Here is a 461,373-nt window from a genome sequence, read left to right on the forward strand (position 1 = left end):
GCCGGTATCCCAGAATCGACGAAGATCTCCCTGCGGCAGCGGCTGGTCGAGCACGCCACCGGCAGGTGGCCCAGGATCACCGCGCTGTCCACCCGCTACCGTGGCCCGTTCGTCTACGTCACCGCGACCGATCCCGACGGCGACGCCCAGCCACTGTGCCGGCTGCGCTACGTCGGCTACGCCAACAACTGGGGCTTCGCCATCTGGCGAGCCAGCCACAACGACTACGCCGACTCCATACTGGCCGACGGATCCCCGACCGGCACCGCCGAAGCCGCCCTCGACCTTGCCGCCGGCCTCTACCTACCCGCCACCGCCGATAACCGACGAACTAACGGCGACGCCCACTATCTGGGGCTTCGGGAGATCCGCCTGCCCGCCACGATCTGGGATCAGATCCTCGCCGCGATTCGGTCCCGTGCGGTCACGGCCTCGACCGGTGACAGCGCGGGCTCAGATCTGCAAGGGCTGCGACGGGCACGGGGTCCGGGTCACCGTCCACGCCACGGTCCTCGGCCACCCGGAAAAGTTGATCTCGTGCTGCCCGTGGTGCGCCGGCACGGCCGCACCATCTGCACCGCCGGTCAGCGTGGGTGCAGGGTTCGTTCCAGGCTGTCGAGAAGGGCGCGGGCGGTGAACGGCTTCTGGAGGTGGGCGACGCCGGGCGGGAAGCCGGCCACGGACTTCTCGGCGCCGGCGGCGTAGCCCGACATCAGCATGACCGGCAGCTCGGGGCGGGTCCGACGGAACTGTTCGATGAGCTGGTAGCCCGTCATGCCGGGCATGATCGCGTCGGTGAGCAGGGCGTCGATCCGCGTCGTCCCGGGACCGAACCGGTCGAGGGCCTCGGCCGGGGAACCCGCCTCGTGGACGAGGTAGCCGGACCGTACGAGGATGCGCGTGGTGACGGCGCGCACGGCCGCGTCGTCCTCGACGACGAGGATCGTCTTCCCCTGCCCGCGGGTGGCGTCGTCCCGGGTGGTGTCGTCCCGGGTGGTGTCGACGGGAGCGGGCCCGCTCCTCGCCGTGGCGGGCAGCAGGATCCGGATGGTCGTCCCCTTCCCGACCTCGGACTCGATGTCGACCTCGCCGCCGGCCGCCTTGACCACCCCGTAGACGGTGGCGAGGCCGAGTCCCGTCCCCTCACCGGGTCCCTTGGTGGTGAAGAAGGGTTCGACGGCGCGACGGATCACCTCCGGGCTCATGCCGCACCCGGTGTCGGCGACCGCCAGGCAGGCCCAGCCGCGCTTCGGGCGTTCTTCCGGCGACGGCCGCCCGTGCGCGGCCGGGCGGTCCGCGGGAGACGGGCCCCGGTCCCGGTCCAGGTTCGCCGTGCTGAGGGTGAGGCGGCCGCCGTCGGGCATGGCCGCACGGGAGTTGACGACCAGGTTCATCACCACCTGTTGGATCTTGCTCGGGTCGATCGTGACGGGGTGGAGATCGGGATCGAGGAGGGTGACGATCTCGATGTCCTCGCCGATGGTGCGTCGCAGCAGGTTCCGCGTCCCCTCGACCACCGCGTTGAGGTCGAGGGTCTCCGGCTTCGACGACTCCTGCCGGCTGAAGGTGAGCAGTTGACGGGTCAGTCCGGCGGCCTGGTCGGCGGCACGGCTGATCTCGTCCATGTCGGCCCGGCACGGGTCGTCGTCGGGAAGGGTGTCGAGGACGATCTCCGCATAGCCGGTGATCACGCCGAGCAGGTTGTTGAAGTCGTGCGCCACGCCGCCCGCGAGCCGGCCGAGGGACTCCAGCCGCTCGGTCTGATCCAGCTGGCGTCGCAGCCGCTCCCGTTCCTCGTCGGCATGGACCTGCTCGGTCACGTCACGCAGGATGCCCTGCACCGCGACGAGGTGGCCCTGGTCGTCGTGGACGCCGACCACGCGTTGCTCCGTCCAGACCTCGACGCCCTCTCGCGGGTGCCAACGGACCCGCAGCGGTTCGGGGTTCGCCGTGCGCCACGAGCCCTTGAGGGTGGGCCGGTCCTCCTCGTCGACCAGCGAGAACAGGGTGTCGGGGCGGCCGCACAGGTCCTCGGGCGGGTAGCCGGTGATCATCCTGATCGCCGGGCTGACGTACTCGACCTCGGCCCGCGGGCACAGCCGGCAGCGGAAGAGGACGTCCGTCGCCTGCTCGGCGAGCAGCCGGAACCGCTCCTCGCTGCGTCGTAGGGCGGCCTCGGCCTGCCGTCGTCTCTGCCGGTCGTCGGCCTCCCGCAGTTCGCGCTGCACCGCGGGGACGAGTCGGCTCATGCGATCCTTGAGCAGGAAGTCGTGCGCGCCGGCCCGCATGAGTGCCGCCGCCGTCTCCTCGCCGACCTGGCCGGAGACGACGATGAACGGGATATCGAGGCCGCTGGCGCGCAGCTGCATCAGGGCCGCCTCGGCGCCGAACGCCGGCATGTGGTAATCGCAGATCACCAGGTCCGGAGGCCGGGTACGGAGAACCGACGCGGCCGCCTCGGAGTCCTCCACCCGATCGGAGGTCACCTCGAAACCGCCGCGTCGCAGTCGTTCGATGACGAGCACGGCATCGTCGTCGCTGTCCTCGATCATGAGGACGTGAATGCGTGGCATCATGCGCACCTGTCTCGCCGTCATCTAGCCGGCCGTCACCCAGCCCGCCACCACCTACATCTCCGGCCGCCGCTCAGCCAGCTGCCGCTTCACCCTTCCGCGGCGGGTGAGGCATCGGCATTGGCACCGGAATCGGCATCGCTCTGGGTGTTCTGGGTGGACTGCCGGTTGAGCAGCAGCCAGTACATTCCCGCCGTCCGCACCGCCTCGGTGAACTGGCCGAAGTCGACCGGTTTGACGATGTAGCTGTTGACGCCGAGATCGTAGCTGGCCACGATGTCCCGTTCCTCGTGGGAGGAAGTCAGCATCACCACCGGCACGGTCCGAAGGGCCGGGTCGCCTTTCAGTCGTTGCAGGACCTCCAGGCCGTCGACCTTCGGCAGCTTGAGATCGAGTAGAACGACCTTCGGATCCCTGTCCGGCGACCGGTCGGCGTAGGGGCCGGTACGGAAGAGGAAGGCGAGCGCCTCGGCTCCGTCCCGGAGAACCTCGATCGAAGCCATGATGTTCTTTGTATGCAGCGCGTGCAGGGTAAGTTCGATATCGTCGGGATCATCCTCCACCAGCAGAATGTTCGGTCTTTCGATGTTCACGCCGATACCTCCTCGCTCAGAGTGAAGAAGAAGGTCGCGCCTTTCCCCTGCGCCGCCTCCGCCCAGATCCGCCCGCCATGGCGGGCGATGACGCGCTGGCACAGCGCGAGACCGACACCCGTTCCCTCGAACTGTTCCGAGCGGTGCAGCCGCTGGAACACCCCGAACAGCTTGTCCGCATACCGCGGATCGAAACCGGCCCCGTTGTCGGCGACGTAGAAGACCACCCGCCCGTTCTCGCGGCGGCTGCCGATCTCGATGCGGGCGGGGTCACGGCCCCGGGTGAACTTGACCGCGTTCGACAGCAGGTTGGTGTAGACCACCTTGAGCAGCACCGGGTCGGCCACCCCACGGGGAAGATCCCCGACGGTGATCCGCACCGGGCGGCCGGCGCGGTCGCCCTCTTGCTCCGCCAGCACCGCGGACACGATCGCCGCCGGGTCCACCTCCCGCTTACTCATGGGCTGCCTGCCCAGGCGGGAGAAGGCGAGCAGGTCGTCGATCAACGCGCCCATCCGGTCGGAGCTGCGTTGCACCCGGTCGAGATAGCCGCGGGCCTGCTCGGGCATGTCCTCGGCGTACTCGTCCATCAGGATTCGGGAGAAACCGCTCATCGACCGCAGTGGCGCCCGCAGGTCGTGGGAGACGCTGTAGGTGAAACTGCCGAGCTCGTCGATGGCCTCGTGCATCCGCTTGTTGGCCTCGACGAGGCGCGTGTTCGCCTCCGCCAACCGGGCGTTCGTCCCCGCCAACCGCTCGTTGGCCGCGGCCAGATCGGCGGAGACGCGCAGTCTTTCGGCATCGGCATGATCCAGCCGCCGGCAGATCCCGACGGTGACCGCCAGCAGCATGACCACGGTATAGGAGACCACCAGGGCACCCCGGAACGCGACGCCGTAGAACCCGAGCCGCCACAGCGCCACCGCGGTCGTCCCGACAAGGACCGGGACGATGACCGTGGCCGGCAGCAACTGGCGGGCGACGCCCCCGCCGGCCCCGGAACTCGCCAGGATCGCCAGCGGGGTATAACCCAACCGCGCCAGCGTCGCTCCGACCGACAGCACCAGCGTGGCGACCGCCGCCGGGACGGCGACCCTCGTGTAACCGGAAGTGAAATCGACCCCGTACAGATAGCTCAGCAGCACCGTAAAGGAGATGAACCCCGCGACGCAGACCAGGGCCTGGGCCACGTACCTTCCTCGCCACCGGCGGGTATCGAACAGTAGCAGGGCGAGCGACAACAGCGCCAGAATGGCCGCGCCGAAAGGCACGATCCGCCCCGGATGAGACTGCGAGGCTGTGGCCTGGTCGATGAAGAGAAGTTCGTCTATGCCGAAATTCCGATCCACGGCCGACTCGACGAGAGAGAGTCCGGAGATCGCCAGTGCAAGGGCGGCGGCCCCCTGTCCCGCCGCCCGGACGGCGGTTCGCCGCCGGCCGAGTCGGCTCCACAGCGAGAACCCGAGCAGCAGACCGCAGACGGCTCCGTTTGGTTTCGTCGACGGCCAGACGGGTTTGATGCTCGTGAGCACGTGGTTGTCCAGGGTCCAACCGAGTAGCGTGACCGCGGCCATCACGATCGTGAACACGGCGGCCCAGGATGCGACGGTCTCAAGTCGCGACGCGTGCGCACCGTCGCCGGCGGGCCAGGCCGGTGTCCCGCTGCCCGCACCCACCCGCACCGGCTTGGCCGGTCCGCGACCCTCTGGGTTCATGGCTCTCCTAGCGCCCGAACACGATCGAAAGATTCGCTCTTCGTGAGAGGTCATGACCGTTGCGTGATACCCGCGATCGCCGCCCTCACGCCGCCATCCACCAGCGACCACCTCCCCGGGGAGGTCTTGGGAACGGTGGATCGCCCCGCTGGGCGAGGTCGGGTAGAGCGCCCAGCCGAGGAGACGCCGGCTGACTGACATGATCAGCGGGCCGGTGGTCGGGGGCAGGTCCGCCAAACTTCAGGAGGACTACCAGTCCTCGATCGATTTGCTGCGGAAGGAAACCGGGAAGACGATCCGGTTCCAGCGGGCAACCGACTACGCCGCCGTCATCGAGGGGCAGCGCAGCGGCAAGGTCGATATCGCGCTGTACGGGGCACTGTCCTATCTGGTCGCCCGCACCTCCGGAGTGCGGGCGACGGCGGTCGCCGCGGCGCTCGCGGAGAAAGGTGGTTCGCCGGGCTATCGCTCCTACGGCGTGGTGAAGACCGGTTCGCCGATTCACGACCTCGCGGGTTTCAAGGGTAAGAAGGTCTGCCTCGTCGACCCGAACTCGACCTCGGGCTACCTCTATCCGCGGGCTGGGCTGATCGACGCCGGGGTGAACCCCGACAGCGAGATCACCGCGGTGCTGGCCGGCACGCACGATGCGTCGGCGCTCGGCGTGGCCAAGGGGCAGTGCGACGCCGGGTTCGCCTACGACGCGATGGTCGACAAGAAGCTGATCGAGAAGGGTCAGCTCAAGGCCGGCGAGCTGACCACGGTGTGGAAGTCCGACCTCATCCCCGGATCACCGATCGCGATCAGTGACGACCTCGATCCCGCGCTCAAGGACAAGATCGCCAAAGTGATCCAGGAGCACATGAACATCGACTACCTCGAGTCCCATGGGTTCTGCACACCCGGTAAGTGCATGGTCGACGAGTCCGGCGACTGGGGTTTCGTCAAGGTCGCCGACACCTTCTTCGACCCGGTGCGGCACGTCTGCGAGGTCACGAAGGCCAAGAGCTGCACGGCGGCGGAGTGAGCGCCGTCCGCTTCGAGGGGGTGACCAAGCGGTTCGGCCAGACGCTCGCCCTCGACGAGGTGTCGTTCACCGTCGAGCCCGGCGAGGTGGTCGTCCTGCTGGGGCTGTCCGGTTCGGGCAAGTCGACGCTCCTGCGGCACGTCGACGGCCTGCATGGGGCAAGCGCGGGCCGGGTCATCGCGCTCGGCACGGACGTCGGCCAGGCGCGGGGCGCGCGGTTGCGGGAGCTGCGTCGCCGGATCAGCTTCGTGTTCCAGCAGTTTCACCTGGTCGACAGCCTCTCGGTGCTGGAGAACGTGTGCACCGGCGCGCTCGGCAGGCTGCGTGGCCTGCGGCTGGGTCTGGTCACCTATCCGCGGGCGGTGCGACTCGAGGCGCTGGAGCACTTGGAACGGGTCGGGCTCGCGTCACAGGCGTTCCAGCGCGCGGACACGCTGTCGGGCGGGCAGCAGCAGCGGGTCGCGGTCGCGCGGGCACTCATGCAACGCCCGGAGATCCTGCTCGCGGACGAGCCGGTTGCCTCCCTGGACCCGGAGTCCTCGGCGCAGGTGATGGGCCTGATCCGCGAAATCGCGAGCGAACGGAACCTGACCGTGCTGTGCAGCCTGCACCAGGTCGAGCTGGCGCTGTCGTGGGCCGACCGGATCGTCGGGTTGCGCTCGGGCCAGGTCGTGCTGGACAAGGCTGCGGGCGACCTTGACCACCAGCAGGCCGTTGCCATGATCTACCGAGCCGGCCCGCTGCGGGCCATCGCGTGACGGGGCGAACCCTCGCCCGGCCCAGGACCGATTCGGTCCTGGGCATGGCCGCGCTGCTGGGGCTGCTCGGCCTGGCCGGGTGGGCCTTCGCCGCGCTGTCGATCAACGTCGCGACGCTGATCGACAGCGGGCGGAACGCGGCCGACTTCGCCGCCCGGATGCTCCCCCTGGACTTCCCCACCGCGGGGGAGCTGCTGCGCCTGACCGGCCAGACCATGTCGATCGTCATCTGCGCCACGCTGCTGTCGGTGGTGCTCAGCACGGGGCTTGCGGTCTTGGCTGCCGGGAACACGGCGCCGCACCGCGGTGCACGGTTCGGCGCGCGGACAGTGATCGTCGCGGCCCGCGCGGTGCCGGACGTGGTGCTGGCGACCGTGTTCTTTCGGCTGTTCGGGTTCGGCGCGCTGGCCGGGGTTCTCGCGATGGGACTGCATTCGGTCGGCATGGTCGGCAAGCTCTACGCCGACGCGGTCGAGCAGATCGACGAGGGCCCGCGTGAGGCCATGCGCGCGGGCGGCGCGGGCCGTGGGAGCTGGTGGCCGGCGTGCTGCCGCAGGTGCTGCCCGCGTTCGTGGCGACCGCGCTGCACCGGCTGGACATCAACCTGCGGGTCTCGGTCGTCCTCGGCTTCGTGGGTATCGACGGGCTCGGCCGCGCCATCGCGACCGGCTGCTGATCGTGTGTGTGCGGGGCATCCCCGATCTGGTGCTGGCGATCGTGTTCGTGGTGATCACCGGGCTCGGTGCGGTCGCCGGGGTGCTCGCGCTGGGCGTCGGTGCTGTCGGGCTGCTCGGCAAGCTCGTCGCGGACTCCGTGGAAGAGGTCGACCCGGGTGTCGAGGACGCGCTGCGCGCCACGGGATCGAGAACGAGCAGCTGCCCCGACCGGGCGCCGAGCTGCCGATCGAGTTCGCGCTGCTGTCCTTCGAGGGCAAGCTGCGGGCCGCGGGCGTGACGACCGTGTTCCACGGCATCTCCTTCGAGGACACCCACCACGACATCCCGCGCAGCGTGGGCCAGGCGGAGAAGACGTGCGAGGCGATCGATGCTTATACCGGCGGGCTCGTCGACCACCGGATCCTGTACCGGCTCGACGTGCGCAGCCCGGAAGCGCTGTCCGCGCTGGCGCGGCGGTTGGACCAGGTTCCCGACGGCGCCCTGGTCTCCCACGAGGACCACACCCCGGGCCAGGGCCAGTACGCCGTCCGCGAGCACTACGAGCGCTATTTGATGGGCAGCCGCGGCATGTCCGACGCGGAGGCTCGCGAGCATGTCGACCAGCTCATCGCCGACCGGGACGGCAGGCTCGACATCCGCGAGGAGGCCCTGGTCTGGCTCGCCGCGCGCTCGGCGCGAATCCGGCTGCTCGGGCACGATCCCAGCTCGGCCGCCGAGATCGCCGAGCTGCGGGACCGCGGCTGCGCGGTCGCCGAGTTCCCCACCACGATCGAAGCGGCGGAAGCCGCCCGCGCCCACGGACTTCCCGTCGTCATAGGCGCCCCGAACATCCTGCGGGGACGTTCCCACAACGGCAACGCCTCCGGCCGTGACCTGGTCGGCCGCGGCCTGGTGACCGCGCTGGTGTCGGACTACCTGCCCTCCGGTCTGCTCGCGGCCGCCATGCTGCTCGCCGAGCAGGGGCTCGCCACCCTGCCGGCCGCCATCGGCCTGGTGACCGCCGGGCCGGCCGAGGTCGCCGGACTTCCCGACCGCGGTCGGCTCGAGCCGGGGCTGCGCGCTGACTTTGTGCTGGTCGAGCCGCGCCGCCCGTGGCCGGTGGTGCGGTCCGTGTTGTCATCCTGGGGTGTCTGGTGACAATCGGGGGTGCGGCGGTGACCCGGTGGCCGGTTCCCGAGCCGGAGATTCCGGCCGGGACGGATCCCGCGCTGGCCGCAGCCGCCCGCGCGGCGGTGGGCGCCTTTCGCGATGCGCGCGAGCGGTATACGCGCGCGGAGCTCGCCGAGAAGGTCGGCATGGGCGCCGACGGCACCCTCACCACGCGTCTGGACCTGCTGGTCGACACCGCCGTGGCGGAGGTGGTGAACGCCCAGCGGGTCAACCTGATCAGCGAGGAGATCGGTGTCATCGACAACGGTTCGGCGGTCACGCTCGTGGTCGATCCGGTCGACGGCACCGCCAACGCGGTCGCGGAGGTGCCGTTGTCGGCCTTCTCCGGCGTGGTCGCCGTCGACGGCAGGGCGACCGAGGCCCTCACCGTACGTATGGTTGGACACCGGCCGCGGCTGGCATGCGAAAGTCGGCCTCCCGTCGCCCTACTGGACAACAGGCCGGCGCGCACTCGACGGCGCCGCGGTCAGCCTCCTGCGGCCGCAGGCCAAGAACGAGGCGGCGTGGCTGCGGGTAAGCCGCCGGGCCGCGCGGGTGCGCATCCTGTCCAGTAGCTGCCTGGAGGCCGCCCTCGTGGCGCAGGGCTCCACGGACGCCTTCGCGGACGCCGGCTCGGACACGCACCGCATCATGGACATCGCCGCCGCGTCCGTGCTGGTCCCGGCGGCGGGCGGCGCGGTGATCGACGCCTTCGGCCGCCCGGTCGAGATCGTCCCCGACCTCAGCCGCCGATGGTCCGGCGTGATCGCGGCGACCCCGGAGCTGGCGCACCAGCTCGCGGACGAGATCAGCGGCTCTTCCTACTGATCCGTTCGCGTTACCCGGCCTTTTCCCGGGGAACGGCGCGTCGCCGCCGCTGGTTGCCTGCGCCGGCATGATGGTGAGCCGGACAGCAGGTGACGCACGACAACAGCCCGCCGGCGCATGCGCATACGACCGGACCGTGTTCGGCGACGAGCCGATCAGCCGGTGATGCTCAAGAAACTCCTTGACCGGCCCGATCGGCAGACGGTCCTCCGTCCACTGCGACGCTCCTCGTCGTCGTCGGCGACCAGCTCGCCGCCGGGGGTGCGGCCGCTCCTTGCGGATGATGACCCGTATCCCCGGCGGCCAGCGTCCACACCCGTTTCTGGACCACCAGCCGCCGGGAGATCGCCGGCAGGGTCTTCTCCACGCCGTCGACCGGATCGAGCCGATCGCGGCCATGTACGCCGCGGGGGCAGAAGCCGCTGTCGCCGGTCATCACCCGGACCAGATGGCCTGGAACGGGACAGCGCGGCCACCGGCTCGGCCCCGTCGATCCGGTCATGGTCGCTCCCAACGCCGTCACCATCCTCGCAGCCTGCCGGTTCAACAGGTCCGTGCCGCAATGGTCTTCGTTGATCTCCTGGTCGCCGATCAACACGTTGCTCTCATAGGACCTGTTGACCAAGTTCCTCTCGTTCCCAGCGCACCCGCCGGAACCCGTCAAGCGGCCCAGATCGATGATCGTAAACTTGATCGAATTTTGATTACTGCAAGCGTTTTCTAGGTCGCACCCACTTTGGATCATGGGGAAGCGTGATCCGATGCGCACGATCGGGTGAGGCGGAGTCGCGGCCATGTGCCTGTAGCCTGCAGATTCAGGGAAGCCTCGCGTGTGTGGCGACCATTACCTCCAGGGATGCGGACGGCGAAGTAGACTTAAGGCCGATTAAGATCGGTATGCGCTTGCATACCGATGGCGGCATCCGCGCAGGAGGCAGGAGGCAGCGGTGGCAGACGGCCAGCACCAGCCCGGCGGGGAGCGGACGTCGACTGACGTCAACCCTAAGGTTGTGGTCGCGGCGTTGCGAAGGGATCCGGCGATCCGGTTGCAGGTCCTTGTTCATCACGAGACGACCACCAGGTTGCTGGCACCACTGCGCGAGCTGTGCCGGGTGGCCGTCGACGACGGTGAGACCACTGTCGTCAACGCGATCAGCAGCGTGGGAGCGCACCGGCTCGACCTCTCATCGCGGGCTGTGACATCGGGTTCGGTGATATCAACAATCTGATCCACCTCGTCCGCGAGTACGAGCACGCAGGTGTTTACGCTGTGTGAATTGAGGACAAGGCATTCCCTAAGAGGAACAGTTTCCCGCCCGGTCAGGAGCTCGCCGACGCAAACGAGTTCGTCACTAAAATTATGATGGTGAAGGATGTTCTCCAGGGCAAGGGCTTCATGTTGATCGCCCGGGTGGACTCCCCGATCGCGGGAACCGGCGAGGAGGACGCGATCTGGCGGGCCACTCTGTACCGGTGGTCCGGTGCTGAATCTTGCGCGTCGTTTTCGCGGCGGTGGATGCCGCTCTCCCCAGCATTCTCGAGTCCGGTTCCGCCGCCATCGAGTCGCGGCTCGCCTCAGTCGCCCAGGTGCTCGAGATGATTGGAAACGGCAAAGTGACCGCCGCTGACATCGCCTTCGCCGAGGAGGTGAAGCGCCGGCGCGCAGGGTAGGTCCATGAGCAATGCCGCCGGTGGCCTGACAGGCGGTTTTACTCGCCGTAACCAGCGCCGCCCGAGTGCGGGCACTCAGGCTGGTCAACCCCATGACGACAGTGTGTGTTGACGATCGAAGGAAGGGCCATGGAGAACGTGTCTGACAATGCCAACGATCGTGCGGACGCCGAACTGCGACGCCGCTTGGAGGAGGACGTACACGCGGCGGCCATGCACGACGGGCTCGACGTCCCGCCCTCCACCTGGCACGGTTTGGAGGTGGCAAGGCGGGCCCGGGGCCCGATGACGAGCTGGGAGTACAACCGCGCGCGGCTGGCCGACACACTCGACGCGGTGGCAAGTCACATTCCCAGCCTTGATCGGGCCATACTGGACTGGGCCGTGGCCGCCAAACTCCCTGGCCAGTCGTTCTTCGACGCCTGGGAGCGGGACGGCTACCAACTGCCCGGGTTGCGGCAACACTCCAAGCTGCTAGAAGCGTGCATCACGGCCGCAAACCCTCAGCCAGCGGACGTCGTCCTAGATCTCGGTTGCGGCGACGGCGCGCTCGTGGCCAGGCTCCCGCTCGTCGCGCGTCTGGACCTGCTCGACAGCAGCGTGCGGATGCTCGAGCGCGTCCCACTGAGCCGGCCGGGCAGGAAGGAGACCCGACTGGTCCACGCCGATTACCTCGACTACAGACCGGACACACGGTACGATGCGATCATCGCGGTCATGTCGTTGCATCACGTCGACCACGACCAGATTTCTCGGGCCCTGGAAAAATGCTACCGGGAGCTTTTCCCTGGTGGCCGCCTGGTCCTTGGCGAGACATTTCTCGACACCTCGGCACTATCGAGCCAGAACGACATCGACGATGTCTGCGACGTCTACTATCGGAAGATAGTCAATGCTGCGGAGCAGAACTGTTACCGCCATGCGCTCAAGGACGCACAGATACTCGACCGGATCCTTCGGCGCTCCGGGGAGTACATGCGGACTCGGGAGCAGTGGAGAAGGTTGCTGACACGGGCGGGATTCTCGGTGAAAGCCAGCCGGACGACTTCACCCGAGATCCGCTACGGCTACCTGCTGGCCGTTCGTCCTCCCGAGGACGACCAGTAAGTCGGCCGGTCGTGAAGCATCTGCGCCCGGGGTAGGTCCATGAGCAACACCGCCGGCGGTCTGACACCGGGTATTCACCCGCTGAACCAGCGCCACCCGAGTTCCTGGCACTCTAGCTTGGACGGCGCGGAATCAATGGGCCGGAATGATATGAGGAATCGTTATGGAAGAGAGTGCCGTGAACAAATCTGAGGATGAATCTGATGCGGAAGCCCTGGCACGGGCCTACGAGAAATCGCGATCCGCTGTTCCGCTTCATCCGCGGCGGGAAGCCCTGGTCGGCGGCCATGCGGTCCGCATTGGGCGTGTGTTCAGCGACACACGTCCGGTTTCCGTAAGCGCTTGCAGTAGAGTTGCCATGCGAGCTCGGTCGCTGGGATCTAGTTCGCCTGAGGGGTTGGCCGGGGTTCCGGCGGCCCCAGGGCTCTTGCAAGGATGCGATTCGGTCGGTTTAGCCAGCTCTGTCGGTTTCGGGTGATCGGTCCTGGTAGAGCGGTATGGGGGACCGCGGGCACGGCTGGACCACGTGTCGCGGACACGAAAGCAGGCACGCCGCTTGTAGATCACGGAGATGTCTTATGTCCTCGTGGTCTGGAGTGCGGCGTGCCTGTGGGCGCATTGTCGCGCGCCGCGGCCGGCGCGGCCGAGCTGATCGAACGCGACGGCCGCACCTGGCATGAGGAGGACTCCGAGTGAGACACCCTCTGTCAACCCTCAGGCGGCCCGGTTCGAGCGCGTGGGCGCGGCAGACAGACCGGCTACACCCACAACACGATCGCGCGGGGTCGCTGGCCGCCCATCCCTGACTCGCCATCAGTCCCCGGCGTAGCCACCGGGACCCGCCGCCGGGACCCGCCACCCGGTCAGCCCGCCTGGCGACCGGGATCACCGTGCCCGGAGCCTACGTCAAGTTCCACCGCCTTCTGCAAGGGCTTACACTCAAGCTGGCGGTAGGCGTTTACGGAACCCTCGGTGGCCACCGCCACACCTGCTCGACTCGGGAGGTCCCTCTTTGTCCGCCACGCCCCAGCGCTCCCCAAGCCCTCGGTCCGCTCCCCGAGGAGACGCATGACCTCCGCAGGTGCGCTCGACGGCAAGGTGGCCGTCGTCACCAGTTCCAGCAAGGGGATTGGCCGTGCGTTGGCGACCGGCCTCGGTCAGGCCGGCGCAAACGTGGTCGTCAACTACAAGAACGACCGCGCGGGCGCCGAGCAGACGTGCCGGCGTATACAGGAGGCAGGCGGCATCGCCGTGGCGGTCGGCGCTGACGTAGGCGTCCCCGAGGACGCGCAGCGGTTGATCGACACGGCCCATTGCGAGCTTGGCAGCATCGATGTGCTCGTCAACAACGTCGCGCATGTCCGTCTTGGCCCGGCACAAGCGACGACTCTCGAGGACTGGGGCGACGCCATCAGCACCAACCTTCGGGGCGCCTTCCTGACGACCATAACCGCGGTGGCCGCAATGGGGGAGCGGGGTGGATCTATCATCAACATCTCAACCTGTGCCGACACCCTGATGCTCCGATACCACGCCGTCTACACCGCATCAAAGGGCAGCCTGGAGGCGATGACACGCCACCTCGCCCTGAGGCTCGCGCCGCGTGTGCGCGTCAACGCCATCGCGCCCACGGCCACGCGTATGGAGCGCAACTGGCAGGACAACCCCGACTTCGATCGAAGCTGGAGCGCCGTCATTCCGCTGGGCCGCATGGCGACGCCCGAGGACTACATCGGCCCGCTGGTGTTCCTGGCGTCGGACGCCTCGTCGTTCGTCACCGGGGAGATCCTCCACGTCGACGGGGGCTGGACACTCCAGGGCCCTGCCCCGGACATGCGGCACTACGACTTCGAGACGGACCGGCATCGCGGGCGAGGAGGCCCTGACAGATCTTGAACTGCTGCTTGCGGCGTTCCGCGAGTCCATCGTCTCGCGCGGGCTGCGGATCGCCGCGCTGGGGCTGCTACGGGCCCCACTCTCCTACATAGCCATCGACAAGGAGCCATCCGCGACGGCACCGCATAACGACGAGCGCGCCATAAGAAGGTGTTTGAGATCGTCGGTTGGACGATGGGACCGCGGGCGGCATAAGCCGGCGGAGTTATGTTGTTCCGCTCGCGGGGCGGCACGTCGTGTCACGGATCTCGATGCTCACGGGCAGCACGACCACTTCCGAGGCGTCCAGGTTCTGGGAAGCATCCGGAACAGCGTCGAGGAGACTGAGCAGCAACTCGGCGGCGATCTTCCCCTGACGGGCCAGCGGCTGGACGACCGTCGTCAGCTCGAACACCTCTGCCTTGTCGTGCCCGCCGAAGCCGATAACAGACATGTCCTCCGGCACGCGGAGCCTGGCACGGCGCAACGCCCGCAGCGCACCCATCGCCATCTCGTCGTCCGCGACGAACACCGCCGTGGGCGGCGACTCGACCGAGAACAGCTCAGCCATGGCCCGCTCACCTCCCCGCCAGGTAAAACCCCCGACCGCCTCCAACCCCGGGTCACATTCGATACCGGCAGCCGCGAGAGCCTCGCGATACCCGCGCCGCCGATCCGCGGAAGCGGTGGAAAGCGCCGTCTCGCGATTATCTGATCCGTCCCCGGCCGCCTCACCCGAGATCAGCCCGATCCGCCGATGACCCAGATTGATCAGGTGCTGCACCGCCGTACGGGCACCGCCGACGTCATCGACCCGCACGCTGGGGAAACCGGGCACGCTCGCGCCGACCAGAACACCTGGTATGTTAAGCGCTTGTAGGGAGCGCATCTCCATCAGCGTGAGAGGTGGACACGGGACGAGTACCGCATCGACCCGCTTACGCAGCGGCAGCGCATCGAAGGGGCCCGAGTCGTCCCCGGGGTTGTACAGCAACAGATCCAGCCCGGCCTCCCGCAGCACCGCCTCGGCCCCCCTGAGGACCTGGAGGAAAACCCAGCCGGTCAGATCCGCGATCACCCCGATCGTGCGCGTGTGCCCGCTGGCCAGCCGGGACGCCTGCGGCGACGCCACGTACTCCAGCTGCGCGGCAGCCTCCCGCACCCGTCGTCGGGTGCTTTCGGCGACGTAGGGTAGTCCACGCAACGCCCGCGACACCGTCGCCGTGGAGACGCCCGCCAACGCGGCCACCTCCTCGATGCTGCCGCCCATCCCGGATTCCTCCTCAGCGCCCGACCTCCCGCCGGAACCCATCAGGCGGCCAATCCACCAGGCGGCCAATCCGTCAGGCGCCCGGCCCTACAGCGTTTGCAAGCGAGCCTACCTCAACGTGCGCAAGCGTTCACGAAACCGTTGATCTTCGGGGACTTCTTCCGGGTCCGTACATGGGGGGTCAGCTCGCCATGCCTGCCAAGGTTCGGGTGAGACACTCACACGGGTGCGGTTGGCTACCGGTCGGGGACAGCTCTCGGCCGTAGCAGGTTGTCGATGTAGTACTCGCGGACGACCCGGTGCGCGGGCGCACCGGGCCTGTCCAGCACAATGCTCGCGCGGCTTGTCCGGACAACTGCGCCGCCTGAAACACGCAAGGCTGCCTAGGCGAACATGGCAAACAGTTGTTCCCAGCGAACCTGTTTCTCACGAACCACCCGGCGTAGCCACACCGCGAGCGGTTCGACGGCAACGGCGGCGGCCTGACCAGGCCCGCGTCGACGTCGTGTGGCGTGCGGGTGCAAGCGCCTGTCACCGGCGTACAAGCCCTCGCCGTTTACCGTGCCTACACTTTGGATCACACTCGATTCGACAGGTGAGGTTCGACAGCACCCCCCACAGACCCCTGGAGGCCAGCGATGTTGGTGCCTTTCGGCGCACGTGATTTCCTTGATCGAGCGGTCACGGTGTATGGCAGACGTGTCGGTGTCGTGGACGAACCGGACCAGCCCGCCCAGCCGTGGCCGGACCTGACCTACGCCCGCCTGGGTGAGACCGCCCGTGCGCAGGCGGCGGGCCTGGACGCCTTAGGCGTGGGCCACGGTGAGCGCGTCGCGATCGTGTCGCATAACAGTGCCCGCCTGCTCGCGTCGTTCTTCGGTGTCAGCGGGTACGGCCGGGTGCTCGTCCCGGTGAACTTCCGTCTCTCGCCGGAGGAGGTCAGCTACATCGTCGAGCACTCCGGCTCCGAGGTGCTGCTCATCGACCCCGAGCTGGAGGAGAAGCTCTCCGGCGTGACCGCGAAGCAGAAGTTCGTGCTGGGCGCCGAGAGTGACGCCGAGCTCTACCGCTTCGACGCCGAGCCCACGCCGTGGGAGCCGGATGAGAACGCCACCGCCACGGTCAACTACACCAGCGGTACGACCGCGCGCCCCAAGGGCGTGCAGATCACCCACCGCAACATCTGGGTCAACGCGGTCACCTTCGCGCTGCACGCCGGTGTCACCGATCGCGACGTCTACCTGCACACGCTGCCGATGTTCCACGCCAATGGCTGGGGCATGCCGTTCGGCATGACCGGTCTCGGCGTCCAGCAGGTGGTGCTGCGCAAGATCGACGGCCCGGAGATCCTGCGCCGCGTGGAGCAGCACGGCGTCACCGTGATGTGCGCCGCGCCGGCTGTGGTCAACGCCGTGCTCGACGCCGTCCGGGACTGGGACGGCGAGGTCCCCGGCCGCGACCGCGTGCGGGTCATCTGCGCGGGTGCTCCGCCGCCCACCAAGACGATCCAACGGGTCGAGGAGGAGCTCGGCTGGGAGTTCATCCAGATTTACGGCCTCACCGAGACCTCGCCGCTGCTCACGATCAACCGTTCCCGCGTGGAGTGGGACGACCTGCCGCCCGAGGATCGCGCGGGCAAGCTCGTCCGTGCGGGTGCGCCCGCTCTGGGTGTCACGCTCAAGCTCTCAGACTCCGGTGAGGTGCTGGCTCGCTCCAACGTGATCTTGGCGGGCTACTGGGAGCGGCCGCAGGAGTCGGCCGGGGCCCTGGCGGGCGGCTGGTTCCACACCGGTGACGGCGGCGTGATCGACGACGAGGGCTACCTGACGATCAGTGACCGCAAGAAGGATGTGATCATTACCGGCGGTGAGAACGTCTCGTCGATCCAGGTCGAGGACTGCCTGTTCGGCCACCCGGCAGTGGCCGAGGTCGCGGTGATCGGCGTGCCCGACGAGAAGTGGGGTGAGGCGATCAAAGCGCTGGTCGTGCTCGCCGAGGGCCGGACGGCGACCGAGGCGGAGCTGATCAAGCACTGCAAGGAGCGGCTCGCCTCCTACAAGGCGCCCACCTCGGTGGAGTTCCGCGACCAGCTTGCCCGCACCGCCACCGGCAAGCTGCAGAAGTTCAAGCTGCGCGCCCCGTACTGGGAGGGCCACGAGCGCCAGGTCGACTGATCCGACCGGAGCGGATCCGTCCCGTGGACGGCACCCGAGGCACCGCGCCGACCGATCCGGCACCTTACCGGTACTCTACATAGAGTGACGAATGTGGTGCGTATGGTGAGTGTGAATCGGATGCCCGGTGCGGGGGACTGTGATAAAACCTAGATGCACAATTCAAGATTATCGGATGGGCTAATATCGGGCTACCGGGCGATTCCTGTGATCGGGCGGTTGCGACAGGTGGAGACCCTTGGTATGGGGGTGCGGGGGTCGCGCGGACGGAGGACGAAGCCTCGGTTCCGCGTCGATGTCCCTGTCCGCCGGGTGTTCGTCCGTTCATCGAAATCCGGCCTGTGAGAGATGTGGGGTAGTGGTGTCGCTGCGTTCGCGCCGGTCGTGTCTGGCCGTTCCCGGCTCGTCGCCGAAGATGCTGGGCAAGGCCCAGGGGTTGCCGGCCGATCAGGTGTTCTGTGACCTGGAGGACTCGGTCGCTCCTGGCGCGAAGGAGTCGGCGCGGGCGAACGTGGTCGCGGCGCTGAACGAGGGCGCCTGGGCGGGGAAGACCCGGGTGGTGCGGGTCAACGACCTGACCACGCGCTGGACCTACCGCGACGTGATCGAGGTAGTGGAGGGCGCGGGGGCGAACCTGGACTGCGTGATGCTGCCGAAGGTGCAGTCGGCGGAGCAGGTGGCGTGGCTGGACCTGCTGCTCACCCAGATCGAGAAGGTCATGGGGTTCGAGGTGGGCCGGATCGGGATCGAGGCGCAGATCGAGAATGCGCTGGGGCTGTCGAACGTCAAGGAGATCGCGTTCGCGAGCCCGCGGATCGAGACGATCATCTTCGGCCCGGCGGATTTCATGGCGTCGGTGAACATGCCGTCGCTGGTGGTGGGAGCACTCAGTCCGGACTATCCGGGTGACCCATTTCACTACGTGCTGTTCAAGATTCTCGAGGCCGCGCGCGCCCGCGGGGTGCAGGCGATCGACGGGCCGTTTCTGCAGATCCGTGATGTGGACGGATTCCGGGCGGTGGCGGGCAGGTCCGCGGCGCTCGGGTTCGACGGCAAGTGGGTGCTGCACCCGGGCCAGATCGAGGCGGCCAACGAGATCTACGCGCCCCGGCAGGCCGACTATGACCATGCCGAGCTGATCCTGGAGGCCTATGCCTGGCACACCTCGGCCGCGGGCGGTCTGACCGGTGCGGTGATGCTCGGCGACGAGATGATCGACGAGGCGAGCCGGAAGATGGCCGAGGTCGTCGCGGGCAAGGGCCGCGCCGCGGGGATGCAGCGTACGGTGAAGTTCGAACCACCGGTCGGCTGAATCCGTCCGAGTCGGGGCGGATCGGCGCGCCGGCACCCGGCGCGTGGCCATGATGAAACCATCCCGCTGCCTGAGTGCGTTTCTGCTCTCCCCTCAGGCATCGGGGGCAGCGACAGGAGCGGAACATGGGCAGGATCGCGCAGACCGACGGTCTGACCGAAGTGCAGCGGGACATCCTTGCGGCGGTACGGACCTTCGTCGACAAGGAGATTCTTCCCCATGCGAACGACCTCGAGCATCGGGATGAGTATCCCGAGGACATCATCGAGGCGATGAAGGAGATGGGCCTGTTCGGCATCACCATCCCGGAGGAGTACGGCGGGCTCGGCGAGTCCCTGCTGACCTACGCGCTCGTCGTGGAGGAGATCGCCCGCGGCTGGATGAGTGTCTCCGGGGTCATCAACACCCACTTCATCGTCGCCTACCTGATCCTCCAGCACGGCTCGGAGGAGCAGAAACGGCGGCTGCTCCCGGTCATGGCCACCGGCGAGCTCCGCGGGGCGTTCTCGATGAGCGAACCGGGCTGTGGCTCCGACGTTTCCGCGATCACCACCCGGGCCGACCGGGACGGCGATGAATACGTGCTCAACGGCCAGAAGATGTGGCTGACGAACGGCGCCCGCGCCGGCGTCGTCGCCACCCTGGTCAAGACCGACGAGGGTGCCCAGTCGGTCTACCGGAACATGACGACGTTTCTCCTGGAGAAGGAACCTGGGTTCCGGACACACGGCGGGATCACCATCCCGGGAAAGCTGGAGAAACTCGGGTACAAGGGGGTCGAGACCACCGAGATGGTGCTGGCCGACCATCGGGTGCCCGCGTCGGCGATCCTCGGCGGCGAGGCCGGCCGGGGCCAGGGCTTCTACCAGATGATGGACGGCGTGGAGGTCGGCCGGGTCAACGTCGCCGCGCGGGCCTGCGGGATCATGATCCGGGCGTTTGAGCTGGGTATCGCCTACGCTCAGCAGCGGCGGACGTTCGGCCGGCCCATCGCGGAGCATCAGGCCATCGCGTTCAAGCTCGCCGAGATGGCGACCAAGGTGGAGGCCGGGCATCTGATGATGGTCAGCGCCGCCCGCAGGAAGGACGACGGGCAGCGCAACGACGTCGAGGCCGGGATGGCCAAGTACCTTGCCAGCGAGTACTGCCACGAGGTGACGACCGAGGCTTTCCGGATCCACGGCGGCTACGGCTACTCCAAGGAGTACGAGATCGAGCGCCTGTACCGGGAGGCCCCCTTCATGCTCATCGGAGAGGGGACCTCCGAGGTACAGAAGCGCATCATCAGCCGGGCATTGCTGAAGGAGTACCAGCTTCCGGGCTGAGGGGCCGGTGCGTCTCTGACGAGTTGAGTATGCTGTGATCAGGTGAGGGAGTTCCAAATGCAGTTCGGGCGTTACTTCGAGGAGTTCGAGGTAGGTGCGGTTTACAAGCACTGGCCGGGCAAGACGGTCACCGAGTACGACGACCATCTCTTCTGCCTGCTCACGATGAACCATCATCCGTTGCACCTGGACTCTCATTTCGCCGAGGAGACCACTCAGTTCAAACGGAACGTCGTCGTCGGGAACTACGTTTACTCCCTGCTGCTGGGAATGTCGGTGGCCGACGTATCCGGGAAGGCGATCGCCAACCTGGAAGTCGAGTCGCTACGGCACGTGAAGCCGGTGTTCCACGGTGACACGATCTACGGCGAGTCCACCGTCCTGGACAAGGTCGAGTCGAAGAGCAAGGACGACCGCGGGATCGTCACCGTCGAAACCCGCGGTTACAACCAGGACGGCGTCCTTGTCTGCATCTACCGCCGCAAGGTCATGGTGCCCAAGCGGGCCTACGGCGAGGCACGCGGCGGCGAGCAGCCTGGCCGGCCGGAACCCCGGACGGAAGGCTGAGATGGCGGGCGCGGGCCGGGCGGAGCCGAAGCGGGACCGTCCGTGGATCATCCGCACCTATGCCGGGCATTCGAGCCCGGCCGAGAGTAACGCGCTGTATCGGCGCAATCTGGCCAAGGGGCAGACCGGGTTGTCGGTGGCGTTCGATCTGCCCACGCAGACGGGCTATGACCCCGATCACGCCCTTGCCCGTGGCGAGGTGGGCAGGGTAGGGGTGCCGATCGCGCATCTCGGTGACATGCGGCGGTTGTTCGACGGGATTCCGCTGGCGCGGATGAACACGTCGATGACGATCAACGCCACCGCGATGTGGCTGCTGGCGTTGTACCAGGTGGTCGCGGAGGAGCAGGGGGCCGATCCGGCGGAGCTGGCCGGGACGACCCAGAACGACATCATCAAGGAGTATCTGTCGCGGGGGACCTATGTCTTCCCGCCGGGTCCGTCGCTGCGCCTGATCACCGACCTGATCGCCTACACGGTGGCCGAGTTGCCCCGCTGGAACCCGATCAACATCTGCAGTTATCACCTGCAGGAGGCCGGGGCCACGCCGGTTCAGGAACTGGCCTATTCCATGTGCACGGCGATCGCGGTGCTCGATGCCGTGGCCGCCGCGCGGGGGATCCCGGTGGGCCGGGCTGACGCGGTCCGGGCTGGCGCGGTCCGGGCTGGCGCGGACCGCGGGGAGCTGGAGCGGGCGGATTCGGAGTGGATGGGTGAGGTGTGTGGTCGGATCTCCTTCTTCGTCAACGCCGGAGAGCGTTTCGTGGAGGAGATGTGCAAGATGCGGGCGTTCACGGCGTTGTGGGATGAGCTGCTGACCTCCCGGTACGGGGTTCGGGAGCCGGCGCAGCGCCGGTTCCGGTACGGGGTGCAGGTCAACTCGCTGGGGCTGACCGAGGCCCAGCCGGAGAACAACATCATCCGAATTGTGCTGGAGGCGCTGGGGGTAACCCTGTCGAAGGACGCGCGGTGTCGGGCGTTGCAGCTGCCGGCCTGGAACGAGGCGCTGGGCCTGCCCCGGCCGTGGGACCAGCAGTGGTCGCTGCGCATTCAGCAGATCCTCGCTCATGAGACCGATCTGCTGGAGTATGACGATCTGTTCGCCGGTTCGGTCGTGGTGGAGAAGCGGGTCGATCAGCTCGTGGCCGCGGCCAGGGCGGAGATCGACCGGGTTCAGGAGATGGGGGGCGCCGTCGCCGCGGTCGAGAGCGGCTATATGAAGTCGCAGCTGGTGACGTCCCAGGCGGCGCGGCGGGCTCGCATCGAGAGCGGTGAGGATGTTGTCGTCGGGGTGAACCGGTTCACCGAGACCGAGCCGAATCCGCTGCTCGCCGATCTTTCCGCCGCGATCCAGACGGTCGATCCGGCGCTGGAGGAGGCGACCCGCGCGGAGCTGGCGGCCTGGCGGGCCGCCCGCGACGACCGGGCGGTGACGGAGGCGCTGCTCGGCCTGCGGACGGCGGCCGGGACGGACGCGAACCTGGTTCCCGCCACGCTGGCCTGCGCCCGGGCCGGGGTCACGACGGGGGAGTGGGGGGACACGCTGCGGGAGGTGTTCGGGGAGTACCGGGCACCGACGGGGGTCGGCGAGGCCACCGTCGCCGGTGGTGGCGGGGCCGCCCTCGACGAGCTGCGGGCCCGGGTGGCGCGCACGGGGTCCGAGCTGGGCCGTCCGGTGAAGATGCTGGTCGGTAAGCCCGGTCTCGACGGGCATTCCAACGGCGCCGAGCAGATCGCGCTGCGGGCCCGTGACGCCGGTTTCGAGGTCGTCTACCAGGGGATCCGGCTGACGCCGGCGCAGATCGTGGCCGGGGCCGTCGAGGAGGACGTGCACGTCGTCGGGCTGTCGGTGCTCTCCGGTTCCCATCTCGACCTGGTGCCCCAGGTGCTGACGGGGCTGGGGGCGGCCGGGGCGGGTGAGATCCCCGTCATCGTGGGCGGCATCATCCCCGCGGCGGACGCGGACGAGCTCGCCCGACTCGGGGTGGCCGCGGTGTTCACGCCCAAGGACTACGAGCTCACCGCCATCATCCGGGGCATCCTCGACGTCGTACGGGCCGCCAACAAGCTCGATCAGTGAGCTCGATCAGTGAGCTCGATCACCGAGCTCGATTGGTGAGCTCGATCACCGAGCTCGATTGGTGAGCTCGATCACCGAGCTCGATTGGTGAGCTCGATTAGTGAGGTGGCCGTGACGGTTGGGGATGGTACCCGGGTGGGCTCGTCGATCGAGTCGGTGACCGAACTCGTCACCGCCGCCGTCGCGGGCAACCGCCGCGCGGTGGCGAGGCTCATCTCCATGGTCGAGGACGGTTCACCGTACCTGCAGCGAACCGAGCAGCTGCTGATGCCTCGCACCGGGGGCGCGCAGGTGATCGGCCTCACCGGGGCGCCGGGGGTCGGCAAGTCCACCTCCACCTCCGCGCTGGTGGGCGCCTATCGGGCTGCGGGCCGGCGGGTCGGCGTGCTGGCCGTCGACCCCTCGTCCCCGTTCACCGGCGGCGCGCTGCTCGGCGACCGGATCCGGATGGTCGAGCACGCCACCGATCCGGGCGTCTTCATCCGCTCGCTGGCGACGCGCGGAAGTCTCGGCGGCCTGTCGACCGCCACGCCCCAGGCCCTGCGGGTTCTCGACGCCGTCGGGTTCGACGTCGTCCTGATCGAGACCGTCGGGGTGGGACAGGCCGAGGTGGACATCGCCGCCCTGGCGGACACCACGCTCGTCCTGGTCGCCCCAGGGATGGGGGACGGCGTCCAGGCCGCCAAGGCGGGCGTTCTGGAGATCGCCGACGTGCTGGTGGTCAACAAGGCCGACCGGCCGGGTGCGGACCGGACGGTCAACGAGCTCACCGCCATGCTCCGGATGGGCGGTGCCGGCCGCGGGGAGGACGACCGGCGTCCGCAGGTCGTGCGGACGGTCGCCGCCACCGGGCAGGGGGTGGCCGAGCTCGTCGAATCGATCGAGGCCCATCGGGACTGGCTGCTGCGCACGGGGCAGCTGCAGCGCCGACGGCGTCGGCGCGCGGTCGACGAGATCTCGCGGATCGCCTTCGCCCGGCTGCGGGAGCGGATCGGGGACCTGCGGCCCGGAGCCGCGATCGACCAGCTCGCCGACGAGGTCGTCGCCGGCGGACTCGACCCCCACACCGCGGCCGATCGTCTCCTCGACGAGGCACTCGCCGCTCAGGCCGCCGTTGGCCTGGCCGCCGGTCACACCGGTGCGGTGAAACCGACCAGGTAACCGCGGTCGTGGCAGCAGCGGCAGGGGTCGATCACCAGCACGGTCCGGACCTGACCGGCCCGGAAGCCCGCCACATGAGACACCGTGCGGCATCGACCATGGCAGGTCGGGCAAATGGTGTTCGGCTTGGCGTCCACGTGACGGTACCTTCCCGGGATGACGGGACATAACCTCGGGGCGGCCTCCGTACCTCGGGGCACCCCCGTACCTCGGGGCACGCGGTGTCGGGCGAGTTCACGTTCTCGGGTCGAAGGCCGAGACGGCGGCCAGCTGCTCGAACAGCGCGCGTTCCCGGGCGGTCAGGGCCGGCGGCACCGCCACGCGCACCTCGGCGTGCAGGTCGCCGGGCGGGCCGGTGGGGTTGGGTAGGCCGGCGCCGCGTAGGCGCAGCCGCCGGCCGCTGGACGATCCTGCCGGGACGCGCACCTTGATCTCGCCGCCGGGGGTGGTGACCGGGACCCGGGCGCCCAGGGCGGCCTCCCAGGGGGTGACCGGCAGCGGGACGTTGATGTCTCGTCCGGACAGCCGGTAATACGGATGCGGCGCGATCTTCACGTGTAGGTAGAGGTCGCCGGGCTGGCCGTGCCTGCTGCCGCGGCCGCCTTGGCCGGCCAGCCGGACGCGCTGGCCTTCGACCACCCCCCGCGGGATGGTGACCTGGTAGCTGCGTGGGCTCCCGCCGGGGCCGGCGAGGGTGATCTGACGCCGCCCGCCCCGGTAGGCCTCCTCGACGGTCAGCTCGAGCTCGGCTTCCTGGTCGGCGCCGGGGATCGGCCCGGTCGCGCCGTGGGCCCCGAACAGATCACCGAACAGGTCACCGAAGATGCTCCCGCCGAGGCCCGCGCCACCGGGGCCGGCGCGTCCGAAACCCCTGTCGGCGAAGTCTGCGAAGTCGGTGCCATCGGCGAAGTCGGCGCCGCCGAAGCTCGGTTCGGCCCGGACCCGGCCGGTGCGGCTCCAGCCCCGGCCGGCCTGGCCGAAGTCCGGCCCGGCGGTCACCCGTCCGTCGTAGTCCTCGGGGATGCGCCGGAAGTCCGCGCCGAACCGGTCGTAGCGCGCCCGCGTCTTCGGGTCGGACAGCACGCGGTACGCCTCACCGATCTCCTTGAACCGCTCCTCCGCCTCCGGGCCGCGGTTGACGTCGGGGTGGTAACGGCGGGCGAGGCGGCGGTAGGCCTGCTGGATCTCCTCGGCGCTCGCGCCCCGGCCGACACCGAGAAGCTGGTAGTAGTCCTGGGCCACGGCCGGTCACTCCGCGGGCCCGCCGGTGCCGCCCGGGTCCGGGCCGATCTCGCCTGGTTGCCGGGCGCCGCCGGGCGGTTCGCCCGGAGGGCGGCTGACGGCGACTCCGGCGGGGCGTAGCTGCCGTCCGGTGTCGCCGTAGCCGGGGCGGATCACGGCCACCACCGTGCCGGCTGGGACGTTCGGTTCCTCGACGGCGGCCAGCGCCTCGTGCCGGGTCGGATCGAACGGCACCCCGACCTCGTCGTGGCGCGGGTAGCCGAGCCGGGCCAGCACGTCCACGGCCTGGTCCCGGACCGTCCGGACACCCGCCACGAGCGAGGTGGGGTCGGCGTCGGCGTGGGTGAGCGCGAGGTCGAGATGGTCGAGGACCGGCAGCCAGGCGGCCGCCGCGTGGGCCCGTTCGGCCGCCCGATCCCGCTCCAGCTCCCGGACGGTCCGTTTACGCAGGTTGTCCAGGTCGGCGGCGGCCCGCCGCCACCGGTCGGTCAGCTTGTCCACCTGCATGGCGAGCGCCACACTGTCCAGGACCGTCTCGGTCGGGAGATCGTCCGCGCCGACGGGGCCGGCGTGGGCGGTGGCCTCTCCGCTACTCCGGTCCACGGTCTGGTCGGTGGTCTGGTCGGCGCCGTGGCCGGTCCGGTCTGGGCGCTGTTCGCGCGGCATGTCGTTCGCCATCATGGGTCGGTCTCGGTTGGCATGGGTCAGCCCCGGTCGAACTCGGCGTCTACCACGTCGTCGCCGCCAGGGGTGCCGCCGCCAGGTGGTGGCTGTGGGCCGCCCGGGGCGGTGTCGGTCGGGCTGCCGCCGGTTCCCTCGGTGGGGGCGGCCTGGCCGGTTCGGGCGGCGGCCAGGCCGTGGTAGATCTGTTGGAGATCCGAGGTCAGGGCGCGGACCCGGTCCACCGGAGCCTCCTCTTTGATGGCCTGGCGGGCGTCGGCGACCAGCAGGTCGGCGCGGGCCTTCTCGTGGGGCGGGGCGGCGTCACCGAGTTCGGCCAGCAGCCGTTCGACGCGGTAGGCGACCGAGTCCAGCTCGTTGCGGGCGTCGATTGCGGCGCGTAGCGCCTGGTCGGTGGTGCGGTTACGCTCCGCCTCGGTGATCATCCGTTCGACCTCCTCCTTGGGGAGGTTGGAGGTCTCACTGATCGTGATCGACTGCTGGGCTCCGGTGTCCTTGTCGCGGGCGGTGACGTTGAGGATGCCGTTGGCGTCGATGTCGAAGGTGACCTCGACCTGCGGTTCGCCGCGGGGCGCCGGGCGGATGTTTTCCAGGCGGAAGCGGCCGAGTACCCGGTTGTCGGCGGCGCGTTCGCGTTCGCCCTGCAGTACCACGATGTCCACGGCCGGCTGGTTGTCCTCCGCGGTGGAGAACACCTCGGAGCGTCGCACCGGGATCGTGGTGTTGCGTTCGACGATTTTCGTCATCAGGCCGCCGCGGGTCTCCACCCCGAGGGAGAGCGGGGTGACGTCGAGCAGGAGCACGTCGGAGACTTCGCCCTTGAGCACCCCGGCCTGGATCGCCGCGCCCAGGGCGACGACCTCGTCGGGGTTGACGCTCATGTTCGGTTCCTTGCCGCCGGTCAGCCGCCGGACCAGTGCCTGCACCGCGGGCATCCGGGTGGCGCCGCCGACGAGGATCACCTCGTCGAGGTCGTCGGCACTGATCTTGGAGTCCTCCATCGCCTGGCGGACCGGTCCCATGGTCCGTTCGACCAGGTCGGCGGTGATCTGTTCGAAGGTGGAGCGCATGACCGTGGCGGTCAGGTGCCGCGGCCCGGTGGCGTCGGCGGTGATGAACGGCAGGTTCACCTGGGTCTGGGTGACCGCGCTCAGTTCGACCTTGGCCTTCTCCGCGGCCTCGAACAGCCGTTGCAGTGCCTGGGGGTCCCGGCGCAGGTCGATGCCCTGTTCCCGGTGGAACCCGTCGGCGAGGTAGTCGACCAGCCGGCGGTCGAAGTCGTCCCCGCCCAGGTGGCTGTCCCCGGCCGTGGCCCGGACCTCGACCACCCCGTCGCCGACGTCGAGGATGCTCACGTCGAACGTGCCGCCGCCGAGATCGAAGACCAGGACGGTCTCGTGGCCCTTCTTGTCCAGCCCGTACGCCAATGCGGCGGCGGTCGGCTCGTTGATGATCCGCAGCACGTTCAGGCCGGCGATCCGGCCGGCGTCCTTCGTCGCGGTGCGCTGCGCGTCGTTGAAGTAGGCCGGCACCGTGATGACCGCTTCGGTGACCTTCTCGCCCAGGTTCCGCCCAGCGTCGTCGGCCAGCTTGCGCAGCACCAGCGCGCTGATCTCCTCCGGCGCGTAGAGCTTGTCCCGGATTCTGAACCGGGCGGCGCCCTCCGGGCCCGGGACGACGTCGAAGGCGACCGCTTTGGCCTCCTCGGTCACCTCGTCATAGCGGCGGCCGATGAACCGCTTGGCCGAGTAGATCGTGCCCTTCGGGTTCAGGATCGCCTGCCGTCGCGCCAGCTGCCCGACCAGGCGTTCACCGCTCTCGGTGAACGCCACCACCGACGGTGTCGTCCGCGCACCCTCCGCGTTCGGGATGACCCTCGGCTCGCCACCCTCCCAGGCGGCGATCACCGAATTGGTCGTCCCCAGATCAATGCCGACTGCCTTCGCCATCGAATGCTCCTCCAGAAGCGAACCTCACACATATGACGAATCGGGCGTTCCCACGCCGTGAGCAGGCTTCACGCGGATAAACCGGCCCCACAGCAGGGAACCTGTCCAGGATTTGCCCAGCAAAACGCATTGCCTACGGAGTATCGCTTGTCGGCAGGCGAAGGAAGAGATCACGAAAAGGCCTTGATCGCCAGTAGGTCCTGATTGCCAGGGGAGCTGGAGCACCGGGAGAGCTGGAGCACCGGGAGAGCTGGAGCACCGGGAGAGCTGGAGCACCGGGAGAGCTGGCAGAGCCACACCGGTCGGGGCCGGGCCGGGGCAGGATCGGGCCGGGTCAGGACAGGGACCGGGGGCCTGAGCCCGGCAGGACGGGCAGCACCGGGCAGCGCCGCTTTCTGGCCCTACAGCCGATTTCTGGCCTACAGCCGGCTGCAGCCGGGTGTCTCTCGGCCGCGGCCCGCAGTTTTCGGGCCGGCGAGGCAGGGGTAGAGGCAAGGCATAGTCAATTGGACGCAAAGGTGATAGCCGGCCGGCCTGGCCGGAAGGAGTGAGGATCATGACACTACCCGTACGACGCGGAGAAGGCCTGGGAACGCTGGCACGGTGGGATCCGTTCCGGGAGATCGAGGACGCCTGGACCCGCATGGGCAATCTGCTCGGCGACGTCATAGGCGGCGTCGAGGGCCGTCCGGCGCGGTTGCTGGGCGGCATGGTGCAGCCGGTCGACATTGAGGAGACCGAGGACGCGTTCGTGATCGATCTCGATCTTCCCGGGGTGCGCCGGGAGGACATCTCCGTGGACCTGCGTGACAACGAGCTGTTCGTCACCGGTGAAATCAAGGAGCGGGAACGCACGGGAGTACTGCGCCGCCGTAGCCGCCCGGTGGGCCGGTTCGAGCACCGCATCGCCGTGCCGGGTGACATTGATCCGGAATCGGTGCACGCCACCCTGGCCGACGGAGTACTCACCATCCGGCTGGCGAAGGCCAAGCGGAGCCAGCCCAAGCACATCGAGATCAGCACCGGCCCCGAGGGCCAAGGCACCGGCCCCGAGGGCCAAAGCTGACTGAGCGCCTGGTATACAACTGAGCGCGCCTGGTACCCGGACCCGCCAGCGCGCCCTCCACCGGGACCCCGGCAGACCCGGCCTGTCTAGCCGGTCGGCTTGCCCCGCCAGCAGGCGATACCGACGATTTGTAATTAAGGTGTTGCATGTCGCGAGGATGGGCCTGCGATGTTTGCGGAGTCCGGTCGCGTTCTGCTTCAGGGGAACTATCATGCCAAAGATCATCGCTTACGAGGAGGAAGCACGGCGCGGGCTGGAACGTGGCATGAACCAGCTGGCCGGCGCCGTGAAGGTGACGCTCGGTCCGAAGGGGCGCAACGTCGTCCTGGAGAAGAAGTGGGGCGTTCCCGCCATCACCAATGACGGCGTCTCCATAGCCAGGGAGATCGAGCTCGAAGATCCGTATGAGAAGATCGGTGCCGAGATGGTCAAGGAGGTCGCCAAGAAGACCGACGAGGTGGCCGGCGACGGCACCACGACGGCGACCGTTCTGGCGGAGGCACTGGTCCATGAGGGCCTGCGGAACGTGGCCGCGGGCGCGAACCCGATCGCCCTCAAACGTGGCATCGAGCTGGCTGTCGAGCGGGTCTGTGGGGAACTGGCCAATCTGTCCAGGGAGCTGGAAACCAAGGATCAGATCGCCTCAACGGCCTCGATCTCGGCCGGCGGGGACACCGCGATCGGCCAGATCATCGCCGAGGCGATGGACAAGGTCGGCCGGGACGGCGTCATCACCGTCGAGGAGAGCAACACCTTCGGCCTCGAGCTGGAGCTCACCGAAGGTATGCGTTTCGACAAGGGCTACATCTCGCCGTACTTCATCACTGATCAGGAGCGGATGGAGTGCGTCCTGGAGGACCCCTACATCCTGGTCGCCAACATCAAGATTTCGCTGGTCAAGGACCTGCTCCCGCTGTTGGAGAAGGTCATGCAGGCCGGCAGGCCGCTGCTGGTCATCGCCGAGAACGTTGAGGGGGAGGCCCTGGCGACCCTGGTCGTCAACAAGATCCGCGGTACGTTCCGGTCCGTGGCCGTGAAGGCGCCGGGTTTCGGCGAGCGGCGCAAGGCCATGCTCGGCGATATCGCCGTTCTGACGGGCAGTCAGGTGATCAGTGAGGAGGTTGGTCTCAGGCTGGAGAACGCCGACCTCGACCTGCTTGGCCGGGCCCGCAAGGTTGTCGTTACCAAGGATGACACGACCATTATCGAGGGCGCCGGCGACCCGGGCCGGATCGCCGGTCGGGTCAGCCAGATCCGTAGCGAGATCGAGAAGTCGGACTCCGACTACGATCGCGAGAAGCTGCAGGAGCGGCTGGCCAGGCTCGCCGGTGGCGTGGCCGTCATCAAAGCCGGCGCGGCCACCGAGGTCGAGCTCAAGGAGCGTAAGCACCGCATCGAGGACGCGGTCCGCAACGCGAAGGCCGCCGTTGAGGAGGGCATCGTCCCCGGCGGTGGGGTGGCTCTGCTGCTGGCCTCGGGGGCTGTCTTCGACGGGCTGGAGGTGGCTGAGGACGAGCGGACCGGGGCCGAGATGGTGCGCCGCGCGTTGACCGAGCCGCTCCGGCAGATCGCGGTCAATGCCGGCCTGGAAGGCGGCGTCGTGGTCGAGAAGGTCCGCAACCTGCAACCGGGGTGGGGGCTGGACGCCGCCACCGGCGAGCACGTCAACATGCTCGAGGCCGGGATCATCGACCCGACCAAGGTCACCCGCTCCGCCCTGCAGAATGCCGCATCCATCGCCGGGCTGTTCCTCACCACCGAGGCCGTCGTTGCCGAAAAGCCAGAGGAAAAGGAAACCGCGGCAGCGCCAGCTGGTGGGGGTGGCCTGGAGTACTGAAAAAATCGGAATGCGAGCTGATCGGAGCCGACCGACGGTGACTGGTACAGCCGGATCGGGTTGTCCGGAGGGCATCGGTGAGAGGACGCGGGCTGAAACGCCTCCGCTCCGTCCAACCGTCGGAGCCGGGCACGCCCCCGTCCAGAGCATCTGCCGTGGCCACCACGAACTCGGGACCGATGCCGACCCATTGCCGCAGTTATCAACTGCCTTCACCGAGTTCGCCCACGCCGTCTGATCATCGTGTTCCACCTGGGTGTCAGCATGCGGTGGCCCTCTGTGACGGGATGTTGACGATCAGATCTTCCTCGTCCCGTACAGAAGGCCACCTTTATGGGGCGACACGTCGGCTATCTCGAAGGTTGACATCGGAAACATGCGGAAGCCCACCGGTGCTCGACGCGCGGCGGCGGTCATCACGAATCCCGCGAATACCCAGAAAGCCAGGTGACCACGGCGGTCTCGTGCCCAGGTCACGCATCATTCAGAGCGAGGCAGCCCCGCTGCAACTACCAAGTTCGAGGGTTTGGACCGCTACTTGTCGGAACTCGACGCGTACCGATCGTGAACATGGTGATGGCCTGGCCGGACGGTGAGATGGTAGGTGATATCTGCGGAGAAGGGGCCGGTGATGTCGGATCGTCCGGTTCCACCGAAGGTGATCGTGTGGCGGCCCGGCGCAAGTGGCTTGAGGAGTAGGTAGATGCCGTCAGCCACGGCAGGCGTGTAGATGCCCGCCGGGGCATTGAAGATGTTGTCATCGGGGAGCGTGATGCTGAACGGATGCGCGCACCGGTGGACGGGTCCGGCGCAAGCCCGGTACCTTCGCAGCTTTCCTACTGGTATGCCATCGACGCTGGCGTGGAGGTTGGCGAACGACAAGCCTGCCTCCATCTCGCGCCACAGCTCCCGGGCCGTGCGATTTTCCCCGGGGTTGTTGGCGTCGAAGACGTTGACGAGCGGAAAGAAGAGTGCCTTGCCCGCGGGTACCGTGCAATCGTTTCGAACGACTTTTTCGCCACCGAAGGCGCCGACCAGGAAGAATACCGAGCCAGATTGGCCCACGTTACACAACGCGCCAGTTGGGTCAATCAGCGGGTTCGTGGTGGTTGGCTGCGCCAGTGCGTACTGCCACCATGCCGCCGACCAGGCACCATAGCTCTTCCCAAATACGCGTGCCCCCGGGGGCACGACACCCGGGTTGCCCGACGCCGCGTTAGCGGCCGGAGCCGAGACTATCGTCAGCGCCAGGGCCGCGACGAGCGCTGGCAGCAGGCGCCGAATTCTGGTAATATCGACCATGATTCACCTCTACCGAGAGTCTTATGGATCATGATTGCGGTCTTGCCGTAAGGTGCGATGATCGTCGTTCCCCACGGCAGTCAGCCTGGAGCCTCCGGTAGCCGATACAGAATGTCAATCACCGATCCATCATGGTTTCTCGACGGTGGATGAGGGACGCCAGATAGAGGCGGACGAATGACGCTGGGCGGGGTCAAATGGCAACTCCACGCTGTTCGTGAGCTGATCGAAGAAACGAAAGAGTGGCGGTCTCGGTAGAATATTTCGGTCTAATTCATGTGTAAATTTGATACCACGTAATGGCATTTCGACCCGGTTTTCCTCCGGGGATTCCGGACTGCTTGCTGTGTGCTTGCAAGATGTTTGCGCTTGCTATTGTGATCTTGCCGTGCGCCCGGACCATGATCGGCAACATCCCGTGGTAGGCCCCCATCGACGGCTCGACGGGCGGTGTGGGCGAGAAAAGAGGCTCGCTGACCGGTCCAACTCGGTCGACCGCGGCGGTCAGCCTTCCGGGGTGTTCCCGGTGCCGGGCACGGGTCCGCCGAACTGCCGACGGAAGGAACCGAGCAGGTGGTCGAGGCCCCAGAGGAACTGGTCCCGGGTGCCGGTCGAGCCGAGCAGATCGGCCACGGCCTCGGCTGCCAGCAGGTGTCCCCAGAGGTAGACGAACATCGTGCAGATGATCCTGTTCGCGTCCTCCGGTCCGATACCGGCGTCGATGAGCAGATCGTGCAGGAAGCTCGCGTTGCGTACCGCGGAGGGGCTGCCGGCCATCTGCCGACCCATGTGTGCCGCGAGCCCCGGGTAGGCGGCGGCAACGTCATGCGCGCTGGTGAAGCAGCGCCCTAGGCGGTCGGCCCAGTCGCCGGTCTCGGGGCCTGGAAGGTCGATGCGGCCGAGCGCGTCGTCAACGACGCGCTCGACGATGAGATTCTTGGTGGGGAAGCGTCGGTAGATCGCGGGGGCCGTAACGCCGAGCTCCGCGCACAGGGGTCGGACCGTGAGATGGTCGAGCCCGTCGCGCCGAGCGATCGTGTCGGCCGCCGCGATGATCTGCTCGCGGGTGACCGCCCGGGGACGCATAGCGTCCTTTCTACCCGCCGCGAGACGGTGGTTCTACCTGGCGCGAGGTCCTGACAGTGGCCCGCCGCCGCGGACCCCTGGATCGGGTGGAGGCGGTTCCGAGGGCATGTCCGGCACGGGCCTGGCGTCGTACCGGTCCGGGACGAACAGCCCTCGTCCCGTCGGCCGCGCCGGCCGAAGGTAGAGGTACGGCCCGCCGTAGGAGGCCGGGACGAGGGAGGAGGAGATCATGATGATGGTCTGGGGTGGGTACAACTGGGGTTGGGGTAGTTGGCTGCTGATGACGTTCAGCATGGTCGTGGTCTGGGGGCTGCTCATCGGGGCGCTGATCGCCCTGCTGCGCGCCGGTCTCGACCGGCGATCGGGGACGTTGGCCGGACGGCCTGTCAACGGGTCGGCCCAGCGGATCCTGGCTGAGGGCTACGCCCACAGTGACCTCGACAAGGGCCGCGGTGACCTCGGCGAGGAGGGGTACCCTCACCCGGGCGCGCCGCGGGACCGGCGCAACCCGACCGGTCTCGCCAAGGTCGGTTGAGCACATTCTGGAGGTCAGAGTCACCGCAGGTTCTGGTGCCCCGCCCGGCCGCCCGCGACATCTCGGGAACCATTCTGGGAAGGGAACGCGGACCTACTGGGCACCGGCGAGTCTGGGTGCGCCGGCCCGGGGCAGGCACCGCGCTCCACCATCACTATCAGACTGGCATGTCCGCCGCCGCTCGGCGAATTCCGGCACTGCGCGTCCGGGGCTCAGGAAGGCCCAAAGCGAAGAATGAACCAGTCGGCGGCCTCGCAGGCCACTCTGTGGAGCTCTAATGCTTTCCTGACTCCGACGCTTTCGTTGAGGCCGTGGGCGATCCTGTTCCGCCGATCGACTAACGTGGCCAGCTCGCGGCGCAGCCGACCGTCGTCCGCGTCGAGCAGTGCGCTCAGCTCCTGGCGCAGGCCTTGGTCGAAGCGCCCGGCCAGGGTCTCGAGCGCCGCAGGCGTCGGGTTCTGCGTCCGCTCCAACCAGCCAAGCGAGAAGTTCCTGACGTGGCCGTAGGACAGCCTGCTGGTGTAGGCGCGGAATGTCCCCGCCACGGTCTGCTCCAGATATCCGCAGCTTCGGATCACCAGTAGTCGCGCAAGCCAGGAAACGACCTCCTGATTATCCGCAACTCTTGCCTGATCTTGTACCAGTGCAGCTAGCTCGGACAGGCGGTCTAAAATAATTCTGGTCTCAGTCGGCGGCCAGGTCTCGGCGCGTTCTCGCCTGCTCATGTCAGATGCGGGAGAAAGCTCTCGTTGCCAGCGCCAGGCGCATCCGCACACTCTCCTCGTCGGCCGTTGCGCGCGTGGTCACGTAATCCAGGTCGGGTTCGTTGAGGAGCGCGTCGATGGCGCGGCTGACCTCAGCTGCGGTCGGTTCGCTACCGGCATCAAGCCTACGGGCCAATCCTACCAAAAGCGCCTCGGTGAGAGCCGCATTGAGCTGACGCCCCCGGCCGCGAATGGCGCTTCTTCCGGCCTCCTCCAACACAAGCTGTGCTGCCCTGTCGAATCGTTTTTCGATCAACTCGGCGTCCAGTTCGTTCAGTCGGCGGTGAGCGCCAACAAAATCGTTCAGGTATTTCTTGAGGGGGCGCTTATAGCTACCCGGTGACACGTAGAGGGCGATGAATCTGAGCACGATCTCCTGATCGCGTAGCCGTGGTGATGGCGGCCCGTAGAGAGCGCGCCACGCCGGGTTTTCGTTCAGAGCGGTGAGGAACTTGATGAACTCGCCTGCATAGAGCGCCACGCGAATCTCGTGCGGCGTGAGCTGCGTACCGCCCGAGTTCAGCCGCTCGAAGATCTGATAAACGCCGTCGAGTGACTCGCGGGTGCCGTCGGTTTTGACTATTGTCGCCTGGATGAAGGTATTGTCGAGCGTGCGACGCTGTTCGGGTGAAAAAGTTTGATAGGTCAGCCCCTGGAATCTGGCGGCCACGTTCTGAAGTGCGAACTCGCGCCCGTTGATGCTGCCATTATAGAAGAGGCTCAGGGTCTTTATCCGCTGCTGTCCATCAAGAACGAGATAGCGGCGGTCCTGTTGTTGGACAAGGAATATACCCGGAATGGGGTATCCGAGCAGTAGGGACTCGATGAAACGGTCCATCTGCGAACGCTTCCAAACGAACTCGCGCTGGAAGCCGGCTGTCTCGATGCCGGGATCATCATTGCCAAAGGACGGCACTATTATGTCGCCCCGATCGTGCCGACGGACCAGACCCTCGACGTCGAAGTCGGTGCCGCTGTAGCTGATCTGCGGAGGGTCGGGGTCCACCTCCTGAAGCTCGGCCCTGTCGTCGTCGCGCAGGTCCTCGGAGTCGCTGTCGTTGCCAGCTTGCTCAGCCAGCTCGGTCACCCCCTCGGAAAGCCGTGCGACATGGTGCCGAGTCAGTAAGAACTCAGGGCAGGCCGCCAAGTGGGACCGTCCAGCGCGGGTGGCGGGAGCCTTCGCCGAGTCGACCAGCCCACGTGGCCAAGCTGTCGCACAGGATACCACCATCGACACACTGGCGAAGTCGTGGCACCTCAGGGTCGATCCGACGGAGCCGCGTAGGCCGGCTCGGTTCGAACCTGCTGGTCAGATCTGCTCAGGGCGGCTTGGCCCAGAATGGTCATCGGGTGCGACCACAGGAGCGATTCGTGGCGTTCTCCTGAATGTGGCGCAGGCGGATGGCATGCTGTGGAGATGGGGGTGATTTGCCGTTGTGATCTCACGGGATCGGCGGGGAAGCGGCTTGGTCCAGTTGCGGCCGACCGAACGCCGTCGCGCATCCAAGGTCCGCGGGGTTTGATGATGCAGGTCGCTACCGTAGTCAACTCCAAGGGCGGTGTCGGGAAGACGACTCTGACGGCCAACGTCGGTGCGGAGCTTGCGCGTCGAGGACGTCGTGTTCTCCTGCTCGACCTGGACTTTCAGGCCAGCCTGACGCACTCCTTCTATCGGCCGGCGGACGTCGAGCGACAGATTGACCGGCGAACCGTCGCGGACTGGTACATGGCAGCTGGTCGTCGAGGGGCTGGGCCAGACCTCATGCGGTACGTCTCCTGGCCGCAGGAAGTTCGGGCGCATACCAGGAGAAACGGCGGTGAGCTTGCAATTGTGGCTTCCGCCCCGAAGCTTGAGGGCGTTGCTGCCAGGCTCGGTGTAGAACTCGGTGACCCCAGTTCACGCCGCTATCAGGATCGTCACCGCCGAGTAGTGATGCGACTGGCCGATGGCCTACGGCTGCTCCGCCGTGAGGGATTCGACTACGTGCTTATCGACTGCCGGCCGGATTTTGAGATACTCACTCGATCTGCGATCGTGGCCAGCGAAGGGGTTCTGGTCCCTGCGCAGCCGGAGAGGCTGGCTACCTTCGGTATCCGTCATCTGACCGAAAGACTTACCGACTTCAAGAAGAATAACTTCGAGATCCTTGGATGGTCTCCCTCCGGCGAGAACCGAGTGGAAGACCTGGCGCCTGCCTTTCTAGGTGTTGTGTTCACTCGAGTAAGGCATGGGGGTGGGGGGCCCGGACCCACCCCCTCGAGCCAGCGGGTTATCGACGAGGTTCGCCGCCTCTTCCCTACATTTACTGCGATGATGCGCGAGAGCCTGGATTTCCAGACGGGTGTCGACAGGCTCCTGCCAGCGGTGTTCGGACTACGTCCCGACATAGCAACAGAAATCCGTGCTTTAGTTGACGAATTCGAGAGCAGGATTGGACCGTGAGCTGATGGCTGAAGGCATGACGGCCGTCCTCGCAGTGCTGGAGAGGGTCTCGGCGCTCATCCGGAGTTTCGATGATCAGACCGTGGTTGAGCTAGCTGCTGGCCGGCTCGTCCTCACGGTGCAGCGAGCGCCTGACCGGCCGGTCCTCGGCGCCGACGTAGTCGGGGAACGGACCACCAGTCCGCCGGCGCCCGAAAGCGTGCCGCGGGGGAGGGTCGGCACGATCAAGGACGGATCGACAGTCGTGGCTGGTCAACCTGACTCCGCGTCCGTACGCCAACGCCTCGATGAGATGGGTAGCCGCGAGGAGGCGCACATGTTCCTTGAGGGGATCGCCAGGAACAAGCAGATCCTCCAGCGGATCGGCCGAGATCTCGGAGTTCGGGTGAGTCTGGGGCGCCGACGTGACGAAATGATTGACATGATCGTCAACTCCGCGGTGGGAGTCCGCCTCGACCAGGATGGTATCGGCAGGCGGGTCACGTCCTTGTGATTGGCCAACGCCCAATGGCCGTAGGTTAAGTGATCCCTTGGAGGTTTGAGGGAGGGTTGGTCACCGGAAGTCGAGGCAGTGAAGTTCGAGACGGCGGGTGACGCGCCGGGTGGGTGGATCGTCGGTTGTGCGGCGGGGGTAGTCGCTGTGCCGGCGGGTCTTGCGGGGTGCGGTGCGGTCGGGGCGGTCACGGATGGCCAGGCGCGGGTCGCAGATCTCAAGGAGGAACGCGAGGAGTGCCTGTTCAGGGGGGGAAAGCCGCGGTCCCGATGGAATCGGACGCGGCGGTGAGGGCCCGACGGAAACTGATCCTGTCGGGTGGGGTGCCGGTGGTGTCGGCAGCGACACCGATGAGGCGGGCGAGTGCCTGGTGGACGGCGAACAGGGCCCACATCTCCTGGGCGACGCCTTCGGGGTCCTTGCTGCGCAGGACGGGTCGGCCTTCACCGAGATCGGTCTTGTGGTGGCCGATCACGGTCTCGCATCCCCACCTGGTCGGGTAGGCGCGGGCCAGGTCGAGCATGGACCATTCCTCGGGGTCGAGCAGGTCGGTGACCAGACAGAACAGCTCTGAGCTGCTCTCGTCGCCGCCGGCGGTGGTGGAGTGCACGGTGTACTCGATCACCCGCATCGTCAGTGGTGGTCCCTCGCTTCCGCGGGGAGGTGTCAGCTCGGCGAGGTAGCTGCCATCGTCGAGGACGTGGACCGGGGCCAGCGTGAAGGTCGCCTTCGCCCGCCACAGCAGGTGCGCCCCGGTCGCCAGGACCTCGCCGGCGAGCCGGTGGGACAGGAAGTTACGGTCCGCCAACGTGAGCATGCCCGGGCCCAGCTGCCCCAGCAGGTCACGGGCCAGCGCCGGCTCGCCGGTGCTCCACGGGCCGAACGACGCCCCCAGCAGGGCACCGGTGGCGGCCTCGGCGGCGATGACCCAGCGAACCTTCGGGAACGGCGCCGGCCCACCGGCGTTCGACGGCCCGGGGAAGAACGCCCGGTTGGCCTGCGTGTCCGGCAGATCGCAGGTCGACCCGTCGATCTGCACCAGCCGCAGGCCGTGCAGGAACACCCCGGCCTGGCCCTCGACACCGACCGGCCCCGCGGCGTGCTCGAACAGCATCCGCACCGGATCCGACCCGATCCGTGCCCGCGCCTCGCCCAGCGACGGGCTTGCCGGCAGCGACCAACCCGCCCCACCCGCCCCACCCGCGGCCAACACAGCCGCCCGGCGCTGGAAGTGCAGCCCGCTGGTCAACCGGGCCAGCACCTGCACATAGCCACAGTTCCGGCCCCGGAACAGCCACAACGCCAACACGAAGTACACCACCAGCCACGACGGCAACAGCCGGCGGCGAACCTCCGCGGTGTCGGTCACCGCCAACACCCGGTCCACCAGCTCCGGTGGGTACACCCGCGTCAACACACCCACCGTCACCCGGTCCGGCAACCAGCCCTCCGGCGACAGCCCCTCACTCCCGTCATGCCCCACCAGCCAAGCCTACCCCACGACGATCACTTAACCTACGGCCATTGGGCCCTGGCCACCTTCCTCCCCGAGATCTCGCAACCCGCGACGTTCGTCCGGGACCGCCCCGACCGCGCCAGTCCCCGCAAAACCAAGAAAACCGGCGACTTCCCTGCCCGAAAACTCGGCGAACCCGCCGTGGTCACCGTCACCCGCCGCATCGAACTTCACTGCCTCGAACCACGACGATCACCTTAAAGCAGCGCTATTGGGTCGACTGGTCCTCCAAGTTTCGGTTGATCCCCCCTTACCCGGGCGACGGAGCGAGCGCCGGAGAAGAGCACCCGGCCGGCGGGTTTAGCCCGGCCGGTCCGCGCCGCGTTCAGCCCATCGAGCAGCCGGGCGCGGGCGGTGGCGACGTCGGCGGCGGACAGGTCGTGGAGGTCGATCCAGGCGCGGGTGCCGGCCAGGCCGAGGTCGAGACCGCGCGGGTCGATGATCATGATGGGGACTACCAGCCGCCGCTGGCCCGATATGTCGGCCGCCCACACTGCCTGCCATTCCACAGGCAGAGGTCAGGTAATCGGCGGACAGCACCCAAGATGTGAGAGCAGGGTCCACCGCGCACCGCACAGCCTCGCATCGAGACCAGGTCCGCCGCGTGACGCCCGCCGTAACGACGGCAACGCGCGCCGTCGGCGGGCTCGCCACCGCCCGAGTGGTGCTCGCCAACAGCCCCGCCGAGATCCAGGTCAGTGTCACGGCTGACGTGCCCAGGCTCTGGCAGGCCAGGTCGCACCTCGGCCCCTCCGAGGCATTTTTCGGGCATCCCGATGAGGCGTACCGGCCGCGGGGTCGGGCACAATCTTCCCAGAGGAGGTGGGCATGCATCCGCTGATCGAGACCAGGCAGGCGGAGATCCAGGGACTCTGCCGTCGGCTCGGCATCCGCCGCCTCGACCTCTTCGGCTCCGCGACCAGCGATGCGTTCGACCTCGACAGCAGCGACGTCGACGTCCTCGTCGAGTTCGACGCCGGCCGCGACGGATTCGACTACTACGGCACCTACTTCGCCCTCAAAGAGGGACTCGAATGCCTGCTGGGCCGTGCCCGCTTTCCAGGCAACCGGCTCAAGCGAGCCCTGTGGGCTTGCGGGTGGGCAGAAGCGCTGCCCTGGTGCCCTCGCCGAGGGTGCGGCGGTGGCAGCGGGCGTGTATGAGGCGGGTTGCGACACGTTCGTCCGGTGTGCCCGCGCCCCAGGCGATCAGCGCGCGCTTGCGGGTCGCCGTGCGGGTCGCCGCGAGCCACTGTTCCCACTCTTCGGGGCTCTGCGGCTCACGGTCGGCGTGCAGGAGCAGGCCCCGACAGACGGGGCAGCGACCATGCTGGACTTGGAGGAGCAGCGCGGACACACGAAGGCGGTCGGCCAGCAGGCGGTTCGAGTGTGGTCGGCGGGTTGCGGGCCGCCGACGTGCAGCCACCGGCTCGCGGCTTGCCAGCTACCGCCCCCGCGACAGCTCATGGTAGATCCCTACCTCGCTGAGGAAGCCGTGCAGGAGGCGTTCGTGATGGCCGCCGACCGATGGCCACGTGACGGCGTCCCCATTAACCCGCACGCCTGGTTGATCACTACGGCGTTGACCACCGGGGTGGTGTCGTCGTCCGGCGCGGCTTCGGCCACGTAGCGGTCGGCGAGCCCCCAGCACATAGGCGCCGAGAGCGTTGAGGCGTATCTCCCAGAGGCTGTCGGCAGCGTCACGCCGTGGCCGTCGAGTTGAGCCGGGATGATCGGAACAGATCAGAGTTCTAGTACGTCCGCCAGAGTCGTCCGGCGGCGCAGATAGCCGGTCAGTCGTTCGTCGCTGCCGGCACCGAGGGCAGCCAGCAGTCGGGTGAGACTGTCGAACGCCTCGGGGCCGAGAGCCGTGCGTAGATCGTCCTCGATGCGGCGGGCCGCGGCGCGGTGGGTGGTGAGGTAGGCCTGGCCGTGCAGGGTGAGCCGCACGGTGTTCTCGCGGCCGCTGGTCTCGGAGGGTGAGACCTCCAGGTAGTCCGACGTGACCAGGCGATTCACGATCTTGGCTGCGCCCTGGCGGGTGATGCCGAGATGCCGTCCTATCTGTGCGACCGTCGCGCCCGACGATCCGGCGCAGAAGCGGAGTACCCGACCGTCCGGGAATTGGCGCTCGAACCCGGCCGCGGCGAGTTGCTCGTCGAGGCGGTTCTGGTAGCCGACCCATGCCCGGCGCAGCAAGCCGCCGAGGGCGCTCCGATTCGCCGGACCAGCGGCGGCATCAGGCGTGGCCGAGGCATCGTCACCCATAGCGACCCCACCCCCAACTGTCAACCATGGTTGTGACTATAGGTCAGTACCTGTCCGCGCCTACGCCGGGTCGATTGACAACCATGGTTGCCGATTTGCGTCGCGTCGTCGATGCTCAGGCCTATGCGTCGGAAAGGTGCTTTCTCAGTCAGGTTCGGCTGGCCCGCGGCGTACGCGGTGCTCGCCGCCGGTCTACTCGCTGCGTGTTCCGTGAGCGGCTCGCCGCCGGCGGGGAGCGCGACCTCGTCGGCCCGGACCGGCCCCTCGTGGGCGGTGACGGCTACCCGGGAGCCGTTGACGACTGCCAGTGGCTCGGCGGTGTCGCATGACACCGAGGTCATGGCACTGGCCAGCCAGGGCGGTCGCCTGTTCGCGGCGACCGACCAGTGGGAGTACCCGGGCGCTCCCGCCGCTGGCCAGATCCTGGTCAAAGACGCGGCGGACGCTCCCTGGCGGGTGTTCGAGCAGACAGGGTCGCTTCGCGTGCAGGCCCTGGACTCGTTCCCCATCCCGGCCGACCAGGGCCTGGGAGCCGGGCACTCGCTGCTCGTCACGCAGGCGGTCGTGAACGGGCGTTCGGAGATCCAGTGGCTGCTCGACGGGGCCGGCTCGTTCGCGCCGGACGACGCGTTCGTCCTGCCGTCAACGGCCGCGGCCGTGCGGTCGTTCGGCGCGCACGAGTCGGCTGGCGTGTGGTCCGTGTACGCCGGCGCCGAACCAACCGGGATCCTGCGCGCGACGTGGTCGCCGATCCGGCACACGCTGGTGTTCGACCCGGTATCGGAGCTGACGGCCCCGCCTCCCAACTCACCCGGGCTGAAGACCCAGAAGGTGACCGGGTTCGCCGACTGTGGCGGCGCGCTCTACGTCACGATCAACACGACGCTCTATCGCCGCAACGACGGGGCAGTCCAGCCGGGAACCGCCCGCTGGGCCGCCGTCTATCAGGAGCCACCGGTAGGCGCCCGCAACAGTGGGCTGCGGGGGCTGACCTGTGTCACCCACGACGGCGCGCCAGCACTGCTGACCTCCACCGAGGGCGATGGTGATGCCTTCCGGTTCGACCACCTACCCGCGGGACAGGTCGGCGGCCCTGCACCCGGGCCCGGGCAGGCCGCGGCCGGTCTGTCGCCGGCGCTGGAATTCGACCCGGGTCCCGCGTTGCGCCAACTGCTGGCGGAGCAGGGGACGACGGTGCCGGCGACCGGCAACGGCTCGATCGACTACGTGATCGCCGCCTACAACAACTTCGAGACGATCGACGCCGACGGGGCCTCCCGCCAGTTCTTCGGCGTCGAGCATGCCTACGCCGGCGGTTGCCCGCCGAGCAGGACGTGCGGCCCGACGGCATCGCGCGCGGCGACTTTCGACGCCCAGGCCGTCTTCGCCGTCAGAACCGACACGGGCGGCACGCCGTCCTACGTGCTACGCGCCCTGGACGGGCCTGACTTCACCCCTGCCGGCCCGGTCGGCAAGCCGATCAGGTCCGGGCAGGCGTTCGTTGCGATCAGAACCATCAAGCGGTCGCCCTTCGACGCCGGCCGTATCTACTTCGCCGGCTATGACGCCAATTTCTATCCCGCCGACGGGACCGCCTGGGCCGCAAGCGCGCCGCTGACCGCCGTCGACGCCAGCATGAACGGAGAACGATCATGAAACTGTGGCGACGAGAGCACCACGACTCCGCTTCCCGACGCCGTCCCCGCTCTCGACGGCGGCTGGTGGCGGCCACGGCCACGGCCACGGCCTCGCTGGCGCTGGCGGCGGGCGCCTGCGGCGGTTCGGCCGCGCCGGCCACAACGGCGAGCGCGGCCCGCCCGAACATCGTCTTCATCCTCACGGACGACCTGTCCTGGAACCTGGTCACCGACCAGATCGCGCCGCACATCACCGCCCTGGAAAGGCAGGGCGAGACGTTCGACCACTACTTCGTGACCGACTCGCTGTGCTGCCCGTCCCGGTCGTCGATCTTCACCGGCCTCCTCCCTCACGACACCAAGGTCGAGACCAACCTGTCCCCTGACGGCGGCTACGGGAAGTTCCAACAGGAGGGCCTCGCCGGCAGGACCTTCGCCGTCGCGCTGCAGGCGGCGGGATACCAGACCTCGATGCTCGGCAAGTACCTCAACGGCTACGGCGACCCCACCATCACCCCGACCACCGGACCCGTCCCGCGCGGCTGGTCCGACTGGCACGTCAGCAACACCACCGGCTACGCGGAGCTCAACTTCGACCAGAACGACAACGGCGTCGTGCGCCACTACGCCGGCCAGGACAACTACGGCGTGGACGTGCTCAACGCCGACGCCCAGGCGTTCATCCGACGCTCGGCCGGGAAGCCGTTCGCCCTGGAGGTGGCTACCTACGCCCCCCACCAGCCGTACACACCGGCGCCGCGCAACGCGGACGACTTCCCCGGCCTGACCGAGCCACGCGACCCGTCCTTCAACACCAACAACACCGACGCACCGGCCTGGCTCGGCCAACGCGCCCCTCTCGCCCCGTCAGTGCTCACGAACCTGGACCAGGCCTACCGCGAGCGTGCCCAGGCCGTCGAGTCCGTCGACAAACTGGTAGGCGACACGGAGGCGACGCTCGCCGCCGAGCACCTGCTCGACAACACCTACTTCGTCTTCAGCTCCGACAACGGCTACCACCTCGGCCAGCACCGCCTCGTCAGAGGCAAGCAGACCGCCTTCGACACCGACATCCGCGTGCCCCTGATCGTCACCGGGCCCGGCGTCCCCCACGGCCGGGTGATCTCCCAGGTCGCTCAGAACGTCGACCTTTACCCCACCTTCACCGACCTCGCCGGCGCCACCCCGGCCAGGCCCGTTGACGGGCGCAGTCTCGTCCCGCTGCTGCGCCCCGCGACGGAGCCGCCATCCTGGCGCACGATCGCGCTCGTCGAACACTTCGGCCAGGCGAGCGACCCCGCCGACCCCGACCACGAACCCGGCGGCAGCAACCCGACGACCTACGAGGCGATCCGGATCTCAGCGCCACACCTCGCGCACTTCGACGGGCCAGTCGAAGCGGTCTACGTGGAGTATAACGACTCCAAACACGAGATCGAGTACTACGACATCACGAAAGACCCCTACGAGATCAACAACGTCGCGGGCGCGCTCACCGGGGCGCAGCGCGCCGAACTACACACGGTCCTTGCCGGCCTCGGAAACTGCCACACCCAGGCCGCCTGCGCCGCCGCCGGTCTGCCGATATGACAACGGCCACTCCCGACCTGGATCTCGTCCCGGCTGGGCGAAGTCGAGCCTGGCCAGCAAGCCCGACGGCAGCACCGCACGCAACTGCGACGCCGCGTTCGACGGCGTCCCCAGGATCCGGCGGCACACCGCGTCATGAGGCGGGGACGAACACGACATGACAACACCCTACCGATACCCACCGGAGCACCCACTCCACCACGACAGTCAAGCACCGGCCCTGACCACTGCCCCGTCGCTCCTCACGACCACCCGCGGCTGAAACGGAACGCTCGACCAGGCCGGTCAGCTACGGCATCAGGCTGGCGGCGACCGTGCCCCCAACTCCGAGCAGGCCTCTCGTGCCCCGGCATCCGCCTCACCGACGATCGACAGGGGCTCGCGCAGGCGCTTCCACTTCAGCCCGGTCGCGATCGCCTCGACGCCACGGACCGCGCCGGTCGTGTCGCTGTTCCCATGGACGTAAAGGGCGTACGGACGACCCACAGTCGCTTCCAAGACCGGGTAATAGATCTGGTCGCAGCACCCTCGCCAAGGTAGGGGTCGGTGAACCGTCACGGGCCACCTCCTCGGGTCAGTGTCCGTTCGTGCTGAACCGTTCGGTCGCCTCGATGATGGCGTTCTGGGTCGCGGGGCTGCCCGTGTGGCCTGCATTGTCGATGATCTTCAGTTCCGCGTCGGGCCATGCCTTGGCGAGATCCCAGGCGGTCTTGAGCGGGCTGGCAAGGTCAAGTCGGCCGTGGATCAACACCGAGGGAATCCCGGCCAGCCGGTGAGCGTCGCGTAGCAACTGCCCGTCCTCCAGCCAGGCGTTGTTTGCAAAGTAGTGCGTGCAGATGCGGACGAAGGCCACGAGCGCATCGTCGGGTTTGCTGCTGTACTGGCCTGGCGCCCCAAGCGCTTCGTGCGCGATGACGGCGTCTTCCCAGGCGCACCAGGCCCGCGCCGCGGTGATTCTTATCGCCTCGTCGGGGCTGCCCAACAGCCGGTTGTAGGCAGCAACGAGACTGCCGTCCCAGTCGTCCTTCGGCACGGCGTCGCGGAACGCTTCCCAGGCGGCTGGCAGCAGGCGCCCGACGCCGCGGTAGAGCCAGTCGATTTCTTCGGGCCGGGTCATGGTGACTCCGACGATGATGATCTCGGAGACCCGTTCAGGGTAGCGCTCGGCGTAGGCGAGTATCAGCGTCGAGCCCCATGAGCTGCCGTAAAAGAGCCACCGGTCGATGCCGAGATGTTCGCGGAGCCTCTCCATGTCGGCGATCAGGTGCCGGGTGGTGTTGTGTTCCAGGCTGACGGTCGCGTCGCTGGCGTGCGGTCGGCTCTGGCCGCAGCCACGCTGGTCGAACAGGATGATCCGGTAGACGTCCGGATCAAACATCCTGCGGCTGCCGCGGCGCCCGCCGCTGCCGGGACCTCCGTGCACCCACAACGCCGGCTTGCCGTCTGGGTTGCCGCTGGTTTCCCAATAGATCTGGTTGTCCTCGCCTACATCGAGGAAGCCGTGCGCGTATGGCTCGATAGGCCGGTACGGCTGCCCCATCTGATGCTCCCTCCGATGCATCGCGCTCGCCGGCCAACTCCGCCAGGTACGCGTCGGCCTCGGCCTCCAGCGCGTCGGCCAGCATCCGTCGCGCGCTCTCGCACACGATCTTCGATCGGCGAGGGTGCCGCCGAGTCACCGTCTTCCGCAACCGGCTGCGACTACCGTCAGCACGGGCATACCCTTCCCGACTGACGCGGCAACGTCGGCCTGTTTGAGGACCTGAACCGCGATCACCGGAAGGGTACACGCTCCCGGCTGACCCACAGACCTCAACCATCGCTCTCGTCGCCTGGCGCGATACCGTACGAATCGGGCAGACCCCGCTTCCGGTCGAGGCCGTGGGTCCACTCGGTGCGGCGTAGGGTCGGGCACAATGTCCCCGGAGGAGGTGGGCATGCATCCGTTGATCGAGGCTAGGCGGGCGGAGATCCAGGGACTCTGCCGTCGGCTCGGCATCCGCCGCCTCGACCTCTTCGGCTCCGCGACCAGCGATGCGTTTGACCTCGACAGCAGCGACGTCGACGTCCTCGTCGAGTTCGACGCCGGCCGCGACGGATTCGACTACTACGGCACCTACTTCGCCCTCAAGGAGGGGCTCGAGCGCCTGCTGGGCCGCGCCGTCGACGTAGTCAGCGTCACCGCCATCCGCAACCCCTACTTCCGCGACCAGGTCATGCGCACCAGGCAGCCCCTGTATGCCGCCTGACCCACGCAAGTACCTCTGGGATGCCGCGAACGCGGCCGAACTCGTCCGGGATTTTGCCCACGGCCAGACCTTCGCCGACTATCAGGCGAACGCGATGCTCCGCGCCGCCGTCGAACGCGAGTTCGAGATCATCGGAGAGGCCCTCAACCAACTCTCCAAGGTCGCCCCCGACCTCGCCGCCGCGATCCCCGAGCTCCCTCGAATAGTCGCTTTCCGGAACATCCTCATCCACGGCTACGCCACCGTCGACGACGCCCTCGTCTGGCAGGTACTCCAGGAGAAACTCCCCGAGCTCGAACAAGTGGTCCGCAGAATGCTGGCGGAAGACTGACCCGGCTGCACCGAGGTCGGCCCACCGCCAGGTGAAGCGGCCGCTGCTGCGGAGGCCGGTCTTGGGGTCAGCTGCGACCCAGATACTCACTTTGTGTGTCCGTACAAGCACCCCGGCTTACGCCAGCCTCTGGTCGCAGCACCCTCGCTAAGTGGTTGAGCCTGGAAGTCCTTTGGGGGTGCAGTGATTCAGCTGGGTTCGGCGGGGAGGTGGATGGTGCAGGCGGTGTCGAGGGCGTCCTGGGGGCTCCCGTCGGTGAAACCCCGGTGATCAGCCGAACGGGAGACCGGAAATCGGTTCTCATGCTCTCCGCGGTCAGCGCCCAGGGAAAGCTTCATTTCATGCTCCAGCAGGGCGGGTCCGTCGACTCCAAGGTCTTCATAGAATTCTGCCGGAAGCTGCTCCAAGACGACGCTGGAAAGGTCTTCCTCATCGTCGACAACGTCAGTTACCACGATTCGAAGGCTGTCCGTCGGTTCGTCGCAGGAACAGACGGTAGGCTCCGGATTTTCTTTCTCTCGCCTTATGCCTCCGACACCAACCCGGACGAGTGGGTCTGGAACAACGTGAAGACCGCACAGATCGGCCGAAAAATGATGGGTGTAGATCCTTCAGAGTGAGATCGTTGGCTGGATGATCTCGGTTCCCTGGGTTTGGGTTGATCGTGAAAGGGCTCCTTGCCACTACGTTCGCGGGTGTCGAAGCCAGAACGTGACGTGAGCAAGGAGCCTGGGTGTCAGGGTATGAGGTTGGCTCGGAGAGGGTGTCGGCGGGTGCGTTCGCCGGGTCGGACGAGCTGTACGGGGCGTTGCGGGCGGGGCTTGCGGGGGCGGAGACCGCGGGCCTGACCCATGAGGGTCTTGAGGTGTGGTTGGAGGGCCGGGGCCGGGAGCTGCTGCGGTCGCTGTTCCAGGACCATCTTGATCTGCGGTCGGCGCGGGAGGTGCGGCTGGCCGAACCGCCGGCGGGGGTGGACGGGGTGGTCCGTACCCGGGTGGAGAAGGCGCATCGGCGGGCGCTGTCGACGGTGTTCGGCCGGGTGGCGGTGAGCAGGCTGGCCTATCGGGCGCCGGGGCGGCCAACCTGCACCCGGCGGACGGGGTGTTGAACCTGCCGGTGGGGCTGCACTCGCACGGGCTGCGCCGGCTGGTGGCGCTGGAGGCCGCGCGGGGGTCGTTCGACGCCGCGGTCGCCGCGGTCGCCGCGGTCGCCCGGGCGACCGGGGTGAGGGTCGGTAAGCGCCAGCTTGTCGAGCTGGCCCGGTCGGTGGCGGTCGACGTGGCCGGTTTCTACACGGCCCCGGTGTGCGGGCCGGTGCCCGACGGGCTGCTGTTGGTGTTGCAGTTCGACGGGAAAGGTGTGGTGATGCGGCCGGAGGGGCTGCGCCCGGCCACCGCGAAGGCGGCCGCCGCGGGGCGGAAGCTGGCGACACGGCTGTCGCCCGGGGAGAAGAACGGGCGGAAACGGATGGCGGAGTTGGCCGCGGTCCACGACGTCGTCCCGGTCGTGCGTACCCCGGCTGACGTGCTGCCCCCGCCCGGGGTGACCGGGCCCGACGGGCCGAAGGCCACCGGAAAGTGGGTGACGGCCTCGGTCGTCGACGACATCGCCACGGTGGTGGCGGCCGGGTTCGACGAGGCCGAACGGCGCGACCCGACCCACGCCCGGACCTGGATCGTGCTCGTCGACGGCAACAACACCCAGCTCGACGCCGTCACCGCCGAGGCGGCCCACCGCGGCGTCGTCGTCCACATCGTCGTCGATCTCATCCACGTCCTGGAATACCTGTGGAAGGCCGCCTGGTCGTTTTTCACCACCGGGGACCCCGACGCCGAGGCCTGGGTCACCGACAAGGCCCGCAAGGTACTGGAAGGCCGGGCGGGCCAGGTCGCCACCGGCATCCGCCGCCGCGCCACCTACAACGGCTACAACCAGGCCGAACGCAAGGGCGCCGACACCTGCGCCGACTACCTCGACGCCAAGGCACCCTGGCTTGACTACGCCACCGCCCTGGTGGGCGGCTGGCCGATCGCGACCGGTGTCATCGAGGGAGCCTGCCGCCACCTCGTCAAGGACCGGATGGACATCACCGGTGCCCGATGGGGACTCGACGGCGCCGAATCCGTGCTCCTGCTCCGCGCCCTGGTCACCAACGGCGACTTCGACGACTACTGGAAGTACCACATCGCACAGGAACAGCACCGCAACCACCGCAACCAGTACGCCGACAACCGCATACCGCCCTGATCAACTCACTTCACAAGAACTGCACCCAAAAATGATTACATCGGTCTCGGATCTTTACTCCAACGCCCTCACCGCACTTCGCAGGCTCCAGGAGAACTCTGCGCTTGTCATCGGCTTCTTCGGTGACCCCCACCTCGCCTACATCCGCTGGTAGCCGGTCCAGCTACTTTCGTTCTCCTTAGTGTGCGCCCAGCGGGACGGGAGGTGAAGCCGTGAGGTAGCGGTGGATCCTGCTGTTCGTAAGCTCACCGTCGCTTGCCGGTGAAAGTCCGGTCCGGGTAGCTGCCAGGAGGCCCGGTAGCAGGCTGGCGGCTTCGTCTGGAAACGGGCGGGGTCGAAGCCCAGCGTCAAAGGCCCTGTGAGAGGGGGAGCGAGAGCGCGGTCCGTAGCATAAAGCGAAGCCTGCGGCGTCGTGAGGATCCTGCCCTCCGGGGTGGGAAAGGGAGTGCCGAGCCTCTCACTATCGGGGCGAAGGCCACGGAAGCGGCGAAGATCCTGGAATTGCAGCCGTGAGGAACTCCCCGGCGTATGGGGCGCGGAACGTGCTGACAGTGGCGGTGGGAACTGGGGAGGCCCTCCCCGGCCCGGCAGTCTACGGAAAGCTGCCGGAGAACCGTGCCCTATAACCGGAGATCCCGGGAAGTGGGTGGCGGGCCGGGTGGGCGTCGGAGGCGGCCATATTACCGTTCGAGCCGGCCGGACAACATAACCGGCGGTGAGGGAAGGGCCGCTGCTTCGTCGACGCGTGGAGTTGGAAGGAGGGGCTCGGTGAGTGCCATTGCTGCTATTCCCGCCGCTTCGGGATCCCGAGTGGATCCGGTCCGTGTCTTGCAGCACACGCTGTACCGGGCGGCCAAGGCCGATCCCGGGCGGAGGTTCCATGCGCTCTCGGACAAGGTCCACCGTGGGGACGTCCTGGAGCGTGCGTGGGCACTGGTGCGCGCCAACAGGGGCGCGCCGGGCATTGACCGGACCACCATTGCCCAGGTCGAGGAGTACGGGGTGTCCCGTCTTCTCGACGAGCTGGGCGGCGAATTGCGGGAAGGGGGGTACCGTCCTTTGCCTGTGCGCCGGGTAGAAATTCCCAAGCCGGGGGACAAGGGTGCGTCCCGGCCGCTGTCGATCCCTGCCGTCCGCGACCGTGTGGTGCAGACCGCCGTGAAGATCGTGCTCGAGCCGGTCTTCGAGGCGGACATGGCCGGGTGCTCGTTCGGGTTCCGCCCGCGGCGCTCGGCTCATGACGCACTGCAAGTGCTGGTGGATGCGTGCGGGAAGGGCCGTCGGTGGGTGGTGGAGACGGATATCGCTGATTGCTTTACGGCGATCCCGTTCGAAGGGTTGATGCAGACGATCAAGGAACGGGTCTGCGACCAGGCGATGCTCAGGTTGGTGCGTGCTGTCCTGCGTGCCGGCGTGATGCGCGACGGCGAGGTCCGGAGGCCGGTCAGCGGAATGTCCCAGGGCGGGCCGCTGTCCCCATTACTCTGTAACGTCTACCTGAACCGGCTTGACCGGGAATGGGACGACGGGGACGGGATGATGGTCCGGTTCGCGGACGATATCGTCGTGATGTGCTGGTCGGAGGATCAGGCGGTGCGGGCGATGGATTGTCTGGTCCGGTTGCTCGCTGATCTGGGGCTGGAGACCAAGGCAGCCAAGACCCGTATCGTTCACCTACAGGTGGGAGGGGATGGTCTTGAGTTCCTGGGCTTCCATCACCGCCTGGTGCTGTCGCGGGGTGACCGGGGCAGACGGAGGGTGGCGTTTCTTGCGCGCTGGCCCTCGGACAGGGCCATGCAGCATGCTCGGGATCGGATTCGGGAGATTACGGGACGGTCCAGGCTGCTGCTTAATCCAGAGGCGGTCGTGCGGGAACTGAACCTGTTCCTGCGTGGCTGGGCCGGATATTTCCGCTACGGATATTCGGCACGGCGCCTTGCTATGATCAGGCGGTTCGCGCAGGTACGGCTGGCTCGGTTTGTTCGGGCCAGACACCGGCGCAGCATGGGCTTCGGCTGGCGGGTGCTGATACGCTCCCGGCCGGTGGACCTCGGCCTGGTCAGCCTGTCTGGGATTGTCGTCACTCCCAGGGCCGGAAAGCTCTGGCGGGAGAGACCGAATGCCGGCGGTGAACGGCGTCGGTAAGCCGTGTGTGGGAGAACCACATGCACGGATTGACGGGGGGCGGCTGGAGACGGAGCATGCTATGGACGGCCGGGATGAGAAACGGGCGGGAAACCGCGCGGACAAAGGTACCGGACCACGCGCCTAAAGCGAGATGCCACCGCGCCAGTCGCCTACCCTACACCGGCCGTGCAAAACCGATCGCATCACCCGACTTCCCTGGACACCGACGGTACGCACCAACCAGCGAACCGACCTTTCCTTATCCTGGGCGGCCCGGCCTACGACGCCCTGATCGCCTTCACCGCGGCCGAACATCAGGCGACTCTGATGAGTCTCGACCAGCGAGCCGCCGCCACCTACGAAGCCATCGGAATCACCGTGGGCCAGCTCGCCTCGTGATGACCGGCCGGCCCGGGTATCCGGCCGTGGTCGGGCAGAGCGGTGCGGATGAGGACCGGAAGATGTCTGGCGTGGGGCCCTACAGGTTCGCCGGCCGGCGCCGAAGGGTCGGTGGCCACGATCCCGGCATCGGCCGCGACCATCATGACCCACAACACCATGATCCAGCGACATCACGAATTAAAGATCAGTAGCGGCGGCCGCGGAAGGTACGCCGCAGGTCGTCGACCCATTGAGCGGGGATTTCCCAGGGAATGAAGTGGCCGCCGTGGTCGTGGGCGTTGAGGTTGACGTGGTTGTACCAGGCGGCGCGGTCGGAGTCGAGGAAGTTCTGAACCCGCTGGTCGGTACTGACGCCGGGTGGGTTTTCATAGCCGACGAAGGTGATGCCGGTGGGCGCCTCGATGGCTGGCTGCCGGTCGTGGGACGGGGTCCACGGGTAGCGGTTGTTGTTGGCGTAGGTGCGGATCGAGGTACCGATCGCGTTGGTCACCCAGAAGATCATGGCATGGGTGAGCAGGTCGTCTTTGGTGAAGACGGTCTCGATGTCGCCGCCGTTGTCGCTCCACTTCACCCAGCGTTCGAGTATCCAGGCGAGCATCCCGGCCGGGGAGTCGGACAGCCCGTAGGCGAGCGTGCTCGGGGCGAGCACGTGCGCGGCGAGGTGGACGGCGAAGCGCCTCTCCACGGCGACGATCTGGGCGTGGATGTCGTCAGGAAGGCCGTCGGGGATGGGCCGGCCGCCGCTGAGGTCCCAGGCCCGGTCGCCGTTGAACAGGGTGAGCTTCAGGCCGGAGCCAATGTGGATGGCGTACAGCTCGTCGGCGTACTTGTGCCCAAGCTGGCCGGTAACCAGGGCTCCGACGTCGCAGCCGGCGGCGGCGTACCTGTCGTAGCCGAGGGTCTGAGTCATGAGGGTGTGCCAGAGGTCGGCGACCTTCCAGAAGTTCAGGTCCGGGTTGTTCGGCAGCGGTACGGAGAACCCGAAGCCGGGAAACGAGGGGATGATCACATCGAATGCTTCGGTGGGATCGCCGCCGTACGCGCCGGGGTCGGCCAGCGGATCGATGACCCTGGACCAGTGCCAGAACGTCCAGGGCCAGCCATGGGTGAGGATCAGGGGGGTCGGATCGGGGCCGACTCCGGCCTTGCGCATGAAGTGCACCGGCACGCCTTCGACCTCGACCTGGTAGTGCTCGTAGGCGTTGATGGCGGCTTCGGACTTGCGCCAGTCGTAGCCGGTGCGCCAGTAGTCGACAAGTTCTTGCAGGTAGGCGCGGTTCACGCCGTAATACCAGTCCTCGTTGCCCGCATCGAGCGGCCAGCGAGTCAACTCCAGGCGCCGCTGGAGGTCGGCGAGCACGTCGTCGGGCACGTGAATCGGCGTCGGCTTCAGTGGGAACGGCCGGGTCTCGACGGCGTGCGACGGCGTGGTTTCGTGGCTCATCGTCGTCTCCTTGTTGTCGTCTCGTCATCATCGTCTTCGCATCATCGTCTTCCTACCGCCGGTCGACGTAACCGGTGAGCCGGTCGACGTATCGGGTGAGTCCGGCTCGGCCGGAACGACATCGCCGCGTGGGGATCGGGCGGGCGTGACCCGGGTAGGAGATGGCTATGTGGACATGGCTACGAGGGATGGCGGCGCGCCGCCGGGCCCATTCCCGTTCCGGGTCCGGGTCCGTGGACAGTTCGGCCTGGAACCCGTCCGGCTGGTGGTGGTGTCTCGACCACGGACGCGCGGAGAACCCGCCGGATGCGCCCGGTCATCGGCGCCTGGGTCCCTACGGCAGTGCCTCGGACGCCGAGAACTGGCGGCAGGGGTTGGACAGGCGCAACGAGGAATGGGACGAAGCGGACCGCCGATGGGCCGGGGACCGCTGACGGTGGTGCTGCCGGCACGGTCCGGTGGTCCTGTCGCCGGACCCGTACGGCCGTGAAGAGCGGCCGCCTCTGCCCGCGCTACCGCACCTCCGAGGACATCATCTGATTGGCCTGCGCATAGGGTGTCGCCTCGGCGGCGCATGAGAACGTACCTTCTTCGTGGATCTCCCGGGCCGCGCGCAGCACGGCCGCGAGAGCGATACGCGGCAGGAGGGAGCCGAAACTGATGCGGCGGACACCGAGCAGGCCCAGTTCGGTCACCGACGGGAACGGGGGCGGGCCCACCAGGACGTTCACCGGGCCCTGGACCCGCTTACAGACCTCGCGGATGGAGTCCGGGCCCAGCAGGCCCGGGGCGTAAAGCACATCGGCGCCGGCCGCCGCGTACGCCTGAAGGCGACGTATCGTATCTTCGAGATCGGGGTGGCCGTAGAGAAAGTTTTCGGCGCGTGCCGTGATGACGAAGGGGAAGGGCAGGCTTCGCGCGGCGGCGACCGCGTGGCCGACTCGTGCGACGGCGTCATCCAAGGCCAGGATCGGCGCCTGCGGTATTCCGGTGGCGTCCTCGATGGACCCCCCGACGGCTCCAGCCTCGGCGGCCAGCAGAACGGTCTTCTCGACGTCCCTGGGTGTCTGCGCGAAGCAGCTCTCGAGGTCGGCGGAGACCGGTAGCGGGGTTGCGGCGGCGATCGCACGGACGTTGGCAAAAGTCAGCGTGCGGTCGATCAGGTTCGCGCCGTCGGCCACACCGTGGCTGAAGGCCAGCCCGGCACTTGTGGTTCCGATGGCGACAAAGCCGGCCTGCGTCAGCAGGCGCGCGGTTCCGGCGTCCCAGGCATTTGCCATGACAAACGGACTGGCCTGCTCGTGTAGCTCACGGAATATCACCGCTTTGCGATGTTGCGCGGTCGTGTTGTCGTCCATCACATCAACTTTCCTGGGGGCAGTTGGGGCACCGGCGTGGATAGATGAGTTCTACGCGCTGGTCGACGGCCGGTGATGCGTCGCGGGTAGCGTCATCTTCGCAGGTGTCGCCTGCGGGTTTCGGCGCAACGCCGACATCAACGCGCCGCCCAGAATATTGCCGCAGGACGTGCGGTGAACGCGCGGGGAGGCATGGCATCGGCTGTGCCGACGAACCGCGAACCTCACCACCACGCCCCCTTTGGTGGGTGCGTAGGAGTCGGGATGCCCACCTTTCAGAGCGGGGAGGACGTCAGTCGCCAGCCCGGGACGCCCGCGGTGAGGGACGGTGGTTCTATGACCGACGACGACGATGACTGGGCCCCGCCGCCCGTGCCCCACGGCGACGGAGACCCGATAGCAGCCGCGGGCGAGGCGCTCAACGAAGCGGAGACCGCCCTGCGGACCTACGCCTGGATACCGGACGCGGACGAGGTCGATGCTGCCGCCGCCATCCTCCACCAGCTGGATTCCGGGCAGCATCGACCTGACGCCCCGGCCCGGTACCTCGTCCACCGGGCGCTGGACGAGACGTACCCGCAGCTGATCGCCTGGCGGCCCCGACCGCTGTACCTGTATGCGGCGGTGAAAACCGTGCAGCTTCTCGCCGCGGCACCGCCCACCCAGGAGCGTGACGATGCCACCCTCGTCGCCTGGGACCGCCTGACCGTCCTGCTCCGCGTCGTGTCCGCCACCGCGGGTGGCAGTAGCTGACATCTGCCCGGATCCGACATCTGCCCGGACCTGACACCTGCGCGACACCTGCCCGACACCTGCCCGCGCCGTCCCACCCGCACCCGGTGGCCGGCGACTGATCCGGAGGTGGCAGCCGCGATCGCCGAAGAAATAAGCTACATCGGCCCCCACCGCGGCGAGTCCGGAGGAGATGGTCGCGTTGCGTTTGGAGAGGTTGGCCCCGAAGTTGGCCCCGAAGTTGGCTCCTAGGTTGGCCCCGTGGACGGCGAGCCGGGCCGTCCGGAACCGGTCGGCGACCGCGTGCCCGGGTTGTCCGGAGCGTCACCGAGCCCCGCGCGCGAGGAGACCCGATATGGCGATCATGCTGGTCGGTGGGGTGCCGCTGCCGACAGCCCCGGCCCGGCGAGGACCCCGGTGGAGCGGGCGTTCAGGGCATACCTTGATACCCAGATGAAACAGACGCGAAGCGGAGTATCGGTGACTGACTCGACCATCATCTATACACACACTGACGAGGCTCCGGCCCTGGCGACGTACTCGTTCCTGCCCGTGGTCCAGGCGTACGCCGCGACGGCCGGGGTTAGTGTCGACAGCCGCGACATCTCCCTGGCGGGGCGGATCATCGCCAGTTTCCCCGAGGATCTCGAGGAGGCCCAGCGCATCGAGGACGCGCTCGCCGAGCTCGGTGAGCTGGCCAGGACGCCCGAGGCGAACATCATCAAGCTGCCGAACATCTCGGCTTCGATTCCGCAGCTGAAGGCGGCGATCGTCGAGCTGCAGAAGCGGGGCTATGCGCTGCCGGACTACCCGGACGACCCGAAGACCGACGAGGAGCGGGAGATCCGCGCCCGTTATGACAAGGTGAAGGGCAGCGCCGTCAACCCGGTGCTGCGCGAGGGCAACTCCGACCGCCGCGCCCCGGCCTCGGTGAAGAACTACGCCCGGACCCACCCGCACCGGATGGGCGCGTGGACACCCGACTCGAAGACGAACGTCGCCACGATGGGCGCCGGCGACTTCCGCTCCACCGAGAAGTCCACGATCATCGCCGCGGCCGGCACGCTGCGCATCGAGCTTGCGGGTGACGACGGCAGCACCACCGTCCTGCTCCCGTCCCTGCCGGTGCTGGCGGGCGAGGTAGTGGACGCGGCCGTCCTGCGGGTGGCCGCGCTGCGCGAGTTCCTCACCGCGCAGATCGCCCGGGCCAAGGCCGAGGGCGTGCTGTTTTCGGTGCACCTGAAGGCCACGATGATGAAGGTCTCCGACCCGATCATCTTCGGCCACGTGGTACGGGCCTTCTTCCCGAAGACGTTCGCCACCCACGGCGCGACGCTCGCCGCGGCCGGCCTGTCCCCGAACGACGGGCTCGGCGGTATCCTCAAGGGCCTGGAATCGCTGCCCGAGGGCGCGCAGATCAAGGCCTCCTTCGCCGCGGAGCTCGCCGAGGGCCCCGCCCTGGCAATGGTCGACTCCGACCGCGGCATCACCAACCTGCACGTGCCCAGCGACGTCATCGTCGACGCCTCCATGCCGGCCATGATCCGTACCTCCGGCCACATGTGGGGCCCGGACGGCCGGGAGGCGGACACCCTGGCGGTCCTGCCCGACTCGAGCTACGCCGGCATCTACCAGGTCGCCATCGACGACTGCCGGGCGCACGGCGCCTACGACCCCGCGACGATGGGCTCGGTGGCCAACGTCGGCCTGATGGCGCAGAAGGCCGAGGAGTACGGCAGCCACGACAAGACCTTCGAGATCCCCACCACGGGCACGGTGCGGATCGTCGACCAGGCCGGCACCGTGGTGCTGGAGCAGGCGGTCGCCGCCGGCGACATCTTTCGCGCCTGCCAGACCAAGGACGCGCCGATCCGGGACTGGGTGAAGCTCGCCGTCGCGCGCGCCCGCGCCACCGGTGACCCGGCGGTGTTCTGGCTCGACGAGAACCGCGCCCACGACGCGAGGCTGATCGAGAAGGTCCGGGCGTATCTGCCCGGGCACGACACCTCCGGGCTGCGGATCGAGATCAAGGCTCCGGTCGACGCGATCGCGTTCTCACTGGAGCGGATCCGCCGCGGCGAGAACACGATCTCAGTCACCGGCAACGTGCTGCGTGACTATCTGACCGACCTGTTCCCGATCCTGGAGCTCGGCACGAGTGCCAAGATGCTCTCGATCGTCCCGCTCATGAACGGTGGCGGCCTGTTCGAGACCGGCGCCGGCGGCTCCGCGCCCAAGCACGTCCAGCAGCTGCTCAGGGAGAACTACCTGCGCTGGGACAGCCTGGGCGAGTTCCTGGCGCTCGCGGCCAGCTTCGAGCAGTTCGCGCGGACGACGGGCAACGCGCGTGCCCAGGTGCTCGCCGACACCCTCGACCGCGCGACCGCCACCTTCCTCAACGAGGACAAGTCGCCCAGCCGCCGGCTGGGTGGCCTCGACAACCGCGGCAGCCATTTCTACCTGGCGCTCTACTGGGCGCAGGAGCTGGCCGCGCAGATCGGCGACCCCCGTCTCGCGGAGGCGTTCGCCGGTCTCGCCAAGACGCTCGCCGACCAGGAGAAGGCGATCGTCGACGAACTGATCGCGGTCCAGGGCTCGCCTGCCGACATCGGGGGGTACTACCAGCCCGACCCCGTCAAGGCCGCGGCCGTCATGCGTCCGTCGAAGATCTTCAACGAGGCCATCGCCAGCCTCGGCTGACGAGACCCGAGCGAGGGTCCCACGCCAAGGAGGGGGATCCCACGCGATAACGCGATGAGAGGAGGGCCCCGGCCTCCGGGTCCGGACCCGGACCCGGGGCCCTCCCGTCGTCGGCAGCGGCCATGCCGTGACTCCGTGTAGCGCAATGGCCTCCATCTGCCGCGGCGGAACTTCGCTCCAACGATGAATCGGCATATGGATTGTTATTCCGTCATCAACATGTCTGTTGAGGTTCATGGGCGGCGCCTAGCGTCAGCCGGGTAGTTGAGCGATTTTCCGGGCCAGTCAGTGATATTGAGCAGGGTTTCGGGCTGGTCGGTGATGACGACGCGCTGGAGTTGATCAGGTCCCGGTTGCCGGGCCTGTCGCCGGCGGAGCGGCGGGTCGCCGATGCGGTCCTGCCGGCGCCGCTGAAGGTCCTGGACATCTCGTGACCCGGACCGGCCGGGCCCTGATCTGACGCGTCCCCGCCGCCGGGCGATGCGGGCGAACGCCGCGGCCCGGCCGCCACAGCCCGGCCGCCGCGGCGGCGAGCAGGCAGCAGGCACCGGCTCCCGCCAGGGCCATCCAGGGGACCCAGCCACCCGGAGGATTCCACTGCGACGAGCCCAGGAACCAGGCCGGTCCATAGCTGCCCACGGCGCTGCGCTGCCAGTCCGTCCACAGGCCGACGGCATGCACCGCGACCACCGCCATGACGGCGACGGCGGGCCCCGCCCGGCGCAGGGTCGCGGGGATACGCGCGGCCCGCCGGGTCAGGATCTCCCCGGCCGCCAGGGGTACCAGCACCGCGATCGGCAGCAGGTACCGCCCGTAAACCGGGAAGCGCGTCTGCCGCAGGACCAGCACGTCGAGCACCACCGCCACCGCCACCACGCCGATCAGCACCGCGCCGAGGCGGATCCGCTGCCGCCAGGTTCCCACGACGAACGCCGCACCGAGCAGGACCAGCAGGCACGCGCCCCACGTCCAGTAGGCGAACGAGGGCATCCGCAGGCTCGCCCAGCCGAACACCCCGACCCACTGCCGTGCCCAGGCGGGCGCGTCGGACGACAGCTGCCGCAGCCCCTGCTCCGCGAGCTCACGGCGTATCCCCGGGTGTGGCTGCACGCGCCTCTCCCAGACCGCGGTCGCGACGACCCCGGCCACGGCGAGGGCGATCCACGGAACCGAGAGCCACCCGACCAGCCGGTGCCGCCGGGGCCCCTCCGTTGGCTGGGTCCCTTCTGTTGACCGGGGCCGCTCGACCGGCCGGGGCTGCTCGACGGCGGGTACCGCATCGACGGCCCGCGCCCGCGCGCGGGGGGCCGCGAGACCGGCGGCGATCATCGGGGTGAGCAGCACCCACAGGGGACCGGACGGCCGGGACAACGCCACCAGCGCGGCGACGAGGCCGAGGGCGGGCCAGATCCACCTCGGCGGCGCGCCCGGTCGACCGAGTCGCAGCGCCAGGGTGAACAACGCGGTCGCGCCCGCGATCTCCATCCCGTTCGTGCCGAGGACGGAACCCAGGAACAACGCCATCGGCGAGACCGCCAGCAGCACGCCGCCGACCGAGAGCAGTCCGGCGCGGGAATCCCAGGAGGCGAAGATAATGATCGTCAACAGCGTCACCACGATGGCAGCCGAGGTCGCCCGCCCGGCGTAGAGCGCGCCGTCCGCCGTGTGCGTGTGGATCATCACGGCACCCTCGACCGCGTAGAGATAGGGCTCATAGGTGCCCACGTAACTGAGGGCCCGCGTCGCCGGCGGCCGGGGGCGCGGACGGTCGAGGCACGCGACGGACACCCAGTCGCGGAAGAGGTCGCAGGGCAACCCCGCCGCGCCAGGGTTGAGCCCGGCGGGCAGGGCGAAGACGCGGCTGTTGCGATTGATCCAGTCGATCCGTTCGGCGCGGCCCGGTCCGTTGCCGAACGACGGATGTGCCAGCCTGCCGGGTGTTCCCGTCCATTGTCCGGTGCCCGCGCCGACCGCCTTCACGAAGTGGGCGGGCTCGTCGGGGCCGAACCCCGGCGGGTTGGTGGCGACCCAGGCCGCGACGAGCAGGAGGAACCCCGCGACGAGAAGCCGGGGAGGCAGCCGGGACGCACCCGGGGACCGGTCGGCCGTGCCACGCAGCCGGCCCCGCCGGCCCGGCCAGCCCGGCCGGCCCCGCCAGCCCGGCCAGCTACTTCGGCCACTCCGGTGATGCGCGGCACTGCCGGGACGGTCCGTCGCCGAACGGCACTCCGGTCCACCGGCCATGACTCCCCCGTCGCGCCCCGACGTCCGATGGTTCCCTCGCCCCATCGCACCCTGTCACGCTTATCTAACTCCACTGCATGATTGGCGGATTGGCGGGACCGGGCCGATCGTCCGCGGGTCGCCACCAGGGCCCGCCGGGCGGAACGGCGAGGCGGCGGGGCGGCGGGGCGGCGGGGCGGAGCGGAACTCAGCCGGCGCCGGGCACCGTGACGTTCTTCTCCGTGAAGCCGAAACCGGCCTGTCCGGCGGTCTGCTGGAAAGCGGTGAAGAGGTTCTCCTCGGAGTTGATGTCGGCATCCGTCGCGGTGCCGTTCTTCAACTTCCCGGTGAGGGTGTTGAACTTGTCGCTGATTGACTGCACCGCGTTGCACAGTGACGGGTTGGCCAGGGCGAACTTCTTGGCGACCTTGAGTTCGTGGACGGTGAACACGCCGGCGACCGCGGCCTTGGCGTAGGTACGTTTCCGTTTCGGGGCTCCGGATCGGAAGCCGCCGTTCTTCGCCGGCTTGTAGATGTACCGGTGGAAGGCCCCGAGCGCGAGGCCCGCGTGCACCGCGAACCGCGTCTTGGCGAAGGCCCTGCTGTTGCCGCCCGTCGGGCAGGCACCGCTGTACTCGGAGTCGTCGTCGGTGCCCGTCGAGCTGGATGCCGTGGCGCCCTGCACGGTCTTGGAGCCGCCGTTCGAGGAGTTGCACGCCCCGAGCAGCACGGCCGGGAGCAGCGCCACCAGCAGGACGATTCCCCATCGTGATGCGCGGCCCGCCGGTCTGGCGATCATCGAAGACATCCACTACCTACTTTCGACAGCGTTCGCCGGCATCGCGGATGTCCGGCGAACGATCTACGGCGTTACGCGTGCGATGGGTGACTCTAGACGAGTAGGCCCTGGATCGGAGCGGATGGGGCAAACGGGCAGGTGGGCAGGCAGGCAGACGGGCAGGCAGGCAGACGGGCAGGTGGGCAGGCAGGCAGACGGCGGCACAACGGGGTTTCGGGTCAGCGTTCGCTGCCGGTGACCGGCGTGCTGCGGGCCTCGGCCGGGACGGACCGGGCCGCGGGGTGGACCCGCCCGGCCGGCCCCGCGGCGAAGGCCTGCAGCAGGGTGGTGGTGACCTGGGTGACGAACCGCTGCACCGGCTCCCCATGGGCGCCCGGCCCGCAGACATCGAGCAGGGCGCACACCCACGCGCTGGTGCCGGCGTCGAAGACACCGGCCCCGGACGGCGCCGTGTAGTAGCTGACGTCGGAGTAGTCGGCCTGACCGTGGCAGGCCACCGGCGAGTGGGCCAGCACTTCGATCATCTGTGGCGTCGGCCGGTTGGGATCGACGCGATCATATTCGGACCCGATCATGCCCGGGATCCGGCTGCCCGCCGCCAGCCCCGTGCCGGCCAGCAGCCAGTGACCGGGGTTGGTCACCACCAGATCGGCGTGCACCGGGTTGCACTGGTACATGCCGCCGGTGAGCGAGCTCTCCGGGTCGGCGTTCGGCGGCGACGGCCAGTTCGCGGTGATCTGGCTGTTGTCCCGCCCGTACAGGGGGTCCTCGTTGGCGACCTTGTAGCCCGTTTCCAGCCGGTCGGGCCCATGGGGCGTGGGCGCGAGCCGGATCCGGCGGTATACGGCGTTGGCGCCGAGGAAGGCGATGTTCGCCCCGGCGTCCCGGGCGGCGGTCAGCGTCGCCCGCATCCGCGGCGAGTAGTACTCGTCGTGCCCCAGCGAGATCACCGCGCGGGCACCGTCGAACAGCCGCGGCTCGGCATGCAGGTCGATGTCGGTGGCATAGGCGAGCGGCAGGCCGAGCCGCTCTGCCAGCGTCACCAGGGGCGCCTCGTTCCCGGTGAAGTCCGCGGCACCGTCGCCGTAGCCGTAGGGCCGGTCGAACGAGACGACGCGGGCGCGGTCGGCGAAACCCCGCAGCCCGTGGTAAAGGCTGTAGCCTCCCCAGGCGTTGTACGCCTGCCAGGTGGTGACCGAGTTGAGGATCACGATCCTGCCCTGCGCGGACGGGCTGCGCACCGTCAACGGCACGTACGACTGGAATCCGTTGCTGCTGTCGAGGCGGAACAGGTAGTCGCCCGGCGGCCACGTCGCCGTGTCGAAGGTCACGGTCGGGGCCCACGACGCGGCCGACACGGTGTTCGTCGTCGCGTTCATCGCCGCCGACGGCTGGACCCGGCCGGGCAGCTCCTCCCGCCGGGTGATGAGCCGGCAGGTGTGGCCGCCGTACCAGCCGATCCGGAACACCGAGACGGCGAGCCGGCTCGCCGTGGTGGAGGCGAACAACCGTACGGGCTGACCGGGGTCGACGCCGACCCGGTCCAGCCAGCCCTCGACCGCGTGGCCCTCGCCGAGCCGGGCCAGCCCGCAGTCGGCGCCGGGCCGGGCGTTTTCGGCCTTGACGTCGAACCCGGCGGGCGTGTCCGGCTCCGTGGGTCTCCCGGACCCGCCCGACGCGTCGGTACCGGCCGACGGCCGGTTACCCGCCGCGGGCGATGAGCCGTCACAACCGGTGCCGACCAGCCCGATCAGGCCGACCAGCGCGACGGCCGTCAACGCGACACGGGGTGACACGGGACGGGATCGCACGGCGCCCGACCGGACGATGCCCGACCGGACGATGCCGGAGGGGACGATGCGGCCGCCGGTCGGGCGCCTGTCCTGCCGCAGTCCCGACGCAATCTGCGATCGCAAGCCGCCCCCGTCCCTACCCGATCTTCACCTCGCTCCCGTGCCGGATCGCTATCCGATCGACCTGATGGCTCAGTGCGAGGATGTGGCGGGTCAACCGTAGCCGCAGGCCCGGGGGACCCGCCCAGCGCGCTGTGACCCTGTCCTGCGTCGTGACCCTGTCCTGCGTCGTGACCTGCGCTGCGTCGTGACCTGCGCTGCGTCGTGACCTGCGCTGCGCCGAGGCACCCGTGATGCGTCGGGCACCTACTATGACCGGATGGTTGCGAGGCCGGAGGACGGCGTGAGCTGTCAGGCGCTGACTCCGGTCTTCGCGCTGCTGGGGAAGCGGTGGAGCGGTCTGATCATCAGTACGCTGATGGCTGGCCCGGCGAGGTTCTCCGAGATAGCGAAGCTGGTGCCGGGGGTGAGCGAGCGGATGCTGTCGGGCCGCCTCACCGAACTCGTCCAGGCCGGCCTCGTGGAGCGTGAGGTTCTCGAGGGGCCGCCGGTGGCGACGCGTTATCGGCTCACCCGGCGGGGCGAGGGGCTGCGCACGGCGCTGCACGAGCTGGAGGTGTGGGCGCAGGAGCATCTCGTCGCGCGCGGGGAGCCGCCGTGTCCCAGGACCCCCTGACCGGGGCTTGCTGACCGGGGCTTGCCGGGCCGGTGGAGGTGCCCGCGGCCTCCGTCGCGAGCCCGGATGATCTCGGGGCGCGGGCTCGCGACGGCGCGGGACCGGTTGGGGAGCCGGGTTGATCAGGGGGCGATGAACTGCAGGTCGAGCTCGATCTTGACCTTGTCGGAGAGGGCGAGCCTGCCGGCACCGAGCGGCAGGTTGAAGGTGATGCCATAGTCGCCGCGGCGGATCTCGGTCGTCGCGGCGAAGCCGGACCGGACGCGGCCATCTACGGGGTGAGTGTCGACCCCGTAGAACTCGACCGCCAGGGTGACGGGTCTGGTCACGCCGTTGATCGAGAGATCGCCGGCGAGTTCGTACTCCTCGTCGCTGCCCGTGACGGACGTCGAGGTGAACGTGATGGACGGATGGGACGCGAGGTCGAAGAAGTCGGCGGAACGCAGGTGCGCGTCCCGGTCGGGCTGGTTGGTGTTGATCGAGGCCAGGTCGATCTCGGCGCCGACGGACACCGACTCCAGGGTGTCGCCGACCGACAGCGTCGCGGAGAACGTGTCGAAGCGCCCGCGGACGTTGGTGACGCCGAGATGGCGAATCTGGAAGTTCACGCCCGAGTGCGCGGGGTCGAGCGTCCAGGTGCCGGCGGCCAGAGGCAGCGGAGCGACGTCGGACGGGGATGGCGCGGTCACGGGACCTCCAGGTCGATGATCGACTAATGGGGCGGTGGCCGTTGCGGCTGCAACGGTACCCCTACAAAACATTAGCGGCTAACGAAAGACAAGGGGTAGCGGGGCCCTGGCCCGCTGTCGGTTCAATGTTGGTACCGGTTCAATGCCGGTGCCGGTGCCTGTCCTCATGGGGGTGTCAGTCATGTCGCGTAGGCGGAGTGAGGCTTTCGAAGCGGCGGCCGGGGTGCGTGCCGGGGCCGGGGTGCGTGCCGGGGCCGGCGGTGACGAGGACGCCGACCTGCGGGTGGAGGAGCCGGCGTCGGCGGCGGCGGGGCTGGCGGGGATGGGGCATGCGGTGGCGCGGTCGTGGGAGCGGATGGGGCCGGCCCGGGGGTGCGGACGTTGCGGCTGGTGAACCAGGATCACGGGTTTGACTGTCCGGGGTGCGCGTGGCCGGATCCGCCGGTGGGGGAGCGGTCGGTGGCCGAGTTCGCCTTCACCCCGCCGCGCCGCCACGGGTTCGATGCGGTGGGGACGATCCGGGCGATGCGCGACGGCCGGGTGAGGGTGTTCCTCGGCATGGGCGGGAACTTCGTGGCCGCGAGCCCGGACACCGCGGTGACGGAGGCGGCGATGCGGTCGTGCCGGCTGACGGTCCAGGTGTCGACGACGCTGAACCGGTCGCATGTGGTGACGGGCCGGGCGGCGTTGATCCTGCCGGCGCTGGGCCGTACGGAGATCGACGTGCAGGCCGCCGGACCGCAGCAGGTCAGCGTCGAGGACTCGATGGGGATGGTGCACGCCTCCCGCGGCGGTCTGGCGCCGGCCGGCCCGGGGCTGCGCTCGGAGGTGGCGATCGTCTGCGGCGTCGCGGCGGCCACCCTGGCCGGCCAGCCGGAGGTGGCCGAATCGGGGACAGCGGACCGGGTGGGGCTCGCCGGGGACTACCGGCGGATCCGCGCCCACATCGCCCGGGTCGTCCCCGGGTTCACCGATTACGAGGCGGGCCTGGCCGAGCTGGGGGGATTCCCGCTCCCGCACCCGCCGCGGGACAGCCGGACGTTCCCGACGCCGAGCGGGCGGGCCGCGCTGACGGTCAACACCTGTGAGGTGCTGCGGGTCCCGCCGGGACACCTGCTGTTGCAGACCGTCCGCTCCCACGACCAGTACAACACGACGATCTACGGCATGGACGACCGGTACCGCGGGGTGCGCCGCGGCCGGCGCGTCGTGTTCGTCCACCCGGACGACCTCGACGACCTCGGTATCGCCGACGGCACCCACGTCGACCTCGTTGGGGTCTGGACGGACGGGATGGACCGGCGCGCGGAGAACTTTCGCGTCGTGGCCTACCCGACCGCCCGCGGCTGCGCCGCCGCCTACTTCCCGGAGACCAACGTCCTGGTCCCCCTCGACAGCACCGCCGCCCGCAGCAACACCCCCACCTCGAAATCCCTGATCATCCGCCTGGAGGCAGGCTGAGACCGGGCCGGCACGGGCGAGTCGGAGGTATCCAACGGCCGGTCAGCCACGGTGGGGGCGGGTCCATATGATCATCTGGTCGCTCCTGTGCCCGGTCCGGCCTGTGGGCGGGTCCAATGGGTCGCCCGGCTGGGCGTATCGGTCGATCCAGGACGCGAGGGTGTCAGATGCGCCCACTCGAAGCCCCGGCGCAGGGGTGTGTTCCGGCGGCTGGATCAGGCCGTCGCCGGCGTCGATCTGCCGGCGGAAGCCCCCCGCCGGGGCAGAGCGTCCGCGGCGCCTGCGGGGGTGGCTGGTCTGCGTCGTGCGAGATCGGGTTCTTGACGGCGGTTGCCGGGGAGGATGCGGCGCTCCCAGCCGAACAGGTAGAGCAGGACGGGGACGAAGGCGAACTTGAACAGTTCGAAACCCTGCGCGGAGTTGATGAGGGAAGCGACCAGGAAGGGTATGAAGAGGGCGGCCGATGCCGGCCGTTTGACCAGCCGCAGCAGGACCAGGAAGATCGCTGCCAACAAAGCGTACGCGCCGATCCGACCGAAGTCGAACAGCCAGGTCACGTAGAGGGAGTTGGCCGCGTAGTTCCGGTCGTCACCGTATTTCTGGGCGAGATAGACGGAGTTCGAGTTCGGGCCGTAGCCGATGTTCGGATGACCGTTCTGCCGAGCCTCGGCCATGACGATCCGCGCGCTCGTGTAACGGCCGTTGGCGGTGGCGGGTGCCGTGTCATCGCCCAGCGCATCGAGTCCGGCGACGAGCCGGCCGAACGCGACCGTCAGGCCGTTGTTGCTGGCCAGGTAGCCGGTCGGGTCGATCCGGCCGATCCCGACGACGGTCAGTGGCAGGACGGCGGCGAGGACGATCGTCCGGCGGCCCCGGGCAGCCACCGCTCGAATCCCGTTGAGATAACAGAAGATCAGGCTGATAGCGGCGGTGAGCAGGACCGTGGGTGATTTGGTCAGCAGACCGGCGAGGACGACGAGTGCCAGGTTTCGCCACGACCTGCGCCGGACCGCCAGCAGGATCAGCACGGAGATGACCGGGGCCCAGGACGAGGGCTCGGCCAGCAGCCCGCGCAGCCGGGGCGTGCCGCCGGAGCCGGCGTCTACCCACACCGGCGCCGGTAGGACGGCGGCGACGGCATAGCCGGCCAAGGCGATCCACACGCAGCCCAATGACATCCGCCAGAAGACGTGTTCGAGGTGGCGGCGATCGAAGAAGAATGCCGCAAAGACGGCGATCGAGGCGTAGAAGACGCCGAACCGCAGGCTTGCCGCGAGGTATTCGGCCGCGCCGTCCGGGCCCATCGGGCCCATCGGGCCCATCGGGCCCATCGGGGCAAGGGAGTAAAAGCACATGACCGCCGCGATGAAAAGTACGGCCGACAGGCTGCGCAGCGCGCTGTGGACGAAGGTGGCACCGTTGCGGCGCGAGACCAGGGAGAGCACCGCGAGAAAGGAATAGAGAAAAACCTGGATCTTTGTGGTCGGGATGCCCACCCTGGCCGTTGGGGAGACCGGAACGGTGCAGACCAGATAACAGCCGACGAACACCCAGGTCGCCAGCCGGGCGGCCGGCCCGATCAGCTCGTTCTGCTGCGTCTGCTCCGCGGTTTCCGGGGCGGTTTCCCGCATCCCGGGGGAGCTGGCGGAGGTCGGATCGGGGCAATCGTGACCGATTTCATCACTAGCATTATAGATTTCCCTCCAAGGGGATAAACGCCGTGATTTTCCCGAAGCCCATGGGGAGCATGGTAACAACCACCGGAGCACTTTCCCGCGGCCTCCCTCGGCGGTGGGGCGCGGGTGTCGCCGCGGCGACCCTTTCCGGGGATCGACTGCCGATAGAGGCCGGACTGCTCGCCGGGCTTCCCACGAACCGGGTCACGACCCGGAGACCCCTTGCGCGGCACCGCGCAGCCGGGCGGCGGCGAACAGGTCCGCCATCGCCGCCGGGAAATCCTCGCTGATCTGTGGACCCAGCTCCGGGCCCACCTCGTCGACTCCCGGGCCGGCGATCTCCAACCGGTGGACGACCGCGGTCCGGCCGTCGCCGAGTGGCGTTAGCGTGTGCCGGATGATAACCCCTCGCGTAGATGGTCTGTCCGAAGACATTATAGGGAGGGTGATCCGGCGAGAGCCGGTGAGCCGTCCGAATCCCGTGCGCGGTGGTTTTCCCCGCCCGGCTCGACCCGCTGACCGCATTCATCCTGGACAGGCCCACTTTTAGGATCACCGGCGTGGCGACAGGCCCACTTCTAGCGTCACCGGCATCGCAATGCACACGCGGGAAGGAAGCCACATGCAGGAAAGAGGCCACGTGCAGAAAAGAAGTCATGTGCCACTGGGGCGTCACATGCGAGAAATCGGCCACGCGCGGGAAATGGGCCGCGTGCGGGAAGGAGGTCACATGCGGGAAACGGGTCACGCGCGGGAAACGGGTCATGTCCAGGAAGAAGGCCAGGAAGGAGGCCACGCGCCGCGGAGACGTCACGCGCGGCTGGTAGGTCACGGGCAGCAGGACATCGTGAGGAGGGGACGGCGCTCCCGGCGGCGCCGGACCGTCATCGGGCTCGTCCTCGCCGCGACGACCGCGGCGACGGCCGCCGCGACGACCAGCGCCCTCATCGACCCCGCCGCGGCCACCGGGCCGACCGCGGCTTGGCACCACACATCCTCCTACCGCGGGGATGTGGTCTCCGTCAAACGGCTACGGGTCCTGTCGGCGGAGTATGTGCGGGCGGTCCTGGCCAGTACCGGGTTCGACGCCGATCCGGAGGTGATCCGGTCGGGGGTGCGGACCTACCGGGTCGTGTACTACACGATCGACCCCCGTGGACGTCGGACGACCGCCAGCGGCCTGGTGGCGCTGCCGCGCACCGAGGACCGCTGGCTGCAGGTCGTCTCCTACGCCCACGGCACCGAGATCAACCGCGCGGACGCCCCGTCGACCGCGACCGATCTGGAGGCCAACTCCTGGGGGCAGGCCCCGGCCCTCACCTACGCCGCCGCCGGGTTCGCTGCGGTCGCCCCCGACTACCTGGGCTACGGCGTCGGGCCGGGTGACCATCCGTGGTTGGATGTCCCCTCGGAAACCAGCGCGTCGCTGGACCTGCTCCGTGCGGCGCGCACCGTCGCCGCGCGTGAAGGCCGGAAGTTCAAACGGGATGTGCTGGTCACCGGGTTCTCCCAGGGCGCTTCGGCGGCCACGGGACTGGGGAAGGCACTGTGGGCCGGCGCCGACCCGTCGTTCCGGCTCGGTGCCCTGGCGCCCGTCAGCGGAGCCTATGACCTGCGTTCCGTGGAGCTGCCGGCATGGCTGAACGGGCAGGTCGCATGGCCCTTCGGTGTCGGCTACACCGCCTTCTTCCTCGTCTCCTGGAACCGCCTGTACCACCTGTACCGCTCGCCCGCGGAGGTGTTCCAGGATCCGAAGGTCGCGACGCTCTTCGACGGCAAGCACACCGGGGAGCAGATCCTCGCCGGCCTGCCGGCGACCACCGGCAAGCTGCTCACCCCGCACGGCTTCGACCTGCTCCGCAACCCCTGGGACGGGCTGGCCGTGGGGCTGTGGGCGGCGGACCATACCTGTTCGAACTGGAACCCGAGGGCGCCGGTCCGGCTCTTCGTCGGCGGCGCCGACCATCAGGTTCCGCGGGCCAACAGCGAGCATTGCCAGGCCGCGTTCCTGGCACGTGGCGCCGACGCCCCGATCATCAACCTGGGACCCAACGTCGGTCATCTCGACTCCAACAAGGCCGGTACGGCCGCGGTCGTCCGCTGGTTCCGGCAACAGGTGCAGCAGTAGCGGCGAGTTGACGGACCAGGACGATCCATGCTCTCCGGCCTGATCCCGGCGCGGGCCTGATCCCGGCGCGGGCTGGGCCGGACGGTCGGGGCGCGGGTGGTTGTGGCATTCCACCCGCGTCCCGACTACCGCCGGTCCCATCGCCGGCGATGGTCGGTTCATCGCCAGCGGCGGTCAGGTATCTCGGCGCCTCTTGGGAGTGCAGACAAGATAATCAACGGTGTTGACGACGTTCCGACCGCCATTTTTGATCATGGCTAGATTCGGAAAGGCCACACCGGGGGCCCGATGGTTTCGGTGCGGACGGGGAAATTGGGGCTGGGCATATTGACCTCGAGTCCGAGCCTCTTGTTGATTTTGAGAGCGCGATTCGCATAAAAAGCGAGGATTCGCGGGGCCACTGACGCCACCGTGGCGGTGGCCGGCTCGGGTATGACGGCCGAAACTATCGCAGCTATGTCGACGCCGTTAGCGACCATCTCGGTCTCCTCTCTGGTGAAGAAGATCTTCCAACCCTTGTGGACGCTGGTGGCGGATGCCATTGATGCTCCGTTTATGTCTGACCTCAGGTCCCGACAGGCGACAGGCTTGCACCAGAGCGACGGAGACTCGATGGTAGTTCGCTGATGGCGCAATAAGCACTTACTTGCGGTAATGGCACCACTGGGCGTTTCCGCGGGCAGGATGCGGCCGACCGGGCGGGTGACCAGCCGTCGGACGACGACGATGCGCTGGGTGCTCGACACATCCCTGAAGCCCATAGGTGGCCCATGGCCGGCGTTGACCGCCTGAACGATCTTCCTGCCCGGCGGGATACCAGCTCCGCTCAAGAGAGGAAAGGAGGAAAGGAGGAACGAAGGGGGGAGGGGCCGGGCGAAGGAAGAAATGATCGGGCAACGGGAAGCGGAAACCCGACGCGCGCAGTCCGCCGTCCAGGGGGCGGGCTCAGGAGTGGCTCAGGAGTGGCTCAAGGGCGGTTCAGGAGACGGGCCGGGGGCTGCTCATGGGCGGGCCAGACGGTGGATCAGGCGCCGTGGCGTCGCTCCCTGGCGGCGAAGCTGCGCAGGGCGCGCAGGAAGTCGATCTCACGGAACGCCGGCCAGTACGCCTCGCAGAAATACAGCTCCGAGTAGGCGCTCTGCCAGAGCAGGAAGTTGGACAGCCGCTGTTCCCCGCTGGTGCGGATCACCAGATCGGGGTCGGGCTGGCCGGCGGTGTAGAGGTGCTGGGCGATGTCGTCCACGGTCAGCGTCGACGCGACGTCGGTCAGCGAGTCCCCGGCCTCGGCCCGCTCGTGCAGCAGCTCGCGCAGGGCCTCGATGACCTCCTGGCGACCCCCGTACCCGACGGCGAGGGTGACGTGGGCGCCGGTCGTGACGCTGCGGGTTGTCTCCACGGCCTCTTTGAGGACACGGGCCGTGCTGTCCGGCAGCGTGTCCAGCATGCCCGCGAGATGGACCTGCCAGCGGGCGTCCGGCCGCCCGAGCCGGTCGGCCACCACCTGCTCGATCACCTGCATGAGGAAGGCGACCTCGGCGTCCCCGCGCTGCTGCAGGTTCTCCGTCGAGCAGACGAACACGGTGACGTGTTTGATGCCGACAAGCTCGCACCAGGACAGGACGTCCTCGGCGTGCTCGGCGCCGTACTTGTGGCCGAGGCTCGGATTCGCCATGCCCATCTCGCGGGCCCAGCGGCGGTTGCCGTCCATGACCAGCCCGACGTGCGCAGGCAGTGGACCCGCCATGACCTGCCGACGCAGGCGACGGGTGTAGAGCGCGTAGAGGGGGCCGGCCGTCATCTGCACCTTCGATTACACCTTCGATTGTGGGACGCCCGGCGATCGCGGGGCACCCGGGGGAGGAGGAGTCCGGGGAGAGCCCATGGTCGGAGAGGGGTTCATGGCCGCTTCCGGCCTGTGGTCGATGGGCCTGTGGTCGATCTGTCGTCGGTGCCGTGGGTGTCGCATCGCCGCATGCGGGGGTAGCGGGGTAGCGGGGGTAGCGGAGGAGTGGAGGAGTGGAGGAGCGGTACGTCGGAATACCAGTGTGCCCTCTCCCGAAGAAGGGCTTCCGCGGGGGCTCGGGCCGACGCCGCGATCGGGCGGTCCACCGGTCACAGGACCGCTACCGGCCCACCCGCCCCGTGCAGGTCCAGCGCCGGAATCACCAGCCAGCTCTCGTAGCCCCCCGCCCGGGCGTGCCGGTTCGCCTCGGCCGGTGTCACGAAGAATCCGACGACACCTTCCACCGCCCGATCCGGTCCGATGAGGACCGCCAACGCCCATAGCGGGCCGGATTGCTGCGGATTCGCGGCCGGAATATGCGACCACACGTCCGACCAGCTCGACTGGTCAGCCGAGGACTCCATCACGCACCCCTCTTCACGCAGCTTGTCCGGAGCCACCCACGGCGGCCATGGCGGACGAAGGTCGACCGGCGAGAACCATCGGTATCACTATCGGTGCCGCCTCTGCGTCTTACGGTGACATTCGGTAAGTTTCTGTCCATACTCTCGCCACGGCGCTCCAGATGAACAGCTTGGCGCCTCGGGCCCCTCTTCCGTGCCTATTTCAACACGAGCGCCGGCTGAGACGTGACACACGGACCGCCGTTCGGCGATGCTTTGATGATTTGAGTTCTTCGGACCCGTTCCAGGCCTTCGCGGTCGGCGGTCCAGCGAGGGAGTTCGCGCAGGTTGTCCGCCATGGCCCTTGGTCTCTCGCCGGGCACCGCGGGGTTCAAACGTCTGCACGTGCAGCCGGCTCTCACGATGGGACCGGACCCAATTCTTCTGGAGTATGCACGCGCAGATGTACGGGCGTGCGCATGCGCGTACGCACGTCACACATCATCACTGCGCCGCCAGTTCCCGTGATCTGGGTGCAACACCCACCACCCGGGCGGGAATGGTCAGCCCCTGGTGGCCCGTTGTTGCGCGTTCGCGTAGACGAGTTGAAGTAGGTCGGAGCCGGTGACCACCGTGAAGACGGATGCGGCGAGCCGCGTCGGCCGAGGCGCGACGACCAGGCCGAAGACGAAGCCGGTGGCCATCCACTGCGCGGTGCAGAACGGGCAAGTGAGTAGCTCACCCACGCTGTGCCGGGCCGGGGGATGCTCGCGGACCTCCTCGGCGAGTTCCGCCGGTCCCGCGGTGCCGCGGAAGCGGGTGAAGGGGGCGCGCAGCGGGCTCGTCACCGGGTCCTTGGTGAGAATGCGGCTCAGCTTGTGCGTGGCGATCGTGACGAGAACCAGGTCGGAGACCGCGAACCGCTCGGGCAGGACCGCACCGGACACCCGGCCGATCAGCCCGAGAGCCGCGCACAACCCGCCATACGCCGACAGGGTGGCAAGATAGCTGCGCAGCGGGCGGGGCTCGTTGCCCGCGTACTCGCTCTGTTCCTGGCGCGCCGTGTTGGTCAGGCGGGCCAGGACACCGGTTTTCGGGGCACGCATCATGTCGGATGCCTGCCCACCGTCTCCGACGGTAACCAGGTGGAACATGCCCCGCGACACGCCCCGCCGGCCGCCGCCAGTGGCGGACCCGGTGGAGGCCACCGGGTCCGCCGCCCGGGTCCGTGCGGCGGGAGGATGGGGTCATGCTCTCGTCGGCCGGCCTGGACGAGTTTGTCGCAGCTTTCGGGGTTGTCGGCCGGGTCTCGTTCAGGACTCCGGTGCCGCGTCCCCGTGGCCGTTCGCGTTGGCACGCCGGGTGGTCGTGTTGAACATGCGGGTGAGGTACTCGGTGCGCAGGACACCGCGGCCGTCGGCTCCGACATAGCCGACGTCGCGGGTGAGGTAGCCCTCGGGATAGGTGTAGCCGGCGGCGGTGACCTCGCCGTTGCGGGTCCACCAGGCTTTGCGCTGGGTGCGGCAGCGGTCGCAGGCGTGGATGACGTGGTAGGCGCGGGCCTCACGGTCCCAGGTGGCGCTGTGGGGCTGCCAGCGGTGTCCCATGGTGCGGCATTCCACGAAGCTCACGGGCAGGTCGTGCGCCCAGGACTCGATGCTGCGACGGGGGGACTGCTCGGCCATCAGGGTGTTGGCCCCTTTCCGGGGAGACGGTGCGCGGGACGGGAACGACGAATGTAACGGTGGGAGAACGCCGACGGTCTCCTGGAGTGATCCTGCCATCCGGACCCGGTGTGGGTCTCTTCGGTGGGCATGCTGGCGCGCCCCCTGTGACCAGGGTGTATTGGCAATGGACGGCCTACTGTAGTGGGTACGGAGGCAGCGTTGTCGTGCACGCGATTCACGCTGCCGCCTGCTTCACCGCAACCATCGACACTTTCGGTGAACGGCCTGCGGTTGTGGGGCGCGCGGGACGGGGACCTCGAGGCCGAGGTGGAGGCCGAGGTGGAGGCCGAGGTGGAGGCCGAGGTGGATGTGCACGGCTTCCAGCACGCTCACCCGGGCATGGCCGCCGATGGCGAGCGCGACGGGCCGATGATCACCTTCTTGCCTGTGGGTGCCCCTGCGGTAGTGGCATGCAATCGTGGAAGAGTGCGGGGACATCGGCCCATGGGCGGTCACGGGGGTGCGAGCCGGACCGCGGTGCTGGTGTGCCAGGGGCGGGCCGTCGCGCACGGGCGCATCGCTGTCGACCGGTTCGACGATCCGACAGCGATGATGTTTCTGCGCGCCGACGAACGGGGCGTTGTCGAGTGGGTGCGCGGTGGTGTCCCGCCGCGGGGGTGGGGGGCGCGGCTTGAGTTTGAGATGGTGCGGGCCTGCGGTGAGGTGATGGTGCCGCGTACCGTCGCCATCGACGAGGCCCTCCGGGAGGCCGTCGGTGGGGCCGACGGCGATCGGGAGGTGCGGCGGGCGGAGCAACTGGTGGTTCTCGGCGCGGGCCTGGACGGACGGCCCTGGCGGATGCCGGAGCTCGCCGGCGTCGCCGTATTCGAGGTCGATCATCCGGCGTCCCAGCGGGACAAGCTCGACCGGCTCGGGGACGCGGATCGGCTCGGGGACGCGGGGCCGCCGGGAACGGCACCGCGCTTTGCGCCGGTGGACTTCAGCCGTGACGACCTCGACGCGGCCCTGACGTCGGTGGGGCATCGGCCGACGGTGCCGACGGTCTGGATCTGGGAGGGTGTCGTACCCTACCTCACCCGTGGCCAAGTCGCCGCCACGACCCGGGTCGTGGCGGGGCGCTCGACCCCGGGAAGCCGCCTGATCGTTCATTACCACGCGCCGGCGCTCTCGGCGCTTCTCGGCCGGCTGGCGGGACGGGTGCTGACTATTGTGTCACGGCGCCCCGATCCCATGGCCCGCGAACCCAACCGCTCGGCATGGACCCCCGCCGCGATGCGTCGGATGCTCGCCGCCCACGGCTTCACCGTCCGCCGCGACGACGACCTGCTCACGCTCGCCCGGCGATTGGCGGTGCCGGTTCGGCACCGCCAATCGCTGCGCAACGGCCACGTCGTCGTAGCCGACCTCCTCGTGGCCGACTTCGACACGGTCTGACCCGCCCTGGTCTGGCGCCACCTCGCGCGCTCCGCTCACGCGAACCGATCCGCCAGTCACCCTGATCCGCCCGTCACCTGACCTACTTACAGTATGTAGCGCCATCGTGGGTTTCGGTTGGGGTTGACCGGGGATGATGTCCAGGGCACCCGTGTGGGGAAACCTGCGAGACCGCACTCGGCGATCGTGGCGACCGACCGGCAAGACACTGCGGACCGTACGCCGGTCGGTCGTCTCCGCGGCCGGGCACCGGGGGAACCGGAGCCACCGGAGGAGGTGAGAGGGGCCGGGTCAGAGCCGGTTGCGCAGCAATTGCTTGCCCTCCTCGGCGCCCTTGCGGCTTTCGTTCTGCGCCCGGCGGAACAAGCTAGCCAGCTCCTGGTCGTCGTCGCGCTCGGCGTCGCCGATGTAGGTCTCCAGCCGCAGCGCGTTGCTCAGACACCGCTCCGTGAACCACAGCAGGTCGTACTGGGCGTCCTTCGTGCCGGTGACGTTCCCGGTCTCGGCTGTCGTGGTCATCTGATCGGCTCCCTTCATCGGGGTCTGCGGATACACATCCTTCGGAGTACCAGTTCCCGCACGGGCCGCTCTTACCCGTCTGTCCGTCCGTGGCCCGAGCACGAGCGACCAACCGCAGAAGATCGACAGCCCGCTCGACACGATCCACGATCACGCCCGCGCCGCCCATGGCACCGCCTCCCCCGGGTGATCCGTCGTGATCCGTCGTGATCCGTCGTGATCCGTCGTCTATGATCCCGTACCGGGGTGGTGCTCCGTTTTATAAGATCCCGGGGTGTCATCGGTCGTCGGCCGGGACTGAACCCGCAGGCCATCGGTCATGATCGAGAGCAGGGGTCGAGCGTGGTCCGCCCGCTCCGGCGCCTGTTCCCGGATCCAGCCGATGGCGGTCACGAGAGAGATCACCTCCTCGACCCGCACGTCCGACCGGACGTCGCCGGCCCGCTGGGCCCGGACGAGGAATGCCAGCGTCGCCTGCTCGAGGGAGTAGCAGGACGCGTGCAGCCCCGTCTCCTCGTCGCGCACCATGGTGAGCAGCCTGGCGGCCACCCCCCCGGTAGGTCGCGATGTGCGCAATCAGTTTGTCGAGCCAACCGAACAGCGCCGCGCCCGCGTCCGGGGCGTCCAGCAGCCGGTCCACCTCGTCGAGTAGCGCGGCGGTCCGGTCGTGCGGCAGCGCCTCGAGCAGCGCGTCCCGGTTGGGAAAGTGCCGGAAGAGCGTGCCGATCCCGACCTCCGCCTGCCTGGCGACCTCGTTGAGGGAGATGTCCCTGTCGCTGCCGGCGAAGGCGCCCCGGGCCACCTCGAGGATCCGCTCGCGGTTGCGGCGCGCGTGCGAGCGCATCGGCCGGTCCGCCGTCGCCACGCTGCTGGCCGTGTGCACCTCCGGGGGGCTCGGCCGTACGCCCCTTCGAGCCTACGAAGCTTGGTCGTACGGAAGCTTGGTCGTCACGAGGGGTGTGCTGGTGGTCAGCGGCGCGCGACGGTGCCGAGCGCGACGGCGCAGAGCCGTTCCCCGTCCCTGTCTCCGCCGCGGTCGAAGACCTCGCAGCGCACGGTAACCAGAGTGGAGCCGGCGTGGACGACCTCGGCACGGGCGATGAGCTCGTCGCCCCGCGCCCCCCGGAGATAGTTGATCTTCATCTCGGAGGTCAGGACGGCGTCCCCCGCGACGCTGCCGGCGGCGAAGGTGAGGGCAGTGTCGGCGGCATAGCTCAGCGCCCCGCCGTGCGCGGCGCCGTGCTGCTGGCGTAGATGATCTCCGAGCGGGATGGTCAGCTCGGCCACCCCCGCCTCGAAGCGACTGAGCCGGGCGCCGAGCAGTCGACTGAAGGGCTGGGCTGCGAGTAGCCCGCGGGCCACGGCGATGTCGGGCGTCATCGGCTCTCCAGGAAGGTGTGCCTGCCGGCGGGGTGCCTACCAAGCAGTGTGGGCCTTGGGAGGTTCGTGGGTCGTCAGGGACTGGGCGCGGGTGGCGGAGGGGTGACGACACGATTGGCAGTGGTCTCGATGGCGGACTGCGGACTGATGATCTGGGCCGTGGCCGGCTGCGGTCGGCTGAGCCACTGCTTTCGTCTCGCTGCTCGCCTGAATCCAGGGCGAAGCGATGGTTATCCGCCTGGCGCGGTGTGTAGGAGGTCGGCGGTATGTCGTGAATAGGGGTTGCGGCGGGGTTTTCGTGCCAGGTCGATCCAGGGTGGAGGAAGGAACTCGGGCCGGCGGTCGGGGCCGAGCCGGACGGTCCAACCCTGGTGGTGCACGAACCGGTGATGATATCCGCACAGCAAGACCAGATTGTCGAGCGAGGTTTCTCCGCCGTCTATCCAATGACGAACATGGTGAATTTCACACCACGACGACGGGCGGTCACATCCCGGATATGCGCAGCAGACATCGCGGGCGATGACGGCGCGACGCAGATCCGCCGGTGCGCTCCGGTAGGCACGACCGACATCCAACGGAACGCTGGCCGCATCGAACAGCACCCGGCCGACCGAGGCGTCACAGGCCAGGCGGCGCAGCACACCGGCCGGCAGCGGCTGACCCCAGCCGGTCGAGGCCGGAGGCCCGCCGTGGCCGAGCAGCGCCGCCCACGGCACGGTCACCGTCAGATGCGGGCGCACCCCACCGGTCACGGGCAGAACGCCGGCACCGAGCACGCGGTGGAACAGCTCGACGAAGGCGTCGGCACGCCGCCGCGCCGGGGAACGCGGATCGGCGGTGCCGTCATCGCCGGGGCGGGGTCCGGCCAGCGGATCCAACGCCGAACGCAGCAGGGCGGCGGCTTCGGCATCAAGGGTGCCGCTGATCCGCGTGGTCCCGCCCGGCAGGTCGGTCAACCACAGACCCCGCCGGTCGGCAGGATCACTACCGGGACCCGGCCTACCGTCCCGGTCGCCCGCATCGCTCTGGTCGCCCGCATCGCTCTGGCTGTCCGGGTCGTTGTGGTGACCGGTGTCGGTGGGCCCGTCGCCGCCGGGGCTGGTATCGATCTGGGTGAGCTGTTCGCGCAGGTGCCGGCCGAGACGGGCCAGCTCCGCGGGGTCGAACATCCAGGCCAGCTCCAGCAGCGAAGCCTCCGCGGCGGTATACACCTCGGCGCCGAGGCCACGCGGCAGAGAACGCAGCGCCAGGTGGATCTCCCATGCTTGCTCTACAGTGATCACACCGGCGGTCAGGGCAGCGCCGGTCGCGGCCAGCGGGCCATCCACGGCAATCGCGAGATCAAGCAGACGCCGGGCGTCAACGGGACGCATCCGCAGCCGTTCCCGCAGCAACGCTGCCGTACCGGCCGCGCCCTCCCGCGCGGCCAGGTTCCGCCCATGAGCCTCCCGCGCCAGCGCGAGCCGCACCGCGGCAAGGCGGGCCAGCTCCACCGAACAGTCGTCCAGGGCGCCGTACAACTCGGCGTCCGACAACGACCACACCGGCGCCTCTACCAGGCCACCCACCTGCCCGGCCACCCCCACCAACCCGGACAGCACCCGATGCTGCCCGGTGGCGGGATCGGTGGCGGGATCGGTGGCGGGATCGGTGGCGGGATCGGTGGCGGGATCGGTGGCGGTCATGGATCAAGCGTAGATCACCCCACCTCGGATGTCGAACCTATGTTCGATTACCGTTACTCGGTGCTGTGGTTGCCGAGCGGGCAGGAAGGCCGTTTCGTTGTGGCCGGCAGCGCCGGCAGGGCGACCGCGAGCGTCGCGACCCCGATCGGCACGTTGATGAAGATCCAGCGCCAGCTTGCGGTGTCGGTGAGGACGCCGCCGAGCACCTGGCCGATCGAGGCACCGGCGGCACCGGTGAAGCTGAAGACGGCGATCGCCCTGGCCCGCTGCCCGGGCTCGGCGAACAGTGTCCCCAGGATGCCCAGGCTGACGGCGGCGGCCATCGCGCCGCCGATCCCCTGCAGGAAACGCGCGAGGATCAGCATCGCGGGGCTGCCGGCCGCTCCCGCGAGAGCCGAGGCCGCGGTGAACACCGCGGTGCCGGACAAGAACATGCGCCGCCGGCTGATGAGGTCGCTAAGCCGTCCGGCCAGCAGCAGACTTCTGAAGGCGATCAGGTACGCAAGTAGTACGTCGTAGCAACGCCTGATCTACAGGGTAGAGAAAAGTTGCGATGACCCCAGATGTGGCAGGGGACCCCAGCGAGGCCCGCATGCTCGGGGCTTCGCCGGGGTCCCAAGGGCCAGCCGACGGAGGGTTTGGAGTCAACCCCGCCGGCTGGGGCTCAGATGCACTGACCTCGAACCCGAGATCACGGGATCATCATGGCCATACAGGTCGTGGTCAGGTCAGGCGCCACGTGGCATAGCTACGCGCCAGGGCGGCTCGGTTCTGAGCGGCAAGGCTGTCCGACTGCGCCGCTCGCATGCTCCACAGTCCCGCCACGTGGCAGGCGAAGGCGGTCCGGTCCTCGTCGGTGCCGCCAGCCCAGCAGTCCAGCCCCGCCGCCCACTGCTCGGCCTGCTGGGGGGTATGTCCGGCGCCAATGAGACGGATCACCATGAACGCGGCGTCTACCCAGCCGGCACCCTGCGCCGGCCAGCCCCAGTCGACCACCCAGACACGGTCCTCTCTGATCATGAACTAGTGGGCATGAAGGTCGGTGTGAATCAGCCGGTTCCCGGCCACGGCGTCGACTACAGCGCCCGCGTGGACGGCCGCGGTGGCTACGTCCCAATCGGGGAAAACTCTAGCTGGAAGCGTTTACTTGGGGACCCGGCTGCCCTTGTTCTCGTCGCCGTCCTTGCCGCTTGCCGAGCAGTTGCCCTCGTGAGAAACCCAGGTCGCTCTGAATGGCCGGCGTCGCCACGGTCACGACGCTGCCGTCCTGAACGATCATCAGCTGGAAGATGCGGCGGCGGTGGAAGGCGTGGCTCTCGTGGCTACTGAGCCCGCTGGCGGGCCCGCCGGACCGGCTGAGGGCTCTTCGCTGGTCCGGCCAGATGCCCCTCGATCAAGCGGTTCATCGCCCGCAGGAAGACCTCCCGCTCCTTGGTGGGAAGCGCCGCCAACGCCTCCTCATGGACCCGATCGACGATCTCCTGGCTCCGCGCGGCGATCCGCGCGCCCGCCTCGGTGACCGCGATGATCCGAGCCCGCCGGTCCCTGGCGGAGGGCCGACGTTCGGCGAGGCCGGCCTTCTCCAAGGCGTCCACGGTGACCACCATCGTTGTCTTGTCCATGTCGCCGATCTCGGCGAGCTGGATCTGGGTGCGCTCCTCCTCCAGGGCATGCACCAGCACGCAGTGCATGCGTGCGGTGAGACCGATCTCGGCGAGCGCGGCCGCCATCCGGGTCCGCAGGGCATGACTGGCGTGGTCCAGCAGGAACGACAAGTCTGGTCCGGCGCGGGAGGGTGCCATGGCGGTCATGCCCGCAGCCTAACGACTAGGTCCGTCGCGGATTATCCGTAAGCTTGCTGTCGAGTGGTTGGGGTGACCCAGCCGGCCCGGCTGACCGCGTAGACGGCATGGGCCTCGTCGTGGAGGAACTCGCTGCGGACGTATGCCATGCCGAGGCGTTCGGCGACCCGGACAGACGCGGCGTTGGCCGGGACGATGACCGAGACGACCTCGGTGAGGTCGGGGCGCTGGGCGAACACCCAGGTCAGTGCCGCGGTGGCGGCCTCGGTGGCATAGCCGCGCCCCCAGCGGTCCCGGCGCAGGAACCAGACGGCCTCGATGCCCGGCCAGCCGGGTTCGGTCCACAGCCCCGCCTGGCCGACGAGCTGCCCGCTCGCCTTCTCGACAACCGACCACGGACCTACGCCGGTCAGCACCCAGCAGCCCATGCAGCCGGCCAGGGCATGCCAGACGCCGTCCGGGTCGGTCGGCCGGTGGAAGTAGCGGGTGAACTCGGGATCGGACCAGATCTCGGTGTAGCCGGCGACGTCGTCGTTGTGGATGGGCCGCAGGACGAGCCGGTCCGTCGTGAGAAGGGGAATGATCGTGGTCAGACTCATCGTGTCCGGTAGTTTGCCGGAAGCGTGCGGCACGCCGCGAGAAAGGCGGCGACCGTGGGTTGTGAGGCGGACCGTGGGTTGTGAGGCGGACCGTGGGACCCGCGCGCGAGCCACCGGCTGGATAGCCACGGGTCGTGGCTCTGTTCTGTCTGCTGCACGGAGCCTGGCACGACGCCACGTGCTGGGAGCCCCTCGGAGCGCAACTGCGGGCGCGGGGACATCGGGTGGTGGCACCGGATCTGCCGTTGCACAACCCGGCCACGACGTACGAGGAACGCATCCGCCCGGCGCTCGCCGCCCTCGATGTGGCCATCGTGGCCGCCGGACCCGGGGCGCTCGCGGTACGCCTCTGCCCGCGGCCTGTGCCCCGCGGCCCAGTTCGCCCGGGACGGGTCAGACCATCGCCGGTCGTGTGGACGGCGGCGCCAGGGGCATTCCCCCAGCACAGGCCGGTCGTCGGCCAGGTCCGGGACGAACGGCCCTCGTTCCATCGCCCCTCGGAACGAAGGTCGAGGAGCGGCAGGCCGCCAATGATATCGAACCGCCGAGGGTATCGAGATCGAAGGAGATCACGATGATGATCTGGGATGGGCACACCTGGGGCTGGGGCGGCTGGCTGCTGATGTCGTTCAGCATGGTCGTCTTCTGGGGGCTGGTGATCGGGGTACTGGTTGCTCTCCTGCGCGCGGGCCGCGGCGGCGGGCCGGGTACGTCGGCCGAACCGCCCGGAGTGGAACGGCCCGGTACCGAACGGCCCGGTACCGAACGGCCCGGTACCGAACGGCCCGGCGAGCGGTCGGCCGAGCGGATCCTCGCCGAGCGTTACGCCCGCGGTGAGATCGATGAGGCGGAGTACCACCGCCGCCTGGACGTGTTGCGTGAACGGCCCGGCCCGACGGATCTCACCAGGGCTGGCTGACCGTCGGCTGACCGGCGAGATCGGAGAGGGACCGACGGGATCGGGGGAGGGAAGGCGTCGATGAGCCTGAGCAGGCGGCTGGCGTTGGTGTTCCGGGCCAAGGCCAGCAGGATGTTGGACCGCGCCGAGGATCCGCGTGAGGTTCTCGACTATTCCTACGCTCGGCAGCTCGAGCTGCTGGCGCAGGTCCGCCGCGGGGTCGCGGACGTCGCTACCAGCCGGAAGCGGCTGGAGCTCCAGGTCGAACAGCTACGGGCGGCCGCCGAGCGGCTGTCCGGACAGGCCCGCCAAGCGGTCGCCGCGGGCCGCGACGACCTGGCCAGGGAGGCCCTCGGTCGCCGGGCCGGGGTGGCCGCGCAGTTGGAGGATCTGCGGGAGCAGCATGCGTCGCTGCGAGCGGAGGAGGACCGGTTGACGCTGGCGGCGCGGCGGCTGGCGGCCCAGCTCGAGGCGTTCCGGACCAGGAAGGAGACCGTGAAGGCGACGTACACCGCGGCGGAGGCGCAGACGAAGATCGGCGAGGCGCTGGCGGGGGTCTCCGAGGAGATGGGCGACGTCGGCCTGGCAATCCAGCGGGCCGAGGACAGGACCGAGCAGATGCAGGCCAGGGCCGGCGCGATCGACGAACTACTCGCCTCCGGCGCCTTGGAGACGGCGGCCGGTGGCCCGCGCGGCGACATCCAGGCCGAGCTGGACCGGCTGTCCGCGACCGCCGACATCGATCAGGATCTGGCCGAGATCAAAAGCGCCATGCCCGCGCGGGCGATTGGCGGCCGCCCGCCGGCCGACGCCGCTCGACCGGAGGAGCGGCCGTGATCGTGCGCATTCTGGGTGAGGGCCAGTTCGACCTGCCCGCAACCGACCTGGAGGCCCTCAACGAGCTGGATGACGTGCTGCTGACGGCCGTCGAGGCCGGTGACGAGCCGGCATTCCAGGAAGCCTTGACGAGGCTGCTCGAACGGGTCCGGACCCGCGGCCGCGCGGTGCCGGCGGACCAGCTGGAGCCATCGGAGCTGGTGCTGCCGCGCGCCGACACCGGGCTGGCGGAGGTCCGCGGACTGCTCGGCGACGAAGGCCTGATTCCCGGCTCCTGATTTCTGGCGGCCGAGCCCCGACCGACGAGGTGACGATGGTGAGGTGACGATGGTGATGACGCGTGTGCCGCGGCGGTTCGCCCTGGACCGGGGACTGTCGGCCCGGATGGTGCTGACCGTCTTCCTGCTCGGGTTGGTCTACGTCGCCTTCATCGCCGTCCTGATCGCCGTCGGAGTGTCACCGGTCCTGGTCGTCGCGATCGCCGGCGGGCTGCTCGCCGCCCAGTACTGGTTCTCGGACCGCATCGCGCTGTACGCGACCGGTGGGCGCATCGTCAGCCCGGCGCAGGAGCCGCGGCTGCACGGCGTCGTGGATCGGCTCTGCGCGCTGTCCGACCTACCGAAGCCCGTGGTGGCGGTCGCGGACACCGACCTGCCGAACGCGTTCGCCACCGGCCGGACCCCGAAACGCGCCGTCGTCTGCGTGACGACCGGGCTGCTGCGCAGGCTGGAGGTCGACGAGCTGGAGGGGGTGCTGTCCCACGAGCTGTCCCACGTCGCGCACCGGGACGTGGCCGTCATGACCGTCGCGTCGTTTCTCGGGGTGCTCGCCGGTCTGGTCACCCGATTCGGTCTCTACTCCGGGATGGCCGGCGGCTTCGGCCGGTCCGACGGCGGTGACGGCGGTGACGGCGGTGACGATGACGAGGACAGCGGCGCCCTCGTCGTGCTCGTCGTTGTGGTCGTCTCCGCCGCCGTCTACGCGCTGTCGTTCCTGCTGACCAGGGCGCTGTCGCGGTACCGGGAGCTCGCCGCCGACCGGTCCGGGGCGATCCTCACCGGCCAGCCGGCCGCGCTCGCCGCCGCGCTCACCAAGGTCACCGGCGAGATCTCCCGGATCCCGACCCGCGACCTGCGGGCCGCCGAACCGTTCAACGCCTTCTTCTTCGCTCCCGCGCTGGCGAACGGCGTCAGCCTGTCCTCGTTGTTCTCGACCCATCCGCCGCTGGATGCCCGCCTGGCCCAGCTTGCCCGGCTGGCCGCCCAGTTCGGTGAGCCCGCCCAGTTCGGTGAGCCCGGGTAGTTCGGTGACCCGGGTAGTTCGGTGACCCGGGTAGAAAGCAGGCCGGATCATGCGGATCCTCGACGTGCTTCTCGGCCGGACCCGGCCCGTCCCGCCGGACCTCGACCGGCTGTTCACGCTCCCAGCCGCCGCCGTCATCCTGCAGGCCGCCAGCTCATGGCGACCGACCGGGGTCGGAGCGGTCTGTGTCAAACCCGCGTCAGGCGGCGCGTTCACCGGGGTAGCGCAGGAGATCGACCGGCTGCTGAGCATGGACGGCGGCCGGTACGAGCGGCGCACGGACAGCTTCGGGTACAGCTGGCTGCTGCGACGGACCGGCGAGCAGGACCTCGCTGGCCTGGTCACCGACCTGCACGCGGCGAATGCCACGGTGCGCGACGCCGGCTTCGGCCCGGCACTGCTGTGCACCGTCGTCGGGTTCACCGACGGCAGCAGGCCGATGGGGCTGATCTACCTCTACAAACGCGGCACCTGGTACCCGTTCGTGCCGGCCGGTGACCAGCGTCGGGACAATCCGGCCGAGCTGGAGGTACGGGAGATGCTGGCGGGTGAGCTCCCGATCGAACCGGACCTGTCCCGTTGGTTTCCCCTGTGGGGAGCGCCCGGCATCGACGCGCCGGGTCGCGACCCCGACACGCACGGGTGACCTCGTCGGCTTTTCGTCCGGTCAGGATCGGTGCGCATAGGCTGCCTGCGCGTGTTCAAAGCGGTGCTCGGTGGTGTGGGCGGTGTCGGCGGCGGCGGCGGCCGTGGCCAGGACGAGCGCGGCGAGGGCAACGGCCAGGGCGGGGCGTGGTTTGGGAGGCGGGTCCAGCAGCGCCCGCGCCCGGTGGGTGAGGTCGGTGTGCACGGCGCCGAGTGCCGAGGTCGGAGTGGTCGGCATGCCGGTGCGGGCGAGGCCGGCGCGGGCCAAGGCCCGGGCGACCACAGCGCGATCTTCGGTGACAGCGGCGGCGTCTTCGTCGGCCCAGCGTTCGACGGCGAGGCGCACGGCGGCGGCGGGTGTCCGCAGCAGCGGGTTGGCGGCGGCGGCGAGGTCGGCGAGCTGGGTGTAGGCGTGGTGGCGGTGATGCAGGTGGGAGCGTTCATGGGCGAGTAGCACGCGGCGTTCGTCGGCGGGCAGCGCGCGCAGCATGGCGGTGGACACCACGATCCGGCCGGTCAGTCCGGGCAGCGTGTAGGCGTCGGGGTGGTCGTCCTCGACGATGACGAGGCCGGTAGGCGACGGTCCGAGCCGCCGGCAGGTGAGTTCCGCGGCGGCGAGGTCCTGGCCGAGGGCGGCGGCGCGCCGGGCGGCGGCGGCGAGCAGCCCGACGACGACGGCGGCCGGCACCAGCCCGGCCGCGGCGGGTAGCGGGTCGTGGCCGCGGATCATGGTGGCCGACCAGTGCCCGACCGCGGTGAGCAGGGGCAGCTGGGCGAGCAGGGTGAAGGCGGCGACGGCCAGGACGAATCCGGTGGCCAACGCGGTGACCAGACAGGCCAGGGTCAGCAGCCGGGTGGCGGCGGCGGGCGGCAACCGCCGGCCGAGCCAGCCGCCGCTGACGGCCAGCAGCAGGTTCGTGGCCAACGGGATCAGCGCGACGGCCGTCATAGCCCCTGCCCGCCGTCCGTCTCTGACCGCGGGTGGTGGCTGGCGAGGATGTCGGCGAGGAGTTGTTCGTCTTCGGGACGCAGATCCGCGACGAAGCGGGCCAGGGCTTCAGCCCGGTTGGCGCCAGCGCCGAGCAGGCGGGTCATCTGGCGGGCGGTGAGTGCGGCGTCGAGGGTTTCCGGTTCGGCGGCCAGCGTGTAGGCGTAGGAGCGGCCGGCGGGCTGCCGGGTGAGTGCGCCCTTGTCGTGCAGCCGGGCCAGCGTGGTCATCACGGTGGTGTAGGCCAGCGGCTCGCCGAGTTCGGCGAGCGTCTCGGTCGGGGTGAGCGGCCGGCCGGCCGCCGCGATCGCGGCGAGCACCTCTCGTTCGAGCGCTCCCGGCTCCCGCCGCTTCGCCATCCGTTGCCCTCCTCGCGGCTGTCGCTCGCGGCTGTCGCTCGCGGCTGTCGCTCGCGGCTGTCGCTTGCGACCACTCACTACTATCGCGTTGATAGTACGAACGGTCGAGTGGTACAGGCCTGCCCTGGCCCGCTGCCGACCATCCGCGTAGCGGGCCTCTCGGTGGCACTGGATCGGTCTCCACCCGGCCCGGCCCTTGCCGCCTGCCGCGCACCCGCGCGTCTACTATTCATCGAGTAGTAGATATCTTGAGGGAGGGACGTATGGCGGCTGGCGTACCGGCGGTGGAGGCCACCGGCCTGGTGAAACGCTTCGGCGGTCTCACTGCGGTGGATCATGTTGATCTGCGGGTGGACGTCGGGGAGGTCTACGGCATCCTCGGCCCGAACGGTGCCGGGAAGACGACGTTCCTGCGGATGCTGTTCGGGTTGATCCGCCCGGACGCCGGGGTGTTGCGGCTGTTCGGTCGCAGTTGGGCCCAGGCCGGCCCGGCGACATTGGACGGGGTCGCGGGGTTCATCGAGAGCCCCCGTTTCTATCCATATCTGTCCGGCCGGAGGAACCTGGAGCTGCTGGCCGGACTCGACGGCGGTGACGCCGACAGCCGGATCGACAGGGTCCTCGACCTGGTGGATCTTGCCGACCGGGCCGGGGACAAGGTCGGCGGCTACTCGTTCGGGATGCGTCAACGGCTCGGGGTGGCCGCCTCGCTGCTACGCGACCCGCGGCTGCTGGTGCTGGACGAGCCGGCCAACGGCCTGGACCCGGCCGGTATCCGCGACATGCGGGCCCTGGTCAAACGGCTCGCCGCGGGTGGGCTGACCGTGCTGCTCAGCAGCCACAACATGAACGAGGTCGAGGAGATCTGCGACAACGTCACGATCATGCGCACCGGCCGGGTGGTCTACCACGGCTCGATCGGCCAGCTGCGGGCCCAGGCGCCGGACCCGTCCCACCGGCTGGCGACCAGCGACGACGACCGGGCGCTGGAGCTGGCCGCCGACCATCCCGGCGTAGCCGTGTCGACTCACCCGGACGGCGGGCTGGCGCTGACCGCCCAGCCCGCGGCCGCGGACGCCTACATCATCGCTCTCGGCCGGGACGGTGTGGCCGTACGGACCCTCGGACTGGAGATCGCGCCACTGGAGTCGCTGTTCTTCATGTTCACCGAACCCGACCGGACCGCCGCCGACCTGCCAACCCAGCAGCACGCCCGCCTCGGAGCGACCCGGTGACCACGACAAGCACAGCCTCCGCGACGACCACCACGCCCCCGGCGACGGTCGGGGCACGTCCGGCCGGCCGCGGCCGGGTGACGAGCGCCTACCGGTGGGAGGTCACCAAGCTTGCCGCCCAGGCCCGCACCCGCGCGACGCTCGCCGTCTGCCTGCTCGCCCCGTGCGTGTTCGTCGTGCTGCTCGACCGCCAGGACCGTGTCCCGAAGGACACCCTGTACGGCCGGTGGGTGCACGCCAGCGGCTTCGCGACCCCGCTGCTCATCCTCGGCTTCGCCGCCCAATGGGTGTTCCCGCTGCTGACCAGCCTGGTGGCCGGGGACATCTTCGCCAGCGAGGACCAGCACGGCACCTGGAAGACGATCCTGACCCGCTCGCACAGCCGCACCCAGATCTTCTGGGCCAAGACGTTGGCCGCGGCGACGTTCGCGGTCCTTGTCCTCGCCGTTCTGGCGGCCAGCTGCCTGGCCGCCGGCGTCCTGCTCGTCGGTCACCAGCCGCTGGAAAGCCTCTCGGGCACCCTGCTGCCGCCCGGCCGGACCGCCGGGCTGGTGCTGGCCGCGTGGGCGACCGCGCTGCTGCCGCTACTCGGCTTCACCGCCCTCGGGATCATGCTGTCGGTGCTCACCCGCAGCAGCCCCGCCGGGATCGTCGGCCCGATCATCCTCGGGCTGCTCATGCAGCTCTACTCGTTCCTCAACGGCGCCGACGCGATCCGCCACCTGCTGCTGGTCACCCCGTTCGACGCCTGGCACGGCCTGCTGGCGGCGCACCCGTACTACGGGCCCCTGGGTCAGGGTGCGCTGGTCAGCGTCGGCTACATCGCGATCTGCCTGGCGGTCGCCTACACGGCGCTGCGTCGGCGCGACATCACCGGAGGCTGACCCCGATGCGACGACCTGCCCTCGTCCGACCTGCCCTCGTCCGACTGACCCGGGCGACGTCCGCCGTCAGCGCCGCGACCGCCCTGGCCGTCGCCCTGGCCGGTTGTGCCACCGACGTCACCCGGCCCCGCGTCGAAAACTCCCTCGGTCCCGTCTTCGCCAACCTCTACACCCACCAGCAGGCCCTGCTCGGTCACCCCGGCCTTACCCCGGCCGCCGTCGCCGCCAAGGCCAGTTGCGACAAAGGCGGCCCCCAGGTACCGGACCGGGGCGCCGGCAGCGACTGGATCTGCCAGCTCCGCTGGACCGACAGCGCCGGAAAGCCCCAGAACGGCAAGTTCGAGCTCCAGGTCCGCTCCAACGGCTGTTACCAGGCCGGCGGCCCATCTAAGCTTGTCGGTCCGCTAACCATCAAGGCCACCACGGGCACCTATGTGATCAACCCGGTGTTCGAGTTCGACGGCTGCTTCGACACCACCTGAATCGCGGGGCGTGGGGAGGCCCGGCCGGCACGGCCATCCCGGTGAGCGGGGCCGGCCGGCCCCGCGTCCCGCCCTCGGGCGCGAACCGATCAACCAGGAGAATAGCCCTTGGACGTAACCTATGGTATTCGTGAAACTACTAGATAGGACTACTGGCGAGGTTGGGCGTGGCTCTGGGCCAACAGCATTGCGTTTAACCACCCGATTTCTATCTCCCAGCCACCCCTAGGAGTGGTGCAACCACCCTTCGCTGGCTGCAAAGTTGTGACCCACTTCACGCAACGATGCAGCGGAGGGCCGATGGGAATCCTGGTCAATATCGACAACGGTGGCACGTTCACCGATGTGTGCGTGACGGACGGTGAGCGCATCGTGCATGCGAAGACGCCGACGACCCCGCACGATTTAACGCAGTGTTTCGTCGACGGGCTGCGGACAGCGTCCGACCGGCTGTATGGCGAGGAGGACACCGCTCGTCTGTTGCGCGAGACGGAGTACCTGCGCTATTCGACGACGTCGGGTACGAACGCCGTGGTCGAGCGGAAGGGCGCACCGGTCGCCCTGCTGGTCGACAGCGGTGCGGAGGAGGACGTCTACGGCATTGCGAACCTGGTCGACGCCTCGCTGTGGCAGGCGCTGGTGCCGCATTCTCCGGTCGGGATCACGGTGGGCGCCGACGGGTCGGTGGGCTTGGCGGAGTTCACGACGGCAATCAACGAACTGTTGGCGACGAGTACCTCGCGGATCGTGATCGCGCTGCGGAGCGCGGCGGCGGAGCGGGCGATCAAGAATCTGTTGTTGGAGCGGTACCCGCGGCATCTGCTGGGCGCGGTTCCGTTCACCCTGTCGCATGAGCTTGTGCACGACGTCGACGACGCGCGGCGGGTGCTGACCGCGGTGCTGAACTCCTACCTGCACCCGGGGATGGAGCACTTCCTCTACGGCGCGGAGAAGGCGTGCCGGGAGAACGGGCTGCCTCGCCCGCTGCTGATCTTCCGGAATGACGGGGACTCGGCCCGGGTGGCCAAGACCACGGCGTTGAAGACGTGGGGTTCCGGGCCGCGGGGTGGGCTGGAGGGCAGCGTCGCCTACGCCTCGCTCTACGGCGCGGACGTGCTGGTCGGGGTGGACGTGGGTGGCACCACGACCGACGTGTCGGTCGTGGTGGACAAGGCCCTGACGGTGCACGCGCACGGCCGGGTCGATTCGGCGCAGACCTCGCTGCCGATTCCGGACCTGAGCAGTATCGGGCTGGGTGGCAGTTCGGTGGTCCAGGTCGTCAACGGTCAGATTCAGATCGGTCCGCGCAGTGTGGGTGCCGCGCCCGGCCCGGCGTCTTTCGGCCGTGGTGGCACCGATGCGACGGTGACCGATGCCCTGCTGCTTGCCGGGGTGTTGGACCCGGACAACTATCTGGGTGGGGATCTGAAGTTGGACCCGGCCCGGGCGGAGCGGGCGTTGCTGACCCATGTCGGGGAGCCCCTGTCGTTGTCGGCGCAGGCCGCGGCGCTCGCGGTGTTGCGGGTGTTCGAGGAGCAGGCGGGGGCCGCGGTCAAGGAGATGATCTCCGCGGCGGGTCGTGAGCCGGGTGAGGCCACGCTGCTGGCCTTCGGTGGCGCCGGTCCGGTGCTTGCCTCGGGGATCGCGCGGGCGGCGGGGATCGCACGGGTGATCGTGCCGCATCTGTCGGCGGTGTTCAGCGCGTTCGGTATCGGTTTCAGCGGGTTGGCACACGAATACAGCGTGCCGATGCCGGGCGTCGACGTCGAGGTGAAGGCGGCCCGCGACGATCTGTTGACCCGCGCGCGGCGTGACATGTTCGGTGAAGGCGTGTCCATCGACGAATGCACTGTCGAGACCCGCGGCCGATTCATCGTCGACGGCGTGTTGCGGGACGAGACGTGGACCGACGGGTCGTCTCCCGGGCAGGCCGATCAGCTGGTGGTGCGGGCCTGGTATCCGCTGCCGACCTTCGAGCTGGTGGCCGACGAACACGGCACGGTCCAGCCGGCGGCCGCGGACGGATCGCGTCGTATCCATTTCGCTGACGGTAACGAGCAGGAGATTGCGGTCTACCGTCCGGAGAATCTGGAGCCGGGGCAGGGGGCCGCGGGGCCGGCGCTGGTCGCGGGTGACTATCTGACCTGTCTGATCGAGCCCGGGTGGGGGTTCCGGGTGAGCAGCAACTCTGACCTGATCCTGGAGGCCCAGCAGTGAGTGAGCAGCAGTCCACCGTGAACATCACCGAGTATCTCGCGATTAATCTGGCGACCGAGCGATGGACCTGCCGGGTGTGCGGGCATGACATCGCGAACGCCCGCGAGAACTACAAGACCGGGCTGCTGGTCCACAACCGTGACCCGCGGGAGATTCACCGGCCGATCCTGGACGAGAGCTACGAGTTCACCTACGCCCCCGACCCGGCCTGGTGCCGGATCGTCGAGTTCTACTGCCCGGGTTGCGGGACGCAGGTGGAGAACGAGTACCTGCCGCCTGGTCATCCGCTGACGCACGACCTCGAACTCGATATCGACGCGTTGAAGCGTCGCCACCTCAGCGCTGTGGAGGGCTAGGGACATGCGGCAGGTAAGTGTTGACATCGGTGGCACGTTCACCGACTGCTTTCTTGTTTACGACGACACCTACATCGAGGCGAAGTCGCTGACCACGCACCACAACCTCGCCTCCGGCTTCATGGATGCCCTGGCAAAGGCCAGTGCCCAGGCGGACCTGGATGTGCAGACGGTGCTCTCGACCGTCGACGCGGTGCGTTACGCCACGACCCTCGGGACGAACGCGCTCATCGAACGCAGCGGTCCGGCGGTCGGCATCCTCACCACCGCCGGTTTCGAATCGACCGTGCCGTTGATGCGGGCCCGTGGCTACGGCGACGGGCTGACCGAGGCCCAGCAGTCCGACCTGCCCGCCGCGGACCGGCCGGTGTCGCTGGTGCCGGTGACCCGGATCGCCGGCGTGCAGGAACGCGTCGACTACGGCGGCACGGCGGTGCTGTCCATCGACGAGGACGACGTGCGCCGCCAGGTGCGCAAGCTGGTGGACGAGGGCGCGCAGGCGTTCGTGGTCGCGCTGGTCAACGCGGTGATCAACCCGGCCCACGAGAAGGAAGTCGAGCGGATCATCCTCGACGAGTACCCCACGCACATGCTGGGGGCGATCCCGATCGTGCTGTCGCACCGGGTGACCGGCCGCAAGGGTGAGTACGCCCGGACCATGTCGGCGGTCATCGACGCCTACCTGCACAGCCAGATGTACCACGGGCTGGCGTCGCTGGAGATCGAGCTGCGCCGCAACGGCTACACCAAGCCGATGCTGCTGGTGCACAACACCAGCGGCATGGCCCAGCTGAACTCGACCTCCTCGCTGCAGACCATCCACTCCGGGCCGGTCGCCGGGCTGGAGGCCACCAACTACCTGTCGAAGACCTACCACCAGCCCAACATCATCGCCACCGACATGGGCGGCACCAGCTTCGACATCGGCCTGGTCACCTCCGACGGGGTGAAGTTCTACGACTTCAACCCGGTCATCGACCGCTGGCTCGTCTCCACCCCGATGACCTACCTGCACACCCTCGGCGCCGGCGGTGGCTCCATCGCCCGCTACGACCGCCTGTGGGAGGCCATCGAGGTCGGCCCGGAAAGCGCCGGTTCCGACCCGGGCCCGGCCTGCTACGGCCGGGGCGGGCGGTTCCCGACCACCACGGACGCGAACCTGGTGCTGGGCTACCTCGACGCGGACAACTACGCCGGTGGCACGATCAAGCTCAGCCTGCGCCGGGCGCAGCGGGCCATCGAGGAGCACATCTGCAAGCCCACCGGACTGAGCCTGATCGAGGCGGCGAAGGCGATCAAGCGCAAGGTGGACAGCAACATGGCCAACGCGATCTTCAAGGAGGTCGCGGTCAAGGGCTATAACCCGAAGAACTTCGTCGCGCTTAGCTACGGCGGCGGTGGTCCGCTGCACGCCTGCGGATACGCCAACACGCTGGGCATCCAGAATGTGCTGATCCCGCCGTTCAGCTCGGTGTTCTCCGCGCTGGGCGCCGGCAATATGAACCAGCTGCACATTCATGAGTACTCGCTGTACCTGATGGTCTACGACGCCACCACCCGCAGGATGTTGGACGACTTCCAGGTCTTCAACGACACGGTGACGGAACTTGCCGCGAAGGGCCGCGACGACCTCCTCCGCCAGGGCGCCGACCCCGCCAACATCCGCTCGCGGGTGGAGCTGGACATGCGCTACGGCAACCAGCTCGCCCAGATCGGGGTGGTGTCGCCGTTCGAGCGGCTCACCTCACACCGCGACGTGATCGAGCTGCTGGACCTGTTCAGCAGCATCTACGCCAAGCGGTACGGCGAAGGCAGCCAGGCGCCCGAGGCCGGTGTGCGCATCAACGTCATCCGCGTGGTCAGCTACGTCGAACGCGACAAGTTCGACCTGCAGCCCACCCAGGCCGAGCCGCGCCCCGCGTCGAACCCCGCCCGGTGGCGGGAATGCCACTACCCGGGCATCGACGGCGCGGTCAAGACTGCCGTCTACGACTTCGCCGACCTCGAAGAAGGCCACGTCATCGAGGGCCCCGCCCTGATCGAAACCCCGAGCACGACCTACCTCGCCGAACCCGGATGGCAGCTGACCATCGGCCGTACCGGCTCCGCGGTGCTCGTTCGGACCATCTGAGCGAGACGTGGGAAGCGAGGTTGGTAACCATGCCAGCCACCATGCAGGCACTGGCGTTTCTCGGCATCGGCAAGGCCGGCGTCATCGAGAAGCCCATACCGAAGCCAGGGCCAACTGACGCGATCGTACGGACAACATCGGCGCTTATCTGCACCTCCGATGTGCACACCGTCCGGGGCGCCATTCCCGTTCCCGAAGGCCGCGCTCTCGGGCACGAGGCGGTCGGTGTCGTCCACGACCTGGGCGCCGCGGTCACTGGATTCGAGGCCGGTGAGCGGGTAGCGGTCGGGGCGCTTACGCCGTGCTTTCACTGCGGCCCCTGCCAGCGGGGTTTCAGTACCCAGTGCCAGGGAATGCTCGGTGGGTACAAATTCACCACGCAGCGCGATGGCAACATGGCGGAGTACTTTCTCGTCAACAATGCGGCCGCCAACCTCGCTCGCATTCCGGCCGACCTGCCCGACGAGAAAGCCGTCTACGCGACCGACATGCTCTCCACCGGGTTCGGTGGCGCGGAGAACGCGCAGCTGCGGCTCGGTGAGTCCGTCGCGATCTTCGCTCAGGGGCCGGTAGGGTTATCCGCCACCATCGGCTGCCGGCTGCTCGGCGCCGGACTGATCATCGCCGTGGAAGGACGGCCCGAACGGCAGGAGCTGGCACGTCGATTCGGCGCGGACGTGGTCGTCGACCCCGCCGCTGGTGATGTGGTGAACCAGATCCTCGATCTCACCGGCGGCGTCGGCGTGGACGGCGCGATCGAGGCGCTCGGTCATCCGCAGACCTTCGAGGACTGCATCCGGGTGACCAAACCCGGTGGCCGGATATCGAATATCGGGTATCACGGTGAGAACCCGGCACCGCTGCAGATCCCGTTGGAACCGTTCGGCCTGGGTATGTCGGACAAGAAGATCCTGACGTCGCTCTGCCCAGGCGGAAGCGATCGGCTCGAGCGAATCTTCACCCTCATGCGTTCCGGCCGGGTGGATCCTACGCCGATGACGACCCATGAGTTCGGGTTCGACGAGATCGAACGTGCCTTCAGCATGATGGAAACCAAGGAGGACGGCGTCATCAAACCCCTCATCCGTTTCGCATAACCAGTAAAACCAGGAGGGCTGGGCGCTGCCCGGCGGTTCCGCCGCGGCCCGCCCGGCCCTCCGCCGCCCGTACCCGCAGCATGCCCGGCAGGCCGCCCGGTAGGCGGGCTGCCCGTTCAGGAGGTTTCATCCCGATGACCACCAGCACCGGCAGCGCCACCGTTTCCAGTCCCCAACAGCCATTACTGAACGAGAGCGAGGCCTTACCCGTCTCGTTACCCGCTCCGCCGCCCCTCAGCCCGCTGCGCGGCAACCCGGCCGTGTTCGGCCTCCCCACCGTCATCGCCGGGGCTTTCGGCCTCGGGCTGGTCGACACCGGCTGGCTTCCGCCCGCCGCGGCCGGCGCGGCACTGCCGATCATCCTGACCTCCGCCGCCGTCGGTCTCCTGGTCGCCGCGATCTGGGCGGCGGCGCTCGGGCAGAACCCCCTGGCCAGCCTGTTCGCGGTGTTCTTCGGGTTCTACGGCAGCTACGCCGCGTTTGGCCTCGGCCTCGGCCACAACTGGTACAACATCCCCGCCACCCAGATCACCAGAACCACCGAGCTGTGGCTGATCAGCTGGCTGGTCACCCTCGTCCTGGTCACCGTGGCCACCCTGCGCCTGCCCAGCAGTTTCACCCTGCTGCTCGGGTTCGCGGACGGCGCGCTGCTGCTGCTACTGCTCGGCACCATCAACACCAGCACCGCCCTCACCCACGCCGGCGGCTACCTGGTGTTCGGCTTCACCGCGGTAGCGGCCTACCTCTACCTCGCCGTCATGTCCGCCGAGACCGGCGGGAAGGGTCTGCCGCTCGGCAAGCCGGTCATCTCCGGATAACATGCTGCGATCCGATGGTCGTAGCTGGCCGGCTAGCGCGTATTGATGGAAAGTTCTTGTACTGAGCCGAACACGCCGTCAGGCTGATGGGAATCAGCAGGGTCGGCGTCATCAACCCCCTCGTCCGTTTCGCGTGGCCTGTGTCGGGCCTGGGAAGCCGCTCGCCCTCGCCCGCCAGGCACGTCTTAGCAGAAGGTGTAGATTCATGAGCCAGCCCGACCACGCTGACGGCAAGTCAGTCGTCGAGAAGTTCCTCGAAGAAAACGTCCTGTTCCTCGGGCCCGACCCCGAGATCATGCAAAGCCACCATCTCGCCCCGGAGTCGCCCCGCGAAACGGAGGCGCTCGCGCGGTTCACCGATCCCGAGCAGATCAACCTGGTGCGGCACAAGCTGCAGACCGCGTGTAACGAGTCCTTCGACATGGTCGAGCAGATGGGCGCGGCGCCCGGCGCGAAGTGGGGCGACCTGATCTCCGGGGTGTGGACGGCCTCGGGTGACCTCGCCCTGTCCAGCATGGGTGGTGTGCTGCTGTTCTCGGTGCTCACGCAGCACCCGGTCAAGTTCATTGTCAAGTACTGGGTGGATGAGCCGACGGTCGGGGTCCGTGAGGGCGATGTCTTCATGCACAACGACGCCCGCTACGGCAACGTCCACAACACCGACCAGAGCATCCTCATCCCGGTCTTCCACGAGGGGCAGCTGATCTGCTTCGCCGGCGCGGTCTGCCACGAGGGGGAGAACGGCGCCACCGAACCCGGCGGTATGCCCTCGGCGGCGGAGTCCCCGTTCGACGAGGGATTGAAGATTTCGCCGATCAAGGTCGGTGAGAACTACACGTTCCGCCGTGACCTCATGACCTTCCTGCAGAACTCGGTGCGCGAGCCGAAGCTGCAGCTGGAGGGCATGAAGGCCAAGCTGTACGCGGCGATGCGGACAAGGGACCGGATCCACGACACCATCGCCGAGTACGGTGTCGACGCGGTCGTCGCCACGTTGCGGCGCACCCTGACCGACACCGCCGACGAGGTCCGCCGCCGGCTGAGGTCGTGGCCGGAGGGCACCGTGCGGCAGAACGTCTTCGCGGACGGGACGCTGCGGGAGAACTGCCTGGTCAAGATCAGACTGGCGATGACCAAGAAGGACGACGAGCTGATCCTGGATTTCCGGGGCTCGTCGCCGGAATTCCTGAACCGGGCCAACAACACGATCCTCTCGTCGATGAAGGGCATGCTGGCCCAGGAGTTCCTGACCTTCGTGTGGCCGGACCTGCCGCGAAACCAGGCGGTGTTCGAGCCGATGACTGTTCTCACCGACCCGCGGTCGGCGCTGAACTGTTCGCCGGAGGCGCCGAACGCGCAGAGCATGATGACGTTCTTCCCCTCCTTCACCGCGGCCCAGCTGGCGACGCCGAAGCTCCTCTACAGCGCGGGTGAACGCTCTACGGACGTCATCGCCGGCTGGTTCAACATGATCGTCACGTTCATCTACGGTGGTGTCACCCAGCACGGCGAGCTGGTGGGCAACGTGTGCGCCGACCTCAACGGCATGGGCGGGGCCGCGCGGTCCAACCGGGACGGCGAGCACGCGGTCGCCCCGATCTTCGCGCCCATGGCCGACATCGGGGAGCAGGAACTCATCGAGGAAGAAGTCCCGATTCTCAAGATCGTGCCGAACAGGGTAATGCGGGACAACCAGGGCTTCGGCAAGTTCCGCGGCGGCCAGGGCTACCAGCAGATCGCCACCGTCAAGGACAGCGCCATGTGGGGCTTCATGGCGTGCAGCATCGGCTCGAAGTTCCCCAGCTCGCACGGCATCTTCGGCGGCTACGGCCCCGGCACCTACCCGCTGTGCAAGATCAAGAATGTCGACATCTTCAAGGTGATGGACAACCAGCGCGAACTGCTGCGCTACACCGTCGAGGAACTGATGAACGAGCGTCCGTTCCCGGACGCGACCTACTCGACGCATCACATGGGCATGCAGTTCGAGCTCGCCGAGCGCGGCGAGCTGTACATGCTCACCCAGGGCACCGGCGGTGGCTACGGGGACGTGCTCGAACGCGATCCCGAGCTGGTGGCTTCCGACTACCGCGACGGCCTGGTGTCCATGGACACCGTCCGCGACATCTACCACGTGGTGCTCAACCCCGACACCGCCGTGCTGGACGCCGAGGGCACCACGGCGGCCCGGGAGGCCGAGCGGGCGGCTCGGCTGCGGCGGGGCAAGCCGTATGCGGAGTTCGTCAAGGAATGGGAGACCGAGACGCCTCCGGCCGACGTGCCGTTCTTCGGCTCCTGGGGCGACCCGCGGGTGCTGTTCCGCGGCACTCCGCAGGACACCTGCCCCGCGGACGCGATCGTGCCGGTGATGATGCCCGACCCGAAGGACGTGCGGATCGCGCAGCTGGAGGCCAAGCTGGCGGAGCTGCAGGACTGACGGTGCAGGGCTGACGGCGCGGGCCTGATGCTGCGGGACTGATGAGGACGGCGGGAGAACGATGAACGCTGTGGACGACTGGATCCACGCCAGGCGCGACACCCTGACCTGGCTGGACTGCGACCGGTACGTGTGGAGGGTCTTCGCCGGCGCCCCCGAGCGCTGGTATGACGACCCGGCCACGCTGGTCGCGGCGAGTGCACAGGCACACCGGTTACTGCGGTCCGATGTGTACGGTGTCAACGTTTCAGGTCCGTTCTCCCGCCACCTCGTCGGCGATAGCGAGGCCGCTGCCGTCTGTGCGGCGTTGGAGCTGCCGGCGCCGCGCCGCGTGCTGGCCGACACTCTCGACGCGCTGCTGCACCAGTTCGGCGATCGTGTCGACCTGGTGCTGGACTGCCCGTCACCGCGCAGGCTGCTCGCGTCCGGTGCGGGGATCGACTTCGACGCGCTCGACGACGTCGCGACCGGCCTGCTGGAGGTGATCCGCTCGGTGGCGGACCGGCCGGTCCGGGGGCTGCAGATCACCTGTGACACGGCGGGCGGGCCGGATGAGGACGAGACCGACGCCTGGTCCAGTCTGCTGGCCGCGGCCGGGCACTACGGCTGGATCACCGCGGTCCGACTGAACGGCGTGACCGACCCCGACCAGCTCGACCCCAAGCTGCCCGGTGACCTGCTGCTCCTGCCGCACCTGCCAGCCGGCGTCCTGCCCGATGATCGGCGCTACGGCGGGGGACTGCCAGCGGAGGTGTGGAGCGACACGAGCGAGGCCGCCCGGCTGCTCGACGCCGCCGCCAAGCGTGGGTTCCGGTTCGGTGAGATCCCCACCGAGGCCTCCCCGGAAATCGTGCTGACCAGGCTCACCGCCCTGGCCGCGGGCACGCACTGAAGGGATCCGACGTGGACGACGTGGAGATCGTGGGCTGGGGTCATACCCCGTTTGGCCGTCTGCCCGAGGAGACTCTGGAGTCGCTGATCGTTGCCGCCGCGCGGGAGGCGATCGCGTCGGCGGGTCTGCGCCCGCGGGAGATCGACGAGATTGTTCTCGGTACCTATAACGCGGGGTTGCAGCCGTTGGCGTTTCCTTCCTCGCTGGTGCTGGAGGCCGATGACGATCTGCTGTTCACCCCGGCGACCCGGGTGGAGAACGCGTGTGCGAGCGGGTCGGCGGCGTTGCTGTGCGGGGTGCGGGCGATTCGGTCCGGGCAGGCGCGCCGGGTGCTGGTGGTCGGGGCGGAGAAGATGACCCACGCGTCGGCCGAGGTTGTCGGTGGGGCTTTGCTGGGTGCCGACTATGAGCATGCCGGCGAGTGCGCGCCTGCCGGGTTCGCGCGGTTGTTCGCCGATGTCGCCGAGGCCTACTTCACCAAGTATGGTGATCACAGTGACGCGTTGGCGCGGATCGCGGCGAAGAATCATCGTAACGGGGTGGTGAATCCGTACGCCCATCTGCGTTCCGATCTCGGCTTCGAGTTCTGTAGCACGGTCGGTCCGCGTAATCCGGTGGTCGCGGGTCCGCTGCGGCGTACGGACTGCTGTCCGGTCTCGGATGGTGCCGCCGCGGTGGTGCTGGCCGCGCCGGGTGGTGCGCCGCGTGCCCCGGCGGTGCGGATCCGTGCTCTGGCGCAGGCCAACGATTTCCTGCCGGCCGCGCGGCGTCATCCGCTGGCGTTCGCCGCCGCGCATGGGGCCTGGCAGGCGGCGTTGGGGCAGGCCCGGGTGCGGCTGTCCGACCTGCACCTGCTGGAGCTGCACGACTGTTTCACCATCGCGGAGTTGCTGGAGTACGAGGTCGTCGGGTTGTGCCCGCCGGGCGGCGGGGGGCAGGTCATCCTCGGTGGGGTCGTGGACCGGGACGGCACGCTGCCGGTCAACCCCTCCGGGGGGTTGAAGGCCAAGGGTCATCCGGTTGGTGCCACCGGGGTGTCCCAGCATGTGATGGCGGTCCTGCAGCTCACCGGCACCGCCGGGGCGATGCAGATCCCCGGGGCCACCGTCGCCGGGGTGTTCAACATGGGTGGCCTGGCGGTCGCCAACTATGCGAGTGTCCTGGAGCGTGTGCGATGAGTGATCTCACCGGGAAAAGTGACCTGACCCTGAAGGCGGTGTTCGTCGACGCGTTGGACCGGTTCGGTGCGCGTCCCGCCCTGCACTATCAGGGGCGGACCTACGGGTACGGCGAGATCGTGGCCGCGGCGAACCAGCTCGCGCACCGGCTGCGTGCGGCGGGGGTGGGGCCGGGGGTGTCGGTGGCGTTGATGATGTCCAACCGGCCCGAGTACATCGTCGCGGATCAGGCGATCCTGCGGTGTGGCGCGGTCAAGGTGGCGCTCAACGACATGCTGTCGGCCAGCGAGATCGACTACATTCTGCGGGACAGCGAGGCCCGGGTCGTCCTCGCCGATGCGGGGATGCTCCCGGCTGCGCTGCACTCCGCGCCGCCCCTGTTGGAGACGGTCATCGCCGTCGCCGACCCGGACGACTGCCCGGGCGGGGTGGTGGCGTGGCACGACGCGCTGGCCGGGCAGCCGACCACCGTGCCGGAGGTCGACCCGACACCCACCGACCCGGGGTTGATCGTCTATACCGGGGGTACGACCGGTCTGCCCAAAGGGGTGATGCACACCCAGCGGAATCTCGCGCTCAATCTGTTCTCGCACGTGATGGAGATGGGGCTGCTCGACGACGAGGTGCTGCTGTTGATGTCGCCGCTGCCGCACAGCGCGGGTTTCCTGCTGCAGGCCGGGATGCTCAAGGGGGCCCGGCACTTCCTGGAGACCAGGTTCGACCCGGAGCTGGTGCTTGAGCGGATCACCGCCGACCGGGTGACCTTCACGTTCATGGTGCCTACCATGATCTACCGGGTGCTTGACCGGGCGGCGGGCCGCGCGTTGGACCTCAGCTCGCTGCGGACCATCCTGTACGGTGCCGCGCCGATCACCCGGGAGCGGCTGGAGCAGGGCCTGGAGGTGCTCGGCCCGGTGTTCATGCAGCTGTACGGGCAGTCGGAGGCGCCGAACTTCATCACCCGTCTTCGCCGTGAGGATCATCGTCTTGATCCTGACGGGGAGCATCGGCTGGCCAGCTGTGGTCAGCCGGTCGTCATGGCCACGGTCAGGGTGGTCGACGAGGCTGGCCGGGAGCTGCCCCGCGGTCAGGTCGGGGAGATCGTCGCCGCCACGCCGTACACGATGGTGGGGTATCGGGGCCGGCCCGAGCAGACCGCCAAGGCGCTGCGGGACGGGTGGTTGCATACTGGGGATATCGGGCGGATGGATGCCGAGGGGTACGTCTATCTGCTGGACCGCAAGAACGATATGATCATCACCGGTGGGATGAACGTGTACAGCACGGAGGTGGAGAACGCGGCGGCGGCCTGTCCTGGGGTTGGGCAGGTCGCGGTCGTCGGGGTGCCGCATCCGGACTGGGGTGAGGCGGTCGTGGCGTTCGTCGTGCCCGATGATACCGGTGCGTTCGACGAGGCCAAGCTGCTGGCGCACTGTCGGGTCGAGCTTGCCCGGTACAAGCAGCCCAAGGCCGTGCGGGTCGTCGAGGCCCTGCCGACCACCGTGTACGGCAAGCTGGACAAGAAGGCGCTGCGGGCCGGCTGGCCCGGTTGGTGACGCCCAAAGTGTTGCGGCCTGGGCGGCCAGTGCGAAAATCAGCCCGAGGGTGTGTGAGTATCGTCACGAACGCGTGGCAGGGGAGCCGGGCGGGGAGCCCTCGGAAGCGAGGCGAGCTGGATGGACACCAAGGCACGTCCCACGCTGGCCGTGTCCACGAAGTTTCAGGCACCCACCTATGACACCCAGCTGGTCGGCCGGGACCGGCTTCTCGACGTGTTGCGAGATGGCCGGGCCCGGCGGCTGGCTTTGATCCACGCGCCGGCCGGGTTCGGGAAGACCACGCTGGCGGTGCAGTGGCAGCGGGTGCTGCGCGCCGAGGGGGTGCCGGTGGCGTGGCTGAGCCTCGACCGGGACGACAACGACGCGGTGTGGTTCCTCAGCCATCTCATCGAAGCGGTGCGCCGGGTCGAACCGACCCTGGGCGGTGACCTGGTCGAGGTGCTGGAGGGGCATTCCGACGACGCGCAGCGGTATGTGCTCACCGAGCTGGTCAACCAGCTTGCCGAGCATCGGCGGCCATTGGCGATCGTGCTCGACGACTGGCATCTCATCGACGCCCCGCAGGCTGTTGCCGCGTTGGAGTTCCTGCTGGAAGCGGGTCCGGCCAACCTGCATCTGATCGTCACCAGCCGGACCCGGTCGCCGGCCGTGGGCCGGTTGAAGGTGCGTAACCAGGTGACGGAGATCGACGCCACGCAGCTGCGGTTCGACCATCGGGAATCCGCGGCCTTCCTGCTTGAGCTCAACGAGTTGGATCTCGACAGCACGGACGTGCATCGGCTGTGGTCGAGTACCGATGGCTGGGTCGCCGCGTTGCAGCTGGCGACCCTGTCGCTGCGTGACAGCGCCGACCCGTCGGCGTTGATCCGCGGTTTCTCCGGGCGGCATCACTCCCTGGGTGACTATCTCGCCGAGAACGTGTTCGATGCGCTGCCCGCGGATCTGCTCGACTTCCTGCTCACGACTTCCGTCTGTGATCGGCTCTGCGGTGATCTGGCGGCGGCGGTGAGTGGGCAGCGGCGGGGGCAGGCGCTGTTGGAGGAGCTGGAACGGCGGGACTTGTTCCTGCGGCCGCTCGACGACAATCGGGAGTGGTTTCGCTACCACCATCTGTTCGTGGGTTACCTGCGCCGCCGCCTGGAGCGTGATCATGCGGATCGGGTGGTGACCCTGCACCGGACCGCGTCGGCCTGGTTCGCTGATCACGGTCTGCTCGGTGAGGCGGTCACCCATGCCCTGGCCGCCGGTAACGACGCCGGGGCGGTGGACCTGGTGGAGCGGCAGGCCATGCACCTGGTGGAGCACAGCCGGATGGCCGTCCTGCTCAGCCTGGTCAACAAGTTGCCGTCGGCGCTGCTGCCCGGCCGGTCGCGGCTGCAGATCGCGATCGCCTGGGCCAACTGTCTGCTGCAACGGGCGCAGCCCGCGCAGGTCGCGCTCGACCACGTGCGTGCCGCCCTGACACCCGACGACACCAGCGACACCGGTAAGGACATCCTCGGCGAGGCCGATGTCGTCCAGGCCTGTATCGACGTCTATGGTGACCGGATCTACCGCGCCGCTGACCTGATCGCCCCCTACATTGCGAAGAACTCCGGCTACCGGCCGTGGCTGGTCGCAGTGTCGTCCAACATCCGGACCTTCGTCGACATCCACACCTTCGCCTACGACACCGCGCAGGCGCGGCAGCGGTGGGCCAATGCCTTCCACGACACCACCCGCGGGCCTTTCGCCGGCGTGTACGGGCGCTGCTTCGCCGGACTCGCGGCGTTCGCCCAGCTTGACCTGGTGACCGCCGAACGCCTGTACCGGGAAGCCGTGGCCCTCGCCCGCGAAGCCGCCGGGCCGCGCTCGCACGCCGCCCGGCTGGCCGGCGCGCTGCTGGGCCGGCTGTACTACGAGCGGGGCGACATCGACGCCGCCGAGCGGCTGCTGGAGGAGTGCCACGAGCTCGGTGCCGAAAGCGGCGTCGCCGATCTCATGATCGCCACCTACTCCACGCTGGCCCGCATCAAGACCCTGCGCGGTGAGATCGAGGACGTCTGGCACCTGCTCGACGAGGGCAGCGAGGCGGCGAGCCAGCTCGTCCTGCCTCGGTTGTCGGCCGCCGTCGATCACGAACGCCTGCGGCTGCACCTGGCCCGTGGGGACCTCGGGCGCGCCCAGAACGTGCTCGCCCGCCAAAGCGACGACGTCGCCCGCGGCGGCGACGGCATCGCCATGGCCACCCGCCACTACCAGCTCGCGATGCGCGCGCGGGTCATGGCCGCCCAGGCCGACTACGACGGTGCCCTGCGGCTGCTGTCCCAGATGCACCAGGAGAGCAGCTCCGTGGCCTGGCGGTACGCCGAAACGGCCACGCGTATCGACCTCGCGGTGGTGCACTCGCTGACCGGCGACACCGACACCGCGCTGCGCACCCTCGTGCCCGCCGTCGTCGCCGGGGCCCGCTGCGGTCTGGTGCGCACCGTTACCGACGCCGGCCCGGAACTCCTGAAGATCATTGGCGAGCTGCGGGACGCGAGCCGGTGCCGCCGGTGGCCGGTGGAGTTGCCCACCGTGCCCTCCGACTACCTGTCCAAGCTGCTCGCCACGGCCCACGCGGACGCGGAACGGGCGGCGATCCCCATCATCGATCGCCCGGCCGAGCGGAACCCCGCTCCCGAAGAGCCGCTCAACGCCCGCGAGATCGACATCCTCCGTCTGCTGGACCGCGGACTGTCGAACAAGGAAATCGCGCGTAACCTCGGTCTGACCATCAACACCGTCAAGTGGTATCTCAAGAGCATCTACACCAAGCTCGGGGTCGCTCGGCGCGGGGAATCGGTCTCGGAGGCCCGCCGGCGCCGGATCCTGGCCTGAATGCCCTGGTGGCCCTGAACGCCCTGGTAGCGGGTGCCGCTTCCACGACGGGGAGGACAGCGATGCCTGACACCCGGCTCAGCGAGGAGCAGGAAGCCCTGCGCAAGGCCGTGGAGGCGTTCGCCCGCGAGGTGGTCGCCCCCGGGGCGGCGCGGCACGACGAGGAGAAGACGTTCCCGTACGAGGTCGTCGCGCAGATGGCCGACATGGGCCTGTTCGGTCTGCCGTTCCCGGCGGAGTACGGCGGGCAGGGCGCCGACTTCTTCGCCCTCTGCCTGGCCATCGAGGAGCTGGCCCGGGTCGACTCAGCGGTGGCGATCACGCTGGAGGCCGGGGTTGGCCTCGGCGCGATGCCGATCTACCGGTTCGGCACGCCGGCGCAGCGGGAGGAGTGGCTGCCGTCGCTCGCCAGCGGGCGGGCGTTGGCCGCGTTCGGGCTGACCGAACCAGACGCGGGCAGCGACGCTGGCGGCACCCGCACCACCGCCCGGCTCGACGGCGGCGACTGGATTATCAACGGCTCGAAGGCCTTCATCACCAACTCGGGTACCGACATCACCCGGCTCGTCACCGTCACCGCTGTCACGGGGCGGACCCCGGCCGGACACAAGGAGATCTCGTCCGTCCTGGTGCCGGTGCCCACCCCCGGCTTCACCGCCGGTCCGGCCTATTCGAAGGTCGGCTGGCATGCCTCCGACACCCATCCGCTGACCTTCGACGACGTGCGGGTGCCCGCGGAGAATCTGCTCGGTGCGCGCGGCCGCGGCTTTGCGAACTTCCTGCAGATCCTGGACGAGGGCCGGATCGCGATTTCCGCGCTGGCCGTCGGGCTGGCGCAGGCCTGCGTGGACGAGAGCGTGAAATACGCGAAGCAGCGGGAGGCATTCGGCGCGCCGATCGGCCGCAACCAGGCAATCGCCTTCAAGATTGCCGAGATGGAGGCGCGGACGTACGTGGCCCGTGCCGCCTACTACGACGCGGCCTCCCGGATGCTCGCCGGCCTGCCCGTCAAGAAGGAGGCGGCGATGGCGAAGCTGTTCTCCTCGGAGGCGGCGGTGACGAATGCCCGCGAGGCCACGCAGATCCACGGCGGCTACGGGTTCATGAACGAATACCCGGTCGCCCGGCACTGGCGGGACGCCAAGATCCTGGAGATCGGCGAGGGCACCAGCGAGGTCCAGAAGATGCTGATCGCGCGCGAACTGGGTCTGTAGGTCACGAGGCTCGCGAGAACACCGCCGGCACCCCGCGAAAGATCATCAGCGGGTGGCGGCCGGCCCGGGTGCCGGGCGCCGCGCTCCCGCGGCGAGCAGGGCGGCCAGGCCGAGCCGGTGCAGCAGGTCCGCCAGCTGCGGCCGACTCATCGTCACCGCGCTGTAGGGGGTGGAGTTCAGCAGGCCGAAGGTGGCGTGGACGGCGGCGCGGGCGGTGCCCTCGGCGAGTTCGGGGCTGCGGGCGCGCAGCTGGGCGACCCAGAGCTCGACGTAGCCGCGTTGCAGCCGGCGCACGGTGCGCGCGTCGGCCGGGTTCATACTGGTCAGGTCGCGATCATGAATACGGATCAGTTCGGGTGAGTCGAGAGCGAAGGAGACGTGCCAGCGCACGAGCGCGTCCAGCGTGCCGTCCGGACTGGGCGTGCCGTCCGGACTGGGCGTGCCGTCCGGACTGGGCGCCGCGGCCGCGCGACGGGTGCCCTCGGCGAGCAGGCGTTCACTGATGCCGATCAGCAGTTCGCCGAGGATCGCCTGCTTACTCGGGAAATGCTTGTACAACGCCGGCCCGGAGACGCCCGCGGCCCGGCCAATGTCGTTGATGCTCACCCCGTGGTACCCGCGCTCGGCCATCAACCGGGCCGCGGCGGCGAGGATACGCTCCCGGCGCGATCCTGCTGGCGGCGGTTTTTCGAGGCTGAAGGACACGGTCGGCACATTACCGCCTTCCGGGACAGCCGGTGCCCGCCTGGTTAATACTGGCTAACCCAGGTTTTCAGTCGTCCGGCCCGGTGCGCGCCGGTCCACGCGGGGCCGCGGCCCCGCGCTCCACCGGCGCGAACAGGACGATCAACGGCGCCAGGAAGAGCGCGGGCAGGATCACCCACAGCGGTCGCCCGGCCCACCAGGTCGCGGTCGGTTCGTCGGGCATCGGCAGCCCGACCGCCCGCATCGTGACCATCGCGAGCAGCAGGGCCGTCATGTGCCACAGGAACACGGTCATGATCACGGCGTTGCCCGTGACGACCGCCGTCCACGGCCGGCGCCGGGCCAGCATCCGGTTCAGGGCGGGTGCGGCGAGCAGGATCAGACCGAGCTGGAAGACGGCGAGCACGGCGATCGCAGCGGTCGTCGGGAACATGTTGCCGCGTCTGGCTCCCTCGGTGGCGACCATCGATCGCGGATACTCGTCGAGCGTCGTCACCAGGGCCAGCCCCGCCAGCCCGCAGAGCGCCGTCAGCAGCGCCCGCCGCGGCCCGCGCAGGACGCCGTCCCGCCAGAAATACCCGAGCTGGTGGGCGAAAACCCAGACGAGACCGGTGTTGACATAGCCGAACACCGTGCTGCCGGTGCCGAACCGCGCCAGGTCGACGAGCGCCACGACCGCGCCCAACAGCAGGATGAACCGGCGGCCGAACCGCCGATGGACCGCCGCGGTCACCGGCACGACCAGGATGACCCCCAGGTACGCCGCGAGAAACCACAGCGGCACCAGCACGGCCCGTCCATAGCGCAGCAGACCCGGGTAGTCGGGGACCGCGAGCAGCAGGACGGCGTCGACCGCCGCCCAGACGACGGCGAACACCGCCATCGGGGGCAACAGGCGGCGCAGCCGCCCCCGCAGGAAGCGCCGTGCCCGCGGGCCCCAGGGACGCGCGGGATCATCGCGCGGGGACCCCGTGGCGCGACCGGCCGCGTCCCAGGCCGCCAGGTGGGCGAAGCCACCGATGACGAAGAACACCGGCATCACCTGGAGCAGCCAGGTCGCGAGCCAGGCGAACGGTATCCGCGCGATCGGATTGGGCATCACGAGGACGCCCCCGCGAAAGTGGTCGATGGACAGGGCCCAGTGCCACAGCACCACGACACAGACGCTCGCCAGGCGCAGGAAGTCGACGTCGCGCGCCCGGGACGGCGGGGTGGAGTCGACGAGCCGGCCCACGGACCGCTCCACGGACCGGCCCATGGAGCGGCCCATGGAGCGCAGCCCGCCCCACGGTGACCACACACCGCCAGGCTGCCAGACGCGGCGCCCCGGCGATTGCCGGGACGGACCCGGCACCTGAAACTGCCGTGAAACCGCGATGAACCCGGCGGGCCGCACGCTCATCCCATGGCAGCAGACCTTCTCGGGCAGCCGGACCAGCGGTCTAGGAGGTCGCCCGCGGGGGTGCCGGCGTCCCCGTCCCCGGCGGTGACGCGGTCCGCGGCGGGCGGGGGAGAGTCCGCCGCGGGCGGTTCGATTCCGAGCCAGTCGTCTGGTGCCCGGCCGGTCCTCCCTCACCCCGAGCAAGATAATCAACGGTGTTGACGCCCACTCGGCTATCATGATCAACAAAAGATCGGTGGGTCCGGCGGGCCCGGTGGGCCGGTAACCCATGGCCCCAGCCCGCTGGCGATGATCCGCGGCCATCATCCATGATCGGCTGGGCGGCCAATCAACACGGGAATTTCACCGTCCGTTTTTTTTATATTTCGCCGCCGGTATTCCGGAACGATATTTTTCTGCGGGGAGGTGCCGTGGAGACCCGCATGGAGTTCCGCTATCTCGTCTCGTTCCTCGCAATCGCCGAGGAACTGCACTTCGGGCGGGCGGCGGCCCGGCTGCACCTGGCCCAGCCGTCGCTGAGTCAGCAGCTCCAGCGCCTCGAACGGGAGGTCGGTGTCGAACTGGTTAGCCGGACCTCCCACGAGGTGCGGCTCACCGCGGCCGGCCGCGCGTTCGAGGTCGAGGCCCGGCGGGTCCTCGACACCGCGCGCCGGGCCGTGTCGGCGGCCCGGGAGGCGGCCTCGGGCCGCGTGGGCGTGCTGACCATCGGCTTCAACTTCCCCGCCGGGCAGCGGGTGCTCCAGCCGACCCTCGTCCGGTTGGGCGCCGACTACCCTGGCATCTCCACGGTTCTCTGGGAGGCCCGCAGCGGACCGACGCTCGCCGCCCTGCACGACCGCAAGGTGGACGTGGCGCTCGTGTTCGGCGGGGCGCCGGCCGTCGGGCTGCAGTCGCGACGGATTCTCACCCTGCCGCTGGTCGCCATCGTCGGCCACCACCATCCGTGGGCCGACCGCCAGCAGGCGTCGTTCCGGGAGCTCGCGCGTCAACGGTGTGTGTTGTTCCGGCGGGAACAGAGCCCCGCCATGCACGACGCGATCCTCGCCGCGGCCGGCCGGGCGGGCATCAGCCTGACGGTCGCCGACGAGGTCGACGACTCGGGTGCCACGGGGATCATCGTCACGACGAAGTCGGTCGTGGGATTCGCCTCGTCCGTCCGCAGTGGTTTCGTGCCCGGCAAGGGCCTGGCGGCCGTGCGGCTCGTCGAGCCGGTGCCCACCGTCGGGGTGCAGGTGGTCTGGCACCCCGACCCGCCGCCCGTCGTCGAGGCGTTCCTGCGCAGCTTGGACAACGCGGGTCCCTTCGGGGAGGACGCCGTCCCCGCGCCTGCCGCGCCGCAGGTGCCGGTCCTCGCCCACGACGGGCAGCCGGCTTCCGGTGGTTGAGCCCGCACCCCCCGGCACCTTCGGGCCCCCGCCGCCGGACCGACCCGATGTTCTTCGTCACGGGCCGTTCGGCGACGGCGGCGCGTGTAGATGACGATTGGCTGGGGCAATCGTCCGTTCGAAAGTTCCGTATTGCCGGCGACGGCGCCACCCAGCAGCATCGCGGATGACAGCGGAAATCCTCGCGCACCCCGGCGCCGAATGTTCCACATGTTCCCAACGGAATGTTCCCAACGGAACACCAAGAGCGGAACATCAAGATGAACGGATGAACGTATGCGGTTGACCGTCCTGGGCTGCCGGTCGGGAATGCCGACCGGCGGTCAGTGCAGCTCCAGCTACCTCGTCTGCACCGCGGAGACGAAGATGCTGCTGGACTGCGGCCCCGGCGCCGCGACGGCGCTGAGCGCGCTGGGGCATCCCGCGGTGCTCGACGGTATTGTGATCAGTCATCTGCATTCCGATCACTGCTATGATCTCCTGCCGGTGGGGAAGGCATTGCTGGCCAGCCGGACCCGGTATCCCATGCGATTCCCGACGCTGCCGGCACGCGACATTCCGACGCGCAGCGAACCGATTCCGCTTTACCTTCCACGGGGCGGCCTGGACACCTTCCGGACATTGGCCGGACTATTTCCGGTCGCGACGATCCCGTTGCTGGACAAGGCGTTCGAGGTCGCCTTCGACGTCCGCGAGTACGACCCGGGGGAGACCTTCAAGATCGGCGACTGCCTGGTCAGCCTGCACGGGCTGCGCCACGCGGTACCGAACTGCGGGATCCGCATCGAGACGGCGGACGCCAGCCTCGCCTACACCGGCGACACCGGAGTGACCGACGCCCTCGTCGACCTCGCCCGCGGCGTCGATCTCTTTCTCGCCGAGGCCACCCTCGAGCTGACCGACGACAGCGACCACGGCCACCTCAGCGCCCTCGACGCGGCCGAGGCGGCCCGGCTCGCCGGGGTGGGTCAGCTCGTGCTCACCCACTTCGTCACCGACGACCCCGAGTGGCTGGCCGCGCGGCGCGCCGAGGCCGAGCGGGTGTTCGACGGGCCGGTGCACCTGGCCGCCCCGGCCCGCAAGTTCGACGTCGCATGACCTCCGCCGACGTCTTGCCCCCCTTGGGGGGCAGCCTGTTCCCGGGCTGCGACCTGTTCCCGGGACGCGATCACCCCTCGGGTGACGCAATCGCTCCGACGCGTGAAAGGCGACTGGTGTGACAGCCGTTTCCCGGCACGACGATGCTGCTGGACATGAACGGGACGCAGGACAAGAACGGGACGCAGGACAGGAACGCCCGGGCCGCCGTCCGCGGCGGCACCGGGCCCGGCTGGTCGTCACGGCGTTGTCCGCCGCGGTCGGCCTGCTCGCCGTGGCGGCCTGCGGCTCGGACAGCGACACCGCCTCCGGTACCCCGGCCGCGACACCGCAAGGTGACACCCCGGCGACCATCACCTTCCTGTCCTACAACTACGGCACCCCGGGTCTCGGTGGTACGGGAACCCAGGCACTGCTCGACGCCTTCGCCAAGGCGCACCCGAAGATCACGGTCAAGCCGCAGGGCGTCGCGGTGAAGGACGTCCTCACCCGGCTGCGCACCGACACCGCCGCCGGTGATCCGCCCGACGTCGCCCAGATCGGCTGGAGCAAGATGGCCGAGGCGGTCGACGCCCTGCCTATCACCCCGGTCCAGAAGGTCGCCGGCAGCGAGTGGGAGTCGGCCACCGCCGGCATCTCGAAGAGCATCCTGTCGGCCGTCTCCACCAACGGCGTCGTCGCGGCGATGCCGTTCACGATGTCGATCCCGGTCATGTACTACAACGCCGACCTGTTCCGCGCCGCCGGCCTGGACCCGCAACACCCGCCGACGACCCTCGCCGACGTCAAGGCCGCCGCTTTGAAGATCAAGGCGACCGGTAAGCAGGGCGTCTACATCAGCGTCGTCGACAGCGGGAAGTCGGACTACCTGACCCAGTCGGTCGTCAACTCCAACGGCGGCTCGCTGGTGGACAAGAACGGCGGCGTCACCCTCGACAAGCAGCCGGCCGTCGAGGCGCTGGCCACGATCGCCGACCTGACCGCCTCGGGTGCCCAGCCCGGAGTCAAGGCCGAAGCGGCCCTGGCCGCGTTCACCAAGGGTGACCTCGGCATGTTCGTCACCAGCACGGCGCTGCTCGCCAGCGCCCAGAAGGCGGCGGCGGGCAAGTTCGAGCTGCGCACCGCGGGTCTGCCGTCCTTCGGCACCAAACCCGCCCGCCCGACCTACTCCGGCGCCGGGCTCGCGGTGCTGGCCAAGGACCCGGCCAAGCAGCGCGCCGCCTGGGAGTTCATCAAGTTCCTCACCTCCGACGAGGGCTTCGAGATCATCACCTCGAAGATCGGTTACCTGCCGCTGCGACAGAGCGTGGCGACGAAGCTCGCCGGCACCCCGATCGTGAAGCTGCTGGAACCGGCCCTCGACCAGCTCGACACCGTCACCCCCTACACCTCGTTCCGCGGGGCGAAGGCCAACCAGGCCGTCGTCGTGCTGCAGGACGAGGCCGTCGAACCGATCGTCCTGCGCGGGGCCGATCCCCAGGCGACCCTGAGCAAGGCCGCCGAGAAGATCCGCGCACTCTCCTCCTGATGATCGGCACCCGGCCCCGCGCGGCACGCCCGCGCGGGGTCCTCCCGGCCACGGTGGCACGCCGCGCCGTGCCGTGGCTCTACCAGACGCCGGTACTGGTGTCGCTGGCGGTCTTCGTCTACGGGCCGCTGCTCTTCGAGGCGTACCTGAGCCTGACGAACTGGGACCTGATCAAACCCGACCAGGACTTCGTGGGGCTTGCCAACTTCCGCGGCCTGTTCGAGGGCGAAGAGTTCCCCCGGGCGCTGAGCCGCACCGGCCTCTACGTCCTGGTGATGTTGCCCTTCGCGACGGTCGTCCCGATGGCGCTGGCGATCATGTTGTGGAAGCGGCCCGGTCGGACCAGCGACATCTACCGGGCCCTGCTGTTCCTGCCGGTGATGCTCGCCCCTGTCGCGAACGCGCTGTCCTGGCGGTTCGTCCTCGACCCGCTCGGCGGGATCGTCAACGTCGTCACCGGCGGGCTGGGCCTGGGCGAGCGGGACTGGCTCGGTGATCCCTCGACCGCCCTCGCCGCCATCTCGCTCGTCACCGCGGCCCGGTTCGTCGCGCTCAACATGCTGCTCTACGGCGCGGCACTGGCCGCGATCGACCGGCGCTGCCTCGACGCCGCCCGCGTCGACGGCGCCACCGAATGGGAGATCACCCGCCGTCTCGTGGTCCCCCAACTGCGTGGCACCACGATCCTGCTGTCGTTCCTGTGCGCGGTGTTCGCCGGGCAGTGGACGTTCACCAACATCGCCGTGCTCACCCAGGGCGGCCCCGACAACACCACCGACAACGTCTACTACCGTCTGTACACCTACGCGTTCACCTACTTCGACGCCGGGACGGGCGCGGCGGCGGCGCTGACGATCGTGGTGGTCCTGTGCGCCCTGTTCGGCCTGTCGACGCTGGCCCGCCGCGTCGCCGGCACGTTCGGCGCCCCGGGCCGGGACCGGCCGACCACCCGGCTCGCGGCCGCCCTCGCCGCCCCGCTGACCGCGCTGACCAGGAGGCGCCGTGCCGCGCTCTGATGTCCAGGCCACCCGCGCCGCCGGCCGGCACGTGGTACTCGCCGTGGCGGTCGTCGCGATGCTCTTCCCGATGCTGTGGGCGCTGACCACCTCGTTCAAGCCGCCCGCGGACATCTACGGCGCCAACCCGCTGCCCATCCCGGCCAGCCTGAGCAACTACCGCAACGCCATCGACGGGTTCCCCATCGGCCGACTGCTGCTGAACACCTTCGTCATGGCGACGGGCGTGACCATCCTGCACCTCGTCGCCGGGGTACTCGCCGCCTGGTCGTTCGTCCGTTTCTCCCACGCCGGGCAGCGGCTCGTCTCCGCGCTGGTGGTCATCGCCCTCGTCGTCCCGCCGCAGGCCCTGATGATCCCACAGTTCCTGCTGGTCTCCCGGCTGGGCTGGCGCAACACCTTCGCCGGGCTGATCGTGCCGCAGCTGGCCACCTGCTCGCTGGCGGTGCTGCTGCTGCGCGAGCACATCCGCGGCATCCCGCCGACCCTGCTCGGCGCCGCGACCCTCGATGGCGCCAGCCACGCCGAGACGCTGCGCCACATCGTCCTGCCGCTGCTGCGCCCCGCGCTCGCGGCGGTGGCCGTCGTCGTGTTCATCACGACGTGGAACGAGTATCTCTGGCCCACCCTCGTCGCGCCCCACCGGGACACGACGACCATCCAGCCGGGCCTGCAGATGTTCGAGACCCAGGAGGGCCCGGAGTACGGCCCGTTGCTCGCCGGGGCCATGCTCGCCTCGATCCCGGTGACCATCGTCTATCTCTTCGCCTCCCGCCGCATCACCGACGCTTTCCTCCAAGCTGGCCTGAGATGAGCACCGGATGACCGACACCACCGTGACCAGCCGGCCGATCCTCGGCGAGGCCCCACCGCCGGAGCTCCCCGCCCCCAGCGGGGGGGTGCACTTCCGTGGGATCATGCGCCGGTACGGCGGCACCGGGCGGCCCGCGCTCGACGTCGCCGACCTGCATCTGCCGCACCGGTCCTTCACGGTGATCGTCGGGCCGTCGGGATGCGGGAAGTCGACCGCGCTGCGGGTCATCACCGGGCTGGAGACCCCCGACGAAGGCCGGTTGACGATCAACGGGGTGGACGTCACGGCGACGCCACCGGGCGCGCGCGGGGTCTCGATGGTCTTCCAGGACTTCGCGCTCTACCCACATCTCACCGTCGAGCAGAACATCGCCTTCAGCCTGCGGCTCGAGGCGAAGCACAACCGCGGCCGCCTCGGACTTCTGCGCCGGGGGGCGGGCGGGGCGGGCCCGAGCCGTGGCGAGATCTCCCGCCGGGTCACCGAGGCCTGCGTCCTGCTGGGGCTCGCCGACCTGCGACACCGCCGACCTGGGCAGCTCTCCGGTGGTGAGCGCCAGCGTGTCGGCCTCGCCCGCGCGATCGTGCGCCGCCCGAGTGTGCTCCTGCTCGACGAGCCCCTCTCCGCGCTCGACGCCCAGCTACGCCAGCAGGCCCGGGCCGAACTCGTGCGCCTGCACCGCGAGCTGGGCAACACCGTCGTTCTCGTCACCCACGATCAGCTCGAGGCGCTGTCCATGGGCACCCATCTGGTGGTCATGAACGGCGGACGGGTGGCGCAGGCCGGCACGCCCGAGCAGGTCTACCGCCGGCCGGCCGATGTCTTCGTCGCCGCGTTCGTCGGCAGTCCGGCGATGAACCTGCACCTGGTCGAGGTGACGAACGGCGGTGGGGCGCTCGCGGCACCGGGGCTGTCCGCGCGCCTGGCCGGACCGCTGACGCTGCCCCGGGCCTGGCTCGGCTGGCGGCCGGGGGACGGCGTCATCGAGGCCGGGCCCGATCGGGCCGCGGCAGCGGGCGGCCTGGCCGGTGCGGGCCTGGCCGGTGCCGGCCTGGTCATGGAGGGGCTGGTCGACGTGGTCGAGTTCACCGGGGACGTGGTCGTCGTCCACTGCGTGAGCGGGGCCGCCGCGGCGGGGGAGACCGGCGAGTGGGACGCCGGCCCGGACGAGGTCGGCCCGGCCCGGTGGGCGGTGACCGTCCCGGCCCAGGCCGGCGTCCCGGACGTCGGCACCCCGCTACGGGTCCGGGTCCCCGCGCGCCGACTGCACCTGTTCGACCCGGTCAGTGGGCAGCGCGTCGACGAGATCGATGACGACGCCGACGACCTCGCCGTCGCCGACGAGCCGACATGACCGAACCGCTGCCCGCGGGACGTCCCGCCCCCGTGGGGGAGACCGCGCCCCCAGGGGAGGCCGCGCCCCGGGCCGCCGGCGTGGTGCCGTGGGCGATCTGGTGCGATTTCGGCGGAGTGCTGACGTCGTCGATCGCTGTGGCGTTCCGCGACCTGGTCGCCGCCGTGGGCGTACCCGCCCACGAGCTGCGCCGGGCGTTCGACCAGGTGGCGGCGACGTGGGGCCTGCGCACGTTGGGCCCCCTCGAACGGGGCGTGGTCAGCCAGCACGACTGGGGGATCCTCGTCACGGACGCCCTCGGGCCAGCCCACCCGCCGCGCATTGACCTGTCCCGGTTCGGGGACCATTGGTATGCCGGTCGTACCCTGGAGTCGGTGATGGTCGACGGGCTGCTGCGCGCCCGCGCCGCCGGCCTGCGGGTGGGACTGCTGACCAACAGCGTGGCCGAGTGGGAGCCGCTGCGCCGCGCGCTGCTGCCCGACTGGTCGGTCTTCGAGTCAATCATCAACTCCCATGAGATCGGGATCGGCAAGCCCGACCCGGCCATCTACGACCTCGCCGAACGCACGTTCGGCCAGCCCGGCCCGGGCTGCGTCCTCATCGACGACGCCGCCGCGAACTGTGAGGCAGCGCGCCGGCGCGGCTGGACGGCGATCCATCACCGCAGCGTCGCGGACACGCTGGCCGAGCTGGCCGCGGTGACCGGGGTTCCCGAGCTGGCCGGCTAGACCGGGCCGGTACCGGGCGGGGGTGCGGTGACCGGGGTTTCCGAGCTGGCCGGCTAGACCGGGCCGGTGACCCGCTGGCGGGTGCGGCCCGGGTCGGGTCGGACGTCCACCACGAATGGTCCGAAGGGCCCCCGGGTAGGCAACCTCTGGCGGTCGCGAGGATGCTCGCCGGCGGCGACGATGATGTTCGGAGCCATCGGACGTCGGCGTTCATCTGTCCACACCGCCGGCGTCACCCGTCCGACCGTCCGACCGTCCGACCGTCCGACGCGGTGCGACGAGCGTCGACCGCCGTGTCCCGACCCGCCAGACCTGCCACGCGACCCCCTGGAGGGGCCATGACCATCCAGTACGTGCGGGATGCGACGCCCTCCACCGGGGCGGACGACCATCACGCGGCCGGAGGGATGTTGTCCCCGACGAACCCGCCGTCCCCCGCCTCAACCCCGGCCCAGCCCCGGCTGCGCGCCCTGTACCTGTCCGAGCTGGAGACGTTCGAGACCTACGAGACGCACAGCGCCACGCTGCACCTGGCCGCCGATCGCGTGTACAAGCGCAAGAAGCCGGTGAACCTGGGCTTCCTCGACTTCACCGACCGCCGCACCCGGGAGTCGGTCTGCCGGTCGGAGGTCGCGCTCAACCGCCGGCTGGCCCCCGACGTCTACCTGGGTGTCGCCGATCTCCTCGACGACACCGGTGAGGTGATCGACCACCTGGTCGTGATGCGGCGGATGCCGGCGAGCCGGCGGCTGTCCACCCTCGTCCGCCGGCGCAGCCGGGTCGGCCCGGCACTGCGCACGGTCGCCCGGGCGCTGGCGGTGTTCCACCAGCGGTGCGAGACCTCACCGGAGATCGCGGTGGCGGGGCAGCGGGCGACCCTGGAGGGGCTGTGGCGGGAGGGCCTGGAAGGCATCTCCCCCTACCGCGGCACCCTGCTGGACGCGGCGGTGGTCGACGAGATCGGCGAACTGGCGCTGCGCTACCTGGCCGGCCGGGAGACCCTGCTCGGCGATCGGGTGCGCGCCGGGTGGATCCGCGACGGGCACGGCGACCTGCTCGCCGACGACATCTACTGCCTCGGCGACGGACCCCGTATCCTCGACTGCATCGAGTTCGACCCGCGGCTGCGCTTCGGTGACGTCCTCGGCGACGTCGCGTTCCTGGCGATGGATCTGGAACGCCTCGGCGCGCCGGAGGAGGCCGCCGAGTTCCTCGACGCCTACCGGGAGTTCAGCGGCGAGGTGCACCCGCGGTCGTTGCAGCATCTCTACGTCGCCTACCGGGCGTTCGTCCGGGCGAAGGTGACCTGTATCCGGGGCGGGCAGGGTGATCCCGACGCGGCCGAGGAGGCCCGCCGGCTGCTGGCCGTCGCCCACCGTCATCTGCGGGCTGGCCGGGTCCAGCTCGTCGTGGTCGGCGGGCTGCCCGGGACGGGCAAGACGACCCTGGCCGGCCGGCTGGCCGGGGTCGGTGACGGCTGGGTGCTGCTGCGCTCCGACGTGATCCGCCAGGAGCTGACCGGGATGCCCCTGCGTGAGGGCGGGCCGGCCGCGGACACCACCGCCGGCGGGTATGCCAGTGCCCTGCGCAACGCCAGCGGCACCGCCACGAGAACCGGGGCCCGCCGCGACGCCGGTACCGGCGCGGCCGCGACCTCCGACCCCGCGACCTCCGACCCCGCGGACGGCGACCCCGCGACCTCCGACCCGCGGTTCGGCACCGGGCGCTACGCCCCCGAGATCACCGACGCGACGTACGCCGAGATGCTGCGCCGCGCCGAGGCGGCTCTCGCCCGCGGGGAACGGGTGGTGCTGGACGCATCCTGGTCGAGCGCGCGTCACCGCCGGGCCGCCGCCGAGCTCGCCGCAAGCGTCTGCGCCGACCTGGTGGAGCTGCACTGCGTGACGGCACCGGAGGTGGCGGCCGCCCGGATCGGGCGCCGCGCCGCCGCGGGCACCGACCCGTCGGAGGCGACGATGGCCATCCACCGGGCGATGGCTGCCCGTGCCGACCCCTGGCCGTCGGCGACGGTGGTACGCACCGCCGTCCCGGTCGCCGAGGCCCTGCAGACGGTCCTCGCCCACCTCGACTGACGTCGCTCGGCGGGTCCGGCGCGACCATCCCCGCGCGGTGCCGTCGCGTCTCCGGGCGCCGTCACTTCTCGATGCGGGTGGCGTACACGGCGGCCTGGGTGCGGCTGGACAGCTCCAGCTTCTCCAGGATGGCCGAGACGTAGTTCTTCACCGTCTTCTCGGACAGGTGGATCCGCCCGGCGATCTGCCGGTTGGTCAGCCCCTCCGCGATGAGGACGAGGATCTGGCGTTCCCGCTCGCCGAGGGTGGCAAGCTTGCGGTCCTCGGCCGGGCCCTCCCGCAACCGGGTGAGGACCCGCTGGGTGACGGCCGGGTCGAGCAGGGAACGGCCCGCGGCGATCGTCCGGATGGCCCCGACCAGGTCCGTGCCCCTGATCTGCTTGAGCAGGTAGCCGGCGGCCCCGGCCATGATGGCGGCGAACAGGGCGTCATCGTCGTCGTAGGAGGTGAGGATCAGGCAGCCGATCTCGGGGTGCGCCGAGCGCAGATCCCGGCAGACGTCGATACCGTTGCCGTCCTCGAGGCGGGCGTCGAGCACGGCCACGTCCGGCCTCGTCGCCGGGATCCGGCGCAGTGCCTCCGCCGCGGTGGACGCCTCTCCGACGACCTCGATGTCACCGTTCTCGGAGAGCATCTCGCGGATGCCACGCCGGACGATCTCATGATCGTCCAGGAGGAAGACCCGTACGGTGCTCACGGTGCCGACGATACTCACGGTGCCGACGATACCGTCCATGGTCGTCGCCCGAACCGGTTCGGCATGGTGCCGGGAGGGTGCGCGGGTGCGGGCGGGCCCGTTGCGGGCCCGTTCGAGCCGTCCGGCTCACCCGGGTGAACCCGCCCGCGTGAGCGCACCGCCCCCGGCCTGGGGCCCGCAGCGGCTGGCGACCGCACAACCGGTGAGAGCCGGCGGCTACCCGAGATGGTTACCCGAGGCGGGCGACGCCGCCGTAGACACTGACCTCGGCATCGGTCGGCCCCTCGCCCTCGGCGGCGGGCTCCTCCGGCCGCCACCGATGGACCATCTCCACCCCGGGATCGATGAGCTCCAGGCCGGCGAAGAACCGTTCCACTTCGGCCCGGGTGCGCTGCTGCCCGGGGATGCCCCGGGAGCGGTACGTGATGAAGAGCTGCTCCATGCTGGGGTTGACGTCGGCGGTGGCGTGGGTGAGCGCCAGATAACTGCCCGATGGCAGGGCCGCCAGCAGCCGGCCGAGGATGCCGTAGGGGTCATCCGCGTCGGGGATGAAATGGAAGATCGCGATCATGGACAGGGCGACCGGCTGAGTCAGGTCGAGGGTGTCGCGCAGTTCCGGGGCGGCCAGAATGCGCTCCGGGTCGCGCAGATCCGCGTCGAGGTAGGCGGTGCGGCCCTCGGGGGTGCTGGCGAGCAGGGCCCGGGCGTGGGCGAGCACGATCGGGTCGTTGTCGGTGTAGACGATCCGGGCGTCGGGGGCGATGCCCTGGGCGACCTCGTGCAGGTTCGGGGACGTGGGGATGCCGGTGCCGATGTCGAGGAACTGGCGGATCCCGACCTCGGTGGCCAGGAACCGGGTCGCCCGGCGCAGGAACGCCCGGTTCTCCACCGCGGCGATGCTGGCGCCCGGGAAGGCGGCCCGTGCCTGCTCGGCCGCCTCCCGATCAACGGGGAAGTTGTCCTTGCCACCCAGGAAGTAGTCGTACATCCGGGCCGCGTGCGGCTGGTCGGTCCTGAGGTCGACCGGGCTGCGTTCCTCCGCAAGGCTCTTCCACCACTGCCCGACCTCTGGGTCGTGTCGGTCCGCGCTCGTCACCGCAATCAGCCCCTTGGTAATTGGACGATCCTTACCAAATACCCTAGTGGGGGCGGATTTCGTGTTCCTTTACGGGCGTCAGAATCGGTCGACGGCGGTGACCCGGACCACCGCGACCCCCGCCTCGTCCGAGGCGGTCAGGTCGATCTCCGCGCTGAAGCCCCAGTCATGGTCCCCGGCCGGGTCGTCGAAGATCTGTCGCGCCGTCCACGTCCCCGGCGTCCCCGGCTTCTCGTCGAGGATGAGCAGACCCGGCCCCCGCGCGTCCGGACCGGTGCCGATCTCGCCATGCTCGGCGAAGTACGGCTCCAACGCCGCCCGCCACCCGTCGGCGTCGAACCCGCCGTCATACCCGCCGTCGAGCTCGCCGAGCGTGTCGTAGCGGCGCAGCGCGGCAAGCTCGACCCGGCGGAACAGCGCGTTGCGCACCAACACCCGAAATGCCCGGATGTTGCCCGTGACCGCCGGTGGCCGCTCGTCGACGCCACCACCGCTCGCCGTGGTGCCCGCCGTGGCGCCCGCGCCGTCCCCGGCCGGGTTGCTCAGCCGCTCCCACTCGTCGAGGAGGCTGGAGTCGGTCTGGCGGACCAGTTCCCCCAGCCACTCGGTCAGGTCGACGACCTCCTCGGTGCGGGCGTCCTCGGGCACCGTCTGGCGCAGCGCCTTGTAGGCGTCGGCCAGGTAGCGCAGCAGCAGCCCCTCGGAGCGGGCCAGCCCGTAGAACGCCACGTACTCGGCGAACGTCATCGCCCGCTCGTAGAGCTCCCGCGCCACCGACTTCGGCGCCAGCTCGTAGTCGTCGACCCAGGGATGCCCCCGCCGGTACAGGCCGAACGCCGCGCCCAGCAGCTCCGCCAGCGGCTGGGGATAGCTGACCTCCTCCAGCAGCTCCATCCGCCGGTCGTAGTCGACGCCCTCGGCCTTCATCGCCGCGACCGCCTCCCCCTTCGCCTTCGACAGCTGGGCGTGCAGCACCTGCCGGGGATTGTCCAGGGTCGCCTCCAGCACCGAAAGCACATCCAGCGCATAGGAGGGGGAGGCCGGGTCGAGCAGCTCCAGCGCGGCCAGCGCGAACGGGGACAGCGGCTGATTGAGCGCGAAGTCGAGCTGCAGGTCCACCGTCACCCGCACGCCGCGGCCAAGCTCGTCGGGGGTGTCGAGGCGCTCCACCACCCCGGCCGCCAGCAGCGCCCGGTAGATCGCGATCGCCCGGTGGATCAGCCGGCGCTGAGTGGCGCGATCCGAATGGTTGTCGGTGAGCAGGTGGCGCATCGACGCGAACGCGTCCCCCGGCCGGTTGATCACGTTGAGCAGCATCGCGTGGTTCACGGTGAACTGGGAGGTCAACGGCTCGGGTTCGGCCGCGATGAGCCGTTCGAACGTCGCCAGGCCGTACCCGACGCTGCCCTCGGGGGGCTTCTTGCGGACCACCTTGCGCCGCTTCTTCGGATCGTCCCCGGCCTTCGCCAACGCGCGTTCGTTTTCGATCACATGCTCGGGGGCCTGCACGACGACGTTGCCGACCGGGTCGTAGCCGGCCCGCCCGGCCCGCCCGGCGATCTGATGGAACTCCCGTGCCGACAGCAGCCGCACCCTGCTCCCGTCGTACTTCGACAGGGAGGTGAACACCACCGTGCGGATCGGCACATTGATCCCCACCCCCAGGGTGTCCGTGCCGCAGATGACTTTCAGTAGCCCCGCCTGGGCGAGCTGCTCCACCAGCCGGCGGTACTTCGGCAGCATTCCGGCGTGATGCACCCCGATGCCGTGGCGGACCAGCCGGGACAGCACCTTGCCGAACCCGGCGGTGAACCGGAAGTTCCCGATCGTCCTCGCGATCGCGTCCTTCTCCGCCCGGGTCGACACGTTCACGCTCATCAGCGCCTGCGCCCGTTCCAACGCCTGCGCCTGGGTGAAGTGCACGACGTAGACGGGAGCCTGGTGGGTCTCCAGCAGCTCACCGATCGTCTCGTGCATCGGCGTGGTGACGAACCGGTAGAACAGCGGCACCGGACGCTGCGCGGAGCGCACCACCGTGGTCTCGCGCCCGGTGCGCCGCGTCAGGTCCGCCTCGAACAGCGACACGTCACCGAGCGTCGCCGACATCAGGATGAACTGGGTGTGCGGCAGTTCCAGCAGCGGCACCTGCCAGGCCCAGCCGCGGTCGGGGTCGGCGTAGTAGTGGAACTCGTCCATGACGACCTGACCGACGTCGGCGGCGACCCCGTCGCGCAGCGCGATGTTCGCCAGTACCTCCGCCGTGCAGCAGATGATCGGCGCCGTGTCGTTCACGCTGGCGTCCCCGGTCATCATCCCGACCTGCGCCGCGCCGAACATCGCGCACAACGCGAAGAACTTCTCCGACACCAGCGCCTTGATCGGCGCGGTGTAGAAGGTACGCCGCCGCGCCGCCAGCGCCGCGAAGTGCGCCCCCGCCGCGACCAGGCTCTTGCCCGACCCGGTCGGCGTCGCCAGGATCACGTTCGACCCCGAGACGATCTCGATCAGCGCCTCGGACTGCGCCGGGTACAGCTCCAGCCCCTGCTCTGCGACCCACCTGGTGAACGCGTCATAGAGTGCGTCGGGATCGGGCCCGCCGCCGGGCCCGTCGTCGGGGCCGGTCAGGTCCGGGTTCTTCGAGTCGGGGTCCTTCGGGTGGGGGTCCTTCGGGTGGGCGGCCCGTTCGCCGTCATGGCCGGTGCCGGAAGTCGGGGGAAGGTGGTCGGTGAGTGTCATGGTCGTTCGATCGTGCCTGACGAACGCCGCCCACGGCTCTCGGGTGGGCGGCCCGTGACGCTCTGCTACCCGGGACGGACGGTGTTCGTGAAGTCCGCTTTCCGCGCCTCGATGCGGGGGTACACCCAACCCGGTTCTGGCGGGTAGCACCAACGCCCCGATCCGGAAAACCGACCACAGGTAGCACTGACAATCCCCCAGACACGGAGGGAAACACGTGTCCCGTGAATCCGAACTGCAGTCGGCCATCGCCGCCTCTGCCGCTGTATCCGGCAGCACCGATTCCGTTATCATAAAATCTACCGTCACCACGTCCGGTACGGCTACCACGTCCGGTACGGCCAAATCCATCCCCACGACCACCCTCGGATCGGGCACCCTCGGATCGGGCACCCTCGGTTCTGCCGCGGCGCGCGTCGCAGCATCCCGGCCCGGTGACTACGACGGGTGTCCGCCGGGCCGGTCCCGCCCCGACCCGACCCTGCCGTCGGGGCCGCCGCTCCCGGCCAGGGCCACCGGGCCGAGGCGGTCGACCCGTCCCGACGTGGCGGACCAGTCGAAGACCCTCGGCGAGCAGGTTCTGCTCGCGTTCTTCATCGTCGTGCCCCTGCTTGCCCTGCTCGCCGCGGTCCCGCTGGCCTGGGGGTGGGGGCTGGGCTGGCACGACCTGGTCATCGGTGCCGTCATGTACCTGATCACCGGATTCGGTGTCACCGTGGGCTACCACCGGCTGTTCACGCATGGTTCCTTCCGGACCGGTCGGCCGCTGCGGATAATCCTCGCCGTCGCCGGGAGCCTCGCCATCGAAATGGGGGTGACCGACTGGGTCGCGGCCCACCGGCGGCATCACAAATACTCCGACCAGGCAGCTGATCCGCATTCACCGTGGCGTTTCGGTCATCATGGCAGGGGCCTGGCGAAAGGGTTCCTGCACGCCCATGTCGGATGGCTTTTCCACCCGGAACGGACCGCGCCGGAGACGTTCTGCCCGGATCTGCTCGCCGATCGGGACATCGCGGCGATCTCGGCCCGCTTCCCCTGGCTCGTCGCCGCCTCGGTGCTGCTGCCGCCGCTGGTCGGCGGCCTGTGGAGCATGTCCTGGGCCGGGGCCGCGACCGCGTTGTTCTGGGGAGCGCTGGTCCGTATCGCGCTGCTGCACCACGTCACCTTCTCCATCAACTCGATCTGCCACACGATCGGCACCCGACCGTTCGCGGCCCGGGACCGCTCCAGCAACGTGTGGTGGCTGGCCATACCCTCGCTGGGGGAGTCGTGGCACAACCTGCACCACGCCGACCCCACCAGCGCCCGCCACGGCGTCCTGCCCGGCCAGATCGATCCCAGCGCCGCACTCATCCGCCTGTTCGAGAAGCTCGGCTGGGCGCACGACGTGCGGTGGCCCACCGCCAAACGGATCGCCGCCCGCCGAGTGGACGCCGGCGCGGGGCGTTGAGAAACGACGTCGAACGTCATAGCTTGGCCGGAAAAAACCGGCATGGGCTTTAAGCGTGCCATCTCGGTCGAATCTTCACTGCCGGGCCCCTTTACCCCAACGGAAGCGTCCCTGGACGGGGGAGAGCGGTCTGCGACGGCGTCCGGGTGCTGCGGGACCGCAGCCGGGGAACACAAGGGGGAGGGCTCGGTCAGCCGGCCATCCGTACCGTGCCGGCGCCACCTCGGGCCCCGCCTCCGGCGCCACCGCGGGCGCCCGCGGGGCCGGCCGAACCGCCTTGCCGGTCGGAGACCCGCAGGATGCGGCCGGGCGGCTGTTCGTCTCCGCTGAGCCAGTATCCGCGGTCGCGGCGTAACCCGGCCCGTTCCGGGGAAAGACAGGCCCCCTTCACCCGATGCGCGTCGAAGCCGGTGGTGGTGCCGGCGAAGGTCTCGTGGCAGGACGGGCAGTGCGCCGCGGTCAGCGCCGTCCAGCGCACGTCGCAGCCGCCGCAGCTGAGCAGGATGGGGCGTTCGTACTCGCTGTCCCGTCCTGCCATGAAACCGCCTCTTCCCGCGAAGGTTCCGATCTCCCGTCGTCGGATTCTTGCCGCTCAACGTTTCCAACGTGGGCATTTCGGCTTTCTAGCTCTTCGGGCGCGTCGCGTCACCGGGCTGCCACTGGCCGCCGGGGGTGCCGTGGACCCTGGCACCGCGACCGTGAGTACTGGCCCGACAGCCGTGAGCACCGTCCCGGAGGGGCGCGAACTGTCGGACCCGCCGGTGAGAATCGACCAGTGACGTCGGCATCCCCGTCCTACCCGGAGTCGGGCCTGCTCGCCCGGCTGCGGGCCGACGGGTTCGTCCGCCGGGATCTGCTCGCCCTGGTCCCGCTGGGCGGAGCCGGCCTCGGGGTGGCCTACCGGCCCCGGGCCGCGTCCGCGCCCACGGTGAGCGGTGGCACCGGTCGGGAGGACACGGACGGTCGGGAGGGTGCGGACAGCCCGGAGGGTCTGAAGGGTAGGGACGGCCCGCGTGGGGCGGGCGGTGCGGTGGCGCCGGGCGTGGTGCGGCTCGCGGTTCCCCTGGCCGGGGCCGGCCAGGCCGCGCGGGTGCTCGCCGGGATCGAGGCGTTGCTGGCACCCCGCTGGGTCTGGTGGTCGGCGCGGTCCGCGACGCGCGTGCCGCTCGCCTAGACGGGGTCGAGGCCGAGCGGCTGTTCACGGACAAGGCGTCCGGGAAGGATGCCGATCGGCCGAAGCTCGACGAGATGCTCGCGTTTGTCCGCGAGGGCGACACCGTGCTCGTGCACTCGATGGACCGCCTCGCCCGCAACCTTGACGATCTGCGCCGCATCGTGCGGACCCTCACGGCCAAGGGCGTGCGGGTCGAGTTCGTCAAGGAGGGCCTGACCTTCATCGGCGAGGACTCGCCGATGGCGACCCTGCTGCTGTCCGTCATGGGCGCGTTCGCCGAGTTCGAGCGCGCACTGATCCTCGAACGCCGGCGCGAGGGCATCGCCGCCGCGAAGCAGCGCGGCGCCTACACCGGCCGCAAGCCCGCCCTGACCCCGGGCCAGGCCCGGGATCTGGTCGCGCGCGCCGCCGCCGGCGAGCAGAAGTCCGATCTGGCCCGCGAGTTCGGCGTCAGCCGCGAGACGGTGTACAGCTACCTGCGCGCCACCGAGACGGCAGCTGCCGCGGGCTGAGTCGACACGGCCTGCCAGACCCGTCCGACGGCTCAGCGCTCACGGGACGGACTCGGTGAGGAACGCCGCGATGGTGTCGAGACCGGGGCGGTAGCCGTCGCTGGTGTCGACGGGGAGCCGCGGGAGGTCCAGGCTGATGTCGACGAAGCCATCCAGAGAGTGGCGGCCGGCGGCGATGTCGTCGAGGAGGTCGCGGTCGCCGTGGGCAGTGCGGTGGGGATCGAGCCCGGCGCGGGTGGTGATCCGCTGGTGGGCGACGGCGGCGTCGACGGTGCAGCGGATGATTCGCACGTCGGCGTGGGCGGTGAGCGGTTCCAGATGGGGGTCCAGAGCCGGTCCTGGAACGCGGCCTCTGCCACGACGGTGACGCCCGCTTACGCCAGGCCTCCCCGGACTGCCAGTGCGTATCACTGCGCACAGCTCTGCACAGTGCAGCAACGCACATCGTGAGGGCAGTATCCGAGTTCGGACCGAATGTGACAAGCCCCAACGGGTTTCGGCGCCGCGCGGCGGGGCGAAAGGACGCGAGAACGCGTCAGGGGCCGCAGCCCTCTGAATGGCTGCGGCCCCTGACGGCTGGGACGTCGGTGACGCTACCGGCTGGGGCGCCCTGGCTCCTCCGCCAGGCCGCCGGGCAGGTCGTCGAACTCGCCGGCCGTCACGCCGGCGACGAAGGCCTCCCACTCGACCTCGGTGAAGTAGAGGACCGGGCCATCCAAACCGGCGGTACCGCGCATCGTGATCGCCGGCCGTCCCGGCTCGAAGACCTTGTCGTCCCTGTGGAAGTCCGCTGGGACCTGCTCGGCCGGAATGTGCCCGGTGATGACGCCGCCGTCCCGGATCTGCGCGCCGGGCTGCCGCCTGGTCTGGTCGACGAAGGCCGCCCAGACGGCCGGGGTGAACCACAAATCAGGGCCTGACGGGAATTTGGAGTCGCGGACGCCTATCCGGCGGGCCGCGCCAGCCCCGGCCGCGGCCACCTGAACACAGTTGGCGGTCGGCTCGCTGCGGCTGGACTTGCGCCAGGCGGTGACGAGGGAGGCGAAGGCGGGGGTGCTCACGGCACTGTTCATGGTGGTCGCTTCCTAACGGTCAGGCAGCTTCGTCGCGGCCTGGCTGATGAACTCGACGCTGTCGCCGGGGGACAGCGCCACCTCGGCCAGCAGGTCGTACCGCTCGGCGTACCGTGCGACCTGCGCGGAATCCGTCACGATGACGTCGGTGGTGATGGACTCGATCGCCGCCACCACCGGGTCGCCCGGATCGGGATAGGTGTAGAGCGACAGCGCTCCCGGCAACGTCTGGTAGTCGCGGACCACCGCCTCGATCGGCAGCACCCGCACCGTGACGTTCTCCTCGTCGGCCCGAGCCGCCAGATGCGCGAGCTGCTCGCGCATCACCGGCGGCGGCGCGGACGGTCGCCGGACCGCGGCCTCGTCGATCAGCAGCTCGTAGCTCGGAGCGCCAGGTCGCCGCAGCATCCGCTGCCGACCCGCCCGACGATCCCGACGCGGCGGCGAACGTCGCCGTCCCGGAGGCGGCCCGGGGCAGGTTCGCCCGTAACGCCGTCATCCAGGGCGCGGCTGCCGAGCTGTTCAAGGCATGGGCGGTGACGGTCCGCTGGGGGACCGCGGACCGTGCCCAGGTCCCCCACATTCACTTCAAGATAATCAACAGTGTTGACGACATCTCACATGCCATGATCAAAAACAAAAACACCAACCAGCACCAGGGGAGTAAAGGCAGATCAAGCCAAGTTGATCATTGGTAGGCATGGAAGCCTCGTATGGCCGGTGACGGCCGGGTTTGACCGGCGGCATCCGGATGGGGGACATCGCTGGCCGGGGACGCCACCGGTCGAGGTGTGTCACGTTCAGCCGGGCCGGTGAATCAACTGCGGCTGAGCGGCCCGGGGCCGAGGAGGGGAGGCCCTGCGACCAGCTCTACTTGACATAATGCTCATTATCGGCGTTTTTGGTGGGTGGGGGAGGGCCCGGCGTGAACCCGCCGAGGTGTGGGCCCTGCTTCCCTGTGCCTGGCAGCCCGGGCTGCGGGGGAAACGGTTTACCTGGAGGCGGCTTCAGTGGGGGTCGAGGTCGAGGGCGAGGCTGTTCATGCAGTAGCGCTGGCCGGTGGGGCCGGGTCCGTCGTCGAAGACATGGCCGAGGTGTCCGCCGCAGCGGGCGCAGCGGACTTCGGTGCGGATCATGCCGTGGGAGTGGTCTTCGACGAGTTCGAGGGCGTCGGCGACGGCAGGTTGGGTGAAGCTGGGCCAGCCGGAGCCGGAGTCGTATTTGGTGTCGGAGGTGAACAGGGCGGCGCCGCAGCCGCCGCAGCGGTAGGTGCCGTTTTCTTTGCTGTAGGTGTAGGCGCCGGTGAAGGGGGGTTCGGTGGCGGCGCGGCGGAGGATGGCGTAGCGCTCGGGGTCGAGTTCGGCGCGCCACTGCTCGTCGGTCTTGACGATTTTGTCGGGTCCGGTGGTGTCGTGGGGGTCGGTCATGGTGTCGTGGCTGCCTTTCTGCGGGTGGGAGTGGGTGGGGCGGGGTGGTGGTGCTCTCCCCCGGTGTCGATGGTCGGTGGTGGGTCGGTGTTCGGGTGGTGTCGGGGCAGGGCGAGGGGGACGGCGGCGGTGACGCCGCCGAGGGCGGCGGTGGTCATGGCGGTGCCGATCATGGGTGGGAGTTCGCCGCGGGTGGTGGCGGTTGCAAGGACGGCAACGTCCGCGGCGTCGGCGATCATTCCGGTCCACAGCCAGGTGGTGGTGTCGCGGCGGGTGATCAGGGCGTGGAGGAGGCCGGTGCCGAGGGCGAGGTCGCGGATGCCGGCGAGTCGGGCGAGCCAGGCGAGTCTGCCGGCTGTGACGCGGTCGACGCCGGTGAGGCGGATGATGTCGACGGGGCGGCTGAGGGCGAGGATGCCGATGGTGGCGCGGGTGATGCCGAGGGTGGTGGTGTGCAGGGTTCGGGAGTGGGCGGTGCGGTATTTTGTGGTGGAGTGGGAGCGTTGGGTGTTCATGGTTGTGTTGGTGGTCCTTCGTCGGTGGGAACGCCTGGGCTGGCTGGAACGTTATCGAGGGGTAGTTGCACACGTCTCGACGCTCGGAGGAGTTATATGGGCGAGCGCATCCTGCGGGGAAGCCGTCTCGGTGCTGTGTCCTACGAGACTGACCGCAGCACCGAGCTTGCCCCACGGCAGTCCGCGTCCTACGACTGTCCGAACGGCCACCAGTTCACCATGCCCTTCGCGGCTGAGGCCGAGGTGCCGTCGGTGTGGGAGTGCAGGGTTTGTGGTGGGGCGTCGGTCATCGTCGATGGTGAGCGGCCTGAGCCGAAGAAGGCGAAGCCGCCGCGTACGCACTGGGACATGCTGATGGAGCGTCGGACGACGGATGACCTTGAAGAGGTCCTGGCGGAGCGGTTGGCCGTTCTGCGGGGTGCCGGTACGGACAGGCGTTCAGCCTGATCGGCCTGATCGTTTGGGTGGTTGTGCGGTAGGGGTCGGGCGCGGGGTGGTTGCCGTGTCCGACCTTTCGCCGTGTCCGCGGTCGGTTCGTTGTGTCGTGTTCGTGGGGTGGGCTGCCGGGCACGGGGCGGGTTGAGCCGTGCCCGGGCGGCCGTGGTGGCCGCGTCGGGTCCGGCCGGGTGTCGCATCGTGTTGTGCCGACTGGTTGCGTGCGGCCTCGGGTCGGGTGTTGGGCGGTCGGGTGTTGGGCGGTGGTGGGGGGCCGGTTCGGCCGGTGGGCGTCGGATTCAGGCGTGGCCGGAGGTGACGTTGCGGTCCTGGGTGACGTTGCGGTCCTGGGGGGTGTGGAGGGGCTCGTGGGGTGTGGTGTCGGTGGTTGTCTTCGGGGTGGGGCGGTGGCGTCGGGTGGTGGCGGCCCACCAGGCGACGCGCCAGAGGGCTTCGGCGACGACGGCGTTGCTCATCTTGGAGGTGCCGCGTTCGCGTTCGACGAAGGTGATGGGGACTTCGCGGACGCGGAAGCCGCGGCGCCAGGCCTGCCAGGCGAGGTCGACCTGGAAGCAGTAGCCCTGGGAGGTGACGCGGTGCAGGTCGCGGTCGCGGAGGACGTCGGCGCGGTAGGCGCGGAAGCCGGCGGTGGCGTCGCGTAGGGGTATGCCGAGGGCGGCGCGGACGTAGAGGTTGGCGCCGCGGGAGAGCAGGAAGCGGCGCCGCGGCCAGTTGCGGACCTCTCCCCCGGGTATCCAGCGGGATCCGATGACGAGGTCGGCGTGGTCGAGGGCGGCGAGCAGGCGGGGTAGCTGCTCGGGTTGGTGGGAGCCGTCGGCGTCCATTTCGACGATGACGGTGTAGCCGTGGTGTAGTGCCCAGGAGAACCCGGCGACGTAGGCGGTGCCGAGGCCGGATTTGCCTTCGCGGTGCAGGACGTGGATGTGGTCGTCGGAGGCGGCGAGTTCGTCGGCGATCTTCCCGGTGCCGTCGGGGCTGGCGTCGTCGATGACGAGCAGGTCGACCGTCGGGTTGGCCGTCCGCAGGCGGCGGGCGGTGTCCGGTAGGTTGTCCCGTTCGTTGTAGGTCGGGACGCAGACGACAACGCGGTTGGGATCCACGCGCTTCCTCTCCTGGTCAGGGACCATGTCCGCGGTGGTGTCTGCCCGGGTGGCGTCACGGTGGGTGGCGCTGTCGGTGTCGTTTCGCGGGGTCATGGGGTTTGGTGGTGTGCCGGCTACGGGGTGGCGGTCATGTCGGTGTTGGCGGTGTCACGGTCCGGGCCGTGGGACGGGTTCGCCGGGCGTGGATCACCCCTGCCATCATGGCGGTCAGGCCGAGGGCGATGAGAACCGCCTCCGGGAGGATCCCGGCCTGGTCGGCGAGGGTGCGGGTGGTGCGTCGGGGTAGCGCGGCGGTGAGGATGCCTGCTTCGTAGAGGCCGGTTTTGGCGAGCAGGGTGCCGTCGGGAGTGATGAGGGCGCTTTCACCGCTGGTGGAGACCTGGACGGTGGCCCGGCCGTGTTCGACTGCGCGCAGACGTGACATGGCGAGTTGCTGTTGGCTTTCACCTTTGCGACCGAAGGATGCGTTGTTTGTCTGGATGACGAGGATATCGGCGCCGTGGTTGACGGTGTCGCGGACGAGGCCGTCGTAGGCGACTTCGAAGCAGATGATGTCTCCGATGGTGGTGCCGGCGGCGTGGAGCGCGCCGGGGGTGGTGCCGGCGAGGAAGTCGCTGGGCATCTCGTCGGCGAAGCGGTGGATGAGTTTTTCGAGTAGGGCGCGGCCGGGGAGGTATTCGGCGAAGGGGACGGGGTGGCGTTTGACGTACATCTGGCCGGTGAAGCCGTCAGCGGTCCAGATCATGCCGGCGTTGCGGAGGTGGCCTGGTCCGGGGCCGCCCAGGACGGCGCCGACGAGGAGGGGGGCGCCGGCGGTGCGGGCGGCGGCGCGCAGGGCGGTGGCGACGGCGGGGTTGGTGAGGGGGTCGAGGTCGGAGGAGTTCTCCGGCCACAGGACGAGGTCGGGTTGTGGGTGTGTTCCGGTGGTGACGTCGGTGGCGAGGTGCCTGGTGACGGTGACGTGGTTGGCGGTGACCTGGAAGGCGCGGCCGAGGGCGCGGTAGCCGCCGTCGGCGGGGACGTTTCCCTGGATGGCGGCGACGGTGAGGGTGCCGTGCTCGGGGGCGGTGGGCAGGGGTACGAGCAGGCCGGTGAGGGTGAGGGCGGCAGTGCCGAGGATGGGGGCGGCGAGGCGGCGGGCCGTGGCGGCTGTTGGGAGGGTGCGGGGGGTGGGTGTGCCGCGGGCGGGGGTGGTGATCCTGACGATGGTGAGGGCGGTCAGGGCGCCGGTGGCGGCGACGGCGGCGGTGACGGCGGGGGCGCCGCCGAGGGCGGCCAGGGCGGTGAAGGGGCTGTCGGGCTGGGTGAAGGCGAGTCGTCCCCAGGGGAAGCCGCCGAAGGGCGCTCGGCTGCGCAGCGCTTCCTGGGCGACCCAGACGGCGGCGGTCCACAGCCAGGCGCCGGGTAGCCGCCAGACGAGGGTGGTGGCGGGGGCGACGAGGGCGAGGATGGCGGCTTCGGCGAGGGAGAGCACGAGCCATCCGTCTGCGCCGACGAAGGAGACGAAGCGCAGGAGGGGGATGCAGAAGGCGAGGGAGAACAGCAGTCCCAGGCCGTAGGAGGCGCGCAGACGCCGGTTGCGGACGGCGAGGGTGAGCAGGGTGACCGCGACGGGGGCCAGGGGCCAGCAGCCGACCGGTGGGGTGGCGAGGTAGAGCAGGGCGCCGCCGAGGAGCGCGGCGAGTGGGCGTCGGGTGTGGCGGATCAGGGTGGATCTCAAGGTGGATCTCAGGGTGGGTTGCGGGTCCGCCGGGTCTGGCCGCGGGCCCATGCCTGGTTCGCCGTTCACGGGTGGTTCGCCGTTCACGCGCGGTTCGGGGACGGCTGGTGGGATGGGGGCCGTGTCACCGGCCGCTTGGTGGGGCGGGCGGGCGGGCGGTGGGGTCACTGGACCAGTTTCGGTCACACGGGTCGTGCTGAGCACGCCGGTCCTGGTCGGCGGGCGTGTGGCGGCCCTGACGCTCGAAGCTGACTCGAAGCCGAGGGGGACGCGGCCGCGCAGGACGGTGCGTGGGCAGGTCGGGCGGGGCCGGTGTTCAGGTGAGGGTGTCGTGCAGGATGCGGCCGCGCAGGACGGTGCGTAGGCAGGTCGGGGCGGGCGCGGACAGGTCGGGCAGGGCGGCGACGGCGCCGCGGGGGTCGGTGGACCAGGCGGCGATGCGGTCGTCGGGGACCTGGGCGACGAGTTCGCCGGGCACGGCCCAGACGGCGTAGGTGGCGGGGGCGCCGGGGGCGAGGGTGCCGTGGCCGTCGGTGTCGGCGCGGGCGGCGCGCCAGCCGCCTCGGGTCGCGGCGGTGAACGCGGCGCGGGCGGAGAGGCGGGCGGTGGGGGTGTGGTGGGTGACGGCGGCGCGTATGGCGCCCCAGGGGTCCAGGGGGGTGACGGGGGCGTCGGAGGAGAACGCCAGGGGGATGCCGGCGCGGTTCATGGCGGCGAAGGGGTTCATGGCGGCGGCACGGGTGGGGCCCAGGCGGGTGGCGTACATGCCGTTCTCGCCGCCCCAGCGGGCGTCGAAGGCGGGTTGGACGCTGGCGACGAGGCCGAGGGCGGCGATGCGGGGCAGGTGGTCGGGGGTGGTCATTTCGGCGTGTTCGAGGCGGTGGCGGGCGGCGGTGATCTGGTTGTGGCCGAGGGTGGTGGCGGCGGCTTCGAGGCCGTCCAGCACGGTGGTGATGGCGGCGTCGCCGATGGCGTGGAAGCCGGCCTGTAGGCCGGCGTCGGCGCAGTCGAGGACGGCGTCGCGGATGGTGTCGGCGTCGAGGTGGGTGGTGGCGCGGATGTGGGGGATGTCGGCGTAGGGGGTGTGCAGGGCGGCGGTGTGGGAGCCGAGGGAGCCGTCGACGAAGGCGTCGCCGCCCCAGGCGGTGCCGAGTTCGACGGCGGTGGCGATGTCCCCGGCCCAGTAGCCGACGATGTCGGGTCCGGGGACGGCGCGGGCGTGGGCGAGCAGGCCGGCGAGGTCGTCGGCGGAGGAGATGTCGGGTCCGGCCATCTCGTGCAGGGCGACGATGCCGAGGGCGGCGGCGCGGGTGCGGGTGGTGTTCCAGGCGTCGCGGCGCCCGGTGGGGGTCAGGGTGGCGTCGGCGGTCCGGCGGGCGAGGTGGTGGGCGTGGCCGGTGACGGTGCCGTCGGGGTGCCAGCCGGGGTGGTGGGGGGCGCCGGATGCGGCGGCGAGCGCGGAGGAGATCACCGCGCTGTGGCCGTCGACGCGGGCGAGGTAGACGACCGCGCCGCCAGCGGCGCGGTCGAGGTCGGTGGCGGTGGGTGGGCGTGGGTCGTCGGTCCAGGTGGTCTCGTCCCAGCCGGTGGCGAACAGGGTGGTGGTGGGGTGGCGGTGGGCGTGTGCGGTGAGGGCGCACAGGGCGGCGGCGCGGGTGGGGGTGCCGGTGAGGTCGAGGCCGGACAGGGCCAGGCCGGTGGCGGTGGTGTGGACGTGGGCGTCGACGAAGGCGGGGGTGATCAGGGCGTCGTCGAGGTCGATGACGGTGTCGGCGTCGAGATGGGTGGCGACGGCGTCGCAGCCGACCCAGGCGATGGTGTCGCCGTCGGTGAGCATCGCGGTGGCGAACGGGTCGGCCGGGGTGTGGATGCGCCCGCCCCGGTACAGGATGGTGCGGGCGGGTCGGGGGGCGTCGTCGGTCACGGTGGTGAGTCTGCCGCCCTGGACGTGACGCGGATCCATCTGTTCGATCCGGGCGGTGGCCGTGCCCTGGTGCGGTGAGCGGCGCTCCGGTCCGGGGGCGGTCCGGGGCGGGGGTTGGTCCGGCGGGTGTTCACAGGGCGGGGGGGCGTCCTTCGTAGGGGGTGGAGAGCACGACCATGGTGCGGGTGGAGACGTTCGCGGCGGCGCGGATCTGCTGCAGCAGCGTCTCGAGGTCGCCGGGGGTGGCGACTCGCACCTTGAGCAGGTAGCTCTCGTCGCCGGCGACGCTGTGGCAGGCCTCGATCTCGACGATGTGGGCGAGCCGGTCGGCGGCGTCGTCGGGTTGGCTCGGGTCGATCGGTGTGATCGAGATGAAGGCGGTCAGGGGCAGGCCGACCTGGGCGGGGTCGACGAGCGCCGTGTAGGAGGTGATCACTCCACGCTGTTCCAGGCGTCGGACGCGCTGATGGACGGCGGAGACCGACAGGCCGGTGGCTCGGCCGAGGTCGGTGAAGCTCATACGCCCATCTCGGCACAGCATCTGCACGATTTGACGGTCGAGATCTTCCAGCACGTTCGGAGCGTATGCAGGAGGACGGGGGATGATGTGGATGTTTCTGGTCCGTGGTCTGGTCCCGTGGGGATAGCCGCTGGGATGGGTACCGGCTGTGTGCGGGGAGGGTGGGACGGTGTTTGTGGGTGAGCGGGCGGGGGCGGACGGTCGGCTGATGCTTGTCGACACCCCGTCGCTGTACTTCCGGTCGTTTTTCGGGGTGCCGCGTTCGGTGCGGGCTCCCGACGGCACGCCGGTGAACGCGGTGCGGGGACTGCTCGACGTGCTGGCCCGGCAGATCGGCGAGGTGCGCCCGAAGCGGGTCGTGGCGTGTTTCGACGCCGACTGGCGGCCGGCGTTCCGGGTGGCGCTGCTGGCGTCCTACAAGGCGCACCGGGTCGCCGACGTCGGGGCCGGCGAGGCCGGCGGGGGCGGGCAGGTCGAGCGGGTGGACGGCGACCTGCTCGCCCAGCTCCCGATCATCGACGAGGTCCTCGACGCGTTCGGGATCGCCCGGGCGGAGGCCGCCGGGTTCGAGGCTGACGACGTGATCGCGACGCTGGCGACCCGTCACCGGGGGGAGGTGGACATTCTGACCGGTGACCGGGACCTGTTCCAGCTCGTCGACGACGCGGCCGGGGTGCGGGTGCGGTACGCGGTGGAGAAGTTCGCGGTGGTGGACGAGGCGGCGGTGACGGCACGCTACGGCGTTCCGGGGCGGGCCTATGCCGATTTCGCGGTGCTGCGCGGTGATCCCAGTGACGGGTTGCCGGGGGTGGCGGGGATCGGGGCGAAGACCGCCGCGGCGCTGCTGACCCGGTTCGGGTCGCTCGCGGCGGTGCTCGCCGCGGTTGACGCCGACGGCGGCGCGGGTCTGCCGGCCGGGGCGCGGCGTCGGTTGCGGGGCGCCCGGGACTATGTGCGTGCCGCGGTGGGGGTGGTGGCGGTGGTGCGGGACGTGCCGGTGGGTGCCTTCGCTGATCTGCTGCCGGCGGCGCCGGTCGATCCGGCGGCGGTGGGGGCGCTCGCCGAACGGTGGGGGCTGACCGGTTCGTGCACGCGGCTGGTGCGGGCGCTGGCCGAGGCCGCGGGTGGCTGAGGCCGTGGACGGCCTCAGCCGGCGTGTTCGTCCGGTTGCCGATTGAGCGGGCGTGTTCGTCCGGCTGTCGCAGTGACGCGCAGGGTCATCTCGGCGGGTGGGTGGTGGGGCTGCCCGTCATGGCGCTGCCCTGGTGACGGTAGGTTTCCCTGCGTACCTCGGCGTGGGCACACGCAGGCGGTGCGCCGGTTGACGTCGCGGGGGCGGATCGTCGCCTACTGTTGCCCTCCGGGTGAGCTTCGGGTGGGCGGGTGCCCACCCGGACGAGCAGGGCCCAGGCGGCGCAGCGGTGCAGCGGATGCTCACCGGACGAGCAGGTGGCGGTGCAGGTGACGGCAGCGGAGGTCAGGGTGGGGCTGCGTGAGCGGCTCGCGGGCAGGCGGGTCCTGGTGACCGGGGTGACCGGGTTCGTCGGGGAGGCGCTGCTGGAACGGTTGCTGTCGGACTTCCCCGACACGGCGGTGGTGGCGCTGGTGCGGCCGCGGGGCAGTCACAGCGGGGCGGCGCGGCTGGCGCGGATGATGCGGAAGCCGGCGTTTCGCGGGTTGCGGGAGGGGTTGGGTGCGGCGGGGGTGGCGGCGCTGCTCGCCGAGCGGGTGGAGGTGATCGAGGGGGATCTGGCGTCGATGCCGGATCTGCCCGCCGACCTCGACGTGGTCATCCACTGTGCCGGGGAGGTGTCGTTCGACCCGCCGGTCGACGAGGCGTTCACCACGAACGTCGGTGGGGTGGCGGAGCTGCTGCGGGCGCTTGCGGCCGGGGGGGCCAGGCCTCATCTGGTGCATGTGTCGACGGCGTATGTGGCGGGGTTGCGTTCGGGGCACATCGCCGAGGGGCCGCTGGCCCATGACGTGGACTGGCGGGTCGAGTGGGATGCGGCGTCGCGGGTGCGCCAGCAGACCGAGGACGCCTCGCGGGCGCCGGAGTGTTCGGCGCGGTTTCGGGCGCAGGCGTCGCGGCGGTTCGCCGCCGCCGGGGCGCAGACGGTGTCGGCGGAGGCGGAGCGGCTGCGCCGGGCGTGGGTGGCGCGGCGGATGGTGACGGCCGGGGGTGAGCGGGCGCAGGTGCTGGGGTGGACGGATGCGTACACGTTCACCAAGGCGTTGGGTGAGCGGTATCTGGAGGATCATCACGGGGATCTGCCGTTGACGGTCGTCCGTCCCTCGATCATCGAGAGTGCGCTGCGCCGGCCGTTCCCGGGGTGGATCGAGGGGTTCAAGATGGCCGAGCCGCTGATCCTGGCCTATGGCCGCGGTGAGCTGCCGGACTTCCCCGCCTCCCCGGACGCGGTGGTGGACATCATCCCGGTGGATCTGGTTGTCAACGCGATCCTGGCGGCGGCGGCGGTGGTGCCGCCGGCGGACACCCCGGCCTATTACACGGTGTGTTCGGGTTTTCGTAATCCGTTGCTGTTTCGGGATCTGTACGCCTATGTGCGGGACTATTTCCAGGCCGATCCGTTGCCGCGGCGCGGTCGGGGGACGTTCGCGGTGCCGGAGTGGCCGTTCGCGGGGGCGGCGGCGGTGGAGGCGAAGCTGCGTCGCTCGGAGCGGCTGGTGGGGTTGGCGGGCCGGGCGTTGGAGCATGCCCCGCCCTCGGATCGGGTGCGCCGGTTTGCCGGGGAGCTGGAGCGGGCGGAGAGCCGGGTGGGGTTTCTGCGCCGCTACTCGGATGTGTACCGGGCGTACACGAAGGCGGAGCTGGTCTATGTCGACGACGCCACGGGTGCGTTGCACGCGGCGATGGATCCGGCCGATCAGGCGGAGTTCGGGTTTGATCCGGCGTGTTTCGACTGGCGGCACTATCTGCAGGACGTGCACTGCCCGGCGGTGACGGCGGTGCTGCGCCGGCCGCGTGATCCCGCGCCGCCGCGGCGGCTGTCGGGGCATCTGGCCGCCGGTGACGGGGTGCTGGCGGTGTTCGACCTGGATGGGGCGGTGGCGTCGGCGACGGTGATCGAGTCGTATCTGTGGATGCGGTTGGCGGACGCCTCGGCGCCGCGGCGGGTGCGGGAGCTTGCGTCGCTGGCGGTGGCGTTGCCGCGGTATGTGCGTGCGGAGCGTCGTGACCGGGGGCATCTGATGCGGTCGGTGTACGCGCGCTACGCGGGGGTGGATCCGGCGGAGTTGGAACGGCTGGTGGTGGAGGTCGCCGGGGACATTCTGCTGCGGCGGGTGAAACCGGCGGGGATCCGTCGGGTGCGTGAGCATCGGGCGGCGGGGCATCGCACGGTGCTGCTGACCGGGGCGGTGGAGGTGTTGACGCGGCCGTTCGCGCCGTTGTTCGACGATGTGGTCGCCGCGCGGCTGGAGGTGGGTGCGGATGGTCTGCTGACCGGCCGGTTGGAGTCCTCGCCGCTGGTCGGGGATGCGCGGGCGGCGTTCATTGATCATCATGCGCGGGTGTTGGGGGCGGATCTGGGGGTGTCGTGGGCGTATGCGGACAGCCAGTCGGATCTGCCGTTGCTGCGGGCGGTCGGTAACCCGGTGGCGGTGAACCCGGATCTCGCGTTGCATCAGGTGGCGCGGGGGGCGGGGTGGCCGATCGAGGAGTGGGCGTCGGCGGCCGGGGAGCCGCGTCTGGTCGTCGGGGACCGTCGGGAGCGTGGCCTGCGGGCCGCGGCGGCGCGGGCGGGGGCGGCGGCCTTGAGCTCAAGGCCAGGCCCGGGCACGGGGCCGGCGGGGGTCGTGGTGTCGGGGGGTGGGCGGTGACCCGCGGGTTGGAGCTGTATGCGTCGGTGTCGCGGCAGGCGGCGTCGCGGCTGGTCGGGGCGGGGCCGTCGGGGTGGTCGGGGCTGGCCGGGGTGGCGGCGCCGCTGCGCTATGTCGAGCATGGTGATCCGGTGGTGCCGGGTCCGGGGTGGGTGACGGTGCGGCCGCGGCTGGCGGGGATCAGCGGGTCGGATCTGGCGTTGGTGACGGGTCGGGTGTCGGCCTATCTGACGGCGATGGTGGGTCTGCCGTTCGTGCCGGGTCAGGAGGTCGTCGCCGAGGTGCAGGAGTCGGTGACGTTGGACGACGGGCGGGTGCTGGCGGCCGGGGACCGGGTCGTTGTCGATCCGGCGCCGGGCAGCGGTCCCGGGACCGGTGACGGCAGAGTCGGTGACGGCGGGTGGGCGCGGGGGGTGGGCGGCGGTGGGTGGAGCCGGGTGATGCTCGCCCACCGTGGGCAGCTGTGCCCGGTGCCCGCGACGTTGCCGGATGCCCGGGCGGTGCTCGTCGACCCGCTGGCCGCCGCGGTGCATGCCGTGGACCGGGCGCGGGTCGGCGCCGGGCAGCGGGTCCTCGTCGTCGGGGCGGGGGCGGCCGGGTTGTGCACGGTGCTTGCGTTGCGGGCCCATACCGAGGCGGGGCAGGTGGCGGTGGTGGCGAAGTATCCCCGCCAGGCGGAGCTGGCGCGCCGGTTCGGGGCGGACGTGGTGTTCGACCCGGACGGGGCGGTCGCCGGGGTGCGTCGGGCCACGCATGCGATGCGGGTGTCGCCGCGGGCGGGTGGGGCGTTCCTGCTCGGCGGGGTGGATGTCGCGTTCGACGCGGCGGGGCGGGCGTCGTCGTTGTCCACGGCGCTGCGCACGACCCGGGCGGGGGGGCGGGTGGTGCTTTCGGGTGTGCCCACGGGCCGGGTGGATCTGACGCCGCTGTGGGCGCGGGGGTTGGAGTTGGTGGGCGCGGCGCGGCGCGGCGCGGCGCCTTCGGTGCTGGCCCGGGCGTTCGCGTTGGCCGCCGGCGCCCCGTTGGACGGGGTGGTCGCGGCGACGTATCCGCTGACCCGCTGGCGGGAGGCGTTGGAGCACGCGTTGTGCGCGGGTCGGCTCGGTGCGGTGCGGATTGCGTTCGATCCGACGGTGGCGCTGTGAGCGGGCGTGCCGGGATCGGGCCGAGGGCCGGGGCGGGTGGGGTCATGGCGGGGCTGCGCCGCCGGGCGGGGCGCCAACACGGAGGGGTTGTCCCTTCGTGCCGGACGTGGAAGGGATCATGCTGGTGAGACCGGGGTTCGTGCTCGAGGTTGACGAGCGGACTCCCCCGCTGCTGGTGCACCAGGGTGAGGGCGTGCTGCTCGAGCAGTTCCCGCTCGGGACACGGGTGGTGTATCCGCCCGAGTCGCTGCCCGGGGTCGGTGACGTCGATGCGGCGATCGCCGCGGCGTTGGCGGCGCCGGTGGGCAGCGAGCCGCTGGCGGCGTTGCTGCGTCCGGGGATGCGGCTGACGATCAGTTTTGACGATCTGTCGACGCCGTTGCCGCGGATGCGTCGCCCGGATGTGCGGGGGCGGATCATCGAGGCGGTGCTGACGGCGGCGGCGGCGGCCGGTGTCGACGATGTGGCGCTGGTCGTGGCGAACGGGTTGAACCGGCGGTTGAGCGCCGGCGAGGTGGAGCGGATCGTCGGGGAGCGGGTGTTCCGCTCGTTCTGGCCCGGACAGTTGCGCAGCCATGACGCGGAGGATCCTGACAATCTCACCGTCGTGGGGGTGACCGACGCCGACGAGCAGGTGGAGGTTTCCCGCCGGGTCGCCGCCGCCGACCTGCTGGTGCACGTCGGGGTCGTGCAGAGCCCGGCGGCGGTCGGTGCGGGCGGGCTCGTGACCGGCCTGTCGTCGTATGCGACGCTGCGTCACGTGCACAGCGTCGCCGCGGCGGTCCGCCGCGTCGGCCTGCCCGGGGACGGCGCTGGCGGCGTCGGGGATGGGGGGGTTGGTGCGCCGCCGGGTCCGGCGGCGCGGATGGGTCGGCTGCTGTGCGAGGCGGTGCGGGTGTTCGCCGTCGCGGTGACGGTGAACGCCGCGACGGCGCCGGTGCACTATCCGTTCCTGACCCGCCGGGAGTGGGAGTGGTCGCTGGCCGATCAGGCGATGGCGGTCGGGCTGGGCCGTGGCCTGGAGCTGGTGGGGTCGCGGGCGCGCCGCCGGCTGCTGCGTGACTTCGCTGCCGACTATGCGGTCACCTCGGTGAGCGCGGGGGATCCTACGGCGGTCGCGGCGGTCGCGGCGGCGGCGGTCGACGCCCAGCAGCGGGTCACCGTCGATGGGCAAAGCGACGTCGTTGTCGTCGGGCTGGGCCCGTTCGGGCCGTTCGACGCGGGTGCGGTGGTCAACCCGGTGCTGGCGGCGCACGGCGCGCTCGGGGAGGTTTTCGGCCGGTACCGGGGGCGGCCGGTGGTCCGCGAGAACGGGGCGTTGATCGTCTACCATCCGCTGACGCCACGGTTCTCCCAGCTGCATCACCCCTCCTACGTGGACTTCTACGAGGAGGTGCTCGCCGAGTCGACCGAGGCTGCGACGGTGGAGGCGAAGTTCGAACGGCAGTACGCCACCGATCCCTGGTATGCGTCGCTGTATCGGACGTCGCTTGCTCATCACGGGGTGCATCCGTTCCACCGCTGGTATGAGGCGGCGCCGGCGATGGCCCATGTGGGGGATGTGGTGTGGGTGGGCGGTGATCGGGCGGCGTGCGCGCGGCTGGGGTTCCGGGCGGCGTCGACGTTGGCGGATGCGTTGGAGATGGTGTCGGGATCGGTGGGCCGTGATCCGTCTATCACCTATCTGCACTCCCCACCCCATCTGATCGCCGAAGTACGGTGACCGCGGGAGATGCGGGTCACGGATCGTGCGGTCGCCGGCTGGGACGCGGTGGCCATGCGCGGCGGAGCACAGGTGCCAGCGGTGGACCGGATCGGCAGGGGCAGAGGTGAACGGGATGGCGGGTAGGCCGCGACGGGGTGTGGGGCTGCGGGCGGTGCTGGCCGGGTGGCGGCCGGGGGGCCGCGGGCCGGTCCCGGGCAGCGCCGAGGCGCATCGGGTCCCCGAGGTGCCGCGGGAGTTCCCGACCGCGTGGGCGCGTCGCCCGGCGGCGCGGGCCGCCCGGGGGGTGTTTCTGCGTGGGGTGATGCGCCCGCTGCTGCGGACGACGCTGACGGTGGCGGTGCACGGTGCGGAGGCGTTCGACGGGGTCCGCGACACCCCGGTGATCATCGTGTCGAATCACAGCAGTCATCTGGACGCCCCGCTGCTGTTGTGCACGGTGCCCGGGTGGGTGCGGGCGCGTACGGTGGTGACGGCGGCGGCGGACTATTTCTTCGACAGTGCCTGGCGGGGGGCGTCGAGTGCGTTCGCGTTCGCGACGGTGCCGATCGAACGGCACGGTGGGGCGCCGTCGGCGACGCCGATGAACCTGCTGGGGGACGGCTGGAACCTGGTGATCTTCCCGGAGGGGACGCGGTCGCGGGACGGGGCGCGGGGCCGGTTCCGGTTGGGGGCCGCCTATCTGGCGATCAACGCGGGGGTGCCGGTGGTTCCGGTGGGGCTGCGGGGTGCGTACGCGGCGATGCCGCGGGGACGGTCCTGGCCGGTGGCGGGCCGTCCGCCGGTGTCGGTGCGGTTCGGCCGGCCGATGCGCCCCGCGCCGGGTGAGGATGTGCGGGCGTTCACCGCGCGGCTGGCCGCCGAGGTCGACCGGCTCTGCGCCGAGGACGCGACCTCCTGGTGGGAGGCGACGCGGGCGGCCTTCGCCTCGGGTCTGCCCGGTGCGGCTGGTCTGCCCGGTGCGGCTGGTCTGCCCGATACGGCTGGGACGGCTGAGGAGGCGCGGGTCGGGGATGCGGCGCAGGTGCCGGCGGCGCGCTCGGCCCCGGACGTCGCAGCGACCCCGGCGGGGTCCGAGCCGGCGGGCCGCACCGCCGGGGACCCCGGCGGTGCGGCCGGTGGTGGGGGCTTCCCCGGTCGGACCAGCCCGCGGGCGGTCCCCCGACCGGGTGGGACGGGTGGGACGGGTGGGGCCGCGGGGTCGGCGGCGGTCTCCGCGCGGCTGCGTGGCGCCCCGAACACCCCGACGGCGCGGTGGCGGCGGATCTGGGCGGCGACCGAGCCGGCGCCGCGCCCCGGGTCGCGTTCCCCCTGGCGGCGTTAGAACCGGGCCGCGGCTTGGCCCGGCGAGGTCGAGGATGGCCAGAGCGCGGGGCCGGTCTGCGCGAGATGGGCCAGGTAGGCGCGCGGGGACACCACGCCGGTCTCCTCTCACTCCTCCTACGTTGACGCCCAGGGCCGCCTATGACAAGCAAACTTGACTTTATGGAAAGTCGACTTTACATTCATGCCATGACCGATGACATGACCGATGAGACGCGGCGGGACAACGTGACACGCGCCGCCCGCAGGGCGATCTTCCTGGACGGTCTCCCCGTCGCCACCCTCGGCGGGATCGCTCTGGCCCTGGGCAGCGGCCCCGACCAGACCGCCGCCCAGAAGGCCTGGTGGCTGGGGGCCAGCGGCGCGTTCACGCTCGCCGTGGCATGGGTACTGCTGCGCGCCTTCCGCCGCGCCGACGAGTACCAGCGCAAGATCCAAGTGGAGAGCATGGCGATTACCTTCGCGGCAGTCCTGGTAGGGCTTCAGCTAGCCGCCCTGCTCGACGCCGCCGGCATCGTCCAGCTACGCCAGCTCACCCAGATAATCACCATCGGCGGCGTGGCGATGTGGCTGCTGATCGCAGACCTGCGCACCCGTCTACGCCGATGAAGAACCGGCTGCGCGTGCTGCGGGCGGAACGCCGGTGGAGCCAGGCCTACCTGGCCGACCGATGCCGGGTATCCCGGCAGACCATCAACGCGATCGAGACCGAACGGTACGACCCCAGTCTTCTCCTGGCATTCACCCTCGCCGACATCTTCAGCCTGGCCATCGAGGAGATCTTCATCCCCGACCGGTCAGGGACAACCACCGCCACCGACCGGCCCTGAGCTCGACCTCGGCCAACGCGCCCCAGCCACTCCAACATCGACACCCCGCTCCGTCGACAGATCGCCGATCACCGGCACGCACCGGCAGCACCGGTGACCACAGCGGTCCTGCCCTCCACCGCAAACAGCTCACCCGGACCAGCAACCTCGGGCCGCGCCCATGCCTCCTGCATGCCGCATCCCGCACTTCACGCTGCTGGCGTATCCCCAGTAGTCGGGACGCTGGCCGAAGACCGGCGGCTGATCCGCCGGACCGTCAGGCGCCGGGCGCCGGGCGCCGGGCGCGGGTGAGCAGGCCGAGAAGCGCCAGCGCGGCGAGGGCCATGACGACCAGGCCGTACCCGCGGGCGGTGGGCAGCAGCCCGTGGTGGGTGACCAGGTAGCCGGCGACGACCGCGGGGACGCCGAAGGCGAGGTAGCACAGCACGTAGACGGTCGAGAGCAGGCCGGCGCGTTCGTGCGGGGCGACCAGGGGGATCAGGACGCGCAGGCCGCCCTGGAAACCGGCGCCGAGACCGATACCGGCCAGCGTGGTGCCGACGAAGAACGTCGGGGTGGAGGGAAGGTCCGCGCCGAGCAGGGTGACACCGACGCCGACGAGCAGGCCCAGGGCACCGAGGAACATCACGGTACGGGCAGCGGTGTCGCGCAGGAGCAGCACCGTCAGGGCCGCGGTCACGGTGAGGGCGAAGACCGCGAGACCTCCCAGCACGACCCAGCGGGAGTCGACGACGAGACGGGCCAGGCTCGGGCCGAGGGAGAGGTAGAACCCGCTCAGGGCCCAGGATGCGACCAGGCAGGGCGCGGCGATCAGCAGGTCGCGGCGGGCGGCGGCGGGTACGCCGATGGTCGGGCGCAGCGACGCGAGCGCTCCGGGGATGCGCGGTGCGGTCTCGGGCATCGCCGCGACCCCGACCGCCTGGGCGAGCACGATCGCGCACAGCACCAGGTAGACCAGACGGGTGGGAGCGGGCAGGTAGGCCACGAGCAGACTGGACCCGAGGGCGCCCAGGGCCAGGCCGGTGAACGGGCCGACTCCGTTGGCCAGGGTGCCGCGGGCCCGGTCGAGGTCGAGCAGGCCGGCGCCGAGGGCGCCACTGGCGGCGCCGGTCGCCAGGCCCTGCAGAACGCGGCCGACGGTCAGTTCCCCCACCCCGCCGGCGGTGGCGAACACCGCCAGGGCGGCGGCGAGCAGCAGCGAGGAGGCGAGCAGCACCGGACGGCGCCCGATGTGGTCGGAGAGGGCTCCGACGGTGAGCAGCGCAGCGAGGACGGCCAGGGCGTACACGGCGAACACGACGGTCACGGTGATCGGGGAGAACCCCCAGCGGGCCTGGTAGACCGGGTAGAGGGGGGTGGGGGCCGAGGACGCGGCGAGGAACGAGCCGATCATCGACGTCTGCAGGAGGAATCCGGCGCGCGGGGACAGCCTGCCCCGGTGGGGCGCCGCGCCCGGGTCGGACGGGGCGTCGCGGGCCGCGGCCTGCCGCGGCAGGGCCACCGCCGGTACCGGGGCGGTGGCCGAGGACGGGGTCCCGTAACCGGCGGCGCCGGTCTGGCCGGTCTGGTCGGCGGGAAGGCCGGTGGCGATGGGTTGGGAGGACATCGGGTTTCCCTTCACCGGACAGCTAAAGCTAAGATTTTGCGTTAGCGCCCGACGGTACCCTCGGCCCGACGTTAACGCAAAGGATGTGCGTTAGGCTGGATGCGTGAGTCCGTCCGAGGGTCCGCGGCCCGGGGGGCGTAGCGCGCGGGTCCAGCAGTCCGTGCATGCCGCGGCGCGCGCGCTGCAGGCCGAGCGGGGTCGGCACGAGATCACGGTGCCGCTGGTCGCCGCCCGGGCGGGGGTGACCGCCTCCACCGTCTACCGGCGCTGGGGGGATCTGACCGAGCTGCTCGCCGACGTCGCCGCCGAGCGGCTGCGCCCGGAGACCCCGCCGGTGGACACCGGGTCGCTGCGCGGCGATCTCGCCGCCTACTGCGAGCAGTACCTGGAGGAGATGTCCTCCCCCGCGGGCCGGGCGTTCCTGCGCGACCTGGTCGCTTCCTGCGGCGACGACCGGCCGGCGTGCCGCTGTGACCTGTACATCCGCGAGCAGATCGGGGTCATCGTCGAACGGGCCGCGCGTCGCGGTGAACCCACCCCCGGGGTTGGTGAGATCGTCGAGGGAGTCATGGCGCCGATGATGTACCGCATCCTGTTCGTCGCCGACCCGGTCGATCTCGCCGACGCCCGCCGGTTGGTGGACGCCCTACTCGCCCGCGGCGGTGGTCAGCCGCGCGGGTAGCCGAGCCGGGTGTTGTACTCCTGGACCGCCGAGGCGGAGCTGACCATGGCGATCACCCACACGATGAACCACACCGGAACGGTGATGATCAGTGTGATGATGAAGAAGGAGAACATCCACAGGAACAGGTCGGCGATCAGAAGCACGACACCCGTGGTGGTCTTGCCGGCGTAGATGTGGCCCACGCCCAGCCACAGGAAGGTCAGCAGCAGCGCGACCGCGACCGACTTCGGCGGTACCGGCGGGTAGCCCTGGCCCGGGCCGGGGCCCGGGAAGGGTTGCGGCGGGCCGATCGGATACGGCGTCGGACCCGGCCCGCCGGCCTGGCCGTGAGGCGGCGGCTGTCCGTACGGCTCGTATCCGTACGGCTCGTAGTATCCGGCCGGCCCGGGCTGCTGCGGTTGCCGGTGCGGATCGTCCCACCTTGTCATGTGACCCCCGATCTTGTCGGTGCACACTGTAACAGGATCATCCGGTTACGTGAATGGACCGGAATACCGGAACCGCGATCGGCATCCCCAACCTTCAGGAATGTGACATTCACCACACAAAGATCGTTATGTGGATAAACCTGTCGACAAGCCGGTGGGTAACCTGCCGCGACCCTGTGGATGTCCTGTGGGGCGATGCTGATCCCGGATTCGCCGAGAAGTCAAGATGTTGCGGTGCGTACCGGCCGCGATATCACTGGAGTATGGCTCTGGCGCATCTGACTTCTCGTCCGACCACCACCGCCCGGCCCGCCGTGCCCGCCGTGCCGGGCAGCGCGCCCGCGCTGCCTCCCAGCGTCGCCCGGGTCGCCGCCCGCACCCGGCTGTCCGCCGAGCTGCTGGCGGCGATCCTGGAGGTCGAGCGGCGCACGCGGGCCACCCTCGAGGACATCGAACGCGCCGACGCGCTGGCCGAACGGCTGCTCGTGCGCCGCGGTGCGCGGCTGCGCGCCGCGGCCGGCCGCCCGGCCCGGTGACCTGCTCCCCCGGGCTCGGCTCAGGCGGCGCCGGCCCGCCGCGAGGCGCGCTCGGCGTGCGCCGAGGTGAGCATCAGGATCTCGTTCATCCTCAGGGTGAGCACCCGCGACGGGTGCTTGTCGAGGATGTCCTCCACCTCGAGGAGGGCGGCTTGGGCCACCGCGGGATCGCGGCGCAGCGTGGTGGCGGCGAGCGACGCCAGCGCCCAGCCGCGGTCGAGGGTCGCCGGGGTGGTCAGGTCGATCGCGGTGTAGGCGGCGGACCGCGCCCCGGGCATCCCGAGGCGGGCCATCGCGTCGGCGACGACGCAGGCCTCCCGGACCTCGTCGAAGGGGGGCCAGCCGGGATGGCGCAGGCCGAGCACGGTCGGCCGGTGGCGCAGTCGGTTCAGGGCGGCGTCGAGGGCTGCCTCGTCGCCGGTGGCCGCGGCGACGGTGACCTGCACCGCCGCCGCCCAGCCGTGCAGGTAGGGATGGTCGACGGCGGCCGCCTTGGCCGCGGCGTTGCCGGCGGCGGCGTAGCGTCCGGTGACGAAGGCGATCGCCGCGTCCAGGCTGTGCGCGGTGCCGGTGAGCAGCCGGTCGTCGAGCTGGGCGGCGAACTGCTCGGTGAGGGTCGCGAACCGCCGCGCCGAGGTGTCGTCGCCGGTGTCGACGGCCAGCATCCCGAGGGAGAACGACAAGTAGCCGGCGACCCGGGTCAGTTCGGCGTGCACCGTCGGGGACAGCCGCCGTCCCAGGGCGGCCTGGACCCGCCGCCAGTCGGCGATGACCGGGCCCACCAGCGTCGTGTGTGGGGCGGAGAACAGGGTCGTGGCGTACCGGTGCAGCCGGTCGTCGAGTTCGGTGAGCGTCACCGGATCGGGATCGGCGAAGGTGATCTCCCGGGAGAGTACCGCCGCGGCCCGTCCGGCGGACGCCAGACCGAGCCGGTCCGAGGCCCGGGTGGGCGACAGTTCCAGGCCGTTCATGACCATCCCCTCACGTTCCGCACCGGCGCCTCGTGGCGCACCGGTCACAGCCCGGCGACGGATGTCCGACCGGGCGGGGACCATGCTTCGTTGCGTCGTCCCGTGGCTGGGGCCGCCGCCGGTCGGCACGGCCGGCCGTACGCCGATGATGCTGATGAACCCGCACGGTTCACCCCAGTGCGTAGCTGATCCGGCAAACACTGTGACCAGTCGCAAGCTACCGCGCAAGAGGGGGGTTGTGTACAGCGGTTTGACAGATTGATCAGAGTCTGCTCCTGGTCTGGCCCGGACAGCTCGGACGTTCCCGATGATCGAGCTCGGGGTCCGTCCCCGCCGTGCCCGCCCCCGCCGGTGAGGTGGTCGCGGCGCAGGTCAGGCAGGTCGGGGGGTGCGGTGTTCCCGGTCGTCGAGCCATCGGTCCAGATCCTGTTCCCTCGACGCCCCGCCGTCGCCGCCAATCCGCGATCCGTCGGATAACTCACAGGCGGACAACTCACCTGCCAGGGCAAGCCTCGCCTCCCCGTGGCCGGGCCACCCTGCCGATAGGGAGAAACTGTGGTAGGGAGAGGCAGTGGATCTCCGCGGGCAGACCGCACTGATCATCGGTGCGTCGACGGGCATCGGCGCCGTCTTCGCCCGCGAGTTCGCCGCCCGGGGCGCCGACCTCGTGCTCGTCAACCTCGTGCTCGTCGCGCGCGGCGAGGACCGGTTGCGCGCGAACGCCGCCGAGATCACCCGGCGCAACGCGCTGCTGGCCCGGGGTGGGCGGCTGCTGCCGCGGCGGGCGCTGATCCGGATCCCAGCTCCGGGTCGACGACCTGGTCCAGCTGCCGTCGTACGTCGGCCTCGGTCAGGACGGCTGACGCGACGGTCATCACGCGCCTGCCAGCCGCAGCTCGGCCGGCACCGGGAGGTCGTACATCTTGGCGGCGTTGAGCCCGAGGATCTTCTTCTTCTGCTCCGTGGTGATGGGTGCGTACCCCATGTCCTCGGGGAACTGCCAGTCGACGAAACTCTCGATGAGCCACTTGGGCGTCCAGATCGCGTAGTCGGAGGAGAACTGGATCTTGTCCTCGCCGATCCAGTAGAGAAGTTCGCCCATGACCTGGGCGAAGTAGCGCGGCTTCGAGTACATGAAGTGCATGACCACCGCGAGTCCGCCGTATACGTTGGTCTCCTGGGTCGCGATCCAGCAGAAGTCCTCCAGCCGGGGCATCCCCACGTGCTCCACAATGAAGTTCAGGTCTTCGAAATCGCTTGCGACGTGGTCGATGTCGGCGACGTCGAACGCGTCGCGGTCCAGCGGCTTGATGGTCGGTCCCTTGTGGACGTGGATGTTCTTGATGCCTAACTCCTGGCAGGCCTCCAGGTACCGATAAGCCCAGGGATCGGTCAGCTTCCATCCGCGCGAGCCGCCTTTCCACTCCGCGGTGTAGAGCTTGACCCCCTTGAGACCGAACCTCTCGGCGTCGGCGCGGAGCTGGTCGAGGCCGGCCTCGCCGTTGCGCGGATCCCAGTTGTGGTTGTAGGTCAGCTTGTCGGGGTGGGCCTGGGTGAGCGCGAACGCCTCTTCGGTCTGCCCGAACCCGTTGGTGTAGAACTCCCCGAGGTAGGCGGGTTGGAAGATGGCGTGGTCGACGTACCCGGTCTCGAACACATCCTTCATCAGCCGCTCGCCGCCCTGGTAGTAGAAGCAGTCGATGAACTGCTTGCCGTGGACGTTGCGCTGGTTCTCCGGGCGCCCGTCCCACAACGCGATGTGGGCGTCCACGATGAAGTAGTTCTCACCGTCCTTGGCGTACATCCTGGTCCTCCTCCGGCCCACGGCCATCGCGGGCCTGTCGGGAGGCTAGTGCCCACGTGGGGGGAGAGGTCCCGGGGTCGATGTCTCATTGTGGGATGACCGAATGTCCCAAACTGAGACACGCGCGGCCGTGCCAGGGACGAGGCTGGCGCCTACGCTTATGACCTGGATCACAGCGGGGCTTTCAGGGAGTGTCATGCCCGACGACGTCATCCCGGCACGTGCCCGCGGGTTCGCGGCCGAGGCGCGCGCGGGGCGCGACCACACCCGGTCGGACGTCTCCTGCCGGCTGATGGCCTCCTGGCAGCGCAGCGAGGAGTACGGCGTCTCCCTCGACGACGTCGACCCGGTCTTCTCCGGCACGATCGACCAGAGCTCGCTGTTCTACGACAGCGGCCGCGAGGTGCTGGCCAGCCTCCACCGGACGCTGGCCGCGGAGCCCGTCAGCCTGATGTTGACCGACGCGGACGGCTTGGTGCTCAACCGTCTCAGCGGGGACACCAGCCTCCTGCGCGCGCTGGACCGGGTCCACCTCGCGCCGGGCTTCTCCTACGCCGAGCGGGTGGTGGGTACGACGGGACTCGGGCTCGCGCTGGCGGACCGCGCCCCGTCCCTGGTGCGGGCCGAGGAGCACTACGCCGTCGGGCTGTGCTGCTACACCTGCGCCGCGGCGCCGGTGCTCCACCCAGGGACCGGACGCCTCGAGGGCTCGGTCAACCTGACGACCTGGTCGGAGTCGTCGAGCAACCTGCTGCTCGCGCTGGCTGAGTCCGCCGCGCAGCACACGACGGACCTGATGCGGTTGCGGTCCGGGGGCGTCACGGGTGGCCGCCCGCGCCCACGCGGCGAGGTGTTCCGGGTGGAAAGCCCGCGCGCGGAGCCCGGGGCCGGCAGTCTGCACGACCTCTCCGGCTCCTGGCGCCGTGCGGTGTCACTGGCAGAGGCGGGCCTGCGCGACGGGCGGGTCGTGGCCTGTGTCGGCGAGCCGGGCAGTGGCCGTACGACGGCGCTCGCGCAGGCCCTGCGCCGGGCCTTTCCGCGCTACCGCATCCTGGCCGCGAGCAACCCGGCAGCGGCGGACGTCGAGCCGTGGCTGTCCCTGTGGACCCCGGAGCTGACGAAGGCGAGCACGGCGGTCATCGTGCGCGACGTCGACCTGCTCCCCCTGTGGGTGGCCGAACAGGTGCGGGACCGGGTGCTCAGGGCCCGGGTCGAGGCGCGATCGGGCGCAGCCGACCCGGCGGGCTGCCTACCCTTCGTGATCACGGTAGAGCGGTTCGAGGATATCCCGGCCGCACTGCGCGCGATCGTTGACGGGATCGTCCCGGTCGCACCGCTGCGCCAACGGCCCGAGGACATCGGGCCGTTGGCGCGGGTGGCGGCCCTGCGGGCACGGGGCCGCGAGGTGGATCTGACCCCGGCGGCCGAACGCGCCCTGTCCGACCATCGTTGGCCGGGCAACGTCGAGCAGCTGATGCAGGTCGTCAAGAAACTGGCTCGCCGCCACGACCCGATCGACGTCGGACACCTCCCGGCCGAGGTGCTCTCGCACGGCCGCCACCGGCTGACGCGACTGGAGACGTTCGAGCGGGACGAGATCGTGCGGGCTCTGAACGACCCGTCCCTCACCATGGCCGAGGCAGCCGAGCGGGTCGGCCTGAGCCGGTCCACGCTCTACCGGCGGATCGCCCAGTACGGCATCCGGGTCAGGTAGCCGCTCAGCCCGGACTCACCGGGCCGCGACCACGTAAGGATCACTGTCACGGGAGTGCTAGAACTGTCACGGGAGTACTAGATCAGCACCTGGCGCTGTTTTCCGTTCCGATGTTCCTCATGCCCCGGCTAGGGGTGAGGAGGGGGGTGAACAGGAGGAGGGATGCCGCGGTGAGGCCGACGATTGCCAGGCGGGGTCCGGTGGCGCCGGCGGCGAGGTGGACGGCGAGGGTGACCATGGCCACGCCGAGGGCGGTGCCCAGACCGCGGGTCATGTTGACCAGTCCGCCGCCGGTACCCGACGCGTGGGCCGGGATCGCACTCATGATCGTGGTGTTGTTGGTGGGGGTGTAGACGCCGAGGCCGAGGCCGAGCATGGCCATCGGGGGGATCAGCCAGGGTGCGGACAGTGGCACGGCGAGTGCGGCGGCGAGTGCCATCGTGCAGGTGACGGCGCCGAGCGCGTAGCGGCGGCGGTCGCTCCACCGGTCGGGTAGGACCGCCCCGGCGCCGCTGGCGGCGAGCGCGAAGCCTCCGGGCAGGGCGGTGAGGACCAGCCCGGCGTGCAGGGGGGAGGTGCCGCGGTCGGTGAGGACGACGGGGACCAGGACGAGCGGGCCGAACAGGACGAGGTAGCCGCACAGCGCGCCGACGAGTCCCCCCGCGAGGGCAGGGATGCGAAGGAGGCGCAGGTCGATCAGGGGTGCCGGCGCGCGGCGTTCCCGTTGGACGAGGCCGTAGCCGGCGAGCGGGGCGAGGATGGCGAGGATGGCGGTGGCCGCGGAGGGCAGGTTCAGGCCGGAGACGGCCGAGATGGCCAGCAGCAGGGTGGTGGTGGCGGTGGCGAGGAGGGCCAGGCCCGGCCAGTCGAAGGGGGCAGGGTCGGTGCGCTGGCGGGTGCGGGGTAGCAGGTAGTAGCCGGCGATGAGGGCGATTGTCCCGACGGGGACGTTGATGGCGAACACCCAGCGCCAGCCGAGGGTGGTGACCAGGGCTCCGCCGAGGGTGGGGCCGAGAGCGAGGCCGAGGGCCTGGGCGGCGGCCTGGACGCCCAGGGCGGCGCGCATCCTCGGGCGGGGTGCGCTGGTGGCGACAAGGGCGACGCTGTTGGCCTGCAGCATCGCGGCGCCGACGGCCTGCGCGACGCGGGAACCGATCAAAGCGGCGAGGCTGGGAGCCAGGCCACAGGCGGCCGAGGTGGCGGTGAAGACGAGGAGTCCGTAGAGGTAGAACTGTTTGCGGCCGTGGGCGTCGGCGAGCCGGCCGACGGGCACCAGCAGGGCGACCAGGGTGAGCAGGTAGGCCAGGGAGACCCAGGTGACTGCAGCGAGCGGGGCGTGGAACTGTGCGCACAGCGGCCCGTAGGCCAGGGTGACGATGCTGGCGTCGAGTTGGCCCATGAACGCGCCGAAGCACACGGTGGCGACCGCCAGCCACCAGCCGCCCGGCAGGTCGCGGACCGCGCGAGGGCGGGCCCGCTCGTGGGCCAGCAGCGACATCAGGGTGTTGCGGGATGCGGAGGTACGCACGCCCGGGTCCATGGCTACCTGCTCCTCCAGCGGAAGCCGCTCACGGCAGGGCGCGGCTCCCCAGCTCTGTCTGTGACAGATAAACTCTGTTTCAGACAGAGTAGGCCGGTGCGGGGGCGGATGCCAGGCCGGCCGCTGGAGGTGGGCACGCGGCGTTGGCAGCCGGCGGTGTAGGCCGCGACGTACAGGGCGAACAGCCTTCCCCGGCGAAAGGCCCAGCGCCGGTCGGCGGCGAGCAGCAGCACGCCGAGGTCCTGAAAGTAGTTACCCACCGTCCGATCGCCTGCGCCAGCACCAGCCCGGGCGCGGCGGCGTCCGCGAAGCCGGCGGGCGTGATCCCGCAGCGGCGGCAACCGGTTCGGCACGCCTCCCGAGGAACCTGCGGTCAGGGTCCGCCGGTGGCGACGGAGGACGGGTCGGCCGGGCGGCGGTCATCGAGCTGTTCGACCAGGCGTGACAGGGCCGGCAAGGCTTCGACAATAACGGCCTGGTCGGCGGCGGCGAGCCGGCCCAGTGCGTCGCCGAGCCTGCGTTCGTGGGCCTCGCGCCACCCCTGCAGATGGCGGGTACCGGTCTCGGTCAACGACACCCGGGCCGCGCGCCGGTCGGCCGGGTCGGTGACCCGCCGCAGAAGATCCGCGTCCGACATCTGTTGCACCAGGGTGCTCACCGTATTCGGGGCCAGGTGGAGCAGGCCGGCGAGCTCGCCCACCCGCGCGCCATCGCGTTCCTGCAGGCATTGCAACAACTCCACCTGGGCCATCGGCAGGGCCTCCCACGGGTAGTCGCTGCGGATACTCGTCCGCAGCACCCGCCGAAGTCGAGTGACGACCTCGGTCAACGCCCGCGCGTCCCGCTCCAGCCGTAGCTGCACCACCACCCCGACAGGATAGCTGGAAAAGGGCCGGTTTCACCGGTCGGATCAGCAGGTTCTCCACGACGAGGCCCAGACCCCACCGCAGGCCTCACCCGCCCCTGCTCGGCCGGCGGGCTCGGACCCGCACCCGTGACCAATTCTTATACCGTTATTAGTATCACGGTTGTGGTGCGGAGTCGGGTAGGGGCATGCCGGTACTACCATCATGGCCATGGTGCGGACGCCGTTGACCCGGCTGGAACGCGAACGCGGGGAGCGGTTGGGCGCCCTGCTGCGCACCGCCCGGGGGGACCGCAGCATGGTCGAGGTCGCCGCGGCGGCCGGGCTGTCGGCGGAGACGCTGCGCAAGATCGAGACGGGCCGGATCGCGACCCCGGCGTTCTTCACCGTCGCCGCGCTGGCGCGGGTCCTCGGCCTGTCCCTGGACCTGATCGCCGACGCCTGCGCCGATGCGGCGATCCCGTCTGGCGTCGCATGGGGCTGAGAAACCTCGGGAAGAAAGATTCGTGTTTGTCCTCCGTTCGGCTGAGTCGCTGAAGATTACCGGTGGCGGGGAGCCGCACGGCACGACCGTGGGCGCGGGGCGTATCACCCGGAGAACACGCGATCCCCGGCTCTGGTAGGTCAAAGCTGATGAGACGTCAAGGCCGCCGGCCGGTGGACCTGGTATTGAGCAGAGTTTCCCGGACTGTCTGCAGGAAGTGGGCTGGGCCGGCCTGGTCTGTCCAGCTGTCGCGGTAGGCCAGGGGAATGGGCGAGTTGCCGAGGTAGGTGGCGCGTAGGGCACGGGTGACCAGCGTCCCGGCACCGGCACCGGCAGAGCCGGCCGCGGCGGCTACGGTGTCGGCGGCGAGCTCCGTTTCTGTGCCGCCGGCGAAGGTGTAGGTGATGACGATGTGGACAGTGCCGTCGGCCGGGTCGGCGCTTATGGCGGGGTCGGTGGTCATCTGCCAGATGGCTCCGGGCTCGTCGCGGGTGACCGTCCACTCGACCTCGACGGTTGTGTCCGGGGCGACCTCGATGACGTCGACGAATCGTGCCCCCACCGGCACCGGGCGGTCGGTGTTCTCCCCGCGGACCGCCTTCGTCGCAGCGAAGGTGCCGACCCAGTTGTCGGGAGTTGCCATGAAGGCGTAAATCTCCGCTGCGGACAGTGGAATGTGCAGGCTGACTTCGAGCGTGGTGTCGAGCACTGGATGATCTCGATTCCTGCCGGCTGGGGGCGGGGGTTGGTTCAGGGTTCAGGGTCAGGATTCGTTGGAGAGCATTTCGGTTCGGTCAGGTGCGCCGGGGCGAAGAACTCCGCCAGCGGAACGAAGCCGGCAACCATACCGAGAAACTTTTTCCGGGTTTCTGGACTGTTCGCCGCGGCCACCAGCAGCGCGGCCAGTTCGGGGGGGAACGCCAGTTCGCCTACCGTGCAGGCAAGCCGGTAGGACGCGGCGGTCGCCTCGTCGCGATGCCGCTGGAAATCCGCCAGGGCGGCGTTCATCGGCTGCTGCCCGGACAGGCCGCGGTCCACCGCGGCCGCCAGCAGGTCCGCCTGGGTGAAGGCGTCGAGCATGCCCTGGGCGGTCACGGGATCGCGGTGGTAACCGGCGTCGCCGACCAGCGCCCAGCCCGGCCCGTGGCCTGCGCGGTAGTAGTTGTCGGGGTAGAGGGAGCCGTGGAAGCGTTCCTCGCGCCGGCCGCGGGTGGCCAGCTCGTCGGCCAACTCGGGGAAGACGGCACGCACGACACCGAGGAAGTTTCCCGGCACGTCGGCCCGGAACTCGGCCAGGCGCTCCCGCCGCCGCATAACCGCAACCACGGTCAGGCCGTCGTTAGTCGGCCAGCAGCCGATCTGGGCCCCGTTGCGGAAGCGGGCGCTGTGCTGCCGGTCGAGGCCGCTCCAGTACGAGTAGTAGATGAAGCTGGCGGCCGGTACGACGTTGTAGAAGGCGGCGTTCATCGTCGCCGCGATCGTGGAGCGGGGGCCGTCCGCGCCGATGACAATGGCGGCCCGATCCTCGGCCGCGGCGCCGCCGGAGCGCCGGGTGCCACCGCGGATACCCACCGCGCGGCCGTCGGCTACCAGTACGTCGGTCACCGGGTAGCCCAGGCGGACCTCGACGCCGGCGTCGAGCGCGGCGTCCAGCAGCATCGCGTCCAGCACGGTGCGCCGGGGTGCGTAGGCCGCGCTGATGCCGTCCACCGGATCGACGCCGCCGGTGATGACGCTGTCCTCCCAGGACAGCGTCATCTCGGTGATCGGCGGACACCCGGTTCGGACAAGTCGGTCAAGCAGCCCCCAACCGGCCGGCTGGTGTGCCCCGGCCTGGGGCAGATAGTGGGTGGACAGCGTGTCCGCCGGAAAGGTCGCGCGGTCGACCAGCAGCACCCGGTGGCCGCGCCGGGCCAGCAGCATGGCCAGCGGGGAACCGGCGCACCGGGCACCCACCACAATTGCGTCGTACATCCAGTCAACCCTTCTGAACGAGCGTCGCACACCCGTGCCGGTCAGCCCCGTCCACCGGTCAGCCGAGCCGGTCCAGGACGTCGGCGACGACCCTGCGCACGGTCGGCCCGAGACTTCTCCAGGCGGTACCGAGGTCGTCCGCGAAGAACCGGCGATATCCGGTGTCGACGGACCGGATGCTCGCCGCATACCCGGAATGGAACAGAACCGGAATCTTCAGCCCGGGCGCGGTGGCGACGGCGACGGGGCCGGCATCGAGCGCGAGCGCGTCGAAGACCTGGATCTCGGTGCGGTCGGCGTGCTTGAGGAAGACCAGCAGCCATCCGTCCCCGCTACCATCGCCGTTCTCTCCGCCGGGCGCGACGTCGCCGTCGCCGGTGACCGGCACGTACACCGGCGACTCGCCGATGGTGCCGGTCGGAAACGACCACGAGCACTTCTCCGTCATCGTCTCGAGGTCGATGCACACCACCGACGAGGCAGTCCCGCCGGCCGGCAGCTGATCCACCGGCACGACCCGGTGCGGGTGGTCGCGGTACATCTCGACGACCCGGCTGACCAGGCTGTCCGGCGGTGCTCCCCAATACGCCTGCCACAGGTACCGGCCGCGTTCCAGGGCCGGGCGTCGCAGGTCCCTGGCGTAGAGCAGGGTGCCCCAGTGCCGCCGGGGCTCGAGGAAGTACCGGGTGGCGCGTACCTCGCCGGTGCGTCCGGCGATGACGTACCGACCCACCGGTGAGGCGTCGACCGGCGTCGGGAGAAATCCGCGCAGGCTGGCCGGGAAGTGCTTCCCGGACCCCCAGACGGTGTCGGTGTCGGTGATCGCGTAGTTGATGTCCCAGCCGTTCGAGTGGGCGACGTACAGGGTGATGTCGTCGCCGTCCTGGGCGTAGTCGGCGAACTCGTGGAACGACTCGTAGGGCACCCGGGCGTGCGCCACGGGGACAGCGCCCCCCACCCGCCTGGTGGTCAGATCCCTCTTCGCCACCAGATAGATATCGGTGAACGGCTGGTGCGGCCTGGTCCGGTTCCGGCCGGCGACGCTGCCCGGCTCGGGCCGGAAACCGATTTCGGTGAAGATGACGTAGTCCCTGGTCACCGTCACCTCGTGGGTGCCCTGCACGATGCGGGCGCCCGGTACATGCCAGCTTTCCAACGCGCCGCTGCCGTCCCAGCGCACCACCCACAGCGGCCCCTCGACATCGGCCGTCGAATTTCCCCGGGGGCGTAGGTGGATGTTGCACCACCACAGGCAACCGTCGTCCAGGTCGACGACCGGATGGGACGTCGTCTGCACACCCGGGAACAGCGGGTGCGCGCCGACCTGCGGGTATTCGTCCACGCCACCGAGAAAACTCTTGAAATCAAAGGTGACCGGATCGAACTCCACCGGCCGCTGCCGATCGGAGGTCAACAGCAGCCGGTCGCCGAAGAAATGCGGCGCGGTGTGGCTCACCGCCGGTCGCGCGCCCACCAGCAACCCGGCCAGCTCCGCCGGCGGCAGCACCGAGCGCAGCGCGCCGAGAATGGCCAGGTCCGGAGTGACGACCCGGCGCGTCTGCCAGCGCTGGGTGGCCAGGTCGACCCGGGTGAGCATGCCCGGCCCGGTCAGGAAGAAATCGAGCGCGGTCGGCTGGGACGGACCGACGACGAAGGCGTGTCCGCGCAGGCCGGCCGGCCACTGCCCGGCAGTTGTGGTCAGCTCGACGTCATACTCGCGACTTGGTTCGAGGACATGGTAGAGCGCGTGATCCATGCGACTCCTTGTCGGTGCCCCCGCGACGATGACCCACCATGTTTTGGGTTCAACGCTATGTCGTTCTGAACAGCTGCTCTGAACAGCTGCTCTGAACGGTTGTCCTGACACGGCCCGTTCACCGGCCACAGCCAGATTACAACAGCTCACCACGCCGAAAAACACCGGCCGTCCGTACCATTGTCCGCGTGTATAGATCTATAGGGGTCACGCTGAGATGCGGCAAAAAGGGGCAGTGGGGTGACCGCGTAGTACGTCAACAACACCAGCGGCGCGAGCCGATGCTGATCAAAGGTGGTCCGCTCGGCCACCCAGCCGACCTGGTCCGCGGTCACGCGGAAGCGCCGCCATCCCGATCCGGCGTGCCATGCCGGGCGATCGCGACCGTCGCCCGCCGGCCGGCGCGTTTGGGTACGAGCAGGACCGGCTGTGGCATGGCCGTTGCCGGGGGCAGGGTGGCCGTTTCCGGGGACGGGGGGACAGCGAAGGGAATCAGACAGGCGGCCTCGGCGACGCTCGGGGTGCCGAGCGCGGCGTGGGCGGCGGCACCGGGATGGGGCACGTCGACGGTGGCGAGCAGGGCGGCGGGATGGCCCACCAGCGGCCAGCCGTGGTGGCGGGCGGCGGCGACGACGCCCGGTTCGTCCCGGCGGGCCTCGACCGTCGCCATCCGGCGCACCGCGCTCGCCGGCGCCGCGAGGTCGTGCAGCGCCGCCTCGACCAGCTCCAGGATCTCCGCCGCCGTCACCCCGGGCCGTGCGCCGACACCGACGACCAGCCTCCCGTCCCCCGGTTCCGCTCCGGTCACGCCGCGCCGGGCTGGATCCGGCCGGGTGGGCCGGCGGGCTTCGGGGCGCGGACGCGGGGTGCGGCGCCGGCGGTGTCCCGGCCGTCCTCCCGGCGGGCCGCGCGGGCGGCGGCGAGCAGGCGGGTGGCGGCGCCGGGCCGTCCAGCCCAGTGCAGATGCAGGTAGGAGGCGTGCACCCGGCGGTACACGAACCCCTCGGACATCCACGGCGACGCCGCCTGCTGCCCGCCGCGCCGGCCACCACCCGCCACGCGTCCCGGTGCGGGTCGGGGCGCGGTTTCGGGTACCGGCAGCCACCACGCCGCCACCCACGACGACCCGGGGGGCGGGCCTGCGGCGCCGTGGGCGGGGGACGGCGACCGTGGGTCGCACGGCGCCCGGCCGGGTGGGGGCCGTAGGACCGTACGGTGGAACTCGTGGGCGTGCACGGTGGTCCCGGCCGCCGCCAGGGGGCTGTCCGCGGCGGCGATCGCGCTGCGGTAGCCGAGGGTGAGCCGCGGGCCCATCACCGCCTCCACGTCGAGAACCCCGCACATCGGCGCGCCGTCCAGGGTGCGGGCCAGGTAGAGCAGTCCGGCGCACTCGGCGGCGACCGGCCCGCCGCGGGCGGCGAACGCGGCGACCTCGGCGCGTAACCGGGCGTTGTCGGCGAGCGCGGCGACGTGCTCCTCGGGGAAACCACCGCCGATGATCAGGGCGTCGGTTCCCGGTGGCAGCGTCTCGTCGCGCAGCGGGTCGACGGGGACGACGTCGGCGCCCGCGGCGGTGAGCAGCTCGATGTGTTCGGGGTAGCCGAAGGTGAACGCGGCTCCCCCGGCGACCGCGACCCGCGGGGGCCGGTCGGGCATCGCGGGCATCGCCGGGTCCGCTGTGGTGACCGCTGCCGGTCCGGCCGCGGCGAGCACGGTGGCCGGCTCCCAACGTGCGACGCGCAACGGCGGCGCGGTGCGTGCCACCCGCAGCAGGGCGTCGAGGTCGCAGGCGGATCCGACCAGCGCGCCGAGCCGGTCGACGGCGGCGACGGCGGCGGGTCTGCGTTCCGCCGCCGGCACCAGACCGAGATGCCGCGAGGGGGTGTGGACGGCCTGTTCCCGCGGCAGCGCGCCGAGCACGGGCACGGCGATGTCGTCGAGTGCCTCGGTGAGCAGGTCGCGGTGATGGGGGGAACCGACCCGGTTGAGGATCACCCCGGCCAGGCGGATCCGCCGGTCGAATCCGCGGAACCCGGCGACGAGCGCGGCGATCGAGCGGGCGGCGCCGGAGACGTCGACGACGAGCACGACGGGGGCGTCGAGCAGCCGGGCGACGTGCGCGGTGGAGGCATGGTCGGCCTGCTCACCGGGACCGGGACGGGCCACCCCGTCGAACAGGCCCATCACCCCTTCGACGACGGCGAGGTCCGCGCCGCGGGCCCCGTGGGCGAACAGCGCGGCGATGCGCGCCGCGCCGCAGAGCACCGCGTCGAGGTTGCGGCCCGGCCGGCCGCAGGCCAGCGCGTGGTAGCTGGGATCGATGTAGTCCGGGCCGACCTTGTGCGGGGAGACGTGCAGGCCGCGGGCGGTGAACGCGGCCATCAGCCCGGTGGTCACCGTCGTCTTGCCGGCGCCGCTGGCCGGGGCGGCGAGAACCAGCCGGGGAATGTCGATCTCCGCCCGGGGCTCGCTCACCACTCGATGCCCCGCTGCCCCTTTTGCCCGGTGTCCATGGGGTGGCGGACCTTGGTCATCTCGGTGACGAGGTCGGCGGCGTCGAGCAGCTCCCGGGGGGCGCGCCGCCCGGTGACGACGACATGCTGGCGGCCGGGGCGGGAACGCAGGACCTCGACGACCTCGTTGACGTCGAGCCATCCCCAGCGCAACGGGTAGGTCAGTTCGTCGAGCACGTACAGCCGGTAGGTCTGGGCGGTGAGGTCCCGGGTGATCTGCGCCCAGCCCTCCCGGGCGGCGGCACCCGGGTCGCCGTCCGGGTCGACCCGTTCGCGTACCCAGCTCCAGCCCGCGCCCATCTTGTGCCAGGTGACCGGGCCGCCCTGGCCGGAGTCGGCGAGGACGTGCAGCGCGCGTTCCTCGCCGATACGCCACTTCGCGGACTTGACGAACTGGAACACTCCGACCGGCCAGCCCTGTGACCAGGCGCGCAACGCCAGACCGAACGCGGCCGTCGACTTCCCCTTGCCGTCGCCGGTGTGAACCATCAGCAGCGGCCGGTCGCGGCGCTGGCGGGTGGTCAGCCCGTCGTCGGGGACGGTCTCGGGCTGTCCCTGCGGCGTCAACAGGCCACCTTTCCGGACGTCGCGCGGGGCGTCGCGCGGGGAGTGAGATGGTGCAGGGAGTCCAGCGGGATCGTGACGCCGCCGAGGGCGCCCGCGAGCCGCTGGGCCAGGCCCAGGCGCAGGAAACCGTTCTCGCAGTCGACGACGACGCTGCTCAACTCACCCCGGCCGCCGCCACGCCCCCCGGTACCGGCCCGTCCGCCCGTCGCCGGTCCGGCCGCGCCACCGGCGGCGCGCACCAGCGCGCGGGCCACCGGCAGCGGGTCGTCCCCGGCGGTCGCCCGGCCGTCGGTGACGACCACGAGCAGGGCCCGCCGCGTCGGATCACGGCGCCGTTCGGCGCGCAGGACCTCACCGGCGAGGCCCAGCCCGGCGGCCAGCGGGGTCCGCCCGCCGGTGGGCAGCGCGCGCAGCCGGGCCGCGCCCACCTCCACGCTCGAGGTCGGCGCGAGCACCACCTCCGCTCCCGACCCCCGGAAAGTGATCATCCCGATCCGGTCGCGGCGCTGGTAGGCGTCGACGAGCAGGGCCAGCACGGCCGTGGTGACCAGGGTCATCCGCGCGCGGGCGGCCATCGACCCGCTGGCATCGACGACGAACAGCACCAGGTTGCCCTCCCGGCCGACGCGCACGGCGCCACGGCGGTCCGCCGGGACCAGCACGAGGCCGGGTCCGCACCGGCCGCGGGCGGCCTGGAACGGGGCGGCGGCGAGCAGGGTCGCCGGCAGATGCAGGCCGGGTGCGTCCGCGGCGGTGGTGACGAGCGCGCCGCGGCTGCCGCGGGCCGGGGATCGACGTCCGGTGGCTCCCGAGGAGGTTCCGAGGCCGGCGACGGTGAGCAGCCGCGGCCGGCTCGCCGCCGCCGGTGCGCCGGCGAGCCGGGTCGAAGACGCCGTCGCGGTCGAAGACGCCGACGGGGACGGTCGTGCCGACCACCGGTCCCCGCCGTCCCCGCTGTCCCCGCCCTTCCCGTCATCCCCGCCGTTCCCGTCATCCCCGCCGTTCCCCGCGCCGCGGTTCCCATCCCCCGCACCGTCGCAGCCGTGGGAACCGCCGTCACCACGGGGCGCGCCCCCCGAACCGCCGCCGTCGGGCGGGTCGTCATCGGGGCGCGCATCGTTCACCGGTACCCCGGATTCCCCGGCACCGGATTCCCCGGCACCGGATCCGCCGGCTTCTTCGCCGGCTTCTTCGTCGGCTTCACATTCGCCGGCCTCGCGTTCGGCCCCGACGCGCTCGTCGAGAGCGGCCAGGGCCTCGTCGAGGACGGCGTCGAGGGTCTCGTCGTCCATTCCGGGGGCGTCGAACGGGCCGCGGCGGCGGCGATGCGGTAGCGCGAGACGGGCACCGGTACGGATGTCGGCGGCGAGCACCGTGGCGCGCCCCGCCCACGCGGCGAGTGCCATCGCGGTCTTGGCCAGCACCACGTCGGCGCGCATGCCGTCGACGTCGCAGCCGGCGCAGATGGCGGTGACGGCCCGCAGCGCCGCGTCGGTGAGCCGGACCGTGCCGAGCCGGCCGCGGGCGGCGACGACCCGGGCCGCGAGTTCCGCCTCCGCGTCCGCCCAGGTCGCGGCGAACCCGGCCGGGTCGGCTTCGAACGCCAGCCGTCGGCGGACGACCTCCGCGCGCACCGCCGGGTCACGGCTGGCCGCGACGTGCACGGTCAGCCCGAACCGGTCGAGCAGCTGCGGACGCAGCTCGCCCTCCTCCGGGTTCATCGTCCCGACCAGCAGGAACACCGCCGGATGGCGCACCGACACCCCGTCGCGTTCGACGTGGGCGACCCCGAAGGCGGCGGCGTCGAGAAGCAGGTCAACGAGATGGTCCCCCAGCAGGTTGACCTCGTCGACGTAGAGCAGCCCGCGGTGGGCGGCGGCGAGCAGACCCGGGCGCAGAACGCTGACCCCGTCGGCCAACGCCCGGTCCAGGTCGAGGGAACCGGTTAGCCGGTCTTCGGAGGCGCCCACGGGTAGTTCCACCAGCCGGGCCGGACGGGTCAGTGACGGCGACGGCGCGGGATGCGGGCCGTCGGGGCAGTCCGGTAACGGCGCGTCGGGCGCGCAGGAGAACCGGCAGCCCTCCGTGACCGTCACCGGGGGCAGCAGGGCGGCCAAGCCGCGCACGGCGGTGGACTTGGCGGTGCCCTTCTCCCCACGCACGAGGATTCCGCCCAGCGTGGGGGAGACCGCGTTGAGCAGCAGGGCCAGGCGCAGGTCGTCCATGCCGACCACCGCCGACAGCGGGAAGCTCACCACGGTGTCGACGCCGTCGAGGCAAGCGGGTGTCGCCGGTGCGTCGTGTGCACCGGCTGCGGCTGACAGGATCGACAGGATCGACAGGATCGACACGACGGATACCACGGATGCCGATGCGGCGCGTGCGGCCGGGATGGCCGATGTGGCAGTGGTACGGGCATGCCGGGGTCCTCCCAGGGTCCTCGCCCATGGTCATCACGGCGACGGCCGGAGTATCCTGGCTCCCGGATCGACGCGCACCTTCGGCCTTCCAGCCGCCGCTGCGGCCGTGGCCCGTCGCCCCGCCGGGGCGGCTCGGGGTTCCTCTCCGGACCCCTGGTCGGGCGATCGCCGGGCACGCCCGCCTCCTCGTCGGCGAGCCTGCCCAGGAAGGGTTCGCTTCCCGGTGACAGTGGCGGGACCGCGCCGGACTCGCACCGGCTTCCTCCCCCTGCTGTCGCGTCTGTCAGCATGACATATCCGTCGGCGACCAGTACGTCGTCTCGACGACCAGGACGTCGAGACGACCCTCCCTCCCACCCAGATGACCATTGGGTGCTGACCGCTGACCGCTGACCGCTGACCAGACGCCCTGTGCTCGTTGAACCGGCGCTGGTCGTGGGCGAGGATCGCGGGCGAACTGGTATCCCGGCCAGCCCGAGGCCGGTGGACACGGGGGTGGCGACGTCATCCTCCGCGGTCGCGTCTGTCAGAATGATGTCTCCCGTCGACGTTCAGAAGGGCACACACCTTGCCCGACGATCTCGATCCCGCCGCGGGAATCACCGGGGACGCCCGCGGCCGGCTGCGTGCCGACTGCGGGCGCTGTTTCGCGCTGTGCTGCGTGGCACCGGCGTTCTCCGCCTCGGTGGACTTCGCGATTGACAAACCCGCCGGCACGGCCTGCCCCAACCTGAACGCGGGCTTCCGCTGTGCCGTCCACGAGCAGCTGCGGCCGCGGGGGTTCCGCGGCTGCGCCGTGTATGACTGCTTCGGCGCCGGGCAGCAGGTCTGCCAGGTCACCTACGGCGGGCGGGACTGGCGAGCGGCCCCGGACAGTGCCCGGCAGATGTTCGATGTCTTCGCGGTCATGCGGACGCTGCACGAGCTGCTGTGGTATCTGAGCGAGGCGCTGAGCCGGCCCGCCGCCGCCCCGCTGCACGCCGAGCTGCATGACGCCCGCGCTCGCACCATGCTGCTGACCTGCGCCGACGCCGACACGCTGCTCGCCGTGGACGTCCCCGCGCTGCGTCAGGCGGTCCATCTGCTGTTGCTGCAGGCCAGCGACCTGGTCCGCGCCGAGCTGCCGGGCGGTGCCGGGAACAGGCGTCCCCGGCGGCGCCCCCGCGGCGCCGACCTGCTCGGCGCGAACCTCGCCGGGGCGGATCTGCGCGGCGCGGCGCTGCAGGGAACCCTCCTGATCGGCGCGGATCTGCGGGGGGCGGATCTGCGCGGCGCCGACCTGCTCGGCGCTGACCTGCGCGACACCGACCTGCACGGCGCCAACCTGCACGGCGCCCTGTTCGTCGTTCAGGCCCAGCTCGACGCCGCCCGCGGGGACGCCACCACGGCGCTGCCCCCGGCTCTGACCCGCCCCGTGCACTGGACGCGCACGGCGGACCCGACGCGGCCGGACCCCAGAACGCACCCCGTGGCGGGCTCGGGCCCCGGGCCCGGGACGGTGCCGATCCCCTCGTCGTCGCCCAGCGCGGCCCGGCCGCGGCGGTCGGCGAGTTCTCCTCGGTCGCCTCGTTCCCCTCGGTCGCCTCGTTCCCCACGCCGCCGCTGACCGGCAGACCAGTCGTCGCCGGCGCCGGGTCCGATCCCCCGGTCGGGTCACGGCGCGGAAATCACGTCTTCACCGGCGGGATGGCGCGTCAGGATGGGACCATGGCACGCGAGGATACCGGCGACATCCGGCAGGACCCGGAACGGGACGCCTGCATCACCGCCACGAGCATGTTCGTGGGCATCACCGGGACCACCGACATCGGCAGAGGAATCGACCCGGAATCGCTGCAGGAGGTCCTGCGGCGGGCGTTCACCCTCGTGCGCACCATCGTCTCCACGCATGGCGGCTCGGTCGAGAGATTCATCGGGGACGCCGCGTTCGCGGTGTTCGGCGTTCCCGAGCCGCATGTGGACGACGCGCTGCGCGCCGTCCACGCCGCCCTTGAGATTCGGGCCGCGACGGAGGCGCTCAACACCGAACGGCACCACAACCGGGACCTGAGGCTGCGCGTGCGGATCGGGATCAACACCGGCGAGGTCACCGTCGCCGGTGGCGCCAGTGGCGACCCGGTGAACGTCGCCTCCCGGTTGGAACACGCCGCGCCCGCCGGCGAGATCTTCATCGGCGGCACCACTTATCATCTCGTCCGGGACAGCGTCACCGCGAGCGAGGCGGATCCCCTCGTCGTGCAGGGCAGGCCCGTCCCGTTGCGTGTGCACCGGCTGATCGGACTGGCCGCTCCGTCGCCGGCCGCCTGAGCACTACCGGCCGCCGCCGGTGCTCCGGCCCCGGATCCGTGGGCGAGCGGGACGAAGGGCGGTGCGGGACTGTCAGCGGCGCCGGACGCGACGTGAACCGGTCCGCGGGATGGCGGCCGGTTGGGGGCCGCGGCCCAGCCCGCCGTGGCGGACCTGCATGTGGGTGGCGAGCAGATGGGACGCCTCGGCCTTGGTGGCGACCCGGTCCGAGGTGATACCGCAGTACGTGCAGGTGTATCTGGCCATCATGAGGTCCCTTCGGATGCTCGGGTAGGGCCAGAATGCGGCAATGCCGCGACAGACGCATCACATTCCCAGTTCGCATACCTATCTGAGACGCTAATCTTCCACGTGTTTGCATGTCAATCTGGTACGCCCATAAGGTGGGTGGATGCCCCGCCCGCCGTGGACGCCGAGGACGCAGGCTCACCATGAGCTCATGGCCGCCCTGTCCGCCTCGGTCGACGCTGCCTGCGAGGCGGAGGAAAGAATGTGGGAGGCCGCCCGCGCCGCCCGCGCCGGCGGGGTGCCGATCGACCTGGTGGCCGCGCTCACCCGACGCGGACGGACCACCGTCTACCGCCATCTCCCCCTTGGACAGGATCTCGGCGACGCCTGAACGCGCACCGCTTCGCCGGCGGTGGCCAGCAGTCGGCTGTCCGGGGCGAAGGCCACCTCGCGCACCGGCCCGACCCGCACCTGCATGCCGGGGACGCCGCGTGCGCGGTTCCGTCCACGCCGGATCCCAGGCCGGTCGGGTTCACAGCCCGACGCGGCCGGAGGGGTTGTCGCGGTCGAACAGCCGTCCGGCGCGGACGTAGCCGTCGAGCGACGCTGAGGAGCGCCACCGGCCCTGGCGCATGATCGACCGGTCGGCGACACCGGCGCGGGCGGCGGCGGTGGCGAACCCGGAGCGCAGCGAATGCCCGGCGAAGTCGGCCGGGTCGAGTCCGGCGGCGGCCACCCGGCGCTGCACGATTCGGGCCACCGAGCCCGGGTAGAGCCGCCCCGGCGCGACCTGCCCGTGCCGGTTGACCGCGCGGAACGCCGGCCCGTCGGTCAGCGCGGCGGCGTCCACCCAGGCCCGCCAGGCCCGCACCGGGCAGGTCGGCCGGTAGGAGCCGTAGGCGACGCCGACCAGGGCACCGGCGGCCTCCTGGTCGGTCTTCGACGCCCGGATCGTCAGGACGACTCCGTCGGGGGTCTCCAGCAGGTCGGCGACGTCGAGGCCGACGAGTTCGGAGCGGCGCAGGCAGCCGGCGAATCCGATCAGCAGCAGGGCCCGGTCGCGGACGTCGGCGAGGTCGTCGTCGCGCAGCCCGGCGACGACCCGGGCCAGCAGGGAGGTGTCCAGCGCGGCCTTGCGGTTCGGGCGGACCCCGCGGGTGCGGCGGATACCGTCCCAGACGGCGCAGACCTCCGGTGCGCTCGCCGGGTTGGGATGGCGACCGAGCTGGTGGGAGACGGAGATCGCGGCGAGCCGGCGGCGGATCGTCGAGGGCTTGTACCCGGCGTCGGCGAGCGTGGCGAGGTAACCCGCGACCGTCGCCGGGGTCGCCGGCAGCGGGCACAGCGGCACCGTCTGACGTTCACACCAGGCCCGGAACTGACGCAGGTCACTGTCGTAGGCCCGCCAGGTCGCCGTGGAACGCGCGGCGCGGGCGTAGTCCCCTACCCGAGCGAGCAGATCGGCGGTGAGCTGTCCATCGGTGCCCGGCGCCAGGACCGGCACCGGCGGCTGTGCCGCGCCGGCGGAGCCGGCCGGTAACGCACGGGGGCCGGCGATCGGCCTGGTGGTCTCGTCGTTCACCGCCGGGGCGTCCGGGCATCCTGGGGCATCGAGATCCACCCTAGTCCGCCGCGACTCGCCCGGCCTCGCCGCGGGAAACGCTCAGCGGGCCTCAGGCGGACCGGTTCCCGGATCCACCCGTGGCCGGCGTGGCCGGCTCGGCCGACGGCGGAGTGTGGGGTGCGGCGGGCGCGGGGCCGGTGACCTGGGTGGGCGCCGCGGCAACGGCCGCGGTAGGGGCCGGCGCCTCGTCGTCGTGCAGGCCCTTGATCTCGGACTTGAAGATCCGCAGGGAGCGGCCTAGGGAACGGGCGGCGTCGGGCAGCCGCTTCGAGCCGAACAGCACGACGACGACCAGGATGATGATGATCAGTTCGGGAGCGCCGATGTCACCCACGGGAACCATCCTTCGGACGGGATCCGACGCACGGTCGGCCTGGTCCACATGTTACGACCGGCCGCCGCCCCGTTCGCAGCCCCGTCCGGTGATCGGGCCACGGCCGGGCCGATGATGCGGTGGCGCCCGGCCCGGTCCGGGAGGGCGCTCGACGGGCATCTCGACAGTCATCTCGACGGGCAGGCTGTCCGCTCGACGGGCAGGCTGTCCGCAGGACGACGTTTCGGATGTTGTTGGATGTTGTTTGACGAACCGGGTCGGTCGGGTATACGGCGGACGTCCTACTCCTCGATCATCGGTCGACCATGATCATAGGTCGGCCATCGATGATCATTATTGGTCGGAGGTCTTCCATGGTCTGGACCCTCGTCAGTTGGATGCTGCTTGGTCTCGTTGCCGGCGCGGTCGCGCGCCTGCTCGTGCCCGGACCTGATCCGATGAGTATCCCTGCGACGATCCTGCTCGGCATCGTCGGCTCGTTCGTCGGCGGTTTCCTCGGCTACGTCCTGTTCAACCGTGATCTCAGCGAGGGCGCGCTGCAACCGTCCGGCATCGTCGGCTCGATCATCGGGGGTATCGTCGTGCTGCTGGTGTGGCGGGCGGTGGGCCGCCGCCGTACGTTGCACCGCTGACGCTCGTCCCCGAGGCCGCCTCACGGCAGCCCGGTGCGGTGGGTTGACGCGGCGATAACCGGCGGAACCCACCCGCACCGGATCCGGGGGAACGCACATGGCGGGGACCGCAGGGAGCACCGCGTCCGGGATCGTGGGGGCGCGCCTGTGCGCGCTCCTCGTGCGGGTTCTGCTGGGCGTGCCGGCGGTGGGGCTGCTCGCCGTCGCCTGCGGCCCGGACACCCCGGCCGGTCCGCACGCCATCGCGGGGGTGCATCCCCCGGGCGGCCCGACTCCCGCGCACAGCCCGAGCCCCAGCCCCGAGGCGACACACAGCCCGCGGGCCGCCGGTGCCAGCACGCCCTACTGCGGCCCGAGCCGCTACGTCGAGGAGATCGTCGTGCAGCAGTGGGCGGACGGCCGGTTTCGCATCCAGGTGCGCCCCACCCCCGAGGGGCGGCGCGCCGGGGACCCCGGCCAGGTTGCCGCCGAGATCTGGCAGGCCGTGCAGGGGTGTGTGACGGGCCTGCGCGGCGAGGTTGCCGACAGTCTGCGTGACCAGCTGGCGTGCCATCAGAACTTCGCGCAGCTACCGGCGCTGAACGGCGGGAAGGGCTTCGCCACCGGCGAGACCTACGACCTGGAAAGCTGGCGGCCGGCGCCGCGTCCCGGCGGCATCCGGACATGGATCTCCACCCGCTGCGGGAACACCCTCGGCACCGATCCCCCCGGGCCACCGGCCAGGATCTACCGGCCGGACGGCGTACGCCCCCAGCGGACGGTCTCCGGCGAGCAGGCCTGACGGCGGGTTGACGACTTGGCGGTTGACGACTTGGCGCACGAGCCCGTGTGATCAGCCCCCACGTGATACTGCTGATGTCAGTTCCTCGGGGTCCAGCGGCGTCCGAGTGCGGCCAGGAGCCTGTCTTGGGGTGGGCTGTCGGCGGGCGCGGGCTGGGCGGCGGCATACATGCCGGTCGCGGCGAGCTGGCCACCGAGTGCTTCGACGGCGGGGAGCGTCGCGGTCACCGTGTCGGGATCGAGCTGGACGGTCTGCCCGATGGTGGTGGCCAGATCCCAGGCGTGGACGAGGGGCTCGATGACGGCGACGGTGAGGACCTCGTCCACGCTCCGGGCGCCCAGGGGGGTGTCCACGACGGTGGCCGGGTCCAGGGCCGCGAGGGTGCGTTCGGTGTTCTGGTGGGTGCGCTGCCAGGATGCGCCCGGATCGGGGCCGGCGAGGGCGGTGAGGAGGGCGGGATCGGTGACGGGCGGGCGGGGGCCGTGCCCGGTGAGCAGGCTGACGATCTGCTGCTGGCCGTCGATGACGTGGCCGGTCAACTGCCGCCCGGTCCACACCGGGCAGAGGGACGGGGCGTCCCACCGGTCGGCGGGCACGCGAGTGACGATGGTGGTGAACGTGTCGAGCGCACGGCGGTAGCACTGCAAGGAACGGGTCATGACTCCTTACTCCTTCCGCGGGGTGAGCAGGGGACCGAGCGTCCGCCAGGCGGCGTCGGCCAGGTCGTCGGCGACGAGCGTCGGGGAGCCCGCGGGGCGGGCGAGCCAGTGGCGGCTGTATTCCTGGGCGGGGCCGATCCACAGCGCGACGACGACCGCCAGGTCGGGCCGGTCGGACCAGCCGTGGCCACGCAGCCAGTCGGCCACCGCGGCGAAGAAGCCGCGGTTGTCCGCGGCGGTGCGCTCATCGATCGAGCCGCGCAGGACATCGACCGGCGCGGTCAGCAGCAGTCGGGCCAGCCGCGGATGCTCTTCCACCCACCGCAGATGGCGGGTGACCAGGCGGGTCACGCCATCACGGGGCCCGGTCGAGGTGTGCAGCTCACCCCACAGCGCGCCCTGATGATCGGCAAGACCCGCGCCCACCACGGCCGCGGCCAGGTCCCCCCGGGTGGGGAAGTAGTGAAACAGGCTGCCGTTACTGACACCGGCCCGACGCCGAACCGCCTGCATGGACGTGGCCTCCCAGCCCTGCTCCAGCACGCAGGCCACGGCCGCGTCCACCAGCCGGGCCCGACTGGGCGCTACCCCGACACCTCTCATAACCCCGACACCTCCCATAGAGCACCACTCTAGAGTAACACTCTATACGGACGTCCCGCGATCCTACCGGGACTCTCCGTACGGACGAGCCTCGGTAGGATCGCCGGCCATGGACGCGGGCGTGGGAAACACGTTGATCTCCATCCCGCCGGGGCGGGTGACGCTGTCCGACCGGCGAACGCAGCGCAGCTGGTCGGTCGAGCTCGCGCCGTACTGTCTCGCGGCGTTTCCGGTCACCCAGGAGCAGTACGCGGCGGTCGGCGGCCAGCGGCCGAGTTCGGCCCACGGGGACCGGTTGCCCGTCGAGGGGGTTTCCTGGTGGGACGCGGTCCGGTTCTGCAACGCCCTGTCCCACCGCGACGGGATGGCGCCCGCGTACCGTGTCCAGGCCGACGGCGAGGGTGTCGAGTGGGACACCCGCGCCGAGGGGTACCGGCTGCCGACCGAGGCTGAGTGGGAGTACGCCGCCCGAGCCGGCACGAGCGGCCCGCGGTACGGGCCGCTCGACGACATTGCCTGGTACCGCGGCAACTCCCACGGGCGAATCCATGACGTGGGCGGCAAACAGCCCAACTCCTGGGGCCTGTACGACATGCTGGGCAACGTGTGGGACTGGTGCTGGGACCTGTACGACACCGAGGTCTACGGCACCTATCGGGTGCTGCGGGGCGGCGGGTGGTTCGACGAGCACTGGAGCTGCCGGGCCTCCGTACGCCGCCGCGGCCACCCGGCCTTCCACCTCGACGACGTGGGGTTCCGCGTCGCGCGTTGCGCCGTGCCCTGACCCACGTCGCATCCGTGCTCACGCACCGGTCCGTGTTGCCCGCCGGACGAGAGCGATCCTGATCAGGTGGGGCCTGATCAGGTGGGGTCGGGGCGGGTGGGGCTGGCGCGCACGGCGCGAAGCTCCGCGGTCAGTTCGTCGACCTGGCGTTCGGCGCGTTCGGCGCGGGCCCGGGCCTCGGCGCGGGCCTCGCCGATCACAGTGAGACGTTCGGCGGCGGCCTGACGTTCGCCGGCCAGGCGTGCCTCGCCCTCGAAGCGGACGCGGTCGAGTTCGGCCGCCGCCTCGGCACGCACGCGCTCGGCCTCGGCTGCCGCGGCGGCTCGGCCCTGGTCGAGCTGCGCCGCCGCCTCGGCACGCACGCGCTCGGCCTCGGCGCGTTCGCGGCGGATGTCCTCGCGCAGGGCGTCGCGTTCGGCGCGTAGCTCGGTGAGGGTGTGCGCGTCGCGTTCGGCGTCGCGCCGGGCCTCCTCCAGCCGCGTCGAGGCCTGCTCCCGGGCGGCGACGGCCTCGTCGATGCGCCGTGCGGCCTCGACGCGGGCCGCCTCGATCTCGGTGGCGGCGCGGGCGGCGGCGGCCTGGACCTGCGCGTCGGCCTCGACGCGGGCCGCCTCGGCGGCGTCGTTGGCCGCGCGGACCGTCTCGGCGGAGTGCTCGACCACCTGCCGCCTGGCCGCCTCGGCGGCGGCCAGGCGGGTCTCGGCGTCCTCCAGGGCGCTCACCGCCTCGCCGGCGACGGCCTCGGCCTCGGCGCGGGCCGCCTCGGCGGCGCGGGCCCGCTGCTCGGCGCGCACGGCACGGGCCACCGCCTCGGCGACCCGTTCGGCGGCTTCGGCCTCGGCCGCCTCGACGGCCGCCTCGACGGCGGTGACGTCGCCGAGGGCGGACATCTGCCGGCTGAAGGCGTCGAGGGTGCAGGTCAGCTCGGCGGCGAGGGCGCGCACCTGAGCGGCGAGGTCCTCGGCGCGCAGCCGACCGGCGGCCAGCGGCAGGGTGGCGAGGTCGGCCCGGGCGGCGGGCGTGCCGGCGGAGTCCGCACCGCCACGCCCGGCGAGCTCACGGCGGCGACGGTAGGCCGCGAGCCGGTTGTGCGCCGGGTCGTCGCAGTACGCCGGCGGGCGCCCCGGGCCTTCGGCGGGGGCGGCGGGTCGGGTACATCCCGGGAAGGCGCAGCGCGGCGCCGTCGCGGCGCGGGCCGCCGCACCCTCGGACCCGGCCGCACCGCCGGACGGCGCCGGGTGTCCGGACGGGGGCGCGCCGCCGGCCCCGCCGTCGTCCCCGCCGCCGCGGGCGCGGGTGCCTTCGGGGACCGCGTGGCCGGCCGCCGGGCCGGCGGTGGATCCCTCCGGCGTCGCCGGGCCGCCCCCAGCCCCCGGCGCTCCCCCCGAAGACGTGCCGGCCGCCGGGAGCACGGGTTCGCCGTCACGGGGACGCGGCGGCCGCATCGGCCCCACCGGTTCAGGCGGCTCCCGACGCTGGTGCGGCGGTCGTGGCACCCGAGACATGACCCATCCCCTCCACTTACATATCGTCGCAAGCGATGAAACGTTTGAAAAAACGTTATACCACGAAACGGAACGTTTCAGGGGAGCGCGTGGCATGGCGCGTCCTGACGCCCGATAAGCCTCCCTTCCCGGGCGTCAGAAAATGATCATCCCGGGATGGTTCCCTGTGACCGGCCCCGGTAGATGGCCGGGTTCCGGCCGCTTTGTTTGGCAGGGACCGCGCTGGCTCGGGTGCACATGGGCCTGGGGGGAATCGGACCAGCGCATGCGCCGACATGGTGATCCGGTCCGGTCCAACTTCAGTGGCACGAACTGCCGGTGGGCCACCTCGGACTGTTCCTACGGTGTGCTACAGCAGCGCAGCGCACCCGTGCGGTGTGGCTGTGGTCCGTGGAGTCCTATCCTGTCAGGATGCGCGAACCCACGGCGGGTCACGAACGCCCGGTGCGCGGCTTCGAGATGATCTGCGAGATCGAGCCGCCGACCCGGCCGGACCTGACCCACGCCCGCCACCAGATCGGCGTCCTGAGCCCCGTCACCGACGCGTTCCTGATCCCCGACAACCACATCGGACGCGCGACGGTGTCGAGCATCGCCGTCGCCCACGAGGTGGCGACGATGGGGGGACGCAGCATCGCCTGCGTGAACTCCCGCGACCGTAACCTGCTCGGCTTCCGCCGCGACCTGCTCACCGCCGCGGCCTACGGCGTCGAGGAATTCCTGTTCGTCCACGGCGACAAACCCACCGCCGGGAACCGGACCGGCGACCTGACCGTGCGCGCGATGATGGACGAGGCCCGCGCGGCCAGCGAGGATCCGGTCTTCGCGGACATGCCGGCGTTCCGGGTCGGCGCCGCGGCTGGCCTACGTCCACTGCCCACCTGGAAACGAGCGGCCGACTTCCTGTTCGTACAGATCAGCTACTCGGTGGACGCCCTGCTGCGCTGGCGCGACGCCCATCCGGTCGAACTGCCGATCTACGCCGGCGTCATGGTCCTCGCGAGCGCCGGGATGGCCCGCCGCCTCGCCGCGGCCATCCCCGACATCGACATTCCCGACAACCTCGTCCAAGCAGTCGAACGGGACCAGGCGGCCGGGGTCGAAGCGGCCTGCGACCAGGTGCTACGGCTGCGCGACAGCGGCGCCTTCGCCGGTGTGCACCTCGTCCCGGTTAGCCGCTACCGCCAGGTCGCCACCCGACTTGAGGACCTTCTCTAACCGCCCGGGCCGGAGTGAGTGACACAGGGCACCCCGACAGTGATTATTAGTACGAAGAGATGTCGATCTGTCGCAGAGCAACATCGTCGGGGGATGTGGTGGGTGGACGCCGAAACAGCAGGAGTGCCAGGAAAAGGGAGGGCTGGTGGAGGTGGACAGCTATGTTCGTTGTGCTGCCCGTCAGTCTGATCGTCCTCGTGGCAGCGTGCAGATCATCTTCTCAATCTCATGTGCCTAGCCCATCCCCCACAACCTCCGGAACGGAAGAGCATTCGAGTACTCCTACCGGCTTCGCGATCCCCACGCTACCCCAGCCGCATCCCACAATCGACCAGAAAAAATCAATCAATGGACAGATTCCTGGGGTCTCGGCAGCCGTTTCGCGCGGTGGTGGCGGCGGAATCCCGAGCGTGCGCCCCGAATCGGGGACTCCACCTCCTTCCAGTCCTCGGGTATCCCCGCCGGATGGCGATAATGCTCCCGCGGGAGGTGGGGGAACCGCGCCTTCCTCGCACATTTCCGGGGGCGGGTGAGACACTTTTCTCGCTTTCTTTTATATCGCACAATTCGGCCGGAAGAGTGGCCTGGCGGGAGTTTGTGTTTATGGGACGATGTCGACGCGGAGTCGGGTGGGGTCCTCGGTGAGGATGACGACGGGTGCGCCGTTGTCCTTCGTCCAGCTGGTGGGTAGCAGGAACCAGCGGTTGGCGCGGTAGGCCAGGACGTGCAGGCCGGTGTAGCGCCAGCGCCAGATGGTTTTGGCGGGTGTGAGGTCGACTTCGTCGACCTGGTAGTCCGGGCTTAACGGGAGTCGGTCGGTGCTGTAGACGATGGCTGCCGATCGTTGCCCGACGGTCGCGGCGATGCCGCGGGCAAGCTGGTTGCCTTGGCGATCGGCTTCGACGGAAAACCCCCAGAACAGGGCGATCAGCAGTGTCGCGGCGAGAGTGGCGCGGCGTAGTCGGGTCAGCGGGGCGGACATCAGCGGTGGGGGTGGTCCGCGGCGGGCGCGGCGGCGGCGTCGCCGGTGACACTGCTGTTCGGCTAGGTGGACGGCGTACTCGGTCAGCACGGCGGCCATGCCAAGCGCGACCGGCGCCACCCGCACAGGTATCAACTTCAGGTTGATCAGGTCGAGGCTGCCGGCTGCGGTCAGGAACAGCAGCATGGCAACCAGCCCGGTTGCGGGAGAGGCCCCCCGAGCGACGCGGGAGGTGGGGGGACGTCGGCGCAGCTGCCGGGTGAGCAGGGCGTGGCCAGCCAGGGTCAGCAGAACCAGGAAGGCGAGGAAGATCAGGGGACGGAAGACGACCTGGGCGCTGCGGAGCACCAGATCCTGGAAGGAGAAGTCCAGCTGGCTGACTTCGAGGCCGAAATAGCCGAACAGGGCCTGCGCACGGACGAAACCGAAGTCGTAGAGCAGCGCGGTGAGTACCGTTACCGGAGCCAGAACAATCCCGAACAGCTCCCCGATCCGGGTAAGCCACGCACCCCCGCTGTCTCCCCCACTTCCGGGGGCCGTCGGCGTCATCGACGAATATCCACAGAGGTGGGAAGAGTGACGTCGAGGCGGGTGACGGTCTGCTCGGGTGGGGTGGTGTCGAGCCCCCATTCACCGAAGCGGCGGACGTTCTCGCGGATGTACGGGCTGATGGTGGCCAGGTCGTCGGGTTCGACCACCTGCCCTTCGGCGACGAGCTGGTTAACGACATCGGTGATGTCCAACGCGTTCTGGTGGATCACGCAGTTCGCGGTCAGCTCGTTGAACTTGACGATCTTCTCGTGATGGTCGGGATCGTTGTGGCCGATCAGGTCCCCGCCGAACATCAGCCAGTCGGCGAAGCCGTGGAAGGCCTCGACCTTGCCCAGACGGCGCAGCAGCGTGACCGAGGAGCGGACGCCTTCCCGGATCGAGATCGCGGCGCGGATCAGATTCTTCCAGCCGGCCTCCGCCAACGTTTTGATCACCAGCCGGCCGGCGCGTTCGGAGACCTCCCCGATCGGATCGGCCGCCCCCGCAGCCTCCTCCTCGATCGATGCCACCAGCCACCCCGTACTACACCCCCGATAGTGATCGGCAGGATACCGAGCGACCCAACGCCGTACGCCACCGGGCTACAGCCGCCCGTTGCCCCTTTCTGCCGTATCTCGGTGGCCTCCCTACCAGGTCGGTTCCCCACAGATCCTGGTCGAGTGCGTTCGGAGACGCGCAAGAACAACGGTGTGACTCCACGTCGGCAGGAGCGCGTACCCGCGGCCGTCAGCGCGCCCGCTGGCCGCCCGCCACGGCTCGCGGTCATCGTCGAGATCCTACCGCACCGCCCGCGAAGTCCTCGTCATCGGAACCTGACCCAACCCGCGCACCAGACTTGATCACTCTCAGGCCCCGTCTTCGCAGCGCGCTACGGTTGCCGGCATGCAGCCGCCACCGCCACGCCCGCCGACACTGCGGGTCATGCAGGCCAGCACCGCAGGCGAACGTGAAACCCTGGAAGCGTTCCTCGACTTTTACCGGGATGTCCTCGTCCACAAGGTGCGCGGTGTCAGCGACCAGGACAGCGCACGCAGGATGCTGCCCTCGCTCACCACCCTCGCCGGCCTCGTCAAACACCTGACCGTGGTGGAGCGAAACTGGTTCGGTCGGCTGACCGACGACCCCGACACACTCCCGACCGGCCAGGAAGACACCAGCTGGGTGCTTGCCGACACCGACACCATCGACTCGCTGCTGGCGGCGTACGACCAGGCGTGCGCAGCCTCCCGAAAGGCCGCGGCCGGGTACGCGCTCGACGACATCGTCGCGACCCCTGTCTCCCGCCCCGACCTACCCCAGGTATCACTGCGGTGGATCTACATCCACATGATCGAAGAGACAGCCCGCCATACCGGCCACGCCGACATCGTGCGCGAGCTCACCGACGGAGCGACCGGCGTACTCGGGTAGCAGACAGCCCGTCGCTCCACCGGCCCCCGCGGTCCGTCGCCGCCGACGAGCTGGGGGTGGCCGTCAACGACGAGCGGGTCCGCCGGCAGGTGACCCGCGGCGGCGCCCACCATCTCGCGAAGATCGGCATGCTGCGACAGCTGGCCGGACAGGCTAAGAGCGTGTCTCACGTCGAGTGCGGGAGCTTCTTCCAGCAGGTGATCGCGGCAGCCAGGCAGAGGAACCCGAGGAAGTTGTAGCCGTTACGTTCATAACGCGGGCTCAGGCGGCGGTAGCCACCGAGCCAGGCCAGCGTTCTCTCGACTTTCCACCGGTGCCGGCCGAGGCGTTCGGTACTGTCCACACCACGGCGGGCGATCCGCACCGCGATCCCGCGCCGGCGCAGGAAACGCCGTCGTTCCGGCTGGTCGTAGGCCTTGCCCGCACGCAGCGTGGCCGGGTGGCGCCGCCGCGGGCCACGTCGGGAACGGATCGCCGGGATGCTGGCCACCAGCGGGACGAAGGCCCCGCTGTCGTGCGGGTTCGCCGGGGAGACCGCCACGACCAGCGGCAGCCCGCCCGCGTCGGTCAGGACATGGATCTTCGAGCCCGGTTTGCCGCGGTCGACCGGGTTCGGACCGGTCAGGCTTCCCCTTTTTTTGCCCGCAGGCTGGCCGCGTCCACGATCGCCGATGACCACCGGAGCGGCCACACGAGACACGCTCTATGTGCAGGTGCTGGCCCGGTTGACCAGCAGGCTGCACTTTCAGCGCCGGGATCTTCCCGCGGAGCCGGCCGCGGGCCAGCTCCGCCAGATACTCGGGGTTCCGCTCCCCGGCGATCATCTTCTCCAGGATCGCCCGGCCGGAGACTCCCAGCGGCTGGGAGGCGACGCTGGTGAGTTTCACCCCGGCGTCCTGCATCAGCTTCTCCAGCCGCTGGACCTCGCGGGTCTTCTCCTCCACGACCGTGCGCCGCGCCCGGGTGAGGTCGCGCAGGTCCCGGAACGGCTTCGGGGGAACGAACGACGGCCGGACCAGGCCGTGCGCGACGAGGTCCGCAAGCCACGCGGCGTCGGCCACATCCGTTTTCCGGCCTGGTACGTTACGGACATGCGCGGCGTTGAGAAGCCAGCATTCGAACTGGTCTTCCAGCAGGCGGAAGACAGGTTTCCAGTAAACCCCTGTTGATTCCATTCCCACGACCGTGACCTTGTTCTGGGCCAGCCAGTCCGCGAGGAGACCTAACGAACCCCCGGTCGTGGTGAACGTGCGGACCTCGACTTTCGGATGCGCCGGGATAAACCGGCCTTAGGATAAGGAGTAGCGATCCACGACGACCCCGAGCCATGTGGCTGCTTCCGCAAGGGGGCGGCTGAAGCGTTGGTAGGGGCACGTGTAGGCCAGGCTATTGAGCCGCGAAATGAGAAGACCGGGTGCGCCGACGTGGTCGAAAGCACGGAAGGCAACACCGTCGCGAGCGCTAGACGCGAGTTCGGGACGGGCCCCGCGCGGTCGGAGAACCATGGCATGCACGGAATCCTCAGGCACGAGAACCGGGAGATCCCGTACCCGCCCGTCGGTGTGATGGCCGGCGGGCCGTCCAGGGAACGCCAAGGCGGTAATCCTGGGATGCACGGGTGCGGGAGGTCAGACACGCCCATAGTACCTGTGAACCAGCCGAACAGAGCCGCGAGAGTGGTTGCGGAGGCGGGGGAGGAAAGGGCGTGGCCAAGGGGAACACGGCCAGCGAAACACGTTCCGGACGCAGAGCCGGGTCAGGCGTGTCAAACCCGTTGGTCCGTGTGCGCCAAGCCGCACGGCGGGACAGGAAGATGCGGTTCACCGCGCTGCTCCACCATGTTGATCTGGCTCGCCTGGAGGCGGCGTTCCGGGCGGTTCGCCCGAAGGCCGCGCCGGGCGTGGATGGGGTGACGTGGGAGGAGTACGAGCAGGACCTCCAGCGCAACCTGGTCGGCCTGCACGACCGGATCCACTCGGGGCGCTACCGGGCGAGTCCCTCGCGGAGGGTGTACATCGCGAAGGCGGACGGGCGGCGGCGGCCGCTCGGCATTGCCACGCTGGAAGACAAGATAGTCCAGCGGGCCGTCGTCGAGGTGCTCAACGCGGTCTTCGAGGAGGACTTCGTCAACTTCTCGTACGGGTTCCGGCCCGGGCGTAGCCAGCACATGGCGCTCGACGCGCTCGCGGTCGGTATCCAGCGGAAGAGGGTGAACTGGGTTCTTGATCTTGATATTAAGGAGTTCTTTTCGAGCCTCAACCATCAGTGGCTCGTCAGGTTCCTTGAGTACCGGATCGCGGACAAACGGCTCCTGCGCCTCATCGAGAAGTGGTTGCGTGCGGGAGTGGTAGAAAACGGCGAGTGGGCGGAGACGACGGTCGGATCACCGCAGGGGGCTTCGGCGTCGCCGTTGCTCGCTAACGTGTACCTGCACCACGTCTTCGACCTGTGGGCGCAGTGGTGGCGGAATCACAATGCGCACGGAGATGTCATAGTCGTACGTTTTGCCGATGACGCGATCGTCGGGTTTCAGGCCGAGGACGACGCGCGGCGGTTCCTTGCTGATCTCCGTGAGAGGTTCGCGAAGTTCGGCTTGGAGTTGCACCCTGACAAGACCCGGTTGATCGAGTTCGGGTGGTTCGCCGCCGTGAACCGGTCGCGCCGTGGGGAGGGCAAGCCCGAGACGTTCAGCTTCCTGGGCTTCACGCACCTGTGTGCGACGGGGAAGAAGGGCTTCTTCTGGGTGAGGCGTGTCACGGACAAGCGGCGTATGGCGGCGAATCTCCGGGAGATCAACACCGAGGCGAAGCGGCGCCGTCACCAGCCCATCCCCGATCAGGGGCAGTGGTTGCGCAGCTTTGACGCCACTACCCAAGGCAGGAGCCCAGCGCGGTAGTTCCGCTCGCTGGGATCTGTGCGGGGGCCGCCCGTAAGGGCGGTCCCCACCGCGATCGGTTTTCTTGCCCGGACTGGATCCGCACCGCCGCGGCCACCGTGTCCCGATGAACGTCGAGCCCCGCGCAGCGCGGGAACACAATCTCCACCCCTACCTCCCTTCCCAACCAGGAAACACCCTCCAAGGTGCGTTACCCGGGGAAGCCTGAACACGGAAACTGAGGAACGCGCTCACGGCAGCAGGAACAAGTGCCCCAGGCCTCCGCCGCCATACTCAAACACGGGCTCGTCCGCACCAGAGACAGCCGACGTCGACCGGGCAACGCCCCACCATCATCCCAGACACGGCCCGGCACCCAGCAAACAGCCCACCGCAGCCCCATCAAATTCTCAGACAAAATCATCCTGTGGCTATCCGACGTTCCACAGCCGCACGGTGCGCTCGTTGCCGCCGCTGGCCAGCGGTGTGCCCGTCCGGGCGAAACGCCCCCGACAACACCCCGTCGGTGCGTACGAGTGGCGGGCGGCACCCTGGAGCGTCTTCCAGGCCAGGCGAGCAGCCCGGTCAACGGTTCGGGAACCGGGTCACCCAACGGCGCTGCCAGGGGGTCTCGACGGCCCGGTGGTGATGGTGTTCCCGGGTCCAGGCGACAGCGTCCGGTGGGTCCAGTCCGGCCAGAACGGCGAGGCAGGCAAGGACGGTGCCGGTGCGGCCGACGCCGCCCCCGCAGGCGACTTCGACCGCCGTGCCGGCCCGTGCCTGCTCGTGCAGCGCCCGGATGTGCCGGGCGGCCTGGTCCTGGTCACGGGGACAGGAGGAAGTCGGGCCAGTCGATCCACGTGCGCGGCCAGTCCAGCTCCCCGTCGTGGCGGCGGCGAAGACGGCTGGTTCCCAGGTAGAGGCCGAAGTCAGGCACCGGTCCCCTCGGTAGCGGGCGGCGCAGACCGCGGCCGCGTACCCGGCAGCCGTCCGGAAGCCGCAGGGCCCGCACGAGCGGCGGGCCGCTCACCGGGCCACGCCTGCGACCTGCCCGGCTGATCGAGAACTCCACATCTGGCCCTCCGTCTGTCCGTCGCATCCCGCCACCCCGCCACCCCGCCACCGTCAACCATCCTGACACAGAGCGGTTCGACCAGGACGAGGCACGCAGCTGACCGGCACCGGCTGCAAAAGGCAAAGGCAAGGAGGTTGCCCGCTCCTTGCATCCGACCCTACCCGAGCTGGAATACCCGAATCGGCGGATCCGGATCACGAAACCGGGCAGACTGGTGCCTTCACCGCCAGCCGGTCGAAGAACACGGGCCGGTAGATAGCGGAACGCTGGAAGAGCCCCTACGCAAAAATCTGACAGGCTCTCACTGCTACATCAGGCTGGAAATCCTCGCCAAATCCGACCCGGCCGGCGACGGACTCACACGACACGCACAAGATAGCCGTGATACCACGACCACTCACCGCATAACCTGAACACGGAGGATCGCGCAGGGACGATCTTCTAACACCACACCAGCGGACGTGACCCGAACATCGATCGGGAGAGGAATCCGATGACGCGCAAGCACCTCGTCAGCACAGCAGCGAGCGCTGCACTTGCCGCCGGGCTGGCCCTGACCGGCGCAGCACCGGCCCGGGCAACTACCGCCCACGTCGCCCGCAGCGTGGCCACTCCCGACTCCCGCGCCTCCTACCGGCTGTGGACCCAGCGCGGATACGGGTACGCCGACGTTACCAAGACCTGGTCTGCCCAAAAGGGCTACCCGGGCTTCTACCATGGCACCGTCTCAGGCTGGGTCTACCATTACCACGCTCCCGCCAACCGCAAGGTCGCGGTGCAGGTGAGCGCCGACGGCCGTGTTTTTCCCCCGGAGGGCGCGACATCGAGCTACCGGTACTTCTCCGTCAAGTACGCCTACACCAAGCGGGTTCTGGTCCGCGCCTGCCTGTACCGCTCCGGCGCCAAGGGCGTGTCCTTCTGCGGCCCCTGGAAGTGACCAGCGGGCATTCCCCGTTGGCCGCCGTCAACTCCGCGCTCCGCGCGTCCTGCGACGCGCTGCCCGCGGCCAGGTGCGCGATCCACACCGGCCAGGTGAACCCGGGACAGGACGCCCGGGCGTGGAGTGGGTAGGCCTGTTGAGGTGGACGGGCGGGCCTCGCGTCCTCCTGCCCGACGATTAGCGTTAGCGTCGTTGTGCCTGCTCAGGGGCGGATGCGCCGGCTGGCCGCGAGGAGCGCCAGCGCCGCGACCTGCACGGCGGCGGTGACGGCGATGAGGGCGGGGATGGACAGGTCGTAGAGCGCGCCGGCCAACGCGCCGCCGCCGGCGGTGGTCGCGCCGACCACGCCGGCGAAGACGCCGTAGGCGCTGGCCCGGCGGGCGGGCGGGACGAGGTCGGCGACGGTGGCCCGCAGGGTGGATTCCTGCACGCCGATGGCCGCTCCCCACACCAGCGTCCCGGCGACGGCCAGCGCGGGGGTGTTGGTGAACGCCAGCGCCGGGACGGCGGCGGCCAGCGGCGGCAGCACGGCGAGCACACCGGGGCCGTGGCGGTCGTAGGCCCAGCCGGTCGCGAGCGCGGCGAGGGCGTCGACGCCCATGGCCGCGGCGTACACGACAGGCACCGCGGCCACCGGCAGCAGGCCACGGGTGACCGCGTGGAAGGACAACACGCCGAACGTCGCCAGCCCGGTGGTGGTCGCGGCCGTGAACCCGGCATACGTCCAGAAGGCCCGGGGTAGTCGGGCCCGGGGCGCGGCGGCCGGGCCGGTACGGGGGACGGGCACGGCCGGCGGCTCGTCCGGCTCGTAGCCGGCCGGGTCGGGCACGCGGGCCCGCAGCCAGAGCAGAACAGCAAGGACACCCAGGCCGGGCAGGGCCAGGACGCCGAGCGCCGGGCCGTAGCCGGCGCCGGAGGCGAGCACCGCGGCGACGAGCAGCGGCCCGGCCAGCGCGCCGAGCTGGTCCATCGCCTCGTGCACGGCGAACCCGCGGCCCCGGCCGGTGGCGGCGGTCGCGTGGGAGAGCAGCGCATCCTTGGCCGGGCTGCGAACCGCCTTCCCGACCCGTTCGGCGATCACCAACAGGCCGGCCGCCCACAGCACGCCGGTCACGCCGAGCAGGGGCACGGCGGCGACGGTCAGCGTGTAACCGGCGATCGTCCACGCCCAGAACCGGCCGGTGCGCTCCGCCAGCGGCCCGCAGACCAGCCGGGGCAGCAGCGCCGCGGCCTCGCCCACCCCGGTGACGACACCGACCACGACCGCCGACGCGCCGAGGGAGGCCAACAGCGGCCCGGTGACCGACCGGGCGCCTTCGTAGACGACGTCCGCCAGCATGCTGACCACGCCGAAGACCAGGACAAACCGCCACGGCCGTAGCCTGACCGCGGCGGCGGGCGCTGTGCTCGTGCCGTGCGCCGGTCGGATCATCCCCACACCGCCCGCGCCAGGGCCGCGCCGAGAGCGGCGGCGCCGAACGCGGCGAGCACACTGCCGGCGACGTTGGCCGCGGCCAGCAGCCGGGCGCCGTCCTCGGCCAGCCGCAGCGTTTCGTAGGAGAACGTCGAGTAGGTGCTCAACGCCCCGCACAGCCCGGTCCCCACCAGCGACACCACCTGCTCCGACGCCACCCACGCCGGCGGCGCGCCCGCGCCCGCGGCGCCGGCGACCAGGCCGAGGAGCAGACTGGCCGTGACGTTGACGGTGAACGTACCCCAGGGAAAGACCGTGTCGTGTCGGGTCTGCACCGCCCGGTCGGTCAGATAGCGCAGCGGCGCACCGGCCGCGGCCCCGGCGATCACCAGCAGCCAGTTCACCGACTCGCCTCCCGGCCGACGTAGCGGATCACTTCGACCTCGTCGAGGATGACCAGCCCCTCGGTGACGAGTTCATCGAGTTGCGGGAGGAAGGCCCGTACCCGTTGCTCGTCATCGACGATGACCACCGCCACCGGCAGGTCCTCGCTCAGCGACAGCAGCCGGGCGGTGTGCACGATCGAGGATGCGCCGAACCCCTCCACGCCCCGGAACACGCTCGCCCCGGCCAGCCCGGCGCGGTGCGCCCGGTGCACGATCTCGCTGGCCAGCGGCCGGTGATGCCACACGTCGCTCTCCCCGACGAACACCGTCAGCCGCAACGCCCGGCCGCTCAACCTCATCACGCCCGCCTTCCCGCGACCCGTCGCGTCCTCGCCACGAACCATCGCATCGCAGCCGCCGCCGCCCACACCGCGCCCAGCGCGGCGAGGACGCTCAGCACCAGGTACGCCAGTGCCAGCCCGGTCCGCCCGCCGTCCACCAGCCGCTGCGCGTCGAGCGCATACGTGGAGAAGGTGGTGAACCCGCCCAGCACCCCGGTGCCCAGGAACGGGCGGACCAGCGGATGCACCGTCCGCACGTCGGTGATCAGCACCATCAGCACACCGATCGCCGCGCAACCGGCCGTGTTCACCGCCCAGGTGGTCCACGGGAACGTGCCCGGCATCGTCGGCCACACCAGCGACGCCCCGTACCGGGCACATGCCCCCACCGCCCCACCGGCCGATATCACCGCCAGCAGCAGGACCGCGACCGGCGCGTGACGAAGCTGCCGGCGCCGCACCGGGACAGGCCCATCACCATCAGGGTCGGTGCCATCAGGGTCGGTCGGTGCACCGACCGTCTGCTCGGTGTCGTCCACGCCCGCCCCCTACCTGCGCGACACCCGGGCCAGCCAGGCATGACTTGTCACAGGTAGGGACCGTTGGCGGCGCGCTGCCGCGGTTCGGGTCCGGCGGGCCCCACCGCCGCGCGGTGACCGAAAGCCGCCGCCGTCACACCATACCGGCTTCACTGCCACCGGTTCACCGCCACCGGTTCACCGCTACCGCCGGACGTCGTCAGCCCCCACCAGGATGCCGGCAGCCGCCAGGCCGGGCGGGTGCCGGCCTGCCCGGCCTGGCGTGCTCAGGCGGCAGACAGGAGTTCCCCGATGAGTTTTTCGACGCGGGCGCGGATGTCGTCGCGGATGGGTCGGACGGCGTCGAGATCCTGGCCGGCGGGGTCGTCGAGTGCCCAGTCCTCGTAGCGGATGCCGGGGAAGACGGGGCAGGTGTCGCCGCAGCCCATGGTGATGACGACGTCAGAGGCCTCGACGGCGTCAACGGTGAGGATTTTCGGGGTTTCGGCGGTGATGTCGATGCCGACCTCGGCCATCGCGGCGGCGGCGACGGGGTTGATCCGGTCGGCGGGTATGGAGCCGGCAGAGCGGACCTCGATCTTCCCGGCGGCGAGACGGGTCAGCCAGCCGGCGGCCATCTGGGAACGGCCGGCGTTGTGGACGCAGACGAACAGCACCGAGGGCTTCGCAGACACGACGGTGTCCTTTCCGGTCGGGTTGCCCAGGTCGATCACGAGACACCTCCAGGAAGACGTGAAGGGGCGGCGCCGTTGGGTGCCACGGCGCTGTCCGGGTGGGTGAGCAGCACCCCGGCGGCCTGCGCCGGGCCGGCGGGAGTCGGCGGGTAGAGCAGCCGCACCAGCCCGTAGCCGACCGCGCCGCCCACCGCCTGGGCGGCGATGAACGCGGGCACCGAGGCGGGGGCGATCCCGGCGAAGGTGTCGGAGAACATCCGCCCGATGCTGATCGCCGGATTCGCGAAGCTGGTGGAACTGGTGAACCAGTAGGCCGCGCCGATGTAGGCGCCGACCGCGGCCGGTGCCCGCTCACCCCGCCCGGACCGCACCAGCGCGAAGATCAGCAGGATGAGGCCGGCGGTCGCGACGACCTCGGCGAGCAGATGCGCCCCGGACGCCCGGTGATGCGTGGAGATCGACACCGCCGACCGGTCGAATATCAGGTTCGCCAGCACCGCCCCGGCGACGCAGCCGAGGATCTGGGCGGGCAGGTAGGCGACGGCGTCCCGCCACGACAGCCCCCCAAACGCGGCGTCAACCACCGTGACCACCGGGTTGACATGCGCCCCGGACACCGGCCCAACCATCAGAATGATCGCGTAGAGGCCGGCGGCGGTCGCCGCGGCGTTCTCGACCAGCTGCAGGCCTGTCTGGTCCGGGCTGAGCTGCGCCGCGGCGATCCCCGACCCGACAACCAACGCGGCGAGCAGCATGGCGCCCAGCGCTTCGGCGGCCAACCGCCGCACCAGCGGCGGCCGGCCCTCCCCGTTGTCTGTCACCGTTCGCTCTCAGTGACCGGTGCCGGCGGTGGCCGGCTCGATCGTCACCGCCGGCACCGTGGCAGCGCACACCGGCCCACAGCCACACGCCGACCCGGGAGCACCCCCGGCCCCCGGTTCCACGGTGCGCAGCTGCGGGCCCGCGCCCTCGGCGATATCGGCGAGCACCGTGTAGATCTCCCACGGCGCACCGTCCGGATCATCCACCCACACCTTGTCCTGCAGCGCGTAGCAGCAGGCGGTGTTCTCCTCCACCGCCGTCACCAGCCCCGCCTCCCGCAGCCGGCTGGCGGCGGCCGAGACCTCCTGCGAGGTCTCGATCTCCACCCCGAGATGGTTCAACGCCCCCGCCACCCCCGCGCCGCGGGCGTCCGGGTTCTCGATCAGCACCAGCTTCAACGGCGGCACGTCGACGGCGAAGTTCGCATATCCCGCCCGCCGCTTCGCCGGCCCGACCCCGAACAGCGTCGTGTAGAACTCCACCGCCGCGTCCACGTCCGAGACGTTCAACGCCAACTGCACCCTGGCCATCCAGCCCACCCCTTACATCGACACCCATCTATGTTCTTGCGGGCCGAGGATGACCGCAAACATAGACGTCTGTCAATGGCTGGGGCATGTCGGCGGCACGGCGACCGCCTCCCCACCGGCGGGCCTCCCGGTCGTCGACCCGGTCATCACCCCCGCGGCGGCCGGCCCGCCCGGTCTCGCCGGGACGATCTTCGCGTGCCGCGCTCCACTCGCCCGCGCACCGGCGAAGTCGTCGCCTTTCCGGATAATCCTCACGGTGAGCCTGAATCGCAAAGGCCCTGAATCACGAAGACGCTGAATCACGAAGACGCTGAATCGCGCAGACGCTGAATCGCGCAGACCGAGAGAAGACCGAGACTCAAGAGCCCGCCGCTGTCGGGACGTCAGGGCAGATCGTACCGCGCTTCGGGAGTATCAGGTCGACCAGGTAACGCTCGACAGCCTGGCGGACGCAGCCACTGTCCTGGAAGTAGGCGGTGTGCGTGTAGGAGCGCCATGTCAACAGCACGCTGTTGGCGAGTTGACGGGCGAGGGACACAGCCCCGGAGTAGGGCGTTGCCGGGTCGCCGGTGCTGCCGACGAGGAGAATCGGCGCAGCGCCGGTGGCGTGGAACGGTCCGGTGTAGCGGGAGGCAGCCTTAACCGGCCAGACCACACAGGCAAGGGCACCGAGACCAGAAAGCAAGCCGAAATGGGGACTCTCGCGGTTGAGTTCGTCAGCAAGTCGCTGGTAGGCGCCCACGGTCGGGAAGACCTTGTCGGCGCAGGTGATGGCCGTATGCGCGGCGATGGCCGTATGCGCGACATCGGCGCTGGTGGAGGTGCTGTACGGCAAGGGGAGGATGGCCCCGATCGGGTCCTGCGCTGCGAAGGAGAGCAGCTTGGAACCGTCGTTGTTGTCGTCGGCCAGTGCCAATGCTTCCGCGAGCCGCGGCCACATGGCATGGGAGTACAGCGCGGACCGGACCCCGATCATGGCGGTCACCCAGTTGAGCGTGCGGGCGGCGCCGGTGTCCTTACCGCCGGCCGGGATCGGCTTCTCGATGAGCCGTTCGACCAGGCGGTCGAAGGCGCCGGCCGGGTCGCCGTGGCAGGGTGACCCGCAAAGTCTGTTTGTGCAGGTAGACGGTGTGAGACGGGGTGCGGGGGGCTGGGGCCGGTGGTGGTGTGAGGATCCGGGCCCGGCTGCTGTTTCGTCGCTGTGAGTAGCGCGTGTGAGGGTGGGTTCCGGCGCCGGCGGAAACGCCACCGATGACGTTCTGTGACAGCCGGTGGGGTGGGTGGGGCGGTGGGGCCGTGGGGTCCGGGGGAACAACGGCGGGCCACCACGGTGAGGGTGGCTGCGGTGAGGCAACGGGGTCCCGGTAGGACGGGGATTGCCTAGATCACCAGCCGTAGGGAGCCCCGTTGCCGGTCCAGTCTCGCATGCCCGTCACTCCCACCGATCTCGGACAGGCCGGGTCGGGGCAGCTGGTCCGGATGCGGCGGTCGCTGCGGGTCCTGGGGGCGCACGGCGGTGAGGTGCAGGGGCTCGCCGACGTACTCGCCGGGGTGCCTGACCCGCGGGACCCGCGAGGGATACGTCACCGGCTCCCGGTGATCCTGGGACTGTCCGCCGCAGCGGTCGCCGCGGGGGAGAAGTCGGTGGAGGAGATCGCGGCCTGGGCTGCGCACGCCCCGACGCAGGTCCTGACCGCTCTCGGGGCGCGGGTCCATCCGGTGACCGGGCAGCCGCAGGCACCGTCGGTGGACACGATGATCCGGGTCCTGTCCGCGGTGGACAGCTCGGCGCTGGCGAGGGCGGTCGGGATGTTCGCCGCGGCCCGCGCCCGCCAGGCCCGTGGTGGTGGGCGGCGGGTGGTCGCGGTCGACGGGAAGACCCTGCGTGGCGCGGCTGGGCCTGAGGGGCGGGCACCGCACCTGCTCGCGGTCGCCGAACACGGCACGGGTGTGGTGCTCGCCGAGCATGAGGTCGGCGCGAAGACGAACGAGGTCACCGCGTTCGCACCGCTGCTCCGCGAACTGCATTCCCATGATCCGCTGGATGGGGTGGTGGTGACCGCTGATGCGTTGCACACGACCCGCGCCCACGCCGACCTGATCGTCACCGAGCTGGGAGCGCACTTCGTGTTCACGGTGAAGGCGAACACCCCGGCGTTGTCGGTCGACTGCCACCAGGCGACCGACTGGACGAAGATCCCGATCGGGCACAGCGCCGAGGGCAGGGCCCATGGACGGTTCGAACGACGCACCATCCAGCTGGCCCAGGCCAGCGAGGCGATCCGTGCCCGCTATCCCCATGCCCGCACCGTGGCGCGGATCCGCCGTCATGTCCGGCGGACCGTGACCACCGGCACGGGCCGGGCCCGGGTCACCCGGACGATCCCGAGCACTGTCACGGTCCACGTCCTGACGAGCCTCACCCTCGACGCGGTCACACCCGCTGATCTCGCGGGCTACGCCCGAGGGCATTGGACGATCGAGAACAAGGTCCACTGGGTGCGCGATGTGACGTTCCGTGAGGATGCCTCGCGGGTTCGGACCGGCCCACTGCCCCGCATCATGACCACGCTCCGTAACCTGATCATCGGGCTGATTCGCCTCGCTGGCCATAACCGCATCGCCCCGACCATCCGCAGAATCCGACACGACAACGCCCTGCTCCTGGCCATCCTCACTCTCGACAACCCCGCTGACCTGCATCAATGACTTTGCGGGTCACCCTGGTCGCCGTGGCCGAAGCCACAGTTGGGCCGGGCCTTGCAGTCGGCGAGGAATGCGCCCAGCGCGGTCTCGAAGCCCTGCGCCATTCGGCGTAGGTCCTCCTGCGGTTGGTTCATCCACACGTTCGGATCTTCTACGCCGTCCAGCACCAGCGCCCGGATCCGGGTCGGGAACATGCTGGCGTAGGTGGCGCCCAGCACGGTGCCGTAGGATCCCCCGTAAGAGGTGATCTTGTCCTCGCCGAGCGCGGCTCGCAGCAGATCGAGATCCCGGGCCGCGGCCTCGGTCGACAGGTACGGCAGTTCAGCACCGCTGAACCGTACACAGCCCTGCGCCCACTGACGCCTGTCGTCAACCAGCTCCTGGTACACGTCGTCATCCTCACTCCCAGCGCGGGAAGCGCGGGAGTCGATCGCGAACGGGGAGGTGGCGGCCGGCGGATCATTATCCTGCCCGCTGCTGCAACGGACCGGCGCGCTCCCACCGACACCCCGCTGGTCGAACCCGACGATGTCGAAACGGTCGCGCAACGACGCGCCGAAGAAGCCCAGCCAGTCGCGGATGAACCCGACTCCCGACTGGCCCGGCCCACCGGCCAGCATCACCAGCGAGCCGATCCGCCGGTGTGGCTGGCGAGCCGGAGCACGGATCAACGCCAGGTTGATCGTGCCTGCGGCAGGCCTGGCGTGGTCCAACGGAACGGGCAGAGTCGCGCACTCCAACCCGTTCTCACACGGTTTCCAGGTTAGCTTTGTCCGGGTGGCCGCGGCGGCGGACCCAGACAAGCCCGACCCTGATATACCGGTCAGCAGCGGCAGGCTTACCGCAAGCACGGCAGCAAGGAATGGGCGTGGTATACGGGCTGATCGGGACGGGCGCATCTGGCCTCCGCTCTCCGGTTCGGTCGAGTGCGTGGCGCTTGCGCCCACCTGCCAGCATGAGCATGCATATAGGCCTCGTTCCAGGAACTCGCCCTCACCCGGCCGGGTGGCGTCAGCGAGCTTTACCGCCGGAAATGTCGCGCAGCCCGTACCCGAGGTAGGTGAGCGAGCGTCTGCCGAACCCTCCCGGCTCCCCTTTTCGTCTTCTCGCCGTGACGGCGGCGGCCACGACCCGCCCGCGGGCGCCAAGACGGGTGTTGGCCGCGGTGGAGCCGCCGGGCCGGTGTGCTGCCCCGTCCCCTCGTTACCGTCGCACGGCATGCCGTCGGGTGCGACCGGGGACTGACACATCGTGGTTCCTCACCAGCTCACCCTGGCCTGGCGCCGTGACGATCGGCGCTAGATCGTGACCGACTGCCACTCCCGCGGCCCTCACGGACCCGGCCGAGGCGACATCCGTCGTGCTCGCCCCATCCGGGCCGGACCAGCTCACGGGCGGAGATCCAACAGGCGCACCGGCTGACCCGCCCACCGGTCCGGCGCCGCCGTCGCGATCACCGCGCCCTCGGGACGCTCCGGGGCGGGCTCGGCCGCGTACCGCACGTGCGCCGGCGCCCACCCGGTATCACGGGCCACCGCGAGCGCGGCCGCCAGGTCCAGCTCCACGATCGTCACCGCGGGCAGCGCGGCGATGTGCTCGGCGGTCCCCGGCCGGGCCCGGTCCGCCTCCACCAGCGCACACGCCGGCGCGTACAGAAAGTGCCCCGGCCCGGTGTGAGCGCGTTGGATCAGCCGGGAGGCCAGCACGTTGCCGTAGCCGGCCGAGACCATCGCGGTCTCGTCCAGCACCACATGCAGCGCGTCGCTCACCGTCCCAACGCCCGTGCCAGCCGCCGGTCCAGCTCGGCGTCGGCCTGCGCGGCCTCCTCCTCCGTCGGGTCGTAACCACTCCACTCCCGCAGCACCGCCCGCGCCCGCTCGGCGCGCTCAGCCCGCTCCGCTGGCGTCAGCAGCGTGCTCGCCAACCGGGCCAGATACGCCCGCAACGACAGCCCCTCCGCCGCCGCCACCTCAGCCAGCCGATCCCGCGCCTCCGCCGGAATCCGCACATTCGCATCCGCCATGGACAGCCTCCTTTCACCCACCCCACAGGATACGGGTACGTTCGCGTACCCGTATCGAACCCCGGCTACCTGGTAGCGGCGGCCAGCCAGATCAGGGGCGCAGAACTGCCAGCCCGGCCAGCATTTTCGCTGTGATGATCGCGTTGGTGACGACAGTGAGGCAGCGGGCCTGGTCGGTCTGCTGCTCGGGCCCGGAAAGCCGCTACCCTCAAGGCCGTTATCCTCTGCTGCAACCGACCGGAGCGGGGGAAACGATCTTCACCTACGAGTTCGCCACGGTGGAATGGTTGTGGGACCAGGGGTCCATCCGGGTCAACATGCCCCGGGGTAAGGAGCGGATGTTCCCCGGCAGCTACGACGAGCTGGTCACGGTACTGTCCGACCTCGGCGGCCAGGGCTGGGACGTGGCCACGTGCGCGGCCACCGGGAACTGGCTGTTCTGGACGCTGCGGCGGCAACGCTGATGTCGGGCTGAATGGGACGGGGGTTGACGTGGCGAACCTGCGCGGCTCGCCAGCCGTGCCCGCGGCGGCGGGTCAGCAGAAGGCGACCATCTCGCGTAGCCACTCGCCCAGCTTGGCGATTTCGGTGGCCGACGCGGTGCCCAGCGGTGTGGACCGGGTGAACCGTTGGGTGGATACCGCCGTGATCTCCTCGGTGCGCGCCCAGCTCGGCCGGTCCAGGCCGGACTCGGGCGAGTCGATGCGCACGTGATGGTCCAGGCCCCGGTCCCGCGCGGTCAGGGGCACCACGAGGGCCATGTCGATCGGGAACCGGCAGTGCGTCGCCGAGCCGACCACCACGGCCGGGCGCGGGCCGCCCTGCTCGTGCCCGATCGGCTGACCGAAGTCCACCAGCCACACCTGCCAGGACGCGAGTCTCAGCGCCCGGCTCACCGGTGGTACTCCGGATACTCCTCACGTGCATCCGGCAGGCCGTCGCCGGCCGCGTCGTCGGTCAGCCGCGCCTCGGCCCGGTAGCTGGCCCACTCCTCGGGGTCGGCGCGCAGCTCCTCGTACCGCCGCATGATGCGGCTGATCTTGTGTTCCTTGACCAGGCGCCGGACCGCCTCGCCCAGCGGCACGCCATGGAAGTCCCGCTCGGCGATCTCCGCCAGTTCGTCGCGTAGCCCGCTGTCCAGCTGCATAGATGTCGTAGCCATACACTCCAGTGTGGCACGTGCTATGGACCAAGCTATGGCCATGGGTCGAGCTGCGGCCGGAGGCCGACTCGGTCGTGGTCAAGGACGCTGGCCGCTTCGTGCTGTGGGTCGCCCATGTCGCCCGTGCTCGGCGCGATGGTGCCTACGGGGCTCGATGCCCGGCCGCAGGTCCCCGGCCGCACCAGCCTGATCGGGCACGGTTCGGATCGCCGTTCCCCGCGCCAGACATACGCTCGGACGAACGTTGACGTCGTCAAGCGTCGCCCGCGCCCGACCGGCCGATGCGCACCCGGCCGGCATTCCGGGTGACGTGCACCTGCTGTGACCAGCCACGTGCCCTGACCACTCACGTGCCCTGACCATCGGACCGGCTTCGGACAGAACGACGTATCGAGCTCCTGACCCGGGGAGGGACGGGGCCGCCGGCAGGACCACGCGGCACAGGGAAACGGTGGTCCGATCGGAACACGTCACCGGATGTTGCTTTCGTATACCTCATGACACACACAGTAAACACTACCCTTACGTTAGGGTTGAATGGTGTCGGTGCGTGATCGCCCACGAGGCCGGCGATCGAGCAGCGTCACCGGCGCCGGATGTCCACGGAAAACGGATGTTCGGTGGGAAAGGAACGTCCGGAGGAAAGGGACCACACCGCATGACCGATCAGCACCCACCGTTCGCCAGGTCTCCCCGCCGGGTCCCCCACCAGCGAAGCCCCACAGCGGAGCCGATACCCGTACCCACACCCAGGGCCGGCACGCTGGCCGCGGCCTTCGATCCTCACCGCAACAACCTCAACGCGCTGCGTCTCATCCTGGCCGGCGCGGTGCTCGTGTCCCACTCATGGCTGTTCGTCCGGGGAGAACCGGACCCGTTGACACGTCTGCCCGGTGCCCCCGACCTCGGCACGTTCGCCGTGGACGGCTTCTTCCTCCTCAGCGGCTTCCTGATCATCCGTAGCCACCTGCGGGCACCATCCACCGCCCGTTTCCTCTGGCACCGGTTCCTGCGGGTCGTGCCCGCCTTCTGGGTCTGCCTCGCGCTGACCGCCGTCGCGATCGGTCCACTGCTGTGGCGCCTGAACCGGGGCACCACCGCCGGCTACCCCTGGACCGGCCATGACTCGGCGGTCCGCTACCTGCTCGTCAACGCGGCGCTGAAGATGAACCAGTTCAACATCGGCGACCTACGCGCCGGGCAGGCCGTGGACGGCCCCCTGCACACCCTGTTCTTCGAAGCGCTGTGCTACCTGATGGTCGGCGTTTTCGGCACGGTGGGGATCCTGCGCCGCCGCCGCGGGCTCGTCCTCACCCTCGCCGTCGGCGGGTGGCTGCTCGCCGTCGGCGGGGCGCTCCTCGGCGCCAACCGGCTCACCGACTCCCACATCCTGAAGTACACGGCCGTCTTCCTCATCGGGGCGGCGATGTTCCTCTACGCCGACCGCATCCCGCGCAGCCGGGCCCTACTCATCGCCGCCGCCGCCCTGCTCGCCGCGGGCCTGCTCATCCCCCACGCCTACCGGCCCCTCGCCCTGGCCCCGCTGGCCTACCTGCTGCTGTACGCCGGAACCGGACGGGGGCTGTCGCGGGTGGGGGCGCGCCGCGATCTGTCCTACGGCATCTACGTCTACGCCTGGCCGCTGCAACTGCTCCTGCTCGAAGCCGGGGTCGATGCGGGTATCGGTACGGGTGCCGTCGTCGTGCACATCGCGGCCTCCCTCGCCGTCACCTCCCTCGCCGCCCTCGCAAGCTGGTATGCCATCGAAGCACCCGCCCTTGCGCTGAAATCCTGGCAACCGCCGTCGCCAAGACGTTCGACGGACGCGGGTGCGGCGCACCTGTTCGTCCCGCGGAGCCGTTGACCCCCCGCAAAGGCCGACGCAACGCCCTACCCCACAGATGGATCTTCTAAGTAGCAGATCGTCCGGGTCGACGCAGCGGCCGAAGGATCCACGGTCGTGATCGATCCGGTGCCGGCGGTCCAGGCGGCGGCACCGGCCGGCGGTGCCCACGAGCGACTCGCCGCGGCTGGTGCCGCCGGGCTGGTGCTGCTCAGCAGCGGCAGCACCGGCACCCCGAAGGCGATCTTGCACAACCTAGACGCGATCATGGAAGACAAGCTCGGGAAACGGGCGCGCACCGGCGGTCGGCCCGCCAACATCCTCATGTTCCTGCTGTTCGACCACATCGGCGGCATCAACTCGCTACTCGGCGCGCTGCGCGCGGGCAACACCGCGATCGTGCCGCGGCAGCGGACGCCGGAGGAGATCTGCGCGCTGATCGAGCGATACCGGATCCGGTTGCTGCCCACCAGCCCGACCTTCCTGAACCTGATCCTCATCGGCGGCTAGGGTGAGTCCCCCTGCGTGGTGTAGATCGGGATCGGCTGGTCCTACGACTCCGAGGTGTTCTCCGGGGACCGGTTCTTCCTCTGCGGGGACGCCGCCTGCTTCACCGACCCGTTGTTCTCCCAGGGCGTCCACCTGGCCACCCAGTCCGCCGTCTCGGCGGCCGCCGCGATCGATCGGATCATCGCGCACGAGGACGAACTGGACGCCGTCCACCAGTGGTACGGGCGCAGCTACCGGGAAACCTACGAGCAGTACCACGAGTTCCTGGCGTCGTTCTACACGTTCGCCTCGTTCACCGAGCCGGAGTCGGAGTTCTGGCTGCGCCGCCGGATCAGCGAGTCGGACGACGACCGGCTGAACCGCAAACGATGGTTCGAACGGCTGGCCGCGGGCGACGACGACACCGACACAGCCCGGTCGGTCGCGGGCTTCCGGGACCGTGCCGCCACGATGATCTCCATCGGTCGGCACAAGCGCATGGATCTCAGCGACGAGTTCAGCGACGACGAACTCAACGGCGCGCGGGTCCGCTGGATCACCCACCTGACCAAGCAGCTGAACCGCATCACCTGGCTGCGCTGGAACGGCGACGAGGTCCTGCTGCGGCCGTACTACAAGGTCGAGCCGCTGAGTTTCCGGCTGGAACGCAAGCTGGTGATCGGGAACGAGCTGGGCCAGGACATGATCAAATATCCGTTGGAGGAAGAACACCGGCTCGTCTTCGAGGAACTCCTCAAGGACCGGGTCGGTTACCGGGCCCTGATCCGGCAGCTTGGTGACGCCGGAAGGCAGGATGTGAGCAGCCAGATCGTCATCCGGCTGATGGAGACGGGTCTGCTGACCGGTTTCGACAAGAACGACAACCGGGTCCACATCCAGGACCGCCTGCGCTTCGACGGCGTGGGCACCGACTACGAGGTGTGAGCATGGAGCCAGCGGACGGCATGGAGCCAGCGGGCGGCGGCGAGCCGGCGGTGACGTATGTCTTCATCGCCGGCATCGGGAACTCGGGGCCGGAGCACTGGCAGTACATGTGGTACAAGCGGGCCGGCAACGGGGTCTGGGTGGACCACGAGTCCTGGGACAACCCGGTGCGCGACGCCTGGGTGAAGGACCTCGACGACGTGCTCACGGCGATCGACGGGCCGAAGATCCTGATCGCGCACAGCCTCGGCTGCACGCTGGTCACCGAATGGGCGTGCGAGCATGCCGACGACGCCATCACCGGGGCCTTCCTGGTGGCGGTGCCGGACGTGGGCGGGCCGCGGTTCCCGACCGGCGCGGTCGGGTTCGGCACGCCGCGACACGACCCGTTGCCCTTCCCGACCGTCATTGTCGCCAGCGAGAACGACCCGTACGGCTCGCTGGCGCATTCCGTGGCGGCCGCCGGGAGGCTCGGCGCCCGACTGGTCAACGTCGGCTCGCGGGGCCACCTCAACGCGGACTCCGGGCTGGCGGACTGGCCGGCGGGCTGGTCCGTCTTCCGTGACCACTTCGCGGGCTGACCGCACGCCGGCTGTAACGGCATCGGCCGTAACGGCATCGGCCGCTGTGAAACCGGGCCCCGGGGGCCGGGGGGAGAGAAGGCGGGCGTGAAGGTTCTGGACGCGGGGCAGCGCGACACCGGCACGGGGTTCCAGCGCTGGAGCAACGGTGATCTGGCGGCGGTGGTGGGGGCTGCGGGCGGGGTGGGGGTGTCGACGGTGGTGGGCCTGCTGGCGCCACGGCCTGTGAGTAAGTATTCGGAAGTCGTGTGAGGGCATGGTTGTGGGCGGCGTGACTGTGGGTCACGCCGCGCCGGGTGGTGGTCAGCCGGGTGGCTGTTTCCACGTGGCGAGGTCGTCGGGGCTGGCCAGCCAGGGCAGGAACCGGTCGAGGTCGGTTCCCTGTGGGGGTTTGCCGCCGGCTCGGCCGCAGGCGTCGAGGTAGGCGGTCAGGTAGGTCAGCGTGTTCAGTCCGTGCTTCTCGGCGGTGCCCAGGACGGTCCAGACGGCGGCGGCGAGGGCCGCGGCGTCGTCGGTGCGGGAGCCGTAGGCGTTCTTGCGGGTCACGACCGGGCGGCGCGGGGCGCGCTCCGCGGCGTTGTTGTCAAGATCTACCATGGGGTAGTCGCGGTGCGCGACGACCCCGTCCCACTCGCGTTCGAGGGTGGCGAGGGCGTCCTTCGCTGCGGGCTGTAGCCCTGGGGAGGCCTGCTGCTCGCGGCGGGCGGTGTCGATCGCCTCGATCGCGCCGTCCCAGGCGGTGTAGGCCTCGGCCAGCCGGGTGTCGGCGTCGGGGCCGGGGGTGTCGCGCGCTCGCGCCCACGCCGTGGCCAGTTCCCGGTGGGCTGTGTAGAGCGCGCGGAACCGGTCGAGCCAGGCCTTCTCCCAGTACTCCAGCTGGACCGGGTTCGACAGCCTCGCCCGCAGGAAGTAGCGGCGAAGGTGGGCGACGCAGTAGAGGTTGACGAGGCCGGCGCAGCGGCGGCCGACGGAGACGTAGACCGGGTGCCGGTAAGAAACCTGTCACCAGGTGCAAACGCGGATGATCTTGTGTTGGCTGGTCACGTGTCGCGTTGCGGGCGCGGTTCCTGGTCAGCCGTGGCTTCGGTGGTCGGCCGAGGGCGCCGTCCTACGATGGTGTGGTGACCGACACTGTGGGTGGCCGTGCGGCGTTTCAGGTTCTGGTCCTGCCCTACCGGCAGACCGGGCAGGGCACGGAGTACGCCTTGTTCCGGCGTGCTGATGCCGCCTATTGGCAGGGTGTCGCCGGTGGTGGTGAGGCGGGTGAGTCCCCGGCGCAGGCAGCCCGGCGGGAAACCGCCGAGGAGGCCGGTCTGGTCGGCGAACGTGAGTTCATCGTGTTGGACGCGCGGGCCACGATCCCCGTCGTCTACGTCACCGGGGAGTTCACCTGGGGGCCGGACGTGCTGGTGATCCCGGAGTACGCGTTCGGTGTCCGTGCGGAGGACGCCGAGGTGACGTTGTCGGACGAGCACACCGAGTTCGGCTGGTTCGGCCTCGACGACGCGGTGAAGGTCGTGCAGTGGGATTCCAACCGCACCGCTCTGTGGGAGCTGGACCATCGGCTACGCCACGGCATCGGTCACCGCGCCGCCTGAGCGACCAGGTCCGTGACCCCGCGGCCGAGCACTGTCGGGGTGTCCGTTCCCGACTCGCAGCGGGCGGCTGCGACCGACTTCGCGCACTCACGTAGTCGTCGACGATGCCCCCGCGCGTGGTCCGCGGTGAGGCGTGCGTGTTCGTGGGGATCGTCGAGGAGACCGTCGGGGAGACGCGCGGCGGTCAGAGCCGTGGTGCCCTGCCGGGTGTCCAGCCTCCGCCAGACCGCTGGTCTCGCCTCGCGGAACGCCATGTCGATGAACGCTGTGACCGGCCCGCCGGCGGCGCGTGCCACCGTGAACGCCGCTGCGACCGTGGCGGCGGGCAGGTAGGTACGGTTCTCCTCGTCGGCGAGGGTGCCGGTGGCACGGGTGAGGTCGCGGAGGGCGGGGAACAGGGCGATCGTGGGCGCGCGCAGCCCGATCGTGGTCGGTAGGGCGTGGACCTGGACCGGGCCGGCGGGGTTGAGGAACGCCAGCGAGTTCGCGACCAGTGCCACCGGCCCGGCGACGCCGGTCAGCAGGTGGAGCAGGGCGGTTGTCTTGCCGCTGCCTCGCCCGCCGAGCAGGCACACCGCGCCCGTCGGGGTCAGCACGCTCGCCGCGTGTAACGGGATCCGGGGGTCGAGGAAGAACCGCGCAGGATTGAACGCTTAGCGCCGTCCGGGGCTCACGAGTCGCCGGGCAGGAGTTCGACGGCGCGCAGGCGGTCGGCCTCGGTGGGCTTGGTGTAAACGCGCGTGGTGTCAGTGCGCGCGTGGCCGAGGAGCTCGGCGACCAGGACGAGGTCGGCGCCGCGGCGGAGCATGGCGGTCGCGAAGGTGTGCCGCAGGACGTGCGGGGTCAGGTCGTCGATCCCGACGGAGCGGCCGAGGTCGGCGACGACCTGGTCGACGGTGCGGGTCGACAGGCGGCGGCCGTAGCGGTTGAGGAACAGCGCCGGGTCGGCCTCGGCGTTCGGCCAGGCGGCCCGGGCGGGTTTCCAGTCGGTCAGCGCCCGGCGGGCCCGGGGGTTGGCCGGGATGGTGCGCGGCTTGCCGCCGTCGCGGCCCTTGCCGGCCCGGACGTGGACGGCTCCGGTGCGGGCGGTGACGGGCACGTCGTCGAGGTCGAGGGCGACGAGCTCGGCGCAGCGCACGCCGGTGTTGTAGAGCAGCTCGATGATCGTGCGGTCGCGTAGCGAGGGCAGCCGTTCGGCGGCGCGCAGCACGCGGCGGGCCTCGTCGTCGGTCAGGGCGCGAGGGGCCTGCTCGGGAAGGTCGGCGCGGTCGACGACGGCGCGGCCGAGGTGGCGCCAGGTGAAGAAGTGGTCGAGCGCGGTCAGGTGCGCGTTGATGGTCGCGGGCCGCTTCTTCGCGACCGTGAGCAGGTGGGCCCGGTAGTCGCGGACGGCGAAGTCGCGGGCGTGCGCGTCGGACAGCGGGTCGGCGCCGGTGGGGTCCGCGGCGGCGCCGTCGGTGTCGAGCCAGCGCAGGAACCCGGCGACCCGGGAGGCGTAGGCGCGCCGGGAGTGCTCGGCGAGCCGGACGTGGTCGAGCTCGGCGCGGTAGGCGGCGAACAGCTCGGCGTACCGGTCGGGCGGGCGTTCGCCGCCGCGCCGGCCGCGGCCGGTGGGTGGTGCGGTGGCGCTGGTCGTCACCGACCACGTCCTCTCGGGGTAGCGGCGGTTCAGGCGTGCGGCTGATGGTCCGGGTCGTAGTCGGTTCGCGGTCCCACCACGATGTCGTCCTCGGTGGTGGCCGGGCCGGCGACGTGGCACCGGCAGCGTGCGATGACGCAGCCGTACCGGCCGTGGTCGTCCACGGGGTGGTCGCACCAGGGATCGACGCAGCGCTCGGCGGTCTCGAGTTCGGCGGCCCGGTCCAGGAACCGGCCGGCAGCCTCGGGCTGGCGGGTGGCCTCGGCGCGGAGCCAGGCGATGAGCTCCTCGGTGGTCGCGGGCGGAGCGACGTCGGTGGTCATGGGTTCTCCGGTCGGCCAGGCGGCGCAGGTCCTGCGGGGTCTGCCGGACGCCTCGGTGCACTGTGTGGTGACCTCGCCGCCGTACTTCGGGTTGCGTGACTACGGCGAGCCCGGCCAGATCGGCCTGGAGCCCACGCCCGCGGCCTACGTCGCCCGGCTCGCCGAGGTGTTCACGGAGGTTCGCCGGGTGCTGCACCCGGACGGGACGTGCTGGCTGAACCTGGGCGACAGCTACGCGGGCAAGGCCAACGGCGGCCCGTCGGTGGGCCTGACACGCCGCGCCGACCGGGCCGAGCTGATTCCGCCGCGGCGGAACACCACCGCGGCCGCGCCCTACAAGAGCCTGCTCGGTATCCCCTGGAGGGTCGCGTTCGCGTTGCAGGACGCCGGCTGGACGGTCCGCAACGCGATCGTGTGGGCCAAGACGAACGCGATGCCGGAGTCGGTGACCGACCGGTTCGCCTCGCGTACCGAGACGCTGTTCCTGCTGACCCGCTCGGCGCGCTACCACTTCGACCTCGACCCCGTCCGGGAGACACCGGTCGACCCGACCGGCGGTGCTGAGTGGGCCCAGCGCAGGAAGCAGGGTGTGCCCGGCCGGCGGGGCCGCAACCCCGAGTCGTCGGTGACGGCCGCCGACCGCGACTTCGCCGCCCACCAAGCCGGCCGTAATCCGGGCGACGTCTGGCAGATCCCGGTCGCCAACTTCCCCGGCGCGCACTTCGCCGTGTTCCCGCCCGAGATCCCGCGGCGGGCGATCCTGACCGGCTGCCCGCCCGGCGGGGTCGTGCTCGACCCGTTCTCCGGGTCGGCGACCACCGGCATGGTCGCGCTGCAGCTCGGCCGCCGCTACGTCGGGATCGATCTCAACCCCGACTATCACCGCCTCGCGCTCCGTACCCGGCTGCTGGAGCGGCCGCTGCCCGGTATCGACCAGCCGGCCTCCTGACCAGGCCCACGCGGCTCGATCGGCGCCGTTGATCAGCGGTAGTAGGACATGTCGACCGTCATCGTCAGCCGCAGCTGCGGCGGTAGCTTGTCGCCGTCGTCGTCATAGCGCAGGTCCGCGAAGCCGAAGCCGAGGATCACCGCGTAGAGATGGTCGTTCATCCAGTCGCCGGCGGCGTGCAGCAGGTCGGACTCCTCGCTGCCGTAGAAGCTGACGACCTGGGTGGCGGAGCCTTCGTGGGCGATCTCGACCCGCACCGGGCCGTGGAAGGTTCGTGTGCGCCCGGTCGGGCGGCCAATCCGAGGCACCGCCGTGTCCTGCCCCGCTGGCCGGTCGCCATCCTCGGTCATGACTCCTCCTGATCGTTCTCGCCCGGGTCACGCAGAGGGCGCAGACCCGTGCCGGTGGGCGGGGCGGCGAAGGCGTAGCGGCCGAGCATGTTGATGTGCCGGTCGGCCAGCGGGGACAGCCGGGCGACGTCGAGGTCGTGCACGTCGTGGCCTGCGGTGCGCAGTGCGGTGAGGGCGGCGTCGAGGTAGCGGGTGTTCCACAGCACGACACCGACGCGGGCGAGGTTGACCCGGTGCCGGGCAATGGCGTTCAGCGGCCCGTAGTCGCCCTCGGCGTCGCCGGGCAGGGTGGCACGCCACAGTCGCTGGTCGGACAGGTCCGCGATCCGCGGGGAGAACCGGTAGCCGAGCAGGCGGAACAGGCCGAAGACGATGTCGGAGTAGCTGGCGGTGTCGGTCGCGACCATCTCCGGCTTCGGCCCGGCGTCGAGGGTGAGCAGCGTGTCCAGGATGTAGAGCGAGTCACGGACAGTGCCGGGCACGACGACCGCGCCGATCCCTGCGACCTGGTCGTTGACCGCGTTCAGCCAGGTCACGCCGCGTTTGAGCCCGAAGTAGCGGGGGCTGGGTCCTGCGTTGATCGTGCGGACCGGGACGACGAACCGCAGTCTGTCGACGGAGGCGACCAGCCCCCCGCCCCATGCCTGGGCGAGCCCGATCTGTGCCTGGGCGGTGATCAGAGCCGCGTTCGCCGCGGCGTGGGTGTCGGCGCGCAGGTAGTTCTGGTCGACGTGGGAGAGCCGGTCGCGGCTCAGCGCCGGCTCGCTCGGCTTGGTCACCGGGGTCAGCCCGACGTTGCATGCCTCGGCGACCAGCAGCGCTGCGAGGGAGATGTGCAGGTTCTCCATCCGGCTGCCCGACCCGCCCAGATGGGTGTAGGCGCCGAGGAACCCGGTCCAGGCGTGCACCTCCAGCAGCAGATCGGGCAGGTCGACACGGGGCAGCATCGCCGCGGTTGTCGCCCGCAGCGCGACCAGGCTGTCCGGTTCCCCGAGCGCCTCCAGCCGGCTCACGGCCAGGCGCATCCGCCCGTCGGCCGCCGGCTCGACCCGCACCGGGCTGTCCGGTCCGGCCTCGGCGAGCCGGTCGACGGTCTGGCGCCACGCGGCGTCCAACGAGCCGGCGAGCTCACGCAGGTGGGTCTCGACCGGGGCGGCCAGGCCGAGACCGGCGAGCACCTCGCCGCGGACCCGATCCCATCCCTCGCCGGCGAGCAGCCGGGCCCGCGGGTCAGACCATCGCTGCGAACGCACGGCGAACACGTCGCGCCGGCGCAGCGCCCGATGCAGCTGCTCCAGCACGCACAGCACGTAGCCGTCGCGGTCGACCGTGCCAGCCGGCAACGTCGGGTTGGCCAGCACCGCGCGCCGCCACACCGGCGGCACCAGATCGATGTCGACCTCGTCCGGGCGGATCCGGCGACGGCCGACCAGGTTCGGCAGTAGCCGGACCGCGTCGAGGACCGGCTGGCCGTCGCCGGTCGCTGCCAGCGGCAGCGCCTCGGCGAGCAGGAGGAGAAAAGGGCGGACCGTGCCGTAACGGCGGGCCAGCTCGGCGCGCATCACCGTCTCCAGGCCGGCGTCGCCGGGCACCAGCTCCTCGACCAGAGCGGCGGCCTCCAGCACCCGTTCCCGCGGCGCGACCTGCTCCACGACCGCCCAGGCTGCGGCGACGTCGAGCGCCTCGCCGGCCGTGCCGGCCAGCAGGCCCAGCAGCGCGGACGCCGCGCCGGCGAGGGTGACCGACGCCTTCTCCAGCTTCGGCAGGACGGCGAGGCGTTCCTGCTGCGCGGCGCGACGCGCCGGGTTGAGCAGCCGGGTGGCCATCAGCACGTCGAACAGGTCCAGGGCGTCGTCGACCGCCGCCGCTTCCAGACCGCGCACCGTCGCCAGCAGGGTCGCGGTACGCCGCGGCTCGGCGAGCTCGCGTAGCAGCGGCGCCTTGGCCGCCAGGCCGTAGCGGGCCAGCGTCGCCAGCCGGTTCGCTGGCACCCCCGACACATCCGCCGCGCCGGCGCCCACCACGATGACCTCGCCGGCCCGTGACAGCGCCCGCTCCAAGCCCGGCCCCGACGTCCGCGTCGGCCCCCGCCGCAGCCGCTCCAGCTCGCTTACCCGGGCACCCGGCGCCACCTCGAGGAGACTGCGCAGCCGTCCGGCCAACTGCGGATCGGCCTGCTCAGCCGCGACGGCGAGCTCCTGGTGCACCCGGTCGGTGGCCTCGCTGCGCACGGAGACCACCAGACGGGCCAGAACACTCACCCCTGGCAACAGCACCCGGCTACGGCGCAGCCACGCCGTGGCCTGACCGAACAGCGCCACCGGACCCTCTGCCTGCGTCCACGCCCGGCTCGCCAGGAACGCCCGCAGCTCCGTGGCTGCCTGCGGGTCGGCGAAGTCCCGGTAGCCGTAGACCGACCGGATCTCCCGAGCATGCTCATGCTGCGTCGGCAGCCGCTCGGTGTACCGCTTCACCACCGACGAGTCCGCAACGTCCAGCTGGCCCGCGAGATAGTCCACCACCACCCACGGCACCTCCAGCGGATCGCTCAGGAACGTCCCAAGGAACCGCACCGTGCCCAGCTGAACGGCGAACCCCAGACGCGAGTGCTCGCCCCGGCGCCGGACGACGAGCTCCCGGTCGGCGTCATCCAGAAAGAAGAACCGCTCCAACTCAGCCCGCACAGGTTCACCATCGAACCGCCCGTACGCCGCAACCTGCTCATCCGTCAGGAACTCCACCGGCACACACAGATCATCGACCCGGCGACCGCCAGCGACCGAACCGCCCTAACCGTTCAATCCTGCGCGGTTCTTCCTCGGACCCCTTACCGGCACCCCAAGTAGGGCGACCGCGCCAGCAGCTGGTCAGCTCGGACGCGGGGGACATGACAGCCGATCACGAGCGCTGCTTGACCTCCCACGGTTTGTCTCGCTCTCCGAACTGGACAGTGCGCCACATCGTCACCCCCGCGCCTGGCCCGATCCCCGCCTCGTTCCTGGAGCGCGTCACCCGCAACCTGGCCGACCGGGACCGCGCCGCCGGCGTGTTCGCCGGGCAGGATCCCCCCGGTACCTCTGCGAGCTGTACGGAATTGATCGCACTCTGTACCGGACCTACGACCTTCCCGCCGAACCCCGCCTGACGGGCGTGCGTGGTCTGCTCGGCGCGGCCTACCCCGCCTCCTCTCAGCCGAGTGTCCGGCCCCCGACGTCGGCGCCCGTACCCCGTACGGGCGTCTCACCCGGGCCAGAGACGGCCGGGCCGCGGCGGCCGGGCCGCGGCGGTCTGGCCGGTAGACCCGCCGGCTTCACCGGGTTACATGGTGATCTATCTAGATCATCTTCATCGGTGGGGCCGCGGTGAGTTCCCCGTCTCCGGGGGAGGCTGCGGCCGACGCCTGCCATCCTGTCCAGGGGGTGTCCTCTCCGGGGGAGGGAAAGCCCGCCGTATGATCTTCGCCGCGTCCGGCCGGGCAATACGCTCTCGAAGAGCTCCGTGTGTAGCGGTGTCGTGCACGACGCGGCCGGGAAACTCGGTCGTGTTGATGACGATGATGCGTCCGGTCTGGCCGCTTTGCTCAAGAACGGCGAGCCGGTGGCTGCTCGCCGGCGTTGTCGTTGTCGATCCATTCTGGTCGCGGAAGGCACTCGACAGCCCGGCGCGGGTGACCCAATGGCGGCCAAGAGTGTCGCGGCCGGCCTCTACGTCACGGCGTCCGCTTTCCCACCGCTGGTAGGTACGGTCGAGGAGAACTTGCTCGGATGCCTCCAGGCAGATGGCCTGTGGTGGTCCGTATCCGGCCCGACGGAACTCCGCGATACCGGCCTGCATTCCGCTTAGATCTCCGAGGGTGTTCTGCCATCCGACATTCCAGTCCTGCATCCGTGCGACGGCGGCGACTCTGTGCGCGAGATAGGTTCCTTCGGCGTTGATCAGATCATGGAGTTCGGCGGGTACGACAGGTATTCCGTCGAGGCCGTCACGTAGCTCGTGAGGGACAGGCAGAGTCCCCTGCGTAGCCAGCTCGTGTAGAAGTATGCGCATCAGCTCGTCGCGTTCGAGCATCAGTGTCCCGGACAGCTCCATCCCCTGGGCCCCGGCAGCGGTCAGGGCTGAGGATTTGCCGGCACCAGGCGGCCCGACGATCAGGCTAAGCTGTCGGCCAGGATGGGGCAGTTGGCCGTGCTGGGCGACGTGAGCTGTCAGGTAGCGGTCGACGACCCGGTCATAGATCGCGGCACGTTGCTCGCTGGGAACACCACCGGGCAGGGCCTGGTCTGCGGTGGCGTAGGGAGATCTGGTCGACAGGATCCCGCCGGGCGCAAGCAGAGTTTCCAGCGTGTGGGCGTAGCTCCGGTACTCGTCCGAGGAGGCCATCTGTCTATCAGGTCAGGTCGCTACGGTGGCGGCGTACTTGGGCGACGAGCGGCCGCGGCAGCAGGCCGGCATCACCAGCCGCCTCCACGACAGCGAAGCTGTCCGACCATGGCTGAGCCTCATCCCGGTGAGGGTCATGGGCTTGGTATGGCCAGATAGCGAGGATCTCTACCAGCCGTTCACTGGGAAGGTCGCCGCACACATACAGATCGATGACATCGGCGAGTTCCCACCGTCCCTCGTGAAGATACGGGCCGGGGGCATGCAGCCGCGCCGCGTCCAGTGCACCACGCACTGTCGGATCGCTCAGGATGACCAGGGGCAGGCCCATCGCGGCATCCTCGCGAGCCGCGGCCAGTGCTACACGGCCAAGCGAACGGTCGGCGATACGCAGTCGTGCCTGGCTTGCCGTCCGTTCCTGCCAGGCATGACGAACGCGCTCAGCCGATGACGATGAAGCAGAAGGAGTCACGAGTCGCCGTCCTGAACGTCGTCGAAACCCGTCGTCGGTAAGGCGATGAGATGGGCGGTGTCGTTGTGGGAAACCAACGTCCACCGAGCCGAGCCGATCTCGGGAGTACGGTGCACCCAGCGGGTCAAAGAAGCATGCGCCACAGTGAAGGCCACCCGCGCCGAGGACCCGGCGGGTAGACCCAGCAGCAGGGTATGCATCGCCTCGACGGTTTCCGCATGCGCGAGGATGAGAATCCGCTCGCCAGCGTGACGCGTGACGATGTTCTGCAAACAATCGGTCGCCCGGGCGAGAAACGCGTTCCAGCTCTCGGCACCGGCAGCGAACGGGCGGTCCGGCTGGTCAGCAGGACTCGAGCCGAACGCCTCCCAGATATCCGTCCACGGCTTGCCGTCGGCGTCACCATGCGCCGGGCCGGACAGACGTGGCTCAATGTGCGGCGTCAAGCCAAGGCGTGGGGAGATCACGGCGGCGGTCTCACGGACCCGTCGCCGCGGCCCGGCATACACCACATCGAACTGGCGGTCGTGGTGCATCCATTCCAGCCGCCGGCCCGCCTGGTCTACTTGGCCACGCCCCCGCAGCGTCAACCCGGTGCAGCCCCGGTCGCCGCCAGCGATGCCCGCGAGATTGCAGTGCGCCTCTCCGTGCCGAACCAGCACAACATCCGTGTCCACCCGCACCCCCGTTCCACTGCCATACATGATCAAACCGGCACAATCCGCGTTTCCAGCACACAACCCTATTACGGCCTGTGCGCACCTGCTGACTGAACGGGCCGGTGAATGCGAGTCAGGGGTTCGGAGGCCCGCGCGGCCGCGAGACCATCACCCATCCCACAGACCGACCGCTGGCGAGACAACCCGATGGACGGCGCACTGTGCGCTACCACCACCGTGATGTCATCGCGTTCGTCGAGGCTCGCCACGCCGCAGCCAGCCCCCGGACAGAGGGCGGATTGGCGTCGGCGGTTTCGCGTCCGGTTGGGGTACACCCCAACACCACACGATCAACTAGCGCGAGAAGTGTCAGGTTAGAGTCCGTCGCAGCGTTTCTTGACGTATGTCTACTTGGTTCTTAGAGTCCATCCTGACATTTCAGGGTGCGGAAGGGGTCAGGGCGGATGCGGGTCGGCTACGTCAGAGTCAGCAGTGCCGACCAGAACACGGTGAGGCAACTTGACGGGGTGGACGTCGAGCGGGTGTTCGTCGACAAGGCGTCCGGGAAGGACAGCGACCGGCCGAAGCTCGGCGAGATGATCGCGTTCGTCCGCGACGGCGACACCGTGCTCGTGCACTCGATGGACCGCCTCGCGCGCAACCTCGACGATCTGCGCAGCACCGTGCGGATGCTGACGGGCAAGGGCGTGCGGGTCGAGTTCGTCAAGGAGGGCCTGACCTTCACCGGTGAGGACTCGCCGATGGCGACCCTGCTGCTGTCGGTCATGGGCGCGTTCGCCGAGTTCGAACGCGCCCTCATCCTCGAACGCCAGCGCGAGGGCATCGCCGCCGCCAAACAGCGCGGCGTCTACACCGGCCGCAAACCCGCCCTCACCCCCGACCAGGCGCGTGATCTGCGCGAGCGCGCCGCCGGCGGCGCGCGGAAGTCCGACCTGGCCAAGGCGTTCGGCATCAGCCGCGAGACCGTGTACACCTACCTGCGGGCCGCACGCCCGGCCGGATGTGGCAGCGGATCTCCACCATCTGACTCACGTGACCGCGCCGACGGCGCTGTCACCTGCCGGTATGGGGCGGCCTGCCCGGGATCGTCGGCGACGCCGGGATCGTCGATGCAGCCGAGTCGGACGGTGACGGGGGCGACGCCGGCGTGACGCCCGCCCGGGTGGGAGGGAAAGCAGCGCCGAGCAGGCCGGCCACGGCGGGCGGACGGGCGGGGGCCGGGCGGGGCTCTGCGGGATGCTCGTAGGTACGCCGTAGGGCGCGGTCCGGCCCGTACAGCTCGCCGCGGTAGCGTGGTGGATCCTGTCCCTCGGCCGGCACTGTCCCCGCCGCGGTCGCGTTGACGTCGCCGCGCAGATCCCGGCTGTCGACGGCGACGATCTGGCGGTCCGGGCTGTACATCTCGCAGCGGACCAGAAGTGCCGCATCGTCCCCGACCTGCCCGCGCAGGCGGGCGATCTCGTGTGCCACGACGCTTTCGGCCACACGGTGCGGGTCGGCGTCAGCCCGGGGCGTTCCGACGCCGTACAGCACCCAGCTCTGTCCACCGTCGGCGGAGACGAGCAGCTGCCCACGTGGCCCGGCGGTCGGACCTGCCGCCGGCGCTGGGGCGTCGAACTCCCACCGTCCGCGCCGCAACTGCAGCCAGTCGACCGGCGGCGCCGGTTGCCCGGTGTGCAGACTGACCCAGTCGCGCAGCATCTGCCGGTTCTCCGTCGACGCCCTGCCGGGGTCGATGCGCACCCGGGCTATCTCCACGTCGTTCTCGGTCAGGACCAGGGGAGCGGTCGTCGCGCTGCGGCTCAGGGCGTAGCGCACGGGTTCCGCCGGCCCGGCCAGCGCCGGCGCGGCCCCCTGCGTACCGGTAGCGGCATGCTCGGGATCGTCGGGCAGGTAGGGCAGGTCTTCGACGTCGAGCCCTGCTGCTGCGGCCGGTACGCCGGCCACCGCCAGCGGTGCGTGGTCGTGGACCGCGACGACGAGAAGACCGCTGGCGTCGCGGTCAAAGATTTCGACGCGGTAGTGCGCCCGATCATGCAGATCCGTGCCATCGCGGCGGTCCGCCTCGACGGCCTTCTCAGCCTCATGCATGGCGAAGTCGGCCGCATCGCCCTCGCGCAAGACGATGCGTAGGCCACGCAGTGTCCAGATCTGCCTGTCGGGCGAGGTGGACACCAGCACCGTCCAGGCCGCCGCGGGAAACGGGGGAGCGGTTTGAATGCGGCGCAGACCAGCGTGGACAGGTGCCCAGTCGGATAGTGGTGTCCTGACGTCGGTGTGCAGAGTGATCCACTTGTCGAGGAGGCCTTCCTCGGCTGATGCGGCCACATCCAGTCGGACTGCGGCAGCCTGCTTGCCGTCGATGGCCAGAGTGGCGTCGAGAATATTGCCGACTCGGGTGGTAGCGACATCGACGGTGATTCGTTGGCCGACGCCGGCGGTCGCCAGGGAGGCGGTCAGCACACGTTGTTCGGTCAGGGCGGCGGCGAGGGCGGATACATGTCGTCGAACGACATCTGCCCCAGCAGGGCCGAGATCGGCACCGTCCGTCGCCGTCGTGCCACGATAGCCGCCTCCCTGGACCGCTTCCGAACCCGTCGTCTGCCGTGCACGTTTTGCGTTGTCCGTGACGCTAACGGGTGACATGCTCACATGGCGGAGCATTATGGGGGAAACAGCAGGTCCGAGGGGAGATCATGCACTTCTCTGGCTGCGTGACGTCACGATCAGGCCGAGGTTTCCGCACTGTCCGTCGCAGGGATGTCCTGCGTGGGCAGGCGGCTGTCCGCGCTGGTGGGGCGGCCTGTCGGCGCCGCCGTAGGGGTGGACGGCGAGGTACGTCGGCGCCGGGACAGCGGCGGGTAGTTCAGCGCGGCGAGCTCCTGCTCGGTCCATCCGGCGTCCACCGCGGCGGCGCGTCTGGCCGCGTAGTCGTCGTCCGCGGCCGCGATTTCCTCGACGGCGGCGTCGGTCAGAGCGCGTCCTTCGGCGCGGGCGGCGGCGAGCAGCTCGGCCGTGCGGGCCTTTGCCCGCGCGGGCCCGTCGGCGGCGTCGGCGCGCCGGGCCGCCGCGAGACCGAGGTCGCCGATCGCGGCCACCCGCCCGCCCAGTGCCTCAAGCGCCGCCTGTTCCGCGGCCTTTCGGGTTGCCTGGGTTGCCATCGCCTCACCGTCTCCTGCCGTGAAAACGCGGCGACCGCCCCGTCCAGCCGCCGCTTTGGACCGGGCCACGCTGGCAGCCGCCGCCGGGCCCTGTCACCTCAGATCGCGGCAGCAAGATATCCATCCGTCCCACGGATGGAGGGTCCGCGCCGGCGGGCGCGGACAGGGCGGCCGTGACCGGCACGAGTGGGGACGGCAGCGGCCTGTCTGCGCGGCCGCGCCGCTACCGGCCCCCGGGACAGGGCCGGGCGGTGTACCGGATACGGCTCGCGGACGACGAACTCGCCGAGTTGCGCGAGGCAGCCGGACGCGTCCAGATGAGCCTCAGCGGCTACATCGCCGAGGCAGCCCTCACCGTGGCACGCAACACGCGACCGCCGACCCAGACGCCGTGGCGGGACGCCCTGGTCCATCTGGCCGAGGCATCCGCTCAGCTACGCCGCGTGGGAGGAAACCTCAACCAGCTCGTCGCCCGCTTCCACACCGTCGGTGAGCCTCCCGCCCGGTTGGAGGAAGTGCTGCGGATCGTGCTCGCCCACGCGGAACGGGTGGAGCGGGCCGCAGACCGGACCGCCGCGAAACTTCCATGATCGGGAAGGTGGTGCGGGGGAAGGAGGTCCACGGCCTGCTCTACTACCTGTTCCGCGAGTCGGAGGAGCACGTGGACCCACATCTGGTCGGCGCCTTCGACGACCACGAACTCCTCGAACCACCACGCCTGCCTGACGGAAGCCGCGACATAGGCCCGTTGGGCCGGTGGATGAACCAGTTCATCAAACTCACCCCACCGCAGATCCGTCCGAAGGCGATCGTGTGGCATCTGTCGATCTCCGCCGCACCCGAGGACCGGACGCTCACCGACGCCGAGTGGCGGCAGGTGTGCGCGGACATGGTCGTGCGCACGGGTCTGGCCCCGGCCGACGATCCACACGGCTGCCGGTGGGCTGCGGTGCGCCACGCTGACAACCACGTCCACCTCGTCGTCGTACTGGCCCGTGGCGACGGGCGACGGGCTCATCCGGACTCCGACTACCACCGGGTAGGGGAGGTGTGCCGGGACGCAGAGATCCGCCACGGCCTCCGCCGCACCCGGGCACGTAACCGCACCGCCGAGCCGCGGCCGACCCGTGCCGAGCAGGAGAAGGCCGCCCGGCATGGACAGGAGGAGCCGGTGCGGGTCCGGCTGGCCCGCACGGTGCGCGCGGCCGCGGTGAGCGCGCATGACCGGGACAGTTTCGCCGCCGCGCTCGAACGGGACGGGCTGCTGGTCCGCTGGCGGCACAGCGACCGGAACCCCGGCGAGATCACCGGCTACGCGGTGGCGTGGCCCGGTGATCTGACCGGCGACGGGCAGCCAGTCTGGTACGGCGGGTCGAGGCTCGGCGCTGACCTGTCCCTGCCGAAACTCGCCCGCCGCTGGACCCCACCCGCGGACGGCGACGTTCCGGAGGGGCAGCGGATCGTCGATCCGGCCGCCCGCCGGCAGACGGTCGCCGACGCGGCCCGCGCCGCCCGCGTCGCTGCCGGCCATATCCACACCGCCGCCACCGATCCGGCCGCCGCGGGGACGGGGGAACCGGCCGCGCATGCCGCCGGCGACCTCGCCGGCGCCGCCGCCCACCTGTTCGGCGGAGGCGGGCCGGGTGTGCTCGACGGCGCCGCCCGCCGTCTGGTGCAGGCCGGCGCTGCCCCCTACGGCCGTACCCCCCACGCCGATGGGACTGCCGATCTGCTGCGTGGGCAGGCGCGGCTGCTGCGTGCGCTCGGGCGGATCGGCGGGCAACGCAACGACGCCGCCGAGTTGCTGCTCGCCCTGGCCGAGCTTGCCGAGGCCATCGCCCGGCTGCGCCGCGCCCAGCAGGCCCTCGACGCCGCCCGCGACGCCCAGGCCGCCGGCGATGCGCTGCGCCAGCATACCGCCGCCCTGAGCCCGCCGCGCCCCCGCACCGCCGCGGTGCGGGCTTCTACGGTGGCCGCACCGTCGCAGGACGCCCGGTCGACCCTGGCTGATCCGACGCCGCCCACCCGCCCTCACCGGTAGGAGCCGCCCGCCATGCCTGACACCGATGCCGCTCTGCGTCAGCGTCTCGATGACCAGCAGACCCTGCTCGACGCCCAGCAGCAGCAGATCGAGGATCTGACCGCCGCCTACGAGGCGCTGACTGACACTGTCGCGGCACTCCACCGCCGCCTAGCGGCGGTGGAGTCGTCGGCTGGCTCCCGGCCGTGGTGAGCGGACCGGGACCGGTCGAGCCGCAGGTCGCTGCCCACCTGTCGGCCGCGGCCGCGCAGGCGGGCAGCCGCGACGGCTGGGCCCGGTGGCTGGCGCTGGCCGGGCAGGCCCGCACGCGAGCAAACCCGGTGCGGGACGCTGCCCTGCTCGTCGACCCGCTGACCCGCCTGTTCCACGCCCGCGGCTACAGCCTCGCCGCCGGCGAGCGTGGCCAGGTGCGGGTGGACCGCGTCCACCGCACGGTCACCCACCCCCCGACGTTCCTCGCGGATCTGGGGATCATGCAGGATCTCGCGCATGCCGCCGCCCACCTGATGCTGCACCCGGATCTTGGCCCGCAGGTCGACTGCGTCGGGCGGGACCGCGCCGAGGCGCTTAGCGTCGCCTACCTCGTCGCCGCCCACGCCGGTGTCCCCCTGCCCGTCCCTGATGCCCTGCCCGATCCGCGGCAGTGGGCCGCCGGAGCGGATCCGGCCGGCGTCGTCCGTGAGGCCACCCGTCGGGTGTGGAGCGCCGCCGACCGGCTGGGCCATGCTCTGGCTCCCGGCCCGCGCCCGGGTGCCCAGCAACTCCGCGAAGCACGCCGGCGCGCTAACACTCCCCGGACCGAGGGCCTTGCCACCCGGGCGCGGACGCTGCGCGTCCACGCGGACTCGTCGCTACCGCCCCCACCCCGACAGGCCAGCGCCGAGCATGCCCGGCTCTACGACGCGATCCGCGCAGCCGCCCGCTGGTACACCCTGCACCTCACCGGCGCCGCCGACGGCCCGGCCGGACGGATGCTCGCCGAGCGGGGCCTGGCCGACGTCGCGTCTGATCCGCGGTGGATGGTCGGCTACGCCCCGCCCGGCTGGACCGGGCTCGTCGACCAACTGCACGCCCTCGGGTTCACCGAGCAGGAGCTGCTCGACGCCGGCCTGGCCGCTCGTACCCGCCGCGGCACCCTGGTGGACCGGTTCCGTCACCGGCTGCTGTTCGGCCTGCGTGACCCCGACGGGCGGATCGTCGGGTTCATCGGCCGGGCGCTTGACGGGCAGACCCCGAAATACCTCAACAGCCCCACTACGGTTCTCTTCGACAAAAGTCGGCTGCTGTTCGGCCTGGCCGAGCAGCGCGACCTGCTCGCGGCCGGCGCCCGGCCGGTCGTCGTGGAGGGGCCCACCGACGTGCTCGCCGTCGCCGTCGCCGCCCGCCAGACCGGCCGGGCCCTGGCCGCGGTGGCGGCCTGCGGCACCGCGTTCACCGCCGACCACGCCCGTGTGCTGGGCTCCGCCACCCCCGGCCGGGACGGGATCACCGTCGCCCACGACCCCGACCCCGCCGGGCTGCGTGCCGCCGCCCGCGCCTACCAGGTGCTACGCGACCTCGACACCCGCCTGCACCACGCCGACCTGCCCGCCGGGGCCGACCCCGCCGGGCTGCTGGCTACCGCCGGCCCGGACGCGCTGCGCGCCGCGCTGAGCGACCCGGCGCGGCTACGGCCCCTGGCCGCCGCCGTCATTGACCAGCGCCTTGCCTGGCTCGACGACGACCACCGCCGCTTCCTCGAACATCAGTTCACCGCCCTGCGGGCGGTGGCACCGATCATCGCCACCGAGGATCCCGCGCTCGTCGGCGGACTCGTCTCCTATACCGCCGGGCGTATCGGCCTGGACGCCAGTGATGTCATCGGCGCGGTCTTCGACGCCGTCGGGGACCTGTCCGGCGCGGCGCTGGCCCGTCTGCACAGCGGCACCGGCAACCGGTCCGCCGCCGAGATCAGCGCCGCCGCTGCCCTGCCGGGTGCCGGGGGGCCGCGGGCCGCGGCGGCGCTCGCCGCCGCCTACCCGTCCTCCACCCGCCCTGTCCTTGCCGCCCTGTCCCTGCCGCCCCGGCCCGCCTCGGTGGACACCGCCGCCGACCAGTCCCGTGCCCGCTGACCTGGAGTCCCTTTCGTGACCGACCCGCAGCCCACCCAGGCACCCCCCAGCTACCCGGATCCACTGACCGACGCCGTCAGCGCCGCCGCCGAGAAATCGATCGGAGCGCTGACCGCCGTCACGTTCGCCGCGCAGATCCTCGTCGAACGCAAATCCGGAAAGACCGAGCAGGAAACCGCCCGGCTCCGCGACCAGCAGGACGCCTGGGCCTCCCACCACCATGCCCGCCGCTTCCCTCACGGCGACGGTCCGGGCAACAGCGCCGACCGAGACGGGTCCGCGCGGGACCGCGGCGCCGATCGGCAGGACTCTGCCGCCCGGCAGCACCGCACCACCGACCTGCCTGCCGAGGACCGGGCCGCCGCCAAACAGGCCGTCAGCGCGGTGTTCGCGGACAGGCCCGCGCTACGGGACGCGATCCGCGAGGCGGACGCGTTCGACGCGTTCGCCCGCCGGCTCACCACACTTGCCCGCGACCTGTCCCTGCATCCCGCCGACGTGCTCCGCCATGCCCGCGGCATGGCCGGCGGACTGGAACGGCGGGACGCAGCGACAGCCGCGGCGACGTTGCACGCCCGCCTCGGCTGGCTGGCCGACCCCACCACCGCCCCCCGCTGGGCCCAGCAGCGGGCGCAAAAAGCGCACAACGCCGCCCACCGACAGGATCGTGTGACCTCGCGCAGCCCGCAGCCCCGCCGCCCCACCACCTCCTCCCAGACCCGGCAGAGCCGCGGCGGCTCCGCCGGGCAGACCCGCCGCGCCGCCTACCCCGCCAGCCCGCTTCGCCCCACCCCACCCACCGGCCCCGCCAGCCCACCCCGCACCCCAGAGGCCGGCCCCACGCCACCCCGCACGGCCGGTCCACGCCGCTGACCCCCAGCCGGACCGCGCGAGGCGGCTACGGCTGTGACGGGTCTCCTGCTGCGGCGAGTCCTCGAGGAGGCAGGCAAGAATGCTGATCATTACGGCATTGTCATTACCGGCGGGGGTGGCCCTCTTGGTGGGGCGATGGTGGAGACGGGGGCTGCATCCGCTGGTTGCTCTCCTGCCGCACTCTCGCGGTTGCTATCGATTGGAGGGGTCGAGGGAAGCCGGCGGCCAGGGTGCCACCGGCCAGGCAGGGCAGGAGGTCCGTCGCTGGGAGAGGGGAGTTCGTCCAGGGGGCGGCCAGCAGCGGACGGGCCAGGTCGATCACGTCCTCCACCATCTCTTTCTCGACCGTGGCCCGTGCCAGCGCATGTACTCTGCGCGCGGCCTGCGCAAAGCGGCGTGTTTCGGTGGGGGTCCATGTCCGGGTTCGTTCGGTGTGGATCGCTGCAGCCGTCCGCGGAGGGTGCCGCCACAACCCGTCGGGCTCGCGACTGTTCAGGTACAGAGACGTGTTTCCGCGACGGAACACGCTGGTGGTGTGCACGGGAACTGTTCGGAGATCGATGGCGTCTGCTTCACGAAGAATCGCCTCGAAGCAGGCGTCGTGAATGGTTGGATCGATCGGCCGGCCGTAACCGTGTGCGGCGACCTGCGTCCAGTACCGGTCTAACACCCCCAGCCGGCTCAGCGCCGCGGGGACGGCGAGAAAGGCCACCTCGACGCGGTAGCCGGCCGCGGCGAAACGCCGCGCCGGATGTTCGAACTCGTCCGGAAGTCGCATCGCCGACTCCATGAGCACGTCGATGCGGTGGTCGATAGCCCATTCCTGGGCCTTCTGCATCCACCGGCGTCCGTCGATGCTGGTGTAGGCGCCGGCTGTGGTGTCGTCCGCTGCCATGAGCGACGGGTACATCGGGTGATACGGCTTGAGAACATCCAGGTCGATGTGGATGGCTCCGCCGCGCCGGTCGAGCGCCTGAGCCACCATGAGCGCCGTGGCGGTCTTACCGGCACCCGTCTGTGCTGCGAGGAACACCACGACCGGCGCGGCCTGCCTCGGCCGTCCGGCATACTCCGTTGGAACGATCAGATCATGGAAGATCTGGTCGTTGCGGGCCTCGGACAGCCGGTAGCGCTCCCGGTCAACATCACTGGCCACGCATCGACTCCAGGTAGCGCAGTGCCGCGGCGGAGGCACGCCGCGCCTCGGTGACGGCCTGCGGGTCGTCGGGGCGCAGCTCCCGCCGGAGGTCGGCAAATGCCTTCATCTGCTGCCGCCACCCCGCGACGTCTGTGGGGCTGGAACCTCCCGGGTCGTCGGCCGCAGCCGACACCAGCGAGGCGTAGCCCCCCACAACCTGGTTGATCTCCTCGACCGCAGTCTCACAGGACGCCGCAGTGGCGTCATGCCATTCGAAGGCTGTAAGGCCACCCACGACGGACTCTTCGGTGTTCTCCATGCTGTCTTTCTCCTCTCCCGCCGGTCAGTGAGACAGGATTCTCCACGCCCTTATTTCAGATAGGCGCCGGCATCGCCGTCGTGGCCGTAGGGGTCGTTGACCTCCGGGGCGCCGGCGGGCCAGCCGGCGGATGGGGGGACGGTACGCAGGGACTGGTCGGGTTCATGGGGGTGGGTGGCGCGGTCGGGGTTGCAGCGGGCGAACGGGCCGGTGGGGCTCATCAGCCGGTGCAGGTGGGGGTAGAGGTGGTGGGTCAGCCAGTCGGAGATGCCGGTCTGCGGGTTGAGTCGGAAGTGTTCGAAGGTCCGCCAGCAGGCCTCGAGGATGAGGCCGGCTTCGGTGTGGTCCCACCAGTGGGGGCACCAGCGGAACTCCCCGCCGAGTGGCCGGGCGAAGGCGGGGGCGAAGAACTGTTCGACGAACGCGACCACGTCCGGGTAGAGCGGGTCGGCCTGTTCCTGCTGTTCCTGTCCGCGGCTGTCGGCGCTGCCCGCCGGGGCGGTCGGGGTGCTGGTGAGGTCGCTGAAAGCGGCGTCGTGGTCGTCGATGGCGGTTTCCAGGCGGGCCAGGCGGGCGGTGAGCGCGTCGAGTGTCACCTGCAGGTCAGAGGTGGGTGAGGGGGCTGTCATCGGTCTCCTCCTCGCCGGCGGGGTGGGCGCCGGTGGCGCGGGCGGTCAGGGTGGCTTCGGCGGTACGGATGGCGGCGGTGATCTCGGTGGCGCGGGGGCCGGTGTACCAGGGGCGCAGGGCGATCGCGGCGATGCGGGAGCCGGTGGCGAGCAGCAGCGCGCGGCCTTTGGGGATGGCGCGGATGTCGGCGGCCTCCAGGATGCGCTGGCGGCGGCTGGAGATGGTCGACGAGGCGCCCTGGGCGGAGCGGGTGACCGAGGTGGTGTCGACGTCGTGGTCGCCGACGAGGCGGGAGAGGTCCTCGGCGAGGCGCGGGTCGTCGATCCCCGCGCCGATGATTTTGATGGTGGCCGCCGACCACAGGGCGTCCATGCCGGCCTCGCCCCACACGCGCACGCCCTGGCGGTAGGACTGCAGGATCGTCAGGGGGACGATGCCGCGGCTGCCGAGATGGGAGTACAGGTCGGGCAGATCGGCGATCTTGCAGATGTTCGCGGCTTCGTCGAGGACGAGGGCGAGCGGCGGGTCGAGGCGGCCACCGGAACGTTCGGCGGCGACGACGGCCGCGCGGACGATCTGGTCGGTCAGCGCGGCGACCAGCGGGGAGGCGGCACCTTCGTCGGTCTTGGACAGCAGGTGCAGCACGTCGCGGCCGGCCGGGATCGCGGCCACGTCGAGGCGGCGGTCGGTGTGGCCGGGGGTGACCCAGGCGAGGATCCGGTCGTTACGCAGGCAGCGGGCGGCGGCGCGGGCGGTTTCGTAGACACCTTCACGGGTTTCCGGTGCCCCGGCCTGCCGTCCGCGCAGCCCGGCGGCGACGGCCGGGTAGCCGCCGGCGGCGAGGAGTTCGGCGGGGACGGGGCTGGCGGAGTCGTTGAGCCATTCGTAGACGTCGAGCAGGGTGCGCCCGCTGGTGGCGGCGGCGAGGAACAGGGCGGCGAGCAGGTCCCCGGCGGCGGCCTGCCAGAAGTCCCCGCCGGTTTTCTCCCCGCGGATCTCCTGGAGGAAATGCCCGGCGAGCCGGTCGGCGTCCTCGACGGCGTGCACGGCGGCGAGCGGGTTCCACCACCAGGTCTGGGGGGCGTGGGCGATGGCCTGCGGGTCGAACGTCCACACCCGGCGGCCGTCGCCGGCCCGCACCTGTGCGGTGGCGGCCCACAGGTCGGCCTTGTTGCCGGTGGCGAGTACCGGGCCCGGCGCGGCGAGGGTCATCGGGATCGCCAGCGCCGTGGTTTTCCCGGCCCGGGGAGCCATGACCGCCAGGAGCACGTCCTCCCAGGATGCGCGTAGCGGCAGCCCGCGGGGCAGCAGGTCACCGAGGAGCAGGCCGGCGTCGTCACCGAGCCGGCGGGCATCGGCATCCGACAGGGAGGGGCGCAGCGCGCGGGCACGGTCGGCGGCGCCGGCAGGGGTGAGCGTGGCCAGGTCGGCCGGGTCGGCGAGGGAGGGCAGGGCAAGCCGCCAGGGTGCCGAGCGGCGCCGACGCCGCCGTGCCCGGCGCACGGCGCGCACGGCGACGACGGCCAGGGCGGTGGCGGCGGCGAGGGCCAGCACGGCGAACACCACAACCCACCCGGCCGGGGTTGCGCCGGTGGCCCGGGTGGCGTCGCCGGCGAGCACGGCGGTGACGAACGCGCCGAACGCCGGTGGATGGCCGCCCCCGACGACGGCCGCCAGGCGGACGGTCATCCATGCCAGCCAGCCGACGCCGATGCTGCCCCACAGGCCGCCGAGGATCACCCAGGGCAGGACCGGCCCGCGGCCGTTCACCGCACGTCCCACATTGCCGCGTCGCGGATCGCGGCGTCGGAGTCGTACAGCTCCGCCTCGGCGGGCAGCAGGGTCATCTGCACGGGTATCCCGAGCCTCCCCCCGGTTTTGATCAGGTATTTGCCGCGGCCGGGATGGCGGGCGCCGGCCCGCCAGGAGTCCGGCGCGCTCCAGGAGGTGACGAGCTGTTCCTCGGCGTCGGTCAGCGGGGTGATCTGCTGGACGCGGGCGAGTTCGCGGGGCGGCAGGCCGGCGAGCACGGTGATCGCGGCCCGGTCGATGAAGCCGGCGGCCTTGGCCCGGTCCTCCTCGGTGGGTAGCGCGTCGAGGTCGGCCAGCGAATGGGTGACCATGAGGCTGGCCATGCCGCGGGCCCGGTTGAGCCGGGTGAGCGCGTCGGCGTGCCGGGGGCGCCGCGCAGCGCCCGCCACAGCTCGTCCATGACCGCAAGATGGGGTGCCGGTAAGAAACGTGTCACCAGCCGCAAACGGCGATGATCTAGCTGGCCTGCGGCGGGGCGGCGTCGAGCTGGTGGCGGGTCCGGCCGGCGGCGCGGAGTTCGCGGAGGTCGGGGATGTGGTTGTAGAGGGTGCCGGGGCTGACACCGAGGAGCTTCGCGATCGAGGTGACGCTGGCGTCCGGGTTGGGGAGCATGTCGCGGGCGGCGCGGATGATCTCTGGGGTGGCGACGGTGGGCCGGCCGCCGACGCGGCCGCGTTCACGGGCGGCGGCCAGGCCCTCGCGGGTTCCAGTAACGATGAGCTCGCGGATGAACTCGGCCAGCGCCGCGAACACGTGGAACACGAGCCGGCCACCGGGGGTGGTGGTGTCGAGGTTCTCGTGCAGGGAGGTGAACCCGACGCCGCGGCGGCGTAGGTCGCCCACGGTGGTGATCAGGTCTTGCAGGGAGCGGGAGAGCCGGTCGAGGGCGGGCACGACGAGCGTGTCCCCGGGCTGGGCGAAGGCCAGGCAGGCGGTGAGCTGGGGGCGGTCGGTGTCGCGGCCGGACTGCTTCTCGGCGAAGATCCGCCGGCAGCCGGCGGCGGTGAGCGCGTCGATCTGGCGCTCGAGCTTCTGCCCGCCGGTCGACACCCGGGCGTAGCCGATCCGGATGTGGGTGAGCACCGCCGGCTCGGCGGCGAGGAACTTCGCGGGCTCGAAAGCTGCGGTCACGACCGCGATCATCTCAGCAAACGGTCCCGCCGGGGTTGTTGACGGTGCCGGTTTTTGAAGGAGTTTTTGACGACTCCAGGACTGTTGTGGATCATCTCGGGCCGAGCTTCAGGAAACGTAGGTTTCTTGAAGCTCGGCTACTTCCAGGGTGGCGCAGAAACGCTGCGAAGCAAGTCCTCTATCGCGTTGGTGGCCGGGGCGCCTGGCCCGGGTGAGGCGGGAGCGTGCGAGGCTGCGCGGGCGGGGTCCGTGGACCGGGTCTGAGAGATGGTGGCCGGGGGAATGCCAGCGCGTGGAGATCCGAGCGGGGAGGGGACCAGCCGCGTCCTGGTGCCCAGGTGCTGGTCGGAGACGCTGTGGTCAGCTCTGCCACGAAGCCTGCCGCGGCGCGTTCCATCGCGTCGAAGTCGGGGTAGCGCGCGAGCTGTGGCTGGTCGGCCTTGAACGTGTTCACCGCCGACCGCCAGGGAACGTCGAGTTCACCGGGTCTGCGGCCGGCTCCGTAGACGTGGTAGGGATGGGGCAGGCCATCGCGGCCGAAGCGGACCTGGTTGTTGACCTCAAGCGCCTCCCGCATGTGACGGGCCTCCACGGAACAGGTACGGATCATGTAGTGGATGTCGAAGAGGTCCTTGTAGCGGTGGCGAGGGCCAGGTGCGACCTGGCGGGACGAACCGGGGGCTGGCCCGCTCAGCATGGAGATCTTGTCTGCGAGCTGGCTGGCCGTGGGGTACATCATGGGGGTAACGGGCGCCAGGCCGGGCACGGCGATGCCAACGATGGACCGTTCGGCGTGGTGGGCCGGGCCGAACAGAGGAACCCGGTCGGGCGGCTTGATGTCGATCTCAAGTCCGATTGGGTCGTCGACGGGACGTGCCTGGCCGGGCCCGTATCTCGGGTCGATCGGCTGGGCGACGATCACTCCCATGATTTTCCCGCTGTCGTAGACCCTGACATCGGCGCTGTAGCGGACCAGTCCTCCAAGGCCCAGCCCACGCTCAGCTCGGGCGGTGTCGCCCGCGTTCACCGTGACCGCATCCACAGCCTGCTTGACATGAACGCCGTAGGATTCCGTGATGTCGAGAGCGCACAGGTCCAGATCGAACGCGGATCGGGCCATCACATACGCGGGATGGATTTCGTTCGGCTGAGCGGGAAGAAAGTCGGCAGGCCACGAGAAGTCTGTGGCGGGCCGGGAAGGAAGCGCCAGCGAACCGAAGATGATCCAGTCGTGCGGGGTTCGGTTCATGAGGCGCGCTGCGAAGTCCCCGGTCAAGATCTGGTGAAGTGCGCGGTCGGCATTGAACTCCGCTGCGCGAGCCCGATCGGTGACGTAGGAACGGAACTCCGACCATGAGGGGAACGCCTCACGGAACTCCGGCCCGATGTGGGAGTCGGGATTATGGCTGTCTGTGTCGGCCATGGGCTTGACTAGCGCTGCGGGTGGGCGGGGAAGTCTACGCTGTCCTCGTCCGCCGCACGCAGAATCGACTCCAACGAACCCGCGGTTTCACCGCTGTAGGGCGATGTCCTGGCGGTTACTTCCAGACCTCGAGCCAACTCGGTCTCGTTCGCTAGGTGGGTGCGCAGAAAGGCGTGGGCGACGCGGCCGAGTTCGGCGAGGTCGAACCGCCCGCTGTAGGTTAGATCGCGCAATGTGCGTGCGGGAGTGGTCACAAAAAGATCGGACCGGGTCGTCCACTCATCGGCAGCTACCTCGCCAGAGTGCAGGACGATGCCAGGATGAGAGCTCCTTGGCCGGGCTGGGCCAGCGGGAAGCGTGAACTCCACGCCGAGTCCCGGCCGGTCACCAATCCCGTAGACCCGCAGCGCCGTGGCATGGGAGACAACGCCGCACCCCGGGGCATCCCGCAGCCACCCCGGCCGCTCCGGATCCAGCATCAGCCACTGGCTGTACAGCCGCGGAAAAAGATGCCTCCCACCAGCGCGAATACGCATCACCCCCTCGATGACAGGCTCAACGACCCCTGCTTCTTTGAAACGCCCAAGCTCGACGACGGAGACACCGGCTCTCTCCGCTTGCCGCTCCGTGACACACCCCCACTGACCTTCAGCCAAATCACATAGCGTAGCGACCCGATCGATCATGTGCTTATGCTAACGTATGGCGCCCGTTGGTGTAGACCGCGCAGACACAGCGCAGGGCACGGAGGGCGTGGACATGAGCAGCGAATGGCTTACCACGTTGGAAAGCGGTGAGGAACCCCACGTTCTCCATCGAATGCGCACTGGATGGGCAGTGCTAGGCAGCACGCAGCATCTCCCCGGCTACTGCCTGCTCGTCTACGCCGGATCGGCAAACCATCTGACTGACCTTCCCCGCCCAGAACGAATGGACTTCCTTTTTGACCTGTCCCTTCTCGGCGAGGCCGTCTCGCAGGTATGCGCGGCTCGGGACGAAGACTTTCTGCGGATCAACTACGAAGTGCTGGGGAACCTCTGGCCGCATCTCCACGGCCATGTACACGCACGTTACAGGTGGGAGGAGGAGAGTCTCCGGGTCGGCCCCGTTTACCTATATGGCGCGGAGCGGACGAAGAAGGAACACGCGATTAGCGCGGCACACAACCAGCTTCACGCCGATCTACGAGCGGCACTATCCACCCTCACACGCGACGCGTATGGCACGTGACGAGCGTCGTTGAACTCTCCTGGCGAGGGATGCGGTTACCAGCCGGACCCGGCATGTCTCAGTCTCTTCCCCCCGACCCGAGGCATGCCAGGCTGTTCGGGTCTACACCAGCGGCGCCGCGGCGGACACGCTGAGTGTCAGGCGGCTGGTCATGTCGAGTTTCACCTCGCCGTACGGGGCGACGTGCGTCCAGAATAACGGGGTCAGGCCGCGCAGGTCGGCGTCGGTGAGCTGCTCGGCCCAGTCGTCGTCGGCGAGGACGTCCTGGACCATGAGCGTGTTGACGTAGACCAGGGCGGCCTGCAGGACCCGTAGGCAGAGGACGGAGAGTTCCTGTTCGTCGCGGCGGTTGGTGGCGATGTCGCCGCCCTTGCCGAAGAAGATGACGCTGTTGGCGCGGTTCCAGGACTCGACGACGTTGAGGCCTTCGTTGATCTCGCGTTGCAGGTCCCGGTCGCGCAGGTAGCGGGCGACGAACAGGGTCCGCTGCGCCCGCCCGACCTCGATCATGGCCTGGTAGGTGGGGTGGATCGCGTTGGTCCGGGTGAAGCGGCGCAGGATCGCCTCGGCGGAGGCGGTGCCGGTCCGGATCGCGGTGGCATATTTGATCATCTGGTCGTACTGTTCGGCGACGACATCCCAGCGGATCGGCCGGGTCAGCGCCGGACCGAGCCGCGGGTAGGCGTCCGGTTCGCCAGCAGCCGGCCGGTAGAGCCGAACCTTGTTGATCCGTTTGATACGTGGGAGCAGGTCGAAGCCGAGCAGACGGGTGATCCCGAAGCCGATCTCGGACTGGCCGTGGGAGTCGACGTAGGTGCCCTCGACCTCCATCGCCGTACCGTGCCGGATCGCGCCTTCGACCATCGCGGCGACCTCGGACGCGGTGCAGCTGATCAGCTGAGAGTGGATCGCCATGCTTTTACGTTCGACGTGCCAGTAGATCAGCACGCCGCGGCCGCCGTAGCGGGAGTGCCACTCGGTGAAGATGTTCTGGTCGAACGCGCCGAAGTGCGTCGAGTCGCTGGCCACCGCGGTGGAGCCGGCGCCCCAGACCTGCTGCGCCCGGGCGGCGAAGGTGGCGTTGGCGATCTCGACGGCGACCGTGCGGGCGAGCTCGGCGGTCAGATACCGGCGGCGCACGTAGCGCAGGTCGTCCTCGCTGTGGCCGTTCTGCGCGTTGCCGGCGACCGCGCGGATGCCGGTGTTGGTGCCGTAGGCGTAGATCGCGAGCATCAGCCGTTCGGCGAGCACCTCGGGGGCCAGGTCGCCACGGCCGGCCATGGTGGTCGCGGTCGCGAGGCAGCCGGTGCGCAGGACCGCCTCCTTGAGCATGTCGATCAGGGGGACGGTGCCCCACCGGGTCCGCACCTCGGCCTTGAGGCGGCGCAGGTTGCGCGGTTCGGGTGCGGCGTCGAGGTCGGTCAGCCGGATCGGGCCGTTCCTGCCCCGCTCGGCGATCTCCAGCCAGGGCAGCTTCGGCAGCGCGGTGTCGAGCGCCGCGAGTTCGGTCCGCATCTCCTCACGTAGCTGGTCGATGAAGGCGGTCGGGTCCAGCGGCTTACGCAGGGCGGCGTAGTGCGTGGCGCGCTGGGCCTCGAAGTCGGCTGGCAGGTCTTCATCGGGGTTGCGCCACTTCTCCGCGCCGACGACCCAGATCTCCTTGCAGCGCAGGCTGTCGCACAGGGCCTGGAAGGTGCAGATCTCGTAGACGCCGCGGACGACCCGCTTCGGGCCCTTGGCCGGGTCGGTGAACACCAGCTCGTTCCAGTCGCCCAGCAGCCCCTTGTGCGTCGGGACCGTCTCCCCGACGGGGAGGTACGTCAGCCGGGTGTCGGCGTATCGGCGGATCAGGTCGAGGGCGTCGAGGACCGGCCGGTGGGTGTCGTTGTTCGACCGGAACTCCAACACGTCGAGCAGCGCGATCAGCCCGCGCCGGTAGTGGTTCGAGTACGACGCCTTCAGCGTGGTCCGCACGGTGCGCCGGTACACCGGCCCCTTCGTCTTGAACTCGGCCACCAGCTCCCGCAGCGTCTGCTCCCCACCCGCGACCGCCGGGAACACCACCTCACGGACCGGCTCGTCCGGACTGCTGAGCGAGGCCTCAGCGATCGCGAACAGGATGTTCTCCTTGCCGGTCACCCGCTTGAACGCGTTGATCAGCTCCTCGGTGACCTTCCGGTCCGCCCGCGCGCCGATCCGGTGCACCGTCGAGATCAGCAACTCCACCAGCGTGTCCGTGATCTCCCCGTGCCGGTGGTGCAGCAAGGCCGCGAGCAACGTCAGCATCAGCGGGTCGGGATGGTCCCGCAGGTGCGACGGGGACTCCACCGCGGCCCGGGTCCGCCACGCCGCGACGACCCGCGGGGCGACATCGGCGAACAGACCGTCGGGCAGGTCGACCGCGCGGACCGCACGCATCTTACGGATCTCGGTCAGCATCGAGTCCAGACTCACGTTGCCCGGCACCGACTTGATCAACGCCAGCACCGACTCCTGACCGGTGTCGTCGTCCGGGACATCGACCGCGACCAGGGCGCGGATCAGCCACATCTACCAGAACTACGTACGGGCCGAGACGCACGCCGCCGCGAACGCCCCGCTGATCGCCGGGCAGGCCGACATCGCCACCGCGCAGGCGTGGGGCGGGGCCTGGTCGCCGCGGTCGACGGCACCCGGTTCGTCGTGCCGGTCCGCTCGATCCACGCCCGGCCGAACCCGAAGTACTTCGGCCGGCGTAAGGGCGCCACCTACCTCACCATGGTCAACGACCAGGGCGTGGAGGTGGCCGGAATGGTGCTGTCGGGCACGCCGCGGGACTCGCTGCATGCCATCGACCTGATGTACCGCAGGATCTTCAAGACCCTGCACGTGCTGGCCTACGTCGACGCCGAGTCCTACCGGCGAGCTATCAAACGGATGCGCAACCTGCAGGAAGGCCGCCACGGCCTGGCTAAGCACGTCTTCCACGGCCGGCGCGGGGAACTACGCGAGCCGTACCACGCCGGCATGGAAGACCAGCTCGGCGCGCTCGGCCTGGTCATCAACTGCATCACGTTATGGAACACGGTCTACCTGGACGCGGCGTTGGACAAGCTGTGCGCCGAGGGCTACCCCGTCAACGGGCCGACGGGTCAGGCACCGCCTGCGGTGACGACGGCGTCGGTGAGGAACCCGGCGGTAAGCCCAGCCAGGATCCCGACGTAGAGCAGGTCCTTGCGGCCGAGGCGCGACGCCACCCCGATGAGCTGCACGACGACGTAGAGGATCGAACCCGCCGCCAGCGACAGGAAGATCACGCTCAGCGGGTCGCTGGTGAACTGCCGGCCGATGGCAGTGCCCGCCACGGTGGGACCGCCTCCGATGAGCCCACACAGCAGCAGGAAGCCCCAGCCGGGCCGGTCGGTCTCGGCGGCGAGCGGCGCGACGATCCCGAAACCTTCGGTTGCGTTGTGTAGCGCGAAGCCGATCACGAGGAGGGTGGCCAGGGCGATCTCACCCCGGCCGGCGCTGCCGCCGATGGCCAACCCCTCACCGAAGTTGTGCAGGCCGATGCCCACGGCGATGGTCATCGCGAGCCGGCGGGCCGGGGAATGGCCTGACTCGACCGGCGGTGTGCGTGCGGTGAGCTCGTCGGCCGCCATGGCACCCGGCCCGACGCGACGCGGCCGCCCGGCCGCATCGACGGGCTGTGGCCGGTGAGAACGGCGCGCGAGCGCACGTTCGTAGCCGAGCAGGCCCAGGAGCCCGATGGAAAGGCCGCCCAGAAACAACGCTCCGTACCCGAAGACTGGCGCGAGGCCGCCCGTGTGGTCATGCACCTTGCCCAGCGCGGCGTCGAGAGGCTCCCAGGCGTGCGCGAGCACGTCCCACACCAGGAAGATCAGGATACCGACCGCTGTCGCGTTGAGAAACTGGCTCACGGCCGGCATCGGCCGGCGCAGCCGGCCCAGCGGAAGACCGAGCAGGATCGTCACGCCCGCGACTAACCCGAGAATCAGTGTCCGTGTCTCGCTCACATCAGCCCCGTCGTCGTGTCCCCCACCGATGGAGCCGAAGCTTAGGTTAACCTCAGCTACGACACAAGCATGCGATCGCAAGCCGCGCTTGCCGCGGGAAGCAGCACCCGGACGTGCCCCGGCGCACGCCGATCCGGCGAGGCCGGCGACGTCATCTGGCACGAGTTCATGGGCGAAGTGGGCCGAGACCGGCCCGGCCGTACACCCTCCACGGCTATGAGCTGTTCAAGACCAAGCATCCGAGCCGTCTTCCAGCCGTAGGGGCCTGATCCAGGGCGGGCTGAGAGCTGAGGCGTGTTCGAGGTCGGATCTTCGCGGGCGACCCGACCGGCGCCCGCCACGGCTGGCCGCGCGGGCTCGAGCGGCCGGGGCTTGCGAGCTGAAGCAGTTTGCCCGAACCGCCGGCCGCGACGAGCTAGTGCTGGGTGCGGGCGGCGCGGCCGCCGGGGAACATGACGGCGAAGGTGGCGCCGCCGTACTGGTTGTACTGTTCGACGAGCGAGACGTCGCCTCCGCCGCTGCGCGCCACCCGTTTCGCGAGCGAGAGTCCGAGGCCGGAGCCCCCGTTCCCGCTCCAGCCGGGTTCGAACAACGTCTCCACCCACTGGTCGGGCACCCCGGGGCCGCTGTCGGCCACGAGTAGGGTCACGTTTCGGCCGTCGGCCCGCGCACTGACCCAGGCGCGGTCCGAGACCTGGAGTGCGTTGTTCAGGATCGGGGCGAGCGCGCGGATGGCGAGTACCTCGGGAACGTTGATCGAAAGCGCCGGGGACAGGTCGACGTTCACGTGGCCGCGGGGCAAAGGCAGGCCTTTGAGCTTGACCGCCAGGTCGTCCAGCTGCGTGCGGTCGCTGTGAAGCGCCTGGCGGTGGCGGCGGGCAAGGTCCAGCAGCGCACTGATCGTGTTGGACATCGACGCGCTGGAGTTCTTGATGAGTGCGACGTCCTCGCGCGCCTGGTCGTCCAGATCGGTGCGCAGCGCGAGCAGGTCGGCGGCTCCGTGGATGGTGGTCAACGGCGTCCGAAGCTCGTGGGCGAGCTCCGAGGTGAGACGCTGCTCGGCCCTGATGACGGAGGCGACCTTGTCCAGCAGCCCGTCCAGGGTGCTGCCGAGAGCCCGGATCTCGTTGGTCGGGGCTCCGAGTGCGAACCGGCGCTCGAGGTCGTGCTCGCTCCACTCGGCGGCCGTGCGTGCCATCTGCTCCACCGGGCTCAGCACCCGCCTGCTGATCCACGCCGCCGAGCCGGCGGCCATGAGGACGAGCAGCGCCCCGGCGATGATGGAGACCACCATCGCTGCCTGCTCGTTCCGCTCGTAGGGAGCCAGGGGCTCGGCGAGGATCACCACCCCCTGCAGCTTCGATGAGGTCGTGAAGGGCAGGGCCATGATGGCGAAGGGTTCGCCGCCTTCGACGATGCGCTGCCTGTCCGTTGTGGAAAGTTCCTTGTACTCCTCCTGCATGGAGGGCGGAATGGTTCCGGCGACCCGTGACCCCGAGGTGTCGTAGACCGCGACGCCCGGGTTGAGCTGGGATCGGGGCACGTGGAGGGCCCCGTCGGGTGACGCCGCACTGATGCTGGCCACCAGGGCCTTGACGTGATCGTTCAGCACCCTGTCCGTGGTGCTGCGCGCGGCGCCGGCGAGGGAGATCTGGACAACGATCACCAGACCGGCGGCGACGGCGCTGGCGAGGAGGGCCGTGATCGTGACGAGCTGTGCCCGCAGACTCAGTCGGTCCCGCCACCGCAGGCGCCAGGTCACGACCCGGGAAGCCCAGTTCGCCACCGTTCGCCTAGCCATCCTTCCGCGTCATCGTGAATCCGACGGCTCGAATCGTCTCGATTCCCGTCGGCGAGTCGATCGACTCGAGTTTGCTCCGCAGACGGCGGATGAAGGAGTCGACGGTGTTGTCGCTGACGATCGCTCCGTCGGGCCAGGCAGCGGCGATGACACTTCTTCTGCGCACCACCTCGTGCGGCCGAGCGGTGATCGCCGCCAGCATCCGGAACTCGGTGGGGGTGAGGCGTACCTGTCCCGCCGCGGTGCGGGCCGAGTGCGTGACCGGGTCGAGGACAAGCCCGCCCGCGCTGATGGCGCTGGCAGGTCCACGGCGCGCCAGAACCTCGAGGCGTGCCAGAAGCACCCGCAGGTCGAACGGCTTGGTGACATAGTCGTCCGCGCCGGCGGCGAAACCGGCAAGATGGTCGTGCGTCGCACCGAGCGCGGTCAGGAAGAGGACGGGAGCGCGCTGCCCGACTGACTTGAGCGCCTGGACGACATCGCGGCCGTCAGCGTCCGGCAGGCCGATGTCCATGATGATCACGCCGACGTTGTTGTCCGGGCTGAACTGGCGGAGCGCCTCGCGGCCATCGTGGGCGACGACCACCTCGTAGCCAGCCTGACGCAGCCCTCGGACAAGGATGGTCCGGATGGACTCCTGGTCCTCGCAGACCCCGATCGTGATCATCGCTTCCTCCGTCAGTACTGCGACCCTTCATGTCCGGTCCGCATGATGACGAGCAGAACCTGCACGCAACCTTGACGGCCAGTCGGCGCTTCGCGGCGCAGACTCGGCGGCGGGCGCCGAGCCGAGGTGTTCTCCGCGTCGCGGCGACGCCTGCTCGTGACCCAGACGCTCGGGCCGACACTCGTACAGGTTGATTGCAGGATCTCTTCGCGATGCTGCCACACATGACCACCGAACTGACCGTCAGCCGACCCTCCTCCCGGGAGGGCGAGATGCTGAACAAGGTCCCCGAGATCACGATCTGGTTCTGGGTAATCAAGATCCTCTGTACCACCGTCGGCGAGAGCTTCGCCGACTGGATCAACATGACGCTCGGCGTCGGCCTCACCAGGACGGCGCTCCTGTTCACCGCTGTCCTGGCCGCGGTGCTCTATGCGCAGATGCGGCTGCGCCGATACGTGCCGTTGGCCTACTGGCTCACCGTCGTGGTCGTGAGTATCACCGGCACGCTCTACACCGACATCCTCACGGACAGCCAGGGCGTTCCGCTGAAGGTGAGCACCACGATCTTCGCTCTCCTCCTGGCGGTCGTCTTCGGCGTCTGGTACGCGCGTGAGCGCACCCTGTCGATCCACAGCATCACCTCGACGCCCCGCGAGGCGTTCTACTGGCTCGCGGTCCTGGTGACCTTCGCGCTCGGTACCGCCGCCGGCGACTGGACCCTCGAACTCAGCGGCTGGGGCCCGGGCAAGGCGGTCCTGCTCCCGGCCGCCCTCATCGCGATCGTCGTCGTCGCCTGGCGGTTCGGCGGGCAGCCGGTGCTCGCCTTCTGGTTGGCCTATATCCTCACCCGGCCGCTGGGCGCCAACATCGGCGACTGGTTCGCAACCCCGAAATCCGAGCAGGGACTGGGCCTGGGCACCGCTCTCACCAGTGTGATCTTCCTCGTCGCCATCGGGGCCACCGTCCTCTACCTCACCTGGTCGAAGGCGGACGTCATCCCCGAGTCGGAGGCGCCGGACACCGGCGTCCACGGCGCGGGCCCCGGCCGAGAGCGACTCGCCCTCAGCCTCTACGCCGTGGCCGCACTCGCGGCCGGGCTTCTGCTCCACCACACCGCGCAGACCCCGCACACCTCTCCGATCGCGGCGGAGGAGGGCGGATCGGCCTCCAACACCATCCAGCTCACCCCCGCCCAGGCAGTCGCTCACTTCCCAGCGGCCGATATCGCCAGCCTCAAGGCGATCGTCGACGACACGCTCACCAAGGTGAACACGGGCGACCAGAGCGGTGCCAAGGCCCGGATCAAGGGTCTCGAGACGACCTGGGACGATGATGAGTCCACGCTCAAGCCCATGGACAGCAACGCCTGGACGTTCCTCGACGGTCGGATCGACGACGCCCTCAGCGCAGTGCGGGCATCCCACCCTGACCCCGCCAGCGAGAAGCAGGCGTTGACCGCGCTGTCCACGTCTTTGGGCGGCTGACGAGTCACCGGACGGTGGATGGTCATCAAGCCGGCTGCCGCGCCTCTGTGGGAGAGGCACGGCAGCCGCCTCGGCGAGTGCGCGGCGTAGGCGGGTCCTGTCGGCCTCAAGGACCCAGCTGGTTGGCACTGTTGCGTCGGCGAAGCTCGCCATCTCGGCGACCGATCAGTCATGCTCGAGTGATGCGTCGACGTCGTGTCCGTCCACCGGTTCCGACGTCAGAATTCGCCGGGTTCCGGTTCCCGCCGAAGGTGATTGTCCAGGGCGGCGCCTGTGGGCGTGTTCCCAGGGGGTGGGGCAACGGGGCCCGGTAGGGACGGGATTGCCTAGCTAGGGGGACCGCGCCGAGTGCGAACCAGCCGATCAGCGGCCAGCGCAGCTCCCGGTGATTGAACCAGGCCCGGCTGCCGTTGCTGGACAACTGGGTCAGCGTCAGCACGGGCACCGCGAAGCGCAGCCCGAACAGTGCGGTAAACACCGGCAGGAGCAACACGCCGCCGCCGACGCGGCCAACAGCGTCAGCCCGGGCGTTGAGCTTCGGTTTCTTGCCGCGGAGCCGGCCCTTGGCCTTGGCGATCTTCATGCCTTCCCGGGTCCGCATCCGCAGACCCGCGGCGCCGGCGGTGAGCTGCTGCTGCCGCTGGGCATCTTCCGGGACCGCAACTTCGCGCTCTCGAACGTCGCCGTCGCCGCGGCTGGCGCGGCCGTCCCGGCGGTGCTGGTGCCGCTGTACTTCTATCTGGAATCGGTGCGCGCGATGTCCGGCGCGGACGCCGGGCTCGTGGTCGCGCCGATGGCGATCCTCGCGATGGTGTGCGTGCCGATCATTGGGATCTTCGGGGACCTGATCCATCCGCGGGTGATCCCCTCGGCGGGTTTCGCGCTGTTCGCGGTCACGCTGATGATTTTCGCGATGTTCATGACGCCGGACTCAGTCATTGGCTGTTCGTAGCATATGGGTATGGGCGAAACGGGCACAGGGCCAGGGCAGGCGCGGATTCGGCGTCAGGCGCGGTACGGGCGTAAGCGGGCGTCGCGGGAGGACTGGGCGGGGCAGTCCGCGGCGATCTACTGCCGGATTTCGCACGTGGCGGACGAGGACCAGACGGGGGTGGACCGGCAGGAGCGGATCTGCCGGGAGGTGGTGCGCCGGTTGGGGTTGCGGGTGGCGCATGTGTTCGTCGACAACAACCGGTCGGCGTGGAAGCGTGATCGTAAGCGCAAGGGGTGGGATCGGCTGTTGGAGGTGGCGCGTGCTGGTGAGGTTCAGCATGTGGTGGCCTACCATCCGGACCGGCTGATGCGACAGCCGAAGGATCTTGAGGAGTTGTTGGCGATCTCGGATGATCGGGACATCACTCTTCATGGGCAGGCCAACCAGCGGGACCTGTCCGATCCGGATGACCGGTTCTTCCTGCGGATCGAGGTGGCGCATGCGTGCCGGTCGTCGGATGACACGTCGCGGCGGATGAAGGACGCGATGGTGGACCGGGCCAACGACGGGAAGCCGCATCCGGGCAAGCGCCGGTTCGGCTACACACCGGACGGCATGAGCATCGTCGAGGCGGAGGCGGAGGTGGCGCGGGACATCGCCGCGCGTTACCTGGACGGCGCCACGTCGATCCAGATCGCCGCTGTGCTCAACGAGCAGGGCAAGGTGACCGCCAGCGGGCGGCCGTGGGACGAGTTCTCCGTGCTGGCGGTGTTGGACTCGCACCACGCGGCGGGTATCCGGGTGTTTCGAGGTGAGGAGATCGGTCAGGGGATCTGGCCTGCGATCTTCGATCCGGGGACGTGGGCCGAGATCCGCGACCGGCGTTCCTACCGGGCCGCCGCGCACGCGGCGACCAGGACCCCCGCCCGGTTCTTCCTGCTGCGCGGGATCGTGACGTGCAAGCGGTGCGGCACGCGGATGGCCGGTACCGGTGGGCATGTCTCGCCGGGTTACCTGTGCTCGCGCAAGTACCGCACGGATGAGCAGAAGTGCTCCCGGCGGATCAACGCTCCGGCGTTGGAGGCGTTCGTCACGGATGCGGCGGTGGATCTGCTGACGCGGTTGGACCCGTCGGGGCAGGAAGCCGCCGCGACGTTGACGGATGCCGACCAGGCCGCGATCGAGGAGGACAACGCGGAGCTGGCGGAGTTGAAGGCGATGTGGAACGCCCGGGAGATCAAGTCGCGGGAGTACCGGGAGATGCGCCGCACCGTGGAGGAGCGGATCAAGAAGGTGCAGCGCAAGACGGTGGTGCGCCCGGCGGTGGAGGTGCTGGCGGGGCTGACCGGGCCGCATGCCCGCGCGGCGTGGGATGCGCTGGTGGAGGCCGAGGAGTACGAGCGGATGAACGCGGTGCTGCGGTTCCTGTTCGCCGCTGTGGTGATCGACGAGTCGCGGGTGCCGCGTGGCCAGTTCGACTACAGCCGTATCCACATCGATCAGAACCCGCTGTGACCCTGGCGGGTAGCAGACGCGCAACGGCCGCGGGGCCGCCCACGGTGAACGTGGGCGGGCGCCCCGTGCCGTTGTCGGTCTGTTCGTGCCGCTGTGGCGTTCTCAGGCCGCGTGGGGGCCGTCTCGCCCGTCGTCGGTGGCGGTGTCGGGTGGGGACAGCAGTCGGGCGAGGCGGTCGGCCGAGCGGCGGCTGATCGTGGTGGTGAATCCGGCGCAGACCCGCGCGAGGTGAAACGCCCGGTCGGTCGGATCACCGCCCGGCGGGTCGGTGGTCGATGGCTGGTCCGGTGGTCCGTCGTCGTCGGTGGGGGTCGGCGTGGAGGGGGGACGACGGGTAACGGACGGACCGACCAACGGCACCTCACACGGCGATGCGCCTGGTCGGGTCGACCGGGCGCGCGGTGCGGGGACACGGCGAAACAGGCCCTGACATCAATCACAACGCCGACCGGCGGCTATCTATTCCAAACGCAGGCAAACACAGGCAAACAGCGATCAGCGGTGTAGCGCGTAGCGGTGGTACCCGCCGTCCACCGGCCGCCAGAGCCGCGTGGACGGCTTGGCCGCGTCGGGCCGCTACCCGCTACACCTCTACGTCCGCGCAGGTCAGCGCGGCCACGGCGTGTAGCGGCGTAGGTAGCGCAGCCGCTACCCCCGCCCCACGCCGCTACCCCCGCCGGACCGCGCCGCGACGAGCCCGGCCGGATCGGGACAGCATCGCCGTCAAGCTGCCCGCCCGGAACGTGCGGGCGGGGGTAACCGGTAAGGCCCGCCTGGGCGACCCGAGAGCCGTATTAGGCCGGGTTGACGGGTCGGGCCGCGCCGCGGGTTACCCGTTACACCGATGCTCGTGCGCAGGTCAGCGCAGGTCTCACGAGTAACCGAGGGTGTAACTCTGCGGTTACGGTCCTGCCCGGCGGTTACACGTCGACGGGCCGCCACCGGTGTCCGTGGGCGGCCCGGTGGCGGGTTCTCAGGCCGCGTGAGAGTCCTGCTGCCCGTCGTCGTCGGGCGGGGACAGCAGTCGGGCGAGGCGTTCCGCCGAGCGGCGGCTGATCGTGGTGGTGAATCCGGCGCAGACCCGCGCGAGGTGAAACGCCCGGTCGGTCGGCCCGCCCGCCTCTGGCGCCGGTTCGGCGCCATCCGCGCCCGTGCCCGCCGCTCCGGTCCGCGGCGGCCCGTCCGCGCTGTGCGGTGGATCGTCGCGCGGGTCGGTGTGAGCGGGACGGGGCAGGCGGGACGGATCGACCACGGCACCTCACAGAACAGGCAGAGGGGGAATTCGGCGAATAAACGCTAACCGTGCGATCCGCTTTCGCCAAGAGCGGCACGTTCCGCAGGCCACCCCCCTGCCCGCGACCATGATTAGATAGGATGCCAGTAGGCAACTAAGTCTTGGCCCACTTGGGTACACCCCAGATACCCTCCGAGCTGCGCAGATGCGCCACGCCGGGTGTACCCACTAAGCAGGTACACGGTTGGGGTCTCCGTTGGGTACGCGGACGGGGCACCGGTTGGGACATCCGGCAAACGGGGCATTTTATCGCAAAAGCGGCACGGCGGTGTGGGCGAGATCACAGCGAAAGGGGGTTCCCTGTGGGCCTGCTGGCGTCCGTGCCAGATGCCGCTGTCAGGGAAAGCCGACAACTGTGGTTGTCGCTCGGCTGCCATGCGCGCGAGCTATACCGCTGCCGGAGAACGGCACGGAAAGGGGCCACATCACGGCTCCGCAGGCCGCTCCTATACTTTCAACAGTACCCGTTGGGTATTTAAGTCGCGGAGTACTTGGGTGGGTGTGAAAGGTGCTATGACCTGCGCCAGTGCGGCATCGCAGACCCACCCGTCTTTACGGGGGGTCCGGCGGGCGGGCCGATGGGGGGTCCGGTGGGCGGACCAACGGGAAGCCGGACAATTCTGGCCAAGCAGGATGTAGCGGACCTGCGGCCGCCTGCGGACGCGCTGATGCCCAGCGGCCGGGGCCACGGCCGTCCAGAACCGACGCCCGGACCCACCGGACACCCACCGAGGCGCCTCGACTGAACACGTAGACCGTGGGGGTACGAGTCGGGATGTCCTCGGGTGACCCCAGCGGCAGCGCGACCTGCGCCAGCACGCCCCAGCGGGATAGCGGCTCAAACGGGAGATCGGAACGGCGACCGGTACGGCTACACGACGGGCGGGGGGCGTGCCGCGATGATGTTCAGAGCGCAGGTTGCCATGGCCACGGTCGCGGACCGAGGAGTCCCCGTATGGAATCCACGCGTTTCCGTGCCTCGGATTGCCATCCATCGTCTTTTGAAGCCTGCTGAGCTACGTAACAGGCCATGCGTAGCTCGCGAATGTCCCGGAGGGTTTCGAAGCCGCTCCAGTTCGTGACGTCGTGGCCGTAAACCTCGACGAACTCAGCGTACTCTCCGGCTGTGATCCAGGCGAAGGAGCTGTGTTTGATGGCGGTCGATACGAGGTCCCATTCAGGTGGGCCGATAGAGAAGCGTTCGAGGTCGAGGAGTACGGTTTGGCCGTCAGGGGTGACCACGAGGTTCCCTCCCCACGCGTCGCCGTGAACGGCGCTGAGCGGCAGCCCTGGCGGCAGGCTGTTGTACCGACTTGTTAGAGTCTCGACTCGGTTTCGCAGCCAGTGACGGTCAGCGGCGGTTAGCGTGCGTGCCCCCTCGATGCGCTCGCGTAGCCGTGTCATGGGTGACAGGGGATCGAGCGTAAATCCAGTCGGTGGTGGAATGGCGTGAAGTGCCCGCAATGCTGCTGCCACCTCCCGTGGTGTCCCGTGTCGGTGCGGGGGTAGTTCCTGCCAGAACGTCACGGCGTGCCCGCTGATGACAACTGGCTGATGGGCGGCGCCTGGCAGCGCCAGCGCGCGAACGGCAGGGAAACCGTTCTCTTCAAGCCAGCGGGAGACCGTCACCTCTTTGGCTGCGACTTTCTCCTGGCCTGCGCGGCTTATGCGGGCGATAATGCCGCCCGGGAGACGGAAGATGGTGTTCTCGCCCTCCCGGAGGAGTTCGGCCGAGCCGTACGGAACACCCGCGTGGACGCAGGCTGTCCGCAGTAGTTCTGTACTGTCCCCGCTCGGCTTGTCGCGATGCTGGCCGCTCATGCGGAGCTGGTGACCGTCTGAATGTTATGCCTGAGTTCCGCGACTTCATCGATCCGTTCGTGTCGTTTCGCGAATGTTCCTAGCTCGCGTATGTCATCTGCCGCCCGTCGAGAATGTACTTGTCCTGCGGCGCGGAGTGCCGCGGAGCCGACGATGGCCGCTTCTTGCGGGTCGCCGGTCTTCATCATGAGCGACGCGAGTTTTGTCTGGCTGATGGCTATGGACCGGGCGAACGTGGCGCTGTGTCCAGTGACCGCACCGTCCAGACGCCGCGCAGCCTCCGGCGCGTGCCTGGCGTTTCTGACCGCCAGATCGAAAACGGCGTGACCGGTGTCTCCGACGTGTTGAGCGAGGTCGTAGTAGGCCATCCAGACCGGATCGTTTTCCGGCTCGGACTGGCTAAACTCGTCGTCGGCCTGGCCGATGATCCGTAGCGTCTCCTGCTCCCGACCCAGCTTTGCGAGCGCACGTGCCTTGGCGGCAAGGAGCATGGCGCGTTCGGTGGGCGTAAGGCGTTCGGCACGAATGAAAGCGACGTCTACCAGCGTGAGGCCCATATCAGGGTCGCCTCGCCAGATAGCCTGCCTGGCCATCGACGAAAGCGCTTTTGCTCTCAGGTGCCAGTCACCCGCCTCCTCGGCACACGCGAGCGCGAGAGAGAACATTCTTCGAGCATCCTCGTGGACGTAGGCGTCGAACGCCATGAACGCTGCGGTATGCGCGAGGAAGCCGACCGAGGTAAACAGTTCGTCGCGCAGACGTTCCGGGCAGCGTGCGTTCAGGAGATTCACGGCGTAGCGGAGCTGGCCGGCGACCGCCTCGCGTACGAGCCCGCCGCCGTACGTGTGGTCAACCGTTCCGAACAGACGCGCCGCCATTCGCAGTTGATCAATCTCTTCGCGCCCCACGACGGCGGGCACGTCGGGAGGGGGACTCGTGGCCAGCTCGGTGAAGGAGCCGGTCACGACGGCGGCGCCTACGCCTGCCATGGCGCGCAAGAACTCGCTTCGGTTCACGTCCTCAGTGTTCCGCTCTGTGCGACGTGGTCGACGGAAGCCCAGCTCCCGATCTTGCTTGGTGGCCAGGACGGCGTGAAACGCCTGCCGGTACAGCGCGTCAGGCCAGCGGATCAAGCCGCGTTCCAGCTTGCCGATGTAGTTCCCGTCGATCGCCGTCTCACGCCCGGTCTGCTCGTAGATCCAGGCGTTGACCATCTCGGCTAGCTCGCGTCGGGCCAGGGGCTCGCCTGGTGCCTCGGGCGACTCCACACGGACGCGGGCCGCCCGGAACAGGTGGTTCGGTTCCGCCATCGTCTCGTTCCTTCCGGGGCGCTAACGGCCCATCATGGCACGCCCGCCATGCGGCCGTAAGTGGTCCGTCACGGGCCGTAGACGATCAATCCCCCCTATCATCCCCTTGACATCCCTGCTCCCTGACCTGCCGGCATGAGCCGTGGACGCGCTGAACTGAAAGAAGGCCACACGGTGGCCGAAGAACACGCGGCGGAACGAGCGGGAAAGGGCGTCGGCATCATCATGGCCGGAATTAGCCTACGAGTCGAGTTGGAACGTCTACGTGATCGTATGCGCGCCGTTGGGATGACGCATGAAGAGATCGCCGCCGAGTTCTCGCGTCGCTATCGGCTGCGCCCCCGGCCCGCTTTTCGCCACGCTCACGGCTGGACGCTGCAACTGGCCGCTGACCGTATCAACGCCCGTGCCGCGGATCTGGACATCGACCCACAGGGCAAGGCGACCATGACCGTGCCTCGCCTGAGCGAATTGGAGAACTGGCCAAATTCCACTCGCCGCAGGCCGACCCCGCAGATGCTCGCGCTTCTCGCCTCCGTATACGGGACCGACGTACACAGCCTCTTGGACATCGCCGACCGCGAACACCTCCGACCGGAGGACAGGCTTCTCCTCGACACGATGAAGGCGGCCGGTCATAGGCCACAAGACCCGACGTCGGACGCCGATACGCCGGGTATCCCCGAGCGGCCGTTCCCGCCCGCACGGCCGCCGCGCTCTCCCTATTTCGGGCTCTCCACCCTCCCGCCACAACCAGAAGACCTCACCACGACGAACGTGCTGCTCTATCTCCAGCGGCTCAGGACAAGCCCCGTCGCGGGCGCAGGTGGCCCTGAGCCAGATCACATCGCGTGGGCAGCTCTCACCGAGCGGGCAGACGCCATCGCCCACGAGTTGCGCTGGCTCACCAGTCACGTGACCAGAATCGCCGGACGGATCAGTACCGCCCCCGACCATCACAACCCGCAGGAAGGCGGCGGGTGCTGCCGTGCTCGCCCCGGCGTCCCGGATCACGACTCAGGCCATTGCGCCGACCTATAGGCGGTATCCGATGACAGGCACCCAGCGTCTCCGGCCAGCGGTCTACGTCGAGGTGTACCGGGCTCCCGCGACCGCCGCATCGGTGGGCGACATACGGCGGCATGTCGTCGAACTGGTCCAGCAACGAGGAGCCGAAGACTGCGCCTATACGGCCGAGCTGATCGTGAGCGAACTCGCCACCAACGCCGTGAAAGCGTCTGAAACTGCGAGACAACCGATGATCGCCGTCCGGACGTCCTTCATCGGCCGCCTACTCACCGTCGAAGTCTGGGACGGAAGCCCTGCGCTACCGGAGGCAAGACCCACCGATCTCGACTCGGAAGGCGGCTTGGGACTATTGCTCGTCGACGAACTCGCGCAACGCTGGTCGTACTACCTCACAAAATTAGGGAAGGTCGTTTGGGCGGAGATCCCCCTCCCCGAGCCCGTCGCCGTGGATAACCTCTCAGGCCCAAAACAGACAGACTTGCCAAGACGCGAGCTGCTTACGGGGCTACGCACGCGCCTATCGGACTTCTCAGCCGACTTCGTGACCGACATGGCGACACTCCGGCGCGTCGTGGACCGCCTCCGCGCGCTCGACGACTGGACGACTGGCGAGTAACTGCCCCAAACTCAGGAACTCATTACAGAAAGCCGGGAGTCCAGATGGAACGACCGTTGGCCTATGGATACTTCAGTCTCACCGCAGAGGATGACGACGAAGTCTCCCGCCTCAACAGGCAGGTCAAGGACTACGCCGACGCCGAGAGCTATGTCCTCGCCGAGATCTACGTTGACCGCAACATGCCACCGGGCCGACTCATTCGACCTGCGCTGACCACGCTGCTCGACTGCCTCCGCCACGATGACCGCTGTAGCGTCATCGTGCCTAGCGCCGACCACATCTCGCCCTGGCCGCTGATTAGAAAAGCGATAGCAATGGAAATCCAGCTTCTCGGCGCGAAGCTGGTCGTCGCCAGCAACACAGCTCACGAACCGCCCGGCGTCGCCGCATGGCGGGCCGAACGGGACACCGGGCAACAGCTGTGACCACATCTCACACCTCCAACATTGCGTTCGCCGGGCTCACGGCGGCCGGAAAGACGACCCACGCAAAGCGGCTGGCGGACGAACTTGGCTACCAGTACGTCTCCGCGACCGAGATCCTGTTGGAGATTCTCGGAATAGAGCAGACCGGCGAGTCCGTCTGGCTCACTCGACTCGGTGAGACCAACGCGGCCCGCAGCAACGGATCAGTAGACGCCGAGTTGGAGGAACGGCTCGTCTCGCTGAACCGGACCCGACAGAGAACCGTCTTCGACACGTGGGCACTCGCGTGGATCGGTGACAGCCCGCTCCTGCGTATCTGGATCGAATCCGACCTCGAATCGCGAGTCAGAAAATGTCTTGTCTCTCAGGGTGATCGAAGAACGAGCCCCGATCGGTGCAGATCCCTCCTCGACGAGAAGGACAGTTTCAACCGTCAGCTATTTCAGCGACGACACGGTTTCGACCTGTTCACCGACAGGCACCGCTATGACGCCGTCCTCGATAACAGCCATCTGATACCTAACCCTACAGAGTCCGCGGCCCGCTCCGGGATCGAGGCATTCGCGCCCGTCATCCATGCCGTAGCGACCTGCGTCATGGCCGACGACCAGGCGGAAGCCGAGCGCCTGATCCAGACCCATCCGCAGGAAGTTCGACGGATCACGCTGCCGAGCAGACCGCAGCCGCGCTGACGCCACGACGCCGGCCGCACAGCAGACACTTCGATCAGGTCACGGGGACCAGCCATGCACAGCCTTCTACACTGCCACTTCGAATCAGCCTTACGGGCGCTCGAAATCGCGAAACCCGAGAGGGTAGGTTACCTACGAGGCGTATACGAGACAGACGCCTACCTACAGTCAACGCCTGCGGAACGGCTAACCCTGCTCTGGCAGACGGTCATGAGCCTGACCGACGACGCGGACATCTTCACCGAGGCAACGTTCCGCCGAGTCGTCCGCCGCCTTCTGGACGAGATGCAGGCGTCGCGGATCGAACACATTGACCTCCGCATCGGTCCGTCCACAGGCCGCTGGCGATGGATGCACAGCGCCGGTGACGGCATCGACATCTTCCGCGAGGAGCTTTCCTACCGTACCGCTCTTTCCATAACGTTCCTCGCTGGCGTGAACATGACCAAAACCCAGGACCAGCTAGATGCGCTGTTTGACGTCCTATCCGAGCAGGATGACCTGACGACCCGCATCGCCGGCGTAGACCTCAATTTTCTGCCCTACGATCTCCCGAAGTTCAACCGCTATCTTCGGACTCTGCGGAATCTGCAAACCGGCGGAATGAAGGTAAACATCCACCTGGGAGAGTTGTTCAACAACGCGATCTCCCACTACGTCCTAGCCCGCATCACACCCGACCGGATCGGCCACGGCGTTCTGCTTCTCGACGACGAGGCGCTTGTGGACTTCGTGCGAGCCAACGGCATCTGTCTCGACATGTGCCCAACCAGCAACACATTGCTGGGAGTCGCCGATTGGAACCGAACGAGCCCGGCGAGGGTTGCACTCCAACTCGGCATACCAGTGTCCATCAACACCGACGACCCCGTTCTGTTCCGCACGAGTCTCGAAAGCGAGTTCAGCCTCGCTGGGCTGACCGGCGATGAATACGATCAGGTCATCGCCTGCGGAAGGAAGTACCGCTATGGCGACGCCTGAGACTACCATCCACATCGTCTACGGTATTCCGTGCGTTGGGAAGTCGACCGGAGCGGTAGCATTCGCGCATCACCGGGCTATCAGAACCGTCGTTCAGACTGACTACCTCAGAGAGGTCCAGAGAGCCTACGTGGACCTCGAACGCGTTCCGGTGCTCGCCAAGGTGACGCACACCGCCTGGGAACTCTATGGATCGCCGACCCAACACAACATCGTGACCGGATTCGCCGATCATGCCGCAGCCATCGCACCGGCCATCGGGCAAGTGGTCAGAAAGCTGGTCCTCGACGGATTCGACGCAGTAGTCGAGGGAGCGCACTTTCACAGCCCGATCATTGCCGCGCTGCGAGACGAGAACCGAACCGCGCACATACGCGCAACGCTACTGATCGTCCGGACCGCCGAAGAACTCAGGAAGCGCGTAGCCCAGAAGGGCCGAGACCGAGCGGACGGCAACCCGCTCAAAGAATGGCAGGACAACATCCCCTTCATGCTCACGATCCAGGACTACCTCATCGCCGACGCCCGCGGGAAGGACATCGAAGTCAGCACAGCCGACGAATGGAGGCGGTCGTGGAATCCGACCGACGTGCCCTCCTCGACCTAGACCACGTCGTAACCGAGGACGGCAAGATCTACCGAGTCCTCGGCAACCTCGACAGCCGGACTCATTTTCTCGGATACAACGTCTACTCGCCGCATCCAGAAGGCGACAGATTCTACCGCAACGCCCGGTACCGGAAGAACTTCATCGAAGACGAACGACTGCCAGCGGACGTACTCGATACCTACACGCTCGTCCCGGTGCAAGAAGTAGCCGAACATCACGACCCGATTCGGTCCGCAATCGCAATGGTCGAGACGTTCCGTTCAACCGTCTGGTTCGACCTCTACACGGAACTGGTCAAGCTCGTCGGACCCGAATCGGTGGGCATCTTCGGGTCATCGATGTTCGGTCTTCACCTCACCCCCAGAGGAACAGTGCGTAAAGACGTCGACTTCGTGATCCAAGACTTGGCCAACGTCGAAGTCCTCCGAAAGGAGCTGCCCGGTATTCGAGATCGGCTGGGTTTCACCACCGTCACAGCCGAACGCCAAATCCAGCAGTACGAGCGCTACCGACGGGTATTTCGCAACGACAACAACTCCATCCGGTCGATCATCGCGCGACGGTGGACCGGACTGCAACTCTCCAACGACGTCGTCACCACAATCCGCGTGCGAGACCGGTCACAAACGACGCCCGCCGCGCTGATAGCCCCCACGCCACGGGCCGACCACGTGACCGTCTCTGGCCGCGTCACGAACGCGAGCAGAAGCAACCTCTTCCCCCGCCGATTCGACCTTGTAACCGGCAGTGGAATCGTCGAAATATACGTGCTGTGGTGGAAGTTCAGCACGCCGGTGCAGGACGGAGACGCTGTAACGGTACGTGGTAGCCTTCTACCGGCAAATCACGCACACGCCATCCGGCTCACCGACTACTCCCGGCACTGGCTCCGGATCGACGACTAACCAGGACCCCGCGGAAGGTAGAAAAGATGATCGACCATGTCTCTCTGATCACCGGCAACGAAGGGAAGGCCCGGGAGTACGCCGCGCTTCTCGGAATCGAGGTCAAGGCCGTCAAGGAAGACCTGATCGAGATTCAGTCCCTCGACGTCGAAAAAGTGGTGCGACGAAAGGCCGAGGACGCCTATTCAAAGCTGCACAGCCCGGTGCTAGTCGATGACACCGGCCTAACCCTGAGCGCCTGGAACGGGCTGCCGGGCGCACTGGTCGCCTGGTTCCTCGACTCGGTGGGCGCTCAAGGTCTGCTCGATATGGCCGCGTCGGTCACTGACCGCACGGCCACGGTGACCACGGCGCTCGGCTACGCCGACGCTGACGGCGTCCGCGTCTTCACCGGCACGCTACAAGGCGTGCTGACCACCGAACGGCGGGGGCAGGGAGGCTTTGGCTACGACTCGATTTTCGCGCCGGACGGTGGCAACCTGACCTTCGCCGAGATGACCAGCGACCAGAAGAACGCCATCTCCCACCGACGCCTCGCCGTGGACGCGCTCCGGCAAGGACTCGGGCTGTAGTCGGACCTTGGCCGCGCGGTGAGCCGAAGTCCGACTACCGACTTCCCACGCGGACCGAGACCGGACCTCAGCGCCGCAAAGGCGGTCCGTCGTCCGCCTTCCCGAGGTGGGAGCGGTCGGCATCTGCCCGACCACTCCCACCTTCGGTCATAGCCGCGGCTTCCTCTGCCTGCCTCGCCGCTGCTCCCCCTGGTGGCGCAGGTCGGCAAGGAGGTGCGTGACGGCTTCGTCGCGAGTCCGGTAGCTGCGTCCTGGCGGGAAGACGGAGACGAGACCGGGAGCCTTCGGGAGCCATCCGCGCGGCCGGTTCCTCGTGGTGCCCGTGTAGTCGGGGCGCAGGGTGCCGGACTCCACGCCATCGACGAGGACGCGGTAGCCGGTCTCGATCCGTACCAGGGTGTATCCGGTGTCCTCGGTCATGGCCGCGACAGCGGCCACCGCAGCATCCATCGCGGACGGCAGCGAGCCTGCCCGCGCACGCGGCTGGTCCGCCGCCTTCTGCCGCCGGGAGGTGGCGGGCCGCCCGGCGGCATCCTCCGGGCCGCCGGTTCGGTCCGCCGTGGATGCGCCCGCACGCTCGACAACTGTGGTTGTCGAACCTGTGCGAGGCGCGGACGGGGCCGGTGTCCGTTCTGGCTTGCCGGTCGGTCGTTTCGCCGGAGCCACGGAGTCTGCCGCCGCCCCGGGCGCGACAACGACGGTTGTCGCCTCTGGCGTCGAGGCTGGCGGTCCGCCGATGAGATCCTCCGGGGGTCGGCTTCCAGCCGGCGCCGCTGTAGCGACAACGGAGGTTGTCGCTACAGGTGGGGTGGCGACCAGGCGCGGGAACCGCTTGCGCGCTCCTTGCCGCGTGATCCCCAGAGCGCGGCCGATGTCCCCGTAGCTCGCGCCCTCGGCCGCCGCCCGCGCCGCGAGTGTCCGAATCTCCGCTTCGATCGACCGTGCGCGTTCGCTCGCGTCCGCCAACTCGCCGAGCGTGGCCATGAGCGCATCGTCCGCCATGCGACAACCATAGTTGTCGCCACTGCAACGACAACCCTGGTTGTCGCACAAGATCGCTGTGCAGCCTTGCACGCCAGGGCGTGTAGTCACAATGGACTGGGCGGATAGGGCCATTGATCGCTGGCATGCCGCCCAGCGACACAGCGTCGCAGGTCAGCCCTTGGTAGGCCAGCAGGGCTTGACTTCGCCGGTCGCCGTGTTTCTGGTGGGCGCCGGGCTGGTCGGGACAGCCAACGCCGCCATCTGGCCAACGCTCGCCGCGGCCGCGCCGCCCACAACCTGCCGCCGCACCAGGCAGGCGCCGGGGCCGGGGCGTACAACGCGGTCCGGCAGTTCGACGCGGTGAGCAACCTCGCGTATCTCACCGCGGCGTTCGCGCTATGGCGCCTCCTGCGGCGCCATAGCGGCGTGCCGGCCAGCGTCGCGTTCATGCCGCCGCTCGCGGTGCTGATCGGGGTCGGCAGCTTCGCGTTCCACACGCTGGCGACCAGGTGGGCCCAGGTTCTGGACATCGCGCCCATCGGCCTGTTCGTGTTCATCTATGTCGGAAGTTTCCTGCGTTGGTTCTACCGGCTGCCTTGGACGTGGTGCCTGGCCGGCGTGGCCGGGTTCGCCTGTGTGACCGCCGCGTTCATCGCCCTCCTCGGCAGCCAGATCCCCAACCGTTCCGCACCGTACGTGCCGGTGTTGCTGCTCATGATCGGGCTGACCGTGGCACTGTACGGGTCACACCATGAGGACCGGTCCAGGTACTGGCGGGACTTCGCGACGGCCGCCGGGGTGTTCTCGGCAGGCCTGCTCGCCCGCACGATCGACGAGGAGGCCTGCGGGTCCTTCCCGATCGGCACGCACTTCATCTGGCACCTGCTCACCGAGCTGCTGATCTTCGTGGTCGGCCGCGCCCTCGCGCGCCGCTGGCACTCACTCGCCGAGGCTGGTGATACTCGGCTCCCGGCCACGCCCGCGGGCAGGTCCCGGTCGACTGACTATCGCGCATGATTCCTCTGAGCCAGGACGGCACCGGCCTCACCGCGCAGTCGATCCGCCCGCCGGCGAAGCTCGTCCGCCCGGGTGTCGAGAGCACGTCGCGCGGCGAGCAGTTCCCTTTCCGGCACGGCGTCGTCCCCCAGCAGGCCCCGCTCCCCCGATCGGGACCCGTTCGAGCCCACCTGCCCGGCGACCGGCCGCATCCGATCGTCGAACCGGTGCCGTTCGTCCACGAGGCTCGCCAGCTCCGCGCCGATGCGGTCGAGGTCCCGGCGCAGCCGGCGACGCGCGCGTCGCAACGCCGGCCCCGGGACGCCGGCCCGCCGGCTGCGGCGCAGGTCGGCGCGCAGCCGTTCCAGGTCATGGTGCACCTGTTCCTCCAGCCGGGACAGCCGCCCCTGGGCCTGCCTCGCCACCAGCCGCGACATCTGCCCGGTGATCAGCGGAGACGTCGCCAGCGTACGGACACCCGTGACCATCACGGCCAGGCCGAGCACCTCACCGACCAACGCGAGGGGCGCCAGCCGCAGGTCGCCGCCCAGCAGGGCCACCCCGATCACCACCCCGGCCAGCGGCTCGCTGCTCACCGCGGCGGGCAGCGACGCCGGCAGCGGGGCCATCTCGTAGGCGCTCTGCAGCAGCAACGCACCGACGATCGCCGTGGCCACGACCGACCAGGGCTGCCAGGACACCAGGACCGCATCGATCCCGCGGGTGGTCAGCAGGTGACCGATGCTGCTGGTCAGGGCGGCCTGCGTCGCGGACAGCAGGCCCACGGCCGTGGCCAGCATCGGGGCCCGCCGGGCGGCGGCGAGCCGCCGCGTCCCCCACACCGCACCGCACACCAGCCCGCCGACCACCGCGCCGGCGAGGACCCAGCCGAACGTCGAGACGGCCCCCGGATCGCCCGGATGCGGATCTCCGGCGATCAGGAAGAGCACGAGGCCACTGGCCGTCGCCGCGGCCGCCGCCCAGTCGCGGCGCGGCACCGCCCGCTGCGCCAGCAGGGCGGCGAGCGGCAGGGCGAACAGTAGCTGGCAGATCTGCAGGGATTCGACGAGGGCCACCGCGCCCCGGCTCAGCGCCGCCGCGGCCAGCACACTGCCGATCACCGCGACGGCGACCCCGACATCCCACCACGGTCGCCGCACCAACCACAGCAGCAGCCGCAGCCGCAGGACGTCATCGGGCGGCGCCCGGAAGGCAACCCGCTGCTGGATCACCGCGGCCACCGCGAAACACACCGCGGAACCAAGGCCGAGCAGATAGGTCGCCACTCCCCCTCGATCCCGCGATGTACCTTCCCGGGGAAGGTCAGGGCCTCACACGCCCGGCCCGGTGCGGTCCGGCCGTTCAGATCCCGCTCATCATGCCTGCCAGATCCAAGATCAGGGAAATGACCCCGGCCGGGCCCCCACCTTCGTCCGCCGCCGGGTACCACGCCCGGGCTCGGGAATCCGCGCGGGCGGGGAGGTCACCCACGGTCGACGGCATGGGCCTGCTTGTGGAGCTGGTAAATCCAGGGCGGGATCGTCGCCCAGAACACAATGATGTTACCGATGATCACCCCTTTGGCTCCGCCGAGGAGAAGGCCCGTGACCGGGCCGGCGAGCAGGAAGGGCGTGAAGAAAAGATTGATCCAGAAGGTGAGTCTGGTCCGGCCGAAGGCGTAGAGCACGGCGGCCGGTCCCACCGCCAGCGCCGGCCCGGCCTGCGCGATCATCGCGAGGAGAAGGAGTTCATGGGTCTGGCTCCAGGTATCGCCCAGCAGGGCCGTCCCGAAATCGTCGGGGAGGATCAGGAAGATGAGGGTCCACAGCACGCTGGAGGCGACCACCAGCGCGGACACGACGTAGGCGGCGCGGATGATCCGACGGGCCGGGGCACCCCTGCGGCGGGCGAACTCGGGGATCGCGAAGCTCATCAACGCGACGGCCAGGTTCGTCGTGGGGGCGAGCAGGGTCTGCAGACCGCGCAGAGCACCGACGAGCGCCGGCGAGCCGACCGCGGCGATGATCAGAGTCGACGTCTGCTGCGCCCCCTGGACCGTCACGAACTCGGCGGTCATGAAGCCGGTCGTCTCGCGGTGACCAGTGAACCAGGCGAGCGCCCGCCGCGGGGCGGGCCAGACCCGATGCTGCCCGATGCCGACCAGCACGGCCAGCGCCGCGGCGGCACCCCAGACGAGGACCATCACCGGCGCGCCGCCGGCCGCATCCGGCCCGCCGATGGCCAGCAGGACGATGCCCACGCCCATCCCGGCAGCCCAGACGAGATCGTTGACGACGGCGCGGAGGGGACGTCCCTGGGCGAACGACGTGTAGCGCCAGGCATCCTGCACCAGCAGGGCCGGCATGACCACACCCATCGCGATCAGGTTCGTCCCGACCACGCCCTTGAGGACGCCACCGACCGCCATCAGGCCGGCGCCCACGACGGCACCGAGTACCAGGGCCAGGCCGGACGCGGCGCGAGCGGCGGTGCGGAACGCGGCTGGGGCGGCGGCAGCATAGCTGATCCCCAGGGGCGCCGTGGCAGCGGCGCGCGACAGGCCGACGACGATCGCGAAGATCGTGTAGGCAATCGCGAACGCACCGAACTCGGTCGGGTCGACCCGGCGGGCGATGATGAAGTTGATCGCCGCGTTGGTGCCACTGGACACGACCTGGTCGACGATCGTCCACAGCGCGTTGATCCGGCCGCGGGACCGGGACGGGTACGGATCGGCCGCCGGTAGATCCGCCGCTGGAGCCGCCGCGATATGCTCACGCGTGGCACCGATGGTCAGACCGTCGGTGACGGCGGGGCCGTCAGGATACGCCCACCGCGATCCGCTCACGCCGACAACTCTACCGTGACGTAAGAGTCATCTCGGCGCATGCCGCACCCGGACAGGCACAACACAGGGCACGGGGCCCGCACAGTAAAGGCACAGGATCCGCGTAGCGCACAGGATTCACACAGTAAGGGCACAGGATCCGCGAAGCCGCCGGACCGATCGTCTACCCATGACGTACTTCCCGGTCCCGAGACGGCCTTCGAGATGACCATCGTTTCCCCCCTCGTGAACGCACCCGACGCGGACGTGCCCGTGCGGCATCCCGCGGGCCACCCATCCGGTCCGCCCCCGCCTTCCCGGCCCCGCGGCCGGATCGGCCGCCTGGTACGCGGCCCGGCCGGCGACCCCGCGTGGATCCGGCCGTCGCTGCTGGCCCTGCTGGCGGCGACTGCGGTCCTCTACCTGTGGGACCTCAGCGCGTCCGGCTACGGCAACGGCTTCTACGCCGCCGCCACCCAGGCGGCCACGCACAGCTGGAAGGCGCTGCTGTTCGGCTCGCTGGACTCCGGCAACGCCATCACGGTCGATAAACCGCCGGCCTCGCTGTGGGTCTCCGGTCTGTTCGCCCGGGCCTTCGGGTTCTCGAGCTGGACCGTGCTGGCACCGCAGGCGCTGGAGGGCGTCGCCGCGGTGGGGCTGCTGTATGCCACGGTGCGCCGGACCTCCGGTGCCGCCGCTGGCCTGCTCGCCGGCGCCGCCTTCGCGCTGACCCCGGTCGCGGTGCTGATGTTCCGGTTCAACAACCCGGACGCGCTGCTGGTGCTGCTGCTCGTCGCCGCCGCCTACTGCACGGTCCGGGCCACCGAACGGGCGAGCCTGCGGTGGCTGCTGCTGGCCGGCACCTGCGTGGGCTTCGGCTTCCTCACCAAGATGGCGCAGGCGTTCCTGGTCGTCCCGGCCCTCAGCCTGGTGTACCTGACGGCCGCGCCGACCGGTCTGCGCCGACGGCTCGCGCACCTCGCCGGCGCCGTGGCCGCGATCGTCGTCTCGGCCGGCTGGTACCTCGCCCTGGTCGAGCTGTGGCCGGCCTCGTCACGCCCCTACATCGGCGGCTCCACCAACAACAGCCTGCTGGAGCTCGCGATCGGCTACAACGGCCTCGGCCGCATCTTCGGTGGCTCCGCCGGTGGTGGCGCCAGCGGTGGCGGGGGTGGGGGTATGACTACCGGTTTCGGTGGCGCCACCGGCATCACCCGGCTGTTCGGGGCGAGCATGGGGGCGGAGATCTCCTGGCTGCTGCCCGCCGCGCTGATCGTTCTCGTGGCCGGCCTGTGGTTCACCCGGCGGACGCCGCGCACCGACCCGACCCGGGCTGCGCTCGTGCTCTGGGGCGGTTGGCTGCTGGTCAGCGGGTTGGTGTTCAGCTTCATGAGCGGCATCACCCACCCCTACTACACGGTCGCCCTCGCCCCCGCCGTCGCCGCGCTCGTCGCGTCCGGTGGAACCGTGTGCTGGCGTGGACGGGCGCGGATCTCGCACCGCGCCACCCTGGCCGCGATGATCGCGGTGACCGGGCTGTGGGGCTTCGTCCTGCTGGACCGGGTGGCCTCCTGGCTGCCCGTGCTGCGCTGGATCATCCTCCCGGCGAGCGTGCTGGTGGCCGTCGCGCTGGTGGCCGGTGCCGCCCGGCTCACCAGGATCACCGCCGTGCTCGCGGCAGCGACCGTGATCAGCGCCTCGGCAGGCACCTCGGCCTATGCGCTTGCCACCGCGGCGAACCCGCACAGCGGCTCCATCCCGATCTCCGGTCCCGCGGTGGCCGCCACGGCCGGCGGCGCCGGGGGTGGGCCGGGCGGGGCCGCGGCGGGCGGCGGCCTGCCCTCCGGCGCTCCGGGTGGAACCCCACCGAGCTCGTCCAGCGGCTCGTCCAGCGGTTCCTCCGCTTCCTCCAGCGACTCGCCGGTGGCAAGGGGCACGGGGAGCACGGCTCTGGTCGCGCTGCTCAGGACGAGCACCACGACCTGGGCTGCCGCCACCACCGGCGGTGCGACCACCGCCGCCGAGCTGGAGCTCAGCAGCGGTAAGGCGGTCATCGCGATCGGCGGATGGGACGGCAGCGACCCGGCACCGACGCTGGCGCAGTTCGAGCAGTGGGTCAGCGAAGGCAAGATCCACTACTTCGTTGCCGGCGGGACCGGGATGGGCGGGGGGCGGAACTCCACCTCTGGCAACGAGATCGCCGCCTGGGTGGCGGCGCATTTCACCGCCACCACGGTCGGCGGGCAGACGGTCTACGACCTCACCACGTCCGGCATGAGCTGATCACACGATGTGCCGAGGACGGCACAAGTCGAGGACGGCACAAGTCGAGGAGGGCACAAGTCGAGGAGGGCACAAGTCGAGGAGGGCACAAGGGGCAGGGCAGCATCAGGGGCAGGGCGGTTCCGCCGGGGCCGTCGCGGCTCGCCGCCCCGCACGGGTCGCCGCGGGCCGTCGGCACCTCACAGGCCGTCGGCGAGCTCGCGGATCTGCTCGATGAGACGCACCCGCTCCAGGTGCGTCGGCGCCACCGGATTGACGGCGAGCGTCGTGACCCCGGACTCCGCGAACACGGCGAGCCGTTCGGCCACCCAGCCGCGCGGCCCGATCAGGGAGAGCCTCTCCAGCAGGCCGGCCGGCACCGCGGCGGCGGCTTCCTCCTTACGACCCGCGAGGTAGAGGTCCTGGACAAGCTTCGCCTCCGCGGCGTAGCCGTAGCGGTGAGCCAGGTCGTTGTAGAAGTTGCGGCCCCGCGCGCCCATGCCCCCCATGTACAGCGCGAGCTGCGGCCGGTCGGTGTCGCGCAGCGCGGTGACGTCGTCGCCGACGGCCAGGGACGCCCCGGCCCAGACGTCCAGGGTGCCGAGCGCCGGGTCCCGCTTGGCCGTACCGGCCCGCACCGCCTCGCCCCACACCTCGTCCGCGCTGTCCGGCAGGTAGAAGGCGGGCATCCAACCCTCGGCGAGCTCGGCGGCGAGCTCGACGTTCTTCGGACCGAGCGCGGCCAGCACGATCGGGATCCGGTCCCGCACCGGTCGATTAATGATCTTCAAGGGCTTGCCGAGGCCGGTCCCCCGCCCCGCGGTGAGCGGGATGTCGTAGTGATGGCCGTGGTACTCGAGGACCTCCCGGCGCCAGACCTTCCGGCAGATCTCGATGGTCTCGCGGGTCCGGCCCAGCGGGGCATCGTAGGGGACGCCGTGGAAACCCTCGATGACCTGCGGCCCCGACGCGCCGATCCCGAGGGTGAACCGCCCGCGCGAGACGAAGTCGAGGCCCGCGGCGGTCATCGCGATGAGGCTCGGGGTGCGCGTGTAGAGCTGCATGATCCCCGAGGCGATCTCGACGCGTGAGGTCCGGGCGGCGAGGAACCCCAGCTGGCTGACCGCGTCGAAGCTGTAGGCCTCGGCGACCTGGACGACCTGGAGCCCGGCCTTCTCGTAGTCGGCGAGCCCCGAGACGGTCTCCTCGAAACCTCCGCTGTACCCCAGCGACATCGCGATACGCACGTACGCCACTCCTCCGGCCGGCTCCCGCCACGGCCCCTTCGACCCTGGCGTCTCACCCCCGAGTTTGACTCTGGCCGCGACTCAGGCACCACCGACCGGGGCTGGGAGCGTTGCTTTGTTCTTTTATGATCTTGGGTGTGGATGCTCGTCAACACCGTTGATTATCTTGCTGTCCTCGGGCGTCCGTCCGCGGCACCGCCGGCACCGCCGGCACCGCCGGGATCACCGGATTCGGCGTGGATGCGGCCGCGGGTGGCTCGCAACGGGCGGCCACTCCCGCCCCACCGGTTCTGGATGATTTCCGCGGCGATGGAGACGGCCGTCTCCTCGGGCGTGCGCGCACCCAGATCCAGTCCGATGGGTGAGCGCAGCCGGGCCAGGTCGGACTCGCTCACCCCGTCCTCGCGCAGCCGGCGCAGCCGGTCGGCGTGGGTGCGCCGCGACCCCATCGCCCCGACGTATCCGGCCGGGGAGCGCAGCGCCGCGCGCAGCACCGGGAGGTCGAATCTGGGGTCGTGGGTGAGGACGCAGATCACCGTGCGCGCGTCGACCTCGGTGCGGGCGAGGAACGCCGCCGGTCGCTCGCATACCACCTCGTGGGCGTCGGGGAAACGGCGAGGAGTGGCGAAGACCGGCCGCGCGTCGCACACCGTCACCCGGTAACCGAGGAAACGCCCGATGCGGACCACCGCGGCGGCGTAGTCGATCGCCCCGAAGACCAGCATCCGCGGCGGCGGCGCGAACGAACAGACGAACACCGGTACCGCGTCGAGTCGCCCCTGCCCGTGGAGACCCCCCTGCCCGTGGAGACCGTAGTGACGCAGGCCGCTGAGCCCGGCCGCGAGCATGCCACGGGCGTCGTCGACCGCGGTCACCTCGCACCCGGTCACCTCGCACCCGGACGAACCGAACGAACCGGCGGTCCGCTCCGGCCACACCGCGACCTGGCTGCCCAGCCGCTCGCCACCGACCACGGTCAGCAGCGCCACCGGCTCGTCGGCGGCGATCGCCGCAAGGACCGCGTCGAGCGGCAATGGCCCCGGGTCCGACTGACCCGGCGGGGGCGACAGATCTGACACGTCCGGCAGGTGCGGCAGGTGCGGCAGGTGCGGCAGGTGCGGCAGGTGCGGCAGGTGCGGCGTAACAACCAGATCGATGACGCCGCCGCAGGTAAGTCCGACGGCGGCCACGTCGTCATCGCGGATCCCATAGGTCTCGAAGGCCGGCGTCCCCGTGCGGACCACCTCGGCGGCCGCCTCGTACACGGCGCCCTCCACGCAGCCGCCGGACACACTGCCGACGACCTCGCCATCGGCAGCCACAGCCATCGCCGCGCCCGGCTGGCGCGGCGCGCTGCCCCGGACATCGACGACCGTGGCCACCGCGAACGCGGTGCCCGCCGCCCGCCACCGGCGCAGGGTGCCGGCGATCTCGCGCACCACCCCCACCTCCCCCGCCGACCGGGCGAACCCGCGGGCACGCGCGCCCCCGAGCCCTGGCGTCACCCGTCACGATAGAAGCCGGCAAGGGCCGCACAGGGACCTGACAGTCGCGATCATCACCGGTGCGGGCGGCACGTTCCGCTCCAGCATGGCGGACGCCGCAACGCCGTGTCCCGATCCACCCGGCCCTGCTGGCTGCATCCCGCAACCCAAGCCGTCCCGCCACGCGTGTCCGCCTAATTACGACATCCACCGTAATTCGAAGAGCCGAACTGTTCCGCGTCCAGACCTGTCGTACGATGAATCCGCAACGAATTCTCCTTCTACGAGAAGGACCAGGAAACCGAGACCATGACCACTATTGCTACCGAGGAACGTATCTCCTGGCAGCGCGCGACCATCGAGGAGCACATCCGCCAGGAGAACGCCAAGGATTGGAAGAAGGTCTACGACACCTTCCTGCGCGACGAGCGTGCCTTCTACGACGTCGTCCCGATGAACGCCCGCTACGAAGGCATCCGCGGTGTGCAGGACTTCTACGAAATGCTCGCCCTTGCCCTACCGGACTTCATCATCACTGTTACCGGAGAATACGACCTCCCCGGTTACTCCTGGCGAGAGGTGACCCTGGTAGGGACACATCAGGGCGAGTTCGCCGGCATTGCCCCTCGGGGTCGTCCGGTTCGTTTCGAAGGCGTTGTGCTCTACATCTTCAGCGGCCAGGAACCGGGCAAAATCATTGCCGAGCGCGCGTACTGGGACAACGACTCGATCTTCCGTCAGATGAAGGGGGAGACCGACGCTCCGCGCGGCGGCGTGGGCCTGACCGACCGCGAACCCATCCGAGCGGCCATCGCCTGACCCAAAATCCGCGGGCAGGGCACGCCCTCGTCGCGAGCGCCGCCACACCTCTCCCTGAACCCGGCCCCTCAAACGCGACCCCTCCCTAAAACCGGCAGCATCCCCGCCAGGATGCCGCCAACCAGGCAAAACGGCGGCGTTCAGGGCACCGGGGGCGGCTCAGGGGGCCGGATGCAGCTCCGTGCGCAGCTCGTGGCTGCCGTCCGGCCGGGAGGCCTCGTAGTACAGCCGCCGGCCGCCGTCCGGGAGCTCGACCACGCTGACGTAGCGCAGGGCGCCGTCCCCGTCCGGACAGACCGCGACCGGCTCGGTGCCGACCGCGTGGAACCGGTCGACGGTCACCCCGACGGCGAGACCGGTGCGTTCCGCCCAGTTCTCCGCCGCGGTGGCCCGACCGTCGTACAGGGCGACCGGCTGGGAGCCGCCCGTGAGCACGGAACTGATCCGCACGCCGCGGGCGTCCCAGCAGCCGGGGCGGGGCGCCAGCGCCGTTCCAGTCCAGGTCCAGGTCACGCCGTCCGGGCTCGTGGCGTGGCGGCTGTCCATCCGGTCCGTCGCCAGCGGGTCGTCGAGCAGATGGCAGGAGGCCCACAGATGCCACTGCCCGTCGTAATGGACCACGACCGGGTCCTTGACGGCGAGGCTGGCCGGATCGCCGGGCAGGACGGTACGGCGGCGGGCCGGGTCGAACGCCGCGGGGTCGTCGGCCTCCAGCAGGTCCACCCACCAGTGCGGGCTGCCCGCAGCCGCGCAGCTCACATAGAGCCGCCATGATCCCTGCGGGGTCACCACCAGAGCGGGCCGCTCCAGGCTCTCGGCTCCGAACGGGTCCCGGGGCACGACGGCGATCTCGGTGAAGTTCTCCCCGTCGGTGGAGCGGGCGATGACGACGCCGAAGCCCCGGCCGATCCCAACGGGACGGCGCAGCCGATAGGCCAGGTAAAATACGCCGCCCACCGCGATGGCGCACGGCGCGCCGGCCCAGTACCCCGGGCCGTCACCGGGCGGCGCGACCACGGTCACGGCGGGCCTCAGCCCGGGGAGCGGTACGGCCGTCGCCGCCAAGTGCTGTTTGCTCACTACCACGCGGCAACCCTACCGGCCGGGTAAGGATGACGAACGTTCCGTTCACGCCGTCCTGCCCTGACCGCTACTATCTTGAGGTCCCCGGTCGGATTACTGGAGTATGCGAGGTACGTACCCCGGGGCCGCCCACCGACCCCAGTCGCTTACCGACCCCAGTCGTCCAGGAGCGCCCGTCATATGGCCCTTCCCGACTTCCTCGTGATCGGCGTGCCGAAAGCCGGAACGACGGCGCTGCACGCGGCACTCGTCCGACACCCGGCGCTGTTCCTCCCGTCGGTGAAGGAGCCGAAGTTCTTCCTGTCGCAGGGGCCGCCGCCGGCCCGGGGCGGCCCCGGTGACGCCCAGACGTACCAGGAGCACGTGTGGCGGCGGGCCGACTACGAAGCGCTGTTCGATGCCGCTCCGGCGGGGACGCTCAAGGGCGAGGTCACTCCGTTCTACCTCTACGACCTGGACGCCCAGAACCGGATCAGGCGGCTCCTGCCGAAGGCGCGGATCATCGTCATGCTGCGCAACCCGGTCGACCGCGCACATTCGAACTGGACCCATCTGTGGGCGGCGGGGCTGGAGTCGGAACGTGACTTCGTCCGGGCCTGTGCTCTGGAGCGTGAGCGCCGGGACGCCGGCTGGGCCCAGTTCTGGCACTACGTCTCCCTCGGCCTGTACGGGGAGCAGCTCAGCCATCTGTTCACCCTGTTCTCCCGCGACCAGGTCCTGCTGCTGCGCTACCGGGACCTGCGCGACTCCCCCGCCGCCACGCTGGACCGGGTCTGCGAGTTCCTCGGCGTCGAGACGGGTCTGGTGGACCTGGTGCCCGCCGAGAACGTCACGCCGTTCGTCGCGGACACCCCCGTGAACAGCGTGCTGCGCGCGGCGCTACGCACCGGCGGGCGGATCGGGCACCACTTCCCGGTTCCCGCGCGCAGGACCTTCCGCGGTCCGCTGCTCACCGCGTTGCAGCGGCAGAAGGGCGGACGCCCGAAGCTCACCGCCGAGCAGCACCGCGCCGTGCTGCCGTACTTCGTCGACGACATCGCCCGCCTCGAAGAGATCACCGGCCTGTCCTACGTCGACTGGCTCACCGTGGGCCTCGAACCCGAGATCATCGACTGACGAGATCATCGACTGACAGGGCCGGCGACCGGCGGGGCCGGCCGAGGTCAGCCGAGTGATCGTGGGTCGGCGGGCACGTCAACGGCGTGGGCGCGCAGCGCCTCCAGCGGGATGACCTCCAGGGCGCGTTCGTGCGTCGAGGCCAGCACGACAGGCGCGGCGGCCCCCGCCTCATAGGCCTGCAGCCACCGTACCGCGACCACGCACCAGCGGTCACCCGGGCGCAGGCCGGGGAAGGAGTACTCGGGTCGGGGCGTCGACAGGTCGTTGCCGACCTGCCGCTGGTGCCGTAGGAACTCGGTGGTGACCACCGCGCACACGGTATGGCTACCGAGATCCTCCGGACCGGTGCTGCAGCACCCGTCGCGGTAGAAGCCGGTCACCGGATCGGTGCCGCAGGGCTCCAGTTCCCCACCGAGAACGTTCCGTTCATCTGCCACATCGACAGTTTCTCCCACTCGTCCGGTGGCGACACGGCAACCACCCGGATCGGGCCCGCGAGGTCGCTCACCGCAGCTGTGCGGGCAGCGCGTCGGCGTGCACGACGGTGAGGGCGCTCACGGCGCGGGTGAGGACGACATAGAGCCGGCGCAACCCCTGCAACAGCCACGCCTCACCCGCCACGATCGCGGCGGGTTCCACCACGATGACATGGTCGAACTCCAGTCCCTTGGCGAGCGAGGCGGGCACGAGGCAGGCCCGCCCGGGTGGGGTGTCCCCGTCGAGCGGGACGATCGGCATCGGCAGCCGCGCGGCGTCCAGCGCCGCCGCGAGTGCCGCCACCTCCCGGTCGGCGACGATGATCGCCAGCGAGCCGGGGTGCGGCAGGGTCCGGCGGGTGTGGTCGACCACCGCGGCGGTGAGCCCCTGCGGGGTGGTTGGGGCCGTCGTCAGCGCGCCGCGCGTGGTCCGCGCCGAGGTCGCCGGACGCAGATCCGGGGCGATGTGGCGCAGGAGCCGGTTCGCGAAGTCGAGGATCTCCGCGGGCACCCGGTAACCGCGGGTCAGCACCTCCAGGTGCGCCGTGGGTTTGCCGAGATGGGCCAGCAACGTCGGCCACGAGGTCGCGGCCCAGCTGGTGGTGCCCTGGGCGATGTCCCCGAGGACGGTGGCGGAGCCGTCCGCGCAGCGGCGGCCGAGCGCGCGGCACTGCATCGCGGAGAGGTCCTGCGCCTCGTCGATGATCACGTGCCCGAAGCCCGGTCCGCTCTCGATGAGGTCCCGGGCCTCATCGACGCAGAACGCGTCGGCGAGCGACCAGCGCGCCGTCCGGACCCCGCCCCGCGGTGCGCCGGTCAGCAGCAGGCGCTGTTCGTCGTCGGTGAGCACCCCGTCGGCCGCCGACGCCAGGAACGCCGGGTCGGTGAGCAGGCGGTGCACCAGGCCCGGCGCGTCGGCCCGCGGCCAGACCGCCTCGACGGCCTCGCGGACGGCCCGGCCGCGGGCGAGGGTGCGCAGCGCCCCGTCGGTGAAGAAGTGTCCGCTCGCCTCGGCCCGGCGACGGACAGACTCGGCGATCCGGCCGGCCAGGCGTGCCCGGGCGGTACCGTAGCGCAACGCGCCCGCGCCCAGCTGCGCGATCAGGTCGGCGGCCAGGTCCACGAACTCGTCGGCGCCGACCGTCCACCGGCCGACCCGGGTGTCCACGGAGACCGGCCGGGTGGGCGGGCGGATCGCCCCGTGCAACGCCCGACGGATCACCGTCGCCATCCGGGCGTCGCCCTTGAGCGCGGCCACGTCGTCGGGGTCCGTGCCGCGCACGGCGACCGCGCCCACCACGTCGTCGAGGGTGCTGTGCCGCACCGTGAACTCCCCGAGGGAGGGCAGCACCGCGGCGATGTAGCCGAGGAAGGCGCGGTTGGGGCCGACGACGAGTACCCCGCAGCGCCGCAGCTGCTCACGGTGGGCGTAGAGCAGATAGGCGGCCCGGTGCAGCCCCACGGCGGTCTTTCCCGTCCCCGGGGCGCCCTGGACGCACACGCTCACGGCGAGATCCGCCCGGACGATCTCGTCCTGCTCGGGTTGGATCGTCGCAATGATGTCGCGCATCGGCCCGGTGCGGGGCCGTTCGATCTCCCGGTCCAGCAGGTCGCCGGCCGGCCCGGTCGCCTCCCCCGCCGGCTCTCCCGCCGCCGCCGGCTCTCCCGCCGCCGTCCCCGCCCCCGAGCGGCGGGGGATGAGCGGTTCGTCCTCGAACGCGGTGAGCTCCGCCCCGTCGTAGCCGAACCTGCGTCGGACCGTGAGCCCCATCGGGTCGCCCGGATGCGCCCGGTAGAACGGCCGGGCGACCTCGGTGCGCCAGTCGACGACCAGCGGATCGTCCCCGGCAGCCTCGCGCACGTGCCGCCGCCCGAGGTAGAAGCGCTGGCCGGGGCCCCGGGGCGCGTCGGGCCCGTAGTCGACCCGGCCGAAGAACAGCGGCGTCGAATGCTCCTGCTCGGTGAAGCTGGCGAGCCGCCGTTGCTTCGCCAGCTTCAGGTAGGCGTTCGTCACCTTGTCCACGACCGCGTCGCCCGCGGCAATCTCCGTTCCCTCGACCTCGGCCCGCATCCCCGCCAGCGCCCGCCGGCTGCGCCGGAGGTGCTCGCGTTCCGCGGCCAGCTCCGCGTCCGGTCCGGCCACATCGACAGCCACATCGACGGCCAGGTCGACCGGATCCGCATCCGGTTCGGCGTTCATGCCGTCAATCATCACCGAGCACCCCTTTCTTAACTCGGTAAGGAATACTATCCGGACGAAGGCGGCACTCCCCGCCGCAACCCGCGATCATGAAGGAACAGTCAGGACATGGCAGGCACTCAGGCGTAGTCGGGGAGGGCACGCCGCAGGGCGCGGAACGCCTGATGCGCGGCGGCAAGCGCGTCCGGGAACACCTGCGCGGCGGACCGTCCCTCCCCCAGCCGGGCCCAGTTCTCCCGGGCCAGCACCCGCCGGACGGCGATGATCTGCGCGGCAGCCAGCCGGGCCGCGAGCTCGCCGGCCGCCGGCACCGCCGCGGCCAGCGCGGCGGCGAGGGCATCCTCATCCTGCCCGGTGTGCTGGGCCAGCCTGCCGAGCAGACTCGGGGTGGAGAAGACCATGCCGTGGTAGGCGAGCACCTCGCGGTCGTCGTTCAGACCGGTGACCGGCTCCCGGCGCTCGAGCCCGGCGGCGAGATGTTCCTCGATGGCGGCCAGCGGCGAACTGCCCGCCGGGCGCTGCGCCACCACCCGGGCGAACTCCCCACGATGGTCGAGGATCCGGTGCAGGACCAGGTCCTCCTTGCTCGTGAAGTAGGTGAACAGCGTCGGCTTCGACACCCCGGCCGCCGCTGCGACCTCCGCCACCGACACCGCACCGAAGCCGCGGTCGAGGAACAGCGCGATGGCCGCCGCGGACAGCGCGTCGTGGGTGCGCCGCTTCTTGCGCTCACGCCGGCCGGCGGGCTCGCACATTCGATCAATCTAGCAAGGGCTGATCCGCCCCGCCGGGACGGACGGCACCGGCCGCCGGGCCCGGGAACAACGGGAACAACGGGACGCTACGCGACGTGGACGAAGGGGCGCCGCCGCGGGTCGCTCTCGGCCTCCCGCAGCACCTCGCGGGTGACGACGGCGGTCCGCAGGCGGGGCAGACTCGCCGGATGGAGGTTCTCAGTAGCCGCATCCTGCTCCGGCCCACGGATCCGCAGCGCAGTCATCACTTCTACCGCGAGACCCTCGGGCTGGCGGTCTACCGCGAGTTCGGGCCGCCGGAGGAACCCGGGCTGGTGTTCTTCCTCGGCCAGGGCCTGTTGGAGGTGTCCGGGCGCTCGCCGCGGCCGGCACGGCCGGTGGGCGCGGACGGGGAACCGGCGGGCACGGGCCGGGAACCAGTGAGGACGGCGCGGCTCTGGCTGCAGGTGCGTGACCTGGCAGCCGAACACGCCCGGTTGAACGCGGCGGGTGTCGTCATCACCCGGGAGCCGCGGCGTGAGCCGTGGGGACTCGACGAGATGTGGATCGAGGATCCGGACGGCGTCCCGATCGTGGTCGTGGAGATCCCGCCCGATCATCCCCTGCGCCGGGACCGGAGATCCCTCGCCGACGGCTGACGCGCGGGCCCGTCGGGACGGCGGGGCTCACCCGGACGACCCGGTGCACCCTCGCCGGCGGCGGACCGGGAGGCCAGGCTCGCCGACGGCGGACCGGGAGGCCAGGCGGTCGCAGGCAGGGTGACGGTGACGACCGCGCCGCCGTCCGGACAGTTGGCCGCCTCGACGGTGCCGCCGTGTGCACTGATGATCGCGGCGACGATCGCGAGACCCAGCCCGGCACCGCCGTGGTCCCGGGTGCGGGCGGTGTCCGCGCGACGGAACCGTTCGAACACGTACGGCAGGAACTCGGGAGGGAACCCGGGGCCGCGGTCGCGGATCTGCACGATGACGACCTCGCCCGGCCCGTCCACACCCACCCACGGCCCGACGACCCGCCGCGGTGTGCGGCATCCCCGCAGCTCGACGACGCTGCCCGCGGGTGCGTGACGCGCGGCGTTGGCAAGCAGGTTGTCGACCGCCCGCCGGAGCATGTCCCCGTCGCCGAGGACCTCCAGCGGCCGCTGCGCGTCGGCGACGCCAAGCCGGAGTCGTAGCCCGCGCGCCTGGAGAAAGCCCGTCGCTGCCCGGGCGGAGCGGGTGAGTACCTCGTCGAGCGCGACCCGCCCCTGTCCGACGAGACCACCGTCCATCCGGGCGAGCGTGAGCAACGACTCGGCCAGCCGGATGAGCCGGTCGGTCTCGTCCGAGACGTTGACGATCGCCTCGATCAGCTCCTCGCGCGTGCGACCGGGACGGGCGGCGAGCTCCAGCTCGGCCTTGAGCACGGTCAGGGGCGTCCGCAGCTCGTGGCCGGCGTCGGCGACGAAGGCACGGTCCCGGGCACGGGCCGCGTTCAGCCGGCGGAGCAGGTCGTTCATCGTTCTGGCCAGAGCGGCGATCTCGTCATGGGTCGCGGGCACCGCCAGCTCGCCGTTCCTGCCGGCGGTGACCGGGTCGCCGCCACCGGCGGCGACCGGACCGGCGGCGACCACCTCCGCGGCCGCCATGGCGGCCGCCTGCCGGCGCATCCGCTCCACCGGCCGCAGCGCCGCCCCCGAGAGCAGCCAGGCGGCGAGGCCGGCCAGCGCGATCGTCGGAGCCGTCGCCACCACCATCACGTTGCGGACCCGGTCCTCGGCCCTGTCGGTGAGGTGCGTCGGCGTGCCGACGACCGCGATCATGGTGGCCCGGCCCGTGTGCACCGCCACGGCCAGGACGCGGACATCTCCGGTCGGCCTGATCCCGGTGCCGGCCCGCACTTCCCGGGTGACCAGGGTCGGCTGCGCCCGGGCCCGGGCGAGCTGGTCCGCGGTCAGCAGCGGCCGCGACCCGGCGTCCGGCGACGAGACGATCGGCGTCCCGTCCGCCCGGAGCACCTGGGCGATCGATCCGCCGCCCACGAGCAGATCGGCCGCATCGGCTCGACCAACGCCCCCGGCGCCCCCGGGCCGGGCGGCATCAAACCGATCGGCGAGCCTGACCGTCAGCAGATCCGACCGGGTCCGCAGGTCGGCGTCAACGGAGTCCCGCAGGTTCACCCGGAGCAGCAGGTAGAACAGGACGCCAGCGACGGCGAGCACGATCGCGGTCCCCAGCGCGAACAGCAGGGTCAGCCTCACCCGGATCGGCACGTCGGGCTACGATCCCCCGTCGACGACCGGGCCGGGCGCGGCAGACGCACCGGGCGCGGCAGACACATCAGGTGTGCGGGACCTCCCGGGCGGCGTCTCGGCCGGGGTCCGTAGCCGGTATCCGACCCCGCGGACGGTCTCGATGAGCGACGGACCGTCCGGAATGTCGATCTTCCGGCGGACGTAGCGCACGTACTGGTCGACGATGTTGGAGGTGCCGTCGAAGGCGAAGTCCCAGACGTGATCGACGATATAGGTACGGGTCAGAACCTCGTCGGGATGGCGCATGAGCAGGTGGAGGAGCGCGAACTCCTTCGCGGACAGGTCGAGTGGCGATCCAGCCCGCAGGACGCGGTGCTCGGCCGGGTCGAGGCGAAGATCCCCGATCCGCAGGACGGTGGGGCGTTCCACGGCCCCGCGCCGCACGAGCGCCCGCAGCCGGGCGGTCAGTTCCCCGAAGCTGAACGGCTTGGGCAGGTAGTCGTCGGCACCCGCGTCGAGACCGCGGATACGGTCGTCAACGTCCCCCCGGGCGGTGAGCATGAGCACCGGGGCCCAGCGGCCCGCCTCGCGCAGGCGGCGGCACACCTCGAATCCGTCGAGACCGGGAAGCATGAGGTCCAGGACGATCGCGTCGTAGCCGATCTCGGTCGCCTGCCAGACCGCGTCGGCGCCGTCACCGACGACGTCGACCGCGTAGCCCTCCTCGACCAGGCCACGGCGGAGCAGGGCGGCGGTGCGCGCCTCGTCCTCGACGACCAGTACCCGCATGGAACGGATCGTAGAGCTGCTGCGAGCGCAGAACCGCTCCGGTCTGCGGCCGGTGTCACGGCCGGTGGCGCCGCGGGACTCGGTCATCACACCATGTTCACATGATCGAAGGCGCACGGTGCCGGGCATGTCCTCGTTCAGCTACGCCGAGGCGGGCGTGATCGGTGCCCTGCAGGGCGCCACGGAGTTGTTCCCGGTGTCCAGCCTTGGTCACAGCGTGCTCGTGCCGGCTCTCATCGGCGGCCGATGGGCAGCGGACCTCGACGTCTCCGCGCCCGAGTCGCCCTACCTCGCCTTCATCGTCGCCGTGCACGTGGCCACCGCCGCGGCGCTTATCGTCGCCTTCCGTGACGACTGGCGGCGCATCATCACGGGCCTGGCCGTCTCGGTCCGGGACCGGCGGGTCACCACCGCCGACGGCCGGCTCGCCTGGCTGATCATCCTTGGGACCGTTCCGGTGGGCATCGTCGGGCTGCTCCTCGAGCATCCGCTGCGCACCCACCTGGGCCGGCCGCTGCCGGCCGCCGTGTTCCTCACCGTGAACGGCATGATCATGCTGCTGGGGGAGCGTCTGCGCCGCCGGTCGACGACCCGCGGCGCTCCCGGGCCGGCCGGATACCGGGACGAGCACACCATGCCGATACCACGCTCGGCGCCGGTCACGGGCCGCAGGGTCGGGACGCGCCCGGCCTCCGGTCCCCTGGTAGCTCACGGATCCGCACCCGGGTCCGGGCCCGGCAACCACTCGAAGGCCGTGACGACCGAGACGGCACTACCCGAAGCCGAGGATGTGACACTACCCGAAGCCGAGACAGCACTACCCGAAGCCGAGACAGCGGCCCGGCACGCCGACCGGCGGCTCGCCGCGCTGCCGCGCCTGGACGCCCTGCTCGTCGGGGTGGCGCAGACCGCCGCCCTGGCTCCGGGAATCAGCCGGTCGGGCGTCACGATGATCGCTGGCCTGTCCCGGGGACTCTCCCACCTCGACGCCGCCCGGTTCGCGTTCCTGCTCGCCACCCCGGTGATCCTCGCCGCCGGCCTGCTGAAACTCCCCGACCTCCTCGGCCCGCTCGGAGACGGTGTTCGCGGTCAGACCCTGTTCGGGGCGATCGTCGCCGGCGTCGTGGCCTACGTGTCCATCCGGTTCCTGGCCCGATGGTTCGAAACCCGCACGGCGACCCCCTTCGCCGTCTACTGCCTGGTGGCCGGTGCCCTGTGCGTCGTACGTTTCGGGATCTTCTGACGTTTCGGGATCTTCTGAACGGCACGGGACAGCAACGGGACAGCGCTGGAGGGCCCAGGACTCGGGTTCGTGCCACCAGCCGCAAAGTAGCTCTCTGTAGTGGCATGGTCCGTTTCGGAGTGGTTCGTAGTCGACGGTGACCCGGTCGACGGCGTCTTGGACGTCGTCGTCGGTGGGCAGGGTGTAGATCCGGACGGTGTCGACGCGGGCGTGGCCGAGGAGTTCGGCGACCAGGACGAGGTCGGCGCCGTCAAGGCACGAACCCGAGTCCCGGGCCCGGTAGCCGTCGTCGCCATGTTCGGATGGGCGCGGTGGGCATGGCGCGGGCCACCAGAGCGACGGCGAGAAGGTCGGCCTCGCGGCCCGGTGGGGCGACCAGGTGCAGGCCAACCGGTTCCCCGACACCGGTTAGGCCTGCTGGGATGCTGATCGCAGGATGGCCGGTGATGTTGAACGCCCAGGTGAGTGCCACGCTCATCGTCTCCCCGGGCCCCTGGTGGCCGTGCGGGGGGTTGGGTGTGGTCGGGGTGGCGAGCAGGTCGTGCCCGGCGAACAGGCCACCGAGAGAGCGCAGCAGGGCGGCCCGGGTACCGGCGGTGTCCTGGCCGCTGTGACGCAGGGACACCCAGCAGTCCGCCGGGTCGGGCAAGCACGGCACGGCATCGGTCACCGCGAGCGCGCCGGCTCGGGCGAGGGCGTCCAGGTGGGTGCGGGCCACCTCGGCGACCGCCGGGGCCGTATCGGCGAAACCGAGCGTGGCCGACCACGCCGTGCGCAGCGGCCGGTCGGGGCGGCGCAGCGCCGGCAGGGTCGCGGTGCCCGCGACGGCGTCGAGGTAGGCGGCCGCGTCGGCGGGCTCGCGGGCCAGCACGCCGGCAGCGTTGAGACCCGCGCGGTCGCGGGCGGGCACCCGGCCGCCCGTGAGTTTCAGGCCCACGACGCCGCACCACGCCGCCGGGATGCGCACCGAACCGGCGCCGTCGCTGCCGGTGGCCAAGGGAACCAGGCCGGCGGCGACGGCGGCGGCCGATCCGGCGGACGACCCGCCGGGGCTCCAAGCCGGGTCGTGCGGATTGAGAGTCGGGCCGCGGTCGGTGTGCCCCCAGGTCTGCCAGGTAGTGCCCGGGCCCGGGGTGGCGGTGGCACCGACCGGTACGCAGCCGCCCGCGAGCAGCCGGCGGGTCTGGGTCGAGGTCAGCCCCTCGGTAACCTTCACCCCCAGAGGCACCCCGGCCAGCGGCGGCCGTTCGCCCGCGCGGACCCGGCGGTCCACGTCGGCCGCGTGGGCGTACGCCTGCTCGGGCCACAGGGCGGCGAAGGCCCGCACCGCCGAATCGCCGTCCGCGATACGCGCAAGCGCGTCGCGGGTCATCTGCTCGGCGGATAGCTCCCCGGCGTGGACCAGGGCGGCGATGCGCAGCGCGGACAGTCCGCCGCTCACCGGGGCCGCCGGGGCGGGGTGGGGATCGGTGGAGGAGGTGGCGGTTCCCGCCGGGGTGGGGTACGAGATGGGGACGGGTTGCGGGTCGGGAAGGCGGCGCGCGTCGTGGTCTGGGCGCGGGTCCGGGGCGACGCCGGGGGCAGCGCCCAGGGGCGCAGGTTCGGGTCGGCCTCCTGGCGGACGATGCGTTCCATCAGCACGGCCATCTCGACCGGGCCGACCCCACCGGGCACCGGGGTGATCCGCTACGGGATCCCGACGGCGCTGGGGTGGATGTCGCCGGCCACCGACCCGTCGGCGCGCGGCATGAACCCGGAGTCCACAACGAGGCACTGGTGGGCGCCGATGTGCTCGCCGATGTGCTCGCCGGTGAGCAGGTGGGCTGTCCGGTGGCGGAGACCACGATGTCGGCCTTGCGGGCGGCACGCAGGTCGTCGCGGAAGGCGCCATCGCGGTAGTCGAGGTCCACGCGGGTGAAGGTCTGGGGCCCGCCGTCGTCATCGGGGGAGGAGAACGGCCCGTGGTGAGTGATCCAGACCAGCGATGCGGGGTCCAGGGTGGCGTAGGGCCGCATGGCCGCGAGGAACGCCACGGCGACCCCGGCCATATCTCCGCTGATCCCGAGACGGTCGGGGTTGTCGGCCAGCTCGGACAGGACCGCGACCGGCGGTTCGGGTGCGGCGCGCAGCACCAGCCGGGCCAAGCAGTGCGCCTGCCCCCCGACGGCATGCTGCCAGGTGATCAGCGCTGCGACTCGTCTGGCCTGCACGGAGTCGAGGACCAGAGTCTGGGTGTCATCGACCATCCGATTCCCCTTTCGTCATGGCGGTCCGTCACCGTGACCGTTCCGATACATACCTGTACCAGATGCATCGGTAATTGCTCGTGGCCAAGGGAAGACAGATCGTCTGATCGACGACCTCACGTGCTGCGTCACACCTAACACTGCCGCTACAGAGAGCTACTTTGCGGCTGGTGACACGAACCCGAGTCCCGGGCCTGGAGGGCCGCATGATTCTCGCTCTCGGCCCGCGGACCCGCCGCGACCTGTGACGACCTGTGACGCCCCTCCGGTCCGGCGCCCGGAGGTGGTCTGATCGACCCATTGACCAACCATTAAGATAGATTTAGTGTAGAAGGGTGCACTGCACCCAGTGGGACACGGCTACCCAGTGGGACACGGCGGACGCACAGGTGTCCGGTTGAACCCCCACTCGTCGCCTGAACCTCGGCAAGCATCCAGCATGACGGCCTCGCTTCGCCAGACCCAGGGTCCGTTCAGGGCGCGCGCCGTCGACGGCGGCCTGTTCCGAACCGTTTTCCGCGGCCATCCGGCCGGCGTGGCCGTCATCACCGCCGACGCGGGCACGGGACCCGTCGGCTTCACCGCGACCTCGCTCGCGTCGCTGTCCGCCGAACCGCCGATGGTGGTCTTCGCCATCTCCTGCGGTGCCTCGTCGTGGCCCCGTCTGCGGGTCGCGGAGACCTTCGTGGTGACCCTGTTGTCCTCCCAGCAGGAGGAGGTCGCCCGGCGCTTCGCCCGCAGCGGGATCGACCGATTCGCCTCGCCGACCCGCTGGACCAGGCTGCCCACCGGCGAGCCCCTGCTCGACGGGGGACGGGCGTGGCTGCGCTGCTCCGCCCGGCCACCCGTCGAGGCCGGGGACCACTTCCTCATCATCGGCCAGGTCCTTGAGGCGGACGCCGACCCGGAGGCGTCCCCGCTCATCTACCACGACCGGACCTTCCACGTCCTGCCGTCGTAACCCGCGGCCGGCCAGAGGAGCATGACCGGCTCAACCGGCTCGGCACCGCTCTCGACCCTGCCCTCGGCACCGCTCTCGACATCGCCCGCCGAGCGGGGCTCCGGTCGCCGTGGCGCAGGCCCCGGCCGCGCATCGGCACACCACGGAACAACCCACCTGTTCAGCGCGCAGATGCGGAACTATCATGCACAGAGTTTCGTATCTGCGGATTAGCTCAGCGACATGGTCCGCGGCTGCGGCAGTCGGACAACGGGTGAACGGGTGGAGGAACGGGACACGTGAGATTTCGCAGGATGAAGACGGTGGCCCTGGCGGTGCTCGGCGCCGGGCTTCTCGCGACCGCCGGATGTGGCGGCAGCGACGGCGGCGCTGCCGCGACACCCTCCGCCACGGCCAGCAGCGCCGCGAGCGGAGTACAAGGGACCGTCAAGGTGCTCGCCGCCGCCTCGCTGACGGGGTCGTTCACCCAGCTCGGCAAGGACTTCGAGGCCGCGAACCCCGGATCGAAGGTGACCTTCTCCTTCGCCGGCAGCTCGCAGCTGGCCCAGCAGATCACCTCCGGCGCCCCGGCCGACGTGTTCGCCGCGGCGAGCCCGGCCACGATGAAGACCGTCACCGACGCCGGCGACAACGTCGGCGCGCCCAAGGTCTTCGTCCGCAACCAGCTCGTCATCGCCGTACCGAAGGGCAACCCGAAGGGCATCACCGATCTGCCCGCCCTGACCAAGCCTGGGGTGAAGGTCGCGCTGTGCGCCGAGCAGGTGCCCTGCGGAGCCGCCGCGAAGAAGGCGCTCGCCGCCACCGGAGTGAACCTGACCCCGGTCACCCTGGAGCAGGACGTCAAGTCCGCGCTGTCGAAGGTCACCCTCGGTGAGGTCGACGCCGCGCTGGTCTACCGCACGGACGTCAAGGCGTCGGCGGGCAAGGTGGACGGCGTCGAGTTCCCCGAATCCGCCAAGGCGATCAACGACTACCCGATCGTCGCGCTGAAGAACGCGCCCAACGCCGTCGGCGCCACCGCGTTCGTCAACTTCATCCTGTCCGACAAGGCGAGCACCGTGCTGACCAACGCGGGATTCCAGGCCCCCTGACCCAGGCCCCCTGACCCAGGCCCCTGGCCGAGGCCCCTAGCCGAGGTCCGCCACGGCATCCCACGATCCGGCGAAGGACCTCTCCGCCTCGGGCCCGCGGGACGGTGTCCCCCTCCCGCGGGTTCGAGGCCGCCTCGGGGTTCGAGGCCGCCTCGGGGTTCGAGCTGTTCGAGCTCCCTCCGGGCCACCAGGTGTTAGGCGTTGTATGAACCGCTCCCTTCGGGGGCGTTGTGGCTGGCCGATGTACGGCGAGGACGAATTCGTGTTCGCCGCTCCACGCACCGGCGCCCGCGGCTACCTACTCAGTCGACGAGGGTCGCGATCTGGCTCTTGCCACCCTTGCCGATGATCAGATCGCCTTCGAGGTGGCCTTCGAGGTGGCCTGGGACGGCGCACCGCGCCTCCAGGTCAAGGGACACCACGTCCTATCAGATCCAGCCCTGTGACTGGATCCACACGTGGTGCACTGACCTATTGAGACCGCGCAGAAACACGCCATTAATGCTACACAATGCAACAGATGGTTACGCGGAAAGGCTCAGTAACGTGGTCGACGTCGATACCACTCCTGGTGAGCAGTTCCTCGGTATCCCGAGCGGACCGGGCCAATCGCGAGTACCACCGGAATCTTGCGAACTCTGGCACCGGCACCAACGGCCCGACGGCGCGGAGACATATCGGTCGATCATGCCGACCGCTTCCACCGACCCTGCCGCAACAGACCCGGCTCGGCCAATAGGGAGACGAAGCGGCGCTTCGCGTCGAGCCGTATCGCGGGCGCCAGGTCCTTATGGCAACCATACCCTTACGTTAATGATTAATATGGCCTGGATGGTCGGTCGCAAAGCCGTTCGTGTTAGATATGAACGGATCTGAACGGACCGGAGCGCGGTCACGGCTCCAATACCAGTGCCCGCCCGGGAGGCGCCATGACAACACCGCCCGTCCCTGGGGCCACTGACCTGGCTGGCGCGAGGAAAGGCCTGGCATGAGGAAAGGCCAGGTCACCCAGGCGGTGCCGGTACCGCCGCCGCTGCGTCCCGACGACCGGTTCGGAAACGTCGTCGACCGGATCCGCACCGTCGCCATGGTCTGCCACGACGTCGTGGCGGTCCGCGACGAACACCGTGCCGTTACCTTCGCCCAGCTCGTCGCCTGGGTGGACGTCGTCGCCGACCGCATCCTTCGGCAGCCCGCCGCGGCTGACCCGGACACGCCCGTCGCGGTGCTGTTGCCCCACGGCGCGAGCGGGATCGCCGCCGTCCTGGGCGTCATCGCGAGCGGCCGGCCCTGCGTGCCCCTCGACAGGATGCATCCCACCGACCGTCTCGCTCAGGTCGTGGGACTGGCGGGGGCCTCGGTGTGCGTCACCGGACCGACTGGCTCCGCCGACCAGCGGACTGCCGCCGCGCTGCCGGGGATCGTGGAGACTATCGACGTCGGCGACGAGCGCGTCGCCGACTGGTCCCCGGCGCTGGCTGACCGGGTGGCGTCGACCGCGCCGCGCCGGGCCGATACCGATCCAGCCGTGCTCATCTTCACCTCCGGGTCGACCGGAGTACCGAAGGGTGTCGTGTGGCACCACCGCGCCCTGCTGGGCATCCACTACGCCATCCAGGTCCAGGACGTGATGCGGCTGGTTCCGGGCGACCGCCTGCCGCTCTTCCTGCCCTACTCCTTCATCTCGGGGATGAACCGGACGGTCGGTGGCCTGGTCTTCGGCACCACCCTCGAGATGTACGACCCTCGGGTCCGCGGCGTCCGAGACCTGGCCGACTGGCTGCGCGCCACCCGGCCGGCCGGCATCGTGGCCACGCCGGCGCTGATCCGGATCGTGTTCGGCTGCCTTGAGCCGGACGAGGTGCTCGACGACCTCCGATTCGTCATGTCGGTCGGCGAGGCGATCTACGCCCGCGACGTCGAGTTGGCCCGCCACCACCTACCGCCGGCCGCGGCGTTCCTGGTCTCCTACGGAGCCTCGGAGCTCGGCACGGCGACCTGTGCCCCGATCTGGTCGGACGACGACCTGCCCGACGGCGTGATGCCGGCCGGGCGGCCGGTGGTTGACGTCGCGGTGAGGGTGGTCTCGCCGGATGGCATCGAGATGCCGCCCGGTGAGACGGGGGAGATCGTCGTGATGGGCCACTTCATCACGGGGGGCTACTGGCGGGCGCCGGCGGCGAGCGCATCGCGGTTCGGCATCGGGCCGGACGGCACACCCACCTACCGCACCGGAGACCTCGGGCGCATCGACGCCAGCGGCCAGCTCAGGGTTGTCGGCCGCAACGACGCGGCCGTGAAGATCCGTGGGTACCTCGTCGAGCCGATCGAAATCGAGTCCGCCCTGCTGGCGAGCTCGGATGTGCTAGAAGCCGTCGTCGTGGCCGACAGGACCACGCAGCGGGCCCGCCTGGTCGCCTACGTCGTCCCCGTGACCGGCGCCCGGGTCTCACCGGCCTCGATCAGGCGCCTGCTACGGGCCAAGCTGCCGTCCTACATGGTGCCGGCCACCGTCATGCTGGTCACCGCGCTACCGAGGACCGACCGCAGCAAGGTCGACCGACTGAACCTGCCCCCCGCCGGTCCGAAACCCGGCCAGGACCCGCCCCGCGACCAGTGGGAAGAGGCCGTCGCCGGTGTGTGGGCCGCCGCCCTGCACCTCGACGACGTCGGTATCCACGACGACTTCGTCGAACTCGGCGGCGATTCCCTCATCGCCGAAGAGCTCCTCACCAGAGTCGCCGACGAACTCGGTGTCAAACTCCCCACCTCCACCGTCGCCGACGCCCCCACCGTCGCCGAGTTCACCGCCCGCCTGCGCAATGCCGGCACCGACGTCCTACGCCACCCCACCGTCGTCCCGCTGCGCACCACCGGCAGCGGCGGGCCCCTCTTCTGTTTCTGCGGCGCCGGCGGCCTCGCTGTCGGCATGCTTGGCTTTGCCCGCCACTTCGACGGCGAACGCCCCGTCTACGGCGTCCAAGCCCACGGCCTCGAATACCGCGGTCTCCCCGACTGGTCCATCTACGCCGCCGCCCGCCGTCACGCCCGCACCCTGCGCCTACTCCAACCCGCCGGCCCCTACTACCTCGCCGGCCACTCCTTCGGCGGCCTCGTCGCCCTCGAAACCGCGAGACTCCTCACCGAGGCCGGCGAGCACGTCGAACTGCTCGTCCTCATCGACAGCTTCCTGCCCGACACGTCCTCCGGCGTCTTCGCGGGAGGAGTGCAGCCCTCTCAGCTTCCAGTTCCGGGGGGCCCGACCAGGAGCTCGAATCCGGCCCCAGCCTTGGACCGTGCGAGGGGATCGGCTATGGGCCCGGCGCGCGCGGGGGCTGCCGCACGGGTCCTGCTCGGCTGGGCCCGGCAGGCGGCCCAACTCCCGTTGGCTGGCGTCGTTCAGTTCAAGGGCATGAACCAGTACGACGTCTTCTACAACCAGTCGCGGGTGCTCACGAGGTTCTACCGGCCCAAGCCCTGGAACGGGCGGGCGCTGGTCTACCTGGCGGCCGCCTCGCCGCCGCACCGTACGGAGGCCTGGCGCCCGCTGCTGACCGGCGAGACGACCTACCGCACCGTGGGCGGCGACCACGACACCGTGCTGCGCGAACCCGTCGTAAGCGAGATCGCGGCCGACATCCGGGCGGTCCTCGCTGGCTGTACCAGCTCCCGCAAGGCGTGAACGGCTGCCGCTTGAGTGCTTCCGGAGTGACTGGCAATCCTGGCGACCGGGAGAACGCGATCCCGTGGCCAGGCCGACAGCGAAAGGTCCGTGTTCGTGAGGGTGCAGGACGCAATCAATGTCGAGGACTTCCGGGAACTGGCGCGCCGCAGGCTTCCCCGGGCGGTTTTCGACGCCATGGAGGGCGGCGCCGGCGACGAGGTGTCGCTCAGGCGTAACCGCACGGCGTTCGACCGCATCGAGTTCCGCCCGCGGCCGCTCGCCGACGTCGCCACACGAGACCTCTCGACTACCGTGTTCGGCGAGCGGCTGTCGATGCCGATCATGCTGGCGCCCACGGGCGCGGGCCGCCTCGCGCGCTCGTCCGCGGAGATCGCTGTGGCGAGGGCCGCGGCGCGGGCGGACATCGTGTACATGCAGAGCACCGTGGCAGCCTTCCCGCTCGAGGATGTCGCCGCGCGCTCGACCGGCACGCTGTGGTATCAGCTCTACCTGCCCCCCAACCGCGCCGAGGTCGGGAACCTCGTCCGGCGGATCGCGGCGGCGGGTTACCGGGCCCTGGCCATCACCATCGACACGCCGGTCCTGGGCAACCGTGAACGCGACACCCGCAACAAGCTCATGAGTCGGCCGCCGCATCCCAAGATGCTGCTGCAGGGGGCCAGCAAGCCGGCGTGGGCGACCGATTTCATCCGCGGCAAATTCGACTTCATGCGCAAATTCGACTTCATGCGCAAATTCGACTTCATGCGCGGCCAATTCGGCGCCGGCTGTCCCGGCGGCCCGTCCCGGCTAAGCCTCAACCAGACCCGAGCGACAATCAAATCGTCGTCGGACTGCGTCACCTGGGAGGACGTCGAGCGGATCCGGTCGTTGTGGGAAGGCCCGTTGCTCCTCAAGGGCCTGATGCGCGGGGACGAGTGCGACCGGCTCGTCGAGCTGGGCGTCGACGGTGTCGTGGTCTCGAACCATGGCGGGCGGCAGTTGGACGGCGTCCCCGCGACCATCGATATTCTGCCGGAGGTGGTTGACGCGGCGGCGCGCAGACTCACGGTGTTCCTCGACGGAGGTGTCCGGCGAGGCAACGACGTGGTCAAGGCGCTGGCCCTCGGCGCCGCAGGGGTCTTCGTGGGTCGGCCCTACCTGTACGGCCTCGCCGCGGGCGGCGAGGCCGGTGTCCTACGGATGATTGAACTGCTGCGCGTGGAATTCGACCACGCGATGGCACTGCTCGGCGCCGCGACCGTGGCGGACCTCGACCGCAGCCTCGTCTCGGGCGCACGTATCCCCAGCACCCTCTCACCGTCGACGCGATAGGCCATGCCTGTCGACGGCCGAGTCGGGCTACTTGGCGACCTTCCGTCACCGCCTGCTACCTTAACGGCATGCTCTCCGTGTCGTGGCAGGGACCCGGCACCGCCGGTCTCCGGACAGCCGTCAGCGAACGTTCGTATGCCAGAGGTGTGCACTACGCCCAGCAGAGCGCGGTCACGAGGATCGACTGGGACCCCGACGAGAACACCCTCCAGGGCCGGGTGCGTGGAAGCGGCGGCGAGGTCTACGCGACGAACGCGCAGTTCTCGGGTGACGGTCCGTCCTCTTGGACGTTCCAGTACGGCTCGTGCACCTGCCCGGTGGGCGCCGACTGCAAGCACGTCGTGGCGCTGGTGCTGACGGCCACGACAGGCGCGACGGCCACGGCGAGCGCGGCAACGGGTGCGGCGGCCCCCGGCCCATCGGCGCGGCGGTCCGGGTCCTCCCCGCGGTCGGCTCGGCCCCGGCCGGCTCAGCCGCGGCCGTCCCGGTCGGCTGCCTGGACCGAGGACCTGGGAGAGCTGCTGGGTTCCTCGCCCGCCGTCGGCGGCGGCCATGGCGGGGCCGCCGGGACGACGCCGTTGGCCGTCGAGCTGAGCTTCACGGCGGATCCGCCGGCCCACGGCGGCGGGTCCGAGCTGGGCCTGCGGGTCACGGCCCGGCTGGTGCAGCCGGGCCGGAACGGCTGGGTCAACGCCATCGGGTGGGACGCCCTCAACGCGGCGTACCAGACCCGCGAGTACCAACAGCCGCAGGTACGGCTGCTGCAGGAGTTCTTCGCCGTGTACCGGGCCCATGAGGAGCGGTATGGGTACTCGTACTACTCCTCCTACTCTTCCGGCGGCGCGAAACGACTCGATCTCTGCGCGTTCGAAAGCCGGCAGCTCTGGTCGATGCTCGACGAGGCCGAGGCGGTCGGCCTCCGGTTCGTGCATGCCCGCAAGAAGCTCGGCGACGTGAGCCGGTACGGTTCCGCGGAACTGTGCCTGAACGTCACCCAGGACGAGAGCACGCAGTCGCTGGTCGTGGCTCCCCTGCTCCACCTCGGCGGGACGGCGACGGACGCCGCCGTGTTCTCGTTCATCGGCCGCGACGGCCACGGCGTCGTGTACGTCGACCGGGCGGAGGTCCTGACCTCCGACGACCATCGGGACTGGCACGTCCGGCTCGCGCGGCTCGCCCAGCCGGTGCCGCCACGGCTGCAGCGGATGGCGGTCGGGAACCGGAGCCTGCGGGTGCCCCGCAGCGAGGAGTCCCGCTTCCGCGCGGAGTTCTACCCGCGCCTGCGGCGCCTGGCCCCCGTGGTGTCCAGCGACGGTTCCTTCGAGCCGCCGGAGGTGCCGCCGCCGGCCCTGGTGCTGCACGCCTCCTACGGCGATGACCACGAACTCGACCTCAGCTGGGGATGGGCCTACGAGGTCGGCGGCGAGCGGATCCACGTGCCGCTGTACGCGACGGAGCCGGACGGCACCGAACCGGACGGCACGATGCTGCCCGCCGCGACGCCTCCCGCCGCGGAACCGGACGGGTTACGGGATCCGCGCCAGGAGCAGGACGCGTTGCGGGACGTGCTGGCGGCGCTGGATCTGCCCTCCGGCACGGCCGCCCTGCTCGCCGGTGACCAGGGTTCCGGTCTGCGGCCACGGGTGCGGCTGCGCGGCGTCGACACGATGCGCGCGACGACGGAGCTGCTCCCGTTGCTGGCGGACCGGCCCGGGGTGGCCGTCGAGGTCAGCGGTGACCCCGCGGCCTACCGGGAGGCCGGCGACTCGCTGCTCATCGGCCTGTCCACCGACGATGTGGTGGGCGAGACCGACTGGTTCGATCTCGGGGTCACCGTCACCGTGGAGGGCCGGCAGGTGCCGTTCACGGACGTCTTCCTGGCGCTGAGTCAGGGGCAGTCGCACCTGCTCCTCGCCGACGGCGCCTACTTCAGCCTGCAGAAGCCCGAGCTGCAGTCGTTGCGGCGACTGATCGAGGAGGCGCGGGCACTACAGGACTCACCCGGCGGCCCGCTGCGGATCAGTCGGTTCCAGGTCGGGCTGTGGGAGGAGCTCGCCGGGCTCGGTGTGGTCGAGCGCCAGGCGCGGTCGTGGCGCCAGCAGGTGACGGGGCTGCTGGAGCTGGGTGCCGAGGGCCAGCTCGAACAGGAGCCGCCGGCGACGCTCGCGGCGACGTTGCGCTCCTACCAGCTCGACGGTTTCCGGTGGCTGGCGTTCCTCTGGAAGTACCGGCTGGGCGGGGTGCTCGCCGACGACATGGGCCTGGGAAAGACGCTGCAGACGCTGGCGCTGGTCTGCCACGCCCGGCAGGCCGATCCCGAGCTCGCGCCGTTCCTCGTCGTCGCGCCGACGAGCGTCGTGTCGAACTGGGCCGCGGAGGCGGCCCGGTTCGCGCCCGGGCTGCGAACGGTGGCGATCCGCGACACGCAGCGGCGGCGTGGCGAGGCCCTCGACGAGGCGGTGTCGGGCGCCGACCTGGTGATCACCTCGTACACGCTCTTCCGCCTCGAGCACGAGGAGTACGCGAGCCTGGCCTGGTCGGGCCTGATCCTCGACGAGGCCCAGATGATCAAGAATCACCAGGCGAAGGCCTACCGGTGCGCCCGGCTGCTGCCGGCGCCGTTCAAACTGGCCGTCACCGGGACCCCGATGGAGAACAACCTGATGGAGCTGTGGTCGCTGCTGTCGGTGGCCGCGCCCGGCCTGTTCCCGAACCCGATCCGCTTCCGCGACTACTACGCCCGGCCGGTCGAGAAGCAGAACGACGTCGAGCTGCTCGCCCAGCTCCGACGGCGGATCAGGCCGCTGATGATGCGCCGCACCAAGGAACAGGTGGCGCCCGAGCTCCCGCCAAAGCAGGAACAGGTCCTGGAGGTGGACCTGCACCCGCGGCACCGCAGGCTCTACCAGACCTATCTGCAACGGGAACGGCAGAAGGTACTGGGCCTGGTCGACGACATGAACCGCAACCGCTTCACGATCCTGCGCTCGCTGACCCTGCTGCGCCAGCTCAGCCTGCACGCCGGCCTGGTGGACGACCACCACGCAGACCTGCCGTGCGCCAAGATCGACGCTCTGTTCGAGCAGCTCACCGACGTCGTCGACAGTGGTCACCGGGCCCTGGTCTTCAGCCAGTTCACCGGATTTCTCGGCAAGGTACGCGAACGGTTGTCCGCCCTCGGTGTGGAGCACTGCTACCTCGACGGCCGGACCCGCGACCGGTCCACCGTGCTCGAGCGGTTCAAGACGGGGTCGGCCCCGGTTTTTCTCGTCAGCCTGAAAGCCGGCGGGTTCGGCCTGAACCTGACCGAGGCGGACTACTGTTTCCTGCTCGATCCGTGGTGGAATCCCGCGACCGAGGAACAGGCGGTGGACCGGACGCACCGCATCGGGCAGTCCCGCAACGTCATGGTCTACCGCCTCGTCGCCCGGGACACGATCGAGGAGAAGGTGATGGCGATGAAGGACCGGAAGGCACGGCTGTTCTCCAGCGTCATGGACGACGGTGACGTGTTCAGCTCGACGCTCGACGCCGACGACATCCGCGAGCTGTTCGCCTGACGCCCCCGGACCGCCTCTGCCTCGTGGCCGGTGGCCTGACGGGCGCGGGCGGGTTCACCCGGTTCCACCGATGGGCGCCCATCGGGGCCTGTGGCCGGGCCGTCGACCGGCAGTTAGGCGAGGTCAGGGCGTCGGCGCCTGTCAGGGTGACGACGTCGGGTTCCACACACCGGGGCGGACCTCTACGGTGATGCCTCGTGCGGGTCATCTGGGCGGCGTTGGCCGCGATCGTCGTGTCCGTCGGGGTACTGACCGGCTGCAACGCGTCCCCCGCGGCGGACGCGGCCGCGGGGGACGCGGCCGCGGGGGGGACATCGGTGAGCACGTCGGCGGTGCCGATCGCGGCCGCCGGGGAGTGCGGAGGCAGGGTGACCGACCTCGCCGGGGTCGAGAAGCTCCTCTCCGAACCGGTCGGCTGCCCGGGCGGCACGAACAGCTTCTGGCACGGCGAACTCGGCGACGCGTGGACACCACCGCGGTTCGTCCCCTACCGGGACGGCCAGGTTCCGCAGGACGCCTGCGGCGCGCAGGTGAACGATCCCAAGCAGTTCGCGGACAACGCACTGTACTGCCAGCTCGACGACACCGTCGCCTACAGCGTCGACTTCATGACGGAGCTGTTCCAGGCGGGTGGAGCGTCCTACCCGCTGTTTGTGATCATGCACGAGCTGGGCCATCGGGGCGCCCGGATCGGCGGGACGATCGGCGTGGTGTCGCGCGCGGAGGAGAACCAGGCCGACTGCTTCGCCGGCCGCCAGGCCAAGAGCGCGCACGACGCCAAGCGCATCGCGTTCACCGACGCGCTGCAGGGCGCGCTGCTGTTCTACAGCATCGGCGACACCCGCGACAGTGGCTGGTTCGACCAGGAGGCGGCCTCCGCCCCGGGCGCCCACGGCACCCCCCGTCAACGCGCCCAGGCCTTCTCCTTCGGCTACCTGCGCGACAGCGACACCTGCCACCGGCTCGGCCAGTCCGAGAGCGGAAGCGTGCCGCTGTTCTGACCCAGCTACGCCAGTAGCGGGGTGATGTTGGCCGGCTGAGGCTGCCACCAGGGCGTGACCGGCACCTCGCCGCCGCCCTCGACCGGCTCGACGCCCTGCCCGCCGCCACCTGACAGCTGGCCGCCGAGCCCCCGCGCACCCGTCGCACCACCCCACCCCGACCTCACAGCCACCCCCACACCCCGGAAAGGACCCCGGCCCGCCCGGAGCAACATTCGGGCTCTCGGCGTACCCGAAACCGGCCGGGAAGCCCTCCCCACCGATTTCGATCACGAAACCGACCGGCAAACAATCACCATCACGCTACTGGCGGATTTGGGTCTGACCCCGGCGCCGCACCGGTCAAATCCATCGAATTATCTGGTCACGATCCGTTCCCCGGTCACGTCGCACCGACCGAGACGGCCAGCGCCGGACGGACCGGGGCGGGCAGCCATCCCGCTCCGGGCCGGTTCGGCACCTGACGCCAGCCCAGGCCGGGCACGAGCAGGGCCAGCTCTCCGGAGGGACGCCGGGCCAGCGGGATCCGCTCCTCCCAGCGTGCCGCACCGGCTCCCGTCGGCACGGTGAACCCGACGACGAGCTCGTCGGGCAGCGTCGCACCGGCGATGCCGAGCTCGTCCGGTCCGAGCGGGGTGCCGGTCGTCACCGTGAAGGTGTGCGTGATCCCGGGAGCGTCCGCGGGCCCGGCGTTCGCGGGCCCGAATTGGACGGTTCTGGTCGTGGCACCCAACCGGATGTATAGGGTGCCACCGGAGCCACCAGCACCACCGGGATCGCGCGCCGTCACCTGGACGCGGACGCGGTTGCCGGCGACTTGGCGCAGCGCGGTGAAGGACCCGAAGTAGCTCGCGGGCGCGGCCGGGTCGACGATCTCGTCGGGACGCAGCCGGTAGACCGCCCGGCCCGGCATCCGGTCGGGCAGGGTGGCCGTGCCGGCACCGATGTCGGCGGCGTACACCACCGGCCCGGCGAGGTCCGGGGTGTTCCGCAGCATCTGGTACGGCACCTGGGTGTAACGGCTCGGGACGCCGGGCGTCACGACGACCACCGCCGGGGCCGGGTAGCGGTCCGGCAGCAGGGCGTCGAGGAACGCGTTGCGGTCGTTCACCCATCGCTGGCCGGCGACCTTGTCCGGGATCGCGTCCACAGTGAGGAGGATCAGGCCCGCGGCGGCGAGGACCGCGATGACGGGTCTGCGCAGACCTGATCCGCGCAGAACGGGTCGCCGCGGGACGGGTCGGGCCGGCGGAGAGCCGGTGCCGGGCCACGGGGAGAACCACCGTTCGCTCATGGACCACACCCGGCGGGCGCCGTCGGCGGCGAGAATCATGATCGGGGCGAACGCGGCCAGATGGTAGTGCGGACCGAGACCGTTGAGCAGGCCCGGCATCGCGAACGCCGAACCCCACCAGAAGAAGTAGCCGCCACCGACGGCGGCGACGATGACGACCAGCAGGACGCGCTCGGGACGGCGGTGCGCCCGCAGCGCGCCGAAGATCGCGAGTACGAGGACCGCGACGCCCCCGAACACCCAGCTCGGGGCCGCCACGACGGTGCCGTGCAGGGCCTCGAGGGCGAGCCGGCGGGTGAACAGGAACGTCGGCTCCGAGGGCAGGATGCGACGCGGCCCGAAACCGAAGCGGTCCAGCGGATCGGAGGCCGACAGCGGCGCCCGGAGCGCAGAACCGGTCACCCGCCGGCAGTACGCCAGGAGCACGACAACGAACGGCGCCAGGCCGGCGAGTGCCCAGGCGGTCCGGTGCGCCACGGCACGCATGAACCGACCACCCGCGGACCGGCCACCCGCGGACCGCCACAGCCGCGCCAGCACGAACACCACGACGGGAACGGCGACGATCACCGCGTCGAAGGGCCGCAGGAGCAGGACGAATCCCAGGCCTGCCCCGCCGCCGATGAGCGACAGCCGCGCCCCGGTCCGGCCGCCACGCAGCAGCGCCGCGCACGCCAGGGTCAGCGTCGCGGCTCCGCACGCGTAGGCGAGGGGCAGCGAGGTGTGTACCAGGACGAGCGGGGACAGCGCGACGAACACCGCCGCCGTGACCGCGGTGACCGCGTCGTCGAAGAGCTCGCGGGCCAGCCGGTACGTCCCGGCCACCCAGCCGGCCGCCACCAGGGCCGGGGCGACGGCCATGGTGGCGAACAACGCCTGGGACGCGGCGAGCAGCGCCGGCCACCCGGGAAGGTACTTGGTGAACACCCGCCCGTCGTGCTCCCCGGTCAGCCAGGGCCGGAAGAACGGCTCGACGGTGTTCGCGTCCAGGGTGAGGCGGCCGTCGAGCAGCATGCGCGCCTGCAGGACGTAGGCCGCCTCGTCCGCGTCACCCGAGCCGTGCCGGTACAGCGTCGCCTGCAGGACCAGGCTGACGACAAACGAACACCCGCAGATGGCCGCGACGATCAGCGCCGGCGTGCGGCCCGACCGGCGGGCCCGGCGGCGGGCCGCCGTCGACCCGCCGTCCATCTGATGGACCGGCTTCGACGCACACCGACACGGCATAACAGACAACGGCATAACAGACATAAGCGTAGACAGCCGGTAACTGGCCATGACTGCCGGGTACCAGGTCAAAGGGTTCCGGTCACCGGGTTCCGGTCACCGGCGGGTCCCGACGTTGACAGCGGGTCAGCGCGGCCCGGTGCCGGGCGGGACGGCGTCCCCCCAGGAGGCCCGCCGGGCCCAGCGGTAGGCCTCCTTCTCGCTGCGGGAAACGACCACGTCACGCTGCCGCGGCATGACCACGTCACCCTGCCGCGGCGCCTCGCAGACCGTCAGGCGGACATGGCCCGAGCGGGCCCGCGGCACGCGCAGCACCCGACCGGCGGCGTGCGCGGGCGGCCGGCGCGACGCGACGAGGTAGGAGTACTTCTCGTCCTCGTACCCGAGCGCACCGTCCTTCATCGCCCGGTGCAGTGCGCTGCGCTCGACCCGCCGGCCGAAGTGGCACCAGTCCCCCGCCGTCATCGGGCAGTCGTCGTCGGCGGGGCAGGGCGCGGTGATGGTCGCGCCGGTCTCGACGAGCGCCGAGCGCGCGGCGCGGATCCGCGCGAAGCCGGCCGGGGTTCCCGCGTCGATGATGACCAACTCCGCCGCGGTGGCCCGCCACCACGCGGCCACGGCTGCGGCCCGGTCGCCGTCGGCGAGCTCGCCCAGCACATAGGCCGCCACTGTCAGGTCGGCCCGGTCCGCGCCGTCGCCGGGCGGGGTGAGCACGGACGTGCGCTGCCAGGTCGCGGTGCCCAGCGCCGGCGCGCCACCGCGGCGGGCCAGCCGGCGACCGACGTCGATCATCAGCGCGGACCGCTCGACCAGGACGGCCCGGGTCACGCCGGGGAAGACCGCCAGCGCGGCCCAGGTCGCCGTCCCGGGACCCGCGCCCAGGTCGAGGACGGACCCGGGCCGCCAGTCCGGGCGGCGCAGCGCCACCTCACCGAGAACCGCGCGGGTGACCGCCAGCGTCGCGGGCAGTCGGGCGGCGAGGTAGGCCTGGACGTGATCCGCCGTCAGCTCGCCGTCACCCGGTGTGGCGGTGTTCGCGCGATACCGGTCGGACAACTCCCGGTAGGCGCGGGACATCGCCCGCGCCGGCGGGGTCCCCACGGACGCGCCCGTCTCGGCCGCGGCCGCGGCGAGCAGACCGGCCACCACACCCTCGTGTCCCTCGTGTCCCTCGCGTCCCTCGCGTCCCTCGCGTCCCGACCCGTACCGCACGGTCGAAGCGTAGCCGCGGTGCCACGGCCCCGAACGAAATACGCTGACGCGAATCCCGCCCGGGGTGCCGCCGGTGCCCGTGGTGGGGGTCACGTCCAGGTCGACACGTCCAGGTCGACAACGTTGACCGACGAGCCAGCCGGCGGGGCAAGCCGACGGGTCAGAGCGAGGGCCCCGCGGTGGCCGCGGGAACCAGCCCGGCCGAGACGGTGTCGATGACGGCGGCCTGCTGGTCCGACAGATAGAAATGGCCACCGGGAAAGACCTTCAGCGTGAACGCACCGGTCGTGTGCGCCCGCCATTGTTCGGCCTCGGCCACGGTGGCCTTGGCGTCGGAATCCCCGACCAGCACGGTAATCGCCGTACCGATCACCGCGTCCGACGGGGCAGAATACGTTTCGATCGCCCGGTAGTCCGCCCGGGTGGGCGGCAGGATCAGCTTCAGTATTTCGGGATCGGCGAGGATGCGCGGGTCGGTTCCACCAAGCGCACGGATTTCCCGCAGAAAACCCTCGTCGTCCAGGAGATGCACGGATTCGGCGCGGGAGGCCGACGGGGCTCTGCGGCCGGATGCGAACAGCACGAACGGCACCGGGCCGCCCGCCGCCTCCAGCCGGCGGGTCACCTCGAAGGCGACGGTCGACCCCATACTGTGACCGAAGAACGCCAGCGGGCGGTCGGTGAGGGGACGCAGCACGTCGGCAATGCGGTCCGCGAGGGGTTCGATGGCCGTCTCGGGCCTCTCCGTCCGCCGGTCCTGGCGGCCCGGATACTGCACCGAACGCACCTCGGCGACCGGCGACAATGCCCTGGATAGCGGAACGTAGAAGCTTGCCGCGCCGCCCGCATGGGGAAAACAGACAAGCCGCGGGGCGCTCGCCGACGCCGGATGGAAACGCCTCAGCCACAGATCGACGTCACTGGACACGGCCACCGCCGCGGTCGGATACTCGCATGATGATAGTACACCGCTCTCGTGATGGAATCGAATTATCCGGGGAATCCCTCAGTCTCCAGCTTAGGCGATGCAAGGGTTCCCGGGGCTCTTTTCCGCTCGGCGTTCGACTCGGCGTTCGACACATCACCTCCGGCAACAGGACCACTAGGTGGCGGGCGGCCCGGTGTGGGAAACGGGAAAGTGTGGCGGGTTAGCAATGGCGGAGACTGTGGACCGTGACTAACCCTCTACAGTTCGGGCGCCGGGCGCCGGGGCGCCGGGGCGTGGCGGGTCGTCGACGGCCGCGGCCCGCATGCGGTCCACCACCAGTGTGGCGATCGCGGCGGCGACCGAAACGAGACCTCCGATGTAGAACCCGGCGCGGGCGCCACGGTGCTCGGTGAGCCAGCCGACGAACAGGGCACCTAGCGGCGTCGATCCCTGCAGGATCAGGGTATAGATCGCCATCACCCGGCCTCGGTACTGCGGATCGCTGCCGAGCTGGATGCGGTGGTTCGCCGCCTGAGCGAAGTAGATCGTCGCGAAGCCGGTAGGGATCAGGAGCACGGCCGCCGTGGCATAGCTGGGCGCCCAGCCGGTCACCGTCTCCAGCAGGCCGAACGCGAGCGCGGATCCGATCACCATGCCGGCCGACGGGCGGGTGCGGCGGGCGGTCGTCACGAGGGCCGCGAGCAGCGATCCGGCGGCGAGCCCGCTGGTGAGCAGCCCGAAGGCCGCCGCGTCGGCATGAAATACCGTCCTGGCGAGCAGGGGCACGGTGAGCTGGAAGTTCAGGCCGAACAGCCCGATCGTCGCGACGAGTCCAAGCACGAGCACCAGGTCCTCCCGGCCGAGCACGTACCGCAGTCCGTCGACGACGCGGGTGGAGGTCGCCCGGCGCGCGTCGCGGTGCATCTCGGCCGGGCGCATCATCCGCAGACCCACCACCGTCGCGAGGTAGCTCACGGCGTTGAACATCATGACCGGGCCGGTACCGAAGCCGCCGATCAACGGGCCGGCGACGGCCGGGCCGGCGACCCGGGCGACGTTGAAGTACGCCGCGCTCAGCGCCGACGCGTTGGGGAGGAGTTCGGCGCCGACCAGCTCGCTCACGAATGCCATCCGGGTCGGCATCTCGACGGCGTTCACGAGACCGAGGCCCAGTGCGAACAGGCAGATGTGCCACAGCCGGACCGTGCCGGTTAACACCAGCAGCGACAGCGCCAGGGCGAGCAGTCCGGAGGCCAGGTTCGCGACGGTCAGTAGCCGGCGTTTGTCGTAGCGGTCCGCGAGCCTTCCGCCGTAGAGGGTCAGCAACAGCATCGGGGTGAACTGCAGGGCGGTCACGAGGCCCAGGGCTGTTCCCGAGTCGCCGCTCAGCGAAAGGACGAGCCAGTCCTGGGCCACGACCATCATCCAGGTTCCCGTCACGGACAACACCTGGCCACCCGCGAAGAGCCGGAAATTGTAGACGGACAAGGAACGGAAGGTGCCCTTGATGATGGTCTTCTCCTCGGGACGACGAAGTCATGAGGCGAACAGCGCGCCCGGCCCCACTGCCCACATCGACAATGATGGGGCGCGCGGCCGAGACTGTCCCCGTTCTCGTGTTCTCGCCGTTGGGACTGTTCTCACCATCGGTAGCGATTCTCACTGTCGGTAGCGATTCTCACCATCGGGAGCGCTGGGAAGATTCGCCCGGTCCCCGCCCACCGTGCGAGAAGCGACACTCACGGCGGCGCGGGCCGGTCAATGGTCAGATCGCGCGGCCCGGGTTGAGGATGCCGGCCGGGTCGAAGACCTGACGGAGCCGGAGTTGCAGGTCGTGGCTGCGTGAGCCGAGCTCCGTGGCGAGCCAGCGCCGTTTGAGCACCCCGACGCCGTGCTCGCCGGTCACCGTTCCGCCCAGGTCCAGCGCGGTGGCGAAGATCTGCTCGGCGGCGTGCCAGGCACGCTCGGGGATGGCGGGGTCGGCGGGGTCGACCACGATGATGGGATGCAGGTTGCCGTCGGCGGCGTGGGCCAGAGTGAAGATGTCCACGCCGGTGGCGGCGCCGATCTCGACGATGCGCGCGGCGGCCTGCGCCATCCGGCCGCGCGGCACGGCGATGTCCTCGATGAGCACCCGGCCGAGGCGCTCCAGCGCGGGTAGCGCCGAGCGGCGCGCGGCGAGCAGCGCCTCCGCCGTGGCCTCGTCCACCGACCGCCGGACCCTCCTCGCCCGCTCGGCGAGAATGCCCTCGACGGCATCGGCCTCCTCTCCCGCGCCCGACCCGTCGGTCTGGACGAGCAGGAAGACCTCGCCGGCGGAGGCAAGGTCGCTGCCGGTGGCGGCGTCGACGGCCCGCACCGTGCGGCCGTCGAGCAGTTCGGCCACGGCCACGACGATCCCGGCGACGCCAAGCGCGGTGACGGCCTCGGCGGCCTCGGCGAAGGTGTCGAAGAAGGCCGCCAGGATGACCGTGGAGCGCGGCGCGGGCCGCAGCCGCACGGTGGCGCCGACGACCACCCCGAGAGTTCCCTCCGATCCGACGAACAACCCGGTCAGGTCGTAGCCGGCGACCCCCTTGACGGTTCGCCGCCCGGTGCTGATGCGCTCGCCGTCTGCGAGGACGACGTCCAGACCGAGCACCGACTCCCGGGTCACGCCGTACTTCGCACAGCTCAGGCCCCCGGCGTTCGTCGCGATGTTCCCGCCGATGGTGGAGATGGCCGCGCTCGCCGGATCCGGCGCGTAGCACAGGCCGACCTCGCGGGCCGCCCGATCGAGATCGGCGGTGATCACGCCAGGCTCGACGACCGCGACCGCGTCGGTAACCGACAGCTCGCGGATGCGGTTCATTCCGGACAGGTCGAGCACGACGCTGCCCGCCGAGGCCGCGGCTCCCCCGGCGAGGCCGGTACCGGCGCCGCGCACCGTCACCGCTACCCGCGCCGCGCTCGCCGCCCGCAGCACCGCCTGGACGTCGGTCACCTCGCGCGCGAACGCGACGCCGATCGGGCGGCCCGCGGGCTGCCAGCCGGACCGGTCCCACCGGTGGGCGTTGACGACGGCCGGATCGGTGCTCCACTGCCCGGCCGGCAGCGCGACCGCGAACCGCGCCGGGGTCATTGCGGACCCGTGGCGACGGGCCGGTCGGGGTCGGCCGACCAGGCCGACCAGGAACCCGGGTACAGGGCGGCGTCGATGCCGGCGACGGCGAGCGCGGCGATCTCGTGGGAGGCCGTCACTCCGGATCCGCAGTACACCCCGACCGGCCGCGCCCGCCCGCCGGCCCCGTTCCCGTCGCCGCCGACGCCGACGTCGCCGCCGCCGCCGACGCCGAGGGCCGCGAACCGGGCCCGCAGCTCGTCCCGGGGCAGGAACCGGCCACTCGCGTCGAGGTTCTCCCCCGTCGCGGCGCTCACCGCTCCCGGGATGTGGCCGGCGCGCGGGTCGATCGGTTCCACCTCGCCGCGATACCGCTCGGCCGCACGGGCGTCGAGGAGGACACCCTCGCGGGCCACCCGGGCGGCGCCGTCCGCGTCGAGCACCGGCAGCTGACCGGCGTGCAGGACGATGTCGCCGGGCGCCGAGATGATCTCGCCGGTCTCGAGCGGGAACCCGGCCTCCTGCCAGGCCGCGAGTGCCCCGTCGAGGATGCGGACGTCGGCGACGCCCGCCCAGCGCAGCAGCCACCAGGCCCGGGCGGCGGACAGCCCGCCGACCGCGTCGTAGACCACGACCGCACGCCCGGCGGTCAGCCCCCAGCGCCGGGCGGCCTGCTGGAGGTTGACGAGCTCGGGCAACGGATGCCGCCCGGCGGTCCCGCCCGGTGCGGCGGCGAGCTCGGTGTCCAGGTCGACGTAGACCGCGCCCGGCAGGTGGCCCTCGCGGTAGTGGTCGTGCCCGTGGGGGTCACCCAGGGCCCAGCGGACGTCGAGCAGCAGCGGCGGGCCGGGCGAGAGCAGCTCGTCGTGCAGACGTCTCACGTTGACGAGGACCTCCCCGAGCGCCACGCCGGCACGTGTCCTGCCGGCATCCGGGGCCACGTCGGCATAGGGGACCACGTCGGCATAGGGGACCACGCCGGCATAGGGGACCACGCCGGCAGGTGCCGAGGCCAGCAGGGCGGCGAGGTCGGCCTGGTCGAATCCGCCCGGCGGCGTGCCGGTGCGCGCCGCGGTGGCGATCCGCCGCTGCACCCCGGCGTTGACCGGTGCCGCCAGCCCGTGCAGGCGGGCCAGCAGCACGATCTCGCCGTTGAGGAAGTCCGACTCGACCGACCCGCCACGCGCCAGGCTCTGCCAGGTGGAGCTGCCCTCCCGGGAGAAGCCGGGGATCTCGTGCGGAACGAGGCCGGACAGGTCGAGCCCGTCGTCCGGACAGACGCCGGCGGTCTCCACGCCGGCCGCGGCGAACACCCGCCGCGCCTCCTCGACCAGCACGGCAGCCGCCGCGTCGCGCAGCTCGCTCGGAGCGTAGATCGCGTCGAGGTTGTAGGCCAGATTGCCCAGCAGCTTGCCGGCCTTGCGTCGGTCGATGTCCGCGACGACCGCGACGGCGAACGAGGCTCGGCGCAGGTCGGCCGCGACAGCCTCGGCGGTCGGGTCGTCAACGGCGCCGCGAGGGGCGCGGCCCAGGTAGAAGGCCGCCGCGAGCGGGGCCGCCGGGGACACGACCTCGCCGGGTCGCACGTGCGAGGAGGGGCTGAGGACGACCGCGTCGATCACCGTGGCGAACCGGCGCAACGCCGTACGGGCGTTCTCGATCCCGTTCTGAAGCAGCACGACGGGCAGCGCCTCCGCCGCCGTGCGCCGCGTGCCGTCAACGTCAACCGGCCGCCATGCCCACTGCGCGAGCAGCGCCTCGGAGTCCTGCGACTTGGTGGCGAGGACGAGCACGTCGTCACCACGCAGGTCGACCTCGTCCGGGCCGCCGACGACGTCGAGGGGGATCCGCCGCTCGTCGGGCTCACCGCCGGGCGTGGCCGGCGGTCGGATGTAGCGCAGCCCGCCCGCCCGCAGCGCCGCGAGGTTCGCGCCCCGGGCCACGACGACGACGTCGATCCCGGCGAGCCGCAGCTCCACGGCGACGGTCGCGCCGACGGCCCCGGCTCCGATGACGATGTACCTGCGACTCACCGTGCGTGCGTACCCGCGACTCACCGTGCGTGCGTACCTGCGACTCATCGTGCGTCCTTTCCTTGGGCGGCGGCGAGTGCGGCCGCGAACCGTTGCCCGGGAATCGCGCCGAGCAGCTCGCGGGTGTGGTCCTGCGTCGGCGCGGTGAGGACGTCGGCCGCCGGAGCACTCTCGACGATGCGGCCGGCGCGCAGCACCGCGACCTCGTGGGCGAGCTGGGCCACGACGGCGAGATCGTGGGAAATGAAGAAGTAGGCGACCCCGAGCTCCTGCTGCAGCCGCAGGAGCAGGGTCAGGATCTGGTCCTGCACCGACACGTCGAGCGCCGAGACGGGTTCGTCGAGGAAGACCAGCTCGGGTTCGATCGCGAGTGCCCGGGCGATCGCGACCCGCTGGCGCTGGCCGCCGGAGAGCTCGATCGGCCGGCGGCCGCGGAACGCGGCGGGCAGGGCGACCTGATCGAGCAGCTCGCGCACCCGGGCGGCGCGGCTGGCCCGGTCGCCGACGCGGAAGGAGAGCAGCGGCTCGGCGATGCTCTCCCCGACGGTGAACCGCGGGTCCAGTGAGGAGAACGGGTTCTGGTGGACAAGCTGGAACCGCCGCCGCAGCGGCCGCAGCTGCGACCAGCCGGCGGAGGTGATGTCCTGCCCGTCGAGGTGGATCCGGCCGCTGGTCGGCTTCTCCAGGCCCATCGCGATGCGCGGCGCGGTGGTCTTGCCCGACCCGGACTCGCCGAGGAGGCCCAGGGTCTGGCCCGCCCGCACCGACAGGGACACCTCGTCCAGCGCCCGGAAGACCCGCTCCCCGCCCCGGGTCCGGGGCAGCCGGAAGTCCTTCGTGATCCCCTCTAGCCGCAGCAGCTCGGGAGCCGGGGGCGCCTCGGGGAAGCGCGGGACGAGGCCGCCGGTGGACGACAACGCCGGCGCCACCTCGATGAGGTGGCGGGTGTAAGGGTCGCGCGGGGTGCGCAGGATCGACGCCGGTGCCCCGCGTTCGACGACCCGGCCGCGCCGCATCACGACGACCCGGTCGGCCTGGTCGGCCGCGACCCCGAGGTCGTGGGTGATGATGAGCAGCGAGGTGCCGGACTCGGCAACCAGGCGGCCGAGATGGTCGGGGATCCGCCGCTGCACGGTGACGTCGAGCGCGCTCGTCGGTTCGTCGGCGACGATGAGGCGCGGATGCGCGGCGATCGCGATCGCGATGAGGACCCGTTGCCGCATGCCGCCGGAGAGCTGGTTCGGGTACTGCCGGGCCCGCAGGACCGGGTTGTCGAGCCCGGCCCGGTCGAGCGCCTCGACCACCTCGGCGGAGACGAGCCGCTTGTCAACGCCGCTGCGGCGCACGGCCTCGGCCGGCTGCCCGCCGATCCGCATCGTCGGGTTGAGCCCGACCATCGGGTCCTGCGGGACCAGTCCGATCACCGTGCCGCGGATCGTCCGCAGCACCCGCTCGGACGCGCCGGTCACGCCGGTGCCCGCGACGGACAGCCCGGTGAGCTCCACGATGTTCCGGCCCGCCACGGCGTCCGCCTTCGTGCTCACCGTGCTCACGGCATTCACGCGCTCACCGTGTTCACCATGTTCACCGCTGCACCTCTTCGATCGTGCGGGCAATGTGGTTGAGGCTGAACACGACCAGCCCGACGAACAGACCCGGCAGCAGCGACAGCCAGGGGCTGGTGATGAGGAAGTTGCGCCCGTTCGAGATGAGTGTCCCCCATTCTGCCGCCGGTGGCGGGGCACCGAAGCCCAGGAAGCTGAGCGAGGAGATGACGAGCACGGCCGTCCCGAAGTCGAGGACCGCGAGCACCGCCACCGGACCCCACGAGTTGGGCAGGATGTGTTTCCACAGCACCCGACCCCAGGATGCGCCCCCGGTGCGGGCGGCCTCGACGTAGGCTTGGCCCTTGACCTGGACCACCTGGGCCCGGGTGGTCCGCGCGAACTGCGGCACGAGGGCCACCGCCACCGCGACCGCCATCGGCACCAGGCCGAACCCGAGGGCGGTGACGATCGCGAGCGCCAGCAGCAGCGGGATCGCGAGCAGAACGTCCACCACGCGCATGAGGAACACGTCGATCCAGCCGCCGAAGAATCCGGCGAGGACACCGATCGCGAGACCGACGACGACCGCGATGAGCACGGACGCCCCGGTTGCCCGGACCGTCATGGCGGAGCCGTGGATGACCCGGGTGAACAGGTCCCGGCCGAGTTCGTCGGTGCCGAACAGGTGGTGGAGGCTCGGGCCGCGCAGCTTCTCGGTGGGCGAGGTCGCGATTCCTGGCGAGGATGTTCTCGGGCATCAGTTCCTGCCTAGTTGACCCGGGGCGTCCACGCGACGCGTGGGTCGAGAAGCGAGTAGAGCAGGTCGACGAGCAGGTTGACGGTGACGAACAGGGCCGCGGCGATCAGGACGATCGCCTGCACGACAGGCACGTCCTGGCTGAGGACCGACTGCTGGGCCAGGAGCCCGATGCCGCTGCGGGAGAAGACGGTCTCGACGACCACGGCGTTCGCCACCATGTGGCCGACGAGGACGCCGAACAGGGTCAGCGCGGGCAGCACCAGGCTGCGCCACCCGTCCGTGCCCGTGGCCGGGAACCAGCCGAGGGAGAAGGCGAAGATCTGGATGAGCAGCAGCCCCACGAAGAAGGGCGGCAGCGAGATGGCGACGGCGGGCAGCCGGGGCAGCAGCGCCCGCGCCGGCCCCCACTGGAGGTAGCTGGCGAGGTAGGCGACCGTGACGCCGAGCACCGCCATGAGCACGACGGCGACCGCCGCGAGGGCGAGGGTCGTGGGCAGCTTGTCGGCGAGCAGCGCGCCGACGGTCGTGTTCTGGGTGAGCGAGAGGCCGAAGTCGAGGTGCAGCGCGTCCCAGAGGGGGCGAAAGTACTGCCCGGGCACGGGATCGTCAAGGCCGACGCGGACGCTGTCCTCGGCGATGTAGGTGACGTCGATGCCGTCGAGGTGGGCGGCGCCCTTGAAGGCGACCTTCACCGTGGTGGGGTCGACGACCGTCGTCGCCTTGTAGTTCGCCAGGTAGCTCAGGCCCAGCGTCGACTTGGCGCCGAGCGCGTGCAACCCGTCAAAGGCCGTCTTCACCGCAGCCGCGTCGAGCGTGGTGCCGTCGCTGAAGGTCACACCTTTACGCAGCGAGAACGTGTACTCGCTGGCGTCGGGGCTCACCGTCCAGCTGTTGGCCAGCCAGGGAACGATCTTCCCGGTGCTGGGATCCTGATCGGTCAGTGAGTCGGCGATGTTCCGGTCGAGGCTGCGCGTCTCTATCCAGTACACCTGGTTGGGGTCGACGCAGTTCTGGAGGTCCGACCAGAGGGCGATCTTCAGCCGCCCGCCGGGGACGGGGGTCCCGCCCGACGCCGTGCTGCCGCCGCCGTTCCCGCAGGCCGCGAGCGTGACGGTCGTGAGGACGGAGACGGCCGCTGCGGCCAGCCTTCGCGTCGTTCGGTGCCGGTGCGGGGTAGTCGGGGTAGTCGGGGTAGTCATGGTGATGGTGCTCCTGGAGGTGCTCCTGGAGGTGCTCCTGGACGAGACGACGAGGTCGGCGTCGATTCGGGTGGTGCGGGCGGGGCAGGGGACCGCACAGCGGGAGCTGCGGTGGCGAGGGTCCGGCGACCGGCGATCAGCAGCGCCGTGTCCTCCTGGGGGGGATGGACGCGGACGCAGTGCACGTCGCGCAGGTGCCGTTCGAGCGGGTTGTGCCGCGTCAGGCCGGGGTTGCCGATGGCTGCGACGGCGGTCTGCACGGCGGTGATGGCGGCCCGGGCGACGAGGGGCTTCGCGAGCACCGCACGCTCCGCGGCGTCCGGCGCGCCCTCATCGAAGCGGCGGGCCACCCCGAAGGCGACCTCCTCGGCGGCGACGAGCTGCGCCTCGATCTCCCCGGCGATCGTCTGGATCCGCTCGGTGGTGGCGATCGGCCGGCCCAGCGACGTCGGAACGCGTTCGTTCGCGAAGCGCACGAAGAACTCCTGTGCGGCCCGCGCCACCCCGACATACAGGGCGGTGGCGCCGATCGTGACGGCGGCCAGGCTCGTGTCGGCAGGCTGGGCGGAGCGGGGCACCCCCCGGAAGTTCCCGGTGGGGATCTCGACGTCGGTGTAGATCACGTCGTGGGTGCTGCTTGCCCGCAGCCCGAAGTGGTCCCAGGTGCGCACGATGCGGATTCCGGGGCTGTCAGCCGGCACGATCGCGTGTCCCAGCAACGGGTCGTCGTCCTCGGTCGCCGCCCATGCCAGGTGGTAGCTCAGGCCCTCCGAGCTCGTCGCGTAGCCTTTGTGCCCAGTCAGCACCCAACCGTCGGCGGTACGACGGATCTTCGTGGCGGGCAGTCCGCCGCGGACCGGGGCGCCCAGCTCCGGCTCGGCCCGGACGGCGTTGAGCAGGACCGGCCGGGTCAGCGAGTCGGCGATCATCGTCCGGTAAAGATCGTCGGGCCAGAAGGGATCGCGGGCCTGCCGCACGTGCTGGAAGACGGTCATCAGGGAGCGCAGCGCCGTCGGGAGCGCAGCGCCGTCGGGCCGGGCGGCGAGGACCGCGTCAACAGCAGCGACAGCAGGAGGATGCGAGGATCCCGAAGTCGACGACTCGCCGCCGCGTCAGCACGCACCGGCCGAGCGGGTCCCGCGCCCGACGGCAGGCCCCGGCCCGGGCCGTGACCAGCCCGTACGCCATGACCAGCCCATACTCGGATGCGCTCGACCTGCCGACCATGTTCCTGAGAGTGGTGCCTTTTCCAACCAATGTCCAACGCGGATTCGTGATCGAACTAATCACGAAACGTAATCAATTCGTGTTATAGTGCGCCCGTGTCCCCCGTGCTCGATGTAACGGCTTTGCGAAGTTTCGTCACCATTGCCGACTGCGGGGGCTTCCGCCGCGCCGCGCACCTGCTGTGTATCTCGCAGTCCGCCGTGAGCCAGCATGTCCGCCGGTTGGAGAAGGCGATCGGCCGCCCGCTGGTCGAGCCGGACGGTCGCGCCACCCGGTTCACTCCGGATGGTGAGCTGCTCCTGACCGCGGCCCGGCGGATCCTCGCCCTGCACGACGGCGCGCTCGAGCAGCTGGGGGTCGGCCGGCGGGAGGGCGGCGCGCCCGCGGAGCTTCGGACGATCACCGTCGGGGCGACCGAGCACGCCGCCGACCATCTGCTGCCGTTGTGGATGTCCACCCTGACCACCGGTTTTCCCGAGGCTCAGATCCGGTTCCGCCTCGACCGGGGAGCCCGGCTCACCGAGGCCCTCGACCAGGGTGCCGTCGACGTCGCCGTGCTCCTGGGAACGGCACGGGGCGCGGTGGCCCGCCCCGCCGGCTGCCTTCCCCTCGCCTGGTACGCCGCCGCCGGCTGGACTCCTCCGCCGCCGGACCGGCCGCTGCCCCTCGTGGCGATCAACGATCCCTGCACCATTCGCAGCCAGGCGTTGAGCACCCTGGCGCGGGTCGGGCGCACGGCATGGGTGGTCGGTGAGGCAGGCCATCTCGCCGGTGTGCTGCACGCCGCCCGCGCCGGGGTCGGGGTGGCTCTGCTCGCCGACGTCGGGCCGGTTCCCCCGGGGCTCGAACGGCGCCACGACCTGCCCGCCGTTGCGCCCGAACCCCTGCACGTGCGCGTGCGTCGCGGAGCGCCACCGCGGCTGGGCCAGCTGGTCGGTGACGCCGTCGAGGCCGCCCTGGCCTGAGCTCCGGCCCGGCATGACAGCGCTCCGGCCCGGCATGACAGCGGGTGGTTTCGGGCATGCCGAACATGGAGGTGGTCCGGATGACGGATGCGCTGTCGACGTTGGGCCCGCCGGCAGGCGTCACACAGCCGGACACAGTAGTGACGGATCTCCTCGAGATCCTGCGCCGGCATCTGCGGATGGACGTCGCGGGGCTGGCCCGGATCGACGGGGATCTGCTTGTCCTGCAGGTTCTCAGCGGGGACGCACGGGGGTTCAGGTTGGCGCCGGGTTCGACGATCCGCCGCGAGCATGCCCTGCTCGGGCGGGTGCTGTCCGGCGAGATACCGGAGATCGTCGCGGACACGCGCACCGATCCGCGCACCGCGGACGCGGGCGTCGTCCGCGAGTTGGGCGTCGGCGCGTACGCCGCGGCGCCGGTCGCCGACAACGACGGCGAGGTGTACGGCATAGTCGGCTGCCTCGCCCACGACGCGCTCCCCCACCCACGCGACCGCGACGTGCACTTCCTGCACCTGTTGGCGGCCTTCCTGAGCGACGCGGTCCTCGACCTGCACCGCCTGTGGGAACAGCGACGCCGCATCTGGCAGGAGGTGAGCGACCTCATCGACGCGGGCGGCCCAAAGATGATCTTCCAGCCGATCTTCAGGCTCACGGACGAGCGGATCGTCGGGGTCGAGGCGCTGTCCCGCTTCCCCCACACGACCGGCGATGCGCAGCAGTGGTACAACGACGCCGCAACCGTCGGCCTGAGCATCGAACTGGAACTCATGGCGATCCGCCACGCGCTGACCGTCCTGCCGACGCTCCCGTCCGACCTCACCCTCGCCGTCAACGCCTCGCCGTCCACCATCACCTCCGGCCTGGTCGACATCCTTCCCGACCGGGGGGCCGATCGCCTCATCGTGGAGATCACCGAGCACGAGCACATCGGCGACGACTCGGAGCTGCTGGTCGCCGTCGGCGTGCTGCGCCGCCGCGGGGTCCGCATCGCGATCGACGACGTCGGCACCGGCTACGCGGGCCTGGAACAGCTCATCCACCTGCGCCCGGAGATCATCAAACTGGATCGGGTCCTCACCCACGGGATCGACACCGATCCGGCCAGGCGCGCCATCGCGACGGGACTGGTGCAGGTCGCCGGCGAGATCGGCGGCTGCGTCATCGCCGAGGGCATCGAAACCCCGATGGAGCTCGACACGGCGATGGCGGCCGGGATCCCCTACGGCCAAGGCTACCTGCTCGGCCATCCCACCACGACCGCCGGGGCCGCCTGGGTGGAGCACTCCGCGCACCGGCCGACGGCCGCCGAACCGGAACCGGTGCCGGCCACCTCCTCCCGGCGGCTCGGCTGAGCCCGTGGCGGCTACCGGCTGGCCCCACAGCCGCAGCGCCAGCACGAGGTACCAGCCGGGGTGACGCCAAGGTGACAGTGTGGCTACCCGGCGGTTGCGCAGGCCATACGCTCACCAGCCATGACCGCGGTGGCTACGGGGGTACGGCGCCGGGCGGCGACCCCGCCGGGCCGGCTGCGCCTGCTGTCCGTGCTCGTGGTCCTCGCGCTCGTCGCACTGTGGGTTACCGCCCTCGGCGCCACGCAGACCCGCCGGCACGCGATCGACACCCTGACCAAGGACAGCGGCGCGTCCTTCATCGCCGCCCAGAGCCTGCGCGCCGAGCTCTGGGCGGCGGACGCCACGGCGGCCCGTGCCTTCCTCGCCGGCGGCGTCGAACCACCGGGGCAGCGTGCCGCCTACGCGCGCAGCATCGCCGCGGCGGGCGACCGCGTCGTCGATCTCGCCCGCGCCGGTGGTCCGCGCCAGCCCCTGGCCGTGCTCTGCGCGCAACTGCCCGTCTACACCGGCCTGGTCGAACGGGCCCGGGCGAACAACCGGCTCGGCCTCGCCGTCGGCGGGGCCTACCTGCGGCAGGCGTCCGCGCTGATGCGGGACACCATCCTGCCCGCCGCCGACGCGCTGGCCACCGCCGACGCCACCGACATCGACCACGGCTACCGGCGGGCGAGCTCCTGGCACCAGGTGTTCCTGGTCGGCGCCGTCGGCGCCGCGACGCTCGCCGGGCTCGTCGCGCTGCAGGTGCGGCTGTTCCGGCGCACCCACCGGATCCTCAATCTGCCGCTGCTCGCCGCCACGGCGCTCACCGCGATCATCCTCGGGTTGACGCTGACCGCGTTCGGCGTGGAACGTGGCCGTCTCGTCGAAAGCCGGGACCACGGGTACGTCCCGATGACGCTGACCGCGCAGGCCCGGGTGCTGGCATTACGGGCATGGGGTGACGAAAGCCTGTCGCTGGTCGCCCACGGCAACGGCGTGGAACTCGACGAGGACGCCCGCGCCGCGGCCGCCCGACTGGGCTACGACGACAGGGGGCGCCGGAGCGGGACCGGGGTTCTGCCGGCGACGGTGGCCCTGCGCGGCCCGGACGGCCCGGCCCGCGCCGCCCTGGAACCGGCCTGGCGCGGATACCAGGCGACAAGCCTGCGGGTCGGTAACCTGGTGTCCGATGTCGGCGGGTTCCAGCAGGCGGTGGCCGTGGCGCTCGGCGAGGGCACGACCTCCTTCACCCGGTTCGACGACGCCTCGGAAGCGGTGTTCACGACCAGCCGTACCCGCTTCGAAGCGCGCCTGTCCGCCGCCGGCGAGGCGCTGAACCGCCTGCCGCTCGGCGCCACCGTGGCGCTCGGGCTCGCCGCGGCCCTGGCCTTCGTCGGCATCCAGCTGAGAATCAACGACTACCGGTGAGCCGATGATGATCATCCGGGTCGCGACGGCGCGAGCGGTGACGGTACTGATTACCGTCGCCCTGGCGGTCGGCGTCACCGCCTGCGGCACGGTCGACAGTCCGCTGCCGGCCCAGGCCCGACCCCTGGCCCCCGCGACGCCGACGCCCCCGCGGCCCGCCGCCCTCACGCCTGCCGCCCTCACGCCTGCCGCCGCGGCCGTGACGCCGACACCCACCTGCGACGATCCGCAGGCCAGCTGGCGCCCGCCGGGCCGGCTGCCCTCGCCGGGCGCGATGCCCACGGGCACCGTCCTGGAGACGATCGAACGCCGCGGCTACCTCATCGCCGGGGTGCTGGCCGACGTCCCGCCCTTCGGGTCGATCAGCCCGTTCACCGGCCAGTTCGAGGGCTTCGACGTGGAGATCGCCAACCTGGTCGGCCGGAGGATCTTCGGCGCGGACGGACACGTGCGGTTCCGCGCGGTCACCTACGCCGAGCGCATCCCGGTCCTGCGCGACGGCGCCGTCGACGTCGTCGTGGCGACCATGACGACGAACTGCGAGCGGCGCGCGCTGGTGGACTTCTCCGCCGTCTACTACAACGAGACGCAACGGGTCCTGGTCCCCCGCGACTCGCCGTACCAGGGGATGGACGATCTCGGTGGGCGACGGGTCTGCACGGCGGCCGGCGCGGCGGCCGGCGCGGCGGCGACCATCCGGCGGGCACCGTCGCGCCCGGTGCTGCGCACCGTGCCGAACATCGCCGACTGCCTCGTGCTGCTCCAGGCCGGGGAGGTCGACGCCGTCATGACCACCACGGCCATCCTCAACGGGATGGCCGCCCAGGACCCGCGGCTGTACGTTGTCGGACCGGCCCTGTCGGACGAGCCGGACGCGGTCGCCGTCAGCCTCGACCATCCGGAACTGACCCGCTTCGTCAACGGCGTGCTGGCCCGCGCGATCGCCGACGGCACCTGGAAACGGCTGGCCCGGCGGTGGCTGTCGGCACCGTTCGCCCCGCCGCCGACGCCACCGGTCGCCCGCTACCGGGACTGACCGATGATGATCTCTCGGTGGGAGATGGACGCGGTCCTGACCCGGCTGCGTTCGGGGGGCGCTCCCCCTCGCCCACCCCTCACCTCAACCCCGATCTCAACCACGATCTCAACCACGATCTCAACCGAGGAGCGTGCGTGAACGCGGTCATCCCCTGCCCGGAGCCGGACTGCGGCGGCGTCGTCGAGGACGGGTCGCGGACCGCACCGAGCCGGCTGGGCGCGGGTCTGGTCGAGGTGCCCGAGCCCGACGTGCCCGAGCCCGACGTGCCGGACCCGGCGTCGATGCTGCTGGCGGACCCGCAGATCCCGGAACGGCGGCGGGCCTGTGCCGGGTGCGGCGCGCCGGTGGGACGCGCCCGGGGCCGCCGGCCCGCGCGTCCCGAGGGCTTCTGCCCGGGATGCGGCCAGCCGTTCTCGTTCCGTCCCACGCTGCACGCCGGTGACCGCGTCGGGCCGTACGAGATCGCGGGGGCCCTCGCGCACGGCGGCCAGGGCTGGATCTACCTCGCCCGGGACCCGAGCGTCGCGGAGGGCTCCTGGGTCGTGCTCAAGGGCCTGCTCGACTCCGGCGACCGCGAGGCACAGGCCGCGGCCATCGCCGAGCGCCGGTTCCTGGCCTCCGTCGACCATCCGGCGATCGTGCGGATCTTCACCTTCGTCGAGCATGCCGGCACGAGCTACATCGTGATGGAGTACATCGGCGGCACCTCGCTGCGGGAGGTGCTGTGCCGGCGTCGGGCCGACGCCGGCCGGCCCGACCCGCTGCCGGTCACCCAGGCCGTCGCCTACCTCCTCGCGGCGCTGCCCGCCTTCGCCTACCTGCACCGAAACGGCCTGGTGTTCGGCGACTTCACACCCGACAACGTGATGCTCGGCCGGGAGACACCGCGCCTGATCGACCTCGACGCGATCCGTCGCATCGACGACGGCGCAGTAGCCGGAGCCGGCTGCGGCACCCTCGGCTACCAGGCACCCGAGGTGCCCACCACCGGCCCCTCGGTCGCCTCCGACCTGTTCGCCGTGGGACGCACTCTCGCGACCCTCATCCTGGACTTCCGCGGTAACACCTCGACCTACCTGCACACGATGCCACCGGCGGCGGACCATCCCGTCCTCGCCCGGCACGAGTCGCTGTACCGGTTCCTGCTCAAGGCGACCGCGCCCGATCCCGACCGCCGCTTCACCGGCGCCGAGGAGATGCACGACGAACTGCTGGGGGTGCTGCGGGAGATCGTCGCGGCCGAACGCGGGACACCGGCCCCGGCGCCGGCGCCGAGCCGGCGGTTCACCGGCGACCTCCACCCCACCGGCGAAGGTGGCCTCACCGGCGAAGGTGGCCTCACCGGCGAAGGTGGCCTCACCGGCGAAGGTGGCCTCACCGGCGAAGGTGGCCTCACCGCGCTGCCGCCGTGGTCGGTGCTGCCCCGGCTACGGGCCGACCCCGACGACCCGGCGGCGGACCCGCTCACCGCCCTGCCGGACCTCGCGCCCGAGCAGCTCGCCGAGCTGCTCGGTGCGATGGGAACCACCAGCGTCGGGGCGCGCCTGCACCTGGCCGACCTGCGGATGCGCCTGGGCCGGACCGCCGCCGCCCGCGAGATGCTCGCCGAGATCGAGGCGGAGGACCCCTTCGAGTGGCGGGTGGACTGGCAGCGCGGGCTGCTGGCACTCGCCGACGGCGACACCGCCGCGGCCCGCGGCGCGTTCGACCGGGTCTACGACGAGGTCCCGGGCGAGCTCGCGCCGAAGCTGGCGCTGGCGCGCACCGCGGAGGCCACCGGCGACCTCCCCCGGGCGCAGCAGCTGTATGACCTGGTGTCGCGCACCGACGACGCGTTCACCGGCGCGGCGTTCGGGCTGGCGCGGGTGCGGATCGCCGCGGGCAACCGCGACGGTGCGGTGGCCGCCTACCGCCGGGTACCACCGGCCTCGGCCGCCCACGTCGACGCCCAGATCCGGCTGGCCCGGGTACTCGGCACGGTGACCGTGGCCGGCGTCCCCAACCGGGCCGGCATCATGGCCGCGTCGGACGTGCTGGCCGGCCTGGACCTCGACTCGGGCCGCCGGGCCGCTCTCACCCGGGATCTGCTGACCACCGCGCTCGACCTGGTGGCGGCCGGCACGCTCCCGGTGGACCCGGGCGTCACGGTCGCCGGTGCCGCACTGCGGGAAGCGGACCTGCGCTTCGGCCTGGAACGCGCCTACCGGGAGCTCGCCCGGCTGGCCGCGACCACCGACGAGCGGTACGCCCTCGTCGACCTCGCCAACCGTGTCCGCCCGCGGACCCTGGTATGAACGCCGGACAGCGGCCGGGACCGGCGTCGGGGCCACGGGACCCCGGCCTGGCGGACCCCGGCACGGCGGACCCCGGCACGGCGGACCCCGGCACGGCGGGACGCTGCCCCGGCTGCGCGGCGCCGGTCCTTCCCGACGACCGGTTCTGCGAACGCTGCGGCGTGGCCCTGACGGCGGCCGGCCGCGAGCCCGGCGACCGGATCGATGTCGACCTGACGATCGCGGCCGGCGTGTCGGACCGCGGCCTCGTCCACCGGAGCAACGAGGACGGGTTCGCCCTCGCCGTCGTCGGCCCACCCGGGCCAGCCGGCCCGGCCTATCCAGCCGACCTGCCCGGCCCGGCCCGCCCGGCGGTCGTGGCGGTCGTGTGCGACGGGGTGTCGACGGCTCCCGGCTCGGGACCGGCCGCCGTGGCCGCTGCCCGGGACGCCACCGCCTTCCTGGCCGACGCCGTGGGCACGCCGAGGTCTCCCGAGCCGACGGGCGGCGGCGTCCCCTGGGAGAACGCCGCGCTGCGGGCGGCGGCCGCGGCCGCCCAGCGCAGCGCCGTCGCCTCGATCACCAGCCCCGACGACGCGCCGGCCTGCACGTTCGTCGCGGCGATCGTGACGGCGGACCGGCTCGCCGTCGGCTGGCTCGGGGACAGCAGAGCCTACCTACTCGGCCCGCGGGGCGCGCACCTGCTGACCGAGGACGACACGCTGGCGGCCGAGGCGGTGCGGGCCGGCCTGCTTCCGGCCGAGCTGGCCGAGACGGCGCCCGGCGCCCACACCATCACCCACTGGATCGGGACGGGCAGCGGGTCGGCGGTACCGCGCGTCGTCTCGCTGCCCCTCACCGGGCCGGGACGGGTGGTGCTGTGCAGCGACGGGCTGTGGAACTACGCCTCGGCCGCCACGGCCCTCGCCGGTCACGTCGGGCGCCTGCCGGCGGACGCGCCCGCCGCCGCGGTCGCCCACCATCTCGCCTCGGTGGCGCTGGCCGCCGGCGGCGCGGACAACATCACCGTGGTCGTCATCGACATATTCTGACTCAGCTCCAGAATTGCGAGGTCTAAACCGACGGAATCAAGTGGTTATGGCGACGCATGCTTTGCCGGCAAATCCTGGCTCGACCGGATCCCCAGGGACACCGGTCGAGCCAGGGGCGTCACCGATCAGGTCGTTGATCAGGTCGTTGATCAGGTCGCCGATTAAGGTCGTTGATTAAGGTTGTTGATCAGATGGAGAAGTCCTCGCCGTGCCACACACCGGCCTGGGGCGGGCGGATCGTGGGACGGGCTGCGACCCGCCCGTCGGCGCGGCCGTCGGTGTTCCCGGTGTTCCCGTCGAGCACCGCCTCCAGCTGGTCGACCCGGGTGAGCAGGGACTTCAGGCTGACGCCGACGAGGTCGGGGAGCACGTCGTCCTGACCGGGCAGGGCGGTGGCCGGCCGGGGACGGCTGGGGGTGATGACCTGGCCGGGGACGCCAACGACCACTGAGCCGGGCGGCACGGGCCGCACGACGACGGCGTTGGCCCCGATGCGGCTGTCCGAGCCGACGGTGATGTTGCCGAGAACCTTGGCGCCGGCACCGATGATCACTCGGTCGCCGATGGTGGGGTGCCGCTTGGTCGGTTCCAGGCTGGTGCCGCCGAGGGTGACCCCGTGGTAGATCGTGACGTCGGCGCCGACCTCGGCGGTCTCCCCGATGACCACGCCGGTGGCGTGGTCGATGAAGACGCCGGGGCCGAGCGTGGCGGCGGGGTGGATCTCGACCCCGGTGAGCATGCGGGTGAGCGTGGCAACCACGCGCCCGGGCAGCCGCAGGTCACGGGTCCACAGCCAGTGGCTGATCCGGTGGCCCCAGACGGCGTGCACGCCGGGATAGCACAGGGCGATCTCGAGGGTGGAGCGGGCGGCCGGATCCCGTTCCTTCACCGTGCGCAGGTCATGGCGCAGCGTCGAGAGCACAGCCGGTCACCCGAGCCCGGCGAACAACGGTGTGCTCAGGTAGCGCTCGCCGAAGTCCGGAAGCACGACGACGACCAGCTTCCCGGCGTTCTCCGGGCGGCGGGCTACCTGCAGCGCCGCCGACACCGCCGCGCCCGAGGAGATGCCCACCAGGAGTCCCTCCTCCTGGGCCAGCCGGCGGGCCAGGTCGAAGGCGTCCTCACCATCGACCTGGATGATCTCGTCGACGAGGCCGGTCTCCAGGACCGGCGGGACGAACCCGGCGCCGATGCCCTGGATCGGGTGCGGTCCCTTCACGCCGCCCGAGAGCACCGGCGATGCCGACGGCTCCACGGCGACGAACCGGGCCTCGGGCCTGCGCTCCTTGATGACCTGGGCGACGCCGGTGATGGTCCCGCCGGTGCCGACTCCGGCGACGAGCACGTCGATCTGCCCGTCGGTGTCGCGCCAGATCTCCTCGGCGGTCGTGGCGCGGTGGATCGCCGGGTTGGCCGGGTTCTCGAATTGCTGCGGGATGAGGTACCGTTCGTCGTTCTTCGCGAGCTCCTCCGCCTTCGCGATGGCGCCGGGCATGCCCTCGGCACCGGGGGTGAGCACGAGCTCCGCGCCGAGGGCCCGCAGCAGCATCCGCCGCTCGGTGCTCATCGTCTCAGGCATCGTCAGGACGCAGCGGTAGCCGCGGGCGGCGCACACCATGGCCAGGGCGATGCCGGTGTTCCCACTGGTGGGTTCGAGGATGACGGTGTCCGGCCCGATCAGCCCGGCCCGCTCCACGGCGTCGATCAGGGCCACACCGAGACGGTCCTTCACGCTGTGCGCCGGGTTGAAGGACTCCAGTTTGGCCACGACCTGGGCTCCCACTCCGTCCGTGACGCGACGCAATCGGACCAGCGGCGTGTTGCCGATCAGTTGCGTGATGTCTTCCGCGATCCTCATCGATGTTCTCCTCTGCCGGGCCCCGTGGTCATCCACTCTGCCAGGCCCGCACCTTCCCGACCTTCCTGACGACCTCGACGGGCCTGCTGGTTCGTCCACGGCCGGGAAAGTTAGGCCCACAGGTCCCCCGGGCCAACATCCGGAAGCCCCGGCCCGCCGGGTCGTCGTACCTGTACCGGCGTACCTGTACCGGCGCCTCAGGCCAGGCGCACAGTAGCCATCAACCCCCGGCAGCCATCAACCCCCCGGCAGCGAGTGCCTGGGTGGACTCCACGGTGACCATGCCGCTCAGCGAGTCACCGATCACTATTAGCCGTACATTATTCTCCGGACGGGTATGTGCGCCGCGGACACGGGCGATCCAGACACGGGCGATCCAGACACGGGCGATCCAGGTGTGGCCCCGCGCTGGCGGGAGTCGGGAGTTGTGGATGGAACCGACCGCCGAGACGTTGGCCCGGTGGGCGCACGACTACGCGCCGAGTGCCGCGGACCTCGACCTGGCGCAGCGCTCGCTGCTCGACACGATAGCGGTCACGCTCGCCGCCCGGCAGGACGATCTGGTGGCGCTGTCGGCCGGGCTGCCGGACGCGGCGCGCTGGGCGGCGGTCGGGCACGTCCTGGATTTCGACGACCTGCACCTGGAGTCGACCACCCACATCAGCGTGGTGTGCGTCCCCGCGACGCTGGCCGTCGGCGGGGACGCCCGCGCCTACCTGGCGGGGGCCGGGATGATGGCGCGGCTCGGGGTGGCGCTGGGCTGGTCGCACTATGCCGGCGGATGGCACGCCACCTGTACGGCCGGGGCGCCGGCCGCCGCCGTGTCCGCGTCGGTGGCGCTGGGCCTGTCGGCCGAGCGGATCGCCACCGCGATCGCGCTCTCGGTTCCCGCGGCCGGCGGGGTGCAGCGGGCATTCGGTTCCGCCGGCAAGTCCCTGCAGGTCGGCTTCGCCGCCGACGCGGGAGTTCGGGCGGCGAGGCTGGCCGCCGCCGGCGCCACCGCGGATCCGACCGCGCTGGATGCATGGCTCCGACTGGTCGGCGGCGACCCGGACCGCATCGACGTGACCGGCCCGGCGGTTCCCGGCGGGCTGGCGATCAAGATTTTTCCCTGCTGCTACGCACTGCAACGCCCGATCAGCGCGCTGCGCGAGCACCTGCCTGCCGACGTCGTCGCCTCGGGCATCACCGCGATCGAGGTGAGCACACCCGAGGGCGCGGTGCAGCCACTGATCCACCATCGGCCCCGCACCGGGCTGCAGGGGAAGTTCAGCCTTGAATATGCCATCGCCGCCGCACTGCTAGACCCCCATCCCGGCTTCGGGAGTTTCACCGACCTCGCCGTGACCCGACCCGAAGCCCAGCGTCTGCTCCAGCTCGTAGCCGTCACCGAGACCCCGGGCGGTGACGGGCTGCTCTCCGGCCGCATCGATATCACGCTCACCCTCAGCGGTGGCGCCCGGTACTCGGTGAGCCAGCGGCTGCCACCCGGGTCGCCCGGGCGGCCACCTTCGGACCAGGACCTGCGCGCCAAGATCGCCGACTGTGGCCCCGACGTTCCCGCGCTGCTGACCGGACTGGACTGGGCGCGTGCCGCGACGCTGCTGGCAGACCACCTGCCTGGCCAAAGGAGCGGCCTGACGTGACCGAGCACCACATGACCGAGCACCAGCGGCACCGCACTGCGCCGGGCGCCGCCCCGGACTCCCCTTCGCCGCACGTCCCGCTGCCGTTGGCCGGGGTGACCGTGGTCAGCCTGGAGCAGGCCGTCGCGGCCCCGTTCGCCACCCGCCAGCTGGCTGATTTCGGCGCGCGGGTCATCAAGATCGAACGGCCCGACGGCGGCGACTTCGCCCGCCGCTACGACGTGTCGGTGCACGGCCAGTCGAGCTACTTCGTGTGGCTCAACCGCTCCAAGGAATCCCTCACCCTGGACGTGAAAACCGCCGAGGGGCGCGCGGTTCTGGAGGAGCTGCTGGCCAGGGCCGACGTGCTGGTGCAGAACCTCGGCCCCGGCGCCGCCGCTCGCCTCGGCCTCGACGCCTCGTCCCTGGCCGACCGGCACCCTCGGGTGATCCCCTGCACGATCTCCGGCTACGGTACCGACGGGCCCTGGGCCGACCGGAAAGCCTACGACCTGCTCGTGCAGTGCGAGACCGGCCTCGTGTCGCTGACCGGTAGCCCGGACCAGATGGCGAAGGCCGGGATCTCGGTCGCCGACATCGCCGCCGGCATGTACGCCTACACCGGCATCCTCACCGCCCTCTACCGGCGCGCCACCACGGGGTCGGTCTCCGCGGTCGAGGTATCGTTGTTCGAGGCCCTCGCCGAGTGGATGGGTTCACCGGCCTACTACACCCGGTACGGCGGGCGGCAACCGGCACGGGTCGGCGCTCAGCACGCCACCATCGCCCCCTACGGCCCGTTCACCACCGCCGAGGACCAGACGGTGCTGCTGGCCATCCAGAACGAACGCGAATGGCACGCCTTCTGCCGGATCGTGCTCGACGACCCGACCCTGACCGAGGACCACCGCTTCGCGACCAACTCCGCACGCGTCGCCCACCGCGACGCCCTCAACGGGGTGATCGCGGACCGATTCGCCGCGCTCGATACCGGCACAGTGCTGGCGTTGCTGGCCAAAGCCGGTATCGCCAACGCCCGACTGAACTCCGTCGCCCACTTCCTCGACCATCCCGTCCTGACTGGCCGCGACCGGTGGCGCACCGTTGCCACCCCCGGCGGCGACATCGGTGCCCTCCTGCCTCCGGTCACCCTCACCGACCTGGACCCGGTGATGAACCCCGTTCCCGCCCTCGGCGAACACACCGACACCATCCTGCGCAGCCTGGGCCGCACCGATACCGCCATCGCCGCGCTCCGTGCCGACGGCGTCATCTGACCTCCGCCGACCCCCGGCCCCCCATCCAACGAGGACCAGCCATCCAAGAGGACCAGCCGAAGAGGACCCGGCGTGAGTACCTTGACCGCAGAAGAAAAAGCCATCGTCGACACCGTGCGCGACTTCGTCGATCGGGAGGTCCGCCCGGTCGCCCGGGACCTGGAACACGCCAACGACTATCCCGAGAAGCTCATCGAGCAGATGAAAAAGCTCGGCATCTTCGGCCTGACCATTCCGGAACCCTACGGCGAGGTTGCCGTCTCCACCCCCTGCTACGTCCAGGTCACCGAGCAGCTCGCCCGCGGCTGGATGAGCCTGGCCGGCGCGATGGGTGGCCACACCGTCGTCTCCACACTCATCCTCACCTTCGGCACCGAGCAGCAGAAGCTGCGTTATCTGCCCGCACTGGCCAGCGGTGAGATCCGCGCCACGATGGCGTTGACCGAACCCGCTGGAGGTTCCGACCTGCAGGCCCTCACCACCAGCGCCCGCCGCGCCGGTGAGCACTACGTGGTCAACGGGTCGAAGACGTGGATCACCAACGCCCGCCGCTCCCAGCTGATCGCGCTGCTGTGCAGGACCGATCCGAAAGCCGAGCCCAGGCACAAGGGCATCAGCATCCTGCTCGTCGAACCCGGCGACGGATTCACCGTGTCCAGGGACCTGCCAAAACTCGGCTACAAGGGCGTCGAAAGCTGTGAGCTGTCCTTCGATGACTACCATGTCCCCGTCGATGCGCTGCTCGGCGGTGAGGAAGGCCGCGGATTCGCGCAGATGATGAAGGGCCTGGAGATCGGCCGGATCCAGGTCGCCGCCCGCGCCCTCGGTGTCGCCCGCGCCGCGCTGGACGACGCACTGCGTTACGCCCAGGAACGCGAGGCCTTCGGCAAGCCGATCTGGAAACACCAGTCCATCGGCAACTACCTCGCCGACATGGCCACCAAGTACACCGCTGCCCGCCAGCTCGTGCTCCTGGCCGCCGACCGCTACGACGCCGGCGACCGATGCGACCTGGAAGCCGGGATGGCCAAGCTGTTCGCCTCGGAAACCGCGATGGAGATCGCGCTCAACGCGGTCCGGGTGCACGGCGGCTACGGCTACTCCACCGAGTTCGACGTCGAACGCTACTTCCGTGACGCCCCACTCATGATCATCGGCGAAGGCACCAACGAGATCCAGCGCAACGTCATCGCCGCCCAGCTCGTCGCCCGAGGGGGAATCACCCCTTGATGGGAATCATCCCTTGACCAGCATCGCCGCCGTCCGTACCCGGCGACGTCCGGCGATCCTCCCGATCATGGTGCCGGCTGAACCGCGGAGGGTCAGGCACGGTTCACGACCTGCGGGCCGTGCCGAACCCTCCACACTCAACCCTCCACACTTTTCCGTCGCGACGTCGGCCTCCTCCCTACACTGGTTCCCGTGACGGCGGCGGTGGGCAAACGGCAGGCCGTGGTCGCGGTGCTGCTGAGGGCCGGTCGCGTACTGGTCATCCGGCGTGGGCCGCAGGCGCGGAGACCGGGCTACTGGGCTCCGCTGAGCGGCCGGATCGAGCCCGGCGAGAGCCAGGCGGCGGCGCTGGTTCGCGAGGTCCGTGAGGAGGTGGGGCTGGCGGTCACCCCCCTTGCGAAGGTCTGGGAATGCGACACCGACGACGGCAGCTACCAGCTGCACTGGTGGACCGCCGAGGTCGGATCCGACGAGGAACTGATCCTCGACCCGGGCGAGGTGAGCGACGCCCGCTGGGTGACGCCGCACGAGTTCACCCGGCTGGAGCTCACGTTCGCCGGTCACCACGAATTCTTCGAACGGGTGCTTCCGACCCTCGGTTAACCGGCTGTCCGATGTCGAGGCGGACCTGCCGGCGGGTCATTGTGGGGCGGGTCATTGAGTGGCGTGGTGGCCGGCCGGTGGGGGTCCGGGGTTCGGGAGGCCGGCGGCGACGGCCCGGGCGCGGACGCCGATATCGGCCTGGTCGGTGAACAGCCCGTCGATGCCCGTCTTGAGATAGGCAACCTGTTCGTCGACGGCCCGGCCGAGGTCGCTGGGGTTGGCGCCCACCTGGTAGTCCTTCGGGAGGAAGGTGTTCTCCGCGCGGAAGGTGTACGGGTGCACCACCAACCCGGCGGCGTGGGCGTCGGTGACCAGGGAGGTCGGGGTACCCAGCGTCCCGTCCCCGGCCCGGGGGATGATCTGAAGCTTGTCCGGGCCGATGCCGTTCGCGTAGCGGGCGATCTGCCACAGCCCGGCCAGCGTCGACAGATCCTGGTACGTCCGCGGGTCGCCGGCATTGACGAGATCGAACGGTGCGCCCGTGGCGGACAGCAGCTGTACCGAGGCCGTGCGCAGGCCGAGTGTGCGCAGCTCGCAGAGATTCGTGGTCTCAAAGGACTGGACGTACACCGGCGCGCCCCGGTGGTTCAGGCCGTACCGGACCAGGATGTCCAGCAGCCGCCGCTCCAGGGGCAGGCCGGCCTTGGCGAAGTAGGTCGGGTGCTTGGTCTCCGGGTAGACGCCGATCTCGCGGCCGAGTTCCCGGGACAGCCGGGCGCGCAGGTCGAGCAGTTCGGTGAACGTCGGGATCTCGGACTGGCCGTCGTACCTGGTGTTCCGCGGGCGGACCTCGGGCAGCCGTTCCTTGGCGCGCAGCGTCTTCAGTTCGGCCAGGGTGAAGTCCTCGGTGAACCAGCCGGTGGTCGCGACGCCGTCGAGAATCTTCGTCGTCCGGCGGGCGGCGAACTCGGGATGCGCGACGACGTCGGTGGTTCCGCCGATCTCCGGCTCGTGCCGGCAGACCAGGACGCCGTCCCTGGTGGACACGAGGTCCGGCTCGACGAAGTCGGCACCCAACCGGGCGGCCAGTTCGTAGGAGGCCAGGGTGTGCTCCGGGCGGTAGCCGGCCGCTCCCCGATGCCCGATCACCAGTGTCGGGCGACGCTGGCCACCGCCGGAACCAAGGGCGCCCGCCGGGGCGACCGACGCGGCTACCGGGACGAGGAGAGGGACGGCGGCGAAAGGCGCTGCGACGATCCCCGCGAGCACGCGACGACGGTCCACAAGTCCTCCAGCGCAGCGGCGACGACCCTCGCCGACGGAGCGCCCATAAAGCCAACCGGAAACAGCCGACCAACGAACGGACCACGTGTTACCCGCCGTGGTCGCCCAGATGGCACTTTGATGAACCTGGCGCACGAACAGCCGGCCGTAACCATCAGCCGCGCGCAACGGTGACGACCTCGGTCAGCCCGCCTCCGTCAGCGTGCGGACCGCGGTGACACGAGCGGCCCTACAGCCGGCCGGTCGGTACGGGCCGCTACGGTGCTGTGCCGGGCAGCGGGGAACAGAACCCGCTCAGCCCGGGGCTGCCGGGGCGGCCGACACCCGGACACCGCAGGTGAGGTTGGCCAGGTAGACCTGGGTGCGTCCGCTCGGGTCCAGCAGCAACGGCGGACCGCCGCGGGCCGCGGTACCGAAGCTGATCTCCCGGCCGTCGGCGGCGTCGTGGAGCTGCAGCCCGCAGTCGTCCGAGCCGGCGAAGTCCACGACCTCGACCCGGACAAGGCCCGAGGCGACCTCGAACGCGTCGGTGTCGCCGGTGCCGGCCTGCTGGGCGAAGGGCAGGACGGCCGTCCCCGATCCGGAGCGGGCCGTCACCGAGCACCCGGGGTCGTTGGCCCGCCAGTGGAAGCCGCCGACAAGCGGTACCTGGAAGGTCTTCGCGCCGTAGACCTCCTTGATCGCCTTCTGCTCGCCAGTGCTGTCGCTGGTCACGGTGATCGTGCACCCGTTGTCGGTGCCCTCGATCTGGTCGATGATCGCGAGACGCCACGGCGCGTCGGCGGTGAAGGACTGCCGGCCACTCGCCGAGTTGTCCGCGCTCGAGTTGTCGCCCCCGATCACCAGCACGGCGGCGAGCGCCCCCGCGAGCGCGAGGATCACGACGGTGCCGGCGCCCACCAACAGCCAGCGACGGCGACGGCGTGCCCGCGGCTCGGATGAAGCCGGGATCTGCGGTGCAGCCGGGATCTGCGGTGCAGCCGGTGGGGTGGGTGTCCGGGCGGCGTCGGGAAGGACGCGCGTCACCGGGATCCGCGCCCCCCGGGCGTGACCGACGAGCCGCTCGCACAGGTCGAGCGCGGTGGGCCGTTGCGGCGGCTGGCGGTCGAGTGCCTCGCGGACGGGCGCGTGCAGCTCCGGAGCGAGCCGGTCGAAGTCGATCTGGAACTCGGCGGCCGCGATCCGCGACGCCACCGCGTCGGCGGAGCCGCTGCCGAACGGCGGCTGGCCGGTGGCTGCGAAGCAGACCAGGGCCCCCCAGCCGAACACGTCGCTGGCCGCGGTGACCTCCCCGCCTGTGGCCTGCTCCGGCGAGAGCCACCCGGGCGTGCCGACGACTCCGCCCACCGCGGTCAGCGGGCGCGCCTCGGCCGCCGCGGCGATCCCGAAGTCGATGACCTTCGGCCCGTCCGCGGTCCACAGCACATTGGACGGTTTGAGATCGCGGTGGATCAGGCCGGCCGCGTGGATGGACGCCAACGCCTCGGCGAGCCCGGCCGCCAGGATGATCTGCTCCCCGGTGGACAGGGGGCCGGCCGCCGCGACCTGGGCGGCGAGGTCCGGGGCGTCGACGAACTCGGTGGCCAGCCATGGACGTTCGGCCTCCAGCTCGAAGTCGACGAGCCGGGCGGTGTGGGCACCGCCGACCCGGAAACACGCCTGGACCTCGCGATGGAATCGCGCCCGGAACTGCGGATCGTCGGCGTACTCCGGTCGGATCAGCTTGACCGCGACCTGGCCGAGGGGACCCTCGGCCAGGTAGACCACACCCATCCCGCCGGCACCGAGCCTGCCCAGCACCCGGTGCCGGCCCAGCGACCCCGGATCCGTGGCCCGCGGCGGCTGCATCCTGACGCCGTGCGCGTCGCCCGGCACATCCACCCCCGTCTGCTCACCGCCGCCACCGAGCGGGTCGCCCCACTATCGCCGAGGCCTGCGACGGTGACGAGAGCACCCCGACGATCGCTACTTTTCGTAGTCGTCGCACGCGACGAGGGTGCGCGACCGCCCCGCCGACGGCCGTACCGGCCGGACAGCCGAGGCGACGGCGTCCGTGACGGCATCCGCGACCGCATCTGTGACGTCTTAATGGCCACCAGAGCTTGCACATGACGTCAACTTGGCGCCATTATGGCGTCATGGACCTTGCACCGTATGTCGAGAACCTCCGCCGGGAACTCGCGGCAGCCGCGGAAGCCGGGGGTGAGGACGCCCGCGCGCTGGCCGAGCGGCTCGCCCTGCCGCTGGACTCGGCCGTCAGGCTCGCCCTGCTGGAGGCGCTGTCGGCCGCCGCCGACGAGATCACCCGAGAGTTGGCACCGGGCTCGGTCGAGGTACGCCTGCGTGGGCGAGACCCTGATTTTGTCGTGACGCCACCACCGGCCGACCACTCGGATGCGGACGACTTCGAGGCCGCCGTGGTCAGGCAACCGTCCGCCGCTCCAGAGGACGACGAGGGACGTACCTCGCGGATCACGCTACGCGTCCCCGAGCGTCTCAAACCGCGCATCGATGAAGCGGCCGAGCACGAAGGACTGTCCGTCAACGCCTGGCTGGTGCACGCCGTCTGCGCCGCGCTCGACCCCGGTGCCGCGGGGCGGCGCACCGGTCCGCACGCAGGCCAGCAGATGGGACTGCGTTACAGCGGCTGGGTGCGTTAGCCACGCCGGCGTTAGCCACGCCGGCGTTAGCCACGCCGGCGTTCACCGCGTCCGGGCAAGCCATGTCCAGGCTGACGACGTTACAAGGAGATCATCATGCCGACTTTTCGCACCCCCGAACCGATCCTCGCCGTCATCGAACTCGGGACCGGCCACGTCCGGATCAACGCGAGCGACCGCGCCGACACGGTCGTGGAGGTACGCCCGAGCGACCCGTCGCACGACACCGACGTGCGGACGGCGCGGGAGACCCGCATCGAATATGACAAAGGCAAGCTTCACCTCAGAGCGCCCAGGAAGACGGCCCGCTCGCTGTTCGGGTCGGACGGCTCCGTCACCGTGACAGTCGAGCTGCCCACCGGTTCGCGGGTCGAGGCGAGCTCGATGACCAACATCCAGAGCACGGGCCGCCTGGGCGATTCCAGCTTCCACACCGCCACCGGCGACATTGACCTTGACCAGACCGGCAGGCTCCGGCTGGGGACCGCCGACGGGAACGTGTCCGTGGGCCGCACGACCGGGCACGCCGAGATCAAGACCTCGAACGGCATGATCCGGATCCGCGAGATCGACGGCTCGGCGGTAGTCAAGACGGCCAACGGGGGCGTCACCATCGGTGAGGTGACGGGAGACGCACGGCTGATCACTGCCTCCGGTGCCATCACCGTCGACCGCGCGCTGGCGGGCGTCGAGGCCAGGACCGCCTCGGGCAGCGTGCGGATCGGCGAAGTGGTGCGCGGCACAGTCGCGCTCGTATCCGGTTCCGGCCGGCTCGAAGTGGGAGTACGGAAAGGTACCGCCGCCCTGCTGGACGTCCGCTCGGGACGCGGCGGTGTGCACAGCGAACTGACCGCCATCCACGCCCCCGCGCCCACCGACGAGACCGTCGAGGTGCGCGCCCGTAGCGGCGACGGCGACATCCTGATCCACCGTGCCTGACCGTTCCCGAAGCGCGAGCCGGCCCGGCTACGCCTTCCGCTCGATGGCGCCGTAGCCGCTGACCCGGGCGTCGGTCAGGTCAGCGGGCATGGTGCGTCGGGCCGCCAGCGGCGTGCCACCTGCACCCCCTCAAGGGCGGCCTTCGGCCGCCGGCAGGTCGGCCTGTCGGAGCGTTCCGCCCTCCCGTGTCCGGCTCAGCGGAGAAGGATGGCGTGGTCCGGGTTGTCGAGCCAGAAGGTTTGCCCGTCGGGAGTCACAGTGAGCCCGAACCGATCGCGGGAGGGCCGGCCGGAGTTCATCCACCAGTCGTAGGCCGTCTCCAGCTCGTCCCAGAGTCGACGCGGCCCGTACTGGGTGATCTCGTGCTCGTCCAGGCCTGCGGTCAGCGATGCCCAGGACTGCGACGGGCTGTGAGACAGCAACAGGGTGTTCGCGGGGCCGCCTTCGTCGATGTCCCCGGTCGTGCAGCCCGGCAGCCACAAGCCGACCGCGAACCCGGTCGCCGCATCATCGAAAGGCTCGCGGAGATACCGGCGGGTGGGCCTGACGTCCGCGTCGTCCTCACCCAGCCACCACACATGCGGGTCGCGCCGCTGGTTCCGTAGCCGCATGAACCCGGCCTCATCGTGGAACCGGCCGCGGGCCACACCATCGTCATCGACGACCAGAACCGCCAACGCCCCGTCGAAGGTACCGGCGAACGGGAACACGATCCGCCCCCCGGGCCGGGTCTGCTCCACCCACGAACAGGGGACCACCGACACTGACGCTGTTGCGATCACACGGTCGTACGGTGCGCCCGCCGGATAGCCCGCGGTCCCATCCCCTGCGATCACCCGCACGGGATGGCCGGTCCGGTCCAACGCCGCCCGTGCCTGTCCGGCTATCATCGGGTCGACTTCCATGCTGGTCACCTGACCGGAACCGGCCTGCACCGCGAGAAGCGCAGCGTTGTAGCCGGTACCTGTCCCGATCTCCAGCACGCGCATTCCCGGGCGCACGCCGAGGAGATCAAGCATCCGGTCGACCACCCACCGCGCACTACACGAACTGGTCGGGATGATCCCCTTACCGTCGTACTTGTCCCTACCATCGTCTACCTGGGTGGTGATCGCCTGATCGCTACGGACCAGCGCCAACCACCCTTCCGGATCTTCGCTTCGACGGAGCGGAACCAGGAAGAATCCGTCATCACCGGTCACCCAGACCTCATCCGGGATGAAGTCCTCCCGGTTCACCACCCGCCCGCTCATGCCTTCCCGGTGCCCTTGCATAGCTGACAGGTTTTCTTCTCCTTCGTCCCGTCGTTGACAACTTCGACCGTCCCATCACCGGAACACCCAGGACAGGCCACCGGCTTCGAGTGCTTCCCCACGCCGAACTGCCTCTCCCCCCTCGGGATCTACCAGCCGCCATAATCTCACCGGAGCAGACGCAGCCGAGGCACGATGCCCATCACCTGCTGGCCCTGTAACCACCGAAGCCACAGGCAGCGCCGTGGTCGGTATGCCTGTTGGGCTGCGATATCGTGGCGGGCGCTGGAACGTGGCTGGGTATTCGGGGGGCCCGTGGGCGTCGCCATTGTTGATGCGGTCAAGCTTGCGAAAGACAACAAGCGTTCGTACGAGCAGCTCGAAGCTCGCTGTCGGCTGCTGGCCGGGCGAATGGCTGCCGAGACAGAGGCTCAGCAGCGGGCCCGTGCTGAGCTGTATGACGTGGCGCTGGTGCCGTTCCAGGAGGTGTTCAGTCGGCTGAAGAACGTCGATCTGGCTGAGCTCGCGGAGATCGACCTGCTGGTCGGCGGGGAGCTGCCGGACGTCGAACTGCGTCGGCTACGGATCAGCGTGGTCCAGTCACTGGGGGCGCTGGCTGCTGGGGCGGTGGCCGGCGCCGGGGCGGGTGGTGCGACGTTCGCGGCGGTCGGGGCCTTGGCGACGGCCTCCACTGGGACGGCGATTTCAGGGCTGTCCGGTGCTGCGGCGACGAGCGCGACGTTGGCCTGGCTGGGCGGCGGGCCGATCGCCGCCGGTGGTGGTGGGGTCGCGGCCGGGACGACCGTGCTGGCGGGCATCGTGGCGGCGCCGGTGGTCATTGCTGTGGGCGGGGTGCTCGAGTGGCAGGGGCGCAGGGCCCGCACCGGTCAGCGCGAGACAGCGGCGCAGATCGCCGAGGCGGCGGCTGACTTCGGACGGGCGCAGGCGCAGGCGGCCCTCGTGCGTCGGCGCAGCCGGCAGGTCCGGGACATTCTCAAGGACCTGCGCGTCGCGATGACCGTCCGGCTGCCGCTGCTGGATACGCTCGTCACCGCCAACCCGGACTATGCGACCTACACGATCGCGCAGCGGCAGCGGGTGGCACAGCTCGTCGGGGTCGCCTCGACCGCGGTGACGGTGATGAGTACGCCGATCGCCGGCGAGGACGGAACGGTGGATGTGCAGGTTCGCCAGGTCGTTCTCAACGCCAAGCAGCGGCTGCTCGCCCTGCCCCGGCCAGCGTGACCACCTCTCATTCTGCCCTGCCTCACGGCAGACGCGAGAGGCATATCGGGCTGCTTCCCGGTGGGGCGGACGCCGCGGTCTGGTCGATCATCGACCAGAAGACCCGCCGGACCGCGGCGGAGGTGGTCGAGACACTGAACGGCCGCGACACTGTCGTCAAGCTGGCGCGGCGGTATGCCAACCATGGCAATCCGCAGCGTGCCGGGCACCTGTTCGAGGTGATGCACGCGGTCGGATTCAACCGGCACGCGGCCCGCGCGGGCTCGACGGTACGCGCCCAGGTCCTGGAATGGACACAGGGCGGTCCGCAGAATGGTCCGGTCGACATCCGGCTGTCTGACGGTGGCCGGATGGTCGCCGAGGTGCAGGCCAAACTCGTCGACCGGGTGTCGGACACGACCCGCCAGATCTCGCGATCCGCATATCAGGGCATGGGGCGACTGGTCGCAGGAGACCGGGTCGACGCCGTCCACGACCTGCTCGACCGGCGGCTGGGCATGAACCAGGAGGGGATCTACTTCGAGGGCTACGCCGACGCGGCGGCTTTCAGCACCGACCGGCTCACGCACGGGTCGGTGCACAGCGATTCGATCAGCTACCGGCAGACGCAGGACGCCGCCCACAACCCGGCCCGATGGGCCAACCACCAGATCGCCGCCGCAGCCGGGCGAGACATCGCCACCTCCAGCCTCGCTGGAGCCGCCGCAGGCGCGCTCGTCGGCGCCATGGTCACCACGGCCAGCGAGACCGCCCGGATCCGTGCCGGCGAGACCTCCGCTGGCGCCGCAGTCATCACGGTCGCTGGCGGCACCGCCCGCAACGCCGCCCGCTCCGGTGCTATCGGCACGATCTCCGCTTCCGTCCGCACCGCGGCCAGCAGCGGTCTTCTGCCCAAGGCGCTGGGCAGCGGTACCGTGCCCGCCGCCATGGCTGACGCCGTGTGGGCCGTCGCCGACGCCGGCCTGGACCTGGCCCGCGGTCGCATCGACCCCGGCGAGTTCGCTGCCCGCAGCGTGACGGGGACCGCCAGGACCGGCCTGATGTGGGCCGGCGGCCTGGTCGGGCAGACCGTCGTCCCCGTCCCCGTCCTCGGAGCCCTCGTCGGTGGTGTCGTCGCGCAGGCCACCGCCGCCATCATCGTCCAAGGACTCCAGCTCGCGATCGTCGCGGCCCGCGCCGACGGCGCCAGCCCCGAGCTACTCGCGGTCCTGGAAGCCGAGACCGTCACCACCGCGGCCACGGCCGCGCTGATCGGCCAGGCGACCATGACTCTCGGCGAGGATCAGCACACTCAGGTCACCCGCGCCGCGCTACCCGACCTCGCCCACGTCCAGACGACGCTCACCACCAGCGATCCCAGCACCGCAATCATCGAACTTGCCACCGTTACCTGCCACCACGCCAACCAGCCGCTGTTCACCACCCTCGACGAATTCAACCAGTGGATGGCCGACACCGACGCCCCGCTCATCCTCAACCCGAACTGGTAACCCACACCGAGCGCGCACCACGTTTCCCCGACCCGGCCGGTGGCACACCGGCCGGGTCTCGAGACCACGTCATCGGGAGACAACGAGGACCGGAACGGCATCGTCGATCTGGCCAGGTAGGGCATCACGGCAGACGACGGCGAAAGACCACCCAGATTGCCCACGTGCGCCGTTGCATCGTGATGATCGATAGCGCTCATCACCTATGCCGCCTCGCCTCTCGGCGAGGCGGCATAGGTCTGACCGGCCGAAGCCGTGCCGGGTTCCCGCTTCCCAGCCACCTGCCCGCTTGCGCGGGTCTTACGGTCGGCTCCACGGGGCCTGTCAACTTAAGGGCTCTGCCAAGATTCCGGTGGTGACAGGCAGTTGCCGTGCGGGCATCATCGGTGCTGTGTGACGCCGAACTGCTGACGACCGTCTTCCCTCAGCTGGCCGCCGTGCTGGTCCAGCGCGTTGTCGATGAGGGGCGCAGGGTGCGGGTCGTTGCCCGGACCCGGGCGGATCCGGTGCCCTGTCCGCGATGCGGGACCCGCACCGAGCGGGTGCATGGCTATCACCGGCGCTGGCTCACCGACCTGCTCCGCAAGGCCAACACCCTCGTCGTCACCGCCCGCGCCGCCGGGAACAGCCGCCTCGACCAGAAGACGATCGACGCGCTGCGGGCCCGCTACGACGCCGACGTCCGGATCGGCGAACTGACGAACCTGTCCCGTCCCTGGACCGACGAGAAGAACCATCCCGGCCTGGTCCTGGCCCGACGGCTCGCCGCGAAGGCCGACCAGGTCTGGCTCTTCACCACCAACTTCACGATCCCCTGGACGAACAATCCCAGCGAGCAGGCGATCAGGCTCCCGAAACGCCACCAGGCCGTCTCGGGCTACTGGCACACCCCCACCACCCTGGCCGCCTACCTCCGCGTGCGCTCCTACCTCGTCTCCGCCCGCGACCACGGCCTGACCGCCGTCGACGCCATCCGCCTCGCCCTCGCCGGTACGCCCTGGATGCCAGCCAGGCGCGCGGCCAGCCCCACACACGCTCTCGCCGCCTAAACCAACATCAACACGGGGCTGCTACTGTAAAGCCGCCACCCGTGAATGGACACGACGTGTTGCGTCACGGAGGCGAGTCCAGCGCAGACACGGCGCGCATCATGGCCGACCTTGACGACGCATTCGAACAGGTTGTGCCTCTCGACCAGCCCATCACCGTCATCCGCGGCATCGGATCGGTCACAGACATCGCAGGTGAGCCGCCAGCGGACGGTTTCGTCTTCCGTGACCACGGCTTCGTTTCCACCACTATCAGTGACCACATTGCGGCCAGCTTCAGCAGCGGCTACGACACCGCCACACTGAAGATCACAATCCCTGCTGGGGCGAAGGTGTTGTCCCTCATCCCACCAGCACCCCCGGCCTTCAAATCCCGGCATCCCGAAGAAAACGAGATCCTCCTCCCGCGCGATACCGTCTTCGAGATAGTCACCGACACGAAGATCAACTCCAATCGGGAGATAGAGATCAATGTCATCATCTGACAACCCAGACCGTCCAGACCGCGACCAGCCCGACTCGCAGACAGTCCGACCCGAACGGTTCACCTGGAAACCCGGCGACATCGAAATCCTCCAGCCCGCTGACCGGGACCAGCCGACAAGCCCCCCAGACAAAAACACACCGGACCCGTAAACCCCCAACCGGAAAACACCATCCGCCCAGGCCGAGCGTCTGACCGCGGCGCCCGCACGTCCCGTCGCATCCGCTGCGGCGCCAGGTGCCCGCATCGTTGCCCTAGCAGTGCGACCGCCCTGGAGCGCCGTCCATGCGTGTTCCGCGGCCGTGTGGCGCCCTCACCCTCCGCGGAACACGCTGCAAGAACCCCGCAGCCCCCGGCATGCCGATCTGCGCGGTCCACGAGAAAACCCGGAAGAAGCTCGCCGAGCTCGCCCGCCACAACCGGGCACGCAACACCGGCTGGCGGCCACTCCCCTCCGGGACGCTCCGAGGCAAGGATGCCGACCGGTACCTCGTCGGCCTGGCAGACGCCAGCCGCATCCCCGAAGCCTCGCGACGGGCCGTATGGACCTACAGCGGCCCCCACTCACCGATCAACCCCACACTCCGCGCCCGCACCCTGAGCGATAACCCGGATATCGCCCACGTAGTGGCCGACCTCGACGCAGCATTCGACGCCGTCCCACAGACGACACGGCCAATCAGCGTGCACCGCGGGCTCCGCCACGTCGACCGCTTCCTCCCCCCCGACGCCACCGGCTTCCGAGACAGAGACCTCGGCTTCCGTTCCATGACCACCGACGTCAGCGTCGCCGAGGACTTCACCCGCTTCGGACCACCAACAGCAACACGAATGATCGTCGAAGTCGAAATACCGGCCGGATCCAAGGTCCTCCCCGTCGAGACACTCGGCACCCAGTTCCCCGGACAGAACGAAGTCCTCCTCCCTCGGAACACGGTCTTCGAGTTCTTCTCCGACGAGACTCGCACTGACGCCAACGGCCGCCCGGTCCGCTACGCGAAAGCCCGCATCGTCGGCCCCCAGCAGTAGAATCAGCCCATGTCAGAGAACCCGCCACCGCCCAAGGACGACCGGCTCGACCGGTTCGTCAGCAACCCCGGCGACAGCATCATCTACGGCCCGGACGGCAAGCCGTGGAAGCCCGGCGACCCGATCCCCGCGCGCAACAAGACCGACACGGACAACTCCAGCAAGTAGCAGACCCCCCGCTCAGGCCAGGTGCCTGAGCGGCGTCCCCTTCACACCACGAGCGAGGTCCAGGTGCCTCGCCGTGGGTAAGTAGTCGGAAGTCGCGTGGGGGAATGCTGACGGGCGGTGTCACCGGGTGTGACACCGCTGGAGTCGGGCTGGCGTGGCTGGGTCAGCCGGGAGGCTTCCTCCAGCGGGCGAGGTCGTCGGGGTTGGCAGCCCAGGGCAGGAACCGGTCGAGGTCCGTCCCGGTGGGTGCTCTGGCGCCGGCGCGACCGCAGGCGTCGAGGTAGTCGGCCAGGTAGGCACGTGTAACCCCCGCCCTCGAAGTCGCCGTCGACCTCGTCACGCGCCAGGTGGTCGTAGCTGCGCCGGCCCGAACGCGCCCCCGGCCCCCGCGGCCGGCCCGTCGACCCACCAGCCCCCTCACCAGCCGCCCCGTCCCGACCATCACCGCTGTCCCCTGCGCCGGCGCAGGCCGGCGGCCCGCCCGACGCGCGCTCCGACGACCGGCCGAACAGCATCCGACGCAACGTCGCCAGTTCCGCCCGCAACGCCTCAAGCTCGGCCGCGGCCGCGGTCTCCCGCGCGAGCAGCCGGGCATGCTCCGTCCCCAGCTCCGCGAGCTCGACTCGCAGACGGCCGTTCTCCACCAACACATCCGCCAGCGCCTCACCACCAGCAACGCCGCAAACACCCGACTCGACAACCGCCACGCACCACAGCAAACCATCCCGACCAGCGAACCATCACCCACGGAGACCATCAGGCCACACCCAGCCCCCGCAGCCACCGCCAACGTCGATCAACTCAACGGGACTTCCGACTACGTACGCTCCACTGTCGCCACCATCCTCGGGCAGACGGTGCACATCGTAGGGGCCTCGGACTCAAGGAGCGAGGGTCGCATCCGTGGACTCACCGCGAAGACCGTCCTCTACGACGAGATCACGCTCTCGCCGGAACCCATGTTCCAGCAGACCCTCGCGCGTCTGAGCCTGCCCTACAGTCGTCTGATCGGTTCGACTAATCCCGATAGTCCGGCGCATTGGCTCAGAAAAAAAATTCCTGCTACGTGCCGGTGAGCTTGGCGCCGGGCTCGCGCACTTCCATTTTACGCTCATGGATAACCCCAGCCTTTCGCCGGCCTACGTCGAGGCGCTGAAGAAGGAGTACGTCGGCCTCTGGTATGCCAGGTTCGTCGAGGGGCGCTGGATCATGGCTGAGGGTGTCGTGTACGACATGTGGGACGAGGACCGCATGGTCGAAGACGAAATCCCCAGTATCGTGCGCTGGGTAGGCACGGGCGTGGACCACGGCCAAGTTAATCCGTTCAACGCCATCGTCGGCGGCATCGGGGTGGACCGCCGCCTTCACCTGGTGGCCGAATACCGGTACGAGTCGAAGCTCGCGCGCAGACAGAAGACCGACGCCGAGTACTCGATGGCGTTGCAGGAGTTCCACGCGCAGGTACCGATCCCGGGTACGAGCCTTCGGGGTGTGCGACCGGAGTACATCTGCGTCGACCCCTCGGCCGCGTCGTTCGTGACCCAGCTCTACCGAGACGGTGTCAGCGGCGTGATGAACGCAGACAACGCGGTTCTCGACGGTATCCGCATGGTGGCGTCGCTGATGGGCAACGACCGGCTTCGCGTGCACCGGTCCGTGAAGGGCTGGCGGGAAGAGGTCGGCTCGTATGCCTGGGACGATGACGCTTCGGAGCGCGGCGAGGAACGTCCGGTGAAGACCGAGGACCACGCGATGGATAGCGCACGGTATCTAATCAAGAGCACAGAGCCACTGTGGTACAGCACTCTCCGTCAGCCGCTCCAGCCTGCCGCGTAGAAGGGCCTGCCTGTGGGATCCCGTCCGACTCTCGCCGGCCTCGCCGCCCGACGCCGCCGCAAGCCCCCGATGGCCGGCCCGCAGCAGGCCCCGCCGGGTCAGTCGGCCGGGATGATCCGGTAGCCGACCCCCGCGAGCGTCTCGATGACGGGCGGGTCGCCGAGTTTGCGACGCAGCCGTCCAATGGTGACCGAGACGGTCTTGGTGAAGGGGTCCGCGTACTCGTCCCAGACCTGTTCGAGCAGCCGCTCGGCACTCAGCGGGGCCGGCATCGCGCGCAACAGTGCCTCCAGTACGGCGAATTCCTTGGCGGAGAGATCGAGTCGCCGCCCGTCACGGATGGCGGTGTGGCGCAGTGGGTCGAGTTCGACACCGCCGGCTTTGAGGACGCGTGGCTGCGCGGTGGGCCGACGCCGGGCCAGTGCCCGCACCCGTAGGACGAGTTCGGGAAAGTGGAAGGGTTTGGGGAGGTAGTCGTCCGCGCCGAGGCTCAGCCCGGTGACACGATCGGCGCTGGTGTCGGCCGCGGTGAGCATCAGAACCATGGCCGGGTCCTCGGAATCTATGATCATCCGGCACAACATGTCACCGTTCAGGCCGGGGAGGTCACGGTCGAGCAGCACGACGTCGTAGCGGTTGACATCGAGTTTGGCGGCGGCGTCGAGACCGTCGTAGCTGACGTCGACAGCCATGCCGTGGTCACGGAGGCCTTCGGCGATGTCGTCGGCGAGGCGGTGCACGTCCTCGACGACGAGCACTCTCACCGCGACCCCCCGGGCCTCACCGCGACCCCGGCCTCACCGCGACCCCCCGGCACCCTCGGCACCCTCGGCACCCCCGACACCGGAGCGCGGCCGACGAGCGGCATGGTGATGACGGCCCGCAGACCGCCCTCGGGTCGGGCGCTCAGGTGCAGAGCGCCGTCATGGGCCGCGGCGATCGCGGCGACGATCGACAGCCCGAGCCCGACGCTGCCGGCGGTCGTGCGGTCGGCGGCCAGGCGGCGAAACGGCTGCCCGAGCTGCTGGACGTCGGCGTCGTCGAGCGGCGGCCCGGCGTTCTCGATCGTCAGGTGGGCAATCCTGGCGTCATCCGTGCCGCCGGTGGCGGGGTGGCAGCGGACCTGGACCTGGACGTGGACGAAGCCGCCGGGATGGTTGTAGCGCAGGGCGTTGTCGAGGAGGTTGTCGACCAGGCGCCGCAGCAGCGTCGGGTTTCCGATGATCTCGACGGCCGCGAGCTGACGGTGGATGTGCACGCCCAGCTCGGCGGCGTGAGGTTCGCGGGCTGCCAGCGCGGCGACGACGAGGCCGGTGAGCGAGACGGCGGCATCATTGCCGGGTGCCCCCTGATGGGCCCGCGCCAGGGTGAGGAAATTCTCGATCAGCCGGTCGGCCTGGTCGAGTCCCTCGCGAAGCTTGCCGGCGAGCACGGTGACCTCCCGCGGCACGGGCTGGGGTTTGCCCTCGGCGACATCGAGCGAGGTCCGCATCATCGTGAGCGGGGTGCGCAGCTCGTGGGAGGCATTGGCGACGAAGCGTCGCTGCGCCTCGAACGCGGTCTCCAGGCGGGCCAGCAGCCCGTCTATGGTGTCACCAAGGTCGGTGAGTTCATCCTGCGGGCCGGGTAGGTCCAGGCGCTCGTGCAGGTTCTCCTGGGAGATCCGCAGGGTGGTCGCGGTCATCGTGCGCAACGGGCGCAGCACCCGGCCCGCCACCAGCCAGCCGAGCCAGATCGACACAACCGCCATGATCGCCAGTGCGATCCCGGACTCGACGAGCAACTGGTGCAGGTAGCTGTGGTGGACCTGCGAGGCGACCGCCGACGAGGCCCGTGGCGGGGCCGGTTGCCCGTTGAGTGGGCCGCCCTGGGTTTCCGGCATGCCGGTCGGGGTGGTGGTGATCTGGATGGTGGCGGTGACGTGCAGCACCAGAAGATACGTGATCGCCAGCAGCGCGGCGCCGGACAGGACGAACAAGCTGCCGTAGAGCAGCGTCAGGCGCAATCGGACCGTGCGCGGGAGCAGCCTCGCCCACGGCCACCGACGGAGGCGGGCGACCAGCCCGCTGGAACGCGGGGCGGCAGCGGCGGCTGACACCGCCCGCCGAGCCGGCTCGGGCGGCTCGGCGGGTGTACCGGACGCCGCGGCAGCCGTCCTCGCCCGCTCGGCCAGGTCACTCACGCTTGGCTGCCACCTCTCGCAGATCCCGCACTGGAACCACCGTGCGCTGAAACCACCGTGCGCTGAAACCACCGTCGCCTGTTGGCGCATGCGAACGGGAACCGGCTTCGGTGCGACCTTCCGCCCTCCCAGGATCCCACCCGCGCGGGTAACAGGGCGGTAACAGCTGACGTTGACCCCGTGTTGCCGCCCCCGTCATATCAACGTCCCAGTAACCGGACGCAGCCGAGAATCGGACCGAGCGCCGATCCCGCACCTGACGAGGACGTGAGCGAGATGAACAACACACCACAGGCCACACCACAGGCCATGCCGCAGACCACACCACAGACCAGAGCCGCGGACCGGTACCCCGCGACGCCCGCAGCGACGCCCGCAGCGACCAGGCGGTCTTCGGCGGCGCGCAGGACGGTCGGCGCCGCGGCGGTTGCCCTGTGCCTGCTCGGCGCCGCCGCGTGCCAGGGCTCGAAGACGTCGCCCGATCCCGGGTCGGCTACCAGCTCGCCGGCTACCAGCTCGCCGGCTACCAGCTCGCCGGCTACCAGCTCGCCCGACCCGGGTCAGGTTCAGCAGCAGCAACAACAGCAGGCCCCGGGTGGTGGATCGCGGCCAGATCTGGGTACCCCGTTCACGCCGTCCGGGCATTCGTCGGCGAGCCTGCCCCCGCTGTCCGGAAACGGGTCATGACCGCGCTCGGCACCCACAGGCCGGCCCACGCACCGGCGACATCCTCGAGCAGGTTCTTCGTGACCTACCTGCTGCGCGGCCTGCGGGGACGGGCCCGGCAGACAGTGATCGTCGCGGTCGGTCTGGCGGTGGGGGTCGCTGCGGTGGTCACGCTGACCGCGGCGTCGACGGGCGTGAGCCGGGCGCAGACCACGGTGCTCCACTCGCTATACGGGGTGGGCACCGACATCTCGGTGACGACGGCGGCCACCAGCGGCTCGGGTTCGAGCGGTTCGGGTTCGAATCAGGGCCTGGTCACGTCCGGAGACGCGGGCAAGGAGTTCTTCCGGCTGCCGCCCGGCCTCGGGCTGCTGGATTCCTCAGCCCTGGCCCCGATCTCGAAGATGTCCGGCGTGGCCGAGGTCGCGGGCGGCCTGAGCGTGGGTGAGACGGTCGTCGGCCCGACGCCGTCCACCGGCGGGCTACCCAGCCTCACCTCGACCAGCATCGACGGGGTCGATGTCGCGCACCTCAAGCTCGGCCCGTACGCCTCCGGCACGCTCACCTCGGGCCGGTCCTTCACCACCGCGGACGCCGACGCCGACCGCGCCGTGATCGACGCGCGTTACGCGGCCGCGCACAACCTTGGGGTGGGCTCGACGATCGTGATCGCCAAGACCCGCTTCACCGTGATCGGCATCATCAGCCAACCAGCCGCCAGCGACCCGGAGGACGTCTTCATCCCGCTCGGCCGCGCCCGGGCACTCGCCTCCTCCGCCCGGCCCGACCTGGCCGGGAAGCTTACCGCGATCTACGTGGCCGCCGCCGGCGCGGCCGACATCCCCACCGTGCACGACGAGGTCGCCAAGCTGCTCCCGAGTGCCACCGTCACCAGCTCGTCGGACCTGGCCAGCAGGGTCAGCGGGTCGCTGGCCAGCGCCGCCGACCTCGCGCGCGACCTCGGCCGCTGGCTGGCCGTGGCGATGCTCCTCGCCGCATTCGCGCTGGCCGCCCTGCTGACCACCGCCGCGGTGCGGCGGCGGGTTCGCGAGTTCGGCACGCTCAAGGCACTCGGGTGGCATACCCGGCGCATCATCGCCCAGATCATGGCCGAATCGCTCGTGACCGGCCTGGCCGGAGCCGCGGTCGGAATCGGGCTCGGGTTCGCCGGCGCCGCCGTCATCGACGCGATCGCCCCCACGCTGACCGCGGCCGTCGCCCTGAACCCCGGCTCGACACCACCCCAGGGCGCGCTGATCAAGAACGGCAGCCTCGAGACGATGACGCTGCCCGGCGGGGTGCACACCCTCAGCGTCCACCTGCACGCCACCGTCGGGGCCGCGACGATCCTGCTCGCGGTCGTGCTCGCGATCGTCGGCGCGGTCCTCGCCGGCGCGCTCGGCAGCTGGCGCGTCGCCCGGCTGCGCCCGGCCCACGCCCTCGTCCGCGTCGCCTGACCAGCCCACCAGCACACCAGCACACCAGCACACCAGCCCCGGCCACCCGCACCCGCTTACCGCCCTTCCCGAGGTCGAACCGAGCTTTCCCGAGATCGAATCGAGAACCCGATGTATACCCTTACCGGCGTTTCCAAGACCTTCCGCGCCCGTGGCAGCACCGTCACCGCGGTGCGGGACCTGAACCTGTCCATCGCCGACGGCGAATGGCTCGCCATCCAGGGCCGCACCGGCAGCGGCAAGAGCACCCTGCTGCAGCTGTTGGGCGGCATGGACCGGCCCAGCACCGGCACCGTCAACCTCGACGGTCAGGACCTGGCCACGATGTCCGAGAAACAGCTCACCGAGATCCGTGCCGCCCGGGTCGGCTTCGTGTTCCAGATGTTCAACCTCATCCCCACCCTGTCCGCGATCGAGAACGTCGAAGCCGCCCTCGTTCCGCTGCGCACCCCCGCCGTCCAGCGCCGGGAACGCGCGGCGGCAGCGCTGGCGGCCGTGGGCCTGGCCGATCGAGCCGGACACCTGCCCTCCGAGCTGTCCGGCGGCCAGCAACAACGCGTGGGGATCGCCCGGGCCCTGGTCAAGGAACCCAGCGTGCTGCTCGCCGACGAGCCCACCGGCAACCTCGACGTCGACACCCGCGACGAGATCCTCACGCTGCTCGAACAGATCTGGACCGCCAACCAGCTCACGCTCGTGCTCGTCACCCACGACAGCGCCGTCGCGGCCCTCGCCGAACGTGTTGCCGTCATGCACGACGGCAAGCTGGACATCACCGGTACGCGGATCGGGTGACCGGCATGTCAAACGCACGCCGCCGGTCGGCGAACGCACGATCGGAGCCCTCATGTTCGTCCTGACCTATCTTCGACGTGAACTGCGGCACCGGTCGCGTCAGGCGATGCTCGTCGCCACGGGGCTCGCCGTCGGCGTCGGGCTCGTCCTCGCCACGACGGCTACCGCCGCCGCGGTCGACGACGCGCAGACCGCGGTGCTACACACGCTGAACGGGATCGGCACCGACCTCACCGTCACCGCCACACCATCGGCCGACCGTCGCGCCGGCGCGACCGGCAGCGGCAGCGCGGACGGCAGCGGCAGCGCGGACGGCGCGAGCAGCACGGGCCTGTCGGTGGCCGGCGGGGCGGTGCTGGATTCGTCGACGGTGCGGGCCATCGCCGGGCTGGCGCACGTCGCCGGCGTCGCGGACTCGTTGGTCCTGAGCGAGATCACCCTCCCGCCGACCGGCTCGGGCGGCATCCCGACCAGCACGAGGATCGACGGGATCGACGTCACGCGCCTGGGCCTCGGGCCAGCCGCGTCCGCCACGCTCCGCTCGGGCCGTCCCCTGTCCCGGGCCGACAGCCGCGGCGACGTCGCGGTCATCGACACCCAGTACGCCGCCGCCCACCACCTTGGCGTCGGATCGACGATCACCGTTGCCGGGACCCGGTTCGCCGTCGTCGGGATCGTCTCCCAACCCACGGCCACCGGCGCGGCCAGCATCTACCTCCCGCTCGCTGCCGCCCAGCGGCTGCCCGCCGGCCAGCACTCGAAGCCGCTGGCGGGGAAGGTGAGTACGATCTACGTCTCGGCGAGCACCGCGGCCGACGTCGGCGCGGTCGAAACCGAGCTCGCCGCGCTCCTGCCCTCGGCCACCCTCAGCAGCTCACGCGACCTCGCCGAGGCGGTCAACGGCTCTCTCGCCAGCGCCACCACCCTCATGCACGATCTCGGCACCTGGCTCACCGTGGGCGTGCTGTTGGCCACCGTCGCCGCCGCCAGCCTGTTCACCCTCGCCTCCGTAACCCGGCGGACGCGCGAACTCGGAACCCTGAAAGCGATCGGCTGGACCAGCTGGCGCGTCATCACGCAGATCATGGCCGAGTCCGGCACGGTCGGCCTCGCCGGCGCGGCGCTCGGAGTCGCGGTCGGCTACGCCGGCATCGGTCTTGTCAACGCGGTCGCACCGACCCTGACCGCCACCGTCGGCACCGGCACGGGCGCGCACAACCTCGCCGTGCACCTGAACGCACACACCGAGCCAAGCACCCTCGCGGCGGCGGCCCTGATCGCCATCGCCGCGGCCCTGATCGCCGGCACGCTCGCGGCCTGGCGCACGACCCGGCTGCGGCCGGCCCACGCCCTGGCCGAGGTCGAATGAACGCCAAGGCTCCCACGCACCTCCATCACCGGCGGCCGGGGCTCGATGACGGAACGGGTCAGCCGTGTTGATTACCGCGGCACTACGTGACGATGACCTGACCGGGCACTGCGCCGGTCGTTTGCCGAGCAAAGAAGCCCAGAATGGCCGAGTTCACTTCGGTGGGGCGTTCCAGGTAGCCGTAGTGGCCGCAGCCCGGAATTTCTTCGTAGGTGGCTCCCGGGATGGCCTCGGCGACTTCGCGGCACAGCGGTGGACGGACTATCAGGTCGTCCTGGAAGCCGATCACCAGACAGGGGCACTGGATATGCGCGAAGCCCGGCCGGCGGTCGGGGATGAGTTCCAGGCCCAGTTGGCCGCGGGCCGCCGAGAGGGTCACCGCGGAGACCTCGAAGACGTCGAGCCAGTCCCTGATCTGCCGTTCGTCGTTGAGCGTACGCGGCGAGAGGCTCTGCAGCGCATGCATGAAAGCCGCATAACGCGCAGGTACCGTGACACCGCTGTCGTACAGCTCTATTTCGGCTAGGGACATGGCGGTGGCCAGCGCGTCGGACCTGCCGCGGGTCGCCATCAGCACGGCCTGCCCGACCAACCGGGGCCGGGCGACGAGCAGCTCCTGCACGATCATGGCGCCGAGTGAGAAGCCCACAACCCGGCAGCCCTCGACGCCCAGATGCTCGATGAGGGCGGCGGTGTCGGCCACCATGTCGGCCAGCGTGAACCCCTCAGGCCCGGCGTCGGAGGGCGGAATGCCCCGGTTGTCCATCGTGATGACGCGGTAGCCCGCGGCTCGCAGCGCCGGCACCTGGTGGGTCCGCCAGACGCGCCCGGGGGCTCCCGTCCCGGTGACCAGGAGGACCGGCGCTCCCACGCCGTAGTCATCGAAGCTCAGGTTGATCCCGTTGATCCGAGCCACCGGCATCGGCTAGTCCTCCATCGCGATTTCCGCTTCCAGCTCCTCAAGCTGCTGCTGGGCCAGGCTGAGCAGCGGAAAGTCGGACGGGCTGTGCCCGCCGGCCCCCGGGCGGCCCGCCTGAGCGGCCAGCCCGGTCAGCATCGCCACCCACCCGTCGGTCAGCTCCCGCACCGCGTCCGGCTCGAGAAGACCGGCAGGCCACGACAGCGACACGGTGAGCTCGGGCCCGTCGGGCCCGTCTTCGACGATCCCGTCCGCCTCCAGCGCGTGCGCGACGGGCATCCGCTCGGGCATGTCCCCGCCCAGCGCCACCGGCTGCCACTCCTCCTGCCTGGCCGAGGTGGTGAACCGGCCCAGGTAGTTGAACCCGATCTGCGGCACCGGTGGCGCGGCCAGCGCCGGTCCCGTGACCACGTTGAGATAGCGCAGCACGCCGAAGCCCAGGCCATCGCCCGGCACCGCCCGCACCTGCTCCTTCACCCGCTTGATCACCACGCCCGCGGCATCGCCACCCGCCCGTACCTCGGCGAAGTCCACCCGACCCGGGTCCAGCCGGACGGGATGCACGCTGGTGAACCAGCCGACCGTACGCGACAGATCCACGTCATCGGCCAGCGGCTCGCGCCCGTGCCCCTCCACATCCACCAGCACCGGGCCTGGCACCCCGCGCCATTCGGTCACCGCCAGCGACAGACCTGTCAGCAGCACGTCGTCGATCCCGGCGTGGAACACCGCGGGTACGGTTGTCAGCAGCGCCGCCGTCACGTCACGCGGCACCGGGACCGACACCCGCCGTACGCTCGACACCGTGTCGCGAGCGGGGTCCAGGGGACGCCCGCCCAGCGGCGGCTCGGGATCGGCCAGCAACCGCTGCCACCCAGGCAGTTCCGCCACCCGCGCCGGGTCGTCCGCCGAGCCGGCCAGCAGCCCCGCCCACCGGCGGAACGAGGTGCCCACCGGCTCCAGCGAAGCCCCCGTACAGGCCGCCGCCAGGTCCGGCAGCAGCACCCGCCACGACACCCCGTCGACCACCAGGTGGTGCGCCACCAGCAGCACCCGGCCGGGGGCATCCGGCCCCCGATCCAGCCACACCACCTGCAGCATCACCCCGGCCTCCGGATCGAGCCGCCGCGCCGCCGACCGGCCCACCGCGGCCACCAGCGAGGTCAGCTCGGGCCCGGTCAGACCGGCGGCGTCCACCCGGTGCACCGACGAGGAGGCGTCCAGACCAGGCGGCGGAATGTCCAGCCGCCACGAGGCGACGTCCGGGCCGGGGCACACCAGCCGCGCCCGCAGCGCGTCGTGCCGGTCCACCAGAGCCTGGACCGCCGTGACCAACCGGCCCTCGCCCAGCCCAGCCGGCACGATCGTCAGCACCGACTGGGAGAACCGGCGCAGCCCGGTCCGCTCGGCCACCCAACGCATCACCGGGATCAACGGGACCTCACCGACGGCCAGGTCGTCGACCGCCGGTCCGGCGGGCCTGCTCTCCGCCACCAGCGCGAGGCGGGCGGGCGTCTTGTCCTCGAACACCTGCCTGGGCGTGATCACCATGCCCGCACGGCGGGCCCGGGCCACCAGCTGCATCGACATGATCGAGTCGCCGCCGAGGTCGAAGAAGCTGTCGTCGGCCCCGACGTACTCCAGGTGCAGCAGCTCGGCGAACAGCGCGCACAGCGCCTCCTCGACGGGCGTCCGGGGCTCCCGGCCACCGGCCAGGCCCGCGAAGTCGGGAGCCGGCAGCGCGTCCCGGTCCAGCTTGCCGTTGACCGTCAACGGCAACGCGTCCAGCAGCACTACCGCGGAAGGAACCATGTAGTCCGGCAACAGCCCGGCCGCGAAGTCCCGGAGGTCCGAGCCGTCCCCGGCGGTTCCGGCGGTCCCGGCGGTCCCGGCGAGATAGGCCACGAGGTGCCGGTGGCCGGGCTGGTCCTCACGCATCACGACGGCGACCTGGTCGACGGCGGGATGCCCGGACAGCACGGCCTCGATCTCGCCGGGCTCGATCCGGAAACCACGGATCTTCACCTGCGCATCCGCCCGCCCGGCGAACACCAGCCCACCATCGCCGGTCCACCGGGCCAGGTCACCCGTGCGGTACATGCGCTCCCCCGACCCCCCGAACGGGCAGGCCACGAACCGCTCCCCGGTCAACGCGGGACGATTGAGATAGCCACGGGCCAGCCCGGCACCCGCCACATAAAGCTCACCGACCACCCCGGGAGGCACCGGCCGCAGGAACTCGTCCAACACATACGTCCGGACACCCGGCAACGGGCCACCCACCACACTGCCCGTCCCCGCCACCACCCGCTCCCGGTCCAACGCGATGTGCGTGACATGGACCGTCGTCTCGGTAATGCCGTACATGTTGACCAACACCGGGACGTCGCCGGGATACCGGTCATACCACTGCCGCAACCGGGCAGGTTCCAGCGCCTCACCACCGAACACCACATACCGCAACGAGGAACCGACCCCGGCAGCAGCCAACTCACCGATCACCTGATAGAACGCCGACGGAGTCTGGCTGAGCACCGTCACACCCGTCCGGCTCAGCAACTCAACGAACTCCCGCGGCGACCGACTCACCGAGTGCGCCACCACCACAACCCGGCCACCGAGCAGCAACGCACCGAACATCTCCCACACCGAAAAATCGAAGGCATAGGAGTGGAACAAACTCCACACATCATCGGCGCCCAGCCCGTACACCCGACCCGCCGTCTCGATGAGGGCAGCCACATTACGCTGCGGAATCAGCACACCCTTCGGCGTACCCGTCGACCCCGACGTATAGATCACATACGCCGGATGCCCCGGCCGCAACGACCGGACCCGCTCGGCATCCCGCACCGCCGTACCAGGCAGCCCAGCCAGCACACGAACCGTATCCGGGGCGTCCACGACAACCCTGACCGCCCCGTGCTCAGGCAACGCCCCCACGGTCCGCGCCGTACCCAACGTCACCACGGGAGCGGCATCGGCCAGCATAAACGCCTGCCGGGCGGCCGGATACTCCGGATCCACCGGCAGATAAGCCGCCCCCGCCTTCAGCACCGCCAGCAACGCCACCACCATCTCCACCGACCGGGGCAACGCCACCGCCACAATCCGTTCCGGCCCCACCCCCAAACCCACCAACAGACGAGCCAGCCGGTTCACCGCGGCATCCAACTCCGCATAGGTCAACCGCACATCCTCACAGACCACCGCCACCGCATCAGGCCGCGCGACCACCTGCGCCTGAAACATCTCCGGCAACGTCCTGGCCGACACCCCAACAGCAGAGCCACCAACAGCAGAGCCACCAACAGCGGAGCCGTTCCACGCCCGCACCACCAGGTCATACTCACCGTCCGCCAGCACATCCACCTGACTCAACCGCAGACCAGGATCAGCCCCCACCACCTCAAGCAACCGAACCAGACGCCCCACCAACCCCTCCGCGGTCGACCGATCGAACAGATCAGCCGAATACTCCAAAACCCCAGCCAGCCCCGCCGCACCACCCTCGGCATCACGATGCTCGGTCAACGCCAAAGACAGGTCGAACTTGGCGGTCTCGATCTCCCCGGAGCCGTGCCGCTCGACCACCAGCCCGGGCAGTTCCCAGCCCGAGGTCCGGGGAGCGTTCTGGAAGGTCAGCATGACCTGGAACAACGGATGCCGGGCCAACGAACGAACCGGCTGCACCTCCTCCACCAACCGCTCAAACGGCACATCCTGATGCGCATAGGCAGCCAGATCCACCTCACGCACCCGACCCACCACCTCAGCAAACGACGGATCACCACCAAGACCGACCCGCAACACCAACGTATTGACAAAAAACCCGACCAGATCATCCAACGCCGCCGCACCCCGACCCGCCACCGCCGTCCCCACCGGAATATCAACCCCCGCACCCAACCGCGACAGCAACACCGCCACCGCCGCCTGCACCACCATGAACAACGTCGCCTGCCCCGCCCGCGCCACCTCCACCAACCGCCCATGCACCCCCGCACCCACCCGCACCGGCACCGCCCCACCCCGATAACTCGCCACCGCCGGACGCGGCCGATCCACCGGCAACACCAACTCCACCGGAAGACCCGCCAAAGCAGAACGCCAATACCCCAACTGCGCACTCAACAAACTACCCGGATCAGACTCACTCCCCAACACCGCACGCTGCCACAACGCATAATCCGCATACTGCACCGGCAACCCCACCCACGACGGCGCCCGCCCCGACAACCGCGCCGCATACGCCGCCGACAAATCACGCCCCAACACCCCCATCGACCAGCCATCCGCCGCAATATGATGCACCACCACCACCAGAACATGCTCCCGCGCGGACACCACGAACAACGACACCCGCCACGGCAACTCCCGCCCCACATCAAAACCCCGCCCCACCTCCGCCCGCAGCAACAACGGCACATCCTCCGCCGCCACCTCCACCACCGACAGCACGGGAGAGCCGGCCTCACCCGTCAAGATCCGCGATTGTGGCGTTCCGCCAACGTCAGGAAATATCGTCCGCAGGCTCTCGTGTCGCAACGCGACGTCGCCCAGCGCCGCCCGCAGGGCCGCCACGTCGAGGTCGCCGCGCAGCCGCAGGACCAGCGGAATGTTGTAGACCGCCGCGCCGCCCTCAAGCCGGTTGAGGAACCACATCCGGGTCTGGCCGTACGACAGCGGAACCACCGCCGGGCGGACCGCCCGGACCAGCGCCGCCCGGGGCCGTCCGCCGCCGTCGAGCAGCCGGGCGACGCCCGCCGGCGTCGGCGTGACGAACAGCTTGCGGATGTTCACCTCGACGTCCAGCGTCTCCCGGATCCGCGCGATCAGCCGCATCGCGAGCAGGGAATCGCCACCCAGCTCGAAGAACCCGTCGTCGACCCCCACCCGATCAAGCCGCAACACCTCCGCAAACAACGAACACAACACCTCCTCGACCGCGGTACGCGGCGCCCCCCCAGTCACCAACCCACCGAAATCCGGCGCCGGCAACGCCCCACGATCAAGCTTGCCATTAGGCGTCACCGGCAACGCCGGCAACGCAACAACCCCCGCCGGAACCAGATACTCCGGCAACCGCTCCGCCGCGAACTCCCGCACCGCACGACCATCAACATCCCCCGGCACCACATAACCCACCAGATACCTGTGACCCGGCCGATCCTCCCGAGCCACCACCACCACCCGAGTCACCCCCGGAAACACCGCCAAAACCGCCTCAACCTCACCCACCTCAACCCGAAACCCACGAATCTTAAGCTGCGTGTCCGCCCGCCCCACAAACACCAACTCACCAGCAGCAGTCCACCGAACCAGATCCCCCGACCGGTACATCCGCTCCCCAGACCCGGAAAACGGACACGCCACAAACCGCTCACCGGTCAACCCCGCACGAGCCCAGTAACCACGAGCCAGCCCCGGACCCGCAAGATAAAGCTCACCGACCACCCCCGGCGGCACCGGCTGCAGCAGATCATCCAGCACATAGGTCCGGGTGTTGTCCAGCGGATGCCCGATCGGCAGCGGCCCGGGGACCTCCTCCCCCGGCCGGATGTCGAACACGGTCGCGCACATGGTGATCTCGGTCGGGCCGTACAGGTGCCGCACGACGGTGTCCGGGCACGCGGCCGCGACGCGAGCGACGGCGGTGGCGCTGACCACGTCCCCGCCGGTCAGCAGCTCGGGCAGCCCGGCGAAACAGCCGGGGTCCTCCTCGGCCAGCGCCGCGAGCAGACCGGCGGTCACGTGCACGGCCGTCAGCCCGGCACCGGAGATCAACTCGGCCAGCCCGGCGGCATCCAGCGGTCCCGGCGGGGCGATCACGACCTGGCCGCCCGCCAGCAGCGGCACCCACAGCTCCCATGTCGAGGCGTCGAAGGCGTGCGGGGCGTGGAACAGCACGCGCTGATCAGCCCCGCCGGACCAGTGCCGGTCGGCGGCCAGGGAGACGACCCCGGCGTGCGTCACCGCCACGCCCTTCGGTACGCCCGTCGATCCCGAGGTATACATCACGTACGCTAGGTCGCCGTGGCCTGCCACGACGTACGGCGGCGTCAGCGGCGGCCCGGACAGCACCCAGTCGCCCACCGGCACCACGCCCACGCCCGGCGGCGCGGCGAACCCCGCCGAGGCCACCACCACACCGGTCCCGGCCAGCACCTGCGCCACCCGGGCCGAAGGCCACTCCAGGTCGACCGGCACGTAGGCCGCGCCCGCCCTGAGCACCCCGATGAGCACCGCCACCAGCTCGGCCGAGCGCTCCAGCGCCACGCCGACCAGGTCACCCGGCTGTACGCCCGCCACCGCCAACCTGTGCGCGACCCGGTCCGCGGCCTGCGCCAGCCGCGCGTACGACAGCCGCACATCTCCTGCCGCCACCGCCACCGCGTCCGGGCGGGCGGCCACCTGGGCATCGAACGCCGCGGTGAGCCTGGTGTGGCCGAGGGGTACGCCGGTGTCGTTCCACTCGCCGACGATCCTGGCCCGCTCCGCGTCGTCCAGCACGTCGACCTGGCTGACCCGCAGGTGCGGGTCGTCCGCGACCGCCTCAACCACCCGGACCAGCCGTACGACGAGGTCCTCGGCCGTCCGCCGGTCGAACAGGTCGGCCGAGTAGTGCAGTTCCCCGTCGATGCCCGCCGCCGCGCCCGCCTCATCGCGGTACTCGGCGAGGTCGAAGGACAGGTCGAACTTGGCGGTGGCGGCCTGCGACGGCATCACCTGGGTGTCGAGACCGGCCAGGTGCCACTCCCGCTGCGGGGTGCTCCGGAAGCCGAGCATCACCTGGAACAGCGGGTGGCGGGCCAGGGATCGGGCCGGGTGAAATTCCTCGACCAGCCGCTCGAAGGGCACGTCCTGGTGGGCGAAGGCGGCCAGGTCGCCCTCGCGGACCCGGCCAACGAGTTCGACGAAGGTCGGGTCACCGCCGACATCGGTGCGCAGGACGAGGGTGTTGATGAAGAAACCGATCAGGTCGTCCAGCGCGGCGTTCCCCTGGCCGGCCACTGCCGTGCCCAGCGGGATGTCGCTGCCCGCGCCCAGCTTGGACAGCAACAGCGCTACGGCCGCCTGCACCGCCATGAACAGCGTCGCAGCCTGGCCCCTGGCCACGTCGGCCAGGCGGGCGTGTGTCCGCGCGCCGAGCCGGATGGGCACGGATCCGGCCTGGAAGCCGGGCAGGGCGGGGCGGGGCCGGTCCACCGGCAGGTTCAGCTCGGCGGGCAGGTCGGCCAGCGCCTGCCGCCAGTACGCCAGGTGCGCGTCCGACCGGTCCTCGCCGGCCGCGACCTCGCGCTGCCAGATGGAGTAGTCGGCGTACTGCACGGGCAGCGGCGCCCACGGCGGGGCCTGCCCGTTCCGCCGCGCCGCGTAGGCCGTGGCCAGATCCCGGGCGAACACCCCCATCGACCAGCCGTCCGCGGCGATGTGATGGACGACGAGTGACAGCACGTGGCTGCCGTCGGGCACGGCGAACAGCGTGGCCCGTACCGGCAGGTCGCGGCTCACGTCGAAGCCCCGGGTGGCCTCGGCCGTCAGCCGGCTGGGCAGCTCGTCCTCGTCGGTCGGTACGACCACAGGCGTGGGGCGTGCGGCCTCAGCGGTCAGGATCTGCTGCCGCGGGATGCCGTCGGGGTCGGGGAACACCGTCCGCAGGCTCTCGTGCCGTGTGACCACGTCGCCGAGCGCGGCCCACAGCGCGGTCCGGTCCAGGTCGCCGCGCAGCCGCAGCTGCACCGGGATGTTGTAGAGCGCCTCGCCGTCCTCGAGCCGGTTGAGGAACCACATCCGGGCCTGGCCGAACGACAGCGGCACCGCCTCGGGCCGTTGCACGGGCGCGAGCACCGGCTCGTCGGCCGCCGGGTCGCCGCCGGCCCGCACCAGCGTGGCGACCCCGGCGGGTGTCGGCTCGGCCATCAGCTCGCCGATGGTCAGCGCCGTCCGCAGCAGGTTCCTGATCCGTGCGATCAGCTGCATGGCCAGCAGGGAGTCACCGCCGAGGTCGAAAAAGTCGTCGTCGGCCCCGACCCGCTCCAGGCGCAGCACCTCGGCGAACAGGGTGCACAGCGATTCCTCGACCGAGGTGCGCGGCTCCCGGCCGGTCACCAGGCCGGCGAAGTCGGGGGCGGGCAGGGCGGCACGGTCGACCTTGCCGTTGGCGGTCAGCGGCAGCGCGTCGAGCACGACCACGGCTGAAGGGATCATGTGGTCGGGCAGCAGGCCCGCCACGAAGTCGCGGATCTGGACGGTGTCGAGCGTCTCCCCGTCGGAGGCGACGACATAGGCGACCAACCGTTTCTGCCCCGGCTGGTCCGCGCGCGCGATGACCGCGCCCTGGCTGACGCCCGGGTGCATGACCAGCACCGCCTCCACCTCACCCGGTTCGATCCGAAAACCACGGATCTTGACCTGCGCGTCCGCCCGACCGGCGAACACCAACTGCCCCTCCCCCGTCCACCGCCCCAAATCCCCCGTCCGATACATCCGCTCCCCAGACCCGGAAAACGGACACGCCACAAACCGCTCCCCCGTCAACCCAGGCCGGCCAAAATACCCACGCGCCAACCCCACACCCGCCACATACAACTCACCCGTCACCCCCGGCGGCACCGGCTGCAAAAACCGATCCAACACAAACACCCGGGTGTTATCCATCGGACGGCCAATCGGCACCACCGAGGCAACCTCATCCCCCGGCCGCACCTCAAACACCGTCGCACACACCGTCACCTCCGTCGGCCCATACAACTGCCGCACCACCACCCCCGGACACGCCTCCACCACCCGCACCACCGCCGCCGCACTCACCACATCCCCACCCGTCACCACCTCACGCACCCCCACAAAACACCCCGGCGCCTCCTCCGCCACCGCCGCAAACAACCCCGCCGTCACATGCACCACCGTCGGCCCAAAATCCGAAATCAACCCCTTCAGCACCCCAGCGTCGACCCGCCCGGCCGGCGCCACCACCACCTGACCCCCCGACAACAACGCCACCCACAACTCCCACGTCGACGCGTCAAACGCATGCGACGCATGAAACAACACCCGCCCATGAACCTCCCGCGACCAACACCGATCCGCCGCCAACCCGACCACACCCGCATGCGTCACCGCCACACCCTTCGGCACCCCCGTCGACCCCGACGTATACATCACATACGCCACATCATCCGCACCCACCCGCACCGCCGGCGGCCCACACTCCCCCTCCCCATCCACCCAGCCACCCGCCCACACCACCCCGACAGACTCGGGCAGATCAGGCGCCCAGTCGTCGGCCACCACCACCCGCACCCCCGCCTCAGCCAGCACCCGCCCCACCCGCACCACCGGCCACTCCACATCCACCGGCACATACGCCGCCCCCACCTTCACCACCCCCACCAACACCGCCACCAACTCCACCGACCGCTCCATCACCACCCCAACCCGATCACCAGACCGCACCCCAGCCGCCACCAAATCCCGCGCCACCCGATTCGCCGCCGTGTCCAGGCGCGCGTAGGTCAGCGTGACGTACCGGTCCTGCGCAACCCAGTTCGCCGCCGTGTCCGGGTGCGTGTGGGTCAGCGTGACGTACCGGTCCAGCACTGCCACCGCGTCGGGACACTCGGCCACCCGGGCGGCGAACGCCCCGGTCAGCGTGCCGTCGGCCACCGCGGCCCCGGTGTCGTTCCACTCCTGGAGGACCCGGTGACGCTCGTCCGCACCCAGCACGGGCACCTGGCTGACCCGCAGCGTGGGATCGGCGGCGACGCGCTCCAGCACGCCCAGCAGACGTTCGGCCAGCCTCCGCACCGTCGAACGGTCGAACAGGTCGGCGGAGTAGCGCACCACGCCCTCGATGCCGGCCGGTGTCCCGGCGGCGGTCCTGCGTTCCTCCAGGCTGAAGGACAGATCGAACTCGACGGCGTCCCCGTCACCCTGGACCGGCCGCACAGTCAGTCCCGGCAGTTCCCACGGCGTGTCCAGCGGCACGTTCTGAAAGGCCAGCAGGACCTGGAAGACGGGGTGACGGGCGCGGCCACGGAACTCCTCGGCCAGCCGCTCGAACGGCACGTCCTGGTGGGCGTAGGCGGCCAGGTTCCGCTCCCGCACCCGGGCCAGCAGTTCCTCGAACGAGGGGTCGCCGCTGACGTCGGTACGCAGCAGCAGGGTGTTGACGAAGAAGCCGATCAGGTCGTCCAGCGCGGTGTCACCGCGGCCGGCGACCGGCGCCCCGATGGGGATGTCGGTGCCCGCGCCGAGCCGGGACAGCAGCACCGCGATCGCCGACTGGACCACCATGAACAGCGTTCCCCGGCCGCCGCGCACGAGGTCGGTGAGCCGGGCGTGCACCGCGGGGCTGATCCGGATCGGCACCTCACCACCGGTGAAGCTCGCCACGGCCGGGCGCGGCCGGTCGGCGGGCAGGGCGAGCTCGGCGGGCAGGTCGGCCAGTGCCTCGCGCCAGTAGGCCAGTTGCTCGCTGATCAGGCTGTCCGGGTCGGACTCGTCGCCCAGCAGGTCACGCTGCCACATGGCGAAATCGGCGTACTGCACCGGAAGCGGCTCCCACGACGGGGCCTGCCCGCGGGACCGCGCCGCGTAGGCCGTGGGCAGGTCCCTGGCCAGCACGCTCATGGACCAGGCGTCGGTCGCGACGTGGTGGATGACCAGCGACAGCACGTGCTCCCGCTCGGACAGCGCGAACAGCCGGGCCCGCAACGGCGGCTCACGCCCGACGTCGAAGCCGCGGCCCGCCTCGGCCGCCAGCAGACCGGGCAGCTCCTCCGCCGCGGCGAAGACGATCACGAGTTCGGGGTCCTCCCGCAGGATCTGCTGGCGGGGGACACCGTCGGTGTCGGGGAGCACGGTGCGCAGGGCCTCGTGCCGCCGCACGACATCGGTCAGCGCCGCCTGTAACGCCGATCGGTCGAGGTCTCCGCTCAGGTTAAGCGCGTACGGCGTGTTGTAGACCGCGCTGCCCTCCTGGAGCCGGTTGAGGAACCACATCCGGGCCTGGCCGTACGACAGCGGGATCACGTCGGGCCTGGGCCTCGGGACCAACGCGGCGCGGGCCGCGCCGCCCTCGCCGACCAGCCCGGCGACACCGGCCGGGGTGGGCTCGGCGAACAGCGCGCGGATGTCCATCCCGACGTTCAGCTCGGCCTGCACGCGAGCGATCAGCCGCATGGCCAGCAGCGAGTCGCCGCCGAGGTCGAAGAAGCCGTCGTCGGCCCCGACCCGCGCCAGGTCCAGGACCTCGGCGAACAGGGCGCACAACCGCTCCTCGACCGCGGTGCGCGGCCCCCGCCCGGTCGCCAGAGCACCGAAGTCGGGGGCGGGCAACGCCGCGCGGTCCAGCTTGCCGTTGGCGGTCAGCGGCAGCTCCGCCACCTCGACCACCACCGCGGGGACCATGTACTCGGGCAGCCGCCCGGCCACGAACTCCCGGAGCTCCCCGGGATCGAAGCCGGTGCCCGAGGCGGGCACCACGTAGGCGACCAGTCGCTTGCGGTCAGGCTGGTCCTCCCGGGCGAGCACCGCGACCTGGTCGACGGCGGGATGCCCGGACAGCACGGCCTCGATCTCGCCGGGCTCGATCCGGAAACCACGGATCTTCACCTGCGCATCCGCCCGCCCGGCGAACACCAGCCCACCATCGCCGGTCCACCGGGCCAGGTCACCCGTGCGGTACATGCGCTCCCCCGACCCCCCGAACGGGCAGGCCACGAACCGCTCCCCGGTCAACGCGGGACGATTGAGATAGCCACGGGCCAGCCCGGCACCCGCCACATAAAGCTCACCGACCACCCCGGGAGGCACCGGCCGCAGGAACTCGTCCAACACATACGTCCGGACACCCGGCAACGGGCCACCCACCACACTGCCCGTCCCCGCCACCACCCGCTCCCGGTCCAACGCGATGTGCGTGACATGGACCGTCGTCTCGGTAATGCCGTACATGTTGACCAACACCGGGACGTCGCCGGGATACCGGTCATACCACTGCCGCAACCGGGCAGGTTCCAGCGCCTCACCACCGAACACCACATACCGCAACGAGGAACCGACCCCGGCAGCAGCCAACTCACCGATCACCTGATAGAACGCCGACGGAGTCTGGCTGAGCACCGTCACACCCGTCCGGCTCAGCAACTCAACGAACTCCCGCGGCGACCGACTCACCGAGTGCGCCACCACCACAACCCGGCCACCGAGCAGCAACGCACCGAACATCTCCCACACCGAAAAATCGAAGGCATAGGAGTGGAACAAACTCCACACATCATCGGCGCCCAGCCCGTACACCCGACCCGCCGTCTCGATGAGGGCAGCCACATTACGCTGCGGAATCAGCACACCCTTCGGCGTACCCGTCGACCCCGACGTATAGATCACATACGCCGGATGCCCCGGCCGCAACGACCGGACCCGCTCGGCATCCCGCACCGCCGTACCAGGCAGCCCAGCCAGCACACGAACCGTATCCGGGGCGTCCACGACAACCCTGACCGCCCCGTGCTCAGGCAACGCCCCCACGGTCCGCGCCGTACCCAACGTCACCACGGGAGCGGCATCGGCCAGCATAAACGCCTGCCGGGCGGCCGGATACTCCGGATCCACCGGCAGATAAGCCGCCCCCGCCTTCAGCACCGCCAGCAACGCCACCACCATCTCCACCGACCGGGGCAACGCCACCGCCACAATCCGTTCCGGCCCCACCCCCAAACCCACCAACAGACGAGCCAGCCGGTTCACCGCGGCATCCAACTCCGCATAGGTCAACCGCACATCCTCACAGACCACCGCCACCGCATCAGGCCGCGCGACCACCTGCGCCTGAAACATCTCCGGTAGTGTCAGGTCCGCAGTACCAGGCATCGACGTCCCCGCCTCATCCGTCCGGTATCGAGTGGTGCGGCGAGACCTGCCGTCAGTCGGCGGTCTCGTACTCCGCCATCTCCGCGATGAGGCTCTTGGGCCGCATGTCCGTCCAGTTCTCCTCGATGAAGTCCAGGCACGCCTTTCTGGAGTCCTCACCGTGGACGATGGACCAGCCTCCTGGAACCTCGGCGAAGACCGGCCAGAGCGAATACTGGCCTTCGTCGTTGACGAGCACGAAATAGCTGGCGGACTCGTCCTCGAAGGGATTGGTCATGACCATTACCTCTCTCCGTCGGCGACCATTTGGGGATAACGACTCATCCCACTGTAAGGTAACCGACCCGTGACGGGCAGAGCAAGGCGGTACCCGGCCAGATGTCCGATTCAGCAGTTGGACATCCGGCCCTGAAAATGTCCACTCAGATTCGATGACCGAACGACACGCCTCGTCATCGTGCACGCCCCGTTCATAGGCTTCACCCGGCCAGCCGACCCATGGCCCCCGGTAACCGGCTCACCCCGGTAACCGGCTCGGTGCGGTAACCGACTCAGTGCGGTAACCGACTCAGCGCGGCGGGTTGGCCTGCGACTCCACGAAGCCGACCAGCCGCGCGATGCCCTCCTCGATGTCGAAGCGGGTCAGGTAGCTGGTGGACAGCCGGATGCTGTGGTCGCCGCCGCCCTTCGGATAGAAGTAGGACATCGGCGTCCAGATAACCCCGAAGTCCTGCGCCGAACGGGTCAGCGCGGCATTGTCGGCACGGAACGGCACCCGCATGGTCAGGAAGAATCCGCCGCGGGGTGAGTTCCAGCTCACCCCGCGCTCGGCCCGCCGCTCGGCCGGCAGGTGCTTGTCCAGGCACTGCAGCATGGCGCGCATGGTGTCGCCGTAGTAGGCCGAGGTCTCGCCGTTCAGCTCGGAGATCCGGCCGTCGGCGGCGAGCAGGGCCCCGGCGATGGCGGCCTGGCTGAGCGGCGAGGTGTTCACCGTGACCATGCTCTTGATCTTGGCGAGGTCGTCGGCCAGCAGCCCGGTCCCTCCGGAGGCGTCCCGCACCACCTGGTCGGCGACCGCGAATCCGACGCGGGCCCCCGGGAAGACCGTCTTGGAGTAGGAGCCGAGGTGGATCACCCGGCGCGCCGGATCGAGCGACTTCAGCGTCGGCACCTGCGGGCCCGGGCTGACCAGCCGGTACGGGCTGTCCTCAAGGATCAGCAGGTCAAGGCGTACGGCCAGGTCGAGCAGCGCCCGCCGGGCCGGCAGCGGCATGGTCACCCCGGAGGGGTTGGAGTGGTCGGGGACCACGTAGACGGCCCTGACCCGGCGCCCGCGCGCCCGCTCGGCCGCGACCGCGGCCGCCAGATCGGCGCAGTGCAGCCCGTCCGCCCGTTCCTCGACCGGGGTCACCTCGATGTCCAACAGCCGGGCCGCGCCGGTGATCCCCACGTAGCACGGGCTGGAGACGACCAGCACGTCGCCCGGGTCCCGCATGAGCGCCCGCAGCGCCAGGAACATCGCCTCCTGGCAGCCGACCGTGACCACGATGGACTCCGGCGGCACGTCGATGCCCTCGTCCACCCGGAGTGATTCGGCGATCAGCTTCCGGATCTGTCCGGCGGACGGGCCGTACTGGAACAGGGCGTCGCGGATCTGAGCTGGCGAGTCGCCCCGCTCGGCCAGGTGATCGAGATAACGCCGCACCTGCGTGAAGATCTGCTCGATGTCGAAGAAGCCGTCATAGGGCCGTCCAGGAGCGAACGAGATCGCCGTGGGGAAACGCACGGTGACCTCGTTGAGAAAGTTCATCGTGTCCATGACGGGATCGGCGACGCTGGAGTGCAGGTCTTCCTTGCGCAGGTCTTCCTTGCGCGGGTAATGGGTTGTCTCCATCAGCTGTCCTCCACTTTCTGTGGATCGGGGATGCGACCGTGCCCGACCCGGCCGCGGACCAGCAGATCGGTGACGGCGGTGTTCCCCTCGGACCGCAGCGCCGAGGCCGTACGTGCCAGATCCCGCGCCACCTCGTCGAGCACGTCGGCGATCGGATGGGCGTTGGCCGACATGATGCCGAGCCACAGCCGAGGGTCGCCCGCCGCGATCCGGGTGACGTCGCGCGCACCCTGCCCGGTCAGCCTCATGATTGTCTCCGGGGTGTCCACGAAGCGGGCCGCCATCGCCGAGGCCACCACGTGCGGGGCGTGCGAGATCACCGCCATCGCCCGGTCGTGCTCGGCGGGATCCATCAGGACCGGCCGCGCGCCGCAGGCCCGCACCAGCGCGGTCACCGTGGCGGCGGCGGCCGCGCCGGACTCGCCGGTGGGGCACAGTACCCAGGACCGGCCGCGGAACAGGCCGGCCCGGGCGGCCAGCGGCCCTGACCATTCCCTGCCGCCCAGGGGGTGGCCTCCGACGAAGGCCGTGAGGTCGCAGCCCAGCTTGGCAGCCTCGGCGATCGGCGCCTGCTTGACGCTGGCCACGTCGGTGTACACGTGGGCCACCTGGTGCTTCTGCGCGTCCCGCAGGGCGGCAGGCACGGCGGCGGGCGGTACGGCCAGCACCGCGAGGTCGGCGGGAGCGCCCCGGTAGGCGGCGGGTCCACCGGGTAGCACCACCCCGGCGCCGAGGCCCGCGGCGAGCCGCGCCGCCGCCGGATCGCGGTCGGTCAGCAGCACGTCGGCGCCGTGGTCGCGTACGGCCAGGGCGATCGAGGTGCCGATTAATCCGGCGCCGATGACGATGAGGCGCCGGGGCACGAGATCAGCTCCCACCTGCTCACTCCCCCAAGGCCGAGGTCAGGCGCTCTCGGCGGCCCGTTGGCGTTCGACGGCCTCGTACAGGGCCTTGATGTTGTTGCTGCCGAACGTGTGGGCGCCGCGGCGGTCGATCAGCTCGTGGAAAAAGGTCCGCCTGGGGTGCCGGGACGCGGTGAAGATCTGCAGCATGACGCCGCCGTGGTCGCGATCGGCCAGGATATTGAGCTCACGCAGCGTCTCCACCGGGACGCCGACCGGGCCGAGCCGCGCCGGCAGCGCCTCGTAGTAGCTCGCCGGGGTGGTGAGGAACCGCACCCCGCGCTTCGCGCTGTCCCGGACCGCCGCCGTGATGTCGTCGGTGCGGAACGCGATGTGCTGGATTCCCGCCCCGCCGTGCGAGCGGACGAACTCGTCGATCTGGCCGGGGGCGCGGGTGGTGTCCGGTTCGATGATGGTGAAGGTGACCTTGCCGGACGGGCTGCGCACCACCTGGGAGTCCATGGCCTGAGAGCCGACCACGATGCGCTCCTCGAAGGTCCGGGTGAAGCCGAACACGTCCCGATAGGCGCGTACGGTCGGGTGCAGTTCGCCGGCGGGCAGGCAGACCGCGACGTGGTCGATGGCCCTGAGCAGGCCTTCGTTGGAGCGGTCTGGGACGGTCTCCTCGATGAGGCCGGGCGAGAAGGGCCCCTCGACCGCCTCCCGGGAGGTGAAGCGGTGCTCCACGTCGCCGAACCCGGCCACCGACGCGAAGGTCACGCGGCCGCCCGGCGTTCCCAGGGTCTCGGGCGGCGTGACCGGCACCGCTCCACGATTCACCGCCTCGGCGAACGCGGCCTGCGCCTGGTCGACGGCGAAGCCGATGACCGCCACTCCGTCGCCGTGCCGACGGACGAACTCGGCGGCGCGGTGGTCGGAGCTGGTCGCGGCGGTGACGACGACAGTGATGTCGCACTGCCGCAGCAGCACCGACTCGCAGCCCTTGAGCCCGGTGCGCGGCCCGCCTCGGCCGGTGACGGTGAAACCGAAGGAATCGCACAGTTCGGCCGCAGCCTGCGCGGCGTCCTCGACGAACAGCTCAATGTGGTCGATCGAATGAATGTCCATTCTTGCCCCTCCGTTCGTTGCGCCTCGACGCGCTTTCCACCCCAGCCCGCTGGTTAACCGGAATGACGCCCACCCCCGATTACGGATTCTTTTCTCCTGGACGACGCACCAGCGGTGGGCGGCGGACGGCGCGGGCTCAGCGGCCAGCCCATTCTGGGTCGCGTTTCTCGACGAACGCTCGGACCCCTTCCGCGGAGTCCAGGCTGTGCCGGCGCCGCTCTTCCCAGTGGTATCGGGCGGAGAATGCCTCCGGCAGCGGCATGTCGAGAGATCTGAGCACCACTTCCTTGATGGCGCGAACCGAGAGGGGGGCGCTTCTGATGATGTCGTCGGTCCACTCGGCGACGCAGCCGTCCAGCTCCGGGTAGGAAACCACGTCGTTGACCAGGCCGAACCGCAGTGCCGTCGCGGCGGTCATCCGGCGACCGGTGAGCAGATACCCCATCGCGGTCTTCAGCGGAAGCTGCCGGGCCAGCCGGAACGCGCCGCCGGCCCCGGGGATCAGGCCGAGCCGCGCCTCCGGCAGCCCGAAGACCGCGTGCTCGGCGGCGACGATGAGGTCGCAGGCCAGGGCCAGCTCGAACCCGCCACCCAGCGCGTACCCGTTGACCCGCGCGATCACCGGCTTGGACAGGGTGAAGCGCTCGGTAAGCCGGGGCCAGCCGGGCTGACCCCGGCTACCGAGGGAGGTGGCGGGCGTGCCTCGCTCGGTGAGCTCTGCCCGCTCCTTGAGGTCCTGGCCGACCGAGAAGGCCCGGTCGCCCGCGCCGGTCAGCACCGCCACCCACACCTCATCGTCGGCCTCCACGTCGTTCCAGATCGCGGCGAGCTCCTGGTGAGTCCGCTGGTCCAGCGCGTTGAACACCTCAGGCCGGTCGATCATGATGCTGGCCACGTGGCCCTTCTTCGCGTAGCGCACCCGCGGCTCGTTCATGCGAGGCTCCCGGCGAATCGGCCGACCTTGTCGATGACATCCTGATCATGAAGCCGCAGCGCCTGCTGCAGCACGAACTCGGCCACGAAGCGGCGGAACTCCGCCACAGGTTCCTCGGCGAGGTTCAGCATCCGCCGGTTGGCGACCACCGCCGGCCCGTCGAGCCGGGCCACGCTCCGGTCGACGGCGGCGTCCAGCTCGTGCGGCTCGACGACCTCGTCGAGCACGCACCGGGCCGCGGGCTCGGTCGCCCAGATGCGGCGGCCGCCCAGGATGACCTGGCGGGCCAGCCGTGGCCCGGCGCACCGGCTGAGCCGCAGCGCCGAGACCCCGGGAATGATGCCCTCCCGCGTGGCCGGAAGGCTGAAGTAGGAGTCGGCCGCGGCCAGGACATGATCGAACACCAGCAGGAGCTGGGCCCCGCCGCCGATGGCAAAGGTGTCCACGGCGGCCACCCACGGCTTCTCGATCACGCCACCGCGCCAGGTCGCCCCCTCTCCGGCGACCAGACCTCTAACGATCTTGCTGATGTAGCCGAGCTCGCGACGCAGCAGGAACCCGACCAGCGAGATCTCCCCGGCGTGCAGGCGCTTGAGGTTGATGCCCACGCTGAACACCCGCCGGCCCCGGTAGCGCGGATGGCTCATCTCCCCGCCGCGCAGCAGCCCCACCCGGACGGCCGGGTCGAGCAGGGCCAGGTCGACGACGGTCTCCATGTCCTCGACCTGCTGCTCGTCCTCGGCGTTCAGGCAGTCGTCGCGGCACATGGTGAGGTGGGCCACCCCGTCGCGCCGGTCCAGGCGTACCGTCTCCAGCCGCAGCGAACCGGTGCGGCGGAACTCGGGCAGCAGCGCCAGCGCGCGCGGGGTCGGGTGCAGCATCGAGTCGAGCAGGTGCGGACCGGACAGCGGCGAGCGCAGCACCGCCCGCAGGAAGATGCCCTGGTCGATCTCGCGCCCTTCCTTGTTTCTCTGCGGCCGCTCGCGTTCCACGGCGAGTTGCCCGGTGGTGGGCACCAGGCCGGGGACCGCGGTCGCGGCGGCCTCGACCAGCTCACCGAGCCGCAGCCTGATGGTGCGGCCAGCCGTGAGCCGGTCGTACACCTGGTCGGCATGCGCGTCCATGAACCGGACCCGCAGCAGGCGGATCCCGTCCACCACGGCGGCGGCCTCGGCCCGCTGCTCGGGTGAGCGCACCGCGGGCTCGGGCAACGCGGCGAGCCGTTCCTCGGCGCGCTCGGCCGCCTCGGCCAGAGCCTTCTCCGCCCGCTGCGGGGCGGCGACCCCGGCCGTCATGATGCCGCCCCGCGGCGCAGCGCACGGTCGTAGGCGGCCAGGTGGGCACCGAGCGCTTCCTCGAAGCTCGTGGTGCTCGCATCGAACATCAGCTGCCGTCTGATCGCCAGCTCCCGCCCGGGGAAGGCTTCCACCGGCACGCCCTCCGGATCGTCGGACAGTTCGTCGAGCAGCCCGAGCCGCAGCGCCTCGACGGCGTCGATCGGCGCGCCGAACATCACTGCCCGGCGAGCCGCGGCGGTCCCTACCTGCTGGACGAGCCGGTAGAGGGCCATCCCGGGCCAGGTGGCCCCGCCGTCGGTCATGACGAGCAGCCGAGTGCCGGGGGTGGCCAGGCGCACGTCGGTGGCCAGGAGTACGTCGAGTGCCGTCCCGCCGCAGTCCCCCGAGGCGATGGCGACCGTCGTCGCGGACTGCCGCTCCAGCCGGCGCAGTGCCCGCTCCCACTTGGTCACGAGACCGACGGTCAGGTCCTCGGGCACCCCGCCGCGCGGGGCGCCCGACACGTGGGCGACCAGGGCTGCGGTCCCGCCGGAGTCCTCCACCCGGTCGCAGACCTCGGCGACCCGGCGGACCGACTCGGCCGACAACGGCTGGGCGCCGTCGATCCTCAGCACGATCTCCTTCGCCCTCACCATTGGACCAACGCCATCTCGATGGTGGAGCCGGGCCCCATCGCCATCAGCACCCCGTGGTCACCGGGACGGGTAACGCCCTCCTGGCACAGCCGCTCATAGGAGAACAGGAAGGAGCCGCTGGACACGTTCCCGTAGTCACGCAGGACTCCGGTGGTGTGCCGGACGTCGTGGCGGGTGAGCCCGAGATTGACCACGACCGCGTCGATGACTTTCTTCCCGCCCGAGTGCACCAGCCAGTAGGCGATGTCGCTGCGCCGCAGGCCGGTGCCCGCCAGCAGCCGGTCGGCGACCAGCTCGGCGTGCGCGCCCACCACGTAGGGGATCTGCGGGTCGAGGAAGAAGCTGAACCGTCCCTGGTCGCGGTCCCAGTCGTAGCGCATGGCGTCGATCGCGTCGGTGATGACGCAGCTCGCGAACTTCAGAATGCGCGCCCCCGGACCTGGCGTGCCGGCGACCATGGCCACCGCGGCGGCACCGTCGCCGAACAAGCTGTTGACCACGGCCGTGCGCATCGTGGAGTCCAGCGCGTACGCCGCCGAGCACGCCTCGACGCACAGCACGACGGAGAGCTCTCCCGGGTGCGCCGCCGACCAGCCGGCCACCACGTTGAGCGCGTTCAGGCCCGCGTTGCAGCCCATGCCGACGATGTCGCTGCGGCTGCAGTGCCGGTCGATGCCCAGCTCGCGGATGATCAGTGCGCTGAGCCCCGGGACGAGGAATCCGGTCGAGGTCACGCAGCACAGATGGCCCAAGTCGGCCAGCTCGGCGCCGGCGTCCTTCAGACAGGCGGTGAGGGCCTCGATCCCCATGCCGACTGCGAGCCGCTTGTGCTTGTCCAGCAGGTCGCCCTGCGGCTCGCAGACCCGGCGGCCGGCAGCGTCGGCCGGGGGCAAGGTGAGGTGGCGCCGATCGATCGCGCTGTTGAGGAAGACCGAGCGGACCCTGGGATCCGTCACGCCCAGGATGTCGAGCAGCTCCCGCTGGGTGTACGACGTGGCGGTCACGGCGGTCCCGACACCCGCGATCCTGGCGATCGGCCGGACGTGCGGGAGCGCTGCGGCCGGGGGCTCCGGCCGGTCGAGGCTGATGGTCATCGGAAGGTCCATCCCCACATGCGCGGCTTGCTACGGAGGAGCGGTCGAATGCTTGTCGTCGGCACCTTTCTCACCTCTCGTGTCGTGCCAGCTTCTCGGTGATCACCCGTGCGATCTCCGCGAGATGTTCTGCCTGCATGAGCTCCTGGTGGGCTCCTGAGATTTCGTGACCGTCGATCCGCCCGTCGACGTAGGGCCGCCACAGGGTGGGCGCCTCGGCTGCGGGCTGGGAGGGCAACCGGTCAAGCAGCGCGACGAACAGCAGCAGGTCGCCGTGCAGGACATCCGGAGTGAACTCCGCGCCCAGCCTCATGGTGTTGTCGAGCACCGAGCGGATCCTGCGCAGCCGCTCGCCGTCGACGTCCCCGCGGCCGACGTCCCCACGGCCGACGACCTGCTCGATCATCCGGTCCAGCCGCTGGTCCATCTTCCCGCGGACCTTCGGCATGACCTCCCGGCCGTCCTCCGGCCGGCTCCGTACGGCGGTGGAGGCGGGATAGCCGTCGAGAATCGCCAGGAGGCCGACCTGCTCGCCCCGTGCCTGGATGTGGGTGGCGAGGGCATGGGCGACCACCCCGCCCAGCGACCAGCCGAGCAGGTGGTAGGGGCCGGTGGGCTGGACGGATCGGATCCGTTCGAAGTAGTCGGCCGCCATGTCCGCCACGGTCCGCGGCAACGGCTCGGTCCGGGCCAGGCCTCGTGCCTGGAGGCCGTAGATGGGCAGGTCAGCGGGCAGGTGGTCGGCCAGGCCCGTGTAGCGCCAACTGATGCCCTCCACCGGGTGGACGCAGAACAGCGCGGGCCGGGTCCCCTCGGTGCGGATCGGCAGCAGGACGTCGAAGTCGTCGTCCTCGCCGCGGGTCTCCAGGGATGCCGCGACACCGGCCGGGGTGGGCTCGGCGAACAGCGTGCGGACGTTCAACTCGGTGCCCAGCACCTCCCGGATGCGAGCGATCAGCCGCATGGCCAGCAGCGAGTCGCCGCCGAGGTCGAAGAAGCCGTCGTCGGCCCCGACCCGCGCCAGGTCCAGGACCTCGGCGAACAGGGCGCACAACCGCTCCTCGACCGCGGTGCGCGGCCCCCGCCCGGTCGCCAGAGCACCGAAGTCGGGGGCGGGCAACGCCGCGCGGTCCAGCTTGCCGTTGGCGGTCAGCGGCAGCTCCGCCACCTCGACCACCACCGCGGGGACCATGTACTCGGGCAGCCGCCCGGCCACGAAGGCGCGGATCTCCGCCGCGCCGATCTCCTGGTGTGGCACGAGATAGGCCACGAGGTGCCGGTGGCCGGGCTGGTCCTCACGCATCACGACGGCGACCTGGTCGACGGCGGGATGCCCGGACAGCACGGCCTCGATCTCGCCGGGCTCGATCCGGAAACCACGGATCTTCACCTGCGCATCCGCCCGCCCGGCGAACACCAGCCCACCATCGCCGGTCCACCGGGCCAGGTCACCCGTGCGGTACATGCGCTCCCCCGACCCCCCGAACGGGCAGGCCACGAACCGCTCCCCGGTCAACGCGGGACGATTGAGATAGCCACGGGCCAGCCCGGCACCCGCCACATAAAGCTCACCGACCACCCCGGGAGGCACCGGCCGCAGGAACTCGTCCAACACATACGTCCGGACACCCGGCAACGGGCCACCCACCACACTGCCCGTCCCCGCCACCACCCGCTCCCGGTCCAACGCGATGTGCGTGACATGGACCGTCGTCTCGGTAATGCCGTACATGTTGACCAACACCGGGACGTCGCCGGGATACCGGTCATACCACTGCCGCAACCGGGCAGGTTCCAGCGCCTCACCACCGAACACCACATACCGCAACGAGGAACCGACCCCGGCAGCAGCCAACTCACCGATCACCTGATAGAACGCCGACGGAGTCTGGCTGAGCACCGTCACACCCGTCCGGCTCAGCAACTCAACGAACTCCCGCGGCGACCGACTCACCGAGTGCGCCACCACCACAACCCGGCCACCGAGCAGCAACGCACCGAACATCTCCCACACCGAAAAATCGAAGGCATAGGAGTGGAACAAACTCCACACATCATCGGCGCCCAGCCCGTACACCCGACCCGCCGTCTCGATGAGGGCAGCCACATTACGCTGCGGAATCAGCACACCCTTCGGCGTACCCGTCGACCCCGACGTATAGATCACATACGCCGGATGCCCCGGCCGCAACGACCGGACCCGCTCGGCATCCCGCACCGCCGTACCAGGCAGCCCAGCCAGCACACGAACCGTATCCGGGGCGTCCACGACAACCCTGACCGCCCCGTGCTCAGGCAACGCCCCCACGGTCCGCGCCGTACCCAACGTCACCACGGGAGCGGCATCGGCCAGCATAAACGCCTGCCGGGCGGCCGGATACTCCGGATCCACCGGCAGATAAGCCGCCCCCGCCTTCAGCACCGCCAGCAACGCCACCACCATCTCCACCGACCGGGGCAACGCCACCGCCACAATCCGTTCCGGCCCCACCCCCAAACCCACCAACAGACGAGCCAGCCGGTTCACCGCGGCATCCAACTCCGCATAGGTCAACCGCACATCCTCACAGACCACCGCCACCGCATCAGGCCGCGCGACCACCTGCGCCTGAAACATCTCCGGCAACGTCCTGGCCGACACCCCAACAGCAGAGCCACCAACAGCAGAGCCACCAACAGCGGAGCCGTTCCACGCCCGCACCACCAGGTCATACTCACCGTCCGCCAGCACATCCACCTGACTCAACCGCAGACCAGGATCAGCCCCCACCACCTCAAGCAACCGAACCAGACGCCCCACCAACCCCTCCGCGGTCGACCGATCGAACAGATCAGCCGAATACTCCAAAACCCCAGCCAGCCCCGCCGCACCACCCTCGGCATCACGATGCTCGGTCAACGCCAAAGACAGGTCGAACTTGGCCGCTCCCCCGCCGCCCGCCCTGACCTGGCTCACCTGAAGCCCGGGCAGTTCCCAGCCCGAGGTCCGGGGAGCGTTCTGGAAGGTCAGCATGACCTGGAACAACGGATGCCGGGCCAACGAACGAACCGGCTGCACCTCCTCCACCAACCGCTCAAACGGCACATCCTGATGCGCATAGGCAGCCAGATCCACCTCACGCACCCGACCCACCACCTCAGCAAACGACGGATCACCACCAAGACCGACCCGCAACACCAACGTATTGACAAAAAACCCGACCAGATCATCCAACGCCGCCGCACCCCGACCCGCCACCGCCGTCCCCACCGGAATATCAACCCCCGCACCCAACCGCGACAGCAACACCGCCACCGCCGCCTGCACCACCATGAACAACGTCGCCTGCCCCGCCCGCGCCACCTCCACCAACCGCCCATGCACCCCCGCACCCACCCGCACCGGCACCGCCCCACCCCGATAACTCGCCACCGCCGGACGCGGCCGATCCACCGGCAACACCAACTCCACCGGAAGACCCGCCAAAGCAGAACGCCAATACCCCAACTGCGCACTCAACAAACTACCCGGATCAGACTCACTCCCCAACACCGCACGCTGCCACAACGCATAATCCGCATACTGCACCGGCAACCCCACCCACGACGGCGCCCGCCCCGACAACCGCGCCGCATACGCCGCCGACAAATCACGCCCCAACACCCCCATCGACCAGCCATCCGCCGCAATATGATGCACCACCACCACCAGAACATGCTCCCGCGCGGACACCACGAACAACGACACCCGCCACGGCAACTCCCGCCCCACATCAAAACCCCGCCCCACCTCCGCCCGCAGCAACAACGGCACATCCTCCGCCGCCACCTCCACCACCGACAACACGGGAGAGCCCTCCCGCACCTCCTGCCGGGGAACGCCGCCGGTATCGGGAAACACCGTCCGCAGGCTCTCGTGTCGCAACGCGACGTCGCCCAGCGCCGCCCGCAGGGCCGCCACGTCGAGCTCGCCGGTGAGCCTCAGCGCGAACGGCATGTTGTAGACCGCCCCACCCTCTTGGAAGCGGTTGAGGAACCACATCCGGGTCTGGCCGTACGACAGCGGAACCACCGCCGGGCGGACCGCCCGGACCAGCGCCGCCCGGGGCCGTCCGCCGCCGTCGAGCAGCCGGGCGACGCCCGCCGGCGTCGGCGCGGCGAAGAGCGCTCGGATGTTCACCTCGACGTCCAGCACGGCCTGCACGCGGGCGATCAGCCGCATCGCGAGCAGGGAATCGCCACCCAGCTCGAAGAACCCGTCGTCGACCCCCACCCGATCAAGCCGCAACACCTCCGCAAACAACGAACACAACACCTCCTCGACCGCGGTACGCGGCGCCCCCCCAGTCACCAACCCACCGAAATCCGGCGCCGGCAACGCCCCACGATCAAGCTTGCCATTAGGCGTCACCGGCAACGCCGGCAACGCAACAACCCCCGCCGGAACCAGATACTCCGGCAACCGCTCCGCCGCGAACTCCCGCACCGCACGACCATCAACATCCCCCGGCACCACATAACCCACCAGATACCTGTGACCCGGCCGATCCTCCCGAGCCACCACCACCACCCGAGTCACCCCCGGAAACACCGCCAAAACCGCCTCAACCTCACCCACCTCAACCCGAAACCCACGAATCTTAAGCTGCGTGTCCGCCCGCCCCACAAACACCAACTCACCAGCAGCAGTCCACCGAACCAGATCCCCCGACCGGTACATCCGCTCCCCAGACCCGGAAAACGGACACGCCACAAACCGCTCACCGGTCAACCCCGCACGAGCCCAGTAACCACGAGCCAGCCCCGGACCCGCAAGATAAAGCTCACCGACCACCCCCGGCGGCACCGGCTGCAGCAGATCATCCAGCACATAGGTCCGGGTACCGGCGATCGGTGTGCCCAGGCTGACGCCGCCGCCCGCCGTCAACTGCCGGCAGGTCGACCAGATCGTGGTCTCGGTCGGGCCGTACATGTTCCACACCTGCGCGCAGCGCTCGATCATCGCCTCGGCCAGGTCCGGAGGGAGGGCCTCGCCGCCGCACAGAGCCTTCAGCCCGGGAGAGCCCGCCCAGCCGTCGTCGACGAGCATCCGCCAGGTCACCGGCGTAGCCTGCAGCACCGTCGCGCTGTGCCGTACGATCTCCGCCGCCAGCCTCCTGGGGTCCAGGGCCACCTCGCGTTCGGCCACCACCACGCGCCCGCCCACGACCAGCGGCAGGAACAGCTCGAGCCCGGCGATGTCGAAGCCCAGCGTCGTCACGGCCAGCAGTACGTCGGCCTCGGTGAGGCCGGGGCGGATTCGCATCGCGGCGAGGAACGTCACCAGGTTGCGGTGTGAGATGACCACGCCCTTGGGTGTTCCGGTGGAGCCCGAGGTGTAGATCACATATGCCGGGTGCCGCGGGTCGATCCGGCCTGACGCGGTCGGCTGCCGGGCCGCCGGGGCCTCGGCGGTCCGTGGGTCGTCCAGGACCGTCCGTACGGCCGGGTGGCCGGGCAGCGCCCGGGCGGTCTCGGCCGTGCAGACCACGGCGGCGGGATCGGCGTCGGCCAGCATGAACGCCACCCGCGAGGACGGGTATCCCACGTCTACCGGGAGGTAGGCCGCGCCGGTCTTCAGCACCGCCAGCAGCGCCACCAGCATCTCAGCGGACCGCGGCAGGGCCACGGCGACGACCCGCTCCGGCCCGGCGCCCTGCTCGGTCAGCCGCGCGGCAAGTCGGCCCGCCGCCGCATCCAGCTCCGCATAGGTGAGGCCTACGTCCTGGAAGACCACCGCGACGGCGTCCGGGCTGCGCCGCACCTGGGCCTCGAACAACTCGGGCAGCGTCCGGTCCGAGACCTTGAGCGCGGTGTCGTTCCAGGCGGTGTCGTTCCAGGCGTGCACGACCTGGGCCCACTCGGCCTCGTCCATGACCGGCACCCGGCTCGCCCGCAGCGCGGGGTCGGCGGCGACCGTTTCCAGCAGCCGCACCAGCCGCCCAGCCAGCTTCTCGGCCGTCGCCCGGTCGAACAGGTCGGCCGAGTAGCCGACCGCCCCGTCCAGCCCGGCGGGTGCGCCGCCGGCGGTGTGGTGTTCCCCGACGGTGAAGGACAGGTCGAACCTGGCGGCGTCGGAGCTCGACCGCTGTGGTTGGACGGACAGGCCCGGCAGCTCCCAGCCGCCGTCCTGGTGGGTGGTCTGGAAGGTCATCATGACCTGGAACAGCGGGTGCCGGGCCAGCGATCGGTCCGGTTGCAGCTCCTCCACCAGCCGCTCGAACGGCACGTCCTGGTGGGCGTAGGCGGCCAGGTTCACCTCGCGAACCCGGGCGACCAGGTCACTGAACGACGGGTCGCCGCCGGCATCGGTGCGCAGCACCAGCGTGTTGACGAAGAAGCCGACCAGGCCATCCAACGCAGGGTCGCCCCGGCCCGCGATGACGGTGCCGAGCGGGATGTCGGTGCCCGCGCCCAGGCGGGACAGCAGCAGCGCGACCGCCGCCTGCACCACCATGAACATCGTGGCCTTCCGGTCCCGGGCGATCCCCGCCAGCCTGGCGTGGGCCTCGGCGCTGACGCGCAGCGGGACAGTGCCGCCGGTGAAGGAGGCCACGGCCGGGCGCGGACGGTCGACCGGCAGCGTCAGCTCGGCAGGAAGACCGGCCAGGGACTGCCGCCAGTACGCCAGTTGCCTGCTGATCAGGCTGTCCGGGTCGTCCTCGCTGCCCAGGATCTGGCGCTGCCAGGCCGAGAAGTCGGCGTACTGGACCGGCAGCGCCGCCCATGACGGCTCCCGGCCGGCGAGTCGCGCCGCGTAGGCCGTGGACAGGTCACGGGTGAGCACTCCTATCGACCAGCCGTCGGCCGCGATGTGATGCACGACCAGCAGCAGGACGTGCTCGCGCTCGGCCAGGACGAGCAGCTCGGCCCGCCACGGCGGCTCGCTGCGTACGTCGAAGCCACGTGCCGCCTCGGCCGCCAGCAGGTCCGCGAGGTCCCGCTCGCTGGTCGCACGCACCACGAGCTCGGGGCCGCCGTCCAGGATCTTCTGGAAGGGCACCCCGTCCCGGTCGGGGAACACCGTGCGCAGGGTCTCGTGCCGCTGTGCCACGTCCTTCAGCGCGGCTCGCAGCGCGTCCCGGTCCAGGTCACCGCGCAGCCGCAGCGCCATCGGCATGTTGTAGACCGCGCTGCCCTCCTGCAACCGGTTGAGGAACCACATGCGGGTCTGCCCGAACGACAGCGGGATCTCCTCGGGCCGCTGCCCGGCCACCAGGGGGGTACGGGCGCTCCCGCCGCCGGAGGCCAGCCTGGCGATGCCCGCCGGGGTCGGCGCGGCGAACAGCTCGCGGATGTTCACCTCGACGTCCAGCACGGCCTGCACGCGGGCGATCAGTCGCATGGCCAGCAGGGAGTCGCCGCCGAGGTTGAAGAAGTCGTCGTCGGCGCCGACCCGGTCCAGGTGCAGGGTCTCAGCGAACAGGCCGCACAGCAGCTCCTCGGCGGGAGTACGAGGAGCACGCCCGGTGACCAGACCCGCGAAATCCGGAGCGGGCAGAGCCTTACGGTCAAGCTTCCCGCTCAGCGTCAACGGCAACTCCGCCAACTCCACCACCGCCGCCGGCACCATGTACTCCGGCAACCGCCGCGCGGCGAACTCCCGCAACCCGGCAGCATCCACACCCCGACCCGCCGCCGCCACCACGTAGGCGACAAGATACCGATGACCAGGCTGATCCTCCCGGACCACCACCGCAACCCGACCCACCGCCCCATCCCCCGCCAAAACAGCCTCAACCTCACCCAACTCGATCCGCAACCCACGAATCTTCACCTGCGCATCAACCCGCCCCACATACACCAACACACCATCACCCCGCCACCGCACCAAATCCCCCGTCCGATACATCCGCTCCCCAGACCCAGAAAACGGACACGCCACAAACCGCTCCCCCGTCAACGACGAACGACCCACATACCCACGCGCCAACCCCACACCAGCGATATACAACTCCCCCACCACCCCCGGCGGAACCGGCCGCAGAAAACCATCCAACACAAACAACCGAACATTCCAGATCGGCCCCCCGATCGGCACCACCCCCGACACCCCCGGCGGACACGCCCAGAACGACACATCCACCGACGCCTCAGTCGGACCATAAAGATTATGCAACCCCACCCCCGGCAACACCCCCTGAAACCGCTCCACCAACTCGCCCGGCAAAACCTCACCACTACACACCACCCGCCGAAGCCCCCCACACAAAGCCGCACCCTCCTCATCCAGAAACAACCCCAGCATCGACGGCACAAAATGCACCGTCGTCACCCGCTCAGCCACCACCAGATCCACCAGATAACGCGGATCACGATGACCACCAGGCCGCGCCACCACCAGACACGCACCCGTAACCAGCGGCCAGAAAAACTCCCACACCGACACGTCAAACCCCGACGACGTCTTCTGCAGAACCCGGTCATCACCACCCAACCCATACTCACCCTGCATCCACAACAACCGGTTCACAATCCCCCGATGCGACACCACCACCCCCTTCGGCACACCCGTCGACCCCGACGTATACATCACATACGCCGGACACCCCGGCCGCACCACAACACCAGGAGACGTCCCCGGACAATCCCGCACCACCCCACCGTCATCCACCATCAGCCGCACAGCCGGATGCTCCGGCAAACCCCCCACCGTCTCCGCCGTACACAACACCACCACCGGATCCGCATCAGCCAACATCAACCCCACCCGCGACGCCGGATACTCCGGATCAACCGGCAGATACGCACCCCCCGCCTTCACCACCGCCAACAACGCCACCACCAACTCCACCGACCGCGCCACCGCCACCGCCACCACCCGCTCCGCACCCACCCCCAACCCCACCAAACGCCACGCCAACCGATTCGCCGCCACCTCCAACTCCCCATACGACACCACCCGCCCCTCACACACCAACGCCACCGCACCCGGACTCCGCCGCACCTGCGCCTCAAACAACTCCGACAACGTCACCTCCGGCACCACCACCCCCGTCTCATTCCACCCATCCACCACCCGGGCCCGCTCGGTCTCGTCGAGGAGCGGCACCTGGCTGACCCGGAGCGTGGGATCGGCAGCCACCGCCTCCAGCACCCGCACCAGCCGGTTCGCCGTCTCCTCGGCCGTCCGCTGGTCGAACAGGTCGGCCGAGTAGCCGACCGCCCCGCTGATCCCGGCGAGCTCCCCGTCGGGAGTGCGGTTCTCGGCCAGGCTGAACGACAGGTCGAACTTGGCCACGTCCGAGCCAGAGCGCTCCGGCCGTACCGACAGGCCGGGCAGCTCCCAACCCCCGTCCTGGTGGGTGTTCTGGAAGGTCAGCATCACCTGGAACAGCGGGTGCCGGGACAGCGAGCGGGCCGGTTGCAGCTCCTCCACCAGCCGCTCGAACGGCACGTCCTGATGGGCGTACGCCGCCAGGTTCATCTCCCGCACCCGGCCGAGCAGCTCGGCAAAGGACGGGTCGCCGCCGAGGTCGGTGCGCAGCACCAGCGTGTTGACGAAGAACCCGATCAGATCGTCCACGGCGGCGTCGCCGCGACCGGCCACCGGGGTGCCCAGCGCGATGTCGGTGCCCGCGCCGAGCCCTGACAGCAGTACCGCAATCGCCGCCTGCATCACCATGAACAGCGTGGCCCGCTCGTCCTGGGCCAGCCCGGTGAGCCGCGCGTGCACCTGCGGGCCGAGCCGCAGCGGCACCGAGCCGCCGGCGAAGGAGGCCACGGGCGGGCGCTGGCGGTCGACCGGCAGGGTCAGCTCGGCAGGAAGCTCAGCCAGGGTCGACCGCCAGTACGCCAGTTGCCTGCTGATCAGGCTGTCCGGGTCGTCCTCACTGCCGAGCACTTCGCGCTGCCAGACCGCGAAGTCGGCGTACTGCACCGGCAAGGGCGCCCACGACGGTTCCTGACCGGACAGTCGCGCCGCATAGGCCGCCGACAGGTCGCGGGTCAGCACCCCCATCGACCAGCCGTCGGCCGCGATGTGGTGCATCACCAGGAGCAGCATGTGCTCCTGCGGGGACAGCGCGAACAAGGACGCCCGCCATGGCAGCTCGTGGCGCACGTCGAACGGACGACTCGCCTCGGCCGCCAGCAGGCCGGGTAGTTCCCGCTCATCGGTGTCCTGCACCACGAGCTCGGGGCCGCCCGCCAGGATCTGCTGGAAGGGCAGCCCATCCGAGTCGGGGAACACCGTCCGCAGGCTCTCGTGCCGAGTCGCGACGTCGGCCAACGCCGCGCGCAACGCCGCCCGGTCCAGGTCACCGCGCAGCCGCAGCGCCATCGGCATGTTGTAGACCGCGCTGCCCTCCTGCAACCGGTTCAGGAACCACATCCGCGCCTGGCCGAACGACAGCGGCAGCACCGCGGGCCGCCGGCCCGCCACCAGGGCGGTACGAGCGGTACCGTCGCCGCCGACCAGCCTGGCGACACCGGCCGGGGTCTGCGCCGTGAACAGGTCGTGGATGCTGACCTCAGCCCCGAGCGCCCCCCGCACCCGGGCAATCAGCCGCATCGCGAGCAGAGAGTCACCACCAAGATCGAAGAAACTGTCCTCGACCCCGACCCGCTCCAACCGCAACACCTCCGCAAACAAACCACACAACACCTCCTCCACCGCGGTACGCGGCGAACGACCCCCCACCCGACCCGCGAAATCCGGAACCGGCAACGCACCCCGATCCACCTTCCCCTGACCAGTCAACGGCAACCCAGACAACACCACCACCACCGCCGGCACCATATACTCCGGCAACAAACCCGCCACAAAGTCGCGGATCTGGACGGTGTCGAGCGCCTCCCCCTCGGAGGCGACGACATAGGCGACCAACCGTTTCTGCCCCGGCTCATCCTCACGCACCACCACCACACACCGCCCCACCCCCGGATACAACCCCAACACCGCCTCCACCTCACCCAACTCAATCCGAAAACCACGAACCTTCACCTGCCCATCCACCCGACCGGCGAACACCAACTGCCCCTCCCCCGTCCACCGCCCCAAATCCCCCGTCCGATACATCCGCTCCCCAGACCCGGAAAACGGACACGCCACAAACCGCTCCCCCGTCAACCCAGGCCGGCCAAAATACCCACGCGCCAACCCCACACCCGCCACATACAACTCACCCGTCACCCCCGGCGGCACCGGCTGCAAAAACCGATCCAACACAAACACCCGGGTGTTATCCATCGGACGGCCAATCGGCACCACCGAGGCAACCTCATCCCCCGGCCGCACCTCAAACACCGTCGCACACACCGTCACCTCCGTCGGCCCATACAACTGCCGCACCACCACCCCCGGACACGCCTCCACCACCCGCACCACCGCCGCCGCACTCACCACATCCCCACCCGTCACCACCTCACGCACCCCCACAAAACACCCCGGCGCCTCCTCCGCCACCGCCGCAAACAACCCCGCCGTCACATGCACCACCGTCGGCCCAAAATCCGAAATCAACCCCTTCAGCACCCCAGCGTCGACCCGCCCGGCCGGCGCCACCACCACCTGACCCCCCGACAACAACGCCACCCACAACTCCCACGTCGACGCGTCAAACGCATGCGACGCATGAAACAACACCCGCCCATGAACCTCCCGCGACCAACACCGATCCGCCGCCAACCCGACCACACCCGCATGCGTCACCGCCACACCCTTCGGCACCCCCGTCGACCCCGACGTATACATCACATACGCCACATCATCCGCACCCACCCGCACCGCCGGCGGCCCACACTCCCCCTCCCCATCCACCCAGCCACCCGCCCACACCACCCCGACAGACCCCGGCAGATCAGACACCCCCACATCAGCCACCACCACCCGCACCCCCGCCTCAGCCAGCACCCGCCCCACCCGCACCACCGGCCACTCCACATCCACCGGCACATACGCCGCCCCCACCTTCACCACCCCCACCAACACCGCCACCAACTCCACCGACCGCTCCATCACCACCCCAACCCGATCACCAGACCGCACCCCAGCCGCCACCAAATCCCGCGCCACCCGATTCGCCGCCACCTCCAACTCCCCATACGTCACCCGCACACCCCCCGACACCACCGCCACCACATCCCGCCCCGCAGCCACCCACCCCCCAAACACCCCCGGCAACGTCCCCACCCCAACCCCAACCCCAGTGTCATTCCACTCCTCCACCACCCGCACCCACTCAGCCGCACCCAACACCGGCACCCGACCCACCAACACCCCCGGATCCGCCGCCACAGCCTCCAGGATCCGTACCAACCGGGCCAGCAGCTCCGCGGCCGTCCGCTGGTCGAACAGGTCGGGCCGGTAGTCCACGTGCAGCGCCAGCCCGTCGCGGCCAGGCCGTATGCCCAGGGTGAGGGGATAGTGCGCGGCCTGCCGGCCACCGCGCGAGGTGACCCGCAGGCTGTCCGGGTCGGCCGCCGCGGGTGCCGCGGGTGCCACCGTCGGGTCGAACGGATAGTTCTCGTAGACCACGAGCGTGTCGAAGACCGCGCCGGGCCCGGCCTCGCGCTGGATCTCGGCCAGGCCGAGGTACTGGTGAGCCGTCAACGCGGACTGCCGGGCCTGCAAGGCCGCCAGCATGTCGCAGACCCGCTGGGCCGGATCCAGCGGCACCCGGACCGGCAGCGTGTTGATGAACAGGCCCAGCATGTCCTCCACCCCGGGCAGCTCGGGCGGACGACCCGCGACGACCGCACCGAACACCACGTCGGACCGGCCGGCCAGGCGGCTGACCAGCATCGCCCACGCCCCCTGCACGACCGTGTTCAGCGTCACCCCGTGGGCCTGGGCCAGCTCGCGCAGCGCTCCGGTCGGCTCGGGGCCCAGGCGCAGCTCGGTGAGCTCGGTCATTACCGGATCCCGGCCCGGGTCCGCCACCACGACTCTGGTTGGCTCCTGCTTGCCGTCCAGCTCACGGCGCCAGGCCGCTCGCGCGGCCTGGCGGTCCTGCCTGCTCAGCCATACCAGGTAGTCACGGTAAGGCGGCACGGGCTTCAGCCCGCTGGAGTCGCCGCCCGCCCGGTACACCCCGAACAGCTCGCGTTTGAAGATCGGCAGCGACCAGCCGTCCAGCAGGATGTGATGGTTGGTGATCACCAGGCGGTGGCGCCGCGCACCGAACCGGATCAGCAGGAACCGCAGCAGCGGAGGTACGGCCGGGTCGAATCCGCGGTCCAGGTCCTCGGCGGCCAGCCGGTCGGCCTCCGCCTCGGCTCCGGCCGAAGGCAGCGCCGACACGTCCGCCTCACGCCATGGCAGCGCGACCCTGGCGGCGATGACCTGGACCGGCTGGGCAAGCCCGGCCGTCTGCCGGAACCCGGCCCGCAGGTTGGCGTGCCGGTCCAGCATCGCCTGCCCCGACGCGCGCAGGACCTCGGCGTCCAGCGGTCCCTCCAGCTCCATGACGTGCTGCCCGGAGTAGACGTCCACAGCCTGCTCGTCGAACGTGGCGTGGAACAGCAACCCCTCCTGCAACGGTGAGAGCGGCCATACTTCCGACAGCGCGGAGCGTTTCATGACGAGGTCCCCTTCTCGATCTCTGCCGCCATGGCCTCGAACTGCTCCACCTGGCGCTGGCCCAGCTCCAGCAATGGGAAGTCGGACGGGGTATGTCCCCCCGCCTCGGGGCGCGCGGCGTGCTCGGCCAGGCCGGTCAGCATCGCCACCCAGCCCTCGCCCAGTTCCCGGACGGCAGGCTCGGCCAGGACGCCGGGCGGCCAGGCCAGCGAGACGGTGAGCTCGGGGCCGTCCGCCCCGTCCCGCACGGCTCCCCCGGCCTCCAGCACGTGGGCTGCCGGAAGGTCGCCGGCCTCCCCGTCGAGGCCGATCGGCTGCCAGTCCGTGTCTTCGCCGGTACGACGGGCACCGGCGAAGCGGCCCAGGTAGTTGAAGGCGATCTGCGGGGTCGGTAGCGCCGCCAGGACCGGCCGCGTAGCGGGATTCAGGTGGCGCAGCAACCCATAGCCCAGGCCTTCGCCGGGGACCGCCCGCACCTGCTCCTTGACCTCCTTGATTATCCGGCCGGCGGCGGGGCCACCGGCGCGCAGGTCCGCAAGGTCGACGTCGGGCAGTTCCAGCCGTACGGGATGGACTCTGGTGAACCAGCCCACTGTTCGGGACAACTCGACGTCCTCGGCCAGCGGCTCGCGGCCATGTCCCTCCAGGTCGATCACGATGGCCTCCGACGCACCGTCACCCCGCCGCCGACGCCATTCGGTCACGGCGGCGGCGAGCCCGGCCAGCAGCACGTCGTTGATCCCGGCGTGGAACAGCGTAGGTACGGTCGTGAGCAGCGCCGCCGTCACCTCCAGGGACACCGAAAACGACAGCTGCCGCATACTCGACGCCACATCACGGGCCGGATCAAGCGGCCGGTCACCCAACAGGACGTCATCACCGGTAAGAATCCGCTGCCACACAGGCAGTTCCGCCACCCGAACCGGATCCTGCGCCTGAGCCCGAGCCAGCAGAGCCCAACGACGAAACGCCGTCCCCACCGGCTCCAACTCCACCCCACCACCAGCCACACAAGCCGCATAAGCCGCCGCCAAATCCGGCAACAGAATCCGCCAGGACACCCCGTCCACCACCAGATGATGAACAACCAGCAACAGCCGCCCGGAAACCCCCACCCCCCGATCCAGCCACACCACCTGAACCATCACCCCCGACACCGGATCCAACCGGCCCGCGGCGGCACGCTGCTGCACCTTGATCAACTCGGTGAGCGGCGCCTCGGCCAGACCGACCGCGTCCACCCGCCGCACCAGCCCACCGGCCCCCTCACCCGCAGGCGGAACATCCAGCTTCCACGTGGCCGAATCCCGCTCGTCCGGGCAGACCAGCCGGGCCCGCAGCACGTCGTGATGGTCCACCAGGGCATTGACAGCGACGCCCAGACGCTCCAGGTCGATCCCGGCCGGCACGACGACGAGCATCGCCTGCGAGAACCGGTCCAGCCCCGCCACTCCGGCCCGCCGGACCAACCCACACATGGCAGGAGTCAGCGGCACCTCACCGATACCGACATCAGCGGGCACAACCTCGGCAAGACTGCTCTGAGCCACCACAGCCAACCCGGCCGGCGTCTTGTACTCGAACACATCCTGCGCACTGACCACCACACCCGCCCGCCGAGCCCGCGCCACCAACTGCATCGACATAATCGAATCACCACCAAGATCGAAGAAACTGTCCTCGACCCCGACCCGCTCCAACCGCAACACCTCCGCAAACAAACCACACAACACCTCCTCCACCGCGGTACGCGGCGAACGACCCCCCACCCGACCCGCGAAATCCGGAACCGGCAACGCACCCCGATCCACCTTCCCCTGACCAGTCAACGGCAACCCAGACAACACCACCACCACCGCCGGCACCATATACTCCGGCAACAAACCCGCCACAAAGTCGCGGATCTGGACGGTGTCGAGCGCCTCCCCCTCGGAGGCGACGACATAGGCGACCAACCGTTTCTGCCCCGGCTCATCCTCACGCACCACCACCACACACCGCCCCACCCCCGGATACAACCCCAACACCGCCTCCACCTCACCCAACTCAATCCGAAAACCACGAACCTTCACCTGCCCATCCACCCGACCGGCGAACACCAACTGCCCCTCCCCCGTCCACCGCCCCAAATCCCCCGTCCGATACATCCGCTCCCCAGACCCGGAAAACGGACACGCCACAAACCGCTCCCCCGTCAACCCAGGCCGGCCAAAATACCCACGCGCCAACCCCACACCCGCCACATACAACTCACCCGTCACCCCCGGCGGCACCGGCTGCAAAAACCGATCCAACACAAACACCCGGGTGTTATCCATCGGACGGCCAATCGGCACCACCGAGGCAACCTCATCCCCCGGCCGCACCTCAAACACCGTCGCACACACCGTCACCTCCGTCGGCCCATACAACTGCCGCACCACCACCCCCGGACACGCCTCCACCACCCGCACCACCGCCGCCGCACTCACCACATCCCCACCCGTCACCACCTCACGCACCCCCACAAAACACCCCGGCGCCTCCTCCGCCACCGCCGCAAACAACCCCGCCGTCACATGCACCACCGTCGGCCCAAAATCCGAAATCAACCCCTTCAGCACCCCAGCGTCGACCCGCCCGGCCGGCGCCACCACCACCTGACCCCCCGACAACAACGCCACCCACAACTCCCACGTCGACGCGTCAAACGCATGCGACGCATGAAACAACACCCGCCCATGAACCTCCCGCGACCAACACCGATCCGCCGCCAACCCGACCACACCCGCATGCGTCACCGCCACACCCTTCGGCACCCCCGTCGACCCCGACGTATACATCACATACGCCACATCATCCGCACCCACCCGCACCGCCGGCGGCCCACACTCCCCCTCCCCATCCACCCAGCCACCCGCCCACACCACCCCGACAGACCCCGGCAGATCAGACACCCCCACATCAGCCACCACCACCCGCACCCCCGCCTCAGCCAGCACCCGCCCCACCCGCACCACCGGCCACTCCACATCCACCGGCACATACGCCGCCCCCACCTTCACCACCCCCACCAACACCGCCACCAACTCCACCGACCGCTCCATCACCACCCCAACCCGATCACCAGACCGCACCCCAGCCGCCACCAAATCCCGCGCCACCCGATTCGCCGCCACCTCCAACTCCCCATACGTCACCCGCACACCCCCCGACACCACCGCCACCACATCCCGCCCCGCAGCCACCCACCCCCCAAACACCCCCGGCAACGTCCCCACCCCAACCCCAACCCCAGTGTCATTCCACTCCTCCACCACCCGCACCCACTCAGCCGCACCCAACACCGGCACCTGGCTCACCCGCAACGCGGGATCGGCGGCCACCGCGTCCAACACGGCCACCAGGCGCTCCGCCACCTTCTGCACCGTGGGCCGGTCGAACAGGTCGGCCGCGTAGCCGACGGTCCCACCGATCCCCGCCGGTTCACCGTCGGCGCCACGGTGCTCGGCCAGGCTGAACGACAGGTCGAACTTGGCGGCGTTGACCCCGGACCTGTGCGGTTGGATGGTCAGCCCCGGCAGCTCCCAGCCGGTGTCCTGCGGGGTGTTCCGCAACCCGAGGGACACCTGGAACAGCGGGTGCCGCGACAACGAGCGGGCCGGGTAGAGCTCCTCGACCAACCGCTCGAACGGCACGTCCTGATGGGCGTAGGCGGCCAGGTTCCGCTCCCGCACCCGGGCCACCAGGTCGTTGAACGAGGGATCGCCGCCGACGTCGGTGCGCAGCACCAGCGTGTTGACGAAGAAGCCGATCAGGTCATCCAGGGCGGCCTCGCCCCGGCCCGCCACTGCGGTGCCGATCGGGATGTCGTTGCCCCCGCCAAGGCGAGACAGCAGCAGCGCAACTGCGGCCTGCACCACCATGAACAGCGTTGCCCGCCGCCCCCGGGCCAGCCGGACAAGCCGCTCGTGGGTCTGCGCGCCGATCCGGATCGGCACCGCGCCGCCCGTGAAGCTCGGCACCGGCGGGCGCGGGCGGTCGACCGGCAGGGCCAGCTCCGCGGGGATGTCGGCGAGTGCCTCCCGCCAGTACGCGAGCTGCTCGCTGATCAGGCTCGCCGGGTCGGACAGATCGCCCAGCACCGCGCGCTGCCACACCGCGTAGTCGGCGTACTGGAGCGGCAATCTGGTCCACTGCGGTACCCGCCCACGCAGCCTGGCGGTGTAGGCCACCGACAGGTCGCGGGCCAGCACGCCCATCGACCAGCCGTCGGAGGCGATGTGGTGCGCCACCAGCAGCAGCACGTGCTCCCGGGGGGACAGCGTGAACAGCCGTACCCGCAGCGGCGGCTCGCTGCCCACGTCGAACCCGCGCCCCAACTCGGCGGCCATCAGCGACGGCAGCTCCGCCTCGGTCACCGCCACCATCACCAGTTCCGGGCGGCCCACCGTCTCGTCCAGCAGGTGCTGACCCGGCACGCCGTCGACGTCAGGGAAGACCGTCCGCAGGCTTTCGTGACGCGCCGCGACGTCGGCCAGCGCGGCCTGCAGCGCCCACCGGTCGAGCTGCCCGGTCAGCTTCAGCGCGAGCGGCACGTTGTAGACCGCCCGTCCCTCCTCCAACTGGTTGAGGAACCACATCCGGGCCTGGCCGAACGACAGCGGCGCCGGGTCCGGCCGTACCCCGGCAACCAGCTCGGGCCGCGAGCGGCCACCGGCCTCGACCACACGGGCCACCGCCGCCGGGGTGGCGCCGGTGAACAGGGTGCGGATTCCCACCTCGACGTCGAGGACGGCCCGTACCCGGGCGAGCAGCCGCATCGCCAGCAGGGAGTCGCCACCCAACTCGAAGAAGTTGTCGTCGGCCCCGATCCACTCCAGCTTCAGCACGTCGACGAACAGCGAGCACAGCACCTCCTCGATCGGCGTGCGCGGCTCGCGCCCGGTCGCCATGCGGCCGAAGTCCGGCGCGGGCAGGGCCGCCCGGTCCAGCTTGGCGTTGCCGGTCAGCGGCAGCTCCGCCAGCGGGACGACGGCGGCGGGGACCATGTAGTCCGGCAGCCGTCCCGCCGCGTACCTCCGCACCGCGGAGCCCGTCACGCTCTCCCCCTCGGCGGGCACCACGTAGGCGACCAGTTGGCTGTGGTCGGCCTGGCTGGTGTGGGCTACCACCGCGACCCGCGCGACCCCCGGGCAGCCGGACAGCACGTTCTCGATCTCGCTCAGCTCGATCCGGAACCCGCGGATCTTCACCTGCGTGTCGGCCCGCCCCAGGAAGACCAGCAGCCCGTCACCGGTCCACCGGGCCAGGTCCCCGGTCCGGTACATCCGCTCGCCCGGCGTGCCGAAGGGGCAGGCCACGAAGCGTTCCGAGGTGAGGCCTGGCCGGTTCAGGTAGCCGCGGGCCAGCCCGCCGCCGGCCACGTACAGTTCTCCCCCGACGCCGGGCGGGATCGGCTGCAGGAAGCCGTCCAGCACGTAGATCCGGGTGTTGTCCAGCGGGCGGCCGATCGGCACCGACGCCGGCACCTGGTCGCCCGCGGTGAAGGGGAGGTGGGTGGCGAAGGCGGTCGTCTCGGTCGGCCCGTAGGTGGACCGCACGACCATGTCCGGATGGGTCTCCAGCAGAGTCCTCACCGCGGCCGCCGAGACCACGTCGCCGCCGGTCGACACCTCGCGTACCCCGGCGAAGATGTGCGGGGTCTGCTCGCCCAGCGCGGCGAACAGGCCGGCGGTCGCGTGGACGTTGGTGATCCGGTGGGCGGCGATGAACCGCTCCCGGTCGGCGGCATCCAGGTCACCGGCCGGCGCGACCACGACGGTGCCGCCGCGCAGCAGCGGCACCCACACCTCGTAGGTGGAGGCGTCGAAGGCGTGGTTGGCCTGCACCATGACCCGCTCGGTCACCTCGGCGGGCCAGGCGCCATCCAGGCAGAAGCCGACCACGTTGCCGTGGGTGACCGCCACTCCCTTCGGCACCCCCGTCGATCCCGAGGTGTACATGACGTACGCCAGGTTGGCCGCGGCCGGGGCAACCGGGAAGGGGCCGTCGCCGGCCGGCACCTCCGAGGGGACCCGGACGATGTTGGCGGCGGGCAGGCCGCCCTCGCGGGTCATCGGGTGGTCGATCGTGGCCTGGCCGACCAGCAGCGCCACGGGTGCGGCCTCGGCGATCACGGCCTTCATCCGCTCCAGCGGGTTGGCGGCATCCAGCGGCACATAGGCGGCGCCCGCCTTCACCACCCCGAGCAGCGCCACCACCAGCTCGGCCGACCGCTCCATCAGCACCCCGACCAGGCTCTCGGTGCCCACGCCGAGCGTGGCCAGCAGACGGGCGAGCCGGTCGGCGCGCGCGTTCAGCTCCTGGTAGGTCAGCGTGACGTCCCCGTCGATGGCGACGGCGTGCGGATGCTCGGCGACGCGTCGCTCGAACGCCGTGACCAGCGACCCGGCGTCCACCGGCACCGCGGTGTCGTTCCACCGCCGGATCACCAGATCCCGGCCCGTCTCGTCCAGGATGCCGACCGTGCCGACACGGGCGGCCGGGTCGGCGGCGATCGCCGCCAGCACCCGCACCATGGCGGCGGCCAGCCCCTCGGCCATCTCCCGCTCGTACACCTCGGGCTGGTAGGACAGCCGCAGCTCCAGCCGGTCCCGGCCAGGGACCACGGCCAGCGCGAGCGGATAGTGCGGCGCCTCGTGCCCCCCGGCCGGGGTGATCGTCAGGTCGCGGTCGTCAGCCATCGCGGAGACCCACGACGAGTCGAGCGGGTAGTTCTCGTAGGCCAGCAGCGTGTCGAAGGTGGCGCCGGGGCCGGTGATCCGCTGGATCTCGGCAAGGCCCAGGTAGTGGCAGGACATCAGCGCCGTCTGGCGGGCCTGCAGCGCCGTAAGCATCTCGGCGACCGGCTGGGCGGGGTCGAGCGGCACCCGGATCGGCACGGTGTTGATGAACAGGCCTACCATGTCCTCGACCCTGGGCAGTTCGGGCGGGCGGCCCGCCACCACCGCGCCGAACACCACGTCACGGCGGCCGGCCAGGCGGCTGACCAGCAGTGCCCAGGCGCCCTGGACGACCGTGTTCATCGTCAGCTCATGACCACGAGCGAGGGCCCGCAGAGCTGCCGTCAGCTCGGGGCTCACCGAGGTGTTCACGCGCTCGGCCGGCTGCGGCTCGCGCACCGGATCGGGCTGGGCCACCAGGGTCGGCTCGTCCGTCCCGGCCAGCTCGACCCGCCACGCCTCACGGGCGGCCTGGCGGTCCTGGCGGCCGAGCCACTCCAGGTAGTCCCGGTACGGCGAGACCGGCTTCAGCCCGCCCGTCGTGCCTCCGGCCTGGTAGACGGCGAACAGCTCCCGCGTGAACATCGGCTGCGACCAGCCGTCCAGCAGGATGTGGTGGATGGTGAGCACCAGCCGGTGGCGCCGCGCACCGAACCGGATCAGCAGGAAACGCAGTAGTGGCGGCTGCGCCGGATCGAACCCGCGGTCCCGCTCCTCGGCGGCCAGCCGCATGGCCTGTTCCAACGCCGCTTCTTCCGCCAGGTGCGCCAGGTCGACCTCACGCCACGGCAGCCGTACCTTCCTGGCGATCACCTGCACGGGCTGGTCCAGGCCGGAGAGCTGCTGGAACCCGGCCCGCAGGTTGGCGTGCCGGTCCAGCAGGGCCTCCCCGGACGCCCGCAGCAGCGCCGGGTCCAGCGGCCCGGTCAGATCAAGGTCACGCTGGCCGGAGTAGACGTCGCCGGTCCGCCCGTCGTAGAGCGTCTGGAAGAGCAGGCCCTCCTGTAGCGGGGACAGCGGCCACAGATCCTCCACGTCGAGCTGGCTCACCGGGCTCTCCTCTCGTGCGTGTTCCGCGTTAGTTCGGCCGCCACCACGTCGAGCTCGCCCTGCGCCATGGCGAGCAGCGGGAAGTCGGAGGGGGTGTGCCCGCCCGCCTCGGGGCGCGCGGCGTGCTCGGCCAGCCCGGTCAGCGTCGCCACCCATCCCTCGGCGAGGGCAGCGACCCGCGCCTCGTCGAACAGGTCGCCGGGCCAGGACAGCAGGACGGTGAGCTCCGCGCCCGCCGGGCCGTCGCGCACGACGCCGCCGGCTTCCAGCGCGTAGGAGGCGGGCAGGGTACCGGTGTCGCCGCCCAGACCGAGCTGCCACCAGTCCGCCTGCTCGTCGCCCTGGGCCCTGGGCGCGACGGTGAAGCGGCCCATGTAGTTGAAGCCGATCTGTGGGGTGGGTAGCGCCGCGAGGACCGGGCGCGTGTCAGGGTTGAGGTAACGCAGCAGCCCGTAGCCGAGGCCGTCGCCCGGCACGGCACGAAGCTGCTCCTTGACCTGCTTGACCGCCTGCCCCGCGGCGTCGCCGCCGGCGCGTATCCGGGCGAAGTCGGTGCTGCCGGGGTCCAGCCGGACGGGATGGATCTCGGTGAACCAGCCGACCGTGCGCGACAGGTCCACCCCCTCGGCCAACGGCTCACGGCCGTGCCCCTCCACATCCACCAGCACCGGGCCGGAAGTCCCCCGCCACTCGTTGACCGCCACCGTGAACCCCGCCAGCAGCACATCGTTGATCCCGGCATGGAACGCCGCCGGAACACTGGTCAGCAACTCGGCGGTGACCTCGGAGGGCACACTCCGCGACACGCGGCGCATGTCAGCCGCGACGTCCCGGTCCGGGTCCAGCGGGCGGCCACCGATCAGTGGCTCCTCCACCGCCAGCATCCGCTCCCACCGCGGAAGCTCGGCCGCCCTGTCCTGGGCCTGCGCGGCGGCCAGCAGCGCCCAGCGCCGAAACGAGGTGCCAACCGGGTCAAGCTCCACCGGGCTGCCAGCGGCCACCGCCCGGTAGGCCGCGGCCAGGTCCGGCACCAGCACCCGCCAGGACACGCCGTCGACCACCAGGTGGTGTGCCACCAGCAGCACCCGGCCCGGAAGCTCGCGGCCCCGGTCCAACCACACCACCTGGACCATCACCCCGGCCCGCGGGTCGAGGCGCTCGGCGGCGGCCCGGCCCTGTACCGCCGCCAACTCGGCGAGCTCGTCGTCGTCCAGGCCCACCGCCTCGACCCGCCGCACCAACTCCCCGGCCACCGACCCCACCGCACCCACCGACCCGGCGGCGGGGATGTCAAGCCGCCACGACGCGGTGTCGTGCTCGTCGGGGCAGACCAGCCTGGCCCGCAGCGCGTCGTGATGGTCCAGCACGGCCTGGACCGCGGTGTTCAGGTGATCCTGGTCCAACCCGGCCGGGACCACGGCGAGGACCGACTGGGAGTACCGCCCGGCCAGCCCGGCCAGGCCCGCGTGCCCGGCCATCCGGTGCATGACCGGGGTGAATGGCACCTCGCCGACCCCCACATCCTCCGGCCCGCCACCACCGGCACCCTCACCCGCCACCACGGCCAGCGCCGCCGGAGTCCTGCACTCAAACACCTGACGAGGCGTAATCACCACCCCCACCCGGCGGGCACGAGCAACAAGCTGCATCGACACGATCGAGTCACCACCCAAATCGAAGAAACTGTCCTCGACCCCGACCCGCTCCAGATGCAGCACCTCCGCGAACAAACCACACAACACCTCCTCCACCGCGGTACGCGGCTCCCGACCACCCACCCGATCCGCAAAATCAGGAACCGGCAACGCCACCCGATCCACCTTGCCATTGACCGTCAACGGCAAAACCGGAAGCACCACCACCACCGCCGGCACCATGTACTCCGGCAACCGAGCAGCCGCAAACCCCCGAATCCCAGCAGTATCAACCGCCACCCCCCCAGCCGGCACCACATACGCCACCAGACGCCGCTGACCCGGCAGATCCTCCCGCACCACCACCGCAACCTGACCCACCCCCGGACACCCCGCCAAAACCACCTCAACCTCACCCGGCTCAATCCGATAACCCCGCACCTTCACCTGACTATCCACCCGGCCCACATACACCAACTGACCCGCACCAGACCAGCGAACAAGATCACCAGTCCGGTACATCCGCCCACCCCCGAACGGGCACGCCACAAACCGCTCCGCCGTCAAACCCGGCCGGTTCAAATACCCCCGCGCCACACCCACCCCAGCCACATACAACTCCCCCACCACACCAGACGGCACCGGCTGCAGAAAAGAATCCAACACAAACACCCGCGCGTTACGAATCGGCCGCCCGATCGGCACCACACCCCGACTAACCACCTCCCCCGGCTCCACCCGATACTCCAGACACCCAACCGTCGCCTCGGTCGGCCCATACTCATTGACCACCACCGCCGCCGGATGACGCCCACGCCAGACAGCAAGCATCTCCCCGGTCAGCTGCTCCCCACCCACCACAAGATGCCCCGCACCCACCGACACACCCGACTCAGCCAACAACCGCAGATGACTCGGCGTCACCTTCACCAACAACCGCTCCCCCGACCCGGCAGCCAACTCCCCAACAAACACACACCCCCCCGACAGCAACGGCCCGAACAGCGCCGTCACCGTCAGATCAAACGCCACCGACGAATGCAACAACGACCCGCCAGCCACACTCGGATACCGCTCCCCCACATGCGCCAGATAATTCACCACCGACCGATGAGAAACCACCACACCCTTCGGCACCCCCGTCGACCCCGACGTATACATCACATAAGCCGGATCAGCCACCGACAACGGCCTCAACCGACCCGGAACCGTCGCCGGCCGCGCCGCCACCACCCCAGCCGTCCCAGCCTCATCCACCACCACCCGAAACGCGGAATGCTCAGGCAACAGACCCTCCGTCGCCACCGTGCACACCACCGCCACCGGACCCGCATCATCCACCATGAACCCCACCCGCGACGCCGGATAATCCGGATCAACCGGCAGATACGCCGCACCAGCCTTCAACACCGCCAACACCGCCACCACCAGATCCACCGACCGCGGCACCACCACCGCCACAATCCCCCCCGGCCCCACCCCCCCAGCAATCAGATGCCACGCCAACCGATTCGCCGCCGCCTCCAACTCCCCATACGACAACCGCACATCCCCATCCACCACCGCCAACGCACCCGAAGACACCACCACCCGAGCCTCAAACAACCCCGGCAACGTCACCCCCGGCACCACCGCACCCGTCGCATTCCACTCCCCCACCAGCCGAGCCCGCTCAACCTCCCCCAACACCCCCACCCGACCAACAAGCACCCCACCATCCGCCGCAATCACCGCCAGAATCCGCACCAGCCAGTTCAGCAATTCCCGGGCCGCGTTCAGGTCGTACAGGTCCGGCCGGTAGCTCAGCCTCAGTCCGAGCTGGTCGCCACCGGGACTCACCGCCAGCGTGAGCGGATAGTGGGTGGCGTCCCGGCCTCCGGCGGGAGCGACGGCCAGCCCGCGGCCGTCCGCCGGACCGGACGGGTCGACCGGGAAGCTCTCGTAGGCGACGAGGGTGTCGAAGGTGGCGCCGGGCCCAGCGAGTCGCTGGATCTCGGTCAGCCCCAGGTACTGGTGGGGCATCAGCTCCGACTGGCGACCCTGCAGGTCAGCCAGCATCTCCACCACCGGCTGGGCCGGGTCGAGCGGCACCCGGACCGGCAGCGTGTTGATGAACAGGCCCAGCATGTTCTCCACGCCGGGCAGCTCCGGGGGCCGTCCCGCGACGACCGCCCCGAACACCACGTCACGGCGCCCGGCCAGGCGGCTGACCAGCAACGCCCACGCCCCCTGCAGCACCGTGTTCAACGTCAGGCCATGGCGGCGAGCCAACTCGCGCAACGCCGCCGTCAGCTCTCGGTCCGCCCTGATCTGGAGCACCTCGGGGACCACCGGCTCCCGTGCCGGATCGGCCTCGGCGACCAGGGTCGGCTCGTCGACGCCAGCCAGCTCGGCCCGCCAGACCTCCCGGGCAACCTGCCGGTCCTGGCGACCCAACCACGCCAGATACCCCCCATACGACGTGACCGGCGGCAACCCAGCCACCCCCCCACCAAAGCGATACACCTGAAACAGCTCACGCTTGAGAATCGGCAACGACCAACCATCCAACAGAATGTGATGATTAGTGATCACCAGCCGGTGATGCCGCGCACCCAACCGAATCAACAAAAACCGCAACAACGGAGGCACCGCCGGATCGAACCGCCGCTCCAACTCCTCCGCAGCCAACCGATCAGCCTCCACCAACCCCACATCCCCAGCCAGCACAGACAGATCCACCTCACGCCACGGCAACGTCACAGTCCCAGGAATCACCTGCACGGCCTGGTCAAGCCCAGCCACCTGATGGAACCCGGCCCGCAAGTTGGAATGCCGATCCAGCAACGCCTGACCCGCCGCCCGCAACACCCCCGCATCCAACGAACCCTCCAGATCCAGAACATGCTGGCCGGAGTAGACGTCCACCGCACCCTCGTCGAACACCGCATGGAACAGCAACCCCTCCTGCAACGGCGCCAGCGGCCACACCTCGGCCAGACCCGGCTGCGCAGCCTCCAGCTCAGCCACCTGACCCTGATCCAATAGCACCAACGGAAAGTCCGACGGGCTGTGCCCGCCCGCACCAGGCCGCGCGGCATGCGCGGCCAAACCACCCAGCATCGCCACCCAGCCCTCGCCCAACTCCCGCACGACAGACTCGGCCAACAACTCCCCCGGCCAAGACAGCGAAATACTCAACTCCGGACCACCCACCCCATCACGGACGACCGCTCCGGCGCTGAGCACGTGGGAAGCGGGCATGCGCTCGTCCGCGTTTCCGCCGAGCCCGATCTGCTGCCAGCCGGCCGGCTCGGCAACGTCACCGGCTCCAGTAGCGAAGCGGCCCAGGTAGTTGAAGCCGATCTGCGGGGTCGGCAGCGCCGCCAACGCCGGCCGCGTAGCGGGATTCAGATAACGCAACAGCCCGAAACCCAGACCATCACCGGGCACCGCCCGCACCTGCTCCTTGACCCTCTTCAACACCACACCAGCCGCGTCACCACCGGCCCGCACATCGACAAAGTCCACCTCACCCGGCTCCAACCTCACCGGATAAACACTGGTAAACCAACCCACCGTCCGCGACAGGTCGACCCCATCGGCCAGCGGCTCCCGGCCATGACCCTCCACATCCACCAGGACCGAACCAACCCCCCCACGCCACTCCACCACCGCAGCCGCCAACCCAGCCAGCAACACATCATTAACCCCGGCATGAAACAGCCTGGGCACCACCGTCAACAACGCCGCCGTCACCTCCAGGGACACCGAAAACGACAGCTGCCGCATACTCGACGCCACATCACGGGCCGGATCAAGCGGCCGGTCACCCAACAGGACGTCATCACCGGTAAGAATCCGCTGCCACACAGGCAGTTCCGCCACCCGAACCGGATCCTGCGCCTGAGCCCGAGCCAGCAGAGCCCAACGACGAAACGCCGTCCCCACCGGCTCCAACTCCACCCCACCACCAGCCACACAAGCCGCATAAGCCGCCGCCAAATCCGGCAACAGAATCCGCCAGGACACCCCGTCCACCACCAGATGATGAACAACCAGCAACAGCCGCCCGGAAACCCCCACCCCCCGATCCAGCCACACCACCTGAACCATCACCCCCGACACCGGATCCAACCGGCCCGCGGCGGCACGCTGCTGCACCTTGATCAACTCGGTGAGCGGCGCCTCGGCCAGACCGACCGCGTCCACCCGCCGCACCAGCCCACCGGCCCCCTCACCCGCAGGCGGAACATCCAGCTTCCACGTGGCCGAATCCCGCTCGTCCGGGCAGACCAGCCGGGCCCGCAGCACGTCGTGATGGTCCACCAGGGCATTGACAGCGACGCCCAGACGCTCCAGGTCGATCCCGGCCGGCACGACGACGAGCATCGCCTGCGAGAACCGGTCCAGCCCCGCCACTCCGGCCCGCCGGACCAACCCACACATGGCAGGAGTCAGCGGCACCTCACCGATACCGACATCAGCGGGCACAACCTCGGCAAGACTGCTCTGAGCCACCACAGCCAACCCGGCCGGCGTCTTGTACTCGAACACATCCTGCGCACTGACCACCACACCCGCCCGCCGAGCCCGCGCCACCAACTGCATCGACATAATCGAATCACCACCAAGATCGAAGAAACTGTCCTCGACCCCGACCCGCTCCAACCGCAACACCTCCGCAAACAAACCACACAACACCTCCTCCACCGCGGTACGCGGCGAACGACCCCCCACCCGACCCGCGAAATCCGGAACCGGCAACGCACCCCGATCCACCTTCCCCTGACCAGTCAACGGCAACCCAGACAACACCACCACCACCGCCGGCACCATATACTCCGGCAACAAACCCGCCACAAAGTCGCGGATCTGGACGGTGTCGAGCGCCTCCCCCTCGGAGGCGACGACATAGGCGACCAACCGTTTCTGCCCCGGCTCATCCTCACGCACCACCACCACACACCGCCCCACCCCCGGATACAACCCCAACACCGCCTCCACCTCACCCAACTCAATCCGAAAACCACGAACCTTCACCTGCCCATCCACCCGACCGGCGAACACCAACTGCCCCTCCCCCGTCCACCGCCCCAAATCCCCCGTCCGATACATCCGCTCCCCAGACCCGGAAAACGGACACGCCACAAACCGCTCCCCCGTCAACCCAGGCCGGCCAAAATACCCACGCGCCAACCCCACACCCGCCACATACAACTCACCCGTCACCCCCGGCGGCACCGGCTGCAAAAACCGATCCAACACAAACACCCGGGTGTTATCCATCGGACGGCCAATCGGCACCACCGAGGCAACCTCATCCCCCGGCCGCACCTCAAACACCGTCGCACACACCGTCACCTCCGTCGGCCCATACAACTGCCGCACCACCACCCCCGGACACGCCTCCACCACCCGCACCACCGCCGCCGCACTCACCACATCCCCACCCGTCACCACCTCACGCACCCCCACAAAACACCCCGGCGCCTCCTCCGCCACCGCCGCAAACAACCCCGCCGTCACATGCACCACCGTCGGCCCAAAATCCGAAATCAACCCCTTCAGCACCCCAGCGTCGACCCGCCCGGCCGGCGCCACCACCACCTGACCCCCCGACAACAACGCCACCCACAACTCCCACGTCGACGCGTCAAACGCATGCGACGCATGAAACAACACCCGCCCATGAACCTCCCGCGACCAACACCGATCCGCCGCCAACCCGACCACACCCGCATGCGTCACCGCCACACCCTTCGGCACCCCCGTCGACCCCGACGTATACATCACATACGCCACATCATCCGCACCCACCCGCACCGCCGGCGGCCCACACTCCCCCTCCCCATCCACCCAGCCACCCGCCCACACCACCCCGACAGACCCCGGCAGATCAGGCGCCCAGTCGTCGGCCACCACCACCCGCACCCCCGCCTCAGCCAGCACCCGCCCCACCCGCACCACCGGCCACTCCACATCCACCGGCACATACGCCGCCCCCACCTTCACCACCCCCACCAACACCGCCACCAACTCCACCGACCGCTCCATCACCACCCCAACCCGATCACCAGACCGCACCCCAGCCGCCACCAAATCCCGCGCCACCCGATTCGCCGCCACCTCCAACTCCCCATACGTCACCCGCACACCCCCCGACACCACCGCCACCACATCCCGCCCCGCAGCCACCCACCCCCCAAACACCCCCGGCAACGTCCCCACCCCAACCCCAACCCCAGTGTCATTCCACTCCTCCACCACCCGCACCCACTCAGCCGCACCCAACACCGGCACCCGACCCACCAACACCCCCGGATCCGCCGCCACAGCCTCCAGGATCCGTACCAACCAGCGCCCGAAGCCCTCGACCTGGTCGGGCTCGAACACGTCCGGGCGGTAGGTCAGCCGCAGCCGCAGGTCCGTGGCACCCGGGATGACCGCGAGCGTCAGCGGATAGTGCGTCGAGTCACGCCCCCCGGCCGGGGTGATCCGCAGCGTGTCGTCGGGCCCGGACCCGGGCTCGGGCCCAGCATCCGGGTCGAAGGGATAGTTCTCGTAGGCCACCAGCGTGTCGAAGGTCGCGCCCGCACCGGCCAACCGCTGGATCTCGGCCAGCCCCAGGTACTGGTGGGCGATCAGAGCCGACTGCCGGTCCTGCAACGCGGTCAGCATCTCGATGACGGGCCGGTTCGGGTCCAGCGGCACCCGCACCGGCACCGTGTTGACGAACAGCCCCAGCATGTCCTCCACCCCGGGCAGCTCGGGCGGACGACCCGCGACGACCGCACCGAACACCACATCGCGCTGCCCCGCCAACCGACTGACCAGCATCGCCCACGCCCCCTGCACGACCGTGTTCAGCGTCAGGTCGTGCTCCCTGGCCAGGGCGCGCAGGGCCGCGATCAGTTCGGGGCCCGCAGAGGCCATGACCCGGCCCGGCGCCACCGGAAGCCGGGCCGGGTCGCCCGGCGCGACCAGGGTCGGTTCCGTCGTGCCGGCCAGCTCCCGCTGCCAGGCCTCGCGCGCCGCGTGCCGGTCCTGGCGGCCTAGCCAGGCCAGATACTCCCCGTACGGCGTGACCGGTGGCAGTCCGATCGGGTCACCGCCGGCCGCATAGATGGTGGACAACTCACGCAGCAGGACCGGCAGCGACCAACCATCCATCAGGATGTGATGGTTGGTGATCACCAGGCGGTGGTGTCGTGCGCCGAACCGGATCACCAGGAACCGCAGCAGCGGGGGCACCGCGGGGTCGAAGGCACGGGCCAGCTCGGCGGCGGCCAGCCGGTCGGCCTCCGCCTCGGCTTCGGCCGAAGGCAGCGCCGACACGTCCGCCTCACGCCATGGCAGCGCGACCCGATCGGCGATCACCTGGACCGGCTGCTCCAGGCCGGCGAGGTGCCGGAATCCGGCGCGCAGGTTGGGATGCCGGTCCAGCAGCGCCTGGCCCGCAGCCCGCAGTACAGCGGTGTCCAGCGGGCCGAGCAGGTTCAGCAGGCCCTGCCCCGAGTAGGCGTCCAGCGCCTGCTCGCCGAGCATGGCGTGGAACAGCAGGCCCTCCTGCAGGGGCGACAGCGGCCACACCTCGGCCAAGCCGGGCTGCGCAGCCTCCAGCTCGGTCACGTGCCCCTGGGCCAGCGGGACCAGTGGGAAGTCCGACGGGCTGTGCCCGCCCGCACCAGGCCGCGCGGCGTGCGCGGCCAAGCCGGTCAGCATCGCCACCCAGCCCTCGGCCAACTCCCGCACGGCGGACTCGGCCAACAACTCCCCCGGCCAGGAGAACATCAGGCTCAGCTCGGGGCCGTCCGCGCCGTCACGGACGACTCCGCCTGCTTCCAGGATGTGGGCGGCGGGCATCCGCTCGTCCATGTCCCCGCCGAGCGCCACCGGCTGCCACTCCTGCCGCCCGGAACCGGTGGTGAACCTGCCCAGGTAGTTGAAGCCGATCTGCGGGGTCGGCAGCGCCGCCAACGCCGGCCGCGTAGCGGGATTCAGATAACGCAACAGCCCGAAACCCAGACCATCACCGGGCACCGCCCGCACCTGCTCCTTGACCCTCTTCAACACCACACCAGCCGCGTCACCACCGGCCCGCACATCGACAAAGTCCACCTCACCCGGCTCCAACCTCACCGGATAAACACTGGTAAACCAACCCACCGTCCGCGACAGGTCGACCCCATCGGCCAGCGGCTCCCGGCCATGACCCTCCACATCCACCAGGACCGAACCAACCCCCCCACGCCACTCCACCACCGCAGCCGCCAACCCAGCCAGCAACACATCATTAACCCCGGCATGAAACAGCCTGGGCACCACCGTCAACAACGCCGCCGTCACCTCCAGGGACACCGAAAACGACAGCTGCCGCATACTCGACGCCACATCACGGGCCGGATCAAGCGGCCGGTCACCCAACAGGACGTCATCACCGGTAAGAATCCGCTGCCACACAGGCAGTTCCGCCACCCGAACCGGATCCTGCGCCTGAGCCCGAGCCAGCAGAGCCCAACGACGAAACGCCGTCCCCACCGGCTCCAACTCCACCCCACCACCAGCCACACAAGCCGCATAAGCCGCCGCCAAATCCGGCAACAGAATCCGCCAGGACACCCCGTCCACCACCAGATGATGAACAACCAGCAACAGCCGCCCGGAAACCCCCACCCCCCGATCCAGCCACACCACCTGAACCATCACCCCCGACACCGGATCCAACCGGCCCGCCGCCGCGCGTTCCTGATCCCGCAGGACACCGGTGAGTCCGTCGTCGTCCAGGCCCACCGCGTCAACCCGGCGCACCAGCGCACCGGAGTCGGCGTCGGCCGGGTCGACGGCGGGGATGTCGAAGCGCCACGTGGCGGGGTCGTGGTCGTCGGGACGGACCAGCCGGGCCCGCAGCACGTCGTGGTGGTTCACCAGGGCTTTGAGGACGACGGCCAGCCTGGCCAAGTCGAGTTCGGCGGGGACGGCCACCGAGACCGACTGCGAGAACCGGTCCAGCCCCGCCACTCCGGCCCGCCGGGCCACCCACTGCATGGCGGGAGTCAGCGGCACCTCACCGATACCGACATCAGCGGGCACAACCTCGGCAAGACTGCTCTGAGCCACCACAGCCAACCCGGCCGGCGTCTTGTACTCGAACACATCCTGCGCACTGACCACCACACCCGCCCGCCGAGCCCGCGCCACCAACTGCATCGACATAATCGAATCACCACCAAGATCGAAGAAACTGTCCTCGACCCCGACCCGCTCCAACCGCAACACCCCCGCAAACAAACCACACAACACCTCCTCCACCGCGGTACGCGGCGAACGACCCCCCACCCGACCCGCGAAATCCGGAACCGGCAACGCACCCCGATCCACCTTCCCCTGACCAGTCAACGGCAACCCAGACAACACCACCACCACCGCCGGCACCATATACTCCGGCAACAAACCCGCCACAAAGTCGCGGATCTGGACGGTGTCGAGCGCCTCCCCCTCGGAGGCGACGACATAGGCGACCAACCGTTTCTGCCCCGGCTCATCCTCACGCACCACCACCACACACCGCCCCACCCCCGGATACAACCCCAACACCGCCTCCACCTCACCCAACTCAATCCGAAAACCACGAACCTTCACCTGCCCATCCACCCGACCGGCGAACACCAACTGCCCCTCCCCCGTCCACCGCCCCAAATCCCCCGTCCGATACATCCGCTCCCCAGACCCGGAAAACGGACACGCCACAAACCGCTCCCCCGTCAACCCAGGCCGGCCAAAATACCCACGCGCCAACCCCACACCCGCCACATACAACTCACCCGTCACCCCCGGCGGCACCGGCTGCAAAAACCGATCCAACACAAACACCCGGGTGTTATCCATCGGACGGCCAATCGGCACCACCGAGGCAACCTCATCCCCCGGCCGCACCTCAAACACCGTCGCACACACCGTCACCTCCGTCGGCCCATACAACTGCCGCACCACCACCCCCGGACACGCCTCCACCACCCGCACCACCGCCGCCGCACTCACCACATCCCCACCCGTCACCACCTCACGCACCCCCACAAAACACCCCGGCGCCTCCTCCGCCACCGCCGCAAACAACCCCGCCGTCACATGCACCACCGTCGGCCCAAAATCCGAAATCAACCCCTTCAGCACCCCAGCGTCGACCCGCCCGGCCGGCGCCACCACCACCTGACCCCCCGACAACAACGCCACCCACAACTCCCACGTCGACGCGTCAAACGCATGCGACGCATGAAACAACACCCGCCCATGAACCTCCCGCGACCAACACCGATCCGCCGCCAACCCGACCACACCCGCATGCGTCACCGCCACACCCTTCGGCACCCCCGTCGACCCCGACGTATACATCACATACGCCACATCATCCGCACCCACCCGCACCGCCGGCGGCCCACACTCCCCCTCCCCATCCACCCAGCCACCCGCCCACACCACCCCGACAGACCCCGGCAGATCAGACACCCCCACATCAGCCACCACCACCCGCACCCCCGCCTCAGCCAGCACCCGCCCCACCCGCACCACCGGCCACTCCACATCCACCGGCACATACGCCGCCCCCACCTTCACCACCCCCACCAACACCGCCACCAACTCCACCGACCGCTCCATCACCACCCCAACCCGATCACCAGACCGCACCCCAGCCGCCACCAAATCCCGCGCCACCCGATTCGCCGCCACCTCCAACTCCCCATACGTCACCCGCACACCCCCCGACACCACCGCCACCACATCCCGCCCCGCAGCCACCCACCCCCCAAACACCCCCGGCAACGTCCCCACCCCAACCCCAACCCCAGTGTCATTCCACTCCTCCACCACCCGCACCCACTCAGCCGCACCCAACACCGGCACCCGACCCACCAACACCCCCGGATCCGCCGCCACAGCCTCCAGCAGCTCCACCAGCGACCGGGCGAAGCCTTCGGCCGCCTCACGCGAGAAGACGTCCGGCCGGTGCGTCATGCGGAAGCCGAGCCGCTCGTCGGGCAGCACGGTGAGGCTGAGCGGGTAGTGAGTCGCCTCAAGCCCGCCCACCGCCTGACTGATCTTGAGACCGTCCTCGCCCGGAGCCCGCCCGGGCGAATCGGAGGGGTAGCTCTCGTAGGCGAACAGCGTGTCGAAGGTCGCCCCCGCACCGGCCAGCCGCTGGATCTCGGCCAGCCCCAGGTACTGGTGAGCGATCAGAGCCGACTGCCGGTCCTGCAGGGCCGCCAGCATCGAGGTCACCGGCTGGTTCGGGTCCAGCGACACCCGCACCGGCACCGTGTTGACGAACAGCCCCAGCATGTCCTCCACACCGGGCAGCTCGGGCGGACGGCCGGCCACCATCGCCCCCAACACCACATCCGAGCGCCCGGCCAACCGGCTGACCAGCATCGCCCATACGCCCTGGATCAGGGTGTTCAACGTCAGCCCATGACCGCGGGCCAGGCCGCGCAGCGCCGCCGTCAGCTCCTCACTCACCGAGAAGCGCACCCGACCGGGTTCCGGCGAGGCCTGCGCCGGATCGACCGCAGCGACGAGTGTCGGCCCGTCGACCCCGGCCAGCTCCTCCTGCCACGCCGTACGGGCCTGTTCCCGATCCTGCTGCCCCAGCCAGGCCAGGTGATCCCGGTAGGGCCTCACCGGCGGCAGCCCGTTCAGTCGCCCACCGCTCCGGTACACGGCGAACAGCTCACGCAGCAGCACCGACAGCGACCAGCCATCCAGCAGGATGTGGTGGACGGTGATCACCAATCGATGCCGCCGCGCGCCGAACCGGATCAGCAGGAAGCGCAGCAACGGCGGCGCCGCCGGGTCAAACCGGCGGCCGTGCTCCTCGGCCGTCGCCTCGCCGGCCCGCGCCTGTGCCGTGGCTTCCGGCAGCCCCGACAAGTCCGTCTCCGACCAGGGCAGCTCCACCTGCCTGGCAATCACCTGTACCGGCTGGTCCAGCGCCGCGGGCTGCCGGAACCCGGCCCGCAGGTTGGCATGCCGGTCCAGCAGCCGCTGGCCGGACTGCCGCAGGATCGCGGCGTCGAGCGGACCCTCGATGTCCAGTACGGCCTGCAACGCGTAGACGTCGGAGCCCTGCTCGTCATACAGGGCGTGGAAGAGAAGCCCTTCCTGCAACGGCGACAGCGGCCACAGATCCTCTATCTCCAACTGAGCCACCGTGCTTCTCCTCTCGAGTTCCGCGAAGGTGTCAGCAAGAAGGACGTCAGGCGCCGACCCTGTCGTCGACCGAGTCCGTCGCCTGCCCGGCGAACTGGGTGAAGTACAACTCCGCATAGAGCCCGCCCGCCGCCAGCAGATCTTCGTGCGAGCCCTGCTCGCGGACACCGCCCGCGTCGATCACCAGGATCTGGTCGGCCTCCCGGATGGTCGACAGCCGGTGCGCGATCACCAGAGAGGTACGGCCTGCCAGCGCGCTCTTCAGGGCCCGTTGGACGGCGGCTTCGGACTCGGAGTCCAGGTGAGCGGTGGCCTCGTCGAGCACCACGATCGACGGCGCCTTCAGCAGCAGCCGGGCCAGCGCCAGCCGCTGCTTCTCACCGCCGGACAGCCGGTAGCCGCGATCCCCGACGACGGTGTCCAGGCCGTGCGGCAGCGCGGAGATCAGATTCCAGATCTGCGCGCCCTGGCACGCCCGCACGATCTCCTCGTCGGTCGCGTCAGGCTTGGCATACGCCAGGTTCCGCCCGATGGTGTCGTGGAACATGTGCGCGTCCTGGGTCACCACCCCGACCGTGTCACGCAGTGATTTCAGCGTGAGGTCCCGCAGGTCGTGACCATCGATCCAGACTGTCCCAGCGATCGGGTCATACAACCGGGAGACCAGATGGGTGATCGTGCTCTTCCCGGCGCCCGAGTGGCCGACCAGCGCGGTGAGCTTTCCCGCCGGAGCCCGGAAGCTGATCCGATCCAGCACCATCGCGGTGCTCCCGGTGCGCTCGGCGGACGGCAGCGCGATCGATTCGAGCGAGGCGAGTGACACCTCGTCGGCGGTTGGGTAGCGGAACGACACCTCGTCGAACTCGATCTCCGGCGCGGCCGACGAGGCGGACGGCAGCGCGATCGCGCCGGGGCGTTCGGCGACGAGCGGCCGCAGGTCGAGCACCTCGAAGACCCGGTCGAAGCTCACCAGCGCGGTCAGCACGTTGAGCTGGATGTTGGAGAGCTGGTTGATCGGGCCGTACAGCCGGTTGAGCAGGACCGCGAAGGCGGCAAGGGTGCCGAGCTGGAAGTCGTCGTGGATGACCAGAACACCGCCGATGCCATAGACCGCCGCGGTGGCGAGCGAGGCCACCATCGTCATCGCGACGAAAAACACCCGCCCATAGACGGCGGTCCGCACGTTGATATCGCGGACCCGCGCCGCCCGGTCCTCGAACTGCCTGCTCTCGGTCTCGGGCTCGCCGTAAAGCTTGACGAGGATCGCGCCCGCCACGTTGAAGCGCTCGTTCATCATCGTGCTCATCTCGGCATTGAGCTGCATGCCCTCCCGGGCATACCGCTGCAGCCTGCGGCCGACGACCCGGGCCGGCAGCATGAAGCACGGGACGAGCGCGAGCACGACTATCGTCACGACCCATGACAGGTAGAACATCGTGACTATCACCAGGACCAGCGACAGCGCGCTGGACACCAACACAGTCAGCAACTGCGACATCGCCTGCTGCGCCTCGATCACGTCGGTGTTCAGCCGGCTGACCAGCGAGCCGGTCTGCGCCCGAGTGAAGAAGGCGATCGGCTGCCGCTGCACGTGGGCGAAGACCCGGGTCCGCAGATCATAGATTATCTGCTCGCCAAATCGCGCGGAGAGCATCCGCTGAGCGATTCCCAGAAAGGCATCCAGAAGGGCGAGTGCCGCGACGACCGAGGCGACTACGACGACCAGCCTGGTGTTCTCCTTCAAAATGCCGTCGTCGATGAGGAACTTGAGTAGCAGTGGATTGGCCGCAATACTCGCGGCCTCGAGTGACCCGGCTGCCAGCAGCAGCACCAGGCGCCACCGATAAGGCTTGGCATAAGGCAGGATCCGGCGCATTGTACCCGGCCTGATCTGCTGCCGGGTAATCGGTCGGTCACCACCCACCCCGCGGATCATCATGGGGCCCGGAGCTCCGAGCGTCATCACCGACCTCCTAAACACGGGACCCGAAGTAGTGGCCGCGGTATCGGTTCAACCGTACCTAGCGGAGTTTGCGGCAACCACTGTCCAACTGCCGAAAACTCACGGTGAGCCGTATCAGTGCCCAATGAGGCCGGGATGGATGTCGGCCAGCGAAGGTGTGCCGGTGAGGGTCATCGCGTCGGTGAGTTCCTCGATGAGAATGCCCAGCACATGAGCTGCGCCTTCCTGCCCGCCGACCGCCAGGCCATGGAGGACTGGCCGACCCACGAGCACCGCGGCGGCCCCCACCGCCAGGCAGGCCAGCACGTCCCGGCCCCGCCGGATGCCACCATCGACCAGGACCGGGCAACTGCCCGCCACCGCCGCCACGATCTCCGGGAGTACCTCGAAGGTCGCGGGGACACCGTCAAGCTGGCGGCCCCCGTGGTTGGAGACCACGATGCCGTCCACCCCCGCACGTACCGCCCGTTCCGCGTCCGAGGCCGTCAGGATGCCCTTGACCAGCAGCGGCAACGAGCTGATCGACCGCAGCCAGTCGATCACCGACCAGTCCAGGGTCGGGTCGAGCTCGGCGCTGGCGTGCGCGGCGGGCGAGGAGAAGCCATCCCCGTCGAGGTTGACCGGCATGATACCCGGAGGCAGCCGGAAGTCGTTGCGCACGTCGCGCAGCCGGCGGCCAAGCCGGGGCGCGTCAACGGTGAGGACCAGCGCATTCATGCCCGCCCGCTCCCCGTGTTCGATCAGCCGCTGCGTCCGGAAGCGGTCACGGAAGCAGTACACCTGGAGCCACAGCGGGGAGCCTGCGGCCGAGACCAGCTCCTCGAAGCGGCGCCCGGCCATGGTGGAGACGACGACGGGCATCCCGACCGAGGTGGCGGCCCGCACCGTGGCCAGTTCCCCATCTGGGTGAGCCAGCGTGTGGAAGGCCATCGGGGCGACAGCCAGCGGCGCCGCCCACCGGTCACCGAAGATCCTGGTGGCGATGTCGGGGTCGGACGCGCCGCGCAGCACGGTTGGCCGCAGCCGGACGTCGTCGAATGCCGCCATGTTAGCCGTGAGCGTCCGTTCCTCCCCGGCGCCGCCCGCGCAGAAGTCCCAGACCAGACGGTCCAGCCGGGCGCGGGCCAGGTTCTCGTAGTCGCCGAGCGTCAACGCGGTCATCCCAGCCTCCGAGATCACTGCGCCAGATCAGGGCGCAGCGCGCTCGCGCCGCGCAGATACACATGCCTGATCGGCGGGCGCGCCCCGTCGACCTCCACATGCGCCATCAGCCGTACGACGCGCGGCAGCGCCCCGGGCACACCGATCTCGCTGGCGCAGATCATCGGTACCGTGTGAAAACCAGCCTTCCTGGCGGCCAGCGCGGGGAACTCGGCGTCCAGATCCGAGGTCGCGGTGAACAGCACACTGATCACGTCGTCGGTCACCAGCCCGTTGCGGATGAGCATCTCGGTGACCAGCTCGACCGTCGCCTCGAAGATGTCCTCTCGCGCGTTCGCCCCGACCTGCGTGGCACCGCGGATCGCTCGCACAGTCATACCCCGCAGCGTCGCTCGGATCCAGACTCACAACAATGGCGTCCAGCAATTTTCCGCCAGCGCCATCGGATGCCTTTTCGACAGTCGGCAAGAACGGTTAGAGCGATATAATCGTTCACGGGAGCGCTCCGTGGCCCAGCGACGGAAACGGACCTCCTGAAAGAGCCCCGAATATCGGTTCGAATCCGATTCCGGGTACTCTGCATCTTCTCTTCACCCGGGTTATACCCACGGTGGCTGACGGCACGCGGCCGATGTGGTTGCCCGACCCGGCACGGAGCCGGGCCGTGGAACTGGCACAAGGCCGTAGAACTGGCACGCACCAGCGGCGCCATCTTACTGGGCTGACATCCACAGAACCAACCGGCCCACACAGACAACCGGCCCACACATGGTGGACCATGTGTGGGCCGGTTGCTTTTGGACGCGACCGGTACGGCCGGCCTAAGCGTCGGTGGGCAGCCAGAACATGCCGTCAGCCGACGAGACCAGACCGCCGGGGAACAGCGGGGTCTCCGGCTCGGCGTCCTCACCGAGCAGCGCGCGCATCTGCATCTGCGAGCCCTCGTGCATGACCCCGCGGATCACCTGCGACTTCATGAACGGCACCATGCTCTCGCTGTTGTTGGCCACGAGCGCGTCGACCGCGGTAGTGAAGTCGGCGGTGTTGGCCTGCAGCCGGAGGGCCAGGGCGTCGGCGTCGGTCAGCGCGGATTCCCCCGACGACACTCCGCCGATCAGCTCGACGAATGCCTCCAGCTCGGGCTGGCTGTTCCCGGTGACCTTCTTGGCCTGCCAGAAGTAGGAGTCCTCGCTGTGATGCATCTCGTAGAACGACACCAGAAACTCGTAGAACACGCCGTAATCTCGGCGGTAGCGGGCCTCGAACTCCTGCATCGCGGTCTTCTCGTCCACAATCTCGGCGAGGACGCTGTTGATGGACCGGGCCGCGAGCAGCGCGCTGTAGGTCGCGAGGTGCACGCCGGAGGAGAACACCGGGTCCACAAAGCACGCGGCGTCGCCGACCAAAACCATCCCGGGACGCCAGAAAGTCGTCTGATGATAGGAGTAGTCCTTGCGTACCCGGAGCTGGCCGTACTGCCCGGTGGTGACCCGCCTGGCCGGCGCGAGGTAATCCGAAATCATCGGGCACTCCTCAATGAGCGCCTTCATGGCCTGCTCGGAGTCACCCTGGACCTTCTCCGCCATTTCCGACCGTACGACCGCGCCGACGCTGGTCAGCGTGTCGCTCAGTGGGATGTACCAGAACCAGCCGCTGTCGAAGGCCACACACAGGATGTTGTTCCGGTTGGGCTCGGGCATCCGCCGGCCGCCCTCGAAGTAGCCGAACAGGGCCAGGCTGCGAAAGAACTCCGAGTACTGCCGGGTGCCACCAACCCGATGGTAGATGCGGCTTTTGTTGCCGGTGGCGTCGACCACGAAGGAGGCCCGCGCCTCACGCCGGTTGCCGCCGTCGTCGGTGTAGCGGATGCCGACGACCCGGTCGCCGTCCTCGATGACGTCGGTGGCCGAGCAGCCCTCGTGTACCTCGGCGCCGACCCGGCGGGCGTTCCGCAGTAGAATCTCGTCGAATTTCGACCGTTCAACCTGATAGGCGAATGAGGTCGGCCCAGCCATCCGCGACGACACCGAGAAGGCGAACGTCCACGGCTCCGGGGTGGCCCCCCATCTGAAGGTACCGCCGCGCTTGAGCGGGAAGCCGGCTTTGGCCAGTTCGTCGGCGGCGCCGGTCAGCCGGCAGACCCCGTGGATAGTGGATGGTAGCAGCGACTCGCCGATCTGGTAGCGCGGAAAGTGCTCCTTCTCCAGGACAAGGACTCGATGCCCCTGCATGGCCACCAGCGCGGCCAGTGTGGAGCCGGCGGGTCCGCCGCCAACGACCACCACATCAAATTCCGCAGAATCTGTCACGGCCATCTCCCACCATTTTTTCCGAGCCCTTTAAGCCCGCTTGACCAAATTTTCAATCTAGTTTCGAATTTTCTCAAATAAATGTCAAGGACATTCTTCCGACAACGGCTCCGCCGCCTCCTGCGCGGCTGATACAGCCAGTACGGCTGGTTCCCCGCGACTCGGCGCCACCAGTATCAGCCGGCGATGAACATCGTGATCAGCGCCATGAGAACGAGCATGGTGAACGGTTCCCTGCCGCCGCGGCGAGCCCCATATTCAGCGCGATCAACGCCGGTGAATCCCGGTGTCCACCAGGATGGTGGCCAGCCCCCTGGTGGGGGTGCTGGTGGGAGTCCAGTCCGCTCAGCCGTGGCGCCGTGAGTCCTCTCCTATCGTCCAACCGCGCGATCTCGGCACTTGAACAGCGGCTGGCCATCCTTGCCGCTCGGGCATCTGCGGCAGACCGCGGCGTACAACCGGCGGTATTCCGCCGGCTCCTCCCGACGACGCCGGCTGATGGACGGGCTCAAACCTTCGAAATCGCCCCCGTATCAAAAAATCGAGGCGCTACATCCACTCTTTCGCTACTCTGCCTCCGAGGAGACACGATGCTCGCCGTCCCGGAGTTCCTCCGCGAGCAGGCACCATATATCAGCATACCCAGAGAAGAGATCGGCGATAGCTTCCCTACAGTGGGGTGGAACGTTTTCGATGATCTTTTTTTTCTCCCGAGCCGTGACCGTGCAGTAGCTCAGGACGTGAAGCACCATCCTTCCTACCTCGTTGTACCTCAGTGACGGATCCTTCCGCAGAACATCAAAGAGAGAGAAAAGTTCATCCAGCGATCTCCTCTCTTTTCGTCCCGAGCTGAGGCTTTTACGCATCGCCATGCGTCGCCTGAGGTCCACCGTGTCGACGTTCCGCTGCTTTACGGGGACCGGGCTTGCTCCCCGGAGAACTCGATTCTTTACGTCCGCCACCGTAGTCGGAGAGATTCCGGCTTCCCTTGCGATCTGCCGAAGAGAGGCGGCGGGATTTGCTTTGATCAGTTCGCTGGCCCGCTCCCTGCCCTCCACAAAGCTCAACGGCCTCGTACGCCCATCCATACCAATCCTGCTCGTGAACTGAGGGACACTTTCGGCCAGGCTCTGGCGGATTTCCGAGATTTTTTTCGCGGAAACTCCGACTACCGAGGCCACAGCTCTGTCCGACCACTGCGGACGGCACGCGATAATACGCTTCGCAGCGGCCACCCGATCCGCCATCGTGAGCGGCAGGCCGTGCGTGACGTTTGCGGCGACCGCCAGGAGAAAAGCGTCTTCGACGTTGCCATCAAAGAACTGCACCCTGATATCTTCCTCACCACGAATCGCGGCGGCCCGTAGCCGGTGTATTCCATCGACCACCCTCATCGATCCCCGATGCACGATGATCGGCGGCAACACGGCTTCCGTCTCGGCCAGTATCTTGACATGATGCCCGACCTCGCCGGCCACGCGAAGCGACTCGGAGGTGGTGAGTGAATTTATCGGTAGTAGCTCAACGGTGGTGTTCTGTAGTTCGTTCAGCAGTTTTCTCAGATAGGACCAGCCATCGCCTCCGCGCCCTTCCGTCCCGTTTTCAGAAATCACGTGCTCTTCCTTCCTGAAGAGTTCCAAGGGATAAATTTACGGGTAACTGTGGCGTGGATGGATGAGAACTATCCGCGAGGCTTGAGCCGAAAGATTCCCTCGTGACGAAGGCCAGGCGAAAGGCGCTCCGGCGGGCTTCCCGGCAGGAGGGCCGAAGGTCCACCGGCCCGGTGGGCACCCGGGCCGAACGGGTGGGGATCGACCAGGCTTGGCCCGGAACGCCATCCGGGCTCGGGACCGGTGTCCACACCAACTTCGGCCGCTCAACGTGGTCACCCAGATGACGCCGCCTGGTTGATCTTGAGCGTTTTCATGAACCTTGCCGAAGAGCAAAAGATTACCAAACAACAACGAATTTGATTACACATGAGTATTAATCCCACTAGGGTGGGCACCTACAGTCGACAAAGAATGTGGGTGACGGCCGGCAGTAAAAATCCGTGCTGTCTCACGGGCGGGCCGAAGGTGAGAGCGGGAATCGAGGAAACGTAAGGAGGAACGAATAATGGACGTCTAGATCACCATAGTTCGAAGCCCCCAGCGAAGATCTTTATGGAGGCCTTCTGGATGGCCCCTCACGGAACCCCCCTCAAGAAGATCTGAAAAGACAGAACGATGCCCATGAGACGGACCTCACGCTAGCACCGATACCCCGCGCCTCGCAAGCTTTGTCCTCGCAATCCTTCGCCGTGGAGTTTGCCTAAAAACAACCGTCCAAATTGCCAGGTTTGTCGAGGGCCTCACGCTCTGCCACTGACTCGCCGGGCCACACCGGTAAATATCTCGTCCCCTGCTCGGATACCCGGGATGAATGTTTCATCATGCGACCACTGTTTGCGCAGGTAGCAGACTAGATCAAAGTTCTGGTTCCACCTTGAACGCCGTCCCCTTAGAACACGTTTGAGGTCGTCGTGCGATAACTCTCCGTACCAGCCAGGGCGTACGACGGGTATGCCTTGCCGGGGAGAGGCCCGATGCCGTCCGCCAGGAGCATGGGACGTGTCCATTCAGGGTGGGCGGCCGTAGCCCGCTGACTTTGGGGTTTGTATTGAGGAGCAGGGCGACGTCAAAGTAGGTACGGCGTGGCGTCTTGAGTTTGTGGTCGGCTACTGCTAGGGGTCGGGCCGCGAAGGGCCCTGGAACGCGGCAGACGCGGCACCTACAGGAAGATCTGAGTTCTCACGCAAAGGTCTTCCAGAAGCAGGTGCCGCGTCCGTGTCTGTAGTGTCCCCCATGTTGTGGCTTGAGTGTCAGCAGGAGCAGGTTGAGGTCTCGACAGCCGCGCAGGTCGCGGGGCTGGTCGCGGTGTTGCGGCGGGTACCGGACTGGCGCGACCCGCGGGGTGTTCGCTACGAGCTCGCGCCGGTCCTGGCGTTGTGGGTCGCGGGCAACATCGCAGGTCACGACACCACCGTGGCGGTGTGGGAGTGGGCCTGCGCCCTCCCGGTCGGGGTGCTGGCCGGCCTCGGGTTCCCTCGTCGGGTGCCGTCGGAGCGCACGATCCGGCGGATCGTGGAGGAAGGCCCGCCCGGGCAGTTGGACCAGGCGCTGTCGGGCTGGACCGCCGCGGTCGCGCCCGGGCCCGCGGACCCGGGCGGCCTGGTAGCGGTGGCCTTTGACGGGAAGGTGATGAAGGGCGCCCGTTCCCGCCCGCCACAGGGGTCGGTGCGCCAGGAGGCGGTCGTCGAGGCCGTCCGCCACGACACCGGGACCGCGCTCGGGCATCAACGGGTCGTGGCCGGCGACGAGATCGCCTCGGTACGGAGGCTGGTCAACCGGGTGTGTGACCACAACACGCTGGTCACGACCGACTGCCTGCACGCACACGAACCCTTGGCCCGGGCGATCCGGGCGAAGGGCGGCCACTGGCTTTTCTCGATCAAGGGCAACCAGCCCACCGTGCGGGCGAAGCTGGCCGGGCTGCCGTGGGACGAGTTCGGAAACCAGCACGTGACCCGGGAGAAGGCCCACGGCCGGATCGAGGAACGCGCGCTGAAGGCGTTGACCCCCTCCGCGCCGTCCCTGGTCGGGTTCCGAGGTACCCGGCAGGTGGTCAAGCTGGCCCGGACCACCCGCCGTAAGAAGACCACGACCAGCCCGGCTGCGACCTCGACCGAGGAGTTCTACCTGGTCACGAGCCTGTCCACCGACCAGGCCAGCCCCGCGCAGCTGGCCCGGTGGGCTCGTGGCCACTGGACGGTCGAGGCCATTCACCATGTCCGCGACCGGACCATGGACGAGGACCGCCACACCATCCGCACCAAGAACGCCGCCCTGAACTGGGCCATCGCCCGCGATACCACGATCAGCGCACTACGCCTGGCAGGCTACAAGAACATCAGACAGGCCCGCCGAGCCACCATCAGAGACCCTGGGCTCGTCCTCCAGATCATCGCCCTGACCAGCCAAAACAGACTTTGACGGAGCCCTGATGTCATGGGGCCGCGTCTCGCGGCAGCCGAGGAGCTGGCCGGCGAGTAGGTCGCGGCCCGGGCGGTGAACGACAAGCTGGCCGCGACGAACGAACGGCTGCGGCGGGCCGTGGCGGACGCGGCCGAGCGTCACGAGACGGAGTTGGGCGCGGCACGGGCCGAGCGAGACCGGGCACGTGAGCGGGTCGGGGAGCTCGATGTTGCCAACCTGCGGCGGCGGTTGTCGATGGACAGCACAAACCCTCGGTGCTGTCGTCGAAGGAGCCGATCGGCGCGGTTGCGCGTTTCAGATGGGACCAGATACCCTCTCGGGCTGGTTCAGGTCGGGGGGTGTAGCCGGACCGGTAGCAGACCATCCCGACCACACTCACCCGCCCGGGCCCACCCCGACCGGGTACCCGCACCACCGGGAGTCACCCCACGCCGCGCCCACGTCCGCCCCGTGGCGGCCTCAGGCCCTGCCCTGTCTCGTCGAGGAAACAGACCCGGGCATCCCGGGCCGCCGCCGTGGTTGTAGCGCCGGCCACTCCCACTTGACCCACTCCCGCGCCGCGGTGTCGTCGCGTTCCAGCGCACGACGGGCCGGCATCTGACCGACCAGCCGTGCCGGCTACGCCTCTCGATTCCCAGGCGCGATACCCGCAGCCCGCCGTTTTCGGGGTCACCTTGAATTCCCGCGCCATCTCCGTTCGGGTCGTTCCCGCCGCGAACCGGTCAGCCGCAGCCATCCGGACCCGCTCCCGTTCCACCTGCTCCGCGGGCGTCAACCCGTCGCACGCCTCATGCAAAGGATCTATCACACACCCACAGCCATCACCAGGAACACTAACCTCACACATTGACCATCAGTACACCTCGTGAACACAGCCTGACCGAAGCCCGTGGCCGTGTGACCACGCATTCCAGCCTACCGCGAAGAGCCATTTAACGTACGGCCATTGCCCCGTCGGCCGCCGGCCCGTCAATTGGTCGCGCCGGGACGAGCGGGTTCCGGCCTGATGGCCGTCGCCAGCTCGTCCCGGCGCAAACAGATTCAACTCTCGCTATTTTCGCGGAATGTTGTCAGCGGCGCAGCGGCGCAGCGGCGGTGTGACGGGCTCGGGCTGAGGGGCCCCGGCCGCCTGGACCGCATCCGCGAGCAGTTGGCGCTCTTCAGCGATCGCCAACAATCCCCCGGACGCGACAAAACGGGAGGCTACATAGTCCGCTTCGGTGGTGGTTATCGGCGCCCGGGTGCGGACAGCCCGTATGCACACCCGTACCGCATCGGCGAGCACGACGAGCACTAGCAGAGCGAACACTATCGCTATGATCCCGTCCACGGTCGAGTTCTGGACGACTTTGTGCATGTCGCTGATACTCCTCGCGGGCGCCAGAACCCTGCCGTCGTCGAGCGCGTCGGCATAGCGGTGCCGTTGGGCGAGGAAGCCGAGCTTGGGATCGTCCGAGAAAACCTTCTGCCAGGCCGCGGTGAAGGTGACGGCGACATCCCAGCCGAGCGGGACGCCGGGCACCCAGGCCCACCGCGCTCGCCCACTCTTGACGAACAGGGTGGTGACGACCGCCAATGCGATGGCGGCAAGCATCTGGTTGGCCATCCCGAACAGCGGGAACAGCTGGTTGATGCCGCCGAGCGGGTCGGTTGCCCCGGTCCAGAGGAAGTAGCCCCAGGTGCCGACCACCAGCACGCTGCTCAGCCAGACCCCGGGCCACCAGCTCACCCGGCCGATTGGCTTCCATACGTTCCCGAGCATGTCCTGCAACATGAATCGGCCGACCCGGGTTCCGGCGTCGACAGTGGTCAGGATGAACAGCGCCTCGAACATGATCGCGAAGTGGTACCAGAAGGCGGCGAGGCGGCCGCCCCCGAATGCGCCTGAAAGGATGTTGGACATGCCGACAGCGAGCGTCGGTGCACCTCCGGTGCGGGCTACCAGCGTCGATTCACCGACGGCCCGGGCCGCGGAGTCGAGGGCGTCCGGGGTGATGGTGAAACCGAGGTCGGTGACCGCGGACGCAGCCGACGCCGCGGTCTTGCCGACGACCCCACCGGGCGCATTCATGGCGTAGTAGAGGCCCGGGCTGAGCACCGCCGCCGCGATCAGCGCCATCAGTGCGACAAGGGACTCGGTCAGCATCGCCCCATAACCGATGAACCGGACCTGGGACTCCTTTTGAATCATCTTCGGCGTGGTGCCGGACGCGATGAGGGAGTGGAATCCGGACAGGGCACCGCAGGCGATGGTGATGAAGACGAACGGGAACAGGCTGCCGGCGAACACCGGCCCGTTTCCCCTGGTCGCGAAAGTACTGACTGCGTCCGCCTGAAGTACCGGAAATTCGACGAGAACGCCGATGGCGAGCAGCCCGATGGTGCCGACCTTCATAAAGGTCGAGAGGTAGTCGCGGGGCGCGAGCAGGAGCCACACCGGCAGCACCGAGGCGACAAAGCCGTAGCCGACAAGGCAGGCGACCAATGCCTTCGGGCTGAGTGTAAAGGCGGAGGCGAGGGCGGAGTCCTGGATCCAGCGGCCGCCGACAAGGGCCGCGAACAGTCCGGCGACACCGACGGCGGTGGCCTCAGCGACCCGGCCGGGTCGCAGCACCCGCAGGTAAATGCCCATGAACAGGGCGATCGGGATGGTCATCGCGATCGAGAAGGTGCCCCATGCAGAGGCGGCGAGCGCGTTCACCACGACAAGCGCCAGCACCGCCAGCAAAATGATCATTATGGCGAAGACGGCGACTAGTGCCGCCGTCCCGCCCACCGGGCCGATCTCGTCGCGCGCCATCTGGCCCAGGCTCTTGCCGTCCCGCCGCATGGAGAAGAACAACGTCACCATGTCCTGCACGGCACCGGCGAAAATAACACCGGCGATGATCCAGATCGTCCCGGGCAGATACCCCATCTGTACGGCGAGCACCGGGCCGACGAGCGGACCGGCCCCGGCGATGGCAGCGAAGTGGTGGCCAAACAGGACCCGCCGGTCGGTCGGCTCGTAGTCGACGCCGTTGTCGAGGCGTTCGGCCGGCGTCGCCCGGCTGTCATCCACCCGCAGCACCCGGTTTGCGATGAACCGGGCGTAGAAGCGGTAGGCGATGGCGAAGGATCCCAGGCCGGCGAGCAGGATCCACGCCGCAGAGATCGACTCGTGGCGGGACATCGCGAGCACAGCCCAGCTGATCGCGCCGACCGCCGACACCGTGGTCCAGATGGCTATCGATCGGAGCCGGCCGGTCCTCCGGCCATGGCCAGGCGCACGACCGCCGCCAGGCGGAAGACCGGTTCCGGCAGTATCGAGATGGGTAGTCATACGATGCGTCCCTTGGCGAGAGCGGCCAGGCCGAGCAGGTCAGCGAGCCCGACATCGGGCGGCAGGTCGGTGCTGAAGCGCCGGAAGCCGAGCCGCGAGCGGCAGTCGATTGTGACATCGCGGCCCAGGAGGAACGGATAGGCGAGTGGATGGGCTACGGCGCTGCCACCGGGATCCGCGTCCACCGGGCGGAAGCCCCGGTGCCGCGGCACAAGCGCCCGCGGCGCGGGGCGCAGCCACAGTTGACCGGTGCAGGCGCAGCACAGCCCCAGCGGGGCCCAGTCAAAAATAACTACCTCGCCCTCGCGGAGCGCGGCCCGGGCCCGGTCGGTGACCTGGATCACCGCAGGCCTTCCGGCGCCGTCCCCCGGCTGTCCAGCCGCCAAGCGGCGGCGGTCAGCAGCGCGCTTAAGGGCACCCAGGCAAGCTGATACCAGTAAAAGAACGGCACCCCGGCCAGCCGTGGCTCATCATGCGCATAAAGCGGGACCGCCAGCAGGGCTGCGAACGGTGTCCCGAGACACGCGACCGCGGCGGTTTGCCGCCGACGTGCCGCCGCGCGGGCCGGACGACCGGCGGCCGGCCGGTCTGTTGCAGGCACGGGCCCTGCCGGGATTCCTGCCGCGGAGTTTGCCGGGACACCCAGCGGAGTGTCCCGGCCCTGCTCATCGTGCCACATCCTGATCTCCCTGCATTTTGATCTTCCTGGTGGACCACCGGCCGGCCCAGGTACCCAGGCCGGGTGGTCACGCAGGCCGCGATGGTGTCACCGGGAGAGTTGCTCGCCGCGCCTCCGCGGTTTACGACTTGGTGAGCTACAGGTTTACGACTTGTTGCGGGATGATGTCGTGTCAACCGCGCCGGCTCGGTGCGCAACTGGAATAAGGACCGGGGGACGACCGGGCGGGCTTCCACCGGCGACCTCGCCGCGCCGTACGGGAAGCCGCGTGCAACGGAAGGTGTCGGATGGCCGACGGGACGACCGTGGCGGGATTCACCGTCGCGATAGCAGGCACTTCGTTACTATCGGTAAGGGCGCGCGCGTTCCATCGGCGGGACGAGCTCCCCTCGCCGGAAGGGTGGGCGCTCGCAGGGCGCCCGTTCGGTGGCGTTCTGACCTGGTTCCTGCTCGGCGGTGCGATCTACACCGCATATACCTTCGCCGCGGTGCCCGGCCTCGTCTACGGCGTGGGCGCTCTCGGCTTCTTCGCGCTGCCCTACACGATCATCGTCTATCCGCTGGCCTTCGTGCTCCTCCCACGTCTGGCGGAGACGGCTCGGCGCCATGATTACGTCACGGTGGGCGACTACGTGCGGGAACGCCACCGGTCGCCGCTGCTCGCGCTCGCCGTGGCGCTGACCGGAATCGTGGCCACCACGCCGTACATCGCGCTGCAGTTGGTCGGCGTCCGCGCGGTGCTCGTTGCCGGCGGCCTCACCCCGCCTGGGCTGCCCGGCGACCTGGTGCTGGCCTCGGTGTTCGGGGTGCTCGCCGTCGCGACCTACCGCAGCGGCATCCGCGCTCCGGCACTCGTCTCGGTCGCCAAAGGAATTCTGATCTTTTTGGCGGTCTTCGCCGTGGTCGGACTCGTCCTAGCCAGGCTCGGCGGACCCGGCGAGATCTTTGCCGCAGCACGGCGGAACATGGCCACGGACGGCTTGCCGGATCCGTCGCTCACGCTGGAGCCGTCGACGTTCGCCTCGTTCGCGAGCCTCGTGCTCGGCTCGGCGATGGCCCTGCTGGTGTACCCGCACGTGCTCACCGCCGCATTTGCGGCGAAGGACCCCGACGTCCTGCGCCGCTCGGCGGTCACCCTGCCCGCATGGACGGGCCTGCTCGGACTCTTCGGGCTGCTCGGCGTTGCCGCCTTGGCCACGGGGGTACGCACACCCCGCGGGCAGGCCGAAGCAGCTGTCCCTCTGCTCGTCCAGCAGCTGGCCCCACCGGTTGTCACCGGCGTCGTATTCGGCGCGCTCGTTGTCGCGGCGCTCGTCCCCGCGGCGGTGATGTCGGTGGCGGTCGCCATGCTCTTCGTCCGCAACGTATACGTCGAGTATTTTCACCCCACGGCCACCCCTAAGCATCAGGTCCGGGTGGCTCGCGGTGTCTCGCTGGTGACAAAGATCGGGGCATTCGCCTTCGTGCTCGGTCTGCGCGACCAGGATGCCATCGATCTGCAGCTGCTGGGCGGGGTCTGGATACTCCAGACCTTCCCGGCGGTCGGGATCGGCCTGTTCTCCACCTGGCTGCATCGCGGTGCGCTGCTTGCCGGATGGGCGGTAGGAATGGCGGCGGGAACCTGCCTGGTAACCTCCGGCGAATTCTCCGCGGTGGTGAACCTGCACCTGTTCGGGGCGTCCGTGCCGCTGTACACGGCGCTCCTCGCGCTCGGGCTGAACCTGGCGGTCGCCACCGCGCTCACCCCGGTCCTTCACCGCGTCGGCGTGGCCCGGAGCAGCCGGACATCCCAGGTGGACCGACTCCCCCGGCCGGACGCGCCGGGATGGCGGTGAGGGCGGTGCGGGCGGTGCAGGGCATTCCCAAAGATCCAGCAGCCGTCACTGCCGGCGACGCCGCCACTCTGCTGCCGGCCGACAAGATCCAGGTGAATCTTCACGATCTTGATCGGGAGACCGCCATCGCGCGGCTCTTCAACACCCACTACGTCTCATTGGTACGACTGGCCGCCCTCCTCGGCGCGGACGACCCGGAGGATATCGCCGCGCAGGCGTTCTACGAGCTCTACCGGCGCTGGCGAAAACTGCGGGACTCGACCGCCACCCTGCCGTATCTACGTAGCATAGTCTGCAATCTCACCCGAATGCGACTGCGCCATCTCCAGGTTGTCCGAAAAAACATGGGATGGCCATCAGACCAGGTAGAATCGGCGGAGACGCAAGCGCTGCTGCGGCACGAACAGCGAGCTGTAGTCGTCGCGTTACAGCGGCTGTCGCCGCGCCAGCGGGAGGCCCTGGTACTGCGGTACTGGCTCGATCTGAAGGAATCCGAGATAGCCGCAGTCATGGGGATTTCCTGCGGCGCAGTGAAATCCCATGTGGCGCGAGGAATGACGGCGCTGTCCCGCGCGATGGAGTCCCAGACATGATATATCACACCGGGCCGCTCAGCGACACCGAACGACGGCTGCACGACGCCCTGGACGCTCTCGCCGGCGGCGTGCCCGTGTCGCCCGACGCCTACCGGCGGGCGCGGGCCACCTGGCGCCGCCGCGAGCGCCGCAGGCGGCTCATCCTCGCCGTCGTCATCGCGGTGGTCTTCACCTTCGCGAACCTGGTCGGCCTGTGGGCGCTCAACCACTGACCGGCGTGGAACTTCGCTCGACCGCAGGCCGTGACGCATCCGCATCGCTCCGCCTTGTGAATCCTCGCAAGCATGCTTACGCCACACCTCTCCCCCTGACGTGCGCTACTGTGGTGCTCACGGTATTAAGTGAACAGCAGCTAGCCTAGGGAGTGGTGATGAGCGGTCGGGTGATGGTGGCGGGCGTCGGCATGGTGCCGTTCGCGACGCCGAGCAGGAGCGACAGCTACGACGTGCTGGCCGAGGGGGCGGTCAGGGCGGCGTTGGCCGATGCCGGGATCGACCTGGCGGCGGTCCAGCAGACGTACGCCGGCTATGTGTACGGCGACTCGACGAGCGGGCAGAAGGCGCTGTACCGGGTGGGGATGACCGGGGCGCCGGTGGTGAACGTGAACAACAACTGCTCTAGTGGGTCGTCGGCGCTGTTCCTGGCGCGGCAGGCGGTGGCTTCCGGGGCGGCGGACTGCGTGCTGGCGTTCGGGTTCGAGCAGATGCGGCGCGGCGCGCTGACGATGCAGTGGGACGACCGGCCCAACGCCTTCGAGCGGTTCGACGAGGTGGTCACCAAGGTGCAGGGCGAGGTCGAGGGGGTGCCGTTCGCACCGCGGTACTTCGCCGGTGCGGGTGCGGCCTACTGTGAGAAGTACGGGATGGACCCGGCGGTATTCGCGCGGATCTCGGTGAAGTCGCGCCGGCACGCGGCCAACAACCCGTATGCGGTGTTCACTGATCCGGTGACCGTGGAGGAGGTTCTTGCCTCGCCGCGGATCCTCGGTTGGCTGACCCGGCTGCAGTGCTGCCCGCCCACCTGTGGCGCGGCCGCCGCGGTGGTCGTTTCCGAGGACTTCGCGCGCGCCCACGGCCTGCGCGCCGATGTGGCGATCACCGCGCAGGCGATGACCACGGATACCCCGTCCTCGTTCGACGGGGACCTGATGCGCCTGGTCGGTTACGACATGACCGCGGCCGCCGCGCGGCAGGTGTACGAGGTGGCCGGGGTGGACCCGCTCGATGTGCGCGTGGTGGAGCTGCACGACTGCTTCACCACCAATGAGCTGATGACCTACGAGGCGCTGGGGCTGACTCCGGAGGGCACGGCGGAGAAGTTCATCGTCGACGGCGACAACACCTACGGCGGCCGGGTGGTGACCAATCCGTCGGGTGGGCTGCTGTCCAAGGGGCACCCGCTGGGCGCGACCGGGTTGGCGCAGTGCGCGGAGCTGGTGTGGCAGCTGCGCGGCGAGGCCGACAAGCGCCAAGTCGAGGACGTGACCGTGGCGCTGCAGCATAACATCGGCCTCGGCGGCGCCGCCGTGGTCACCCTCTACGAGAAGGTAGGCTGATCCACACCGAGGAGACCGAGGGGGTTGTACCGAGGGGGTTGTTCTGCCGGACCGCACGCTTGCGCCGCCGCGCGGCACCCGCCCGCGTAACCGGCGGGCGCTGATCCTTGGCGCCGCCTCGGACCTGTTCGCCCGCCGCGGCTACGACCAGATCGGCATGACCGATCTCGCCGAAGCCGTGGCGGTCGGCCCGTCCGCGCTGTACCGGCACTTCTCCGGTAAACAGGACCTGCTCCGCGAGGTCATCGCCGCAGGCCTGGCCCCGCTGCGGCACCTGCTCGATGATCTCGATCTCGCCGACCGCGCCGACCACGCCACGGCGTCGGCCCGGCTCGCCGCTCGCTGCCTCGACGAACGCCATATCGGCGTGCTCTGGCAGCGCGAAGCCCGCCATCTGACCCCTGACGACCATGCCCTGCTGCGCGCCGAGGTCCGCGAGATCGGACGCCGCCTCACCGGCCGGGTGCGCGCCGCCCGCCCCGAGCTCGACGCCCCCACCGCGGACCTGCTCACCTGGGCGATGCTGGCCGTGCTGATGAGCCCGTCCTTCCACCACCTGGACCTGCCCCGGCCCGCCTACGACGACCTGCTCGCCGAGCTCACCGACCTCGTGCTGGACACCCCGCTGCCCGGCACCTGCGCCGCATCGCCGCCACCACCGGCCGGACCGCCACCACCGGCCGGACCGCCGTTGCGGCTGGCCTCCCGCCGCGAGGCGCTGCTCACCCAGGCGGTGCGGATGTTCGCCACCCACGGCTACGCCGGCGTCGGCATCGAGGACGTCGGCAACGCCGTCGGCATCACCGGCCCCAGCGTCTACCACCACTTCCCGAGCAAGCTGGACATGCTGCGCACCGCGTTCCAGCGCAGCACGGCCGCCCTGTTGATGGACGTCAGCGCGATCTATCGGACTTCGAACGGCGCCGCCGACGCCCTGCGCCGACTGGTCGGCTCCTACATCCGGTTCACCCAGGCCCACCACGACCTGATCGGGCTGCTGATCACCGAAGTCGAGCATCTGCCGGAGGACGAACGCCACGCCGCCCGTCGGGCCCAGCACGACTACCTCACCGAATGGGTTCACCTGCTCCGGCTCGTGCACCCCGAGCTCGACCCCACCGCCGCCCGGATCCGGGTGCACGCCGCGGTCGCCGTCGTCAACGACACGGCCCGCACCCCGCACCTGCGGCACAACCCGGGCGTGCCGGGCGCGGTCGAGTCGATCTGCGGCCGGCTGCTCGGGCTCTGACCTGGCGCCTCCCGGGATTGCGCGCGACCGCGCTGGTGGCGCCGGTGGGTTCGATCAGGCCGAACGAGGCGCATCCGCGGACAGATGCCGCACCGGCCGCGCCAAGCCCGAGTCCGCGACCAGTCGGGTGACGATCAGCGTGACGGTGTAGGTGGCGGTGGCGGTGGCAAGGATGGCGAAGCTCGGGGGGATCCGCGGGGCGAGGTAGCTGGTGGTCAGCCCGACCCAGGTCACCGCGACCGCCACCGCGGTGGAGATCATCATTCCGTGGTAAGGGTGGGCGGTGAGCCGGTGGGCGGTGCCGGCGGGTGCGGCGAGCATACCGAGGAGCAGCAGGGCACCGACGGCCTGGGTGGCATCGGCTGCGGTCGCCCCGACGAGGCCGAGGAAACCGACGCCGAGGAGGCGGACGGGGACACCTCGGGCGGCCGCGACCGCGCCGTCCAGGCTGGCGAACAGCAGGGGACGCCCGATCGCGATGGTGGCGAGACAGAGGATTACGGCGAGTATGGCAGCCTCCCAGGCGTGGGAGGCGTCCAGGCCGAAGATCGAGCCGAACAGGACGGTGACACCGGCGGTGCCGTTGCCGGTGTTGCGGTGGGTGGTGTAAAGGGTGAGGAAGAGCACCCCGAGGCCGAGGACCCAGGCGAACACGCTGCCGATGACGACGTCATCGGCGTGGCCGCGGGGGCCGAGGGCGCCGAGGGCGCCGAGGGCGCATCCGACGGCGACGGTGGCGGCGAACAGGCCGACTCGGGCGTCGATCCCGGTGGCCAGGGCGGCGAGTGCGCCGGTGAACGCCACATGGGACAACGCGTCGGCGGTGAAGACCTGGGCCCGCAGGACGAGGAAGTAGCCGACGAGTCCGGCCGCCATGGCAATCCCCGTTCCGGCGATGAACGCATTCTGCATGAACGGGTGCTCGAACATCGCGGTCAGTCCCGTGTCCGCCGTGGCCGCGGTCATGCTGCTGCTCCGGTCATCCGGGGGACGCGGGCGGCCCGGCCGAGCAGGTCGTGCGCGCCGACGGCGAGACGGGCGAGGAGGTACAGGCCGAAGGAGAAGCTGGTGATGAAAAAGCCGATCGGATAGGGCGAGTAGTAGGCCACGGTCAGCCCGGCCCAGGTGACCAGCAGGCCTAGCAGCACGGTGAGCGTGAGGCTGAGGGCCGGTCGGGTGGTGAGGACCTGTGCGGTCGCGGCCGGGATGACCAGCAGGGTGAAGACGAGGAGGGTTCCGGTGATCTGGCTGACCTCCGCGGCGGTGCTCCCGAGCATGATCAGGAAAGCCACCGACAGACCCCGCACCGGCACTCCGGCGGCGGCAGCCACGGCTGGATCGAGCGAGGCGAACAGCAGCGGCCGCCCGATGAGCGCCAGCACTGCCAGGACCGCCACGGCGACGGCGGTCAGCGTGAGGACCATGTCGTCGGTGATTCCCAGGAAGCTGCCGAACAGCAGCGTGTTGACCCCGCCGAGGAATCCCTTGTACAGGCTGACGAACAGGAATCCGCAGGCCAGCGCGAACGCCTGGACGGTACCGATGGTGGCCGACTCCGCGGCCCGCCCGGCGGCTGCCCCGCCCGCCCCGGGGATGGCCGCGATGATCAGCGCCGCGGTGAGGCAGAAGGCGAAGTAGCCGTAGGTCGCGCCCAAGCCGAGCCAGATCGCCCCGGCCGCGCCCGGGAAACCGGCCACGGCGAGGGTGTGGCCGGCGAAGGCCTGGCGGCGTAGGACCATGAACCATCCGGTTGCCCCGGCGGTCAGCGCGACGATGGTTCCGGCCCGGAACGCGTTCACCATGAACGGGTAGGCGAACATCTGCCGAACGTCGCGGACCAGGTCCCACGACAGGCCCGCGTCGGTCGCGACCACCGCTGCAGTGATCACAGGTGGCCGGTCCCGTCGTGACGGTCGGCGTGTACGGCGGGCGGCTCGGGCTGGCCGACGACGACGAGGCGCCCGTCGGAGGTGGTCAGCACCTCGATGGGGGCCTGGTAGAGCCGGCTTAACGTCGCACTGGTGATGACCTCGGCGGGAGGGCCCGAGACCGCGCCGCCGCCGGCGAGGTAGATGACCCGGTCGAGGCTGGACAGGATTGGGTTGACGTCGTGGGCGACCATCAGCACGGTCACCCCCGCCGTCTGGCAGATGGTGCGGATGAGGGTCGCGACCGAGGCGGCGTTGGGCGGGTCCAGGCTGTCCAACGGTTCGTCGAGAAGCAGCAGCCGGGGCCGGCGGGCGAGCGCCTGGGCGATCAGAAGCCGCTGCTGCTCCCCACCGGACAGCCGGCCGATCGGCTGGTGGGCGTAGCCGGTGGCGCCGACCTGCTCGACGAGTTCGGCGACGCGCCGCCGCGCGGTCCGGGCGCGATCTCCGCCGGGCAGCGGCAGACCCCACCGGTGGCCGTCGAGACCGAGGCGGACGATGTCAAGCCCCCGGATCCGTACCGACGGGTCGAAGCTCCGTCGCTGCGGCAGATAACCGACCTCGGTGCGGGCCCGCCCGGGATGCCGGCCCAGCACCACCACCCGCCCCGCGGCCAGCGGCAGCAGGCCAAGGGCCGCCTTGAGCAGGGTGGACTTACCGACGCCGTTGGGACCGAGGATCGCGACGAACTCCCCCGCGCCGGCCTCGACGTTCACCCCGCTCCACACCATCCGCCCACCGAGACGAACCGCCGCACCCTCGAACATCACCGCCGGCGCGGCCGGCCTGCCGGCGCTGACCGGCGCCACCGCCGCGTCAACCTCGGCGCTCGCGCCGTCGGTTCGAGGGTGCGCCACCGCCGCCATTCTCGTCACCTTCCGCTTACTTTCCGGTTGCCTGCGCCAGCGACCCGCGCAGGGCTTCCAACTGGGCGACCTGCCAGTCCTGGAACGACGCTCCGGCCGGGACGAGCGTCTCGGTGATGGTGGTCACCGGGATGTGGGCCGCCTTCGCCTCCTCGATCTGCCGCCGCACGTCCGGGGTGGCGTTCTGGCTGTTGTAGACGTAGATTTTGATCTTCCCGGTCTTGATCTGGCTGTCGCTGGTGCTCTTGTCCGCGACAGTCGGATCGCTGCCCTCCGAGATCGCACGCAGGAAGGCCGGCGGGGTCAGCAGGTTCAGCCCGAGCGCTGGGGACAGCATCGCGAAGATGCTCTCCGAGGCCCCGACCGGCGTCCCGGCATACTTCTTCTTGATTGTCGCGATGAGATCGGTGTACGGCTTGAGGGTCGTGGCGGTGAAGGATGCCCGCTGCTGATCGAAGTAGCCCGAGTCGACGGGGTCGATCTTCTTGTAGTCGGCGGTGACCTGGTCGATCACTTTCGCGACGTCATCCGGGTTGTACCAGCGATGCGGGTTGTCGCCGTCCTTCGCGCCGACCAGGTCGCCGACGGTCAGCGTCACCCGCCCGGTCGCCGGGTTGGCCGCCGCCAGCTTGCCCGCCCACGGGTCGTAGCCGACGCCGTTGTCGATGAACAGCCGCGCACCGGCGATCGCCCGGCCGTCGGCGGGGGTCGGCTCATAGTCATGCGGGTCGGCGTCGGGATTGTCGATGATGCTGGTGACCGCCACCCGGTCGCCCCCCAGCTGGGCGGCGATGCTGCCCCAGAAGTTCTCGGCCGCCACCACGGTGATCTTCTTGCCGCCGGTGGCGCCGGTCCCGGTGTTCCCCGACGAGGACGTCCCACACGCGGCCACGACCATCGCCACGCCGGCGGCCACTACCCCCAGGCCGCGCGGCACCCGCCCGGGCCGCACCCGCCAGCGCCGCACCGTGACCAGCCGTGCACCATCCACCACGATCTCCCTGCTTGTTACCCGACCGGACCTGCTAGCAGGACCGGGATTCATTGCCGCAAAGGTAGTCGCTAATGGAAACCGTTACAAGTTCGAGTTCGAGCGGTCGGCGATGACGCGGGGCGAGCCTCCCCGCCGCCTACCCGTCCACCCACCCGTCCACCCGTCCAACCGTCCGTCCACCCGTCCAACCGTCCGTCCACCCGTCCACCCGTCCAACCGTCCGTCCAACCGTCCAACCGTCCAACCGTCCAACCGTCCACATGATCGACCAGGTGCTTTGTCGGGTCGGACGTCCTGTACCGTCCACCGGGGCGTGCGCCGGGTGCATGGAGGCGGACGCGTCGCATCGCATGGCAGATCCGGCGGGGTGTCGGGGCGCCCCGTCGCGGCGCAATCGATCTGCATACGGAGTATTACTGTTGGTATTGACAACGGTTGTTACATCCAAGACAGTGGTGATCGTTGTCGCTGCCACCAGCCCAGGAGGTATCCATGTCCCTGACGGTGTCGCCCGACCTGTTGGAGCAGGCCGAACAAGGTCACGTCGACGAGGCCGACTTCCTCGCCTGCATCCGCACTTCCCTGCCCTACGCCTACGGCCTGGTCGAGCGGCTCGCCGGCGAGCTGCCCACCGCAACCCGCGACTTCGCCGACAACCAGACCCCGCCCGCGGACGACGCCGAGCAGGGCCAGCTGTTGCGGGCGATGGCCAGCACCTCGATACGCGCGGCTCTGGAACGGCACTTCGGCGTGGCGCTGGCCTTCCAGAACTGCCATCGGCTGGCCGCTTTCCGCCCCCAGGCCACGAGCGGCGAGCAGTACCGCCGCTTCGTCTCCCCGGAGAGCCAGGTCCTCAACCAGCAACCGGAGTTCGTCAACTGCTAGCCTGGGCTCCCGGGATATTTTGATCCCGATGGCCTGGTGGGCCGGTGTTGTCCATTTTGTACCGGATTTTTTGTACCGGATCTGTCCTGGACGTTCATCCACCGGCCCGCCTGGCCCATCGATCAGAATCGGGTAACGCCCACAATGTGGCGTCGATCGGGGAAGCGTCGAGGCAGACGGACCTCCTACCTCGCGTTCATCAACGCCACGAACACCAAAGCGTCGATCGCGCAACGGGGCAGGGCGCTGTGGCGTGTTACCGCTACCGCGTTGGGATGCTCAGGATGACGTCGCGGCCCACGCTGCTCACGGTCGGATGCGCCGGCGGTGCTGGCCTGCGTCCACACAGCCCGAGGTAGTAGGTCACCACACCCTCGAAGTCGCCGCCCTGCTTCACGTGGACGACATTCGTTGTCCGGCCGAGAGGGAAGAGGTTCCTTGGAGCGGCGGGTCGACCTCAGGGTGACCCGCAAAGTCATTGATGCAGGTCAGCGGGGTTGTCGAGAGTGAGGATGGCCAGGAGCAGGGCGTTGTCGTGTCGGATTCTGCGGATGGTCGGGGCGATGCGGTTATGGCCAGCGAGGCGAATCAGCCCGATGATCAGGTTACGGAGTGTGGTCATGATGCGGGGCAGTGGGCCGGTCCGAACCCGCGAGGCATCCTCACGGAACGTCACATCGCGCACCCAGTGGACCTTGTTCTCGATCGTCCAATGCCCTCGGGCGTAGCCCGCGAGATCAGCGGGTGTGACCGCGTCGAGGGTGAGGCTCGTCAGGACGTGGACCGTGACAGTGCTCGGGATCGTCCGGGTGACCCGGGCCCGGCCCGTGCCGGTGGTCACGGTCCGCCGGACATGACGGCGGATCCGCGCCACGGTGCGGGCATGGGGATAGCGGGCACGGATCGCCTCGCTGGCCTGGGCCAGCTGGATGGTGCGTCGTTCGAACCGTCCATGGGCCCTGCCCTCGGCGCTGTGCCCGATCGGGATCTTCGTCCAGTCGGTCGCCTGGTGGCAGTCGACCGACAACGCCGGGGTGTTCGCCTTCACCGTGAACACGAAGTGCGCTCCCAGCTCGGTGACGATCAGGTCGGCGTGGGCGCGGGTCGTGTGCAACGCATCAGCGGTCACCACCACCCCATCCAGCGGATCATGGGAATGCAGTTCGCGGAGCAGCGGTGCGAACGCGGTGACCTCGTTCGTCTTCGCGCCGACCTCATGCTCGGCGAGCACCACACCCGTGCCGTGTTCGGCGACCGCGAGCAGGTGCGGTGCCCGCCCCTCAGGCCCAGCCGCGCCACGCAGGGTCTTCCCGTCGACCGCGACCACCCGCCGCCCACCACCACGGGCCTGGCGGGCGCGGGCCGCGGCGAACATCCCGACCGCCCTCGCCAGCGCCGAGCTGTCCACCGCGGACAGGACCCGGATCATCGTGTCCACCGACGGTGCCTGCGGCTGCCCGGTCACCGGATGGACCCGCGCCCCGAGAGCGGTCAGGACCTGCGTCGGGGCGTGCGCAGCCCAGGCCGCGATCTCCTCCACCGACTTCTCCCCCGCGGCGACCGCTGCGGCGGACAGTCCCAGGATCACCGGGAGCCGGTGACGTATCCCTCGCGGGTCCCGCGGGTCAGGCACCCCGGCGAGTACGTCGGCGAGCCCCTGCACCTCACCGCCGTGCGCCCCCAGGACCCGCAGCGACCGCCGCATCCGGACCAGCTGCCCCGACCCGGCCTGTCCGAGATCGGTGGGAGTGACGGGCATGCGAGACTGGACCGGCAACGGGGCTCCCTACGGCTGGTGATCTAGGCAATCCCCGTCCTACCGGGACCCCGTTGCCTCACCGCAGCCACCCTCACCGTGGTGGCCCGCCGTTGTTCCCCCGGACCCCACGGCCCCACCGCCCCACCCACCCCACCGGCTGTCACAGAACGTCATCGGTGGCGTTTCCGCCGGCGCCGGAACCCACCCTCACACGCGCTACTCACAGCGACGAAACAGCAGCCGGGCCCGGATCCTCACACCACCACCGGCCCCAGCCCCCCGCACCCCGTCTCACACCGTCTACCTGCACAAACAGACTTTGCGGGTCACCCTGGGGTCGACCTTCGATGTTGTGCGCGGCGGAATTGTGGAAGGTGACCTTCACGAAGGATCGGCCCAGCACAAAGACTCGATTACCGGATCCGTCCTGGATCAGCCCCGATCTCGGCACGTACTCGGCTCTGACATCTTTCGGCGCTGACGGCCGGAAGACGAAGGTGACGATGTCCACCCGGGCGCTGGCCGCGTGGGCGAAGCGGATGTGCATGAGCACGGGTGTGACCGGTGGAGCCGCCCGAGAAACCCCCGCCTCGGTGAAGACCAAGCTGAGGGTGAGGAGCAGGACGGCGCTTATGGCTGCGGCGATCCTTCTCATTGCTGGTTCCTTTTTCTTCGCTGCTTGAGGGGCACCGAAAGGCGTCCAACCTGATACGTGTGGCCAAGCGTCCCGTGGTGGCGCCCGGGCCGGGCCGGGCACCGCACGCGGGGCGTGTGCGCCGCTCGCGCGGACCGCTTCCGGGTAGCTGGCGCACGGCAATCGGTATGAGTCAGGGCCCTGCCACGGAGGGAGACACGGATCGCCGTTATGAGTCTCGGCGAAGGCGTTGCTCCTTACTCCGTGCATGAGGCCACCCCCTCGGGGGGTTCCGCTCGCGGCCTACAGGTTCCGCCCTGCCCTGGGGGGTGTCAATTTGGCGAACCGGCGGAATCCGGGCCGGTGGCCGGGGGCCGGTGGCCTAGGCTGGAACCGTGCACGATGGCGTGGTGACGCTGTTCCTCTGCGGCGACGTGATGCTAGGTCGCGGTGTCGACCAGATTCTGCCGCATCCGGGCGATCCGAGGCTTTCCGAGGGATATGTCCAGGATGCCCGCGCCTATGTCGAGCTGGCGGAGGCGGTGAACGGCCCGATTCCTCGTCCGGTCGAATTCTCCTGGCCCTGGGGTGACGCGCTGCCCGTGCTGGATGAGGTCCGGGCCGATGTTCGGGTGGTGAACCTGGAAAACAGCATCACCCGGTGCGATGACTTCGCCGCCGGAAAGGAGGTTCATTATCGGATGAGTCCGGACAACCTTCCCTGTCTGGCCGCCGGCCGGCCCGATGTGTGCGTGCTGGCGAACAACCACCTGCTGGATTTCGGCCACCGCGGGCTCGTCGAGACCCTCGACGCGTTGTTCACGGCCGGGCTGAGAGCGGTGGGAGCCGGACGCGACGCGGACGAGGCGTGCAAACCGGCCATGGTCCCGCTCGGCGGGGGCCGGCGGGTCCTGGTCTCCTCGTTCGGCCTGTCCTCCAGCGGCATTCCACGGACGTGGGCCGCGGCCCCGGGCCGGGCCGGCATCGACGTCATCCCCGAACTGTCGGACGCCACCGCCGAGGAGGTGACCGCCCGCGTCCGGCGGGCGAAGCGCCCCGGTGACCTCGTCGTCGCCTCCGTCCACTGGGGATCCAACTGGGGCTATGACGTAGACGACGACCAGATCCGCTTCGCCCGCCGGCTCATCGATGGCGGTGTCGACGTCGTGCACGGGCATTCGTCGCACCATCCGCGTCCCGTCGAGGTGTACCGGGACCGGCTTGTCCTGTACGGCTGTGGCGACTTCATCAACGACTACGAGGGCATTACCGGCTACGAAATGTACCGGGACGATCTGCGGCTGGCGTACTTCGTCTCCGCCGGGGTCTCCGTCGATCCGCCCGGCGCGACGCTGACCGGCCTGCGGATGGTGCCCCTGCAGACACGGCGGATGCGGTTGTGGCGCGCCGCACCCGAAGACGCCGGGTGGCTACGGGGGGTTCTCACCAGGATCAGCCGTGGCTTCGGGACACGGTTCGATCTCAACGCGCCCGGCGTGCTGTCGCTGCGCCAGCCATGAGCGAACCCTCGATGGTGCGCTCCAGCGCTTCGACAGCCTCGGCCAGCGACGAAGGCCGGAAGGTCAGGACCGGTCCGTCAGGCACGCTCACGCCGGCGTGAGGGCACCAGCCGGCTGAGCACGTCGAGTTCCGCCAGCCACAGCTGCCCCAACCGGGCGTGGTTCGGCACGCTGGCACTGGCCACGAACGTGACACCGACCCGCTCGTCGATGCCAAGCATGGCGACGGCCAGATGCTGACGTCCGACGAGTAGTTGGCCCGTGCCGACCAGCCCGGTCACCGCGCGTCCCGCGACAGCCAGCGGCCCGCGCATCGTCCGGACGTTGCTCGCCACCAGGGCCATCTTCCGGATCTGGGCCGGGTAAGCGGCGGCGCCCGCGAGCATGCGGGGCGAGGCGATCGTCGCCAGGGTGGAGAAGTGGTGACGTTCCACCACCCCCAGCCCGCCCTTCTTCATGCGACGGGTCTCCGCGGCGATCCACGCCAGTCGCCGGCCGGGGTCCGGCTCCCCGCAGGGAAGCGGGACACGCACGCCCGAGGAATAGTTCGACAGCACGTTCCGTTCGGCGGCGGTCCGGAAACTGATGGGCATCAGCGCGTGGATGGGCTGACGGTCCCGGCGCCATTCGGGAAGGGACCACGTCCGCAGCGCCCCGGCGAGCGCGGCGAGATAGACGTCGTTGACCGTGACATCGTGGTGGCGGGCCACCGCTCGCAGCGTGCCCAGATCGGTGGTGACCCAGGAATGTCGCGCCGGCCCGGCCGGCGGCCCGCCCCAGGCGTCGAGGGCGCGGGTGGGCGCCAGGCAACGCAGCCCCCGGCCGACGAAACCCGCATAGTCCGAGGGCCGCGGCCGGCGGACAGCGGGAGGCAGACCGAGGTCGAGTTCGTCCTCCCCCCCGAAGAGCAGGTGCAGCGCCTGGTAGAGCGCGAAGCCGTCCTGCTGGATGTGGCTGGTCCGATACACCAGCACCGTGCCGGACGACCCCGGGGCGCGCAGCAGGTAGAGCATCCACGGCGACCGGCTGAGGTCGATCGGCTGGGCGGCAATGCGGTCGACGGCGGCACGCAGCCGCGCATCGCCGGCACCACCGTCGCCCCCGCCCACACCGCCAACACCGCCAACACCGTCGGCGGACGGTAGGTCCATGGCGACAACGTGGTCGTCGACGTTCAGGCCCGGACCGCGGACCCAGAGGGTCTCGTTCGCCGTCGAGCGGCGACCGGAGAACCGGACCGCGACAGTCTCGAGACGGTCGGTAAGCATCCGTGCCCGGGGGTCGCGCAGCCGCTCGGCGACGTGCGCACGCAGGTCCGCCAGCTCCAGCGGAGGGCCGTCGACGAACAACAGCGCACCGACGTCCTGGAACTCCCCGGGATTGAGCCGGCTGAAGGCGAGGTAGGCCCGGTCACCCGAGGTCAGTGGACGAGCGTATGTCCGCTCGGGACCGGCCTTCGTGACCACGTCGAGCAGGGCCATCAGACGCTCCCCCACCCCGTCCTGGGGCGCGGAGCGCGGGCCTGGAAATCGGGCTGAACAACTTCACCAGATTGACGCGTCAACACGCCAAAGACACATGGGCCCATGTACCTATTACTCCTGATTCCGAGCAGGCCACCGGGGGTCTGTGTCGCACGTCTCCACGGAACAGACCCGAATGGGGAAAAGAACACCGTAGAGCACCATCACCAGCAACAATCAGATATGGCGTCGCCAGCGCAAGATAATGACACGTTTACGACATCACCACGAAAGGGCTATGGCACCGCTTCATCAGGCGCACCGAACAATGGCCGCCGGATCGCGTCCGCACGCCGCCCAGTTCGCACGCCGCCCAGGCACGCACGCCGCCCAGATCCGCACGCCTCCCAGTCCTCACCACGGCCGTCCAGGCAGCGAGCGAGCCAGTCGGCGGCCCTGACGAACTCGTGATCCGTCATGCTTGGGGGTACGGACGGGGCGGCCTCGTCGGCGCGGGGGTAAGACCCCAGGAAACGGATCTTCCGGCAGATCCGGTGCAGCCCCATCAGGGCCTCGCGCACCCGGCGGTCGCTGATGTGCCCTTCCGCGTCGATCGAGAAGCAGTACCGGCCCAGGCCCTCGCCGGTCGGCCGGGACTCGATCCGCATCAGGTTGGCCCCGCGAACGGCCCATTCCTGCAGGAGTTCCAGCAGCGCGCCCGGCTCGTCCGCGGCCGGCCACACCACGATGGACGTCTTGTCCGTGTTGGTCGGCGCGGTGGCGCGGCCTGGACGGCCGAGCAGGACGAAACGGGTGGTGGCGTCGGGGACGTCGTGGATGTCGGTCACGAGGGCCTCCAGTCGGTAGCGCCGTGCGGTGAACTCCCCGGCGAAGGCGCAGTCGAAGCGCCCCTCCCGCACCAGCCGGGCCCCCTCGGCGTTGGACGCGGCCGATTCCCACTCCGCGTACGGCAGGTGAGCCGCGAGCCAGCGGCGTACCTGGGCCCGGGCGACCGGGTGGCCGGTGACGGTCTTGACGTCCTCCAGCGTGGTTCCCGGCCGCACGAGCAGCGCGAAGCTGATCGGTAGCAGCACCTCGCGGCAGATCATCAGCGGCCTGCCGGTCGCGAGCTCGTCCAGCGTGGCGGTAACTGCCCCCTCGACGGAGTTCTCGATCGGTACCAGCGCGCCGGACGCGTCCCCGTTGCGCACCGCGTCCAACGCCTCCGCCACGGAGAGGGAGGGGAACAGCTCATGCGTCCGCGCATCCGGCAGCGTCCGCAGCGCGGCCTCGGTGAAGGTCCCCTCGGGGCCGAGGTAGGTGTAGCGGGGGGGGTAAGCAGGCAAGACAGACCTCCTAGGACCGGGGCGGGCAACGGTCATCGCCTGCTGGTAAGGCGGTGGTCAGAGGTGCGGTGGTCAGAGGTGGCGCAGCAGCACCGTGGGGTCTTCGACCGCGTCGGCGACGAAGCGCAGAAAGGACCCGGCGGTGGCGCCGTCGCAGACTCGGTGGTCAAAGGTGAACGAAAGCTGCACGATCCTGCGGACCGCCAGTTCGCCGTCCACCGCCCAGGGCCTGGGGACGATCCGGCCGATGCCGATCATCGCGGCCTCGGGGTGGTGGATGATGGGCGTGGAGCCGTCGACACCGAAGACGCCGTAGTTGTTGAGCGTGAACGTGCCGCCGGTCAACTCGGCGGGAGTGAGCGTGCCCGCGCGGGCGGCGGCGGTCAACCGGGCGATCTCGGCGGCCAGTCGAGCGGTGGTCAGGCCCTGAGCGTGGTGCACCACGGGCACGACCAGGCCGCGCGGGGTCTGGGCGGCGAATCCCAGGTGGACGGCGGCGTGGTGGCGCACGCCGGTCGCGCGGCCGTCCGCGTCGGTGACGACGGCGGAGTTGAGTGCGGGAAAGCGGACCAGGGCGGCGACGCAGATGCGGGCCAGGATCGCCAGGAGACCGATTCTGGGCTCGGCGCCCCCAGCGTTGCGGGTGTCGTTGAGGGTGTCCTTGGCGGCGAGCAGCGCGGTGGCATCCGTGTCGACCCAGCAGGTGGCGTCCGGCACCTCGCGCCTGCTGCGCGCGAACGTCTCCGCCGCGCGCCGCGCCAGCGGGTCCAGCGGGACGACGGTCGAGTCGGTCTCCGCCGGGCGCGACGGAGCGGAACGCGGGGCGATGGCACTCTCCACGTCCTTGCGCAGAATCAGCCCGTCCGGGCCGGTGCCGACGAGTTTTCGGAGATCGACGGAGTTCTCGCGGGCGAAGCGGCGAACGAGGGGCGAGACGACCTTGACCACGGTCTGGGCGGAAGGCCCGAGTGGCGTCGCCGGTCCGGGAGTCGGGGTGAGCGCCGGTACGGGGGGCGCTCCGGGAGCGCCGACGCGTCGTCGGCGGCGGGTTCGGGGGGGTTCCGTGCTGGTGCCGTAACCGACGAGGATGTTCCCGGAGCCCGTTCGCCCTGCTGCCGGCTCGCTGACGGCCACGGTGATCAGTGGTGTGCCGACCGGGACACTGGTACCGGCCAGGCCCGCGAGGGAGGTGACGACGCCGGCGTAGGGGCAGGGCACCTCGACGACGGCTTTGGCGGTCTCGACCTCGGCTACGGGTTGGTCGACGGTGATGACGTCCCCGACGCCGACAAGCCAGCGGACGACCTCGGCGGAGGTCAGGCCCTCGCCGAGGTCGGGGAGGGGGAATTCGCGTACCGCGGCCACGGTGTCACTGCTCCCACTGGAGTCGGGCGACGGCGTCGAGGATGCGGTCGACGCTGGGAAGGTAGTGATGTTCGAGCATGGGGGGCGGGTAAGGGATGTCGAAGCCGGTGACCCGCAGGACGGGGGCGGCAAGGTGGTGGAAGCACCGCTCGCTGACGCGGGCAGCGATCTCCGCACCGACCCCGCCGAAACCCGCGGCCTCGTGGACCACAACGGCGCGCCCGGTGGCGCGGACCGCCTCGCAGACCGTCTCGTCGTCGAAGGGGACCAGCGAGCGCAGGTCGACCACCGCCAGGTCCCAGCCCTCCGAGCGCGCGGCCGCCGCCGCCTGGAGGCACACGGGGAGCGAGGGGCCGTAGGTCAGGAGGGTCGCCGAGGTACCGGTCCGGCGGACCACCGCCCGGCCGATCGGCGGCACCTCGGCCGCAGAGAAGTCGTCCGTGGACCGCTCGTCCGTGGACCAGTAGAGCCGCTTGGGCTCCAGGAACACCACCGGGTCGTCCGAGGCAATCGCCGAGCGGAGCAGCCCGTAGCCGTCGGCGACGGTGGCGGGGGTGACGACGTGCAGGCCGGGGGTGTGCGCGTAGTAGGCCTCGCTGGAGTCGCTGTGGTGCTCGACGCCGCCGACGCCGCCGCCGTACGGGATGCGGATGGTGATCGGCAGCGTGGTCTTCCCGGCCGTGCGGTTACGCATCTTGGCCACATGCGACGCGAGCTGCTCGAACGCGGGGTAGGCGAAGGCGTCGAACTGCAGCTCCACGACGGGCCGCAGGCCGTACATGGCCATGCCCACGGCGGTACCGAGGATGCCTGCCTCGGCCAGGGGGGTGTCCAGGCAGCGTTGCGCGCCGAATTCGGCAGCCAAGCCGTCGGTGACTCGGAAGACGCCGCCGAGAGTGCCAACGTCCTCGCCGAGGATGTGGACGCGCGCGTCCTCGCGCAGCGAGTCGCGCAGCGCGGCGTTGAGGGCCCGCACCATGGTCGCGGCGCTCATCGTGCGTCGTCGCTCTTGGCTGCGTCCGCGGCCTGCCAGGCCATCAGCTCGGCGGCCTGCTCACGAAGCTGGCTGGTCGGCTGGGCATAGACGTGCGTGAACAGTGAGCCCGGATCGAGATCAGGCACACGATCGAACTGGGCGCGCATCTCGGCGGCGAGTTCCTCGGCGGCCCGCGCGACTGCGGCGACGCCGGCGTCGTCGAGGAGACCGGCCTTGCGTAGCTGCCGCTCCAGCAGCGTCAGCGGATCGCGGGCCTGCCAGGCGGCGACCTCCTCCGAGGTGCGGTAGCGGGTCGCGTCGTCGGCGTTGGTGTGCGCCTCCAGCCGGTAGGTGACCGCCTCGACCAGCACCGGGCCGCGACCCGACCGCGCGTGCTCGACCGCCGCGCGCAGCACACCGTGCACCGCGGGCGCGTCGTTGCCGTCCACCAAACGACCGATGATCCCATGGCCCACCGCCTTGTGTGCCAGCGTCGGCGCCGCGGACTGCTGGGCCAGCGGCACCGAAATCGCATAGCCGTTGTTCTGTACCAGGAACACCACTGGCGCGTTCAGCACCCCGGCGAAGTTCAGCGCCTCGTGGAAGTCGCCCTCGCTGGTGCCGCCGTCGCCGATCAGGGCAAGCGCCACGACGTCCTCCGCCGCCCACGGATCCGAGGCCGCGCGCAGGCGAGCGGCGTGGGCCAGGCCCACCGCATGGCAGGCCTGGGTGGCCAGCGGAGTCGACAGCGGCGCGATCCGGTGCTCCCGCGGATCGTAGCCGCTGTGCGCGTTCCCGCGCATCAGCGTCAGCGCGTCCACCGGGCGCACGCCCCTCGACACCACCGCCAGCGTGTCGCGGTAGCTGGGGAACAGCCAGTCCGACTCCCGCAGCACCATGGCCGCGGCGATCTGGCATGCCTCCTGGCCGGTGGACGCCGGGTACACGGCGAGGCGGCCCTGCCTGGCCAGGGTCGTGGCCTGCTGGTTGAAGCGCCGTCCCAGCACCAGACGGTGGTACAGGACGCGCAGCAGATCGGTGTCGACCTTCCCCGCCGCCTCCGTGCCGAGGACCCGGACCGGCTCGGGGTCGGGCAGGAGCGGAGCCGGGTCACGACGCGGACCGTGGGAGCTCGGCGGCCCGACGAAGCCGGGCGCGGTGCTGTCGTCGAGGATTGTCATGGTCCACCTTCGGCAGTTGGTGGCGGAAAGGGTTCGGGGATTCCGGTCAGGTCTACGCCGCCGTTGACCGGCTGCTGATGCAGGTCGGAGCTGTCCGTGGGCTGGCGGACGAACTGGGGAGGAGTCGTCCACCATCGGGCCTGGTCGGTCTCGCGGAAGTGGAGCGCCGGTGCACGATCAGCAGTAAGGTCCGCTCGGCCAGCGGTCCTCGATGCGTGCTGGCTCGCGGTCTCGAGCTCCGGACGCGGACGCCGGACCTCGGACGTCGGACTCCGAGTCGAGCTGCGGGACCTGAGTAACAGCCTGGCCAGGACGAGAGGTGCTTCTCACCGTCCGGATGAGCCGCCCAGGCCAGGTTCGACGATCAGGAAGCGAGGTACGGGGAGCCGTGGCCTCGCTTGAGCTGTCCCGGTTCGCCGGCTTGCCCGGTTCGGGCGCCGTCCGTGGTCACGATCCTCCTCCGCTCAACTTCTCGGCTCTGGTCCTCTGATTTTCCATCCCCCGTCGGCGGCTGGATCGTGTCCATAATCACCTTGATAGTCATCGTGCGGGCTCCGGCATGGCATTAATGCGTGGAGCGCGCCGCGCATCAGGTAGAAATACTTTCGTAGGTCGACTCGCCGAAGAGGCGGGGGTAGCGAGTCTGACGTAACCGGTGGAAAACCGACCCCGAGGGCTTGAGGTGATTGTCATCTCACCGGCGACAGGAGTGAATCTGCCTGGTCAGGGCCGTGCGGGCCCGATCCTCGCCGAGTCGGGCCCCGGCGGGCGTGAAGTGCGCAGCGCGACGTTCACCGAACGAGCCGGCCAGTACCGCTCGCCGCGGAAGTACCCGGCTGTTTCGATGCCATGTTTGTCGGTTGAATTTCCCTGGACATCGGTTCTCCGCTGTGACCAGCGTCTCGTGGGAGCCCGCCGAAAGTGCCTTCGACGGCTGTTACGTTGCTCTCCGAGCCCGCGCCAAGTTTTTATTGGTTGGGCCAGGCGAGTTGATCCTCTCGGCGCGCCGTTCAAATGGTGGTCGCCTGTTGGCTGATGCTTGCGTTCCGGGAATACCCATTATGGGCCCCCGCCGGCCGAATGCTAGGCGCGGGGACGGGTGAAGAAGCCGACGACGGCGCGACGGAGGCGGGCCTGCCCGCGCTGGCGGCCACTGGTGGGGCCTTCGATGGCGGGTGGGACTCGCTCGGCGGCGGCGAGGGCGGGTGCCGGGGCCGAGGGTTTCGGCAGTTCGACCTCGGTGTACCGGCCGGCGGGTTCGAGGCGGATCCAGCCGGTCTCTTCGGGAGCGGCCGCCTGCCGGCGTTCGCGGGCGGCAGCGGCGCGGCAGAGCCTGCGGGTGGCATAGAAGGCGAAGGGTGGCAGCACCAGCAGGCCGATGCGGCCGGCCCAGACGACGGCGTTGAGGGACAGGTGCAGGACGAGGGCGAACACGTCGTCGCCGCCGGCAAGCAGCAGGACGCCGTAGAAGGTCAGCGCCATCACCCCGAACGCGGTGCGGTCGGGGTGATGGCGGGGGCGTTGCAGCAGGTTGTGCTGATCATGATCCCGGGTGACCAGCGCCTCCAGGAACGGGTAGGCCGCGAGCAGGCCGAACAGCACTCCCGGCAGGACCACCCCCGGCCAGAGTACGGGCGGGACGTCGTGGCCGAGGCCCCGGTACTCCCAGGGCAGGAACAGCCGCAGCGAGCCCTCGAGGAACCCGACGTACCAGTCCGGCTGCGCCAGCGAGGAGACGTCCATGGGGGTGTACGGGCCGTAGGCCCAGACCGGGTTGATCTGCGCGACGCCGCCGAGCACCGCGAGCAGGCCGGCGGTGATGAGCAGGAAACCGACCGACTTGGCGGCGTAGCCGGGGAACAGCCGGCTACCGACAACGTTGTCCTCCGTCCGGCCAGGGCCGGGGAACTGGGTGTGCTTCTGGTGCCACAGGATCCCCAGGTGGGCGCCGATCAGCGCGAGGAGGAGACCCGGGACGAGCAGGATGTGCACCACGTAGAGCCGGGTGATGAAGTGCGTGCCGGGGAACTCGCCACCCCAGAAGCCCCAGGCGATCCAGGTTCCCACGACGGGGATGGACTCGGCGATCGCGTAGGCGATACGCACCCCGGTCCCGGACAGCAGGTCGTCGGGCAGGGAGTAGCCGGCGAAGCCCTCGGCGATGGCGAGCAGCAGCAGGCTCACCCCGATCAGCCAGTTGATCTCCCGGGGGCGACGGAAGGCGCCGGTGAAGAAGATCCGGCACAGGTGCACGATGATCGCCGCGACGAACAGCAGCGCCGCCCAGTGGTGGATCTGGCGGATGACCAGGCCGGCGCGGACGTCGAAGGAGATGTCGAGGGTCGAGGCGTAGGCACGGCTCATCGTCACCCCGCGCAGCGGCACGTAGGAGCCGTCGTAGACGGTCTGCTGCTCGCTGGGTTCGAAGAAGAACGTCAGGTAGACCCCGGTGGCCACGAGCACGCCGAAGCTGTAGAGCGCGATCTCGCCGATCATGAAGGACCAGTGGTCGGGGAAGACCTTGTTCATCACGCTGCGCAGGAACCTCGCGCTGCCCAGGCGCCGGTCGATGAATCCGACCGCCTTGTGACCGGCAGCGGTCACCGGCGATTCCCGCCCGGGGCCCGGCGATTCCCGCCCGGGACGGTCCGCGCGCCGCGTGGAGGTCCCGGAGCCGGTGGTGGCGGTCATGAGCGGCTCCAGAAGCCGGGCCCGACCGGTTCGGGGAAATCCGACCGGGCTCGGAAACACCCATCGGCGTCGACCGTGACGGGCAGCTGGGGCAGGGCACGGGTCGCCGGGCCGAAGATCGGCCTGGCCAGGTCGGTCATGTCGAAGACCGACTGGTGGCACGGGCACTGGAGCTGATGCGGCTGGCTCATGTACATGCTCACCGGGCAGCCCGCATGGGTGCAGATCTTCGAGAACGCGACGTGGTTGTCGTACCCGGCCGCGGCCTGCCGGGGCGGGGTGGCCAGTCCCGGGGGCAGCCTGATCAGCAGCGCCGCGCTGTCCGCCTGGGCGTCGAGGCCGAGATGCCCCTCAGGCAGCACGGTGAGGATGCCGCCGATCGCCAGGTCGCCAAGGCGCACCGGCCGGCCCTCCGGCGTCACCAGCCGCGCCCCGGGTGACCAGCGGGTGGTGAACAGGTCCCGATGCGGGGCCCGCCTGACCAGGTTGAGCAGCGGCACCACGGCTATCACCCCGAAACCGCCGAGCATGGCGAGCACGAGCCGGCGCAGCACCGGCAACTGGCGCAGCCCTGTCTCGGCCACGACCCGGTCCACGGTCTGCTGGGTGGCCGCCTCCTCGGCGCCCGGCGAGACCATGGGGTGACGTTCCTCGACCGCCTCCTCCTGGGGGATGAGACGCTTGTCCCACAGCACCGCGCCGATGCCGGCGGCGATGATGGCCAACCCCAGGGAGAGACCGAGCAGCGCGTTGTAGCCGACGGTGCCCGTCCGGCCGGTGAAGTTCACCACCGCGAACGCCACCGCGCCGACGAGCGAGAGCGACAGGCAGGCCGCTATCCCCGCCACGCCCCCGGGCCCGCCGGGCCGGGCTGCCCCGTCTGGTCCAGCCGGTCGCTGCGGTCGCTGCGGTCGCTCCGCGTCGGCGGAGCCCGCCGGAGTCAACGCCGTCCCCGCGGAAGCAGTGCCATCACGCCCCCGAAGGCGAACACGGCGCCGGCGAGCACGAGGGTGTCACCCAGTGCCCGGCTCGTCACGACCACGGCATCGACAGCGAACAGCGCACCGGCAAGCGTCGCGAACGCCGCAGAGATCGCCAGACCGCGTGGAAAGATCATATACTCCTCCTTCGGGCTCATCGCCGTACGCCGCCGTGGCGGCCCCCACCGGCCTTCACCGGCCTTCACCGGCGCCCCTGTATCGACCATCACCGGCCCTCGCCCGGTGCGGAGGTGCCGTGACCCCGGGCGGCGTCCTGCGAGTTCTTCTCATCGGTGGATTCGTGCTGGAACACCAGGCCCACGATGGTGATCGCGGTCAGCACGCCACCGATGAACAGCAGCCAGTAGCTGATGATCGGCCCCAGCAGGAGCAGCCCGAAACTGACCGCAATCGCCGCCGGCCAGTAGCTGAACGGGCTGAAGAAGCCGATGTCACCGGCCCCCTCGGGGATCTCGATCTGGCTGTCGTCGGCGGGCAGGCGGCTGCGCCGGCCGGTGTACCAGAGGAATCCAGCGACCAACAGGCTCATCACCATGCTGAAGATGAGCGCGGCCGCACCTGCCGGGTCATGTCCGGTGAACAGGTACACCCCGCCGGTGACCAGGAAGAACAGAGCCAGAACGGCGAACAGCCGGGCGGAGGTAATCACCCGGCCGCGTCCGGGTCCACCGCGGTATCACGCCGCGAGGCCGTCTCCCCCTCGACGGAGGCCAGCTCGCGCCGGTGCCTCTGGTCGACCCGGCGCGGCTGCCGCTGGCGACCTTCCCGCCCCTCCGGCCCCTGCCGGGGGTGGTTCAGGTCGAAGGCCGGCCGCTCGGATCGGATACGGGGTATCTGGTGAAAGTTGTGCTTCGGTGGTGGGCAGGACGTCGCCCATTCCAACGAGTTCCCGTAGCCCCAGGCGTCACCACTGGTCGCCGGGTCACCATGCCGCAGCGACCGCCAAACATTGTACAGAAACGGTAGGGTGGACAGGCCGAGCAGGAAGGAGCCGGCACTCTCGATCGTGTTCAGCGTGGTGAAACCGTCGGTGGGCAGGTAGTCGGCGACCCGCCGCGGCATTCCCCTGACACCCAGCCAGTGCATCGGCAGAAACGTCACGTGGAAACCGACGAGAAGACTCCAGAAGTGCAGCTTCCCCAACTTCTCGTTCAGGAACCTTCCCGTCACCTTGGGGAACCAGAAGTACACACCGGCGAACGCGGAGAAGACGATTGTCCCGAACAGGACATAGTGCAGATGACCCACGACGTAATAGCTGTCGGTGACGTGAAAGTCGATGGGTGGGCTGGCCAGGGTGACCCCGGTCAGCCCACCGAACAGGAAGGTGATAAGGAATCCGATCGAGAACAGCATTGGCGTGTTCAGGATGATCGTTCCGCGCCACATGGTGCCGATCCAGTTGAAGAACTTCACCCCGGTCGGGACGGCGATCAGAAAGGACAGCAGAGAGAAGAACGGCAGCAGCACGGCACCGGTCGCGAACATGTGGTGCGCCCACACCGCCATCGACAGCGCGCCGATTCCCACGGTCGCGAAGACCAACCCCCGGTACCCGAAAATCGGTTTACGGCTGAACACCGGCAGGATCTCCGTGACGATGCCGAAGAAGGGCAGCGCGACGATGTAGACCTCGGGATGACCGAAGAACCAGAAAAGGTGCTGCCAGAGGATCGCTCCTCCGTTGCTCGCGTCGTACACGTGGGCGCCGAACCGGCGATCGGCCTCCAGCGCCAGCAGGGCCGCGGTGAGTACCGGGAACGCGAGCAGCGCCAGCACCGACGTAATCAGCACGTTCCAGGTGAAGATCGGCATTCGGAACAGGAGCATGCCCGGCGCGCGCAGCGTGATGATCGTGGTGATGAAGTTGACGCTCGCCAGCACGGTGCTCAGCCCGGACATCACCAGGCCCACCGCCCACAGATCACCGCCGAGGTGCGGCGAGTACTGCGCCGAGGTCAACGGGGAGTACGCGAACCAGCCGAAGTCCGCCGCCCCGCCCCGGGTCAGGAACCCGGAGACGACGATCAGACCGCCGACCAGATACAGCCAGTAGCCCAAGGCGTTCAACCGGGGGAAGGCGATGTCAGGCGCCCCGATCTGCAACGGGACAAGATAGTTCGCGAACGCGGAGAACAGCGGGGTCGCGAACAACAGCATCATCACCGTGCCGTGGATCGTAAAAAACTGGTTGTACCGCTCGTTCGAGACGATCTGTAGACCGGGCCGGGCCAGTTCCCCCCGCATTAGCATCGCGAGGATCCCGGCGAATAGGAAGAACCCGAACGAGGTCACCAGATACATCAGACCGATCGACTTGTGATCGGTCGTACCGAGGATGTCCAGGGCCGTCGGCGGCTCCCCTCGCTGCTCCCCGACACTCGGCGGAAAAGGACGGACCTCGACCGTCATCGGGCCATCCGACCAGACACGGCCACGTCGGGCACGAGTTCCTCCTCGCATACTATTCAAGCCAGCGAAAACGGGCGGTCTCGACAACCGGACATGCCGCCAGGATCACCCGCTACGAATGGCTCACCCGCTCGTCGGCGTATGGATGTACCGGCAGTGCATCACGTCTCTACCAACCTCCGCCGCGTTGAAACGCCCGGCCACCGGAAAATCCACTCCCCACAGATCCGCGACCGCCGCCGGGCCGTGACCGAGACGCCTCATCCCGGGTCGGTGCCGTCGAGGGGTCGGAGGGTGGCGGCAGTCTCCAGAACCAGGGCATGGACGAACGCCTGGGGAATGTTGCCACGCAGCTGGCGCTGAGTGACATCGAACTCCTCGGCGTAGATGCCGGGCGGCCCGCAGGCGGCGCGGCCACGCTCGAAGTACCGCCGGGCCTGATCGTGCCGGCCGGCACGGTGGTAGGCCAGCGCCAGCCAGAAGCCGCACAGCAGGAAGGCCCCTTCGGCCACCCCGAGCCGGATCCCGGCATGATCGAATCGGTAGACGTAGCCGTCGTCGGTCAGCTGCTCGGCCACCGCCCGCAGCGTCGCCACCGACACCGGGTCGCGGACGTCGACCGCTCCCCGCACCGCGGGCAGCAGCAGCGCCGCGTCCACCCGCGGGTCGTCGGTCGCCCGCTGCCAGCGCCCGCTCGAATGCCGCATCTCCTCGCGGGCGGCGCTGAGCAGCCGCCTTGCCAGCGCCCGCCAGCCGTCGGCCTCCCCCACCCCGGCGCCGTCCACGCCGGCCAAGGCGAGCAGCCCTGCCGCGCAGGTCAACCGGCTGTGCGTCCAGTGCCGCGGCTCCAGCTCCCAGACCCCTGTGTCCGGGATCCGCCAGCGTGCCGCGATCACCCCGGCGGTCACCGCCGCGGCCCGCCGGGCGTCATCGGTCAGCCGGCCCCGCCGCGCCGCGGCCGCCAGCAGCAGCGCCGCCTCCCCGAAGACGTCCAGCTGGAACTGGTGGCCGACCTTGTTCCCGACCACGTCGTCGCCGCCGGGGTACCCCGGCAGATCGAGTCGGCGCTCGTCCGGGATCGGGCCACCGCGGGCGGTGTAGGCCGGACGCAGGTTCGGGCCGTCCGCCAACAGCCGTTCGGTGACGAACGTGACGGCGTCGTCGAGCAGCCCGTCGAGGCCGGCCCGCGCGGCCGCCAGCCCCGCGTAGCACTGATCTCGGATCCAGACATACCGATAGTCGTAGTCGCGGCCCTGACGGGCCCGCTCGGGCAGGGAGGTGCTGGCCGCGGCCACCATCCCGTGCCCGCCGCCGGTCAGCCCGCGCAGCACCGCGACCGCGTGCTGAGCGTCGCGGACACCGGCCAGGCTCGACAGCTCCGGTACCGCGGACCGCCAGGCCCGCTTCGTCTCGGCCCACAGCACGTCCGGGACCGGACGGTCCGCCGGCAGCTCACCGAGCTCCAGCACAAGATCGAGACAGTCGCCGGCCCGCACCAGGCGCTCCGCGACGAGACTGCCACCGCCCGCATCATGGTCGATCCGGGCGACCGCCGCGAGCCGTCCCGACCAGCGCAGCTCCAGCTCGCCGACTCGCCCGCACCAGGCCTCCACCCCGTCCGGCCCGTCCAGCCCGTCTTGCCGCAGCCCCGCCACCGCCCGCCGGCCGAACCCGGGACGCGGATCCAGCGTCACCCGCACCGGCACGGTCCCCTCGACCCCGAGAATCCGGCGCAGCAGCACCGCACGGTGCCGCCGCCCGGGGAGGGCGAGAGCCTCCCGGCACTCCGCCACGCCCGCCCGCGTCACCCACCGGCTGTGCCAGATCAACGACCGGTCCTCGTAGTAACCGCCCCAGGTGAAGGCGGTCGCCGGAGTCACCGAGTAGGAGCCGGCGCCACCGATCAGCGTCGAGAACACCGCGTCGTCCGCCCACGAGGGCACGCACATCCAACACACGCGGCCGTCCGGGCCGATCAGCGCACCCCGTTCCCCGTCCGCGAGCAGGGCGAACTCACGCAGCGTCGGCACCAGCCCCGGATTATCGTCCCGCTCGCTCCGCTCCGCTGTCATCGGCGCGTGCCCTCCACATCCGGCATGCCCACCCCCTTCCCTGCCCCGCCACTCCCCGGACCGGGCTGTCACTCCCTCGGCTGTCGGCACGACGTAGGGGTTCCGCTGCCGGCACGACAGCTGCCGACACGGCACCTCGGCACGGCACAGGCCGCGATGCCCAGGCGCTCGATCGCCGGCACAGCGGCTACCTCCCGAGGTAGGGGCCCGAGGTAGGGGATGGCCTCCCCGGGCGGGGTGGCGGGAACGGGCAGATCGCAGGTGGGGAAACTACCTGCGGGCGGCGTGCGGGAGGTGCTCCCTCGCCTCCTGCCACTTGCCCTTGAAGCCCTGCACGGCGATGCCGACGGCCTCTGGGTCGCCCTGCAGGAACGCCCGGGCGGTCTTGCGCATCTGCTCGGGCCGGACGTGCGGCGGCAGCGGCGGCACCTTCGCGTCGACAACGACCTCAAGCACAACCGGCCGGTCCGCAGCCAGCGCCTGTTCCCACGCGGCACCGATCTTGTCCGGCGAGTCGCAGCGGATCCCGGTGAAACCGAGGAGCCGGGCGAAATCCGCCGCCGGCACATACGGGATCTTCTGCGTCTCGACATTGATCCGATCACCCGCCATCACCCGCTGCTCGTAGGAGACCTGGTTGAGGTCCTCGTTCACGAACACGGTGAACACCAGCCGCGGATCGGTGTTCATCCTCTCCCAGTACCGCTTGACCGTGAACAGCTCGTTCATGCCCAGCATCGAGAACGCCCCGTCGCCGACGAACGCGATCACCGGTCGTTCCGGATAGGCCAGCTTCGCCGCCACCGCGTAGGGCACTCCGGGCAGCATGGTCGCCAGGGTTCCCGACAACGACGCCTTCATGTCCCCACGGATGCGCAGGTAACGGGCCCACCAGGTGGTCGCCGACCCGGAGTCCGCGGTGAGGATCGCGTTATCGGGCAGTCGCTTGTCCAACTCGTACGCGACGATCTGCGGGTTCATCGGATCCGCCCGCAGCCTGGCCCGGTCCGCCAGCACCCGCTGCCAGGTCGCCACCTCCCGTTCGATGAACCGCCGCCAGGAACGGTCCTCCTTGCGGATGAGCAGGGGAATCAACTGGCGCAGCGTCTCGGCCGCGTCGCCGACGAGATGAACATCCATCGGATAACGAATACCGATCATCCGGCCGTCGATATCGATCTGGACGCCGGCGGCCTGGCCCTCCCGCGGCAGCCACTCCGAGTAGGGGAAGCTCGTCCCGACCAGGAGGAGCGTGTCGGCGCCCATCACCATCTTGTGGCTGGCTTCGCTGCCGAGCAGCCCGATGGGGCCGGTCACGAACGGCAGGGTATCGGGGAGCGCATCCTTGCCGAGCAGGGCCTTGGCGACACCCGCGCCGAGCAGGTCGGCGGCCTCCGTCACCTCCTCGCGGGCGCCGGCCGCCCCTTGCCCGATCAACATCGCCACCCGGCGGCCCCGATTCAGCACGGCGGCGGCGCGGCGCACCTCGTCCGGATCCGGCAGGATGCGTGGTTTCGTCCAGCCAATGCTGGTCCGCACCGCCCCGTGCTCATGCGGAGGCTCGGTGTACTTCTCCTCCTGGACATCCTCCGGGAAGATCAGGCAGACCGGCGCCCGGCTGGACAGCGCTGTCTTCATCGCCCGATCGACGAGATGACGGGCGCTGGGCGGGGCCATGCAGTACTGCACGTACTCGGTGACGTCCTTGAACAGCGAGATCAGATCGATTTCCTGCTGGTAGTGGGCGCCGAGGGAGGTCCGCCGCTGCTGGCCGACGATCGCCAGCACCGGCTGATGGTCGAGCCGGGCGTCGTAGAGACCGTTGAGCAGATGGATCGCCCCCGGGCCGGAGGTCGCGACACACGCGCCTACCTCACCGGTGAACTTGGCGTGCGCGCAGGCCATGAACGCCGCCATCTCCTCGTGCCGGGTCTGCAGGAACCCAGGATCACCGCCGGCCCGGTCGAAAGCCCCGAGGAAGCCGTTGATGCCGTCCCCGGGATAGCCGAATATGCGGTGAACACCCCAGCCGGTCAACCGCTGCAGGACATAGTCCGCGACCTGTGACATAGCTGCGCTTCCCTCCCACCCATCGATCAGCCGACCGCCGCTCGCACCAGCACCGTGAGTCTGGGTATGGACGGTGCACGCCACCGTCAAACCCGTTCGTCGCGGCCGGTCCCGGCCGGTCTCTCGTGCCGTTGAAGGACCGTCGCCCGACGCACCGACGTCATTGTCAGCCGAATGTAAGGTTCGTTCCCGAGTCATGCCGGCATCCCGGGGCAGGAACAGGAAGATGACAGGCGACGCGGAGTCGGCGCCCGGGCGGAGAGCGACCCACGGGCGACCCACGGGCAGTACCCGGCACGCAGGGTCCCCGGCACGCACGTTCGGGGCGGGACCGCATCAGTCCGCATCAGTCCGATCCGCCCAGGCCCGCCCTCGAACACCTAGATCCGTCCCCGAACAGGCGAGAGGAGCAACATGCGTGTCCTGCTGGTTCATCCCAGCGCGCTGATGTACTCGAAGATCTTCCTACGGCTCGAACCGCTGGGGCTGGAACGGGTGGCGGCCGCGCTGCTCGCCGCGGGCCACGAGGTGAGCATGCTCGATCTTCAGGTGGAGAAACCGGCCGCCTACGCGCGCCACCTGCGAAAGTGCCGTCCCGACGCGGTGATGTTCGGGGTGAACTATCTCGCGAACGTCCCCGAGGTCATCGAGTTCGCGCACCGGGCGAAGCGGGAACTGCCCGACTGCCTGGTCGTGGCCGGCGGCCACAGCGTCTCCTTCATCGCCGAGCACCTGCTGAAGCAGTGCGACGGCGCACTCGATGTGGTCGCGCGCGGCGAGGGCGAAGTGGTCGCCCCACGCATCCTCGAAGCCGACCGCGCCCGTCTCGCGGACGTCCCGGGCGCGGTCACCGCCGACGGGGCGGGCCCGACCCCGGCCCTGCTACCCGGCCTCGACGAGCCGCTACCGGCCCGCCATCTGCTGGCCCACCGCCGCCGCTACTTCATCGGGGAACTGGACCCGTGCGCCTCGGTCGAGTTCACTCGCGGCTGCCCATGGGACTGCTCCTTCTGCAGCGCCTGGACCTTCTACGGCCGCAGCTACCGCCGCCTCTCCCCGGACGCGGCCGGCGAGGAACTGTCCGCCATCCGGGAACCGAACGTCTTCATCGTCGATGACGTCGCCTTCATCAGGCCTGAACACGGCATGGCCATCGCCGATCAGGTCGAACGCCGAGGGATTCGCAAACGGTACTATCTGGAAACCCGTAGCGACGTCCTGCTGCGCCATCCCGAGGTGTTCGAGCGCTGGCGCCGCCTCGGCCTCGAATACATGTTTCTGGGCATGGAAGCCCTCGACGCGGACGGCTTGGACCTCTACCACAAGCGGATCTCCCCGGACGAGAACATCCGCGCCCTCGAAGTTGCCCGAAAGATCGGCATCACGGTCGCGGTGAACCTCATCGCCGACCCGGACTGGGACGAGAAGCAGTTCCGTCTCGTCCGCGAATGGGCGTTGTCGGTGCCGGAAATCGTGCATCTCACGGTGTGCACCCCCTATCCGGGTACGGAGATCTGGCACACCCAGTCCCGGCGGCTCACCACCCTGGACTACCGGCTGTTCGACATCCAGCACGCCGTCGTCCCCACCCGGCTCCCCCTCGACCGCTTCTACCGCGAGCTCGTCGCCACCCAGGCGGTCCTCAACCGCAAACACCTGGGCGCGAAGGCGCTTGCCGCGACCGCCCGGATCGTCGCCGCGAACCTGGCGCGTGGCCAGACGAACTTCCCACGGATGCTCTGGAAATTCCCCCGGGTCTACAATGCCGGCCGGCTGTACGCCGAGCACCAGCATCCCGCCCGCTACCGGCTGCCGGAGCCCGTCCCCGCGGCCATGACCCCGCGGCGGCGCGAGCTGTACGTCCATCAGCCCGCCGCTCGCCACCCAGTGGCGAGCAGGGAACGGGAGAGGACCGATCCATGACGACCGGGAGGCGGTCCTGCCGCTGAGGCTGCCACGGTCTCGGCTACCGCGGTCGCACCGGTCAACGGTCGTGCCCGCCCAGGTCAACGGGTCGTGTCCAGGCGAGCGAGCCAGTCATTGTACGCCCGCCAGCTCGCCTCATCATCGTCGAGGTCGACGGATCGCGCCCGGGCGGCCGGTCTGGCGACCACCATGGTGGTGGGGGCGGGTTCGTGGCCGGTGTGGGTGGCAAAGGTCGCGGTACGGGCCCGTTCCAGCCAGCTCGAACGGGCCCGGCGCACCGGCTCGGGTTTACGCGTCCATACCCGAAACAGCAGCACGATGAGCACAACCATGATCCCGTCACCGACGACCCACATGATAGCGCCGCCGGTCTGAGTGTCCAGCAGGGGGCTGCTGCCCCAGGTGTGCGGTGCCATGGCAATCGGGGTGCGGGACTGTAGCAGGACGACGCCGACGAGGGTGTCGACGCCCATGGACAGGATGACGAGCGCGAGCCGGCCGGGCATGGACAACCGCCAGCGGATCGGTTCGTCGCCGACGAGCAGCACGAAGAACTGGTAGCCGGCAGCGAGGTAGAGAACGTGTTCGAGCTGGCCGAGCCAGGGCCGGGCCATCGCCTCGTTCATGAAGCCGGTGAGGTGGGTTCCGATGATCGTGATGGCGTAGCCGGCGAGGGCGGCGGGCGGGGAGACCAGGACGCTGACCGGCCATGAGCGGATCATCTTACGGACCCTGGTGTGCAGGGGGTTGCCGACAGCGTGCAGCAGGAGGATGAGGGGCCGGCCCGCGACGAACAGCGGTGGCGCCACCATGATCAGCATCAGATGCTGGACCATGTGCATGCTGAACAGCGCTTCATCGTAGACGCCGACGGCGCTGCTCGTCGCGAGGACCACCACCGCGACACTGGCGAGGTGGGCGCAGGTGCGGGGCCAGGGCCAGGACCGCGCGGGATGGCGGGCGCGGACCCGGGCGACGCCCCACAGGTACAGGACAGTGACCGGCACGAGGAAGGCGAGCGCGGCCGCGTCAAGCTGCCAGGTGTCCACCAGACGCGCCGGGGTCAGCGGGGGCGGCCCGTCGCCCTGGCCCCAGCGGCACCACGAAACCGGCAACAGGGGTGTCGTCGGCTGGCGGCGGGTCCACCAGGTGGCCGCGGCCGCCGCCCCCGCCATGACAGTGACAGCGGCCAGCGCGACCCGGGCACGGCGCCCACGCCTTCCGCGCTCGCCGAGATCGATCAGAGATGAGGTGTCCCGGGTCATGGTGTCTCCGCGAGGTCGGGGTGCGCTCATGCGCCATCGAGGAGCTGCTGAGCGAGGAAGCCGCCCGGCGGCGGGGCGGGTGGGATGGCGAACAGGGCGTTGGAGGTATGCCGGATGAAGGTGCTCAACGCGTCGGAGGCGGCGAGGGCGCGCTGGACGGGAACGAAGGCGGTACGTGGGTCGGCCTGGTAGGCTTGGAAGAACAGCCCCGCGTCCGGTTCACCGGTGGCGTCGAGGCCGTCGTCGTAGGAGTAGCCGCGGCGGAACATCGCGACGCCGCCGTGGAACTGCGGATGGGCCAGTCGGATGTGGGCGTTGACGGCGATCGCGGGCCGGCCGTCGGCAGTGCGGGCGGCGAAGTCCGGCGCTGTCGTCTCGCCCCCGCCCTGGTCGGCGGGCGGGGCGGACAGCGGTGCGCCATCGGACTTGCGCCGGCCGATGACCTCGCTCTGCGCCGCCTCGGTCAGCCGGTCCCAGCTGTCGAGCAGCATGCGGATCCGCCGGCAGACGACGTAGGTCCCGCCTCGCATCCATGCCGGCCCGTCGGCGGCCCACACCGCGAGGTCGAACTGTGCCGTGCCCGGCCGGGGATTGTCGGTGCCGTCGACCTGCCCCATCAGGTTACGCGGGGTGGCATCGGGGTCGGCGGCACCGGCCGCGGTGCGCTGGAACCCTCGCTGCACCCAGCGGGGCTGGACGTACGCAGCGGCGATGCGACGCAGTTGGCGGGCCGCCGAGTAAGCGACCATCGGGTCCTCCGCGCAGACCTGCACGGCGAGGTCCCCGCCGCCACGGGCCGCGTCGATCCGGTCGCCGGGCAGGGCAGGGATGTCCGCGAGCGGACCGGGAATCCGCGTGTCGAGGCCGGCGCGGCGCAACGCTGACGCGCCGAGCCCGACGGTGACCGTCAAGGCGGCCGGCCCGAGCCCCGCCGTGTCCCGCTCGGCGCCGGCGGTCGGTTCGCCGCGCATCAACACCGCCGAGGCCGACGTCCAGGTCCGCAGCAGCGCGGCGAGGGCGGATCGGACCGCCGTCGGCTCGGTCGAGATCAGGTCGTAGGCGGTGAAGATCAGATGCGCGGGGGCCCGTTCGGCGATCCCGGGCTGGTGACGGCCGTCACCGGCCACGGCGGCCACCGCGGCGCGGCGAGCCGCCTCGACCGGGTTCGGCCGGTCCGGTAGCAGGCGTTGCGTGCCCAGGGCGACCCCCGTGCCGAGGACGACTCCGCCACCGAGGCCGAGCAGCCCGGCGCCGCCCAGCAGCCGACGGCGGTCCGGCCCCGGCCGTCCGCGCTCGTCGACCGGCGCGGCTCCCGGGCTTCCGGTCGGCACGTCGGTCGGCGCGTCGCCGGTCACGCGTCGCCCCGCAGGAGCAGCGGGAGGTCATGGGCGTAGTCGGCCACCGGGGTGCCGGCGAGGTAGACGACACGCGCCTGGCCCTTCGGCGTGAATGCCAGGACCTGAGCACCGTGGTCCACGGTGTAGCTCCCGTCGGCCTGCCGTCGCGGCGGCTCCAGCGGCACCCCGACGCTGCGCGCGGCGGTGTCGATGGTCTTCACGTCACCGGTCAGGCCGACGAAGGTGTGGTCGAACATGTCCAGCCAGTGGCGGATCACCGGCGGGGTGTCCCGCGCCGGGTCCGAGGTGACGAACACGACGCTCGTCTGCCGGCGCACGGCCGGGGAGACCTGCGTCAACGCGGCGGCGAGATCGGCCATCGTCGTCGGGCAGATGTCCGGGCAGTGGGTGTAGCCGAAGAACAGCAGGGTGAGCCGGCCCGCGGCATGCGGGCGCAGGTCGTAGGGCCGCCCGGCGGTGTCCGTCAGACGCAGGTCCGGCATCGCGATCGGTGCGCCGAGCGTGGTGCCGCGGATCCCCGCGCTCGGTGACGTGGATGCGCCGCGCACCAACGGGCCCGCCGAGGAGCCTCCCGAGGAACAGCTGGAGATCGCTACGAGAGCGACGAGAAGGACGAGGGGGAGGACGGGAACGAGGAATGTCCGGCCGGGAGGAAGGAACGGGCGGTCGGTCCCGGCGGGGGTGGACAGGCCACGGCGGAACCGGGTGGCGCGAGGCGCCGGCATGTAGGGCATGGGAGAACTCCAGACTGGGTACCACCCCGGCGACACGGTGTGACGCGAACCCGTCACTTTCGGCGATGATTCGGATGAGATACCCCAGGGGATCTCCACCCGGCCCGGCCGGGGCGGAACCGTGCCCGGCGAGATGGGCAAGCGCGGAGAGGGCCACGCATGTGCCGGCGAACACGGTTGTTCGCATCACGCGTGCCCCCGCTCCGGCGGACGCCTCCATGCCGTCAGAGTGTAGGAGCCTTCCCGACCGAATGTTCTACGTGACGTCGAAGATTTGGGTCGAAGATTTTGTCGGCCACCCGCGAAGGCCGGTCAGGTCCAGCCGAGGGCCGAGGCGTCCCGACCGGATATCGCCGCCGGTTCGCCGCCGGCGTCCGCGAAGGCGCGCAACGCGCCGACCAGGCTGCCCCGCACGTCCGGAGCGAGCCGGGCGACGATCGTCGCGATCTCGGCCCGGCGCCGGGCGGTGACCTCGTCGACGAGGCGCCGGCCCGGCCCGGTCAGCTCGACGATGACCTCCCGCCGGTTACGCGGGTTGCCGACTCGGAGGATCAGCCCGGCAACGACGAGCCGGTCGGCCATCCGGGTGGCCGTGGAGGGGTGCACGTCAAGCGACTCGGCGAGCTCCCCGGCGCGTTGCGGTCCACGCCCGGCGAGCACGACGAGCATCCGGAACTGCGGCAGGGTGACATCCTCGCCGACGGCGGCGATCGAGCGGGCCGACACCGCCACCAGCAGCCGGGATGCCGTCAGGACCGCATCGGTGACCTCGTCGACGTCCACGCCCGGCACTCCCGCGGGGTCGGGAACCGAGGGCGGCAGGGCGGAGCCATCCGGCGGGCATGCCATGTCACCGTTTTACCGCGCAACGCGATCTCTACTCGGACCGGATCATGACAAGCACAAAGCAACAGTTGTATGGTGCAAACATGCCGGTGACGTCACGCGGGATCTCCACCCGATGGGCAGCCCGTCCGGAGATCTACCAGCACCGAGCCGGCGCCGTCCTCGCGGCCCTGGCCGTCGTGATCGGCGCGGGGGTCGGGCTCGGCGCGGTCGCCTTCCGCGGGCTGATCAACCTCTTCACAGAGGTGTTCTGCGGCCGGGCGGACTGCTCGGTCGGCGGACGGCTGCCCAACCCCCACATCCCGGACCTGGGTTTCTGGTTCCTGCTGGCCGTCCCGGTGATCGGAGGCTTGGTCTACGGACCGCTCATCCACCGGTTCGCCCGGGAGGCCCGCGGCCACGGAGTCCCCGAAGTGATGTCCGCCGTCGCCGAACGCGACGGCCGCATCTCCCCCCGCGTCTCGGCGGTGAAGTCACTGGCCTCGGCGTTGTGCATCGGTGCCGGAGGGTCGGTCGGCCGGGAAGGCCCGATCGTGCAGATCGGCGCGTCCCTCGGGTCGGCTCTCGGCCAGCTCCTGCGCGTGCCGGGCCGCCGGCTGCCGATCCTCGTCGCCTGCGGCGCCGCCGGCGGCATCGCCGCCACCTTCAACGCCCCCGTCGCCGGCGTCCTGTTCGCCCTGGAGGTGATCCTGCGGACCTTCACCGCCGAGGCCTTCGGCGTCGTCGTGCTGGCCGCCGTCACCGCCAGCGTCATCGGGCGCGCCGCCTTCGGTGACACTCCCTTTCTCAGCCTGCCCACCTTCGCCCTTCACAGCCAGGGCGAATACCCCCTGTTCATCCTGCTCGGCGTGGTGGCCGGCCTAACCGGCGTGCTGTTCACCCGCCTGCTCTATCTCATCGAGGACCTCTGCGACTGGGCCTGGCGCGGCCCCGAATGGCTACGCCCCGCTGTCGGCGGCCTGCTCCTCGGCACCGTCCTGCTCGCCCTGCCCCAGATGTATGGCGTCGGCTACCCGGTCCTCGAACACACCGTTCACGGCGGGTACGCCCTGTGGTTCCTGCTCGTCCTCATCGGCGGGAAGATCGTGGCCACGAGTCTCACCATCGGCATCGGCGGCTCCGGCGGCGTCTTCGCCCCGTCCCTGTTCATCGGCGCGTCCACCGGCGCCGCCTTCGGCACCCTCGCCCACCATATCGCCCCGGGCACCATCGCCCCTGTCGGGGCCTACGCCCTGGTCGGCATGGGTGCCGTCTTCGCCGGCGCGGCCCGCGCGCCCATCACCGCCGTGCTCATCCTGTTCGAGCTCACCGGCGAGTACACGATCATCCTCCCCCTGATGACCGCCGTCGTCGTCGCCACCCTGACCAGCCGGCTCCTGAGCACCGACACCATCTACACCCTGAAGCTGACCCGCCGTGGCGTCGACCTCGACGCCTCCCACGACCTGCGCCGCCTGCGGGCCATCCCGGCCACCGCCGCGATGCGGTCACCGCCCCCGCCGGTCCCGGCCGGCGCGCTCCTCTCCGAGGTCGCCGCCCTGCTCGCCGGCTCGCCGTTCCCCGCCCGCCCCGTCACCGACGGACACGGGCACTACCAGGGGATCATCACCACACCGGCCGTCACCCACGCCCTCGAGACCGACGCCCGGGCCGAGCAGCGCGCCGCTGGCGACCTCGCTGTCCGCCCTCCCGCCCTCACCGTCGACGACAGTGTCGCCACCGCCCTGCATGCGCTCACCGACGACCCCGGCGCCCCGGGCCTGCCCGTGCTCACCAGCGACGGCCATACCGTCGCGGGATGGGTCACCCACCAGTCGGTACTTGCCGCCGTCTACCCGCCGCCGGCCGAAACGGGCGGGACGCGCACCGAACCGGTCCAACGCGTCGACGAACACCGCCTTCAGGGTCAGGTCACTTTTCCCGGTGAGATCACTCATCGCACACGCTCCAGGACACTCGCATAGTTGGCGACCGCCAGGCCACCCATGTTGAACACCCCGGCGACGGTGGCCCCGGGGATCTGCATCGCCCCGGCGGTGCCGGTGAGCTGCAGGACCGCCATCACATGCTGGGACACCCCGGTGGCACCAACCGGATGACCCTTGGCCTTCAACCCCCCGGAGGGGTTGACCGGCAGCGTGCCGTCCCGGTCCACGACCCCACCGAGGATGACCTGCCCCCCGCCGCCCGGCGGGCACAACCCGACGACCTCGTACTCCAGCAACTCCGCGATGGTGAAACAGTCGTGCAGCTCCAGCAGGTGCAGGTCGGACAGCCGCACCCGGGCCTGCCCCAACGCCGCCTGCCAGGCCCCATGCGCGGCGGCGAACGCCAGCGGATGACGCCGCGCGGCCGGCAGGAAATCGTTGGCCTGCGCCAGAGCACGGATCCGCACCGCCGGGGCACGCGGCGCACCACCCGGCGCGGCCAGCACCACCGCGGCGGCACCATCCGAGACCGGACAGCAGTCCGTACGCCGCAGCGGACCCGCGACCACCGGATTACGCGGACCGACCGTGCTACAGAACTCGAAGCCGAGATCGGAACGCAGATGGGCGTACGGATTCACCACCCCGTTACGATGATTCTTCGCCGCGATCCGCGCCAACGCGTCACTGTGATCACCATACTTGGTGAAGTAGGCCTCGGCGACATCGGCGAACAACCGCGCGAACCCGGCAGGCGCGCACTCGCCGGCATGCTCATAGTCGGCACCCAGCAAAGCCCCACCGACAACCTCGGCCGACGCGTGGGTCATCTTCTCCGCCCCGACCACCAGCACCCGGCGCGCCTGCCCGGACCGAATCGCCCGCACCCCGCACAGCAACGCCGCCGACCCGCTCGCACACGCGTTCTCCACCCGGGTCGCCGGGGTGAACAGCAGATCGTCATCGGCCTCCAGCACCAGCGAGGAAGGAAACGCCAACGGCTGCAACCCCGCGTTATAGGTACCGAGAACAATCTCGTCGATCTCCCGCGGGCGCAGACCCGCCGACGCGATCGCCTCCCGCGCGGCGGCAACGATCAGCGACTCCAGAGTCTCCTCGGGCAGACGGCCAAACGGGGTATGACCCCAGCCCACGATCTCCACGTCGTGGTCCACATCCAGTCCCTTCAACGCTCAGACACCCTTCACTGCTGAGACACCCCGGCAGGTCACTGCCAAGACACCCCGGCAGGTCACTGCCAAGACACCCCGGCAGGTCCGCCCGCCACGCCGGCACCAGGCTTCGTGCCCACCTGAGCCAGCCGTACCGGTGTCACCTTCCGCACGTCGTCGGCGGTGACGCCCGGCGCCGTCTCCACCAGCACCAGACCATCGGAGGTCACGTCGATGACGGCGAGGTCGGTGATGATGCGCTGCACGACACCTGTGCCGGTCAGCGGGAGCGTGTTCGCGGGCAGGATCTTCGGCGATCCGTCCTTGGCGCAGTGCTCCATCAGAACGATCACGCGGCGGGCGCCGTGGACCAGGTCCATCGCGCCCCCCATGCCCTTGACCAGCTTGCCGGGCACCACCCAGTTCGACAGGTCCCCGCGCTCGCTGACCTGCATGGCGCCGAGGATCGCCGCATCGATCTTCCCCCCACGGATCATCCCGAAACTGGTGGCGGAGTCGAAGAAGCTTGCTCCCGTCGCGGTCGTCACCGTCTCCTTGCCGGCGTTGATGAGATCCGGGTCCTCCTCGCCGGCGACCGGGTAGGGACCCAGGCCGAGGATGCCGTTCTCACTCTGCAACACGATCTCCACGCCGTCGGGCACGTGGTTGGGAACCAGCGTCGGCAGACCGATGCCGAGGTTGACGTAGTCCCCGTCGTTGAGTTCCGCCGCCGCACGGGCGGCCATGTCGTCCCGGGACCAGGGCATCTCAGGCACCTCCTGCAGCGGTTGTGACGGCACGCAGGGTGAGCCGCTCGATCCCCTTGTCCGCGGCCTGGCCGGGCGTCAACGCCACCACCCGCTGCACGAAGACTCCGGGCAGGTGGATCTCGTCGGGATCCAGCGCACCCGGCTCGACGAGTTCCTCCACTTCCGCGATCGTCACCCTCCCGGCCATGGCGCAGAGCGGGTTGAAGTTGCGGGCGGCCCTGCGGAAAACCAGGTTGCCGTGCCGGTCACCACGCCGGGCCCGCACCAGGGCGAAGTCCGGCCGCAGCGCCGTCTCCCGCACGAAGACCTGCGGCACCCCGTCGACCTCGAAGACCTCGGTCGGCTTGGGCTGCGAGGCCAGCGCCACCTCGCCCGAGGCGTCGTACCTGATCGGCAGCCCGCCGTCGGCGACCTGCGTGCCGACGCCGGTGCGGGTGTAGAACGCCGCGATCCCGGCTCCACCGGCGCGCAGCCGCTCCGCCAGCGTCCCCTGCGGGTTGAACTCGATCTCGACCTTCCCGGAGAGGTACTGCCGTTCCAGTTCCTTGTTCTCCCCCACGTACGACGCCACCAGACGGCGGATCCGCCCGCCCTCCAGCAGCAGCGAGTTACCCACACCCGGGATCCCGCAGTTGTTGGAAATGACGGTCAGGTCCGAGGCCCCCTGTTCGGCGAGCGCGGCAAGGAGCACCGACGGGATGCCGCAGACCCCGAAACCACCACTCGCCACGCTGGCCCCGACCGGAATATCGGCGACCGCCTCCTGCGCCGACGCCACGACCTTGTCCACCTCACCCCTCCTTCAGCAGGGCCCGGCGCAGCAGAACCGTCTCGGGCGGCGCATCGGCCGGGATCGTGGTCAGCACAAGCCGGGCTCCGTCACGGGGCGCCTCGCCCTCGCCGTGCCAGAACGCGTCGGGAAGGACGACAGCCCGCGTGACATCGCCGGCCACGTCGACCGAGGAGGCGAATCGCACCGCCAGCGTCCAGTCGAAGTGCCCGGCCACATTGGTCAGCGAGGTATAGCCACCCGCCCGCTCCGGGAACTCCAGCGTGGCGGAGTCCCCGCGGCGGGCCCGGGCATCAAGGAGCAACAGTCCCAGCGGCGGCGACCCCAGGCGCCCCAGCCATTCGGCGAGGTACATGGAGGCGCTGTCGGCGTGGTCCTCGCTCACCTCGTCCAGCCCCGTGCCGGCCCGGTCATGTGCCCGCAGCAACCACCTCGCGGGCGACGGCACCGACAGCACGACCCGTCGCCGGGTCGAGTCCGCCAGCGTGCGCATGGTCAGGACCAACCGCTCGACGGCGGGCTCGTCACCGAGCAGGGTGCGTAACGCATAGCCCGTGCGGCTACGCTTCCCCAGCGCGCTCACCAGGTCAGGCGTCGCCGCGAGATACGCGTCGTAGAACGCCTCGGCATTGACGAACACCGCATCCGGATCCAGCAGGGCCTGGACCTGGGCGACGTGCCCGGTCAGGGCGGCGAGGTCACCCCAGGGGATCTCGCTGCCCTGCCGTAGCACTGCCGTCGCGTAGGCGTCGTGGTCGATCACCAGCGCCCGGCCGCCGGGCGCGGCAGCGAGCAGGGCAGTGAGAGAAGACATTCAGTGCTCCTTGAACCTCAGGGCTCCGTAAACCTCAGGCGAGACGGAACCTCAGGCGAGACGCTTGACGTCCTCGCCGTGCCTGTCCTCCAGCTCCCGCACGCGCGCCTCCAGCGCCGCGATCTTCAGCTCCCGGCGGTCCGGAATCACGATGATCGGCAGTTCCTTCAGCGGCGCCTTGACCCGCTGGGGACCGTCGATGGTGAACACCGTGGCGGTGAGGTCCTTGGTGTCGTCGCCCCAGGAGCCGTAGTAGAGGAGGTCCTTCGGCGGCTCCTCGGTGACGAAATCCTTGACGAACTCCGCGTAGGGCTTGCCGCGCGTCAGGCGCGTCTGGCGGACCCGCTCGCGGGCCTGCCTGGTGCCCTCGGCGTCGAGCCGGAAGGTGATCGGGTCATAGCGGACACCGAAGATCTCCTCGGCGACCTTCTGGCTGATCCGGCCGAGCTCGGCATCGCGCACCACCGACTCGGGCAGGCGCTCCAGCGGGTCGCCGTACCCACCACCGGCGCCCTGGGAGATCATGTAGAGCTCGCCGTCCTTGGCGCGGTCGTACTGCAGACCCATGTGATAGGTCGAGTACTTCCCGTCCGGGAACGGACGCTCGTTCATGACCTTCTCGATCGAGAGGTCGAACTTCTTGTTGTCCCGACGAATGTGCTCGTAGACATTCGTGCCCTTGACCATCGCCAGCGGGTAGGTGCCGCAGCCGTAGCCCCCGAACATGCCGTAGATGGACGAGAACTTCGCTCCGGAGGTCACCGTCATGAAGCCCCACTCCGGCGTGCCCTCGGCGGCCACGATCATCTCGTAGCCCATGCCGCCGGTGAACTTGCCGAAGCCCATGTTGTCGCGGACCAGGCGCTTGGCCACCAGCTGCATGAAGGGCACCTCCTCCTCCATGACCTCCTGCTCGGCCGTGTCGGCCATGGCGCAGAAGAGCGGCGAGACGGCGTCCTCACCGTCCCGGAAGGGCTTGGCTCCCCCGGGCATGCCGTTGAGGTCGGCACACAGGTTGCCGACCATGTCGCCGTGTTGGGTGACACCGCCCCACAGGAACGTGTTGATCTGGTTGAACCAGTTGGCCACGATGTTCGAGTACTTGTGCGGCGTGGAGAACGACATCTTTCCGTAGAGCGCCTGCATCATCGAGAAGCCTCGGAACGAGGCCTGCAGCGACTGTCCCATCGGGGCGTCGTAGGACGCGTCGGCCCAGGTGCCCTCGTCGGAGATGATCTCGATGCAGCTCATCGCCGCCGTGCAGCGCGGCAGGTCTGGCCACCAGAACGCCAGGATCGCCTGCATCATCATCGACTTCACCGAGCACAGCGGAGAGTTGATCGCCCGGTTGATGATCTCCGGTCCGGTGCCACGCAGGTCGACGGTCATCTTGTCGCCCTTGACGTGGATCCTGCAGGCGATCTTGATGAGGATGTTCTCCTTCAGCGTCGAGTCCATGAACTGGTTGAAGGAGTACGTGCCGTCGGGAAGCTCGGAGATCCGGCGGCGGACCTCCGCGTCGACGTCCTCGACGGTGACCCGCAGGGCCGCCACGAACGTGTCGACGCCGACCTCGTCGATGACCTTGTCGATGCGCTCCATGATCTTGCGTACCGCGGTGATCTTCACCTTCAGGTCGGCCAGCTGCAGCTTGGGGTCGCGCACCGAGTGCTGGAGGAAGGTCAGCAGGTCCCGGCGCAGATGACCACGCTCGACGATCTTGAACGGGCTCATCCGGAGGCCGTCGTCGAACGGGGTCTCCGAGCCCGACGGCATGCCGCCCGGCTCGCAGGCGCCGTTCTCGCCTTCGTGGATGGTCGCCGCCACCCACGCGATGATCTCACCCCCACGTATGATCGGCATGATCATCGACTGGTCGGTGTTGTGGACGTTGCCGAACCGGGCGTCGTTGTGGATGAATCCGTCGCCCTCGTGGATACCGACGGTCGGCTCGTCCTTCCAGTACTTCATGATGTACCGGATCGGGTGGTGCAGGATCGCGGAGAACGCGATCACCCCGTGGCAGGAGAGGTAGGACACGTCCCCGGCCGCGGTGTAGATCGCGGTCGTCAGGTCACCCCACTTCGCCCCGGGCGCGGCACCCTGCGCCTCGCACATCTCGTAGCCCTCGTCGAGCGCACCGGCAATCCGCTTGCGGATCCGCTCGACCACCAGCCGGTCGACACCGGCGGCGATCGCCGTCTCCTCCCGCGACGTCCGTTCCTGGATGGAGTGGTCACGCATGATCACCGGGTCGGGACCGAGGAAGAGGGTGGTCTCGTCCATGAACTGGTCGACCCACTCCCGCTCCTGGGGCGTGAGGGTGTTCTGCTCGGCGGCCTGCTCCTGCGTGGCGCTGTCGTCCGTGACAGTCATCGTCTTCTCCCTGGTGCGCTCGACGGTGTACTCGATCAGTCCTGCAGGAACCAGACGGCGCCCTGCACCGTCGGCTCCAGACGCCAGCCCGGCTCGACGAGGTAGGTGGTGTTCTCGGTGGTGACGATCGCGGGGCCGGGGATCACCCGCTCGTGCGACAGCGCGGCCTGGTCGTAGACCGGCGTCTCGATCGAGTCGTCCTGGCCGATGAAGTAGACCTTGCGGTGCGACACCTCGGTCGGCACCGTGCGCTCGCCGCCGGCCTCCAGCGAGTCGAAGTTGACGACGTCGCCGTCGACGTAGGAGGCCACCCGCACGGTCCCCACCCGGATCCCGGCTTCGGGTGCCGCGCTGCTGGCGCCGAACCGGTGGCTGTAGACATCACCGAAGGTGCGGATCATGTGCAGTACGTCGCCCACACCGTTCATCCGGTTGATGTCGAGGGCGACGGCCTGGGTGAGCAGCTGGTTGCCGTAGCGCATGTCCAGTTCCAGGCGGTACTTCACGTCGTCGGCCGCGAAGCCCTGACGCACCAGGTCCTCCCGGCCCCGGGCCTCGAGTTCCTCGACGATCGCGTTGAACTCCTCGTACTTGTCGTACAGCGACCGGGAGGTGGCGTTGTACATCGTGATGTGCACGCCGCGCTCGTGGAAGTGCAGCTGCTTCATGTTGCCGGCGCCGCAGGCGGAGAACACCGACGAGAACGGCGGGGCCAGGATCTGCTTGATGCCGGCATGGCGAGCAATACCGCAGGCGTGCAGCGGACCGTTGCCGCCGTAGGCGAGCATCGTGAAGTCCTCCGGCAGGTAGCCGCGCACCCGCAGCTCCTTGCCGATGCCGATCGCCATCTGCTCGTCAACACCGTCCTTGATCGCGCGGGCGATGGCGAGAACGTCCATGTCGAGCTGGTCGCACAGGTTCTCTTCGACGGCGAACCGGGAGCGCTTCGGGTTGAGCTTGATGTAGCCGTTGGCGTAGTTGTCCGGGTCCAGATAGCCGAGCAACAGGTCGGCGTCGGTCACCGTCGGACGCAGTCCGCCGCGGTCGTAGCAGGCCGGGCCGGGGTTGGAGCCGGCCGACTCCGGGCCGATCTTGATGGAGTTGTGAATCCGGTCGTACGACGCGATGGAGCCGCCGCCGGCACCGAGCGTGTCGAGGTGCACCATCGGCACCGACACCAGCCAGCGGTCGATGGTCGGCAGGAAGTCGTAGTGCTTCACGCCGCCCTCGGGCACCAGGCCGATGTCGAAGGACGTGCCGCCCATGTCAGTGGAGATCACATGGCCCAGGCCCGTCTCGTTCGACAGGTGCTCCGCGGCGCCGACGCCGGCGATCGGACCGGAGTGGATGGTCTGCAGGGCGTCGGTGGAGTTCATCTGCGCCATGCCACCGGAGTTGTGGATGACCAGCATCGGCTTGCCGTAGCCGGCGTCGCGCAGGTTGTTCGAGAGCTGGCTGAGCGCGTGAAACATGATCTCGTGCAGGAAGCCGTCCACGATGGTGGAGGTCGCCCGCACGTATTCGCCCTTGCGACCGGAGACCTGGTGGCCCAGCAGCACCGGGATGGCACCCAGCTCGTGGGCCGGGAACTCGTCGAGGATGATCTCCTGGATCGCCAGCTCGTGCTCGGGGTTCTCGGTGGCGTTGACCAGCGAGACCACCAGGGCCTCGGCGCCGGCATCCACCAGCTCACGGACCACCGTGCGGACGTCCTCGGGATCGAGCCTCGCCACGATCGTGCCGGCCGAGTTGACGCGTTCCTTGACCGAGCGGATCAGGTAGCGCGGCACCAGCGGTTCGGGCCGTTCGGCTGCCGGGAGGTTCTGTTGCATCGAGTAGTCCAGGCCCTCGCCGTACCCCCGGCCGCGGGAGAGCGGGATGGTGTCCTCGAAGCCATGAGTGACGATCGCCCCCACCTTGGGTCCCTTGCGCTCGATGAGAGCGTTGGTGCCCAGGGTGGTGGCGTAGCGGACCGAGTCGACCTCGGTGAGCACGGTGCCGCGGTCCAGTCCGGCCCGGCTGCACGCCAGGTCGAGCGCCTCGTTGAAGCCCAGCGCCAGGTTGTGGTGCGTGGTCAGCGCCTTCGCCTCGACGTAGGTCTCGTCCCAGACGAAGAAGCAGTCGGTGAAGGTGCCGCCGATGTCGACGGAGATACGTTTCATTGTCTCGGTTCTCCCTGCGAGATCAGCGGATGTGGCCGGTCGCCTTGTGCATGGCGGTGTATTTCTGCGCGTCCTCGCCGGGCCCGTAGTTGTGGACCTGCTCGGGGTCGACGCCGCGTTCCTCCCACTGGGTGCGCAGCGCGGCGACGTCGATGACGAGATCGGCCGTCGGCGGGTGTCCCGGGGGCACGTATTCGGTCTCGATCTGGGTGGCGCAGCCGGGGCAGTAGAATTCCAGGATCCGGCAGTACGTCGGGTCCGGGGAAAAGGTGAACTCGTAGCGGTCGGGATTGATGATCGGCTGGTGGATCTCCCGTGGGTCGCGGTCGTAGACCAGGCAGCCGAGTTTGTAGTTCCCGTGGGCAGACCAGATGTCGCGGCCGCACACCCGGCAGACCCAGCGCTCGGTGTCGAGGTCGATGACCAGGTATTCGGTCATGGGGACCCGCATGATGACTTTCCTCTCGTAGCTGTCAGGGGACGCTCGGGGCCGTCAGGGGAGGTCAGTGGGTGTCGGTCAGCAGCAGGTCCCCCGAGGCGGTGACCCGGAACTGCCAGCCGGGCAGCACGCGGGCGGTGAAGAACGGGCCCTCGACGATCACCGGGCCCTCGCCACTTCCACCGGGCGGCATCTCGGCGAGCACGAACACCGGCACCTTGTCGACCTGGTCGGGCGCGGAACGGACCAGGCGGGTCTCATTGCTCGTCACCCGGATCGCGGGCACGTCGGTGTCGGGAGCAACGTCGGGGTGCGGCAGCGCGGCCGTCACCGACAGTTGCAGGGAGACCTGCTTCCCGGGGAAGTCCGCGGCGTCGCCGGACTGGTACGGCCTGGTCTCCACCGGCGACCCGTCGGTCTCCTCGATGGTGAGCAGTACCTCGGTGCGGCAGTCGTCGAGGTCGTAGCCCTCCTGGAAAATGTCGCGCCTGGCCCGGGCAAGCATCTCGTCGTACGTCGCCGCGGTGCTTGCCGTGGTCGGCTCCGGCACGCCGACCTCGTAGGTCTTGCCGATGTCGGAGAAGGCAATGCCGAACGCGGAGAAGACCGCCGCCATCCGCGGGATCAGCACCTTCTTCACCCCTGCCGGACGAGCGGCACCAACGGCGCTCATCGGGCCGGCGCCACCGAAGGCGATGAGGGTCGAGTTCTCCTCGATCAGGTGCGCGAAGGAGTGTGCCAGCGCCTCGAAGTAGGCCCGCTCCATCCGGATCAGCGACTCCTCCAGGCTGATGCCCAGCGGCTCGGCGATGGTCTCGGTGATGACCGCGGCCGAACGGTCGGCGTCGAGCCGGAAGGTGCCGTCGAGGTAGGTGCTGGCGTCGAGGACGCCGAGCAGCAGGTTGACGTCGGTGATCGTGGCTTCCTTGCCACCGAAGCCGAAGCAGGCGGGGCCGGGGGCCGCCCCCACACTGCGCGGCCCGACCATGATCTGCCCGTCCACCACCGAGATCACCGAGGACCCACCGACCCCGGTCGAGTGCACGTTGCTCATCGGGTAGGAGATCGGGACGCCCTCGATGGTGCCGCGCTCATCGGCCGCCGCCGCGCCGCCGCGGACGACCCCCACGTCGGTGGTGGTGCCGCCGATGTCCATCATCAGCGTGTGATCGAGGCCGTACGTGCGAGCCAGCGCCGCCGTACCTTCCAAGCCGCCGCGCGGCCCGGAGGAGTACGTCTTCAGCGCCACCGCCTTGGCCACCCGCGAGGAGGCTCCGTCGTTGCGGTAGACCAGCAGCGGGTTGAGCACCCTGTACGACTTCAGCCGCCGCTCCGCCCCGTACAGGAACCGCTCCATGGTCGGGTGCAGGAACGAGTTGAGCACGCACGACCACACCCGACGCGGGTGGTCCCGGTCGCCGGCGAGGGACCACGAGTACAGGAGCGGGATCGAGCCGAGCAGGTGCCGCGGGAACTTGCGCAGCAACACGCTGCGTAGGCGACGCTCCTGTTCCGGCGACTCACCAGCCACCACCACCCGGGCGGCGCCCAGGGTGGTGAGCTGGTTGATCCGCTGGACGACTTCGAAGTCGATCTCCTCATCGGTCGCGCCCATGTCGATGGTGAGCATCCGGTCGGCGATCAGGCCGTCGAAGAGGTCCTTCTCGGCTTCACCGCCGCGCATCCGCTCGAACAGGCCCGGCATCGTGGTGAGGATGCCGATCATCGGGCCCCGCCGCTCGACCAGGGCGTTGGTGCCCTGGGTGGTCGAGTATCGGATGTGCTGCGTAGCGTGCAGCAGCTTCTCCGTGTTGGCTTCGCCGTAGAGGGCGACCGAGGCCTTCTCGATCCCGTCGAAGAGGCACTCCGACAGGTCGTGCGGAGTAGTGAGGGACTTGGTGTAGGTGAACTGGTCGCCATCCCAGACGCAGATGTCGGTAAGCGTGCCACCGTTGTCGATGTTGATCAGGGTGTCCATGACGCTCCTCGGTTCGTGACTCCCTGGGTTCCATGCGCAGGCCCCGTTGTTGGGACAACCCTGCTGGTGTCCCACCGGGTGTCGGTGTCCCAAAATTGGACACTCACTGCTCTTGGATGTGGCGTGGCTCTCAGCCACGATGTTCTTCCACGGGGCCATCCAGGACCCCCGAGGAGGTGCACATGCCGGACACCGCGAACCGCCTCTTACGGGTGGCCGCAGCCCGGGCGGACTTCCTGGAGTGCGGCCGCGCGGGTGCCGTCGGTGTCCCCGACGTGCTCGCGGCATCATGGGAACGCAGCCAGGCGGCCGGCGTCGACAGCGCACGGCCGCACAGCGACTACATCGACGACATCGACACCGGGTCCCGGCTGGTGCGCTGCGCACGCCCGGTGCTCACTCAGCTCGGCAACGACACCGCGGACCTCCCGCTGGTCATCGCCCTGACCGACCACAGGGCCAGGCTGGTTCAGCGCATCGACTTGTCATCGACGGTCGGGCGGTTGCTCGACAGGGTCGAATTCGCGCCAGGGTTCAACTACTCCGAGTCGATGATGGGCACCAACGGTGTGGGCACCGTGATCGAGGCCGGTCAGCCGGTCAGCATCGTCGGGCCGGAGCACTTCACCGAGCCCCTGCAATGCTTCGCCTGCACCGGCGCCCCGGTCATCGATCCTCTCACCGGCCGGGTGGAGGGAGTGCTGGACATCTCCACGCTCACCCAGACCTGGAGCCCGCTGATGCACACCTTGGTGAAGAGCGCCGCCAAGGACATCAGCCGCAACCTGTTACTGGATCGCAGCCAGTCCCAGCAGGCCGTTTTCGAGACCTACCTGCGCGTCGAAGCCCGGGCGTCCCGACAGGCCGTCTTCGCCTTCGGTGACTCGGTCTTCATCGCCAACACCCCGGCCCAGGGCCTGTTCGACGCCAGCGAGCAGCTGACCCTGCGCGAGCACGCGACCTTCCTCATGAGCCGCCGCGACCGGGTGAGCGACACCCTGGTCCTGCCGGGGGGACGCATGGTCCATATCCGGGGCACCCGGATCCTGGCCGGCTCCGAGGTGGCCGGCATGGTGGTGATCGCCGACCTCGTCGCCACGGAGAAGGCCGGATCGCCGGGCGACTTCACCGAGCAGGTGCTGCCACAGATCGCGGTCGCGACCCTGCAGACCTCCCGCATCGCCGGCGACCTGTACCGGCCGCACGAGACCATTACCGGTGGTCGGTCACCGGCATGGGTACGCGCGTGCGACAAGCTGCGCGAAGCCCTCATAGCGAAGAAGCCGGCGATCGTGCTCGGTGAGACCGGCACCGGCAAGTTCACCCTGGTCGCCGAGATCTTCCACGCCTCACACCCGGGCGGCCGAAGCGTGTCGATGGACGCCTCCCAGCTGACCATCGAGAACTCCGAGACCGACATCGACTCACTGCTCGCGGGCAAGCCAGAGCCGACCCTCTACATCGTCCGCAATGTCGACCAGGCCAGCACCGAAGGGGTCGAACAGCTCGACGTGTTCTTCACTGCGATCGGCAGGCTCGACAACCCGACCTCATTCGTTGCGACCCTGTCGGACTCCTCACTGGACTCCGACCTGCCGTTCCACGCACTCCTCGGCCACTTCGAGGTAGCGATCACTGTGCCGCCGCTGCGATGCCGTACCGATGACCTCACCGCCATCACCTCGTCGGTCCTGCGCGACATGGCCCCCAACCGCAAGGTGCGGCTCAGCCCAGCCGCCGAGCGGATCATCGCGCGCTACTCCTGGCCACGCAACGTCTCCCAGCTGCGCGAGGCCCTCGAACACGCGCTGCGGCGGCGACCGGTCGGGGAGATCCAGGCCCAGGACCTGCCGGCCTACTGCCAGACCACCTCGCGGCACGTGCTCACCCCGCTGGAGGCAGCCGAGCGGGACACGATCGTCGCCGCTCTCCAGGAGACCGAGGGCAACCGAATGCTGGCGGCCACCAGGCTCGGGATGTCGCGGTCCGGCCTTTACCGCAAGCTGAAGGCCTACGGCATCACCGCCTGACGGGCATCACCGCCTGACGCGTCCCCGGTGGGACGGACCGCCCTTGGCTCAGTCTGAACCAGGGCATGCCCCGCGCCGGCGGTCCGCATGAAGCGGAGAGGTATAAGCCCGTGCAGCCGTCTCATGTTGAGACCGCCTTCCCGCCGCCCATGGGGTGTGATGTTGTGTGATGCAAATCACCCGAATGACGTGGTCGTCACCCCGAGTACAGCCCAACCAGTGACCCGCCCTGGCTTCGGTGACCGTCCGCGCTCACACCGTAAGGAGTCGTATGAGCCGCCAGCGCCCGACGGCGATGCGTGAGACCTACCTATTGATCGACAGACTGTCGGCGGAGTTCGGGCAGGCGCGGTGAGTGAGTACGGGAAAGCCACGCGACGCGGGCTGCTGGCCAGTGCCCCGCTGATCGCCGCGGCGCCCATCACCACGCTTGCGGCCTCGATCACGGCAGCTGAGCAGCACACCTCGAGTGAACAGCACACCTCGATGCCTGCAAGCCATCCGGCCACAGGCCACGGGGCGATGATCGGCCCCGGGGTCCCGGCACCAGGCGGCCCCCACGACCTCGACGACCTCCTCCACCCGCCGCCGGCTCTGGTACATCAGCCCGGCCGAGTGCGCGAATACAAGATCTTCGCTATGGACAAGGAGATCGAGATTGCGCAGGGTGTCACCTTCCCGGCCTGGACGTACAACGGCACGGTTCCCGGTCCGGTCATCCGCGCGACCGAGGGTGACCTGCTACGCGTGCGGTTCACCAACGGCAGTATGCACCCGCATACCATTCATTTCCACGGGATACACCCAGCGAATATGGATGGTGTCTTCGAGATCGTCGATCCCGGTGGAACCTTCGTTTACAATTTCCCGGCGACCCCCTACGGGATGCACATGTACCACTGCCACGCGACGCCGCTCAAGAAACATATTGCCAAGGGCCTTTACGGCGCATTAATCATCGATCCACCGCAGCCACGCCCGACGGCGCGGGAGTTCGTCATGGTCATGAACGGCTTCGATACCGACGGCGACGGTGAGAACAACTTCTACACGGTCAACGGGCGCGCCTTCTACTATGCGCGCTATCCCATCCAGATCAAACGCGGCGAACTGGTCCGGATCTACCTGGCCAACCTGACCGAGTTCGATCTCATAAACTCGTTTCACCTGCACGGCGAGTTCTTCCGCTACTACCCGACCGGCTCGGGGGACCAGTACGAGTACACGGACACGGTCATGCTCTGCCAGGGCCAACGCGGGATCATCGAGATCGAATTCCATTACCCGGGCCGCTTCATGTTCCATGCCCACCAGTCGGAGTTCGCCGAACTCGGCTGGATGGGATTTTTCGAGGTGACCAACTCATGACCAGCGAATCCCGACGGTTCCCGGAGGCCTCGCGGTCGGGCGGCCTGCGCTGGCGGCTGTGGGCGCTGGTTCCGATCACCCTGCTCGGTGCGGTCGTCTGGTTGTTCACGTCCACCGGAACGTCACTAACCGGACTCATCCGCGCCAATCCTCCCGCACCCGACGAATTCGCCGTTCGCCGCGTCGTCTTCGAACCGGGCGAGATCCGCATCCACGTCACCAACCCCCAGCATGCCGACCTCACCATCGCCGTGGTCACAGTCGACGACGCGATCGTGCCTTTCACGGTGGATGGTGGAAGCGTCCTGCATCATCTGCGTTCGGCCACCATTGCTGTCCCCTACCCGTGGATACCCGAGGAGCCGATCGCGGTCGGGGTGACAAGCTCCACCGGAATCCAGACCAGCAAGAAGATCACAGCGGCGGTCGAGACGCCCGGCGTTACCGGCCGCAGCATCCTTGGCTACACAATCATCGGCTTCCTCGTCGGCGTGGTACCGATCGCGCTCGGACTGGCCTGGCTGCCCTCGCTACGCCGGGCCGACTCCCGCTGGACCAGCGGCTTTCTGGCGCTCACCGCTGGTCTGCTCACCTTCGTGGCCTTCGACGCCCTCGGCGAGGCATTCGAACTTCAGGCCGGCCTGCCCACCAGCCTGCACGGTACCGGGGTGGTCCTGTTCGGTGTCGCCGCCAGCTACCTTGCCCTGACCTTCGTCGCCAGCCGCCTGTCCGGCAATACCGGTGCCGGGCTGAGCGGAGCCACGCTGGCAACGCTCGTCGCGATCGGTATCGGCCTGCATAATCTCGGTGAGGGCCTGGCCATCGGCTCCTCCTTCGCGCTGGGAAAGCTCGTCCTCGGCACGTTCCTCATCGTCGGATTCATGATCCACAATATCACCGAGGGACTTGGCATCGCGGCCCCGCTCGCGGAACAGTCCGAGGTGAAGGCGCCCCGGCTCGTCAGCCTCGCGCTTGTCGCGGGTGCGCCCGCCATAGCCGGAACCTGGATCGGTGGATTCCTCATCAACGACGTCCTCGGGGTGCTGTTCCTGTCCATCGCGGTCGGAGCAGCCCTGCAGGTCGTCGTCGAGATCGGACGCCGCCTGGCCCGCCGGGCACCCGGCGGGCTCGGCACCGGTCACGTCCTCGGGGGATTCCTCGCCGGCATCGCCGTCATGTACACCACCGGACTGCTCACCGGCTGAGCGCGGATGGACCCCCAGGCACAGAAGCGGGAGCCGGTGGCGGCAGGAGTTCTCCAGGCCGCCACCGGCTCCCGCTGTCAGTTCGACGTTGAAAAGCGGTTGACCGGGCTGGGACAGCTGTCCGATCACTTCCGTGTTGGTCGCGAAGCCGGTCCGGCGGTAGGCGGCCCGCCGGACCGGCGTCATCCGCTCCGGAAACGGTGGTGCTGACCGGACGCGAGACCGTTCCTGCCGTGGCGTGTCGGCAGCTGCCGACACGCCCACCGGCCGCCTGACGATCAGGCGATGTTGGAAGGCCGGACCAGGCCCTCCGCGAGATCCCCGAATCCGGGAGCGATCACGGCACCCGGGTTGCCGATGACCTCCTCGACAACCAGGGTTTCCGTTGTCAGCAACAGCGCGGCGATCGACGCCGCGCTCTGCAGCGCGCAACGGGTAACTTTCACCGGGTCGATGACACCGAAGCCGGCCATCTCCCCGTATTCTCCGGTCGCGGCGTTGAAACCGTGACCGCGCGGCAGCTCGGCGACCCGCTTGACCACTTCGTCGCCGTCGTAGCCGGCGTTGATCGCGATCCAGCGCAGTGGTTCGGCGATGGCCCGCCGAACGATCTCCCTGCCTTCGGCGGCGTCGCCGGTCAGCGTGAGCTTGTCAAGGGCCGAGGCCGCTTGCAGCAGTGCGGTACCACCGCCCGCCACGACACCTTCGGCGAGAGCAGCCCGTGCCGCCGCGAGGGAGTCCTCGACCCGGTGCAGCTTCTCCTTCAACTCCACACCGGTCACGGCGCCGACCCGGATCACCGCGACGCCGCCGGACAACCGGGCGATCCGGGTCTGCAACGTGTCCTGGTCGTGGGGGTTCTCCGCCCGTTCAAGCTCCCGCTTGAGCTGGTCGATCCGGGCATGGATCTCGGTGGCGGAACCGGCGCCGTCGACGATCGTAGTCGCATGCTCGGTAATGGTGGCCTTCTTGCAACGCCCGAGCTGGCCGAGGGTGACCCGGTCCAGGGAAAGCCCGGCATCCGCGGTAATCACCTGACCGCCCAGAAAAACCGCGAGATCGTTGAGCTCGGCCAACCGACGGTGACCGAAACCGGGTGCCCGGACCACCGCGGACCGGAAGGTCCCGTGCACATTGTTGGCGACCAGCATGCCCAGTGCCGGTCCCTCGACGTTCTCCGCGAAGACGATCAACTGGCCGCCGGCCCGGGTGACCAGCTCGAGGACCGGCATCAGGGTCTGAACCTGAGAGATCTTCTCGTTGGTCAACAGGATGTAGGGGTCGGTGTAGGCGGCCTCCATCCGCTCGGTGTCGGTGACCATGTACGGCGAGAGGTACCCGTTGTCCAACTCGATACCGTCCACGAAGCTGACCTCGAGTCCGAAGATCGGGGATTCCTCGACCGTGACCACCCCGTCGCAGCCGACCCGGCCAAGGGCCGCGGCCACGACGTCGCCGATCCGGGCATCGTTGTTGGCGGCGAGGGTCGCCACCCGGGCAAGATCGGCCTCGCCCTCGACCTCTCCCCGGTACTTTTCAAACTCCTCTAGCAGGGCGGCCACGGCAGCCTCGATGCCGTTCTTGAGAAACATCGGGTTGGCGCCCCCGTCCACGGCATGCAGACCCTCCCGGACGAGGGCCTGCGCGAGCACGGTGGCGGTGGTGGTTCCGTCGCCGGCAGTGCCGTTGGTCTTGGTCGCGACCTCCTTGACCAGTTGCGCCCCCATGTTGGCGAAGGGGTTACGCAGCTGGATCTCCCTGGCTATGGTCACACCGTCATTGGTGATGGTGGGCGGCCCGGTCAGTTTTTCGATGACGGCGTTGCGGCCCTTTGGACCCAGAGTCACCTTGACGGCGTCCGCCAGGGCATTGACCCCGGCCTCCAGCAGGCGGCGCGCCTCGACATTGAACCGCAGATCCTTGGCCATCTCTTCCTCAGTCCTTCCGCTCCGCATCCGTCAAGGCGGGCCGATGGCGGCACGATCGTGGCTGCGAGCAGCTGGCGGGGCATGGTGGCGAAACCAGCCCCACCTGGAGCCCGATCCGATCGCACAGTCGCGCCGCCGGAGCCCTGGGTTCCCGAGCCACGCACAGATCGGGTCCGAGTGATCAGTAGATCAGGGGATCAGGATCGCCCGACCGCGCACCTTGCCGTGGTGAAGGTCGTCGAGCGCCTGGTGGAACTCTGCCAGGGGGTAGGCACTCGTGTGCAGGGTGACCTTGCCACGGGTTGCGAGAACCATCAGCTCAACGAGGTCGCTGTACGATCCGACCAGGTTACCGATGAAGTTGATCTCAGTGGAAATGATGTCGATGGTGGAGACGTTCAGCACCCCGCCATAGCCGACAACATAATACGAACCGGCGCGACGCAGCATGGCGACACCCGCCTCGATCGCACCGCCTTCGCCGACAAAGTCGATGACTGCCTCGGCGCCGCTGCCCCCGGTGAGATCGAGTACCGCGGACACCTCGCTGCCGTCGGCCCGCACCGTGTGGTCGGCGCCCAGTTCGCCGGCGAGCCGCAACGCCTCGGCGGAGCGGTCGACGACGATGATCTCGGCTGGGGTGAGGGCACGCAGCACCTGCACACCGATGTGGCCCAGACCGCCGGCTCCGATCACCACGACCCGGTCACCGGGACTCAGCGCCGCGGCTGCCTTGCGTGCCGCGTGATAGGCGGTCAGTCCGGCGTCGGCCAGTGCCGCCACATCCGCCGGTTGCAACGACGGGTCGAGTTTGACCACCGACCGGGCGTTGGTCCGCAGCAGTTCGGCGTAGCCGCCGTCGCTGTCGATTCCGGGAAAGGACGCCCGGGCGCAGTGCACGTCGTCGCCGTCCCGACAGGCCCGGCATAGCCCGCAGGTGACCAGCGGGTGCAGGATGACCGGGTCGCCCACGGCGATGTCGCTCACCGCCGAACCGACCTCGTGCACCCAGCCGGCGTTCTCGTGGCCGAGCACGTACGGCAGGGTCACGCCCGACTTCTGCTCCCACTGCCCTTCGATGATGTGCAGGTCGGTCCGACAGACACCGGCGCCGCCGATCCTGACCACCACGTCCAGCGGATGGAGGATCTTGGGCTCGGGGACGTCTACCAGCCGCGGCGCGTTGTCGTACTTGATGACCTGGACGGCCCTCATCGGCCCACCTCCACGTTCGTCGCTGTCACGTCACTGTCACGTCATGGGTGTGCGGTCCACCGTGCCGTACCGCGTCTCCAGCAGACCGCGGCAGACCGTGGTGTTCGCGTCGATCGTCACCCGGACGGTCCGGGCAAACCGCAGCCGGAGGGGCAGCGCCTCGCGATCGATCGGACGGCCGTCGTCGTCAACGAACAGCGGCGCCTCGGGAGCCAGGGACAGTCCGAGGGCATCCCGTCGGCGCAGCAGGCTGCGTCGTTCCGGTGACTCCGGCATGTCCGCCAGCCGGGCCCGATCCAGCGACTCGGGTGACCAGCCCGCGGCTACCAGGCGCTTGGCCGCGCCTTCCAGGCTGGCGGTGTGCGCCTTACGCAGGAAGGTCATCCGCAGGTCGTCGAGGCCTCCGGTGGCCTCCCCAGGAAAACTCGCCGGGAAACCGTCTCCGGCGGCGACTCCGGCGTTGATCTCTTCGGCAGCGAAGTGATCCTCCAGGGCCACGTCCACCTCGGTGACTCCTGGCAGCTCCTTCACCACGTCGTGCGCGTCGGACACCATCAGGTAGGCGAAGTTCGGCGCACAGAAGTAGGTCGGGAGTCTGAGCCGAACCTGCACCCGCCCGTCCTGGACCACCAGAGCACGGACGAATCCCAGCTCGGTGACGGGCTGGTCGAGCTCTGGGTCGTACACCCGCCCCAAAGCTTCCCAGACGTCCGCGGCCAGGCCGGTCCTACTGGTTACTGTGGGTGTGGTCATACGGACTGCCCTGCGCCCACGAGAGGCGTCGACGCCGGAGAACCGCTGCCCGCCCCGCTAACCTCGGCCGGTACCTCGATGTCGTAGAGCGCGGCCGCGTTGAGACCGAGAATTTTGCGCTTGATGTCGGGGGTGAGCACGCCGTACTCGGCCTGCATGTCCGCCGGGATCTGGAAGTCGACGAACTTCTCGACCAGCCACTTGGGGTGCCAGATCGCGTAGTCACTCGAGAAGGTCAGCCGGTTCTCGTCGAGCCAGTAGAGGAGCTCACCGATGATCTGCGCGAAGTAGCGCGGCCGGCTGTGGATGAACGGCATGGCCACCGCGAGCCCACCGTAGACATTGGGCTCCTGCGTGGCGATCCAACAGAAGTCCTCCAACCGGGGCAGTCCGACGTGTTCGATGATGAACCGCAGCTCGGGGAATTCGGTGGCCACATCATCGACGTCGGCGACATCGAACGCGTCCCGGTTCAGCGGGTAGATCGTCGGGCCCTTGTGGATGTGGATGTTGCGGATGCCGAGTTCCTGGCACTTCTCCAGATACCGGTAGACCCACGGGTCGGTCAGCTTGTAGCCCTTGGACTCGCCCTTCCACTCCGCCGTGTAGAGCTTCACACCCTTGAGGTTCCAGCGTGCCGCCAGGTCCGCCAGCTTCGACAGGCCCAGTTCGCCGTCACGCGGGTCGAAGGCGCCGTTCACGATGAACTTGCCGGGGTACCGCTCGGCGAGCGCGCCGTCCTGCTCGGTGGTGTTGAAACCATTCCGGTAGAAGTCCGTCAGATAAGTGGGCTGGAAGATCCCCTTGTCGACGTAACCGTCCTCGAACAGGTCCTTCACCATGACTTCCGCAGAGTACTTCTGGAACTTTTCCCGCGGCCAGAGGTACTCCTGCGGGCTCAGATTCACATGGTAATCGTAGAAGCAGTCGATGAAACCTTTGCCGTAGCGGTTCGCCTGGTTTTCCGGGCTCCCATCCCAGAAGTGCAGGTGGGAATCCACGATGAAGTATCGCTCATTGTCCTTGACGTACATGTGGATATCCTCCGAAATATCATCACGGCCGGTCCACGCCGGGCCGGATGAGCCCGGCGTGGACCGTGCCGTTCGCCTCGGATCAGGTCAGTTAGTGACGACTTTCAGATCGAAATCGATGTACTCCGCCGCGTCCTCGGGGTTGGCGAACAGTACGGTCTTGTCGTCGAGATGCACCATCCGGCCGTAGTGCGTGGACATGATCTCTTCGAAGTCGGACACACCGAAATCGAAACCGAGCGCATCCGAGATCTCGTCGAAGTCAAATTCGATCTTACGTTCGCCGTCAACCCGGATCATGGACGGATACTCCTCGACGCGGATACCGGGCTTGCTCCGCATGACGTCGGCGACGACATATCCGTTCTGGTTGTTCATCAGGGTGACGCCGCACATGTTCGACGAGGTTCTATTGGATTTACCGAGCTCTGGGTTTCCGTTCGCGGTGGTCACTGCGTCAGCTCCTTCGGCTCGGGCAGACCAAGGTCGGAAAGGACGGCCCGGAATCCGTTGACCGTAGCGTCGAGGGATTCCGAGAAGGTGATGACTTTCTCCTGCGGCTGCGACCAGATCGGCTGCAGTTCATGGGCCGCCTTCAAGCTCAGCGGAACCCACCGGGACAACCAGCCGGAAAGGGTCTCGACGTTGCCTGCGCCGAACTTCTCGTCGGTGATGAGAAGCTTGAGCAGCGCGCGGGTGTAACGCAGGTCGCGCTCGTAGTCGTTCTCGCCGGTTCCGACCAGGGTCGGCGTGACGTAGTCGCCGTTACGGGCGGCGATCTGCATGACGAGGTGGCTGCGGAATAACACGCCGACCAGCGACTCGAACACGATGTTCGCGGCGACGAGTGCCTCCGCCCAGTCAGCGACCGCGGTGATCCGCTCGACGTTCTCCCGCACCGGCTGCCACACCGGGTCGTCGTGCCAGACCTTGCGGTGGGCCGATCCGTCGAACCCCGGCAGGGACTCGGCCAACTCCAGGTTGTACAGGGCGAGGTCCTGGGCGAAGCGGAGCTTGTGCGCGCTGTTCACCGCGATGGCAGTGTTAATCATGTTCGTGGGACCCGACCGCTGGGCGGCGACGAACACGTGCAGGCCCAGACCGTTCTCAGCGTGCATCCAGGCGCCCAGGTGCTGCTCGACGAACTTGGTCCACCCCCGCGACCAGCCGTCGTAGGCATGGGCCGCCCGCGCGTTTTCAAGGTTCTGCTGGATCTGCCGGACAACATTGGAGTTGTTCCGGTAGATGGTCTGCTCCCACTCCTCATTGGGGTCGCGGAAGGCATGCCAGTCCGAGGAGCGCAGAGCCGTCCAGTCCTGCGGATATCCGCCGGGCCCCTTGGCGAAACCGTAGATCCAGCCCTGGGCCAGGTAGCGGTCAGGGTCCGGCTGGACGTCGAAGGTGACGTCCTCGTACATGGTCGCCCGCATTTTCTGCGGCTTGAAGTAGTTGTACACACGGCTGGTGGAGCTGGGGAACGTTAACGCGCCCGCCTCCGCGTCGGTGAACTCCGGCTTGGGGAAGCTCCTGGTCTTACCCGTGACTTGCGTCATGCCTGTGCTCCTCGTGGCAGGTCGTCAACCGATGGCCGACCGGTGACGATGACCGGTCAGCTTTCGGCGGCGGCCGTGATAGTGAACTTGTCGTAGAAGATCTGTTCTTTCGGGACCCCACTCGACTCAAGCCGCGGCAATGCCGCGTCAATCATGGGAGGCGGACCACACAAGTAAACATCGCAGGATGCGATGTCGGTCTCGCGCCGGTCCACTATATCGGTTACCAGCCCGTTTTCCACGGGATGGCCGATATCGTCCGAGTTCTCCGGCATGCTGTCGGACAGGCAGGGGACGAACGTGAAGCCGGGAATCGACGCACCGGTCTGGAGGATCTCGTCGACATAGAACAGGTCGCGGGGGGCACGAGCCCCGTAGTAGAAGACGACCTCCCGCTCGCTGTTCTTCGTCGCCAGCTGGCGTAGCAGGGAGAGGATCGGGGCCATCCCCGCGCCACCACCGATGAAGACGATCCGACGGTCCGAGCTCACCCGGAGCGTGAAAGCACCGTACGGCCCGGTGACGGTCAGTGGGTCATCGGGGCGCAGACCGTCCTCCAGAAGTCCGGAGAAACGCCCGCCCGGATACTTCTTGATAATGAACTCGAGATAGCCTTCCGCCGCCGAGATGTTCGCCATGGAGAACGAACGGTGTTCACTCGAACCAGGAATGGTGATATCGACGTACTGACCCGGGTGGAACATGAAGTCCGGTGAACCGGTGATGTCCAGACGCAACCGGGTGATGTCGTGGGTGAGATCTTCCGTCTCCACGACAGTGCTTTCTATGGTCCGCACCGGAAGGCCGGAGCGGATCATGTCCTCGTCATAGTTGACCAGTTCGACCGACAGATCGCTGAAGGCATGCGCCCGACACAGCAGGATGTAGCCCTCATCACTTTCGTAATCGGCCAACGCGAAGGTCGAATAGCGGCCCATCTGTACATCACCGTCAAGCAGGAAGGACTTGCACGCCGAGCACTGTCCCTCCTTGCATCCGTGCATCAGGTTGACGCCCTGGCGGAACGCCGCGTCGAGCACGGTCTCGTCCTCGGTAACCTCGATCTCCACGTCGACCGGCTCGAACCGGACCCGGTGGGTGTCGCTCATGCCCGTCTCTTTCCTGCTTTGAAAAACCCGTCGTATCCGGGCGAGCCGCCCGGGCCGCGCCTCGGTGGTGCGGCCCCACCGGCGCTCGTGTCGCGGCGCCGGTGGGGCCGTGTTCGTTCGAACGCGTTCAAGAAACGTCCGTCGGCCCCCTCGGACGGCGGTTCTTCAACACGCCCGCAGCTTGCAGGGCGCTATTAGGAAACGGGTGCCGGCCGACCAGCCGGACCGCCGGCCCGGTAGGCCGCCATCGCCGCCTCACGCTCGGCGTCGTTCATCTCGTTGAGTGCGACATTCGGACTGCTGAACGTGATGCCGCGGACATCGTCGAGCGTCCAGAGCTTCGAGGGGTCGTCGAGCTCGAGATGGGGCTGCGGAATCAGGGTCTTGCCGTCATCACGGACGTACCCGAGGTCGGAAATGACATCGGCGAGATCCCAGTTGTGGTAAAGAGTCTCCCACTCCCGCTTGCCGGTCAGCCGGCCCATGTTCGGCGTCGGGCGGCCCTGGTACTCCGGCCGGAACGCCACCTTGTCAGTCCAGTGACAGGCTTCGGAGCAGTAGGTGCGCCACTGGTCGTCCACCTTGTCATGCACCATGTCCTCGCGGATCACGCAGGGCACCATGCACGTCCAGCACCGCTGGGGGTACTGGTAGTCGACGTTCTCGAACGCGATGGGCTTGTTCCGGCCGGGGTAACGCATCCGGTTGTAGTTCTCCCACCACTTGCCGTACTTGTTGTACCAGCCCGGGTACTTCGACTCGAACCACTCGAAGTCGTCGTCGGTCATCGGGTCGATCCGCCAGTAGTTCACCGGCCATCCGGTGGCGAAGAACTGCGCGACCTCGTGCACGTACCCCTTGTTGTAGATACGGTTCCAGGCTTCCTCGACCAGGTCGTGGGGGATCACCAGGCCGTACTTCTCGAGCGGGATGAGGTAGCTGCGGTAGTAGTCGTCGTAGATCCAGCGCTGCCACATCTCCGCGTAGCTCTCGCGGTCCTTGCGGCGGTCCTTCGTGCCGTACTCGATGAAGGTGCCGATCGCGGCATCCACCACGGCGTGGTTGTTCCACCACGCGTAGCGCAGGTCACGCTCGAGCAGCGGCCGGTTGGCCTCGTCGGCGAGCGCCATGAGCAGGATGGAGTACCCGTTGCTGATGTGGCGAGACTCGTCGGACTGGACCGAGTGGAACACCGTCGGTAGCAGGTAGTCACCGTTGGCGGCCGCCTCGGACGGCATCGCGACAAACAGGGTGTTGGTGAACGCCGTCTCGGCGACGACGGTCAGGTAGATGTTCGCCGCGGTGATCGCGTCACCGGTGATGAAGCCCTCACCGAACTGGCGGCCGATCGTTCCGGCGTAGTTGTTGGCGAACGCCTTCTCAGTGATGTCGAAGCCGGCCGGATCGATGTAGTGGTTCATGTACAGGCGCTTGAGGTTCATCTGGATCGTCGAGTGACGCACCTCGTCGATCATCTGTACCGCGAGCCCGTTGTGGATCTCAGGGTTGGGGACGGCATCGATCGCCATCGGCATCGCCCGGGCCGCGGAGATCTCCGGGAACGGGATGATCGACAGGAAGAGCTTCTGCCACTCCATCCAGCGCTGCTGGACCTGGCGGAACATGTTGCCGCGAATCGCGCCGTCCATCGCGCCGTACACGCGGTTGTCCTTCTCCTCCTCCATCGGGAAGTAGGAGCGCAAGATCTGCTTGAGCGGGTCCTTCTTCGGAGACTTGTCGAAGGTATAGTCGGTGGCAAACCGCTTCGCGGGCGTCGCGAACGTCGGTTCCCATGACAGCTCCGTGATCTTTTTGTGTGCCTTTGTCAAGCTTTGACGGCTCACGTCCTGCCTCCTGGACGATACGGGGTCGGGCAGACACCGGCGATGCCCGCCTGCACCGAGATCGACGCCGATCCGCGTCGACCCTCCTTCCGGCCGGAACCGGTGCCTGCACCACGTCCCTTCGTATGTCCCACATCACACTCCCCGTGGGAGGTGTGTGGGATCTCAATCTGAGACAGGTACCAGGACTCGGCCAGCAAGATCATCGGGGAGGCGAGATGCGAGGAGCGATCGGCGATCGGCGATCGGCGCCGGTCGGGGGTCGGTCGGGCGCGGCGGACGCCCGGCAGTGGGCGGAGCACAAGGTCTAGCCAGACGGTGGGCTGCGATCTAACCTCGCTCGGGAACCGCTCGTGACCACGTCGGACGCTGCGGTTGTACCGGAGTCGTCGAGGTTCGCCGTTCGCGGGAGGAGATCCATCAGATGGCTGGTTGTTCGAGCAACCTAGATGCTTATAATCATCAGGGCGCCGAGGTTGCGCAGGCGCGGGAGCTGTTCCTGACCACCGACTCCATCGAGCCGGACAGGGTACGCGACAGCATCCGGGCGTCCTGGTTACGCTCCCGGCACTGGGAGGTAGCGGCGGAAGGCCCCCGACTCACGTTCGTGGGCGACCTCGACAGCGAAAACCCGGTCAGCCGCGCCGCAGCGCCCATCGTCCGCCAGCTCGGCGATCAACTTGTAGACCAGCCTATCAGCATCATCCTGACCGATGCCGAGGGAGTCGTCCTGGCCCGGCGCACCGGTGACCGCGCCCTGGAGAAGCACCTCGACGCGGTCCAGCTCGCACCGGGTTTCAGCTACGCGGAAAGACTGGTGGGAACCAACGGAATCGGTACCGCGCTCGAGGGAAGGTCCCCCGCCCATGTCTTCGGGCACGAGCACTACGCCTCGAACCTCGAGAATCTAGCCTGCGCCGGAGTGCCGATGCACCATCCAGTCACAAGGAAGATAATTGGCGTCTTGGACCTGACCTGTTGGCGTCCGGACGCCGGGCCGCTGCTCATGGCCATGGCCCGGGCCGCGGCGGCACAGATTCAGGAATCCCTGCTCGCCAACGAAGAACACCGTGACCTTGCCCTGTTACGGGGTAAGAGTTCGGTGATGGCGTGGGTGGGCGGGCCGAAGGCCCGGCCGGTGTTGCCGGTCGGGTGGTTTTCGGCTTGTGGGTGGGGTTAGGGCTCGGGCCCGTCGGGTGGGCCGTCCTGGGGTGGGTCGGTGCTGGGAGGGCTGCCGGTCTGGGTGGTGGTCTGCCAGGTGAGGAAGGGTTCGAGGGCGGGGCCGGCGGGTGCTTTCCCGCCGGCTGTGGCGCAGGCGTTCAGGTAGCCGGTCAGGAACGCGAGGGGTTCACGGCCGTTACGCTCCGCGGTGGCGACGATGGTCCAGACCCGGGCGGCGAGGTGCGCGGCCCACTCAGCGTGTGCGCCGTAGTAGTTCTTCCGCCCGACGACCGGGGTCCGTAGCGCTCTCTCGGCAGCATTGTTGTCAAGATCCAGGTCGGGGAAGTCCTGGTGGCGGGCCAGCCCGTCCCATTCCCGGTCCAGGGTCGCCAGGACCTTCTTCGCCGCCGGGTGCAGGCTGTGGATCGCCGCCTCCGCGCGCCGCGCCGTGTCGATCGCCCTCAGCGCGGCCTCGAACGCGCCGGCGGCCTCGCGGTAGCCGCCGGTTGTGGGCTGCTCGGCGGCGAGGGCGCGGTGAGCGAGGTAGAGCATCCCGATCCGGGCGACCCACTGGTCGGCCCAGTACCGCAGTTGGGGGTGGGCGTCCCCGGCCCGGATGAAGTACCGGCGGATGTGTGCCCAGCACCAGAGCGGGTCGACTCCGTCGACGCGGCCCAGGGACTGGTAGACGGTGTAGAAGTCCGACGAGACGACGAGGCGACATCCGTCGGACAGCGCCCCGGCGGCCCGGTCGATCCCGAAGTGCTTCTCGACCGGGGCAGCCGAGCGGGTCGGGTCCATCCGGAACACCACCGTGTCGGCGGCGACGAACACCCACAGCCACCAGCGGGTCCCGTCCTTGCCCTCGACCCGCTCGAACACCCGCCACGTCGTCTCGTCCGCGTGGACATGACCGGCGGCGGCGTTACGCGCCACGATCTGCTCATCGAGCCCGCCGAGCAGTCCATGCACGTCCTTCAACGCCCCACACAGAGTGCCCTCGGCAACACCGAGCCCGGCGGCGGCCAGCGCCCGAGCGATCCGGTGCAACGGCAGGCCCAGGACGTACTTCTCGTAGAGAAGGCGGGCGAGGAACCCCGCGGTGAACCGGCCCTTGGGAATCGGTTTGGGTGGCACCGGCGCGGTCACTGTCCG

At 69.9% G+C, this 461,373-nt stretch carries 367 protein-coding genes and 20 pseudogenes (2 of these 387 running past the window's edge); 171 read left to right on the forward strand and 216 right to left on the reverse strand.

The genetic code is table 11. From position 1 onward, the window contains the following. The 4 genes and pseudogenes from FRANCCI3_RS28720 to FRANCCI3_RS23410 all read right to left on the reverse strand — a co-directional run. Nucleotides 1-92: pseudogene (locus FRANCCI3_RS28720) on the reverse strand (helix-turn-helix domain-containing protein) (its annotated part extends 295 nt beyond the left edge of the window); the annotation flags it as partial. 492 nt (nt 93-584) lie between these two features. Continuing rightward, complete coding sequence (locus tag FRANCCI3_RS10815) at nt 585-2,597, reverse strand: hybrid sensor histidine kinase/response regulator (protein ID WP_011436571.1); 2,013 nt, start codon at nt 2,595-2,597, stop codon at nt 585-587. 65 nt (nt 2,598-2,662) lie between these two features. Next, nucleotides 2,663-3,166 carry a response regulator gene (locus FRANCCI3_RS10820; protein ID WP_011436572.1) on the reverse strand — a complete coding sequence of 168 codons (504 nt, stop codon included), beginning with the start codon at nt 3,164-3,166 and terminating at the stop codon, nt 2,663-2,665. After that, nucleotides 3,163-4,881, reverse strand: coding sequence for a sensor histidine kinase (locus FRANCCI3_RS23410; RefSeq protein WP_011436573.1), 1,719 nt, complete (start codon nt 4,879-4,881; stop codon nt 3,163-3,165). The genes FRANCCI3_RS10820 and FRANCCI3_RS23410 overlap by 4 nt, the downstream gene beginning before the upstream one ends. A gap of 199 nt (nt 4,882-5,080) precedes the next feature. Between FRANCCI3_RS23410 and FRANCCI3_RS10830 the strand changes: the two genes are divergently transcribed. From FRANCCI3_RS10830 to FRANCCI3_RS27455, 6 genes and pseudogenes are all read left to right on the forward strand, one after another. After that, nucleotides 5,081-5,908 (forward strand): phosphate/phosphite/phosphonate ABC transporter substrate-binding protein, encoded by an 828-nt coding sequence (locus FRANCCI3_RS10830; protein WP_011436574.1) that lies wholly within the window; start codon nt 5,081-5,083, stop codon nt 5,906-5,908. Further along, nucleotides 5,905-6,666, forward strand: a complete 762-nt coding sequence (phnC, locus tag FRANCCI3_RS10835; RefSeq protein ID WP_011436575.1) for a phosphonate ABC transporter ATP-binding protein — start codon at nt 5,905-5,907, stop codon at nt 6,664-6,666. Before FRANCCI3_RS10830 ends, phnC begins: the two co-directional genes overlap by 4 nt. 44 nt (nt 6,667-6,710) lie before the next feature. Then, nucleotides 6,711-7,530, forward strand: a pseudogene (locus FRANCCI3_RS29035) (PhnE/PtxC family ABC transporter permease); the annotation flags it as partial. A gap of 56 nt (nt 7,531-7,586) precedes the next feature. Then, nucleotides 7,587-8,480, forward strand: a pseudogene (locus tag FRANCCI3_RS29040) (alpha-D-ribose 1-methylphosphonate 5-triphosphate diphosphatase); the annotation flags it as partial. Beyond that, nucleotides 8,477-9,067 carry an inositol monophosphatase family protein gene (locus tag FRANCCI3_RS10845; RefSeq protein ID WP_200875440.1) on the forward strand — a complete coding sequence of 197 codons (591 nt, stop codon included), beginning with the start codon at nt 8,477-8,479 and terminating at the stop codon, nt 9,065-9,067. The pseudogene FRANCCI3_RS29040 and the gene FRANCCI3_RS10845, both read left to right, overlap by 4 nt. Then, the gene (locus FRANCCI3_RS27455) at nt 9,048-9,320 is read left to right on the forward strand and encodes an inositol monophosphatase family protein (RefSeq protein WP_198031058.1); all 273 of its coding nucleotides are present in this window, start codon (nt 9,048-9,050) and stop codon (nt 9,318-9,320) included. Before FRANCCI3_RS10845 ends, FRANCCI3_RS27455 begins: the two co-directional genes overlap by 20 nt. 169 nt (nt 9,321-9,489) lie before the next feature. On the opposite strand, the gene FRANCCI3_RS10850 is transcribed toward FRANCCI3_RS27455, so the two are convergent. Then, a complete protein-coding gene (locus FRANCCI3_RS10850) occupies nt 9,490-9,945 on the reverse strand; it encodes a hypothetical protein (protein WP_041257892.1) in 456 nt (151 codons plus the stop codon). A gap of 322 nt (nt 9,946-10,267) precedes the next feature. Here FRANCCI3_RS10850 and FRANCCI3_RS28725 point away from each other — a divergent pair, with 322 nt between their 5' ends. From FRANCCI3_RS28725 to FRANCCI3_RS10865, 5 genes and pseudogenes are all read left to right on the forward strand, one after another. Next, nucleotides 10,268-10,549, forward strand: a complete 282-nt coding sequence (locus tag FRANCCI3_RS28725; RefSeq protein ID WP_011436578.1) for a hypothetical protein — start codon at nt 10,268-10,270, stop codon at nt 10,547-10,549. Nucleotides 10,550-10,596: 47 nt separating this feature from the next. Beyond that, nucleotides 10,597-10,755, forward strand: a pseudogene (locus FRANCCI3_RS29045) (phosphoenolpyruvate phosphomutase); the annotation flags it as partial. Between the two features lie 56 nt (nt 10,756-10,811). After that, nucleotides 10,812-10,991 (forward strand): hypothetical protein, encoded by a 180-nt coding sequence (locus FRANCCI3_RS28020; RefSeq protein ID WP_035913105.1) that lies wholly within the window; start codon nt 10,812-10,814, stop codon nt 10,989-10,991. 129 nt (nt 10,992-11,120) lie between these two features. Next, nucleotides 11,121-12,098: a class I SAM-dependent methyltransferase gene (locus FRANCCI3_RS10860; RefSeq protein WP_011436579.1), complete on the forward strand. Its 978-nt coding sequence runs from the start codon at nt 11,121-11,123 to the stop codon at nt 12,096-12,098. Between the two features lie 1,068 nt (nt 12,099-13,166). Next, on the forward strand, nt 13,167-13,994 hold the full coding sequence (locus FRANCCI3_RS10865) for an SDR family NAD(P)-dependent oxidoreductase (RefSeq protein WP_011436580.1): 828 nt from the start codon (nt 13,167-13,169) through the stop codon (nt 13,992-13,994). Nucleotides 13,995-14,199: 205 nt separating this feature from the next. Here the strand turns inward: FRANCCI3_RS10865 and FRANCCI3_RS10870 are convergent, their stop codons facing one another. Beyond that, nucleotides 14,200-15,243 (reverse strand): LacI family DNA-binding transcriptional regulator, encoded by a 1,044-nt coding sequence (locus tag FRANCCI3_RS10870; protein WP_011436581.1) that lies wholly within the window; start codon nt 15,241-15,243, stop codon nt 14,200-14,202. A gap of 638 nt (nt 15,244-15,881) precedes the next feature. On the opposite strand from FRANCCI3_RS10870, the gene FRANCCI3_RS10875 reads away from it, so the two are divergent. The 6 genes from FRANCCI3_RS10875 to meaB all read left to right on the forward strand — a co-directional run bounded on the left by FRANCCI3_RS10875 (nt 15,882) and on the right by meaB (nt 23,862). After that, nucleotides 15,882-17,417, forward strand: coding sequence for an AMP-binding protein (locus FRANCCI3_RS10875; protein ID WP_011436582.1), 1,536 nt, complete (start codon nt 15,882-15,884; stop codon nt 17,415-17,417). 361 nt (nt 17,418-17,778) lie between these two features. After that, entirely contained in the window at nt 17,779-18,729 is a 951-nt protein-coding gene (locus FRANCCI3_RS10880) for an HpcH/HpaI aldolase/citrate lyase family protein (RefSeq protein WP_035912474.1), read from the forward strand. Nucleotides 18,730-18,854: 125 nt separating this feature from the next. After that, entirely contained in the window at nt 18,855-20,054 is a 1,200-nt protein-coding gene (locus FRANCCI3_RS10885; protein ID WP_011436584.1) for an acyl-CoA dehydrogenase family protein, read from the forward strand. 57 nt (nt 20,055-20,111) lie between these two features. After that, the gene (locus tag FRANCCI3_RS10890) at nt 20,112-20,621 is read left to right on the forward strand and encodes a MaoC family dehydratase (RefSeq protein WP_011436585.1); all 510 of its coding nucleotides are present in this window, start codon (nt 20,112-20,114) and stop codon (nt 20,619-20,621) included. Between the two features lies 1 nt (nt 20,622). Continuing rightward, nucleotides 20,623-22,701 carry a protein meaA gene (locus FRANCCI3_RS10895; RefSeq protein WP_011436586.1) on the forward strand — a complete coding sequence of 693 codons (2,079 nt, stop codon included), beginning with the start codon at nt 20,623-20,625 and terminating at the stop codon, nt 22,699-22,701. Between the two features lie 111 nt (nt 22,702-22,812). Continuing rightward, on the forward strand, nt 22,813-23,862 hold the full coding sequence (gene meaB / locus FRANCCI3_RS10900; protein WP_232235153.1) for a methylmalonyl Co-A mutase-associated GTPase MeaB: 1,050 nt from the start codon (nt 22,813-22,815) through the stop codon (nt 23,860-23,862). 234 nt (nt 23,863-24,096) lie between these two features. Here the strand turns inward: meaB and FRANCCI3_RS10905 are convergent, their stop codons facing one another. The 3 genes from FRANCCI3_RS10905 to dnaK form a co-directional block, all read right to left on the reverse strand. After that, nucleotides 24,097-25,104 carry a DnaJ C-terminal domain-containing protein gene (locus FRANCCI3_RS10905; protein WP_011436588.1) on the reverse strand — a complete coding sequence of 336 codons (1,008 nt, stop codon included), beginning with the start codon at nt 25,102-25,104 and terminating at the stop codon, nt 24,097-24,099. A 6-nt stretch (nt 25,105-25,110) separates the two neighbouring features. Beyond that, nucleotides 25,111-25,707, reverse strand: a complete 597-nt coding sequence (locus FRANCCI3_RS10910; protein WP_369808174.1) for a nucleotide exchange factor GrpE — start codon at nt 25,705-25,707, stop codon at nt 25,111-25,113. A gap of 101 nt (nt 25,708-25,808) precedes the next feature. Beyond that, nucleotides 25,809-27,734: a molecular chaperone DnaK gene (dnaK, locus tag FRANCCI3_RS10915; protein WP_011436590.1), complete on the reverse strand. Its 1,926-nt coding sequence runs from the start codon at nt 27,732-27,734 to the stop codon at nt 25,809-25,811. A 556-nt stretch (nt 27,735-28,290) separates the two neighbouring features. Here dnaK and FRANCCI3_RS10920 point away from each other — a divergent pair. The 3 genes and pseudogenes from FRANCCI3_RS10920 to FRANCCI3_RS29050 all read left to right on the forward strand — a co-directional run. Beyond that, nucleotides 28,291-28,800: an Hsp20/alpha crystallin family protein gene (locus FRANCCI3_RS10920; protein WP_011436591.1), complete on the forward strand. Its 510-nt coding sequence runs from the start codon at nt 28,291-28,293 to the stop codon at nt 28,798-28,800. Between the two features lie 211 nt (nt 28,801-29,011). Next, on the forward strand, nt 29,012-30,637 hold the full coding sequence (groL, locus tag FRANCCI3_RS10925) for a chaperonin GroEL (RefSeq protein WP_011436592.1): 1,626 nt from the start codon (nt 29,012-29,014) through the stop codon (nt 30,635-30,637). A gap of 86 nt (nt 30,638-30,723) precedes the next feature. Next, nucleotides 30,724-30,875, forward strand: a pseudogene (locus tag FRANCCI3_RS29050) (IS6 family transposase); the annotation flags it as partial. 296 nt (nt 30,876-31,171) lie between these two features. Here the strand turns inward: FRANCCI3_RS29050 and FRANCCI3_RS10930 are convergent. Continuing rightward, on the reverse strand, nt 31,172-31,939 hold the full coding sequence (locus FRANCCI3_RS10930; protein WP_011436593.1) for a hypothetical protein: 768 nt from the start codon (nt 31,937-31,939) through the stop codon (nt 31,172-31,174). A gap of 504 nt (nt 31,940-32,443) precedes the next feature. Beyond that, the gene (locus FRANCCI3_RS23415) at nt 32,444-33,025 is read right to left on the reverse strand and encodes a TetR/AcrR family transcriptional regulator (RefSeq protein WP_011436594.1); all 582 of its coding nucleotides are present in this window, start codon (nt 33,023-33,025) and stop codon (nt 32,444-32,446) included. A gap of 229 nt (nt 33,026-33,254) precedes the next feature. Between FRANCCI3_RS23415 and FRANCCI3_RS10940 the strand changes: the two genes are divergently transcribed. Further along, nucleotides 33,255-33,560 (forward strand): hypothetical protein, encoded by a 306-nt coding sequence (locus tag FRANCCI3_RS10940; RefSeq protein WP_011436595.1) that lies wholly within the window; start codon nt 33,255-33,257, stop codon nt 33,558-33,560. A 212-nt stretch (nt 33,561-33,772) separates the two neighbouring features. Here FRANCCI3_RS10940 and FRANCCI3_RS26910 read toward each other — a convergent pair whose 3' ends face one another. Further along, on the reverse strand, nt 33,773-34,285 hold the full coding sequence (locus tag FRANCCI3_RS26910; RefSeq protein ID WP_011436596.1) for a HEPN domain-containing protein: 513 nt from the start codon (nt 34,283-34,285) through the stop codon (nt 33,773-33,775). A gap of 1 nt (nt 34,286) precedes the next feature. Then, complete coding sequence (locus FRANCCI3_RS10950; protein ID WP_035941738.1) at nt 34,287-35,411, reverse strand: DUF262 domain-containing protein; 1,125 nt, start codon at nt 35,409-35,411, stop codon at nt 34,287-34,289. 435 nt (nt 35,412-35,846) lie between these two features. On the opposite strand from FRANCCI3_RS10950, the gene FRANCCI3_RS24490 reads away from it, so the two are divergent. Together FRANCCI3_RS24490 and FRANCCI3_RS10955 are read left to right on the forward strand one after the other, a co-directional pair. After that, the gene (locus FRANCCI3_RS24490) at nt 35,847-36,767 is read left to right on the forward strand and encodes a ParA family protein (protein ID WP_011436598.1); all 921 of its coding nucleotides are present in this window, start codon (nt 35,847-35,849) and stop codon (nt 36,765-36,767) included. 82 nt (nt 36,768-36,849) lie between these two features. Continuing rightward, complete coding sequence (locus tag FRANCCI3_RS10955) at nt 36,850-37,260, forward strand: hypothetical protein (protein WP_148214908.1); 411 nt, start codon at nt 36,850-36,852, stop codon at nt 37,258-37,260. A gap of 244 nt (nt 37,261-37,504) precedes the next feature. Here FRANCCI3_RS10955 and FRANCCI3_RS10960 read toward each other — a convergent pair whose 3' ends face one another. Both FRANCCI3_RS10960 and FRANCCI3_RS10970 read right to left on the reverse strand, forming a co-directional pair. Then, complete coding sequence (locus FRANCCI3_RS10960) at nt 37,505-38,743, reverse strand: IS4 family transposase (protein ID WP_011436600.1); 1,239 nt, start codon at nt 38,741-38,743, stop codon at nt 37,505-37,507. Between the two features lie 230 nt (nt 38,744-38,973). Further along, nucleotides 38,974-39,222, reverse strand: coding sequence for a hypothetical protein (locus FRANCCI3_RS10970; protein WP_131728924.1), 249 nt, complete (start codon nt 39,220-39,222; stop codon nt 38,974-38,976). A 382-nt stretch (nt 39,223-39,604) separates the two neighbouring features. On the opposite strand from FRANCCI3_RS10970, the gene FRANCCI3_RS10975 reads away from it, so the two are divergent. Both FRANCCI3_RS10975 and FRANCCI3_RS26915 read left to right on the forward strand, forming a co-directional pair. Then, nucleotides 39,605-39,937, forward strand: coding sequence for a nucleotidyltransferase family protein (locus tag FRANCCI3_RS10975; protein ID WP_011436602.1), 333 nt, complete (start codon nt 39,605-39,607; stop codon nt 39,935-39,937). Next, nucleotides 39,918-40,403: a hypothetical protein gene (locus FRANCCI3_RS26915; protein WP_023842201.1), complete on the forward strand. Its 486-nt coding sequence runs from the start codon at nt 39,918-39,920 to the stop codon at nt 40,401-40,403. Before FRANCCI3_RS10975 ends, FRANCCI3_RS26915 begins: the two co-directional genes overlap by 20 nt. Nucleotides 40,404-40,516: 113 nt before the next feature. Here the strand turns inward: FRANCCI3_RS26915 and FRANCCI3_RS23420 are convergent, their stop codons facing one another. Continuing rightward, a complete protein-coding gene (locus FRANCCI3_RS23420; protein WP_011436603.1) occupies nt 40,517-41,041 on the reverse strand; it encodes a MarR family winged helix-turn-helix transcriptional regulator in 525 nt (174 codons plus the stop codon). A gap of 83 nt (nt 41,042-41,124) precedes the next feature. On the opposite strand from FRANCCI3_RS23420, the gene FRANCCI3_RS28025 reads away from it, so the two are divergent. From FRANCCI3_RS28025 to FRANCCI3_RS10995, 3 genes are all read left to right on the forward strand, one after another. Continuing rightward, nucleotides 41,125-41,370 (forward strand): hypothetical protein, encoded by a 246-nt coding sequence (locus tag FRANCCI3_RS28025; protein ID WP_131728925.1) that lies wholly within the window; start codon nt 41,125-41,127, stop codon nt 41,368-41,370. Then, entirely contained in the window at nt 41,360-42,697 is a 1,338-nt protein-coding gene (locus FRANCCI3_RS10990) for a hypothetical protein (RefSeq protein ID WP_035942193.1), read from the forward strand. The genes FRANCCI3_RS28025 and FRANCCI3_RS10990 overlap by 11 nt, the downstream gene beginning before the upstream one ends. Before the next feature lie 65 nt (nt 42,698-42,762). Next, nucleotides 42,763-44,268 (forward strand): sulfatase family protein, encoded by a 1,506-nt coding sequence (locus tag FRANCCI3_RS10995; protein ID WP_049760901.1) that lies wholly within the window; start codon nt 42,763-42,765, stop codon nt 44,266-44,268. Here FRANCCI3_RS10995 and FRANCCI3_RS29055 read toward each other — a convergent pair. From FRANCCI3_RS29055 to pip, 3 genes are all read right to left on the reverse strand, one after another. Then, nucleotides 44,194-44,427, reverse strand: coding sequence for an Rpn family recombination-promoting nuclease/putative transposase (locus FRANCCI3_RS29055; protein ID WP_023842202.1), 234 nt, complete (start codon nt 44,425-44,427; stop codon nt 44,194-44,196). The two genes, FRANCCI3_RS10995 and FRANCCI3_RS29055, sit on opposite strands and share 75 nt — an antisense overlap. Before the next feature lie 138 nt (nt 44,428-44,565). Further along, entirely contained in the window at nt 44,566-44,754 is a 189-nt protein-coding gene (locus FRANCCI3_RS11000) for a flavodoxin (protein WP_235463243.1), read from the reverse strand. Between the two features lie 88 nt (nt 44,755-44,842). After that, a complete protein-coding gene (gene pip / locus FRANCCI3_RS11005; RefSeq protein ID WP_011436607.1) occupies nt 44,843-45,808 on the reverse strand; it encodes a prolyl aminopeptidase in 966 nt (321 codons plus the stop codon). 397 nt (nt 45,809-46,205) lie between these two features. Here pip and FRANCCI3_RS11010 point away from each other — a divergent pair, with 397 nt between their 5' ends. From FRANCCI3_RS11010 to FRANCCI3_RS11040, 7 genes and pseudogenes are all read left to right on the forward strand, one after another. After that, complete coding sequence (locus tag FRANCCI3_RS11010; protein WP_035733361.1) at nt 46,206-46,517, forward strand: nucleotidyltransferase family protein; 312 nt, start codon at nt 46,206-46,208, stop codon at nt 46,515-46,517. Further along, nucleotides 46,507-46,848 (forward strand): HepT-like ribonuclease domain-containing protein, encoded by a 342-nt coding sequence (locus FRANCCI3_RS11015; RefSeq protein ID WP_011436609.1) that lies wholly within the window; start codon nt 46,507-46,509, stop codon nt 46,846-46,848. The genes FRANCCI3_RS11010 and FRANCCI3_RS11015 overlap by 11 nt, the downstream gene beginning before the upstream one ends. Nucleotides 46,849-47,003: 155 nt before the next feature. Further along, the gene (locus FRANCCI3_RS24500; RefSeq protein WP_157858564.1) at nt 47,004-47,468 is read left to right on the forward strand and encodes a transposase; all 465 of its coding nucleotides are present in this window, start codon (nt 47,004-47,006) and stop codon (nt 47,466-47,468) included. A 143-nt stretch (nt 47,469-47,611) separates the two neighbouring features. Next, nucleotides 47,612-49,095, forward strand: a pseudogene (locus FRANCCI3_RS11030) (ISKra4 family transposase). A gap of 31 nt (nt 49,096-49,126) precedes the next feature. Further along, entirely contained in the window at nt 49,127-49,249 is a 123-nt protein-coding gene (locus tag FRANCCI3_RS28555; protein ID WP_255361210.1) for a hypothetical protein, read from the forward strand. A gap of 674 nt (nt 49,250-49,923) precedes the next feature. After that, nucleotides 49,924-51,240 (forward strand): group II intron reverse transcriptase/maturase, encoded by a 1,317-nt coding sequence (gene ltrA / locus FRANCCI3_RS11035; RefSeq protein WP_201783641.1) that lies wholly within the window; start codon nt 49,924-49,926, stop codon nt 51,238-51,240. 168 nt (nt 51,241-51,408) lie between these two features. Next, on the forward strand, nt 51,409-51,621 hold the full coding sequence (locus tag FRANCCI3_RS11040; protein ID WP_011436614.1) for a hypothetical protein: 213 nt from the start codon (nt 51,409-51,411) through the stop codon (nt 51,619-51,621). Nucleotides 51,622-51,808: 187 nt separating this feature from the next. On the opposite strand, the gene FRANCCI3_RS11045 is transcribed toward FRANCCI3_RS11040, so the two are convergent. Together FRANCCI3_RS11045 and FRANCCI3_RS11055 are read right to left on the reverse strand one after the other, a co-directional pair. Next, nucleotides 51,809-53,068, reverse strand: coding sequence for an epoxide hydrolase family protein (locus FRANCCI3_RS11045; RefSeq protein ID WP_011436615.1), 1,260 nt, complete (start codon nt 53,066-53,068; stop codon nt 51,809-51,811). A 512-nt stretch (nt 53,069-53,580) separates the two neighbouring features. After that, entirely contained in the window at nt 53,581-54,426 is an 846-nt protein-coding gene (locus tag FRANCCI3_RS11055; RefSeq protein WP_011436617.1) for an isocitrate lyase/PEP mutase family protein, read from the reverse strand. 336 nt (nt 54,427-54,762) lie between these two features. On the opposite strand from FRANCCI3_RS11055, the gene FRANCCI3_RS11060 reads away from it, so the two are divergent. After that, nucleotides 54,763-55,179 carry a hypothetical protein gene (locus FRANCCI3_RS11060; protein ID WP_035733326.1) on the forward strand — a complete coding sequence of 139 codons (417 nt, stop codon included), beginning with the start codon at nt 54,763-54,765 and terminating at the stop codon, nt 55,177-55,179. A 459-nt stretch (nt 55,180-55,638) separates the two neighbouring features. Beyond that, on the forward strand, nt 55,639-57,858 hold the full coding sequence (locus tag FRANCCI3_RS11065; RefSeq protein ID WP_011436619.1) for an NADP-dependent isocitrate dehydrogenase: 2,220 nt from the start codon (nt 55,639-55,641) through the stop codon (nt 57,856-57,858). Between the two features lie 342 nt (nt 57,859-58,200). Here FRANCCI3_RS11065 and FRANCCI3_RS11070 read toward each other — a convergent pair whose 3' ends face one another. From FRANCCI3_RS11070 to FRANCCI3_RS11080, 3 genes are all read right to left on the reverse strand, one after another. After that, a complete protein-coding gene (locus tag FRANCCI3_RS11070; protein ID WP_043591773.1) occupies nt 58,201-60,102 on the reverse strand; it encodes a DUF2142 domain-containing protein in 1,902 nt (633 codons plus the stop codon). 187 nt (nt 60,103-60,289) lie between these two features. Next, nucleotides 60,290-60,880 (reverse strand): hypothetical protein, encoded by a 591-nt coding sequence (locus tag FRANCCI3_RS11075; protein WP_232235147.1) that lies wholly within the window; start codon nt 60,878-60,880, stop codon nt 60,290-60,292. Between the two features lie 218 nt (nt 60,881-61,098). After that, nucleotides 61,099-62,676, reverse strand: a complete 1,578-nt coding sequence (locus FRANCCI3_RS11080; protein WP_232235146.1) for a N,N-dimethylformamidase beta subunit family domain-containing protein — start codon at nt 62,674-62,676, stop codon at nt 61,099-61,101. 376 nt (nt 62,677-63,052) lie between these two features. Between FRANCCI3_RS11080 and FRANCCI3_RS11085 the strand changes: the two genes are divergently transcribed. Then, nucleotides 63,053-63,409, forward strand: a complete 357-nt coding sequence (locus tag FRANCCI3_RS11085; RefSeq protein WP_035733319.1) for a winged helix-turn-helix transcriptional regulator — start codon at nt 63,053-63,055, stop codon at nt 63,407-63,409. A 122-nt stretch (nt 63,410-63,531) separates the two neighbouring features. Here FRANCCI3_RS11085 and FRANCCI3_RS11090 read toward each other — a convergent pair whose 3' ends face one another. Continuing rightward, complete coding sequence (locus FRANCCI3_RS11090) at nt 63,532-64,098, reverse strand: YceI family protein (protein ID WP_023841451.1); 567 nt, start codon at nt 64,096-64,098, stop codon at nt 63,532-63,534. Nucleotides 64,099-64,279: 181 nt separating this feature from the next. Between FRANCCI3_RS11090 and FRANCCI3_RS26920 the strand changes: the two genes are divergently transcribed. Next, entirely contained in the window at nt 64,280-64,492 is a 213-nt protein-coding gene (locus FRANCCI3_RS26920; RefSeq protein ID WP_157493442.1) for a hypothetical protein, read from the forward strand. A 68-nt stretch (nt 64,493-64,560) separates the two neighbouring features. Then, a pseudogene (locus tag FRANCCI3_RS11100) lies at nt 64,561-65,559 on the forward strand (molybdopterin dinucleotide binding domain-containing protein); the annotation flags it as partial. Nucleotides 65,560-65,774: 215 nt separating this feature from the next. On the opposite strand, the gene FRANCCI3_RS11105 reads toward FRANCCI3_RS11100, so the two are convergent. Then, entirely contained in the window at nt 65,775-67,190 is a 1,416-nt protein-coding gene (locus FRANCCI3_RS11105) for a hypothetical protein (RefSeq protein ID WP_035958659.1), read from the reverse strand. Nucleotides 67,191-67,439: 249 nt separating this feature from the next. Further along, a complete protein-coding gene (locus FRANCCI3_RS11110; RefSeq protein ID WP_023841454.1) occupies nt 67,440-67,670 on the reverse strand; it encodes a hypothetical protein in 231 nt (76 codons plus the stop codon). Nucleotides 67,671-68,082: 412 nt separating this feature from the next. Here FRANCCI3_RS11110 and FRANCCI3_RS11115 point away from each other — a divergent pair, with 412 nt between their 5' ends. Continuing rightward, nucleotides 68,083-69,363 (forward strand): lipase, encoded by a 1,281-nt coding sequence (locus tag FRANCCI3_RS11115; RefSeq protein ID WP_235187144.1) that lies wholly within the window; start codon nt 68,083-68,085, stop codon nt 69,361-69,363. A 1,024-nt stretch (nt 69,364-70,387) separates the two neighbouring features. Here the strand turns inward: FRANCCI3_RS11115 and uppS are convergent. The 4 genes from uppS to FRANCCI3_RS11135 all read right to left on the reverse strand — a co-directional run bounded on the left by uppS (nt 70,388) and on the right by FRANCCI3_RS11135 (nt 73,394). After that, the gene (gene uppS / locus FRANCCI3_RS11120) at nt 70,388-71,161 is read right to left on the reverse strand and encodes a polyprenyl diphosphate synthase (RefSeq protein WP_023841459.1); all 774 of its coding nucleotides are present in this window, start codon (nt 71,159-71,161) and stop codon (nt 70,388-70,390) included. A 314-nt stretch (nt 71,162-71,475) separates the two neighbouring features. Continuing rightward, nucleotides 71,476-71,730, reverse strand: coding sequence for a hypothetical protein (locus FRANCCI3_RS11125; protein WP_011436631.1), 255 nt, complete (start codon nt 71,728-71,730; stop codon nt 71,476-71,478). Nucleotides 71,731-72,272: 542 nt separating this feature from the next. After that, nucleotides 72,273-72,818, reverse strand: a complete 546-nt coding sequence (locus FRANCCI3_RS11130) for a DUF1360 domain-containing protein (protein WP_035733351.1) — start codon at nt 72,816-72,818, stop codon at nt 72,273-72,275. A 204-nt stretch (nt 72,819-73,022) separates the two neighbouring features. Continuing rightward, nucleotides 73,023-73,394: a hypothetical protein gene (locus FRANCCI3_RS11135; RefSeq protein ID WP_023841461.1), complete on the reverse strand. Its 372-nt coding sequence runs from the start codon at nt 73,392-73,394 to the stop codon at nt 73,023-73,025. A gap of 486 nt (nt 73,395-73,880) precedes the next feature. Here FRANCCI3_RS11135 and FRANCCI3_RS11140 point away from each other — a divergent pair, with 486 nt between their 5' ends. Next, on the forward strand, nt 73,881-74,831 hold the full coding sequence (locus tag FRANCCI3_RS11140) for a class I SAM-dependent methyltransferase (RefSeq protein ID WP_035958661.1): 951 nt from the start codon (nt 73,881-73,883) through the stop codon (nt 74,829-74,831). 291 nt (nt 74,832-75,122) lie between these two features. On the opposite strand, the gene FRANCCI3_RS11145 is transcribed toward FRANCCI3_RS11140, so the two are convergent. From FRANCCI3_RS11145 to FRANCCI3_RS11180, 9 genes and pseudogenes are all read right to left on the reverse strand, one after another. Next, nucleotides 75,123-75,350 (reverse strand): hypothetical protein, encoded by a 228-nt coding sequence (locus tag FRANCCI3_RS11145; protein WP_023841463.1) that lies wholly within the window; start codon nt 75,348-75,350, stop codon nt 75,123-75,125. Nucleotides 75,351-75,578: 228 nt separating this feature from the next. Then, entirely contained in the window at nt 75,579-75,899 is a 321-nt protein-coding gene (locus tag FRANCCI3_RS28035; protein ID WP_063579163.1) for a hypothetical protein, read from the reverse strand. 184 nt (nt 75,900-76,083) lie between these two features. After that, nucleotides 76,084-76,194, reverse strand: a pseudogene (locus FRANCCI3_RS28040) (TetR/AcrR family transcriptional regulator); the annotation flags it as partial. A gap of 125 nt (nt 76,195-76,319) precedes the next feature. After that, nucleotides 76,320-76,730, reverse strand: a complete 411-nt coding sequence (locus tag FRANCCI3_RS11155; RefSeq protein ID WP_011436636.1) for a PaaI family thioesterase — start codon at nt 76,728-76,730, stop codon at nt 76,320-76,322. 230 nt (nt 76,731-76,960) lie between these two features. Beyond that, the gene (locus FRANCCI3_RS11160; RefSeq protein WP_011436637.1) at nt 76,961-78,418 is read right to left on the reverse strand and encodes an HNH endonuclease signature motif containing protein; all 1,458 of its coding nucleotides are present in this window, start codon (nt 78,416-78,418) and stop codon (nt 76,961-76,963) included. Nucleotides 78,419-78,519: 101 nt separating this feature from the next. Beyond that, nucleotides 78,520-78,930 (reverse strand): annotated as a pseudogene (locus tag FRANCCI3_RS11165) (MFS transporter); the annotation flags it as partial. Between the two features lie 211 nt (nt 78,931-79,141). Continuing rightward, nucleotides 79,142-79,438 (reverse strand): hypothetical protein, encoded by a 297-nt coding sequence (locus FRANCCI3_RS11170; RefSeq protein WP_011435493.1) that lies wholly within the window; start codon nt 79,436-79,438, stop codon nt 79,142-79,144. A 302-nt stretch (nt 79,439-79,740) separates the two neighbouring features. Further along, on the reverse strand, nt 79,741-80,229 hold the full coding sequence (locus FRANCCI3_RS11175) for a MarR family winged helix-turn-helix transcriptional regulator (RefSeq protein WP_011436639.1): 489 nt from the start codon (nt 80,227-80,229) through the stop codon (nt 79,741-79,743). A 32-nt stretch (nt 80,230-80,261) separates the two neighbouring features. Beyond that, a complete protein-coding gene (locus tag FRANCCI3_RS11180) occupies nt 80,262-80,819 on the reverse strand; it encodes a GNAT family N-acetyltransferase (RefSeq protein ID WP_011436640.1) in 558 nt (185 codons plus the stop codon). Between the two features lie 574 nt (nt 80,820-81,393). Between FRANCCI3_RS11180 and FRANCCI3_RS11185 the strand changes: the two genes are divergently transcribed. Genes FRANCCI3_RS11185 through FRANCCI3_RS11205 form a run of 5 tightly spaced genes read left to right on the forward strand, consistent with a single transcriptional unit; the run spans nt 81,394 to nt 84,502 of the window. After that, nucleotides 81,394-81,738, forward strand: coding sequence for an SHOCT domain-containing protein (locus FRANCCI3_RS11185; protein WP_011436641.1), 345 nt, complete (start codon nt 81,394-81,396; stop codon nt 81,736-81,738). A gap of 60 nt (nt 81,739-81,798) precedes the next feature. Further along, nucleotides 81,799-82,554, forward strand: a complete 756-nt coding sequence (locus tag FRANCCI3_RS11190; protein WP_011436642.1) for a PspA/IM30 family protein — start codon at nt 81,799-81,801, stop codon at nt 82,552-82,554. Continuing rightward, on the forward strand, nt 82,551-82,832 hold the full coding sequence (locus FRANCCI3_RS11195) for a PspA-associated protein PspAA (protein WP_011436643.1): 282 nt from the start codon (nt 82,551-82,553) through the stop codon (nt 82,830-82,832). The genes FRANCCI3_RS11190 and FRANCCI3_RS11195 overlap by 4 nt, the downstream gene beginning before the upstream one ends. Before the next feature lie 55 nt (nt 82,833-82,887). Next, nucleotides 82,888-83,856, forward strand: a complete 969-nt coding sequence (gene htpX / locus FRANCCI3_RS11200; RefSeq protein ID WP_011436644.1) for a zinc metalloprotease HtpX — start codon at nt 82,888-82,890, stop codon at nt 83,854-83,856. A 49-nt stretch (nt 83,857-83,905) separates the two neighbouring features. Continuing rightward, nucleotides 83,906-84,502, forward strand: coding sequence for a PspA-associated protein PspAB (locus tag FRANCCI3_RS11205; RefSeq protein ID WP_011436645.1), 597 nt, complete (start codon nt 83,906-83,908; stop codon nt 84,500-84,502). Nucleotides 84,503-84,523: 21 nt separating this feature from the next. Here the strand turns inward: FRANCCI3_RS11205 and FRANCCI3_RS11210 are convergent, their stop codons facing one another. Together FRANCCI3_RS11210 and FRANCCI3_RS11215 are read right to left on the reverse strand one after the other, a co-directional pair. Then, nucleotides 84,524-85,450: a M56 family metallopeptidase gene (locus FRANCCI3_RS11210; RefSeq protein WP_011436646.1), complete on the reverse strand. Its 927-nt coding sequence runs from the start codon at nt 85,448-85,450 to the stop codon at nt 84,524-84,526. Beyond that, a complete protein-coding gene (locus FRANCCI3_RS11215) occupies nt 85,447-85,848 on the reverse strand; it encodes a BlaI/MecI/CopY family transcriptional regulator (protein ID WP_011436647.1) in 402 nt (133 codons plus the stop codon). Before FRANCCI3_RS11215 ends, FRANCCI3_RS11210 begins: the two co-directional genes overlap by 4 nt. 263 nt (nt 85,849-86,111) lie before the next feature. Here FRANCCI3_RS11215 and FRANCCI3_RS11220 point away from each other — a divergent pair, with 263 nt between their 5' ends. The 14 genes from FRANCCI3_RS11220 (at nt 86,112) to FRANCCI3_RS11285 (ending at nt 105,210) form a co-directional block, all read left to right on the forward strand. After that, complete coding sequence (locus tag FRANCCI3_RS11220; RefSeq protein ID WP_011436648.1) at nt 86,112-87,083, forward strand: ABC transporter ATP-binding protein; 972 nt, start codon at nt 86,112-86,114, stop codon at nt 87,081-87,083. Next, entirely contained in the window at nt 87,080-87,967 is an 888-nt protein-coding gene (locus tag FRANCCI3_RS11225; RefSeq protein ID WP_011436649.1) for an ABC transporter permease, read from the forward strand. The genes FRANCCI3_RS11220 and FRANCCI3_RS11225 overlap by 4 nt, the downstream gene beginning before the upstream one ends. 5 nt (nt 87,968-87,972) lie before the next feature. Next, nucleotides 87,973-88,449, forward strand: coding sequence for a hypothetical protein (locus FRANCCI3_RS11230; protein WP_011436650.1), 477 nt, complete (start codon nt 87,973-87,975; stop codon nt 88,447-88,449). Between the two features lie 300 nt (nt 88,450-88,749). Continuing rightward, the gene (locus FRANCCI3_RS11235; protein ID WP_011436651.1) at nt 88,750-90,666 is read left to right on the forward strand and encodes a hydantoinase/oxoprolinase family protein; all 1,917 of its coding nucleotides are present in this window, start codon (nt 88,750-88,752) and stop codon (nt 90,664-90,666) included. Between the two features lie 17 nt (nt 90,667-90,683). Next, complete coding sequence (locus FRANCCI3_RS11240) at nt 90,684-91,022, forward strand: acetone carboxylase subunit gamma (RefSeq protein ID WP_035734323.1); 339 nt, start codon at nt 90,684-90,686, stop codon at nt 91,020-91,022. Nucleotides 91,023-91,026: 4 nt separating this feature from the next. Next, nucleotides 91,027-93,153: a hydantoinase/oxoprolinase family protein gene (locus FRANCCI3_RS11245; RefSeq protein ID WP_011436653.1), complete on the forward strand. Its 2,127-nt coding sequence runs from the start codon at nt 91,027-91,029 to the stop codon at nt 93,151-93,153. Between the two features lie 29 nt (nt 93,154-93,182). Beyond that, entirely contained in the window at nt 93,183-94,250 is a 1,068-nt protein-coding gene (locus FRANCCI3_RS11250; protein WP_011436654.1) for an NAD(P)-dependent alcohol dehydrogenase, read from the forward strand. A 134-nt stretch (nt 94,251-94,384) separates the two neighbouring features. Then, on the forward strand, nt 94,385-95,068 hold the full coding sequence (locus FRANCCI3_RS11255; protein WP_011436655.1) for a GPR1/FUN34/YaaH family transporter: 684 nt from the start codon (nt 94,385-94,387) through the stop codon (nt 95,066-95,068). Between the two features lie 205 nt (nt 95,069-95,273). Continuing rightward, the gene (locus FRANCCI3_RS11260) at nt 95,274-97,505 is read left to right on the forward strand and encodes a hydantoinase B/oxoprolinase family protein (RefSeq protein ID WP_011436656.1); all 2,232 of its coding nucleotides are present in this window, start codon (nt 95,274-95,276) and stop codon (nt 97,503-97,505) included. A gap of 61 nt (nt 97,506-97,566) precedes the next feature. Continuing rightward, complete coding sequence (locus tag FRANCCI3_RS11265; protein ID WP_011436657.1) at nt 97,567-98,397, forward strand: hypothetical protein; 831 nt, start codon at nt 97,567-97,569, stop codon at nt 98,395-98,397. 11 nt (nt 98,398-98,408) lie between these two features. Further along, nucleotides 98,409-99,575, forward strand: a complete 1,167-nt coding sequence (locus tag FRANCCI3_RS11270; RefSeq protein WP_011436658.1) for an acetyl-CoA acetyltransferase — start codon at nt 98,409-98,411, stop codon at nt 99,573-99,575. Continuing rightward, nucleotides 99,572-101,131 (forward strand): class I adenylate-forming enzyme family protein, encoded by a 1,560-nt coding sequence (locus FRANCCI3_RS11275; RefSeq protein ID WP_011436659.1) that lies wholly within the window; start codon nt 99,572-99,574, stop codon nt 101,129-101,131. The genes FRANCCI3_RS11270 and FRANCCI3_RS11275 overlap by 4 nt, the downstream gene beginning before the upstream one ends. 120 nt (nt 101,132-101,251) lie before the next feature. Further along, nucleotides 101,252-103,996: a LuxR C-terminal-related transcriptional regulator gene (locus tag FRANCCI3_RS11280; RefSeq protein WP_011436660.1), complete on the forward strand. Its 2,745-nt coding sequence runs from the start codon at nt 101,252-101,254 to the stop codon at nt 103,994-103,996. 62 nt (nt 103,997-104,058) lie between these two features. Beyond that, nucleotides 104,059-105,210: an acyl-CoA dehydrogenase family protein gene (locus FRANCCI3_RS11285; protein ID WP_011436661.1), complete on the forward strand. Its 1,152-nt coding sequence runs from the start codon at nt 104,059-104,061 to the stop codon at nt 105,208-105,210. A gap of 45 nt (nt 105,211-105,255) precedes the next feature. Here FRANCCI3_RS11285 and FRANCCI3_RS11290 read toward each other — a convergent pair whose 3' ends face one another. Together FRANCCI3_RS11290 and FRANCCI3_RS11295 are read right to left on the reverse strand one after the other, a co-directional pair. Continuing rightward, nucleotides 105,256-105,924: a TetR/AcrR family transcriptional regulator gene (locus FRANCCI3_RS11290; RefSeq protein ID WP_011436662.1), complete on the reverse strand. Its 669-nt coding sequence runs from the start codon at nt 105,922-105,924 to the stop codon at nt 105,256-105,258. A 58-nt stretch (nt 105,925-105,982) separates the two neighbouring features. Next, nucleotides 105,983-107,161 (reverse strand): acyltransferase family protein, encoded by a 1,179-nt coding sequence (locus FRANCCI3_RS11295; RefSeq protein WP_236701507.1) that lies wholly within the window; start codon nt 107,159-107,161, stop codon nt 105,983-105,985. Nucleotides 107,162-107,739: 578 nt separating this feature from the next. Here FRANCCI3_RS11295 and FRANCCI3_RS11300 point away from each other — a divergent pair. The 8 genes from FRANCCI3_RS11300 to FRANCCI3_RS11335 all read left to right on the forward strand — a co-directional run bounded on the left by FRANCCI3_RS11300 (nt 107,740) and on the right by FRANCCI3_RS11335 (nt 117,330). Continuing rightward, entirely contained in the window at nt 107,740-108,702 is a 963-nt protein-coding gene (locus FRANCCI3_RS11300; protein WP_011436664.1) for a LysR family transcriptional regulator, read from the forward strand. 276 nt (nt 108,703-108,978) lie between these two features. Next, nucleotides 108,979-109,800 carry an MBL fold metallo-hydrolase gene (locus FRANCCI3_RS11305; RefSeq protein ID WP_011436665.1) on the forward strand — a complete coding sequence of 274 codons (822 nt, stop codon included), beginning with the start codon at nt 108,979-108,981 and terminating at the stop codon, nt 109,798-109,800. A 118-nt stretch (nt 109,801-109,918) separates the two neighbouring features. Beyond that, on the forward strand, nt 109,919-111,328 hold the full coding sequence (locus FRANCCI3_RS11310; RefSeq protein ID WP_011436666.1) for an ABC transporter substrate-binding protein: 1,410 nt from the start codon (nt 109,919-109,921) through the stop codon (nt 111,326-111,328). Continuing rightward, nucleotides 111,328-112,344, forward strand: coding sequence for a carbohydrate ABC transporter permease (locus FRANCCI3_RS11315; protein ID WP_085949871.1), 1,017 nt, complete (start codon nt 111,328-111,330; stop codon nt 112,342-112,344). The genes FRANCCI3_RS11310 and FRANCCI3_RS11315 overlap by 1 nt, the downstream gene beginning before the upstream one ends. After that, a complete protein-coding gene (locus FRANCCI3_RS11320) occupies nt 112,331-113,158 on the forward strand; it encodes a carbohydrate ABC transporter permease (RefSeq protein WP_011436668.1) in 828 nt (275 codons plus the stop codon). Before FRANCCI3_RS11315 ends, FRANCCI3_RS11320 begins: the two co-directional genes overlap by 14 nt. 7 nt (nt 113,159-113,165) lie before the next feature. After that, nucleotides 113,166-114,509: an ABC transporter ATP-binding protein gene (locus tag FRANCCI3_RS11325; RefSeq protein WP_011436669.1), complete on the forward strand. Its 1,344-nt coding sequence runs from the start codon at nt 113,166-113,168 to the stop codon at nt 114,507-114,509. Continuing rightward, complete coding sequence (locus tag FRANCCI3_RS11330; protein WP_108913807.1) at nt 114,506-115,237, forward strand: HAD-IA family hydrolase; 732 nt, start codon at nt 114,506-114,508, stop codon at nt 115,235-115,237. Before FRANCCI3_RS11325 ends, FRANCCI3_RS11330 begins: the two co-directional genes overlap by 4 nt. 338 nt (nt 115,238-115,575) lie before the next feature. Then, nucleotides 115,576-117,330, forward strand: a complete 1,755-nt coding sequence (locus tag FRANCCI3_RS11335; protein ID WP_011436671.1) for an AAA family ATPase — start codon at nt 115,576-115,578, stop codon at nt 117,328-117,330. 61 nt (nt 117,331-117,391) lie between these two features. Here the strand turns inward: FRANCCI3_RS11335 and FRANCCI3_RS11340 are convergent, their stop codons facing one another. The 3 genes from FRANCCI3_RS11340 to FRANCCI3_RS11350 form a co-directional block, all read right to left on the reverse strand. Then, entirely contained in the window at nt 117,392-118,027 is a 636-nt protein-coding gene (locus FRANCCI3_RS11340) for a response regulator (RefSeq protein WP_035733062.1), read from the reverse strand. 229 nt (nt 118,028-118,256) lie between these two features. Next, the gene (locus tag FRANCCI3_RS11345; protein WP_011436673.1) at nt 118,257-119,123 is read right to left on the reverse strand and encodes an SAM-dependent methyltransferase; all 867 of its coding nucleotides are present in this window, start codon (nt 119,121-119,123) and stop codon (nt 118,257-118,259) included. Between the two features lie 78 nt (nt 119,124-119,201). After that, a complete protein-coding gene (locus FRANCCI3_RS11350) occupies nt 119,202-121,859 on the reverse strand; it encodes a DEAD/DEAH box helicase (protein ID WP_011436674.1) in 2,658 nt (885 codons plus the stop codon). A 544-nt stretch (nt 121,860-122,403) separates the two neighbouring features. Between FRANCCI3_RS11350 and FRANCCI3_RS11355 the strand changes: the two genes are divergently transcribed. Next, nucleotides 122,404-123,312 carry an acyl-CoA desaturase gene (locus FRANCCI3_RS11355; RefSeq protein WP_011436675.1) on the forward strand — a complete coding sequence of 303 codons (909 nt, stop codon included), beginning with the start codon at nt 122,404-122,406 and terminating at the stop codon, nt 123,310-123,312. Nucleotides 123,313-123,502: 190 nt separating this feature from the next. Here the strand turns inward: FRANCCI3_RS11355 and FRANCCI3_RS11360 are convergent, their stop codons facing one another. Further along, nucleotides 123,503-123,850 (reverse strand): hypothetical protein, encoded by a 348-nt coding sequence (locus FRANCCI3_RS11360; RefSeq protein ID WP_011436676.1) that lies wholly within the window; start codon nt 123,848-123,850, stop codon nt 123,503-123,505. 237 nt (nt 123,851-124,087) lie between these two features. On the opposite strand from FRANCCI3_RS11360, the gene FRANCCI3_RS11365 reads away from it, so the two are divergent. Further along, complete coding sequence (locus FRANCCI3_RS11365; RefSeq protein ID WP_011436677.1) at nt 124,088-124,486, forward strand: hypothetical protein; 399 nt, start codon at nt 124,088-124,090, stop codon at nt 124,484-124,486. Next, nucleotides 124,444-124,998, forward strand: a complete 555-nt coding sequence (locus FRANCCI3_RS11370; RefSeq protein WP_369807843.1) for a recombinase family protein — start codon at nt 124,444-124,446, stop codon at nt 124,996-124,998. The genes FRANCCI3_RS11365 and FRANCCI3_RS11370 overlap by 43 nt, the downstream gene beginning before the upstream one ends. A gap of 39 nt (nt 124,999-125,037) precedes the next feature. Here the strand turns inward: FRANCCI3_RS11370 and FRANCCI3_RS11375 are convergent, their stop codons facing one another. The 5 genes from FRANCCI3_RS11375 to FRANCCI3_RS11400 all read right to left on the reverse strand — a co-directional run bounded on the left by FRANCCI3_RS11375 (nt 125,038) and on the right by FRANCCI3_RS11400 (nt 128,013). Further along, nucleotides 125,038-125,289, reverse strand: coding sequence for a hypothetical protein (locus FRANCCI3_RS11375; protein WP_023841324.1), 252 nt, complete (start codon nt 125,287-125,289; stop codon nt 125,038-125,040). Nucleotides 125,290-125,591: 302 nt separating this feature from the next. Next, entirely contained in the window at nt 125,592-126,071 is a 480-nt protein-coding gene (locus FRANCCI3_RS28730; RefSeq protein ID WP_011436680.1) for a DUF397 domain-containing protein, read from the reverse strand. A gap of 12 nt (nt 126,072-126,083) precedes the next feature. After that, nucleotides 126,084-126,479 carry a DUF5753 domain-containing protein gene (locus tag FRANCCI3_RS11390; RefSeq protein WP_011436681.1) on the reverse strand — a complete coding sequence of 132 codons (396 nt, stop codon included), beginning with the start codon at nt 126,477-126,479 and terminating at the stop codon, nt 126,084-126,086. A gap of 599 nt (nt 126,480-127,078) precedes the next feature. Continuing rightward, nucleotides 127,079-127,498, reverse strand: a complete 420-nt coding sequence (msrB, locus tag FRANCCI3_RS11395) for a peptide-methionine (R)-S-oxide reductase MsrB (RefSeq protein ID WP_011436682.1) — start codon at nt 127,496-127,498, stop codon at nt 127,079-127,081. Continuing rightward, the gene (locus tag FRANCCI3_RS11400) at nt 127,495-128,013 is read right to left on the reverse strand and encodes a hypothetical protein (protein ID WP_011436683.1); all 519 of its coding nucleotides are present in this window, start codon (nt 128,011-128,013) and stop codon (nt 127,495-127,497) included. Before FRANCCI3_RS11400 ends, msrB begins: the two co-directional genes overlap by 4 nt. A gap of 96 nt (nt 128,014-128,109) precedes the next feature. On the opposite strand from FRANCCI3_RS11400, the gene FRANCCI3_RS11405 reads away from it, so the two are divergent. Beyond that, nucleotides 128,110-128,460 carry an RNA polymerase-binding protein RbpA gene (locus FRANCCI3_RS11405; RefSeq protein ID WP_011436684.1) on the forward strand — a complete coding sequence of 117 codons (351 nt, stop codon included), beginning with the start codon at nt 128,110-128,112 and terminating at the stop codon, nt 128,458-128,460. Nucleotides 128,461-128,747: 287 nt separating this feature from the next. Here the strand turns inward: FRANCCI3_RS11405 and FRANCCI3_RS11410 are convergent, their stop codons facing one another. The 4 genes from FRANCCI3_RS11410 to FRANCCI3_RS11425 all read right to left on the reverse strand — a co-directional run bounded on the left by FRANCCI3_RS11410 (nt 128,748) and on the right by FRANCCI3_RS11425 (nt 133,787). After that, nucleotides 128,748-129,665, reverse strand: a complete 918-nt coding sequence (locus FRANCCI3_RS11410; protein ID WP_011436685.1) for a polyprenol monophosphomannose synthase — start codon at nt 129,663-129,665, stop codon at nt 128,748-128,750. A 34-nt stretch (nt 129,666-129,699) separates the two neighbouring features. Beyond that, the gene (gene lnt, locus FRANCCI3_RS11415) at nt 129,700-131,292 is read right to left on the reverse strand and encodes an apolipoprotein N-acyltransferase (protein WP_236701506.1); all 1,593 of its coding nucleotides are present in this window, start codon (nt 131,290-131,292) and stop codon (nt 129,700-129,702) included. Nucleotides 131,293-131,608: 316 nt separating this feature from the next. After that, entirely contained in the window at nt 131,609-133,255 is a 1,647-nt protein-coding gene (locus FRANCCI3_RS11420; protein ID WP_011436687.1) for an amidohydrolase, read from the reverse strand. Nucleotides 133,256-133,346: 91 nt separating this feature from the next. Further along, on the reverse strand, nt 133,347-133,787 hold the full coding sequence (locus FRANCCI3_RS11425; protein WP_193359376.1) for an Lrp/AsnC family transcriptional regulator: 441 nt from the start codon (nt 133,785-133,787) through the stop codon (nt 133,347-133,349). Between the two features lie 157 nt (nt 133,788-133,944). On the opposite strand from FRANCCI3_RS11425, the gene FRANCCI3_RS11430 reads away from it, so the two are divergent. The 7 genes from FRANCCI3_RS11430 (at nt 133,945) to FRANCCI3_RS11460 (ending at nt 142,600) form a co-directional block, all read left to right on the forward strand. Next, nucleotides 133,945-134,868, forward strand: a complete 924-nt coding sequence (locus tag FRANCCI3_RS11430) for a 5'-3' exonuclease (protein WP_082456744.1) — start codon at nt 133,945-133,947, stop codon at nt 134,866-134,868. 350 nt (nt 134,869-135,218) lie between these two features. Next, entirely contained in the window at nt 135,219-137,579 is a 2,361-nt protein-coding gene (locus FRANCCI3_RS11435) for an HAD-IB family phosphatase (protein ID WP_023841330.1), read from the forward strand. Next, nucleotides 137,576-138,724: a zinc-dependent alcohol dehydrogenase gene (locus tag FRANCCI3_RS11440; RefSeq protein WP_011436691.1), complete on the forward strand. Its 1,149-nt coding sequence runs from the start codon at nt 137,576-137,578 to the stop codon at nt 138,722-138,724. The genes FRANCCI3_RS11435 and FRANCCI3_RS11440 overlap by 4 nt, the downstream gene beginning before the upstream one ends. Before the next feature lie 118 nt (nt 138,725-138,842). After that, complete coding sequence (locus tag FRANCCI3_RS11445) at nt 138,843-140,447, forward strand: lactate racemase domain-containing protein (protein WP_011436692.1); 1,605 nt, start codon at nt 138,843-138,845, stop codon at nt 140,445-140,447. A 115-nt stretch (nt 140,448-140,562) separates the two neighbouring features. Beyond that, nucleotides 140,563-141,771 carry a lysophospholipid acyltransferase family protein gene (locus tag FRANCCI3_RS11450; RefSeq protein ID WP_011436693.1) on the forward strand — a complete coding sequence of 403 codons (1,209 nt, stop codon included), beginning with the start codon at nt 140,563-140,565 and terminating at the stop codon, nt 141,769-141,771. Between the two features lie 188 nt (nt 141,772-141,959). Beyond that, a complete protein-coding gene (locus tag FRANCCI3_RS11455) occupies nt 141,960-142,379 on the forward strand; it encodes a hypothetical protein (protein ID WP_232235128.1) in 420 nt (139 codons plus the stop codon). After that, nucleotides 142,376-142,600 carry a helix-turn-helix transcriptional regulator gene (locus tag FRANCCI3_RS11460; RefSeq protein WP_011436695.1) on the forward strand — a complete coding sequence of 75 codons (225 nt, stop codon included), beginning with the start codon at nt 142,376-142,378 and terminating at the stop codon, nt 142,598-142,600. The genes FRANCCI3_RS11455 and FRANCCI3_RS11460 overlap by 4 nt, the downstream gene beginning before the upstream one ends. Nucleotides 142,601-142,856: 256 nt before the next feature. Here the strand turns inward: FRANCCI3_RS11460 and FRANCCI3_RS11465 are convergent, their stop codons facing one another. Further along, nucleotides 142,857-144,206 carry an MFS transporter gene (locus FRANCCI3_RS11465; protein WP_011436696.1) on the reverse strand — a complete coding sequence of 450 codons (1,350 nt, stop codon included), beginning with the start codon at nt 144,204-144,206 and terminating at the stop codon, nt 142,857-142,859. A 103-nt stretch (nt 144,207-144,309) separates the two neighbouring features. On the opposite strand from FRANCCI3_RS11465, the gene FRANCCI3_RS11470 reads away from it, so the two are divergent. After that, nucleotides 144,310-144,888 (forward strand): TetR/AcrR family transcriptional regulator, encoded by a 579-nt coding sequence (locus tag FRANCCI3_RS11470; RefSeq protein WP_023841334.1) that lies wholly within the window; start codon nt 144,310-144,312, stop codon nt 144,886-144,888. Here the strand turns inward: FRANCCI3_RS11470 and FRANCCI3_RS11475 are convergent. Next, a complete protein-coding gene (locus FRANCCI3_RS11475) occupies nt 144,873-145,319 on the reverse strand; it encodes a TM2 domain-containing protein (RefSeq protein WP_011436698.1) in 447 nt (148 codons plus the stop codon). The two genes, FRANCCI3_RS11470 and FRANCCI3_RS11475, sit on opposite strands and share 16 nt — an antisense overlap. A 263-nt stretch (nt 145,320-145,582) precedes the next feature. Here FRANCCI3_RS11475 and FRANCCI3_RS11480 point away from each other — a divergent pair, with 263 nt between their 5' ends. Further along, nucleotides 145,583-145,855: a hypothetical protein gene (locus FRANCCI3_RS11480; protein WP_049760904.1), complete on the forward strand. Its 273-nt coding sequence runs from the start codon at nt 145,583-145,585 to the stop codon at nt 145,853-145,855. A gap of 20 nt (nt 145,856-145,875) precedes the next feature. Here FRANCCI3_RS11480 and FRANCCI3_RS11485 read toward each other — a convergent pair whose 3' ends face one another. Both FRANCCI3_RS11485 and FRANCCI3_RS11490 read right to left on the reverse strand, forming a co-directional pair. After that, the gene (locus tag FRANCCI3_RS11485) at nt 145,876-146,826 is read right to left on the reverse strand and encodes a hypothetical protein (RefSeq protein WP_011436700.1); all 951 of its coding nucleotides are present in this window, start codon (nt 146,824-146,826) and stop codon (nt 145,876-145,878) included. An 874-nt stretch (nt 146,827-147,700) separates the two neighbouring features. Further along, a complete protein-coding gene (locus FRANCCI3_RS11490; RefSeq protein WP_011436701.1) occupies nt 147,701-148,630 on the reverse strand; it encodes an amidohydrolase family protein in 930 nt (309 codons plus the stop codon). A gap of 196 nt (nt 148,631-148,826) precedes the next feature. Between FRANCCI3_RS11490 and FRANCCI3_RS11495 the strand changes: the two genes are divergently transcribed. After that, a complete protein-coding gene (locus FRANCCI3_RS11495; protein ID WP_023841336.1) occupies nt 148,827-150,344 on the forward strand; it encodes a helix-turn-helix domain-containing protein in 1,518 nt (505 codons plus the stop codon). 82 nt (nt 150,345-150,426) lie between these two features. On the opposite strand, the gene FRANCCI3_RS11500 is transcribed toward FRANCCI3_RS11495, so the two are convergent. The 3 genes and pseudogenes from FRANCCI3_RS11500 to FRANCCI3_RS11510 all read right to left on the reverse strand — a co-directional run bounded on the left by FRANCCI3_RS11500 (nt 150,427) and on the right by FRANCCI3_RS11510 (nt 152,746). Then, the gene (locus tag FRANCCI3_RS11500; RefSeq protein ID WP_011436703.1) at nt 150,427-151,884 is read right to left on the reverse strand and encodes an MFS transporter; all 1,458 of its coding nucleotides are present in this window, start codon (nt 151,882-151,884) and stop codon (nt 150,427-150,429) included. Between the two features lie 149 nt (nt 151,885-152,033). After that, a pseudogene (locus FRANCCI3_RS29060) lies at nt 152,034-152,227 on the reverse strand (prolipoprotein diacylglyceryl transferase); the annotation flags it as partial. A gap of 30 nt (nt 152,228-152,257) precedes the next feature. Then, complete coding sequence (locus FRANCCI3_RS11510) at nt 152,258-152,746, reverse strand: MarR family winged helix-turn-helix transcriptional regulator (protein ID WP_011436705.1); 489 nt, start codon at nt 152,744-152,746, stop codon at nt 152,258-152,260. Nucleotides 152,747-152,960: 214 nt separating this feature from the next. Here FRANCCI3_RS11510 and FRANCCI3_RS11515 point away from each other — a divergent pair, with 214 nt between their 5' ends. Next, on the forward strand, nt 152,961-153,233 hold the full coding sequence (locus tag FRANCCI3_RS11515) for a helix-turn-helix domain-containing protein (RefSeq protein WP_035941703.1): 273 nt from the start codon (nt 152,961-152,963) through the stop codon (nt 153,231-153,233). Between the two features lie 157 nt (nt 153,234-153,390). On the opposite strand, the gene FRANCCI3_RS11520 is transcribed toward FRANCCI3_RS11515, so the two are convergent. From FRANCCI3_RS11520 to FRANCCI3_RS11550, 7 genes are all read right to left on the reverse strand, one after another. Then, complete coding sequence (locus tag FRANCCI3_RS11520; RefSeq protein ID WP_011436707.1) at nt 153,391-153,942, reverse strand: hypothetical protein; 552 nt, start codon at nt 153,940-153,942, stop codon at nt 153,391-153,393. Nucleotides 153,943-153,983: 41 nt separating this feature from the next. Further along, on the reverse strand, nt 153,984-155,207 hold the full coding sequence (locus FRANCCI3_RS11525) for an NAD(P)/FAD-dependent oxidoreductase (RefSeq protein WP_011436708.1): 1,224 nt from the start codon (nt 155,205-155,207) through the stop codon (nt 153,984-153,986). A gap of 58 nt (nt 155,208-155,265) precedes the next feature. Then, complete coding sequence (locus tag FRANCCI3_RS11530; RefSeq protein ID WP_011436709.1) at nt 155,266-156,963, reverse strand: carotenoid oxygenase family protein; 1,698 nt, start codon at nt 156,961-156,963, stop codon at nt 155,266-155,268. Between the two features lie 331 nt (nt 156,964-157,294). Beyond that, nucleotides 157,295-157,771 carry a cobalamin biosynthesis protein gene (locus tag FRANCCI3_RS11535; RefSeq protein WP_011436710.1) on the reverse strand — a complete coding sequence of 159 codons (477 nt, stop codon included), beginning with the start codon at nt 157,769-157,771 and terminating at the stop codon, nt 157,295-157,297. Then, nucleotides 157,768-159,441: a cobyrinate a,c-diamide synthase gene (locus tag FRANCCI3_RS11540; protein ID WP_011436711.1), complete on the reverse strand. Its 1,674-nt coding sequence runs from the start codon at nt 159,439-159,441 to the stop codon at nt 157,768-157,770. The genes FRANCCI3_RS11535 and FRANCCI3_RS11540 overlap by 4 nt, the downstream gene beginning before the upstream one ends. Further along, on the reverse strand, nt 159,435-160,043 hold the full coding sequence (cobO, locus tag FRANCCI3_RS28050) for a cob(I)yrinic acid a,c-diamide adenosyltransferase (protein WP_011436712.1): 609 nt from the start codon (nt 160,041-160,043) through the stop codon (nt 159,435-159,437). Before cobO ends, FRANCCI3_RS11540 begins: the two co-directional genes overlap by 7 nt. Then, on the reverse strand, nt 160,040-162,268 hold the full coding sequence (locus FRANCCI3_RS11550; protein WP_148214937.1) for a VWA domain-containing protein: 2,229 nt from the start codon (nt 162,266-162,268) through the stop codon (nt 160,040-160,042). Before FRANCCI3_RS11550 ends, cobO begins: the two co-directional genes overlap by 4 nt. Nucleotides 162,269-163,031: 763 nt before the next feature. On the opposite strand from FRANCCI3_RS11550, the gene FRANCCI3_RS11555 reads away from it, so the two are divergent. Together FRANCCI3_RS11555 and FRANCCI3_RS11560 are read left to right on the forward strand one after the other, a co-directional pair. Then, on the forward strand, nt 163,032-164,069 hold the full coding sequence (locus FRANCCI3_RS11555; RefSeq protein WP_011436714.1) for a pentapeptide repeat-containing protein: 1,038 nt from the start codon (nt 163,032-163,034) through the stop codon (nt 164,067-164,069). A gap of 101 nt (nt 164,070-164,170) precedes the next feature. Next, nucleotides 164,171-164,770: an adenylate/guanylate cyclase domain-containing protein gene (locus FRANCCI3_RS11560; protein ID WP_011436715.1), complete on the forward strand. Its 600-nt coding sequence runs from the start codon at nt 164,171-164,173 to the stop codon at nt 164,768-164,770. A gap of 72 nt (nt 164,771-164,842) precedes the next feature. Here FRANCCI3_RS11560 and FRANCCI3_RS26935 read toward each other — a convergent pair whose 3' ends face one another. Further along, nucleotides 164,843-165,019 (reverse strand): hypothetical protein, encoded by a 177-nt coding sequence (locus FRANCCI3_RS26935; RefSeq protein WP_023841343.1) that lies wholly within the window; start codon nt 165,017-165,019, stop codon nt 164,843-164,845. 190 nt (nt 165,020-165,209) lie between these two features. On the opposite strand from FRANCCI3_RS26935, the gene FRANCCI3_RS11565 reads away from it, so the two are divergent. Beyond that, on the forward strand, nt 165,210-165,389 hold the full coding sequence (locus FRANCCI3_RS11565) for a hypothetical protein (RefSeq protein WP_035732973.1): 180 nt from the start codon (nt 165,210-165,212) through the stop codon (nt 165,387-165,389). A 141-nt stretch (nt 165,390-165,530) separates the two neighbouring features. On the opposite strand, the gene FRANCCI3_RS11570 is transcribed toward FRANCCI3_RS11565, so the two are convergent. Further along, nucleotides 165,531-166,580: a site-specific integrase gene (locus tag FRANCCI3_RS11570; RefSeq protein WP_108913407.1), complete on the reverse strand. Its 1,050-nt coding sequence runs from the start codon at nt 166,578-166,580 to the stop codon at nt 165,531-165,533. Nucleotides 166,581-166,671: 91 nt separating this feature from the next. Beyond that, the gene (gene tatA, locus FRANCCI3_RS11575; protein WP_011436719.1) at nt 166,672-166,956 is read right to left on the reverse strand and encodes a Sec-independent protein translocase subunit TatA; all 285 of its coding nucleotides are present in this window, start codon (nt 166,954-166,956) and stop codon (nt 166,672-166,674) included. 353 nt (nt 166,957-167,309) lie between these two features. On the opposite strand from tatA, the gene FRANCCI3_RS11580 reads away from it, so the two are divergent. Together FRANCCI3_RS11580 and FRANCCI3_RS11585 are read left to right on the forward strand one after the other, a co-directional pair. Next, a complete protein-coding gene (locus tag FRANCCI3_RS11580; RefSeq protein ID WP_011436721.1) occupies nt 167,310-167,588 on the forward strand; it encodes a GlsB/YeaQ/YmgE family stress response membrane protein in 279 nt (92 codons plus the stop codon). A 97-nt stretch (nt 167,589-167,685) separates the two neighbouring features. Further along, nucleotides 167,686-168,369 (forward strand): DUF2599 domain-containing protein, encoded by a 684-nt coding sequence (locus FRANCCI3_RS11585; RefSeq protein WP_011436722.1) that lies wholly within the window; start codon nt 167,686-167,688, stop codon nt 168,367-168,369. A gap of 77 nt (nt 168,370-168,446) precedes the next feature. Here FRANCCI3_RS11585 and FRANCCI3_RS11590 read toward each other — a convergent pair whose 3' ends face one another. Both FRANCCI3_RS11590 and FRANCCI3_RS11595 read right to left on the reverse strand, forming a co-directional pair. Continuing rightward, a complete protein-coding gene (locus tag FRANCCI3_RS11590) occupies nt 168,447-169,028 on the reverse strand; it encodes a TIGR03086 family metal-binding protein (protein ID WP_011436723.1) in 582 nt (193 codons plus the stop codon). Between the two features lie 6 nt (nt 169,029-169,034). Next, entirely contained in the window at nt 169,035-169,631 is a 597-nt protein-coding gene (locus FRANCCI3_RS11595; RefSeq protein ID WP_011436724.1) for a TetR/AcrR family transcriptional regulator, read from the reverse strand. A 109-nt stretch (nt 169,632-169,740) separates the two neighbouring features. Here FRANCCI3_RS11595 and FRANCCI3_RS11600 point away from each other — a divergent pair, with 109 nt between their 5' ends. Next, nucleotides 169,741-170,415 (forward strand): formylglycine-generating enzyme family protein, encoded by a 675-nt coding sequence (locus FRANCCI3_RS11600; RefSeq protein ID WP_011436725.1) that lies wholly within the window; start codon nt 169,741-169,743, stop codon nt 170,413-170,415. Nucleotides 170,416-170,492: 77 nt separating this feature from the next. Here the strand turns inward: FRANCCI3_RS11600 and FRANCCI3_RS11605 are convergent, their stop codons facing one another. Next, a complete protein-coding gene (locus FRANCCI3_RS11605) occupies nt 170,493-171,827 on the reverse strand; it encodes a hypothetical protein (RefSeq protein ID WP_237704596.1) in 1,335 nt (444 codons plus the stop codon). Nucleotides 171,828-172,331: 504 nt separating this feature from the next. On the opposite strand from FRANCCI3_RS11605, the gene FRANCCI3_RS11610 reads away from it, so the two are divergent. Continuing rightward, a complete protein-coding gene (locus FRANCCI3_RS11610) occupies nt 172,332-173,138 on the forward strand; it encodes a methylenetetrahydrofolate reductase (RefSeq protein ID WP_035959139.1) in 807 nt (268 codons plus the stop codon). Nucleotides 173,139-173,739: 601 nt separating this feature from the next. Here FRANCCI3_RS11610 and FRANCCI3_RS11615 read toward each other — a convergent pair. Both FRANCCI3_RS11615 and FRANCCI3_RS11620 read right to left on the reverse strand, forming a co-directional pair. Next, nucleotides 173,740-174,669, reverse strand: coding sequence for a hypothetical protein (locus FRANCCI3_RS11615; protein WP_023841897.1), 930 nt, complete (start codon nt 174,667-174,669; stop codon nt 173,740-173,742). Continuing rightward, nucleotides 174,666-175,181: a Tn3 family transposase gene (locus FRANCCI3_RS11620; protein WP_011436729.1), complete on the reverse strand. Its 516-nt coding sequence runs from the start codon at nt 175,179-175,181 to the stop codon at nt 174,666-174,668. Before FRANCCI3_RS11620 ends, FRANCCI3_RS11615 begins: the two co-directional genes overlap by 4 nt. A 373-nt stretch (nt 175,182-175,554) precedes the next feature. On the opposite strand from FRANCCI3_RS11620, the gene FRANCCI3_RS11625 reads away from it, so the two are divergent. Continuing rightward, complete coding sequence (locus tag FRANCCI3_RS11625) at nt 175,555-176,082, forward strand: DinB family protein (protein WP_011436730.1); 528 nt, start codon at nt 175,555-175,557, stop codon at nt 176,080-176,082. Nucleotides 176,083-176,248: 166 nt separating this feature from the next. On the opposite strand, the pseudogene FRANCCI3_RS11630 reads toward FRANCCI3_RS11625, so the two are convergent. Both FRANCCI3_RS11630 and FRANCCI3_RS24520 read right to left on the reverse strand, forming a co-directional pair. After that, nucleotides 176,249-176,766 (reverse strand): annotated as a pseudogene (locus tag FRANCCI3_RS11630) (IS5 family transposase); the annotation flags it as partial. A gap of 29 nt (nt 176,767-176,795) precedes the next feature. Next, nucleotides 176,796-177,341: pseudogene (locus tag FRANCCI3_RS24520) on the reverse strand (transposase); the annotation flags it as partial. A 554-nt stretch (nt 177,342-177,895) separates the two neighbouring features. Here FRANCCI3_RS24520 and ltrA (FRANCCI3_RS11640) point away from each other — a divergent pair. Further along, complete coding sequence (gene ltrA, locus FRANCCI3_RS11640) at nt 177,896-178,978, forward strand: group II intron reverse transcriptase/maturase (RefSeq protein WP_235187188.1); 1,083 nt, start codon at nt 177,896-177,898, stop codon at nt 178,976-178,978. A 564-nt stretch (nt 178,979-179,542) separates the two neighbouring features. Here the strand turns inward: ltrA (FRANCCI3_RS11640) and FRANCCI3_RS29065 are convergent. Then, nucleotides 179,543-179,987 (reverse strand): annotated as a pseudogene (locus FRANCCI3_RS29065) (protein-tyrosine phosphatase family protein). 538 nt (nt 179,988-180,525) lie between these two features. On the opposite strand from FRANCCI3_RS29065, the gene FRANCCI3_RS11650 reads away from it, so the two are divergent. Then, nucleotides 180,526-180,969 (forward strand): hypothetical protein, encoded by a 444-nt coding sequence (locus FRANCCI3_RS11650; protein WP_011436734.1) that lies wholly within the window; start codon nt 180,526-180,528, stop codon nt 180,967-180,969. 205 nt (nt 180,970-181,174) lie between these two features. Here the strand turns inward: FRANCCI3_RS11650 and FRANCCI3_RS11655 are convergent, their stop codons facing one another. The 8 genes from FRANCCI3_RS11655 to FRANCCI3_RS11690 form a co-directional block, all read right to left on the reverse strand. Further along, nucleotides 181,175-182,404 carry an MFS transporter gene (locus tag FRANCCI3_RS11655; RefSeq protein ID WP_011436735.1) on the reverse strand — a complete coding sequence of 410 codons (1,230 nt, stop codon included), beginning with the start codon at nt 182,402-182,404 and terminating at the stop codon, nt 181,175-181,177. Next, nucleotides 182,401-182,790 (reverse strand): fluoride efflux transporter FluC, encoded by a 390-nt coding sequence (locus tag FRANCCI3_RS11660; RefSeq protein WP_011436736.1) that lies wholly within the window; start codon nt 182,788-182,790, stop codon nt 182,401-182,403. Before FRANCCI3_RS11660 ends, FRANCCI3_RS11655 begins: the two co-directional genes overlap by 4 nt. Then, entirely contained in the window at nt 182,787-183,134 is a 348-nt protein-coding gene (locus tag FRANCCI3_RS11665; protein ID WP_035733534.1) for a DUF190 domain-containing protein, read from the reverse strand. The genes FRANCCI3_RS11660 and FRANCCI3_RS11665 overlap by 4 nt, the downstream gene beginning before the upstream one ends. Then, nucleotides 183,131-183,652 carry a fluoride efflux transporter FluC gene (locus FRANCCI3_RS11670; RefSeq protein ID WP_011436738.1) on the reverse strand — a complete coding sequence of 174 codons (522 nt, stop codon included), beginning with the start codon at nt 183,650-183,652 and terminating at the stop codon, nt 183,131-183,133. The genes FRANCCI3_RS11665 and FRANCCI3_RS11670 overlap by 4 nt, the downstream gene beginning before the upstream one ends. Before the next feature lie 266 nt (nt 183,653-183,918). Continuing rightward, nucleotides 183,919-184,326: an arsenate reductase ArsC gene (locus FRANCCI3_RS11675; protein WP_035959142.1), complete on the reverse strand. Its 408-nt coding sequence runs from the start codon at nt 184,324-184,326 to the stop codon at nt 183,919-183,921. A gap of 35 nt (nt 184,327-184,361) precedes the next feature. Beyond that, nucleotides 184,362-185,147 carry an aquaporin gene (locus tag FRANCCI3_RS11680; protein WP_011436740.1) on the reverse strand — a complete coding sequence of 262 codons (786 nt, stop codon included), beginning with the start codon at nt 185,145-185,147 and terminating at the stop codon, nt 184,362-184,364. 9 nt (nt 185,148-185,156) lie between these two features. Next, nucleotides 185,157-185,678 carry an ArsI/CadI family heavy metal resistance metalloenzyme gene (locus FRANCCI3_RS11685; protein WP_011436741.1) on the reverse strand — a complete coding sequence of 174 codons (522 nt, stop codon included), beginning with the start codon at nt 185,676-185,678 and terminating at the stop codon, nt 185,157-185,159. 358 nt (nt 185,679-186,036) lie between these two features. After that, the gene (locus FRANCCI3_RS11690) at nt 186,037-186,654 is read right to left on the reverse strand and encodes an alpha/beta hydrolase (RefSeq protein WP_236701543.1); all 618 of its coding nucleotides are present in this window, start codon (nt 186,652-186,654) and stop codon (nt 186,037-186,039) included. A gap of 449 nt (nt 186,655-187,103) precedes the next feature. Between FRANCCI3_RS11690 and FRANCCI3_RS11695 the strand changes: the two genes are divergently transcribed. Further along, entirely contained in the window at nt 187,104-188,387 is a 1,284-nt protein-coding gene (locus tag FRANCCI3_RS11695) for an ISAs1 family transposase (protein ID WP_049760812.1), read from the forward strand. Here the strand turns inward: FRANCCI3_RS11695 and FRANCCI3_RS11700 are convergent. The 3 genes from FRANCCI3_RS11700 to FRANCCI3_RS11710 all read right to left on the reverse strand — a co-directional run bounded on the left by FRANCCI3_RS11700 (nt 188,381) and on the right by FRANCCI3_RS11710 (nt 190,407). After that, entirely contained in the window at nt 188,381-189,124 is a 744-nt protein-coding gene (locus tag FRANCCI3_RS11700; protein ID WP_236701550.1) for an alpha/beta fold hydrolase, read from the reverse strand. The genes FRANCCI3_RS11695 and FRANCCI3_RS11700 overlap by 7 nt on opposite strands. A 648-nt stretch (nt 189,125-189,772) precedes the next feature. Then, nucleotides 189,773-190,153 (reverse strand): hypothetical protein, encoded by a 381-nt coding sequence (locus FRANCCI3_RS11705; protein ID WP_011436745.1) that lies wholly within the window; start codon nt 190,151-190,153, stop codon nt 189,773-189,775. After that, the gene (locus tag FRANCCI3_RS11710; protein WP_023840322.1) at nt 190,150-190,407 is read right to left on the reverse strand and encodes a hypothetical protein; all 258 of its coding nucleotides are present in this window, start codon (nt 190,405-190,407) and stop codon (nt 190,150-190,152) included. The genes FRANCCI3_RS11705 and FRANCCI3_RS11710 overlap by 4 nt, the downstream gene beginning before the upstream one ends. 146 nt (nt 190,408-190,553) lie before the next feature. On the opposite strand from FRANCCI3_RS11710, the gene FRANCCI3_RS11715 reads away from it, so the two are divergent. Then, a complete protein-coding gene (locus FRANCCI3_RS11715; protein WP_198031033.1) occupies nt 190,554-190,871 on the forward strand; it encodes a hypothetical protein in 318 nt (105 codons plus the stop codon). Nucleotides 190,872-190,943: 72 nt separating this feature from the next. Here the strand turns inward: FRANCCI3_RS11715 and FRANCCI3_RS11720 are convergent, their stop codons facing one another. Further along, on the reverse strand, nt 190,944-191,303 hold the full coding sequence (locus FRANCCI3_RS11720) for a type II toxin-antitoxin system PemK/MazF family toxin (RefSeq protein WP_011436748.1): 360 nt from the start codon (nt 191,301-191,303) through the stop codon (nt 190,944-190,946). Further along, the gene (locus FRANCCI3_RS11725) at nt 191,300-191,569 is read right to left on the reverse strand and encodes a hypothetical protein (protein WP_035733467.1); all 270 of its coding nucleotides are present in this window, start codon (nt 191,567-191,569) and stop codon (nt 191,300-191,302) included. Before FRANCCI3_RS11725 ends, FRANCCI3_RS11720 begins: the two co-directional genes overlap by 4 nt. A gap of 658 nt (nt 191,570-192,227) precedes the next feature. Here FRANCCI3_RS11725 and FRANCCI3_RS11735 point away from each other — a divergent pair. The 5 genes from FRANCCI3_RS11735 (at nt 192,228) to FRANCCI3_RS26940 (ending at nt 195,679) form a co-directional block, all read left to right on the forward strand. Beyond that, nucleotides 192,228-193,433 carry an acyltransferase family protein gene (locus tag FRANCCI3_RS11735; protein WP_011436750.1) on the forward strand — a complete coding sequence of 402 codons (1,206 nt, stop codon included), beginning with the start codon at nt 192,228-192,230 and terminating at the stop codon, nt 193,431-193,433. Nucleotides 193,434-193,529: 96 nt separating this feature from the next. Then, nucleotides 193,530-193,922 carry an AMP-binding protein gene (locus FRANCCI3_RS25330; protein ID WP_011436751.1) on the forward strand — a complete coding sequence of 131 codons (393 nt, stop codon included), beginning with the start codon at nt 193,530-193,532 and terminating at the stop codon, nt 193,920-193,922. A 54-nt stretch (nt 193,923-193,976) separates the two neighbouring features. Continuing rightward, the gene (locus FRANCCI3_RS11740) at nt 193,977-194,846 is read left to right on the forward strand and encodes a tryptophan 7-halogenase (RefSeq protein ID WP_011436752.1); all 870 of its coding nucleotides are present in this window, start codon (nt 193,977-193,979) and stop codon (nt 194,844-194,846) included. Between the two features lie 2 nt (nt 194,847-194,848). Beyond that, nucleotides 194,849-195,427: an RBBP9/YdeN family alpha/beta hydrolase gene (locus tag FRANCCI3_RS11745; protein WP_049760907.1), complete on the forward strand. Its 579-nt coding sequence runs from the start codon at nt 194,849-194,851 to the stop codon at nt 195,425-195,427. 87 nt (nt 195,428-195,514) lie between these two features. Continuing rightward, nucleotides 195,515-195,679, forward strand: coding sequence for a hypothetical protein (locus tag FRANCCI3_RS26940; protein WP_023840318.1), 165 nt, complete (start codon nt 195,515-195,517; stop codon nt 195,677-195,679). Nucleotides 195,680-195,730: 51 nt separating this feature from the next. On the opposite strand, the pseudogene FRANCCI3_RS24530 reads toward FRANCCI3_RS26940, so the two are convergent. After that, nucleotides 195,731-196,369, reverse strand: a pseudogene (locus tag FRANCCI3_RS24530) (transposase); the annotation flags it as partial. Between the two features lie 179 nt (nt 196,370-196,548). Between FRANCCI3_RS24530 and FRANCCI3_RS11755 the strand changes: the two are divergent. Continuing rightward, on the forward strand, nt 196,549-197,025 hold the full coding sequence (locus tag FRANCCI3_RS11755; protein ID WP_198031032.1) for an NUDIX hydrolase: 477 nt from the start codon (nt 196,549-196,551) through the stop codon (nt 197,023-197,025). Here the strand turns inward: FRANCCI3_RS11755 and FRANCCI3_RS11760 are convergent. From FRANCCI3_RS11760 to FRANCCI3_RS26170, 3 genes are all read right to left on the reverse strand, one after another. Further along, nucleotides 197,010-197,621 (reverse strand): hypothetical protein, encoded by a 612-nt coding sequence (locus FRANCCI3_RS11760; RefSeq protein WP_011436755.1) that lies wholly within the window; start codon nt 197,619-197,621, stop codon nt 197,010-197,012. The two genes, FRANCCI3_RS11755 and FRANCCI3_RS11760, sit on opposite strands and share 16 nt — an antisense overlap. Nucleotides 197,622-197,695: 74 nt before the next feature. Continuing rightward, nucleotides 197,696-198,664 (reverse strand): tyrosine-type recombinase/integrase, encoded by a 969-nt coding sequence (locus tag FRANCCI3_RS11765; RefSeq protein WP_011436756.1) that lies wholly within the window; start codon nt 198,662-198,664, stop codon nt 197,696-197,698. A gap of 29 nt (nt 198,665-198,693) precedes the next feature. Continuing rightward, nucleotides 198,694-198,987 carry a hypothetical protein gene (locus tag FRANCCI3_RS26170; protein WP_023840315.1) on the reverse strand — a complete coding sequence of 98 codons (294 nt, stop codon included), beginning with the start codon at nt 198,985-198,987 and terminating at the stop codon, nt 198,694-198,696. Between FRANCCI3_RS26170 and FRANCCI3_RS11775 the strand changes: the two genes are divergently transcribed. Further along, nucleotides 198,986-199,936 carry a DNA-methyltransferase gene (locus FRANCCI3_RS11775; protein WP_035941181.1) on the forward strand — a complete coding sequence of 317 codons (951 nt, stop codon included), beginning with the start codon at nt 198,986-198,988 and terminating at the stop codon, nt 199,934-199,936. The two genes, FRANCCI3_RS26170 and FRANCCI3_RS11775, sit on opposite strands and share 2 nt — an antisense overlap. A 32-nt stretch (nt 199,937-199,968) precedes the next feature. On the opposite strand, the gene FRANCCI3_RS11780 is transcribed toward FRANCCI3_RS11775, so the two are convergent. From FRANCCI3_RS11780 to FRANCCI3_RS11805, 5 genes are all read right to left on the reverse strand, one after another. Further along, entirely contained in the window at nt 199,969-200,286 is a 318-nt protein-coding gene (locus FRANCCI3_RS11780; RefSeq protein WP_011436758.1) for a hypothetical protein, read from the reverse strand. Further along, nucleotides 200,283-203,033: a Tn3 family transposase gene (locus FRANCCI3_RS11785; RefSeq protein WP_011436759.1), complete on the reverse strand. Its 2,751-nt coding sequence runs from the start codon at nt 203,031-203,033 to the stop codon at nt 200,283-200,285. Before FRANCCI3_RS11785 ends, FRANCCI3_RS11780 begins: the two co-directional genes overlap by 4 nt. 598 nt (nt 203,034-203,631) lie before the next feature. Continuing rightward, the gene (locus FRANCCI3_RS11795) at nt 203,632-204,666 is read right to left on the reverse strand and encodes an AAA family ATPase (protein ID WP_011436760.1); all 1,035 of its coding nucleotides are present in this window, start codon (nt 204,664-204,666) and stop codon (nt 203,632-203,634) included. 7 nt (nt 204,667-204,673) lie between these two features. After that, complete coding sequence (locus FRANCCI3_RS26175; protein WP_023840311.1) at nt 204,674-204,997, reverse strand: hypothetical protein; 324 nt, start codon at nt 204,995-204,997, stop codon at nt 204,674-204,676. A 137-nt stretch (nt 204,998-205,134) separates the two neighbouring features. Beyond that, entirely contained in the window at nt 205,135-205,815 is a 681-nt protein-coding gene (locus FRANCCI3_RS11805; RefSeq protein WP_232235164.1) for a histidine phosphatase family protein, read from the reverse strand. A gap of 446 nt (nt 205,816-206,261) precedes the next feature. Here FRANCCI3_RS11805 and FRANCCI3_RS11810 point away from each other — a divergent pair. Further along, a pseudogene (locus FRANCCI3_RS11810) lies at nt 206,262-206,819 on the forward strand (recombinase family protein); the annotation flags it as partial. Nucleotides 206,820-206,871: 52 nt separating this feature from the next. Here the strand turns inward: FRANCCI3_RS11810 and FRANCCI3_RS11815 are convergent. Next, nucleotides 206,872-208,281, reverse strand: coding sequence for a hypothetical protein (locus FRANCCI3_RS11815; RefSeq protein ID WP_041257900.1), 1,410 nt, complete (start codon nt 208,279-208,281; stop codon nt 206,872-206,874). Between the two features lie 263 nt (nt 208,282-208,544). Beyond that, nucleotides 208,545-208,979 (reverse strand): hypothetical protein, encoded by a 435-nt coding sequence (locus tag FRANCCI3_RS11820; protein ID WP_011436765.1) that lies wholly within the window; start codon nt 208,977-208,979, stop codon nt 208,545-208,547. 173 nt (nt 208,980-209,152) lie between these two features. On the opposite strand from FRANCCI3_RS11820, the gene FRANCCI3_RS11825 reads away from it, so the two are divergent. Genes FRANCCI3_RS11825 through FRANCCI3_RS26945 form a run of 5 tightly spaced genes read left to right on the forward strand, consistent with a single transcriptional unit; the run spans nt 209,153 to nt 214,004 of the window. Beyond that, nucleotides 209,153-209,569, forward strand: a complete 417-nt coding sequence (locus tag FRANCCI3_RS11825) for a plasmid mobilization protein (RefSeq protein ID WP_011436766.1) — start codon at nt 209,153-209,155, stop codon at nt 209,567-209,569. Further along, a complete protein-coding gene (locus FRANCCI3_RS23440; RefSeq protein WP_049760909.1) occupies nt 209,566-211,020 on the forward strand; it encodes a relaxase/mobilization nuclease domain-containing protein in 1,455 nt (484 codons plus the stop codon). Before FRANCCI3_RS11825 ends, FRANCCI3_RS23440 begins: the two co-directional genes overlap by 4 nt. A gap of 12 nt (nt 211,021-211,032) precedes the next feature. Beyond that, complete coding sequence (locus tag FRANCCI3_RS11835; protein WP_023840308.1) at nt 211,033-211,212, forward strand: hypothetical protein; 180 nt, start codon at nt 211,033-211,035, stop codon at nt 211,210-211,212. After that, complete coding sequence (locus FRANCCI3_RS23445) at nt 211,206-213,131, forward strand: toprim domain-containing protein (protein ID WP_011436768.1); 1,926 nt, start codon at nt 211,206-211,208, stop codon at nt 213,129-213,131. Before FRANCCI3_RS11835 ends, FRANCCI3_RS23445 begins: the two co-directional genes overlap by 7 nt. Nucleotides 213,132-213,146: 15 nt before the next feature. Further along, complete coding sequence (locus FRANCCI3_RS26945; RefSeq protein ID WP_011436769.1) at nt 213,147-214,004, forward strand: hypothetical protein; 858 nt, start codon at nt 213,147-213,149, stop codon at nt 214,002-214,004. 103 nt (nt 214,005-214,107) lie between these two features. On the opposite strand, the gene FRANCCI3_RS11850 is transcribed toward FRANCCI3_RS26945, so the two are convergent. From FRANCCI3_RS11850 to FRANCCI3_RS28060, 8 genes are all read right to left on the reverse strand, one after another. Next, entirely contained in the window at nt 214,108-215,160 is a 1,053-nt protein-coding gene (locus FRANCCI3_RS11850) for a zeta toxin family protein (RefSeq protein WP_011436770.1), read from the reverse strand. Beyond that, nucleotides 215,150-215,461, reverse strand: a complete 312-nt coding sequence (locus tag FRANCCI3_RS11855; RefSeq protein WP_011436771.1) for a hypothetical protein — start codon at nt 215,459-215,461, stop codon at nt 215,150-215,152. Before FRANCCI3_RS11855 ends, FRANCCI3_RS11850 begins: the two co-directional genes overlap by 11 nt. 50 nt (nt 215,462-215,511) lie before the next feature. Then, nucleotides 215,512-216,090 (reverse strand): DUF4913 domain-containing protein, encoded by a 579-nt coding sequence (locus FRANCCI3_RS23450; RefSeq protein WP_011436772.1) that lies wholly within the window; start codon nt 216,088-216,090, stop codon nt 215,512-215,514. Continuing rightward, nucleotides 216,065-217,873 (reverse strand): type IV secretory system conjugative DNA transfer family protein, encoded by a 1,809-nt coding sequence (locus tag FRANCCI3_RS11865; RefSeq protein ID WP_035958263.1) that lies wholly within the window; start codon nt 217,871-217,873, stop codon nt 216,065-216,067. Before FRANCCI3_RS11865 ends, FRANCCI3_RS23450 begins: the two co-directional genes overlap by 26 nt. Then, nucleotides 217,858-218,292: a hypothetical protein gene (locus tag FRANCCI3_RS11870; protein WP_011436774.1), complete on the reverse strand. Its 435-nt coding sequence runs from the start codon at nt 218,290-218,292 to the stop codon at nt 217,858-217,860. Before FRANCCI3_RS11870 ends, FRANCCI3_RS11865 begins: the two co-directional genes overlap by 16 nt. A gap of 67 nt (nt 218,293-218,359) precedes the next feature. Further along, nucleotides 218,360-219,046 carry a recombinase family protein gene (locus FRANCCI3_RS11875; RefSeq protein WP_011436775.1) on the reverse strand — a complete coding sequence of 229 codons (687 nt, stop codon included), beginning with the start codon at nt 219,044-219,046 and terminating at the stop codon, nt 218,360-218,362. Nucleotides 219,047-219,212: 166 nt separating this feature from the next. Next, complete coding sequence (locus FRANCCI3_RS11880) at nt 219,213-220,457, reverse strand: nucleotidyl transferase AbiEii/AbiGii toxin family protein (protein WP_011436776.1); 1,245 nt, start codon at nt 220,455-220,457, stop codon at nt 219,213-219,215. Between the two features lie 8 nt (nt 220,458-220,465). Further along, entirely contained in the window at nt 220,466-220,993 is a 528-nt protein-coding gene (locus tag FRANCCI3_RS28060; protein WP_011436777.1) for a hypothetical protein, read from the reverse strand. Between the two features lie 283 nt (nt 220,994-221,276). Here FRANCCI3_RS28060 and FRANCCI3_RS29070 point away from each other — a divergent pair, with 283 nt between their 5' ends. Then, nucleotides 221,277-221,687 carry an HIT domain-containing protein gene (locus FRANCCI3_RS29070; RefSeq protein WP_369807866.1) on the forward strand — a complete coding sequence of 137 codons (411 nt, stop codon included), beginning with the start codon at nt 221,277-221,279 and terminating at the stop codon, nt 221,685-221,687. Nucleotides 221,688-221,789: 102 nt separating this feature from the next. On the opposite strand, the gene FRANCCI3_RS11895 is transcribed toward FRANCCI3_RS29070, so the two are convergent. Next, complete coding sequence (locus FRANCCI3_RS11895; protein WP_011436779.1) at nt 221,790-224,237, reverse strand: Tn3 family transposase; 2,448 nt, start codon at nt 224,235-224,237, stop codon at nt 221,790-221,792. Nucleotides 224,238-224,324: 87 nt separating this feature from the next. Here FRANCCI3_RS11895 and FRANCCI3_RS26185 point away from each other — a divergent pair, with 87 nt between their 5' ends. Further along, nucleotides 224,325-224,891, forward strand: coding sequence for a Tn3 family transposase (locus FRANCCI3_RS26185; protein ID WP_023840301.1), 567 nt, complete (start codon nt 224,325-224,327; stop codon nt 224,889-224,891). Here the strand turns inward: FRANCCI3_RS26185 and FRANCCI3_RS11905 are convergent. The 3 genes from FRANCCI3_RS11905 to FRANCCI3_RS11915 form a co-directional block, all read right to left on the reverse strand. Next, complete coding sequence (locus tag FRANCCI3_RS11905) at nt 224,819-225,703, reverse strand: ZIP family metal transporter (RefSeq protein WP_011436780.1); 885 nt, start codon at nt 225,701-225,703, stop codon at nt 224,819-224,821. The genes FRANCCI3_RS26185 and FRANCCI3_RS11905 overlap by 73 nt on opposite strands. Nucleotides 225,704-226,118: 415 nt before the next feature. Next, the gene (locus FRANCCI3_RS11910) at nt 226,119-227,504 is read right to left on the reverse strand and encodes a sensor histidine kinase (RefSeq protein WP_011436781.1); all 1,386 of its coding nucleotides are present in this window, start codon (nt 227,502-227,504) and stop codon (nt 226,119-226,121) included. Next, the gene (locus tag FRANCCI3_RS11915; protein ID WP_011436782.1) at nt 227,497-228,171 is read right to left on the reverse strand and encodes a response regulator transcription factor; all 675 of its coding nucleotides are present in this window, start codon (nt 228,169-228,171) and stop codon (nt 227,497-227,499) included. The genes FRANCCI3_RS11910 and FRANCCI3_RS11915 overlap by 8 nt, the downstream gene beginning before the upstream one ends. A gap of 212 nt (nt 228,172-228,383) precedes the next feature. Here FRANCCI3_RS11915 and FRANCCI3_RS11920 point away from each other — a divergent pair, with 212 nt between their 5' ends. After that, the gene (locus FRANCCI3_RS11920) at nt 228,384-229,658 is read left to right on the forward strand and encodes a COG4705 family protein (protein ID WP_011436783.1); all 1,275 of its coding nucleotides are present in this window, start codon (nt 228,384-228,386) and stop codon (nt 229,656-229,658) included. Nucleotides 229,659-229,840: 182 nt separating this feature from the next. After that, a pseudogene (locus FRANCCI3_RS28065) lies at nt 229,841-229,918 on the forward strand (IS6 family transposase); the annotation flags it as partial. Nucleotides 229,919-230,172: 254 nt separating this feature from the next. Here FRANCCI3_RS28065 and FRANCCI3_RS29075 read toward each other — a convergent pair. Beyond that, nucleotides 230,173-230,265, reverse strand: a pseudogene (locus tag FRANCCI3_RS29075) (recombinase family protein); the annotation flags it as partial. A gap of 354 nt (nt 230,266-230,619) precedes the next feature. Here FRANCCI3_RS29075 and FRANCCI3_RS11930 point away from each other — a divergent pair. Then, nucleotides 230,620-232,107, forward strand: coding sequence for a recombinase family protein (locus FRANCCI3_RS11930; protein ID WP_162839489.1), 1,488 nt, complete (start codon nt 230,620-230,622; stop codon nt 232,105-232,107). Between the two features lie 102 nt (nt 232,108-232,209). On the opposite strand, the gene FRANCCI3_RS11935 is transcribed toward FRANCCI3_RS11930, so the two are convergent. The 4 genes from FRANCCI3_RS11935 to FRANCCI3_RS11945 form a co-directional block, all read right to left on the reverse strand. After that, a complete protein-coding gene (locus FRANCCI3_RS11935; RefSeq protein ID WP_023840299.1) occupies nt 232,210-232,461 on the reverse strand; it encodes a hypothetical protein in 252 nt (83 codons plus the stop codon). Between the two features lie 619 nt (nt 232,462-233,080). After that, entirely contained in the window at nt 233,081-233,359 is a 279-nt protein-coding gene (locus FRANCCI3_RS11940) for a hypothetical protein (RefSeq protein ID WP_011436787.1), read from the reverse strand. A 948-nt stretch (nt 233,360-234,307) separates the two neighbouring features. Continuing rightward, nucleotides 234,308-235,222 (reverse strand): aminoglycoside phosphotransferase family protein, encoded by a 915-nt coding sequence (locus tag FRANCCI3_RS24545; RefSeq protein WP_011436788.1) that lies wholly within the window; start codon nt 235,220-235,222, stop codon nt 234,308-234,310. Further along, on the reverse strand, nt 235,219-236,436 hold the full coding sequence (locus FRANCCI3_RS11945) for a hypothetical protein (RefSeq protein ID WP_108913702.1): 1,218 nt from the start codon (nt 236,434-236,436) through the stop codon (nt 235,219-235,221). The genes FRANCCI3_RS24545 and FRANCCI3_RS11945 overlap by 4 nt, the downstream gene beginning before the upstream one ends. Nucleotides 236,437-236,667: 231 nt before the next feature. Here FRANCCI3_RS11945 and FRANCCI3_RS28735 point away from each other — a divergent pair, with 231 nt between their 5' ends. The 8 genes from FRANCCI3_RS28735 (at nt 236,668) to rdgB (ending at nt 242,365) form a co-directional block, all read left to right on the forward strand. Then, a complete protein-coding gene (locus FRANCCI3_RS28735; protein WP_175455931.1) occupies nt 236,668-237,573 on the forward strand; it encodes a helix-turn-helix domain-containing protein in 906 nt (301 codons plus the stop codon). A gap of 10 nt (nt 237,574-237,583) precedes the next feature. Beyond that, nucleotides 237,584-238,177 (forward strand): ATP-binding protein, encoded by a 594-nt coding sequence (locus FRANCCI3_RS23460; RefSeq protein ID WP_011436791.1) that lies wholly within the window; start codon nt 237,584-237,586, stop codon nt 238,175-238,177. Between the two features lie 44 nt (nt 238,178-238,221). Then, nucleotides 238,222-238,605, forward strand: coding sequence for a recombinase family protein (locus FRANCCI3_RS11960; protein WP_011436792.1), 384 nt, complete (start codon nt 238,222-238,224; stop codon nt 238,603-238,605). Further along, on the forward strand, nt 238,602-239,297 hold the full coding sequence (locus FRANCCI3_RS11965) for a cytidylate kinase-like family protein (protein WP_023840296.1): 696 nt from the start codon (nt 238,602-238,604) through the stop codon (nt 239,295-239,297). The genes FRANCCI3_RS11960 and FRANCCI3_RS11965 overlap by 4 nt, the downstream gene beginning before the upstream one ends. A gap of 210 nt (nt 239,298-239,507) precedes the next feature. Next, nucleotides 239,508-240,278 carry a hypothetical protein gene (locus FRANCCI3_RS11970; RefSeq protein WP_035732737.1) on the forward strand — a complete coding sequence of 257 codons (771 nt, stop codon included), beginning with the start codon at nt 239,508-239,510 and terminating at the stop codon, nt 240,276-240,278. Further along, nucleotides 240,265-240,885, forward strand: a complete 621-nt coding sequence (locus FRANCCI3_RS11975; protein WP_011436795.1) for a mevalonate-3-phosphate 5-kinase — start codon at nt 240,265-240,267, stop codon at nt 240,883-240,885. Before FRANCCI3_RS11970 ends, FRANCCI3_RS11975 begins: the two co-directional genes overlap by 14 nt. Beyond that, nucleotides 240,852-241,793 carry a hypothetical protein gene (locus FRANCCI3_RS11980; protein WP_023840295.1) on the forward strand — a complete coding sequence of 314 codons (942 nt, stop codon included), beginning with the start codon at nt 240,852-240,854 and terminating at the stop codon, nt 241,791-241,793. Before FRANCCI3_RS11975 ends, FRANCCI3_RS11980 begins: the two co-directional genes overlap by 34 nt. A 26-nt stretch (nt 241,794-241,819) precedes the next feature. Continuing rightward, nucleotides 241,820-242,365 (forward strand): RdgB/HAM1 family non-canonical purine NTP pyrophosphatase, encoded by a 546-nt coding sequence (gene rdgB, locus FRANCCI3_RS11985; protein ID WP_011436797.1) that lies wholly within the window; start codon nt 241,820-241,822, stop codon nt 242,363-242,365. Between the two features lie 147 nt (nt 242,366-242,512). Here the strand turns inward: rdgB and FRANCCI3_RS11990 are convergent, their stop codons facing one another. Beyond that, a complete protein-coding gene (locus FRANCCI3_RS11990; protein WP_023840294.1) occupies nt 242,513-243,367 on the reverse strand; it encodes a hypothetical protein in 855 nt (284 codons plus the stop codon). Nucleotides 243,368-243,709: 342 nt separating this feature from the next. On the opposite strand from FRANCCI3_RS11990, the gene FRANCCI3_RS11995 reads away from it, so the two are divergent. After that, on the forward strand, nt 243,710-244,366 hold the full coding sequence (locus FRANCCI3_RS11995; protein ID WP_011436799.1) for a ceramidase domain-containing protein: 657 nt from the start codon (nt 243,710-243,712) through the stop codon (nt 244,364-244,366). Here FRANCCI3_RS11995 and FRANCCI3_RS23465 read toward each other — a convergent pair. Both FRANCCI3_RS23465 and FRANCCI3_RS12005 read right to left on the reverse strand, forming a co-directional pair. Then, nucleotides 244,354-245,631, reverse strand: a complete 1,278-nt coding sequence (locus FRANCCI3_RS23465) for a DMT family transporter (RefSeq protein ID WP_011436800.1) — start codon at nt 245,629-245,631, stop codon at nt 244,354-244,356. The genes FRANCCI3_RS11995 and FRANCCI3_RS23465 overlap by 13 nt on opposite strands. Before the next feature lie 197 nt (nt 245,632-245,828). Beyond that, complete coding sequence (locus FRANCCI3_RS12005) at nt 245,829-247,193, reverse strand: membrane protein (protein WP_011436801.1); 1,365 nt, start codon at nt 247,191-247,193, stop codon at nt 245,829-245,831. Between the two features lie 204 nt (nt 247,194-247,397). Here FRANCCI3_RS12005 and FRANCCI3_RS12010 point away from each other — a divergent pair, with 204 nt between their 5' ends. Next, nucleotides 247,398-249,455 (forward strand): glycosyltransferase family 39 protein, encoded by a 2,058-nt coding sequence (locus tag FRANCCI3_RS12010; protein WP_011436802.1) that lies wholly within the window; start codon nt 247,398-247,400, stop codon nt 249,453-249,455. A gap of 179 nt (nt 249,456-249,634) precedes the next feature. On the opposite strand, the gene FRANCCI3_RS12015 is transcribed toward FRANCCI3_RS12010, so the two are convergent. After that, nucleotides 249,635-250,681, reverse strand: a complete 1,047-nt coding sequence (locus tag FRANCCI3_RS12015) for an LLM class F420-dependent oxidoreductase (protein ID WP_023840291.1) — start codon at nt 250,679-250,681, stop codon at nt 249,635-249,637. Between the two features lie 161 nt (nt 250,682-250,842). Then, complete coding sequence (locus FRANCCI3_RS12020; RefSeq protein WP_011436804.1) at nt 250,843-252,120, reverse strand: XdhC family protein; 1,278 nt, start codon at nt 252,118-252,120, stop codon at nt 250,843-250,845. A 354-nt stretch (nt 252,121-252,474) separates the two neighbouring features. Between FRANCCI3_RS12020 and FRANCCI3_RS12025 the strand changes: the two genes are divergently transcribed. Continuing rightward, nucleotides 252,475-252,984 carry an ester cyclase gene (locus tag FRANCCI3_RS12025; protein ID WP_011436805.1) on the forward strand — a complete coding sequence of 170 codons (510 nt, stop codon included), beginning with the start codon at nt 252,475-252,477 and terminating at the stop codon, nt 252,982-252,984. Nucleotides 252,985-253,143: 159 nt separating this feature from the next. Here the strand turns inward: FRANCCI3_RS12025 and FRANCCI3_RS12030 are convergent, their stop codons facing one another. Further along, entirely contained in the window at nt 253,144-254,070 is a 927-nt protein-coding gene (locus FRANCCI3_RS12030) for a hypothetical protein (RefSeq protein ID WP_011436806.1), read from the reverse strand. Between the two features lie 177 nt (nt 254,071-254,247). Between FRANCCI3_RS12030 and FRANCCI3_RS12035 the strand changes: the two genes are divergently transcribed. Further along, nucleotides 254,248-255,183 carry a sulfotransferase family protein gene (locus tag FRANCCI3_RS12035; RefSeq protein WP_011436807.1) on the forward strand — a complete coding sequence of 312 codons (936 nt, stop codon included), beginning with the start codon at nt 254,248-254,250 and terminating at the stop codon, nt 255,181-255,183. 47 nt (nt 255,184-255,230) lie between these two features. Here the strand turns inward: FRANCCI3_RS12035 and FRANCCI3_RS12040 are convergent, their stop codons facing one another. From FRANCCI3_RS12040 to FRANCCI3_RS12050, 3 genes are all read right to left on the reverse strand, one after another. Then, nucleotides 255,231-255,623, reverse strand: coding sequence for a DUF2237 family protein (locus FRANCCI3_RS12040; protein WP_011436808.1), 393 nt, complete (start codon nt 255,621-255,623; stop codon nt 255,231-255,233). Nucleotides 255,624-255,690: 67 nt separating this feature from the next. Next, a complete protein-coding gene (locus tag FRANCCI3_RS12045) occupies nt 255,691-257,862 on the reverse strand; it encodes a HelD family protein (protein WP_035958256.1) in 2,172 nt (723 codons plus the stop codon). Between the two features lie 119 nt (nt 257,863-257,981). Next, a complete protein-coding gene (locus tag FRANCCI3_RS12050) occupies nt 257,982-258,617 on the reverse strand; it encodes a TetR family transcriptional regulator (protein ID WP_011436810.1) in 636 nt (211 codons plus the stop codon). A 188-nt stretch (nt 258,618-258,805) separates the two neighbouring features. Between FRANCCI3_RS12050 and FRANCCI3_RS12055 the strand changes: the two genes are divergently transcribed. After that, on the forward strand, nt 258,806-259,255 hold the full coding sequence (locus FRANCCI3_RS12055) for a VOC family protein (RefSeq protein ID WP_011436811.1): 450 nt from the start codon (nt 258,806-258,808) through the stop codon (nt 259,253-259,255). Here the strand turns inward: FRANCCI3_RS12055 and FRANCCI3_RS12060 are convergent. Together FRANCCI3_RS12060 and FRANCCI3_RS12065 are read right to left on the reverse strand one after the other, a co-directional pair. Then, nucleotides 259,213-260,856, reverse strand: a complete 1,644-nt coding sequence (locus FRANCCI3_RS12060; protein ID WP_308726795.1) for a sensor histidine kinase — start codon at nt 260,854-260,856, stop codon at nt 259,213-259,215. The two genes, FRANCCI3_RS12055 and FRANCCI3_RS12060, sit on opposite strands and share 43 nt — an antisense overlap. An 18-nt stretch (nt 260,857-260,874) precedes the next feature. Beyond that, complete coding sequence (locus tag FRANCCI3_RS12065; protein ID WP_023840282.1) at nt 260,875-261,639, reverse strand: response regulator; 765 nt, start codon at nt 261,637-261,639, stop codon at nt 260,875-260,877. 127 nt (nt 261,640-261,766) lie between these two features. On the opposite strand from FRANCCI3_RS12065, the gene FRANCCI3_RS12070 reads away from it, so the two are divergent. Continuing rightward, the gene (locus FRANCCI3_RS12070) at nt 261,767-262,882 is read left to right on the forward strand and encodes an undecaprenyl-diphosphate phosphatase (RefSeq protein ID WP_011436814.1); all 1,116 of its coding nucleotides are present in this window, start codon (nt 261,767-261,769) and stop codon (nt 262,880-262,882) included. Nucleotides 262,883-263,132: 250 nt separating this feature from the next. Here the strand turns inward: FRANCCI3_RS12070 and FRANCCI3_RS12075 are convergent, their stop codons facing one another. Genes FRANCCI3_RS12075 through FRANCCI3_RS26205 form a run of 3 tightly spaced genes read right to left on the reverse strand, consistent with a single transcriptional unit; the run spans nt 263,133 to nt 265,128 of the window. Further along, nucleotides 263,133-264,323: an amidase gene (locus tag FRANCCI3_RS12075; RefSeq protein WP_200923107.1), complete on the reverse strand. Its 1,191-nt coding sequence runs from the start codon at nt 264,321-264,323 to the stop codon at nt 263,133-263,135. Next, a complete protein-coding gene (locus FRANCCI3_RS27465) occupies nt 264,320-264,556 on the reverse strand; it encodes a hypothetical protein (RefSeq protein ID WP_035958255.1) in 237 nt (78 codons plus the stop codon). The genes FRANCCI3_RS12075 and FRANCCI3_RS27465 overlap by 4 nt, the downstream gene beginning before the upstream one ends. Beyond that, nucleotides 264,517-265,128, reverse strand: coding sequence for a hypothetical protein (locus tag FRANCCI3_RS26205; RefSeq protein ID WP_035958252.1), 612 nt, complete (start codon nt 265,126-265,128; stop codon nt 264,517-264,519). Before FRANCCI3_RS26205 ends, FRANCCI3_RS27465 begins: the two co-directional genes overlap by 40 nt. A 439-nt stretch (nt 265,129-265,567) precedes the next feature. Between FRANCCI3_RS26205 and FRANCCI3_RS12090 the strand changes: the two genes are divergently transcribed. The 6 genes from FRANCCI3_RS12090 (at nt 265,568) to FRANCCI3_RS12115 (ending at nt 276,740) form a co-directional block, all read left to right on the forward strand. After that, nucleotides 265,568-266,089, forward strand: coding sequence for a flavin reductase family protein (locus FRANCCI3_RS12090; protein WP_035958251.1), 522 nt, complete (start codon nt 265,568-265,570; stop codon nt 266,087-266,089). Between the two features lie 293 nt (nt 266,090-266,382). Further along, on the forward strand, nt 266,383-267,180 hold the full coding sequence (modA, locus tag FRANCCI3_RS12095) for a molybdate ABC transporter substrate-binding protein (protein ID WP_035910845.1): 798 nt from the start codon (nt 266,383-266,385) through the stop codon (nt 267,178-267,180). A gap of 988 nt (nt 267,181-268,168) precedes the next feature. Continuing rightward, nucleotides 268,169-270,862 (forward strand): AMP-binding protein, encoded by a 2,694-nt coding sequence (locus FRANCCI3_RS12100; RefSeq protein ID WP_011436818.1) that lies wholly within the window; start codon nt 268,169-268,171, stop codon nt 270,860-270,862. Between the two features lie 96 nt (nt 270,863-270,958). Beyond that, nucleotides 270,959-272,179, forward strand: a complete 1,221-nt coding sequence (locus FRANCCI3_RS12105; protein WP_011436819.1) for an alpha-hydroxy acid oxidase — start codon at nt 270,959-270,961, stop codon at nt 272,177-272,179. A 68-nt stretch (nt 272,180-272,247) separates the two neighbouring features. Next, the gene (locus FRANCCI3_RS12110; protein WP_011436820.1) at nt 272,248-275,739 is read left to right on the forward strand and encodes a DEAD/DEAH box helicase; all 3,492 of its coding nucleotides are present in this window, start codon (nt 272,248-272,250) and stop codon (nt 275,737-275,739) included. 197 nt (nt 275,740-275,936) lie between these two features. Next, nucleotides 275,937-276,740: a metalloprotease gene (locus tag FRANCCI3_RS12115; RefSeq protein ID WP_011436821.1), complete on the forward strand. Its 804-nt coding sequence runs from the start codon at nt 275,937-275,939 to the stop codon at nt 276,738-276,740. 5 nt (nt 276,741-276,745) lie between these two features. Here the strand turns inward: FRANCCI3_RS12115 and FRANCCI3_RS26955 are convergent, their stop codons facing one another. From FRANCCI3_RS26955 to FRANCCI3_RS12165, 11 genes and pseudogenes are all read right to left on the reverse strand, one after another. Then, complete coding sequence (locus FRANCCI3_RS26955) at nt 276,746-276,913, reverse strand: hypothetical protein (protein ID WP_157493410.1); 168 nt, start codon at nt 276,911-276,913, stop codon at nt 276,746-276,748. A gap of 209 nt (nt 276,914-277,122) precedes the next feature. Beyond that, nucleotides 277,123-279,225: a hypothetical protein gene (locus FRANCCI3_RS12120; RefSeq protein WP_023840273.1), complete on the reverse strand. Its 2,103-nt coding sequence runs from the start codon at nt 279,223-279,225 to the stop codon at nt 277,123-277,125. Between the two features lie 162 nt (nt 279,226-279,387). Further along, entirely contained in the window at nt 279,388-280,473 is a 1,086-nt protein-coding gene (locus tag FRANCCI3_RS12125) for a small ribosomal subunit Rsm22 family protein (protein WP_049760911.1), read from the reverse strand. Nucleotides 280,474-280,633: 160 nt separating this feature from the next. Continuing rightward, a complete protein-coding gene (locus FRANCCI3_RS12130) occupies nt 280,634-281,407 on the reverse strand; it encodes a thioesterase II family protein (protein ID WP_011436824.1) in 774 nt (257 codons plus the stop codon). A 243-nt stretch (nt 281,408-281,650) separates the two neighbouring features. Continuing rightward, the gene (locus tag FRANCCI3_RS12135; protein ID WP_035910857.1) at nt 281,651-282,910 is read right to left on the reverse strand and encodes an MFS transporter; all 1,260 of its coding nucleotides are present in this window, start codon (nt 282,908-282,910) and stop codon (nt 281,651-281,653) included. Nucleotides 282,911-283,166: 256 nt separating this feature from the next. Continuing rightward, entirely contained in the window at nt 283,167-284,522 is a 1,356-nt protein-coding gene (locus FRANCCI3_RS12140; RefSeq protein WP_011436826.1) for an FAD-binding oxidoreductase, read from the reverse strand. Then, nucleotides 284,519-286,582 (reverse strand): rhodanese-like domain-containing protein, encoded by a 2,064-nt coding sequence (locus tag FRANCCI3_RS12145; protein WP_011436827.1) that lies wholly within the window; start codon nt 286,580-286,582, stop codon nt 284,519-284,521. Before FRANCCI3_RS12145 ends, FRANCCI3_RS12140 begins: the two co-directional genes overlap by 4 nt. Continuing rightward, entirely contained in the window at nt 286,579-288,096 is a 1,518-nt protein-coding gene (locus FRANCCI3_RS12150) for an ATP-binding cassette domain-containing protein (protein WP_011436828.1), read from the reverse strand. The genes FRANCCI3_RS12145 and FRANCCI3_RS12150 overlap by 4 nt, the downstream gene beginning before the upstream one ends. Before the next feature lie 22 nt (nt 288,097-288,118). After that, a pseudogene (locus FRANCCI3_RS12155) lies at nt 288,119-288,829 on the reverse strand (ABC transporter permease); the annotation flags it as partial. A gap of 20 nt (nt 288,830-288,849) precedes the next feature. After that, complete coding sequence (locus FRANCCI3_RS28075) at nt 288,850-290,040, reverse strand: ABC transporter substrate-binding protein (RefSeq protein WP_011436830.1); 1,191 nt, start codon at nt 290,038-290,040, stop codon at nt 288,850-288,852. After that, nucleotides 290,037-291,035: an acyl-CoA dehydrogenase family protein gene (locus tag FRANCCI3_RS12165; protein ID WP_011436831.1), complete on the reverse strand. Its 999-nt coding sequence runs from the start codon at nt 291,033-291,035 to the stop codon at nt 290,037-290,039. The genes FRANCCI3_RS28075 and FRANCCI3_RS12165 overlap by 4 nt, the downstream gene beginning before the upstream one ends. 327 nt (nt 291,036-291,362) lie before the next feature. Between FRANCCI3_RS12165 and FRANCCI3_RS12170 the strand changes: the two genes are divergently transcribed. The 6 genes from FRANCCI3_RS12170 (at nt 291,363) to FRANCCI3_RS12195 (ending at nt 299,358) form a co-directional block, all read left to right on the forward strand. Next, the gene (locus FRANCCI3_RS12170) at nt 291,363-292,232 is read left to right on the forward strand and encodes a LysR family transcriptional regulator (RefSeq protein ID WP_011436832.1); all 870 of its coding nucleotides are present in this window, start codon (nt 291,363-291,365) and stop codon (nt 292,230-292,232) included. 80 nt (nt 292,233-292,312) lie between these two features. After that, the gene (locus FRANCCI3_RS12175) at nt 292,313-293,587 is read left to right on the forward strand and encodes a sensor domain-containing phosphodiesterase (RefSeq protein ID WP_232235112.1); all 1,275 of its coding nucleotides are present in this window, start codon (nt 292,313-292,315) and stop codon (nt 293,585-293,587) included. A 120-nt stretch (nt 293,588-293,707) separates the two neighbouring features. Then, on the forward strand, nt 293,708-294,994 hold the full coding sequence (locus FRANCCI3_RS12180; protein WP_011436834.1) for a hypothetical protein: 1,287 nt from the start codon (nt 293,708-293,710) through the stop codon (nt 294,992-294,994). A 4-nt stretch (nt 294,995-294,998) separates the two neighbouring features. Continuing rightward, nucleotides 294,999-296,030, forward strand: a complete 1,032-nt coding sequence (locus tag FRANCCI3_RS12185; protein ID WP_011436835.1) for a glutamate ABC transporter substrate-binding protein — start codon at nt 294,999-295,001, stop codon at nt 296,028-296,030. A gap of 137 nt (nt 296,031-296,167) precedes the next feature. Further along, nucleotides 296,168-298,327 carry a serine/threonine-protein kinase gene (locus tag FRANCCI3_RS12190; RefSeq protein ID WP_148214910.1) on the forward strand — a complete coding sequence of 720 codons (2,160 nt, stop codon included), beginning with the start codon at nt 296,168-296,170 and terminating at the stop codon, nt 298,325-298,327. Continuing rightward, nucleotides 298,324-299,358, forward strand: coding sequence for a protein phosphatase 2C domain-containing protein (locus FRANCCI3_RS12195; RefSeq protein WP_011436837.1), 1,035 nt, complete (start codon nt 298,324-298,326; stop codon nt 299,356-299,358). Before FRANCCI3_RS12190 ends, FRANCCI3_RS12195 begins: the two co-directional genes overlap by 4 nt. Before the next feature lie 187 nt (nt 299,359-299,545). Here the strand turns inward: FRANCCI3_RS12195 and cysE are convergent, their stop codons facing one another. Both cysE and cysK read right to left on the reverse strand, forming a co-directional pair. Further along, nucleotides 299,546-300,280 (reverse strand): serine O-acetyltransferase, encoded by a 735-nt coding sequence (gene cysE / locus FRANCCI3_RS12200; protein ID WP_011436838.1) that lies wholly within the window; start codon nt 300,278-300,280, stop codon nt 299,546-299,548. A 6-nt stretch (nt 300,281-300,286) separates the two neighbouring features. After that, nucleotides 300,287-301,216: a cysteine synthase A gene (cysK, locus tag FRANCCI3_RS12205; RefSeq protein ID WP_011436839.1), complete on the reverse strand. Its 930-nt coding sequence runs from the start codon at nt 301,214-301,216 to the stop codon at nt 300,287-300,289. Between the two features lie 431 nt (nt 301,217-301,647). Between cysK and FRANCCI3_RS12210 the strand changes: the two genes are divergently transcribed. The 4 genes from FRANCCI3_RS12210 (at nt 301,648) to FRANCCI3_RS12225 (ending at nt 305,951) form a co-directional block, all read left to right on the forward strand. Continuing rightward, a complete protein-coding gene (locus tag FRANCCI3_RS12210) occupies nt 301,648-302,862 on the forward strand; it encodes an MmgE/PrpD family protein (RefSeq protein WP_011436840.1) in 1,215 nt (404 codons plus the stop codon). Continuing rightward, nucleotides 302,859-304,118, forward strand: a complete 1,260-nt coding sequence (locus tag FRANCCI3_RS12215; protein ID WP_011436841.1) for a CaiB/BaiF CoA transferase family protein — start codon at nt 302,859-302,861, stop codon at nt 304,116-304,118. The genes FRANCCI3_RS12210 and FRANCCI3_RS12215 overlap by 4 nt, the downstream gene beginning before the upstream one ends. A 72-nt stretch (nt 304,119-304,190) precedes the next feature. Continuing rightward, on the forward strand, nt 304,191-305,348 hold the full coding sequence (locus FRANCCI3_RS12220; RefSeq protein ID WP_011436842.1) for an acyl-CoA dehydrogenase family protein: 1,158 nt from the start codon (nt 304,191-304,193) through the stop codon (nt 305,346-305,348). Nucleotides 305,349-305,552: 204 nt separating this feature from the next. After that, nucleotides 305,553-305,951: an NUDIX hydrolase gene (locus FRANCCI3_RS12225; protein WP_011436843.1), complete on the forward strand. Its 399-nt coding sequence runs from the start codon at nt 305,553-305,555 to the stop codon at nt 305,949-305,951. 51 nt (nt 305,952-306,002) lie between these two features. On the opposite strand, the gene FRANCCI3_RS12230 is transcribed toward FRANCCI3_RS12225, so the two are convergent. Together FRANCCI3_RS12230 and FRANCCI3_RS12235 are read right to left on the reverse strand one after the other, a co-directional pair. Beyond that, complete coding sequence (locus tag FRANCCI3_RS12230; protein WP_232235113.1) at nt 306,003-307,160, reverse strand: glycerophosphodiester phosphodiesterase; 1,158 nt, start codon at nt 307,158-307,160, stop codon at nt 306,003-306,005. Nucleotides 307,161-307,469: 309 nt separating this feature from the next. Beyond that, nucleotides 307,470-309,056 carry a serine/threonine-protein kinase gene (locus FRANCCI3_RS12235; RefSeq protein WP_023840258.1) on the reverse strand — a complete coding sequence of 529 codons (1,587 nt, stop codon included), beginning with the start codon at nt 309,054-309,056 and terminating at the stop codon, nt 307,470-307,472. Between the two features lie 257 nt (nt 309,057-309,313). Here FRANCCI3_RS12235 and FRANCCI3_RS12240 point away from each other — a divergent pair, with 257 nt between their 5' ends. Both FRANCCI3_RS12240 and FRANCCI3_RS12245 read left to right on the forward strand, forming a co-directional pair. After that, on the forward strand, nt 309,314-309,835 hold the full coding sequence (locus FRANCCI3_RS12240; RefSeq protein ID WP_035732780.1) for a toxin-antitoxin system HicB family antitoxin: 522 nt from the start codon (nt 309,314-309,316) through the stop codon (nt 309,833-309,835). 96 nt (nt 309,836-309,931) lie between these two features. After that, nucleotides 309,932-310,774, forward strand: coding sequence for a DUF4097 family beta strand repeat-containing protein (locus FRANCCI3_RS12245; protein ID WP_011436847.1), 843 nt, complete (start codon nt 309,932-309,934; stop codon nt 310,772-310,774). 194 nt (nt 310,775-310,968) lie between these two features. Here the strand turns inward: FRANCCI3_RS12245 and FRANCCI3_RS12250 are convergent, their stop codons facing one another. After that, the gene (locus FRANCCI3_RS12250; protein ID WP_011436848.1) at nt 310,969-312,027 is read right to left on the reverse strand and encodes a methyltransferase domain-containing protein; all 1,059 of its coding nucleotides are present in this window, start codon (nt 312,025-312,027) and stop codon (nt 310,969-310,971) included. Between the two features lie 315 nt (nt 312,028-312,342). Here FRANCCI3_RS12250 and FRANCCI3_RS12255 point away from each other — a divergent pair, with 315 nt between their 5' ends. From FRANCCI3_RS12255 to FRANCCI3_RS26960, 6 genes and pseudogenes are all read left to right on the forward strand, one after another. Continuing rightward, nucleotides 312,343-313,272, forward strand: coding sequence for a hypothetical protein (locus FRANCCI3_RS12255; protein WP_035958244.1), 930 nt, complete (start codon nt 312,343-312,345; stop codon nt 313,270-313,272). Continuing rightward, on the forward strand, nt 313,269-314,762 hold the full coding sequence (locus tag FRANCCI3_RS12260) for a hypothetical protein (RefSeq protein ID WP_011436850.1): 1,494 nt from the start codon (nt 313,269-313,271) through the stop codon (nt 314,760-314,762). The genes FRANCCI3_RS12255 and FRANCCI3_RS12260 overlap by 4 nt, the downstream gene beginning before the upstream one ends. 566 nt (nt 314,763-315,328) lie before the next feature. After that, nucleotides 315,329-315,811, forward strand: a pseudogene (locus FRANCCI3_RS25645) (IS66 family transposase); the annotation flags it as partial. 41 nt (nt 315,812-315,852) lie between these two features. Continuing rightward, nucleotides 315,853-316,296: an ADP-ribosyltransferase gene (locus FRANCCI3_RS25650; RefSeq protein WP_035910892.1), complete on the forward strand. Its 444-nt coding sequence runs from the start codon at nt 315,853-315,855 to the stop codon at nt 316,294-316,296. 284 nt (nt 316,297-316,580) lie between these two features. Continuing rightward, nucleotides 316,581-317,324 (forward strand): ADP-ribosyltransferase, encoded by a 744-nt coding sequence (locus FRANCCI3_RS12275; RefSeq protein WP_011436853.1) that lies wholly within the window; start codon nt 316,581-316,583, stop codon nt 317,322-317,324. Nucleotides 317,325-317,333: 9 nt separating this feature from the next. After that, nucleotides 317,334-317,492 (forward strand): hypothetical protein, encoded by a 159-nt coding sequence (locus FRANCCI3_RS26960; RefSeq protein ID WP_157858544.1) that lies wholly within the window; start codon nt 317,334-317,336, stop codon nt 317,490-317,492. A 41-nt stretch (nt 317,493-317,533) separates the two neighbouring features. Here the strand turns inward: FRANCCI3_RS26960 and FRANCCI3_RS28080 are convergent, their stop codons facing one another. Next, nucleotides 317,534-318,199: a hypothetical protein gene (locus FRANCCI3_RS28080; RefSeq protein ID WP_083771078.1), complete on the reverse strand. Its 666-nt coding sequence runs from the start codon at nt 318,197-318,199 to the stop codon at nt 317,534-317,536. A 406-nt stretch (nt 318,200-318,605) separates the two neighbouring features. On the opposite strand from FRANCCI3_RS28080, the gene FRANCCI3_RS12280 reads away from it, so the two are divergent. Further along, on the forward strand, nt 318,606-319,328 hold the full coding sequence (locus FRANCCI3_RS12280; RefSeq protein WP_011436855.1) for a phage-related terminase large subunit: 723 nt from the start codon (nt 318,606-318,608) through the stop codon (nt 319,326-319,328). 98 nt (nt 319,329-319,426) lie between these two features. On the opposite strand, the gene FRANCCI3_RS12285 is transcribed toward FRANCCI3_RS12280, so the two are convergent. Continuing rightward, nucleotides 319,427-320,092 (reverse strand): response regulator transcription factor, encoded by a 666-nt coding sequence (locus tag FRANCCI3_RS12285; RefSeq protein WP_011436856.1) that lies wholly within the window; start codon nt 320,090-320,092, stop codon nt 319,427-319,429. Next, nucleotides 320,089-321,510 carry a sensor histidine kinase gene (locus FRANCCI3_RS12290; protein WP_011436857.1) on the reverse strand — a complete coding sequence of 474 codons (1,422 nt, stop codon included), beginning with the start codon at nt 321,508-321,510 and terminating at the stop codon, nt 320,089-320,091. The genes FRANCCI3_RS12285 and FRANCCI3_RS12290 overlap by 4 nt, the downstream gene beginning before the upstream one ends. Nucleotides 321,511-321,965: 455 nt before the next feature. Between FRANCCI3_RS12290 and FRANCCI3_RS12295 the strand changes: the two genes are divergently transcribed. From FRANCCI3_RS12295 to FRANCCI3_RS12305, 3 genes are all read left to right on the forward strand, one after another. Continuing rightward, nucleotides 321,966-323,633 (forward strand): ABC transporter permease, encoded by a 1,668-nt coding sequence (locus FRANCCI3_RS12295; RefSeq protein WP_148214911.1) that lies wholly within the window; start codon nt 321,966-321,968, stop codon nt 323,631-323,633. A gap of 111 nt (nt 323,634-323,744) precedes the next feature. Then, on the forward strand, nt 323,745-324,428 hold the full coding sequence (locus tag FRANCCI3_RS12300; protein ID WP_011436859.1) for an ABC transporter ATP-binding protein: 684 nt from the start codon (nt 323,745-323,747) through the stop codon (nt 324,426-324,428). 52 nt (nt 324,429-324,480) lie between these two features. Continuing rightward, nucleotides 324,481-325,797 (forward strand): ABC transporter permease, encoded by a 1,317-nt coding sequence (locus FRANCCI3_RS12305; RefSeq protein ID WP_011436860.1) that lies wholly within the window; start codon nt 324,481-324,483, stop codon nt 325,795-325,797. Nucleotides 325,798-325,879: 82 nt separating this feature from the next. Here the strand turns inward: FRANCCI3_RS12305 and FRANCCI3_RS12310 are convergent, their stop codons facing one another. The 18 genes from FRANCCI3_RS12310 to FRANCCI3_RS24570 all read right to left on the reverse strand — a co-directional run bounded on the left by FRANCCI3_RS12310 (nt 325,880) and on the right by FRANCCI3_RS24570 (nt 389,664). After that, the gene (locus FRANCCI3_RS12310) at nt 325,880-326,719 is read right to left on the reverse strand and encodes an alpha/beta fold hydrolase (protein ID WP_011436861.1); all 840 of its coding nucleotides are present in this window, start codon (nt 326,717-326,719) and stop codon (nt 325,880-325,882) included. 3 nt (nt 326,720-326,722) lie between these two features. Then, nucleotides 326,723-339,595, reverse strand: coding sequence for a non-ribosomal peptide synthetase (locus FRANCCI3_RS12315; RefSeq protein ID WP_011436862.1), 12,873 nt, complete (start codon nt 339,593-339,595; stop codon nt 326,723-326,725). A gap of 52 nt (nt 339,596-339,647) precedes the next feature. Next, nucleotides 339,648-339,872, reverse strand: a complete 225-nt coding sequence (locus tag FRANCCI3_RS12320) for an MbtH family protein (RefSeq protein WP_035734592.1) — start codon at nt 339,870-339,872, stop codon at nt 339,648-339,650. A 291-nt stretch (nt 339,873-340,163) separates the two neighbouring features. Further along, nucleotides 340,164-341,489: a PLP-dependent aminotransferase family protein gene (locus tag FRANCCI3_RS12325; protein ID WP_011436864.1), complete on the reverse strand. Its 1,326-nt coding sequence runs from the start codon at nt 341,487-341,489 to the stop codon at nt 340,164-340,166. After that, nucleotides 341,489-342,367 carry a prephenate dehydrogenase gene (locus FRANCCI3_RS12330; protein WP_011436865.1) on the reverse strand — a complete coding sequence of 293 codons (879 nt, stop codon included), beginning with the start codon at nt 342,365-342,367 and terminating at the stop codon, nt 341,489-341,491. Before FRANCCI3_RS12330 ends, FRANCCI3_RS12325 begins: the two co-directional genes overlap by 1 nt. A 24-nt stretch (nt 342,368-342,391) precedes the next feature. Next, the gene (gene hppD / locus FRANCCI3_RS12335) at nt 342,392-343,459 is read right to left on the reverse strand and encodes a 4-hydroxyphenylpyruvate dioxygenase (RefSeq protein WP_011436866.1); all 1,068 of its coding nucleotides are present in this window, start codon (nt 343,457-343,459) and stop codon (nt 342,392-342,394) included. A 136-nt stretch (nt 343,460-343,595) separates the two neighbouring features. Next, on the reverse strand, nt 343,596-344,393 hold the full coding sequence (gene dpgD, locus FRANCCI3_RS12340) for an enoyl-CoA-hydratase DpgD (protein ID WP_011436867.1): 798 nt from the start codon (nt 344,391-344,393) through the stop codon (nt 343,596-343,598). Continuing rightward, nucleotides 344,390-345,688 carry a (3,5-dihydroxyphenyl)acetyl-CoA 1,2-dioxygenase DpgC gene (dpgC, locus tag FRANCCI3_RS12345; RefSeq protein ID WP_011436868.1) on the reverse strand — a complete coding sequence of 433 codons (1,299 nt, stop codon included), beginning with the start codon at nt 345,686-345,688 and terminating at the stop codon, nt 344,390-344,392. The genes dpgD and dpgC overlap by 4 nt, the downstream gene beginning before the upstream one ends. After that, on the reverse strand, nt 345,685-346,326 hold the full coding sequence (gene dpgB / locus FRANCCI3_RS12350) for an enoyl-CoA-hydratase DpgB (RefSeq protein ID WP_011436869.1): 642 nt from the start codon (nt 346,324-346,326) through the stop codon (nt 345,685-345,687). Before dpgB ends, dpgC begins: the two co-directional genes overlap by 4 nt. Beyond that, the gene (dpgA, locus tag FRANCCI3_RS12355) at nt 346,320-347,420 is read right to left on the reverse strand and encodes a 3,5-dihydroxyphenylacetyl-CoA synthase DpgA (protein WP_011436870.1); all 1,101 of its coding nucleotides are present in this window, start codon (nt 347,418-347,420) and stop codon (nt 346,320-346,322) included. The genes dpgB and dpgA overlap by 7 nt, the downstream gene beginning before the upstream one ends. A gap of 70 nt (nt 347,421-347,490) precedes the next feature. Then, on the reverse strand, nt 347,491-360,960 hold the full coding sequence (locus tag FRANCCI3_RS12360) for a non-ribosomal peptide synthetase (RefSeq protein WP_011436871.1): 13,470 nt from the start codon (nt 360,958-360,960) through the stop codon (nt 347,491-347,493). Beyond that, nucleotides 360,957-368,774: a non-ribosomal peptide synthetase gene (locus FRANCCI3_RS28560; protein WP_011436872.1), complete on the reverse strand. Its 7,818-nt coding sequence runs from the start codon at nt 368,772-368,774 to the stop codon at nt 360,957-360,959. The genes FRANCCI3_RS12360 and FRANCCI3_RS28560 overlap by 4 nt, the downstream gene beginning before the upstream one ends. Beyond that, complete coding sequence (locus FRANCCI3_RS28565; RefSeq protein ID WP_011436873.1) at nt 368,771-382,591, reverse strand: non-ribosomal peptide synthetase; 13,821 nt, start codon at nt 382,589-382,591, stop codon at nt 368,771-368,773. Before FRANCCI3_RS28565 ends, FRANCCI3_RS28560 begins: the two co-directional genes overlap by 4 nt. 46 nt (nt 382,592-382,637) lie before the next feature. After that, nucleotides 382,638-384,554 carry an ABC transporter ATP-binding protein gene (locus tag FRANCCI3_RS12375; RefSeq protein ID WP_011436874.1) on the reverse strand — a complete coding sequence of 639 codons (1,917 nt, stop codon included), beginning with the start codon at nt 384,552-384,554 and terminating at the stop codon, nt 382,638-382,640. 114 nt (nt 384,555-384,668) lie between these two features. Next, on the reverse strand, nt 384,669-385,715 hold the full coding sequence (locus FRANCCI3_RS12380; protein WP_011436875.1) for an alpha-hydroxy acid oxidase: 1,047 nt from the start codon (nt 385,713-385,715) through the stop codon (nt 384,669-384,671). 14 nt (nt 385,716-385,729) lie between these two features. Beyond that, entirely contained in the window at nt 385,730-386,092 is a 363-nt protein-coding gene (gene aroH / locus FRANCCI3_RS12385; RefSeq protein ID WP_023842144.1) for a chorismate mutase, read from the reverse strand. A 444-nt stretch (nt 386,093-386,536) separates the two neighbouring features. Beyond that, complete coding sequence (locus FRANCCI3_RS12390) at nt 386,537-388,024, reverse strand: tryptophan 7-halogenase (RefSeq protein WP_011436877.1); 1,488 nt, start codon at nt 388,022-388,024, stop codon at nt 386,537-386,539. A gap of 566 nt (nt 388,025-388,590) precedes the next feature. Then, the gene (locus FRANCCI3_RS24570; RefSeq protein ID WP_131728967.1) at nt 388,591-389,664 is read right to left on the reverse strand and encodes a ParB/RepB/Spo0J family partition protein; all 1,074 of its coding nucleotides are present in this window, start codon (nt 389,662-389,664) and stop codon (nt 388,591-388,593) included. 1,188 nt (nt 389,665-390,852) lie between these two features. Here FRANCCI3_RS24570 and FRANCCI3_RS12395 point away from each other — a divergent pair. Together FRANCCI3_RS12395 and FRANCCI3_RS28100 are read left to right on the forward strand one after the other, a co-directional pair. After that, nucleotides 390,853-392,058 (forward strand): ISAs1 family transposase, encoded by a 1,206-nt coding sequence (locus FRANCCI3_RS12395; protein WP_011436384.1) that lies wholly within the window; start codon nt 390,853-390,855, stop codon nt 392,056-392,058. Between the two features lie 63 nt (nt 392,059-392,121). After that, nucleotides 392,122-392,345 (forward strand): annotated as a pseudogene (locus FRANCCI3_RS28100) (IS66 family transposase); the annotation flags it as partial. A 767-nt stretch (nt 392,346-393,112) separates the two neighbouring features. On the opposite strand, the gene FRANCCI3_RS12400 reads toward FRANCCI3_RS28100, so the two are convergent. Genes FRANCCI3_RS12400 through FRANCCI3_RS12410 form a run of 3 tightly spaced genes read right to left on the reverse strand, consistent with a single transcriptional unit; the run spans nt 393,113 to nt 395,984 of the window. Next, complete coding sequence (locus FRANCCI3_RS12400) at nt 393,113-395,383, reverse strand: carbon starvation CstA family protein (RefSeq protein WP_011436879.1); 2,271 nt, start codon at nt 395,381-395,383, stop codon at nt 393,113-393,115. Continuing rightward, nucleotides 395,380-395,727 carry a hypothetical protein gene (locus FRANCCI3_RS12405; protein ID WP_011436880.1) on the reverse strand — a complete coding sequence of 116 codons (348 nt, stop codon included), beginning with the start codon at nt 395,725-395,727 and terminating at the stop codon, nt 395,380-395,382. Before FRANCCI3_RS12405 ends, FRANCCI3_RS12400 begins: the two co-directional genes overlap by 4 nt. Next, complete coding sequence (locus FRANCCI3_RS12410) at nt 395,724-395,984, reverse strand: DUF3311 domain-containing protein (RefSeq protein WP_076807387.1); 261 nt, start codon at nt 395,982-395,984, stop codon at nt 395,724-395,726. Before FRANCCI3_RS12410 ends, FRANCCI3_RS12405 begins: the two co-directional genes overlap by 4 nt. A gap of 365 nt (nt 395,985-396,349) precedes the next feature. Between FRANCCI3_RS12410 and FRANCCI3_RS12415 the strand changes: the two genes are divergently transcribed. The 5 genes from FRANCCI3_RS12415 to FRANCCI3_RS12435 all read left to right on the forward strand — a co-directional run bounded on the left by FRANCCI3_RS12415 (nt 396,350) and on the right by FRANCCI3_RS12435 (nt 401,297). Further along, the gene (locus FRANCCI3_RS12415; RefSeq protein ID WP_011436882.1) at nt 396,350-397,897 is read left to right on the forward strand and encodes a sodium:solute symporter family protein; all 1,548 of its coding nucleotides are present in this window, start codon (nt 396,350-396,352) and stop codon (nt 397,895-397,897) included. After that, a complete protein-coding gene (locus tag FRANCCI3_RS12420) occupies nt 397,894-398,490 on the forward strand; it encodes a sigma-70 family RNA polymerase sigma factor (RefSeq protein ID WP_011436883.1) in 597 nt (198 codons plus the stop codon). The genes FRANCCI3_RS12415 and FRANCCI3_RS12420 overlap by 4 nt, the downstream gene beginning before the upstream one ends. Further along, on the forward strand, nt 398,487-398,705 hold the full coding sequence (locus FRANCCI3_RS12425; protein ID WP_011436884.1) for a hypothetical protein: 219 nt from the start codon (nt 398,487-398,489) through the stop codon (nt 398,703-398,705). The genes FRANCCI3_RS12420 and FRANCCI3_RS12425 overlap by 4 nt, the downstream gene beginning before the upstream one ends. A 158-nt stretch (nt 398,706-398,863) precedes the next feature. Next, nucleotides 398,864-400,048 (forward strand): lipid-transfer protein, encoded by a 1,185-nt coding sequence (locus FRANCCI3_RS12430; protein ID WP_011436885.1) that lies wholly within the window; start codon nt 398,864-398,866, stop codon nt 400,046-400,048. Nucleotides 400,049-400,151: 103 nt separating this feature from the next. Next, complete coding sequence (locus FRANCCI3_RS12435; protein ID WP_255353886.1) at nt 400,152-401,297, forward strand: TetR/AcrR family transcriptional regulator; 1,146 nt, start codon at nt 400,152-400,154, stop codon at nt 401,295-401,297. A gap of 54 nt (nt 401,298-401,351) precedes the next feature. On the opposite strand, the gene FRANCCI3_RS12440 is transcribed toward FRANCCI3_RS12435, so the two are convergent. The 4 genes from FRANCCI3_RS12440 to FRANCCI3_RS12455 are packed head-to-tail and all read right to left on the reverse strand — an operon-like array spanning nt 401,352 to nt 405,082. Continuing rightward, a complete protein-coding gene (locus tag FRANCCI3_RS12440) occupies nt 401,352-402,263 on the reverse strand; it encodes a metal ABC transporter permease (RefSeq protein ID WP_011436887.1) in 912 nt (303 codons plus the stop codon). Next, complete coding sequence (locus tag FRANCCI3_RS12445) at nt 402,260-403,186, reverse strand: metal ABC transporter permease (RefSeq protein WP_011436888.1); 927 nt, start codon at nt 403,184-403,186, stop codon at nt 402,260-402,262. Before FRANCCI3_RS12445 ends, FRANCCI3_RS12440 begins: the two co-directional genes overlap by 4 nt. Continuing rightward, on the reverse strand, nt 403,183-404,091 hold the full coding sequence (locus FRANCCI3_RS12450) for a metal ABC transporter ATP-binding protein (protein ID WP_011436889.1): 909 nt from the start codon (nt 404,089-404,091) through the stop codon (nt 403,183-403,185). The genes FRANCCI3_RS12445 and FRANCCI3_RS12450 overlap by 4 nt, the downstream gene beginning before the upstream one ends. 16 nt (nt 404,092-404,107) lie before the next feature. Continuing rightward, the gene (locus FRANCCI3_RS12455) at nt 404,108-405,082 is read right to left on the reverse strand and encodes a metal ABC transporter solute-binding protein, Zn/Mn family (RefSeq protein ID WP_011436890.1); all 975 of its coding nucleotides are present in this window, start codon (nt 405,080-405,082) and stop codon (nt 404,108-404,110) included. A 495-nt stretch (nt 405,083-405,577) separates the two neighbouring features. On the opposite strand from FRANCCI3_RS12455, the gene FRANCCI3_RS12460 reads away from it, so the two are divergent. Further along, nucleotides 405,578-405,970 (forward strand): SCO5389 family protein, encoded by a 393-nt coding sequence (locus FRANCCI3_RS12460; protein ID WP_011436891.1) that lies wholly within the window; start codon nt 405,578-405,580, stop codon nt 405,968-405,970. Between the two features lie 475 nt (nt 405,971-406,445). Here FRANCCI3_RS12460 and FRANCCI3_RS12465 read toward each other — a convergent pair whose 3' ends face one another. Both FRANCCI3_RS12465 and FRANCCI3_RS12470 read right to left on the reverse strand, forming a co-directional pair. Further along, nucleotides 406,446-407,729 (reverse strand): ISAs1 family transposase, encoded by a 1,284-nt coding sequence (locus FRANCCI3_RS12465; RefSeq protein WP_049760812.1) that lies wholly within the window; start codon nt 407,727-407,729, stop codon nt 406,446-406,448. 220 nt (nt 407,730-407,949) lie between these two features. Beyond that, nucleotides 407,950-408,384: a hypothetical protein gene (locus FRANCCI3_RS12470; protein WP_049760913.1), complete on the reverse strand. Its 435-nt coding sequence runs from the start codon at nt 408,382-408,384 to the stop codon at nt 407,950-407,952. A gap of 374 nt (nt 408,385-408,758) precedes the next feature. Between FRANCCI3_RS12470 and FRANCCI3_RS12475 the strand changes: the two genes are divergently transcribed. Next, nucleotides 408,759-409,883: a CapA family protein gene (locus FRANCCI3_RS12475; protein ID WP_011436893.1), complete on the forward strand. Its 1,125-nt coding sequence runs from the start codon at nt 408,759-408,761 to the stop codon at nt 409,881-409,883. Nucleotides 409,884-409,960: 77 nt separating this feature from the next. Here FRANCCI3_RS12475 and FRANCCI3_RS12480 read toward each other — a convergent pair whose 3' ends face one another. The 12 genes from FRANCCI3_RS12480 to FRANCCI3_RS12530 form a co-directional block, all read right to left on the reverse strand. Beyond that, complete coding sequence (locus FRANCCI3_RS12480) at nt 409,961-411,364, reverse strand: WS/DGAT domain-containing protein (RefSeq protein WP_011436894.1); 1,404 nt, start codon at nt 411,362-411,364, stop codon at nt 409,961-409,963. A gap of 278 nt (nt 411,365-411,642) precedes the next feature. Continuing rightward, nucleotides 411,643-412,692, reverse strand: a complete 1,050-nt coding sequence (pheA, locus tag FRANCCI3_RS12485; RefSeq protein ID WP_011436895.1) for a prephenate dehydratase — start codon at nt 412,690-412,692, stop codon at nt 411,643-411,645. A 72-nt stretch (nt 412,693-412,764) separates the two neighbouring features. Then, on the reverse strand, nt 412,765-414,057 hold the full coding sequence (locus tag FRANCCI3_RS12490; RefSeq protein WP_011436896.1) for a dihydrolipoamide acetyltransferase family protein: 1,293 nt from the start codon (nt 414,055-414,057) through the stop codon (nt 412,765-412,767). A gap of 4 nt (nt 414,058-414,061) precedes the next feature. Then, nucleotides 414,062-415,051, reverse strand: coding sequence for an alpha-ketoacid dehydrogenase subunit beta (locus FRANCCI3_RS12495; RefSeq protein ID WP_011436897.1), 990 nt, complete (start codon nt 415,049-415,051; stop codon nt 414,062-414,064). Next, the gene (gene pdhA / locus FRANCCI3_RS12500) at nt 415,048-416,214 is read right to left on the reverse strand and encodes a pyruvate dehydrogenase (acetyl-transferring) E1 component subunit alpha (protein WP_011436898.1); all 1,167 of its coding nucleotides are present in this window, start codon (nt 416,212-416,214) and stop codon (nt 415,048-415,050) included. Before pdhA ends, FRANCCI3_RS12495 begins: the two co-directional genes overlap by 4 nt. 1,083 nt (nt 416,215-417,297) lie before the next feature. Further along, on the reverse strand, nt 417,298-418,905 hold the full coding sequence (locus tag FRANCCI3_RS12505; RefSeq protein ID WP_011436899.1) for a cytochrome bc1 complex cytochrome b subunit: 1,608 nt from the start codon (nt 418,903-418,905) through the stop codon (nt 417,298-417,300). Beyond that, nucleotides 418,902-419,753 (reverse strand): cytochrome bc1 complex Rieske iron-sulfur subunit, encoded by an 852-nt coding sequence (locus FRANCCI3_RS12510; RefSeq protein ID WP_023841669.1) that lies wholly within the window; start codon nt 419,751-419,753, stop codon nt 418,902-418,904. Before FRANCCI3_RS12510 ends, FRANCCI3_RS12505 begins: the two co-directional genes overlap by 4 nt. Nucleotides 419,754-419,845: 92 nt before the next feature. Beyond that, nucleotides 419,846-420,022, reverse strand: coding sequence for a hypothetical protein (locus tag FRANCCI3_RS26965; RefSeq protein WP_157493468.1), 177 nt, complete (start codon nt 420,020-420,022; stop codon nt 419,846-419,848). Between the two features lie 89 nt (nt 420,023-420,111). Continuing rightward, entirely contained in the window at nt 420,112-420,555 is a 444-nt protein-coding gene (locus tag FRANCCI3_RS12515; protein ID WP_011436902.1) for an aa3-type cytochrome oxidase subunit IV, read from the reverse strand. After that, the gene (gene ctaD, locus FRANCCI3_RS12520) at nt 420,552-422,318 is read right to left on the reverse strand and encodes an aa3-type cytochrome oxidase subunit I (RefSeq protein WP_108913839.1); all 1,767 of its coding nucleotides are present in this window, start codon (nt 422,316-422,318) and stop codon (nt 420,552-420,554) included. Before ctaD ends, FRANCCI3_RS12515 begins: the two co-directional genes overlap by 4 nt. Nucleotides 422,319-422,578: 260 nt before the next feature. Next, nucleotides 422,579-424,390, reverse strand: a complete 1,812-nt coding sequence (locus FRANCCI3_RS12525; protein ID WP_011436904.1) for a glycoside hydrolase family 15 protein — start codon at nt 424,388-424,390, stop codon at nt 422,579-422,581. Nucleotides 424,391-424,660: 270 nt separating this feature from the next. Beyond that, on the reverse strand, nt 424,661-426,460 hold the full coding sequence (locus FRANCCI3_RS12530; protein WP_011436905.1) for a thiamine pyrophosphate-requiring protein: 1,800 nt from the start codon (nt 426,458-426,460) through the stop codon (nt 424,661-424,663). 414 nt (nt 426,461-426,874) lie between these two features. Between FRANCCI3_RS12530 and hpnR the strand changes: the two genes are divergently transcribed. Then, nucleotides 426,875-428,383, forward strand: coding sequence for a hopanoid C-3 methylase HpnR (gene hpnR, locus FRANCCI3_RS12535; protein WP_011436906.1), 1,509 nt, complete (start codon nt 426,875-426,877; stop codon nt 428,381-428,383). Between the two features lie 83 nt (nt 428,384-428,466). Here the strand turns inward: hpnR and FRANCCI3_RS12540 are convergent, their stop codons facing one another. From FRANCCI3_RS12540 to FRANCCI3_RS12555, 4 genes are all read right to left on the reverse strand, one after another. Then, entirely contained in the window at nt 428,467-429,651 is a 1,185-nt protein-coding gene (locus FRANCCI3_RS12540) for a cytochrome c oxidase assembly protein (RefSeq protein ID WP_011436907.1), read from the reverse strand. Between the two features lie 26 nt (nt 429,652-429,677). Next, on the reverse strand, nt 429,678-431,006 hold the full coding sequence (locus FRANCCI3_RS12545; RefSeq protein WP_011436908.1) for a Dyp-type peroxidase: 1,329 nt from the start codon (nt 431,004-431,006) through the stop codon (nt 429,678-429,680). After that, nucleotides 431,003-431,743, reverse strand: a complete 741-nt coding sequence (locus FRANCCI3_RS12550) for an SCO family protein (protein WP_011436909.1) — start codon at nt 431,741-431,743, stop codon at nt 431,003-431,005. Before FRANCCI3_RS12550 ends, FRANCCI3_RS12545 begins: the two co-directional genes overlap by 4 nt. Before the next feature lie 312 nt (nt 431,744-432,055). Further along, the gene (locus tag FRANCCI3_RS12555) at nt 432,056-432,592 is read right to left on the reverse strand and encodes a MarR family winged helix-turn-helix transcriptional regulator (protein WP_011436910.1); all 537 of its coding nucleotides are present in this window, start codon (nt 432,590-432,592) and stop codon (nt 432,056-432,058) included. Nucleotides 432,593-432,672: 80 nt separating this feature from the next. On the opposite strand from FRANCCI3_RS12555, the gene FRANCCI3_RS12560 reads away from it, so the two are divergent. Beyond that, complete coding sequence (locus tag FRANCCI3_RS12560) at nt 432,673-434,553, forward strand: chloride channel protein (protein ID WP_011436911.1); 1,881 nt, start codon at nt 432,673-432,675, stop codon at nt 434,551-434,553. On the opposite strand, the gene FRANCCI3_RS12565 is transcribed toward FRANCCI3_RS12560, so the two are convergent. From FRANCCI3_RS12565 to FRANCCI3_RS12600, 8 genes are all read right to left on the reverse strand, one after another. After that, nucleotides 434,523-435,707 carry an acetyl-CoA acetyltransferase gene (locus FRANCCI3_RS12565; protein WP_011436912.1) on the reverse strand — a complete coding sequence of 395 codons (1,185 nt, stop codon included), beginning with the start codon at nt 435,705-435,707 and terminating at the stop codon, nt 434,523-434,525. The genes FRANCCI3_RS12560 and FRANCCI3_RS12565 overlap by 31 nt on opposite strands. A 62-nt stretch (nt 435,708-435,769) precedes the next feature. Next, entirely contained in the window at nt 435,770-436,456 is a 687-nt protein-coding gene (locus FRANCCI3_RS12570; protein WP_011436913.1) for a 3-oxoacid CoA-transferase subunit B, read from the reverse strand. A gap of 1 nt (nt 436,457) precedes the next feature. Then, nucleotides 436,458-437,249, reverse strand: a complete 792-nt coding sequence (locus FRANCCI3_RS12575) for a CoA transferase subunit A (protein WP_011436914.1) — start codon at nt 437,247-437,249, stop codon at nt 436,458-436,460. Nucleotide 437,250: 1 nt separating this feature from the next. After that, nucleotides 437,251-438,063 (reverse strand): hypothetical protein, encoded by an 813-nt coding sequence (locus tag FRANCCI3_RS12580; RefSeq protein WP_011436915.1) that lies wholly within the window; start codon nt 438,061-438,063, stop codon nt 437,251-437,253. Nucleotides 438,064-438,114: 51 nt separating this feature from the next. Beyond that, on the reverse strand, nt 438,115-440,439 hold the full coding sequence (locus tag FRANCCI3_RS12585) for a hydantoinase B/oxoprolinase family protein (RefSeq protein ID WP_011436916.1): 2,325 nt from the start codon (nt 440,437-440,439) through the stop codon (nt 438,115-438,117). Nucleotides 440,440-440,474: 35 nt separating this feature from the next. Beyond that, nucleotides 440,475-442,601 (reverse strand): hydantoinase/oxoprolinase family protein, encoded by a 2,127-nt coding sequence (locus FRANCCI3_RS12590; RefSeq protein ID WP_011436917.1) that lies wholly within the window; start codon nt 442,599-442,601, stop codon nt 440,475-440,477. 22 nt (nt 442,602-442,623) lie between these two features. Beyond that, complete coding sequence (locus FRANCCI3_RS12595) at nt 442,624-443,052, reverse strand: acetone carboxylase subunit gamma (protein WP_023841948.1); 429 nt, start codon at nt 443,050-443,052, stop codon at nt 442,624-442,626. Nucleotides 443,053-443,104: 52 nt separating this feature from the next. Further along, nucleotides 443,105-445,018 (reverse strand): hydantoinase/oxoprolinase family protein, encoded by a 1,914-nt coding sequence (locus FRANCCI3_RS12600; protein WP_011436919.1) that lies wholly within the window; start codon nt 445,016-445,018, stop codon nt 443,105-443,107. Between the two features lie 182 nt (nt 445,019-445,200). Here FRANCCI3_RS12600 and FRANCCI3_RS12605 point away from each other — a divergent pair, with 182 nt between their 5' ends. The 3 genes from FRANCCI3_RS12605 (at nt 445,201) to FRANCCI3_RS12615 (ending at nt 449,621) form a co-directional block, all read left to right on the forward strand. Further along, on the forward strand, nt 445,201-447,048 hold the full coding sequence (locus tag FRANCCI3_RS12605) for a sigma-54-dependent Fis family transcriptional regulator (protein WP_011436920.1): 1,848 nt from the start codon (nt 445,201-445,203) through the stop codon (nt 447,046-447,048). A 486-nt stretch (nt 447,049-447,534) separates the two neighbouring features. Further along, nucleotides 447,535-448,416 (forward strand): multicopper oxidase domain-containing protein, encoded by an 882-nt coding sequence (locus FRANCCI3_RS12610; protein ID WP_011436921.1) that lies wholly within the window; start codon nt 447,535-447,537, stop codon nt 448,414-448,416. Beyond that, nucleotides 448,413-449,621, forward strand: coding sequence for a ZIP family metal transporter (locus FRANCCI3_RS12615; protein ID WP_011436922.1), 1,209 nt, complete (start codon nt 448,413-448,415; stop codon nt 449,619-449,621). Before FRANCCI3_RS12610 ends, FRANCCI3_RS12615 begins: the two co-directional genes overlap by 4 nt. A 278-nt stretch (nt 449,622-449,899) precedes the next feature. Here FRANCCI3_RS12615 and groL (FRANCCI3_RS12620) read toward each other — a convergent pair whose 3' ends face one another. The 8 genes from groL (FRANCCI3_RS12620) to FRANCCI3_RS12655 form a co-directional block, all read right to left on the reverse strand. Further along, nucleotides 449,900-451,549: a chaperonin GroEL gene (groL, locus tag FRANCCI3_RS12620; protein WP_011436923.1), complete on the reverse strand. Its 1,650-nt coding sequence runs from the start codon at nt 451,547-451,549 to the stop codon at nt 449,900-449,902. 189 nt (nt 451,550-451,738) lie between these two features. Beyond that, nucleotides 451,739-452,764: an NAD(P)-dependent alcohol dehydrogenase gene (locus tag FRANCCI3_RS12625; protein WP_011436924.1), complete on the reverse strand. Its 1,026-nt coding sequence runs from the start codon at nt 452,762-452,764 to the stop codon at nt 451,739-451,741. A 36-nt stretch (nt 452,765-452,800) separates the two neighbouring features. Continuing rightward, nucleotides 452,801-453,517 (reverse strand): iron-sulfur cluster assembly protein, encoded by a 717-nt coding sequence (locus FRANCCI3_RS12630; RefSeq protein WP_011436925.1) that lies wholly within the window; start codon nt 453,515-453,517, stop codon nt 452,801-452,803. Then, a complete protein-coding gene (locus tag FRANCCI3_RS12635; RefSeq protein WP_011436926.1) occupies nt 453,514-454,551 on the reverse strand; it encodes an amidohydrolase family protein in 1,038 nt (345 codons plus the stop codon). The genes FRANCCI3_RS12630 and FRANCCI3_RS12635 overlap by 4 nt, the downstream gene beginning before the upstream one ends. Before the next feature lie 87 nt (nt 454,552-454,638). Next, nucleotides 454,639-455,004: a propane 2-monooxygenase effector subunit MimD gene (gene mimD / locus FRANCCI3_RS12640; RefSeq protein ID WP_011436927.1), complete on the reverse strand. Its 366-nt coding sequence runs from the start codon at nt 455,002-455,004 to the stop codon at nt 454,639-454,641. Further along, nucleotides 455,001-456,104 (reverse strand): aromatic/alkene monooxygenase hydroxylase subunit beta, encoded by a 1,104-nt coding sequence (locus FRANCCI3_RS12645; protein ID WP_011436928.1) that lies wholly within the window; start codon nt 456,102-456,104, stop codon nt 455,001-455,003. Before FRANCCI3_RS12645 ends, mimD begins: the two co-directional genes overlap by 4 nt. Nucleotides 456,105-456,160: 56 nt before the next feature. Then, a complete protein-coding gene (locus FRANCCI3_RS12650; protein WP_011436929.1) occupies nt 456,161-457,213 on the reverse strand; it encodes an FAD-binding oxidoreductase in 1,053 nt (350 codons plus the stop codon). A gap of 194 nt (nt 457,214-457,407) precedes the next feature. Beyond that, entirely contained in the window at nt 457,408-459,057 is a 1,650-nt protein-coding gene (locus FRANCCI3_RS12655) for an aromatic/alkene/methane monooxygenase hydroxylase/oxygenase subunit alpha (RefSeq protein WP_011436930.1), read from the reverse strand. A 424-nt stretch (nt 459,058-459,481) separates the two neighbouring features. Here FRANCCI3_RS12655 and FRANCCI3_RS12665 point away from each other — a divergent pair, with 424 nt between their 5' ends. Continuing rightward, the gene (locus tag FRANCCI3_RS12665; protein WP_049760915.1) at nt 459,482-460,237 is read left to right on the forward strand and encodes a GAF domain-containing protein; all 756 of its coding nucleotides are present in this window, start codon (nt 459,482-459,484) and stop codon (nt 460,235-460,237) included. Here the strand turns inward: FRANCCI3_RS12665 and FRANCCI3_RS12670 are convergent. Then, a protein-coding gene (locus tag FRANCCI3_RS12670; protein WP_011436484.1) for an IS66 family transposase crosses the window boundary here: on the reverse strand, nt 460,234-461,373 show its 3' portion. 501 nt of this gene lie beyond the right edge of the window; 1,140 of the gene's 1,641 nt are visible here — the last part of the coding sequence; its start codon lies beyond the right edge, outside the window — the gene reads right to left on this strand; the stop codon is at nt 460,234-460,236. The two genes, FRANCCI3_RS12665 and FRANCCI3_RS12670, sit on opposite strands and share 4 nt — an antisense overlap.

Source organism: Frankia casuarinae (genome assembly GCF_000013345.1).
GTDB lineage: Bacteria > Actinomycetota > Actinomycetes > Frankiales > Frankiaceae > Frankia > Frankia casuarinae.

Bases quoted from the DNA above. Each gene is read 5' to 3' on its own strand.
- FRANCCI3_RS10815 (WP_011436571.1), bottom strand. From the start codon at position 2,597: ATGACGGCGAGACAGGTGCGCATGATGCCACGCATTCACGTCCTCATG.
- FRANCCI3_RS23410 (WP_011436573.1), bottom strand. From the start codon at position 4,881: ATGAACCCAGAGGGTCGCGGACCGGCCAAGCCGGTGCGGGTGGGTGCG.
- FRANCCI3_RS10830 (WP_011436574.1), top strand. From the start codon at position 5,081: ATGATCAGCGGGCCGGTGGTCGGGGGCAGGTCCGCCAAACTTCAGGAG.
- FRANCCI3_RS10860 (WP_011436579.1), top strand. From the start codon at position 11,121: ATGGAGAACGTGTCTGACAATGCCAACGATCGTGCGGACGCCGAACTG.
- FRANCCI3_RS10865 (WP_011436580.1), top strand. From the start codon at position 13,167: ATGACCTCCGCAGGTGCGCTCGACGGCAAGGTGGCCGTCGTCACCAGT.
- FRANCCI3_RS10870 (WP_011436581.1), bottom strand. From the start codon at position 15,243: ATGGGCGGCAGCATCGAGGAGGTGGCCGCGTTGGCGGGCGTCTCCACG.
- FRANCCI3_RS10875 (WP_011436582.1), top strand. From the start codon at position 15,882: ATGTTGGTGCCTTTCGGCGCACGTGATTTCCTTGATCGAGCGGTCACG.
- FRANCCI3_RS10885 (WP_011436584.1), top strand. From the start codon at position 18,855: ATGGGCAGGATCGCGCAGACCGACGGTCTGACCGAAGTGCAGCGGGAC.
- FRANCCI3_RS10890 (WP_011436585.1), top strand. From the start codon at position 20,112: ATGCAGTTCGGGCGTTACTTCGAGGAGTTCGAGGTAGGTGCGGTTTAC.
- FRANCCI3_RS10895 (WP_011436586.1), top strand. From the start codon at position 20,623: ATGGCGGGCGCGGGCCGGGCGGAGCCGAAGCGGGACCGTCCGTGGATC.
- dnaK (WP_011436590.1), bottom strand. From the start codon at position 27,734: ATGGCGAAGGCAGTCGGCATTGATCTGGGGACGACCAATTCGGTGATC.
- FRANCCI3_RS10920 (WP_011436591.1), top strand. From the start codon at position 28,291: ATGACACTACCCGTACGACGCGGAGAAGGCCTGGGAACGCTGGCACGG.
- groL (WP_011436592.1), top strand. From the start codon at position 29,012: ATGCCAAAGATCATCGCTTACGAGGAGGAAGCACGGCGCGGGCTGGAA.
- FRANCCI3_RS10930 (WP_011436593.1), bottom strand. From the start codon at position 31,939: ATGGTCGATATTACCAGAATTCGGCGCCTGCTGCCAGCGCTCGTCGCG.
- FRANCCI3_RS23415 (WP_011436594.1), bottom strand. From the start codon at position 33,025: ATGCGTCCCCGGGCGGTCACCCGCGAGCAGATCATCGCGGCGGCCGAC.
- FRANCCI3_RS10940 (WP_011436595.1), top strand. From the start codon at position 33,255: ATGATGATGGTCTGGGGTGGGTACAACTGGGGTTGGGGTAGTTGGCTG.
- FRANCCI3_RS26910 (WP_011436596.1), bottom strand. From the start codon at position 34,285: ATGAGCAGGCGAGAACGCGCCGAGACCTGGCCGCCGACTGAGACCAGA.
- FRANCCI3_RS24490 (WP_011436598.1), top strand. From the start codon at position 35,847: ATGATGCAGGTCGCTACCGTAGTCAACTCCAAGGGCGGTGTCGGGAAG.
- FRANCCI3_RS10970 (WP_131728924.1), bottom strand. From the start codon at position 39,222: ATGATCATCGACCCGCGCGGTCTCGACCTCGGCCTGGCCGGCACCCGC.
- FRANCCI3_RS10975 (WP_011436602.1), top strand. From the start codon at position 39,605: ATGCATCCGCTGATCGAGACCAGGCAGGCGGAGATCCAGGGACTCTGC.
- FRANCCI3_RS23420 (WP_011436603.1), bottom strand. From the start codon at position 41,041: ATGGGTGACGATGCCTCGGCCACGCCTGATGCCGCCGCTGGTCCGGCG.
- FRANCCI3_RS28025 (WP_131728925.1), top strand. From the start codon at position 41,125: ATGGTTGCCGATTTGCGTCGCGTCGTCGATGCTCAGGCCTATGCGTCG.
- FRANCCI3_RS29055 (WP_023842202.1), bottom strand. From the start codon at position 44,427: ATGTCGTGTTCGTCCCCGCCTCATGACGCGGTGTGCCGCCGGATCCTG.
- pip (WP_011436607.1), bottom strand. From the start codon at position 45,808: ATGGGGCAGCCGTACCGGCCTATCGAGCCATACGCGCACGGCTTCCTC.
- FRANCCI3_RS11010 (WP_035733361.1), top strand. From the start codon at position 46,206: ATGCATCCGTTGATCGAGGCTAGGCGGGCGGAGATCCAGGGACTCTGC.
- FRANCCI3_RS11015 (WP_011436609.1), top strand. From the start codon at position 46,507: ATGCCGCCTGACCCACGCAAGTACCTCTGGGATGCCGCGAACGCGGCC.
- FRANCCI3_RS28555 (WP_255361210.1), top strand. From the start codon at position 49,127: ATGATTACATCGGTCTCGGATCTTTACTCCAACGCCCTCACCGCACTT.
- FRANCCI3_RS11045 (WP_011436615.1), bottom strand. From the start codon at position 53,068: ATGAGCCACGAAACCACGCCGTCGCACGCCGTCGAGACCCGGCCGTTC.
- FRANCCI3_RS11055 (WP_011436617.1), bottom strand. From the start codon at position 54,426: ATGGACGACAACACGACCGCGCAACATCGCAAAGCGGTGATATTCCGT.
- FRANCCI3_RS11060 (WP_035733326.1), top strand. From the start codon at position 54,763: ATGACCGACGACGACGATGACTGGGCCCCGCCGCCCGTGCCCCACGGC.
- FRANCCI3_RS11070 (WP_043591773.1), bottom strand. From the start codon at position 60,102: ATGGCCGGTGGACCGGAGTGCCGTTCGGCGACGGACCGTCCCGGCAGT.
- FRANCCI3_RS11075 (WP_232235147.1), bottom strand. From the start codon at position 60,880: ATGATCGCCAGACCGGCGGGCCGCGCATCACGATGGGGAATCGTCCTG.
- FRANCCI3_RS11085 (WP_035733319.1), top strand. From the start codon at position 63,053: ATGGTTGCGAGGCCGGAGGACGGCGTGAGCTGTCAGGCGCTGACTCCG.
- FRANCCI3_RS26920 (WP_157493442.1), top strand. From the start codon at position 64,280: ATGTCGCGTAGGCGGAGTGAGGCTTTCGAAGCGGCGGCCGGGGTGCGT.
- FRANCCI3_RS11105 (WP_035958659.1), bottom strand. From the start codon at position 67,190: ATGCGGGAAACCGCCCCGGAAACCGCGGAGCAGACGCAGCAGAACGAG.
- FRANCCI3_RS11110 (WP_023841454.1), bottom strand. From the start codon at position 67,670: ATGTCTTCGGACAGACCATCTACGCGAGGGGTTATCATCCGGCACACG.
- uppS (WP_023841459.1), bottom strand. From the start codon at position 71,161: ATGACGGCCGGCCCCCTCTACGCGCTCTACACCCGTCGCCTGCGTCGG.
- FRANCCI3_RS11125 (WP_011436631.1), bottom strand. From the start codon at position 71,730: ATGGAGTCCTCGGCTGACCAGTCGAGCTGGTCGGACGTGTGGTCGCAT.
- FRANCCI3_RS11130 (WP_035733351.1), bottom strand. From the start codon at position 72,818: ATGATGCGTGCCCCGAAAACCGGTGTCCTGGCCCGCCTGACCAACACG.
- FRANCCI3_RS11135 (WP_023841461.1), bottom strand. From the start codon at position 73,394: ATGGCCGAGCAGTCCCCCCGTCGCAGCATCGAGTCCTGGGCGCACGAC.
- FRANCCI3_RS11140 (WP_035958661.1), top strand. From the start codon at position 73,881: ATGGGCGGTCACGGGGGTGCGAGCCGGACCGCGGTGCTGGTGTGCCAG.
- FRANCCI3_RS11145 (WP_023841463.1), bottom strand. From the start codon at position 75,350: ATGACCACGACAGCCGAGACCGGGAACGTCACCGGCACGAAGGACGCC.
- FRANCCI3_RS11155 (WP_011436636.1), bottom strand. From the start codon at position 76,730: ATGACGCCCGACATCGCCGTGGCCCGCGGGCTACTCGCAGCCCAGCCC.
- FRANCCI3_RS11160 (WP_011436637.1), bottom strand. From the start codon at position 78,418: ATGACCGCCACCGATCCCGCCACCGATCCCGCCACCGATCCCGCCACC.
- FRANCCI3_RS11170 (WP_011435493.1), bottom strand. From the start codon at position 79,438: ATGATCAGAGAGGACCGTGTCTGGGTGGTCGACTGGGGCTGGCCGGCG.
- FRANCCI3_RS11175 (WP_011436639.1), bottom strand. From the start codon at position 80,229: ATGACCGCCATGGCACCCTCCCGCGCCGGACCAGACTTGTCGTTCCTG.
- FRANCCI3_RS11180 (WP_011436640.1), bottom strand. From the start codon at position 80,819: ATGAGTCTGACCACGATCATTCCCCTTCTCACGACGGACCGGCTCGTC.
- FRANCCI3_RS11185 (WP_011436641.1), top strand. From the start codon at position 81,394: ATGATGATCTGGGATGGGCACACCTGGGGCTGGGGCGGCTGGCTGCTG.
- FRANCCI3_RS11190 (WP_011436642.1), top strand. From the start codon at position 81,799: ATGAGCCTGAGCAGGCGGCTGGCGTTGGTGTTCCGGGCCAAGGCCAGC.
- htpX (WP_011436644.1), top strand. From the start codon at position 82,888: ATGACGCGTGTGCCGCGGCGGTTCGCCCTGGACCGGGGACTGTCGGCC.
- FRANCCI3_RS11205 (WP_011436645.1), top strand. From the start codon at position 83,906: ATGCGGATCCTCGACGTGCTTCTCGGCCGGACCCGGCCCGTCCCGCCG.
- FRANCCI3_RS11210 (WP_011436646.1), bottom strand. From the start codon at position 85,450: ATGACGGCCGTCGCGCTGATCCCGTTGGCCACGAACCTGCTGCTGGCC.
- FRANCCI3_RS11215 (WP_011436647.1), bottom strand. From the start codon at position 85,848: ATGGCGAAGCGGCGGGAGCCGGGAGCGCTCGAACGAGAGGTGCTCGCC.
- FRANCCI3_RS11220 (WP_011436648.1), top strand. From the start codon at position 86,112: ATGGCGGCTGGCGTACCGGCGGTGGAGGCCACCGGCCTGGTGAAACGC.
- FRANCCI3_RS11230 (WP_011436650.1), top strand. From the start codon at position 87,973: ATGCGACGACCTGCCCTCGTCCGACCTGCCCTCGTCCGACTGACCCGG.
- FRANCCI3_RS11235 (WP_011436651.1), top strand. From the start codon at position 88,750: ATGGGAATCCTGGTCAATATCGACAACGGTGGCACGTTCACCGATGTG.
- FRANCCI3_RS11245 (WP_011436653.1), top strand. From the start codon at position 91,027: ATGCGGCAGGTAAGTGTTGACATCGGTGGCACGTTCACCGACTGCTTT.
- FRANCCI3_RS11250 (WP_011436654.1), top strand. From the start codon at position 93,183: ATGCCAGCCACCATGCAGGCACTGGCGTTTCTCGGCATCGGCAAGGCC.
- FRANCCI3_RS11255 (WP_011436655.1), top strand. From the start codon at position 94,385: ATGACCACCAGCACCGGCAGCGCCACCGTTTCCAGTCCCCAACAGCCA.
- FRANCCI3_RS11260 (WP_011436656.1), top strand. From the start codon at position 95,274: ATGAGCCAGCCCGACCACGCTGACGGCAAGTCAGTCGTCGAGAAGTTC.
- FRANCCI3_RS11265 (WP_011436657.1), top strand. From the start codon at position 97,567: ATGAACGCTGTGGACGACTGGATCCACGCCAGGCGCGACACCCTGACC.
- FRANCCI3_RS11275 (WP_011436659.1), top strand. From the start codon at position 99,572: ATGAGTGATCTCACCGGGAAAAGTGACCTGACCCTGAAGGCGGTGTTC.
- FRANCCI3_RS11280 (WP_011436660.1), top strand. From the start codon at position 101,252: ATGGACACCAAGGCACGTCCCACGCTGGCCGTGTCCACGAAGTTTCAG.
- FRANCCI3_RS11285 (WP_011436661.1), top strand. From the start codon at position 104,059: ATGCCTGACACCCGGCTCAGCGAGGAGCAGGAAGCCCTGCGCAAGGCC.
- FRANCCI3_RS11300 (WP_011436664.1), top strand. From the start codon at position 107,740: ATGGAGTTCCGCTATCTCGTCTCGTTCCTCGCAATCGCCGAGGAACTG.
- FRANCCI3_RS11305 (WP_011436665.1), top strand. From the start codon at position 108,979: ATGCGGTTGACCGTCCTGGGCTGCCGGTCGGGAATGCCGACCGGCGGT.
- FRANCCI3_RS11315 (WP_085949871.1), top strand. From the start codon at position 111,328: ATGATCGGCACCCGGCCCCGCGCGGCACGCCCGCGCGGGGTCCTCCCG.
- FRANCCI3_RS11325 (WP_011436669.1), top strand. From the start codon at position 113,166: ATGACCGACACCACCGTGACCAGCCGGCCGATCCTCGGCGAGGCCCCA.
- FRANCCI3_RS11330 (WP_108913807.1), top strand. From the start codon at position 114,506: ATGACCGAACCGCTGCCCGCGGGACGTCCCGCCCCCGTGGGGGAGACC.
- FRANCCI3_RS11335 (WP_011436671.1), top strand. From the start codon at position 115,576: ATGACCATCCAGTACGTGCGGGATGCGACGCCCTCCACCGGGGCGGAC.
- FRANCCI3_RS11350 (WP_011436674.1), bottom strand. From the start codon at position 121,859: ATGACACTCACCGACCACCTTCCCCCGACTTCCGGCACCGGCCATGAC.
- FRANCCI3_RS11360 (WP_011436676.1), bottom strand. From the start codon at position 123,850: ATGGCAGGACGGGACAGCGAGTACGAACGCCCCATCCTGCTCAGCTGC.
- FRANCCI3_RS28730 (WP_011436680.1), bottom strand. From the start codon at position 126,071: ATGAACAGTGCCGTGAGCACCCCCGCCTTCGCCTCCCTCGTCACCGCC.
- FRANCCI3_RS11390 (WP_011436681.1), bottom strand. From the start codon at position 126,479: ATGCTGCGGCGACCTGGCGCTCCGAGCTACGAGCTGCTGATCGACGAG.
- msrB (WP_011436682.1), bottom strand. From the start codon at position 127,498: ATGACCGACCCCCACGACACCACCGGACCCGACAAAATCGTCAAGACC.
- FRANCCI3_RS11400 (WP_011436683.1), bottom strand. From the start codon at position 128,013: ATGAACACCCAACGCTCCCACTCCACCACAAAATACCGCACCGCCCAC.
- FRANCCI3_RS11405 (WP_011436684.1), top strand. From the start codon at position 128,110: ATGGGCGAGCGCATCCTGCGGGGAAGCCGTCTCGGTGCTGTGTCCTAC.
- FRANCCI3_RS11410 (WP_011436685.1), bottom strand. From the start codon at position 129,665: ATGACCCCGCGAAACGACACCGACAGCGCCACCCACCGTGACGCCACC.
- FRANCCI3_RS11420 (WP_011436687.1), bottom strand. From the start codon at position 133,255: ATGGATCCGCGTCACGTCCAGGGCGGCAGACTCACCACCGTGACCGAC.
- FRANCCI3_RS11430 (WP_082456744.1), top strand. From the start codon at position 133,945: ATGCTTGTCGACACCCCGTCGCTGTACTTCCGGTCGTTTTTCGGGGTG.
- FRANCCI3_RS11445 (WP_011436692.1), top strand. From the start codon at position 138,843: ATGCTGGTGAGACCGGGGTTCGTGCTCGAGGTTGACGAGCGGACTCCC.
- FRANCCI3_RS11450 (WP_011436693.1), top strand. From the start codon at position 140,563: ATGGCGGGTAGGCCGCGACGGGGTGTGGGGCTGCGGGCGGTGCTGGCC.
- FRANCCI3_RS11455 (WP_232235128.1), top strand. From the start codon at position 141,960: ATGACCGATGACATGACCGATGAGACGCGGCGGGACAACGTGACACGC.
- FRANCCI3_RS11460 (WP_011436695.1), top strand. From the start codon at position 142,376: ATGAAGAACCGGCTGCGCGTGCTGCGGGCGGAACGCCGGTGGAGCCAG.
- FRANCCI3_RS11465 (WP_011436696.1), bottom strand. From the start codon at position 144,206: ATGTCCTCCCAACCCATCGCCACCGGCCTTCCCGCCGACCAGACCGGC.
- FRANCCI3_RS11475 (WP_011436698.1), bottom strand. From the start codon at position 145,319: ATGACAAGGTGGGACGATCCGCACCGGCAACCGCAGCAGCCCGGGCCG.
- FRANCCI3_RS11480 (WP_049760904.1), top strand. From the start codon at position 145,583: ATGGCTCTGGCGCATCTGACTTCTCGTCCGACCACCACCGCCCGGCCC.
- FRANCCI3_RS11485 (WP_011436700.1), bottom strand. From the start codon at position 146,826: ATGAACGGCCTGGAACTGTCGCCCACCCGGGCCTCGGACCGGCTCGGT.
- FRANCCI3_RS11490 (WP_011436701.1), bottom strand. From the start codon at position 148,630: ATGTACGCCAAGGACGGTGAGAACTACTTCATCGTGGACGCCCACATC.
- FRANCCI3_RS11495 (WP_023841336.1), top strand. From the start codon at position 148,827: ATGCCCGACGACGTCATCCCGGCACGTGCCCGCGGGTTCGCGGCCGAG.
- FRANCCI3_RS11500 (WP_011436703.1), bottom strand. From the start codon at position 151,884: ATGGACCCGGGCGTGCGTACCTCCGCATCCCGCAACACCCTGATGTCG.
- FRANCCI3_RS11515 (WP_035941703.1), top strand. From the start codon at position 152,961: ATGGTGCGGACGCCGTTGACCCGGCTGGAACGCGAACGCGGGGAGCGG.
- FRANCCI3_RS11525 (WP_011436708.1), bottom strand. From the start codon at position 155,207: ATGTACGACGCAATTGTGGTGGGTGCCCGGTGCGCCGGTTCCCCGCTG.
- FRANCCI3_RS11530 (WP_011436709.1), bottom strand. From the start codon at position 156,963: ATGGATCACGCGCTCTACCATGTCCTCGAACCAAGTCGCGAGTATGAC.
- FRANCCI3_RS11550 (WP_148214937.1), bottom strand. From the start codon at position 162,268: ATGGACGACCTGCGCCTGGCCCTGCTGCTCAACGCGGTCTCCCCCACG.
- FRANCCI3_RS11560 (WP_011436715.1), top strand. From the start codon at position 164,171: ATGGCACGCGAGGATACCGGCGACATCCGGCAGGACCCGGAACGGGAC.
- FRANCCI3_RS26935 (WP_023841343.1), bottom strand. From the start codon at position 165,019: ATGATGGCCAGATACACCTGCACGTACTGCGGTATCACCTCGGACCGG.
- FRANCCI3_RS11565 (WP_035732973.1), top strand. From the start codon at position 165,210: ATGGCCGCCCTGTCCGCCTCGGTCGACGCTGCCTGCGAGGCGGAGGAA.
- FRANCCI3_RS11580 (WP_011436721.1), top strand. From the start codon at position 167,310: ATGGTCTGGACCCTCGTCAGTTGGATGCTGCTTGGTCTCGTTGCCGGC.
- FRANCCI3_RS11585 (WP_011436722.1), top strand. From the start codon at position 167,686: ATGGCGGGGACCGCAGGGAGCACCGCGTCCGGGATCGTGGGGGCGCGC.
- FRANCCI3_RS11590 (WP_011436723.1), bottom strand. From the start codon at position 169,028: ATGACCCGTTCCTTGCAGTGCTACCGCCGTGCGCTCGACACGTTCACC.
- FRANCCI3_RS11595 (WP_011436724.1), bottom strand. From the start codon at position 169,631: ATGAGAGGTGTCGGGGTAGCGCCCAGTCGGGCCCGGCTGGTGGACGCG.
- FRANCCI3_RS11600 (WP_011436725.1), top strand. From the start codon at position 169,741: ATGGACGCGGGCGTGGGAAACACGTTGATCTCCATCCCGCCGGGGCGG.
- FRANCCI3_RS11610 (WP_035959139.1), top strand. From the start codon at position 172,332: ATGCGCGAACCCACGGCGGGTCACGAACGCCCGGTGCGCGGCTTCGAG.
- FRANCCI3_RS11615 (WP_023841897.1), bottom strand. From the start codon at position 174,669: ATGACGCCGACGGCCCCCGGAAGTGGGGGAGACAGCGGGGGTGCGTGG.
- FRANCCI3_RS11625 (WP_011436730.1), top strand. From the start codon at position 175,555: ATGCAGCCGCCACCGCCACGCCCGCCGACACTGCGGGTCATGCAGGCC.
- ltrA (WP_235187188.1), top strand. From the start codon at position 177,896: ATGCGGTTCACCGCGCTGCTCCACCATGTTGATCTGGCTCGCCTGGAG.
- FRANCCI3_RS11650 (WP_011436734.1), top strand. From the start codon at position 180,526: ATGACGCGCAAGCACCTCGTCAGCACAGCAGCGAGCGCTGCACTTGCC.
- FRANCCI3_RS11655 (WP_011436735.1), bottom strand. From the start codon at position 182,404: ATGATCCGACCGGCGCACGGCACGAGCACAGCGCCCGCCGCCGCGGTC.
- FRANCCI3_RS11685 (WP_011436741.1), bottom strand. From the start codon at position 185,678: ATGGCCAGGGTGCAGTTGGCGTTGAACGTCTCGGACGTGGACGCGGCG.
- FRANCCI3_RS11690 (WP_236701543.1), bottom strand. From the start codon at position 186,654: ATGATCGGGGTCCGGTCCGCGCTGTACTCCCATGCCATGTGGCCGCGG.
- FRANCCI3_RS11695 (WP_049760812.1), top strand. From the start codon at position 187,104: ATGCCCGTCACTCCCACCGATCTCGGACAGGCCGGGTCGGGGCAGCTG.
- FRANCCI3_RS11710 (WP_023840322.1), bottom strand. From the start codon at position 190,407: ATGGCGGATGCGAATGTGCGGATTCCGGCGGAGGCGCGGGATCGGCTG.
- FRANCCI3_RS11725 (WP_035733467.1), bottom strand. From the start codon at position 191,569: ATGGCTACGACATCTATGCAGCTGGACAGCGGGCTACGCGACGAACTG.
- FRANCCI3_RS11735 (WP_011436750.1), top strand. From the start codon at position 192,228: ATGACCGATCAGCACCCACCGTTCGCCAGGTCTCCCCGCCGGGTCCCC.
- FRANCCI3_RS11745 (WP_049760907.1), top strand. From the start codon at position 194,849: ATGGAGCCAGCGGACGGCATGGAGCCAGCGGGCGGCGGCGAGCCGGCG.
- FRANCCI3_RS11775 (WP_035941181.1), top strand. From the start codon at position 198,986: ATGGGTTCTCCGGTCGGCCAGGCGGCGCAGGTCCTGCGGGGTCTGCCG.
- FRANCCI3_RS26170 (WP_023840315.1), bottom strand. From the start codon at position 198,987: ATGACCACCGACGTCGCTCCGCCCGCGACCACCGAGGAGCTCATCGCC.
- FRANCCI3_RS11780 (WP_011436758.1), bottom strand. From the start codon at position 200,286: ATGACCGAGGATGGCGACCGGCCAGCGGGGCAGGACACGGCGGTGCCT.
- FRANCCI3_RS11795 (WP_011436760.1), bottom strand. From the start codon at position 204,666: ATGGCCTCCTCGGACGAGTACCGGAGCTACGCCCACACGCTGGAAACT.
- FRANCCI3_RS26175 (WP_023840311.1), bottom strand. From the start codon at position 204,997: ATGGGCCTGCCCCTGGTCATCCTGAGCGATCCGACAGTGCGTGGTGCA.
- FRANCCI3_RS11820 (WP_011436765.1), bottom strand. From the start codon at position 208,979: ATGGCAACCCAGGCAACCCGAAAGGCCGCGGAACAGGCGGCGCTTGAG.
- FRANCCI3_RS23440 (WP_049760909.1), top strand. From the start codon at position 209,566: ATGATCGGGAAGGTGGTGCGGGGGAAGGAGGTCCACGGCCTGCTCTAC.
- FRANCCI3_RS11835 (WP_023840308.1), top strand. From the start codon at position 211,033: ATGCCTGACACCGATGCCGCTCTGCGTCAGCGTCTCGATGACCAGCAG.
- FRANCCI3_RS11855 (WP_011436771.1), bottom strand. From the start codon at position 215,461: ATGGAGAACACCGAAGAGTCCGTCGTGGGTGGCCTTACAGCCTTCGAA.
- FRANCCI3_RS23450 (WP_011436772.1), bottom strand. From the start codon at position 216,090: ATGACAGCCCCCTCACCCACCTCTGACCTGCAGGTGACACTCGACGCG.
- FRANCCI3_RS11875 (WP_011436775.1), bottom strand. From the start codon at position 219,046: ATGATCGCGGTCGTGACCGCAGCTTTCGAGCCCGCGAAGTTCCTCGCC.
- FRANCCI3_RS11880 (WP_011436776.1), bottom strand. From the start codon at position 220,457: ATGGCCGACACAGACAGCCATAATCCCGACTCCCACATCGGGCCGGAG.
- FRANCCI3_RS28060 (WP_011436777.1), bottom strand. From the start codon at position 220,993: ATGCGTATTCGCGCTGGTGGGAGGCATCTTTTTCCGCGGCTGTACAGC.
- FRANCCI3_RS29070 (WP_369807866.1), top strand. From the start codon at position 221,277: ATGCGCACTGGATGGGCAGTGCTAGGCAGCACGCAGCATCTCCCCGGC.
- FRANCCI3_RS11895 (WP_011436779.1), bottom strand. From the start codon at position 224,237: ATGTGGCTGATCCGCGCCCTGGTCGCGGTCGATGTCCCGGACGACGAC.
- FRANCCI3_RS11910 (WP_011436781.1), bottom strand. From the start codon at position 227,504: ATGGCTAGGCGAACGGTGGCGAACTGGGCTTCCCGGGTCGTGACCTGG.
- FRANCCI3_RS11915 (WP_011436782.1), bottom strand. From the start codon at position 228,171: ATGATCACGATCGGGGTCTGCGAGGACCAGGAGTCCATCCGGACCATC.
- FRANCCI3_RS11920 (WP_011436783.1), top strand. From the start codon at position 228,384: ATGCTGCCACACATGACCACCGAACTGACCGTCAGCCGACCCTCCTCC.
- FRANCCI3_RS11930 (WP_162839489.1), top strand. From the start codon at position 230,620: ATGGGCGAAACGGGCACAGGGCCAGGGCAGGCGCGGATTCGGCGTCAG.
- FRANCCI3_RS24545 (WP_011436788.1), bottom strand. From the start codon at position 235,222: ATGAGCGGCCAGCATCGCGACAAGCCGAGCGGGGACAGTACAGAACTA.
- FRANCCI3_RS11945 (WP_108913702.1), bottom strand. From the start codon at position 236,436: ATGGTCAACGCCTGGATCTACGAGCAGACCGGGCGTGAGACGGCGATC.
- FRANCCI3_RS28735 (WP_175455931.1), top strand. From the start codon at position 236,668: ATGAGCCGTGGACGCGCTGAACTGAAAGAAGGCCACACGGTGGCCGAA.
- FRANCCI3_RS23460 (WP_011436791.1), top strand. From the start codon at position 237,584: ATGACAGGCACCCAGCGTCTCCGGCCAGCGGTCTACGTCGAGGTGTAC.
- FRANCCI3_RS11960 (WP_011436792.1), top strand. From the start codon at position 238,222: ATGGAACGACCGTTGGCCTATGGATACTTCAGTCTCACCGCAGAGGAT.
- FRANCCI3_RS11970 (WP_035732737.1), top strand. From the start codon at position 239,508: ATGAGCCTGACCGACGACGCGGACATCTTCACCGAGGCAACGTTCCGC.
- FRANCCI3_RS11975 (WP_011436795.1), top strand. From the start codon at position 240,265: ATGGCGACGCCTGAGACTACCATCCACATCGTCTACGGTATTCCGTGC.
- rdgB (WP_011436797.1), top strand. From the start codon at position 241,820: ATGATCGACCATGTCTCTCTGATCACCGGCAACGAAGGGAAGGCCCGG.
- FRANCCI3_RS11990 (WP_023840294.1), bottom strand. From the start codon at position 243,367: ATGGCGGACGATGCGCTCATGGCCACGCTCGGCGAGTTGGCGGACGCG.
- FRANCCI3_RS12010 (WP_011436802.1), top strand. From the start codon at position 247,398: ATGACCATCGTTTCCCCCCTCGTGAACGCACCCGACGCGGACGTGCCC.
- FRANCCI3_RS12025 (WP_011436805.1), top strand. From the start codon at position 252,475: ATGACCACTATTGCTACCGAGGAACGTATCTCCTGGCAGCGCGCGACC.
- FRANCCI3_RS12035 (WP_011436807.1), top strand. From the start codon at position 254,248: ATGGCCCTTCCCGACTTCCTCGTGATCGGCGTGCCGAAAGCCGGAACG.
- FRANCCI3_RS12045 (WP_035958256.1), bottom strand. From the start codon at position 257,862: ATGAACGCCGAACCGGATGCGGATCCGGTCGACCTGGCCGTCGATGTG.
- FRANCCI3_RS12050 (WP_011436810.1), bottom strand. From the start codon at position 258,617: ATGTGCGAGCCCGCCGGCCGGCGTGAGCGCAAGAAGCGGCGCACCCAC.
- FRANCCI3_RS12055 (WP_011436811.1), top strand. From the start codon at position 258,806: ATGGAGGTTCTCAGTAGCCGCATCCTGCTCCGGCCCACGGATCCGCAG.
- FRANCCI3_RS12065 (WP_023840282.1), bottom strand. From the start codon at position 261,639: ATGCGGGTACTGGTCGTCGAGGACGAGGCGCGCACCGCCGCCCTGCTC.
- FRANCCI3_RS12070 (WP_011436814.1), top strand. From the start codon at position 261,767: ATGTCCTCGTTCAGCTACGCCGAGGCGGGCGTGATCGGTGCCCTGCAG.
- FRANCCI3_RS26205 (WP_035958252.1), bottom strand. From the start codon at position 265,128: ATGGTCGATGACACCCAGACTCTGGTCCTCGACTCCGTGCAGGCCAGA.
- FRANCCI3_RS12090 (WP_035958251.1), top strand. From the start codon at position 265,568: ATGACGGCCTCGCTTCGCCAGACCCAGGGTCCGTTCAGGGCGCGCGCC.
- modA (WP_035910845.1), top strand. From the start codon at position 266,383: ATGAAGACGGTGGCCCTGGCGGTGCTCGGCGCCGGGCTTCTCGCGACC.
- FRANCCI3_RS12100 (WP_011436818.1), top strand. From the start codon at position 268,169: ATGAGGAAAGGCCAGGTCACCCAGGCGGTGCCGGTACCGCCGCCGCTG.
- FRANCCI3_RS12110 (WP_011436820.1), top strand. From the start codon at position 272,248: ATGCTCTCCGTGTCGTGGCAGGGACCCGGCACCGCCGGTCTCCGGACA.
- FRANCCI3_RS12120 (WP_023840273.1), bottom strand. From the start codon at position 279,225: ATGGACGGCGGGTCGACGGCGGCCCGCCGCCGGGCCCGCCGGTCGGGC.
- FRANCCI3_RS12140 (WP_011436826.1), bottom strand. From the start codon at position 284,522: ATGACCCCGGCGCGGTTCGCGGTCGCGCTGCCGGCCGGGCAGTGGAGC.
- FRANCCI3_RS12145 (WP_011436827.1), bottom strand. From the start codon at position 286,582: ATGAGTCGCAGGTACGCACGCACGGTGAGTCGCGGGTACGCACGCACG.
- FRANCCI3_RS28075 (WP_011436830.1), bottom strand. From the start codon at position 290,040: ATGACTACCCCGACTACCCCGACTACCCCGCACCGGCACCGAACGACG.
- FRANCCI3_RS12165 (WP_011436831.1), bottom strand. From the start codon at position 291,035: ATGACCGTCTTCCAGCACGTGCGGCAGGCCCGCGATCCCTTCTGGCCC.
- FRANCCI3_RS12175 (WP_232235112.1), top strand. From the start codon at position 292,313: ATGACGGATGCGCTGTCGACGTTGGGCCCGCCGGCAGGCGTCACACAG.
- FRANCCI3_RS12180 (WP_011436834.1), top strand. From the start codon at position 293,708: ATGACCGCGGTGGCTACGGGGGTACGGCGCCGGGCGGCGACCCCGCCG.
- FRANCCI3_RS12185 (WP_011436835.1), top strand. From the start codon at position 294,999: ATGATGATCATCCGGGTCGCGACGGCGCGAGCGGTGACGGTACTGATT.
- FRANCCI3_RS12195 (WP_011436837.1), top strand. From the start codon at position 298,324: ATGAACGCCGGACAGCGGCCGGGACCGGCGTCGGGGCCACGGGACCCC.
- cysK (WP_011436839.1), bottom strand. From the start codon at position 301,216: ATGAGGATCGCGGAAGACATCACGCAACTGATCGGCAACACGCCGCTG.
- FRANCCI3_RS12210 (WP_011436840.1), top strand. From the start codon at position 301,648: ATGGAACCGACCGCCGAGACGTTGGCCCGGTGGGCGCACGACTACGCG.
- FRANCCI3_RS12240 (WP_035732780.1), top strand. From the start codon at position 309,314: ATGGACCTTGCACCGTATGTCGAGAACCTCCGCCGGGAACTCGCGGCA.
- FRANCCI3_RS12245 (WP_011436847.1), top strand. From the start codon at position 309,932: ATGCCGACTTTTCGCACCCCCGAACCGATCCTCGCCGTCATCGAACTC.
- FRANCCI3_RS12250 (WP_011436848.1), bottom strand. From the start codon at position 312,027: ATGAGCGGGCGGGTGGTGAACCGGGAGGACTTCATCCCGGATGAGGTC.
- FRANCCI3_RS12275 (WP_011436853.1), top strand. From the start codon at position 316,581: ATGCGTGTTCCGCGGCCGTGTGGCGCCCTCACCCTCCGCGGAACACGC.
- FRANCCI3_RS26960 (WP_157858544.1), top strand. From the start codon at position 317,334: ATGTCAGAGAACCCGCCACCGCCCAAGGACGACCGGCTCGACCGGTTC.
- FRANCCI3_RS12280 (WP_011436855.1), top strand. From the start codon at position 318,606: ATGGATAACCCCAGCCTTTCGCCGGCCTACGTCGAGGCGCTGAAGAAG.
- FRANCCI3_RS12300 (WP_011436859.1), top strand. From the start codon at position 323,745: ATGTATACCCTTACCGGCGTTTCCAAGACCTTCCGCGCCCGTGGCAGC.
- FRANCCI3_RS12305 (WP_011436860.1), top strand. From the start codon at position 324,481: ATGTTCGTCCTGACCTATCTTCGACGTGAACTGCGGCACCGGTCGCGT.
- FRANCCI3_RS12310 (WP_011436861.1), bottom strand. From the start codon at position 326,719: ATGCCGGTGGCTCGGATCAACGGGATCAACCTGAGCTTCGATGACTAC.
- FRANCCI3_RS12315 (WP_011436862.1), bottom strand. From the start codon at position 339,595: ATGCCTGGTACTGCGGACCTGACACTACCGGAGATGTTTCAGGCGCAG.
- FRANCCI3_RS12320 (WP_035734592.1), bottom strand. From the start codon at position 339,872: ATGACCAATCCCTTCGAGGACGAGTCCGCCAGCTATTTCGTGCTCGTC.
- FRANCCI3_RS12325 (WP_011436864.1), bottom strand. From the start codon at position 341,489: ATGGAGACAACCCATTACCCGCGCAAGGAAGACCTGCGCAAGGAAGAC.
- hppD (WP_011436866.1), bottom strand. From the start codon at position 343,459: ATGGACATTCATTCGATCGACCACATTGAGCTGTTCGTCGAGGACGCC.
- dpgD (WP_011436867.1), bottom strand. From the start codon at position 344,393: ATGAACGAGCCGCGGGTGCGCTACGCGAAGAAGGGCCACGTGGCCAGC.
- dpgC (WP_011436868.1), bottom strand. From the start codon at position 345,688: ATGACGGCCGGGGTCGCCGCCCCGCAGCGGGCGGAGAAGGCTCTGGCC.
- dpgB (WP_011436869.1), bottom strand. From the start codon at position 346,326: ATGGTGAGGGCGAAGGAGATCGTGCTGAGGATCGACGGCGCCCAGCCG.
- dpgA (WP_011436870.1), bottom strand. From the start codon at position 347,420: ATGACCATCAGCCTCGACCGGCCGGAGCCCCCGGCCGCAGCGCTCCCG.
- FRANCCI3_RS12360 (WP_011436871.1), bottom strand. From the start codon at position 360,960: ATGAAACGCTCCGCGCTGTCGGAAGTATGGCCGCTCTCACCGTTGCAG.
- FRANCCI3_RS12375 (WP_011436874.1), bottom strand. From the start codon at position 384,554: ATGACGCTCGGAGCTCCGGGCCCCATGATGATCCGCGGGGTGGGTGGT.
- FRANCCI3_RS12380 (WP_011436875.1), bottom strand. From the start codon at position 385,715: ATGACCGCGTTGACGCTCGGCGACTACGAGAACCTGGCCCGCGCCCGG.
- aroH (WP_023842144.1), bottom strand. From the start codon at position 386,092: ATGACTGTGCGAGCGATCCGCGGTGCCACGCAGGTCGGGGCGAACGCG.
- FRANCCI3_RS12400 (WP_011436879.1), bottom strand. From the start codon at position 395,383: ATGACTACCCATCTCGATACTGCCGGAACCGGTCTTCCGCCTGGCGGC.
- FRANCCI3_RS12415 (WP_011436882.1), top strand. From the start codon at position 396,350: ATGGCCGACGGGACGACCGTGGCGGGATTCACCGTCGCGATAGCAGGC.
- FRANCCI3_RS12425 (WP_011436884.1), top strand. From the start codon at position 398,487: ATGATATATCACACCGGGCCGCTCAGCGACACCGAACGACGGCTGCAC.
- FRANCCI3_RS12430 (WP_011436885.1), top strand. From the start codon at position 398,864: ATGAGCGGTCGGGTGATGGTGGCGGGCGTCGGCATGGTGCCGTTCGCG.
- FRANCCI3_RS12440 (WP_011436887.1), bottom strand. From the start codon at position 402,263: ATGACCGCGGCCACGGCGGACACGGGACTGACCGCGATGTTCGAGCAC.
- FRANCCI3_RS12450 (WP_011436889.1), bottom strand. From the start codon at position 404,091: ATGGCGGCGGTGGCGCACCCTCGAACCGACGGCGCGAGCGCCGAGGTT.
- FRANCCI3_RS12460 (WP_011436891.1), top strand. From the start codon at position 405,578: ATGTCCCTGACGGTGTCGCCCGACCTGTTGGAGCAGGCCGAACAAGGT.
- FRANCCI3_RS12465 (WP_049760812.1), bottom strand. From the start codon at position 407,729: ATGCCCGTCACTCCCACCGATCTCGGACAGGCCGGGTCGGGGCAGCTG.
- FRANCCI3_RS12470 (WP_049760913.1), bottom strand. From the start codon at position 408,384: ATGAGAAGGATCGCCGCAGCCATAAGCGCCGTCCTGCTCCTCACCCTC.
- FRANCCI3_RS12480 (WP_011436894.1), bottom strand. From the start codon at position 411,364: ATGGCCCTGCTCGACGTGGTCACGAAGGCCGGTCCCGAGCGGACATAC.
- FRANCCI3_RS12495 (WP_011436897.1), bottom strand. From the start codon at position 415,051: ATGAGCGCCGCGACCATGGTGCGGGCCCTCAACGCCGCGCTGCGCGAC.
- pdhA (WP_011436898.1), bottom strand. From the start codon at position 416,214: ATGACAATCCTCGACGACAGCACCGCGCCCGGCTTCGTCGGGCCGCCG.
- FRANCCI3_RS12505 (WP_011436899.1), bottom strand. From the start codon at position 418,905: ATGACCGCCACCACCGGCTCCGGGACCTCCACGCGGCGCGCGGACCGT.
- FRANCCI3_RS26965 (WP_157493468.1), bottom strand. From the start codon at position 420,022: ATGATCTTTCCACGCGGTCTGGCGATCTCTGCGGCGTTCGCGACGCTT.
- ctaD (WP_108913839.1), bottom strand. From the start codon at position 422,318: ATGACGGTCGAGGTCCGTCCTTTTCCGCCGAGTGTCGGGGAGCAGCGA.
- FRANCCI3_RS12525 (WP_011436904.1), bottom strand. From the start codon at position 424,390: ATGACAGCGGAGCGGAGCGAGCGGGACGATAATCCGGGGCTGGTGCCG.
- FRANCCI3_RS12530 (WP_011436905.1), bottom strand. From the start codon at position 426,460: ATGTCACAGGTCGCGGACTATGTCCTGCAGCGGTTGACCGGCTGGGGT.
- hpnR (WP_011436906.1), top strand. From the start codon at position 426,875: ATGCGTGTCCTGCTGGTTCATCCCAGCGCGCTGATGTACTCGAAGATC.
- FRANCCI3_RS12540 (WP_011436907.1), bottom strand. From the start codon at position 429,651: ATGACCCGGGACACCTCATCTCTGATCGATCTCGGCGAGCGCGGAAGG.
- FRANCCI3_RS12550 (WP_011436909.1), bottom strand. From the start codon at position 431,743: ATGCCCTACATGCCGGCGCCTCGCGCCACCCGGTTCCGCCGTGGCCTG.
- FRANCCI3_RS12555 (WP_011436910.1), bottom strand. From the start codon at position 432,592: ATGGCATGCCCGCCGGATGGCTCCGCCCTGCCGCCCTCGGTTCCCGAC.
- FRANCCI3_RS12560 (WP_011436911.1), top strand. From the start codon at position 432,673: ATGCCGGTGACGTCACGCGGGATCTCCACCCGATGGGCAGCCCGTCCG.
- FRANCCI3_RS12570 (WP_011436913.1), bottom strand. From the start codon at position 436,456: ATGCCCTGGTCCCGGGACGACATGGCCGCCCGTGCGGCGGCGGAACTC.
- FRANCCI3_RS12580 (WP_011436915.1), bottom strand. From the start codon at position 438,063: ATGTCTTCTCTCACTGCCCTGCTCGCTGCCGCGCCCGGCGGCCGGGCG.
- FRANCCI3_RS12585 (WP_011436916.1), bottom strand. From the start codon at position 440,439: ATGACTGTCACGGACGACAGCGCCACGCAGGAGCAGGCCGCCGAGCAG.
- FRANCCI3_RS12590 (WP_011436917.1), bottom strand. From the start codon at position 442,601: ATGAAACGTATCTCCGTCGACATCGGCGGCACCTTCACCGACTGCTTC.
- FRANCCI3_RS12595 (WP_023841948.1), bottom strand. From the start codon at position 443,052: ATGCGGGTCCCCATGACCGAATACCTGGTCATCGACCTCGACACCGAG.
- FRANCCI3_RS12600 (WP_011436919.1), bottom strand. From the start codon at position 445,018: ATGGACACCCTGATCAACATCGACAACGGTGGCACGCTTACCGACATC.
- FRANCCI3_RS12605 (WP_011436920.1), top strand. From the start codon at position 445,201: ATGCCGGACACCGCGAACCGCCTCTTACGGGTGGCCGCAGCCCGGGCG.
- FRANCCI3_RS12610 (WP_011436921.1), top strand. From the start codon at position 447,535: ATGCCTGCAAGCCATCCGGCCACAGGCCACGGGGCGATGATCGGCCCC.
- FRANCCI3_RS12615 (WP_011436922.1), top strand. From the start codon at position 448,413: ATGACCAGCGAATCCCGACGGTTCCCGGAGGCCTCGCGGTCGGGCGGC.
- groL (WP_011436923.1), bottom strand. From the start codon at position 451,549: ATGGCCAAGGATCTGCGGTTCAATGTCGAGGCGCGCCGCCTGCTGGAG.
- FRANCCI3_RS12625 (WP_011436924.1), bottom strand. From the start codon at position 452,764: ATGAGGGCCGTCCAGGTCATCAAGTACGACAACGCGCCGCGGCTGGTA.
- FRANCCI3_RS12630 (WP_011436925.1), bottom strand. From the start codon at position 453,517: ATGACCACACCCACAGTAACCAGTAGGACCGGCCTGGCCGCGGACGTC.
- FRANCCI3_RS12635 (WP_011436926.1), bottom strand. From the start codon at position 454,551: ATGTACGTCAAGGACAATGAGCGATACTTCATCGTGGATTCCCACCTG.
- FRANCCI3_RS12645 (WP_011436928.1), bottom strand. From the start codon at position 456,104: ATGACGCAAGTCACGGGTAAGACCAGGAGCTTCCCCAAGCCGGAGTTC.
- FRANCCI3_RS12650 (WP_011436929.1), bottom strand. From the start codon at position 457,213: ATGAGCGACACCCACCGGGTCCGGTTCGAGCCGGTCGACGTGGAGATC.
- FRANCCI3_RS12665 (WP_049760915.1), top strand. From the start codon at position 459,482: ATGGCTGGTTGTTCGAGCAACCTAGATGCTTATAATCATCAGGGCGCC.